This window comes from Methylopila sp. 73B (assembly GCF_000526315.1).
Classification (GTDB): domain Bacteria; phylum Pseudomonadota; class Alphaproteobacteria; order Rhizobiales; family Methylopilaceae; genus Methylopila.
Genome location: NZ_JAFV01000001.1, coordinates 1,631,228 through 2,076,662, shown reverse-complemented (window position 1 = coordinate 2,076,662; position 445,435 = coordinate 1,631,228). Strand labels below are relative to the sequence as shown.

General features: G+C 69.8%; 453 protein-coding genes, 6 tRNA genes, 1 pseudogene and 1 riboswitch (2 of these 461 cut by a window edge). Of the genes and pseudogenes, 250 read left to right on the top strand and 210 right to left on the bottom strand.

All coding sequences use genetic code 11. From position 1 onward, the window contains the following. Positions 1-182: the 3' portion of an Lrp/AsnC ligand binding domain-containing protein gene (locus tag K244_RS0110065; protein ID WP_020186136.1), read on the top strand. Its footprint begins 55 nt before the window's first position; the window shows 182 of its 237 coding nt (coding positions 56-237); the start codon falls outside the window, past its left edge; it ends in the stop codon at positions 180-182. 330 nt (positions 183-512) lie between these two features. On the opposite strand, the gene K244_RS0110060 is transcribed toward K244_RS0110065, so the two are convergent. The 4 genes from K244_RS0110060 to K244_RS0110045 form a co-directional block, all read right to left on the bottom strand. Next, positions 513-3,233 carry a bifunctional acetate--CoA ligase family protein/GNAT family N-acetyltransferase gene (locus tag K244_RS0110060; RefSeq protein WP_020186135.1) on the bottom strand — a complete coding sequence of 907 codons (2,721 nt, stop codon included), beginning with the start codon at positions 3,231-3,233 and terminating at the stop codon, positions 513-515. A gap of 254 nt (positions 3,234-3,487) precedes the next feature. Further along, entirely contained in the window at positions 3,488-4,447 is a 960-nt protein-coding gene (locus tag K244_RS0110055) for a lactate utilization protein (RefSeq protein ID WP_020186134.1), read from the bottom strand. Next, positions 4,444-5,874, bottom strand: a complete 1,431-nt coding sequence (locus K244_RS0110050; protein ID WP_020186133.1) for a LutB/LldF family L-lactate oxidation iron-sulfur protein — start codon at positions 5,872-5,874, stop codon at positions 4,444-4,446. The genes K244_RS0110055 and K244_RS0110050 overlap by 4 nt, the downstream gene beginning before the upstream one ends. 4 nt (positions 5,875-5,878) lie before the next feature. Beyond that, a complete protein-coding gene (locus K244_RS0110045) occupies positions 5,879-6,649 on the bottom strand; it encodes a (Fe-S)-binding protein (protein WP_036306580.1) in 771 nt (256 codons plus the stop codon). A 218-nt stretch (positions 6,650-6,867) separates the two neighbouring features. On the opposite strand from K244_RS0110045, the gene K244_RS0110040 reads away from it, so the two are divergent. The 7 genes from K244_RS0110040 to K244_RS0110010 all read left to right on the top strand — a co-directional run bounded on the left by K244_RS0110040 (position 6,868) and on the right by K244_RS0110010 (position 13,278). Further along, the gene (locus K244_RS0110040; RefSeq protein WP_020186131.1) at positions 6,868-8,313 is read left to right on the top strand and encodes an FAD-linked oxidase C-terminal domain-containing protein; all 1,446 of its coding nucleotides are present in this window, start codon (positions 6,868-6,870) and stop codon (positions 8,311-8,313) included. A gap of 175 nt (positions 8,314-8,488) precedes the next feature. Beyond that, positions 8,489-9,025, top strand: coding sequence for an endonuclease domain-containing protein (locus K244_RS21760; protein WP_020186130.1), 537 nt, complete (start codon positions 8,489-8,491; stop codon positions 9,023-9,025). After that, positions 9,022-10,218, top strand: a complete 1,197-nt coding sequence (locus tag K244_RS0110030; RefSeq protein ID WP_245259752.1) for an FAD-binding protein — start codon at positions 9,022-9,024, stop codon at positions 10,216-10,218. Before K244_RS21760 ends, K244_RS0110030 begins: the two co-directional genes overlap by 4 nt. Continuing rightward, positions 10,208-10,816 carry a DUF2585 family protein gene (locus K244_RS0110025; RefSeq protein ID WP_020186128.1) on the top strand — a complete coding sequence of 203 codons (609 nt, stop codon included), beginning with the start codon at positions 10,208-10,210 and terminating at the stop codon, positions 10,814-10,816. The genes K244_RS0110030 and K244_RS0110025 overlap by 11 nt, the downstream gene beginning before the upstream one ends. Before the next feature lie 11 nt (positions 10,817-10,827). Continuing rightward, entirely contained in the window at positions 10,828-12,165 is a 1,338-nt protein-coding gene (glcF, locus tag K244_RS0110020; protein WP_020186127.1) for a glycolate oxidase subunit GlcF, read from the top strand. A 130-nt stretch (positions 12,166-12,295) separates the two neighbouring features. Next, positions 12,296-13,018, top strand: a complete 723-nt coding sequence (locus K244_RS0110015) for a DUF2076 domain-containing protein (protein ID WP_020186126.1) — start codon at positions 12,296-12,298, stop codon at positions 13,016-13,018. A 71-nt stretch (positions 13,019-13,089) separates the two neighbouring features. Beyond that, a complete protein-coding gene (locus K244_RS0110010; protein ID WP_020186125.1) occupies positions 13,090-13,278 on the top strand; it encodes a hypothetical protein in 189 nt (62 codons plus the stop codon). Positions 13,279-13,373: 95 nt separating this feature from the next. Here K244_RS0110010 and K244_RS0110005 read toward each other — a convergent pair whose 3' ends face one another. Continuing rightward, positions 13,374-13,736 carry a response regulator gene (locus K244_RS0110005; RefSeq protein WP_020186124.1) on the bottom strand — a complete coding sequence of 121 codons (363 nt, stop codon included), beginning with the start codon at positions 13,734-13,736 and terminating at the stop codon, positions 13,374-13,376. Between the two features lie 143 nt (positions 13,737-13,879). Continuing rightward, entirely contained in the window at positions 13,880-14,830 is a 951-nt protein-coding gene (locus K244_RS23070; protein WP_020186123.1) for a L,D-transpeptidase, read from the bottom strand. A 283-nt stretch (positions 14,831-15,113) separates the two neighbouring features. Here K244_RS23070 and K244_RS0109995 point away from each other — a divergent pair, with 283 nt between their 5' ends. After that, complete coding sequence (locus K244_RS0109995; protein WP_020186122.1) at positions 15,114-15,602, top strand: GNAT family N-acetyltransferase; 489 nt, start codon at positions 15,114-15,116, stop codon at positions 15,600-15,602. A 14-nt stretch (positions 15,603-15,616) separates the two neighbouring features. Here K244_RS0109995 and K244_RS0109990 read toward each other — a convergent pair whose 3' ends face one another. Further along, positions 15,617-16,054 (bottom strand): MarR family winged helix-turn-helix transcriptional regulator, encoded by a 438-nt coding sequence (locus tag K244_RS0109990; RefSeq protein WP_020186121.1) that lies wholly within the window; start codon positions 16,052-16,054, stop codon positions 15,617-15,619. A gap of 321 nt (positions 16,055-16,375) precedes the next feature. Between K244_RS0109990 and groES the strand changes: the two genes are divergently transcribed. Both groES and groL read left to right on the top strand, forming a co-directional pair. Next, on the top strand, positions 16,376-16,663 hold the full coding sequence (gene groES / locus K244_RS0109985) for a co-chaperone GroES (RefSeq protein WP_020186120.1): 288 nt from the start codon (positions 16,376-16,378) through the stop codon (positions 16,661-16,663). Between the two features lie 97 nt (positions 16,664-16,760). Next, positions 16,761-18,410 carry a chaperonin GroEL gene (gene groL, locus K244_RS0109980; protein WP_024816418.1) on the top strand — a complete coding sequence of 550 codons (1,650 nt, stop codon included), beginning with the start codon at positions 16,761-16,763 and terminating at the stop codon, positions 18,408-18,410. A 183-nt stretch (positions 18,411-18,593) separates the two neighbouring features. Here groL and K244_RS0109975 read toward each other — a convergent pair whose 3' ends face one another. Both K244_RS0109975 and K244_RS21755 read right to left on the bottom strand, forming a co-directional pair. Beyond that, positions 18,594-19,952 carry a diguanylate cyclase gene (locus K244_RS0109975; RefSeq protein WP_020186118.1) on the bottom strand — a complete coding sequence of 453 codons (1,359 nt, stop codon included), beginning with the start codon at positions 19,950-19,952 and terminating at the stop codon, positions 18,594-18,596. Further along, positions 19,949-21,076, bottom strand: a complete 1,128-nt coding sequence (locus K244_RS21755; RefSeq protein ID WP_020186117.1) for a L,D-transpeptidase — start codon at positions 21,074-21,076, stop codon at positions 19,949-19,951. Before K244_RS21755 ends, K244_RS0109975 begins: the two co-directional genes overlap by 4 nt. Positions 21,077-21,234: 158 nt before the next feature. Between K244_RS21755 and K244_RS0109965 the strand changes: the two genes are divergently transcribed. Beyond that, positions 21,235-21,777 carry a hypothetical protein gene (locus K244_RS0109965; protein ID WP_020186116.1) on the top strand — a complete coding sequence of 181 codons (543 nt, stop codon included), beginning with the start codon at positions 21,235-21,237 and terminating at the stop codon, positions 21,775-21,777. Between the two features lie 94 nt (positions 21,778-21,871). Beyond that, positions 21,872-22,759 carry a dienelactone hydrolase family protein gene (locus K244_RS0109960; RefSeq protein ID WP_020186115.1) on the top strand — a complete coding sequence of 296 codons (888 nt, stop codon included), beginning with the start codon at positions 21,872-21,874 and terminating at the stop codon, positions 22,757-22,759. A 229-nt stretch (positions 22,760-22,988) separates the two neighbouring features. Here the strand turns inward: K244_RS0109960 and hisG are convergent, their stop codons facing one another. Both hisG and K244_RS0109950 read right to left on the bottom strand, forming a co-directional pair. Further along, positions 22,989-23,993, bottom strand: a complete 1,005-nt coding sequence (gene hisG, locus K244_RS0109955; protein WP_020186114.1) for an ATP phosphoribosyltransferase — start codon at positions 23,991-23,993, stop codon at positions 22,989-22,991. Positions 23,994-23,998: 5 nt separating this feature from the next. Beyond that, the gene (locus tag K244_RS0109950; RefSeq protein WP_020186113.1) at positions 23,999-25,090 is read right to left on the bottom strand and encodes an ATP phosphoribosyltransferase regulatory subunit; all 1,092 of its coding nucleotides are present in this window, start codon (positions 25,088-25,090) and stop codon (positions 23,999-24,001) included. A gap of 259 nt (positions 25,091-25,349) precedes the next feature. Here K244_RS0109950 and K244_RS0109945 point away from each other — a divergent pair, with 259 nt between their 5' ends. Beyond that, positions 25,350-26,714, top strand: coding sequence for an NAD(P)/FAD-dependent oxidoreductase (locus K244_RS0109945; RefSeq protein ID WP_024816417.1), 1,365 nt, complete (start codon positions 25,350-25,352; stop codon positions 26,712-26,714). Between the two features lie 226 nt (positions 26,715-26,940). Continuing rightward, positions 26,941-29,265 (top strand): aminomethyltransferase family protein, encoded by a 2,325-nt coding sequence (locus K244_RS0109940; RefSeq protein ID WP_020186111.1) that lies wholly within the window; start codon positions 26,941-26,943, stop codon positions 29,263-29,265. A gap of 75 nt (positions 29,266-29,340) precedes the next feature. On the opposite strand, the gene cutA is transcribed toward K244_RS0109940, so the two are convergent. After that, the gene (cutA, locus tag K244_RS0109935) at positions 29,341-29,661 is read right to left on the bottom strand and encodes a divalent-cation tolerance protein CutA (RefSeq protein WP_020186110.1); all 321 of its coding nucleotides are present in this window, start codon (positions 29,659-29,661) and stop codon (positions 29,341-29,343) included. A gap of 125 nt (positions 29,662-29,786) precedes the next feature. On the opposite strand from cutA, the gene K244_RS0109930 reads away from it, so the two are divergent. Continuing rightward, the gene (locus tag K244_RS0109930; RefSeq protein WP_020186109.1) at positions 29,787-30,740 is read left to right on the top strand and encodes a ring-cleaving dioxygenase; all 954 of its coding nucleotides are present in this window, start codon (positions 29,787-29,789) and stop codon (positions 30,738-30,740) included. 7 nt (positions 30,741-30,747) lie between these two features. Here the strand turns inward: K244_RS0109930 and K244_RS0109925 are convergent, their stop codons facing one another. The 5 genes from K244_RS0109925 to K244_RS0109905 form a co-directional block, all read right to left on the bottom strand. Continuing rightward, positions 30,748-31,452, bottom strand: coding sequence for a MarC family protein (locus K244_RS0109925; protein ID WP_020186108.1), 705 nt, complete (start codon positions 31,450-31,452; stop codon positions 30,748-30,750). A 38-nt stretch (positions 31,453-31,490) separates the two neighbouring features. Continuing rightward, the gene (locus tag K244_RS0109920) at positions 31,491-33,566 is read right to left on the bottom strand and encodes a hypothetical protein (RefSeq protein ID WP_020186107.1); all 2,076 of its coding nucleotides are present in this window, start codon (positions 33,564-33,566) and stop codon (positions 31,491-31,493) included. 175 nt (positions 33,567-33,741) lie between these two features. Further along, positions 33,742-36,588: a DUF4159 domain-containing protein gene (locus tag K244_RS0109915; RefSeq protein ID WP_020186106.1), complete on the bottom strand. Its 2,847-nt coding sequence runs from the start codon at positions 36,586-36,588 to the stop codon at positions 33,742-33,744. After that, positions 36,585-37,499, bottom strand: a complete 915-nt coding sequence (locus K244_RS0109910; RefSeq protein WP_020186105.1) for a DUF58 domain-containing protein — start codon at positions 37,497-37,499, stop codon at positions 36,585-36,587. Before K244_RS0109910 ends, K244_RS0109915 begins: the two co-directional genes overlap by 4 nt. A 5-nt stretch (positions 37,500-37,504) precedes the next feature. Continuing rightward, positions 37,505-38,515 carry a MoxR family ATPase gene (locus K244_RS0109905; protein WP_020186104.1) on the bottom strand — a complete coding sequence of 337 codons (1,011 nt, stop codon included), beginning with the start codon at positions 38,513-38,515 and terminating at the stop codon, positions 37,505-37,507. Positions 38,516-38,778: 263 nt separating this feature from the next. Between K244_RS0109905 and K244_RS0109900 the strand changes: the two genes are divergently transcribed. The 4 genes from K244_RS0109900 (at position 38,779) to K244_RS0109885 (ending at position 41,472) form a co-directional block, all read left to right on the top strand. Further along, positions 38,779-39,315, top strand: coding sequence for a DUF1285 domain-containing protein (locus K244_RS0109900; RefSeq protein WP_245259809.1), 537 nt, complete (start codon positions 38,779-38,781; stop codon positions 39,313-39,315). Positions 39,316-39,452: 137 nt separating this feature from the next. Further along, positions 39,453-39,983, top strand: a complete 531-nt coding sequence (locus K244_RS0109895; protein ID WP_245259751.1) for a CoA pyrophosphatase — start codon at positions 39,453-39,455, stop codon at positions 39,981-39,983. Further along, positions 39,980-40,255: a DUF6111 family protein gene (locus K244_RS0109890; protein WP_024816415.1), complete on the top strand. Its 276-nt coding sequence runs from the start codon at positions 39,980-39,982 to the stop codon at positions 40,253-40,255. Before K244_RS0109895 ends, K244_RS0109890 begins: the two co-directional genes overlap by 4 nt. Then, the gene (locus K244_RS0109885) at positions 40,252-41,472 is read left to right on the top strand and encodes a CCA tRNA nucleotidyltransferase (RefSeq protein ID WP_020186100.1); all 1,221 of its coding nucleotides are present in this window, start codon (positions 40,252-40,254) and stop codon (positions 41,470-41,472) included. Before K244_RS0109890 ends, K244_RS0109885 begins: the two co-directional genes overlap by 4 nt. A 257-nt stretch (positions 41,473-41,729) precedes the next feature. Here K244_RS0109885 and K244_RS0109880 read toward each other — a convergent pair whose 3' ends face one another. The 11 genes from K244_RS0109880 to K244_RS0109830 form a co-directional block, all read right to left on the bottom strand. Next, a complete protein-coding gene (locus K244_RS0109880) occupies positions 41,730-43,331 on the bottom strand; it encodes a peptide chain release factor 3 (RefSeq protein ID WP_020186099.1) in 1,602 nt (533 codons plus the stop codon). Between the two features lie 193 nt (positions 43,332-43,524). Continuing rightward, positions 43,525-44,400, bottom strand: coding sequence for a metallophosphoesterase (locus K244_RS0109875; RefSeq protein WP_020186098.1), 876 nt, complete (start codon positions 44,398-44,400; stop codon positions 43,525-43,527). Then, complete coding sequence (locus tag K244_RS0109870; protein WP_020186097.1) at positions 44,397-45,338, bottom strand: diacylglycerol kinase family protein; 942 nt, start codon at positions 45,336-45,338, stop codon at positions 44,397-44,399. The genes K244_RS0109875 and K244_RS0109870 overlap by 4 nt, the downstream gene beginning before the upstream one ends. Positions 45,339-45,363: 25 nt before the next feature. Next, positions 45,364-46,764 (bottom strand): amino acid permease, encoded by a 1,401-nt coding sequence (locus tag K244_RS0109865; RefSeq protein ID WP_020186096.1) that lies wholly within the window; start codon positions 46,762-46,764, stop codon positions 45,364-45,366. A gap of 169 nt (positions 46,765-46,933) precedes the next feature. Beyond that, a complete protein-coding gene (locus K244_RS23900) occupies positions 46,934-48,817 on the bottom strand; it encodes an OmpA family protein (RefSeq protein ID WP_024816414.1) in 1,884 nt (627 codons plus the stop codon). Between the two features lie 234 nt (positions 48,818-49,051). Continuing rightward, a complete protein-coding gene (locus K244_RS0109855; RefSeq protein WP_020186095.1) occupies positions 49,052-49,825 on the bottom strand; it encodes a fumarylacetoacetate hydrolase family protein in 774 nt (257 codons plus the stop codon). 82 nt (positions 49,826-49,907) lie between these two features. Then, complete coding sequence (locus K244_RS0109850; protein ID WP_020186094.1) at positions 49,908-50,789, bottom strand: LysR family transcriptional regulator; 882 nt, start codon at positions 50,787-50,789, stop codon at positions 49,908-49,910. Between the two features lie 103 nt (positions 50,790-50,892). Then, the gene (locus K244_RS0109845; RefSeq protein ID WP_020186093.1) at positions 50,893-52,323 is read right to left on the bottom strand and encodes a phospholipase D-like domain-containing protein; all 1,431 of its coding nucleotides are present in this window, start codon (positions 52,321-52,323) and stop codon (positions 50,893-50,895) included. Between the two features lie 72 nt (positions 52,324-52,395). Continuing rightward, complete coding sequence (locus K244_RS0109840; protein ID WP_020186092.1) at positions 52,396-53,370, bottom strand: hypothetical protein; 975 nt, start codon at positions 53,368-53,370, stop codon at positions 52,396-52,398. Beyond that, complete coding sequence (locus K244_RS0109835; protein ID WP_020186091.1) at positions 53,367-53,876, bottom strand: hypothetical protein; 510 nt, start codon at positions 53,874-53,876, stop codon at positions 53,367-53,369. The genes K244_RS0109840 and K244_RS0109835 overlap by 4 nt, the downstream gene beginning before the upstream one ends. A gap of 15 nt (positions 53,877-53,891) precedes the next feature. Next, the gene (locus K244_RS0109830) at positions 53,892-54,521 is read right to left on the bottom strand and encodes an HD family hydrolase (protein ID WP_036305651.1); all 630 of its coding nucleotides are present in this window, start codon (positions 54,519-54,521) and stop codon (positions 53,892-53,894) included. A gap of 167 nt (positions 54,522-54,688) precedes the next feature. Between K244_RS0109830 and K244_RS0109825 the strand changes: the two genes are divergently transcribed. Genes K244_RS0109825 through K244_RS0109815 form a run of 3 tightly spaced genes read left to right on the top strand, consistent with a single transcriptional unit; the run spans position 54,689 to position 56,597 of the window. Then, a complete protein-coding gene (locus K244_RS0109825; protein ID WP_020186089.1) occupies positions 54,689-56,017 on the top strand; it encodes a dicarboxylate/amino acid:cation symporter in 1,329 nt (442 codons plus the stop codon). A gap of 59 nt (positions 56,018-56,076) precedes the next feature. Continuing rightward, the gene (locus K244_RS0109820) at positions 56,077-56,334 is read left to right on the top strand and encodes a type II toxin-antitoxin system prevent-host-death family antitoxin (protein ID WP_020186088.1); all 258 of its coding nucleotides are present in this window, start codon (positions 56,077-56,079) and stop codon (positions 56,332-56,334) included. Further along, on the top strand, positions 56,331-56,597 hold the full coding sequence (locus K244_RS0109815) for a Txe/YoeB family addiction module toxin (RefSeq protein WP_020186087.1): 267 nt from the start codon (positions 56,331-56,333) through the stop codon (positions 56,595-56,597). The genes K244_RS0109820 and K244_RS0109815 overlap by 4 nt, the downstream gene beginning before the upstream one ends. A 43-nt stretch (positions 56,598-56,640) precedes the next feature. Here K244_RS0109815 and K244_RS0109810 read toward each other — a convergent pair whose 3' ends face one another. Both K244_RS0109810 and K244_RS0109805 read right to left on the bottom strand, forming a co-directional pair. Beyond that, a complete protein-coding gene (locus K244_RS0109810; protein ID WP_020186086.1) occupies positions 56,641-57,231 on the bottom strand; it encodes a DNA-3-methyladenine glycosylase I in 591 nt (196 codons plus the stop codon). Then, positions 57,228-58,091: a folate-binding protein YgfZ gene (locus tag K244_RS0109805; protein ID WP_020186085.1), complete on the bottom strand. Its 864-nt coding sequence runs from the start codon at positions 58,089-58,091 to the stop codon at positions 57,228-57,230. Before K244_RS0109805 ends, K244_RS0109810 begins: the two co-directional genes overlap by 4 nt. Before the next feature lie 90 nt (positions 58,092-58,181). Between K244_RS0109805 and K244_RS0109800 the strand changes: the two genes are divergently transcribed. Next, positions 58,182-59,513 (top strand): dihydroorotase, encoded by a 1,332-nt coding sequence (locus K244_RS0109800; protein WP_020186084.1) that lies wholly within the window; start codon positions 58,182-58,184, stop codon positions 59,511-59,513. Between the two features lie 135 nt (positions 59,514-59,648). Continuing rightward, a complete protein-coding gene (locus K244_RS0109795; protein WP_020186083.1) occupies positions 59,649-60,284 on the top strand; it encodes a LysE family transporter in 636 nt (211 codons plus the stop codon). 26 nt (positions 60,285-60,310) lie between these two features. On the opposite strand, the gene K244_RS0109790 is transcribed toward K244_RS0109795, so the two are convergent. The 4 genes from K244_RS0109790 to K244_RS0109775 all read right to left on the bottom strand — a co-directional run bounded on the left by K244_RS0109790 (position 60,311) and on the right by K244_RS0109775 (position 62,055). Continuing rightward, entirely contained in the window at positions 60,311-60,568 is a 258-nt protein-coding gene (locus tag K244_RS0109790) for a hypothetical protein (protein ID WP_020186082.1), read from the bottom strand. 112 nt (positions 60,569-60,680) lie between these two features. Next, positions 60,681-61,109 carry a TIGR02301 family protein gene (locus tag K244_RS0109785; RefSeq protein WP_020186081.1) on the bottom strand — a complete coding sequence of 143 codons (429 nt, stop codon included), beginning with the start codon at positions 61,107-61,109 and terminating at the stop codon, positions 60,681-60,683. A 41-nt stretch (positions 61,110-61,150) separates the two neighbouring features. After that, positions 61,151-61,591 carry an NUDIX hydrolase gene (locus K244_RS0109780; RefSeq protein ID WP_020186080.1) on the bottom strand — a complete coding sequence of 147 codons (441 nt, stop codon included), beginning with the start codon at positions 61,589-61,591 and terminating at the stop codon, positions 61,151-61,153. After that, a complete protein-coding gene (locus tag K244_RS0109775; protein ID WP_020186079.1) occupies positions 61,588-62,055 on the bottom strand; it encodes a hypothetical protein in 468 nt (155 codons plus the stop codon). Before K244_RS0109775 ends, K244_RS0109780 begins: the two co-directional genes overlap by 4 nt. 119 nt (positions 62,056-62,174) lie before the next feature. Here K244_RS0109775 and K244_RS0109770 point away from each other — a divergent pair, with 119 nt between their 5' ends. The 3 genes from K244_RS0109770 (at position 62,175) to K244_RS23555 (ending at position 65,119) form a co-directional block, all read left to right on the top strand. Next, positions 62,175-62,882, top strand: coding sequence for an SOS response-associated peptidase (locus K244_RS0109770; protein ID WP_020186078.1), 708 nt, complete (start codon positions 62,175-62,177; stop codon positions 62,880-62,882). A 321-nt stretch (positions 62,883-63,203) separates the two neighbouring features. Next, on the top strand, positions 63,204-64,916 hold the full coding sequence (gene mqo / locus K244_RS0109765; RefSeq protein ID WP_020186077.1) for a malate dehydrogenase (quinone): 1,713 nt from the start codon (positions 63,204-63,206) through the stop codon (positions 64,914-64,916). A 59-nt stretch (positions 64,917-64,975) separates the two neighbouring features. Next, positions 64,976-65,119: a hypothetical protein gene (locus K244_RS23555; RefSeq protein ID WP_020186076.1), complete on the top strand. Its 144-nt coding sequence runs from the start codon at positions 64,976-64,978 to the stop codon at positions 65,117-65,119. Between the two features lie 252 nt (positions 65,120-65,371). On the opposite strand, the gene K244_RS0109755 is transcribed toward K244_RS23555, so the two are convergent. The 3 genes from K244_RS0109755 to K244_RS0109745 all read right to left on the bottom strand — a co-directional run bounded on the left by K244_RS0109755 (position 65,372) and on the right by K244_RS0109745 (position 68,418). Next, positions 65,372-65,710, bottom strand: coding sequence for a hypothetical protein (locus tag K244_RS0109755; RefSeq protein WP_020186075.1), 339 nt, complete (start codon positions 65,708-65,710; stop codon positions 65,372-65,374). 50 nt (positions 65,711-65,760) lie between these two features. After that, complete coding sequence (locus tag K244_RS0109750; protein ID WP_020186074.1) at positions 65,761-67,179, bottom strand: FAD-binding oxidoreductase; 1,419 nt, start codon at positions 67,177-67,179, stop codon at positions 65,761-65,763. Positions 67,180-67,410: 231 nt separating this feature from the next. After that, entirely contained in the window at positions 67,411-68,418 is a 1,008-nt protein-coding gene (locus K244_RS0109745) for an L-threonylcarbamoyladenylate synthase (RefSeq protein ID WP_020186073.1), read from the bottom strand. Positions 68,419-68,529: 111 nt separating this feature from the next. On the opposite strand from K244_RS0109745, the gene K244_RS0109740 reads away from it, so the two are divergent. From K244_RS0109740 to K244_RS0109720, 5 genes are all read left to right on the top strand, one after another. Beyond that, entirely contained in the window at positions 68,530-70,272 is a 1,743-nt protein-coding gene (locus K244_RS0109740; RefSeq protein ID WP_020186072.1) for an acyl-CoA dehydrogenase, read from the top strand. A 92-nt stretch (positions 70,273-70,364) separates the two neighbouring features. Further along, on the top strand, positions 70,365-71,291 hold the full coding sequence (locus K244_RS0109735; protein ID WP_020186071.1) for a histone deacetylase family protein: 927 nt from the start codon (positions 70,365-70,367) through the stop codon (positions 71,289-71,291). Between the two features lie 50 nt (positions 71,292-71,341). Then, positions 71,342-71,611 carry an exodeoxyribonuclease VII small subunit gene (locus K244_RS0109730; protein ID WP_036306553.1) on the top strand — a complete coding sequence of 90 codons (270 nt, stop codon included), beginning with the start codon at positions 71,342-71,344 and terminating at the stop codon, positions 71,609-71,611. 296 nt (positions 71,612-71,907) lie between these two features. Then, positions 71,908-72,888, top strand: coding sequence for a magnesium transporter CorA family protein (locus K244_RS0109725; RefSeq protein ID WP_020186069.1), 981 nt, complete (start codon positions 71,908-71,910; stop codon positions 72,886-72,888). 202 nt (positions 72,889-73,090) lie between these two features. After that, complete coding sequence (locus tag K244_RS0109720) at positions 73,091-75,457, top strand: EAL domain-containing protein (RefSeq protein ID WP_020186068.1); 2,367 nt, start codon at positions 73,091-73,093, stop codon at positions 75,455-75,457. 27 nt (positions 75,458-75,484) lie between these two features. Here K244_RS0109720 and K244_RS21745 read toward each other — a convergent pair whose 3' ends face one another. After that, positions 75,485-76,378, bottom strand: a complete 894-nt coding sequence (locus K244_RS21745) for an SDR family oxidoreductase (RefSeq protein ID WP_020186067.1) — start codon at positions 76,376-76,378, stop codon at positions 75,485-75,487. Positions 76,379-76,397: 19 nt separating this feature from the next. Then, the gene (gene pdxH / locus K244_RS0109710; RefSeq protein WP_280949669.1) at positions 76,398-77,024 is read right to left on the bottom strand and encodes a pyridoxamine 5'-phosphate oxidase; all 627 of its coding nucleotides are present in this window, start codon (positions 77,022-77,024) and stop codon (positions 76,398-76,400) included. A gap of 26 nt (positions 77,025-77,050) precedes the next feature. On the opposite strand from pdxH, the gene K244_RS0109705 reads away from it, so the two are divergent. Both K244_RS0109705 and K244_RS0109700 read left to right on the top strand, forming a co-directional pair. Further along, positions 77,051-77,710 (top strand): RT0821/Lpp0805 family surface protein, encoded by a 660-nt coding sequence (locus tag K244_RS0109705; protein WP_036305642.1) that lies wholly within the window; start codon positions 77,051-77,053, stop codon positions 77,708-77,710. Between the two features lie 113 nt (positions 77,711-77,823). Further along, positions 77,824-78,777, top strand: a complete 954-nt coding sequence (locus K244_RS0109700; protein ID WP_020186064.1) for a DnaJ C-terminal domain-containing protein — start codon at positions 77,824-77,826, stop codon at positions 78,775-78,777. Between the two features lie 46 nt (positions 78,778-78,823). On the opposite strand, the gene K244_RS0109695 is transcribed toward K244_RS0109700, so the two are convergent. After that, positions 78,824-79,294, bottom strand: coding sequence for a nuclear transport factor 2 family protein (locus K244_RS0109695; protein ID WP_020186063.1), 471 nt, complete (start codon positions 79,292-79,294; stop codon positions 78,824-78,826). Between the two features lie 199 nt (positions 79,295-79,493). On the opposite strand from K244_RS0109695, the gene fabI reads away from it, so the two are divergent. Both fabI and K244_RS0109685 read left to right on the top strand, forming a co-directional pair. Then, on the top strand, positions 79,494-80,309 hold the full coding sequence (fabI, locus tag K244_RS0109690) for an enoyl-ACP reductase FabI (RefSeq protein ID WP_020186062.1): 816 nt from the start codon (positions 79,494-79,496) through the stop codon (positions 80,307-80,309). Beyond that, positions 80,306-80,890, top strand: a complete 585-nt coding sequence (locus K244_RS0109685; protein ID WP_020186061.1) for a histidine phosphatase family protein — start codon at positions 80,306-80,308, stop codon at positions 80,888-80,890. The genes fabI and K244_RS0109685 overlap by 4 nt, the downstream gene beginning before the upstream one ends. A 443-nt stretch (positions 80,891-81,333) precedes the next feature. Here K244_RS0109685 and K244_RS0109680 read toward each other — a convergent pair whose 3' ends face one another. After that, entirely contained in the window at positions 81,334-82,374 is a 1,041-nt protein-coding gene (locus K244_RS0109680) for a glutamine synthetase beta-grasp domain-containing protein (protein ID WP_020186060.1), read from the bottom strand. Positions 82,375-82,910: 536 nt separating this feature from the next. On the opposite strand from K244_RS0109680, the gene K244_RS0109675 reads away from it, so the two are divergent. After that, positions 82,911-83,108, top strand: a complete 198-nt coding sequence (locus K244_RS0109675; RefSeq protein WP_020186059.1) for a DUF2735 domain-containing protein — start codon at positions 82,911-82,913, stop codon at positions 83,106-83,108. Positions 83,109-83,208: 100 nt separating this feature from the next. Here K244_RS0109675 and K244_RS0109670 read toward each other — a convergent pair whose 3' ends face one another. Then, positions 83,209-84,462 (bottom strand): class I SAM-dependent RNA methyltransferase, encoded by a 1,254-nt coding sequence (locus K244_RS0109670; protein ID WP_020186058.1) that lies wholly within the window; start codon positions 84,460-84,462, stop codon positions 83,209-83,211. After that, positions 84,459-85,235 (bottom strand): TlyA family RNA methyltransferase, encoded by a 777-nt coding sequence (locus K244_RS0109665; protein ID WP_020186057.1) that lies wholly within the window; start codon positions 85,233-85,235, stop codon positions 84,459-84,461. Before K244_RS0109665 ends, K244_RS0109670 begins: the two co-directional genes overlap by 4 nt. A gap of 104 nt (positions 85,236-85,339) precedes the next feature. On the opposite strand from K244_RS0109665, the gene K244_RS0109660 reads away from it, so the two are divergent. Together K244_RS0109660 and K244_RS0109655 are read left to right on the top strand one after the other, a co-directional pair. After that, positions 85,340-86,713: a TIGR03808 family TAT-translocated repetitive protein gene (locus K244_RS0109660; protein WP_020186056.1), complete on the top strand. Its 1,374-nt coding sequence runs from the start codon at positions 85,340-85,342 to the stop codon at positions 86,711-86,713. A 417-nt stretch (positions 86,714-87,130) separates the two neighbouring features. Continuing rightward, the gene (locus K244_RS0109655; protein ID WP_155931668.1) at positions 87,131-88,018 is read left to right on the top strand and encodes a transporter; all 888 of its coding nucleotides are present in this window, start codon (positions 87,131-87,133) and stop codon (positions 88,016-88,018) included. 138 nt (positions 88,019-88,156) lie between these two features. On the opposite strand, the gene K244_RS0109650 is transcribed toward K244_RS0109655, so the two are convergent. Beyond that, complete coding sequence (locus K244_RS0109650; protein ID WP_020186054.1) at positions 88,157-89,170, bottom strand: asparaginase; 1,014 nt, start codon at positions 89,168-89,170, stop codon at positions 88,157-88,159. A gap of 128 nt (positions 89,171-89,298) precedes the next feature. Between K244_RS0109650 and K244_RS21740 the strand changes: the two genes are divergently transcribed. The 3 genes from K244_RS21740 to K244_RS0109635 all read left to right on the top strand — a co-directional run bounded on the left by K244_RS21740 (position 89,299) and on the right by K244_RS0109635 (position 91,970). Then, positions 89,299-89,622 carry a hypothetical protein gene (locus K244_RS21740; RefSeq protein WP_020186053.1) on the top strand — a complete coding sequence of 108 codons (324 nt, stop codon included), beginning with the start codon at positions 89,299-89,301 and terminating at the stop codon, positions 89,620-89,622. Next, positions 89,622-90,665, top strand: coding sequence for a DNA topoisomerase IB (locus K244_RS0109640; RefSeq protein ID WP_020186052.1), 1,044 nt, complete (start codon positions 89,622-89,624; stop codon positions 90,663-90,665). Before K244_RS21740 ends, K244_RS0109640 begins: the two co-directional genes overlap by 1 nt. Before the next feature lie 81 nt (positions 90,666-90,746). After that, positions 90,747-91,970, top strand: coding sequence for a lytic murein transglycosylase (locus K244_RS0109635; protein WP_024816413.1), 1,224 nt, complete (start codon positions 90,747-90,749; stop codon positions 91,968-91,970). A gap of 189 nt (positions 91,971-92,159) precedes the next feature. Here the strand turns inward: K244_RS0109635 and K244_RS0109630 are convergent, their stop codons facing one another. The 6 genes from K244_RS0109630 to K244_RS0109605 all read right to left on the bottom strand — a co-directional run bounded on the left by K244_RS0109630 (position 92,160) and on the right by K244_RS0109605 (position 97,868). Then, positions 92,160-92,753 carry a HupE/UreJ family protein gene (locus tag K244_RS0109630; protein ID WP_020186050.1) on the bottom strand — a complete coding sequence of 198 codons (594 nt, stop codon included), beginning with the start codon at positions 92,751-92,753 and terminating at the stop codon, positions 92,160-92,162. A gap of 20 nt (positions 92,754-92,773) precedes the next feature. Next, positions 92,774-93,304: a hypothetical protein gene (locus K244_RS0109625; RefSeq protein ID WP_020186049.1), complete on the bottom strand. Its 531-nt coding sequence runs from the start codon at positions 93,302-93,304 to the stop codon at positions 92,774-92,776. A gap of 217 nt (positions 93,305-93,521) precedes the next feature. Then, on the bottom strand, positions 93,522-94,727 hold the full coding sequence (locus K244_RS0109620; RefSeq protein ID WP_020186048.1) for an agmatinase family protein: 1,206 nt from the start codon (positions 94,725-94,727) through the stop codon (positions 93,522-93,524). 334 nt (positions 94,728-95,061) lie between these two features. Continuing rightward, complete coding sequence (locus K244_RS0109615; protein WP_020186047.1) at positions 95,062-95,826, bottom strand: ABC transporter ATP-binding protein; 765 nt, start codon at positions 95,824-95,826, stop codon at positions 95,062-95,064. Beyond that, positions 95,823-96,644, bottom strand: a complete 822-nt coding sequence (locus K244_RS0109610) for an ABC transporter permease (protein WP_020186046.1) — start codon at positions 96,642-96,644, stop codon at positions 95,823-95,825. The genes K244_RS0109615 and K244_RS0109610 overlap by 4 nt, the downstream gene beginning before the upstream one ends. Positions 96,645-96,809: 165 nt before the next feature. Next, positions 96,810-97,868, bottom strand: a complete 1,059-nt coding sequence (locus K244_RS0109605; RefSeq protein WP_020186045.1) for a putative urea ABC transporter substrate-binding protein — start codon at positions 97,866-97,868, stop codon at positions 96,810-96,812. A 101-nt stretch (positions 97,869-97,969) separates the two neighbouring features. Further along, positions 97,970-98,078, bottom strand: a riboswitch (guanidine-I (ykkC/yxkD leader). Positions 98,079-98,387: 309 nt separating this feature from the next. Here K244_RS0109605 and K244_RS0109600 point away from each other — a divergent pair. The 4 genes from K244_RS0109600 to K244_RS23550 all read left to right on the top strand — a co-directional run bounded on the left by K244_RS0109600 (position 98,388) and on the right by K244_RS23550 (position 101,863). Then, positions 98,388-98,834, top strand: coding sequence for an urease accessory protein UreE (locus K244_RS0109600; protein ID WP_020186044.1), 447 nt, complete (start codon positions 98,388-98,390; stop codon positions 98,832-98,834). Further along, positions 98,835-99,725 (top strand): urease accessory protein UreF, encoded by an 891-nt coding sequence (locus K244_RS21735; RefSeq protein ID WP_020186043.1) that lies wholly within the window; start codon positions 98,835-98,837, stop codon positions 99,723-99,725. It abuts the gene before it with no gap. Then, complete coding sequence (gene ureG, locus K244_RS0109590) at positions 99,722-100,351, top strand: urease accessory protein UreG (protein ID WP_020186042.1); 630 nt, start codon at positions 99,722-99,724, stop codon at positions 100,349-100,351. The genes K244_RS21735 and ureG overlap by 4 nt, the downstream gene beginning before the upstream one ends. 105 nt (positions 100,352-100,456) lie before the next feature. Continuing rightward, entirely contained in the window at positions 100,457-101,863 is a 1,407-nt protein-coding gene (locus tag K244_RS23550) for a hypothetical protein (RefSeq protein ID WP_155931666.1), read from the top strand. 58 nt (positions 101,864-101,921) lie between these two features. On the opposite strand, the pseudogene K244_RS0109585 reads toward K244_RS23550, so the two are convergent. Continuing rightward, positions 101,922-102,233, bottom strand: a pseudogene (locus K244_RS0109585) (GGDEF domain-containing protein); the annotation flags it as partial. Between the two features lie 325 nt (positions 102,234-102,558). Between K244_RS0109585 and K244_RS0109580 the strand changes: the two are divergent. After that, positions 102,559-103,905: a sorbosone dehydrogenase family protein gene (locus tag K244_RS0109580; RefSeq protein WP_020186040.1), complete on the top strand. Its 1,347-nt coding sequence runs from the start codon at positions 102,559-102,561 to the stop codon at positions 103,903-103,905. Between the two features lie 77 nt (positions 103,906-103,982). Here K244_RS0109580 and K244_RS0109575 read toward each other — a convergent pair whose 3' ends face one another. Then, positions 103,983-104,849, bottom strand: a complete 867-nt coding sequence (locus tag K244_RS0109575) for a DUF2189 domain-containing protein (protein ID WP_020186039.1) — start codon at positions 104,847-104,849, stop codon at positions 103,983-103,985. Positions 104,850-105,111: 262 nt separating this feature from the next. Between K244_RS0109575 and K244_RS0109570 the strand changes: the two genes are divergently transcribed. After that, positions 105,112-105,885, top strand: a complete 774-nt coding sequence (locus K244_RS0109570; protein WP_020186038.1) for an SDR family NAD(P)-dependent oxidoreductase — start codon at positions 105,112-105,114, stop codon at positions 105,883-105,885. 342 nt (positions 105,886-106,227) lie between these two features. Further along, positions 106,228-108,018 carry a diguanylate cyclase gene (locus tag K244_RS22650; protein ID WP_024816412.1) on the top strand — a complete coding sequence of 597 codons (1,791 nt, stop codon included), beginning with the start codon at positions 106,228-106,230 and terminating at the stop codon, positions 108,016-108,018. A gap of 7 nt (positions 108,019-108,025) precedes the next feature. Here the strand turns inward: K244_RS22650 and K244_RS0109560 are convergent, their stop codons facing one another. Continuing rightward, positions 108,026-109,096, bottom strand: coding sequence for an ATP-binding cassette domain-containing protein (locus tag K244_RS0109560; RefSeq protein WP_020186037.1), 1,071 nt, complete (start codon positions 109,094-109,096; stop codon positions 108,026-108,028). 483 nt (positions 109,097-109,579) lie between these two features. Here K244_RS0109560 and K244_RS0109555 point away from each other — a divergent pair, with 483 nt between their 5' ends. Further along, positions 109,580-110,737, top strand: coding sequence for an aminotransferase (locus K244_RS0109555; protein ID WP_024816411.1), 1,158 nt, complete (start codon positions 109,580-109,582; stop codon positions 110,735-110,737). 34 nt (positions 110,738-110,771) lie between these two features. Here K244_RS0109555 and K244_RS0109550 read toward each other — a convergent pair whose 3' ends face one another. From K244_RS0109550 to K244_RS0109520, 7 genes are all read right to left on the bottom strand, one after another. Beyond that, a complete protein-coding gene (locus K244_RS0109550) occupies positions 110,772-111,167 on the bottom strand; it encodes a hypothetical protein (RefSeq protein WP_020186035.1) in 396 nt (131 codons plus the stop codon). 75 nt (positions 111,168-111,242) lie between these two features. After that, positions 111,243-112,043, bottom strand: a complete 801-nt coding sequence (locus K244_RS0109545; protein ID WP_020186034.1) for a DeoR/GlpR family DNA-binding transcription regulator — start codon at positions 112,041-112,043, stop codon at positions 111,243-111,245. A gap of 119 nt (positions 112,044-112,162) precedes the next feature. Further along, a complete protein-coding gene (locus K244_RS0109540; RefSeq protein WP_020186033.1) occupies positions 112,163-113,041 on the bottom strand; it encodes a choline kinase family protein in 879 nt (292 codons plus the stop codon). Then, positions 113,038-115,059 (bottom strand): ABC transporter permease subunit, encoded by a 2,022-nt coding sequence (locus tag K244_RS0109535; RefSeq protein WP_020186032.1) that lies wholly within the window; start codon positions 115,057-115,059, stop codon positions 113,038-113,040. The genes K244_RS0109540 and K244_RS0109535 overlap by 4 nt, the downstream gene beginning before the upstream one ends. Further along, on the bottom strand, positions 115,056-116,090 hold the full coding sequence (locus K244_RS0109530; protein WP_020186031.1) for an ATP-binding cassette domain-containing protein: 1,035 nt from the start codon (positions 116,088-116,090) through the stop codon (positions 115,056-115,058). The genes K244_RS0109535 and K244_RS0109530 overlap by 4 nt, the downstream gene beginning before the upstream one ends. Before the next feature lie 319 nt (positions 116,091-116,409). After that, complete coding sequence (locus tag K244_RS0109525) at positions 116,410-117,354, bottom strand: ABC transporter substrate-binding protein (RefSeq protein WP_020186030.1); 945 nt, start codon at positions 117,352-117,354, stop codon at positions 116,410-116,412. 193 nt (positions 117,355-117,547) lie between these two features. After that, on the bottom strand, positions 117,548-119,992 hold the full coding sequence (locus K244_RS0109520; RefSeq protein WP_020186029.1) for an FAD-dependent oxidoreductase: 2,445 nt from the start codon (positions 119,990-119,992) through the stop codon (positions 117,548-117,550). A gap of 213 nt (positions 119,993-120,205) precedes the next feature. On the opposite strand from K244_RS0109520, the gene K244_RS0109515 reads away from it, so the two are divergent. Together K244_RS0109515 and K244_RS0109510 are read left to right on the top strand one after the other, a co-directional pair. Next, positions 120,206-120,282 (top strand) — tRNA-Ile (locus K244_RS0109515). A gap of 272 nt (positions 120,283-120,554) precedes the next feature. Next, a complete protein-coding gene (locus K244_RS0109510) occupies positions 120,555-120,794 on the top strand; it encodes a hypothetical protein (protein WP_020186028.1) in 240 nt (79 codons plus the stop codon). 97 nt (positions 120,795-120,891) lie between these two features. Here K244_RS0109510 and K244_RS21725 read toward each other — a convergent pair whose 3' ends face one another. Next, positions 120,892-122,061, bottom strand: a complete 1,170-nt coding sequence (locus tag K244_RS21725) for a calcium-binding protein (protein WP_024816410.1) — start codon at positions 122,059-122,061, stop codon at positions 120,892-120,894. A gap of 206 nt (positions 122,062-122,267) precedes the next feature. Between K244_RS21725 and K244_RS0109500 the strand changes: the two genes are divergently transcribed. From K244_RS0109500 to K244_RS0109475, 6 genes are all read left to right on the top strand, one after another. Next, positions 122,268-123,845, top strand: a complete 1,578-nt coding sequence (locus K244_RS0109500) for an ABC transporter substrate-binding protein (RefSeq protein WP_020186026.1) — start codon at positions 122,268-122,270, stop codon at positions 123,843-123,845. Next, positions 123,842-124,789, top strand: a complete 948-nt coding sequence (locus tag K244_RS0109495; RefSeq protein WP_020186025.1) for an ABC transporter permease — start codon at positions 123,842-123,844, stop codon at positions 124,787-124,789. Before K244_RS0109500 ends, K244_RS0109495 begins: the two co-directional genes overlap by 4 nt. Then, on the top strand, positions 124,786-126,846 hold the full coding sequence (locus K244_RS24130) for a dipeptide/oligopeptide/nickel ABC transporter permease/ATP-binding protein (RefSeq protein WP_020186024.1): 2,061 nt from the start codon (positions 124,786-124,788) through the stop codon (positions 126,844-126,846). The genes K244_RS0109495 and K244_RS24130 overlap by 4 nt, the downstream gene beginning before the upstream one ends. Positions 126,847-127,030: 184 nt before the next feature. Then, the gene (locus K244_RS0109485) at positions 127,031-127,810 is read left to right on the top strand and encodes an ATP-binding cassette domain-containing protein (protein WP_020186023.1); all 780 of its coding nucleotides are present in this window, start codon (positions 127,031-127,033) and stop codon (positions 127,808-127,810) included. Positions 127,811-127,880: 70 nt separating this feature from the next. Beyond that, positions 127,881-128,726: a TIGR02587 family membrane protein gene (locus K244_RS0109480; RefSeq protein WP_020186022.1), complete on the top strand. Its 846-nt coding sequence runs from the start codon at positions 127,881-127,883 to the stop codon at positions 128,724-128,726. Positions 128,727-128,735: 9 nt separating this feature from the next. Then, on the top strand, positions 128,736-129,128 hold the full coding sequence (locus tag K244_RS0109475; RefSeq protein ID WP_020186021.1) for a TIGR02588 family protein: 393 nt from the start codon (positions 128,736-128,738) through the stop codon (positions 129,126-129,128). A 226-nt stretch (positions 129,129-129,354) separates the two neighbouring features. Here K244_RS0109475 and K244_RS0109470 read toward each other — a convergent pair whose 3' ends face one another. The 7 genes from K244_RS0109470 to K244_RS0109440 all read right to left on the bottom strand — a co-directional run bounded on the left by K244_RS0109470 (position 129,355) and on the right by K244_RS0109440 (position 137,045). Further along, positions 129,355-130,512: a c-type cytochrome gene (locus tag K244_RS0109470; protein WP_020186020.1), complete on the bottom strand. Its 1,158-nt coding sequence runs from the start codon at positions 130,510-130,512 to the stop codon at positions 129,355-129,357. Continuing rightward, the gene (locus tag K244_RS0109465; RefSeq protein WP_020186019.1) at positions 130,509-131,168 is read right to left on the bottom strand and encodes a cytochrome c oxidase assembly protein; all 660 of its coding nucleotides are present in this window, start codon (positions 131,166-131,168) and stop codon (positions 130,509-130,511) included. Before K244_RS0109465 ends, K244_RS0109470 begins: the two co-directional genes overlap by 4 nt. Beyond that, positions 131,165-131,560 (bottom strand): hypothetical protein, encoded by a 396-nt coding sequence (locus K244_RS0109460; RefSeq protein WP_020186018.1) that lies wholly within the window; start codon positions 131,558-131,560, stop codon positions 131,165-131,167. Before K244_RS0109460 ends, K244_RS0109465 begins: the two co-directional genes overlap by 4 nt. Before the next feature lie 202 nt (positions 131,561-131,762). Further along, on the bottom strand, positions 131,763-134,300 hold the full coding sequence (ctaD, locus tag K244_RS0109455; protein ID WP_020186017.1) for a cytochrome c oxidase subunit I: 2,538 nt from the start codon (positions 134,298-134,300) through the stop codon (positions 131,763-131,765). A 241-nt stretch (positions 134,301-134,541) separates the two neighbouring features. Beyond that, positions 134,542-135,456, bottom strand: a complete 915-nt coding sequence (gene coxB / locus K244_RS0109450) for a cytochrome c oxidase subunit II (RefSeq protein WP_020186015.1) — start codon at positions 135,454-135,456, stop codon at positions 134,542-134,544. 194 nt (positions 135,457-135,650) lie between these two features. Beyond that, a complete protein-coding gene (gene hemF, locus K244_RS0109445) occupies positions 135,651-136,532 on the bottom strand; it encodes an oxygen-dependent coproporphyrinogen oxidase (protein ID WP_020186014.1) in 882 nt (293 codons plus the stop codon). A gap of 39 nt (positions 136,533-136,571) precedes the next feature. After that, positions 136,572-137,045, bottom strand: coding sequence for a tRNA (cytidine(34)-2'-O)-methyltransferase (locus K244_RS0109440; RefSeq protein ID WP_020186013.1), 474 nt, complete (start codon positions 137,043-137,045; stop codon positions 136,572-136,574). 217 nt (positions 137,046-137,262) lie between these two features. On the opposite strand from K244_RS0109440, the gene petA reads away from it, so the two are divergent. From petA to K244_RS0109420, 4 genes are all read left to right on the top strand, one after another. Continuing rightward, positions 137,263-137,826, top strand: coding sequence for a ubiquinol-cytochrome c reductase iron-sulfur subunit (gene petA, locus K244_RS0109435; protein WP_020186012.1), 564 nt, complete (start codon positions 137,263-137,265; stop codon positions 137,824-137,826). 48 nt (positions 137,827-137,874) lie between these two features. Next, a complete protein-coding gene (locus tag K244_RS0109430; RefSeq protein WP_020186011.1) occupies positions 137,875-139,152 on the top strand; it encodes a cytochrome b N-terminal domain-containing protein in 1,278 nt (425 codons plus the stop codon). An 8-nt stretch (positions 139,153-139,160) separates the two neighbouring features. Beyond that, positions 139,161-140,078 carry a cytochrome c1 gene (locus K244_RS0109425; protein WP_036306523.1) on the top strand — a complete coding sequence of 306 codons (918 nt, stop codon included), beginning with the start codon at positions 139,161-139,163 and terminating at the stop codon, positions 140,076-140,078. Positions 140,079-140,151: 73 nt separating this feature from the next. Continuing rightward, the gene (locus K244_RS0109420; protein ID WP_020186009.1) at positions 140,152-141,027 is read left to right on the top strand and encodes an S-methyl-5'-thioadenosine phosphorylase; all 876 of its coding nucleotides are present in this window, start codon (positions 140,152-140,154) and stop codon (positions 141,025-141,027) included. A gap of 8 nt (positions 141,028-141,035) precedes the next feature. Here the strand turns inward: K244_RS0109420 and K244_RS0109415 are convergent, their stop codons facing one another. From K244_RS0109415 to K244_RS0109385, 7 genes are all read right to left on the bottom strand, one after another. Further along, the gene (locus K244_RS0109415; protein ID WP_020186008.1) at positions 141,036-141,512 is read right to left on the bottom strand and encodes a MaoC family dehydratase; all 477 of its coding nucleotides are present in this window, start codon (positions 141,510-141,512) and stop codon (positions 141,036-141,038) included. Then, a complete protein-coding gene (locus tag K244_RS0109410) occupies positions 141,512-141,976 on the bottom strand; it encodes a MaoC family dehydratase (RefSeq protein WP_020186007.1) in 465 nt (154 codons plus the stop codon). The genes K244_RS0109415 and K244_RS0109410 overlap by 1 nt, the downstream gene beginning before the upstream one ends. Positions 141,977-142,164: 188 nt before the next feature. Further along, the gene (gene ychF, locus K244_RS0109405; RefSeq protein ID WP_020186006.1) at positions 142,165-143,262 is read right to left on the bottom strand and encodes a redox-regulated ATPase YchF; all 1,098 of its coding nucleotides are present in this window, start codon (positions 143,260-143,262) and stop codon (positions 142,165-142,167) included. A 15-nt stretch (positions 143,263-143,277) separates the two neighbouring features. Further along, entirely contained in the window at positions 143,278-143,652 is a 375-nt protein-coding gene (locus K244_RS0109400; RefSeq protein WP_020186005.1) for a PIN domain-containing protein, read from the bottom strand. Continuing rightward, positions 143,627-143,944, bottom strand: a complete 318-nt coding sequence (locus K244_RS23545) for a ribbon-helix-helix protein, CopG family (protein ID WP_020186004.1) — start codon at positions 143,942-143,944, stop codon at positions 143,627-143,629. The genes K244_RS0109400 and K244_RS23545 overlap by 26 nt, the downstream gene beginning before the upstream one ends. Positions 143,945-144,006: 62 nt before the next feature. Then, positions 144,007-144,615 carry an aminoacyl-tRNA hydrolase gene (gene pth, locus K244_RS0109390; RefSeq protein ID WP_020186003.1) on the bottom strand — a complete coding sequence of 203 codons (609 nt, stop codon included), beginning with the start codon at positions 144,613-144,615 and terminating at the stop codon, positions 144,007-144,009. 69 nt (positions 144,616-144,684) lie between these two features. Continuing rightward, positions 144,685-145,425, bottom strand: a complete 741-nt coding sequence (locus tag K244_RS0109385; RefSeq protein ID WP_020186002.1) for a 50S ribosomal protein L25/general stress protein Ctc — start codon at positions 145,423-145,425, stop codon at positions 144,685-144,687. Between the two features lie 179 nt (positions 145,426-145,604). Here K244_RS0109385 and K244_RS0109380 point away from each other — a divergent pair, with 179 nt between their 5' ends. Beyond that, entirely contained in the window at positions 145,605-145,985 is a 381-nt protein-coding gene (locus K244_RS0109380) for a hypothetical protein (protein WP_020186001.1), read from the top strand. A 5-nt stretch (positions 145,986-145,990) separates the two neighbouring features. Here the strand turns inward: K244_RS0109380 and K244_RS0109375 are convergent, their stop codons facing one another. From K244_RS0109375 to K244_RS0109355, 5 genes are all read right to left on the bottom strand, one after another. After that, the gene (locus K244_RS0109375; protein ID WP_020186000.1) at positions 145,991-146,923 is read right to left on the bottom strand and encodes a ribose-phosphate pyrophosphokinase; all 933 of its coding nucleotides are present in this window, start codon (positions 146,921-146,923) and stop codon (positions 145,991-145,993) included. Positions 146,924-147,078: 155 nt separating this feature from the next. After that, the gene (gene pgeF, locus K244_RS0109370; protein WP_020185999.1) at positions 147,079-147,864 is read right to left on the bottom strand and encodes a peptidoglycan editing factor PgeF; all 786 of its coding nucleotides are present in this window, start codon (positions 147,862-147,864) and stop codon (positions 147,079-147,081) included. Then, positions 147,861-149,117, bottom strand: a complete 1,257-nt coding sequence (locus K244_RS0109365) for an SAM-dependent methyltransferase (protein WP_020185998.1) — start codon at positions 149,115-149,117, stop codon at positions 147,861-147,863. The genes pgeF and K244_RS0109365 overlap by 4 nt, the downstream gene beginning before the upstream one ends. Then, positions 149,114-149,932 (bottom strand): prolipoprotein diacylglyceryl transferase, encoded by an 819-nt coding sequence (gene lgt, locus K244_RS0109360; RefSeq protein ID WP_020185997.1) that lies wholly within the window; start codon positions 149,930-149,932, stop codon positions 149,114-149,116. Before lgt ends, K244_RS0109365 begins: the two co-directional genes overlap by 4 nt. 230 nt (positions 149,933-150,162) lie before the next feature. Beyond that, a complete protein-coding gene (locus K244_RS0109355) occupies positions 150,163-151,095 on the bottom strand; it encodes a LysR family transcriptional regulator (protein WP_020185996.1) in 933 nt (310 codons plus the stop codon). Between the two features lie 110 nt (positions 151,096-151,205). Here K244_RS0109355 and K244_RS0109350 point away from each other — a divergent pair, with 110 nt between their 5' ends. The 7 genes from K244_RS0109350 to K244_RS0109320 all read left to right on the top strand — a co-directional run bounded on the left by K244_RS0109350 (position 151,206) and on the right by K244_RS0109320 (position 156,549). Next, positions 151,206-152,384, top strand: coding sequence for an MFS transporter (locus tag K244_RS0109350; RefSeq protein ID WP_020185995.1), 1,179 nt, complete (start codon positions 151,206-151,208; stop codon positions 152,382-152,384). Positions 152,385-152,489: 105 nt separating this feature from the next. Next, positions 152,490-153,452 carry a class I SAM-dependent methyltransferase gene (locus K244_RS0109345; protein WP_020185994.1) on the top strand — a complete coding sequence of 321 codons (963 nt, stop codon included), beginning with the start codon at positions 152,490-152,492 and terminating at the stop codon, positions 153,450-153,452. A gap of 73 nt (positions 153,453-153,525) precedes the next feature. After that, on the top strand, positions 153,526-153,828 hold the full coding sequence (locus K244_RS0109340) for an accessory factor UbiK family protein (protein WP_020185993.1): 303 nt from the start codon (positions 153,526-153,528) through the stop codon (positions 153,826-153,828). A 199-nt stretch (positions 153,829-154,027) separates the two neighbouring features. Then, the gene (locus tag K244_RS0109335) at positions 154,028-154,528 is read left to right on the top strand and encodes a YbjN domain-containing protein (RefSeq protein WP_020185992.1); all 501 of its coding nucleotides are present in this window, start codon (positions 154,028-154,030) and stop codon (positions 154,526-154,528) included. A 16-nt stretch (positions 154,529-154,544) separates the two neighbouring features. Next, the gene (gene proC, locus K244_RS0109330; protein WP_020185991.1) at positions 154,545-155,384 is read left to right on the top strand and encodes a pyrroline-5-carboxylate reductase; all 840 of its coding nucleotides are present in this window, start codon (positions 154,545-154,547) and stop codon (positions 155,382-155,384) included. An 86-nt stretch (positions 155,385-155,470) separates the two neighbouring features. Next, entirely contained in the window at positions 155,471-156,190 is a 720-nt protein-coding gene (locus tag K244_RS0109325; protein ID WP_020185990.1) for a hypothetical protein, read from the top strand. Continuing rightward, positions 156,187-156,549, top strand: a complete 363-nt coding sequence (locus K244_RS0109320) for a tRNA-binding protein (protein WP_020185989.1) — start codon at positions 156,187-156,189, stop codon at positions 156,547-156,549. The genes K244_RS0109325 and K244_RS0109320 overlap by 4 nt, the downstream gene beginning before the upstream one ends. 9 nt (positions 156,550-156,558) lie before the next feature. Here the strand turns inward: K244_RS0109320 and K244_RS21715 are convergent, their stop codons facing one another. Both K244_RS21715 and K244_RS22645 read right to left on the bottom strand, forming a co-directional pair. Then, entirely contained in the window at positions 156,559-156,867 is a 309-nt protein-coding gene (locus tag K244_RS21715; RefSeq protein ID WP_020185988.1) for a DUF3072 domain-containing protein, read from the bottom strand. 157 nt (positions 156,868-157,024) lie between these two features. Continuing rightward, positions 157,025-157,531: a BA14K family protein gene (locus K244_RS22645; protein ID WP_020185987.1), complete on the bottom strand. Its 507-nt coding sequence runs from the start codon at positions 157,529-157,531 to the stop codon at positions 157,025-157,027. A 225-nt stretch (positions 157,532-157,756) separates the two neighbouring features. Here K244_RS22645 and K244_RS0109305 point away from each other — a divergent pair, with 225 nt between their 5' ends. Continuing rightward, positions 157,757-158,815, top strand: a complete 1,059-nt coding sequence (locus K244_RS0109305; protein ID WP_020185986.1) for a DUF1176 domain-containing protein — start codon at positions 157,757-157,759, stop codon at positions 158,813-158,815. A gap of 11 nt (positions 158,816-158,826) precedes the next feature. On the opposite strand, the gene K244_RS0109300 is transcribed toward K244_RS0109305, so the two are convergent. Next, the gene (locus K244_RS0109300) at positions 158,827-160,056 is read right to left on the bottom strand and encodes a hypothetical protein (RefSeq protein ID WP_020185985.1); all 1,230 of its coding nucleotides are present in this window, start codon (positions 160,054-160,056) and stop codon (positions 158,827-158,829) included. A 188-nt stretch (positions 160,057-160,244) separates the two neighbouring features. Here K244_RS0109300 and K244_RS0109295 point away from each other — a divergent pair, with 188 nt between their 5' ends. The 11 genes from K244_RS0109295 (at position 160,245) to K244_RS0109245 (ending at position 168,844) form a co-directional block, all read left to right on the top strand. Beyond that, the gene (locus K244_RS0109295; RefSeq protein WP_155931664.1) at positions 160,245-160,715 is read left to right on the top strand and encodes a hypothetical protein; all 471 of its coding nucleotides are present in this window, start codon (positions 160,245-160,247) and stop codon (positions 160,713-160,715) included. Beyond that, a complete protein-coding gene (locus K244_RS0109290; RefSeq protein ID WP_020185983.1) occupies positions 160,712-161,362 on the top strand; it encodes a ribonuclease T2 in 651 nt (216 codons plus the stop codon). The genes K244_RS0109295 and K244_RS0109290 overlap by 4 nt, the downstream gene beginning before the upstream one ends. 2 nt (positions 161,363-161,364) lie before the next feature. After that, positions 161,365-161,754 carry a cupin domain-containing protein gene (locus K244_RS0109285; RefSeq protein ID WP_346430349.1) on the top strand — a complete coding sequence of 130 codons (390 nt, stop codon included), beginning with the start codon at positions 161,365-161,367 and terminating at the stop codon, positions 161,752-161,754. Between the two features lie 15 nt (positions 161,755-161,769). Beyond that, complete coding sequence (gene rlmJ / locus K244_RS0109280) at positions 161,770-162,618, top strand: 23S rRNA (adenine(2030)-N(6))-methyltransferase RlmJ (protein WP_020185981.1); 849 nt, start codon at positions 161,770-161,772, stop codon at positions 162,616-162,618. 243 nt (positions 162,619-162,861) lie between these two features. Further along, positions 162,862-163,074: a cold-shock protein gene (locus K244_RS0109275; RefSeq protein WP_020185980.1), complete on the top strand. Its 213-nt coding sequence runs from the start codon at positions 162,862-162,864 to the stop codon at positions 163,072-163,074. Positions 163,075-163,236: 162 nt separating this feature from the next. After that, complete coding sequence (locus K244_RS0109270) at positions 163,237-163,836, top strand: glutathione S-transferase family protein (protein ID WP_020185979.1); 600 nt, start codon at positions 163,237-163,239, stop codon at positions 163,834-163,836. A 124-nt stretch (positions 163,837-163,960) separates the two neighbouring features. Continuing rightward, a complete protein-coding gene (locus tag K244_RS0109265) occupies positions 163,961-164,371 on the top strand; it encodes a hypothetical protein (RefSeq protein WP_020185978.1) in 411 nt (136 codons plus the stop codon). 97 nt (positions 164,372-164,468) lie between these two features. After that, positions 164,469-165,416 (top strand): nucleoside-triphosphatase, encoded by a 948-nt coding sequence (locus K244_RS0109260; RefSeq protein ID WP_020185977.1) that lies wholly within the window; start codon positions 164,469-164,471, stop codon positions 165,414-165,416. A 110-nt stretch (positions 165,417-165,526) separates the two neighbouring features. Then, positions 165,527-166,969, top strand: a complete 1,443-nt coding sequence (locus K244_RS22640) for a cell wall hydrolase (RefSeq protein WP_020185976.1) — start codon at positions 165,527-165,529, stop codon at positions 166,967-166,969. Continuing rightward, positions 166,966-167,982: a P1 family peptidase gene (locus K244_RS0109250; protein WP_020185975.1), complete on the top strand. Its 1,017-nt coding sequence runs from the start codon at positions 166,966-166,968 to the stop codon at positions 167,980-167,982. The genes K244_RS22640 and K244_RS0109250 overlap by 4 nt, the downstream gene beginning before the upstream one ends. Positions 167,983-168,109: 127 nt before the next feature. After that, positions 168,110-168,844 carry a cytochrome c biogenesis CcdA family protein gene (locus K244_RS0109245; protein ID WP_020185974.1) on the top strand — a complete coding sequence of 245 codons (735 nt, stop codon included), beginning with the start codon at positions 168,110-168,112 and terminating at the stop codon, positions 168,842-168,844. 244 nt (positions 168,845-169,088) lie between these two features. Here the strand turns inward: K244_RS0109245 and minE are convergent, their stop codons facing one another. From minE to minC, 3 genes are read right to left on the bottom strand one after another with little or no spacing between them, the layout of a single operon-like run. Next, positions 169,089-169,358: a cell division topological specificity factor MinE gene (gene minE, locus K244_RS0109240; protein WP_020185973.1), complete on the bottom strand. Its 270-nt coding sequence runs from the start codon at positions 169,356-169,358 to the stop codon at positions 169,089-169,091. Next, the gene (gene minD / locus K244_RS0109235; protein ID WP_020185972.1) at positions 169,355-170,170 is read right to left on the bottom strand and encodes a septum site-determining protein MinD; all 816 of its coding nucleotides are present in this window, start codon (positions 170,168-170,170) and stop codon (positions 169,355-169,357) included. Before minD ends, minE begins: the two co-directional genes overlap by 4 nt. Before the next feature lie 45 nt (positions 170,171-170,215). Beyond that, entirely contained in the window at positions 170,216-170,944 is a 729-nt protein-coding gene (minC, locus tag K244_RS0109230) for a septum site-determining protein MinC (RefSeq protein ID WP_020185971.1), read from the bottom strand. A 232-nt stretch (positions 170,945-171,176) separates the two neighbouring features. Here minC and K244_RS22635 point away from each other — a divergent pair, with 232 nt between their 5' ends. The 3 genes from K244_RS22635 (at position 171,177) to K244_RS0109215 (ending at position 175,574) form a co-directional block, all read left to right on the top strand. Beyond that, a complete protein-coding gene (locus tag K244_RS22635; RefSeq protein WP_020185970.1) occupies positions 171,177-173,393 on the top strand; it encodes an EAL domain-containing protein in 2,217 nt (738 codons plus the stop codon). A gap of 98 nt (positions 173,394-173,491) precedes the next feature. Then, positions 173,492-174,388, top strand: coding sequence for a hypothetical protein (locus tag K244_RS0109220; RefSeq protein WP_155931663.1), 897 nt, complete (start codon positions 173,492-173,494; stop codon positions 174,386-174,388). Positions 174,389-174,392: 4 nt separating this feature from the next. Continuing rightward, positions 174,393-175,574 (top strand): hypothetical protein, encoded by a 1,182-nt coding sequence (locus K244_RS0109215; protein WP_020185968.1) that lies wholly within the window; start codon positions 174,393-174,395, stop codon positions 175,572-175,574. Between the two features lie 654 nt (positions 175,575-176,228). On the opposite strand, the gene K244_RS0109210 is transcribed toward K244_RS0109215, so the two are convergent. The 43 genes from K244_RS0109210 to K244_RS0108990 form a co-directional block, all read right to left on the bottom strand. Next, a complete protein-coding gene (locus K244_RS0109210) occupies positions 176,229-177,035 on the bottom strand; it encodes a DNA adenine methylase (protein ID WP_020185967.1) in 807 nt (268 codons plus the stop codon). A 168-nt stretch (positions 177,036-177,203) separates the two neighbouring features. Further along, positions 177,204-178,253, bottom strand: coding sequence for a hypothetical protein (locus K244_RS0109205; RefSeq protein WP_020185966.1), 1,050 nt, complete (start codon positions 178,251-178,253; stop codon positions 177,204-177,206). Further along, complete coding sequence (locus K244_RS0109200) at positions 178,250-178,468, bottom strand: tail protein X (protein WP_020185965.1); 219 nt, start codon at positions 178,466-178,468, stop codon at positions 178,250-178,252. Before K244_RS0109200 ends, K244_RS0109205 begins: the two co-directional genes overlap by 4 nt. Continuing rightward, complete coding sequence (locus K244_RS0109195; RefSeq protein ID WP_020185964.1) at positions 178,465-178,866, bottom strand: hypothetical protein; 402 nt, start codon at positions 178,864-178,866, stop codon at positions 178,465-178,467. Before K244_RS0109195 ends, K244_RS0109200 begins: the two co-directional genes overlap by 4 nt. Further along, on the bottom strand, positions 178,863-182,624 hold the full coding sequence (locus K244_RS0109190) for a phage tail tape measure protein (protein WP_020185963.1): 3,762 nt from the start codon (positions 182,622-182,624) through the stop codon (positions 178,863-178,865). The genes K244_RS0109195 and K244_RS0109190 overlap by 4 nt, the downstream gene beginning before the upstream one ends. 180 nt (positions 182,625-182,804) lie before the next feature. Continuing rightward, positions 182,805-183,251 (bottom strand): phage tail assembly protein, encoded by a 447-nt coding sequence (locus K244_RS0109180; protein WP_020185961.1) that lies wholly within the window; start codon positions 183,249-183,251, stop codon positions 182,805-182,807. A 90-nt stretch (positions 183,252-183,341) separates the two neighbouring features. Next, the gene (locus K244_RS0109175) at positions 183,342-183,848 is read right to left on the bottom strand and encodes a phage major tail tube protein (RefSeq protein WP_020185960.1); all 507 of its coding nucleotides are present in this window, start codon (positions 183,846-183,848) and stop codon (positions 183,342-183,344) included. A 39-nt stretch (positions 183,849-183,887) separates the two neighbouring features. Next, on the bottom strand, positions 183,888-185,135 hold the full coding sequence (locus K244_RS0109170; protein ID WP_020185959.1) for a phage tail sheath family protein: 1,248 nt from the start codon (positions 185,133-185,135) through the stop codon (positions 183,888-183,890). 101 nt (positions 185,136-185,236) lie between these two features. Further along, positions 185,237-185,740, bottom strand: coding sequence for a DUF4376 domain-containing protein (locus K244_RS21695; protein ID WP_020185958.1), 504 nt, complete (start codon positions 185,738-185,740; stop codon positions 185,237-185,239). A gap of 2 nt (positions 185,741-185,742) precedes the next feature. Beyond that, positions 185,743-187,833, bottom strand: coding sequence for a hypothetical protein (locus tag K244_RS23885; protein ID WP_020185957.1), 2,091 nt, complete (start codon positions 187,831-187,833; stop codon positions 185,743-185,745). Position 187,834: 1 nt separating this feature from the next. Continuing rightward, entirely contained in the window at positions 187,835-188,029 is a 195-nt protein-coding gene (locus tag K244_RS0109155) for a hypothetical protein (protein WP_020185956.1), read from the bottom strand. Positions 188,030-188,045: 16 nt separating this feature from the next. Beyond that, positions 188,046-190,313: a hypothetical protein gene (locus K244_RS0109150; RefSeq protein ID WP_020185955.1), complete on the bottom strand. Its 2,268-nt coding sequence runs from the start codon at positions 190,311-190,313 to the stop codon at positions 188,046-188,048. A 9-nt stretch (positions 190,314-190,322) separates the two neighbouring features. Beyond that, positions 190,323-191,567, bottom strand: coding sequence for a phage tail protein I (locus K244_RS22625; RefSeq protein ID WP_024816405.1), 1,245 nt, complete (start codon positions 191,565-191,567; stop codon positions 190,323-190,325). Further along, positions 191,564-192,478, bottom strand: a complete 915-nt coding sequence (locus tag K244_RS0109140) for a baseplate J/gp47 family protein (protein WP_020185954.1) — start codon at positions 192,476-192,478, stop codon at positions 191,564-191,566. Before K244_RS0109140 ends, K244_RS22625 begins: the two co-directional genes overlap by 4 nt. Continuing rightward, positions 192,475-192,888: a GPW/gp25 family protein gene (locus K244_RS0109135; RefSeq protein WP_020185953.1), complete on the bottom strand. Its 414-nt coding sequence runs from the start codon at positions 192,886-192,888 to the stop codon at positions 192,475-192,477. Before K244_RS0109135 ends, K244_RS0109140 begins: the two co-directional genes overlap by 4 nt. A gap of 25 nt (positions 192,889-192,913) precedes the next feature. Then, the gene (locus K244_RS0109130) at positions 192,914-193,249 is read right to left on the bottom strand and encodes a hypothetical protein (protein ID WP_020185952.1); all 336 of its coding nucleotides are present in this window, start codon (positions 193,247-193,249) and stop codon (positions 192,914-192,916) included. An 11-nt stretch (positions 193,250-193,260) separates the two neighbouring features. Further along, on the bottom strand, positions 193,261-193,533 hold the full coding sequence (locus K244_RS0109125) for a hypothetical protein (RefSeq protein ID WP_020185951.1): 273 nt from the start codon (positions 193,531-193,533) through the stop codon (positions 193,261-193,263). After that, on the bottom strand, positions 193,533-194,021 hold the full coding sequence (locus K244_RS0109120; protein ID WP_020185950.1) for a phage baseplate assembly protein V: 489 nt from the start codon (positions 194,019-194,021) through the stop codon (positions 193,533-193,535). The genes K244_RS0109125 and K244_RS0109120 overlap by 1 nt, the downstream gene beginning before the upstream one ends. Next, complete coding sequence (locus K244_RS0109115; protein WP_020185949.1) at positions 194,018-194,644, bottom strand: hypothetical protein; 627 nt, start codon at positions 194,642-194,644, stop codon at positions 194,018-194,020. The genes K244_RS0109120 and K244_RS0109115 overlap by 4 nt, the downstream gene beginning before the upstream one ends. Further along, positions 194,641-195,123 (bottom strand): phage virion morphogenesis protein, encoded by a 483-nt coding sequence (locus K244_RS0109110; protein ID WP_020185948.1) that lies wholly within the window; start codon positions 195,121-195,123, stop codon positions 194,641-194,643. Before K244_RS0109110 ends, K244_RS0109115 begins: the two co-directional genes overlap by 4 nt. Before the next feature lies 1 nt (position 195,124). Then, positions 195,125-195,592, bottom strand: a complete 468-nt coding sequence (locus tag K244_RS0109105; RefSeq protein ID WP_020185947.1) for a DUF1320 domain-containing protein — start codon at positions 195,590-195,592, stop codon at positions 195,125-195,127. Positions 195,593-195,800: 208 nt separating this feature from the next. After that, positions 195,801-196,382, bottom strand: a complete 582-nt coding sequence (locus K244_RS0109100; RefSeq protein WP_020185946.1) for a hypothetical protein — start codon at positions 196,380-196,382, stop codon at positions 195,801-195,803. Between the two features lie 47 nt (positions 196,383-196,429). Then, positions 196,430-197,395 (bottom strand): hypothetical protein, encoded by a 966-nt coding sequence (locus tag K244_RS0109095; RefSeq protein ID WP_020185945.1) that lies wholly within the window; start codon positions 197,393-197,395, stop codon positions 196,430-196,432. 38 nt (positions 197,396-197,433) lie between these two features. After that, the gene (locus K244_RS0109090; protein WP_020185944.1) at positions 197,434-197,820 is read right to left on the bottom strand and encodes a DUF2190 family protein; all 387 of its coding nucleotides are present in this window, start codon (positions 197,818-197,820) and stop codon (positions 197,434-197,436) included. Further along, the gene (locus K244_RS0109085) at positions 197,820-198,830 is read right to left on the bottom strand and encodes a phage protease (RefSeq protein WP_020185943.1); all 1,011 of its coding nucleotides are present in this window, start codon (positions 198,828-198,830) and stop codon (positions 197,820-197,822) included. The genes K244_RS0109090 and K244_RS0109085 overlap by 1 nt, the downstream gene beginning before the upstream one ends. A gap of 441 nt (positions 198,831-199,271) precedes the next feature. After that, entirely contained in the window at positions 199,272-200,486 is a 1,215-nt protein-coding gene (locus K244_RS0109075) for an ATP-binding protein (protein ID WP_020185941.1), read from the bottom strand. A gap of 114 nt (positions 200,487-200,600) precedes the next feature. After that, positions 200,601-201,809 (bottom strand): phage minor head protein, encoded by a 1,209-nt coding sequence (locus K244_RS0109070; RefSeq protein WP_020185940.1) that lies wholly within the window; start codon positions 201,807-201,809, stop codon positions 200,601-200,603. A gap of 4 nt (positions 201,810-201,813) precedes the next feature. After that, positions 201,814-202,038, bottom strand: coding sequence for a hypothetical protein (locus K244_RS0109065; RefSeq protein ID WP_155931661.1), 225 nt, complete (start codon positions 202,036-202,038; stop codon positions 201,814-201,816). Further along, positions 202,025-203,662, bottom strand: a complete 1,638-nt coding sequence (locus tag K244_RS0109060; RefSeq protein WP_036306503.1) for a DUF935 domain-containing protein — start codon at positions 203,660-203,662, stop codon at positions 202,025-202,027. Before K244_RS0109060 ends, K244_RS0109065 begins: the two co-directional genes overlap by 14 nt. Next, positions 203,659-205,311 carry a hypothetical protein gene (locus K244_RS0109055; RefSeq protein ID WP_020185937.1) on the bottom strand — a complete coding sequence of 551 codons (1,653 nt, stop codon included), beginning with the start codon at positions 205,309-205,311 and terminating at the stop codon, positions 203,659-203,661. The genes K244_RS0109060 and K244_RS0109055 overlap by 4 nt, the downstream gene beginning before the upstream one ends. After that, positions 205,301-205,927 (bottom strand): phage protein Gp27 family protein, encoded by a 627-nt coding sequence (locus tag K244_RS0109050; protein WP_020185936.1) that lies wholly within the window; start codon positions 205,925-205,927, stop codon positions 205,301-205,303. Before K244_RS0109050 ends, K244_RS0109055 begins: the two co-directional genes overlap by 11 nt. A 5-nt stretch (positions 205,928-205,932) precedes the next feature. Further along, positions 205,933-206,193, bottom strand: coding sequence for a DUF2312 domain-containing protein (locus K244_RS0109045; protein WP_020185935.1), 261 nt, complete (start codon positions 206,191-206,193; stop codon positions 205,933-205,935). 11 nt (positions 206,194-206,204) lie between these two features. Then, positions 206,205-206,522 carry a hypothetical protein gene (locus tag K244_RS0109040; protein WP_020185934.1) on the bottom strand — a complete coding sequence of 106 codons (318 nt, stop codon included), beginning with the start codon at positions 206,520-206,522 and terminating at the stop codon, positions 206,205-206,207. Further along, positions 206,522-206,881: a DUF2730 family protein gene (locus K244_RS0109035; RefSeq protein WP_020185933.1), complete on the bottom strand. Its 360-nt coding sequence runs from the start codon at positions 206,879-206,881 to the stop codon at positions 206,522-206,524. Before K244_RS0109035 ends, K244_RS0109040 begins: the two co-directional genes overlap by 1 nt. Beyond that, positions 206,878-207,288 (bottom strand): hypothetical protein, encoded by a 411-nt coding sequence (locus K244_RS0109030; protein ID WP_020185932.1) that lies wholly within the window; start codon positions 207,286-207,288, stop codon positions 206,878-206,880. The genes K244_RS0109035 and K244_RS0109030 overlap by 4 nt, the downstream gene beginning before the upstream one ends. Then, positions 207,288-207,752, bottom strand: a complete 465-nt coding sequence (locus tag K244_RS0109025) for a hypothetical protein (protein ID WP_020185931.1) — start codon at positions 207,750-207,752, stop codon at positions 207,288-207,290. Before K244_RS0109025 ends, K244_RS0109030 begins: the two co-directional genes overlap by 1 nt. 7 nt (positions 207,753-207,759) lie before the next feature. Next, entirely contained in the window at positions 207,760-208,287 is a 528-nt protein-coding gene (locus tag K244_RS0109020) for a hypothetical protein (RefSeq protein WP_020185930.1), read from the bottom strand. Between the two features lie 12 nt (positions 208,288-208,299). Next, a complete protein-coding gene (locus tag K244_RS0109015) occupies positions 208,300-208,995 on the bottom strand; it encodes a TIGR02594 family protein (protein WP_020185929.1) in 696 nt (231 codons plus the stop codon). 105 nt (positions 208,996-209,100) lie between these two features. After that, entirely contained in the window at positions 209,101-209,553 is a 453-nt protein-coding gene (locus tag K244_RS21680; protein WP_024816404.1) for a hypothetical protein, read from the bottom strand. After that, on the bottom strand, positions 209,550-210,254 hold the full coding sequence (locus K244_RS0109005; protein WP_020185927.1) for a hypothetical protein: 705 nt from the start codon (positions 210,252-210,254) through the stop codon (positions 209,550-209,552). Before K244_RS0109005 ends, K244_RS21680 begins: the two co-directional genes overlap by 4 nt. Then, complete coding sequence (locus tag K244_RS0109000; protein ID WP_020185926.1) at positions 210,251-210,523, bottom strand: hypothetical protein; 273 nt, start codon at positions 210,521-210,523, stop codon at positions 210,251-210,253. The genes K244_RS0109005 and K244_RS0109000 overlap by 4 nt, the downstream gene beginning before the upstream one ends. Next, positions 210,516-210,719 carry a hypothetical protein gene (locus K244_RS0108995; RefSeq protein WP_020185925.1) on the bottom strand — a complete coding sequence of 68 codons (204 nt, stop codon included), beginning with the start codon at positions 210,717-210,719 and terminating at the stop codon, positions 210,516-210,518. The genes K244_RS0109000 and K244_RS0108995 overlap by 8 nt, the downstream gene beginning before the upstream one ends. 3 nt (positions 210,720-210,722) lie before the next feature. Beyond that, positions 210,723-211,367, bottom strand: a complete 645-nt coding sequence (locus tag K244_RS0108990) for a regulatory protein GemA (RefSeq protein ID WP_020185924.1) — start codon at positions 211,365-211,367, stop codon at positions 210,723-210,725. Positions 211,368-211,432: 65 nt separating this feature from the next. On the opposite strand from K244_RS0108990, the gene K244_RS0108985 reads away from it, so the two are divergent. Next, a complete protein-coding gene (locus tag K244_RS0108985) occupies positions 211,433-211,666 on the top strand; it encodes a hypothetical protein (RefSeq protein WP_020185923.1) in 234 nt (77 codons plus the stop codon). Between the two features lies 1 nt (position 211,667). On the opposite strand, the gene K244_RS0108980 is transcribed toward K244_RS0108985, so the two are convergent. The 14 genes from K244_RS0108980 to K244_RS0108915 all read right to left on the bottom strand — a co-directional run bounded on the left by K244_RS0108980 (position 211,668) and on the right by K244_RS0108915 (position 219,541). Further along, a complete protein-coding gene (locus tag K244_RS0108980; RefSeq protein WP_020185922.1) occupies positions 211,668-212,120 on the bottom strand; it encodes a hypothetical protein in 453 nt (150 codons plus the stop codon). 2 nt (positions 212,121-212,122) lie between these two features. Beyond that, complete coding sequence (locus tag K244_RS0108975) at positions 212,123-212,353, bottom strand: hypothetical protein (RefSeq protein WP_020185921.1); 231 nt, start codon at positions 212,351-212,353, stop codon at positions 212,123-212,125. Further along, a complete protein-coding gene (locus tag K244_RS0108970) occupies positions 212,353-212,727 on the bottom strand; it encodes a hypothetical protein (RefSeq protein WP_020185920.1) in 375 nt (124 codons plus the stop codon). The genes K244_RS0108975 and K244_RS0108970 overlap by 1 nt, the downstream gene beginning before the upstream one ends. 11 nt (positions 212,728-212,738) lie before the next feature. Continuing rightward, complete coding sequence (locus K244_RS0108965) at positions 212,739-213,404, bottom strand: DUF3164 family protein (protein WP_020185919.1); 666 nt, start codon at positions 213,402-213,404, stop codon at positions 212,739-212,741. Beyond that, positions 213,401-213,694 carry a hypothetical protein gene (locus K244_RS0108960; protein WP_020185918.1) on the bottom strand — a complete coding sequence of 98 codons (294 nt, stop codon included), beginning with the start codon at positions 213,692-213,694 and terminating at the stop codon, positions 213,401-213,403. Before K244_RS0108960 ends, K244_RS0108965 begins: the two co-directional genes overlap by 4 nt. Next, on the bottom strand, positions 213,691-214,200 hold the full coding sequence (locus K244_RS0108955) for a helix-turn-helix domain-containing protein (RefSeq protein ID WP_020185917.1): 510 nt from the start codon (positions 214,198-214,200) through the stop codon (positions 213,691-213,693). Before K244_RS0108955 ends, K244_RS0108960 begins: the two co-directional genes overlap by 4 nt. Beyond that, on the bottom strand, positions 214,197-215,207 hold the full coding sequence (locus tag K244_RS0108950; protein ID WP_036305624.1) for an AAA family ATPase: 1,011 nt from the start codon (positions 215,205-215,207) through the stop codon (positions 214,197-214,199). The genes K244_RS0108955 and K244_RS0108950 overlap by 4 nt, the downstream gene beginning before the upstream one ends. A gap of 72 nt (positions 215,208-215,279) precedes the next feature. After that, the gene (locus K244_RS0108945; protein ID WP_020185915.1) at positions 215,280-217,226 is read right to left on the bottom strand and encodes a transposase domain-containing protein; all 1,947 of its coding nucleotides are present in this window, start codon (positions 217,224-217,226) and stop codon (positions 215,280-215,282) included. Next, a complete protein-coding gene (locus K244_RS0108940; protein ID WP_020185914.1) occupies positions 217,226-217,729 on the bottom strand; it encodes a hypothetical protein in 504 nt (167 codons plus the stop codon). Before K244_RS0108940 ends, K244_RS0108945 begins: the two co-directional genes overlap by 1 nt. A 1-nt stretch (position 217,730) precedes the next feature. Continuing rightward, the gene (locus K244_RS22620; RefSeq protein ID WP_020185913.1) at positions 217,731-218,585 is read right to left on the bottom strand and encodes a ParB/RepB/Spo0J family partition protein; all 855 of its coding nucleotides are present in this window, start codon (positions 218,583-218,585) and stop codon (positions 217,731-217,733) included. Continuing rightward, a complete protein-coding gene (locus K244_RS0108930; protein WP_020185912.1) occupies positions 218,582-218,779 on the bottom strand; it encodes a hypothetical protein in 198 nt (65 codons plus the stop codon). The genes K244_RS22620 and K244_RS0108930 overlap by 4 nt, the downstream gene beginning before the upstream one ends. Then, the gene (locus K244_RS0108925) at positions 218,776-219,018 is read right to left on the bottom strand and encodes a hypothetical protein (protein WP_020185911.1); all 243 of its coding nucleotides are present in this window, start codon (positions 219,016-219,018) and stop codon (positions 218,776-218,778) included. The genes K244_RS0108930 and K244_RS0108925 overlap by 4 nt, the downstream gene beginning before the upstream one ends. Further along, entirely contained in the window at positions 219,015-219,254 is a 240-nt protein-coding gene (locus tag K244_RS0108920) for a hypothetical protein (RefSeq protein WP_020185910.1), read from the bottom strand. The genes K244_RS0108925 and K244_RS0108920 overlap by 4 nt, the downstream gene beginning before the upstream one ends. Positions 219,255-219,256: 2 nt before the next feature. After that, complete coding sequence (locus K244_RS0108915) at positions 219,257-219,541, bottom strand: helix-turn-helix domain-containing protein (protein WP_020185909.1); 285 nt, start codon at positions 219,539-219,541, stop codon at positions 219,257-219,259. A gap of 121 nt (positions 219,542-219,662) precedes the next feature. Between K244_RS0108915 and K244_RS21670 the strand changes: the two genes are divergently transcribed. From K244_RS21670 to K244_RS0108895, 4 genes are all read left to right on the top strand, one after another. Further along, the gene (locus K244_RS21670) at positions 219,663-220,337 is read left to right on the top strand and encodes a helix-turn-helix transcriptional regulator (RefSeq protein ID WP_020185908.1); all 675 of its coding nucleotides are present in this window, start codon (positions 219,663-219,665) and stop codon (positions 220,335-220,337) included. After that, positions 220,334-220,756, top strand: coding sequence for a hypothetical protein (locus K244_RS0108905; protein ID WP_155931657.1), 423 nt, complete (start codon positions 220,334-220,336; stop codon positions 220,754-220,756). Before K244_RS21670 ends, K244_RS0108905 begins: the two co-directional genes overlap by 4 nt. Positions 220,757-221,191: 435 nt before the next feature. Further along, positions 221,192-221,686: a hypothetical protein gene (locus K244_RS0108900; protein WP_020185906.1), complete on the top strand. Its 495-nt coding sequence runs from the start codon at positions 221,192-221,194 to the stop codon at positions 221,684-221,686. Then, positions 221,580-222,932, top strand: coding sequence for a terminase family protein (locus K244_RS0108895; RefSeq protein WP_081761454.1), 1,353 nt, complete (start codon positions 221,580-221,582; stop codon positions 222,930-222,932). The genes K244_RS0108900 and K244_RS0108895 overlap by 107 nt, the downstream gene beginning before the upstream one ends. A gap of 15 nt (positions 222,933-222,947) precedes the next feature. On the opposite strand, the gene K244_RS22615 is transcribed toward K244_RS0108895, so the two are convergent. Further along, positions 222,948-223,364, bottom strand: a complete 417-nt coding sequence (locus tag K244_RS22615) for a hypothetical protein (RefSeq protein ID WP_024816403.1) — start codon at positions 223,362-223,364, stop codon at positions 222,948-222,950. A 107-nt stretch (positions 223,365-223,471) separates the two neighbouring features. Further along, a complete protein-coding gene (locus K244_RS23060; protein WP_081761453.1) occupies positions 223,472-224,326 on the bottom strand; it encodes a DUF1236 domain-containing protein in 855 nt (284 codons plus the stop codon). Between the two features lie 195 nt (positions 224,327-224,521). On the opposite strand from K244_RS23060, the gene K244_RS0108870 reads away from it, so the two are divergent. The 23 genes from K244_RS0108870 to K244_RS0108755 all read left to right on the top strand — a co-directional run bounded on the left by K244_RS0108870 (position 224,522) and on the right by K244_RS0108755 (position 244,288). Further along, positions 224,522-225,685, top strand: coding sequence for a phage portal protein (locus K244_RS0108870; protein ID WP_024816402.1), 1,164 nt, complete (start codon positions 224,522-224,524; stop codon positions 225,683-225,685). Positions 225,686-226,068: 383 nt separating this feature from the next. Next, entirely contained in the window at positions 226,069-226,635 is a 567-nt protein-coding gene (locus K244_RS0108865; protein ID WP_020185900.1) for a hypothetical protein, read from the top strand. A gap of 95 nt (positions 226,636-226,730) precedes the next feature. Next, positions 226,731-227,264 carry an HK97 family phage prohead protease gene (locus tag K244_RS0108860; RefSeq protein ID WP_155931655.1) on the top strand — a complete coding sequence of 178 codons (534 nt, stop codon included), beginning with the start codon at positions 226,731-226,733 and terminating at the stop codon, positions 227,262-227,264. Next, entirely contained in the window at positions 227,261-228,559 is a 1,299-nt protein-coding gene (locus tag K244_RS0108855; protein ID WP_020185898.1) for a phage major capsid protein, read from the top strand. Before K244_RS0108860 ends, K244_RS0108855 begins: the two co-directional genes overlap by 4 nt. 376 nt (positions 228,560-228,935) lie before the next feature. Further along, the gene (locus tag K244_RS0108845; RefSeq protein ID WP_020185897.1) at positions 228,936-229,466 is read left to right on the top strand and encodes a hypothetical protein; all 531 of its coding nucleotides are present in this window, start codon (positions 228,936-228,938) and stop codon (positions 229,464-229,466) included. Continuing rightward, entirely contained in the window at positions 229,463-229,801 is a 339-nt protein-coding gene (locus K244_RS0108840) for a phage head closure protein (RefSeq protein WP_020185896.1), read from the top strand. Before K244_RS0108845 ends, K244_RS0108840 begins: the two co-directional genes overlap by 4 nt. After that, positions 229,798-230,211 (top strand): DUF3168 domain-containing protein, encoded by a 414-nt coding sequence (locus K244_RS0108835; protein WP_020185895.1) that lies wholly within the window; start codon positions 229,798-229,800, stop codon positions 230,209-230,211. Before K244_RS0108840 ends, K244_RS0108835 begins: the two co-directional genes overlap by 4 nt. Positions 230,212-230,232: 21 nt before the next feature. Continuing rightward, positions 230,233-230,643, top strand: a complete 411-nt coding sequence (locus tag K244_RS0108830) for a phage major tail protein, TP901-1 family (protein WP_020185894.1) — start codon at positions 230,233-230,235, stop codon at positions 230,641-230,643. A gap of 4 nt (positions 230,644-230,647) precedes the next feature. Then, positions 230,648-231,010, top strand: a complete 363-nt coding sequence (locus tag K244_RS0108825) for a gene transfer agent family protein (RefSeq protein ID WP_020185893.1) — start codon at positions 230,648-230,650, stop codon at positions 231,008-231,010. Further along, positions 231,010-231,198 carry a phage tail assembly chaperone gene (locus K244_RS0108820; protein ID WP_020185892.1) on the top strand — a complete coding sequence of 63 codons (189 nt, stop codon included), beginning with the start codon at positions 231,010-231,012 and terminating at the stop codon, positions 231,196-231,198. The genes K244_RS0108825 and K244_RS0108820 overlap by 1 nt, the downstream gene beginning before the upstream one ends. Next, the gene (locus K244_RS0108815; RefSeq protein ID WP_020185891.1) at positions 231,185-231,736 is read left to right on the top strand and encodes a phage tail tape measure protein; all 552 of its coding nucleotides are present in this window, start codon (positions 231,185-231,187) and stop codon (positions 231,734-231,736) included. The genes K244_RS0108820 and K244_RS0108815 overlap by 14 nt, the downstream gene beginning before the upstream one ends. Next, positions 231,733-232,362 (top strand): DUF2460 domain-containing protein, encoded by a 630-nt coding sequence (locus K244_RS0108810; RefSeq protein WP_020185890.1) that lies wholly within the window; start codon positions 231,733-231,735, stop codon positions 232,360-232,362. The genes K244_RS0108815 and K244_RS0108810 overlap by 4 nt, the downstream gene beginning before the upstream one ends. A 162-nt stretch (positions 232,363-232,524) precedes the next feature. Continuing rightward, entirely contained in the window at positions 232,525-233,397 is an 873-nt protein-coding gene (locus tag K244_RS0108805; protein WP_020185889.1) for a DUF2163 domain-containing protein, read from the top strand. Continuing rightward, positions 233,390-233,854 carry an NlpC/P60 family protein gene (locus K244_RS0108800; protein WP_020185888.1) on the top strand — a complete coding sequence of 155 codons (465 nt, stop codon included), beginning with the start codon at positions 233,390-233,392 and terminating at the stop codon, positions 233,852-233,854. Before K244_RS0108805 ends, K244_RS0108800 begins: the two co-directional genes overlap by 8 nt. Before the next feature lie 181 nt (positions 233,855-234,035). Further along, on the top strand, positions 234,036-237,971 hold the full coding sequence (locus K244_RS0108795) for a glycoside hydrolase/phage tail family protein (protein WP_020185887.1): 3,936 nt from the start codon (positions 234,036-234,038) through the stop codon (positions 237,969-237,971). A gap of 230 nt (positions 237,972-238,201) precedes the next feature. Further along, positions 238,202-239,320, top strand: a complete 1,119-nt coding sequence (locus K244_RS24315; RefSeq protein ID WP_155931653.1) for a hypothetical protein — start codon at positions 238,202-238,204, stop codon at positions 239,318-239,320. A gap of 10 nt (positions 239,321-239,330) precedes the next feature. Next, on the top strand, positions 239,331-240,002 hold the full coding sequence (locus tag K244_RS0108785) for a TIGR02594 family protein (RefSeq protein WP_020185885.1): 672 nt from the start codon (positions 239,331-239,333) through the stop codon (positions 240,000-240,002). A gap of 13 nt (positions 240,003-240,015) precedes the next feature. Continuing rightward, positions 240,016-240,387 (top strand): hypothetical protein, encoded by a 372-nt coding sequence (locus K244_RS22610; protein ID WP_020185884.1) that lies wholly within the window; start codon positions 240,016-240,018, stop codon positions 240,385-240,387. A gap of 10 nt (positions 240,388-240,397) precedes the next feature. Continuing rightward, on the top strand, positions 240,398-240,874 hold the full coding sequence (locus K244_RS0108775; RefSeq protein WP_020185883.1) for a hypothetical protein: 477 nt from the start codon (positions 240,398-240,400) through the stop codon (positions 240,872-240,874). Between the two features lie 106 nt (positions 240,875-240,980). Continuing rightward, positions 240,981-241,562, top strand: a complete 582-nt coding sequence (locus K244_RS0108770) for a hypothetical protein (protein ID WP_020185882.1) — start codon at positions 240,981-240,983, stop codon at positions 241,560-241,562. A gap of 33 nt (positions 241,563-241,595) precedes the next feature. Beyond that, positions 241,596-242,264, top strand: a complete 669-nt coding sequence (locus K244_RS0108765) for a response regulator transcription factor (RefSeq protein ID WP_020185881.1) — start codon at positions 241,596-241,598, stop codon at positions 242,262-242,264. 146 nt (positions 242,265-242,410) lie between these two features. Continuing rightward, a complete protein-coding gene (locus K244_RS0108760) occupies positions 242,411-243,718 on the top strand; it encodes an ATP-binding protein (protein WP_245259808.1) in 1,308 nt (435 codons plus the stop codon). A 96-nt stretch (positions 243,719-243,814) separates the two neighbouring features. After that, a complete protein-coding gene (locus K244_RS0108755) occupies positions 243,815-244,288 on the top strand; it encodes a glycine zipper 2TM domain-containing protein (protein WP_020185879.1) in 474 nt (157 codons plus the stop codon). Between the two features lie 63 nt (positions 244,289-244,351). Here K244_RS0108755 and K244_RS0108750 read toward each other — a convergent pair whose 3' ends face one another. Both K244_RS0108750 and K244_RS0108745 read right to left on the bottom strand, forming a co-directional pair. Then, on the bottom strand, positions 244,352-246,052 hold the full coding sequence (locus K244_RS0108750) for a 2Fe-2S iron-sulfur cluster-binding protein (RefSeq protein WP_081761452.1): 1,701 nt from the start codon (positions 246,050-246,052) through the stop codon (positions 244,352-244,354). After that, positions 246,049-247,128, bottom strand: a complete 1,080-nt coding sequence (locus K244_RS0108745) for an FAD-dependent oxidoreductase (RefSeq protein WP_020185877.1) — start codon at positions 247,126-247,128, stop codon at positions 246,049-246,051. Before K244_RS0108745 ends, K244_RS0108750 begins: the two co-directional genes overlap by 4 nt. Positions 247,129-247,431: 303 nt before the next feature. Between K244_RS0108745 and ccmI the strand changes: the two genes are divergently transcribed. From ccmI to K244_RS0108705, 8 genes are all read left to right on the top strand, one after another. Continuing rightward, entirely contained in the window at positions 247,432-248,553 is a 1,122-nt protein-coding gene (gene ccmI / locus K244_RS0108740) for a c-type cytochrome biogenesis protein CcmI (protein WP_020185876.1), read from the top strand. An 11-nt stretch (positions 248,554-248,564) separates the two neighbouring features. Next, positions 248,565-249,092, top strand: coding sequence for a cytochrome c maturation protein CcmE (gene ccmE / locus K244_RS0108735; RefSeq protein WP_020185875.1), 528 nt, complete (start codon positions 248,565-248,567; stop codon positions 249,090-249,092). Then, positions 249,089-251,074 (top strand): heme lyase CcmF/NrfE family subunit, encoded by a 1,986-nt coding sequence (locus K244_RS0108730; protein ID WP_020185874.1) that lies wholly within the window; start codon positions 249,089-249,091, stop codon positions 251,072-251,074. Before ccmE ends, K244_RS0108730 begins: the two co-directional genes overlap by 4 nt. A gap of 167 nt (positions 251,075-251,241) precedes the next feature. Continuing rightward, the gene (locus tag K244_RS0108725; protein ID WP_020185873.1) at positions 251,242-251,688 is read left to right on the top strand and encodes a cytochrome c-type biogenesis protein; all 447 of its coding nucleotides are present in this window, start codon (positions 251,242-251,244) and stop codon (positions 251,686-251,688) included. A 130-nt stretch (positions 251,689-251,818) separates the two neighbouring features. Continuing rightward, a complete protein-coding gene (locus K244_RS0108720) occupies positions 251,819-253,414 on the top strand; it encodes a Do family serine endopeptidase (protein WP_155931651.1) in 1,596 nt (531 codons plus the stop codon). Positions 253,415-253,642: 228 nt separating this feature from the next. Next, the gene (locus K244_RS0108715) at positions 253,643-254,335 is read left to right on the top strand and encodes a response regulator transcription factor (RefSeq protein ID WP_020185871.1); all 693 of its coding nucleotides are present in this window, start codon (positions 253,643-253,645) and stop codon (positions 254,333-254,335) included. Then, entirely contained in the window at positions 254,319-255,764 is a 1,446-nt protein-coding gene (locus tag K244_RS0108710; protein ID WP_020185870.1) for a HAMP domain-containing sensor histidine kinase, read from the top strand. Before K244_RS0108715 ends, K244_RS0108710 begins: the two co-directional genes overlap by 17 nt. An 80-nt stretch (positions 255,765-255,844) precedes the next feature. After that, a complete protein-coding gene (locus K244_RS0108705; RefSeq protein ID WP_020185869.1) occupies positions 255,845-258,799 on the top strand; it encodes a bifunctional [glutamine synthetase] adenylyltransferase/[glutamine synthetase]-adenylyl-L-tyrosine phosphorylase in 2,955 nt (984 codons plus the stop codon). A gap of 6 nt (positions 258,800-258,805) precedes the next feature. On the opposite strand, the gene K244_RS0108700 is transcribed toward K244_RS0108705, so the two are convergent. The 11 genes from K244_RS0108700 to K244_RS0108645 all read right to left on the bottom strand — a co-directional run bounded on the left by K244_RS0108700 (position 258,806) and on the right by K244_RS0108645 (position 271,938). Next, a complete protein-coding gene (locus K244_RS0108700) occupies positions 258,806-261,115 on the bottom strand; it encodes an ATP-binding protein (protein WP_020185868.1) in 2,310 nt (769 codons plus the stop codon). Between the two features lie 187 nt (positions 261,116-261,302). Then, complete coding sequence (pepN, locus tag K244_RS0108695) at positions 261,303-263,939, bottom strand: aminopeptidase N (protein ID WP_020185867.1); 2,637 nt, start codon at positions 263,937-263,939, stop codon at positions 261,303-261,305. Positions 263,940-264,028: 89 nt separating this feature from the next. Further along, positions 264,029-264,832 (bottom strand): enoyl-CoA hydratase-related protein, encoded by an 804-nt coding sequence (locus tag K244_RS0108690; RefSeq protein ID WP_020185866.1) that lies wholly within the window; start codon positions 264,830-264,832, stop codon positions 264,029-264,031. A gap of 55 nt (positions 264,833-264,887) precedes the next feature. After that, positions 264,888-265,850, bottom strand: a complete 963-nt coding sequence (locus K244_RS0108685) for a ribokinase (protein ID WP_020185865.1) — start codon at positions 265,848-265,850, stop codon at positions 264,888-264,890. Then, the gene (locus K244_RS0108680) at positions 265,847-266,242 is read right to left on the bottom strand and encodes a DUF423 domain-containing protein (RefSeq protein ID WP_036306437.1); all 396 of its coding nucleotides are present in this window, start codon (positions 266,240-266,242) and stop codon (positions 265,847-265,849) included. Before K244_RS0108680 ends, K244_RS0108685 begins: the two co-directional genes overlap by 4 nt. A gap of 126 nt (positions 266,243-266,368) precedes the next feature. Next, positions 266,369-267,469: a branched-chain amino acid ABC transporter substrate-binding protein gene (locus K244_RS0108675; protein ID WP_020185863.1), complete on the bottom strand. Its 1,101-nt coding sequence runs from the start codon at positions 267,467-267,469 to the stop codon at positions 266,369-266,371. Positions 267,470-267,599: 130 nt separating this feature from the next. Next, positions 267,600-267,947, bottom strand: coding sequence for a DUF6867 family protein (locus K244_RS0108670; RefSeq protein ID WP_020185862.1), 348 nt, complete (start codon positions 267,945-267,947; stop codon positions 267,600-267,602). 181 nt (positions 267,948-268,128) lie between these two features. Continuing rightward, complete coding sequence (locus tag K244_RS0108660) at positions 268,129-268,851, bottom strand: ABC transporter ATP-binding protein (protein WP_020185861.1); 723 nt, start codon at positions 268,849-268,851, stop codon at positions 268,129-268,131. Next, positions 268,848-269,714: an ABC transporter ATP-binding protein gene (locus K244_RS0108655; RefSeq protein WP_020185860.1), complete on the bottom strand. Its 867-nt coding sequence runs from the start codon at positions 269,712-269,714 to the stop codon at positions 268,848-268,850. Before K244_RS0108655 ends, K244_RS0108660 begins: the two co-directional genes overlap by 4 nt. Then, positions 269,711-271,024 (bottom strand): high-affinity branched-chain amino acid ABC transporter permease LivM, encoded by a 1,314-nt coding sequence (gene livM, locus K244_RS0108650; protein WP_020185859.1) that lies wholly within the window; start codon positions 271,022-271,024, stop codon positions 269,711-269,713. The genes K244_RS0108655 and livM overlap by 4 nt, the downstream gene beginning before the upstream one ends. Then, the gene (locus K244_RS0108645) at positions 271,024-271,938 is read right to left on the bottom strand and encodes a branched-chain amino acid ABC transporter permease (protein WP_020185858.1); all 915 of its coding nucleotides are present in this window, start codon (positions 271,936-271,938) and stop codon (positions 271,024-271,026) included. The genes livM and K244_RS0108645 overlap by 1 nt, the downstream gene beginning before the upstream one ends. 374 nt (positions 271,939-272,312) lie before the next feature. On the opposite strand from K244_RS0108645, the gene K244_RS0108640 reads away from it, so the two are divergent. The 4 genes from K244_RS0108640 to K244_RS0108625 all read left to right on the top strand — a co-directional run bounded on the left by K244_RS0108640 (position 272,313) and on the right by K244_RS0108625 (position 275,828). Then, positions 272,313-273,131 (top strand): penicillin-binding transpeptidase domain-containing protein, encoded by an 819-nt coding sequence (locus K244_RS0108640; protein WP_020185857.1) that lies wholly within the window; start codon positions 272,313-272,315, stop codon positions 273,129-273,131. 69 nt (positions 273,132-273,200) lie between these two features. Then, the gene (locus tag K244_RS0108635) at positions 273,201-273,521 is read left to right on the top strand and encodes an XdhC family protein (RefSeq protein ID WP_020185856.1); all 321 of its coding nucleotides are present in this window, start codon (positions 273,201-273,203) and stop codon (positions 273,519-273,521) included. Positions 273,522-273,534: 13 nt separating this feature from the next. Then, positions 273,535-274,221 carry an XdhC family protein gene (locus tag K244_RS0108630; RefSeq protein WP_020185855.1) on the top strand — a complete coding sequence of 229 codons (687 nt, stop codon included), beginning with the start codon at positions 273,535-273,537 and terminating at the stop codon, positions 274,219-274,221. Then, entirely contained in the window at positions 274,218-275,828 is a 1,611-nt protein-coding gene (locus K244_RS0108625; RefSeq protein ID WP_020185854.1) for a molybdopterin-binding/glycosyltransferase family 2 protein, read from the top strand. The genes K244_RS0108630 and K244_RS0108625 overlap by 4 nt, the downstream gene beginning before the upstream one ends. A 209-nt stretch (positions 275,829-276,037) precedes the next feature. Here the strand turns inward: K244_RS0108625 and K244_RS0108620 are convergent, their stop codons facing one another. From K244_RS0108620 to K244_RS0108610, 3 genes are read right to left on the bottom strand one after another with little or no spacing between them, the layout of a single operon-like run. Further along, the gene (locus K244_RS0108620) at positions 276,038-277,543 is read right to left on the bottom strand and encodes a tripartite tricarboxylate transporter permease (RefSeq protein WP_020185853.1); all 1,506 of its coding nucleotides are present in this window, start codon (positions 277,541-277,543) and stop codon (positions 276,038-276,040) included. Positions 277,544-277,553: 10 nt separating this feature from the next. Next, complete coding sequence (locus tag K244_RS0108615; protein ID WP_020185852.1) at positions 277,554-278,033, bottom strand: tripartite tricarboxylate transporter TctB family protein; 480 nt, start codon at positions 278,031-278,033, stop codon at positions 277,554-277,556. Beyond that, positions 278,030-278,980 (bottom strand): tripartite tricarboxylate transporter substrate binding protein, encoded by a 951-nt coding sequence (locus K244_RS0108610; protein WP_020185851.1) that lies wholly within the window; start codon positions 278,978-278,980, stop codon positions 278,030-278,032. The genes K244_RS0108615 and K244_RS0108610 overlap by 4 nt, the downstream gene beginning before the upstream one ends. A 205-nt stretch (positions 278,981-279,185) precedes the next feature. Here K244_RS0108610 and gor point away from each other — a divergent pair, with 205 nt between their 5' ends. From gor to K244_RS0108585, 5 genes are all read left to right on the top strand, one after another. Continuing rightward, on the top strand, positions 279,186-280,547 hold the full coding sequence (gor, locus tag K244_RS0108605; RefSeq protein WP_020185850.1) for a glutathione-disulfide reductase: 1,362 nt from the start codon (positions 279,186-279,188) through the stop codon (positions 280,545-280,547). 37 nt (positions 280,548-280,584) lie between these two features. Beyond that, positions 280,585-282,045, top strand: coding sequence for an MFS transporter (locus tag K244_RS0108600; protein ID WP_020185849.1), 1,461 nt, complete (start codon positions 280,585-280,587; stop codon positions 282,043-282,045). Positions 282,046-282,182: 137 nt separating this feature from the next. After that, positions 282,183-283,568 (top strand): 3-deoxy-7-phosphoheptulonate synthase class II, encoded by a 1,386-nt coding sequence (locus K244_RS0108595; RefSeq protein WP_020185848.1) that lies wholly within the window; start codon positions 282,183-282,185, stop codon positions 283,566-283,568. Positions 283,569-283,747: 179 nt separating this feature from the next. Then, positions 283,748-283,824, top strand: a tRNA-Asp gene (locus tag K244_RS0108590). A gap of 330 nt (positions 283,825-284,154) precedes the next feature. Next, positions 284,155-284,373: a hypothetical protein gene (locus K244_RS0108585; protein ID WP_020185847.1), complete on the top strand. Its 219-nt coding sequence runs from the start codon at positions 284,155-284,157 to the stop codon at positions 284,371-284,373. A 133-nt stretch (positions 284,374-284,506) separates the two neighbouring features. On the opposite strand, the gene K244_RS0108580 is transcribed toward K244_RS0108585, so the two are convergent. Beyond that, entirely contained in the window at positions 284,507-285,418 is a 912-nt protein-coding gene (locus K244_RS0108580; protein ID WP_020185846.1) for a DNA-binding response regulator, read from the bottom strand. Beyond that, entirely contained in the window at positions 285,411-288,782 is a 3,372-nt protein-coding gene (locus tag K244_RS0108575) for an ATP-binding protein (RefSeq protein ID WP_024816398.1), read from the bottom strand. The genes K244_RS0108580 and K244_RS0108575 overlap by 8 nt, the downstream gene beginning before the upstream one ends. Positions 288,783-289,049: 267 nt before the next feature. Between K244_RS0108575 and urtA the strand changes: the two genes are divergently transcribed. The 7 genes from urtA to K244_RS0108540 all read left to right on the top strand — a co-directional run bounded on the left by urtA (position 289,050) and on the right by K244_RS0108540 (position 295,827). Continuing rightward, positions 289,050-290,312, top strand: a complete 1,263-nt coding sequence (urtA, locus tag K244_RS0108570) for an urea ABC transporter substrate-binding protein (protein WP_020185844.1) — start codon at positions 289,050-289,052, stop codon at positions 290,310-290,312. 173 nt (positions 290,313-290,485) lie between these two features. Continuing rightward, positions 290,486-291,412: an urea ABC transporter permease subunit UrtB gene (urtB, locus tag K244_RS0108565; protein ID WP_024816397.1), complete on the top strand. Its 927-nt coding sequence runs from the start codon at positions 290,486-290,488 to the stop codon at positions 291,410-291,412. Positions 291,413-291,426: 14 nt separating this feature from the next. After that, on the top strand, positions 291,427-292,572 hold the full coding sequence (urtC, locus tag K244_RS0108560) for an urea ABC transporter permease subunit UrtC (RefSeq protein WP_020185842.1): 1,146 nt from the start codon (positions 291,427-291,429) through the stop codon (positions 292,570-292,572). 19 nt (positions 292,573-292,591) lie between these two features. Beyond that, complete coding sequence (urtD, locus tag K244_RS0108555; protein WP_155931966.1) at positions 292,592-293,341, top strand: urea ABC transporter ATP-binding protein UrtD; 750 nt, start codon at positions 292,592-292,594, stop codon at positions 293,339-293,341. Between the two features lie 11 nt (positions 293,342-293,352). Then, positions 293,353-294,042, top strand: a complete 690-nt coding sequence (urtE, locus tag K244_RS0108550) for an urea ABC transporter ATP-binding subunit UrtE (RefSeq protein ID WP_020185840.1) — start codon at positions 293,353-293,355, stop codon at positions 294,040-294,042. 59 nt (positions 294,043-294,101) lie between these two features. After that, positions 294,102-295,331: a formamidase gene (fmdA, locus tag K244_RS0108545; protein ID WP_020185839.1), complete on the top strand. Its 1,230-nt coding sequence runs from the start codon at positions 294,102-294,104 to the stop codon at positions 295,329-295,331. 160 nt (positions 295,332-295,491) lie between these two features. Next, complete coding sequence (locus K244_RS0108540; protein WP_020185838.1) at positions 295,492-295,827, top strand: zinc ribbon domain-containing protein; 336 nt, start codon at positions 295,492-295,494, stop codon at positions 295,825-295,827. Between the two features lie 322 nt (positions 295,828-296,149). Here K244_RS0108540 and K244_RS0108535 read toward each other — a convergent pair whose 3' ends face one another. Next, positions 296,150-297,130: an aldo/keto reductase gene (locus tag K244_RS0108535; protein ID WP_020185837.1), complete on the bottom strand. Its 981-nt coding sequence runs from the start codon at positions 297,128-297,130 to the stop codon at positions 296,150-296,152. A gap of 272 nt (positions 297,131-297,402) precedes the next feature. Here K244_RS0108535 and K244_RS23050 point away from each other — a divergent pair, with 272 nt between their 5' ends. The 40 genes from K244_RS23050 to rpoC all read left to right on the top strand — a co-directional run bounded on the left by K244_RS23050 (position 297,403) and on the right by rpoC (position 340,866). Then, positions 297,403-298,365, top strand: a complete 963-nt coding sequence (locus K244_RS23050) for a cell wall hydrolase (RefSeq protein WP_020185836.1) — start codon at positions 297,403-297,405, stop codon at positions 298,363-298,365. 302 nt (positions 298,366-298,667) lie between these two features. Next, positions 298,668-299,033, top strand: coding sequence for an NADH-quinone oxidoreductase subunit A (locus K244_RS0108525; protein ID WP_024816396.1), 366 nt, complete (start codon positions 298,668-298,670; stop codon positions 299,031-299,033). Positions 299,034-299,037: 4 nt separating this feature from the next. After that, positions 299,038-299,607, top strand: coding sequence for an NADH-quinone oxidoreductase subunit B (locus K244_RS0108520; protein ID WP_020185834.1), 570 nt, complete (start codon positions 299,038-299,040; stop codon positions 299,605-299,607). A gap of 9 nt (positions 299,608-299,616) precedes the next feature. Beyond that, positions 299,617-299,868, top strand: coding sequence for a hypothetical protein (locus tag K244_RS0108515; RefSeq protein WP_020185833.1), 252 nt, complete (start codon positions 299,617-299,619; stop codon positions 299,866-299,868). Then, on the top strand, positions 299,865-300,479 hold the full coding sequence (locus tag K244_RS0108510; RefSeq protein ID WP_020185832.1) for an NADH-quinone oxidoreductase subunit C: 615 nt from the start codon (positions 299,865-299,867) through the stop codon (positions 300,477-300,479). Before K244_RS0108515 ends, K244_RS0108510 begins: the two co-directional genes overlap by 4 nt. A gap of 11 nt (positions 300,480-300,490) precedes the next feature. Next, positions 300,491-300,916 carry a GFA family protein gene (locus tag K244_RS0108505; protein ID WP_020185831.1) on the top strand — a complete coding sequence of 142 codons (426 nt, stop codon included), beginning with the start codon at positions 300,491-300,493 and terminating at the stop codon, positions 300,914-300,916. Positions 300,917-300,921: 5 nt separating this feature from the next. Continuing rightward, a complete protein-coding gene (locus tag K244_RS0108500) occupies positions 300,922-302,106 on the top strand; it encodes an NADH-quinone oxidoreductase subunit D (protein ID WP_020185830.1) in 1,185 nt (394 codons plus the stop codon). A 124-nt stretch (positions 302,107-302,230) separates the two neighbouring features. Then, entirely contained in the window at positions 302,231-303,109 is an 879-nt protein-coding gene (gene nuoE, locus K244_RS21650) for an NADH-quinone oxidoreductase subunit NuoE (protein ID WP_020185829.1), read from the top strand. A gap of 4 nt (positions 303,110-303,113) precedes the next feature. Further along, positions 303,114-304,415: an NADH-quinone oxidoreductase subunit NuoF gene (gene nuoF / locus K244_RS0108490; RefSeq protein ID WP_020185828.1), complete on the top strand. Its 1,302-nt coding sequence runs from the start codon at positions 303,114-303,116 to the stop codon at positions 304,413-304,415. Between the two features lie 6 nt (positions 304,416-304,421). Beyond that, positions 304,422-304,631 (top strand): hypothetical protein, encoded by a 210-nt coding sequence (locus K244_RS0108485; protein ID WP_020185827.1) that lies wholly within the window; start codon positions 304,422-304,424, stop codon positions 304,629-304,631. Positions 304,632-304,643: 12 nt separating this feature from the next. Then, positions 304,644-306,716, top strand: a complete 2,073-nt coding sequence (gene nuoG / locus K244_RS0108480) for an NADH-quinone oxidoreductase subunit NuoG (RefSeq protein ID WP_020185826.1) — start codon at positions 304,644-304,646, stop codon at positions 306,714-306,716. Positions 306,717-306,719: 3 nt separating this feature from the next. Further along, on the top strand, positions 306,720-307,727 hold the full coding sequence (nuoH, locus tag K244_RS0108475) for an NADH-quinone oxidoreductase subunit NuoH (protein WP_020185825.1): 1,008 nt from the start codon (positions 306,720-306,722) through the stop codon (positions 307,725-307,727). Further along, positions 307,724-307,957: a hypothetical protein gene (locus K244_RS0108470; RefSeq protein ID WP_155931649.1), complete on the top strand. Its 234-nt coding sequence runs from the start codon at positions 307,724-307,726 to the stop codon at positions 307,955-307,957. The genes nuoH and K244_RS0108470 overlap by 4 nt, the downstream gene beginning before the upstream one ends. Next, the gene (locus K244_RS0108465) at positions 307,954-308,190 is read left to right on the top strand and encodes a hypothetical protein (protein ID WP_020185823.1); all 237 of its coding nucleotides are present in this window, start codon (positions 307,954-307,956) and stop codon (positions 308,188-308,190) included. Before K244_RS0108470 ends, K244_RS0108465 begins: the two co-directional genes overlap by 4 nt. A 27-nt stretch (positions 308,191-308,217) precedes the next feature. Continuing rightward, a complete protein-coding gene (gene nuoI, locus K244_RS0108460) occupies positions 308,218-308,706 on the top strand; it encodes an NADH-quinone oxidoreductase subunit NuoI (protein ID WP_020185822.1) in 489 nt (162 codons plus the stop codon). Positions 308,707-308,932: 226 nt separating this feature from the next. Beyond that, positions 308,933-309,562, top strand: coding sequence for an NADH-quinone oxidoreductase subunit J (locus K244_RS0108455; RefSeq protein WP_020185821.1), 630 nt, complete (start codon positions 308,933-308,935; stop codon positions 309,560-309,562). A gap of 2 nt (positions 309,563-309,564) precedes the next feature. Further along, entirely contained in the window at positions 309,565-309,873 is a 309-nt protein-coding gene (nuoK, locus tag K244_RS0108450; RefSeq protein WP_020185820.1) for an NADH-quinone oxidoreductase subunit NuoK, read from the top strand. A gap of 28 nt (positions 309,874-309,901) precedes the next feature. After that, positions 309,902-311,989: an NADH-quinone oxidoreductase subunit L gene (gene nuoL, locus K244_RS0108445; protein WP_020185819.1), complete on the top strand. Its 2,088-nt coding sequence runs from the start codon at positions 309,902-309,904 to the stop codon at positions 311,987-311,989. Between the two features lie 4 nt (positions 311,990-311,993). Then, on the top strand, positions 311,994-313,508 hold the full coding sequence (locus K244_RS0108440; RefSeq protein ID WP_020185818.1) for an NADH-quinone oxidoreductase subunit M: 1,515 nt from the start codon (positions 311,994-311,996) through the stop codon (positions 313,506-313,508). A gap of 243 nt (positions 313,509-313,751) precedes the next feature. Next, positions 313,752-315,188: an NADH-quinone oxidoreductase subunit NuoN gene (nuoN, locus tag K244_RS0108435; RefSeq protein ID WP_020185817.1), complete on the top strand. Its 1,437-nt coding sequence runs from the start codon at positions 313,752-313,754 to the stop codon at positions 315,186-315,188. A gap of 244 nt (positions 315,189-315,432) precedes the next feature. Next, on the top strand, positions 315,433-316,224 hold the full coding sequence (locus K244_RS0108430) for a biotin--[acetyl-CoA-carboxylase] ligase (RefSeq protein WP_020185816.1): 792 nt from the start codon (positions 315,433-315,435) through the stop codon (positions 316,222-316,224). A gap of 8 nt (positions 316,225-316,232) precedes the next feature. Then, positions 316,233-317,897 carry a ribonuclease J gene (locus tag K244_RS0108425; RefSeq protein ID WP_020185815.1) on the top strand — a complete coding sequence of 555 codons (1,665 nt, stop codon included), beginning with the start codon at positions 316,233-316,235 and terminating at the stop codon, positions 317,895-317,897. Between the two features lie 153 nt (positions 317,898-318,050). Next, the gene (gene mce / locus K244_RS0108420; protein WP_020185814.1) at positions 318,051-318,455 is read left to right on the top strand and encodes a methylmalonyl-CoA epimerase; all 405 of its coding nucleotides are present in this window, start codon (positions 318,051-318,053) and stop codon (positions 318,453-318,455) included. Next, positions 318,452-318,730, top strand: coding sequence for a DUF1467 family protein (locus tag K244_RS0108415; RefSeq protein ID WP_020185813.1), 279 nt, complete (start codon positions 318,452-318,454; stop codon positions 318,728-318,730). Before mce ends, K244_RS0108415 begins: the two co-directional genes overlap by 4 nt. Before the next feature lie 634 nt (positions 318,731-319,364). Continuing rightward, complete coding sequence (gene proS, locus K244_RS0108410) at positions 319,365-320,690, top strand: proline--tRNA ligase (RefSeq protein ID WP_020185812.1); 1,326 nt, start codon at positions 319,365-319,367, stop codon at positions 320,688-320,690. Between the two features lie 8 nt (positions 320,691-320,698). Beyond that, the gene (locus K244_RS0108405) at positions 320,699-321,994 is read left to right on the top strand and encodes a lipoprotein-releasing ABC transporter permease subunit (RefSeq protein ID WP_020185811.1); all 1,296 of its coding nucleotides are present in this window, start codon (positions 320,699-320,701) and stop codon (positions 321,992-321,994) included. After that, positions 321,991-322,734, top strand: coding sequence for an ABC transporter ATP-binding protein (locus tag K244_RS0108400; protein WP_020185810.1), 744 nt, complete (start codon positions 321,991-321,993; stop codon positions 322,732-322,734). The genes K244_RS0108405 and K244_RS0108400 overlap by 4 nt, the downstream gene beginning before the upstream one ends. A gap of 515 nt (positions 322,735-323,249) precedes the next feature. Beyond that, the gene (gene dnaE, locus K244_RS0108390) at positions 323,250-326,690 is read left to right on the top strand and encodes a DNA polymerase III subunit alpha (RefSeq protein WP_020185808.1); all 3,441 of its coding nucleotides are present in this window, start codon (positions 323,250-323,252) and stop codon (positions 326,688-326,690) included. Between the two features lie 178 nt (positions 326,691-326,868). Beyond that, positions 326,869-326,953, top strand: a tRNA-Tyr gene (locus K244_RS0108385). 19 nt (positions 326,954-326,972) lie between these two features. Next, positions 326,973-327,046 (top strand) — tRNA-Gly (locus K244_RS0108380). A 246-nt stretch (positions 327,047-327,292) separates the two neighbouring features. Next, positions 327,293-328,483 (top strand): elongation factor Tu, encoded by a 1,191-nt coding sequence (gene tuf, locus K244_RS0108375; protein WP_020185794.1) that lies wholly within the window; start codon positions 327,293-327,295, stop codon positions 328,481-328,483. Between the two features lie 176 nt (positions 328,484-328,659). After that, positions 328,660-328,736 (top strand) — tRNA-Trp (locus K244_RS0108370). 134 nt (positions 328,737-328,870) lie between these two features. Then, positions 328,871-329,068 carry a preprotein translocase subunit SecE gene (gene secE, locus K244_RS0108365; RefSeq protein ID WP_020185807.1) on the top strand — a complete coding sequence of 66 codons (198 nt, stop codon included), beginning with the start codon at positions 328,871-328,873 and terminating at the stop codon, positions 329,066-329,068. Beyond that, complete coding sequence (nusG, locus tag K244_RS0108360) at positions 329,065-329,625, top strand: transcription termination/antitermination protein NusG (protein WP_020185806.1); 561 nt, start codon at positions 329,065-329,067, stop codon at positions 329,623-329,625. The genes secE and nusG overlap by 4 nt, the downstream gene beginning before the upstream one ends. A gap of 109 nt (positions 329,626-329,734) precedes the next feature. Then, positions 329,735-330,166, top strand: a complete 432-nt coding sequence (rplK, locus tag K244_RS0108355) for a 50S ribosomal protein L11 (protein ID WP_020185805.1) — start codon at positions 329,735-329,737, stop codon at positions 330,164-330,166. A 2-nt stretch (positions 330,167-330,168) separates the two neighbouring features. Then, a complete protein-coding gene (gene rplA / locus K244_RS0108350; RefSeq protein ID WP_020185804.1) occupies positions 330,169-330,870 on the top strand; it encodes a 50S ribosomal protein L1 in 702 nt (233 codons plus the stop codon). 332 nt (positions 330,871-331,202) lie between these two features. Continuing rightward, a complete protein-coding gene (gene rplJ / locus K244_RS0108345) occupies positions 331,203-331,721 on the top strand; it encodes a 50S ribosomal protein L10 (protein ID WP_024816395.1) in 519 nt (172 codons plus the stop codon). Positions 331,722-331,769: 48 nt separating this feature from the next. Continuing rightward, the gene (rplL, locus tag K244_RS0108340; protein WP_020185802.1) at positions 331,770-332,141 is read left to right on the top strand and encodes a 50S ribosomal protein L7/L12; all 372 of its coding nucleotides are present in this window, start codon (positions 331,770-331,772) and stop codon (positions 332,139-332,141) included. Positions 332,142-332,411: 270 nt separating this feature from the next. After that, complete coding sequence (rpoB, locus tag K244_RS0108335; protein WP_020185801.1) at positions 332,412-336,530, top strand: DNA-directed RNA polymerase subunit beta; 4,119 nt, start codon at positions 332,412-332,414, stop codon at positions 336,528-336,530. Positions 336,531-336,666: 136 nt separating this feature from the next. Further along, positions 336,667-340,866, top strand: a complete 4,200-nt coding sequence (gene rpoC / locus K244_RS0108330; RefSeq protein WP_020185800.1) for a DNA-directed RNA polymerase subunit beta' — start codon at positions 336,667-336,669, stop codon at positions 340,864-340,866. Positions 340,867-340,992: 126 nt separating this feature from the next. On the opposite strand, the gene K244_RS0108325 is transcribed toward rpoC, so the two are convergent. Both K244_RS0108325 and K244_RS0108320 read right to left on the bottom strand, forming a co-directional pair. Then, entirely contained in the window at positions 340,993-342,156 is a 1,164-nt protein-coding gene (locus K244_RS0108325; protein ID WP_020185799.1) for an MFS transporter, read from the bottom strand. Between the two features lie 84 nt (positions 342,157-342,240). Next, positions 342,241-342,594, bottom strand: a complete 354-nt coding sequence (locus tag K244_RS0108320) for a DUF1428 family protein (protein WP_020185798.1) — start codon at positions 342,592-342,594, stop codon at positions 342,241-342,243. A 448-nt stretch (positions 342,595-343,042) separates the two neighbouring features. Between K244_RS0108320 and rpsL the strand changes: the two genes are divergently transcribed. The 37 genes from rpsL to K244_RS21640 all read left to right on the top strand — a co-directional run bounded on the left by rpsL (position 343,043) and on the right by K244_RS21640 (position 366,858). After that, the gene (gene rpsL, locus K244_RS0108315) at positions 343,043-343,414 is read left to right on the top strand and encodes a 30S ribosomal protein S12 (RefSeq protein WP_020185797.1); all 372 of its coding nucleotides are present in this window, start codon (positions 343,043-343,045) and stop codon (positions 343,412-343,414) included. A gap of 11 nt (positions 343,415-343,425) precedes the next feature. Continuing rightward, on the top strand, positions 343,426-343,896 hold the full coding sequence (gene rpsG, locus K244_RS0108310) for a 30S ribosomal protein S7 (protein ID WP_020185796.1): 471 nt from the start codon (positions 343,426-343,428) through the stop codon (positions 343,894-343,896). Positions 343,897-343,923: 27 nt separating this feature from the next. Continuing rightward, a complete protein-coding gene (gene fusA, locus K244_RS0108305) occupies positions 343,924-345,999 on the top strand; it encodes an elongation factor G (protein ID WP_020185795.1) in 2,076 nt (691 codons plus the stop codon). A gap of 67 nt (positions 346,000-346,066) precedes the next feature. Further along, positions 346,067-347,257 carry an elongation factor Tu gene (tuf, locus tag K244_RS0108300; RefSeq protein ID WP_020185794.1) on the top strand — a complete coding sequence of 397 codons (1,191 nt, stop codon included), beginning with the start codon at positions 346,067-346,069 and terminating at the stop codon, positions 347,255-347,257. 82 nt (positions 347,258-347,339) lie between these two features. Further along, positions 347,340-347,648, top strand: a complete 309-nt coding sequence (rpsJ, locus tag K244_RS0108295; RefSeq protein WP_020185793.1) for a 30S ribosomal protein S10 — start codon at positions 347,340-347,342, stop codon at positions 347,646-347,648. A 25-nt stretch (positions 347,649-347,673) separates the two neighbouring features. After that, the gene (gene rplC / locus K244_RS0108290; RefSeq protein ID WP_020185792.1) at positions 347,674-348,408 is read left to right on the top strand and encodes a 50S ribosomal protein L3; all 735 of its coding nucleotides are present in this window, start codon (positions 347,674-347,676) and stop codon (positions 348,406-348,408) included. Next, complete coding sequence (gene rplD / locus K244_RS0108285; protein WP_020185791.1) at positions 348,408-349,031, top strand: 50S ribosomal protein L4; 624 nt, start codon at positions 348,408-348,410, stop codon at positions 349,029-349,031. The genes rplC and rplD overlap by 1 nt, the downstream gene beginning before the upstream one ends. Next, positions 349,028-349,321, top strand: coding sequence for a 50S ribosomal protein L23 (locus tag K244_RS0108280; RefSeq protein ID WP_020185790.1), 294 nt, complete (start codon positions 349,028-349,030; stop codon positions 349,319-349,321). The genes rplD and K244_RS0108280 overlap by 4 nt, the downstream gene beginning before the upstream one ends. A gap of 24 nt (positions 349,322-349,345) precedes the next feature. Next, positions 349,346-350,182 carry a 50S ribosomal protein L2 gene (gene rplB, locus K244_RS0108275; RefSeq protein ID WP_020185789.1) on the top strand — a complete coding sequence of 279 codons (837 nt, stop codon included), beginning with the start codon at positions 349,346-349,348 and terminating at the stop codon, positions 350,180-350,182. Between the two features lie 15 nt (positions 350,183-350,197). Beyond that, complete coding sequence (gene rpsS / locus K244_RS0108270; RefSeq protein ID WP_020185788.1) at positions 350,198-350,476, top strand: 30S ribosomal protein S19; 279 nt, start codon at positions 350,198-350,200, stop codon at positions 350,474-350,476. A 4-nt stretch (positions 350,477-350,480) separates the two neighbouring features. Next, positions 350,481-350,870, top strand: coding sequence for a 50S ribosomal protein L22 (rplV, locus tag K244_RS0108265; protein WP_020185787.1), 390 nt, complete (start codon positions 350,481-350,483; stop codon positions 350,868-350,870). Positions 350,871-350,880: 10 nt separating this feature from the next. Further along, positions 350,881-351,597, top strand: coding sequence for a 30S ribosomal protein S3 (gene rpsC / locus K244_RS0108260; RefSeq protein ID WP_020185786.1), 717 nt, complete (start codon positions 350,881-350,883; stop codon positions 351,595-351,597). Positions 351,598-351,620: 23 nt separating this feature from the next. Next, positions 351,621-352,034, top strand: coding sequence for a 50S ribosomal protein L16 (gene rplP / locus K244_RS0108255; protein WP_020185785.1), 414 nt, complete (start codon positions 351,621-351,623; stop codon positions 352,032-352,034). A gap of 11 nt (positions 352,035-352,045) precedes the next feature. Then, complete coding sequence (rpmC, locus tag K244_RS0108250) at positions 352,046-352,255, top strand: 50S ribosomal protein L29 (protein ID WP_020185784.1); 210 nt, start codon at positions 352,046-352,048, stop codon at positions 352,253-352,255. A gap of 10 nt (positions 352,256-352,265) precedes the next feature. Then, positions 352,266-352,538, top strand: a complete 273-nt coding sequence (gene rpsQ, locus K244_RS0108245; RefSeq protein ID WP_020185783.1) for a 30S ribosomal protein S17 — start codon at positions 352,266-352,268, stop codon at positions 352,536-352,538. 88 nt (positions 352,539-352,626) lie between these two features. Next, positions 352,627-352,995, top strand: coding sequence for a 50S ribosomal protein L14 (gene rplN / locus K244_RS0108240; protein ID WP_020185782.1), 369 nt, complete (start codon positions 352,627-352,629; stop codon positions 352,993-352,995). Continuing rightward, the gene (rplX, locus tag K244_RS0108235) at positions 352,995-353,312 is read left to right on the top strand and encodes a 50S ribosomal protein L24 (RefSeq protein WP_020185781.1); all 318 of its coding nucleotides are present in this window, start codon (positions 352,995-352,997) and stop codon (positions 353,310-353,312) included. Before rplN ends, rplX begins: the two co-directional genes overlap by 1 nt. Next, a complete protein-coding gene (gene rplE, locus K244_RS0108230) occupies positions 353,305-353,862 on the top strand; it encodes a 50S ribosomal protein L5 (RefSeq protein WP_020185780.1) in 558 nt (185 codons plus the stop codon). The genes rplX and rplE overlap by 8 nt, the downstream gene beginning before the upstream one ends. A gap of 12 nt (positions 353,863-353,874) precedes the next feature. Continuing rightward, positions 353,875-354,180, top strand: a complete 306-nt coding sequence (gene rpsN, locus K244_RS0108225) for a 30S ribosomal protein S14 (RefSeq protein ID WP_020185779.1) — start codon at positions 353,875-353,877, stop codon at positions 354,178-354,180. A 10-nt stretch (positions 354,181-354,190) separates the two neighbouring features. After that, complete coding sequence (gene rpsH, locus K244_RS0108220; RefSeq protein ID WP_024816392.1) at positions 354,191-354,589, top strand: 30S ribosomal protein S8; 399 nt, start codon at positions 354,191-354,193, stop codon at positions 354,587-354,589. Between the two features lie 38 nt (positions 354,590-354,627). Further along, positions 354,628-355,161: a 50S ribosomal protein L6 gene (rplF, locus tag K244_RS0108215; RefSeq protein WP_020185777.1), complete on the top strand. Its 534-nt coding sequence runs from the start codon at positions 354,628-354,630 to the stop codon at positions 355,159-355,161. Positions 355,162-355,173: 12 nt separating this feature from the next. Beyond that, positions 355,174-355,533 (top strand): 50S ribosomal protein L18, encoded by a 360-nt coding sequence (gene rplR, locus K244_RS0108210; protein WP_020185776.1) that lies wholly within the window; start codon positions 355,174-355,176, stop codon positions 355,531-355,533. Between the two features lie 27 nt (positions 355,534-355,560). After that, positions 355,561-356,130 (top strand): 30S ribosomal protein S5, encoded by a 570-nt coding sequence (gene rpsE / locus K244_RS0108205; protein ID WP_020185775.1) that lies wholly within the window; start codon positions 355,561-355,563, stop codon positions 356,128-356,130. A gap of 27 nt (positions 356,131-356,157) precedes the next feature. Next, positions 356,158-356,391 (top strand): 50S ribosomal protein L30, encoded by a 234-nt coding sequence (rpmD, locus tag K244_RS21645; RefSeq protein WP_020185774.1) that lies wholly within the window; start codon positions 356,158-356,160, stop codon positions 356,389-356,391. Between the two features lie 16 nt (positions 356,392-356,407). Further along, positions 356,408-356,890, top strand: coding sequence for a 50S ribosomal protein L15 (gene rplO / locus K244_RS0108195; protein WP_020185773.1), 483 nt, complete (start codon positions 356,408-356,410; stop codon positions 356,888-356,890). Between the two features lie 109 nt (positions 356,891-356,999). Further along, on the top strand, positions 357,000-358,337 hold the full coding sequence (gene secY / locus K244_RS0108190) for a preprotein translocase subunit SecY (protein ID WP_020185772.1): 1,338 nt from the start codon (positions 357,000-357,002) through the stop codon (positions 358,335-358,337). Beyond that, positions 358,334-358,933 carry an adenylate kinase gene (locus tag K244_RS0108185; RefSeq protein WP_020185771.1) on the top strand — a complete coding sequence of 200 codons (600 nt, stop codon included), beginning with the start codon at positions 358,334-358,336 and terminating at the stop codon, positions 358,931-358,933. The genes secY and K244_RS0108185 overlap by 4 nt, the downstream gene beginning before the upstream one ends. Positions 358,934-359,127: 194 nt before the next feature. After that, a complete protein-coding gene (gene rpsM / locus K244_RS0108180; protein ID WP_020185770.1) occupies positions 359,128-359,496 on the top strand; it encodes a 30S ribosomal protein S13 in 369 nt (122 codons plus the stop codon). Between the two features lie 160 nt (positions 359,497-359,656). Next, positions 359,657-360,046, top strand: coding sequence for a 30S ribosomal protein S11 (gene rpsK, locus K244_RS0108175; RefSeq protein WP_020185769.1), 390 nt, complete (start codon positions 359,657-359,659; stop codon positions 360,044-360,046). A 105-nt stretch (positions 360,047-360,151) separates the two neighbouring features. After that, on the top strand, positions 360,152-361,186 hold the full coding sequence (locus tag K244_RS0108170) for a DNA-directed RNA polymerase subunit alpha (RefSeq protein ID WP_197027211.1): 1,035 nt from the start codon (positions 360,152-360,154) through the stop codon (positions 361,184-361,186). A 57-nt stretch (positions 361,187-361,243) separates the two neighbouring features. After that, positions 361,244-361,657, top strand: a complete 414-nt coding sequence (gene rplQ, locus K244_RS0108165) for a 50S ribosomal protein L17 (protein WP_036306421.1) — start codon at positions 361,244-361,246, stop codon at positions 361,655-361,657. A gap of 162 nt (positions 361,658-361,819) precedes the next feature. After that, positions 361,820-363,220 carry a DegQ family serine endoprotease gene (locus K244_RS0108160; protein WP_020185766.1) on the top strand — a complete coding sequence of 467 codons (1,401 nt, stop codon included), beginning with the start codon at positions 361,820-361,822 and terminating at the stop codon, positions 363,218-363,220. Between the two features lie 5 nt (positions 363,221-363,225). Further along, on the top strand, positions 363,226-364,530 hold the full coding sequence (locus K244_RS0108155) for a replication-associated recombination protein A (protein WP_024816391.1): 1,305 nt from the start codon (positions 363,226-363,228) through the stop codon (positions 364,528-364,530). A 61-nt stretch (positions 364,531-364,591) separates the two neighbouring features. Further along, complete coding sequence (locus tag K244_RS0108150; protein ID WP_020185764.1) at positions 364,592-364,852, top strand: hypothetical protein; 261 nt, start codon at positions 364,592-364,594, stop codon at positions 364,850-364,852. Continuing rightward, positions 364,849-365,139: a type II toxin-antitoxin system RelE/ParE family toxin gene (locus K244_RS0108145; protein ID WP_081761449.1), complete on the top strand. Its 291-nt coding sequence runs from the start codon at positions 364,849-364,851 to the stop codon at positions 365,137-365,139. The genes K244_RS0108150 and K244_RS0108145 overlap by 4 nt, the downstream gene beginning before the upstream one ends. Beyond that, on the top strand, positions 365,136-365,510 hold the full coding sequence (crcB, locus tag K244_RS0108140; protein ID WP_020185762.1) for a fluoride efflux transporter CrcB: 375 nt from the start codon (positions 365,136-365,138) through the stop codon (positions 365,508-365,510). Before K244_RS0108145 ends, crcB begins: the two co-directional genes overlap by 4 nt. Positions 365,511-365,577: 67 nt before the next feature. Next, positions 365,578-366,858: an RluA family pseudouridine synthase gene (locus K244_RS21640; protein WP_020185761.1), complete on the top strand. Its 1,281-nt coding sequence runs from the start codon at positions 365,578-365,580 to the stop codon at positions 366,856-366,858. Positions 366,859-367,092: 234 nt separating this feature from the next. Here K244_RS21640 and K244_RS0108130 read toward each other — a convergent pair whose 3' ends face one another. Together K244_RS0108130 and K244_RS0108125 are read right to left on the bottom strand one after the other, a co-directional pair. Next, on the bottom strand, positions 367,093-367,473 hold the full coding sequence (locus tag K244_RS0108130) for a hypothetical protein (RefSeq protein ID WP_020185760.1): 381 nt from the start codon (positions 367,471-367,473) through the stop codon (positions 367,093-367,095). Positions 367,474-367,832: 359 nt separating this feature from the next. Next, positions 367,833-368,999, bottom strand: a complete 1,167-nt coding sequence (locus K244_RS0108125) for a DUF3616 domain-containing protein (RefSeq protein ID WP_020185759.1) — start codon at positions 368,997-368,999, stop codon at positions 367,833-367,835. A 114-nt stretch (positions 369,000-369,113) separates the two neighbouring features. On the opposite strand from K244_RS0108125, the gene K244_RS0108120 reads away from it, so the two are divergent. The 4 genes from K244_RS0108120 to K244_RS0108105 all read left to right on the top strand — a co-directional run bounded on the left by K244_RS0108120 (position 369,114) and on the right by K244_RS0108105 (position 372,562). Then, positions 369,114-369,800: an HAD-IA family hydrolase gene (locus K244_RS0108120; RefSeq protein ID WP_020185758.1), complete on the top strand. Its 687-nt coding sequence runs from the start codon at positions 369,114-369,116 to the stop codon at positions 369,798-369,800. Continuing rightward, positions 369,797-370,528, top strand: coding sequence for an ATP12 family protein (locus K244_RS0108115; RefSeq protein ID WP_020185757.1), 732 nt, complete (start codon positions 369,797-369,799; stop codon positions 370,526-370,528). Before K244_RS0108120 ends, K244_RS0108115 begins: the two co-directional genes overlap by 4 nt. Positions 370,529-370,732: 204 nt before the next feature. Further along, positions 370,733-371,467, top strand: a complete 735-nt coding sequence (locus tag K244_RS21635) for a phosphatase PAP2 family protein (RefSeq protein ID WP_245259750.1) — start codon at positions 370,733-370,735, stop codon at positions 371,465-371,467. A gap of 150 nt (positions 371,468-371,617) precedes the next feature. Further along, positions 371,618-372,562, top strand: coding sequence for a DMT family transporter (locus tag K244_RS0108105; RefSeq protein ID WP_020185755.1), 945 nt, complete (start codon positions 371,618-371,620; stop codon positions 372,560-372,562). 2 nt (positions 372,563-372,564) lie between these two features. Here K244_RS0108105 and gph read toward each other — a convergent pair whose 3' ends face one another. Next, entirely contained in the window at positions 372,565-373,242 is a 678-nt protein-coding gene (gph, locus tag K244_RS0108100; RefSeq protein WP_020185754.1) for a phosphoglycolate phosphatase, read from the bottom strand. Between the two features lie 133 nt (positions 373,243-373,375). Between gph and K244_RS0108095 the strand changes: the two genes are divergently transcribed. The 6 genes from K244_RS0108095 (at position 373,376) to K244_RS0108070 (ending at position 378,511) form a co-directional block, all read left to right on the top strand. Continuing rightward, positions 373,376-373,756: a hypothetical protein gene (locus K244_RS0108095; protein WP_020185753.1), complete on the top strand. Its 381-nt coding sequence runs from the start codon at positions 373,376-373,378 to the stop codon at positions 373,754-373,756. Between the two features lie 335 nt (positions 373,757-374,091). After that, on the top strand, positions 374,092-374,826 hold the full coding sequence (rpiA, locus tag K244_RS0108085) for a ribose-5-phosphate isomerase RpiA (protein ID WP_020185751.1): 735 nt from the start codon (positions 374,092-374,094) through the stop codon (positions 374,824-374,826). Next, positions 374,823-375,329 carry a DUF2059 domain-containing protein gene (locus K244_RS0108080; RefSeq protein ID WP_020185750.1) on the top strand — a complete coding sequence of 169 codons (507 nt, stop codon included), beginning with the start codon at positions 374,823-374,825 and terminating at the stop codon, positions 375,327-375,329. The genes rpiA and K244_RS0108080 overlap by 4 nt, the downstream gene beginning before the upstream one ends. A gap of 299 nt (positions 375,330-375,628) precedes the next feature. Further along, complete coding sequence (locus K244_RS0108075; protein ID WP_245259749.1) at positions 375,629-377,170, top strand: cryptochrome/photolyase family protein; 1,542 nt, start codon at positions 375,629-375,631, stop codon at positions 377,168-377,170. Positions 377,171-377,280: 110 nt separating this feature from the next. Then, the gene (locus K244_RS23535; RefSeq protein WP_155931647.1) at positions 377,281-378,111 is read left to right on the top strand and encodes a hypothetical protein; all 831 of its coding nucleotides are present in this window, start codon (positions 377,281-377,283) and stop codon (positions 378,109-378,111) included. A gap of 118 nt (positions 378,112-378,229) precedes the next feature. Further along, positions 378,230-378,511 (top strand): XRE family transcriptional regulator, encoded by a 282-nt coding sequence (locus K244_RS0108070; RefSeq protein WP_024816388.1) that lies wholly within the window; start codon positions 378,230-378,232, stop codon positions 378,509-378,511. A gap of 10 nt (positions 378,512-378,521) precedes the next feature. On the opposite strand, the gene K244_RS0108065 is transcribed toward K244_RS0108070, so the two are convergent. Both K244_RS0108065 and K244_RS0108060 read right to left on the bottom strand, forming a co-directional pair. After that, positions 378,522-378,992, bottom strand: a complete 471-nt coding sequence (locus K244_RS0108065) for a DUF488 domain-containing protein (protein ID WP_020185747.1) — start codon at positions 378,990-378,992, stop codon at positions 378,522-378,524. A gap of 34 nt (positions 378,993-379,026) precedes the next feature. Continuing rightward, the gene (locus tag K244_RS0108060; RefSeq protein WP_020185746.1) at positions 379,027-379,539 is read right to left on the bottom strand and encodes a hypothetical protein; all 513 of its coding nucleotides are present in this window, start codon (positions 379,537-379,539) and stop codon (positions 379,027-379,029) included. A 318-nt stretch (positions 379,540-379,857) separates the two neighbouring features. On the opposite strand from K244_RS0108060, the gene K244_RS0108055 reads away from it, so the two are divergent. Then, the gene (locus K244_RS0108055; protein ID WP_155931645.1) at positions 379,858-380,187 is read left to right on the top strand and encodes an usg protein; all 330 of its coding nucleotides are present in this window, start codon (positions 379,858-379,860) and stop codon (positions 380,185-380,187) included. Positions 380,188-380,344: 157 nt separating this feature from the next. Here K244_RS0108055 and K244_RS0108050 read toward each other — a convergent pair whose 3' ends face one another. Continuing rightward, complete coding sequence (locus K244_RS0108050; RefSeq protein ID WP_020185744.1) at positions 380,345-382,576, bottom strand: glycoside hydrolase family 3 N-terminal domain-containing protein; 2,232 nt, start codon at positions 382,574-382,576, stop codon at positions 380,345-380,347. A gap of 170 nt (positions 382,577-382,746) precedes the next feature. Here K244_RS0108050 and K244_RS0108045 point away from each other — a divergent pair, with 170 nt between their 5' ends. Beyond that, the gene (locus tag K244_RS0108045; RefSeq protein ID WP_020185743.1) at positions 382,747-383,664 is read left to right on the top strand and encodes an NAD(P)-dependent oxidoreductase; all 918 of its coding nucleotides are present in this window, start codon (positions 382,747-382,749) and stop codon (positions 383,662-383,664) included. 27 nt (positions 383,665-383,691) lie between these two features. On the opposite strand, the gene mdoH is transcribed toward K244_RS0108045, so the two are convergent. The 3 genes from mdoH to K244_RS0108030 form a co-directional block, all read right to left on the bottom strand. Then, complete coding sequence (gene mdoH / locus K244_RS0108040; protein ID WP_020185742.1) at positions 383,692-385,872, bottom strand: glucans biosynthesis glucosyltransferase MdoH; 2,181 nt, start codon at positions 385,870-385,872, stop codon at positions 383,692-383,694. Next, entirely contained in the window at positions 385,860-387,407 is a 1,548-nt protein-coding gene (locus K244_RS0108035) for a glucan biosynthesis protein (protein ID WP_020185741.1), read from the bottom strand. The genes mdoH and K244_RS0108035 overlap by 13 nt, the downstream gene beginning before the upstream one ends. Positions 387,408-387,548: 141 nt before the next feature. Further along, on the bottom strand, positions 387,549-388,157 hold the full coding sequence (locus tag K244_RS0108030; protein ID WP_020185740.1) for an SPOR domain-containing protein: 609 nt from the start codon (positions 388,155-388,157) through the stop codon (positions 387,549-387,551). 170 nt (positions 388,158-388,327) lie between these two features. Between K244_RS0108030 and K244_RS0108025 the strand changes: the two genes are divergently transcribed. Together K244_RS0108025 and K244_RS0108020 are read left to right on the top strand one after the other, a co-directional pair. Continuing rightward, positions 388,328-389,032 carry a phosphatidylserine decarboxylase gene (locus K244_RS0108025; protein WP_020185739.1) on the top strand — a complete coding sequence of 235 codons (705 nt, stop codon included), beginning with the start codon at positions 388,328-388,330 and terminating at the stop codon, positions 389,030-389,032. A 31-nt stretch (positions 389,033-389,063) separates the two neighbouring features. Beyond that, positions 389,064-389,891: a phosphatidylcholine/phosphatidylserine synthase gene (locus K244_RS0108020; RefSeq protein ID WP_020185738.1), complete on the top strand. Its 828-nt coding sequence runs from the start codon at positions 389,064-389,066 to the stop codon at positions 389,889-389,891. Positions 389,892-389,900: 9 nt separating this feature from the next. Here K244_RS0108020 and K244_RS23880 read toward each other — a convergent pair whose 3' ends face one another. After that, positions 389,901-390,092 carry a hypothetical protein gene (locus tag K244_RS23880; protein WP_020185737.1) on the bottom strand — a complete coding sequence of 64 codons (192 nt, stop codon included), beginning with the start codon at positions 390,090-390,092 and terminating at the stop codon, positions 389,901-389,903. A gap of 148 nt (positions 390,093-390,240) precedes the next feature. On the opposite strand from K244_RS23880, the gene K244_RS0108010 reads away from it, so the two are divergent. The 8 genes from K244_RS0108010 (at position 390,241) to K244_RS0107975 (ending at position 396,903) form a co-directional block, all read left to right on the top strand. Beyond that, entirely contained in the window at positions 390,241-391,074 is an 834-nt protein-coding gene (locus K244_RS0108010) for an urease accessory protein UreD (protein ID WP_245259748.1), read from the top strand. 10 nt (positions 391,075-391,084) lie between these two features. After that, on the top strand, positions 391,085-391,387 hold the full coding sequence (locus K244_RS0108005; protein ID WP_020185735.1) for an urease subunit gamma: 303 nt from the start codon (positions 391,085-391,087) through the stop codon (positions 391,385-391,387). Between the two features lie 10 nt (positions 391,388-391,397). Continuing rightward, positions 391,398-391,703: an urease subunit beta gene (locus K244_RS0108000; RefSeq protein WP_020185734.1), complete on the top strand. Its 306-nt coding sequence runs from the start codon at positions 391,398-391,400 to the stop codon at positions 391,701-391,703. A 100-nt stretch (positions 391,704-391,803) separates the two neighbouring features. Then, entirely contained in the window at positions 391,804-392,046 is a 243-nt protein-coding gene (locus K244_RS0107995) for a hypothetical protein (RefSeq protein ID WP_020185733.1), read from the top strand. Continuing rightward, complete coding sequence (locus tag K244_RS0107990) at positions 392,043-392,435, top strand: type II toxin-antitoxin system VapC family toxin (protein ID WP_020185732.1); 393 nt, start codon at positions 392,043-392,045, stop codon at positions 392,433-392,435. Before K244_RS0107995 ends, K244_RS0107990 begins: the two co-directional genes overlap by 4 nt. A gap of 11 nt (positions 392,436-392,446) precedes the next feature. After that, positions 392,447-394,159 carry an urease subunit alpha gene (gene ureC, locus K244_RS0107985; protein ID WP_020185731.1) on the top strand — a complete coding sequence of 571 codons (1,713 nt, stop codon included), beginning with the start codon at positions 392,447-392,449 and terminating at the stop codon, positions 394,157-394,159. A gap of 362 nt (positions 394,160-394,521) precedes the next feature. Beyond that, positions 394,522-395,733 carry a lytic murein transglycosylase gene (locus K244_RS0107980; RefSeq protein WP_020185730.1) on the top strand — a complete coding sequence of 404 codons (1,212 nt, stop codon included), beginning with the start codon at positions 394,522-394,524 and terminating at the stop codon, positions 395,731-395,733. A 165-nt stretch (positions 395,734-395,898) separates the two neighbouring features. Further along, positions 395,899-396,903, top strand: coding sequence for a tripartite tricarboxylate transporter substrate binding protein (locus K244_RS0107975; RefSeq protein ID WP_020185729.1), 1,005 nt, complete (start codon positions 395,899-395,901; stop codon positions 396,901-396,903). A gap of 98 nt (positions 396,904-397,001) precedes the next feature. Here the strand turns inward: K244_RS0107975 and K244_RS0107970 are convergent, their stop codons facing one another. The 3 genes from K244_RS0107970 to K244_RS23875 all read right to left on the bottom strand — a co-directional run bounded on the left by K244_RS0107970 (position 397,002) and on the right by K244_RS23875 (position 399,106). After that, entirely contained in the window at positions 397,002-397,391 is a 390-nt protein-coding gene (locus K244_RS0107970; RefSeq protein ID WP_020185728.1) for a hypothetical protein, read from the bottom strand. Between the two features lie 88 nt (positions 397,392-397,479). Beyond that, entirely contained in the window at positions 397,480-398,883 is a 1,404-nt protein-coding gene (locus tag K244_RS0107965; protein ID WP_020185727.1) for an amidase, read from the bottom strand. Beyond that, positions 398,876-399,106: a hypothetical protein gene (locus K244_RS23875; RefSeq protein ID WP_020185726.1), complete on the bottom strand. Its 231-nt coding sequence runs from the start codon at positions 399,104-399,106 to the stop codon at positions 398,876-398,878. Before K244_RS23875 ends, K244_RS0107965 begins: the two co-directional genes overlap by 8 nt. 90 nt (positions 399,107-399,196) lie before the next feature. Between K244_RS23875 and cobG the strand changes: the two genes are divergently transcribed. Beyond that, positions 399,197-400,456, top strand: coding sequence for a precorrin-3B synthase (gene cobG / locus K244_RS21630; RefSeq protein WP_020185725.1), 1,260 nt, complete (start codon positions 399,197-399,199; stop codon positions 400,454-400,456). A gap of 93 nt (positions 400,457-400,549) precedes the next feature. On the opposite strand, the gene K244_RS0107950 is transcribed toward cobG, so the two are convergent. Continuing rightward, positions 400,550-402,235, bottom strand: coding sequence for a methyl-accepting chemotaxis protein (locus tag K244_RS0107950; RefSeq protein ID WP_020185724.1), 1,686 nt, complete (start codon positions 402,233-402,235; stop codon positions 400,550-400,552). A 413-nt stretch (positions 402,236-402,648) separates the two neighbouring features. Here K244_RS0107950 and K244_RS0107945 point away from each other — a divergent pair, with 413 nt between their 5' ends. From K244_RS0107945 to cobJ, 3 genes are read left to right on the top strand one after another with little or no spacing between them, the layout of a single operon-like run. Further along, on the top strand, positions 402,649-403,272 hold the full coding sequence (locus K244_RS0107945) for a precorrin-8X methylmutase (RefSeq protein WP_020185723.1): 624 nt from the start codon (positions 402,649-402,651) through the stop codon (positions 403,270-403,272). Next, positions 403,269-403,997, top strand: coding sequence for a precorrin-2 C(20)-methyltransferase (locus tag K244_RS0107940; protein WP_020185722.1), 729 nt, complete (start codon positions 403,269-403,271; stop codon positions 403,995-403,997). The genes K244_RS0107945 and K244_RS0107940 overlap by 4 nt, the downstream gene beginning before the upstream one ends. Continuing rightward, positions 403,994-405,667: a precorrin-3B C(17)-methyltransferase gene (gene cobJ, locus K244_RS0107935; protein ID WP_020185721.1), complete on the top strand. Its 1,674-nt coding sequence runs from the start codon at positions 403,994-403,996 to the stop codon at positions 405,665-405,667. The genes K244_RS0107940 and cobJ overlap by 4 nt, the downstream gene beginning before the upstream one ends. Before the next feature lie 36 nt (positions 405,668-405,703). Here the strand turns inward: cobJ and cobM are convergent, their stop codons facing one another. From cobM to K244_RS0107915, 3 genes are all read right to left on the bottom strand, one after another. After that, the gene (gene cobM, locus K244_RS0107930; protein ID WP_020185720.1) at positions 405,704-406,465 is read right to left on the bottom strand and encodes a precorrin-4 C(11)-methyltransferase; all 762 of its coding nucleotides are present in this window, start codon (positions 406,463-406,465) and stop codon (positions 405,704-405,706) included. A gap of 10 nt (positions 406,466-406,475) precedes the next feature. Then, positions 406,476-407,714, bottom strand: coding sequence for a precorrin-6y C5,15-methyltransferase (decarboxylating) subunit CbiE (cbiE, locus tag K244_RS0107925; protein WP_020185719.1), 1,239 nt, complete (start codon positions 407,712-407,714; stop codon positions 406,476-406,478). 256 nt (positions 407,715-407,970) lie between these two features. Beyond that, a complete protein-coding gene (locus K244_RS0107915) occupies positions 407,971-408,732 on the bottom strand; it encodes a cobalt-precorrin-6A reductase (protein WP_020185718.1) in 762 nt (253 codons plus the stop codon). Positions 408,733-408,809: 77 nt separating this feature from the next. On the opposite strand from K244_RS0107915, the gene cobA reads away from it, so the two are divergent. Both cobA and K244_RS0107905 read left to right on the top strand, forming a co-directional pair. Then, a complete protein-coding gene (gene cobA, locus K244_RS0107910) occupies positions 408,810-409,667 on the top strand; it encodes a uroporphyrinogen-III C-methyltransferase (RefSeq protein WP_051460101.1) in 858 nt (285 codons plus the stop codon). After that, positions 409,664-410,959, top strand: coding sequence for a cobyrinate a,c-diamide synthase (locus K244_RS0107905; RefSeq protein ID WP_020185716.1), 1,296 nt, complete (start codon positions 409,664-409,666; stop codon positions 410,957-410,959). Before cobA ends, K244_RS0107905 begins: the two co-directional genes overlap by 4 nt. Here K244_RS0107905 and K244_RS0107900 read toward each other — a convergent pair. Then, positions 410,924-411,355 carry a DUF1636 domain-containing protein gene (locus K244_RS0107900; RefSeq protein WP_020185715.1) on the bottom strand — a complete coding sequence of 144 codons (432 nt, stop codon included), beginning with the start codon at positions 411,353-411,355 and terminating at the stop codon, positions 410,924-410,926. The genes K244_RS0107905 and K244_RS0107900 overlap by 36 nt on opposite strands. 104 nt (positions 411,356-411,459) lie before the next feature. Between K244_RS0107900 and cbiB the strand changes: the two genes are divergently transcribed. Continuing rightward, the gene (gene cbiB / locus K244_RS0107895) at positions 411,460-412,431 is read left to right on the top strand and encodes an adenosylcobinamide-phosphate synthase CbiB (protein WP_020185714.1); all 972 of its coding nucleotides are present in this window, start codon (positions 411,460-411,462) and stop codon (positions 412,429-412,431) included. Here cbiB and K244_RS0107890 read toward each other — a convergent pair. After that, complete coding sequence (locus K244_RS0107890) at positions 412,424-413,899, bottom strand: cobyric acid synthase (RefSeq protein WP_020185713.1); 1,476 nt, start codon at positions 413,897-413,899, stop codon at positions 412,424-412,426. The genes cbiB and K244_RS0107890 overlap by 8 nt on opposite strands. 327 nt (positions 413,900-414,226) lie before the next feature. On the opposite strand from K244_RS0107890, the gene K244_RS0107885 reads away from it, so the two are divergent. Next, a complete protein-coding gene (locus K244_RS0107885; RefSeq protein ID WP_020185712.1) occupies positions 414,227-415,714 on the top strand; it encodes a PAS domain-containing methyl-accepting chemotaxis protein in 1,488 nt (495 codons plus the stop codon). Between the two features lie 85 nt (positions 415,715-415,799). Here the strand turns inward: K244_RS0107885 and K244_RS0107880 are convergent, their stop codons facing one another. The 10 genes from K244_RS0107880 to K244_RS0107835 all read right to left on the bottom strand — a co-directional run bounded on the left by K244_RS0107880 (position 415,800) and on the right by K244_RS0107835 (position 424,850). Next, positions 415,800-416,573, bottom strand: a complete 774-nt coding sequence (locus tag K244_RS0107880; protein WP_020185711.1) for a ferredoxin--NADP reductase — start codon at positions 416,571-416,573, stop codon at positions 415,800-415,802. A 29-nt stretch (positions 416,574-416,602) separates the two neighbouring features. Further along, a complete protein-coding gene (fdxA, locus tag K244_RS0107875) occupies positions 416,603-416,941 on the bottom strand; it encodes a ferredoxin FdxA (RefSeq protein ID WP_024816382.1) in 339 nt (112 codons plus the stop codon). Positions 416,942-416,984: 43 nt separating this feature from the next. Then, positions 416,985-417,893, bottom strand: a complete 909-nt coding sequence (locus K244_RS0107870; RefSeq protein WP_024816381.1) for an ABC transporter ATP-binding protein — start codon at positions 417,891-417,893, stop codon at positions 416,985-416,987. Further along, the gene (locus K244_RS0107865; RefSeq protein WP_020185708.1) at positions 417,890-418,780 is read right to left on the bottom strand and encodes an ABC transporter permease; all 891 of its coding nucleotides are present in this window, start codon (positions 418,778-418,780) and stop codon (positions 417,890-417,892) included. Before K244_RS0107865 ends, K244_RS0107870 begins: the two co-directional genes overlap by 4 nt. 5 nt (positions 418,781-418,785) lie before the next feature. Next, the gene (locus tag K244_RS0107860; protein ID WP_020185707.1) at positions 418,786-420,210 is read right to left on the bottom strand and encodes an ABC transporter substrate-binding protein; all 1,425 of its coding nucleotides are present in this window, start codon (positions 420,208-420,210) and stop codon (positions 418,786-418,788) included. 326 nt (positions 420,211-420,536) lie between these two features. Next, positions 420,537-421,322 carry a Crp/Fnr family transcriptional regulator gene (locus tag K244_RS0107855; protein WP_020185706.1) on the bottom strand — a complete coding sequence of 262 codons (786 nt, stop codon included), beginning with the start codon at positions 421,320-421,322 and terminating at the stop codon, positions 420,537-420,539. A 165-nt stretch (positions 421,323-421,487) separates the two neighbouring features. Continuing rightward, complete coding sequence (locus K244_RS0107850) at positions 421,488-422,447, bottom strand: HEAT repeat domain-containing protein (RefSeq protein ID WP_020185705.1); 960 nt, start codon at positions 422,445-422,447, stop codon at positions 421,488-421,490. A 13-nt stretch (positions 422,448-422,460) separates the two neighbouring features. Further along, positions 422,461-422,694 carry a 4Fe-4S dicluster domain-containing protein gene (locus K244_RS0107845; RefSeq protein WP_020185704.1) on the bottom strand — a complete coding sequence of 78 codons (234 nt, stop codon included), beginning with the start codon at positions 422,692-422,694 and terminating at the stop codon, positions 422,461-422,463. 11 nt (positions 422,695-422,705) lie between these two features. Further along, the gene (locus tag K244_RS0107840) at positions 422,706-424,445 is read right to left on the bottom strand and encodes a fumarate reductase/succinate dehydrogenase flavoprotein subunit (RefSeq protein WP_020185703.1); all 1,740 of its coding nucleotides are present in this window, start codon (positions 424,443-424,445) and stop codon (positions 422,706-422,708) included. Between the two features lie 36 nt (positions 424,446-424,481). Further along, positions 424,482-424,850 carry a DUF971 domain-containing protein gene (locus K244_RS0107835; RefSeq protein ID WP_020185702.1) on the bottom strand — a complete coding sequence of 123 codons (369 nt, stop codon included), beginning with the start codon at positions 424,848-424,850 and terminating at the stop codon, positions 424,482-424,484. 241 nt (positions 424,851-425,091) lie between these two features. Between K244_RS0107835 and K244_RS0107830 the strand changes: the two genes are divergently transcribed. Next, complete coding sequence (locus K244_RS0107830) at positions 425,092-426,588, top strand: CoA-acylating methylmalonate-semialdehyde dehydrogenase (RefSeq protein ID WP_020185701.1); 1,497 nt, start codon at positions 425,092-425,094, stop codon at positions 426,586-426,588. A gap of 22 nt (positions 426,589-426,610) precedes the next feature. On the opposite strand, the gene K244_RS0107825 is transcribed toward K244_RS0107830, so the two are convergent. Both K244_RS0107825 and K244_RS0107820 read right to left on the bottom strand, forming a co-directional pair. Then, complete coding sequence (locus tag K244_RS0107825; RefSeq protein WP_020185700.1) at positions 426,611-427,123, bottom strand: DUF3280 domain-containing protein; 513 nt, start codon at positions 427,121-427,123, stop codon at positions 426,611-426,613. 84 nt (positions 427,124-427,207) lie between these two features. Beyond that, the gene (locus K244_RS0107820) at positions 427,208-428,359 is read right to left on the bottom strand and encodes a YihY/virulence factor BrkB family protein (protein ID WP_020185699.1); all 1,152 of its coding nucleotides are present in this window, start codon (positions 428,357-428,359) and stop codon (positions 427,208-427,210) included. A gap of 179 nt (positions 428,360-428,538) precedes the next feature. Between K244_RS0107820 and K244_RS0107815 the strand changes: the two genes are divergently transcribed. Next, positions 428,539-430,233 (top strand): hypothetical protein, encoded by a 1,695-nt coding sequence (locus K244_RS0107815; RefSeq protein ID WP_020185698.1) that lies wholly within the window; start codon positions 428,539-428,541, stop codon positions 430,231-430,233. A 7-nt stretch (positions 430,234-430,240) separates the two neighbouring features. On the opposite strand, the gene K244_RS22600 is transcribed toward K244_RS0107815, so the two are convergent. Next, positions 430,241-431,899 (bottom strand): diguanylate cyclase, encoded by a 1,659-nt coding sequence (locus K244_RS22600; protein ID WP_020185697.1) that lies wholly within the window; start codon positions 431,897-431,899, stop codon positions 430,241-430,243. Positions 431,900-432,152: 253 nt separating this feature from the next. On the opposite strand from K244_RS22600, the gene K244_RS21620 reads away from it, so the two are divergent. Continuing rightward, the gene (locus tag K244_RS21620; protein ID WP_020185696.1) at positions 432,153-432,986 is read left to right on the top strand and encodes a murein L,D-transpeptidase family protein; all 834 of its coding nucleotides are present in this window, start codon (positions 432,153-432,155) and stop codon (positions 432,984-432,986) included. A 4-nt stretch (positions 432,987-432,990) separates the two neighbouring features. Here K244_RS21620 and K244_RS0107800 read toward each other — a convergent pair whose 3' ends face one another. The 4 genes from K244_RS0107800 to K244_RS0107785 form a co-directional block, all read right to left on the bottom strand. Continuing rightward, a complete protein-coding gene (locus tag K244_RS0107800) occupies positions 432,991-435,600 on the bottom strand; it encodes an ATP-binding protein (protein ID WP_020185695.1) in 2,610 nt (869 codons plus the stop codon). 78 nt (positions 435,601-435,678) lie between these two features. Continuing rightward, on the bottom strand, positions 435,679-437,739 hold the full coding sequence (locus tag K244_RS0107795; protein ID WP_020185694.1) for an NAD(+) synthase: 2,061 nt from the start codon (positions 437,737-437,739) through the stop codon (positions 435,679-435,681). 31 nt (positions 437,740-437,770) lie between these two features. Then, positions 437,771-437,862 (bottom strand) — tRNA-Ser (locus K244_RS0107790). A gap of 100 nt (positions 437,863-437,962) precedes the next feature. After that, positions 437,963-438,229: a sel1 repeat family protein gene (locus K244_RS0107785; RefSeq protein WP_024816380.1), complete on the bottom strand. Its 267-nt coding sequence runs from the start codon at positions 438,227-438,229 to the stop codon at positions 437,963-437,965. Positions 438,230-438,653: 424 nt separating this feature from the next. Here K244_RS0107785 and K244_RS21615 point away from each other — a divergent pair, with 424 nt between their 5' ends. Continuing rightward, the gene (locus tag K244_RS21615) at positions 438,654-439,076 is read left to right on the top strand and encodes a DUF2147 domain-containing protein (protein ID WP_020185692.1); all 423 of its coding nucleotides are present in this window, start codon (positions 438,654-438,656) and stop codon (positions 439,074-439,076) included. Between the two features lie 3 nt (positions 439,077-439,079). Here K244_RS21615 and K244_RS0107775 read toward each other — a convergent pair whose 3' ends face one another. From K244_RS0107775 to K244_RS0107745, 7 genes are all read right to left on the bottom strand, one after another. Beyond that, the gene (locus K244_RS0107775; RefSeq protein WP_020185691.1) at positions 439,080-439,271 is read right to left on the bottom strand and encodes a hypothetical protein; all 192 of its coding nucleotides are present in this window, start codon (positions 439,269-439,271) and stop codon (positions 439,080-439,082) included. An 82-nt stretch (positions 439,272-439,353) separates the two neighbouring features. Continuing rightward, complete coding sequence (locus tag K244_RS0107770; protein ID WP_020185690.1) at positions 439,354-439,791, bottom strand: phage holin family protein; 438 nt, start codon at positions 439,789-439,791, stop codon at positions 439,354-439,356. Beyond that, entirely contained in the window at positions 439,791-440,075 is a 285-nt protein-coding gene (locus tag K244_RS0107765; RefSeq protein WP_020185689.1) for a hypothetical protein, read from the bottom strand. Before K244_RS0107765 ends, K244_RS0107770 begins: the two co-directional genes overlap by 1 nt. A gap of 138 nt (positions 440,076-440,213) precedes the next feature. Beyond that, entirely contained in the window at positions 440,214-440,927 is a 714-nt protein-coding gene (locus tag K244_RS0107760) for a glutathione S-transferase N-terminal domain-containing protein (RefSeq protein WP_020185688.1), read from the bottom strand. A gap of 133 nt (positions 440,928-441,060) precedes the next feature. After that, positions 441,061-441,900, bottom strand: a complete 840-nt coding sequence (locus K244_RS0107755; protein WP_020185687.1) for an aldo/keto reductase — start codon at positions 441,898-441,900, stop codon at positions 441,061-441,063. A 55-nt stretch (positions 441,901-441,955) separates the two neighbouring features. Further along, positions 441,956-442,699 carry an anti-sigma factor gene (locus K244_RS0107750; protein ID WP_020185686.1) on the bottom strand — a complete coding sequence of 248 codons (744 nt, stop codon included), beginning with the start codon at positions 442,697-442,699 and terminating at the stop codon, positions 441,956-441,958. Further along, positions 442,696-443,256 (bottom strand): sigma-70 family RNA polymerase sigma factor, encoded by a 561-nt coding sequence (locus tag K244_RS0107745; RefSeq protein ID WP_020185685.1) that lies wholly within the window; start codon positions 443,254-443,256, stop codon positions 442,696-442,698. The genes K244_RS0107750 and K244_RS0107745 overlap by 4 nt, the downstream gene beginning before the upstream one ends. A gap of 204 nt (positions 443,257-443,460) precedes the next feature. Here K244_RS0107745 and K244_RS0107740 point away from each other — a divergent pair, with 204 nt between their 5' ends. Beyond that, positions 443,461-444,264 (top strand): DUF4394 domain-containing protein, encoded by an 804-nt coding sequence (locus K244_RS0107740; protein WP_020185684.1) that lies wholly within the window; start codon positions 443,461-443,463, stop codon positions 444,262-444,264. Positions 444,265-444,502: 238 nt separating this feature from the next. On the opposite strand, the gene K244_RS0107735 is transcribed toward K244_RS0107740, so the two are convergent. Beyond that, positions 444,503-445,435 carry the 3' portion of a sigma 54-interacting transcriptional regulator gene (locus K244_RS0107735; RefSeq protein ID WP_020185683.1) on the bottom strand. 930 nt of this gene lie beyond the right edge of the window, so the window shows 933 of its 1,863 coding nt (coding positions 931-1,863); the start codon falls outside the window, past its right edge; it ends in the stop codon at positions 444,503-444,505.

The following is a 445,435-nucleotide window of genomic DNA, read 5'->3' as shown; positions in this document are numbered from 1 at the left end:
CGGAGCACTTGGCCGACCTCGAGCTGCACTCCGAGATCTATTCGACCGCGGGCGACTACGACCTGATCGTGAAGTACCACGTCGACGACGGCGTCGACGTCGGCCACTTCGTCGGCGCCCACGTGCAGACCGCGCCGGGCGTGCGCGACACCCACACGCTGATCACGTTCAAGGCGTTTTGAGCGCTGTTTTCCTTGGAGAGGGGGCGCTTCAACCGGGTGCGTGCTTCGAGACGCGCTTTTGGCGCTCCTCAGCATGAGGAGGTTGGTGGAGGCTCAAAGCCCCTCATGCTGAGGAGCCTCGCGCCAGCGAGGCGTCTCGAAGCACGCACTCGGGTTGGGCGCGGTGCGGTTAGAGCTTGACTGGGTTACGACCCACTGCGTCATGCCCGCGCTTTCGCGGGTATCCACGACTTCGGCGTAGAGCCCGACGCCCCAGTCGTGGATACCCGGCTTCGCCGGGCATGACGGCGAAGCGGTAGGAAACGTCCGCGCTCGATGCGCTCGCCCGCCTCACTCCGCCACCGCCCGCGCGCCCTCTCCGCGTTCCAGCTCCAGCGTCACCAGCCGCACGCCGACGTCGTCGGGGTCGACCTTCACCGCAAATCCGAGCGCGCGGCACATCGACAGCATGGTCGAATTCTCGGCGAGCACCTGCCCGGTGATCCGCCGCAGCCGCTCGGTCTCCGCAAGGCGGATCAGCGTGCGCATCAGCCGCCAGCCGAGGCCGCGGCCCTTGAGGTCGGAGCGCAGCAGGATCGCGTACTCGCCCTCGACGCCGTCGGCGTCCGCGTGGATCTGGGCGAGGCCGAGGATGCGCTGCCGCTGGTCGATCGCGAGCAGCACCATGGTCCGCGCGTAGTCGATCTGCGTCAGGCGGGCGATGAAGGGCCGCGGCACCTCCTTCACCGGCGTGAAGAAGCGCTGGCGGAGGTCGTCCGGCGCGACAGCTCGGAAGAAGGCCGCGACCTGGGGCTCGTCTTCCGGCCGCACCGGGCGCACCAGCACCTCCGAGCCGTCGGCGAGGGTGAGGCCGGTCTCGAACTCCTTCGGATAGGGCCGGATGGCGAGCCGGAGGTTGGCCGGCCCCGCGCGCCGGTTGCGCGGCGCGAGGCGGACGCGGATGCGGGCGTCGAGCGCGACCGCGCCCTGCGGCGTCACCATCAGCGGGTTGACGTCGAGCTCGGCGATCTCCGGCATGTCGGCGGCGAGCTGCGCGAGCTTCACCAGCGTCTGCGCCACGGCGTCGACGTTCGCGGCCGGGGCTCCGTCGTAGCCGGCGAGCACCGTCCCGACCCGGGTGCGGCCGATGAGTTCGCGGGCGAGCCCATGGTGCAGCGGGGGCAGGGCGAGAGCGACGTCACGCACGATCTCCACCGCCCCGCCGCCCGCGCCGAAAGCCACGACGGGGCCGAAGGTCGGGTCGTCGAACAGGCCGGCGAAGGTCTCGACGCCGTCGTCGGGCCGCACATGGGGCTGCACCAGTAGCCCCTCGATGCGCGCCTGCGGCGCCCGCGCGGCGACGCGGGCGAGCATGGCCCCCGCGGCCTTCTCGACCGCCTCCGCCGTGTCGAGCGCGAGCCTGACGCCGCCCACAGCCGATTTGTGCGAAAGGTCTGGCGAGACGATCTTGATCACCGCGGCGCTTCCCGAGCGGATGAAGCCGCGCGCCACCTCAGCCGCGGCCTCGGGCGTGTCCACCACCGCGTGCGGTAGCACGGGGATCTCGTAGGCCCGCAGCACCTCCGCGACGTCGGTCGGCGACAGCCACTCCCGCGCGTTGTTCAGCGCGTCGTCCATGGCGGCGCGGGCGCGGGCCGGGTCCGGCGTGAAGCTCTCGGGCGCGGAGGGCGGCGTCTCGACCAGCGCGGCCTGCGCCTCGACGTGGCGGACGAGGTGCATCAGCCCCGCCAGCGCGCTTTCCGGGGTGCGGAAAAACGGCACGTGCGCCGCTTCCAGGATCCGCCGCGGCGCGGTCTCCGAGCCCATGAAGGCGGCGAACACCGGCTTCGGCGGGTAGGTGCGCCCCCGCGCGCGGCCTGAGGCCGCGGCGATGGCGTGGGCGCAAGGAGCGGCCTCCGACAGCATCGTCGGCGCGTGGATGGCGACCACCGCGTCGACCTGGGCGTCGGCCAGCGCCGCCGCCACCGCGGCCTCGTAGCGCTCGGGCGTGGCGTCGCCCGCGATGTCGATCGGGTTCGCGCGCGACCAGTCGGGCGGCAGCGCCGCGTCGAGGGCGTCGATGGTCGCGTCGGACAGTTGCGCCGGGCGGCCGCCGAGATCGATCAGCCGGTCGACCGCGAGCACGCCGAGGCCGCCGCCGTTGGTGACGATCGCGATCCTCTTGCCTGAGGTCGGCGCGACATGCGCGAGGGTTTCGATCGCCGCGAACAGGTCCGCGAGGTCGGCGACGCGCAGCAGGCCGGCGCGGCGGAAGGCGGCGTCGTAGACCGCGTCGGAGGTCGCAAGCGCCCCGCTGTGGGTGGCCGCGGCGCGGGCGCCGGCCGCGTGCCGGCCGCCCTTGATGACGACGACTGGCTTGGCGCGGGCGGCGGCGCGGGCGGCCGAGAGGAAACGCGGCGCATCCGACACCGCGTTCAGGTACATCACGATCGCCCGCGTGCGGCGATCGATCGCGAAATGGTCGAGCAGGTCGTCGACGTCGACGTCCGCCATGTCGCCGAACGACACGATCCCCGAGAAGCCGATCTCGCGGGCGGTCGCCCACTCGATGGTGGAGGAGACGAAGCCCCCGGACTGGGAGAGCAGCGCGAGGTCGCCGGCGAGCGCCTGCGGCGCGAAGCTTGCGTTTAGCTTCACGTGTGGGCTGAGCACGCCGAGGCACCCCGGCCCGATCAGCCGCATGCCGTGCTTGCGCGCCGCCTGTTCGGCGTGGTCCCTGAGCGAGCCCGGTCCTCGGCCGAGGCCCTTGGTGATCACGGCCGCCGCCCGCGCCCCGGCGGCGCCCGCGGCGTCGATCACGCCCGCGATGGTGTGGGGCGGGGTGGTGACGACGATCAGGTCCGGCGGTTCGGGCAGGCTTGCGAAATCGGGAGAGGCGGGAACGCCGTCGAGGTCGGGGTAGTCCGGATTGACCAGCCGGAGCGGGCCCTTGAAGCCGCCGTTCCGCAGGTTCTGCAGCACCGCCCGCCCGACGCTGCCCGGCCGCGGGCTGCCGCCGACGAGGACGACGGAGCGGGGCGCGAACACGGCGTCGAGGTTGCGGGTCGACATGACGCTCCGGTTGAAGCCCGATCCGGCGCCGTCCGCAAGCGCGATAGGCTGCGCTCGTTAAAGAGCGCGATGCGGCTCAGGCGAAATGCGTGCTTCGAGACGCCTCGCGTTCGCGAGGCTCCTCAGCATGAGGAGGTCTCTTGGTCCGTCTCAAGGCCCTCACCCCCGTCTCCTCGTCGACCTCCCACCTCCTCATGCTGAGGAGCGCCAAAGGCGCGTCTCGAAGCACGCAGGTCAGCGGAGAGCGTCGACCCTCAAGGCTGCGTCTGCGAGGGCGGGTCGCTGGCCGGAAAACTCTCGTCCAGCGCTTCGTCGAGCTTGGCGTCCTCTTCCGCCGGCGTGTGCTTCGGCTCGTGCGCCCGCTTCAACGTCGCAGGCTCAGGCCCGTCCGCCGGCGGCGTCGGCGCGCCGCTCTCCGGAGCTTCGGGATCGAGCGCGAGCGTGTCGCCGACGCGGGGCTCGGCGGGGGTCGAGCCGGCCGGGACGGGCTCCCCGGCGAGCTTGGCGTCGTCGGCGGCATGGGCCGGGTCGATGAGCACGATGTGCAGCCGGCGCGGCCCATGTGCGCCCATGAGCAGAATCTGCTCGATGTCGGCCGAGCGGGACGGACCCGTGATCCAGTTCACGGTGCGGGGCATGACGCCCGCGCCGTAGCGCTGGCGCACCTGTCTCCAGACGTCCTCGTAGGTCGCGGCCACGTCGCTGGCGTCGAGCACCACGATGTGGTTGTCCGGCAGGAAGTTCAGCGTGGTCGGGTTGTCGGGACCGGACGCCATGATCAGCGTGCCGGTTTCCGCGACGCCGGCGAAGGCGGCGCTCACGCCGGCGGCGTCGTCGCCGAAGGAGCGGCCTTCCGTCACCGTCAGCGTGGTCTGGCCCCAAGGCAGGTCCGCGAGGCGGGGATCCGCGCCGCGCCGGACCTCCGGCGCGAGGTTGTGGGCGCGCAGGAAGGCCGCGATCGCGGCCGGCGCCTCGGCGGTCGAGGAGACTGTCGAAACCGTGGCGGCAGAGGCCTCCGCCATCTCCACGAACAGCCGGACGCGCTCGGCCGGCGACTTCGACGTCGCCCGCGCGGGCAGCACGCCGGAGGGATGGGCCTTCAACCGCTCGGCCACCGCGAAGCGCCGCGGCGCCTCCTGACCGGTGACGCCGAGCGAGCGGCGGATGGTGCCCAGCACTTGGTCGCGGGCGCTCAAGGTCGGGGTCTCGGTCATGCGCGCTTGTCCTGCTGCGCCTTCCAGCGGGCCTGGAAGGTCTTGCCCTCCGGCGCGGGGAAGTCGCGGTAGGCGGTCCAGCCTCCGGCCAGCGGCAGCTTGGCGAAGCGGCCCTTGTTGCGGCCGAGCAGCGACAGCGTCCCCATCGCCGCGCGGGTCGCGAGCCGGTAGAGCGCCGGCCGCCGCGCGAAGAAGCCCCAGGCCTTCAGGCCATAGCGCACCGGGGCGGGGGACAGGTTCCGCTCGAACTCGCGCTCCCGCCAGTGCCGCATCAGCTTCGGCAGCGGAATGCGGACCGGACACACGCTCTCGCAGCGGCCGCAGAAGGTGGAGGCGTTGGGGAGGTGGCCCGCCTTGTCCACGCCGATCAGCGAGGGCGACAGCACGGCCCCCATGGGGCCGGGATAGACCCAGCCATACGCGTGGCCGCCGACCGCATGGTAGACCGGGCAGTGGTTCATGCAGGCGCCGCAGCGGATGCAGCGGAGCATCTCCTGGAACTCGCCGCCGAGCATCGACGAGCGGCCGTTGTCCAGCAGCACCACGTGGTACTCCTCCGGTCCGTCGACGTCGCCCGGCCGGCGCGGGCCGGTGGAGAAGGTGGTGTAGACCGACATCTCCTGGCCCGTGGCGGAGCGCGCCAGCACCCGCAGCATCTGGCTGACGTCGTCGAGGGTCGGCACCAGCTTTTCGAGCGAGGCCAGCACGATGTGGACCTTCGGCAGGGTCTGCGTCAGGTCGCCGTTGCCTTCGTTGGTCACGATGATCGAGGTGCCGGTCTCCGCCACCAGGAAGTTCGCCCCGGTGATGCCGACGTCGGCCGCGAGGAAGCGCTTGCGCAGCACGCCGCGCGCCTCGGCCAGCAGCGACTCCGGCGCCTGGAGGTCGCGATCGTCCGGCAGGTCGGTGTGGACGCGGCGGAAGTCGGCCTCGACCTGGTCGCGGTTGAGATGGACGGCGGGCGCGATGATGTGGCTCGGCGTCTCGCCGCGGAGCTGGATGATGTACTCGCCGAGGTCGGTCTCGACCGCGGCCATCCCCGCCGCCTCGATGTGGGTGTTGAGGTCGATCTCCTCGGAGATCATCGACTTGCCCTTGGTGACGACCTTCGCGCCGACCCGGCGGCAGATGTCGAGCACGATCTTCGAGGCGTCCGCGGCGGTGGGCGCGAAGTGCACGTGGCCGCCGGCCGCGGCGACCTTCGCCTCGTAGGCCTCGAGGTAGAGATCGAGGTGGGCCAGCGTGTGGTTCTTGATGTCGCGCGCGGAATCCCGCAGCGCCTCGAACTCCGGCAGCTTGTCGGCGACCTTCTTGCGCTTGCCGATGAAGCCCTTCTCGACGTTGGTCAGCGCGCGCTGCAGCGCCTCGTCGGAGAGCGCCTCGTGGGCGTTGGCCTTGAAGGCGGGGGAGGTGACGTGGAGGGTCATCGGATCACACCTTCTCCGCCGGCTCGCCGATCGCGGGGTCGTCCGTCATCCCCGCCAGCACCTCGGCGACATGGCGGGCCTTCACGTCGCGGCCCTGGCGCTGGAGCTTGCCGGCCATGTTCATCAGGCAGCCGAGGTCGCCCGCGAGCAGGGTGCCGGCCTCGGAGGCCCAGACGTTCTCGGCCTTCTTGGCCACGATCGCGTCGGAGATCTCGCCGTACTTCACCGCGAAGGTGCCGCCGAAACCGCAACACACGTCGGGATCGCGCATCTCGGACATGGACAGGCCGTCGACGCTCTCCAGCAGCTTGCGCGGCTGGGTCTTCACCCCGAGCTCGCGCAGGCCGGAGCAGCTGTCGTGGTAGGTGACGGAGCCGTCGAACCGCGCCTCGACCGAGGTCACGCCGCGCACGTCCACCAGGAACGACACCAGCTCGTGGACCTTCGCGGAGAACGCCGCGGCGCGGCGGGCGAGGTCGGGTTCGCCCTCGAACAGCTCGGGCACATGCTTCTTCAGCATGCCCGCGCAGGAGCCGGAGGGCGCGACCACGTAGTCGACGCCCTGGAACGCGTCCATCACCTGAAGCGCGATCGCCCGCGAGGTCGCCCGGTCGCCGGAGTTGAAGGCCGGCTGGCCGCAGCAGGTCTGCGACGGCACGACCACCTCGCACCCGGCGTCCTCGATCAGCTTCGCCGCCGCGAAGCCCACAGAGGGGCGGATGAGATCCACCAGACAGGTCGCGAACAGGCCGACGCGGGGCTTCGTATCAATCATCGTCGCCACTTGAAACGACTCCAGGGACGCGAACAAATGTAAAGCAGACGAACCGGATGGCGACCATGGGCCATCGGCGGCGGCTGGCGCAAGGGCGTACGACACGCCTCCGAAAGTCGAACGACCCAATCCGCCTTCTGGGCGCATATGAAGACAGCGCGTTCCGCGGCCGCGGCCGGCGCGCACGACGGGAACAGCGGCGAGGGAGACGAACGTCCATGAGCGGCATCGCATTGCTCGCCCCCGATCCCGCGATCCTGGCCCGGCGCGACGCCATCGTCGCGGGGCTGCGGGCGATCGTGCCGGGCGAGGGCGTCATCGTCTCCGAGGACGAGCGTCGGGCCTTCGAAAGCGACGCGCTTACCGCCTACCGCCGCGTGCCCATGGTGGTCGTGCTGCCGTCGACCACGAAACAGGTGGCGGAGGTGCTGGCCTTCTGCAGCCGCGAGGGCGTGCCGGTGATCCCGCGCGGCGCCGGAACCTCGCTCGCCGGCGGCGCGCTGCCGCAGGAGGACGCCGTCGTGCTCGGCGTCGCCAAGATGTCGAAGGTGCTCGACGTCGATCTCGCCAACCGCACCGTGCGCGTGCAGACCGGCGTCACCAACCTCGGCGTCTCCGCCGCCATCGCGCATGAGGGCTTCTTCTACGCCCCGGACCCGTCCTCGCAGCTCGCCTGCACCATAGCCGGCAACGTCGCGATGAACTCCGGCGGCGCGCACTGCCTGAAGTACGGCGTGACCACCAACAACCTCCTCGGCGTCACCTTCGTCACGCTTCAAGGCGAGATCGTCGAGATCGGCGGCGACGCGCTCGACGCGCCCGGCCTCGACATGCTCGGCCTGATCTGCGGCTCCGAGGGCCAGTTCGGCGTCGTCACCGAGGCCACGCTCCGCATCCTGCCGCTGGCCGAGGGCGCGCGGCCCATCCTGTTCGGCTTTCCCTCGCCCGAAGCCGCCGGCGCCTGCGTCGCGGCGGTGCTGGGCGCCGGCATCGTGCCGGTCGCGATCGAGTACATGGACAAGCTCGCGATCGACATCTGCGAGGACTTCGCCAAGGCCGGCTACCCCCGCGACGTGGGCGCCATGCTGATCGTCGAGGTTGAGGGCTCCGCCGCCGAGATCGACGAGCAGCTCGCCCGCATCGGCGCGATCGCCGAGGCGCATGGCGCGACCTACGCGCGGCAGGCCAAGACGCCGGCCGAAGCCGCCGCGATCTGGAAGGGCCGGAAGTCCGCCTTCGGCGCCATGGGCCGCGTGTCGGACTACATCTGCATGGACGGCACCATTCCGACGGGGAAGCTGCCCGAGGTGCTCACCCGCATCGGCGAGATCTGCGAGGCCCAGGGGCTGAAGGTCGCCAATATCTTCCACGCCGGCGACGGCAACCTGCACCCGCTGGTGCTCTACGACATGAACGACCCCGTCTCGCTCGCGAAGGCTGAAAAAGCCGGGGAGGACATCCTCCTCGCCTGCGTGGAGGCCGGCGGCTGCCTCACCGGCGAGCATGGCGTCGGCATCGAGAAGCGCGACCTGATGACGGCCCAGTTCACCCGCATCGAACTCATGCAGCAGATGCGCGTGAAGTCGGTGTTCGATCCCGCCTGGCTGCTGAACCCCGCCAAGGTGTTCCCGCTGGAGAACCGCATCGCGAAGGCCGCGGCGTGAGGGAGATGGCGGTTCCGGCCTGCGGCGCCTTATCCGGCGCCACCCCCACCCCTAACCCCTCCCCGCAGGGGGGAGGGGGACCGATGGAGCTTGGCTCAGCGGATGAGAATTATCTGCAGCGTCAGGGTCCCACCTCCCCCTTGCGGGGAGGGATGCGGGGTGGGGGTGGTTTCGCATGACCCGCGACAGTAACGACAGCCGCCCCTGGGCCGCTACCGACCGCGCAGTGTCGGGTGCCCGCCTGGACGATTTCGCCCGCGCCAACCGGCCCAATCCTACCGACGCCGAGCGGAAGCTCTGGCGCCGTCTGAAACAGCTCGATTTGGGCGCCACGCATTTCCGACGACAGGTCCCGATCGGCCCCTACATCGCGGACTTCGCCTGCCGGCCCCTTCGCCTCGTGATCGAAGTTGATGGCGGCCAGCACGCCGAAAGCGCCCGCGACGACGCTCGCACGGCCACGATCGAGGGGGAGGGCTGGCGGGTGCTCAGATTTTGGAACAACGACGTGTTGCGGAACATCGAAGGCGTGATGGAGGCGATTGTCTCTGAGGTCGGCGCTCCATCCTGCGCCACCCCCACCCCTGGCCCCTCCCCGCAAGGGGGAGGGGGATCGGTCGCGCTTGGCTCGAACGATGAGATCCATCTGAAGCGTCAGTGTCCCCCTTCCCCCTTGCGGGGAGGGGTTCGGGGTGGGGGTGGTTCCGCATGACCCACGAGAACCCCATGGAGACCGTCTCTCCCTTCGACGAAGCCGGCATCGAGGCGACCATCCGCGAGGCCGCTGACGCAAAGACGCCCATTCTTGTCCGCGGCGCCGGCAGCCGTTCGGGGTTTGGGCGGCCCGTCCAGGCGGCGCTCACCTTGTCGACCGCGCGCCTGACCGGCGTCACGCTGCTGGAGCCGTCCGAGCTGGTGGTCTCGGCCAAGGCCGGCACGCCGGTGGCGGAGGTCGAGGCGGAGCTCGCCCGCGTCGGGCAGCGGCTGGCGTTCGAGCCTCTCGACCATCGCGCGCTCTATGGAACGACGGCGGACCCCACCATCGGCGGCCTGGTCGCGACCAACGCGTCCGGCCCGCGGCGCGTCATCGCCGGCGCGGCCCGCGACGCGCTGATCGGCGTCCGGCTGACGACGGGGCGCGCCGAGACCATCCGCTCCGGCGGCCGGGTGATGAAGAACGTCACGGGCTACGACCTCGTGAAGTTCGCCTGCGGCTCGCACGGCGTCCTGGGCGTCGTCACCGAGGCGACCTTCAAGACGCTGCCGATCGCCGAAACCGAGGCGACGCTGGTGCTCGAAGGGCTCGACGACGCCCATGGCGTCGCCGCGCTCTGCGCCGCCATGGGGACGCCGTTCGAGGTGTCCGGCGCGGCGCATCTGCCGGGGCGGAACGGCGCGCCGTCGCGCACCTGCCTCAGGCTCGAGAACTTCGAGAGCCAGGTCGCCTACCGCGCCGTCCAGCTCGCCGCCCGGCTCAAGGGTTTTGGAACCGCGTCGCGGCTGGACGCTGAGGCCTCCCGGACGCTCTGGCGCGAGATCGGCGCGGCGGCCTCGCTGCTGGGAGCGCCCGAGCGGGCGGTATGGCGCATCTCCGTCGCGCCGACGCGGGGGCCGGGTGTGGTCGCGCGGCTGGGGCCGCTCGCGGAGGCGCATCTCTACGACTGGAGCGGCGGGTTGATCTGGGTCGCGACCTCGGCCGAGGGCGACGCCGGCGCGTCGACGCTGCGTCCGATCGTGCGCGAGGCGCGCGGTCACGCGACGCTGATGCGGGCGCCGGACGCAGTGCGCGCCGCCGTCGACGTGTTCGAGCCGGAGGCGCCGGCGCTCGCGCGCCTCACCGCCGGCCTCCGGGCGAGCTTCGATCCCGCCGGCGTGCTGAACCCAGGGCGGATGCATGTCCGCTGAGGCCAGCCTGTCCTCGCGCCCGGTAGGCTTCAGCGCCGTGCGGGCCGGCGTCGCGCTCGCGCTTGTCGCGGGCTTCGCGGCGACGCTGCTCGCCATGGGCCGGCCCGCGATCTGTCCCTGCGGGACGGTCGAGCTCTGGCACGGCGCCGCGAACGACGCCGGCACCTCCCAGCACGTCGCGGACTGGTACTCGCTCAGCCACGTGATCCACGGCTTCCTGTTCTACGGACTGGCCGTTCTCGTCGGGCGTTTGCGGGGAAGACCTCTCGCGCTCGTGACGGCGCTGGTCGCGGCCGTCGCGATCGAAGGGTTTTGGGAGCTGCTGGAGAACTCGCCGATCATCATCGAGCGCTACCGCGAGGGCACCGTCTCCGACGCCTTCGCGGGCGACAGCGTGCTGAACTCGGTCGCCGACATCGGCTTCATGGCGCTCGGCTTCACCATCGCGCGGCTCGCGCCGACCTGGACGATCGTCGTCGCCGCCATCGCGATGGAGCTGATCGCGCTCTATGTGATCCGCGACAACCTCACTCTGAACGTCATCATGATCCTGCACCCGCTCGACGCGATCCGGGACTGGCAGGCGATGCGCGGTTAAGGCCCACACGCATGCAAACCTCCTTCGCTCCCGAGCGCCTGGCCGCGGACCCGCAGCTCGCCTCGTCCGAAAAGATCCTGCGCACCTGCGTGCATTGCGGGTTCTGCACCGCGACCTGCCCCACCTACGTGCTTTTGGGCGATGAGCTCGATTCCCCGCGCGGCCGGATCTACCTGATCAAGGAGATGCTAGAGGCGGACAAGCCGGCGACCGAGGAGGTCGTCCGCCACGTCGACCGCTGTCTTTCCTGCCTCTCCTGCATGACGACGTGCCCCTCCGGCGTGAACTACATGCACCTCGTCGACCACGCCCGTGCGCATATCGAGAAGACCTACCGGCGCCCCTTGCCCGACCGCGTCCTGCGCGCGGTGCTGGCGGCCGTGCTGCCTTATCCCGGCCGGTTCCGGCTGGCGCTTGCGGGCGCCGTCTTCGCCAAGCCCTTCGCGGCCCTGTTCGGGCGGGTCCCCGGCCTGAAAAGCGTCAGCGCGATGCTGGCGCTGGCGCCGGCGAAGTCCGAGCCGCGGTCGGCGCACGAGGGCCCCGGCGTTTTCCCGGCGAAGGGGGAGCGTACGGCGCGCGTGGCTCTGCTGCAGGGCTGCGCCCAGCAGGTGCTGGAGCCCTCGATCAACGACGCCACGATCCGCCTGCTCACCCGCTTCGGCGTCGAGGTGGTGCACGCCGAAGGCGAGGGGTGCTGCGGCTCGCTGGTGCATCACATGGGCCGGGAGGAGGAGAGCCTCGTGAGCGCCCGGCGCAACGTCGACGCCTGGACGAAGGCGATCGAGGCCGGCGGGCTCGATGCGATCGTGGTGACGACCTCGGGCTGCGGCACCACCATCAAGGACTACGGCTTCATGCTGCGCGAGGACCCGGCCTACGCCGAGAAGGCCGCGCGGGTGTCGGCGCTGGCCAAAGACATCTCGGAGGTCCTCGCCACGCTGCCGTTGCGGCCGACGCGGGAGACGGGCCAGACGGTCGCCTACCATGCGGCCTGCTCGATCCAGCACGGCCAGCAGATCAAAGAGGAGCCGAAGGACGTGCTCCGCGCTCTGGGCTTCACGGTGAAGGAGCCGGCCGAGGGGCACCTCTGCTGCGGCTCGGCCGGCACCTACAACATCCTCCAGCCCGAGATCGCGACGCGGCTCCGCGACCGGAAGGCCGCGAACCTCGCGAAGACCGGGGCGGATGTGGTCGCCGCCGGCAACATCGGCTGCCTCACCCAGATCCGCTCCGGCCTCCCGACGCCGTGCGTCCACACGGTGGAGCTGGCGGACTGGGCGACCGGCGGTCCGCTGCCGGCTCCCCTGCAGGGCAGGGGGTTTGAGCGGCGGCCGGAGGCGGCGGCGTAAGGGCCTGCGACAAGCCGCCGCCCAGTATCGACGCTTCGTCAAACAATCGACACGGCGAAAACTGGAACCCGCCACAACCAATCACCAGCTTCGGCGTTGTTGAGGTTTGGGATCTCGGGAGGGTTCCGCCATGAACGCCGAAGAACGCAAGCTGATCGCCGACCTGTTCGACCGGGTGCGCGGCGCCGAGACGGCCTATCGCGATCCGGAGGCCGAGGCCTTCATCGCCGAGCAGGTCGAGCGTCAGCCGCACGCGCCCTATGCGATGGCGCAGACCATCGTGATGCAGAACCAGGGGCTCGAAGCCGCCCAACGCAGGATCGAGGCGCTGGAGCGCGAGCTGGAGGCGGCGCGGCCGGCGCCCGAGCGCGCCCAGCCGTCGCCTTGGGGACCGCGCGCGGCGGCCGCCACCGGCGGCGGCTTTCTCGGCGGCCTGTTCGGCGGCGGGGAGCGCTCCCGCGAGCCGGAGCCGCTCGCCTATGGCCAGCGCCCGGCCTACGATCGCCAGCCCTACGCCCAGCCGGGCTATGGCCGCGACCCCTATGCGCAGCAGGTCCCCGGCCAGCAGCAGCCGCAGCCGTCGCGCGGCGGCGGGTTCCTGAGCGGCGCGCTGCAGACGGCGGCCGGCGTCGCGGGCGGCGCGCTGCTGTTCTCTGGCATCCAGTCGATGTTCGGCGGCCATGAGGCGCAGGCCTCCGCCGCCGAGCCCGCCAAGATCGCGGAGACGCCGGCCTCGGACGGCGCGGCCGACGACCACGCCTCGAACGCCGACGGCGGAGGCTGGTTCTCCGGCTTGACCGGCGCGGAGGACGCCGGCGGCGGCGACGATCTGTCCGACGACGACTGGGCCTGACAAGGACCGATTTTTTCTGAGGGGCATCACCCGCGACCGGCGCCGCCGGTCGCCGTTACAGGAGTTCAGCCATGGCCGCTGAACGTGATTTCGACACCTTGACCATCATCCGCCCGTCCCACCTCGACGCGGCCGACGAGGCCCGCGCCGTTTCGGCCTCGCCGGAGAGCGATCTCGACGACGGCGAAACCGAGGTGGAGGATTCCGGGACCGGCTCGTTCCTCGATCGGTTCGTGCCGCCGGCGCCGGGGCGCCGCTGACCGTCTCCGCCGCGCGGACGACGGCTGGAGACAATACAAAAACCCCGCACGGCGAACCGTGCGGGGTTTTTCAATGCGGCGGGCGAGCGCGCCCCTCAGGGGTGGCGGCGGGCGCCCGCGGCCGAGGCGACGACGCTTTCGATCGCGCGCTGGGTGTAAGGCTTGGGGATGAACGCCGCGTCGCGCAGCGTCTCCGGGCAGTCGTCCTGCATGGCGCCCGAGACGAAGGCGAACGGCAGCTTGCTGCTGCGGAGGCTCTCCGCGAACTCGTAGGACTTGCCGTCCACCACGTCGATGTCGAGCAGCGCGAGGTCGAAGCCGTCGGTCATCGCCTTGCGGGCCTGCGCGATCGAGCGGCAGGCCGTCACTTCGGCGTCGGTCCAGCAGCACACGATCGTCTCGAGATCGAGGGCCAGGATAGCGTCGTCTTCAAGGATGAGAACACGAAAGGGCGCCATGACAGGTACTCCGGCGGTACAAAACTCGAGCACCCAACGCGCGACGGGCCAATCGGTTTCATGGTCGACCGAACGTAAACGGCCGACGTCGCTTTTTTCGACGCCGGCCGCAACTTAATGTTTCTTAAAGGTTTTAAGCGCCGTCAGATCACCTTGACGGTGGTCCCGACACCCACCCGTTCATAGAGATCCGTCACGTCTTCGTTGGTCATCCGGATGCAGCCCGAGGAAACGGCGTGGCCGATCGTCCAGGGCTCGTTCGAGCCGTGGATCCGGTAGAGCGTCGAGCCGAGGTACAGCGCGCGGGCGCCCAGCGGGTTGTTCGGGCCGCCGGCCATGAACACCGGGAGCTCCGGCCGACGCTGGCGCATCTCCGCAGGCGGACGCCAGTCCGGCCATTCCTTCTTCTGCGAGATCGTCTCTGTGCCCTTCCAGCCGAAGCCTTCCTTGCCCACGCCGACGCCGTAGCGGATCGCGGTGCCGTCGGCCTGCACGAAGTAGAGGTAGCGGGTCTTGGTGTCGATCAGGATGGAGCCGGCCGGTTCGGGCCCGTTGAACGGCACCGTCGCGCGGGCGAACTTCGGGTCGACGCTGCGGCGAACCGAGCTTCCGGCGCCGGCGGCCGAGGGCGGCCCTGCGAGCCGCTGGCGCGGAGCCACGTAGCGCGGATTGTCCTGCGCGTAGGGGTCGTTGAAGTCGTCGTCGAGGTACTCGTAGCGCTGGTACGTCGGCGCGCGGACGGCCCGGCGTTCGCCGTAGCGGTCGTAGCCGCCGTCGAGCGCCATCCGGCCGCGGCGGGTTTCCGCCTGCCGCTCGCGCTGCGTCGGAACCCGGCGGACACGGTAGGACGGCGCGTCGTCGTCGCCGAAGATCTCCTCGATGAAGCCGCCGCCGAGGTTGCGGCGCGACTCCATCGGACGGACGTAGCGCGGGGCTTCCTCGTCGTAGTAGCGGCGCTCGACCACGCGGCGTTCGCTGCGGGGAACGTAGTCCGGGGCTTCGATCACGCGGGACTGCGCGAGGGCCGGGGCGGCGGGAGCCACGCCGAGCACCCCGAAAGCGACGGCGAGCGACGCTGCTGTGCGGGAGAACACGGGACTTCTACTCCTCGAAAGATGGCGGCGGCCTTCTGCCGGCCCGCCTTCGACGGTCATTACACGCACAAACCGCCTTACGCGACGTGAACGAGTCCGTGAGACTTCGGGCCGAACCAAGGCGAAACAGTCCATGGCGCCGCTCCTCGCAGGAATTTGCGCGGCCGAGACCGCCGCGCGCCAGAGGTTTTCGTTGGGCCGGCTCGCCTTGTGAGCGCCATCGCCCCATGACAGAACGGCCGCGGGCCGATCCGCGGCCGAACGCAGGGAACGACGAGGGCCTATGACGGACGTGCTGATCCGCGAGGCGACTGACGCCGACGGGCCGGCGCTCGGCGATTTGATCGCGAGCGTCTTCGCCGAACTCGAGGGCAAGGCCTTCGACGCCGAGGCGATACCCGGGCTCGACCGGCCGGCGAGCCACTACGCCGAGCGCGGCGGCCGGATGTGGGTCATGGCGTCGGGGGAGGTGATCCTCGGCGCTCTCGCGCTCGAGGCGCACCACCGCCCGAACGAGTTTGAGATCGACAAGCTGTATTTCGCACGAGAAACGCGCGGCCAGGGCTTCGCTGCCGCCCTGCTCGCTGGCGCGGAGGCCTTCGCCGCGGCGTCCGGCGGGGGACGGCTGTCGCTGTGGATGGACTCGCGCTTCGAGGAAGGCCGCGCGTTCTGCGAGCGCCACGGCTTCCTGCGGCTTCCGGGCGTGCGCGCGCTTCACGACGCGAACGGCACGCTTCAGCATCACTATGCGCGGGACGTGGCCGAGGTTTGAACGGGCGCCCGCGGTCAGCTCACCGCGCGGCGGAGTTCGCCAAGGCGTCTTCGCGTGACCTGCCAGGAGCCGAAGCCGAGGCGGGACTCCATCTGGTCCTGGGCGGCGCGCCAGAGCGGAAGCGCGGAGTCGAGCGCCGCGCGGCCCTGCGGCGTCAGCGTCGGCTTGCGACGGCCGTTCGCGCCCTTCAGGGGCGCGACGAAGCCGTCCTTGCGCAGCAGCTGCAGGTTCCGCACGAGCGTGGTGCGCTCGATTTCGAGGCGGTCGGCGAGATCGGTGATCGATCCGGCCTCGTCGGCCTCGATCGCGGCGAGCAGCACGAACTGGGTGCCCTTCAGGCCGGCGGGGCGCAGGGCGTCGTCGTAGAACCGCGTCACCGCCCGCGCGGCCATGCGCGTGTGCGAACAGGCGCAGAGATTGTGGATGTCCAGGATCTGTTCGCGTGTCGCCATGCCGCGAGGATCGTCCGAAAGCCCTTGGGAATCAAGCGTCCAGAGCGCTGACGGCGGGGATCTCCGGTCGCTCTCGCCACCCGTCGTCGGCCTCGCCTCAACGGCTTGAGCGTCGCGCGGCCCGGCGCTCAGGGAGGCGGGTCTGATTTTTTGCATGGCCGCCGTGCGTCGCGGCCTTGACACTCCGTGAGCTCGTTCGTATCTCGCCGTCGCGTTGGCACTCTCCGTTTAAGAGTGCTAACAACGGGGCCTCACGGTTTCCCGTGTCGTCTTTTATGGATCGCGAAGCGTCAACGCACGCGCTCGAGAGGATATTCACCCATGGCATTTCGTCCGCTGCACGACCGCGTGGTCGTCCGCCGCCTGACCGCCGAAGAGAAGAGCAAGGGCGGCATCATCATCCCGGATACCGCCAAGGAAAAGCCGCAGGAAGGCGAAGTCGTCGCCGTGGGCCCCGGCGCCCGTGACGAGGCCGGCAAGGTCGTTACGCTGGACGTGAAGTCCGGCGATAAGATCCTGTTCGGCAAGTGGTCGGGCACCGAAGTCAAGATCGACGGCGAAGACCTGCTCATCATGAAAGAGTCGGACATTCTCGGCGTGATCGCCTGAGACTGACCGGCTTTTCTATCCCCGGCGAGGCCTGACGCGCGTCCGCGCGTCGCGGCGAGCCGGGTTGTTCTGACACTCTGCTCAAAGGAGCAATCACATGGCTGCGAAAGACGTACGTTTTTCTGCTGACGCCCGCGAGAAGATGCTGCGCGGCGTCGACATTCTCGCCAATGCGGTGAAGGTCACGCTCGGCCCCAAGGGCCGCAACGTCGTGATCGAGAAGTCCTTCGGCGCGCCGCGCATCACCAAGGACGGCGTCACCGTCGCCAAGGAGATCGAGCTCGAGGACAAGTTCGAGAACATGGGCGCCCAGATGGTGCGCGAAGTGGCCTCGAAGACCAACGACCTCGCCGGCGACGGCACCACCACCGCGACCGTGCTCGCCCAGGCGATCGTCCGCGAGGGCGCAAAGTCCGTCGCCGCCGGCATGAACCCGATGGACCTGAAGCGCGGCGTCGATCTGGCCGTCGCCAAGGTCATCGAGCACCTCAAGGCCTCGTCCAAGAAGATCGCCACCTCCGCCGAAGTCGCGCAGGTCGGCACGATTTCCGCGAACGGCGACAAGGAAGTGGGCGACATGATCGCTCACGCCATGCAGAAGGTCGGCAACGAGGGCGTCATCACGGTCGAGGAGGCCAAGAGCCTCGAGACCGAGCTTGAAGTCGTCGAGGGCATGCAGTTCGACCGCGGCTACCTCAGCCCGTACTTCATCACCAACGCCGAGAAGATGATCGCGGACCTCGAGGACCCCTACATCCTCATCCACGAGAAGAAGCTCTCCGGCCTGCAGGCGATCCTGCCGGTGCTCGAGTCGGTCGTGCAGTCGGGCAAGCCGCTCGTCATCATCGCCGAGGACATCGAGGGCGAGGCTCTCGCGACGCTCGTCGTGAACAAGCTCCGCGGCGGCCTGAAGGTCGCGGCCGTGAAGGCTCCGGGCTTCGGCGATCGCCGCAAGGCGATGCTCGAGGACATCGCGATCCTGACCAACGGTCAGGTCATCTCCGAGGACCTCGGCATCAAGCTCGAGAACGTGACCCTCGACATGCTCGGCCGCGCCAAGAAGGTGACGCTCGAGAAGGAGAAGACCACGATCGTCGACGGCGCCGGCGACAAGGAAGCGATCGAAGGCCGCGTGGCCCAGATCAAGGCGCAGATCGAAGAGACCACTTCCGACTACGACCGTGAGAAGCTCCAGGAGCGTCTCGCCAAGCTCGCTGGCGGCGTCGCGGTCATCCGCGTCGGCGGCGCGACCGAGATCGAAGTCAAGGAGAAGAAGGACCGCATCGACGACGCGCTCAACGCGACGCGCGCCGCCGTCGAGGAAGGCATCGTGCCGGGCGGCGGCGTCGCTCTGCTCCGCGCCAAGGCTTCGATCCGCGACATCAAGAACGAGAACGCCGACATCCAGGCCGGCTTCAACATCGTCCTGAAGGCGCTCGAGGCTCCGATCCGTCAGATCGTCGCCAACGCCGGCGTCGAAGGCTCGATCGTCGTGGGCAAGCTGCTCGAGAACGACTCGGCCACCTCGGGCTTCAACGCCCAGACGGAAGAGTACGTCGACATGATCGAGGCCGGCATCGTCGACCCGACCAAGGTCGTGCGCACCGCTCTCCAGGACGCGGCGTCGGTCGCGGCTCTGCTCATCACCACCGAGGCGATGGTCGCCGAGCTTCCGAAGAAGGACAGCGCCGGCGGCGGCATGCCGGGCGGCATGGGCGGCGGCGGCATGGGCGGCATGGACTTCTGAGGACGTCCATAAAAGCCGCCCATCTCCCGGGGATGGCCAAGTCGGCAGGCCCGACTTGGCCCGGCATGGACTTCTGACCAGCCGACCCGCACTGCGAAATGACGAAGGCCCCGGAGCGATCCGGGGCCTTTTTCGTCGAGGTGGCTGTCCGAGGCGTTTGACGGGCTTACCGCCGGCTGTGCGTCACGCCGTCAGGCTGAACTGCACGGTGCCCTTGCGGCTGCGCTTGCCCCGGTAAAGCGCGGCGTCGGCGACCTTGATCAGTTCGAGCGTCTCCCGCCCGTCCGCGGGCGAGACCGCGACGCCGATCGTCGCCCCGACCCGCACCGTGACGCCGCCGGCGTCGATCGGTTCGCTGACGGTCGCGATCACGCGTTCGGCCAACTGCCGCAGCGTCGCGGCGTCGGACAGGCCGGGCAACAGGATGGCGAACTCGTCGCCGCCGAGCCGCACCAGGAGATCGATCTCGCGGACCGCGGAGGCTATGCGGCGCGCGGCCTGCCGCAGCACCTCGTCGCCGAGCTCGTGGCCGTGCTCGTCGTTGACCTGCTTGAAGCCGTCGAGATCGAGATAGGCGAGGGCGAAGCTCGCCGGCGGGGCCGCGCCGACGAGACCCTCCACCCGGGCGTACAGCGCCAGACGATTTGGCAGCCCGGTCAGTGGATCGAGCAGGGCGCGGCGCTCGCTCTCGCCGAGCCGGATCGTCGCCGCCTTGCCTTGGCGCAGCACATAGGCCGTCATCCCGGCGAACGCGAACAGCAGGACGATCATAAGCGGCAGGAGATCGCGGAGCAGCGCGCCGCCGGGATCCCCGCCACGCCAGGCGAGGACGAGGCGACGGCGGCCGTCGAGGGTGTTGAGCGGAAGCGTGGCGTCGTCCTCGGCGACAGGGACGACCCGCAGGTCCGGAAGCAGATAGGCCTTCGCCAGCGCATCCATCTGCGACGGGCCCACCTGGTCGGCCAGCACGAGGATCAGGGATCCCAGGTCCGCGCCGGCGGCGGCCGTGGCCGTGTAGGGCCGGATGCGGGAGACCGCGACCAGGGTTGGCTCGCCGTCCAGCAGCAACAGCCCCGACTCGGTGGCGTCGGCGCCGGTGGCCGCCATGCGGTCGATGAGGGCGCGGAAGCCGCCGACCAGGATCTGATCCAGAGGCCCGGAAAAACGCGCGCCGCCGCGCGTTCCGAACAGGGCGTTTCCGGTCGGGTCGGCGACAGCGACGAGCGCAAAATCGTACTCGTCGGCGGCGGGGCGCGCGATATTGGCTTCGAACCACCCCTCGTCCCTGCGGCGCACGACGCGCTCGAAGGTGTCGTCCCACAGGGCGTAGTCGTTGGTGGTCTTCTCGAGCGAGGCGGACCGCGCGGCGATCGCGCTGCCCACCAGGCTGCGCTCGCGCGCCCTCAGATCGGCGGTCTGGTGATGGGCGATCCAGATCGCGGCCGCGATGCTCGCGAGGATCATCGCGCCGACGAGGGCGCTCACCGGCGCGACGACGTTGCGCGCGAACGCGGCTCCGGTCTGGTCGGCGCTTCGTCTCACTCCGAAAACTCCACCTCCGTCACCTTGGGTTTGATCATCCGCGCGAGTTCCGCCGCGTCCCAGTTGGTTAGCCGGACGCAGCCATGGCTCGCGGTCTTGCTGATCTGCGACGGCTCGGGCGTGCCGTGGATGCCGTAGGTCGGCTTTGACAGGTCGATCCACATCGAGCCCACCGGGCCGTTGGGTCCGGGCGGCAGCGTCAGCTTGCTGCGGTTCTTGCCCTGCTGGAAGTTCTTCTTTGGGTCGTAGATGTAGTGCGGGTCCGGGAACGCGCCGTTGATCGTCATCTTGCCCTCCGGCGACGGCGTGTCGGGCGAGCCGATCGTCGCCGGCGCGATCATCACGATCTTGTCGGCGTCGTCGTAGGCGCGGAGTTCTCCCAGCTTCTTGTCGACGGTGACGCGGCGCACCGTCCCCTCGGCGAAGCCGCCGACGTCCGCCACCTGGATCGCGACGCCGGCGGTCTTGAAGTCGACGCCGGGATTGAGGGCGCGGAGCAGCGGCGGATCCATGTGGAAGCGTTCCGACAGCATTTCGACCGCATCGCGATATCCCAGCCATTTGAGCTTCGCGAGCTTGGCGTAGTCGGCAGGCAGCTTGTCCTCGTAGCGGCCGTTCACGTCCTCGGAATAGATGACGTAGGGCTTCAGCGCCGGGGCCTTGTCGGCGGCCAGGGCGGTCCAGACCTCCGGGTCGAGCCCGCCTTCGATCGGCATCCCGCGCATCTCGCGGAACGCCCGCACCGCCTTCTTGAAGTTGTCGCCGTCGCGCCCGTCGATGACGCCGGGGGAGGCATGAACGCGGTCCAGCAGCACCTGGGCGCGGACGAGGAACGGATCTGCGCCGTCGTCCGGCTTCGGCAGCTTGGCGAGGCGATCGCGCGCGGCCGCCTTGTCCTTCTTCTTGCGCGCCTTGGCGACGGCCTCCACCGCGGTCTTGCGTTCGGCGTCCGCCTTGGCGCGCGCGTCCGAGCGCGCCCGCCAGCCGTCGAAATCGGCGGAGTCGACCGCCTGGCTCGTCAACTCCGTGGGGGGAGGCGGCGCGGGCCGCGGCTCCGCCGCCGCGGCGCTCCACGACACGAGAAGACCGAGCGCGACGGCCGCGCATTTTGAAACCACGCTCATGGAACCGACTTTCGCTGACGACGCGAAGCGACAACGCGCGAGCCGTCGCATCGCTCCATCGCGTCAAAAAGCGTGTTTCCTCGCGTTCAAACGAACGTTTCCTCCTCACCCGTCGCCGCGCGCGCTATGTGCAGGGGATGCGTCTGAGGAAGCCTGTCATGAAGCTCGGAACGGCCATCGCGATCTCGGGCCTGCTCATGGCGACCGCGGCTGCGGCGGATCCCGTGCGCGACGAGGCCACGGGCCTCGCGATCGACGCGCCGGCGGGCTATGTCGCGGAAAAGATCGACGGCGGCGCGCGCTACGCCGCCTCGTTCGCGATCCGGAAGGGCGACGGCGCCGAGCCCGGCTGCCGTGTCGGCTTCCAGGCCGCTCCGCAGAACGCCGGCCTGTCGCAGGCGGAGATCAACGCCTTCACCGCGAAGTCGGAGTGGAGCGCTCTGATCAAGGCGACGCTCGCGCTGTATTACGACGTCGTCAGCGTGGCGCCTTTCGAACACGCGGGGCTCGCCGGCTCGGCGGTCGTCGGCGACGTCAAGGCGGCGGACGGGCAGCCTGCGCCGGACGCGCGCTCCTATTTCGTGCTGGTCGACACGCCGAAAGGCCGCACCACGGTGGTCTGCGTCGCCGAAAAGGCGGCGTTCGACGCGCGCCGCGCCGAGTTCGAGGCGGTCGCGCGCTCGGTCCAGCCGCCGCGGTGACGGCGACGTGAGACGCGAACCGCGCCGGTTCTCGTCTAAAGTCCTGCAGGATTCGTCCGCCGCGCCCTTCGCGGCCCAAGCCGAGAGCGACGCCATGCCCCCGCGCCCCGATCAGAAGGCCATCGCCCTCTACGACCGCTACACCCATGGCGACCTCGACCGCCGCGGCTTCATGGAGAGGCTGGCGCTGCTCGCGGGCTCGACCGCGGCGGCCCAGGCGCTCCTCGGCGCCTTGTCGAACGACTACGCCCAGGCCCAGATCGTCGCGCCGGACGACAAGCGGATCGTGACGGAGACCCTGTCCTTTCCCGGCCCGGACGGCCCGGTCACCGGCCTCCTCGCCAAGGGACGGCGCGAGGCCAAGCGTCCGACGGTGATTGTCATCCATGAGAACCGCGGCCTCAACCCGCACATCCAGGACGTCACGCGACGGCTCGCGGTGTCGGGTTTCCTGGTCTACGGCGTCGACCTCCTGTCGCCGCTGGGCGGCACGCCCGCGGACGAGGACGCGGCGCGCGAGATGATCGGCAAGCTCGACCTCGACGCGACGGCCTCGACCCTGGCCGCGGCTATCCCGGTCCTTGCGGCGCGGCCGGACTCGAACGGCGCGGTGGGCGCGCTCGGCTTCTGCTGGGGCGGGGGCATGGCGAACCGCCTCGCCGCCGCGGCGCCCGACCTCAAGGCCGCCGTCGCCTACTACGGGCAGCCGCTGGCCGACGACCGGGTGCCACAGATCAAAGCCGCGTTGCAGCTGCACTACGCCGGGCTCGACGAGCGCATCAACGCCGGCGTGCCGGCGTTCCAGAAGGCGCTGCAGGCGAACGAAAAGGAATTCGAACTCTACATGTACGAGGGCGCGAACCACGCGTTCAACAACGACGCCAACCCCGCGCGTTACGAGCGGAAGGCCGCCAACCTCGCGTGGGACCGTACGATCGCTTTTCTCGAAAGCCACCTCGGCGCGGCCGTTCCGCCGACCTGAAGACACGGCGCATTTGGGCGCATCTCGGCGGACGAACGCGATATGATGTTTTGAGGGCCGGCGATCCAACAAATCAAAAAATTCGCGGAAACGTGGAACCAGCCGTGGGGCTCCACGTTATGTCCCCGAAAGCTCCCCCGAGCTTTTCGACTGGCCGCTGGCTCCCCCGACCGGCAGGCCGTTAAAGGGCGGAACCGCTACCCCCGAAGCGGTTCCGCCCTTCCTATTTTCAGCCCAATGCGCCGAACAGATCCGCGACCAGTCGCGGGTTGGGTTCGAACACGTCTTCAAGCGTCGCGACGGTGATCGTGCCGGCGCCGGCGGTCGCGAGCGCCTCGACGAGCGAGAACACCGCCTTCTTCGGGGCATGCAGCACCAATGGCGTTCCCGGCGGCGGCGGGCCGAACGGCGCGCGGGCGTCGTAGCGGGCGGCGAGATCGACCAGCGTCCGGCCCACGCCCTCGTCGAAGCGGCACCGGATTTCGCGGACCTCGCGGGCGCGCACCTCCGCCGCGATCCGCGTAAGGATGGTGCGCACCGCGGCGCGCGCGCCGTCGTGCCAATCCGCGCCGAGGCTCGCGACCAGCTGCGCCTGGCTCCGAAGCATGACGCCGTCCTCCAGCACCTTGAGCGCGTTGGCCTCCAACGTGGCGCCGGTGGTGGTGATGTCGACCACGATGTCGGCGACGCCGGCCGCCGGCGCGCCCTCGGTCGCGCCGAGGCTTTCCACGATCCGGTAGTTCGAGACGCTGGTGCGCGCGCCCCGCCGGTCGCCGGGCTCTGTCCAGGCGAAGAAGTTGCGCACCAGGTTCACGTACTTGGTCGCGACCCGCAGCCGCCGGCCGTGGCGGCGCTGCATGTCCGCCGCGACGTCGTCGAGGTCGGCCATGGTGGCGACGTCGATCCAGGCCTTCGGCACGGCCACCACCACGTTGGCGTAGCCGAAGCCGAGCGGCTGCAGCAGCTTCACGCGCGTCGCGGCGTCCGGGATCTCCTCGCGGACGAGGTCCTCGCCGGTGACGCCGAGATGGACGGCGCCGCTCGCGAGCTGGCCGGCGATGTCGGAGGCGGAGAGATAGGCGATCTCGACGTTCGGCACGTCCGCGATCGCGCCGCGGTAGTCGCGCGCCCCGCCGGGCTGCACGAAGTTGAGGCCGGCGCGTGCGAAGAAGGCGTGCGCGTTCTCCTGCAGGCGGCCCTTGGAGGGAACGGCGAGGATCAGCGGTCCGGACATGGGCGTCAGGCTCCGGGGAAGCGGTCGAGCCACAGGGCGAAGCCGACGCCGGGGGCAGGGCGCGTGGCGCCGAGCGCCGTCAGGAGGCCGTCGTAGCGACCGCCGCCCGCGAGCGGGCCGGGCGCGCCGGGGCGGCCGAGCTCGAACACGAGACCGGTGTAGTAGTCCAGCCTGCGGCCGAAGCGGGTCGAGAACCGCATGCGGTCGACGGGCAGCCCCGCGCCGGCGAAGGCGTCGAGCCGCCGGCCCAGCGTTTCGAGGGCGGGCCCGATGGCGAGACCCTCGCGGGCGAGGGCGCCGAGGCGCGTTTCGGCCGCGCGGGCGAGGTCGTCCACCGCGAGGAAGTCCTGCAGCGCCTTGCGCTGGGCGGCCGGAAGGCGCGCGGCGGAGCGGGCGGCGTTCTGCTCGATGAAGCGCTCGGCGATCTCGCCCGGCGTGCGTCCGCCGACGGTCGCGATGCCGGCGAGCGAGAGCAGATCCTCCACCACCGTGCGGGCGGCGTCGGGGCCGGCGGCGTCGAGCGCGCCGAAGAGGCCCGCGTGCGCGGCGCGGGCCGGCGGCGGCGCGTTGAGGGCGTCCAGCGTCTCGCCATAGGCGATCTCGCGCTTCAGGCGGCGGCGCAGCGCGGACGGCGCCTCAAGCGCCTCGACCGCGGCGTCGAGCAGGGCGAGGTCGCCGAGCTGGATAGACGGCTCGGGCACGCCAAGCGCCGCGGCGGCCTCGAGCGCCAGCGCGAGGATCTCGGTCTCGGCCACGAGCCCATCCGGGCGGCCGAAGCTTTCGACGCCGGCCTGGGCGATCTCGCTCGGCCCCGAGCGCGTCTGGCGGAAGATCGGGCCGGCGTAGAAATAGGACTGCGCGCGGCCGGCGTCGCCGCCGGCGATGTGCTGAAGCGCGACGGGAATGGTAAAGTCAGGCCGAAGGCAGAGATCGCGGCCGTCCGCGTCGGCGGTGAGGAACATGCGGGTGCGCAACTCCTCGCCCATGACGTGGAGGAACGGCTCCGCCGGCTGTAGAATCTGGGGCTCGGCGCGCGCGAAGCCGGCGGCTTCGAAGCGGCGGAGCAGGGTCGGCGGAAGGGGCGCGAGCGGGGACATCGGGTCTGGCGTCGCCGGGCATGTTGCGGGGTCGCCCGCGCCTCTAGCAGGGGCGAGACCCGAAGGCGACTTTTTTCGACGTCGACAGGCTCTCGCAGGTTTGTGGCTTTGGCTGACGCTAATTCCTCAAAAGCAAAAACGTTGACACTCACGAAAACATGAAGGATCGTTTCGGCCGTCGAATTGCAGGGGAACAAGCCGGCGCGCACGACGTGACCGGCCGCGAACGACGCTCATGAACGAGTTCGAGGAGGGGTCATTGCCCAAGCGTGTCGCCGTTATCGGAGCCGGGCCCAGCGGGCTTGCCGTGCTCCGCGCCTTCGAGTCCGCGAAGGCCGCGGGCGTCGAGGTCCCGGAAATGGTCTGCTACGAGAAGCAGTCCAACTGGGGCGGGCTCTGGAACTACACGTGGCGCACCGGGCTCGACGAGTTCGGCGAACCGGTTCATGGCTCCATGTACCGCTACCTGTGGTCGAACGGCCCGAAGGAGTGTCTAGAGTTCGCGGACTACTCCTTCGAAGAGCACTTCGGCCGGCCCATCCCGTCCTACCCACCGCGCGCGGTGCTTCACGACTACATCGCCGGCCGCGTCGAGCGCAGCGGCGTCCGCAAATACTGCAAGTTCAACCACGCCGTGCGCGACGTTGAGTGGGACGAGGCGACCCAGAAGTTCACCGTCACGGTCTCCGATCTCGTCGCCAAGAAGCGGGTGTCGGAGGAGTTCGACTACGTCTTCGTCTGCAACGGCCACTTCTCCACGCCGAACGTGCCGAGCTTCGAGGGCGTCGAGAAGTTCCTCGGCCGCGTGCTGCACGCGCATGACTTCCGCTGCGCTGACGAATTCGCCGGCAAGCACGTGCTGCTGATCGGCTCGAGCTACTCCGCCGAAGACATCGCGACCCAGTGCCACAAGTACGGCGCGAAGCAGATCACCTTCAGCTACCGCACCCGCCCGATGGGCTTCGATTGGCCCGCGAGCTTCTCGGAGAAGCCGCTGCTGACCAAGGTCGTCGGCAAGACCTGCCACTTCAAGGACGGCTCGACCGCGGAAGACGTCGACGCGATCATCTTCTGCACGGGCTATCTCAACCACTACCCGTTCCTGCCGGACGATCTCCGGCTCGAGACCCGCACCAGCCTGTACCCGGCGAACCTCTACAAGGGCATCTTCTGGGAGCAGAACCCGAAGCTGATGCACATCGGCGCGCAGGACCAGTTCTACACCTTCAACATGTTCGACGCGCAGGCGTGGTACGCCCGCGACGTGGTGCTCGACCGCATCGCGCTGCCGGATTACGCGACGATGCACGCAGACAGCGAAGCCTGGGTGGCGCGGCTCGGGACGCTCGAAACCGCCGAGCAGATGATCGACTTCCAGACCGACTACGTGCGCGAGCTGCTGGAGCCGACCGACTACCCGCATCTCGACGTCGACACCGTGGCGAAGCTGTTCAAGGAGTGGGAGCACCACAAGGTCGAGGGCATCCTCACCTACCGCGACCGCGCCTACCCCTCGGTCATCACCGGCAACGTCGCGCCGGTGCACCACACCACCTGGATGAAGGCGATGGACGACTCGCTCGAGGCGTTCCTGAACCAGCCGGCGAGCCAGGCGGCGGAGTAACGGGGACCGTCGCACAGCTGCGCGCGCTGCTTCCCTTCTCCCTTGCGGGAGAAGGTGGCGCGCAGCGCCGGATGAGGGGTCGTTCGGGACATCTTCAACGCCGCCGGAGGGCGTCCCGGACGACCCCTCACCCTTACCCTTTCCCGCAAGGGGAGAGGGAGGCTGCGACGTCGCGGCAGCGCGGCGTGCGCCGGCTTGAGTCCCGCTCTTTTGAAAGACCACGTCCATGGACGCCATGACCGACTCCGCTCCGCTCCGCCTCACCACTCTCGTCGCCCGTGGGGGAGAGGCGCTGGTGTTCGACCTCGCGGCCGGCGACCGCTGCCGCGTCGTGGACCCAGAGGGGCGTCAGCCCGGCCTGCTGTTCGCGACCGAGGGCGCTCTCTCTGGCGATTTCGTCGAAGTTTCGGACGAAGACGCGGAGGCCGCCGCCGCCGCCAAGGCCGCGCTCGCTGCGCGCGGGGTCGACGTGTCGCGCTTCGCCGGCTTCCGCCTGCTCTCGACCGACACGGCGCCCGGCGCGGTCGCGGCCTTCCAGGCCTCGGCGGATGCGATCGTGGCATTGGCGCCGATCGGTCGCGCCATGGCGCCGGACGAGCAGACGCCGCCCACCGACCTCAAGCTCGAGATCGCGAGCAACGCCCCGAACCGCGGCGTCGCGCCGCCGCCGCTGGCCGAGCCCAAGCTCGACCTGCGCGTGAGGGCGGCCACCGCCGAGGCCTACCGCGTCAAGGCCGGCGACTACATCCAGATCATCGACGTCGACGGCAAGCAGTGCTCTGACTTTCTGGCCTTCGACGCCGCGGCGCTTGAGCGCGGGAAAGAGTTCGGCCTCGACCCGACCGTCACCCGCACCCTCATGGGCACAGCCAATCCCGGCCCCGGCCTACACTCGAAGTACTTCGACGCGCGCATGACGCCGCTGGTCGAGATCGTGCGCGACACGGTCGGCCGGCACGACGCCTTCCTGCTCGCGTGCTCATCGAAGTACTACGAGGACATGGGCTATCCCGGCCACGACAACTGCACCGACAATTTCAACCGCGCGCTGCGGCCCTACGGGATCGAGCCGCGGGCGGGGTGGCCGGCGATCAACTTCTTCTTCAACACGGTCGTCGGCGCCGACGACGGCATCACCATGGACGAGCCGTGGTCCCGGCCCGGCGACTACGTGCTGCTGCGGGCGCTGACGGACCTCGTCTGCTCCTCCTCCTCCTGCGCGGACGACATCGATGTCGCGAACGCCTGGGAGCCCACCGACATCCATGTGCGCGTCTACGACGCCGCCGAAAACTTCTCCAAAGGCATCGCCCACCGCATGACGCCCGACGCCGAGCCGCGCCTGACGCGCGAAAGCGGGTTCCACCCGCGCACCGCAGCGCTCACCCGCAAGTTCGTAGAGTACCGCGGCTTCTGGCTGGCGGACTGCTACTCCGACGAGGGCCCGATCGCCGAATACTGGGCCTGCCGGGAACGCGCCGCGATCATGGACCTCTCGCCGCTGCGGAAGTTCGAGGTGCTGGGGCCTGACGCCGAGGCGCTGATGCAGCTCGCCGTCACCCGCAACATGAAGAAGCTGGCGGTGGGCCAGGTCGTCTACACCGCCATGTGCTACGACCACGGCGGCATGATCGACGACGGCACGGTGTTCCGGCTCGGCCAGGACAACTTCCGCTGGATCTGCGGCGAGGACTACTGCGGCGTCCACCTGCGGGAGCTTGCGGCGAAGCACGGCCTCAAGGCCTGGGTGAAGACCTCCACCGACCAGCTCCACAACGTCGGCGTCCAGGGCCCGCTGTCGCGCGAGATCCTCGAGACCCTCGTCGTCACGCCGGCGCATCAGCCGACGGTGACCGAGCTGAAGTGGTTCCGCTTCACCGTCGGCAAGATCGCCGGGATTCCGGTCGTGGTCTCGCGCACCGGCTACACCGGCGAGCTTGGCTACGAGGTGTTCTGCCACCCGGACAAGGCCCCGGAGGTGTGGGACGCGATCATGGCGGCCGGCGAGCCGCGCGGGATGAAGCCGCTCGGCCTCAAGGCGCTCGACATGCTGCGCATCGAGGCGGGGCTCGCCTTCGCCGGCTATGAGTTCTGCGACCAGACCGACCCGTTCGAGGCCGGCATCGGCTTCGCTGTGCCGAAGGAGAAGACCGACCCTTACGTCGGCGCGGAGGCGCTCAAGCGCCGCCGCGAGACGCCGTCGAAGAAGCTGGTCGGCCTGGACGTCACCGGCGCCGAGCACATCGGCCACGGCGACTGCGTGCATGTGGGCCGCGCGCAGATCGGCGTCGTCACCAGCGCGACCCGCTCGCCGATCCTCGGCAAGACCATCGCGCTCGCGAGGCTTGACGTGACCTACGCCGAGCTCGGCACGGCGGTGGAGATCGGCAAGCTCGACGGCCAGCAGAAGCGCATCCCGGCGACGGTGGTCGCCTTCCCGCACTACGACCCGACGAAGTCGCGGGTGCGCGCCGAGGCCGAGCCCAAGACGGCGCCCGCGATCGATCCGACGCTGTCGCTCGATCCCCGTGGGGCGGCCGAGCGGGCGTGAGAGCTTACGGCGCCTAACCAACCAGCCCGTCACGCCCCGCATGCACGCGTGCGGATGACGGGCTGGTAGAGGTCGTCACCCCACGTCTACGCCCTCTCGCACCCACCCTAGATAGGCCGCCGAGCCTCCGACGATCGGCGTGACTACGATCTCGGGCAGCTCGTAAGGATGCCATTCGAGGATCGCCGCCTGCAGCGCGGGAACCAAAGAGGCAAGCGTCTTGAGCTCCACCGCGAGTTCCTCCGCCGTCTCCACCGCGCCCTTCCACCGGTAGACGCTCCGCCGCGCCACGATCCCGGCGCAGGCCGCAAGCCGACGCTCCACAGCCGCCCGAGCGATGGCCTCGGCTGCGTCGGCGTCGTCCACCGTGGTCGTCACGATCACGAACTCGGTCATCGCCCGCTCCTGGTTGCGTCGGCGGCATAAGCGGCGGGCGCCTACGCATACAGCCTGCTCTTAACGTTGCGGGCGCGCACGCCGATATGGAAAGCCAAGCCCCGTCAGCCAGGAGGTCGTTCCCCATGTCGCTCGCGCTCACCGGCGTCCACCACCTCACCGCGATCACGGCCGACGCCGCCGCGAACCGTCGCTTCTACGTCGAGACTATGGGCCTACGTCTGGTGAAGAAGACCGTGAACCAGGACGACGTCAGCGCCTACCATCTGTTTTACGCCGACGGGCAGGCCTCGCCGGGCACGGACCTGACCTTCTTCGACTGGCCCGCGCCGCGCGAGCGCCGGGGCTCGAACAGCATCGTGCGCACCGGCCTGCGCGTCGCCGACGAGGCGGCGCTGGCGTGGTGGCGCGAGCGGCTCACGGCGCAGGGCGTCACGGTCTCGGACATCGCCGAACGCGCCGGCCGACCGTCGCTGGATCTCGAGGACGGGGAAGGCCAACGGCTCCGGCTCGTGGCCGACGGCGGCGCCGGCGAGGCGCACTCGTGGGAGGCGAGTTCGGTGCCGGCCGAGCGCCAGATCCGCGGGCTCGGGCCGATCACCATCAGCGCGCCGAAGCTCGAGCGCACCGCGCGGGTGCTGACCGAGGTGATGAACATGCGTCATGTGGCCGAGCAGGCCGATCCTGACGGCGTCGGGCGTGTCCATGTCTTCGCCATGGGCGAGGGCGGCGGCCCGGAAACGGAGCTGCATGTCGCGGTGCAGCCGGGCCTCGGCTTCGCGGGGCAAGGCGCCGGCGGCGCGCACCACGTCGCCTTCCGCACGCCGGACCGCGCGGGCCTCACCGCCTGGACCGAGCGGGTGACGGAGGCGGGCCTGCGCTCCAGCGGGGAGGTCGAGCGCTACTACTTCCGCTCGCTCTACTTCCGCGAGCCCGGCGGCGTGCTGTTCGAGATCGCGACGGACGGTCCAGGCTTCGCAGTCGACGAGCCGGGGGAGACGCTCGGCGAACGTCTCGCGCTGCCGCCGTTCCTGGAGCCCCAGCGGGCCGAGATCGAAGCCGGCCTCAAGCCGCTGTGAGGCGTCCTCATCGCCGCGTCGGCGCAACGACCGCCGCAGCCTCCTCCGCCCGCACCTGCTTCAGCGCCTCCATCGCGCCGTTGAGCGTGATCTGGACGCCGACGCAGAGCAGGAGGAACGCGGCGAGCCGCGCCACGATCTGCACGCGCCCGGGCCCGAGCAGGCTCACGATTCCGTCCGCCCAGCGGTAGGCGAGCCAGACGGAGCCCGCCACCGCGAGCGCGCCCGCGGAGGCGCCGACCGCGAAGGTGACGAAGGCCGCGCCTTCCGCCGGGCGGTTGGCGCCCAGCGCGATCGCGACCGAGATGGTGCCGGGGCCGGTTGTCAGCGGCATGGTGAGAGGGAAGAAGGCGGTGTCGGCGGGGGCGCCCTCCATCGCCTCATCGGCTTGGCTCTGCTTGCGCGCCTCGCGGTGCTCCGGCGCGTTCAGCATCTGCCAGGCGGCGGCGGCCACCACCAGCCCGCCGGCGATCCGAAGCGCCTCGATCGTCACGCCGAAGAAGTTCAGCACGTAGACGCCGATCCACAGCGCGCCGAACATGATCATGGCGGCGTAGACGCCGATGCGGCCGGCGAGCGCGACCCGCTCCAGATGCGTGCGGTTCGACGTGACCTGGCTGAAGATCAGCGCCCCGCCCATCGGGTTCACGATCGAGAACAGCGCGGAGAAGGCGAGCAGGAAGTGCTGGACGAGATCGAGCCCCCACGACATCGCCGCGGCTCAGGTCGGGCGGGGGTGGCGCGGGCGGCTCACCGGCCCTCGCGCGCCCAGGTCGCCGCGAAGGCGCCGATCAGCAGCATCAGCCCGAGAATCCCCGCGAACACCGGCAGGATGCCGATGCCGCGCACCACCGAGACGTCGGCTTGGCGGACGCCGATCCAGTCGGAGCCAGAGGCTCGCGCCCCGGCGGCCACCGGCACGACGCGCGGGACCTCGATGTCGGCGCCCGGCTCCGCCACCACCCGGCGGACGGAACCGCCGGTCGCGCCGGCGACGCCTTCGAGGCGCTTCGGGCTGCTCGCGACCTCCGTGAACTCGCGCGGGTTCGGCGGGCCGACGTTGACCAGGGTGGTGAACGTCCCGTCCGTCGCCCGGTGCAGGCCGAGCTCCGGCGTCTCCATCACGCCGCGCCACAGGCCGGGCTCCGCCTCGGTCAGCGTGACCTCGCGCGTCGCGCCGCCGGGCAGCGTGACGGTCACCGGCTGGACCTCGTCCTTCAGCGTCTGCCGCTCAAAGGTGACGGTCTTGCCGGTCGCGCGCGAGCGCAGCGCCTCCTCGTCGAGGTCCGGCTCCTTCATCAGCCAGTGCGACAGCCGCCGCAGCAGGTCCACATGGGGGCCGCCGCCATCGAAGCCCCGCGCCCAGAGCCAGGCGTGGTCGGAGAGCAGCAGCGCAACGCGGCCCTGGTTCTCGCGGGCGAGGACCAGCAGCGGCCGGTCGTCAGGGCCGGTCAGCACGGCTTCGCCCTCGCGCAACCGGCTGTCGACCATCCGGAACCACGGCGCCCAGGTCGGCGGGTTGGTTTCGGACCCCGGCAGCCCGCGGGTGACCGGATGCTTGCGGCCGACGTCGGAGAGCTGCGCGCGGAAGGCGCGCTCCACCACGCCGCCCATCGGCTCGGCCGGAAGCACCTGGGCGAGGGGCGTTTCGAACAGCGAGCCGGGCTCGGCGTAGTCCGGGCCGGAGGCGACCAGCACCGCGCCGCCGTCCCGCACATAGCGGGCGATGTTGTCGAAGTAGATGATCGGCAGGATGCCCTGGCGCGCGTAGCGGTCGAAGATGATGAGGTCGAACTCGTCGATCTTCTGGGCGAACAGCTCGCGCGTGGGGAAGGCGATCAGCGACAGCTCGTTGATCGGGGTGCCGTCCTGCTTGTCCGGCGGGCGCAGGATGGTGAAGTGCACGAGATCGACGCTGGCGTCCGCCTTCAGGAGGTTGCGCCAGGTCCGCTCGCCGGCGTGCGGCTCGCCGGAGACCAGCAGCACCCGGAGCTTCTCGCGCACGCCGTCGATCGGCAGCACCACCCGGTTGTTGACCCTGGTGATCTCCTGCGGGACCTGCTCGGCCTCGATCTCGATGAAGTTCACGCCCGCATGCGCGATCGGGGCGTCGAAGGTCGTGACCTGCCCGGGGAGCGCGTCGAGTCTCGCGATCTCCTCGCCGTCGCGGCGCACCACCACCGGCACGGGCCGGCCCAGCCCCTGACCGACCTCGTCGATCCGGAAGCCCACCTTCTGCGTCTGGCCGACGATGCCGAAGCGGGGCGACAGCGTCAGCGCCACCCGGCGGTCGCGCTCGTCCGGCCGTCCCGTGATCAGCGCGTGCAGGGGCGCCGTGAAGCCGAGGTCGCGAGCGTCCGCCGGCACGTCGTGGACGACTCCGTCGGTGACGAACAGCGCGCCGGCCACGCGTTCCGGCGGCACGTCGGCCAGCGCGTTGCGCAGCGCCGAGAACAGCTCGGTGCCGTCCGAGGCCGTGCCGTCCTGCCCGGCCTCGATCCAGCGGACCTCGGTGTTCGGCAGGCCGCGCAGCCGCTCCTCAACCGCCTGCCGCACGGCGTCGGTCTGTTCCTTCCGGCCGTCGAGCGTCTGGCTGCCCGAGCGGTCGACGACCACAGGCAGGATGTTGGTCAGGGTCTCGCGGTCCTCGCGCGTGAAGGAGGGGTTCGCGAGCGCGAGCAGCAGGCAGGCGATGGCGCCCGCGCGCAGCCAGGCGCCGCGGGTGCGCCCGAGCACGCAGAGCGCCGCCACGACCGCGCCCGCGATCGCCAAAGCGATCAGCGCGGGGAGGGGCAGCAGCGGCGCGAAGGCGACGTCGAGGTTCATGCGTCTTCCTTTTCCCTCCTCGCGCCGTCAGGCGTGGGGAGGGTGGCCTCGGCCGGTAGGTCGAGGTCGGGTGGGGGCTCGGGCGTGGAGCGCAGGTGGTCGACGCACCCCACCCGGCCGGCCTGCGGCCGTCCACCCTCCCCTGTCCCAGGGGAGGGATGACCGCGGAGCCGCCTCACTGCCCCAGCCTTTCGAGCAGCGCCGGCACATGGACCTGGTCCGCCTTGTAGTTTCCGGTCAGCGTGTACATCACGATGTTGATGCCGACGCGGGTCGACATCTCGCGCTGGCGTTCGTCGCTGGAGGTTGGGAACAGCGGCAGGCCATCGGAGCCCACCGCCCAGGCGCCCGCGAGATCCGCGCCGGTGATCAGGATCGGCGAGACGCCGTCGCCCGCGCGGGCCGGGCGCTCCTCGCCGTCGTCGGCGGCGGGGATGGTCTCGACCCAGAGCGGGCTTCCGGCGTAGCGCCCGGGAAACTCATCGAGCAGGTAGAACGCCTTGGTCAGAACGTGGTCGCGTGGCACGGGCTCCAGCGATGGCACGTCGAGACCGGCCAGGATGCGCTTCAGGCTGTCGCCCTCCGGGCCGCGGCCGCCGGTCAGGGCGTCGCGGGTGTCGAACAGGATGGTGCCGCCCTGCTTCATGTAGGCGTCGATGCGGGCGAGCGCGTCCTGTGAGGGCGTCGGCGCGCCTTCCACCACGGGCCAATACAGCAGCGGAAAGAACGCGAGCTCGTCCTTGGCGGGATCCACCGCCATGGGCGCCCCGGGCTCGAGCGCGGTGCGGAGCGCGATCTGCTGCGTCAGGCCCTCGAGCCCGGCCTTCGCGATGCGGTCGGCTTCAAAATCGCCGGTCGAGACATAGGCGAGACGGGTGGCGAGCGTCGCTTCGAGCGCAAAGCGTTCGTCGTAAGCGGCCTTCGGCGGCGCAGCCTGGGCGATCCCGGGGGTGGATTGCGCGACGAGCGCGAGACCCGCAACGGCCAGCGCCAACGCCGCCGCCCTTGGACCGCGGCGCGCAAGCAGCGCCAGACCGCCGCCGAGCAGGAACACCACCAGGCTGTCGAGGATGGCGAACAGCGCGGCCAGCGTGAACAGCCACGGCGCGATCGGCGTCGGCTCCACCGCCACAACGTCCGAAACCGTCGCGTCGAGGCCGGCCAGATCGATGCGCGCAAGGCTCGTGTCGGCGCCGAGCGCATTGATCGCGATCCCGGCCTCGACGGGGCCGTAGAAGCCGGGAGGGTTGTCCGGGGTCGCCGCGGGGCGGCCTTCGGTAGGGGCGGGCTTGGCCGTCGCCGGCGGGCTGCGGAACGCGCCGAAGCCGTCGAGGGTGCGGGTCGGCGGCAGCGTCGCGCGCGCAGACGCGGCCTGCGCCGGTTCGGCAGACGCCGAGGCCGCGGCGGCGCCCTGCGCAGCGTCTTTCGGCGCGGGACCAGACCCCGACAGATCGACGATCCGCCGCAGCATGTCGACGAAGGCGCCCGACAGCGGCAGGTTCGACCAGCGGGTGTCGGCGGTGACATGGAACAAGACGCTCAGTCCTTTGGTGTCGCGCGCGCCGGTCACGAGCGGGGTGCCGTCCGCGAGCGTCGCCCACACCCGGTCGGGCAGGTCCGCGTCGGGCTCCGCCAGAACCTGGCGCGTCACGGTCACGTCGCCCGGAACGGCGAGCGGAGCGAAGGGGCCGGAGCCTGCGAAGCTCGCAAGCGCCTGCGGCGTCTCCCAGGCGAGCGCGCCGCCAAGCGTGCGCCCACCCTGCCGCAGCCGCACCGGGCTCAGGCCGTCGTCGGCGGCGCCTGCGAGGCGGGGGCCGGCGAAGCGCACGAGCACGCCTCCGTCCCGCACCCAGCCGCTCAGGCGCGCCCGGGCGGCTTCGGTCAACGCGCCGACATCGGCGAGCATGATCACGGGCAGCTTCTGCTCCACGAAGCTTTCCACGGCGGCGCTTGCGCCCTGGCCGCGGGCCTCGCGCACGTCCGCGAAGGGCTTGAGCGCCTGGGTGACGTAATAGGTCGGCGACAGCAGCGGCTGCGCGGTGTCGGCGGTCGCGCCGGTGACGACGCCGACGGTGCGGCGGCGGGAGCGCTGGTCGAGCAGGTGCACGGCGCCGGCCGTCTTGGCGCCCACGATCTCCAGCCGGGCGATGTCGTTGCGGAGTTCGACCGGCATCTCGAAGGTCGCCGTCGCCTCGCGGGCGCCGACGCCGAACGCCGCGTCGGTCTCGCCGAGCGCGCGGCCGCGCAGGTCGCTGGCGCGCACCCGCACGGTCTCCGGACCCGCGGCCTCGGCGCGGAGCGCCTTCACGGTCAGGCCGCCCGGCGCATTGTCGGCGGCCGCGAGGCCGCGGGCGGAGCGGGCGGGATCAATGCGGATCGCAAGCCCGCGGGAGCCGAGCGCGGCTTTGAGCCCGTCGGCGAAGGCGCGGGCGTTTCCGCCGGCCAGCCCGTCGGAAATCCAAAGCGCGTCGGCGGAAGGGTTCGCCTTGAGCCACTCGCTGAGCGCGGGCAGCAGCAGCGCGCGGTCCGGCGAGAACGGCTCCGGCGCAAGCACTCTGAGGCGTTTCGCGGCCTCGTCGGCGGTCTCGAGACCGATCTCGCGGCGGGCGGCGTCGGCGGTCGCCACCAGCGCCACGGCGCGGCCGTCGTCGCCGGCCGCCGCGATCGCCGCGCTTGCGGCGTCGACTCGCGCGTCCCATTCGGGCGCGGCCGCCCAGCCGTTGTCGACCACGACGAGCAGCGGACCGGACCCCGCGGTCGCGGCCGCCTGCGGGTTCCAGATCGGCCGCGCGAGCGCGAAGATGATCAGCGCGGCGAGCCCGAGCCGCAGCAGCAGCAGCCACCACGGCGTGCGCGACGGCGTCTCGCGCTTGGCCACAACGTCCAGCAGGAGGCGCATCGGCGGGAAGGCGACCGTCTGCGGACGCGGCGGGGTCAGGCGCAGCAGCAGCCACAACGCCGGCAGGGCGATGAGGCCGACGAGCAGCCAGGGGCTGAGAAAGGCGAGGGGGAGCGCGCTCATGCGGCCGGCTCCGCGAGCCGCGCGTGCAGCGCGAGCAGCGGCTCGGTCGCGGGACGGTCGGTGCGGTGGATGTGCAGCGTCCAGCCGTGGCGGCGGACGATCTCGGCCAGCGCCGCGCGGTGGCGGGCGAGCCGCTCGGCGTAGCCCTGCCGCCACTCCTCGGCGCGGCCGGCGACCAGCTTGAGGCCTGCGACGTCCGGGTCGAGAAACTCGGTGCGGCCGGTGAAGGGGAAGGTTTCCTCGACAGGATCGACGATCGCCACCAGATGCCCGCGTCCGCCGCGCGCCGCGAGGCTCGCGACGGTCGCCGCGATCTCCTCCTCCGGCGCCAGCAGGTCGCCGATCACGATCGCCTCCGACAGCCGCGCGATCGGGGCGGCCGCGGGCGGCAGATGCGCGTCGTCGTCGCCGGCGGCGATCAAGGCTTGCGCGAGGTTCTCGATGGCGTTGCGGCTCGCGGTCGGGCGTGTCAACCCGAGCAGGCCGACGCGCTCCCCGCCGCGCACCAGCACGTCCGCGAGCGCGAGCCCAATAACGACGGCGCGCTCGACCTTGGAGGTCTCGGACAGGCTGGAGCGGAAGGCCATGCTGCGGGAGCGGTCGATCCAGATCCAGACGGTGTGCGCCGCCTCCCACTCCTGCTCGCGGATGTAGACGTTGTCGTCGCGGGCGGAGCGGCGCCAGTCGATGCGGCCGGCGGGCTCGCCTGTGGTGAAGCGACGAAACTGCCAGAAGTTCTCGCCCGTGCCCGCACGCCTGCGGCCGTGCAGGCCGTGGACGACGGTCGCCGAGGCTCGGCGCGCCGCGACGACCAGCCGGGGCAGGCTGCCGGCGAGGCCGAGCGCCGCCTCCTCGTGCCGCTGGGCGACGCGCGTCTCGGAGGGATCGAGCAGCCCGGCCCGCACCGCCATCCGCGTCAGCCGAGCCGCTCGACGAGCTTCGCGATCACGCCCTGAAGCGTGTCGCCGTCGGCGCGGGCGGAGAAGGTCAGCGCCATGCGGTGCTTCAGGATCGGGCCGGCCAGCGCCGCCACGTCGTCGATCGAGGGCGCGAAGCGGCCGTCGAGCAAGGCGCGGGCGCGCACGCCCAGCATCAGCGACTGGCTGGCGCGGGGGCCGGGGCCCCAGGCGATCTTGTCGGCGACGGCCTTCTCCGCCGTCTCCGGACGGGCGGAGCGCACGAGGTCGAGGATGGCTTCGACGACGGATTCGCCCACCGGCAGGCGGCGGACGAGGCGCTGCGCCTGAAGCAGGTCGTCGGTGGTCATCGCCGCCTTCGGCTTCGCCTCCTCCGAGCCCGTGGTGGCGAGCAGGATGCGACGCTCGGCGTCCCGGTCGGGATAGTCGACGTCGATCTGCATCAGGAATCGGTCGAGCTGCGCCTCGGGCAGCGGATAGGTGCCTTCCTGCTCCAGCGGGTTCTGGGTGGCGAGCACGTGGAAGGGGCGCGGCAGGTCGTAGCGCTGGCCGGCGACGGTGACGTGGTACTCCTGCATCGCCTGGAGTAGCGCGGACTGCGTGCGCGGGCTCGCGCGGTTGATCTCGTCGGCCATCAGCAGCTGCGCGAAGATCGGCCCGGAGACGAAGCGGAACGAACGACGCCCGTGGGCGTCCTCCTCCAGCACCTCTGAGCCGAGGATGTCGGAGGGCATCAGGTCCGGCGTGAACTGCACCCGTCGCGCGTCGAGGCCGAGCACCGTGCCGAGCGTCTCGACCAGCTTCGTCTTGGCGAGGCCGGGAACGCCGACCAGCAGGGCGTGGCCGCCGCAGAGGACCGTCAGCAGCGCCTGGTCGACCACCTTGTCCTGGCCGAAGATAACCTGGCCGATCGCGGCGCGGGCGCTGGCCACATGGCCGCCGATCGCTTCCGCGCCGCGGACGATGGCCGCGTCGAGGTCGGTCGCGCCGTCGGTCGCCGCTTGCGTCATGGAGCGCTCCTCGCATGCTGTGTCGTCGGACTGTTACGCATCGGACGACCGTATGGCCCACAATGCAAGCCTCGCGCCGTGGGCTTAAGGTCGGGAGCGCGGGCGTGGGGCGGGTTACCCTCGTAGGTCCGCCGCCTTACATTTAGGCAGAGGGCAGGAAAGGGGCGACACCAAGGCCCCGCCCGGAGATGCAGGAGCGTCAACTGAACGTGATGTCCGACCAGACGCCGAGCGCGGCTCCCGGTGAGCCCGCTCCGGACCGGATGACCGCGCTCGCGGAGGCTGCGCGCGAGGCCTGCGCCCGCGGCGTCGCGCCTGTGCACAAATGGAATCCGGAACGCTGCGGCAGGCTAGACCTGGTCATTCGGGCGGACGGCTCCTGGATCTACGAGGGGTCGGCGATCCGCCGTCCGGCGCTCGTCAAGCTGTTCTCCACCGTGCTGCGGCGCGATCCCGAGGGCTACGTCCTCGTGACGCCGGCCGAGAAGCTCGACATCACCGTCGAGGACGCGCCCTTCCTTGCGGTGGAGTTGGCGAGCGACGGCGAGGGACCGGAGCGCCGCATTCGCTTCCGCACCAATGTGGACGACGTGGTGGACGTTGGGCCCGAGCACGCCCTGCGCTTCGAGGAGGCGACCGATGGCGGCTTCAAGCCTTACGTCCACGTGCGTTCCGACCTCTGGGCGCTGGTCGCCCGCTCCGCGGTCTACGATCTCGTCGACCTCGCCGAAGAGCAGAACGGGCGGCTCGGCGTCTGGGCCGGCGGCGTTTTCTTCTCCATGGCGGAGGCCGCCGCGTGAGGGGCGACGGCGTCGTTTCCGCCGCCGCGGCGAGAGATTTGGCTCCCGACGCGGCTTTCTCCCTCGATGACTTTCGCGCCCGCGCGGCGCGGCGCCTGCACGCGACGGCGCCCGACCCCGACGATCCAGAGACCGTCGTGGTTGGCGAACGGGACCTGCTGCCGCCGGACCGGATCCCGCGCGCCGCCGCGGTGCTGGTGGGCGTCGTGGCGCGGGAGGAGCCGCAACTGCTGTTCACCCAGCGCGCTGCGGGCCTTCCCGTCCACGCGGGCCAGATCTCGTTCCCCGGCGGCAAGCGCGATCCGGAGGACGCGTCCCCGCTCGCCACCGCCCTGCGGGAGGCGCAGGAGGAGGTCGGCCTCGACGCCGCGCTGGTGCGGCCGCTCGGCTACCTCGATCTCTACATCACGAACTCCGGCTTCGCGATCGTCGGCGTGGTGGCCGAGATCGCGCCGTCCTACGCGCTCACGCTGTCGCCCGGCGAGGTCGCGGACGCCTTCGAGGTTCCGCTCGGTTTCCTCATGCAGGAGGAGAATCACAGCGTCGAAATGCGCGAGTGGGCGGGCGGCCTTCGAAAAGTTCATCACATGCCGTGGCGGGAACGCCATATCTGGGGGGTCACCGCAGGCGTCCTGCGGAACCTCTACGATCGGCTTTACGCGGAATGACTCGCATTCTTTTCCAAATAGCCCTGTTTCTCTTGCCCTTCGTGGCCTACGCGGTCTGGCTGCACTTCGCCGGCCACGGCTGGCGCGCGCCCGAACGCTGGCGAGGCATTCCCCTGGTGTGGCTCGTCGGGATCGCGCTGGCGCTCACGCTCGGCAGCCTCGCAACCCTCGCGCTGACCACCGGCGGCTCGACCAAGGCGCTTTACATGCCCGCGCGCATGGAGAACGGCGTGTTCGTGCCCGGCCGCATGATCGAGCCCGACACGAAATGACCGTCTCGGCGCGGCTCGACGACGCCGCTTGGCTGACGGCGTCGCCGCTGCGCGAGGTTCTGGCCGCATTCGACAGCGACGGCGAAGAGGCCCGGATCGCCGGCGGCGCGGTGCGCGACGCCTGGCTCGGCCTGCCCCGCGGCGACATCGACATCGCGACGACGGCGCTGCCCGACGAAACCATGCGCCGCGCCCGCGCCGCGGGCTGGAAAGCGGTCCCCACGGGTCTCGATCACGGCACTGTAACGGTCGTCGCGGAGGGCCAGCCCTTCGAGGTGACGACGCTGCGGCGGGACGTGGCGACCGACGGCCGCCGCGCGGTGGTCGCCTTCACCCGCGACTGGGCGGAGGACGTGCGGCGTCGCGACCTCACCATGAACGGGCTCACCCTCGACCGCGACGGCTGCATCCATGACCTCGTCGGAGGCCTGGACGACCTGAAGGCCGGACGGGCGCGGTTCATCGGCGATCCGCACGAGCGCATCCGCGAGGACTATCTCCGCATCCTGCGCTTCTTCCGCTTTCACGCGCGGTTTGGACGGGGAGAGCTCGACCGCGAGGGCCTCGCCGCCGCCACCGCCGAGCGGGCGGGGCTCGCCACGCTGTCGCGCGAGCGCGTCCGGGCCGAACTGCTCAAGCTGCTCGTCGCGCCGCGGGCGGCGGAAACGCTGCGGACGATGGCCGAAGCGGGGCTGCTCGGCCTGTTGCTCGGCGGCGCGCCGCGCGTCCGCCGTTTCGAACGCATGGTCGAACTCGACGGCGCGGGCGACGCCGTTCTTCGTCTTGCGGCGCTGGCGCAGGTCGTGACGGAGGATGGCGAGCGGCTCCAGCGACGCCTTCGCCTGACCAACGCCGAGGCGCGGCGGCTCGCCGCCATCGGAGACACGCGACCGCCGTTGACGCCCGGCGTCGGCGAGGCTGCAGCCAAGGTCGCGCTCTACCGGCTGGGGCGGCAGGCGTTCGAGGATCGTGCGCGGCTCGGGTGGGCGGACGCCGGAGCGACGCCGCGCGACGCTGCGTGGGCGGACCTCGTCGCGCTCCCGGAAAGGTGGCCTGTGCCGAAGCCGCCGTTCGCGGCGGGCGACTTCATCGCGCGCGGCGTCGCGCCGGGACCAGCCCTTGGTCGCGCGCTGCGCGCGGCGGAAGAGGCATGGATTGAAGCGGGGTTTCCCGCCGGAGAGGAAGCCAAGGCGTTGATCGACGCCGCCGTCCGATAGGGCGCGGGCGTCCCTCCCCCGAAAGGGAGGGTGGACGGCCGAAGGCCGGCCGGGTGGGGTGGATTAAGGACCGCGCTCGACGCCCGAGACCCCACCCGACCCTTGGCTCCGCCAAGGGCCACCCTCCCAACGCCTGCGGCGCGAGGAGGGATCGCCTGCGGTAGATCTGATAGCGGCGAGATATCGAGGTTGATAAGGTCCTCCGGTCAGGCCAGAGGACGACGGTGGAGGCTGGGCGTCCGGTCCGCCGCCGACCCTTACGCCGCCACCTTCCGCACGTCCTTGACGTCCGTGAACTTGACCTTGCTCCACCGCTCCTGCGCGCGGTTCATCTGGAAGGCGGAGCCGGTGAGGAGCACCGGGTCGCCGTCGAGATCCTCCGCCGTGCTGGCGCGGTTGGCGTTCAGGAACTCGGCGAGGTCGAGCTTGTTCTCGGCCGACACCCAGCGGGCGAGCGAATACTGGCTCTGCTCGAACCCGACCTCGAGCCCATACTCGGCCTTGAGCCGACCCTCCATCACGTCGAGCTGCAGCGGGCCGACGACGCCGACGAGCGCGGGGGACCCGTCGACAGGGCGGAACACCTGCACCACGCCTTCCTCCGCCATCTCCTGCAGCGCCTGCTTCAGCTTCTTCGCCTTCATCGCGTCCTCAAGCCGGACGCGGCGCAGGATTTCCGGCGCGAAGCTCGGCACGCCGAGGAAGGACAGATTCTCGCCGTCCGTCAGTGTGTCGCCGATGCGCAGCAGGCCGTGGTTCGGGATGCCGACGACGTCGCCGGCGAAGGCTTCCTCCGCGAGTTGCCGGTCCTGCGCGAAGAAGAACTGCGGCGCGTGCAGGCCGATGGTCTTGGAGGTCCGGGTCTGCAGCGCCTTCATCCCGCGCGTCAGCTTGCCGGAGCAGAGCCGCACGAAGGCGATGCGGTCGCGGTGGTTCGGGTCCATGTTGGCCTGGACCTTGAACACGAAGGCCGTCATGCGCGCTTCCTCGGCCGCGACCGGGCGCTTGTCGCTGTCGAGCCCCTGCGGCGAGGGCGCGAGGTCGGCGAGGGCGTCCAGCAGGTCGCGGACGCCGAAGTTCCGGAGCGCCGAGCCGAACAGCACCGGCGTCAGGTGGCCCTCGCGGAACGAGGCGAGTTCGAAGGGCTTCAGCGCGCCCTGCGCCAGCTCCAGCTCCTCGGTCACCTCGGCCAGCCGATGCTCGGAGACGAGACCGCCCAGCGCCTCCAGCCCCGTTCCCGCCGGCTCGTCGCCGCCGTCGACCAGGCGGATGCGGCCGGAGCCGAGCTCGAAGGTGCCGGCGAAGTCGCGTCCGCGGCCGATCGGCCAGGTCAGGGGCGTTGCGTCGAGCGCGAGCGTGGTCTCGATCTCGTCGAGGATCTCGAACGGGTCGCGGCTCTCGCGGTCCATCTTGTTGATGAAGGTGACGATCGGGATGTCCCTGAGCCGGCAAACTTCGAACAGCTTGCGGGTGCGCGCCTCGATGCCCTTGGCGGCGTCGATCACCATGACCGCGCTATCGACGGCGGTGAGCGTGCGGTAGGTGTCCTCCGAGAAGTCCTCATGGCCCGGCGTGTCGAGCAGGTTGAAGACGCAGTCGCGGTACTCGAAGGTCATCACGGACGTCACGACCGAGATGCCGCGGTCGCGCTCGATCGCCATCCAGTCCGAACGCGTGCGGCGGCGTTCGCCCTTGGCCTTCACCTGCCCCGCGAGCTGGATCGCCCCGCCGAACATCAGCAGCTTCTCGGTCAGCGTGGTCTTGCCGGCGTCGGGATGCGAGATGATCGCGAAGGTGCGGCGACGCTTCACCTCGCGGGCGAGGGGCGTCTCAGGCGTGGCGAGGGCGGCGTCGGTCATGGCGTCGGGCGGATCTTTGGTCAGGCTCTGGAAACGCGCCGCTCGTGTCCCGGCTGCGCGCCGGGGCCCAAAACCGCCAATCGGCCCGAGCCTCAGCAGCGGCGTCGGAGCTCATGCGGCGAGGCCGCGCGTCCGTAGGGATCGTGAGGCGGTTGCGTGACACGGCGCGCCGCCCGGCGCAAGTTCCGAGCGGCTACCCCAGGCCCGCGGGCGCGTTTTCACGCCCCGCGATCTCCTCCACCACGGGCGCGTGAAACGGCAGCTCGCCCATGGTGAGCTTGGCTCCCTGGTCGCGCGCCGCGACGGCGACCCAACGCGCTCCGTCCCAGGCGCGCACTTCGAGATGCACCCGACCGCCGGGGCGCACGGTGATGCGGTGGTAGGCGTTGGGCTCGCCGCGCAGCCGCGTCGAGGTGGCCGTGGAGGCCTGCACCACGAGCAGCCGTGGCGCATCGCCCTGGTCGATCTCGTCGACATGGACGTAGCCGCGGTGCAGATGGCCGGCCAGCACCAGCCCGACGCGGTTGCGGCGGAAACAGGCGAGCGCGTCGTCGGCGCGCCCCACCACGTCGAGATCGGGCGCGTGCGCGGGCGGGTGGAGCGGGTGGTGCGCGACGATGATCCGGAACAGGTGCTCGGGCAGCGCCTCCAGGCGCTTGTTCAGCCGATGAAGCTGGCGGAGCCCGAAACGGCCCTTCGACCAGTCGAACCCCCAGGCCATGCGCCGCGCGGTGTTGAGGCCGATCACGGCCACCTGGTCGTTGGTCCAGGTCGGTTCGATCTCGCGCGCGATGAAGCGGCGCCAGCGCGCGTAGGGGTCGAGGAAGCGCTGGGCGAGATGGATGTAGGTGATGTCGTGATTGCCCGGCACCGCAAGCACGGGCGACTCCAGGCTGCGCAGGAAGGCGCCGGCGGAGCGGTACTCTTCGCGATAGGCGCGCTGCGTCAGGTCCCCGCTGACGATCACGAGGTCGGGTCGATCGTGGTTCAGTTCGTCCCTGAGGCCTTTGACGATTGCGGGATCGACGCGGTCGAAGTGCAGGTCCGAGATGTGGGCGAGGCGAGTCATGTCGCGCCCTCCAGCGCCGGGGCGTCCAGCGTCGCGGCGGTTTCCGGCGGACGCGGCGCGAGCACCTTCAGCGCCTTGTGGCGGGAGCGGTAGCGCAGGGGCGGCGTCAGCAGCATCGTCTCACCATCGTTCATGACGCGGAGCTTGCGGCGGCGGCTGGTCACCGCCAGCCGCGTCACCGGATAGGTTTCGAGATCCGCGTCCTTGCGCCAGGTGCCGAGCGCCATGCGCACCGAGAGCCGCACCAGCGGCCAGACGCTCAGGCGGCGGGTCGCGTAGACCACAAGCTGGCCCCGATCGAGTCGCGAGCGGGTCAGGACCTGCCCGAAGCCCTCGTCGTAGCCGTTGTTGGCGATCACGATCGCCTTGGCGCGGAACGCCGCGGGGCCGCGGCCGAGATCGAGCCCGATCCGCATCGGCGGGTAGCGGTAAAGGCCCTTGAGCCCGGCGGCGAAAAGCCGCCACCAGCCGAGCGCGCCCATGTGCTCGCGGTTCTTCTCCCGCCGTTCGGCGAGCCGGGCCGGCAGGCCGAGCATGGAGTTGCACAGAAACACCCGGCCGTTGACCTCGCCGACGTCGATCTCGCGGATTTCGCCGGCCGCCATCTGCTGGATCGCCGCGTCGACGTCGAGCGGCAGTCCGAGATCCTTGGCCAGCAGGTTCATCGTTCCGAAGGGCAACGGCGCGAGCGCCTTGTCCGTTCCCGTCAGAAGCTGGGCGGCGGTCGCGATCGTCCCGTCGCCGCCGGCGGTGACGATGGCGTCGACCGGCAGGGCCGCGGCCCGCGTCAGCCGGTCGGCGACGTCGCTGGCGTCTCCGTCGAGGACCGAGGCGACCTCTAGGCCGGCCGCGGTGAGCTTCGCCGCGAGTTCCTCGGCCATGCCGGTGCGCCCGAGCAGCGAACCGGACGAGCCGTTGACGACGAGAGCGACCCTCACGCTGTCCTACCCCTCGCCAAGGCGGTCACGCCTCGGCGGCCGCCTCGTCCTGCTCGATGAAGCGCTGCAGGCGCTCCTGATCCTGGCCCGCGCCGGTGACGAAGTAGAGCACGGCGATCAGCGCGATCAGGCCGAAGGCGATCGCGGGCGCCGCCAGCCCGCCTTCCTGGAACATCCGCACGACGATCAGCGTGGCGCAGATGATCGCGCCAAGGATCGGCACGATGATCGGCACCTCGAACTGCCCCGGCTTCTCCTCCGGACGCCGCTTCAGGATCACGAGCGCGATGTTCACGGCCGTGAACACGGTCAGCAGAAGAAGCACGGTCGCCTGGGCGAGAGCCTTGATGTCGCCGAGCAGCGACAGCACGGCGACGATCGCGAGCAGCGTCAGGATCGCCACATGCGGCGTGCGGCGGGTGGGATGGACCTTCCCGAGAGCCTGGGGCATCAGGCCCTGCTTCGACATGCCGTAGAGCAGACGGGAGCCCATGATCCAGTTCACCAGCGCCGTGTTCGACACCGCGAAGATCGTGACGACGGAGAGGATCACCGGCGGGAACCACGGCGCGGCCCGCTTCACCACCTCGACGAGCGCGAGCTCCTTCGGCAGTTCGCTGTAGTGCATCACCGAGACCGCGGAGATCGCCACCGCCATGTAGATGACGGTCGCGCCGATCATCGCGAGCACGATCGCAAGCGGCACGTTGCGGCTCGCGTCCTTGCACTCCTCGGACACGTTCAGCATGTCCTCGAAGCCGATGAACGAGAAGAAGGTCAGCACCGCGCCCTGCATGACGAGCACCGCGATGGTCCCGACTTCGCCGTTGTGGCTGGCCTCCGGCGGAAACTCCATCAGCGGGTTGGAGCCCCAGTAGCTCACGCTCACCGCGATCACCAGCAGAAGGCCCGAGGCCTCGATGATCGTGCACATGACGTTGAACCACATGCTCTCCTTGATGCCGCGCAGCAGGATGCCGGCGATGATCAGCAGGAAGCCGAAGGCCAGCACCCAGATCGGAACGGCGGTGAGGCCCAGCAGCTTCTGGAGGCTCGCGGCGACCACGTTGGACTGGGTCGCGATCGAGGTCAGGCCCGAGCATACGACCGCGAGGCCCACCACGTAAGACAGGAGCGGAATTCCGTAGGCGCGCTGGGTGACGTAGGCGGCGCCGCCGGCCTTGGGATGGCGCGAGACGACGTTGGCGTAGGACAGGCCGGTCAGCATCGCGGCGATCATGGACACCACGAAGGCCATCCATACGGCGCTTCCGAGCTGGCCGGCGGCCTGGCCGATCAGCCCGTAGATGCCGGCGCCGAGCATCGAGCCGAGGCCGTAGAGCGTGATCTGGAAGAGCGTTACGGAGCGATCGAGCGTAGGCTCGCCGTCCTTGGTCCGGGCGTCGGCTGCGTCTGTGGCGCTCATCGTCGGCAGGTCCCCTCGTGCTCGCGGCCGTTCGGCCATCCGTCCATCATTGGGCACCTAGAGCGTTACGCCGCCGCCGCCACCTCTTCGCCGCAATTCCCCGCGGCGCAAAAAGAAACGCGCGGGCCAAAAGGGCCCGCGCGTTCATCGTCGCCGCGCGAATTGCGCGTCAGTTCGCCTGGCTGGTCTGCAGCAGCGGCGTGATGTTGCGGACGGTCACGCGCCGGTTGCGCTCCTCGGGGCCGTCCGTCTTCACCTTCAGATACTGCTCGCCGTAGCCCTGGGTCGTCAGGTTCTCGGCCGGGACGTCGAAGTACTTCGTGAGCACCTCGGCGACCGCCTCGGCGCGACGGTCCGACAGCGAGAGGTTGTCGTCGTCGGAGCCGACCGCGTCGGTGTGGCCTTCGATCAGGAAGATCGTCTTCGGATCCTTCTTGACCGCGTCCTCCATCGCGAGGCCGACGTTCTCGAGCTTCGTGATCTGGTCGTCCCGAACCTCCCACGAGCCCGTGTCGAAGGTCACCGAATCGAGATCGACCGAACGCACCCGATCGCGCAGCGGCGGATTGGTGCGGATCTCGTCCAGCGTGTAGCGACGCTCGACGCGCTCCACCGGCGGCGCCGCGAAGGCCGTCTCGATGTCGTCGTACGAGGCGGTGTCGGCGTCGACGACGTACTCCTCGCGCGGGATCGAGATCCGGGGCGGCGGCAAGCCAAGGTCGATGAACGCGCCGATCGCGCCGCCGCCGCGCGGGCGATTGTCGATCAGGACGTACTCTTCGCCGCGGTAGCGACGGGTGCGGCGGAGCAGGCGGCCGTCGTCGTCCACATAGGTGTAGACCTCGGATCCGTCCGGACGCACGGAGATGCGCACGCGTTCGTCGCCCCGACGCTCCTCGCGCCAATCACGGGCGCCGATGCGGAAGCGCGCACCTTCGTCACGACGAATGATCGTTCGGCCGCCCTCGCGGATGATGGTGCGGTCGCCTTCGGTGATCACCACCCGATCGCCGTCGCGCCGCTCCTTACGCTGATCGCGCAGGCGGTCGATGCGGTCGTTCTGCCGATCCCTGTCGCGGCTCGCGTCGCGACGCTCGTCGCGGATGCGCTCCTGGAGACGCTCGATGCGCTGCTTCTGATCCGAGGTGCGGCCCTCTTCGCGGCGATCGTCGCGCCGATCACGGGCGGCGTCCCTGCGATCGTCCCGGCGGTCCTCGGCGGCGTCCTTGCGGTCGTCCTGGCGCTTCTCGCGAAGCTCCTTCAGACGATCCTCACGCCGATCGTCGGCGGTGTCCTTCTTGTCCTTGGCGGCGTCCTTGCGATCGTCGCGCCGATCCTCGACAGCGTCCTTGCGGTCTTCCTGACGCTTTTCGCGAAGCTCCTTCAGGCGCTCGTCGCGGCTGTCCTGAGCGGTGTCGCTCTTGTCCTTGACGGCGTCCTTGCGATCCTGCTCGCGCTTGTCCTGAACGGTTTCGCGCTTCTCCTGCGCGTCCTTCCGCTTGTCGTCCTGCTGAGCGTCCTGGCGCTGCTCGCGGATAGCCTTCTGGCGATCCTCGCGGGCGTCGTCGCGCTTCTCAGGGGCGGCCTCGCGGCGCTCAGGGGCGGCCTCGCGCTTCTCCTGCACGCGCTGCTCGCGCCGTTCCTGCTGCTCCTGCGCGCGCTGCTGGCGGCGCTCGTCGGCTGCGTCGTTGCGGTCCGGCTTCTCGGCGCGCTCGGGCTTTTCCGCCCGCTCCGCCCGCTCCGCCCGCTCCGCCCGGTCGGCGCGTTCAGGCTTTTCAGCGCGCTCCGGACGCTCGGCTCGCTCAGGCCGTTCCGCGCGCTCAGGCCTTTCGGCGCGTTCGGGCCGCTCGGCCCGCTCAGGCTTTTCGGCGCGCTCGGGGCGCTGGGCGCGTTCGGGGCGGTCTCCGCCGCGACCACGGTCCTCGTCGCTCTGCGCGAGGACGATCGGTCGGTCGTCGGAGAGGGCCGGACCGGACGCGGCGATGCTCGGCGCAGAGGCCGCAAGCAACGGCAGCGCGACGCCGGCGAGAAGAAGATATCGTGTCGTCTTCATAACCAACCTTGTTTCGTTTCCGGCGCCCGCCTCTTTCGTGCGGCGATCGCCAATAAGCCCCAAGCGTCACTTGGAGCAATGACGTCCGATTACGACCACTGCGTGACGTATTCGGATGCGAAAATAGCCGTAGGGCGAGCCTTCAGCCCAGCTGGTGCTTCTGGGTAGGCCTTTCGACATGAACGGCGCGTGAATAGGCTCGTTTCAACGCAGCGATCGGGCAAACGTTCCCGGTCAGTCGGCGCTGATTGTCAGCGTCGCGGAGCCCAGGCCCTCGAACGAAACGGTGACCGTTTCCCCAGCCCCCGCCTGGTGGAACGGCGTCGCCGAGCCGGTCGTCACGACGTCCGTCGCCTTCAGGTGGTGTGGGCCCTCCCGCAGACGGTTGGCCAGCGCGACCAGCAATCGCGTCGGATCGCCCCCGGTGTTGCCGCCCTCATGCTCAAAAATCGTCTCGCCGTTGATTTCCAGCCGCACCGGGGCGCGGTCGAGCGGACCGGCGGGCGGCTCCGACGAGGCGGCCCCGAGGATCAGCAGCCCGTGGCTCTGGCGATCGGCCATGCGCCACAGCGCCGGCTGCTCGCTCCAGCGCTCGAAGGCGGTGTCGAGCACCTCGATCGCCGGATGCCAGGTCGCGACGGCGGCGAGGACCTCCTCGCGCGAATACGGCGTCTCGCGCGCCGGAAGGTCTCGGCCCAGCCGCACGGCGATTTCCGCTTCGACGGCCCAGAGCTTGAGAGCCGAGGCCGGAAGCGCAGCGGGGCTGTCATGGATGGTCGACGCCGTGAGCGCGCCCTGGCCGGGCTCGGCCTCCGGGGTCGGCGCGCCGACCTTCCAGCCGACGATCGGGCCGATCGCGGCGACGCCGGCATAGTGCATGGCCATCGCTTCCGCCTCGTCCGCCGGGGCGAGGTCGGCGGGGAGGCCCGCAAGCTGGACGCCGCTGCGGCGCGCTTCTTCCAAAAGGCGGGCGGCGGCGGCGATCTTCGCGGGCGCGGCGTCGGGCATGTGGCGATCCTTGAGCTGAGAACGAGCGAGCATTGGGTCCGATTTGCGCCAGCCCGTCGAGGTTTCGGGACGTCGTCGCGCCTCAGGCCGTGCGGCCCTCGAACGCCGGCCTGAGGCGCGTCAGTTCATGGCCGACATGGTCCATGAAGGCGCGCACGCGGGCGCTCGATCGCAGATCGGGATGCGTCAGAAGCCAGAGCTCGGCGGGCGCCTTGCGTGGCGGATCGAACACGCGGGCGAGGCCCGGCCTCATATCGCCGATGAAGCAGGGCAGGGGACCGACGCCGAGACCGGCTTCGATCGCCTCCGCCATGCCGAGCACCGTCGAGATGCGGTAGACCGTGCGATGCTCGCCGACGGTCTCGCGCAGCCAGCGCTGCAGCAGGGAGAGCATGTCGCCCGGGCCGATCCAGTCGTCGTCCTGCAACTCCGCGACCTCCCCCACCGGGGCGCGCGGGGCCTTGGCGTAGATCGCCCAGCCGAGCTCGGCGATCCGGCGGCCGACAAGCGTCTCGGGCGGGCTGGCCGTGGCGCGGATCGCGACGTCGGCGTCGCGCTTGGACAGATTGAGCGCATCGTTGCCGATGACGACGTCGAGGATGATGTCGGGATAAGCTTTCCGGAATCCGGCGAAGATCGCCGTCAGCGGGTGGATCAACAGGCTGTCGTTGGTGGTGACGCGCAGTTCGCCCGCCGGCGCGAGGTCCTGTCCGGAGATGCGCCGCTCGAAGGCGACGATGTCGTCCGCCATACGGTCTGCGACGCTCAGCATCTCCTCGCCGGCGGCCGTGAGGCCATAGCCCGCGCGTCCGCGCTCGAACAGGCGCGCGCCCAACTGCTCCTCAAGCGCGCCGAGCCGCCGAAACACAGTCGAGGCGTTGACGTTGAGGAGCGTCGCGGCGCCAGCGAGCGAGCGCCGTTCGGCCACGGCCTTCACAAGCCGAAAGTCGTCCCAGGCGAGCATGGATGGCCTCCGTCGGCGACAGGCGGCGAAGAAAGACGTCGCCGGACTAGACTATTCGGGCCGCCCTGTCATGGGCGGCCTCGGATTCTGGGCGGCCTCAGATTCAGCGCAAGCGGAGCTTCCGGCGCGCCCGCCGCCAGAAGCTGGGCGGTCGCTCGGGATCGACCAGGTCGTTCTCCGACAGCGCGTCTTCGATCTCCCCCACCTCCCGCGCCTCCAGCGGCGCGAGGCGGCGCCCCGCGGCGGCGAACGCCTCGATCGCGGCGATCAGCGAGCCGGCCTCATCGATCTTGCGGGCGACGTCCTCGGCGGCGACGCCGAGATGCTCCGCCAGCAGATCGTCGCGCACCCAGCGGATGCGCGCCCTGAGCGCTTTGTCGTCGGATCGCGCCTCGACGGCGAGGTCGCTCTCGGTGTCGAAGCCCATGGAGCGGTTGTTGAGGTTGGACGACCCGACCTTCAGCAGCCGGTCGTCCACGATCATCACCTTGGCGTGGACGTAGATCGGGGCGCCGGCTGCGGTTTGCGGGAAATAGATGCGGAACCGCCCATGACGGTCCGCGCGGCGGACGAACCGTATCAGCTTGGAGCGCGCCGACCCCATGGTCGTCTCCTCCAGCCAGCCGTCCTGCGCGGCCGGATTGACGATGACGATCTCCGGTCCCTCCGGCTCCTGCAGCCGCGCGGCGATCGCCTCCGCGATCTTGCGCGAGGCGAAGTACTGGCTCTCGATGTAGAGCGTGTTCCGGGCGCTCGCGATGGCGGCGAGGTAGAGGCGCTCGATCTCGCAGACCTGTTCGATCGCGTCGTAGGCGCCGACGGTGCGCGCGATCCCGACGTCGACGTCGGTCATCGTCGGCTCGAGGAAGTTCGGCCACAGATCCTCCGCCACCGATGGGGGAGGAAGGTCTTCGTCCGTCGCGCGCCGCCAGCGTTCGCGGGCGAGCTCGCCGAGCGCCGCGGCGAGCGAGCCGTCGACGCAGATGGTCGCGTCGTGCCAGGGCTGCAGCGGTTTGCCCCGCGGCGAGCGGCGCGCCGGGTCGTCGTCCTTGTGCGCGCGGGTGTCCCAGCGTCCGAGCGTCATGTCGATGCCGCCGCAGAAGGCCAAGGCGTCGTCGACCACCACGATCTTTTGGTGATGCGCCGCGAGCGGGGGATGAGCGGCGTCGAGCTTCATCCGGATGTTCGTCTTCCACATCCACTGCAGCATGTAGAACGGCGTCTCGCCGCGCCCGAGCGTCTCGATCATGCCGAGGTTCCATTTCAGCAGATGGATGCTCACCTCCGGGCGCCGGTCGGCGATCCAGCTGAGGAACGGCCCCAGCGCGTTCGGGCCCTCGAGGGTTTCGCCTTCGGGCTCAAGCTCGATCCGGCTGTCGAAGTCCCAGCCGATCAGCAGCACGGAACGCTGCGCCTTCAGAATGGCGGAGCGGGCGGCGCGGTAGTAGTCGGCGGCGTCGACGATGACCGACAGGCGGTTCGCATGCGCGATCCGCCAGCAGGTGTCGCCAGGGATGAGGATGTCGGAAGCCATCGATGTCCGGGAGGGAAGGCGGGCAGGGGGTTATAGGGCGGGGTCGCCCCGCGTCTCGCCCTCTCGTTCGGCTCAGCCCCGCCCCAAGCGCAGCCCCGGCGCCGGACGCTCCTCCAGCGCTTCGCGCCGGAAGCGGTAGAGCTGCGCGGGGCGTCCGCCGGTCGCGGTCTCGGCGGCGCCGGTCGGCTCGACGAGGGCCGCGGCCTCCACCAGCCGACGGAAGTTCTGCTTGTGGAGATGGCGCCCGGCCACCGCCTCGACGGTGCGCTGGAGCGCGGTCAGCGTGAACTGCCGCGGCATCAGCTCGAACACCAGCGGCCGGTACTTCAGCTTGGCCCGGATGCGCCCCATGGCGGTGGCGAGGATGCGGCGGTGGTCGTCGCGCATGGCCGCGCCGAGCTGCGGCAGGGCCGCGCGGCCGAGCGCCGCCGGCCGGCCGTCGCGGGCCGCCTCCTCGACGAGGCCCGCCTCGTAAAGCAGCTCGTAGCGGTCGAGCACCTTCTCCTCGTCCCAGGGGGCGCCGTCGAAGCCGAAGCATTGCCGGGCGCGGACGAGGCGGGGCAGCGCCCGGCCGGTCTCCGCCTCCGGCGCTTCCGCCGTCCATTGCGCGAGGGCCGGCAGGATCTGCGCGTCGAGGACGTCGGGACGGCGCTCCCGCCAGTCCTCCCAGGGAAAGAAGCCGTACCACGGCCGGAACGCGGCGCCGGCGGCCGCCAGAGCCGCGCCGTCGCGCGGTCGGCGGGTGAGCGCGAGATAACCGATCGACACCATGTGCGGCGCGAGGTCTCCCGGCTCCGCCGCCCGGCCGCGGTCGCCGAAGGTGTAGAGCTGCTCGACGTAGCCGACGTCGAGCGCGGTCTGCTCGGCGATCGAGCTGCGGAGCGCGATCTCGAGCGTGCGGTCGCGCAAGGGGTCGAACGAGCCCGACGGCAGGCCGAGCGCCTTGCCGCCGCCGGGGGGCTGCGCCACCAGGATCAGCGGCCTGTCGCCTTCGACCGCGACCACCGCCGCCGACAGGCCGACGCCGACGGTCGCAGCCGGCGTCACCGTACGGGCCCCGTCGGCAGCGCGAAGACCTCGCCCTCGAAGGCGTCCACGCCCCGGCCGATGGCGGCGATCGCCGCGCGCATCCGCCCGCCGCGGCCGAGGGCGTCGTCCGCGAGCGCCACGACCAGAGCGTTCGGCGTGGCGCTCGGGCTCAGGCGCCGGAGCTCCTGCGCGATCTCCGCCTCGTCGCGGTCCGGCGTCCGCGCGCAGGCGATGGCGTAGGCCATGGCGGGCGAGCGGCTGACGCCGGCGTAGCAGTGCACGAGCAGCGGGAGGTCGTCTCGGCTCGCGAAGGCCAGCGCCTCGGCGACATGGGCCGCGTCGGGCGCGACGTGGCCGTCCCGCGCGCCAAGCAGGTCGTGAAAGGTCACCGTCAGATGGTCTTCGGCCGCGACGCCCGGGGGGCGTGGCGTCGGCAGGCCGCCGCTGGTCAGCGTGAGCACGCGCCGGACGCCATAGCGCGCGACGCTGTCTTCGAGCTGCGAGGCGGGGCAGACGACGATCATCCGTTTATCTCCCCATCAGCCGTGGAGCGTTTCGAACCGCGCGAGAAAGCGTCGCGCCGCAAGCTCCGCCGGCCAAGGCGTCAAATCGACCTCCGCCGGAGCGCCTTCCGGACGGCCGAAAATGCGGCGCGCATCGGCTAGCGAAAAGCCGGCGAGCCGGGTCGCCTCCAGGAAGGCCGCCGAGCGATCCGCGCGCTTCAGCAGTTTCGTCGCGCTCTCGCCGCGCTCCGGCGGCAGCCCGAAGCGGACGTGGATCGCGCGCATCAAGCGGTCCTCCACCGCCTTGTACTCGCCGCCGAGCACGGCCTTGAAGGGGCTGATCATGTCGCCGATGACGTATTCCGGCGCGTCGTGCAGCAGCACCGTCAGGCGCAGCCGCGCGTCGCAGCCTGGCGAGAGGCGCGCCGCGATGTCCTCCACCAGCACCGAATGCTGCGCCACCGAGAAGATGTGCTCGCCGCTCGTCTGCCCGTTCCAGCGCGCGACCCGCGCGAGCCCGTGGGCGATGTCCGCGATCTCGACATCCAGCGGCGACGGGTCGAGCAGGTCCAGCCGACGGCCGGACAGCATGCGCTGCCATGCGCGGGGGGCGGCGTCGCGGGCGGCGGGGCGAGGGGGGACGGGCGTCGTAGGGCGAGGCGTCATGGGGCGGGCGAATCTCGAACGTGCGGCGTGACCCCATCGTTGAAGTCGCCCGCACGCCCGGACGCAAGCGAGACAAGCGGGGCTATAGCGCCGCGCGGCGCTCGCCCTCGCGGCTTCGTGATCTAGCTCTCACCCCAAGCAGAGGGCGCGCCGGGAGGAGAGCGATCATGGTTACGACCCACGCAGCGGAGCCCGTCGCTCCTAGGGCGTCCCGTCCCTGGTACCGGATCCTCTACCTCCAGGTTCTGATCGCCATCGCGATCGGCATCCTGCTGGGCTATCTCGCGCCCGATCTCGCGAAGCAGATGAAGCCGCTCGGGGACGCCTTCATCAAGCTGATCAAGATGCTGATCGCGCCGATCATCTTCCTCACCGTGGTGCACGGCATCGCCGGCATGGAGGACATGCGCAAGGTCGGGCGCGTGGGCCTCAAGGCGTTGATTTACTTCGAGGCTTTGACGACTGTGGCGCTCATCATCGGCCTCGTCATCGTCAACCTGCTGAAGCCGGGCGCCGGCATGAACGTCGACCCTTCGACGCTCGACGCCGGGTCGATCGCGAAATACCAGAAGGCGGCCGAAGGCCAGTCGGTTTCGGACTTCTTCCTTCACATCATACCGGACGCGGTGGTCGGGGCCTTCGCGCAGGGCGAGATCATCCAGGTGCTGTTCTTCGCGGTGCTGTTCGCCGTCGCGCTGCACATGGTGGGCGAGAAGGGCAAGCCCGTGATGGCGTTGATCGACTCGTCAATGGACGTGTTCTTCAAGATCATCGGCATCGTGATGAAGGTCGCGCCCATCGGCGCCTTCGGCGCCATGGCCTACACCATCGGCTCCCAGGGCCTCGGAGCGCTCGCCTCGCTGCTCTACCTGATGCTCGGCTTCTACGTCACCTGCCTGATCTTCATCTTCGGCGTGCTGGGGATCGTGGCCTACGTCGCCGGCTTTTCGATCTTCAAGTTCGTCCGCTACATCCGCGAGGAGCTGCTGATCGTCCTCGGCACCTCCTCGTCCGAGTCCGTGCTGCCGCGGATGCTGGACAAGATGAAGCGCGCCGGCGCGGACGAATCGGTCGTCGGTCTCGTCATTCCTGCGGGCTACTCCTTCAACCTCGACGGCACCTGCATCTATCTGACGATGGCCGCGATCTTCCTGGCCCAGGCCACCAACACCGAGCAGACGCTCTGGGAGCAGATCGGCATCCTCGCCATCCTGCTGCTGACGTCGAAGGGCGCCGCCGGCGTCACGGGCTCGGGCTTCATCGTGCTCGCCGCGACCCTTCAGTCCGTCGAGCACATTCCCATCGCCGCCATCGCGCTGATCCTCGGCGTCGATCGCTTCATGTCCGAGGCCCGCGCGCTGACCAATCTCGTCGGCAATGGCGTCGCCACCATCGTCGTCGCGAAGTGGGAGGGCGCGCTGGACGAACGACGGCTGCACGCCCAGCTCGACAGCGGAGGGACGGACGAGGAGCTTGCGGCGCCCGCGCGGGCGTAAGCTTGCGCCCACGCTGCTAAGTGTACATATTTCGGTACAGTCCTGAAGCGGAGGGCGCGATGCCGTCTCATGTCGGTTTCACCGAGTTTCGACAGAACCTTGCGACCCATCTCGACGAGGTCGTGGACAGCCGCGCGCCGCTTCTGGTGACGCGGAAGGGGGGCCGTTCGGTCGTCGTGATCTCCGAAGAGGAGTGGCGCGGGATGGAGGAGACGCTTTACCTTATGAGCAACCCGCGCAACGCCCAGCACCTGCTGGACTCGATCGCCGAACTAAATGCCGGGAAGGGCGTCGAACGTGACCTGATCGAGAAATGAAGCTCACGTTCTCGGAAAGGTCTTGGGCGGCGTATCTGTACTGGCAGGAGCACGACGCCGAGATACTTGAAAAGATAAACGTCCTGATCCGGGACGCGAAGCGATCGCCCTTCTCGGGCCTAGGAAAGCCGGAGCCTCTTAAAAATGAACTTAAGGGCTGGTGGTCCCGCCGCATCAACCGTGAGCACCGCCTCATCTATCGGGTGGTGGGCGCCGGCGATGAACAGACGCTCGAAATCGCCACGTGCCGCTTCCACTACTGACGGGCTTGATTCTCGTCGGTGACAGCGGGTCCCGATTGCTCGCTCACGCCTCGCCTTTCCGCCAGCAGTCCGCGAAGTGGTCGTCGATCATGCCGACCGCCTGCATGAAGGCGTAGACGATCACCGGGCCGCAGAAGGTGAAGCGGCGGCGCTTCAGGTCCTTCGAAAGCGCCTCGGACAGCGGGGTGGAGACCGGGACCTCGCCCCGCTCGCGCCACGGGTTGACGATCGGCGCGCCGCCGACGAAGCCCCAGAGGTACTCCGAAAAGTCCTCGCCGCGCTCGCGCATGGCGAGCACCGCACGTGCGGACTTCACCGCCCCTTCGATCTTGGCGCGGGAGCGCACGATGCCGGCGTCGCCCAGCAGCCGCGCGACGTCGGCTTCGCCAAAGCGCGCCACGACCTCCGGCTCGAAGCCCTGGAAGGCCGTGCGGAAGCCCTCCCGCTTGCGCAGGATCGTGATCCACGCGAGCCCGGCCTGAAAGCCGTCCAGCACCAGCTTCTCGTAGAGCGCGCGGGAGTCCCGTTCGGGGCGCCCCCAGTCGGTGTCGTGGTAGGCGACGTAGAGCGGGTCGGTCCCGCACCAGGCGCAGCGGCGTTTTCCGTCGGCGTGACGGGGCGCGGCTTCGCTCACGCGGCCGTCTCGCCGGGGAAGGCGAACCGGGCCCAGGCGGGCTTCTCGACCGTCAGCATGGCGGCGCCCGCCATCAGCGGCACGCCTGCGGCGCGGGCCTCCTCCGCGCGGTCGAGCCGCAGCAGCGCGAGACCGCGGCCTTCGATCGCCGAGCCCATGCGCCCGACGACGCGTTCGCCAGCCGTCACCGCCGCGCCGATCTCCGGCGGAAGGCCGTCGATCCGAACGGGCGCGACGCGGGTGCGGGCGGTGCCCCGGTGCTCCATGCGGCTCACGATCTCCTGGCCGACATAACAGCCCTTCTTGAAGTCGATGCCGTTGAGCTGCTCCATGCAGGCCTCGTGCGGAAAGGCGTCGCCGTAGACGAAGTCGAGCCCCCCCTGCGGCACCCCGAGCGTGACGCGGTGCGCGCGCCAGCCCTCCGGGCCGACGTCGATCACGCCCTCGGGAAGCGTCCCATCGGCCGGCAGGTAGGCGCGGGCGCCGAGGGCCGCGAGCCGCGGATCGAAGACGAGCGAGGGCAGGCCGGTCGGCAAAAGCCCGTCGCCCCACAGCGCCGCGACGCGGGTTTCCGCGCTGGTGTCGCGCACCTCGACCTTCGAGCGCAGCTTGTAGAGGCCGAGCTTGCGCACGAGATCGGGCACGAGAAACGTCGGCGCGTCGAGGCGGACGCCCCCCGGGATCGCCGAGGCGAGCAGGTCGACGGCGATCTTGCCCTGAGGCGTCAGGAGCGCGGCATAGGCGGCGCGGCCGGGAGCCAGCCCTCCGACGTCGTTCGAGAGCAGATTGTCGAGGAAGCGGCCGGCGTCGGCGCCGGTCACCTCGATCGTTCCACGCATGTCCAGGATCGCGCCGCGCATTGGTCTCGGTTCCTGTTGCCTTCGATGCCGCGCGAAGGTAGGCCCCCGGGAGCCCCGCCTTCAAGCCGAACCTTTTTCGGAGGACGCCCAATGTCCGAGACCTTCGACCTCCTGCTCAAAGGCGGAACCGTGGTCAACCAGGACGGCGAGCGCCGCGCCGATTTGGGCGTCCGCGCCGGCCGCGTGGCCGCCATCGGCGATCTCGCGGCTGCGTCCGGCGGCGAGATCGTGGACTGCGCAGGGCTTCACCTGTTGCCGGGCGTGATCGACACGCAGGTGCATTTCCGCGAGCCGGGCGCGATCCACAAGGAAGACCTGGAGACGGGCTCGCGCGCGGCCGTGCTCGGCGGCGTGACGGCGGTGTTCGAAATGCCGAACACCAACCCGCTGACAGTCACGCCCGAGGCGCTGGCCGACAAGCTCGCCCGCGCCAAGGGCCGCATGCACTGCGACCACGCCTTCTTCGTCGGCGGCACCCACGACAACGCGAGGGACGTGGCCGAGTTGGAGCGCCTGCCCGGCGCTGCAGGCATCAAGATCTTCATGGGTTCGTCCACCGGCTCGCTGTTGGTGCAGGACGACGACGGCGTCTCGGAGATCCTGAAGCGCACCCGCCGCCGCGTGTCGTTCCACTCCGAGGACGAGCCCCGGCTGACCGAGCGCAAGGGCGAGCGCATCCCCGGCGACCCGTCCAGCCACCCGGTCTGGCGCGACGCGGAGGCGGCGCTGAAATGCACCCGCCGCCTCACCGCGATCGCGCGGCGACACGGCGCCAAGATCCACGTGCTGCACATCTCCACGGCCGAGGAGATGCGTTATCTCGCCGACTACAAGGACGTGGCGACGGTCGAGACCACCCCGCACCATCTCACCATGGGCTCGGACGCCTACGCCCGGCTCGGCACGCGCGCGCAGATGAACCCGCCGGTGCGCGACGACGCCCACCGCGCCGGCATCTGGTGGGGCCTGCACCAGGGGATCGTCGACGTGTTGGGCTCCGACCATGCGCCCCACACGCTGGAGGAGAAGGCCAAGACCTATCCCGACAGCCCCTCGGGCATGACCGGCGTGCAGACGCTGGTGCCGATCATGCTCGACCATGTCGCCGCGGGCCGCCTCAGCCTGGCGCGGTTCGTGGACCTGACGAGCGCCGGGCCGGCGCGCATCTTCGGCATCGCGACGAAGGGCCGGCTCGCGGTCGGCTACGACGCCGACGTGACCGTGGTCGACCTCAAGCGCCGGGAGACGATCACGAACGGCTGGATCGGCTCGCGGAGCCAGTGGACCCCCTACGACGGCGTGTCGGTGCAGGGCTGGCCGGTCGGAACCATCCTTCGCGGCCGCCGCGTGATGTGGGAGAGCGAGATCCTCGCGCCGGGAACCGGCGAGCCGGTGCGCTTCATCGACACGCTCCGGAGTTGATCGGCTAGGCGATCACGCGCGCTTGCGGGAGACGGCCCGAGCCCCATGTTGCCCTGCGAAGCGACCGCGGGCTAAGACCGCAGTCGTCCGTGCACAACCCGCGCTTCGGCGCGAGTCTCCGGGGAGACGCTTCGCGTGATCGACGACGTTTCGCTGATCGCGACGGGCGTGGCCATCGGCGTCGGCGTCAATGCGCCGGTCGGGCCGGTGAACGTGATGTGCATCCACCGCGCGATCCGCAACGGCCCGGCCTCGGCCATGGCGGCGGGGGCCGGGGCGTTCACGGCGGACGTGCTGTTCGCGGGGCTCGCGGCCTTCGGCGTGACGGCGATCTCGAGCTTCATCGAAGGCCATCTCAGCGTCATCAAGGTGGTGGGCGGCGCCATCCTGATCGCCTTCGGCGTCAAGCTGCTCTATGCGCCCTCGAAGGGCGCGGCGCCCGCCAACGACACGCGCATGTCGCTGTTCCGCGCGGCGCTCGCGTCCTTCGCCCTCACGGTGACGAACCCGGCCGTGCTCTTGGGTTTTTTCGCGATCTTCGGCGGCCTCGCCGGGATCGGCGAGGAGGTCGGCGACTTCGGCGCCGCGGCGCTGCTGACGATCGGCGTGGCGATCGGCAGCGCCGCGTGGTGGCTGATGCTCTCGATGGGAGCGAGCCGACTGCGGGAGCGGATCGCCGAGAAGTGGCTCGGCCGCCTCAACACGGTGTCGGGCGGCGGGCTCGCGCTGTTCGGTTTCGCGGTGCTGATCAGCGTCGCGCTGGGGTACTGAAGGGTAACGCCGGGTTAACCCGCGGGTTAATGCGCGAGGCTCGGGAGCGTGTAGTCGCCTTTCCGCAGCCGGTCGGGCAGCCGCTCGACGAAACGGGCGGTCGCTTCCTCGCCGAAGGACAGCACCAGCTCCTTCAGCGCGGCGAACAGCGCGGCGTGCGCGACGCAGTCCGGCGCGATGCCGTCCAGCAGCGCCTCCTCCCACGCCTCGTCGAGATACGCGAGCGCGGCGCGGCGGTCGTCGACGGCGCCTTCGTCCGTCGCGGCCGAATCGTCATGAGCCATGGCGTCCCTTCCCTGTCCGCCTGAGACTCTAATGGAAGGGCGGCGGGGGCGCAGCGATTCTCGAAAAAAGGGTTAACGCCGGAGGGAAAAGTTAAACGACTTCTCCGCCGCGTCAGGGCCCGTAGCGGGCGTTGACCTCGGTCGCGATCGCCGAGACCTCCTGCAGGAAGCGCGCGGTCGCGACCTCGGCCGCGGGGGTGCAGGCGTGGTAGCTCCGCGCCCAGGCCCGGTAGCTGGCGTTGAAGGCGCCGGCGAGCGCGTCGCGCCGCTCGGGCGCGGGAGCCTCCGCCGCGATCAGCGCCGACATGCGGTCGCGCCAGACGTCGGCGTCCTTCGCCTTGCAGACGGCGCGCAGGTGATGGAGCGCGCCGAGCGTCTCGGCCAGGCGGATCAGCTTGGGCTCGTAGGGCGCCGCGGCGGCCGGGAGCTGGGGGGCGGGCGGCGGCGGGGCGGGCGCCGCCTTGGGCTCGCGCGGCTGGGCGGCCGCGGGCGCCGTCGCGAGCAGCAGGCCGGCGAGCGCGGCGCGAAGAACGGTCGACATGCCGCGCACCCTCGCGCGCGGACACAGGCTTCGCAAGCGCGTCATCGAAGCCGCGCCGCCGCGCGGGCGACGACGGCGCTGAGCCCGGGCGTCGTCTCGAGGGCGTCCAACTGGTCGGGGCGGACCCAGGCGATCTCGATCGCCTCCGGACCCGTGGCGCCGTCGCCGGCGACCCAGCTGCCGGCGTAGGCGAGGATCGTCACGTGCCGTTCAACCACGCCCTCGGGCGAGCGCAGGATCACCTCGACCACGTCCGCGAGCGCGACCGCCGTCGCCCGCACGCCGGTCTCCTCGTGGAGCTCCCGCACCGCCGCCTCCGCCGCGGTTTCGCCGAGCTCCACCATGCCGCCGGGAAGCGACCACAGCCCGACCGCGGGCGGCTTGCCGCGCCGGGCGATCAGGACCTCCCCGTCGCGGAAGCAGGCGAGGCTCGCCGCGAGCAGAGGGCGCGCGGGCCGCAGCCGTCCCTCGTCGTCGCTCACGCCGAGGGGGCGCCGTGGATCAGCGCGTCGGCGCGGGCGAGCATCGGGCGCAACTCCAGCGCGGCCGTCGGCCCGAGCGTCATGACGGCGTCGTCGTCGGCCGAGTCGAGCGCTTGCTGCACCTCGGTCAGCTTGGCGTCGATCGCCGCCACCGTGGCGTCGAAGGGCGCCCGGATGTGGGCGGGCGCGGCCTCGTAGGCGGCGACGGCGACCGCCCGGCCGCGGAAGCCGGAACGCTCGAAATGCTCGCGGTAGCTCGCCGGCCGCCACGCAAGCACGTCCTCGCGCATCTCCGGCATGTCGGCCAGCAGATCGAGCAGCATGGCGACTTCGTTGAAGTGGTTGAGGTAATCGGTGGCGAGCCCGGTCAGGGGGTGCACGTTCGCGGCCTTCAACGCCTCCGGCGTCAGCGCGACGTCGGCGTCGGCCTCGGGGGCGTTCTGGAGAAGCTCGGCGGCGATCATGGAGACTGCGGTTCCGGGGCGCGCGACGTCCTTCGCGCGCGTTTCACGCCAGATGATCGTGGCGTTTCGGTTTCCTGCAAGTTAAGCCTCGGCCTGCAAGGGCCTCAGGGGTTTTACGCATGTGTGGTCGCTACGCCCAAACCACGAGCCGCAGATCGCTCGAAGCGCTGCTGCGCGCCGCCGCCGACGCGGACTTTCCCGCGCGGTACAACATCGCCCCGACGCAGATGATCCCGGTCGCGCTTGTCGAGGACGGCGCGCGGCGCATCGCGCTCCACCGCTGGGGCCTCGTGCCGGAGTTCGCGCCCGACGTCGCCTCGGGTCCGCTGATGTTCAACGCCCGGGCCGAGACGCTGGCCCAGAAGCCGGCCTTCCGCTCCGCGCTGCAGCGCCGCCGCTGCCTGGTGCCGGCGGACGGCTGGTACGAGTGGCGCGCGGTGGGGCGCTTCAAGCAGCCCTATCTCATTCGGCGGCCGGACCGCGCGCCCGTCATGTTCGCCGGGATCTGGGAAAGCTGGAAGCGGCCGGACGGCGAGGCCCTGCGGTCGGTCGCGATCGTGACGGTGACCGCCAGTCCCGATCTCGCCGTGGTGCATGACCGGATGCCGGCGGTGCTGCCGCCGGAGACCTGGGAGGCCTGGCTCGACATCCGCGTCGACGGCCGCAGCCTCGCTTTGCGCGGCCTGCACCCCGCGCCGGTCGGAACCTTCGAAACGGTGACGGTGGGCGCGCGCGTCAACCAGGCGACGAACGACGGCCCCGAGGTGCAGGAGCCCGCGCCGGCGATCGCCGAACCTGTCGCCGACGCGCAGCCGCGGCTGATCTGAAAGTCGTTTGGGCCTGACGGAGCGGTCCGAGCGATCTTCGTCCTCCCATGGCTTGAACCAGAGCCTTACGCCGTCGAACGCTCGGTTCGGCGGGGAAGCGCGGTCGTCCGCCGGCGAAGGACCAGCGCCCATCCCGATCGAGCACTGACCCCAGGTCGGCCGCAACCCTGGCGCCCTCTGGGGACAGTGGACACCCCGCGCGCCTCAGTATACGTACTTTAGTATATGCCTCCTAGTAGGTATTTGTAATAATTAAAGAAATCAGATCGGCGACGTCGCGCGAGAGCATCCGTCGGCCGTCGGAAGCCCCGGAGCACCGCCATGACCGAGAATGGAAACACGCGTTCCGCCGCCGCCTCCAAGCCGCTTGGCTTGACGCGCCGCCGTCTTCTGGGGACCGCTCTCGGCGCCGGCGCCGCGTTCGTCGCGTACAAGTGGGCCACGGGCGGCCAGTACCGCGCCGAGACGGCCGACCGCAGCGTGGACGTCCTGCTCATCGGCGGCGGCGTCATGAGCGCGACGCTCGGCGTGATGCTCGCGGAGCTTGAGCCGGAGTGGCGGATCGAGACCTTCGAGCGGCTGGACGCCGTCGCCGAGGAGAGCTCGAACGGCTGGAACAACGCCGGCACCGGCCATTCGGCGCTTTGCGAGCTGAACTACACGCCCGAAGACGACAAGGGGAACGTCCAGATCGCCCGCGCGATCGACATCAACGAGCAGTTCCAGATCTCGCGCCAGTTCTGGGCGCATCAGGTCCGGACCGGCATCCTCGAGAATCCCCGCGCCTTCATCAACTCGACGCCGCACATGAACCTGTGCTGGGGCGCGGAGAACGTGGCCTTCATCACCAAGCGCGTCGAGGCGCTGAAGGCGAGCCCGCTGTTCGCCGGCATGGAGATCACCACCGACCCCGCGAAGATCGCCGAATGGATTCCGCTGTCGATGGCCGGCCGCAAGGACACGGCGAACCTTGTGGCGACGCGGTCGCCGCTCGGCACGGACGTCAACCTCGGCGAGATCACGCGGCAGTTCTTCGGGCATCTGACCGCGAAGCCGACCTTCACGCTGACCAGCGGGGTCGAGGTGCGCTCGATCACCCGCAACCCGAGCGGGACGTGGCGCGTCTCGGCGTTCGATCTGAGCGACGACAGCAAGATCCAGACGGTCGACGCGCGCTTCGTCTTCATCGGCGCCGGCGGCGCCGCGCTGCCGTTGCTGCAGCTTTCCGGCATCGACGAGGCCAAGGCCTATGCGGGCTTCCCCGTTGGCGGCTCGTTCCTCGTGACCGAGAACGAGCAGGTCGCGGCGCAGCATCTCGCCAAGGTCTACGGCAAGGCCGACGTCGGCTCGCCGCCCATGTCGGTGCCGCATCTCGACACCCGCGTCCTCGACGGCAAGCGCGTGCTGCTGTTCGGGCCGTTCGCGACCTGGTCGAGCAAGTTCCTCAAGCACGGCTCCTACTTCGACCTGCCGGACTCAGTGACGCTCAGCAACGTCGCGCCGATGCTGCAGGTGAGCTGGAACGAGATCGCTCTCGTCAACTATCTCGCCGGGCAGCTGGTGCAGTCCCACGAGGCCCAGCTCGCCGAGCTCCGCCGGTACTATCCAGAGGCGAAGGACGAGGACTGGCGTCTGTGGCAGGCCGGCCAGCGCGTGCAGATCATCTACAACGACCCCAAGAAGGGCGGGGTGCTGAAGCTCGGCACCGAGGTGGTGATGGCCAAGGACCGCTCGATCGCGGCGCTGCTCGGCGCCTCGCCCGGCGGCTCCACCTCGCCGGCGGTGATCCTCGGGCTGCTGGAGCGCGCCTTCCCCGATCGGGTCAAGGGCGCGTGGGGCGACAAGCTGCGCGCGATCATCCCGAGCTATGGGCGGAAGCTGAATGGCGATCCGGCCCTGCTCGCGTCGGTCTGGAAGGAGACCGCGGACGCGCTGCAGCTCGCGATTCCGTCCCCGGACATCACCGGGGCGGTCGCCGGCGCCGCGGCGTCGCCCGGAGCGACGATGCCTGCCGACAACGAGGTGAAGCTCTAGCCACGGCTGCGCCGCGATCGTCGGCCTCGACGACGGGCGCCTGCGCGCTCGGCGCGGCCGTGCGCCCGGCGCCGGTCGGCACGTTCGAGACGGTCGCGGTCGGGGCCCGCGTCAACCAGGCGACCAGCGACGGCCCCGAGGTGCAGGAGCCCGCGCCCGAGACGACGGAGCGCCTGGCCGACGCCCAGCCGCGGCTGATCTGAGGCGGACAGGGTCCGGGCTCTCCCCCCTCCCCCCTGCGGGGAGGGGTTGGGGGTGGGGGTGGTTTCGGATGAGCCTCCCGAGGCGAGCCGCGTTCGGGAGATTCTTGGGCTTGGCGGTTGCGCTCCGTTCTGCGCCACTCCCACCCCTTACCCCTCCCCGCAAGGGGGAGGGGCGACGAGCGTCGCGCCTTCGTCTGACGGAGCAGCGGTTCTGGGTCCCGGCTCAAGGCCGGGACAAGCGTGCGCCGCGGGTCAGCCCTTGGTCGAGAGCGCGCGTTCGTGGCGGGGGCGCTCGATGCGGTAGGCGTCTTCGAGCATCGGAGGCCGCGCGCATTCCGCGGGGATGCGCACGGCGTAGGTGCGCTTGACCCAGCGGCAGGCGGCGTAGCCGTAGCCGCTCTCGCCCGCGTAGCAGATCTGCTCCTTGTACTTGGTCTTTACGATCTCGGGCGGCCCGCAGCGGTCGTCGACGCCGCCATGGGCGTAGAATCCGGAGGACAGGGGGGCGTCGGCCGCGCGCACGCCGTTGGTCGCGATGATCTGAAGCACGATCGCGAACATCAGGCGGCCGGCCAGGCGGGTCATCGGCATCGGGCGGCTCCGGTCGGAGAAAATGTCGCCCTGTCGTGACTCAGTCGGCGTTAAGACCGCGTTTCTTCAAGTATTACCCCAGGGTTAAACAGTCCCCTCGGATCGAGCGTTTTCTTAACCATACGCATCAGATCGAGTTCGACGTCGGTTTTTACTTGGGCGAGCAGCCCTCGCTTGAGACGGCCGACGCCGTGCTCGGCGGCGACCGAGCCGTGATGCGCGTGGACGACCGCGTGGACCACCTGGTTCATCGCGTCCCAGCCGGCGAGGAACGTCGCCTTGTCGGCGCCCACGGGCTGGCTGACGTTGAAGTGGATGTTGCCGTCGCCGAGATGGCCGAAGGCCACCACGCGGGCGCCCGGCGCATGGGCCTCGACCGCCGCCGTCGCCTCCTCGATGAAGACGGCGACCGAGCCGAGCGGCGCCGACACGTCGTGCTTGATCGAGCCGCCCTCGTGGCCCTGCACCTCGGACAGCCCCATGCGGATGCGCCAGAAGGCGGCCGCCTGGTGGCCGGAGGCGGCGATGGTCGCGTCCTGCAGGAGATCCTTCGAGAAGCCCTCCTCGAGGATCGCCTCCATGGTCGCGGCGAGGCCGACCGACAGGGGCGACGACAGCTCCAGCAGCAGGTTCCAGGGGTGCGGCTCCGCGAGCGGGTCGCGCGCGCCGTCGAGGTGCTTCAGCGCGAACGCGATCCCGATCCGCGGGATGATCTCGCAGCCGGTGAGCGCGGGGCCGGCGTGGGCGCGGGCGATGCGGAACAGCTCCAGCGCGGCGTGGGGGGAGGCGAGGCCCACGAAGGCGGTCGCGGTCTCGCGCGGCGCCGGGAACAGCTTCAGCACCACGGCCGTCACCACGCCGAGCGAGCCCTCCGAGCCGATGAACAGGTGCTTGAGGTCGTAGCCGGTGTTGTCCTTGCGCAGGCGACGCAGGCCGTTCCAGATCCGCCCGTCCGGCAGCACCGCCTCGACGCCGAGCACGAGGTCGCGGGTGTTGCCGTAGGCGAGCACGGCCGTGCCGCCGGCGTTGGTGGCGACGTTGCCGCCGACCGTGCAGGTTCCCTCCGACCCCAGGCTGAGCGGAAACAGCCGCCCGACCTCGGCCGCGGCGTCCTGGGCGCGGGCGAGCGTGACGCCGGCCTCCACCACCATCAGGTCGCCGTCGGCGTCGACCTCGCGGATGCGGTCGAGCTTGGCGGTGGAGAGCAGGATCGCCTCGCCGCTCCCGTCCGGCGTCTGGCCGCCGACGAGGCCGGTGTTGCCGCCCTGGGGCACGACCGCCGTGCCCGTCTCATGCGCCAGCCGCACGATGGCCGCGACCTCTTCGGTGGAGCGAGGCGTGAGCACGAGCGCGGCCTTGCCGCGGTAGAGCCCGCGCGGCTCCGAGAGCTTCGGTTTCGCGGCGTCGGCGTCCAGCACGTCGCGGGCCGAGACCAGGGCAGCGAAGCGGGCGGCGAGCTCGGGCGACATGGGAAGCCTCCGTGGATCGAGCGTCATGTCGCACGGATCGGGGGAGGGTTGAAGGCGCCGGGGAGGAAAGCCCCCTCACCCGGCCCTGCGGGCCGACCTCTCCCCGCCGGGGAGAGGTGAAGACCCCGCGCTTCGCGGCGTCCGTCGAGCGCGACGGCGCCGCTTGCTTCACCTCTCCCCGGTGGGGAGAGGTCGGAGGGCGAAAGCCTTCCGGGTGAGGGGGCTTTGCGTTCAGCGCGGAGCCGCGGCGCGCTCCAGGCGGTCGCGGATGGCCTCGCCAAGACCCTCGGCCGGGATCGGCGCGACGGCGATCGCCGCGGGGGCGGCGGCGTCGAGGCGGCGCAGCGCGGCGAACAGGTTGGCGGCGGCCTCCCGCAGGTCGCCCGACGGGCTGAGGTTTTCGACCGCGCCGGCGCTCTCCGCGCCAGGGATGACCGGGCCGAAGGCGAGCAGCGCCTCGCCGGGGCGGACCTCCGTCGCGTCCAGACGGACGGGCGCGTCGGGCGCGTAGTGCGACAGCAGGCGGCCGGGGGCGAGCGGCCGCGCGGCGTCGTCGGCGACGTCGCCGTCGAGCGGGCGGCCGAGGACGTACTCGAGCTCGGCGCGGGAGACCCCGCCGGGGCGGAGCAGGCGCACCTCGGCGCCGAAGCAGGCGACGATGGTGGATTCCACGCCGACCTCGGTCGCGCCGCCGTCGAGCACGGCGTCGATGCGGCCGGCGAGATCCTCGAGCACATGGGCCGCTGTCGTCGGGCTGACGCGTCCCGACCGGTTGGCGGAGGGCGCCGCGATCGGCCGGCCGGCGGCGGAGAGCACCGCGCGCGCCAGCGGATGCGCGGGCACGCGGAGCGCGAGCGTGGCCAGACCGGCGCGGGCGAGGTCGGAGACGGGGCAATCCTCGGCGACGGGCACCACCAGCGTCAGCGGCCCCGGCCAGAACGCCTCGGCCAGCACGCGGGCGTGGGCGTCGAAGCGGCCGAGCCGCATCGCGTCCGGCGCGCTCGGGACGTGCGAGATCAGCGGATTGAACGCGGGGCGGCCCTTGGCGGCGTAGAGGTCGGCGACCGCGCCGGCGTCGGTCGCGTCGGCGCCGAGGCCGTAGACCGTCTCGGTCGGGAAGGCCACGAGGCGGCCCGCGGCGAGCAGCGCGCCGGCGGTCGCGGCGTCGGCCGGCGTCAGCCGCGCCGTGCGACGAAAGCCTGCCCTCGCGCCCGCGCTTGCCTCTTTATCCGCCGTCATCACGCCCTAAGCTCGCCCGCGCGGCGTGAGGCCGCCGCCCGGCATTGCCCCAAGGCCCTCGGCGCCGTCAAGAGCGCCCCGGCTTTCAAGCCTTCAGGAGGAGTTCAGCCCATGGCCTACCGCGCCCCCGTCGCCGACATCCTGTTCGCGCTCGACGCCGCAGGCTTCGCCGCGGCGCGGGAGGAGGGGGTGTACGGCGACCTCGACGCGGAGACGGTCGCCGCCGTCATCGGCCAGGCCGGCGCCTTCGTGGCCGACGTGCTCGAGCCGCTGGCGAAGGCCGGCGACCGCCACGGCGCGCGCTTCGCGGACGGCAAGGTGACGACGCCGCCGGGCTGGGCCGAGGCCTACCGCCGCTGGCGCGACGCCGGCTGGAACGGGACGCTCGCCTCCGAGGACCACGGCGGGCAGGACCTGCCGCTCTCGGTCTGGGCGGCGCTGACCGAGCTCTGGCACGAGGGCTCGATCGCCTTCGGCCTCGGCCCGATGCTGACGCAGGGCGCGCTGGAGGCGCTGGAGGCCCACGCCTCGGAGGAGCTGAAGGCGACCTATCTGCCCAAGCTCGTCTCCGGCGAGTGGATGGCCACCATGAACCTGACCGAGCCGCAGGCGGGCTCCGACCTCGCGCTGCTGCGCTCTCGGGCCGAGCGCGCGGGCGACGGGACCTACCGGGTCTTCGGCCAGAAGATCTACATCACCTACGGCGAGCACGACTGGGCGGAGAACATCGTCCACCTCGTGCTGGCGCGCCTGCCCGACGCGCCGGCCGGCACCCGCGGCATCTCGCTGTTCCTGGTCCCGAAGATCCTGCCGTCCGGCGAGCGCAACGACGTCGCCTGCGTCGGGATCGAGGAGAAGCTCGGCATCCATGCGAGTCCCACCTGCACCATGGCCTATGGCGACGCCGGCGGCGCGGTGGGCTGGCTCGTGGGGGAGGAGCACCGCGGCCTCGCCTGCATGTTCACGATGATGAACAACGCCCGGCTCGGCGTCGGGCTGCAGGGCGTGGCGGCGGCGGAGGGCGCCACCCAGGCCGCGCTCGCCTTCGCGCAGGAGCGCCGGCAGGGGAAGGCGGAAGGCCATGACGGCGCCGCGCCGATCGCGGCCCATCCCGACGTTCGCCGCATGCTGCTCACCATGCGGGCGCTCACCGCCGCGGCGCGCGCGATCTGCTTCCGCGCGGCGGTCGATCTCGACCGGGGGCGGATCGCGGGCGACGAGGCGGCGGAACGCCGAGGCAGCCTGCTGATCCCGATCGCCAAGGCCTTCGGCACCGACGTCGGCTGCGAGGTCGCCTCGCTTGGGATCCAGGTCTACGGCGGCATGGGCTACGTCGAGGAGACCGGCGCTGCGCGCTACCTGCGCGACGCGCGCATCACCCCGATCTACGAGGGCACCAACGGCATCCAGGCGATCGACCTCGTCGCCCGCAAGCTGCCGCTCGGCGGCGGCGAGACCGTGCGCAGCGTCATTCTCTCCCTGCGCGAGACCGTGCGGCGCGTGGCGGAGGCCAACGACCCGGGCTTCGGCGCGACCGCCCCCCGGCTCGCGGAGGCGGTCGACGCGCTGGAACACGCGACGCTGTGGCTTACCGGCGCGGCCCGCACGCCGGGAGAGACGTTCGCCGGCGCGACGCCCTATCTCCGCCTGTTCGCGCTCGCGGCCGGCGGCGCGGGCCTCGCGGAGGAGGCGCTGGCCGGCCTTCGTGCGGACGACCGCGCCTCGGGCCGGGTCGCGCTCGCCCGCTTCTTCGCCGAGAACCTCGCCGTTGCGGCTTCCGGGCTGGCGCGCACCGTGACCGAGGGCGCCGGAGCTCTCGAGGGCGAAGCTGTGGACGCCGCGCTCGGCGCCTGACGCCGGGTTGGCGTCTGGCGTGCCAGCGCCATATCGTCCCGAAGCCTGCGGCTGTGCGCCGCGGGCGGGCCTCATTCAACGCCGGAGCCGCGATGTCCACGCTCTATGTTTCGCACCCGGCCTTCGCCGACCACCTGACGCCGCCCGGCCATCCCGAGCGGCCGGAGCGCATGCGCGCGGTTGAGCAGGCGCTGGAGGCCGAGACCTTCCAGGCGCTCGCCCGCATCGAGGCGCCGCTCGCCGAGGCCGCGGTCGCGACGCTCGCCCACCCCGAGGCCTTCGTCGAAGCGCTCGACCGCATCCGCCCGCGCGAGGGCTCGGTGCGGATCGACGGCGACACCGTGATGAGCGTCGGCACCTGGGAGGCGCTGCTGCGCGGGCTCGGCGCCGTCACCCATGCGGTCGACGAGGTGATGGGGGGCCGCGCCCAGAACGCGTTCTGCGGCATCCGCCCGCCCGGCCACCACGCCGAGCAAACCACCGCCATGGGCTTTTGCTTTTTCAACTTCGTCGTCTGCGCCGCGCGCCACGCCCAGAAAAAGTTCGGCGCCCAGAAGGTCGCGATCGTCGACTTCGACGTCCACCACGGCAACGGCACCCAGGCGATCGTCTGGGACGACCCGAGCATCATGTACGCCTCGACCCACCAGATGCCGCTGTTTCCGGGCACCGGCGCCCGGTCGGAGACCGGCGTCGGCAACATCGTCAACTGCCCGATGCGCGCCGGCGACGGCGGCGACAAATTCCGGGAAGCCTTTGACGACGCCATCATCCCCTCGCTGAAAACCTTCTCGCCGGACCTGATCGTGATCTCGGCCGGCTTCGACGCCCACAAGCGCGACCCGCTCGGCGGGCTCTGGCTGGTGGAGGAGGACTACAGCTGGATGACTAAGCGCCTGATGGAGGTCGCCGACAGCCACGCCGGCGGCCGCGTGGTCTCGGTGCTGGAGGGCGGCTACGACCTGCAGGGGCTCGGCCAGTCCACGGCGGCGCATGTCCGCGCCTTGATGCGCGGCTGATCCGCGCCTAAACCACCCCTCTCGACGAGAGGAGCCGCGCCGTGCCCGACATCGCCCCCCAAGCGTCCGACGCGCAAGCGTCCGACCCTGACGTCGCCGGACTGACCTTTGAAGCCGCGCTCGGCGAACTCGAAGGCATCGTCTCGAGGCTCGAACAGGGGCGCGCCTCGCTCGAGGAATCGATCGAGATCTACCGCCGCGGCGAGGCCCTGAAGAAGCGCTGCGACGAGCTGCTGGCCAAGGCCGAAGCGCGGGTCGAGATCATCTCGGTGGGCGCCGATGGCGCCGCGAAGGGCCTCTCGCCGCTCGATCCGGGGTAGAGGAGCGCGGGAAGCGCGCGGTTTTTCGACGGGGATTGAGACCGCTCGCGTTGAGATGAAGCGCCACGTCGTCGTCCCCCTCTCCCCTTGCGGGAGAGGGTAGGGGTGAGGGGTCGCCTGGGCCGCCCTCCGTCCGCCTCGATGATGTCCAGACGACCCCTCATCTGGCGTTTCGCGCCACCTTCTTCCGCAAGCGGAGAAAGGGAACCGGCGCGACGCTGGCGAAGGCTTGCGGAGCATGCTACCGCGGCTTGGCCGCTGATCGTCCAGTCCCTCCCTCCGGCGGAGCGCTCGCCATGCTCATCGTCTACGTCGCCCGCGACGGCGCGTTGCAGCGCGTCGATCCTTCGCCCGGCGAGCCGCTGCCCGGTGATCTGGTGTGGATCGATCTGATCTCGCCCACCCCCGACGAGGACAAGCTGGTCGAGGCCACGATCGGGGTCGGCGTGCCGACCCGCGAAGAAATGGTGGAGATCGAGCCCTCCAGCCGGCTCTACGTGGAGAACGGCGCGCGCTACATGACGGCGTCCGTGCTCTGCCATGTCGACACGCGGATGCCGTTGCTGTCCGCCGTCAGCTTCATCCTGACGCCGAAGGCGCTCGTGACGGTGCGCTACGAGGACCCCAAACCGTTCTCGTTGTTCGCCGCCCGCGCCTGCAAGGCGAACGGCGTGCAGCCGATCCGTTCGCCGGAGGGCGTCCTGCTCGGCCTCTTCGACGCGGTCATCGACCGCATCGCGGACATCCTCGAGCGGGTCGGGGCCGACGTCGACGAACTCTCGCACCTGATCTTCGAGCGCGCCGGCGCCCAGGCCTACCGCAAGCCGTACCAGGAGCTGCTGAAGCTGATCGGCCGCAAGGGCGACCTGCTGTCGAAGTCGCGCGAGAGCCTCGTCACGCTCCAGCGCGTGGTGCTCTACCTCTCGGCCGAGATCGAGGGCGTGAAGCCCTCGAAGGAGACCAAGGCCCAGCTCCGCCCCATGCAGCGCGACGTCGCCTCGCTGATCGAGCACGCCGGCTTCCTCGCCAACAAGGTCACCTTCCTGCTCGACGCCATGCTCGGCATGGTCAGCCTCGCCCAGAACGACATCGTGAAGCTGTTCTCGGTGATGGCGGTGGTGTTCCTGCCGCCGACGCTGGTGGCGTCGATCTACGGCATGAACTTCGAGGCGATGCCGGAGCTGCAGTGGCGCTTCGGCTATCCGATGGCGCTCGGCCTGATGCTGATCAGCGCGATCGTCCCCTACATTGTCTTCAAATGGCGGCGCTGGCTTTAGGCCTCGCCCGACAGGCGCGGGGCGGTCCGTCGACGCCCTCGACCGGGAGCGGCCAGAGCGTCGTTTGCCGTGTGCAGAGGCCACCGACGCGCTTGAAGCGAACGTCCGTTTCCGGTCCGCGGTGGTTGAAATTTCATCACTTATTATCCTGATGCGTGTTTAGTCGTCGCCTCACGACCGACCCCGCACCGGCTCCCGCAGAATGCCCTGGTTCTCCGCAGCTTCGATCGATCTGCCGCTCCCCGGACTGGCCACGCTGCTGCTTGCGTGCTGCCTGACCGGCGCGCTCGCGATCGTGCTGCTGGCGCGCATGGACGAGGCCTCCGACGAGGGGCGGATCTGGCGCGCCGGGCTCGCCGGCGCGGCGCTCGGACTGTCCGCGTGGGTCGGGCATGCGCTGGCTCTGCTCGCGCTCGGCGGCGTCGAGGGCGCGGCCTACGATCTGCGTATCGTCGGCGCGTCGCTGGTGATCGCGCTGGTCGTCGCCGTGACCGCCGTCTACGTCACGGGCGCCGCCTTCAAGCGCGGCGCCGTCGCCAAGGCGGCGATCGGCGGCGCGCTCTTTGGATCGGCCGCGGCGCTGGCTGGCTTCGTCGGGGTCAGCGCGCTGCGCGCGCCGGGACGCGCGTCGCTCGACATGACCATGTTCTCCCTGGCGACGGTCGTCGTGGCCGTCGGCGCCGCCGGCGCCTTCGCGCTCGCGTCGAAGCTCAGGACGATCGCCGGGTACGCGCTCGCGGCCGCGTTGCTTGGGATTGCGCTGTTCGCCTTTCACGCCCTCTCGACCGTCGGCGCCCTGGTCCGGCCGAACGCCGGGCTCCTGACCTTTGCCAACGCCATCGACGGCATGCAGCTGGCCTTCGTCGCCGCCGCCGTCAGCGTGACCTCGCTCGTCGCCGCCTTCGTCGGCGCCATGGCGGATGGGCGCTTCGGCGCCGGCGGCAGCCAGCAGAACGCCCGTGACCGCGCCTTCGCCGACCTGACCAACGAAGGCCTGGTGATCTGCGAGGACCAGCGCATCGTCGACGTCAACCTCGCGGCCGCCCGTCTGATCGGGCTCGACCCCGCGGTGCTGCGGGGCCGCGCGCTGCGGGACTTCCTCGCGGCGCCGGACCCGGATCGGCTGCTGTCCGCGAGCTTCGCCAAGCCGCAGGAGGCCCTGCTGAAGGCCACGGGCCGCGAGACCGTCCCGGTCGAGATCGCAAGCCGCGACATGACGCTCGAGGGCAGGCTCCGCCGCGTCTACACCTTGCGCGACCTCTCCGAGCAGCGCCGCAACGAGCACCGCATCCGCCACCTCGCCTACCACGACCCGCTGACCGGCCTCGCCAACCGCGCCGCCTTCAACGAAGCGCTCGCCGCCGCCTTGAAGCGGGGAGGGGAGGTCGCGCTGTTCTGCGTCGACCTCGACAAGTTCAAGGAGGTCAACGACGTCTTCGGCCATGCGGCGGGCGACGACCTGCTGCGCACGGCGTCGCGCAGGATCGTCTCGGCCGCGCCGGACGCGATGACCTTCCGTCTCGGCGGCGACGAGTTCGTGCTGATCGGGACCGGCCCGGACGCCGGCGACGCCGACAAGCTCGCGGCGCGGCTGACGGAGCGGCTCAACACCGAAACCGTGATCGCCGGCAAGACCATCCGCTGCGGCGCGAGCGTCGGCTACGCCGTCTATCCCCACCACGGCTCCACCACGGACACCCTGTTCGCCAACGCCGACAGCGCGCTCTACCGGGCCAAGGCCGAGGGACGGGGTCTGGCGCGCGGCTTCGAGCCCGAGATGGACCTCGCGCTGCGCGAGCGCCGGGCCCTGCAGCAGGACCTCGCGACCGCGATCTCCCGCAACGAGATGTTCCTGCACTGGATGCCGCAGGCGAACACGCAGACGGGCGAGATCGTCGGCTTCGAGGCGCTGCTGCGCTGGAAGCACCCCACCCGCGGCGTGGTGTCGCCCGCCGTGTTCATTCCCGTGGCCGAGGAGACCGCCGCGATCGTGCCGATCGGCGAGTGGGTGTTGCGCCGCGCCTGCCAGGACGCGGCCGGCTGGATCAAGCCCGGCAAGGTCGCGGTGAACCTCTCGCCGGTGCAGTTCCAGCACGGCGACATCGTCGAGCTGGTGCACGGCATCCTGGTCGAGACCGGGCTGCCGGCGAAACGCCTCGAACTCGAGATCACCGAAGGGGTGCTGCTCGACAACCTCTCGAGCGCGCTCCACACGCTGCGGCGGCTGAAGGCGCTCGGCGTCCAGATCGCCATGGACGACTTCGGCACCGGCTACTCGTCGCTGTCCTATCTGCAGTCGTTCCCGTTCGACCGCATCAAGATCGACGCCTCGTTCATCCGGCAGATCTCGACCAGCCCGCAGGCGAAGGCCATCGTGCGGGCGGTCGTGGCCCTCGGCGAGAGCCTCGGCATGCCGATCACCGCCGAGGGCGTGGAGACCGTTGAGCAGCGCGCGTTCCTGGCGGAGCTCAACTGCGAGGAGATCCAGGGCTACCTGATCGGCCGCCCGAGCCCCGTGGTGTCGTTCGACGGCTCCATGACGCGGGCGCGGGCCTTCGCGACCCGGTGAGCGCGAGCGGCGCCGCCCACCACGTCGTCAGACGTGCTGGCCGCCGTTGATGTGGATCTCGGCGCCCGTCACGTAGGACGAGTTCTCGGTGCACAGGAAGTAGATCGTCTTCGCGACCTCGTCCGGCGTGCCGAGCCGGCGGAGCGGAATTTGCGCCACGATCCTGTCGGTGCCGGGAGAAAGGATCGCCGTGTCAATCTCGCCCGGCGCGATGGCGTTGACGCGCACGCCGAGCGGCCCGAAGTCCGCGGCCATCTCGCGGGTGAGCGAGGCGAGCGCCGCCTTCGAGGTGGCGTAGGCCGCGCCCGCGAAGGGGTGCACCCGGCCGCCGGCGATCGAGGTGACGTTCACGATCGAGCCCTTGGCCGCCGTAAGCTCCGCGGAGAGCCCGCGCGCCAGCATGATCGGCGCGAAGAAATTGACCTGGAACACGGTCTTCCAGTCGTCGAGCGCGGTCTCGAGCCCGTTCAGGCGGCCGCCGCCGGGGGCCTTGGGCGAGATGCCGGCGTTGTTCACCAGCGCATGGATCAATCCGCCGTCCAGCCGGCTCTTGATCTCGTCGATCGCGCGCACGGTGTCGTCCACGTCGGACAGGTCGACCTGGACATGGTCCTCGGGGCCCGCGCCCCAGGGGCACTCTTCGGGAAAATGATGCCGCGAGCAGGTGATGACGCGCCAGCCGACGGCGGAGAACCGCTTGACCGTGGCGTGGCCGATGCCGCGGCTTGCGCCGGTCAGCAGCAGCGTCTTGCGCGGCTCGTTGGAGCCCGAGGACCGCGGTCGCGACGCGGGGGAAACCGTCGGCGTCGCGGCGTGCGTCGCCGTCGGCGCGGCGGCGATCGGGGAGGGGTCGCCGGGGCGCGCGCCGGTCATCGGGCAGACGCCGGGCGCCGCTTGCGGCTTCGGATCGGTCGGGCTCATCGCTGATCCTGCGCGGGGGTCACGGGTAGAGGCGGGTGCGGGTCCAGGAGCCGTCCGGCTGCGCCGCGAAGGTTGCGCGGTCGTGCAGGCGGAACGGCATATCCTGCCAGAACTCGATCGACATGGGGACGATGCGGAAGCCCGTCCAGTGCGGCGGGCGCGGCGGCTCCTCGCCCTCGAACCGCGTCTCGAAGGCGGCGACGGCGTCCTCAAGCTCCTGGCGGGAGGCCAACGGCGCCGACTGGCGGGACGCCCAGGCGCCGATCCGGCTCAGCCGCGGCCTTGTGGCGAAGTAGGCGTCGGCCTCGGCCTCGGTCACGCGCTCGACCGGGCCGCGGATGCGAATCTGCCGCCGCAGCGACTTCCAGTGAAACACCGCCGCCGCCTTCGGCTGGGCCGTCAACTCGCGGCCCTTGGCGCTGCCGAGGTTGGTGTAGAACACGAAGCCGCGCCGATCGAGGCCGTTCAGCAACACCACCCGCACGTCCGGCAGGCCGTCCGCGTCCACGGTCGCGAGCGCCATGGCGTTGGGATCGTTGATCTCCGCGGCGACGGCCTCCGCCATCCAGGCGTCGAACGCCTGGAAAGGATCGTCTGTGGCGTGGAAGTCACTCGACATTAACCGCTCCTGCCGTTCAGTTCGTATCGTGATCACGGAGTTTACGAGTGCGGATGCGTAGCCTGTATCAGCGTTTGTCCGACAGCGAACGGTCTACACGAGCCGCCGGCCCGTCGCGAGCGGCGCTCCGCCGCGGGGGCGGCGTCGTCGCGGCGTTCGGCCTCGCCCTGCTCGTGGGCGGCTGCAGCGTGTCCTATCCGCTGTTCGGCTCCGACGCGGACGAATTGAAGACCGGCAGCATCCGCCGCCCCGCCGCCGAGCGGCAGTCCGACGACTTCAAATACGAAGGCGAGGCGAAGAGCGCCGTCACCTCGGCCCCGCTCGCGCCGCCGCCGGGCGTCGCCTCGGCCGCGCCGTCGGAGGCGCCGAAGCCTGCGGCCTATGCGCCCGCCGCCTCCGCCGTCGAGCCCTCTGCGACCCCGCCCGGGCTGACCGCCTCGGACTGGGGCTACGCCCGCGGCGCGCTTGGCCTCGCCATGACGGCCGACGCCGTCAACGCCTCCGTTCCCTGGGCGAACCCCGACAGCGGCTCCTACGGCTCCTTCGTCGCCGCGGCCGCCGTCAGCAACGCCAACGGCGCGACCTGCCGGCCCTTCGTCGCGAGCCACAGCGCGAGCGGCCACGAGCAGCGTCTCGAGGGCACGGCCTGCCGCACGGCGGCGGGCTACTGGGAAGCGGTGGCGATCCGCACCACCGCGAGCCGCTCGCTCTGATCGCACGCACTCACTGTTGCATTCCAGTCACAGCCGATCCACATTGAGGGCGACACGCGCCGCGTCTCTCAACGGCGGCGCGCCCAACATCAACGACGGTGACGAACGACCCGATGCGCGATCCCTATGACGTGCTCGGCGTGACGCGCTCGGCGACGTCCGCCGACATCAAGAAGGCCTTCCGCAAGCTCGCGAAGACCTGGCATCCGGACCAGCGGCCCGACGATCCCAAAGCGAAGGAACGCTTCGCCGAGATCAGCTCGGCCTACGAGCTGCTGTCCGACGAGAACAAGCGCGGCCAGTTCGACCGCGGCGAGATCGACGCCGAGGGCAAGCCGCGGTTCCGCGGGTTCGAGGGCGCCTCCGCGCGCCCGGGCGCCGGCCCCCGCGGCGCGCATTTCGAGTTCGACCTGGGCGGCTCGCCGTTCGGCGGCGCGCGCCGAGGCTTCGGCGGCGGGGCGGGGAACGAGGACATCTTCGAGGACATACTTGGCGCCTTCGGCGGCCGGCGACCGCGTGGGGGCGCCGGCTTCGGCGGCGAGCCGCCGCGCGGCGAGGACGTGACGGCGGAGATCGTCGTGCCCTTCCGCGAGTGGGCCCGGGGCGCCAAGCGCCGCGTCAGGCTCCCCACCGGCAAGGAGCTCGAGGTCTCGGTGCCGGCCGGCATCGAGGACGGCAAATCGATCCGCCTCAAGGGCCAGGGCCAGGCGAGCGGGCTCGGCGGCGCGCCGGGCGACGCGCTGGTGCGGGTGCGCATCGCGCCCGACCCGCAGTTCCGCGCCGAGGGCCGCGACGTGCGCGTCGAGGTTCCGGTCGCGCTCTACGAGGCGGTGCTGGGCGCCAAGGTGCGGGTGCCGACGCTCGACGGCGCGGTGGAGCTCAAGGTCCCGGCCGGCTCCGACGGCGGCCGCACGCTGCGGCTGCGCGGCAAGGGCATCGGCGCCGACGGGTCCGCGGGCGACCTGCTGGTGGAGCTCCGCATCGCCCTGCCGCCGGGCGGCGACCCGAAGCTCGACGAGCTTGCCAGGCGCCTGCGCGACGAGGCGCCCTACGATCCGCGCGGCTGAGGCGCGCCGAAGGCGAGCGGCGGCTCTAAGCCCGCCGCTCGCCTTCTTACAGCCCAAGCTCCGTCAGCCCGGGAAAGTCCTCCGGGCGCGGGCCCTTGGGCCACAGGAACTTGCGCTGGCTTTCCCTGATCACGACGTCGTTGATGCTCGCCTCGCGGCGGCGCATCAGGCCGCGCTCGTCGAACTCCCACTGCTCGTTGCCGTAGGAGCGGAACCAGTCGCCGGCGGCGTCATGCCATTCGTATTGGAAGCGGACCGCGATACGGTTGTCGTGGAAGGCCCACAGCTCCTTGATCAGGCGGTAGTCCAGCTCCTTCGCCCACTTGCGCGTCAGGAACGCGACGATCGCGGGGCGACCAGTGAAGAAGTCCGAGCGGTTCCGCCAAGTGCTGTCCTCGGTGTAGGCGAGCGACACCTTTTCGGGATCGTGGGTGTTCCAGGCGTCTTCCGCCTTGCGGGCCTTCAGGGTTGCGGTTTCGAAGGTGAACGGCGGCAACGGCGGACGCGTGTCGCTCATCGGATCTCCCCGGCGTTTGCGTGTGTGTAGGGTGCAGCGCACCATGCGGCCGGACGTCCGTCAACGCGCCTGGGCCGGTGCGAGCGGGGCGGAATGAAACGCGCTGTGATGAACGGGCGGCCTCGGCGGCTTGAAGGCCTTGAGGCCCTATGCCATAGCGGGCCAATTCCGCGATAACGCGCGCTGTGAGGGTGTTTTCATGACCGATGTCCAAGGCTTGATGGCCGGCAAGCGAGGCCTCGTGATGGGCGTCGCGAACAACCGCTCCATCGCCTGGGGGATCGCCAAGGCCGCGGCCAAGGCCGGCGCCAAGCTCGCCTTTACCTACCAGGGCGACGCGCTGAAGAAGCGCGTGGAGCCGCTTGCGGCGGAGCTGGACGCCCATGTCGTCGGCCACTGCGACGTGACCGACCCTGCAAGCATCGACGCGGTGTTCGAGAAGACCGGCGAGCTGATGGGCGGGCTCGACTTCGTGGTCCACGCCATCGCCTTCTCGGACAAGGACCAACTCGACGGCCGCTACGTCGAGACCACCGCCGAGAACTTCCACAAGACCATGTTCATCTCCTGCTACTCGCTCACCGCCGTCGCGCAGCGGGCGGAGAAGCTGATGGGGAACGGCGGCTCGATCCTGACGCTGACCTACTACGGCGCCGAGAAGTGGATGCCGCACTACAACGTCATGGGCGTCGCGAAGGCCGCGCTCGAGGCCTCCGTGCGCTACCTCGCGGCCGACCTCGGCCCGGGCGGCATCCGCGTCAACGCGATCTCGGCCGGCCCGATCAAGACGCTGGCGGCCTCCGGCATCGGCGACTTCCGCTACATCCTGAAGTGGAACGAGTACAACGCCCCGCTGCGCCGCACGGTCTCGATCGAAGAGGTGGGCGACTCCGCGCTTTACCTGTTGTCCGACATGGGCCGCGGCGTCACCGGCGAGGTGCATCATGTGGATGCGGGCTACCACATCGTCGGCATGAAGAACCCCGACGCCCCGGACATGTCGGTCGCGGGGTGAGGGCGCCGCTCGTCGTCGTTCGCCACGGCGAGACCGACTGGAACGCCGAGGGGCGGCTGCAGGGCCAGACCGACATTCCGCTGAACGGCCGCGGCCGCGACCAGGCGGACGCCGTCGGGCGCACGCTGAAGGCGGCGCTCGGCGACGCCGCCGGCTACCGTTTCGTCGCGAGCCCGCTGTCGCGCGCCTCCGAGACCATGCAGCGCCTGCGCGCCGTTCTCGGGCTCGACCCCGACGCCTTCGACCGCGATGGCCGCCTGAAGGAGCTGTCGTTCGGGGCCTGGGAGGGCGCGACGTTTCGAGAGCTCAAGCGCCGCGATCCGGCGAGCGTCGCCCGCCGCGCCAAGACCATCTGGGATTTCCGCCCGCCCGAGGGCGAGAGCTACGCCGACCTTTCGCTGCGGGTCGCCGAAGCCGTCGACGGCCTTGACGCGCCGACCGTGCTCGTCGCCCACGGCGGCGTCTCGCGCGTGCTGCTGGCGCTGCGGGGCGGCGTCGACCGCGCGGCCGTGCCCGACATGGCGATCGTGCAGGGCCGTGCGATCGTGTTCGACGACGCCGGCTGGCGCTGGACGTCTTAAGCGGCGACGAGCCCCAGCGTCATTCCGGGCTGGTCCCGGAATCCATCACTCCGACGGCGCAGAACGATCTCGAACGGCGGGGCTATGGGCCCCGGGACAAGCCCGGGCCGACGGCGGAGCCGCTTTGGCGCCACGGGAACGATCTCCGCGGGATTGCGTGCCTCGAGACGCCGACCGTCGGTCGGCTCCTCGAGCCATGAGGCGGCTTTGCGTCTCGGAGCTCGAACCTCCTCATGCTGAGGAGCCCGCCCTGGCGGGCGTCTCGAAGCACGCACCTGCGCTAAGTGCGTATCCAGACCTCGATGTCCTTGCTGGTCGGGTCGCGACGGCCCGGCCGCGGCTCTCCATTCACCCCAGAACGACGAACGCCGACGGGACGGGCCCGTCGGCGTTCTGAAGAGCGGAGGGTCAGGCCGGGACGCTGACGCCCCGGCCGGAGCCGATCAGGCCGCGGCGGCGGCCGACTTGGCGGTCGGGACTTCCGAGATCGTCTTCAGCACCTGCGAAGCGATCTGGTAGGGGTCGCCCTGCGAGTTCGGGCGGCGGTCCTCAAGATAGCCCTTGTAGTCGTTCTTGACGAAGGAGTGCGGCACGCGGATCGACGCGCCGCGGTCGGCGACGCCGTAGGAGAACTTGTTCCACGGCGCGGTCTCGTGCTTGCCGGTCAGACGCTTGTCGTTGTCCGGGCCGTAGACGGCGATGTGGTCCATCAGGTTCTTGTCGAAGGCCGCCATCAGCGCCTCGAAGTAGTCCTTGCCGCCGACCGTGCGCAGGTGCTCGGTCGAGAAGTTGCAGTGCATGCCCGAGCCGTTCCAGTCGGTGTCGCCCAGCGGCTTGCAGTGATACTCGATGTCGATCTCGTACTTCTCGGTCAGGCGCTGCAGCAGGTAGCGCGCCATCCACATCTCGTCGGCGGCCTTCTTGGAGCCCTTGCCGAAGATCTGGAACTCCCACTGGCCCTTCGCGACTTCCGCGTTGATGCCTTCGTGGTTGATGCCGGCCGCGAGGCACTGGTCGAGATGCTCCTCGACGATCTCGCGCGCGATGCCGCCCGCGGCCGCGTAGCCGACGCCGCAGTAGTAAGGACCCTGCGGGGCCGGGTAGCCCTGCTCCGGGAAGCCGAGCGGACGGCCGTTCTGGTAGAAGAAGTATTCCTGCTCGAAGCCGAACCAGGCGCCTTCGTCGTCAAGGATGGTGGCGCGCTTGTTGGTGGAGTGCGGCGTGACGCCGTCGGGCATCATGACTTCGCACAGCACGAGCGCGCCGTTGGTGCGGGCCGGATCCGGGTAGACCGCGACGGGCTTCAGCACGCAGTCGGAGCTGTGGCCCTCGGCCTGCAGCGTGGACGAGCCGTCGAAGCCCCAAAGCGGCAGCTGCTCGAGAGTCGGGAAGGAGTCGAACTCCTTGATCTGGGTCTTGCCGCGGAGGTTCGGCACCGGGGTGTAGCCGTCGAGCCAGATGTACTCGAGCTTAAACTTCGTCATTTCGAGCCTCTCAGAAAGCGTATGACGCGAGGGGTTCAGAATCTCGGCGCGGCCGGTCGCCCGCCGACGCGAGCGTCGACGACCGCACCCTTCCAAAGCAGTAAACATGCCAGTTGCCGAGGCGCCCGCGGGCGCGCCGCTGGTTCGATCGCGCCCACGCCCTATGTCTCCGGAGCGTGAGGACAGCCTTCGGCGTCGTCGAGGGTTGGTCGGCCGCGTCGAACCCGACTTGAAATCAGTCTCTTAAAGAGCGGATCGGCGCGCCGCCGGACCGCTGGCAAGGCTGAGCGTCCGGGCGCCGGAACGACTCGGGCGGCGCGCTGTCAACCCTCGGCGTCGCATGACGAGCGCCTGCCTAATGTGCATGCGCGCTGGGCGTGCGCAGCGTCGCGAAAGGCGCGGTCGAACCGGGCATGCTGATAGTTTAGCCAACTTCTGCTTTTTTACTAGGCAAACAGATCAAAAACTACGCACACTTCCCATATCAAGACGACCTGAGCCTGAGGGCTCCTGACGCTAGAGGAAAGGTTGATGCGATGACCCCGGCTCACAGCCCGCAGCCCACGGCCAAGATCTATTCGTTCCCCCAGAACCGCATGGCGTCCGCGGACGCGCGCCGCAAGGCCCAGTTCGCCGCCGAGATCCGCGCCGCCGTCCAGGCGCCCGTGGTGCAGACCGGCGCCTGGTATCACGATGAAGCGATCCTGGAGTCAAAAGGGGTGAGGCCGAATTAGGCCGCGACGGATCCGATGCCGAAGCGCCGGGATCCGCACCACCGACGACGCGATTGAAGAGGGCCGGCGCTGACGCGTTTCGGCCCTTTTTCGTGGCGCCTCAGCGGCGCACGAAGACCGCCACCGCCTCGACGTGGGCGGAATGCCTGAACTGGTCGACCGGCGTGACGCGTTCCAGCGCGTAGCCGCCGCGGACCAGGATCGCCGCGTCGCGGGCGAGCGTCGCCACGCTGCAGGATACCGCGATCACCTTTGGCGCCTTCGACTCCGCCAGCATGCGCGCCTGCGCCTCGGCGCCCGCCCGCGGCGGATCGAACGCGACGGCGTCGAAGCGGGCGAGCTCCGCCGCCAGCAGGGGCCGCCGGAACAGGTCGCGCGCCTCGGTCGTCACCCGCTTCAGCCCGGAGGCGCGGCGGGCCGCAGCCTCCAGCGCGGCGATCGCCTCGCGCCCGCTTTCGACGGCGTGAACCTCGGCCGCCTCGGCGAGCCTGAACGCGAAGGTGCCGACGCCCGAGAACAGGTCCGCCACACGCTTCGCCTTGCCGACCGCCTCCGTCACGAGCGCCGCGAGGACGTTCTCCCCCTCCGCGGTCGCCTGCAGGAAGGCGCCCGGCGGCGGCGCCACCAGCGCGCGGCCCATCGCGATCTCCGGCCGCCGGCGCTCGACCACCACGTCGCCATGGATCGCCAGCCGCGCGAGGTCCAGGCTTTCGGCCAGCGCGACGAGCCTGAGACGCAGCGCCTCAGGCGGCGGGCCGGAGCCGCGGACGTCGATGTCGAGCCCGCCGCTCGTGCCCGTGGTCACGATGTCGAGCGGCTTCTTGCGGGAGGACAGCGCGGCCGCGACCGCGCGGGCGACGGGAAGCGCGCGGGCGAGCGAGGGCGCGAGCAGCGGGCAGGCCGCGATCGGCGTGATCGCGTGGCTGCGCGCCTCCGCGAACCCGACATGGATTCGGCCCGTGGCGTCGGCGCGGGCGTGGAAGGTGGCGCGGCGGCGCCCGGCGCCGTGGGCGTCCAGCGTCGGCCCCACGCGGTCCGCCACGTCGAGGCCTTCGCGCAGGAACGCGTCGATCAGCAGCCCGCGCTTCCAGGCGAGCGCCGCGGGCTGGGCGAGCTCCTGGATCGCGCAGCCGCCGCAGCGGGGAACCTCGGGGCAGTACGCGGCGACGCGGTCGGGGGAGGCCTCGATCACGCGCAGCAGCCGGCCCCGCTCGCCGCGGCGCTCGACCTCGACGGTTTCGCCGCCGAGCGCGCGGCCGACGAACACCGCGCCCTCGGGCGTCTCCGCCACGCCGTCGCCGCGGTGGCCGAGGCGGGCGACGGCGAGGGTCTGCACCAGGGCCGGCTCGCTCATGGTCGGCTCGCCCTTACGCCAGGGTCGCGGTCCGCCGCCAGCAGATACTCCACATTGCCGTCCCCGCCGGCGATCGGGGAGGGGACGACGCCGCGCACGTTGAGCCCGGCCGCGCGAACGAGGTCCTCGGCGGCCTCGACCACGCGGCGCCGCGCGGCTTCGTCCTTCACGACGCCGCCCTTGCCGATGTCCTTCTTGCCCGCCTCGAACTGCGGCTTCACCAGCGCCACCAGCGTCATGGCGGGGGCTGCGAGCATCAGCGCCGCCGGCAGGACGACAGCGAGCGGGGCGAAGCTCACGTCCATGACGACGATCTGCGGCGGCTGCGGCAGGGCGCTTGCGTCGAGCGCGCGGATGTCGAGGCTCTCGAAGCTCGTCAGCCGCGGATGGCCCTGCAGCCGGGGGTGCAACTGGTCGCGGCCGACGTCGACGGCGGTGACGTGCGCCGCGCCGCGGGCGAGCAGCACCTCGGAGAACCCGCCGGTGGAGGCGCCGACGTCCAGCGCGTGCAGGCCGTCCACGTCGACCGCGAAGACGTCGAGCGCATGGGCGAGCTTCACGCCGCCGCGCGAGACGTAGGGGTGCGCGGGCTCCGCTGCGATCGTCGCGTCAGGGGGCAGCATGTCCGAAGCCCGAGCGACGGCGGCGCCATCCGCCGTGACGCCGCCGGCGGCGATCGCGGCCTGCGCCTTCGCGCGGCTTTCGAACAGGCCGCGTTCGACCAGAAGCAGGTCGGCGCGGCGGCGGGGAGAGGCGGAGGGCGAAGGGGGCATCGGCGCAGTCTTTAGCAAAGCCTGCGCCCGCACGACACGCGAGTTTAACGCCGCCTCCGGCATCAAGGGGCGGATCGTATGCTCGACGCCCATGGAGACGCCGCATGCCGACAGGAGGATCCGCTCCCGACGACCGCCGCCTCGATCGACGCCAGGTCCTCGGCGCGATCGCCGGCGCAGCCGCCGCCGGCCTCGCGCCGAGCTTCGCCGAAGCCCTGCCGGGCGCGCTCGACGCGGCGACGATGGGCGTGAAGCCTGGCGACGCCGACCAGACGCGCGCGCTGACCCGGGCGCTGGAGCGCGCGGCCCGGGAGGGGCGGCCGCTCGCCCTGGGTCCCGGCGTCTACCGCGCCGCCCGGGTCAGCCTATCCGACGGCGTGACTGTGTTCGGCGCGCCCGAGGCCACCCGGCTCGAGCTGAGCGAGCCCGGGCCGCTGCTGGTCGCGCGCGGCGCCGCGCGGGTCGCGCTGCGCGGGCTGGCGCTCGACGGCGCGAACATTCCCGGAGGGTCCCAGCTTGGCGTCGTCCAGTTCGAGGACGTCGCCGCCGCGCTTCTGGACGAGGTCGCGGTGGTCGGCGCCGGCGGCTCCGGGATCGTCATGCTGCGCTCAGGCGGCGTCGTGCGGGCGAGCCGCGTCGAGAACGCCCGGCACGCGGCGCTGTTCGCCCTGGACGGGCGCGGGCTCACCGTGACCGACAACCTGATCCGGGGCTGCCGCAACAACGGGGTGGTGATCCGCCGCTCCGCCAAGGGCGAGGACGGCTCGATCGTGTCGCGAAACCGAATCGAGGGCACCGGCGCGCTTGACGGCGGTCTCGGCTGGAACGGAAACGCCGTGAACCTTTCCAAGGCGAGCGGCGTGATCGTGTCGGGGAACGCCATCCGGCGGTCCGCCTTCACCGCCGTTCGGGCGCACGAGTCCGACGACGTGCAGATCGCCGACAACATGTGCCTCGATTGCGGAGAGACCGCGCTCTACGCCGAGTTCGGCTTCGCGGGCGCGGTGATCTCCGGCAACCTGGTGGATGGGGCGGCGAACGGGATCTCGGTCGCGAACTTCAACGAGGGCGGCCGGCTCGGCGCGATCGTCGGCAACGTCGTGCGCAACCTGTTTCGTCGCAAGAAGCTCGACGGTCCCGGCGACAGCTACGGCCAGGGCATCGGCGTGGAGGCCGACGTCGCCGTCACGGGCAACGTGATCGAAGGGGCTCCGAGCTTCGGCGTCCACGCGGGGTGGGGCCCCTACCTTCGCGACGTCAGCATCACCGGCAATGTGGTGCGCGGCTGTGAGGTCGGAATCGGCGTTTCGGTCGTCGACGGCGTCGGCGCGGCGACCATCGTCGGCAACACAATCACCGGCTCGCGGCGCGGCGCGGTCTTGGGTTACCGCTGGACCGAGATCGCCACGCCCGAGCTTGGCGTCGCCGGATCCGGCGGCCTGCCTGCGCTGACGGTGGCGCAGAACACCGTCCGTTAATCTTTCGTTTACCTTCGAACGCCCGCTCGACGCTCAGCGGCGCCCGAAATCCGGGCGCCCGATCACGTAACCGTTTGAAGTTTTTAGAATTTGCACAAAAACCGCGTTGTTCGCCGCAATGCGGCATAGCCCAAGGTGAATCGTGGCGGCCGGTGGCGAGGTTGCGACATTTCGGAGACACCGCCTGCAGATCGGCGTCGAGAGCTGCTGTTCCTCTAGCATTCGTCGAGGAAAAACTGTCCTCTGCTGGTGACAGCGTCGACTCACCGACGCTGTTCCGCTTTAAGTATAGACTTTCGGCGGGTTTCGATTTCGGGGCGTTTAGAAACCCAGTCGAAAGCGCAAACGAAAGAGCTCGGGTAGGGCGACGCGTCAGCAACGCGTCGATCGGAGGAAAAGATCGAAATGAACAAATTTATGACTCTCGCTGCGGTGGCGGCCGCTGCGTTCACCAGCATGACCTTCGACGCAAACGCTGCGAAGCCGTTCCCGGGCACCCTGCAGACCGGCGAGACCGCCGGCCTCGCGACCGGCGCCCCGCTTCCGGAAGGCGTGTACTTCGTCAACACCCTCAGCTTCGGCGTTCGCGACACGAACCCGGACGCGCGCTTCCTGGTCGACGTTCCGGCCCTGGTGTGGGCCTCGCCCTACTCGATCGGCGGCGGCCAGATCCAGATCATCGGCGCGCTTCCGATGGCGCACCTTTCGGCGCGCGGCACGGGCTTCGACGAGTACGGCCTCTACAACCCGTTCCTGGCCGGCGCGATCGCATGGGACCTCGGCAACGGCTTCGGCTTCCGCTGGCTCTCGGGCTTCTACTTCAACGCTGGCGACCGCGACCTTCGCGTCCCGGCGACGACCTGGCGTAACGACGCGGCTCTGAGCTACACGGCCGACGGCTGGAACCTCACCGCGAACCTGACCTACGCCTGGACCTTCGGGACCTCGAACTACTCGGCGTTCGACTCGACCTCGAACGGCTTCAACCTCGACCTGACCGCGACGAAGACCTTCGGCAAGTGGGAGCTCGGCGTCGTCGGCTTCGGCTCGTATGAGACTGGCCTGCCGAACGGCTACAACGCCGCCGGCATCGGCCGCAGCAAGCAGTTCGCCCTCGGCCCGCTCGTCGGCTACAACTTCGGCCCGGTCATCCTGCAGTCCTACCTGACGCGCGACATCTACGCGAAGAACCAGAACCTGCTCGGCACGAAGGCTGACGGCAAGGAGACTCGCTTCTGGACGCGCGTGATCATTCCGCTGTGGTCGCCTGAGAAGCCGATGGCTCCGCTCGTCACCAAGTACTGAGCGACGTCTTCGGTCCTTTCGGACTGTTCGGAACGGGGAGCGCTTCGGCGCTCCCCGTTTTCGTTTGCCCGGCCGCGACGTTCGTCTGCAGGCCGCTCGGACTGCGCTTTCCGAGCGTGGGCGTTGAAAAGCGTTCCGTTAGCCGCTCGCCAGCTCGCCGGCCGCGCGGACCTCGCCGACCTCGATGCCGGCCCAGTTCCTGAGCGGACGGCGCACGCGCGTCGCCAGCCAAGCTGCGGCGTCGCCCTCCGGCCTGAGAAAGCGCGCGAGCACCGCCGCCATCGCGGCTTCGGCCCCACGGGCGGCGCCGTCGTCGATCTTGATCGCGACCCCCAGCCCGAGTTCGGGCAGCGCTCCGGTGTGCACGCCCTCGGCGCCCATCTTCACGAAGGCGCGTCCGTTCAGCACCTGCATCGCCTCGGTGTCGAAGCGACCCGTGCCCGCGATCTCGAACGGCGCGGACCAGCCCGCCTGCTGCAGCCGCTTCGCCGCACGGGCGCGCTCGGGTCCGAACCCCTCGCCCGAGCCGAAGCGGGCGAAGGCGCGCGCGATCGACGCCAGCGGCGCGGCGTAGGTGGGAATGCCGCAGCCGTCGATTCCGACCGCGGCGTCCGTCAGCGACAGCCCGAGCGCTCCCTCCAGCGCCGCGGTCACCTCCCGCTGCACCGGATGCTCCGCGCCGATGTAGCCCGTGGGGTCCGTCTCCATCGCGCAGGCGAGGCAAAGGAATCCCGCGTGCTTGCCGGAGCAGTTGTTGTGGAGCGCGCTCGGGCCCGCGCCGCTCGCGGCCAGCGCCCGCGCCGCGGCGTCGTTCGTCGGCCAGTGCGCGCCGCACTCCAGCGCCTCCGCGCCAAGACCAAGACGGGCGAGGGCGCCCGCCGCCGTCTCGACATGCTCGGGCTCGCCGCCATGGGAGGCGCAGGCCAGCGCCAGCTCGCGGTCACTGAAGCCGAACCGCTCCGCTCCGCCGCTCTCCACTAAGGGCAACGCCTGCAGCGCCTTCACCGCCGACCGCCCGAAGATCGGCCGCTCGACGTCGCCAAGCGCCAGCATTAGCCGGCCGGAGGAGTCGGACACGGCGAGCGCGCCGAAATGGCGGCTCTCCACAGCGACGCCGCGCGTCACCTCGGCGAGCAGAGCGGAAGCGGTCATGCGGGGCCTTTGGTTGAAAGATGAATCGTGGGGCAGGAACCGGGCCCGAGGGTGACGTGTTCACAGAGCACGTTCGGCGCCGGACGGCGAGAGACCGCCGAAAGAGGCGCATCCACGAGGAGCCGATCATGGCTGCGAAGCAGACAAAGGCCAAGGCGGAGAGCAAGGCGTCCCGCCCGCCAGCCGACAAGAACCCCTCCATCAAGAACGCCGAGGTCTACGAGGCGCTGCGGGAGCAGGGGGCCAGCAAGGAGAAGGCGGCGCGCATCGCCAACGCCAAGGCGAAGTACGGCGACAGGGGGCCGAAGTCGCCGTCGCACAAGGGCGGCAAGGCGCCGGACTACGAAGAGTGGAGCCGCGACGAGCTCTACGGCAAGGTCAAGGAGATCGGGCTCTCCGGCCTGTCGAAGGCGTCCAAAGGCGATCTCATCCACGCGCTGCGGTCGCACTGATGGCCGACGACGGGGTCGCGCTCGAAACGCTCGCCAAGGAAGCCGGCCTCAAGCTGACGGCGTCGCGCGATCTCTCGATCGTCCGCCGCCGCGCGGGGACGGGGTTCACCTATCTCGACGGCCGGGGCAAGCGCGTGGCGGACGAGGCGACGCTCGCCCGCATCCGTTCGCTCGCGATCCCGCCGGCCTATGAGGAGGTCCGCATCGCGGCGCAGGCGAACCGCCACCTCCAGGCCGTCGGCCGCGACGAGGCCGGCCGGACGCAGTACCGCTACCATCCCGACTGGGACGTGGTGCGCGAGACGCGCAAGGTGGAGCGGCTCGACAAGGTGATCGAATCGCTGCCGAAGCTGCGCCGCGCGGTGGCCCGCGACATGGCGAGCCCGAAGCTGAGCAAGACCAAGGCGCTCGCGAGCGCGGTGGCGCTGATCGACGAGACCCACATCCGCGTCGGCTCCGAGTCCTACGTCCGCTCCAACAAGGCGCACGGCGCCTCCACGCTGCTGAAGCGGCACGTGACGGTGACGGGTGAGACCGTGGAGCTCGCCTTCCGCGGCAAGGGCGGCAAGGACGTCGCGGCCCGCATCCGTTCCGGACGGCTCGCGCGAGCGCTCGGCCGCGTCGGCTCGTTGCCCGGCCGGCGGCTGTTCCAGTACCGCGGCGAGGACGGCAAGGTCCGGCGGATCACATCGGTCGACGTCAACGCCTACCTGCGTGAGGTGACCGGCCTGCCGGTGACGGCGAAGGACCTGCGCATGCTGGGCGCCAGCGCCGCCGCGGCCGAGCAGCTGTTCGAGGTCGCTCCCGCGCAGAGCGAGACCGGCCGAAGGCGCCAGCTCGCGGCCGTCATGCGCGCCGTGTCCGACCGGCTCGCCAACACGCCGGCGGTGGTGCGCAAGTCCTACGTCCACGCGGTGGTGGTCGAGGCCTTCGCCTCCGGCGCGCTGAAGAAGGCCTATGAGGGCGCGCGGGCGAAGCCCGGCCTCCGGAAGGCGGAGACGGCGCTCGCGCGGCTGGTGCGGCGGATGAAGGAAGGCGGCTGAGGCGCTGCCCACCACTTCGGCTTGACCCGCGCCCGGCTTCCGGTCGATGTGTGGCCCATCAAAGCCGAAGCCGACGAGCCTATGACGCACCTTCTTCGCAGCGCCTGCGCTTTCGCCATGATCCTCGCCTGCGGCGGCGCGGCCTTTGCCCAGACCGCGCCGGCCCAGACGGCCCCTTGCGGAGGCGACTTCGCCGCCTGGCTCGACGGCGTCCGCGCCGAGGCTCGCGCCCAAGGGGTTTCGGAGCGCGCCATCGCGGACGGCCTCGCGGGCGTCGTAATCGACCCCAAGGTGCTGGCGCTCGACCGCGGCCAGGCCGTGTTCCAGCAGACCTTCCTGCAGTTCGCGAACCGCATGGTCGCCGGGCAGCGGCTGACGAAGGGGCCGCAGGTCATCAAGCAGAACGCGGCGCTGTTCGACCGGGTGAAGGCCGACTACGGCGTCCCGGCCTCGGTCATCGCCGCCTTCTGGGGGCTGGAGACCGACTACGGCGCAAATCTCGGCAAGTTCGACACCCGCAACGCTCTGGCGACGCTCTCTCACGACTGCCGTCGGCCGGATTTCTTCCGCCCGCAGCTGATCGCGGCGCTCAAGATTATCGACCGCGGCGATCTCGCGCCCGCCGACATGCGCGGCGCCTGGGCGGGCGAGCTTGGCCACACCCAGATGATGCCCGTCGACTACCTCCGCGACGCGGTCGACGGCGACGGCGACGGCAGGCGCGACCTCATGCGCAGCGTGCCCGACGCCATCATGTCGGCGGGCAAGTACCTCTCCGACATGGGCTGGAAGCGTGACGAGCCCTGGCTGCAGGAGGTCGTCGTGCCGGCGGAGATGCCGTGGGTCGAGGCCGACATCGACGTGAAGCACCCCGTGGGCCAGTGGGCGGGCTGGGGCGTGAAGCCGCGCAACGGAACGCTGCCGCCGGACGAGGCCAAGGCCGCGCTGCTGCTTCCCATGGGCCGCAACGGGCCGGCGTTCCTCGCCTACGACAACTTCGACGTCTACCGGAAGTGGAACCAGTCGTTCATCTACGCGACGACCGCGGCCTATCTCGCCACCCGTTTCGACGGCGCGCCGGAGGTTTCGGTCGGCGCCGCGCCGGTGCGGCCGTTGACCACGGACGAGCTGCATGAACTGCAGCGCCTGCTGGCGAAGGACGGTTTTCTCGCGGGCGCGCCCGACGGCAAGCTCGGCGGCGACACGCGCAAGGCGACGCGGAAGGCGCAGGCCAAGCTCGGCCTCGCCGCCGACGGCTACCCCACGCTTGAGGTGCTGCAGGCGTTGGCGGCCCAGGGAGGCTGATCCGCCGGCGTCTCAGCGCTCGGGCCTCCTGCGTGCTTCGAGACGGCGCTGCGCGCTTCCTCAGCATGAGGAGGTGGAGGGCTCCTGGAGGGAAGACCTCCTCATGGTGGAAGAGCCTCGCGTTAGCGAGGCGTCTCGAAGCACGCAGCGCCGGCTGAACTGCCGGCGCTGTCGGTTGATCGGCGTTCCTCAGCCCAGCAGGATCACGACGCCCGCGAGCGCGGCGATGCCGCCGGCCGCGCGGGCGACGAGGCCGCCGTTCGCGGCCGAGAGCTTCGCCGTGAGCAGGCCGAAGCCGACGCCGGCCGCATGGAGCGCCGCGGTCGCGAGCAGGAAGCCCGCGGCGTAGGCCGCGCCGCTCGCGGTCTCCGGCGCTTCGGCGCCGTGGGCGTAGCCGTGGAAGGTGGCGAACACGCCGACGAGCGCCATGGCGGCGGCGACGGGCGCCTTGACGCCGAGAGCGACCGCCGCGCCGAGCACCACGATCGAGAGCGCGATGCCGGTCTCGACGAAGGGCAGCGCGACGCCCGCCATGCCGAGCCCGCCGCCGAGCGCCATCACCGCGACGAAGGTCGCCGGCACGGCCCACAGAGCGCGGCCGCCGAGCTGGGCGGCGAACACGCCCACCATCACCATGGCGAGCACGTGGTCGAGGCCGCCGACGGGGTGGCCGACGCCGGCGGCGAAGCCGAAGGCCTCGCCATGGCCGGGATGGGCCAGCGCGAGGGTGGGGGCGAGGACGGATGCGCCGGCGAGCGCGGCGCGGAGGAGGGAACGGCGCATGGATCTGTCTCCGGAGGGAATCATGCCGAGGGCGTGTCGAAGCGGGAGGCTGCCGAACGGTCGCTGAGCGCGCGCGCGGCGGCGAAGTCGAGGCGGACGACGGCGCGGCCGTCGTGGAATAGGAAGGCAAGCGCCCGGCGGCGCGAAGTCATCTTAGCCGGCAGCGGATCGTAGCGCACGCCCGCGCCGCCCAGAAGCGGAGCGACGGCGCCGACGTCGACGCGGTCCTTCACTTCGACGCGCAGCAGGTGGAAGCGGCGGCCCGCCGCGTCCTCGCCCACGAAGGGGATGCCCGCAACGCGGAGGAGGCTCGTCGGGTCGGAGGCCGCCGAGAAGGCCTCCACGAAGGCCGCCTCGACGAGGTCGAGGTCGGTCGTGCGCGGGTTCTCCGGCTGTGGCGCATGGCCGTGCGGCAGGTGCGGCGTCTGCCACTGCACGTTCCGCCCGGGCCCGGCGTTGTGGCCGGGGCCGGCGTGCGCGTGGCCGGGATGGGCGTGGCCGTGGGAATGGCCTCCCATGTGCTCGTGGGGGTGGTCGTGTCCGTCGTGCATGGAGATCTCCTTCAGCAGCGCTCGATGAGGCTGTGGCCTTCACCTCTCCCCAGCGGGGAGAGGTCGCGAGGCGAAGCCGAGCGGGTGAGGGGGCTTGCAGGCTTTCCGGATGACGCGCGCCCCCTCATCCGGCCCTGCGGGCCGACCTCTCCCCACAGGGGAGAGGTGAGAAGCGCGCGTGTCTCGAAGCACGCACTCGATACCCGTGGCGCGCCCATCAGAAGCTGACCGGCTTGTCGATGATCGACTTGTGCTTGCCGAGCGTGCCGTGGGCCACCATTGAGCCCAGCGCCTCCACGATCACGCGGGTGCCGAACAGGGCCGTGATGTCGGAGGTGTCGTAGGGCGGGGAGACCTCGACGACCTCCAGCCCGCAGATGCCCGGCGCGCAGACGAGGCCGAGGATCTTCAGCGCCTCGCGGGGCAGGAACCCGCCCGGCTCCGGCCAGCCGGTGCCCGGCACGAAGCCGCAGTCGATGCAGTCCACGTCGAAGGAGATGTAAACCGCGTCGGCGTCCTTCCAGGCGAGCTCGAGCGCGATCTCCGCGGTCTTCTCCAGGCCGAACTTCTCGACGTCGTCGATGGTCAGCACGTTGGTGTCGCGCTTGCGCGCCTCGCTCACGCCGTAGCGCGGCACCTGCCAGCCGCCGATGCCAAGCTGCACCAGGTTGGTGGGCTTCACGTTCGGCAGGTTGGTCGCCCAGAACCAGGGCGTGGTGTGCATGCGTTCGTCGAGATCCTTCTCCTGGCAGTCGATGTGCCGGTCGAAGTGGATGATGCCGATGCGCTTGGAGGTGACGTCCGCGATGCCGCGCACGCAGGGGAAGCCGATCGAATGGTCGCCGCCGATCATGATCGGCAGCGCGCCGGACGAGGCGATGTGGCTGACGCCACGGGTGATCTGGTCGAAGCTCTTCTCGAGGTTCGCGGGGATCGTGAACACGTCGCCGGCGTCGCACAGCGTCATCTGCTCGCGCAGGTCGATGCCCATCTCGTAGTTGTAGGGCGTGTAGAGCGCCGAGATGCGGCGCACGCCCTGCGGCCCGAAGCGGGTGCCCGGGCGGTAGGTGGTGCCGCTGTCGAACGGGATGCCGATCACCGCGGCGTCGTAGTTGCCGACGTCGCGCACGTTCTCGACGTAGGGCGCCTTCATGAAGGTGTTGATGCCGGCGAAGTGCGGAAGCTCGCCGCGGGCGAAGGTCGGGATCGACTTGTCGGTGATGCTGTCCGCGCCGGGCAGGCCCATGTCGAGCGCCCACTGCTGCTCCTTGCGCCACATGGTCTCCGGCAGCCGGCTTTCGGCGTCGAGCGCCTTCCAGCCCTGCGTGTCCATCTTGGTGAAGTCAGGATGGTGGCGGCGCAGGCGTTCGCGCGAGGCGCTCAGCCCGGCGAGGCGGCGGCGGCGGGTGGGTGACGAGGTCATTCGGCTTCTCCTTGGGTAAGGCTGGCCGTCTTCCCGGGCGCCTGAGCGCGCGGGAACGTCATCAGCGGGCAGAACTCAGGCGTCATCCCGGCCGCAGCGAAGCGGAGAGCCGGGACCGTGTTCATTATGAAGCGCGGGGATCCCTCCCCGGGGACAGGGGAGGGTGGCCCCGCGACAGCGGGGTCGGGTGGGGTGCGCCCGGCGTCGCGCTCGGCGCCGAAGGCCCCACCCGACCCTTGGCTTCGCCAAGGGCCACCCTCCCCACGCTTCGCGCGAGGAGGGATTCGTGCGCCTGCTGCGGCGAAGTCATCGGAGAACGACCTGTCGCCCCGCATCACTCCGCAGCCCTCTTCTCGAACCCCAGCACCGGCACTGCGACGTCGCGGGTCAGATCGAGGTCGTAGGTGATCCGGGCGCCGAAGCGGCCCGGGGCCTGCGGATCATGGCGGGTCTTGTCGAAGGCGATCACCCGCGTGCCGAGGGTGAAGGCCTCCTTGAGGTCGTGGGTGACCATGATCACGGTCATGCCGAGCCGCGACCACAGCGGCTTGAGCAGCGCGTGCATCTGAACGCGGGTGCCGGGGTCGAGCGCGCCGAAGGGCTCGTCGAGCAGCAGCACCTTCGGGTCTTTCGCGAGCGCCTGGGCGATGGCGAGGCGCTGCTGCATGCCGCCGGACAGCGCGCTCGGGTACTTGTCGCGGTGCGCTCCGAGGCCGACCGCAACGATCAGCTCCTCGGCCTTCGCGATCGCGGCCCGGCGCTCGGCGCCGAACAGCTTTCCGAGCAGCGGCGCCTGCGCGAACTCGTAGCCCGACAGCACGTTGCCGAGCACCGTGAGGTGCGGGAACACCGAGTAGCGCTGAAACACCACGCCGCGGTCGGCGCCTGGCTCGTCCGGCAGCGGCCTGCCGTCGAGCGTCAGGTTCCCGCGCGTCGGGCGGTCCTGGCCGAGCACCATGCGCAGGAAGGTGCTCTTGCCGCAGCCGGAGGGGCCGACCACGGAGACGAAGGAGCCCGAGGCGATGTCGAGGTTGAGGTTCTCGATGACGATCTGGTCGCCGAACTCGACCCAGACGTCGCGGACCGAGATCGCGCTCATCGGCGCTCTCCCGCGTAGGCCCAGGGGAAGGCGGAGCGCGACAGCTTGGCGAGCGCCCAGTCCATGATGAAGGCGAGCAGCGTGATCCAGGCGACGTAGGGCAGGATCACGTCCATCGCGAGGTAGCGGCGGACGAGGAAGATGCGGTAGCCGAGGCCGCTGTCGGCCGCGATCGCCTCCGCCGCGATCAGGAACAGGAACGCGGGCCCGATCTGCAGCCGCACCACTTCGATCAGGCGCGGCAGCGCCTGCGGCAGGACGACCCGCAGCACGGTCTGCCAGGTGGAGGCGCCGAGCGTCTGGGCCTTCACCAGCTGCTCGACGGGGATCGCCTGCACCGTCATCGCGATGTCGCGCACGATCTGCGGCGTGATGCCGATCACGATCAACACCACCTTCGACACCTCGCCCAGCCCGAACACGATGAACAGAATGGGCAGGATCGCCATCGGCGGGATCATCGACAGCACCCCGACCAAAGGCCCGCCGCCGGCGTTCGCCACCGGCAGGATGCCGATCGCGACGCCGAGCGAAAGCCCGATCAGCGTGGCGAGGCCCAGCCCCAGCGCGAGCCGCTGGAGGCTGGCGGCGGTGTCGGCGACCATCGTGATTTCGCCCGTGCGCCTGTCCGGCTCGGTCGCCATGCGCGTCGCCGTGGTCGCCATCTCGGAGAACGGCGGCAGCAGCTTGTCGTTGGGGTTGACCGCCCGACGCTCCGCCGAGCCCAGCACGTAGACGAGCGCCAGCAGCACGAAGGGGATGATCGCGAGCAGCAGGCGGCCGCCCGGGCTCGGACGGATGTTCATGGCGCGACGCATGGAGACTCCGTGGAGATCAGGCCGTCATCCCGGACGGCCGACGGCCGATCCGGGATCGTTCGACGCATAAGGAGCGGAGACGCGGAGTCCCGCGCGAACGACGATCCCGGCTCTCGCTACGCTTGGCCGGGATGACGCGCGCGGAGCGCATCGCCGCGGCGCCCGTCACAGCTTCCCGTCGGCGGCCATCTTCATGAAGGTCGGATCGAAGCGCAGCTTCACGTTGCCCGCGTCGCCCAGCGTCTTGCCGCCGGCGAAGCCGATGCCGACCGCGTCCTTCGACTTCGCGCCCTCGCCGAGAAGGCCGTGGTCGAAGGAGAAGGTGCGCACGAGGTCCATGGTCTTGACGATGTCGGCGCTCTCGACGAAGGCCACCGCCTCGGCCGGCTTGGCGAAGAGCTTGGTGGCCTCAAGCTGCGAGTCGAAGCCCGCGAGGTCGGTGCCGGACTGCTTGCCCATGGCGGCGCGGGCTTCCTTGCCCTTCTCGCCGGGGTCCGTGACCAGCGCCAGCGTCTCGTACCAGATGCCGGCCAGCGCCTTGCCGAAGTCCGGGTTGTCCTTGAGCGTCTCGGTGTTGACGGCGAGCACGTCGATGATCTCGCCGGGGATCTTCGCGCTGTCGAACAGCGGGGTCACGTTCGGCTCGGCCTTCACTTCGGCCAGCAGCGGATTCCAGGTAACGACCGTCTTCACGTCCGGCGCCTTAAAGGCTGCCACCATGTCGGCGTCGGAGGTGTTGACGACCTTGACGTCCTTTTCCGACAGACCCGCGCCCTCGAGCGCCCGGGCGAGCAGGTAGTGCGAGACCGAAAGCTCGACGAGATTGATGCTCTCGCCCTTCAGGTCCGCGACCGACTTCGCCGATTTCGAAACGATGCCGTCATTGCCGTTGGAGAAGTCGCCGACGATCACCGCGGTGGTGTCGACGCCGCCGGCGGCCGGGATCGTCAGCGCGTCCATGTTGGTCAGCGTGACGCCGTCGAACTTGCCGGCGGTGTACTGGTTGATCGACTCCACGTAGTCGTTGATCTGCGTGACCTTGATGTCGAGGCCGTACTTGTCCGCCCACTTCTTCACGATGCCGCTGTCGGCCGCGTAGGGCCACGGCATCCAGCCGACATAGATGGTCCAGGCGATCTCGAAGGATTTCTTCGGCGCCGCTTCGGCGGAAGGCGCGAAGACGGTCGCGGAGAGGGCGAGAGCGGCGATGAGCCTGCGTAGCATGCGGAACGCTCCTCGGTCGGCCGTGTGGGCCGTGGTGTCCTCGGAGTCCGCCGCGCACGAAAGCAATGGAGGTCGGTTCGCGGCGACGAACCCGTGCAGTGACCTCCCGGGATTTTGCCCCGCCGTGTCTCCCCGCATGCTCAGCGGAGAGTGCGTCTCTCGGACCAGCGCCGCCCTGATCGGACGGCCGGAACCCTAGACGCACTGCACGGGCAACCTGCAGCAAGGCGCGTGCCATGGGCAAGCGCAAACGCGTTCCCCCGTCTCCGCGCCGTCGGTCGGGCCCGGAAACGCAACGACTTCGACGGCGCGAAAAGCTTCGGCCCCGGCTCCGGGGCGACCGAGGTTCTGTGTCCCGGGTCAGGGCCGGGACGGGGGCGGACAGCCCGACCCACAGCAGACGCCTAAATTGTAGGCGGCGTTCGCCTCCCATCCGCGCGCTCTGCGCCGTGGACAGGCCGGCTCCCGCTCCGCCATAGTCGCGCCCTCCCGCATCCCGCTTTCTGGTCGAGACTCCCCATGATCCGCGCCGTCTCCGTTCTCCGCCGCGCCGCCGTGCGCCCCGAGCGGACCGTGGACGTCGTGACGCTCGATCATGAGGGTCGCCAGCGCCGCCGCATCGCGCTCGCCTGCGAGGGCGGGCTCGACGTGCTGCTCGACCTCGAAAAACCCGCCGCCCTGGAAGACGGCGACGCGCTCACGCTGGAGGACGGACGGCTCGTGCTGGTGAGGGCCGCGGCCCAGCCGCTGCTCGCGATCACCGCCGCGTCGCCGCTCCGCCTTGCGCGGCTCGCCTGGCACGTCGGCAACCGCCACACGCCGGCGGAGATCCGCGAGGACGCGATCTACATCGAGCCGGACCACGTGCTGGCCGACATGGCGCGCGGGCTCGGCGCCACGGTGACGGAGGTCACGCGTCCCTTCACCCCGGAACGCGGCGCCTACCACGCCCACGGCCACGGTTAGATGCCGAGGTCGGAACACGCCGCGCGGCTCGACGACCCCGCAGAGGGCTCCGCTTCACCTCTCCCCGGCGGGGAGAGGTCGCAAGGCGCAGGCCTTGCGGGTGAGGGGGCTTCAAGCCCACGGACGGACGAGGCTCCCCCTCACCCGGCCCTGCGGGCCGACCTCTCCCCGCCGGGGAGAGGTGACGGCGCGCACGCCGACATCCGCCTTCCTGGGGCCGACGCCGGCCTCCTGAAGCTGCTCACCTGGCTGTCGCCGGCCTTCCCGATCGGCGCCTTCTCCTACAGCCACGGGCTGGAGTGGGCGGTCGAGATCGGCGACGTCACGACGCGCGCGGCGCTTGTCGACTGGCTCGACGCGCTGCTCGCGCACGGCGGGCTCGGGTCCGACGCCGTGTTCTTCGCCCGCGCCCATGACGCGGTCGCCGAAGGCGACGCCGCGGGGCTCGCCGCCGTGGCCGAGCTTGCGGCGGCGTTCCAGCCGTCGCGCGAACGGCGGCTCGAGAGCTTCGCGCAAGGGACCGCGTTCCTCACCGCGATCCGCGCCTCGGCGCCGACCTCAGCGCTCGATCTCGCCCAGGGCTGGGACGGTCCGGTCGCCTATTCCGTCGCGGTGGCGCTTGCGAGCGCCGGTCACGGCCTGCCGCGCGATCCCGCGCTTGCGGCCTTCCTGCACGCGGGCGTCGCGAACCTGATCTCCGCCGCGGTGCGGCTGGTGCCGCTCGGCCAGACCGACGGACTCCGGGCGCTCGCGGCGCTGGAGCCGGCGGTGCTTGCCGCCGCCGGCCGTGCGGCGCGCACCCCGCTCGACGATGTCTCGGGCGCGGCGTTCCGCTCCGACATCGCGTCCATGCGCCACGAAACCCAACGCACGAGGCTGTTCCGCACATGACCGCATCCCCCCACGGCCCGCTGCGCGTCGGCGTCGGCGGCCCGGTCGGCTCCGGCAAGACCGCGCTGATGGACGCGCTCTGCAAGAGCTTGCGCGACCGGGTGAACCTCGCGGCGATCACCAACGACATCTACACCAAGGAGGACGCCGAGTTCCTCACCCGCTCGGGCGCGCTCGCGCCCGAGCGCATCCTCGGCGTCGAGACCGGCGGCTGCCCGCACACCGCGATCCGGGAGGACGCCTCGATCAACCTCGCCGCCGTCGACGACCTCGTGGCGCGGTTTCCGGGGCTGGAGCTGATTCTGATCGAAAGCGGCGGCGACAACCTCGCGGCGACGTTCTCGCCGGAGCTCGCCGACCTGACGATCTACGTCATCGACGTCTCGGCCGGCGACAAGATCCCGCGCAAGGGCGGCCCGGGCGTGACGCGCTCCGACCTGCTGGTGATCAACAAGATCGACCTCGCGCCCATGGTCGGCGCCAGCCTCGAGGTGATGGACCGCGACGCGACCGCCCAGCGGCGGGGCAAGCCCTTCGTGTTCGCCAACATGAAGACGGGGCAGGGGCTCGACCGCGTGCTGCGCTTCATCGCGGAAGCCGGCGGGCTCTCCCGCGCCGCGGCGTAGCCGAAAGCGACGATCAGCCGAGGCCGCAAGAAAATTATAACGACAACCTCTTCTTGAGGATGCTACGCTTGCGGTTGATATATTATCAATCTCACAAGGTAGCCCATGTTTGTTCGTTTTGAAAAGAAAGATGGCAAAATATCTGGTCACATGATGGCCCTAGAGCGAGATCAACTGTCAGAGACACGTGCCGAAAAGAGTTTGGCGGCGTCCTTGCCCGATAAAATTTCAGACGAAGTAAATATTGAATCCATATTAAGAAATTTTGACACCGATATGGAGGTTTATCAGGGCCCACTTGAATTATTATTCTACTTCAACGCAAAAATAGGACGAGAGATAGTTACGGAGAAGCTCGTTAAATTTGTAACAGAGAAATCACATTCGCGAGAGCTTGGCGGTGATTTCGAAATTTTTGAAATTGATGATGTTCATATAGTCGAACTTATTAAGCGTAGTGAAGAAATAGTCGCGTGGGGAAGGTCTCGTAGAGAACTCCCAAAAATAGCGATCATCGGAATGATTGCTACACTTGACGATTATATTGCTCGACTGGCAAAAGTTGTTTGTATAAACAAATCGTCATACATTTTCGGCAAGGAAAAAACGGTAGCGCTTTCTGATATCCTTACTCACTCTAATCTTGACGAACTTAAAGAAAAAATCCTAAGCGAAGAAGTAGAAAGATTAATGCGGGATGGCCACGATTCTCAGGTACAATGGTTTGAGAAAGCTCTTAATGCTGAAATTATTAAGAATTATCCTCTTTGGCCGGAATTTATGGAGATATGCGCCCGCCGTAACCTTTTTACACATACGTCAGGTGTGGTGTCTGGCTCGTATGTAGCTCTTGGAAAGAAATTCGGTTTCGCTGCGGGGGTAACTGCAGGAACGAAGTTGAGTGTGGATTCGGGATACTACCGAAGATCCGTTCATGTATTGTACGATTTTTATTTCAAACTGGCTCATTTGGTATGGAGAAAGCTAGATTTAGATTGTGGTGTATGTCCAAATGAATCATTAAATATTCATTCCTATAAATTGGTGGTCGATAAAAAATATAATCAAGCAATAGATATACTTGAATACGGGTTAAATATACGCGGAGTTATTTCTGAGAGAACAAAGCGAATGATGGCGATAAATCTTGCGAATTCATATAAAATGATAAAAGAATTCGACAAATCAAAGGAAGTGTTGAGTCGGTTTGATTGGACGGCCGTAAGTACAGATTTCAAGATATGCGTTTGTGCAATTGAAGGTAGGATACCCGACTTGATCTCTTTGATGGAGACGCATGGTCGTGGATCTGAGGATGCGCCCGTTGACTACGAAAATTGGCCTGTATTCCGCGAAGCTCGGAGGGATGCAAAATTTCGTGAGGCGTTTAAAGCAAAATTTGGAATTCCCATCAAAATAAAATCGCCCCGAGTTGGTGTAGATGACGAGGCGTTAGAGGGGAATATTGAAGCTCAGTCGGCAATAGGACAGTCAGAAACGGCCAGCATCTAACGAATGGCTATCGCGGAGGCTGGCGGGCTCTCCCGCGCCGCGGCGTGAGGCTTGGGCGTCAGGCCGCCATGCAGTTGCGGCCGCGAGCTTTCGCCCGGTAGAGCGCGAGGTCGGCGCGGGCCATCGCCGGCGCGAGATCGGTTTCGTGGATTTCGACCGCGCTGACGCCGACGCTCACCGTCCAGGCCGGCAGGCCGGGCGCGCCGGCCGTCGCCGCGGCCAGCACCTGCTCAGCGAACCGCTGAGCGCGCAGTTGGGTCGCCCGCGGCAGCACCGCCATGAACTCGTCGCCGCCGAGCCGGACCAGCGTCGCGCCCCGGCCGGCGACGCACAGCGCCATCACCGCCGCGGCGAAGGTCGCCAGCACCGCGTCGCCGGCGGAGCAGGTGGCTTTCGCTGGAGCGGCCCCGCCAGAGCGAGAGAAACACGCCGGCGTAGGCGATGCTCGCGACCAGACTGCAAAGGCGGAGCGTGTTGAAGTCGGGCGTCGGAAACATAGGGTCGAAAGAGGTGCTGGCGTGAGATCGGCCGCATATTAGAGGCCTTGCATTAACGAAGCGCGCGCGTGCGGCGACGGGCGATCATCACGGCGTCGTGCGTGCGCGGAACCTCAGCCGACTGCCCACGTTCTCGCCTTGAGTTTCCCTTGCGTCGCGTCGGGGATACGCCGTCGCGCGCCGTGAAAGGCCCCTGTCATGCTTCCCCATTCCAAAGCCCTTCTGCTGTCCGCCGCGTGCCTGTCGCTTGCGGCCTGCGGGGAGGAGGCGTCGGTTCCACTGGAGAAGACCTACGGGCCCAATCCGGTGCTCTCCCAGCCGAAGCAGAGCTGGATTCCGACCGTGAAGGTGGCGGACGCCAAGGGGTGGCCCGAGGGCAAGACGCCGAAGGCCGCGCCGGGCTTCACCGTGACCGCCTTCGCCGACGGGCTCGATCACCCGCGCTGGCTCTACAAGCTGCCGAACGGCGACATTCTCGTCGCGGAGTCGAACGCGCCGCCCAAGGACGAGAGCGCTGGACAGAAGAGCCTGTTCGCGCGGGCGAAGGACGCGGTCGCCGGCCTCGTCAAGAACCAGGCCGGCGCAGGCGTCGAGAGCCCCAACAAGATCATGCTGCTGCGCGACGCGGACGGCGACGGCAAGGCCGAGGTGAAGACGGTCTTCATGAAGGACCTGATGTCGCCCTTCGGCATGGCGCTGATCGGCGACCGGCTCTACGTGGCGAACGCCGACGCGCTGGTGGCGGTGCAGTACGCCAACGGCGCGACCGAGATCACGGCCAAGCCGGAGAAGGTCGTGGACCTGCCGGGCGGCCCAATCAACCATCATTGGACCAAGAACGTCATCGCCTCCAAGGACGGCGCGAAGCTTTATGTGACGGTCGGCTCCAACTCCAACGTCGCCGAAAACGGCATGGAGCACGAAACCAACCGCGCGGCGATCCTCGAGGTCGATCCCGCGGCCAAAACCTCGCGTCTGTTCGCCTCCGGCCTGCGCAACCCCAACGGGCTCGCCTGGAACCCGGAGGACGGACGTCTCTGGACCGCCGTCAACGAGCGCGACGAGATCGGCTCCGATCTCGTGCCGGACTACATGACCTCAGTGCAGGACGGCGGCTTCTACGGCTGGCCCTACAGCTGGTACGGCCAGCACGTGGACGAGCGGGTGCAGCCGCAGCAGCCGGCGCTGGTCGCCAAGGCGATCAAGCCGGACTACGCGCTCGGGCCGCACACCGCCTCGCTCGGCCTGACCTTCGCCGAAGGAACCGCGTTGCCGGAGGCCTTCCGCAACGGCGCCTTCGTCGGCCAGCACGGGTCGTGGAACCGGAACCCGCCGTCCGGGTACAAGGTGATCTTCGTGCCGTTCTCGGGCGGCAACCCGGCCGGCGAACCCAAAGACGTGCTGACCGAGTTCATGACGGACGGCACCGCCTGGGGCCGGCCGGTCGGCGTCGCCTTCGACAAGACGGGCGCTCTTCTCGTGTCCGACGATGTCGGAAACAAGGTCTGGCGCGTGACGGCTGGCGCCGCGACAGCCTCCCGCTAAACGCTGAGCTTCTGGAGCTTTCTCTTTGAAGGCCGCGCGTCCCGCTGGACGCGCGGCCTTCGTCCGTTCAGGCCCCATCAGACGATGACCCGGCGGTAGAGGTGCCAGGTCGAGTGTCCGAGGATCGGGAGCACCAGGATCAGCCCCATCAGCAGCGGCAACGACCCGAGCACGAGCAGAGCCGCCACCAGCGCGCCCCAGGCGAGCATGGGAACCGGGTTCTTCGCCACCGCGCGCACCGAGGCGGCGACCGCGGTGCGGACGCGGAGCTTGCGATCGAGCAGCAGCGGGAACGAGATCACGCTGATGGACAGCGCCGCGAGCGCGAACAGGAAGCCGGCGCCGCAGCCGTAGAGGATGAGCTCCCCGCCGCGGCGGGTGCCGAGCACGTCTTCCGCGAAGGCGCGGAGCGAGGTCGGCGTCTCCCACCCGTAGACGCTGGCGTAGATCGCCATCGCCGTCAGCAGCCAGGCCGCGAACAGCGCGGTGAGGATCAGCCCGAGCCTGAGGATCGCGCCGCCCGAGGGCGTCGCGAAGGCGCCCATCGCCGCTTCCCATGTGGCGATCTCGCCCGCCTCGCGGCGCCGGCTGAGCTCGTAGAGCCCGAGCGCGAGGAACGGCCCCATCAGCGCGAAGCCCGCGGTCAGCGGGAACAGCAGCGGGATCATGTTCTCGTGCAGCGTCATCGCCCAGAGCATCAGGCCCGCGAGCGGGTAGATCAGCCCGATGAAAAGCACGTCGGTGCGCGCCGCGAGGAAGTCGTCGAGCCCAAGGCGGAGCGCGATCCCGAGATCGCCGAGGCCGATCCGGCGCACGCGCGGCCGCGTGGTCTCGTACTCCGTCGCGGGTCGTCGCAGGCTGTGGTTGGCGGCCCCGAAGGCCTCGACGCTTTCGCCCAGTCCGTCGACGCCCCATTGCAGGGGATTCCGGATGGCTCCGGTCATGTTCGTAACCTCCCTGACGTTGTGTCGGGAGCCGCTGCGTCAGAGCAAGACGAACGTGACAGTAATCAGAAGTCACGAACGCGCCGCGAACTCCCTTTGGATCGAAGGCTACGCCCGATGACCTCAGGCGTCAGCAGAAATCGCGCGGGCGCGCCTCGCGCGCCGCGACGTTGGCGCTGGGCGTCCGTTGCGCTATCTCGGCGATCGGTTCCGAACCGGCGGCGCAGGCGCGCGGCCGGCCGCTGTCTGGAGACGCCCGCCGATGTCCTACGCCATGATCGACCCCAAGACCCTCGTCGTGCTCGTCACCGGGGCGACCTCCGGCTTCGGCGAGGCGCTGGCGCGCCGTTACGTGGCGGAGGGCGCCAAGGTGGTGGCCACGGGGCGGCGCGTCGAGCGGCTCGACGCGCTCAAGGCGGAGCTCGGCGACGCGCTGCACGTCGCGGCCCTCGACGTCCGCGATCTGCCGGCGACCGAAGCATTGCTCGAAGGCCTTCCGGACGCGTTCAAGAACGTCAACGTGGTGATCGCCAACGCCGGCCTCGCGCTTGGCCTCGGCCCGGCGCAGACCGCGGACATCGCGGACTGGCACACGATGATCGACACCAACGTCACCGGCTTCGTGAACACCGTGCGGGCCGCGTTGCCGGGCTTGATCGCGCGCGGCGGCGGCCACATCGTCACCATCGGCTCGGTCGCGGGCGACTACCCCTATCCGGGCGGCAACGTCTACGCCGGCACCAAGGCCTTCGTGAAGCAGTTCGCGCTCGCGCTGCGCTCCGACGTGCAGGGCAAGAAGGTGCGCGTCACCAACATCGAGCCCGGCATGGTGGAGACCGAGTTCTCGCTCACCCGGTTCAAGGGCGACGCCGACAAGGCGTCGAACGTCTACGCCGGGATGGAGGGCATGACCGCGGACGACGTCGCCGAGACGATCTTCTGGACGACGACGCTGCCGCGCCACGTCAACATCAACCGGCTGCAGGTCATGCCGACGCAGCAGGCCTTCTCCGCCTTCGACGTCAATCGGGGGTGACCCGGGGCGAGACGGGCGTGCTGCGGCGGCTCGCCCGTCTCGTGACGCCGGCGACGCTGCTCGCCGCGCCGCCGCTCGCGCGGGCGATGATCGCCGCGGCGGGCCTTTGCTTGCGGCAAACCAGGATGCGACGCGAACCGGAGGGGAGCGCAGCGCTCGGTGGACGCGTCGGTCGCAAGACCGCTGTTCCACACTCTATGAACGAGGCATGTTCGGTTCGTTCGCTGTTTGAAGTGATCGATCAACCAATCCTAAGCGCGTTCAGGCTATCCTGCCGCAGGTTTGTCGCAGAAGGTCGCTTGGCCCATGAGGGGATCCGGGGCTAAACGCGGGATCGATATCGTGGCGCTGATATGCGTCTACGGCGGTCTCGCCTACGCCACGTTGGTGTTCGGACGCCAGATGGGCGTCGTCGTGGTGTGGCCCGCGACGGCGATCGCCATCGGCATGCTCATCGTCTGGGGCCGCCCCCGCCCGTGGCCGGAGATCGCCGCGATCGGTCTCGCCAACGCGGCGGCCCATTACGCGCTCGACGGCGAGCTGATCCTCTCCGCCGTCCTCGGCGTCGCGAACGCGTCGACCGTGCTGGCGACATGCCTCGGCCTGTCTTGGACGAAGGTCGGGACAGGGGCGCCCTCGACGGTGCGCAAGGTGGTGCGCCTGTTCTTCGTCGCCGCCGCGGCGCCGATTCCCGGCGCGTTGATCGGCGGCGTCGCGACGGCCTCGGTCCAGACGGTCGCGGATCCCTTCCACGCCACAATAGCCTGGTGGCTGGTGGAGGCGGTGAACTTCATCCTGCTTGTGCCGCCTTTCCTGTTCTGGCGCATCCGGCGCGAGCGGCTCGCCGCCCGGCTCGGGGGGTGGGATACCCGGCGAACGGATGCGCGACGTCGGCGGCTGCGCAGGCTGGAGCTCGGCGCGGCGTGTCTCGCGCTCGCCGTCGCCGGCGTGCTCGTGCCGATTACGGGCACCCTGGCGCTGATCGAACTCAGCGCGACCGTGCTGCTGTGGTTCGCGCTGCGCTTCGGCGTGTTCGCCACCGCGCTCACCGCGTCCGTTTTCGCGATCTGCGTCACTGGCGCGGCGTTCTTCGACTTCTGGCCCGACGTCACGGACCTGAACCGCTCCTCCGTCCTTCTACCGCTTCAGGCCATGCTGGCGCTCACCACCGTCCCCGCCCTGCTGGTCGCCGTCATCATGTCGGAGCGCCGGCGCGAGCTCGCGGCGCTGGATCGGGACGCGCAGCGCCTGTCCTTCGCGCTCGAAGGCGCGAACGACGGTCTGTGGGATTGGCACGTGCCGACCGCCGAGGGGTTTTTCAGCCCCAGGGCGTGCCGGATGTTCGGCTATGAGCCGGAGGAGTTCAACGGCTCGAGCGCCTGGGACGCGCTGGTCCACCCCGACGATCTGGCGAAGGCGCGGGCCGCGTTCGACGCCCATGCGGAGGGCGAGACCGCGTTCTACGAGGCTGAGATGCGGTGCCGCCACAAGAACGGCGACTGGGTCTGGGTGCTCGATCGCGGCAAGATCGTCGAGCGCGACGCTGAGGGACATGCGGTGCGCGCGGTCGGCACCCTCACGGACATTTCGGAGCGCAAGAACCTCGAGCAGGCGCTCGAGCATCTCGCGACCCACGACCCTCTCACCGGCCTCGCGAACCGCGGCGTGTTCGAACGCGGCCTCCTGCGCGCCGCCGCGCGGCTTGACCGCATGGGCGGCCGCATCGCAGTGGTGCTGATCGACCTCGATCACTTCAAGCAGGTGAACGACACCTTCGGCCACGCCGCCGGCGACGCGCTGCTGCAGGAGACGGCGATCCGCCTGCGCACCGCCGCCCGCGCGGACGACCTCGTCGCGCGCCTTGGCGGCGACGAGTTCGCGGTCATCGCGTCCGGCCAGACGGCGGCGGAGTTCGACTCGCTGGCGGAGCGCCTCTGCGCCGTGCTCGCGGAGACCGTCTTCGGCGGCGGCTTCGAGGTGACGCCGAGCGTCTCGATCGGCGTGGCGGTCGCGGGCGTCGGGGCGCAGGTGGACGACGACCTCGTGGTCCGCGCCGACCGCGCGCTCTACGCGGCGAAGAAGGCGGGCCGCGGCACCTGGCGGTTCTTCGGCGGGGCGGGACGGGTCGCTTGAAGCGGCGTCAGTTGACGAAGCCGAGCGTCTCGACCGCCAGCCCGTTGTCCTCGAGCCGCTCCACGGCCGCCGTGAAGTAAGGCTCGTCGGACGGAGCCGCCACGATCAGCACGCCGAAGGGATCCCCGCTCAGCGCCCCCATCGAGCCCGCGACGATGCCGAGGTCGAAGCCGAGCTCGCGCGCGACGTGGGTAAGGACGGGGCGCGTCGCGGCGGGGCCTTCGAAGCCGAGGCGGAGCAGGGCCTTGCCCTGCGGCGAGGGAGAGGTCTTGAGCTTGCCGCGCAGGAACGGCGGGAGAGCGGCGCCGGGCGCGGCGGCGGCGAACCGGCGCGTCACCCTGTGCTCGGGCCGCGAGAAGATGCGCGAGGTGCGCCCGGTTTCCACCACCCGGCCTTGGTCGATGACGACCACGGCGCCGGCGAGCGTCGTCACGGCCGCCATGTCGTGGGTCGCGAGCAGTACGGTCGCGCCGCGCTCCTCGCTCGCGCGCGTCACCGCGGCGAGCAGCTCCTGCGCGCTGTCGGGATCGAGCGCGGAGGTCGGCTCGTCGAGCAGGAGCACGTCGCGTCCGCCGGACAGGGCGCGCGCGAGCGCCGCGCGCCGGCGTTCGCCGGTGGCGAGTTCGCCCGGCCGCCGGTTTCGCTCGGCGTCGAGGCCGGCGTAGTGCAGCGCCTGTTCGATCTCGCGCGCGATTTCCGGCTCCGGCCGGCCAGCGCGGCGGAGCGGGGCGGCCAGATTTTCGGCGAGAGTCAGAGCGGGATCCAGAGCGGCGTGCGGCGCGAGCACCCCGACGGACGGCGCGGCCCCCCCGGACGCTGCGATCTCCACGCGGCCGGCGGTCGGGCGCTCGCGGCCTTCGGCCAGCCGCAGCAGCGACGACTTGCCGGCGCCCGACGGGCCGATGACCGCGACCACGCCGCCACGCGGCACCGAGAAGCTGACGCCGTCGAGCGCGACGATCTCCACGCCGTCGCTGGCGCGGTAGGTCAGGCGCACGTCCTCGAAGAGGATGTGGTCCGAAGGGACCGATGGGCTGGGCGCCGCGGCCAACGGCGCAGCGCGGAGAGGAACGTTCATGGCGGGCCTCGAGGCCGACGTTCGCGCCGGCGACATCATCTTAGAGGAGACGCGGCGCGCGGCGAGCGCGCCTTACGACGTAATCGTCAACAGCGTCCGCGTTTCGACGGCGTCGTCATTCGGCGTGTCCTCGGTCGCCGTCCGCCAGAGGGCGTCTGGCGCGGCGTGTTGGCGAAGCGGCGGCGCTTCGCCTGTTGCTGGCGGTCGGCGGCCTGCCTCAGGCGATCGTGGGATCGTCCGCGCGTCGAGCCGCGGCTCGACCCGATGGCCGTAACGTCGGCACCATGCCCGCCGCATCGATGAAGGTCAATTGAAAAGCATATAGATTTTGTAGATTGTAATTATGATCATTTGGATTTCGGCGATAGACGCGTGCTCGTCCTGTCGAGGGACGCGCCGACGTTGACGCGGGCCTGAAGCCGCGTAAGCCAAGCGTCCTCCGCCCGCCTTCTCGTCTCTCCCGTCCGCGTGTCGCTCCCCAGCATGTCGCTTCGCTTCAACCCCGTCTTCGCCGACCTGCCCGTCACCGTGTTCGAGACCATGTCCCGGCTCGCGCGGGAGACCGGCGCGATCAACCTCGGCCAGGGCTTTCCCGACGCCCCCGGTCCCGCCGACGTGCGGGCCAAGGCGGCGGAGGCCGTGGTCGACGGCTGGAACCAGTACCCGCCGATGATGGGCCTGGCCGAGCTGCGCGCCGCGGCGGCGGCGCACTACGCCCGTTGGCAGGGGCTCGATCTCGATCCCGATGCGGAGGTGATGGTGACCTCGGGCGCGACCGAAGCGCTCGCCGGCGCGCTGTTCGCGCTGGTCGAGCCCGGCGACGAGGTCGTGCTGCTGCAGCCGATGTACGACGCCTATCTGCCGCTCGCGCTGCGGGCCGGCGCGACGCCCCGCTTCGTGAAGCTTTCGCCGCCGGACTGGCGGCTGGACGAGGCCGCGTTGAAAGCCGCCATCGGCCCGCGCACCAAGGCCGTGCTGCTGAATAATCCGCTCAACCCCGCGGGCGCCGTCTATGGCCGCGAGACGCTGGAGGCGGTGGCCCGCGCTGTGGAGGGCACGGACGTGGTGGTGATCTCGGACGAGGTCTGGGAGCACGTCACCTTCGACGGCGCGGCCCACGTCTCCGCGCTCGCCGTCGAAGGGCTCAAGGACCGCACGGTGAAGATCGGCTCGGCGGGCAAGATCTTCGCAATGACAGGCTGGAAGGTCGGCCTCGTCTGCGCGCCCCGGCTCCTGATGGGCGCGCTGTCGAAGGCGCACCAGTATCTCACCTTCACCACCCCGCCCAACCTGCAGGCGGCGGTCGCCTATGGGCTGGCCAAGGAGGACGCGTGGTTCCACGCCATGCGGGCGGGGCTGCAGGCCAAACGCGACCGGTTCGCCGAGGGCCTCGCGAGCGCCGGCTTCACGGTTCTTCCGACGCAGGGAACCTACTTCCTCAACATCGACCTCGCGCCGCTCGGCGTGGCCGACGACGTCGCCTTCTGCACGCGGCTGGCGCGCGAGGGCGAGGTCGTCGCGATCCCCGTTTCGGCGTTCTACGCCGAGGACAAGGTGACGACCGTCGCCCGTTTCTGCTTCGCCAAGGACGACGCGGTGCTCGACGCCGCGCTGGAGCGTCTTGGCCGTTTTTTGCGGTGACGGGTCGCGCCGCGCAGGGCGGCGGCCCTGCGCGTTAGTCGCGGTCGTCGAGAGCGCGGGCGCAGAGCACGTCCACGAGGGTGACGCCGACCACGACCGCGAAAGCCGCGATCGCCGCCTTCCGCTTCGGGTTGTCGCGGCTGAGCGCCGGGGCGATCGTCGCGATGTCCATCGCGTCGCCGGCGACGCGCGCCCAGATCCACAACGAGCGTCCGCGGCCCCTTCGCCAGCCGAACAGGCCCGCGCCGGTCGCCATCTCGCGCGCGCCGAAGCCCTTCAGGAACTGGTGGTTCGCCGACAGGCCGAGCGAGCGCGACAGCCGCCCTGGCGCGGCCAACTCCACCGCCGCGAGGGCGAGCGTCAGCCAGCCGAGCGCCGTGGAGGCGATTTCCGCGTCGCGGCGCGACGGTGTGGGGATGAGTGCGGCCATCGTCGGGTCCTCGAACAAGATTCGGCGTCGCCGACCGAAGTGGGGCGGACCGCCGGCGGGACCAGAGGGCGGGGATCAGCCCTGCGGACGCTCGGCCGCGGCGCGGTCCAGCCTCGACATCTGGGGCGTCAGCACACGGACGCCGCCGGCCCGGCACTTCGCCGCGAACTCCGCCGGCGGCGCGCCGTCGGACACGATCGCGTCGACCGCCGAGAGCTGGCACACCTTCACCGGAGCCTCGCGGCCGAACTTGGTCGCGTCCGCGATGATCCAGGTCTCCTGCGCCTGCTGCAGGGCCGCGCGGGCGAATTCGGCCTCGAACAGATGGAAATCGCCGAGTTCGCCGCCGAGCGTGATGCCGCCGACCGAGATGAAGGCGTAGCGCACCTGAAATTGCCGCACGAACTCGATCGCGGAGGGGCCGATCCCCGAGCCGTCCTCGCCGGAGAGTTCGCCGCCCGCGAAGAACACGCGGTTGCCGTTCCGCGAGGCGAGGCGATAGGCGATCTGGACGGAGTGGGTGACGACCGTCAGGCGCGAGTGCGACGCGAGCGCGTCGGCGACGTAGGCGGAGGTCGTGCCGTTGTCGAGGATCAGGCTGTCGCCGTCGCGGACCTGATCCCGCACGATGCCGGCCAGCGCCCACTTGGCCTCGTGGTTCACCTGCATGCGCCGCTGGAACGGCGGCTCGTCGACCGCCTCCGGCAGCATCACGCCGCCGTGGAAGCGCAGCAGCGCGCCGTCGTCGATCAGCGGCTGGACGTTGCGCCGGATCGTCTCGGTCGAGACCGCGAGCCGCGTGGCGAGCTCGGCGATGCTGAAGCTGCCGTTCGCCCGGACGGCCTGCAGGATGTCGTTCTGGCGCTTCAGCGACATTGCGGGGTCTCGCGGGGCTCTGAGCGGGGCGACGCTGTTCCCAGAACCTAGGCGCAAAGCCTCGTCGCCGACAGTCAAAACGTCATACTGGGCGCCGGATTGCGTGGCGATGCGCCGGTTCAGCCGGCCATGGCCGCGAACTCGGCGAGCGCCCGCTCGAACCGCGCCAGGTTTTCGGCGGTGTAGGCCTGGTAGTCGAAGTCGATCGTCGACTCGCTCTCCGACACCATGCTCCACAGCGCCTCGCGCAGCAGCGAGGCGACGAGCATCGCCTGCAGCCGCAGCCGCAGGCGGTCGTCGGGCGCGCGCCCGTAGTAGATCGCGAGCAGTTCGTCGCGCTGCGCCGGGCTGAAGCCGTTGTTGGAGGCGAGGCCGCCGAGGTCGAACAGCGGCGTGTTGAAGCCGCCGTAGTCCCAGTCGATCAGCCAGAGCCGATCGCCGTCGTCGAGGAAGTTGCCGGGCAACAGGTCGTTGTGGCCGAAGACGATCTCGGTCGGCCCGAGCGTCGCCTCCAGCCGCTCGGCGACGCGCGCGTAGCGGGGGAGGTCGCCGGCCAGCCGATGGCCGCGCTCGCGCAGGGCGTGGACGTAGGAGCGCAGGATGTGGAAGGTCCAGAAGGCAAGCGCCGGCCCGCGGATTTCGCGGGTCACCTCCCGGTGGGCGCGGCGGATCAGCTCGGCGACCCGCGGCAGGTGGTCCCGCACGTCCTGTTCGGTGAAGGTGCGGGCCTCGATGTAGTCGATGACGATCAGGCCGGGCTCGAAATGGCGCAGCGCGGGCGAGACGCCGGCGCGCTCAGCCGCCAATGACGCCGCCCGTTCGTTGAAGCGCATGACGTTGTGCGCGGGGATGTCTTCGCCGAGCCGCACCACGAAGCGCGCCCCGCCGTCCTCCACCAGGAAGTTGCTGTTGGTGATTCCGCCCGCGAGCGGCCGCGGCTCGACCTTGCCCGTCCAGAGCGGCAGCGCGCGGATGCGGTCGAGCGCGTTCGTCGTCACGCGGCGAGCCCGGTGCGCCTGCGCAGGCGTTCGGCGGCCGCCGAGATCAGCCGGTCGGCCACCATGCCGATGAAGGCGACGCAGACGCCCGCGACCAGCCCGCGGCCGACGTCGGCCTTCGATAGCGCCATGTAGGTCTCCTGGCCCAGATCGCGCGTGCCGACGAGCGCGGTGATCACGAGCATGGACAAGGCCAGCATGATCGTCTGGTTGAGGCCGAGCAGAATGTCGGGCGCCGCCAGCGGCAGGCGAATGCGGGTGAGCAGCTGCCGGCGGCTGCAGCCGGTCATCTGGCCCGCCTCGATCAGCGTGGCGGGGACGCGGCGCACGCCGTGGGCGGTGTAGCGGATGGCGGGCGCGACGGCGTAGAGCACGATCGCGATCAGCGCGGTGAAGTCGCCGACCCGGAACAGCATCACGATCGGGATGAGGTAGATGAAGGCCGGCAGCGTCTGCAACGTGTCGATGACGGCCTCGACCACCCGCCACAGCCGCGGACGGTTGGCGGCGGCGACACCGATCGGCACGCCGATCGCGACCGAGATGACCACCGCGACGCCGCAGAGATAGACGGTCAGCATCGAGGTCTGCCACAGGCCGACCACCGCCAGGAACAGCGTCATCGCGCCCGTGGTCAGCGCCAGCCGCAGGCCTCCGAGCCGCCAGCCGGCCAGCATGACCAGCGCCACGACCCACGGCCATGGCAGGGCGAGCATGAAGCGCTTCACGGGCGTCAGCACGTTGAGCAGCGCCGCGGTGCGGATCGCGTCCAGCGCGCTGAAGAAGTTGACGTTGATCCAGCTGACGAGCTGGCTCCAGTACGGTGCAGTCGAGAGTCTCCAGCCGTCGGGGTAGAGCGCGATCTGCGGCCAGACCGCCGCGGCGATCCAGAGCAGCAGGGCCGCGACGAGCGCGGCGCGCACCGCCAGACGCCGGCCGGCCGCCCCCGCGCCGTCCTCCTTCGCCACGCGCTCGGCGCGCTGCGCCATCGCTTGCGCGAAGCGGTCGAGCAGCACCGCGAGCACCGTGATGGCGAGGCCCGCCTCCAGCCCGCCGCCGATGTCGAGCCGCCGCAGCGCCGCCAGCACGTCCCAGCCGAGACCGCCGGCGCCGATCATCGAGGCGATGATGACGACGTTGAGCGAGAGCATGATCACCTGATTCACGCCCACCATCAGCGCGGGCAGCGCGCTTGGGACGAGCATCTTCCAGGTGATCTGGCGCCGAGTGCAGCCGGACATGACGCCGAGCTCGCGGATCTCCTCCGGCACGGCGCGGATCGCGACGATCGTCACCCGCACCATCGGGGGCAGGGCGTAGATCACCGTCGCAACCATCGCGGAGGCGGGGCCGAAGCCGAACAGGATCAGCATCGGCAGCAGGTAGGCGAAGACCGGCATGGTCTGCGCCATGTCGAGCAGCGGCGACATGAGGCGCTCGAGCGTTCGCCAGCGGACGCAGGCGAGGCCGATCAGCAGGCCGCCGGCCGCCCCGATCACGCTCGCGACCAAGACCGAGGCCAGCGTGATCATGGCGCTCGCCCATTGGCCGAAGACGGCGAGATACAGCAGTCCCGCCGCCATGCCGAAGGCGAGCCTGCGCCCGCCCACGGCGTAGGCCGCGGCGGAGCTCGCCAGGATCATCGCGAACCATGGGATCGGCGGCACGAGGGTCGTGGCGCTTGCGCCCGCGCCCTGCACGACGCCGGTCGCGAGCACCGCCTTCGCCGCGAACAGCACCGCGTCGAGCGCGCTCGCGACGCCGCGGGTGAGGTCGCGCACCGTGAACAGGCCGAGCGACGCGGTCTCCATCAGCCACTTCATGAAGGCCGAGATCCACGCCGGCAGCGGCGCCTGCCACGCGAGCGGGTATTTCCACGCCCAGGCCGGCAGCGCGCTCGTCGGCAGCGACACGAAGACCGCGGTGACGAGGACGAGCGCCAGGGGGACGGCGAAGCGCAGCAGGGGGACGCCCGCGCGCGGCGTCGCCGGCGGATGCGTCGCGGCGGCGACGCTCACGCCGCGACGGCCTTCCGCTCGCGGCCGACCAGAACGTCGATCATCGCGAGCCGGTCGACCACGCCGATCACAGCGCCGCCGTCGACCACCGCGAAGGGCCGGTCGGCCGCCTCGACCTCGTGGGCGAAGGAGGCGATGCGCGCGCGGGCGTCGACGCGGCCGGCGAACTCGGCGCCCGACGGCGCGGGCGCCATCACGGAGCGTGCGGTCAGGATCTTGGCCCGCGGCGCCTCCTGCGTGAAGGCGCGGACGTAGTCGGTCGCAGGGCGCAGCACGAGCTCCTCCGCCGTGCCGATCTGTTCGATGCGGCCATCCTTCATGATGGCGATGCGATCCGCGATCCGCACCGCCTCGTCGAAGTCGTGGGTGATGAAGACGATGGTCTTCTTCAGCAGGCCTTGCAGCCGCAGCACCTCGTCCTGCATCTCGCGGCGGATCAGTGGGTCGAGCGCCGAGAACGGCTCGTCGAGGAACCAGAGGTCGGGCTTCACCGCGAGCGAGCGGGCGATGCCGACGCGCTGCTGCTGGCCGCCGGAGAGTTCGCGCGGGAAGCGGCCCTCGCGGCCCGACAGGCCGACGAGCCGGATCATCTCCAGCGCCTTGGCCTCGCGTTCCGCCTTCCTCACGCCCTGCACGTCGAGCGGGAAGGCCACGTTGCCCAGCACTGTGAGATGCGGCAGCAGGGCGAAGTTCTGGAACACCATGCCCATCTGGTGCCGGCGGATCTGCAGGAGGTCGCCCTCGGCCATGGTGCTGAGGTTCTTGCCCTCGAACAGGACCTCGCCGGCGCTGGGCGGCGTGAGGGCGGAGAGGCAGCGGACGAGCGTGGACTTGCCCGAGCCCGACAGCCCCATGATCACGAAGGTTTCGCCGCGGGCGATCTCAAGGTCGACGTCGCGGACGGCCGAGACGACGCCTGCGGCCGCGAGCTCCTCCGGCGCGCCTCCAAAACGCCCGTCGCGGACGAAGCGCGAGGCCTTGGCTCCGTAGAGCTTGGCGACGCCTTTGCAGGCGAGGATGGGGTGGCTCATCGACAGCTCCGCGCGACGGTTGCTGACACGTCCCGCCTAAGCGCCGATGGGACGCAGGGCGAGGAAACGAAGCGTAAAGAGGCCCCTGCGGGCCGTTCGGCGAGGCCGATTGGCTCGGAGGTGGTGCGTGCTTCGAGACGCCCGCCGAAAGGCGGGCTCCTCAGCATGAGGACGTCCGGGAGCATGACACTGTCTGGAGCTCGCGAACGTCCTGGCCTCAAAATCAAACACCTCCTCATGCTGAGGAGCGGCCCGGAGGGGCGCGTCTCGAAGCACGCACCCCAAGGTTCGGTCGCCGACCGGGCCGCGACGCCTCAGCCTACTTCAGCCACGCGCTCCAGACGGCCTCGTTCTTGGCCACCCAGTCGGCCGCGACCGCCTCGACCTTCTCGCCGTCGATGTCGACGCGGGCCGCGAGCTCGCCGATGCCCTTGTTGTCGAAGGCGTAGGCCTTCACCGCCTTGTAGGCCGTCGGCCACTTGTCCTTCATGCCGGTCCAGACCGCCTTGTAGATCGGGCCGACCGGCTTGGCGCAATCGTACTTGGCGTCCTTGTTGGAGCCCCAGGCCGGATCCTCGTAGCAAGCCTTCTCGTACTTCGGGAACTCGACCCACTCGCCCTCGTACTTGATGGGGGCCCAGTGCGGCGCGTAGATCCACAGCAGCACCGGGGCCTTGCGCTCGTAGGCGCTCTTCAGCTCGGCGAAGAGGGCCGCGTCGGTGCCGGCGTGCACCACCTCGAACGGCAGGTCGAGCGCCTGGATGCGCTCCTCGTCGTAGCCGCCCCAAGTCACGGGGCCGCCGAGGTAGCGGCCCTTCGGCGCGGTCTCCGGCGTCGAGAAGGCCTCGGCGCAGTCCTTCAGCGCCTTCCAGTCCGGCAGGCCGGGGCACTTCTCCTTCATGTAGGACGGGTACCACCAGTCCTCGCGCGCCTGCATGCCGGTTTCGCCGACGTTCTCCACGCCGCCGGCGTCGATCGCGGCGTCCATCGCCTCCTTGGCGGTGGTCGCCCACACCTCCATCGCCACGGTGAGATCGCCGGTGCGCATCCCCGCGAACTGCGCGAGATAGTCCGCCGGCACGTACTGCACGGTGTAGCCGGCCTTCTCGAGCACGCCGCCCATGATGTGCGCGGTGAGGAGCTGGCCGGTCCAGTCGTTCAGGGTGATCTTGATCGGGTCCTTGGACTCGGGCGCGGCGGCGGCCGCGGCGGAGGCGAGCGCCACCGTGCTGGCTACGATCAGGCTCGTCAGAATGCGTCGCATGTCGGTCCTCCTCGGGACGTCCGGACTTGGCCAGCAGCGTAATGCAGGTTCGATGCCAGAGGGAAGGAAACTCCACACCGGGCGAGGGTTTCTGTTGACGTCCGAGGCTTTCTTCCGAAGAAAAAAGTTCGCGCGCAGGGCAATTCAGCTCGGGGCGCCTCGTCCTGCGGCGCCCTGGCCGATCACGCGCCTGTTACGCGAGCACGCGCCGCATCTCGGGATCGTACAGCGGCGCGAGATGGACCCTCGCCGGCACGCGCACGGTCGCGACGTCGAGCTCGTAGGCGCCTGCCAGCACGAAGGCGTCGTCGAGGCCCTCCGGGCGGCGCACGTAGCCGTAGCCGATCGGCCGGCCGAGCGTGTGCCCGAACCCTCCGCTCGAGAGCCAGCCGACGCGCTCGCCGTTCCGGTAGATCGTCTCCCGGCCGAGCAGCACGACGTCCGGGTCTTCCACGGTAAAGCCTGCAAGCCGCTTCTTCAGCGGCTCGCCCCGGCGCGCGCGCAGCGCCTCGCGGCCGATGAAGTCCGCGCCCTTATCGAGCGCGACGGCCCACCCGAAGCCGGCCTCGAACGGGGTGTGGTCCGGCCCGACGTCCGCGCCGGAGGCCCAGTAGCCCTTCTCCAGCCGCAGCGTCTCGATCGCCCGGTAGCCGGCGTCGACCAGCCCGAAGGCTGCTCCTTCGGCCGCAAGCGCGTCGTAGACGGTCGCGGCGAACTCCACGGGCAGGTGCAGCTCGAAGCCGAGCTCGCCCACATAGGTGATGCGCAGCGCGAGCGTCGGCGCGCCGGCGACGCTGATGCGCTTCGCCCGCCCGAACGGCAGCCCCGCGTTCGAGACGTCGTCGCCGGTGAGCCGCTCCAGCAGGGCCCGGGCGTTGGGGCCCATCAGGCTGAGCACGGCGTAGGCGGAGGACACGTCGATCAGGTGCGCGTCCAGGCCGGCGGGGATGTTGCGGCGGAGCCAGTCGAAGTCCTTGGTGGCCGCGCCCGTGCCGGCGATGAGGTAGAAGTCGTCGGCCGCGACCCGGCAGACGGTCAGGTCGCAGGCGAGCCCGCCCTTCGGGGTCAGCATCGGCGCGACGAAGACCGAGCCCGCGGGCCGCGCCACCTCTGCCGCGCTCAGCCACGACAGCGCGGCCTCGGCGTCGCGGCCGATCAGGCGGAACTTGGCGAAGGAGGTCTGGTCGAACAGGCCGACCGCCTCGCGCACCGCCCGGTGCTCGCGCGCGACCGCGTCGGTCCAGTTCGGGCGGCCGAAGGTGTAGCGGTCCGCGGCCTCTTCGCCCGCTCGTGCGAACCAGTTCGGGCGCTCCCAGCCGAGCTTCTCGCCGAACACGGCGCCCTTGGCCTTCAGGCGGTCGTAGAGCGGCGAGCGCCGCAGCGGGCGGCCGCTCGCGTGCTCCTCGTGCGGCCAGGCGATGGTGTAGTGCTTGCCGTAGGCCTCCAGCGTGCGCGCGCGCACCCAGGCCACGTCGTGGTGGTTGCGGCCGAAGCGCAGGATGTCGACGGCCGCGAGATCATAGGGCGCGGCGCCGCCGGCGATCCATTCCGCCAGCGCCTTGCCCGCGCCGCCGCCCGACGCGATGCCGAAGGCGTTGAAGCCGGCGCCGACGAAGAAGCCGGTCAGCTCCGGCGCCTGGCCGAGGATGAAGGCGCCGTCCGGCGTGAAGCTCTCCGGCCCGTTGATCAGCTCCTTGACGCCCGCCGTCTCCAGCGCCGGCACGCGGCCGAGCGCGAGCTCCATCAACGGCTCGAAATGGTCGAAATTCGACGGCAACAGCTGGAAATTGAACCCCTTCGGGAAGCCGTCGACGCCCCAGGGGATCGGGTTCGACTCGTAGCCGCCCATCACCAGCCCGCCGACCTCCTCCTTGTAGTAGGTCAGCCGGTCCGGATCGCGCAGCGTCGGCAGCGAGGAGGTCACGCCGGGGATCGGCTCGGTGATCATGTACTGGTGCTCGACCGAGACCAGCGGCACGTTCACCCCCGCCATGCGCCCGATCTCGCGCGCCCACTGGCCCGCGCAGTTCACCACGATCTCGCAGGCGATCGCTCCCCGGTCGGTCTCGACCGCGGTGACGCGGCCGTTCTCGATCCGGAAGCCCGTCACCTCCGTGTCCTCGATGATCCGCGCGCCGTGCATGCGCGCGCCCTTGGCGAGCGAGCCGGTGATGTCGGAGGGGTTGGCCTGGCCGTCGGTCGGCAGGAAGGCGGCGCCGATCACGTCTGAGACGTCCATCAGCGGCCAGAGGTCCAGCGCCTCCTTCGGGGTCAGCAGGTGCATCTCGAGGCCGAACGAGCGCGCGGTGGTCGCCTGCCGCTTCACCTCGGTCCAGCGCTCCTGCGTGCACGCGAGGCGCAGGCCGCCGTTCATCTTCCAGCCGGTGGCGAGCCCGGTCTCCTGCTCCAGCGTCTGGTAGAGCTTTACGCTCTCGCCGAGCAGCTGGGTGATGTTCGCGTTCGAGCGCAGCTGGCCGACGAGGCCGGCGGCGTGGAAGGTCGAGCCGGAGGTCAGCTTGTGCCGCTCCAGCAGCACGACGTCCTTCAGGCCGAGCTTCGCCAGATGGTAGGCCGTCGAGACGCCGATGATGCCGCCGCCGACGATGACGATCTGAGCCTGAGTCGGGAAATCCGCCATGCGCGCGCCCTGCCGTGGAGAGGTCTCGCGCGCCGCCCGCCGCGGCGCACGTCGACGTTCCTCACGTGACGCGGCGGTGAAGTCAACGCAAATCCACATCAAACAACAAATCGATGTGGCGACGCGTGGCGCGGCGGCGTTGTCGGAGGGCGAGCCGGGCTCCCGCATGGGCCGATGACAAAACGCCCCGCTCTGGCGTATGTCTGCGCCCGGGGGCCCGTAGCTCAATTGGTTAGAGCCGTCCGCTCATAACGGACTGGTTGTCGGTTCAAGTCCGGCCGGGCCTACCACCGCCGCTGCGATAGCCGGCTGTCGGCCTGCGATCGTCCGCCGAGGGCGCGGAGGCGGCCCTGAAGGTCCCAGACCGCAGCCGCATGCCGGGCCGACGTCGGTCCCGAGATCGATTGAGCGTGGGGCCTCGTTAGGGAGGCTCACGCGGACCAGCGTGACAAGCTCGCGACCACGCCTGTTCTCCCCTGCCAAAATGGCATGTTCTTATTTTGTTCTTGCCTCGCCGCCGGCCTTCTGGAATCTCTTCCTCAGATCGACACGGAGCAAAAACATGGCGCGACACGCGGAAGCCTCGTCGACGGCGGAGCTGTTTCAGGACGAGATTCTCGCAGGCCAGGCGGCGGAGATAGAGGCGGTAATCGCCCAGGCGCACGGCGATCCGCGCGCCGCGGTGGGGGCGCTGCTCGTGCAGCTCGCGGAGGTCGAGCGCGCGCGGCGTGAGGCGGAGAGGTCCGGGTCGCTCGGCTACCGGCGCGGAACGCAGCCGCCGACGCCGGTGCGGGAGGACTGAACGTTCCAGGACTATGAAGGATCAGGCTGGCCCATGCGGCGTCCGAGCGCCGGCCGCCAAGTGACGGCGGCGGCGCTCGGACGCGTCGTCGTCGCCGCTAGACGAAGACGAAATCGTTGGCGTTCAGGTCCGCGACGCTGACGTGGGCCAGCAGGATGCTGCCGTTGTCGTAAGCGATCAGCGCGCCCGACGCGGTGTCCCGGGCGTGGTCGATCACCTCGGCGAAGGACGCGTAGACGCTCGAGCTCATCTGGATGACGTCGACCGACGACGATCCGGCGGCGAAGTCGGTGATCACGTCGCGCTCGGCGAGCCCTGCGAAAATGAAGGTGTCGCTTCCGGCGCCGCCCGAGAGCCGGTCGGCGCCCGCGCCGCCGCTCAGCGTGTCGTCGCCGCCCCCGCCGACCAGCGTGTCAGCGCCCGCGTCGCCGCGAAGACCGTCGTTCCCGTCCTGGCCGTAGAGCGTGTCGTTCCCGTCGCCGCCGTAGAGCTTGTCTTGACCGAGACCGCCGAGCAGCTTGTCGGCGCCGTCTCCGCCGTAGACGAGGTCGTCGCCGTCGTCCCCCGAGACCACGTCGTCGCCGGCGTCGCCGTAGAGCCGGTCGGCGAAGGTCCCGCCGTAGAGCCGGTCATTTCCTGCGCCGCCGAACAACTGGTCGCTGTCGCTGCCGCCATAGAGCCGGTCGGCGCCGTCCCGTCCGATCAGCCGGTCCGCGCCGTAGCCGCCCTCCAGGTAGTCGTCGCCGGCGCCGCCGTCGAGCGTGTCGTCTCCGAGGTCGCCCTCCAGGCGATTGTTGCGCGTGTCGCCCACGATGACGTCGTCGCCGCCGTCGCCCAGGACGTTTTCGACGCCGGACACGACATGCGCGCCCTCCGCGGCGCCTTCGACGGAGTAGGATTTCTTGGCGAGATTGACGTTGATTGCGCGGTCGAACCCGAAGAACGACAGGGTGTCGACGCCGCTCTCGCCATAGACGTCGTCGATCTCGGTCTCGTAGCGCATCGCGAAGGTGTCGGCGCCGGCGCCGCCGTAGAGCGTGTCGACGCCCTTGTCGCCGACCAGCAGATCGTCGCCGTCGCCGCCGTACAGGACGTCGGCGCCGAGGTAGTTCGTCGAGACGTCGTTGCCGCCGTAGATGGTGTCGGCGCCCCCGCGGCCGTAGATCACGTCGTCGCCGCTGCCACCTAGGATAGTATCTCCATCATCGGTGACGCCTGAGCTGTAGTCGAGGACGTCGTTCTGGCCCGTGCCCAACACATACGCCATGGATTGCACCTCAGATTATTGCGGGGGGTGGAGCGTATGAGCATCGCGTTGCGTTTCAAGCGAAACTCGATGACTGCGGTCGAGTGGCGCAGGACGGATCTTTGGCTGTCTATGCCGGGAAGATTGGTCCTGACCTCTCGACGGCCCTGACGGACGCGCGACACGGCCTATAACGGAGGAGGCCTGCAGCCGAACCGGGAGGGGACATGGGCCGCGCCGCGACCGGCTTCACGATCTGCGTCCTCAGCCTCGCGCTCGGGATCGCCGCGCTCGTCGCCACCGGGCCGGGGCGCACGGCGACGCCGAAGGACACGCTGGTGGTGGGGCAGATGGCGGAGCCCAAGTCGCTCGATCCGGCGACGGTGACCGCCGCCAACGACTTCCGCATCCTCGCCAACCTGTTCGAGGGATTGGCGCGTTTCCGCCCCGGGTCGCTGGAGCCCGCCCCGGCGCTGGCCGAGCGCTGGGAGATGTCGGACGACGGGAGGGCCTACACCTTCCATCTCCGCCCGGGCGTGCGTTTCCACGACGGGACAGCGTTCGACGCGGAAGCCGTCCGGTTCAACTTCGCGCGCCTGCTCGACCCGAAACATCCGAACGCGGACGCCGGCCCGTTCCCGCTCGCCTTCTTCCTTGCGCCGGTGACGGCGGTGGAGGTCGTCGGTCCGCTCACCGTCCGGCTGAAGCTGGACCAGCCCTACGCGCCGCTGCTCGCGCATCTCGCCTATCCCATCGGCTACATGGTCTCGCCGGCGGCGGTTAAGGCCGAGGGCAAGGGCTTCGGCCGCGCGCCGGTCGGCACGGGGCCGTTCCGGTTCGAGCGCTGGGAGAGCGGCCGGCAGGTGGCGCTCCTGCGCAACGAGGCCTACTGGGGCGATCAGCCCCCGCTCGCGCGCGTCGCCTTCCGCCCGATCCCGGACGCCAACGCCCGGACGAGCGAGATGCTGGCGGGCGGGATCGACCTGATGGTGGAGGTCCCGCCGGACCAACTCTCGAGCTTCCGTGACCCCGCCCGCTTCGCCCTGCACGAGGCGCCGGCGCCGCACCTCTGGTTTCTCATCCTGAACGCGGCCGAGGGACCGCTTAAGGACGTGCGGGTGCGCCGGGCGGTGAACCTCGCGATCGACAAGCGGACGATCGTCGAGAACGTGCTGTCGAACGCCGCGACCGTGCCGGCTGGCCCGATCTCGCCCGCCTTCGGCGCTGCGCACGATCCCACGCTCGAACCCTATCCGCATGACCCGGAGCGCGCCCGCGCGCTGATCCGCGAGGCAAGCGCGGAGGGCGCGACGCTTACCCTGCTCGCGGCGGAGGGCGGCTCCGGCATGCTGGAGCCGCTCGCCATGGCGACCGCGATCCAGGCGGACCTCGCCCGCGTCGGGCTGAAGGCCGTGATCGAGACCTTCGAGTGGAACGCCTATCTCGCCCGCGTCAACGGCGGCCTGAAAGGCGCCGCCATGGCCGAGATGGCCTGGGCCACCAACGACCCCGACACGCTGCCCTATCTCGCGCTGCGCTCGGAGGCGGCCGCCGACAAAGGCGGCTTCAACGCCGGCGGCTTCTCCGACCCGGAGCTCGACCGGCTGATCGACGCCGCGCGCAAGGAGACGGACGCGGAGGCCCGCGCCGGGCTCTACCGGCGGATCGACCGGCTCGTGCACGACGCCGCGCCCTGGGCCTTCGTCGCCTCCGCCAAGCAGACGGCGGTGACGGCCGCGAGCGTCGAGGGACTGACGCTGGAGCCGTCGTCGCTGCTGGAGCTGAAGGGCGTGTCGAAGCGATGAGGTCCTATGCGCTCCGCCGCCTCGCGCTCGCGGTCCCCGTGCTGTTCGGCGTCACGGTGGTGGTGTTCCTTGTGATCGCGCTGGTGCCCGGCGATCCGGCGCTGGCCATCCTCGGCTCCTACGCGACGCCCGAAAGCGTCGCCCGGCTGAACGCCGAGCTCGGCCTCGACCGTCCGCTGCCCGTCCGCTACCTCGCCTGGGTGGGGAACGCGCTGACCGGCGACCTCGGCCGCTCCTACGCGCTCGACCGGCCGGTGCTCGACGAGGTGCTCGAGCGGCTCGGGCCGACGCTGATCCTCGCCGCCGCGGCGCTGGCCTTGAGCGTCCTGTTCGGCCTCGCCGCGGGCGTCGCCTCCGCTGTGCGGCAGAACGGCTGGGTCGACCGCACGATCGGCCTGGCCTTGCTGCTCGGAGTCTCCACGCCCTCGTTCTTCCTGGGGCTCCTGCTCATCCTCTGGCTTTCGGTCGGGCTCGGCTGGTTTCCGACCGGCGGCATGAGCGCGCTGTTCGGGGGCGGCGGGATCGCCGACCTGCTGAGGCACCTCGTGCTGCCGGCCGTGACGCTCGCGGTGGTCGCGACCGCGATCCTCGGCCGGCTCACCCGCGCCGCCATGCTCGACGTGCTGCGGCAGGATTTCGTGCGCACCGCCCGCGCCAAGGGCGTTGACGAGGACCGGGTGATCTCGGTCCATGCGCTGAAGAGCGCGCTGGTCGCGGTGGTCCCCGTCATCGGGCTGCAGGCGGGCTACGTGCTGGGCGGCGCGGTCTATGTGGAGACCGTGTTCCAGTGGCCGGGCGTCGGCCGCATGCTGGTGGAGGCGGTCGGCCGGCGCGACATCCTGCTTGTGCAGGGCGGGGTGCTGGCGGTGGCCGCGCTCTATGTGGCGATCAACGTCGTCACTGATCTCGCGCAGGCCGTCCTCGACCCGAGGATCGAGGCGTGAGCGTCCTCGCGCGGCTCGCGCGCCAGCCCTTCGCGCTCGCGGGCCTCGCCCTGGTGGCGGTCTTCGCCGCGCTCGCGCTGGCGGCCCCCTTTCTTCCGCTTCCCGACCCCGACGCCACCGAACCCGCGAACCGGCTGGCGGGCCTTGGCTCGGCGGGGCATCTGCTGGGCACGGACCAGCTCGGCCGGGACGTCCTCTCGCGGCTGATCTTCGGGCTCCGCGTCAGCCTCGCGGTCGGCGTCGCTGCGACGCTCGCGGCGGCGCTGGTCGGCGGGACCATCGGCCTCGTCGCCGCCTTCTACGGCCGCTGGGTCGACGGCCTCCTCATGCGGCTCGTCGACGTGCTGATGGCCTTTCCCTACCTGCTCCTGGCGCTCGCCGTGGTCGCGGCGCTGGGGCCGGGCCTGACCAACGCCGCGCTCGCCATCGCCATCGTCAACGTGCCGTTCTTCGCCCGCGCAGTGCGTGGGCAGGCGCTTGGGATCGTGCGGCGGGACTATGTGGCCGCCGCCCGTCTCGCCGGGTTTTCGGACCTGCGGATCCTGCTGAGCGAGGTTCTCCCCAACGTCGCGCCGCTGCTCATCGTCACCGCGGCCACGACGATCGGCTGGATGATCCTCGAGACCGCGGGCCTCTCCTTTCTCGGACTCGGGGCGCAGCCGCCGCAGGCCGACCTCGGCTCCATGCTGGGCGACGGCCGCAAGGTGGTGGTCGCCGCGCCCCACGTGGCGGCTGCGCCGGGCGTCGTGGTGTTCGTGCTGGTGGTCGGCCTCAACCTGCTGGGCGACGGCCTGCGCGACGCGTTGGACCCGCGCATGAAAGGCGCCGAGACCGGCGCGCCGCAGCCGGCGACGCGGGTGGCGCGGGGGAGGGTTGCACTGGGAACGCCGGGGCATGAAGCGAGCGGCGCCTTCACCTCTCCCCGGCGGGGAGAGGTCGGCCAGGAGGGCCGGGTGAGGGGGCCGAGCGCTGACCGGAGAGGTCAATTCCCTCTCACCCGCGAGGCTGACGCCTCGCGACCTCTCCCCGCCGGGGAGAGGTGGGCGCCCGACGTCGACGGTAGCGCTCCCGCTCCCCCCGTCCTCGACGTCCGCGCGCTCACCACCGCCTTCGCCACCTCCCGCGGGAGCTTCCCGGCGATCCGGGACGTCTCCTTTGCGCTTCAGGCCGGCGAGGCGCTGGGGATCGTGGGCGAAAGCGGCTCGGGCAAGTCGGTGACGGCGCTCTCGCTCGCGCGGCTCGCGCCGACGCCGCCGGGGACGATCATCGCCGGCGCGGTGCGGATCGCCGGCGCGGACGTGCTGGGTCTCGGCCTCGACGCCCTGCGGCGGCTCAGGGGCGAGCGCATCGCCTATGTGTTCCAAGACCCGCTGACGACGCTGAACCCGCTGATGCGGATCGAGGCGCAGATCGTGGAGGCGATCCGCCCGGCGCCGGGCGAGGGCGCGAAGGCCTTGCGCGCGCGGGCGAGGGCGCTGATGGCGGACGTGGGCCTGCCGGACCCCGAGCGCATCGCGCGGGCCTATCCGCACGAGCTCTCCGGCGGCCAGCGCCAGCGGGTCGGCGTCGCCATGGCGCTCGCGAACGCGCCGGACGTATTGATCGCGGACGAGCCGACGACCGCGCTCGACGCCGCCACGCAAGCGCGCATTCTGGAGCTGTTCGCCCGCATCCGGCGCGAGCGCGGCGCGGCGCTGATCTTCGTCAGCCACGACGTCGGCGTGGTCGCCCGCCTCTGCGACCGGATCGCGGTGATGTACGCCGGCGAAATCGTGGAGGAGGGTCCCTCGCGCGCCGTCGCCGAACGGCCGTTGCACCCCTACGCCGCCCGCCTGATCGCCTGCGCGCCCGAGCTGGGGCGGCCGGACAAGCCGCTCGCGCCCATCCCCGGCGCTCCGCCTGCGATCGACGCCCGCCCAGAGGGCTGCGCCTTCTCACCCCGCTGCGACCACGCCGTCGACGCCTGCCGGGCGGGGCCGATCGCGCTGGACGACGTGGGCGAAGGTCGTCGCGTGCGCTGCATCCGCTGGCGCGAGCTTTTGGGAGAGGCGGCGTGAGGGGCGGCCTCGGTGATGGGGTGCGTGCTTCGAGACGGCCCTTAGGGCCTCCTCAGCATGAGGAGGTTTTGGATTGAGGCTCCCCGGCGACTCCCCACCTCCTCATGCTGAGGAGGCTGCCGCAGGCAGGCGTCTCGAAGCACGCACGTCGGCTGACGCACGCACAGCCCCGCCAGCGCCCCTGTTGGAGGCCCGCGCCGTCACCCGCAGCTTCGGCGGAGGCGGCGGGTGGCTGGGCAAGAAACGTCCGGCGCTGGTGGCGGTCGACCGCGTCAGCCTTGCGCTCGGGCCGGGCGAGACGCTCGGGATCGTCGGCGAAAGCGGCTCCGGCAAGTCCACGCTGGCGCGCATGCTGGTCGGGCTGCTGCAGCCGAGCGACGGCGTGATCGCGCTTGACGGCGAGGCGCTCGATCTTGCCCGCGCCGGCGATCGCCGCCGGCTGCAGCGGCGCGTGCAGATGGTGTTTCAGGATCCGGCGAGCGCCATGAACCCGCGCAAGACGGTGGGCGCCAGCGTCGAGGCGCCGATGATCGGGCTGAAGGGCTGGGACGCGGCGCGCCGGACGGCCCGCGTGGCGGAGCTGTTCGAACGGGTCGGCCTCGCGCCGGAGCACGCCGGCCGTCACCCCCACGAGTTCTCCGGCGGCCAGTTGCAGCGCATCGGGATCGCCCGCGCGCTCTCGGCGGAGCCGGCCATCGTCGTGCTCGACGAGCCCGTCTCGGCGCTCGACGTCTCCGTGCAGGCGCAGGTGCTGGCGCTGCTGCGGGAGCTACGGGACGGGAGCGGGCTGAGCCTCGTCTTCGTCAGCCACGACCTCGCGGTGGTCGAGGCGCTCTGCGACCGGGTCATGGTGATGCGTCGAGGCCAGGTCGTGGAGGAGGGCGCCTGCCGCGCGGTGCTCGCCGAGCCGCGCGAGGATTACACCCGCGAACTCATCGACGCAGCGCGCCGCTTCGCCGCTTGACGCAGCCCGCGCCGGCGCGATCTAGCGCCGACGCCCGCGTCCGCAGGCGCCCCTCCGGAACCCGCACCCCATGGCGTCTGCGCAAACCCTGTCCCGCCGCGAGATCGAACTCGGTTTTCTCGCGGGCGTTGGCCGGGCGGTCGGCGGCGCGGTGGTGTTTTCGCTGCCCGTGCTGATGACCATGGAGATGTGGTCGCTGGGCGCCAGCCTCGACCGCTGGCGGCTGCTGGCGCTGGTCGCGGGGCTGATCCCGCTGCTCGTCGGCCTGTCGCGCTTCATCGGCTTCGAGGAGACGACCTGCTGGCGCGACGACATCCGCGACGCGCTGGTCGCCTTCGCGGTCGGCGTCGTGACCTCCGCGGTGATCCTGAGCCTGTTCGGCCTGATCGAGCCGCGGATGTCGTTCGACGAGATCATGGGCGCGATCGTGATCGAGAGCGTGCCCGCGAGCCTCGGCGCGGTGGTGGCGCAGGGCCAGTTCGGCAAGCCGGACGAAAGCGACGAACGGCACGCCCGCGAGGCGGGGTACTGGGCCGAGCTGCTCTTCATGGCGGCCGGCGCCATCTACCTCTGCTTCAGCGTCGCGCCGACCGAGGAGGTCGACCTGATCTCCGCCGAGATGACGCCGTTCCACGCCATCGTGCTGGTTCTCGTCTCGCTCGCCGCCATGCACTCCGTGGTCTATGTGCTGCAGTACGCCGGCCAGGAGCCGGTGGAGCCCGAGGGCGCCGGCTTCTGGAGCCTGTTCGCGCGCTACACCGTCGTCGGCTACGCGTTGTCGTTGCTCGTGTGCTTCGCGCTGATGTGGACCTTCGGCCGCTTCGACGATCTCGGGCTCGAGGCCGCGCTGCGGCTGTGCGTGACGCTGGGCTTCCCCGCAGCCGTCGGCGCCGCCTTCGCGCGGCTCATCGTTTAGGGAACGGACATGGCCGAAGAAGGCGCGCGCGAGATCGGATGGCTGGAGTGGGGCGTCGCGGGGCTGGGCGCGGCCCTCGTCGTCGGCGTCCTGGGCGTCCTCACGCACGAGGCGCTGACCTACGAGGACGGCCCGCCCGCGATCATAGCCACCGTCGACGACGTCAGCCGGGGCCCCGGCGGCTACGTCGTCCGCTTCACCGCGAAGAACGAGGGCGCCTCCACCGCGGCCGAAATCCTGATGCTCGCCGAGCTGAAGCAGGGCGACGACGTGCTCGAGAGCGCCGAGGTCACGCTGGACTACGTCGCGCGCAAGTCGTCGAAGCAGGCCGGCGTGGTGTTCGCGCGCGATCCGGCGGGGGCGGAGCTTACGATCCGGGCGACGTCGTACCGGAAGCCGTAGCATCCCGTTCGAGACTTTGAGGGCGACTGCGACGCCACTTTCTCCCCTCCCCCTTGCGGGGAGGGGCCGGGGGTGGGGGTGGTTCAGAATGAAGCGCAGAGATCGCCGCCGCTCTGCGCGGGCCGTTCCGCTCCATCCTGCGCCACCCCCACCCTTACCCTCCCCGCAAGGGGGAGGGGGCGGAGACGTTGCGTCACCTGGACAGGAGCTTGGCCGACGCCTGCGCTCACGTCCCCGGCGGCAGCGAAGCGTAGTAGGCGGCGACGGCGCGGATCTCCTCCGGCGTCATGCGGAAGGCGATCTTGCGCATGATCTCGCGGAACGGGCCGCCGCCGCGCGAGTCGTGCTCCTTCTCCCAGAGGTGAAGCTGGGTCTCCAGATAGGACGCGTGCTGCCCGGCGAGCGAGGGGTAGGCGGGGTTGCGCGCCGAGGCGGAGGGGCCGTGGCAGGACTGGCAGGCGGGCGTGCCGGTGGCGCGCACGCCCTCGCGGGCGATCTTTTCGCCCGCGGCCACGAGCGCGGGATCGGGCGTCGGCGCGTCCTTCGGGCGTCCGGCCGGCTGGTTCGCGTAATGCTCGGCCAGCGCCGCCAACTCCGAGTAGGGCAACCGGGAGGCGGCGGGCTGCATGATCCCGCTGTGGCGCTTGCCGACGGCGTAGGCCGACAGCGCGTCGAATAGATAGTCCTCCGACTGGCCGGCGATCACCGGGAAGGCGTCGCCGTCCCGGCCCAGGCCGTCGCGGCCGTGGCAACGGGCGCAGTCGGCGAGCGTGTCCTCGCGTGGGCCGCGGCCCTGCGGGCCGTGCGCGATCGCGACCAGCCCGCCCACGGCGCCGTCGCTCTCCGCGCCTATGGCGAGCGCCTTGTACTCGTCCGGCGTCATGCCTGGGAGCTTCTTCAGGAAGGCGACGACCGCCCAGACCTCGTCCTCGCGCTCGTCGAACGAGACCCAGGCCGGCATGCCGGAGAACTTCACGCCGTGCTTCACAATGGTGAAGAGGTGCGCGGTCTCCCAGGTCGGAACCTTGGCGTCGAGGTCCGGCGGCGGCGGGCTCATGACGTCGGTCAGCGGCGACCGCGGCCGGCCCGGCGCCCCGTGGCAGGAGGCGCAGCCGGTGGCGTAATGCCCGGCGCCGCGGGCGATCAGCGCCCGGTCGTCGAGGTTGTCCGGGACCTCGACGCCGATCGACCAGGTCTCCACGGAGTTGATCATCACCCAGTGCAGGAACCAATCGGTGACGCCCCAGTGCTTCGTGCTGGCAGAGATGTTGAACAGGCCGGACCAGCCAAAGGCGAGGCCGGCGGCCACCGCGAGCACCGCCGCGACGCCCGCGCGCTTCGGCGTCACGCGGACGTTCACGCTGCGGTTGAGGAACCCGCTCATGGCCGGCCTCCGCGGGTGAGCGCGGATGGCGCGCGGTCGTCGGAGAGCAGGCGGCCGACGAGCGCGACGCCGCCGGCGAGGTAGGCCGCGCCGCCGATCAGCAGCATCATCACGCCGCCGAGCTGCTGGTCGTCGAGCGGGCTGAGCAGCGTCAGCGTTTCGCTCGCCTGGTGGTGCGCGGCGAAGAGCGGCCGCACGCTCATGGCGAGCAGCGCGCCGAGCAGCGTCATGTGGATCGAGGTGAGCAGCATCGCCACGACCCCCGCGGCGGTGCGGCCGGCCTTGGTCGTGGCGCCGTAGCCAAAGCAGGCGAGCCAGACCCAGAGGCCGGAGAGCAGGAACGAGGCCTGCTCGCCGAGGTAGGCGAGGGCGCTTTCGCGGGCGAGATCGTGGGCGGCAGGCGTGTGCCAGCCCCACACCACGATGAGCTCGACCAGCGAGGCGGGGACGGCTGCGAACAGCAGAGGATGACTGGCCGACAGATCGTAGCGGGAGCCCGCCACGCTGAGCGCGATCAGGGGCGCCGCGATCGCCACGACGCCCATATGCCGGATCATGTGGCCGGTGAAGCCGTGGCCGATCAGGGCGCTGGTCTGCGGCGCCCAGGCGAGCGCGAGCACGGCGAGACCCGCCCCGAGGAGAAGCTTGCGCTTCATCGGCAGTCTCCGATGAACACGGCCGGCAGCGCGACGAAGATAACGCCGACGAACGAGAGCCCGCACAGCAGCAGCGTGGCGAAGCCGAGGAAGCCCTGCCTACCCTCGAAGCTCGGCTCGTCGAACGGCGGGTCCACGTCGCCGCTCCGCCAGTGGCCCCACGCCTGCCGCGTGCAGAGCGCGATGATCGCGACGGCGACCACGGTCGCGACGAGGATGACGAGGCGGGCGACGGTGATGTCCGGCCACGCCGCGCCGGTCATCACCCGCGCGTCCGCCATGGTCTTGGCGCAATAGCCGGCGGCGGCGGTGTAGGAGACGAGGAAGTGCAGAGCCCAGACCGTGGGGGCGGTGACGAGGGTGATCAGGTTCGCGCGGGTGGAGGCGATCATTGAGGCCTCCGGAGAGCGGGCAAAGCGAGGGAGGCGCAGCGCGGCTCTTTACCTCTCCCCTGTGGGGAGAGGTCGATCGGCGAAGCCGAGCGGGTGAGGGGGCTCCGGGTTCTCCGGCGAGCGCGGGCCCCCCTCACCCGGCGCTGCGCGCCGACCTCTCCCCACAGGGGAGAGGTGAAGGAAGGCGGGGCGCAGCGCCTCCTCATCGCGCCACCAGCGGGAACAGGGCGATGGTCGCGACGCTGACCGCCATGGTGATCAGGGCGAAGTGCCAGAACAGCACGACGTTGTGGATGTCGATGTCGTGCTCCTTCGTCAGCTTGGAGCCGACCGAGCGCGCCAGGCAGTAGAGCGTCATGATCACGCCGACGCCGATGTGGACCGCGGTCCAGATCGCGATGACCCACACGGTCGCGGGGTACACGTGGGCGGTGGGGTCGAGGCCGGTGGTGTGCGGCCCCCACAGCAACGCCGCGCCGCCGCCGACCGCGAGCACGAGGGAGACGCCGAGCCACAGCCGCAGCGACAGCGGCCGGTCGGCGGCGTTCGCCCGGCGGGCGAGCAGCATCGCGCCCCAGGACGCCACGGTGAGCCCGAGCGCAACCGACGGCCACAGCAGGCCGGGGCCTGCGGCGTCGACCGGTGGGAATGCGGTGGCGTGGATCGTCCAGTAGAAGAAGTAGCCGAAAATCAGGCTCGCGAAGGCCGACATGTCGCCGATCATCGTGATGAACATCGCCCACCAGCCGACCGAGTCCGGGCCGGAGACGTAGAGCGGCAGCCGCAGCCCGAGGCCGACGTCCTTCTCCTTCTTCTCCGGGATGATCGCGGTGCCGGTCCAGAGCCAGATCAGGATCGCGATCAGCGCCGCGATCGAGAAGCCGATCGTCAGCGTCCAGGCGTAGAAGGTCGCCGCGATGAAGGCGCCGCCGGTGAGGAAGGCCGCCCCCATGGTGATGAAGGTGTTGCCCGGCACGCGCAGGCACTGGATCGGCCGCGCGTCGAGCACCGAGGTGATCAGCGTCTCGCGCTTTCCCTCCTCGGCGTCGGGCAGGTAGAACCGGCCCTCGTCGTAATCGCGCACGAAGTTCGGCTGGTCCCAGAGCGGGTAGCGCGTGGTGACGACCGGCACCGTGCGTACGCCCCAGTCGCGGCCCGGGTTCTCCGACAGCCACTCCAGCGTGCCGGCGTTCCAGACGTTGCGGGGCGCGTAGGGCTCCTTCGACTTCGGTCGCAGGATGTCCCAGGTCACCACCAGCACGCCGGCCGCGAACACGAAGGCGCCGACCGTCGAGACCATGTTGAGCGTGTCGAAGCCAAGCCCTTCCGCGTAGGTGAACACCCGGCGCGGCATGCCGCGCAGGCCCGTGATGTGCATCGGCAGGAAGGTGACGTTGAAGCCGACGAACATCAGCCAGAAGCCGATCTTGCCGAGCCGGTCCGACAGCCTGCGGTCCATCACGAAGGGGTAGTAGTAATAGACGCCCGCGATCAGCGGGAAGAACATGCCGCCGATCAGCGTGTAATGCAGATGCGCCACCACGAAGTGGCTGTCATGCGCCTGCCAGTCGAACGGCGCGAGCGCCACCATGACGCCAGTCAGCCCGCCGAACACGAAGATCGCGAGCGCCCCGACCGCGTAGAGCATCGGCACGGAATAGATCACCCGGCCCGCGAGCAGCGTCGCCAGGAACACGAAGATCTGCACGCCGGTCGGGATCGCGACCGCCTCCGACGCCGCCGAGAAGAAGGCGAGCGAGATCGCGGGCAACCCGGTCGTGAACATGTGGTGGACCCACAGGCCGAACGACAGGAAGCCGGTGCCGACGGCGGCGAGCACGATCCACGAGTAGCCGAGGATCGGCCGCTGGGCGAAGGTCGGCACGATCATCGCGAGCAGCGCGATCGCGGGGAGGAAGATGATGTAGACCTCGGGGTGGCCGAAGATCCAGAACAGGTGCTGCCACAGCAGCGGGTCGCCGCCCTTGGCGGGATCGAAGAACGGCCAGCCGAACATCCGCTCGAGCTCGAACAGGATGTCGCCCGCGATCAGCGGCGGGAAGGCGAACAGGATCATGCCGGCGACCACCAGCACGTACCAGGCGTAAAGCGGCATCAGGTTGATGCGCATGCCCGGCGGCCGGCACTTTAGCGTGCCGACGATCAACTCGACGGCGGCTGCGATCGACGCGACCTCGATGAACGACAGCCCCAGCAGCCAGACGTCGGCGCCGATGCCGGTCTGCTTCTCGTCGGTGGTCAGCGGCGGGTACATGAACCAGCCGCCGTCGGGCGCGGCGTTGAAGAAGATCGAGCCGCAGACGAACACGCCGCCGAGCAGGAAGCTCCAGTAGCCGAACGCGGATAGCCTGGGGAACGGCAGGTCGCGGGCGCCCAGCATCTCCGGCAGGATCAGGATCGCGACCGCCTCGAAGATCGGGATCGCGAACAGGAACATCATCGCCGTGCCGTGCAGCGTGAAGACCTGGTTGTAGAAGGTGGCGGACAGGAAATCGTTGTCCGGGACGGCGAGCTGGGCGCGGATCAGCAGCCCGAGCACGCCCGCGAACAGGAAGAAGAACAGGGCGGTCGCCGTGTACCAGATCCCGACCTCGGAATTGTTCACAGCCGACCAGTAGCGGACGCCCTTCGGCGTCTCCCAGACCTTTTCGAGGCGGTCCTCCTGGCCCTTGCGGACCTCCGGATCGTCCTGGGGGGAGGCGAGCGCGGCGTCGGTCATCGATCAAGCTCCGACGACCATGAAAGCAGGGCTCGACGGCGCACGGCGACGCGCGCCGTAGCCGTCCCCCTCTCCCCTTGCGGGAGAGGGTAAGGGTGAGGGGTCCGTATCAGGATGAGGCTGTCGCCGACGTGAAGTGCTTTATCCTGAAACGGACCCCTCATCCGACCGACGCCTGCGTCGTCGGCCACCTTCTCCTGCAAGGGGAGAAGGGAAAAGGCGTCGAGTTTTGCGGCGCCCATCACTTCAGGCTCCCCAGATAGGCCGCGATCGCCATAAGGTCGTCGCGCGGCAGGGCGGGGTAGGCGGGCATCGTCACGCGCGGCTTGACGGTGTCGGTCTCGGCGATGAAGCGGACGACATTGTCGGCGGTGTTTGGCAGCGTGCCGGCGCCAAGCGTCTTGCGGGCACCGAAGCGGGTGAGGTCGGGGCCGACCTCGCCCCTGGCCTCGGTTCCGGCCACCGCATGGCAGGCGCCGCAGCCGTTCTGCAGGAACAGGTCGCGGCCGCGCGCGAGATCGCCGGTCGCAGTGGGAAGCGGCGCGGCCTGGGCCGCGAGCCAGGCGTCGAACGCGGGCTTCTCCATCACGACGATGTCGAAGGCCATCAGCGCGTGGCTCGCGCCGCAGAACTCGGCGCAGACGCCGCGGTAGGTCCCGGGCTTCTCCGCCTCCAGCACCAGCCGGTTCTCGCGGCCGGGGATCATGTCCACCTTGCCGCCGAGCGTTGGGATCCAGAACGCGTGGATCACATGCGGGCTCGTCAGCGCGAACTCCACGCGCTCGCCCACTGGCATGCGGATCTCGTTGGCGGTGACGACCTCCGGGCCGTTCAGCGGCCTGTAGCGCACGCGCCACCAGAACTGCTCGCCGGCGACGTCGACCCGCAGGCCTTCGCCCGGCTGGCGCAGCTCCGGCATCAGCCGCAGCCCATAGACCAGCAGCGCGGCCAGCACGACGACGGGAAACACCACGCCGCCCCAGAGAATCAGCCGCTTGCCCACCGCCTCGTCATGGGCCTCGGTCTTCACGCGCGTTGCGTAGACCGCGACGCCCAGAACGATCGTCCACACGACGCCGGCGCCGATCAGCATGACCCAGAACAGGTCCGCGACGTCGCGCGCCTCGCGGCCAGCGGGGTCGAGCGCGGACTGCACGCCAGAGCATGCGCCAAGCCCCAGGGCGATGAGCCCGAGCGCCGCGAGGCGCTTCAGTTGGCGTGCGGCGATGATGGCGGCCCCCGGGGTATGCGTTACCCGAGCGAACTAAGCGATGACGCTAACCGCGCCAGTGCAACCGCGCCACGACCTGTCACTTTTCCAGCCTGATAACGGGGCTGTGAAGTGTGCGCCTATGGCCAGGCGGCGAGCGGAGGAAGCGACGACAGGATGGAGGCGACGTTGCCGCCGGTCTTCAGGCCGAAGATCGTGCCGCGGTCCTGCAGCAGGTTGAACTCGACGTAGCGGCCGCGGCGCACCAGTTGCTCCGCGCGGTCGGCCTCGGTCCAGTCCTTCGCGAAGTTCGCCCGCACGATGTCCGGATAGACCTCGGCGAAACGTTCGCCGATCGAGCGGGTGAAGGCGAAGTCAGCCTCGAAGTCGCCGCTGTCCAGCCAGTCGTAGAACACGCCGCCGATCCCGCGCGGCTCGTTGCGGTGCTTCAGGAAGAAGTACTCGTCGCACCACGCCTTGTATCTTGCGTAATCGGCCACCGCATGGCCGTCGCAGGCGTGTTGGAACGCCGCATGGAAGGCGACCGTGTCCGGATCCTCCTGCGTCCGCCGGCGGTCGAGCACGGGCGTGAGGTCGGCGCCGCCGCCGAACCAGGCGCGGCTCGTCACCACGAAGCGGGTGTTCATGTGCACGGTGGGCACGTTCGGGTTCACGGGGTGCGCGATCAGGGAGATGCCCGAGGCCCAGAAGCCGGGCGCCTCCATCGCGCCGGGGATGTCCTTGCGGAACTCGGGCGCGAACTCCCCGAACACGGTGGAGCAGTGCACGCCAACCTTCTCGAACAGCCGGCCTTTCATCATGCCCATGACGCCGCCGCCGCCGTCGGCGCCGGTGTGGTCCTTGCGCGACCAGGCCGTGCGCTCGAACCGGCCGGCGGGCGCGTCGCCCGGCGCTTCGTCCTCCAAGGCCTCGAACAAGGCGTGGATCTGGTCGCGGAGTTCCTCGAACCAGGCGCGGACGCGGGTCTTGCGGGCGTCGACGTCGACGAGGGGCGAGGGCATGGCGACCGATCCGCGAATGCGAGGGCGGGAGGCCGGCATTTAGGGTGGCGAGGAGCGGGATGGAAACCCCGCGGTTTGGCGCAGCGCCTCGCCGAGGGCGATCGCGCCGGCGACCGCGACGTTGAGCGAGCGGAGTTCGGCGCGGATCGGCACCACCACGCGCAGATCCGCCGCGGCGTGGACGGCGTCCGGGACGCCGGCCGATTCGCGGCCGAGCATCAGCACGTCGTCAGGCCGGAAGGCGGCGTCCACATGGGCGACCGCGCCTCGGGTCGTCAGCAGCACGAGCCGCGCGCCGGCCGCCTGGCGAGCCTGCTCGAACGCCTCGAACGAGACGTGGCGGACGACCTCCACATGGTCGAGGTAGTCGAGGCCGGCGCGACGAAACGCCCGATCGGACACGAGGAATCCCGCGGGCTCGATGATGTCGACGGCGACGCCGAGGCAGGCCGCGAGCCGCAGCAGCCTGCCGGCGTTCTGCGGGATGTCGGGTTGGTAAAGCGCGAGACGCACAGGGAAATTAGCCTCCGATAACGGAATCGTGGCGGAATCCAGGTGGTGAAGATGCGACACTGTGTCCTAAAGTCTTAGGCGGGCTGGACAGGCCTCGACATCGGGTGCGACAAAGCGCGCAAGAGATAAGAGCCGTTCCAAAGGACGGCCCGCGTCGGACCGACGAGCCAAGCCCGCCGTTACGCCGCACTGAGGAAGCTTTTGGGAGAGACTGATCGTGGCAGCCACGCACGACGCCGCCGAGCCGACCCGTCGCGACTTTCTGTATCTGGCGACAGGGGCCGCGGCCGCCGTCGGGGCCGGGTTCACCGTATGGCCGTTCGTGGCTCAGATGAATCCCGACGCGTCGGCGCTCGCGTTGGCCACCAGCGAAGTCGACATCAGCCAGATCGCCGAAGGCCAGATCATCACCGTCAAATGGCGCGGCAAGCCGGTGTTCGTCTGGAACCGCACGGCGAAGGACATCGAAGAGGCGAAGGCCGTCGAGATCGGCCAGCTGCCCGACCGCAACGCGCGCAACGAGAACCTCGCCCCGGACGCTGAAGCGACGGACGAGAACCGCGCGGCGAAGGGCAAGGAGAACTGGCTGATCGTCACCGGCATCTGCACCCATCTCGGCTGCGTTCCGACCTCGAAGTCCGGCGAGTTCGACGGCTGGCTCTGCCCCTGCCACGGCTCGCACTACGACAGTGCGGGACGCATCCGCAAAGGACCGGCGCCGGAAAACCTCCACATCCCGCCCTACGCCTTCGACAGCGACACCAAGATCACCATCGGCTGAGGCCGCCCCCGCAGGTTCACGCCCGCGCGGCGCGACGAGGTGAATTCGATGCAAGGACATTCGACCTACCAGCCGAAAAGCGGCCTCGCCAAATGGTTCGAGAGCCGCCTGCCGATCGTCGGCCTGGTGCACTCCAGCGCGGTGGCCTACCCGGTGCCGCGCAACCTGAACTACTTCTGGACCTTCGGCGGCATCCTGATGTTCATGCTGGTCGCCCAGATCCTGACCGGCGTGGTGCTCGCGATGCACTACACCCCCGAAGCGACCAAGGCCTTCGCCTCGGTCGAGAAGATCATGCGCGACGTTAACTACGGCTGGCTGCTGCGCTACCTGCACGCCAACGGCGCGTCGATGTTCTTCATCGCCGTGTACATCCACATGTTCCGCGGCATGTACTACGGCTCCTACAAGGCGCCCCGCGAGATCCTGTGGATCCTCGGCGTGCTGATCTTCCTGCTGATGATGGCGACCGCCTTCATGGGCTACGTGCTGCCCTGGGGCCAGATGTCGTTCTGGGGCGCGACCGTGATCACCAACCTGTTCTCGGCGATCCCGGGCGTGGGCCAGGCGGTGGTGACGTGGCTCTGGGGCGGCTTCTCCGTCGACAACCCGACGCTGAACCGCTTCTTCGCGCTGCATTACCTGCTGCCCTTCATGATCGCGGGCGTGGTCGTGCTTCACATCTGGGCGCTCCACCACGTCGGGCAGAACAACCCGACCGGCGTCGAGGTGAAGGACTTCCGCAAGGACACGCTGCCGTTCACGCCCTACGCGACCATCAAGGACGGCTTTGCGATGGTCTGCTTCATCGCGTTCTTCGCCTGGTTCGTGTTCTACATCCCGAACTACCTGGGCCACGCCGACAACTACATCGAGGCGAACCCCCTGGTGACGCCGTCGCACATCGTGCCGGAATGGTACTTCCTGCCGTTCTACGCGATCCTGCGCGCGATTCCGTCGAAGCTCGGCGGCGTGCTGATGATGTTCGGAGCCATCGCGGTGCTCTTCATCCTGCCGTGGCTCGACACGTCGAAGGTGCGCTCGGCGAAATACCGGCCGATGTTCAAGATCTTCTTCTGGATCTTCGTCGCGGACGCCGTGATCCTGGGCTGGCTCGGCTCGAAGCCGGCCGAGGAGCCCTACATCACCTATGCCCGCATCGCGACGGCCTGGTACTTCATTCACTTCCTGATCGTCATTCCTCTCCTGGGCAGGATCGAGAAGACCAAGCCGCTGCCGGCCTCGATCGCGGAATCGGTCCTGGGCCCCTCCGGCGGCCATGGCTTCCCGGCCGGCGCCGCGGCGTCGCCCGAGACGAAGGGATGATCGGGCCCATGACCCTGCGTTTCGAAAGCAAGACCATGAGCCTGCGTTCTCTTCGCGCCGTCGCCGCGGCGGCCGTCATCGGCCTCGGCGCGCTGGCCGGCGCCGGCGGGGCGCTCGCGGCCGGCGGGGAGGGCGCGCAGGAAGGCGGCGCCCACCACACGCCGCAGCCGCCGATGCAGAAGTGGACCTTCTGGGGCCCGTTCGGGAAGTTCGACCCGGCGCAGCTGCAGCGCGGCTTCAAGATCTACAAGGAGGTCTGCTCGAGCTGTCACTCGCTCTCGCTGGTTTCCTTTCGCAACCTGATGGAGCCGGGCGGGCTCGGCTTCAACGAGGGCCAGGCGCGCGCGATCGCCAACGAGTACGAGGTCCAGGACGGCCCGAACGACCAGGGCGAGATGTTCACCCGCAAAGCCCGGCTGTCGGACCAGTTCCCGAAGGCGTTCCCCCACGAGCAGGCGGCTCGCGCCGCGAACGGCGGCGCCTATCCGCCGGACTTCTCCCTGCTCGCCAAGGCCCGCACCTACGAGCGCGGCTTCCCGTGGTTCCTGTGGGACATCGTCGCCCAGTACCAGGAGCAGGGGCCGGACTACATCCACGCGCTGCTGGTGGGCTACGAAGAGCCGCCGGCGGGCGCGACGCCGGCCGCCGCGAACCTGCACTACAACAAGTACTTCCCCAACCACTGGATTGCGATGGCGAAGCCGATCCAGGACGGGCAGGTGGAGTACACCGACGGCACGCCGACCACCGTCGACCAGTACGGCAAGGACGTCGCGGCGTTCATGATGTGGGCGGCCGAGCCGCACCTCGCGGCCCGCAAGGCGACCGGCTTCGTGGTGATGATCTGGCTGCTGGTGTTCGGCTCGCTCGTCTATCTCGTCAAGAAGCGCGTCTGGGCCGGCGCCAAGCCGAAGGCGATCGCCTGATCCCGGCGCACGACCCTGTGCTATAGAGCGGCGGGCCTTCGGGTCCGCCGTTTTTCATTGTCAGGAGCGAACGATGGCGAAGGCCGTTCTGGGCGTGGTCGGCGGGTCCGGGATCTACGATCTGCCTGGCCTCGAAGGCGTCGAGGAGCTTGATCTCGCAAGTCCCTGGGGGCTGCCGTCCGCCAAGCCGAAGCGCGGCCGGATCGGCGCGACCACGATCGTCTTCCTGCCCCGCCATGGCGCCGGCCATCGGCTGTCGCCCTCCGACATCGACTACCGCGCGAACATCGACGTCCTGAAGCGGGCGGGCGTCACGGATCTTGTTTCGCTGTCGGCGTGCGGCTCCTATCGCGAGGAGCTTCCGCCCGGGACCTTCGTGCTGGCGGACCAGTTCATCGACCGCACCTTCCGCCGCCAGCCCACCTTTTTCGGCCCCGGCTGCGTGGCCCACGTCGCCTTCTCGGACCCCGTCGCGCCGAACCTCGTGGCGCGGATCGCCCGGGCGGCGGCGGCCGAGGGCGTGCCGCATGTGGTCGGCGGCGCCTACGTCTGCATGGAAGGCCCGCAGTTCTCCACCCGGGCGGAATCCGTCGCCTACAAGGCCATGGGCGCGTCGATCGTGGGCATGACCAACATGCCCGAGGCGAAGCTCGCCCGCGAGGCGGAGCTGTCCTACGCGACCGTCGGCATGGTGACGGACTACGACGCCTGGCGTCCGCATGAGGCCGGCGTCGACGTCGCCGACATCCTCGCCGTGATGCACGCCAACGGCGACAAGGCGCGCCGCCTGGTGGCGCGGCTCGCCGCCGACTTCCCCGAGGAGCACGAGCCGTGCCCGCTCGGATCGGACCGGGCGCTCGACTACGCCATCGTCACCGCGCCGGAGCATCGCGACCCGCAGCTGCTGGCGAAGCTCGACGCGGTCGCCGGGCGGGTGCTCCGCGGCTGAGCCGCGATTCAATCCGCCGGCCGCATGCCGACGAACACCGCGCTGGTGAACGCGAAAACCTCCACGCCGTGCTGGTTCGTCGCCGTGTTGCGGGCGGTGAGCAGGCCCCAGCCGGGGCGAGACGCGCTCGGCCGCGTCCCCAGCACTTCCGAAAAGTAGGTCAGCGTGTCGCCCGCCATGACGGGCGCCGTCCAGCGCAGGTCGCGAAAGCCGGGGGAGGGGCCGACGCGGCCGACCGGCAGGCCCGCCGCCATGCGCTCCTTCGCCATCCTGGTCTGGAAGGCGATCATCAGCTTCATCCACACCGCTGAGGTGTGCCAGCCGGACGCGGCGAGGCCCTTGAAGGGACCTGCGAGCCCAGCCTCCTCGGACAGATGAAAGGCCTGGGTGTCGTACTTGCGCGCGAAGCGCAGAATTTCGTCCGCCGTGAAGAGGTGCGAGCCGATCTCGGCGCGGTCGCCCGGCGCGTAGTCCTCGAGATGCATCAGACCGCTCCCGCGTCGCGACGGCCGAACATCACGGCGTTGACCTGCCGCATCACGACCACGCTGTCCTGGTTCACGACGTCGAAGGCGAAGGAGACCACGCCCATGTCCGGCCGGCTGCGGGAGGCGCGGGCGGCGACGACCGTGCTCCGCACCGTCAGTCGGTCGCCCGCGCGCACCGGCGCGCGCCATTCCACGCTGTCGACGCCCAGCGAGCCCAGCGAGGTGCTGTCGACGAGCCAGCGGTCGCAGTTCATCCGCATCAGCAGCGCCGCCGTGTACCAGCCGGACGCGATCAGCTCGCCCAGCATGCTTGAGCGCGCGGCGCGCTCTGACAGGTGCATCGGCTGCGGGTCGTACTCCTCGGCGAAGGCCACCATGTCGTCGCGGTCGACGACGAGGCCGCCGTACTCCGACGTGTCGCGGGGGGCGAAGTCCTCGAAGGCGTAGCGGGGGTCCGGCATCAGGCGCTCCTCTTCGCTATCGTGGCGCGGGCAGGCAGTGCGTGCTTCGAGACGGCGGCTGACGCCGCCTCCTCCAGCATGATGAGGACTGAGAGCGCAGGAGGGCCAAAACCTCCTCGTGCTGAGGAGCCCGCGGGACGCGGGCGTCTCGAAGCGCCCACTCCGGTCCTGTCCGCTCCTTCGCCCGCTCAGTTCGCGAAGCGGAAGTGCAGCACGTCGCCGTCGGCGACGACGTATTCCTTGCCTTCGAGCCGCATCTTGCCCGCGTCCTTGGCGCCCGTCTCGCCCTTCAGCGTGACGTAGTCGTCGTAGGCGATGGTTTCGGAGCGGATGAAGCCCTTCTCGAAGTCGGAATGGATCACGCCCGCCGCCGCCGGCGCCTTGGTGCCGCGCTCGATCGTCCAGGCGCGGGTCTCCTTGGGGCCAACCGTGAAGTAGGTCACGAGCCCGAGCAGCTGGTAGCCGGCGTTGATGAGACGGTCGAGGCCGGGCTCATGCAGGCCGAGCGCTTCGAGATACTCCGTCCGCTCGTCCTCCGGCAGCACCGCGATCTCGCTCTCGATCCGGGCGGAGATGGCGACGGCGACGGCGCCCTCGGCCTTCGCCCGCTCCTCGACTCGCGCGGAGTAGGCGTTGCCGCCAACTGCCGAGGCCTCATCCACGTTGGCGACGTAAAGCACCGGCTTCGAGGTCAGCAGGTTCAACGCGTCGAAGGCGGGCCGCTCGTCGTCCGAGATCTTGGCGAGCCGGGCGGGCTTGCCGTCGCGCAGCAGCGGGAGCACGCGGCCGACGAGCTCGAGCTGCTCTTTCGCTTCCTTGTCGTTCGACCGCGCGCGCTTCTCGAGCGCGACCACCCGCTTCTCGAGGCTCTCGAGGTCGGCGATCATCAGCTCGGTCTCGACCGTGTCGGCGTCCGACAGCGGGTCGATCTTGCCTTCGACATGGGTGATGTCGTCGTCCTCGAAGCAGCGCAGGACATAGGCGATCGCGTCGACCTCGCGGATGTGGGCGAGGAACTGGTTGCCGAGGCCTTCGCCCTTCGAGGCGCCGCGCACGAGGCCGGCGATGTCCACGAAGGTCAGCCGCGTCGGGATGATCTCCTTGGAGCCGGCGATCGCCGCGAGCTTGCCAAGCCGCGGATCGGGCACCGCGACCTCGCCGACGTTCGGCTCGATGGTGCAGAACGGATAGTTCGCGGCCTGGGCGGCGGCGGTCTGCGTCAGCGCGTTGAAGAGGGTCGACTTGCCGACGTTCGGCAGGCCGACGATGCCGCATTTGAAGCCCATGGGATTGGTCGCTCGTCAGTTCGGGAGAGGGAGGTCGAAAGGCGACGTCACGAACGGATTGACGATGGTGACGTCGAAAATGGCGCGCTCGTGCTGCATGTCTTCCGACAGGAAATAGCGGCATTTTTCCAGATGCGCGGTCGCGACGAGAAGGCTGTCCCACCAGCCATAGCCAGTCAGCTCGCGGACGCGCCAAGCGACGTCGATGATCTCCCAAGAGAGCGGAGCGTCTCCGAAAACGGCGAGCGGCTCGACGATCTCCCGAACCGCGTCGAGAGAAAGATCCCTGCGCTTGTTGAGCAGGATGTTGGTCATCTCGTTCAAGACCTGAAGCGAAACGACAAGGCTGCGGCGCTTTGCAAGCTCATGAACGACCGCGGTCGCGGCCATCGCCTTCGTCCGGTCGTTCAGGTCCAGCGTGTACAGCAGAATGTTCGTGTCCACGAAACACCTCACGCCGGTAGTTCTCCTCGCGGCCGGGAAGCATGCCGTTTTCGTCGCTCATGGGAGCCTTCGGCAGAGCGAGGAACGATTCGATCGCCGCCATCTGCCGCGCATGGAGGTCGCCACGCTGGTCCAGAAGATCGGCGATGTAGCGCGACATGCTCTTGCCGGCCTTCGCGGCGTCGACGCGAACAGTGGCGGCGAGCTCGTCGGGAAGGGTGATCGTCACGTTCTTCATCGGTCCGGCGCTCCTCGACACGAACTTCGTGTTTCCGTGTCCGTGGGTCAAGACGCGGCTCGTCAGGTCCTGGCCGCGCCGAGCTTCTCCACCTCGCCGAAGCCTGCGGCCTCCATCCTGAGGTGCACCTTGTTCTGGAAGCTGGCGTCCTGCGCCCCGGCCAGAAGATCGGCCGCGTCAGCGATCGCCTCGGTCAGCACGTCGACCCAGCCCATTTCGGACTTGCCGAAGTCGTTGAGCACGTAGGACAGCACCGCGTCTTTGCCGGGGTGGCCGATCCCGAGACGCACGCGCTTGTAGTCGTTGCCCATGTGGGCGGTGATCGAGCGCAGGCCGTTGTGGCCGGCGTTGCCGCCGCCGATCTTCACGCGCAGCTTGCCCGGCGCGAGGTCGAGCTCGTCATGCAGCGCTACGATGTCGGGCAGAGCGATCTTGAAGAAGCGGGCGGCTTCGGCGACGGCGCGGCCGCTCTCGTTCATGTAGGTGCGCGGCTTCAGCAGCAGCGTCTTCAGGCCGCCGATCGCGCCCTCCGCGGTCTCACCCTGGAAGCGCGCCCGCCAGGGCCCGAAGCCGTGGCGGGACGCGATCCGGTCGACGGCCATAAAGCCGATGTTGTGCCGGTTCTTCTCGTACTTCGGCCCCGGATTGCCAAGGCCGACCAGGAGCAGCATGTCGGTCGCTCCCAACAGGGACGGCCCGTCGCGTCATGCCCGCGGTTGCGGGCATGACGCGCGGATCGATCAGTCGTCCTGCGACTTGCGGCTCTCGGACTTCTTGTCCTCGTCCTGCTTGGCGTCGGCCTCGTCGGCCGCCGTCTCGCCTTCGGTCTCAGCGCCTTCTTCCGGCTCGATGGTCTCGCCGCGGTTCTCGGCGGCGGCCTCGGCCTGCTCCTCGGCCACCTCTTCCGCGACCACGGTCGGCGCGGCGATGGTGGCGATGGTCAGCTCTTCGAGGTTCTCGGCCGAGAACTCGACGCCCTTCGGCAGCTTCACAGAATTGGCGTGGACTATGTCGCCGATCTCGAGGCCCTTGAGGTCGACCTCGATCGCCGTCGGAATGTCGTCGACGCCCGCCTTCACGTGAACTGTGTGCAGCACGACGTTGAGAACGCCGCCGCGCTTGAGGCCGGGGGAGGCCTCGTCGTTGAGGAAGTGCACGGGCACCTCGACGTCCACGACCGACGACGCGGTCACGCGGAAGAAGTCGACGTGCAGCAGGGTGTCGGTCACGACGTCGCGCTGGTAGTCGCGCGGGATGACCCGCTCCTTGCCGGCGCCGGTGTCGATCTCGAAAATCGTGGTCTTGAAGCCGCCGGCGTGCAGCAGCTTGAACGCCTCGTGGCCGTCGAGCGCGATGCTGACGGGGGGCTTCTTGCCGCCGTAGATGACGGCGGGAATCTTGCCTTGACGGCGAAGTGCGCGGGCGGCCCCCTTACCGGCCTTCTCGCGCGCTTCGGCCTTGAGCGGCTTGGTCGCGGACATATCAGTTCTCCGAAATGAAATGGCCGCCCGATGCGGACGGCCTCAGGCGGCGAACCCCTCCAGGGGTGTGGGACGCCGCGCGCGTGAGCTAGCAGAAACGCCGTTCCGGCGCAACGTGTCCGGTCTCGACGGCCGATCTCCGCGCCCCATCTCCATGCTGCGGTTCCCGGGAGGTCGGCATGATGCGCGTCAGAGGCTTGGTCCTCGTTCTTCTCGCCCTCGGTTCAGGGTCCGCCACGGCGGCCGACCCCGCGGAGCGCGTCGTCGTCACGCGGTCCGTGGAGCGCTCCTACCGGCCGAGCGCCGCCGAGCGCTATTACGGCCCGCAACTGCCGCTGCGGGACGCCGCACGGCAGGTCGTCGTGGAGCGAGGTCCGCGCATGCTGCTGGAGGACGACTTTTACGGGCTGTTCGAGCCGGTGTTCACGTCCCGGCTCTTGCCCCAGCAGGTGCGCGGCATGTGGGTCGAGGCGGACGTCCCGGGCTACGAGCCGGCGGTCGTCGAGACGCGCCGGACGACGACCATCCAGCGGTACGAGCGCGGGACGGCGCGCCGCTGATCGGATCAGTCGAACAGGCTCGACACCGATTCTTCGCTGGACGTGCGCGCGATGGCCTCACCGATCAGGGTCGCGATCGAGATCACGCGGATGTTCTTGGCGACGCGCACCGCCTCGGTCGGCTGGATCGAGTCGGTGATCACCATCTCCTTGATCTTGGAGGCGGTGACGCGGGCGACCGCGCCGCCCGACAGCACGCCGTGGGTCAGGTAGGCGTAGACATCCTTCGCGCCCTTCGCCAGCAGCGCGTCGGCGGCGTTCACAAGGGTGCCGCCGGAATCGACGATGTCGTCGACCAGGATGCAGGAGCGGCCTTCGACGTCGCCGATGACGTTCATCACCTCGGACTCGCCGGGGCGCTCGCGGCGCTTGTCGACGATGGCGAGCTGGGCGTCGATGCGCTTGGCGATGGCGCGGGCGCGCACTACGCCGCCCACGTCCGGCGAGACGACCATGACGTTCTCGGTCGGCAGCCGGTCCTTGATGTCGCGCACCATCACGGGCGCCGCGAACAGGTTGTCTGTCGGGATGTCGAAGAAGCCCTGTATCTGGCCGGCGTGCAGGTCGAGCGTCATGACGCGGTCGGCGCCGGCCTGGGTGATCATGTTGGCGACCAGCTTCGCCGAGATCGGCGTCCGGCCCGAGGCGCGGCGATCCTGCCGGGCGTAGCCGAAGTAGGGCATGACGGCCGTGATGCGGCGCGCCGAGGAGCGGCGCAGCGCGTCGATGATGATCAGCAGCTCCATCAGGTGGTCGTTCGCGGGGAACGAGGTCGACTGGACGACGAACACGTCCTCGCCGCGCACGTTCTCGAGGATCTCGACGAACACCTCCATGTCCGCGAAACGGCGCACGTTGCAGCGGGTGAGCGGCGTGGCGAGATAGGCCGCGATGGCTTCGGCGAGCCCGCGGTTGGAGTTGCCGGCGACGACCTTCATGCTGAACGACCTTCGTGCGCGCCCCGCGGCGCCGTTGTGCTGTCCACGACCGTGGCGCCGAGGAAAGGCGTGCGGCTCTTAACAACTATTCCAACCGCCCTCAACCGACCGCGAGGCGGTTGCGCACCTTCGTCGCAGAAGGGTCACAGAAGCCTTTACGGATCGAGCGCGATCGCGGCCACCAGCCGGCCGTAGTCGTCCTCGCCGCGGTGGGTCATGCGGCGGTAGCTGAAGAAACGCTCCTCGTCGGCGTAGGTGTCGAGGCCCAGGTCCTCGACCGTGCCGACGCCAGCGGCCTTCAGGCGCGCGACGACATATCCGCCGAGGTCGAACAGCGCATGGCCCGGCTTGCCCGAGGGTGCGAAGAAGCGGGCGTTCTCGGCGTCGACCGCGGCGAAGCGGGCGGCGAACTCAGGGCCGACCTCGTAGCTCGCCTGTCGGATGCAGGGGCCGAGCGCGGCGACGACGCGCTCGCGGCGGGCGCCCAGCTTCTCCATCCTGGCGAGCGTCGCCTCGGCCACGCCCTTGAACGCGCCCTGCCAGCCGGCGTGGGCGGCGGCGACCACGCGCGCCTCTGCGTCCGCGAACAGGATCGGCCCGCAGTCGGCGATGGTGACGCCGGCGGCGAGGCCTGGAATCGTCACCACAACGGCGTCCACATGCGGCGCCGTCTCGCGCGTCCAGGGGGCGGTCGCGACCGCGACGTCAGCCGAATGCACCTGCCAGGGCAGGGCGATCCGCCCGGCGTCGAGGCCCAGCGTCGCCGCCATGCGGCGGCGGTTCTCGTGCACGTTCGCCGGATCGTCCTTGGCGCCGAGGCCGCCGTTCAGGCTCGACAGCACGCCCGTCGAGACGCCGCCCTGGCGGGTGAAGAAGGCGTGGCGCACGCCCGGAAGCGCAACCAAAGCCTCGGACTGGACGGTGGGGACGGGGAGGGTCATCGGAAATCTCCGTCGGGTTCGAAGCCGGGCAGGGGCCCCAGGGCTGGATGGCCGAGGGCTAGCGCCTTGAACAGCGCGCCCATGCCGGAAGGGGAGCGGTCGGTCAACCGCCGCACGGCGACCTCGACGGTTTTGGCCTGAGCGGGCGTCGCGGTTCGCGTGAGCTGCGCCGCGCGGGCGTGGAGGCCGAGCCGTTCGAGCAGATCCGCCTGGTGCGACAGCGCCATGGGGACCGCGCCGGCCGCCCGGCTTGCGCGGGCGAGCGCGCCGAAATCGACCTGCGCCGTCAGGTCGGCTTCGCCCGGCTCCGCCAGCGGATCGACGAAGCCGTGGCGGCGCATGGCCTGCAGCGTGTCGCCGGCGCTGTAGGCCTCGCCATAATCGATCGCCAGAGCCGCGCCGCCGTGGGCCGCGAGATGGGCGCCAATCCGGGCCGCGATCGCCACGCCCTGCGGGTTGAGCTCCAGCACGAAGCCGGTGGGGCGGGAAGGGAGGCGGAGGTCCGTGGGCGGCTCGGCTGACAGGCCGAAGGCGAGCGCGCCGTCGACGAGCCCCACCATCCGCTCGCGCCAGCCGGCCTCGGTGCGCACGAACTGGCGGATGGGAAGGGCGTCGAAGAACTCGTTGGCGAGGACGAGGGTGGGGAGGGGAGAGGCGTCGCTCCCGTCCCCCTTGCGGGGAGGGGTTGGGGGTGGGGGGGGCGCAGGATCGAGCGCGGAGCCCGGAACGCCGTCGATCGCGGTTTCGCTCGAAGCGTCTTCTTCTGCGCCACCCCCACCCCCACCCCCTCCCCGCAAGGGGGAGGGGGGAAGGGCGTCGAGCGCCTCCTCGACCGTCAAAGCCCAGCGCAACGGAACGCCTGCGCCGTCAAGTGTCCGCTTCTGCGCGTCCCGAAGCGTCGGGCTGGTCTCGACCAGCGTCACCTCAACCGCGTCGAAAAACCCCGGCAGTGTCCTAGCCGCTCGCAGCGCGTCGGCCATCAGCGTGCCGCGTCCGGGGCCGAGCTCGATCAACGCCACGCGCGAGGGCTCGCCCATGCGCCGCCAGACCTCGGCGCACCACAGGCCGATGAGTTCGCCGAACATCTGGCTGATCTCGGGCGCAGTGACGAAGTCGCCGCCGGCGCCGAACGGGTCGCGGGTGGCGTAGTAGCCGTGAGAGGGGTGCCCGAGGCAGAGCGCCATGTAGCGCTCCACGGTGATCGGCCCGTCCTGCGCGATCGTCTCGGCGATCTCGCGGCCGAGCGGGGTCATGCCTGCCGGGCGCGCTTCAGCGCGAGGACGACGACGACAAGGCCGAGCGCCAGCATCGGCAGCGACAGCGCCATCCCCATCGTCAGGCCGCCCGGCAGGAAGCCGATCTGCGCGTCCGGCTCGCGAAACTCCTCGCCGACAATGCGGCAGACCGCGTAGCCCGCAAGGAAGGCGCCCCCGACGAGGCCGGGACGCTTCAGCGCGCCGGTGCGGACGAGGACCTGCACCAGCACGAACAGCGCCAGGCCTTCGAGCGCGGCCTGATAGAGCTGGCTCGGGTGCCGCGGCTGGGCGTCGGCTGTGGGGAAGACCATTGCCCAGGGGACATCGGTCACGCGGCCGAACAGCTCGCCGTTGATGAAGTTCGCGAGCCGGCCGAAGAACAGACCGATGGGCGCGACCGCCGAGCACAGGTCGAAGATCGGCAGCGCCGGCAGGGTGCGGGACCGGGCGAACAGGATGATCCCGAGCGCCGCGCCGGCGAGCCCGCCGTGGAAGCTCATGCCGCCGTGCCAGACCTGCAGCGCCTCGAGCGGATTATCAAGATAGTACAGCGGGTTGTAGAACAGCACATAGCCGATGCGGCCGCCGAGGATCACGCCGAAGGCGACCCACAGAATGAGATCGTCGACCTCGAGCGGCGTCGGGCGTCGCGTCGCGCCCCAAAGGGCGTCATTGGCGGCGATGCGCTTGGCGAGCCACCAGCCGATCAGCAGCCCGGCGACATAGGCGAGCGCGTACCAGCGGATCGCGAGCGGGCCCACGGACACCGCAATCGGATCGATCATCGGAAACGGAATTGCGAACAGCGGCATGCGCGCTCCAGGGTCGGCGCGGTGATGGACGCGGCGACGCGCAGCGTCAAGGCGAGGGCGCGCTTCCCCGACCTCTCCCCGTCGGGGAGAGGTCGGCCCGCAGGGGCCGGGTGAGGGGGCTTGAGCCCTCTCTGAAGACCGCCACCCCCTCACCCCTTACCCGCTCGGCTTCGCCTCGCGACCTCTCCCCAGCCGGGGAGAGGTGAAGACCTGCGCCTGCGCGCGCAGCGTCAAGGCGGCGTGGTCCAGCCGCTCCGGTTCATGTCTACCGCCGCTTCGGCGACAAAATCGAGGAAAGCCCGGGTGCGGGCGGGGAGGCGTCCCGGGCGGCCCACGAACACGGCGTGGATCTCCTCGATGTCGCCGGGGTTCAGGTCCTCCAGCACGGGAACCAGCGTCCCCGCCGCGATGTCCGGTCCGATGTGGAACAGCGCGTGCCGGGCGAGGCCGACGCCCGCGAGCGCCAGCAGCCGCGAGGTTTCGCCGTCGCCGACCCGGACCGGGCCGATGGGGGGAACGGTCACCGTCCGTCCATCGACGAGGAACGGCCAGCCGCGCACGGTTCGAGTGAAGTTGAAGCCGATGCGGGGGTGGCGCTCGAGGTCCTCGACCGTCTGCGGGATCCCATGGCGCGCGAGATACTCCGGCGAGGCGACGACCGCCATGCGGCTCTGGCCGAGCTTGCGGGCGACAAGCCGGGAGGAGGCGAGCGGACCGATGCGGATCGCGACGTCGGCGCGCTGCTCCACCAGATCGACGACCTGGTCGGTCAGCACAATGTCGAGCGTCACCTCGGGGAAGCGCGCGAGGAACGCCGCCGTCAGCGGCAGCACGTACATCTGCCCGAACGACACGCTGCAGTTCACCCGCACGCGGCCCCGCGGCGCGGCGCCGCCGGCCGCCTCCCGCTCGGCCTCGTCGAGGTCGGCGAGGATGCGCGTCGCCCGCTCGTAGAAGGCCTCGCCTTCGGCCGTGAGCTGCAGCCTGCGCGTGGTGCGCGTCATGAGCTGCGCGCCGAGCCGCGCCTCGAGCCGGGTGACCAGCTTGCTGACCGCGGAAGGAGAGTGCCCGAGCGCGCGGGCGGCGGCCGAGAAGTCGCCCCGCTCCACCACGCGGACAAAGGTCTCCATCTCGGCGGCGCGGTTGGCGTCGGACCGGCTCATTCGTGCCTTCGGATCACAGGTGGTTAGCTCTGGTGAAGGGTAATCCAAAGGCGCCGCGGCCGCTACCTTGACGCCAATCCTTCCAACCCACGCGTGCAGGAGCGGCTCCCATGCCCCTCGCGGTCTATGCGCTCGCCGCCGGCGCCTTCGGCATCGGCACCACCGAATTCGTCATCATGGGCCTGCTGATGCAGGTCTCCGGCGACCTCGGCGTCTCCATCCCCGCCGCCGGGCTGCTGATCTCGGGCTACGCGCTCGGGGTGTTCGTCGGGGCGCCCGTCCTCACCATCGCGAGCCGCCAGCTGCCGCGGAAGACCGTGCTGCTCGCGCTGATGGGCGTGTTCGTGGTGGGCAACCTCGCCTGCGCGCTGGCGCCCGACTACGGCTGGCTCATGGCGGCGCGGGTGATCACCTCGCTCGCCCACGGCACCTTCTTCGGCGTCGGCTCGGTGGTCGCCACCGGCCTCGTGCCGCAGGAGCGCAAGGCCTCCGCGATCGCGGTGATGTTCACCGGCCTCACCGCGGCGACCCTGCTCGGCGTGCCCGCCGGCGCCTGGCTCGGCCTCGCCTTTGGCTGGCGCTCGACCTTCTGGGCGGTCGTCGTGATCGGCCTAGTCGCGTTCGCGATCATCGCGCTTGCGGTGCCCCGCGACGTCGCTTCCGAGCCCGCTCCGCCGCTGAAGCGCGAGCTCGCAAGCCTGAAGAACCCGCAGCTGCAGCTCGGTTTCCTCATGACCGTGCTGGGCTTCGCCGGCGTGTTCGCAGCCTTCACCTATGTCCAGCCGTTGCTGACCGAGCTGACCGGCTTTTCGGAGGCCGCGGTCTCGCCGATCCTGCTGGTGTTCGGCGCGGGCCTTGCGGTCGGCAATCTCGCCGGAGGCCGCTTCGCGGACCGTAATGTCGGGCTGGCGCTGATCGGCACGCTGGCGGCGCTGAGCCTTACGCTCGCGCTGACGACGGTCGCCGCCTACGACAAGATCGCGATGGTCGCGGTCCTTGGCGCGCTCGGCGCGGCGAGCTTCGCCACCGTCGCTCCGCTGCAGATGCGGGTGATGGAGAAGGCCGGCGCGGACGGCCGCAACCTCGCCTCCAGCCTCAACATCGCGGCCTTCAACCTTGGCAACGCCATCGGCGCCTGGGCCGGCGGCGCGACCATCGACTACGGCCCCGGCCTCTGGGCCGTGCCGCTGGTCGCGGCTGCGATCACGCTCGCGGGGCTCGCCGTCGCAGCCTTCAGCCTGCGGCTCGATCGTCTTCGCCCGGCGGCTGCGGCGGCGTGCCGGACCTGAACACGCGCGCTCGACTCGCCCACGCTTTCCATGGACGCCGCCGGCCGCGCGGGCGATACAGGGCGTCTCGCAGTTGCGTAAAGGCGCCGTCCGGCGGCGAACATCATGATGACATCCGCCGAGACGAGAGCCGACGGGCCGACCTGCCCGATCACCGGCGAGCCGGCCCGCGCCGTGCACAGCGTGTCGACCAAGTTCGTGCGGCACCTCTGGCGGTTCGGGCAGGGTGTGGACGTCGCGCGCCTGTTCGAGGGCGTGAAGCGGCTGACGCTGTACGAAAGCCCGTCGGGCCTTATGTTCTTCGATCCGCCGATCGTGGGCGACGCGGCCTTCTACGCCCGGTTCTACGCCAAGTGGGACATCCACAAGGGGCTGACGGAGGAGGTCGATCGCCGCGTCGATTTCCGCCGCGCCGCCCGCTCCGTGCCAGACGGCGCCACGGTCATCGACATCGGCTGCGGCCCAGGCCTGTTTCGTCGCCACTTGCCGCACGCCCGGTTCGTCGGGCTCGATCCCTACGCCGGCCAGGACGTCGATGACGCGGTGATCCGCGAGACGCTCGAGCATCATGCGGAGGCGAACACCGCCGCCTATGACGTGGCGACGGCGTTCCACGTCATCGAGCACGTGCCCGATCCGCTCGGCCACGCCAGGCTTATGGCGAAGCTGCTGAAGCCCGGCGGTCTGCTGATCCTCGCGGCGCCGCTGCACCCCTCGCCGCTGACGGACATCCCGAACTTCCCGCTCAACTTGCCCCCGCATCACGTGACATGGTGGAACGCGGGCGCGTTCCGCGCGCTGGCGGCGGAGCTCGGCCTCGAGGTCGTCGCTTTGGAGACGCTGCCGGTCTCGCCCCATCAGGGCGTCATCCTCTGGCTGTGGCGTCTGCTCGCCCGCCGGACGGATCCGCCGCCCAAGGCCCGCTATGTCGGCCACCGGTGGTCCTGGCACGTCAGCCTCGTCCTCGCCTACGCGCTGGCGCGTCTGGCCGTGCGCTTCAGGCCGGTTCCCGGCGACGCCCCGGACGTGGACGCCTTCCTCGTGGCGCGGAAGCCGGACGCCGCATGAGCCGCCGATCTTGCGGGAAGGGCGGCGGCGGGCCATGTGTGACGAGCGTTTTCCCTGCGAAAGGCCTGACCCCATGACCGAGACCCGCGGCCGCGTGTTCGACGAGATCGGACGCCTGATGACCGACGCCGCCGGCGCCGCCTCCGGGGTGAAGCGCGAGGTCGAGACGATCGTGCGGGCTCAGGCCAGCAAGATCCTCGCGGACCTGGACCTCGTCCGCCGCGACGAGTTCGAGGCCGTGCGCGCGATGGCGGTGAAGGCGCGCGAGGAGAACGAGACCCTCTCCGCCCGGCTCGACGCGCTGGAAGCGAAGCTCGCTGACTCAACCTCGACGCCGCAAGGCGGCAGCGGTCCCGAAGACACAGTCGCGATTTGACGCGCCGATCCGTTCATACAAGCACGACAGCATGTGTGCAGCGCGGAAACGGGCGCCATATACTGTTTGAGGGGGCTCGAATCGCTGGCTTTACGCCACGCGATCCGGAGCCTCGGTCGGCGGGCCGCCCTTGGTCCGCAGGTCACGCGCGACGTCGTTCCCACGCCCTCGAGCAGGGCCTTCACCTGGGGAGGAGCTCATGGCTCTCATCGACGTGGACGCCGAGCGTCACGGCCACCCTGTCGACATGATCGAACGCATCGCGACGTTGAACGACTGGTCTTTCGACCGGTCCGACGACGACGAGATCACGATTTCCGTCGACGGATCCTGGTCCGACTACCACGTATCTCTCACGTGGATGGACGATCTGGAGTCCCTTCACCTCGCCTGCGCCTTCGACCTCAAGGTTCCCGACCGCCGCAAGGTGGAAATTCTCCAGCTCCTGACGCTCGTCAATGAGCAGATGTGGCTGGGCCACTTCGATCTGTGGAGCAAGGAGGGCGTGGTGGTCTACCGGCACTCGCTCCTGCTCACCGGCGGGGCGGAGGCGAGCGCCCCCCAATGCGAAGCCCTGCTGCAAGGGGCCCTCGAAGCCTGCGAACGTCACTACCAGGCGTTCCAGTTCGTGGTCTGGGCGGGCAAGAGCGCCGAGGAGGCCATGCAGGTGGTGGCCTTCGAGACGGCGGGGGAGGCGTGACGGCGTTGAGCCTTTCATGACCGATCATTCCATCGGGCCGCTCTCTTCGGGCGGCCCGATCCTTCTCGTGGGCGCGGGCAAGATGGGCGGCGCCCTTCTGGACGGGTGGCTGGCGGGCGGGCTCGATCCGGCGCTGGTCGCCGTCGTCGATCCTGGACTGCCGACGGCCGCCGCGGAGCGCCTCGCCGCGCAGGGCGTCGTCCTTGCTCCCGAGCCCGGCAGCCTGCCGCCGCCGGCCGCGATCCTCTTCGCGGTCAAGCCGCAGATGGCGACCGCCGCGCTTCCGAGCGTCGCGGGCTTTATTGGCCCCGATACCGTCGTCGTGTCCATTCTCGCCGGAACGACGCTCAGGACGCTGCGCAGCGGGCTTCCCGATGGCGCCGCCGTGGTGCGGACCATGCCGAACACGCCGGCCTCCGTTGGCCGCGGGATCACGGCCTGCGTCGCAGGCGAAGGCGTCAACGCGAGGCAGCGGGCTCTGGCGGACCGCCTGCTGCAGACCTGCGGCGAGGTTGTGTGGGTCGACGACGAGGCGTTGATCGACGCCGTCACCGGCGTGTCCGGTTCGGGCCCCGCCTATGTGTTTCTGATGGCGGAATCGCTCGCGCGCGCAGGCGTCGCGGCCGGGCTGTCGCCTGAACTCGCCGGCAAGCTCGCGCGGGCCACCATCGAGGGGGCGGGCGAATTGCTGCATCGTTCCCCCGAGACGCCGGAAACGTTGCGGAAGAACGTAACCTCTCCAAACGGCACGACGGCCGCGGCGCTCGGCGTCCTGATGGCGGCCGACGGCCTCGATCCTTTGCTCGAGCGCGCCGTGGCGGCGGCGACGGCGCGCTCCCGGGAACTTGCGGGCTAAGCCGCACGGGCCGCCTTGGAACAAACGCGCGCCGTGCCCATAATCGCGTGACGAGCGAGCACCACAAACCCGCGAGGAGACGCGCCATGGCACGCAATCCATCGTCTAGCGACGCTTCGTCGGCGAAGCCGTCGAAGGCCGAGCCCGGACCCGATCCGCGCGACAAAGCGATCGACGCGCTGTTCTCGCTGCTCGCCGAGAGGCCGTGGGGCGAGATCGGCCTGCATGATCTGGCCGAACGGGCCGGTATCGGCTTGGCGGACCTTCGCGGCCTGTTCCCTTCGAAGGGCGCGGTGCTGGCTGGCTTCGTCCGCAAGATCGATCTCGACGTCCTCAATCACGACGTCAAGGATATGGCCGACGAGCCGGCGCGCGAGCGTCTCTTCGACGTGCTGATGCGGCGTTTCGAGGCACTGGCCCCCTACCGCGAGGGCTTGCGCGCCGCCCGCCGCGGCGTGATGCGCGATCCGCTCGGCGCAGCCGAGATGAACAAGGTCGCGGTCTCGTCGATGCAGTGGATGCTGGCGGCGGCCGGCGTGCAGGAATCCGGCCCGTTGGGGGCCGCTCGCGCTCAGGCGCTTGTGCTCGTTAACGCGCGCGTCTTCGAGACCTTCCTGAACGATTCTGATCAGGGCCTCGCCCGCACCATGAAGGCGCTCGACGAGGAGCTCCGCAAGGCCGAACGCTGGGCCCGCCGCGCCGACGACGCGCTCCGCTTGACGGCTCCGTTTCGCGACGTGTGCGACCGCGCCTTCGCTCGCCGGCCCCGTAAGGACGACGCCGACGACCTGGCGAGCGCCGCGTGAGCTGGACTGCTGAAGCCGCGTCGCCCGTCATAGGCTTCGACGATTTCCTGAAGGTCGATGTCCGTGTGGGCGTCGTCGTCGAAGCCGAGCCCTATCCCGAGGCGCGAAAGCCCGCGATCAAGCTCAGGATCGACTTCGGCCCGGACATTGGCGTGAAGCGATCGTCGGCGCAGATTACCAAGCACTACGCGCCAGAGGCGTTGATCGGTCGTCAAGTGGTGGCGGTGGTGAACTTTCCGCCGCGTCAGATCGGCAAGTTCATCTCCGAGGTCTTGACCCTCGGAGTGCCCGACGCCGACGGGGAGGTCGTGCTGCTGTCGCCGACGACCGCCGTGCCGAACGGCGGCCGCCTGTTTTGAACACGCGCGTCAGCGCTTCTGGTTGCGGGCGTCCTTGAGTTCGTCGATCGCCATCGAGGCCTCGGCCTTTGTCAGGTCCGGCTTGTAAGCCTCGGCGCCGGTCTCCTCGGAGAGCGTCTTCAGGTAGGAGGCCTGAGCGCCGGTCATCGGCTCGTCGCCGGACACCCAGTCACTCGGATCCTTCTCCGCGTTGCTCTCGGGATCGGGCGCGGTCTTCGGATTGGGGTGAACCTCGTGAGCCGGAGCGCCGGGCGTCGGCGCATCGGGGTCCGCCGCACGGCGGGCGTCGACATGGGCTTGCGGGCGGCTTTCAGCCATGGGGCGTTTCCTCGTTCTGTCTTCGTTCACAGAGGGAAACGCTCGAAGGGAATGACGGTTCCTCTACGGCGGACACGAAAAAGCCCCGGCGCGGGGCGCGCGCCGGGGCTTTCGGAGGAACGGGCGGCGCTGGTCCAACGCCGCCGTTCGGAGCGGCTTACGGGCAGGCGCGCTGGCGCCCGTCGTAGCCCGTATAGGTGCCGGTCCGCGGATTGTACGAGCGGAACCGCTGTGCGCAGTAGCTGTCGCCGCGCGAATAGCTGCGGCCGTTCGCCGCTCCCGCGATCAGAGCGCCGGCCGCCAGGCCCGCGATGCCTGCCGCCGCATAGCCGCCGTAGTCCCGATCACGATAGTACCGCCGCCCATAATAGCGCCGTCCGTAGTACCTGCGCCCGCCATAGTGCCGGCGTCCGCCGTAATACCGCCGGCTGGAGAAATGCCGACGGCCCCCGTAGTGGCGACCTCCGCCCCAGCCGCGTCCGCCGCGCCAGCGGCGCCGATCCACGGTCTGGATGTCTCCGGTCTGCATGTCGGTCAGCGCTTGGGCGCGCACCTGCTCCAGCGTCGCCCGCGGCTTCGGCGCGCGGGGCGGAGCCGCTTCGGCGCTGACGACTCCCGTCAGGCCGATCGTTGCGGCGATCGCTATGGCGAGCGTCTTTCGCATCTTTTGAAGCTCCTGATTTTTAAGGGCGCGCGTTGCGCGCCAGATTCTGCGCCTCTCCCACCGGAGATAACTCGACCGTCCGGCGGAAGGTTTCGCGGCAGCCGGCCGGGCGCCTCACGTCTGCGTGACGACCTCGCGAGGCCTTGGCTGTCGGTCTGATTTGTCTCGGCGCGATTCCGGATTAGGGTCGCGCGCCGTCCGCTGCGTCCGAGGTCGCGACCCGCCATGCGCCGTTTGCTCGCAAGCCTCATCCTGATGATCGCCGGCGGCGCGGCCGACGCCGCCCAGTTCGAGGGCTGGAACGTCGCGTGCGGAACGGGCAAGCCGGCAGGAGACTGTCGGGTCGAGATCGCCGCGTCCCGCACCACCGCGACGTCCGCCACGCTCGCGGCGCAACGCGCCGGCCCCAAGGACGCCCAGCCGAAGCTCACTTTGTCGATCGACGTCGACGGCGCCCTGAACCGGCCGCGCGTGGCGCTCGCGGTCGACGGAGGTCCGCCGATCCGCTTCGCCTCGGGCGCGGATCTCGCGAGCGCCCCGGGGCCGGGCGGGGGCGTCGAGATCCGCTTTTCCGACGCGGCCACCCGGAAGCTCCTGCCCTTTCTCCGGCGCGGCAAGATGCTGACCGTGGCGATCGTCGCGGAGGATCGCCGCGACCTGTCGGCGGATTTCGCTTTGCCGGGGTTCGCCTCCGCGCTCGCCGAGGTCGATCGCGCGCAAGGACGCGTCGACCGTCCGGACGCGCTGATCGCTCTTGTCGGCGGCGACACGCCGGCGGTGCGTTCGGGACAGGTGCGCGACGTGAGCCGGGAGAACGCGCCGCCGGCTCTGCGCCAGATCATGGTCGATCGCGACTGCCCCGTCTGGGACCGCAACGAGACCGACGCCTCGTTCCTGGCCGAGGAATCCTTCGCGGCCGATCTCGGCGGCGGGCTGACGCTCTGGGCGATGGTCTGCGCCTCGGGCGCGACCAACGTCGATTTCACGCTTTTCCTCGAGGATCCGTCGCGAGCGGCGGGGCGGTTCGAGCCGCTGTTGTTCGCGGCCTTCCTGGAATCGGTCGGCTGGACCGGCGTCGACGTGCTCTCGAACGTCGCCTACGACCCCTCGAAGAAGCAGCTCACCGCCTTCGACCGCGGCCGCGCGCAGGGCGATTGCGGGCAGGTCGGGACTTGGGAGTGGGGCGGCGCCGCCTTCCGCATGGTCGAATACCGCGCCAAGGAGGAGTGCGATGGGGTCGGGGAGCCCGGCAAGTTCCCGATCGTGTTCCGCGGCGAGCGCTGACGCTTAGCGGCTCAGCGCACCGCGCCCCGGCTTTCCACCGTCGCGACGCCTTCGAGGCCCTCCTCGTCCTCATAGGGCGTCGCCACCTCCACGAAGGTGTCGGGATAGAAGCCGTTGAAACGGGTGCGCAGCGCGAGGCTGTAGGCGCCGATGTGGCCGATCTCGATCCAGTCGCCGGTGTCCACCGTGTCGGGCAGCCAAAACGGCCTGGAGAGGATGTCGACGGAGTCGCAGGTCGCGCCCATCACCCGGTAAGGCGCGAGCTTCGGCGCGGAGGACCGAGGAGCGCGGCGGCGCGCCGGATCCGGGATCAGCCGGGCGGGCAGGGTGATCTTGCCGGTCCAGCTGTCGGAGAGCGAGCTCCAGACGCCGTCGTTGATGTAGAGCCGCTGGCCCTTTTTCAGCAGCACGCGCACCAGCACCGAGAGCGAGCGCGCCACGACGACCCGGCCGGGCTCCGCGATCAGGGGCAGGTCGCCAAGGCCCCAGGCGTCGATCTCCTGCTCGATCTTGGCGACGAGGCTGCCGATCTCGGGCGTCGGCCGCGCGTCCTTCTTCAGGTCGCGGCCGTAAGGCGCGGGAAAGCCGCCGCCGATGTCGAGCGCCGTGATGTCGACGCCGGCGCGCCCCTTCACCCAGGCGGCGGTGCCGATCGCCCGCTCGTAGGTGTCGAGATCCTCGACCTGGCTGCCGACGTGGAACGTCAGGCCCGCGCGAAAGCCAACCCGATCGAGCCGCTGCAGCAGTTCGACGGCGTGCGCTGCGGTCGCGCCGAACTTCTTCGAGAGCTCGTAAGCGGCGTGCCCCTTGGTCGCGAGCCTGACGAACAGCGTGATGTCGCTCGGCGAGATGTCCTGCGCGCGGACGATCCTGAGGATCTTCGCGATCTCGTCCTCATGGTCGAGGGCGACATGGCGGACGCCGTAGGTCTCGAGCGCGAGCCGGATGTCCGACTGCGCCTTCACCGGGTGCATGTAGAACATCCCGGCCTCGGCTGAGGCGGCGCGCGCGGCGGCGAACTCGGCGGGGCTTGCGACGTCGAAGGCCGTCACGCCCGCCTTCACCAGCTCGTCGAGGACGAACGGCTCGCCGTTGGTCTTCACGGCGTAGGCCGTCTGTCCGCGGAAGGCGTCGAGAAACGCTTTCGCGTCGGTCGCCAGGACGCTCGGCCGGAACGCGTAGACGGGCTGGTCGGGCCGGAGGGCGAGGGCGGCGTCCTGGGCGGTCTCGAACCTCTGCATCGGGGGCGGCGTATCCTTTCGCGGGGGCGCAGTCGGGCGGCCGGACGTTAGCATCCGCTCCGCGACGGTCCAAAGACCGGCCGGCCGACGTAACCATGTCGGGCGCGAACGCTTGATTTTAACCAGTGAGGCGCTTGATGTCGCTTTCGGGCGCGCATGCGCTCCAAGACGATGCGGCGGAGGGTCGGATGAAGAGCTTAGCAGGCGCCTGCGCGATCCTCGCGACGGTCATGACCGCGCCCGCGGCAGTGGCCGCGGATTATGCGACGACGAAGACATACGCGGCGACCGTCGTCGAACCGGCGCCGTTCTTCCGTGGGTTCTCCGGTCGCCTGCCGGCCTGCGGCGACAGCGGCGTGCTCGGCCGCGTCACCTCGGCTTTCGCCGCCCGCGAGCGCGGCTACTGGGGCTCGGACCTCGCCCTCGAGGCCGTCGGCCACCCCCGCGAGATCGGCTACCGCAGTTGGGGACCGAGCTTCGTGCCTCGCCGGTTCTGCGCCGCCGAGACCCTCACGACGGATCGGCGTCCGCGCCGGGTGTTCTACGAGATCATCGAGGGCGACGGCTTCGCCGGGATCGGTTGGGGCGTGAACTGGTGCGTCACCGGCCTCGACCGTCACCGCGCCTTCGCTCCGGGCTGCAAGATGGTTCGTCCGTGATCCGACGCCTTCTCGCCGCCGCGCTCTTATTCCTTGCCGTCGCTCCGGCCTCGGCCCAGGAGCGCGGGCAGGCTGGGGACTTCGACTTCTACGTGCTCTCGCTGTCGTGGTCGCCGACCTATTGCGCCGACCGCGGCGAACGGGCCGACCGCATGCAATGCGGGGGTCCGAGGCCCTTCGCCTTCGTGCTGCATGGGCTTTGGCCGCAGTACGAGCGCGGCTTCCCGTCATCCTGCGGCGGCGACACTCGCGGCCCCTCGCGCCGCACGGTCGATGGGATGCTCGACGTCATGCCGAGCCCGGGCCTCGTGCGCTATCAGTGGCGCAAACATGGGACGTGTTCGGGGCTCGATCCGGCCGGCTATTTCGCGAAAGCCCGCGCGGCGTATGACAAGGTGACGATCCCTTCGGCCTACCGGGCGCTCGACCGCTGGCTCACGACCTCGCCGGACGACGTCGAGCGCGCCTTCATCGCGGCCAACCCGGGCTTGAACGCGGACATGATCGCGGTCGACTGTGCGCGGCGAAACCTGCGCGAGGTGAGACTCTGCATGACCAAGGACCTGGAGTTCCGCGCCTGCGGCGAGGTCGACCGCCGCGCCTGCCGCGCGGACCGCGTGGCGTTTCCGCCGATGCGGGGAGAGTGACCGTGGTTGACGACGTCGAAGCCGCCATGCGCCTGCACCTCCTGGGAGGACCAGGCCCAGCGTTCGAGGACGGCGCGCCCGCGCCCGAGCTCGTCGTCGAGGGCGCGCCGACCTTCCGGACGTCGGTGCATTACGAGTCGCCGGACGGACGGTTGATCGCCGGCGTGTGGTCCGCGACCCCGGGCGCGTGGCGTGTCGCCTACGACGAGTGGGAGTGGTGCCGTCTGCGGTCCGGTCGCTGCGTGCTGACGCCGGAGGGCGGCGAGCCGGTCGACTACGAGGCCGGCGACGCGATCGTGATCGAGCCCGGCTTCGTCGGCGTCTGGACGGTGGTGGAGGCCTGCGAGAAGGACTTCGTGGTCATGCTCCCGCCGCCGTCCGACGACGCCTGACGCAGGCCGCCGCGAGTGAACTACCGCCACGCCTTTCATGCCGGCAATTTCGCGGATGTGCTCAAGCACGTCCTGCTCGCCCGCGTCATCGAACACCTGAACCTGAAGAGCGCGCCCTGGGGGTATCTCGACACCCATGCGGGCGTCGGCGTCTACGATCTCGAAGGCGAGGAGGCGAGTCGGACCGCGGAATGGCGGAACGGGGTCGGCCGCCTCGCCGGGCGGCGCCTGGGCGAGGCCGCGGAGCGGCTGCTCGCGCCATGGCGCCGGGTGCTGACCGAATTCGACGACGGCGCGGGGCGGCCGGGGCGCTATCCCGGCTCGCCCGAGATCGTCCGGCGGCTCGCGCGCGACGACGACCGCCTCCGCCTGTGCGAGCTGCACCCCAAGGACGCCGTCGCCCTCGGGCAGGCGATGGGCCGGGACAAGCGCGTGAAGGTCGTCGAGATCGATGGGTGGACCGCGCTCAACGCCTGGCTGCCGCCGCGGGAGCGCCGCGGCCTCGTGCTCGTCGATCCGCCTTACGAGCAAACGGGCGAACTGGCGCGGATGGCGGAGCGCTTCCTCGCGGCGCACGCCGTTTGGCCGACCGGCGTCTTCGCGCTCTGGTATCCGGTGAAGGACCTTCGCGACCTGCAAGCGCTTATCGAGCCGTTGAAGGCGTCGGGCCGGCCTAAGCTGCTGCGCGTCGAGGTTCATGTTCGCGGGTGCGAAGACGCCCGGCTGCTGAACGGGTCCGGGCTGATCCTCGCCAACCCGCCTTGGACGCTCGCCGACGACTGCCGTTCCGGACTGCCGGACATCGCCCAAGCTCTTCAACAGGACGCAGGCGGGCGAGCCATCGTCGAAGAACTGAGCGCCTGACCATCGCGTCCGGCCGGTATCGTCGCCTTTCTGCACCGTCCTGAGGCGCCTACCCCTTGGAACGCGCCATCTTTTCGCCTTGCCTTTCGCAGGTGCGAAACGTTACCAAAATGGGGAGGCCGAGCGGGATGGGCGAGGCGGCGCAGGTGTGACCTTCGTCTTTGCAGCCCTGGCGGGCGGCCGGCGTTCGATACGCGCCGGAGGGGGCGCGGGTGGTTCACTTGCGAGCGAAGGGGGCGCCACATGGCGCAAAGCGGGACGGTCAAGTTCTTCAACGCCGAGAAGGGGTATGGCTTCATCAAGCCGGACGGCGGCGGCGCCGACATCTTCGTGCATGTTTCTGCCGTAACGCGCTCGGGCCTGACGGGTCTGGAGGAAGGCCAACTGGTGACGTTCGAGGTCGAGCCGGACCGCAAGGGGAAGGGTCCCAAGGCGGTCAACCTCACCGTCGGCTGAGGCGGCTGCGCGCAGAGCGGCGGGATCGCGGGCGGACGTAGGGGCGGCGGGGGCTTCGCGCGTTTCCGCCGCGTCTCCCCGTGCTACAGGGGGACGGCGATCCTGACGGACGCCCCCGGCGGCCGCCGGGGGGCCTGACGGTCCTCATGCTCTGGAGACGCCATGCTCATCCTGCGTTCCGCCGCCCCTTCGCCATTCGGGCGCAAGGTCAAGATCGCGGCCGCGGTCCTCGGCCTGTCCGACCGCCTCACCGTGGTGGCCACCAACACCGCCGACCCCGCCGACCCGATCAGCACGGTCAATCCGCTCGGGAAGATCCCGACGCTCGAGTTCGACAACGGCGCGACGCTGTTCGACAGCCGCGTGATCCTCGAATATCTCGACCACCTCGCCGGCGGCGGGAAGATCATCCCCGCCGACCCCTCCGCCCGTTTCGCCGCGCTGCGGACGCAGGCGCTCGCGGACGGGCTGATGGACGCCGCCCTGCTGCAGATCTACGAGCGGCGCTTCCGCGACGAGGCCAAGGTCGAACCGAAGTGGCTCGAGATGCAGGCCGGGAAAGTCGCGCGGGCGCTCAGCGCGCTCGATGCCTCGCCGCCGGTCGAGCATGGCGACGTGGGCGCCATCGCGGTCGCCTGCGCGCTCGGCTATCTGGACTTCCGCTTCGAGGGACGATGGCGCGCTGAGCATCCGAAGCTTGTCGAATGGCTCGACGCCTTCCGCGCCACCACACCCGCCTACGACGCCACCGCGGCGCACTGACGCTTCGCCCATCGTCGCCCCCCGCGGGGGTGGCTGATCCGGGCGAGGCGTGCCAAACGTAAGCGCGCCATAAGAAGGCGAGCGCCGCGACAGACGGCGCCGCCCGCGTCGGAGGACATCACCTATGCGTCACGCCCGCTTCGGCCTCGCGGCCGCCCTTCTCCTCGCCGCCGGCGGCGCGGCCTTTGCGCAGGGCGCGCCGTCCGCGGGCCAGCAACAGACCGCCGATCCGGCCGAATCCGCGAAGGTCGACGGCGCCTACACCGCCGCCTGCACGGCGAAGGTGTCGAAAGAGCTGTGCGGCTGCGTGGTTCAGGTCGCGAACCTGCACATCAACGACGTCGCCGAGCGGCAGGTGTTCTACGACTACATGATGGGCGACGTGGACAAGGCGAAGGCGCAGCGCGCCATGTTCCCGCCGGAGAAGTCGCGCGTGTTCAACGTGGCGCTGCAGAAGGCCGACAGCATGCTCAAGGACGCGTGCGACCGCTACAAGACCGCGCCCGCGCAGCCGAACGCCGCGCCGAAGCCCTGACGCGGGCGCGCCTCGCCGACGAAGGCGCCGTCGCGGGCGCCGCGGAATCGTGCGAGAGGAGGCTGACGCTTCTCTCGCCTCCGGTGCGCCAGGTTCCGTGACAGCCCAGCCGTTTCCCGATCTTCAGACCCTCCGAGGCGCCGGCAAGGTCGGCCTGGCGCGCGCGCTCGCCCGGCTCGAGCGCGGCGCCGGCGGCCCTGAGGTCGCGGCCCTGCTCGACGCCGCGGAGGCCGAGCCGAAAGGCGACGTGATCGGCCTCACCGGCCCGCCGGGCGTCGGCAAGTCCACCCTCACCGGGGCGCTGGTGCAGCGGCTGCGCAACCGCGGCCTGTCGGTCGGCGTGGTGGCGGTCGATCCCTCGTCCATGCGCTCCGGCGGAGCCCTGCTCGGCGACCGCGCCCGCATCCTGACCGACCCCGACGACCAGGACGTCTTCGTCCGCTCGCTCGCCGCGCGCGATCGGCTGGGCGGCCTGTCCGACCTCGCCTTCGGCGTCGTCATCCTGATGCGTGCGCTGTTCGACCGGGTGATCGTGGAGACGGTCGGCGTCGGCCAGTCGGAGGCGGACGTGGCGCTGGTCGCCGACACCATCCTGCTCGCCGTGCAGCCCGCCTCGGGCGACGCTCTGCAGTTCATCAAGGCGGGCGTGATGGAGCTGCCGGACGTCGTGGCGGTCACGAAGGCGGACCTCGGCGCCCCGGCCACGCGCGCGCGCGACGACCTCGAAAGCGCGCTGACGCTCGCGAGCGGCGGCGCGAACGGCTGGCGTCCCCCGGTGACGCTGGTGTCCTCGGAGACCGGCGACGGCGTCGAAAGCCTCGCCGCGCTGGTCGACGAGCACCTCGCGCACCTGAAGGCGACCGGCCAGCTTGGGTCCCAACGCAGACGGCAGTCCGAAGCCCGGCTGAACGCGGCCCTCAAGGCTCGCTTCGGCACGGCCGGCGTCGCCGCCGCGGTCCCGCTTCTCCGTGAGCTCTCCGGCGGCGCCTTCGCCCGCGAACGCGAAGTCACCACGCGCCTCGCCGCGCGGCTGACCGGCCCCTGACGCGCCCTCGTTAACCGCTCCTCAAGGTTAAAACGCGAAAACCATACCCGTGTGTGGTTTCGGCTGAGGCGGACGTGGTTCGCCCCGGCGTCGCGTGGAGTGCGCGTTTCATGGCGTCACGGGAGACGAAGCGGCGCGTCGGCGGACGGCGGGAGCGGCGGCTCGGGCCGTTCGTGCTGCGCCTTGCGCTCGCGGCCGCGACGCTGCCCTTCGCCACGACCTCCATCGCGCGGCAGGACGCCTTCGGCCTCTCATCGGGTCGCGCGCGGGCGGAGGAGGGCGATCGCGCGCTCTATCTTGCAGCCGGCCATCGGCGCGCGGCGGATCTCGTCTCGCTCGAAGCGGCGGACCTGTTCGCATCGGGCCGGGGGCCCGAGCTGTCCGTGGATCCTCTCGGCGCCGGCGAATATCTCGTGCTGCAGGAGGCCGAGGAGCCGAAGGCGGAGGTCGTCGTCGCCGCCGCTGCGGCCAAGGGTCAGGGTCCGGAGGCGTTCCTCGACCGCACCGTGAAGGGCGACCGGAGCGCCATCCTCCCGCCCCCCGAGCCGACGACGCCGACCGTCGCGGCGATCGTCGACTCCGGCGAGGCGTTCATGACCCTGCCCCCGATCGGCGCGCTGCTTCATCCCGACCGCCGCGGCGTGCTGAGCGTCCTGCCGCTCGTCGGCGACGGCCGCCGCGCGGCGCCGACCATCGTCCTGCCGCCGACGCCGAACCATGCGGAGCTGTCCGAGAAGGTCGCGGACGCCGCGCCCAAGGACGACGGCCTCGACGAAGAGGGCGCCTATTCGGCGGTTCAGGACCTCGGCTCGGTGACGCGCGTGCCGATGACGCGCCGCGAGGCCGGCGCCAACCATGACGGCTCGACGCCGTCCGTCGCGTTCCTGTCCGGCGGCCACATCCCGCGCACCACCACGCCCGAGACCGAGCCGCCGATGGCGGTGGCGGCGATGCCGGTTGCGCCGACGAAGGGCGACGCCGGTCATCTCGCGAAGGTCGACGCCCGCGCCGACGACGCGCCGCTGGGCAAGGGCGCGCCCTCCGAAGCCGAAACCGCGGCTCTCCGCGGCGGCCTCGACGGCGTTATCCAGACCCGGATGTCTCGCCGGCTGTTCATTCCCGAGGCCCAGCTCGCCTCGTCGGAAAAGTGCCTCGCCGAAGCGATCTACTTCGAGGCGCGCGGCGAGCCGGTCGAAGGCCAGTACGCGGTGGCGCAGGTCGTCATGAACCGCGCACGCTCCGGCTACTACCCGAACACGGTGTGCGGCGTCGTCTACCAGAACAAGACCTGGCGCAACGCCTGCCAATTCTCCTTCGCCTGCGACCGGATCCCGGACCGGGTGAACAACGTCTACGCGTGGCGGCTGGCGACCCGCATCGCCCGCGACGTCACCGAGGGCGGCGCGTGGCTTCCCGAGGTCGGCTCCTCGACGCATTATCACGCGACCTACGTCCGCCCGCGCTGGATCCGCGACATGGTCAAGCTCGACAAGATCGGCCGCCACATCTTCTACCGGGTGCGCTGGCACGCGCCCCAGCCGGGCGACGCGTGAGGCTCCGCGGAGGGGCCCGAAACCTGCTGACGGACGTCGCGGGAGTCCGCGTCGGGCACGCGGACGACGCCGGGCTCGCCTCGGGCGTCACCGCGATCGTGTTCGATGCCCCGGCCGCCGCCTCGGTCGACGTGCGCGGCGGGGGGCCTGGCGTCCGGGAGACCGAGCTGCTCTCCCCTGAGCGCACGGTGCAGGCGATCGACGCTCTGGTCTTCTCCGGCGGCTCCGCCTTCGGCCTCGACGCCGCCGCGGGCGTCATGGCTGCGCTGGCGGAGGCCGGCCGCGGCTTCGCCGTGGGACCCGTGCGGGTCCCGATCGTGCCCGGCGCAATCCTGTTCGACCTGACCAATGGCGGCGACAAGGACTGGGGCCGGTATCCGCCCTACAGGGACCTCGGCTATTGTGCGACGGTCTCCGCAGGGAGCGACTTCGCGCTCGGCTCGGTCGGCGCCGGGCTCGGCGCGCGCACCGCGACGCTGAAGGGCGGACTGGGCTCGGCCTCGACGATCCTCGACGACCTAGGCGTCACGGTGGGCGCGCTGGCCGCCGTCAACGCGCTGGGCTCCGCGACGGTCGGGGAGGGCGCGCATTTCTGGGCCGCGCCGTTCGAAATCGGCGACGAGTTCGGCGGGCGGGGGCCGGCGCCCGTGGTTCCGCCCGAGGCGTTGTTCCCGCCGGCGAAACCTCAGGCCGGCGCGCACACCACGCTGGCGGTCGTCGTGACCGACGCGCGCCTGACAAAGGCTGAGGCGAAGGCGCTCGCCGTCATGGCGCAGGACGGGCTGGCGCGCGCCCTCGTGCCCTGCCACTCGCCGCTCGACGGGGACGTCGTGTTTTCGGCCGCGACCGGCCTGCGCGAACTCGAGGGGGATCGTTTGGCGGCCTTGACGGCGCTCGGCCATGTCGCGGCGCTGACGCTGGCGCGCGCCGTGGCCCGTGGGGTGTACGAGGCGACGGCTCTGCCGTCGCCGGGCGCGCAAGCCGCGTGGCGGGATCGGTTTGGGGCGCCGTAGCGTCGGTGACCTGTGAAAGGCGCCGTCCTTCACGTTCCCGCGCCGCGCCGAACGGGCGCCTTTCGTTCGGCCCGAAGCCGGGCTAGGGCAGGGAGGCGCGAAAGGCCTCGCGCGACCGGAGCGTGAGATGATCGGCGCCGTCACCATTCCCGCCGCCTTCGCGGCCGGGGCGATCAGCTTTCTGAGCCCCTGCGTGCTGCCGCTGGTGCCGCCCTACCTGTGCTTCCTCGCCGGCACAACGCTCGACAAGCTCACCGCCGACGACGCGCCCAAGGCCGCGACCGGCCGGGCGCTGGCGGCCGCGGTGCTGTTCGTCGCGGGGTTCTCCACCGTGTTCGTGGCCTTCGGCGCGACCGCGTCGCTGCTCGGCCGGGTGCTGCTTCAGAACGCGCCGCTGCTCGCCACCATCGCGGGCGTCGCCATCATCGTGATGGGGCTGCACTTTCTGGGGCTGTTCCGCATTCCGCTTTTGATGCGCGACACGCGCATGGAGGTGCAGAAGCCCGTCGGGCTCTGGGGCGCCTACGTCATGGGCCTCGCCTTCGCCTTCGGCTGGACGCCCTGCATCGGGCCTGTGCTGGCGGCGATCCTCTCGGTCGCGGCGTCCGAGACGACGGTGGCCGCGGGCGCCGGGCTGCTCGGCGTCTACGCGCTGGGCCTCGGCGTGCCGTTCCTGATCGCGGCCCTCGCGATGAAACCCTTCGTCGGCTTTCTCCGCCGCTTCCGCTCCCACCTCGGCACGGTCGAGAAGGTGATGGGGGGGCTGCTGGTGCTGACGGGGATCGCCTTCCTCACCGGCTTCACCACGACGGCGTCGTTCTGGCTGCTGGAGACGTTTCCGGGACTCGCGACGCTGGGCTGAGTGGAGCGCGTGCTTCGTCGGCTGGCGGGACTGACGTCCCACACGCTCAACCGTCGCCCCGGGCTTGTCCCGGGGCCCATAAGCCCGCCGGTTGAGATGCTCTTCAAACGGCGGGCTGATGGGTTCCGGGACTTCGTCCGGAACGACGGCGTGGTTCCTCGTGAAGCTGCCAAGGGAACGGCTGTGAATGAAAAACGGCGCGCCCCGAGGAGCGCGCCGTTTTGTTTCAAAGCCTAAAACCGCGTCAGCCTGCGAGCTTCAGACCGCCGTTCGGCGTGCGGATCTCGATGTCCACCTCGAGCGTCGCCAGCGTGTCGCGGGTGTCGGTCTTGATGCGGACCTTGTCCGGGTCGATCGCGATATGCTTCGCGATGACGGCCAGGATCTCGTCCTTGAGCTGGGCGACGAGATCGGTGCGGCCGAACACGGCGCGCTCGTGGGCGAGCAGGAGCTGCAGGCGCTCGCGAGCGGCGGGCGCCGAGGTGCGGCGCGTGAAGAACTTGAGAACGCTCATGCCGCCCTCCGACCGAACAGGTTGCCGAACAGCCGCTTCTTCTCGCTCGGCACCGTCATCTCGATGGTCTCGCCGCGCAGGCGCCGCGCGGCGTCGAGGTAGGCGCGCGCCGGCGCCGACAGCGGGTTGGCGAGCGTCACGGGCGAGCCGAGGTTGGAGGCCTTCAGGACCTCCGGGCTCTCGGGGATGATCCCGAGCAGCGGGATCGACAGGATCTCGAGGATGTCGTCGACCTTCAGCATGTCGCCGCGCTCGGCCCGGACCGGGTCGTAGCGGGTGAGGAGAAGCAGCTTCTCCATGGTCTCGCCGCGCTCGGCCTTCTCGGTCTTGCTGTCCAGCAGGCCGATGATGCGGTCCGAGTCACGGACCGAGGAGACTTCCGGGTTGGTCACGATGACCGCGAGATCGGCGTGGCGCATCGCGAAATAGGCGCCGCGCTCGATGCCGGCCGGGCTGTCGCAGATGATCCAGTCGAAGCGGCCCTTGAGCTCGTTGATGACGCGCTCCACGCCCTCGGCCGTCAGCGCGTCTTTGTCGCGCGTCTGGGAGGCGGGCAGCAGCGACAGGCTCTCCACCCGCTTGTCCTTGATCAGCGCCTGGTTGAGGTTGGCGTCGCCCTGGACCACGTTGATGAGGTCGTAGACGACCCGGCGCTCGGCCCCCATGACGAGGTCGAGGTTGCGCAGCCCGACGTCGAAATCGATGACGACGACGCTCTGCCCGGTCTGGGCGAGAGCCGCGCCGAGGGCTGCGGTCGACGTCGTCTTGCCGACGCCTCCCTTGCCCGACGTGACGACCAGAACCTCAGCCATGTGATGTCTCTCCAAAATCGTTGTGTCGTGTCGTTCGTCGAAAGATCAGTCGAGCGCGTGGACGCGCAGGATCTCGCCGTCGAGCTGGGCGCGGACGGGCTTGCCGCGGAGCGTCTTGTCGAGCTCGTCGGTGGTCATGTAGACGCCGTCGATCGCCAGCAGTTCGGCGTCGAGCTTGCGGCAGAAGATGCGCGCCTTGCCGTCGCCGGCCGAGCCCGCGATCGCCCGGCCGCGGAGCGCGCCGTAGACGTGGATGGAGCCGCCCGCGACGATCTCGGCGCCCGAGGCGACCGACCCGCAGATCGTGACGTCGCCCTGGAACGAGACGCTCTGCCCCGAGCGCACGGGGTGGTCGATCACCAGCGAGGTGGTCGAGGCGGCGGCCGCTTCCTTGGCGGAAATCTCGCCGGCCGCCCGCCCGCCGACCGGCATGGCGAGCCGGGCGTTGGGGCCGTCGAGGAATTTCGGGTCGCAGCCTTCGACGCCGATGATCCGCACCTTGCGGATGTCGAGCTCGCCCAGGAGGGCCGCGAGCAGGCGGGGGGACAGCTTGATGGCGGAAACGTCGAGCACCACCGGGCGCTCGCCGAAGAAGCCGGGCGAGCCTGCGGTCAGGGCGTCGAGCTCGGCGTACCACTCCTCGAGCGGCTGCTCGGGGGCGAGCACCAGCGCCATGAAGGAGCGGCCGCGGAAGCGGATGGGACGCCGCTTGGCGGCGGTCTCGGAGGCGGCGTCGGCCGGCTTCGGCACAATCTGGAGAGCGGCTTGCGACACGAGCGGTCCCGGAATCAGGAGGGTTAACGAAGCGTTGCCACCTGAGTTGACGCGTCCGTGGTTAACGACGGGTTAACCGGCCCGGCACTTTCTGCCGGGCGCCCGCGCAATCTGCGACGCCGAGGGGGCGACGCCCCGCGAGCCCCGCAAAACTGGCCGGGGACCGGGGCGGCGGCGCCGAAATGTTTAGCCTTTGGCGCCAGGATGGCGCCCGCATCGGGGGCGAGCGTAGATGTCGGATGATCAGGACGCCGCGACGGCGGCCGCGCTGGGGCGCCGCGCCATGACGGCGCTCGTCGGGGCGATCGTGTTCGCCTTCGTGGTCGCGTTCGCGCTGCTGACCTGGATCGCCGACGACCAGGACGTCATCGCCGAGCGGCGCTCGGTCGCGCTCGAGAGCCACGCCTGGCAAGGGCGGCGGGACCTGCTCGCGACGACGCTCGAGGACTACGCCGCCTGGGGCGCGGCCTACTCCAATCTGCATGTCCGGGTGGACATGGACTGGGCCTACAATCAGGCCAACCTCGGCGACACCGTGTTCAAGCGGCTGGGGGTCACGCATGTCTTCGTGGTGGGGCCGTCGGGAGACACGCGCTACGCGCTCGTCGACGGCGCGCTGAGCTCCTCCACTGTCGAGGGCACGTTCGGCCCCTCGGTCGGCGACCTGATCGCGCGCGCGCGCCGGGCCGCCGGGACCAACACGACGGTCACGACGCCTGGGCTGCTGACGATCGGGGGCGATCCGGCGATCGTCTCGGCCGCGGCGATCTCCACCGGCGCCGACTGGACGGTGACGCCGGTTCCGGGGCCGGCCTCCGTGATGCTGTTCGCGGAGCGCATGGCGCCGGCCCGGCTGAAGGCGCTGGGGTCGCGCTACTTCGTCGACAACCTCCGCGTCGCGCGGGACGCGACGGACGCCGCCGCCGCCCCGGCCGTCCATCTCGCCCTCGAGAACGGCTCTCCCGTAACGCTGCGCTGGGACCCGGAGCGTCCCGGCCGGCGGCTGGTCGGCATGGTGCTGCCGCTGGTGCTCTGCGCGGGCGCGGCCATGGCCCTCCTGCTCGCGCTGTTCGCGCACGACTCCCGCCGCGCGACGGGGCTGATCCGCGCGAGCGAACGCCGGCTCCAGGCCGCCTACCGCGACGTCGAGCGCAAGGCGATGCACGACGCCACCACCGGCCTGCCGAACCGGCTGATGCTCGACCGGCACATGGGCGAGCGCCTCCAGGACCCGACGTCGCGCCTCGCGTTGCTGTTCCTCGACCTCGACCGCTTCAAGCCGGTCAACGACGCCCATGGCCACGCCGCCGGCGACGAGGTGCTGCAGCAGGTGGCGGAGCGCCTGCGCCGCAGCCTGCCGGAGGGCGACCTCGTCGCGCGGGTCGGCGGCGACGAGTTCGTGGTGGTCGCCGGGGGGCTCGACCAGGAGGGCGTCGAGCGGCTCTGCCGGCGGCTGATCGCGACCGTCGCGGCGCCGATCCGGCACGCCTTCGGCGAGGTCCGGCTCGGCCTCTCGATCGGCGTGGCGATGCCGCAGCCGGACTGCGACGCGGGCGAGCTGATGCGGCACGCCGACCTTGCGCTCTACCGCGCCAAGGAGGCCGGCCGGGGCACCTACCGGTTCTTCGCGAGCGAGATGAACGAAAAGATCCTTGCGCGCCGAAAGCTCGAGGCCGAACTCTGGCGCGGGCTCGAGCGGCACGAGTTCACCCTGGCTTTCCAGCCGCGCTACGACACGCGTTCGATGCGGGTCCGCCGGGCCGAGGCGCTGCTGCGGTGGCGCCATCCGACCCGCGGCCTGGTCAGCCCGTCGGAGTTCATTCCGCTCGCCGAGGAGACCGGGCTGATCGTCCCGATCGGTGAGTGGGTGATGCGCGCCGCCTGCGCCGCCGCCGTGCGCTGGCCGGACATCGGCGTCTCCGTGAACGTGTCCGCGGTCCAGATGCGCGACGAGGGGCTCTCGGCCGTGGTGGCGGACGCCCTTCTGCGCTCCGGCCTGGAGCCGAGCCGGCTCGAGATCGAGATTACCGAAAGCGTGCTGATCGAGGACGCCGACCGCGCCCGCGCGGTGATGCTGGAGCTGAGGGCGCTCGGCGTCCGTCTGGCGATGGACGATTTCGGAACCGGCTACTCCTCGCTCGGCTATCTCCGCAGCTTCCCGTTCGACGCCATCAAGATCGACCGCCGCTTCGTAGCGGACCTCGCCCCCCGCGGCGAGGCGCGCGCCATCGTGCAGGCGATCCTCGGCCTTGGCCGCGCTTTGGGCCTCACCGTCACCGCCGAGGGCGTCGAAACCCCCGAGCAGCTGATGCTGCTCCGCGTCGATTCCTGCGACGAGGTCCAGGGGTTTTATCTCGCGCGCCCGCTCGCCGAGCCCGACCTCCTGACCCTCCTGGCCGCCGCTCCAGCCCCCGAAGCGCGCAGCGCCAGCGGCCGTGCGGCGGGCTGACGAACGAGCGCAGGATGACTCGATCGAAGGCTGGTCAGAGCGCGAGGAGTGTGGTCTCTTTTTGGCTCTGACGAGTCGCCCGGGGGGAGCGAGATCACATGCACATGAGATTGAAGACGGCGCTCCTGTCGGGCGCCGCGATTGGGCTTGCGTTCGGCGCGGGGGCGCCGGTTCGGGCCGCGGACATGTTTTCGGAGAGCGCCGGGCTCGCGCCCGCGGTCGACGTGCTGAACGGCAAGGTCGAGGGCTTCGGCGGCTGGGCGGACGGCCGCTTCGGCCGCAGCGGCGACTTCGTCGGCGGCGGGCTGGCCTCCGTCACGCTGCCGCTCGGCGAGCGCTTCGGAGCCCAGATCGACGGGATCGCGGCGGCGAAGCGCGGCGACTTCGTCGGCGGCGGCGCCGGCCATCTCTTCACCCGCGACCCGTCGAGCTACCTCTTCGGCGTCTATGGCTCCGGGGTCGGTTTCGACGACCGGCTGAACTCCTGGAACGCCAAGGTCGGCGCCGAGGGCGAGGCCTATTTCGGCCGCCTCACCCTGTCCGGCGTGCTGGGCTACGAGCGCATCGGCGGCGGTTCGAGCGCGACCGAGCGGACCCGCAAGGGCGGCTCGTTCTTCGACTATGTCGACGTGAGCTACTACGTCACCGACGACTGGAAGGTTTCCGCCGGCCACCGCTACACCGGCCGCAAGCACGCCGCGGCCCTCGGCACGGAGATCGCGCTGCCGGTCGCCGGCGTCGACTCCTCGGCCTTCGTCGAGGGGCGGATCGGCGAGAAGGACTACAAGGCGGTGTGGGGCGGCCTGAAGGTCTACTTCGGCGGCGGGGACAAGACGCTGATCCAGCGCCACCGCGAGAGCGACCCGCCGAACTGGCTCAAGGACGACCTGTTCTCGACCTCGTCCAAGCGCCGCTCGCGGGGCGTCACGCCGCCGCCTCCGCCGCCGCCGACCTGCGGCGGCGAAACCTCCTGCGGTCCCTGCTACCCCACCTGAGCCGGTGCGGCGCGCTCTGCTCGCCTGGGAAGGCGGGGCCGGGCGCGGTCACGTCGTCACCCTGAAAACGGTCGCCGAGGCGCTCGGCGACCGTTTCGTCTTCGACGCCGCGCTCTGCCGCATGGAGCACGCCGCCGAGCTCGAGCCGGTCTGCGAGCTGGTGTTCCCGGGCGGCGCGCTTCGCCCGCGCGACGCCCACCGGCGCGGCCCCGGCGCGGTCCACACCGCAACGTGGGGCGAGTTTCTCGGCGACCTCGGCTTTCGCGACGAGGCCTTCCTGACGCGCCAGATCGCGTGGTGGCAGGAGGTGATCCGCTGTCGGCGGATCGCGCTGGTGGTCGGCGACTTCGCGCCCTGCGCGCTGATGGCCGCGCGCAGCCTCGGCGTGCCCGCCGTCGCAATTGGCGTCGGCTACTCCTGCCCGCCCCCGGACATGCCTGCGTTTCCGATCTTCATGCCCGAGCACGCCGAGCGGCTCTACGACGAGCGCGACATCGTCGCGGCCGTCAACCGCGCGGCCACGCCGCTTGGCGTTCCCGAGATCGACCGGCTGCCGGCGGTCTACGCCTCCGACGACCAGCTCGCGCGCACGCTGCCGATGCTCGACCCCTACGACGGGCTGCGGACGCGGCCGTTGCTGCCGCCGGTGGCTGATCTGCCGACCGCCCCGTCCGACGGCTCCGGCGAGGAGATCTTCGTCTACTTCTCCACCACCGAGCGCGACGATCCGGCGTTGATGGAGGCGCTGGAAGACCTCGGCGCGCCGACCCGCGCCTTCATCCCCGGCCTCGACGCCGCAGTCGCCGGGCGGCTGGCGGCCCGCGGCGTGACGGTCGAGGCCGCCCCCGTCCCGGTCGACGCCATCGCCCGCCGCACCCGCTTGCTGCTGAGCGCGGGGCAGCACGGCATCCTGTGCCTCGGCCTCGGCGCCGGCCTGCCGCAGGTGGCGGCGCCCCAGCATCTGGAGCAGGGCTATCACGCCCGGCGGGCCGCGGAAGCGGGCGTGATGAAGGTCGTCTCACGGGACGAGCGCAGCGCGGAGGCCTTCCGCGCCGCCGTCCGCAGCGCCTACGCCCAGCCAGTCGCCGCCGCCCGCGCCCGGGCGCTGGCCGCCGACCTTCGCCCGCGGCTCGCGTGCGACCCGCGCGTCGACATCCGCGCGCGGGTGCTCGCCGTGACAGGATAGACCCGAACGCCCAACGCTCGCCGGGTAGGCTTCCGCAAGGCTCGAGAACCGCTCGCCGCGACGATCCGGACAGGGTGAACCCAAACGCAGGGAGCGGAAAAGGCGCTCAACCGCTCCCCAACGGTTGAGCATCGTCTAAGGGGCCTGAACCGGAGAGGGGCGGAATTCCGGCGCAGCGTCTTTCGGACGGGGGACACCCTGGACGCGGCGCGACGTTAGCTCAGCCAATCTGAATTTATTCTAATAATAAGGTTCATCTCCGGTTCAGACGGTTCACGAGCGGTTAACGGGCGAGACCGCGCACCGCCTACCAGTCCGGCGCGGAGTGCGTGCCGTAGCGCGCGTCGCAGCGGACTCCCGATTGGCCTAAGCCGGCCCCGCCGGGTCATCGGAGCCAGACCCAGCGCGCCGCCGGCCGTCCCACACGCTCCGCTCGTGACCAGCTAAAAATCCTAACTAGGAAAATATGCATTGACAGCGTGACGCTCGTCGGGTAGGTTTCTCCCATGCTCCAGAACTGCGGGCGAGGAACGGCGGCGACGCCTTCCACGCCCCGAGAGGGAGACCTTCCATGACGGAGTTCGACGCTGCTCCCTGTAGCCGGACACATGAATCTGCAATTCCGGACACTTGAATCTGCAGCAAACGGGGCGGCTATGGAGCAACGGCCGAGCCTCCCCCGGTGATGATGATCTCCGTCGCTCGCGTCCCGTTGGACAGGCCGGCCGTATAGGTCACGGGCACCGTCTCGATCGAGAACCCGGCGAACGTCTCACGGGTCTCCGGAAGGTCGTTCAAAGACATCACGAAGCGCCCTCGAAGCCCCTTCAAGCGGGTCGCGAGCGCGGCGAAATCCGCCGGCGCGAACATGCCGGGGCCGTAGTAGCTCTCCGTGCCCCAATAGGGCGGGTCGAGATAGAACAGGGCGCCCGGCCGGTCCCAGCGGTCGAGGAAGGCCGCCCAGGTCAGGCACTCGATCCACACGCCGGCGAGGCGCTCGTGAGCCTCGGCGATCAGCGGCGCGAGCTTGTGGACGTCGAACGGCGCGGCGCGCTCCCGCGAGACCCCAAACGTCCGGCCGACCACCTTCCCGCCGAAGCCGAGGCGCTGGACGTAGAGGAAGCGCGCGGCCCGCTGAAGGTCGGTCAGGCGCTCCGGGTCCTGCCCGAGCAAGCGCCCGAACTCCTCCCGGCTCGCCAGCTGCCAGCGCAGCATGTCGAGGAAGGCCTGATGATGGTTCTGGAGCACGCGGAAGAACGTCGCCACGTCCCGGCTCAGGTCGTTCATCACCTCGACCTTCGGCGCGAGCCGGCGCTTGAAGAACACGCCGCCCATGCCGGCGAACACCTCGCCGTAGAGGTCGTGCGGCGTCTGGTCGATGATTTCGGCGAGCCGCCTCGCCAGCATCTTCTTTCCGCCGACGTAGCCCGCCAACGGCCGGGCGCGCGGCGCCTCGGTCATCCCCAAGTTCGTGAACGCGTCCACTATCCCGTCATCCCGGAATCAGCCGACCGTCCGTGCGCTCCTGAGCGAGCACGGGGCGGGGCGGCGGTCATTCATGTGCATCGTCGGACGGGTCTCGGCGCCAACTGATCCCCGTCGCCGGCGCAAGCCGGCCCTCGCCACCCGTCAGGTCGCGGCCTTCTTCTTCTCCTCCTTCTTCTTCGGCTTGGTCTCGACCTCGACGGTCGTGACCCAGCCCACGTCGGGCGTGATGTCGTGGGTGACGGTCCCGATGCGCCAGTCGACGTCGTCGACGCCGGCGCCGAAGCCCGAGGCGATCAGCGGCGCGCCGGCGACGGCCGCCGCATTGCCGGCCATCTCGAACGATCCGGTGAGCCCTCCGCGCGCCTGGGCGTCGCCGGCGGCCGAGGCGCGGCTCTTGGCCTCTTCCTTCGAGGGCGCCGGGTGGATGTCGCCGCTGGCCGAGGTCGCGCTCGCGCTGTCGAACTCCTCGACGTCGTCGCGTCCCGCCTCGCCGTCGAACCACGGCGAGGACGTCTTGGCGTAGGAGCCGCGCGGCTCGCCGTTGACGTCGAAGGCGTAGCTCTCGTCGTAGACGACATGGACCGGAGGCAGAGCCTTGCCGCTGGCGGACGAGCCGCCGCCGCGCTTCGTCACGACGAGCTTGCCGGCCTGGGGCTTGGCGACCGCGCCGACGTCGTCGGCCAGCTCGCTCGCGAAGTCGATCGCGCTCTGCCGCCAGCGCAGCCGATAGGGGACCGCGACAGCGGCGATCTCAGCATCGACGACGGCCTCGACGCCCATGCGGGCGGCCAGCGTCTCGAAGATCTTGCCGGCCGTGCCGTGGCCGTTCTCCTCGTCGAAGTGCTCGCTGTCGACGGCCTTGCCCTTGTCGAGGAAGTCGGCCGCCCGGCACACCACCTCGATCTCCTCGCCCTCCTCGGGCGAGCCGGAGATGCGATGGCGCTGGGTCGTGTAGACGCCTGTCATCGCGAGGCCTGCGCCCGCCCAGCCGACCTCGACGGTGTAGCGAGCGCCGGTCGGCGGCGGCGCGTCCCATGGCGGCGCCCGCCGCAGCCGGATCACGCACTCGTCGCTCTCGTGCCCGGCGTGATCCGTGATCGTGACGCCGAGCAGCGCCTGTCCCCAGCGGCCGACGAGGTCGACGCCGGTCGGACCCGTGACGCGGATGACCGGCTTGCGGAGGATCTTCACTCCCAGGGCCTCGTGAGCGCGGTCGCGACGTCGCGCGTGGGCGTGGCGTCACCGGCGACCACCTTCGTCTGGAAGGGGGCGAATGGGCCGTTTGACGCTAGCGCCGGATTCGCCGCGAGCAGCGCCTCAATCCCGCCGCCGGTCTCCGCACCCATCACGGCCTTCGCGATCCGGTCGAGCCGCTCGCGTTCGCTGGTGACCTCGTAGACCGTCACAGAAGGCTCCCGACGTGCAGCAGCTCGATCGTCGCCGTCACCTGCCGGCCGACGCCGGTGAAGGGATGGAAGCGGCCCTCCTCGACGTCGAGCGAGCGGATGATGACATTGCCCGCGACGACGCCGAGGAAGTTGGCCTGCAGGCGGATGTACGGCACGGCGTCCTGGCGCTGGTGATGAAGCTCGAGCCAGCCGAGAGCGTCGAGGCCGCCGACGATGAACGGCATCGTCTCGGCCTCGATCGAGGTGGCGCGCTCGTCGAGGCCGGTCAGCTGATAGTCCATGCCGCCGAAGGTCGGCCGGCCCGGCACGCGTCCCTCGCTCGAGGTCGCGACGCGTTGCGGATTGAGGCCGATGGTGCGCAGGACCGCGCCGCCGATGGACAGGAGGGCGGTCATGCGGTCGCCGATCCGAGATCATGCAGGGCGCCGGCCTGCGCCTGCCGGATGGCGCGATCCGCGCGGCGCTCGGCGACGCGCGCCGTCGCCTTGGGGTCGCTCTGCCCGTAGATGTGCTGGGTGAGGTGCAGCGACGGCGCGCCGGCGACCTGGGTGCGCGTGGCCGCCGGAGCGGCGGATTGCTTGCCGGGCGCGGCGGCCGGAGCCGCCGGGGCGGTGCCAGCCGCCGGCGGTCCCGGATTGACGTAGCGCGGGCTGATCGTCGGCTCGACTGTGAAGCCGAACGCGGCCTTGATCTGCGCGGCGTATCCCTGCGCGACCGAGACGGCCTGAGAGCCGCCCACGTTGATCGCCGCAACGTAATCCGCCATCGCCTTCTCGCCGACGCGGCCGAGATCGAGCCCGTACGCCGCCTCGATCTCCGCTTTCACCCCGCGATCGGGCTGAGGCTTGGGAAGCACGATCGGGTCGGGCTTCGCCGGCGACGACGCCGTCGTGGGCGCCGGACGCGGGGCTGCGCGCTCGGCCGCAGCGGGGGCCACAGCCGCCGGCGGCGTGATCGGCGTCTTCGGCGTGATGGTCGGCGAGAACGTCTCCTGAAGGCGGCGGAGGTCGATCGGCGGCGCGTCCGGCGGCGGCGGGACCACGCGCTTGGGGGTGGCCGGCGACTGGCTGGGCGCACTGTCACCGGACGTCGCCGGCGTCGGCGCGGGACGCGCGCTTGCGCGGTCGGCCCGCGGCGGCAGAACGATCGGCGTCTTCGGCGTGATCGTCGGCGAGAACGTCTCCTGCAGGCGGCGGAGGTCGATCGTCGGCGCGACCGGCGGCAGCGGGATCACGCGCTTGGGGGTGACCGGCTTCGGGCTGGGCGCGCTGTCAGCCGGCGTCGCCGGCGGAGGCGCAGGCGCCGTCTCGCCGGGCTGGCGACGAAGGCGCAGCGCGTCCCGAAGATCCTTCAGATCGGTGGTGAGCGGGAGGGGCGCGAAGGCGTCCTCGAGGCGCTCGCGCGCCGTCTTGCCTTCGGGCGGTCGGGGCGTCTCGGCCGAGGGGCGATCGCGGATGATCCGCTGCAGGTCCTCGGACCGTTCCGCCTGATCGGGGCCGGCGACGTCAGCCGGCCGCTCGCCGGCCTTCCGGGTCGCCGCCTCGCGGTCGGCGCGGCGCTTGCGGGCGGCGGCCTTGTGCTCCTCGGGCACGACGAGACCCATCGCCAGCGCGTCGAGCGTGCCGGTTTTGGGGTCGGTCACAAGGTCCGCAAACCAGTTGTTCAGCCGTTCGGTCGCGGCCTTTTTCGCGTCGCCCTCGCCGAAGAGCGACGTCCAGCTGTCGCCGGCGATCCGGAGCGCTTGCGCGATGTCGTCGATCATCTGGCGAAGCGCGACGCCTGTCTGTCGCGCGGCCTCAAAGCCCTGCGCCAGCTTGTCGCCCGGCTCCCGCGCGCTCTGGGAGATGACGCCGAGCCGCCGGCCGATGTCGTCGAGCATGGCGCCCGGGCCGTCGTAGCCCATGCCCTGCGCGAACCCCATGGCGTTCGTCCGGATCTCGTCCAGAACCGTACCGGACTCGCGCAGCTCCCTCATCAGCGTGTTGAAGCGCTCGAGCGCGCCGTTGACGGCCGGTAGCCAGTCGCTGGCGAGCGCGTCGCCCGTCACCTGCAGATTCGCCTTGAAGCCGGCGATGTTGGCGGCCGTCGTGCCCGAAAAGATGTCGAACGTTTTCTTCAACGAGGCGACGTTGGCGCTGTCGTCTTCGACCAGCTTTAGAGCTTTGCGGACCTGATCGAGCGCCCCTAGGAGGTTCTGAAACTCGTCGACGTTCTCCAGACCGAACAGCTCGAAGCCGATCTTATTGGCATGCGGTGAGGCCTTGATCCGATCGAGCAGTTTGAGGAACCCGTCGATCCCCCCAGCTTTGATGTCCTTCTCGAGCTTTTTCGGCGTGGTCCCGAGCAGGCGGATCGCCGCCTGAGCGTCCTTCGGGAGAGAGCTTGCGTTCTCAAGCTTGGAGATGATCGCGTTGACGGCCGAACCGGCTACTTCGATCGGCCGGCCGATCGAAGCGAAGGCGCCGCCGATCGCGGCGATCTCCTTCGCAGACATCCCTAGACGGCGGCCCGCGTTGCCTGTCCGATTGAGGAAGTCGAGAAGTCCCGTCTCGCTAACAGGCCCTTCGAGCCCGTCCGCGATCGCGTTGATCGCGCCGGCGGTTTTCATGATGCCGGCTTGGTCGAGATCGAACGTAGTCTTCAGCGTGCCGATCGCGTTCGCCGTCTCCTCCTCGGCGGTGTCCCAGGCGGTCGCGATCGCGATCACCTCGCGGGCGTAGTTCCGCACCTGATCGAGGGGGATGCCCTGTTGCCCTGCTCGGGCGTAGACGCTGCCGATCGCCTCCGGGCTGCGCTTGAGGTCATCAACGAGCCCAAGGATCTCGGCCTTGACCTGACCGAGGCGGAACGGATCGTCGAGGTCGTAGAACTTGCGCACCTCGGCGAGCGACTTCTCGATCGCGATCGACGCGCCGAACATGTCCTTGCCGGTCTGGTAGGCGAGCGCGCCGGCGGCGATCGGCGGCACCATGCCGAGCGGCAGCGCGAAGCCTGAACCTCCGCCGCCACCTTCCATGCGCCCGGCCGGCGAAGCGTTGCGGACGGCGGAGGCGTGCTCCTGCCTCACCTTCGCGACCGCGCCGGCGGCCTCGCGGGCTTGGCGGGTGATCCCTTCGAGCCCACGCCGCAGAACGCCCGCGCCGTCACCTCGGCCGAGCTGGGCCGCCTCGCGAGCGACGCCGGCAAGATCGCGGGACACGCGGTCGGCCGAGCGGTCGATCGACTGAAGGTCGCGGGCGAGCTCACGGGCGCCGTCCGACTGCGCGATGCGCTCGACCGCCCGCGCCATGCGGGCGAGGCTCTTCAACGCCGCGTCCGCCGCCTTGTCCGCGTCCCGGATGTCACGGGCGAGCGTCTCGGCGCCGTCGCCCTCGCCGAGCTTCGAGAACGCCCGCACCACCTTCGAGAGCTTCGCGGCGGCGTTGTCGACCGCCTTGTCGAGCGTCTTCAGATCGCGCGTGACCTCGCTCGCGCCGTCCGCGGCGCCGAGGCCGGCGACGGCGCGCTTCGTCTTCGCGAGGCCTTCGACGACCGCGTCGGCCGCACGATCGACCGCCTTCAGGTCCCGCGCGAGGTTGTCCGGCCCGGCGCTGGCCCCGAGGCTGGCCGCTGCCTTGTGCGCCTTCAGAATGTCCGTCGTCGCTGCGTCGGCCGCCTGCTCGGCGCGGCCGAGATCGCGGGCGAGAGCGACCGCCCCGTCTGCCTGTCCGATCGCGGCGGCGGCCTTAGCGGCGCCCTGCAGCTCGGCCCCGGCTTGGCCCGCGGCGCTGTCGACAGCCTTCAGATCCTGGGCGAGATTTTCAGGGCCAGCGGCGGCCCCGAGGCTCGCCGCCGCCTTGTGGGCCTGCAGGATCTCCGCCGTCGCAGTGTCGGCGGCTTGCCCGGCGCGGCCGAGATCGCGGGCGAGATCGACCGCCCCATCGGCCTGTCCGATCGCGGCAGCGGCCTTGGCGGCGTCCCGCAGCTCGGCCCCGGCCTGATCGGCGGCGCGATCGACGAGGCCGAGATCCTTGGCGAGCTTCGCGCCGGCGTTGACGCCGTCGAGGGAGGAGACGGTGGCCTTCAGCGTGGCCATGTCGCCGGCCGCGACCTTCGCCGGGCCGGACAGTTCGTTCAGCAGCTTAAGGCGAAGGGCGACGTCGAAATCGGACATGTCAGACGATCTTTGCGAAAGCGGCCGGCAACAGCCCCCAGGTCTCGGCGTGGATCTCGGCGCCCTCGCTCCACCACGCGACGATCTCGTCCCAGTCCATCGCGAGGACCGCCGGGAGCGGCGTCGCGTAAAGCGCCGCTACCCGGCCGACGATGCGGCGCCAGTCCGCGAGGTCGAGATTCAGCCGCGCGCCGCGAACCCGCGGGGCAAAAAATCCGAGGCCACGTCGGTCAGAGCCATCAGATCGTCCTGATCGAGGCCGCGGAGCACCGGCGCCGGGACGCCGGTCATCGTGGCGTACAGCTCGAAGCGGTCGAACCCCTTGTCGACGCCGAGAGACGTGCGGACGAACTCGCCCACCTCGAACCCGGTCAGGCGGCGGACGACGATCTGCTCGACGAGCGCGCCGTCGCGCCGGAAAGGATGCTCGAGCGGGATCGCCTTCTCCCGAACGTCGCGCTTCACGAAGTCGAGGGTTTCGACCTGCGGCGCCGCGGCGGGCGCGGCCGGCTGCGGCGTCGGCGCGGAGGGCTGCTCGTCGGCGAGCATGTCCTTGATCACGTCCTCGGGCGGCAGCGGGATCTGATCGAGATCGACCTTCAGCGGATTGGCGGCGGCGTCAGTCATAGGACCCTCGGGCGGCTTGGGCTGGATGTGGAAAGGGCGAGGGCTTCAGCGCTCCTCGCCCTTGCGTCGTCGGCGCTGAACGCGCCGTCGTCAGGCGGCGATCAGACGGTTGTGCTCGGCCGTGTAGTCCACGCCGTTGATCACGAGCTGGTTGTTGAAGAAGTCGAACTTGTGGATCGTCTGGCCGTCCACGATGTCGTGGTAGAGCACGATCGTGCCGACCTTGTAGTTCGTCTCCTCGGCCTTCTTGCCGGCGACCTCGGCCTGCTCGACCTCGGTCAGCAGCCCCTTCAGGCGAACGACGCGACCGACGTTGGACCCCGCCTGAATGTCCCGCAGGCGCTCGTAGTAGAAGAAGTTGGTCCAATCGCCGGCCTCGCGGCCGAACAGCGAGCGCACGTCGCCGTGGGAGCCGTTGAGCGAGAACGGCGACTCCAGCGCCTTCACCTCGTCGGGCACGTCGAGCTGGTAGAAGCCGCCGCCGGGCTTCAGCGTCGTCATCTCCTTCGACAGGGTCGGGAGCTGGAGCTTCGCGATGCGCAGGCGCTGGTTCAGCGTGTCCACAAACCAGTTGGCGCCCTGAATCAGGCTGTCCATGTGGGGTCTCCGAGAGGACGAAAGGGCGGGGTCCGGCGCTTACGCCGCGACGCGGATGCTGGGATTGCCGAGAGACGAGATCGCCTGCTCGATCGAGCTCCACAGCGTGTCGTAGGCCTCGGGCATCGCCTCCGCGAAGATCTGCAGGTCGACGAGATCCGGCGTCTCTTCCTGACGGAAGGTCAGCTTGAGGACGCCGTCGCGCAGGGACGTGTTCTGGTTCAGCCCGCGCTTCCAGACGATCTCGCCGTCGATCAGCGCGCCGAGGGCCTTGCGCTCCTCGATCGCCTCGGCGAGCGCGGTCGAGATCAGCGTGACGAGATGCGGCCCGAGATCCTGGCCGCTGTACTGGCGCAGCGCCCGGGGGATCGCCTTCTCGATCGACCGCCGGGTGCGGATGCGCTTGATCGACCGGTAGCCCCTCACGGTCGGGTCGGTCGCGGTCGAGAACGGCCCCCAGAGGAGCTTGTTCTCGATGACGGTCATGACGCCGGCGAGGTTGAGGAAGTTGGCGTCGCTGTCGGTGCGGCCGTCGAAGTAGGTGACCTTGCGCGCCGGCCCGAGGATGCCCTTCAGGGGCTTGTTCCAGAACGCCTTGAAGGGGGTGCCGTTGGCGCGATCGGAGCGCACAATGGCGGCCGCCACGTGCGGGCTCATCGGCCGCGTCACGACCGAGCCGTTCAGCATGACGCGAACGGCCGGGTAGCAGTCGATGATGTTGAGCGACGTCGCGAAGTCGGAGGCGTGGAGGACCGCGGCCTCACGGCTGGCCGGGCTTGCATCGACGACGCCCATGCAGTCGATCAGGCGCTCGCAGACGGCGTCGATCGCGACCACGACGGGGTTCGCAGCGTTGCCGACACGGCGATCGGTGAAGCCGGGGGAGATGATCAGCCCGGGCTCGAGGCCGATCTGAGACTTGGCGTCGAGCAGCGCCCAGATGCCGGTCTTGAGGGCGGCCGAGCCGACGACCAGGCCGTGCTGCGCGGTATCGTCGGCGTCGGACCCCACCCGAACGAAGATGAGGTCGGTGGTGACCCCCTCGGAGGCGATCTGGGCCACAGCGTCCTGCGCAAGGCCGGCGCCAAGGGCCGCGACCATCTCCGGATCGTCCGTCGACAGCCGGACCGGCTCGTTCAGCGGGAACTTGGAGGCGTCGCCCGAGGCGATGTTCGGGCACGGCATGACCATGCCGATGACGGTCGAGTCGCGGGTGTCGATCGAGGCGACGGTGCTCGAAAGGTCAGAAAAGACCCGGACGCCGACATGCGGGGTAGTGGCTGCCACGTTCGTCTTGCTCCTCGGTTGACCGTAAGGTCTGAGAAGCCGCATGCTCGCAGAACGACGTGGGAAACGAGGGGCTGACAGTTGTCAGCCCCGGCCGGGCGTCAGGCGGCGGCGAGCGCCGCGTCGATCTCCGCCTCAGTCGTGACCGTGCCGCCGGCGATCGCCTCGTGCAAGTCCAGCTCGGCGTTGAACAGCCGGTCGACGAAGGCGAGGACCGCGTCCGAAATGGCGACGATCTCGGCGGCGGTCAGCTCGACCCAGCCGCCGGCGACCTTCCAGCGCGTGACATAGGCCGGATTGGCCTCGGCATTGATCCGGGCGCCGGCCAGCAGAAGCTTCGCGCGATCGTCGGTCTCGACCCGCATGCCGGCGACGTCGAGGCCGCCAGTCTCGATCTCCCAGCGCCGCTGAGCGGCGTAGGCCGTGAGGTCGACCTCGGGCTCGGCCGGCGCGGCGATCACGCCGCCGGCCGTGATCCACGCCTCGATCGGCTCGCGGTGCCACGTGGCGCAGGGCCACGGCGCGGTGAAGGCGCCGCCGCCGGCGGTCTCGACCAAAACGGCGGACTGGAGGTCATCGGCGAAGGTGACGCTCTGGATGTCCATGGTCAAAGCTCCGCGTCGGCGGTTGCGTGGTAGCTGTAGATCTGGCCCGAGGCGACGGTCCCTGTCGGCCGCAGCAGGATGCGTTTGTCAGAGGTGACGGCCTCGGCGATGGCGTCGGCCACGCCGTCGTGGCCCCGGGTCGTAGCTCCCGAAACGGGGCTGTAGGGCGTGACCGCCGGCGTAGCCCGCATGGCCACCGGCAGCTCCCACGTCACGCTCGCCTGCGCGCGAGCGAAGGCGGTCGAGCCGGACGTCTGAGGCGACGCGGTGAGCGCACCCGCAGCGTTCGCCGCTGCAAGCGGCGTCGTCACCGGGTAGGTCTTCGCGAAGTAGCGCTGGCACAGCGCCAGTTCGAGCGCCTCCGGCCGACGCTCGAACGGCGTCGCGGCCCCGCCTTCCTCGAACTGCGCGCGCCGGATCTCGATCGTGCATGGGTTCGTCACGGTGATGCGCGCGGCGAGATGGTGCCCGACGCCGTAGGTCTTACCGGCGGCTGAGGTGAGGTCGACGGTATAGGAGAATTTGACCCAACCGGTGGAGTCCGCAGGACCCGCGACGGCCGCTGGGCCGTAGGCCACCGAGGCGCTGTCGTTGAAGCGCTGGATGATCGTCGGACGGATCGTGTGGCCGGACCCTGAGATCGTCCGCACCTCGAACGAGAAGGTGACCTTCCGGCCGGCGAGCGTGGCGGCGTGCTCGATCCGTTGCTCGAAAGTGTAGTTGCCGGCGACGGTAAGAGCCAAGCGCGCGCAAAAGCCGCCTTCGCCAGTGTCCGCCTGGGATACCGTCATCCCCGAGCCGCTCCAGACGAGATACCAGCGATCGAGCGAACCGTAGCCGCCGGCCGTCTGCGACAGGCCTCGCTGCGCGAACCGGAAATCCCCATTGATGAGCCGGTTCCGGACGCCGAAGCCGCCGGCGTTGCCCCCGTCGAGGCGGGGATAGACCGCGTCGAGGCCGACGTTCGCGACCACCTGCGCCTTCTGAGCGTCGGTGAGCGCCTGGGCGGCGTCGTAGCGCAGGCGGGCCGCAAGCGCGGCGTTCATCGTGGTCGCGAAGTTGGCGTCGTTGCCGAGCGCCGTCGCCAGCTCCACCAGCGTGTCGAGCGCCGCCGGCGACGAGTTGACCAGCGCCGCGATCGCCGCCTGGACGAACGCCGTCGTGGCGACCCTTGTGCTGTTGTTGCCGACGCCGACCGTCGGCGCTGAGACGGCGCCGGTGAAGGTCGGTGCGTTGAGCGGCGCCGCTCCGAGGATCGCCAGACCGCCGGACGAGTCCGCGGCGGCGAGCAGCGCCTTGCCGATCGCGCCGGCGGGAAGAAGCGTCGCGCCGTTGGCGGACGAGAACGAAACGACGCGGTCGGCGGCCGGGACAAGGGCGGCCAGCGCCGTCAGCGCAGTCGTCTTGGTGGCCTTGGCGCCGAGCAGATCGTCGGTCTGGGTCTTGGTGTAGATCTCGGCGAGCGCCGCAACGACATGCTCGGCGAAGGCAGGGTCGTTGCCGACCGCTTCCGCCAGGGCGGCGATCGACGCCTGCACCGTCTGGGCGACGAAGCCTTCGACGGGCGTCAGCGCCGACTGCGAGGCGTTGGCGACGCGCGAGCCGGCGGTGACGGTCCAACCGGCGTAGGCGCCCGCGCCCTCGGCCGACAGCACCTCGATCTCGAGCACGCCGGCGTCGCGTTCGTAGGCCACCTTGCGGCCGAACATCGCGACCGCCGGCGTGTCCGTCGCCGTCACGGTGAGCATCGCGGCCGGCGCGAAGGCCGCGCGGTCGGCCTCGACGACGACGAAGGTGCGGACGCCGAGCCCGACCGTGGCTTCCGAGACCGAGCCCGCGGTGAAGATCACCCCGATGTCGGCCGCCGAGCGGATGCGGTCGGTCAGCGGCCCGACCACCTCGTCGATGATGTCCTGACCGTCCTGCAGAAGCTTGCCCTGCAGCTCGGCGACGCTCGTCGCCGCCGCCTCGACGCCGCGGAGCCTGGCGTCCACGTCGCCGAACAGGCGGTCGAACAGGTCGACGAGCCGCTCGTCGCCGTTTTCGGCCTTCAGCAGCTCCTGCGTGTAATCGAGCGGCTCCCGACCGGCCATGTCAGACCGGCTCGACGTGCGGCGTCTTGGTCAGGACCGCGTCGCCGAGCGCCTCGAGCACGGCGTCGTTGACGGTGTGGACCGGACCCGGGTGGAAGTTCGCGCCGAACACGTCGGAGACCTTCCGGCTGACGGTGACGTCCCAATAGCCCGAGGGCGAGACCTCGGCCTCGGGGGCGGTTTTCTTGGCGGCCATGTTCAGAGATCCTTTTTCAGGTGTAGCCGGTGTGGTCTCGGCTCACGACCGAGAACAGCTTGGCGGGGTTCGACGAGCCCATCGTGAACTTCAGCTTGAAGGACGTGATGTTCGGCAGGCCGCCGATGGTGAAGACGCGGCGCGTCTTGCCCGGCCCGATGGTCTCGGTCCGGAACGAGGTCGCGGCGACCTCGGTGGCGTAGCCGGCGCCGTGCAGCACGGCGGCGGTCAGGGTGTGGATCGCGGCGTCGAAGCCGATCATCTCCAGCACGAGCTTGACGCTCGAGGCGGTGACGCCGCCGGCCGGCATCGACTGCACGGTCGAGATGTGGGTGGTCGGCGTCCGGGGCCGCGAGGCGATCATCCGGCTCGCCGTCAGGTCGACGCCCGGCATCAGATCCTTCGTGCCCACGAACACGAGGCGCAGCTTCACCTGCGTCGGCGCGGTCGAGAGGATCGTCGCGTCCTTCTCGCCGATCGTCCGCCATGCGCCGGCGATCTGCGCCTGCATGATCAGATCCGTGCCGGCCGGCTGGAAGCCGGTGAAGATCGCCTGCAGCTGGCGGATGCCGCCCGGCAGCGCGATGTCGCCGATCTCGACGGTGACGTTGTTCGACGCGAACTTGCAGCCCCAGAGCCGGAACACGAGGTCCTGCTCGATCGAGCCGGACCAGTAGTCGCCGTCGGTCGAGATGAAGAGGGTGCCGTTCGTCAGGTCGTTGGACTTCGAGATGCCCACCCGGTGATTGCCGGTCGAGATCAGCACCACGGCGTAGCGGACGCCACGCTCGAGCCAGAACGGATCGAACAAGACCGACGACCAGGCCGGCCATTTTTTCAGGGCGGACGCCGCGACGGTCGCGGTGGCGACGGTGTTGTTGAGATCGGGAGTGCCGGCCTCGTTGCACTTCGTGATCGCGACGAAGACGTTGCCGACCGCCGCGATGTCGGTGAAGCCGACGTCGAGGCGCTTGTGCCAGCCCGCCTGCGCGCAGAGGAAAGTCTGCGCGATCTTCGCGCCGGAGACGTTCACGGTGGTGGCCCCGATCGACCACGTGTCGGTCGTCACGTCGATCCGCCAGAAGGGCGAGTCGCCCGGCAGGCCGTCGTTGCCGCGCGAGACCAGCCGCCAGTTCGCCCCGGCAAGCTCCAGCACCTCGAAAGCGTCGGTTTTCGGGTTCCGAACCCGCACGACGTACTGTTGCTTGAGCTTGGTCTCCAGCTCTTCGTAGGGCTGTTTCTCGGCGTAGTAGTAGTAGCTCCGCGTCAGCGTCTGCTTTTTGAGGACGTTGGCGGCGATGCCATAGGACGCGATCGCGATCTCGGCGTCCTTGTCGTCGACCTCGATCCGCAACGCGTCGGTCGACTTCGGCATGATCAGGCCGATCTCGGAGATGTCGACGCGGCTGTCGGACGGGTTGAGCAGCGCGACCAGCTGGGACGCGCGCTCGATCTCACCGAACTTGACGTAGCCGCCCTCGACGATCGCCGTGCTGGCGCCATCGGTCTCGCTGTCGGTCACGAAGTAGTCGATGCCGCGCGGCGACTGGTTGTCGGGGATGTCGAGCCGCTCCTTCATCTGGATGATGTCGCGGATCATCCAACCCAGCTCCGCCCGGGTGGCCGTCGCCTTGATCTGGCTCGCCATCGCGGCGTTGTCGGATCGCAGCGTGTTGATCAGCGCGGCCGTCTTCTTGTCCTGCGCTTGCAGCAAGGCGATCGCCGTCATCGCCTTCTCGAGCGAGATCGCGCTGTTCGCCGTCTCCATGTCCGGGCCATCGACGACGCCGGACGGCGCGAGGCGCAGCGACGACACCACGATCGAGCCGGCGGGGAGCGCAGGCCGCGACGGCGAGGCGCTGGCGGCGCCAGCGACGAGCTCGATGCTCGCCTGTCGGGCGACGCGGCGGGCGACGGGGCGGGGCTGGACGGCCCGGGTGACGGCGTCGACCAGGAACTTCACCGACTGTTCGTCCGTGTTCACCGTGTCGCCGGAGACCACCACCAGCACGATGCGGCTTCCGCTCGACGGCAGGAGCGAGGTCAGCGAGAGGCTCTGGACGTCGGTCGAGGGATAGACCTGACCGGCGCGATAGAACGCGCCCCTTGCGACGGACAGCTGCAGCGCCGAGGGCGCCGTGACCGTAAAGCCGGAATAGCGCGGCTCGTCGAACAGCAACTCGCGGACGATCCGGTCCATCGACGCCTGGGCGTAGCCCTGCAGCGCGTTCAGTTCGCCGGCCGGGATGACCTGATAGGGATAGAGGTTGACGCGGGTTTCCATTGTGCGGGCCTAGAGCTGGAGATCGGCGAAGGTTCGAGCGCTCGAGAGCGACCGGCGGGTGACGACGTTGAGGTCGAGCAGGATGTCGTCGCGCAGCGATTTGGCGGCGACGACCGCGTCGCAGACGAAGTTGAGCGTGGTCGGATCGAAGGGGCGGTCGGCGAAACACGCCTCCGCGAAACAGGCGTCCGCGTAAGCGTCTTCCCGGGCGGCGGTGGACGGGATCTCGACGACAAGCTCGGCCGTGTAGGCGGGCATGCCGAGCCGGTCGAAGTCGGCGAAAGACGCGGCCGGGCTCCAGTCCGCGGCGCGCTCGAGGATGCGGATCGAGCGATAGATGTGCCGTTGCGGATCTTCGGCGTCCGCGAACCCGACGTTCGCGTAACCATCGTCGAGATAGAGCGCGACGAGGTCCTCGGCGGGCAGCATGCCCAGCTCAGGCCGGATGTCCTGCACTCGGTCCATCGGCGCGACGAGGTGCCAGTTCTCGCCGCCGGCGAAGCCGTAGCCGAGCGCGACGCTGACGTGCGTCTGGATCTTCGGCAGGCCGTCGAGGAACCCGTCCGCGCTGGAGGGATCGTCGAACAGGGCGCAGGCTTCGGCCTGCTGACGCCAATGCAGGTCGTAGACCTCGCCCCGCTTGCCGACACGGGGATCGGCGCGCTTGCGGATCGTCACCGGCTCCTCATGGCCGTTTCGGATCATCACCGCGCGCTCGAAATCCGCAGGCGGACCGTCCGCGAAGAACGTCTCGTCGCCGTTCTCCGCCCCGAGGAAGGCGCCCGGCGTCAGCGCGTCGTCCTCGCCGTCGAACGGCGCGTAGCCGTTTTCGATGTCGGCCGAGGTGTTCTGGAAGATCCGGATCTCGGGCAGGCTCTTCAGGAAGGCCGCCCAGCGCTCGTCGTCGTCCTGCTCGTCGCCGCCGGCGAAGAACTCGGCCGGCGGCGTCACGGCGCTGAGCACGCGGCCGTCCGCGAAATCGACGAGATCCCGGATGCCGCTCAGCGTGCCGGCGCGGGCCTGCAGGTCGATCGCGCGATCGGCGAGCTTGCGCTTTCGCTCGTCGCTCCACTCCGGGTTCCAGAGGTCGACGCCGCGCCCGAAGGCGAGGAACGGCACGAAAGCCGAAGGGGCGTCGAGCGGCCGGGAGGATTCCGCGATCGGCATCGGCGTCGCGCCAATCCGCGAGCCGAGCGTCTCGTCGAGCGCGACCTCGAGCGGCGAGGCGTTTGACGGGACGAGGCGCTCGCTCATTCGTCGCGCGCTCCCACGACGACGTTCACGGCCGTCACCACGACGAGGTCGGCCGGGCCGGTGTCCACGTCGGCGGACGGCCGCGTCAGCGCGATCGACTGGACGCCCTCGACGTGCAGCTTCGCCGTGATCGCCGAGCGCGTCAGATCGCGGCCGAGCTTACGGTTCTCGACGAGGAAGGCGGCGAGCTTGGCCTTCGCCTCGGCCAGCACCGGGCCTGCGGCCGGGCCGGGGTAAAGCGTCAGCGTCGCCTCGATCTCGGCCGGCTTTAGCGTCGGCGCGCGCACGGTGACGACGTCGGTCAGGGGGCGCACGCGGTCGGACGACAGCGCCGCCCGCACCCGGGAGAGCGTCGCCGCAGAGGGCGTGGCGGCGGCGGCGTCGAGCACGGTGACGGTGACGGCGCCCGGGCCGCCCTGAATGGCCGTGACGTCAGAGAGGCCGGGCTCGGCGGTCAACGTGTGGAAGACGTAGGCGCCCTCTGAGCCGGCCGCGCCGTACGCCTCGGGCGCGAGCTGGATGCGCCGGCGCAGACGCGTGTCGCTTTCCATGACGGCGGCGGCGTCCGCGGTCGCCGGCGTCACGATGAGGCGCGTGACGCCGAAGCCGGCGCCGAGATGGTCGAGGTCGGCGCCGGTCGCGAAGGCGACCATCACGGACTGAGCGGCGAAGTTCACCCGCGCACGCACCACCAGCACTTGGAAAGCTGCGGCCTGGAAGATGGCCGCCAGCAAGTCGGTCTCGAGGTCGAGGGCGTCGATCACGGGAAGCGTCGGGTCCGCCGCGCGGAGGATCGCCCAGCGCGCGAGGAAGTCGGCCTTCAGCTCGGCGTAAATCGCCTCATAGGAAAGCGTCTCCACCACCTGGGGGGCTGCGAGCTGCGACAGGTCGACGGCGGAGGGACGCGTCATGCCGCGCTCCTCGCGGCCTGCTCGCGCCGCACGATGCCGGTCGTCGCGCCGGCTTCGGTCGCGATCGCGTAATTCCCGAACCGCCCCTCGGGGTAGTAGATCCCGCGATGGCGAAGGCCGAGGCCGCCGGCCTGCGTCAGCGAGACCAGCTGCATGTCGCGGATGCGATACTCCGGCTCCCATCGATGGGCCGCCGCGACGAGGTCGTTGTAGATCGCGAGCGCGGTCGCGGGTGTCAGATCCTCGGCGAGGTGCGAGTGCAGGTTCGATCCGAAGGCGAGCCGCATCACCCGCTGCTCGAGGCGCGTCAGCCAGATCACGCCGAGCGACTGCTCGACATGCGCCCAACCGGAGAGCGGCTTGCCGGTCTCACGGTTGGTTCCTGTCCGGTAGCGCACCGCGCCGATCATCGTTCGCGACCCCTTCGAAGCGGCTTCAGGACGGCTTCGAGGCCGGGCTCGAAGTCTTCGCGGCGCCGTCGCCGGCGGCAGGGGCCGGCGTCGGCGTCGGGGCGCTCGGCGCCGGCGTCGGCTCGGACGCGGCCGGCTCGGCTGGCGTCACGGTCTCGCCACGGGCGTTCGCCTGGATCTGCTCAAGCTCCGGCGTCGGCTTGTCGGACGGCAGCTTCTCGCCCTTGCGGACGATCGCCTGCGTCTGCAGCTCGTAGCGCGCCTCGTTCTCGGTCAGCTCGAGCGTGTCGCCGACAGAGACCCGATGTCCGGCGACGTAAGGCCCGGCGAGCTTCGTGACGGTGTAGGTTTCCTTGGTCATGCGCGCCCTCCTCAGGCGATGGAAAACCAGCCGCGCCCGGTCGAGGCGTGGCCGCAGTCAGCCTCGTCGCCGGCGCGGCACACGGCCTTGCCGTCGAGGCTCATCCAGCCCGAAGCGCCGACCATCTCGGGCGATCCGGAATGCTTGGTCTTCTGCGGGCTGTGGGGCGTCACGGGATCGCCGATCACCACGACGAGCTGCCCTTCGACCCGAAACCAGTCCTGGCCGCCGGCGAGCTGCGCGCCGCCGGCGGCGTCGAGCGATTTGACCGCGACGCCGGGCATCAGCCCTTCACCCCTGCGAAGGCCGGCGTCGTCAGCGTCGTCTTGCCCGGCGTCAGCTCGAGCACGGTCGCGCCGCAGGCGAACCGCAGCGACCCGTTCTTCATCGTGATCGAGGCGTTCCCGAACTGGACGACGGCCGCGTCGGTCGCCTTGGACGGCGGCGCGGTGTCCTTGTCGTAGGTTCCCCACACCGCGAGCGAGGCGCCGCCGATCGTGCCGGAGGGTGACTGCAGCACCATCTGCTCGCCGTCCTTCGGCGTGGCGTGGATCTGCAGCGTGCCGGCGCCCTGTTGCTGCCAGCGCACCGGCGGCGAGAGCACGGGCTTGCCGTCCGCGGTCTTGCCCAGCTCGAGGCGGACCGTCCGCTTCTCGGCGTCCTGACTGCCGGGATGCACCTTGCCGGTCAGCACGGCGCATGCGATGCGCCGGTCGGCCTGGGCGACCTTGCGGTGCAGCCGGCGGATCTCGGTGGCGGCGAGACGGCTCACGATCCAAGCTCCCCGCGTGCAAGGGCGAGGATCTCGGGCGGAATGCCGTCGTCGCCGAACTTCGCCTCGAGGGTGGCCTCGTCGAACGCCGGCGTCGCGGCCGACATGAACGGCGCGCCCTCGTCGATCAGCGTCTGCGTCCACGTCACGGCGTAATAGGCGGCGCCGCCTTCGAAGCTCTTCGTGGTGAAGACGGGCCGCAGCTCCGGCGCGGGATCGCGCGACGGCATCGTGATGTTGCGAAGGCCCCAGCTCGGCGTGTCAGCGTCGGCGAGGACGGCGAGCAGAAACGAGCCGATCGCATGCGCGATGTCCTCGCGCTCCATCCTGCGCCGCGTGGCGAGGTCGGCGGTGTCTTCCACCACGATGTAGGCGGCCCACTCGACAACGGAGCCGAACGTGCCCCCGACGTCGCGCGGCGTGCGGATGCGCGTCCAGCCGACCGCGACGCCCGGCGCTTTGACGACCGCCTTCGCGACGACGTCGGCGATGTCGAGCTTGCCGGGATGCGATTCCACGGTGACGTCGGGCATCAGGGTGTCGAGCGTCGCGACGATCGCCGTCTTGGCGGCCTCGAGCCGGGACGCCGCGATCATGGCGGAGAGGCGGGCGGGCGTGATCACCGGAACAGCCCTCCGAGGAAGTCCGTCACCAGCTCCTCGATCTCGGCGCGGTTGTCGTCGGAAATGCCGACAAACGGCCGGGCCGGGATCGTGACCTTCTTCGCGAAGAACGTGGACCCGTCGCTCTCGAACACGAGCACCTCGGCGTTCCTCGGGATGATGGTCGCTCCCTCCTGATGCACGTGGGCGTGCTCCCAGGACGCGCCCCACACCGCCTCGTCCGACGAGGCGGTCCATGCGACGGACTGAAGGAGGTGCTGCCCGGTATCGACGAGGATCGAGCCGCCGCGACGGTTCGGCGCCCAGGGCGTGCCGTCCGGCGACGTCTTCTCGTCGGAGATCCGCCGGCGCGTCTGGCTCTCGCCGACCGCGCCGATCGCCGACATCAGCGGCTCGCCGTCGAAGCCCGCAAGCGCAGCGACGATCTGCTCGGCGCGGCCGAGGCCGGTCAGGTCGACGGAGATCGAGACGCCGGCCATCTCACGAGAACCGCATGCGACGAGGCGAGAAGATGCGCACCGGCGCGTCGATCAGCACCTCGTTCGGCGAGGCCGCGCCGGCGGGAGCGGACGGCCCGTCGTCACCACCGCCGCCCGGGGTGAACGACAGGCCGCCTTTCCCCGAGGCGATCGCCTCGAGCCGCTTGATCGCCGCGTCGTACCGCTCCTTGATCCGCTCGTTCGAGCGCGAGAAGGAAATGGCGATCCGGTAGAGCGCGAGATCGATGCAGTAGATCTTCAGGGTTTCGAGGCTGTCCTCGTCGAGGCGCGCCAGCTCGGCCGGCGCATAGCGCGCCTTCAGGATGCCGCGGATCTCGGACGACGCGTCCTCGAGCGCGCGCTCGACGCGGCCATCGTCGCGCAGGCCGGTGGTCTCGTCGCCGGCGAGCACGATCAGCTCGGCCGGATAGCGCGCTTCGATGTCAGCGAGAAGAGCGTAGGAGGGCACGGGCGGCGGGCCTTCTATGGAAAGGGTGAGGGGCTTCCACCCCTCTCGGCCGATATTCGCCCTCTGTGACGGCGCGCCTCGGCTGGCATCCAAAACGGGGCGGCGGGCTGAACCCCTACGACTGGTCCCGGTGAGCAACGTGGGACCGCGTCCGCCTAGCGTGCCGGGGGCCTCGCGAGCCGTACCGGACCGCCCCTCTCGGGGTATCTCAGTCGCCGGGCCAGTAGCCTTCGGTGGCGCCGGCGTCGCGCAGGGCGATGAACTGCGCGCGAGTGACCTCGGCCGGGGCGCCGGCCTCATAGAGCACCTCGTCGTGCAGCACCCGGCTGGTGATCAGCACACTGCGCCGCTCGCCGTCGATCGCCTCGGCCGGGACGGCCTGCTGGACTGCGCCGCCGGCCATGACGCGCGCCTTCGCCGGAAACAGCGGCGCGTTGGGATCGACCGCCGGGGGCACCGCGTAGCCCGAAGCCCGGGCGACCGGACGCTCGACCACGACTGTGTCCGCAAGGCGCTGGCGGGGCTCGGTGGACGGCTCGAGCTGGACGCTCGAGGGCGACACGCCCGATGCCGCGGACAGCCGCCGGCCGGTCGCGCGGCGCAGTTCGTCCGCGGCGGCGCTGCGATCAGCGGCGGCTTCCGCCGCCAGTTTCTCGGCTGCTCGCAGCTCTTCGTCGGTCTGGGCCGTGGTCAGATCGACCTGCGCCTGACGCTCGGCCTCGGCGAGCGCCAGGCGCTCGTCAGCCGCCGCCTTCGCCGCGTCGGCCGAGGTGCTCTCGGAAGTGTCCATGCCGGATGTCCTTTTCGTAGGGCGGCGGGTGCGGGGCTTCACGGAGGTCAGCCGTTCGGAACCGCGTTCTGGATGAAGAAGCCGACGTCGGGCGCGACGATCAGCTGACGCTCGCGCGTGCCGGCGCGTACGGCGACGCCGCCCTGCAGGCCGATCTTGGGGTCCTGCAGCCGGCCGGCGATCGCCGAGCCATAGGTCGCCGTGTAGCCGAAGGTGACGCCGCTGGTGGTCGAGGCCTGCGGGTTCACGTGGATCGCGGCGATGTGGTTGCCCCACACCCGCTGCAGATCGACGGCCTGACCCCACTTCGCGGCGTCGAGGTAGGCCTCGCCGACGAGGATTTCGGTAATGCCCTCGAACAGCGCCGCGAACTGTTCCTTGGTCACGATGCCGGAGGTCGTGAGCCCGCCCTTCACCGCGTTGATCACCTTCGGGTGCGACGCGAGGTAGAACCAGACGCGGCTGCCCATCACCAGCTTGTTCGGCCGGAAGATCAGCGTTCCCTCGAGCGCCGCGCGGATGACGCCGATCGGGTCGGAGTTGACGTAGTCGCTGAACTGCGAGGTGCCCGAGAGCACGATCCGGCGCGACGCGGCGTAGCTCAGCGGATTGTGGACGAGGGACGAGACGCGGCGTTCGCGGGCAAGCAGATTGTAGTTCGCGATGCCTTCCACCGCCTGCTGCTCAGGATCAACGGTCGACTGCCCCAGCTCGCGCATGCGCCGAGCCTCTTCGATGTCCGAGATCGGGATCGGGGCCTCGAGACCGTAGTCGACGACGGAGCTATCCTTCTCGTTGGCCGAGAAGTCGACGCGGTTGACCTCGCCGGTGCGGCCGACCCGGTTGTCCGGCAGGCGGAAGCCTTCCTTGATCGGGTACTCGATCCACTTGAACCGCTCGGAGAACACGGCCACGGGCGGCAGCACGCGGTCCGCGATCAGCATGTTCGCGGTGTTGCGGTAGCCGATCGCGATGGCGGTCAGCGACGCAGAGACGGGGAACGGACGGCTCATTACGGGTCAGTCCTTCAGGTCGGGCGCGGCGACGAACGTCAGGCCGGCGTGTTGATGATGCTCGGGGCGACGTTCACCTGGACGATGTCGCCGGCGACCGCGTCGGCGAGCGCGTAGCCGCCGACCCGCACGACTTGGCCGGCGACCGGGACCGCCCTGATCGCCCGGCCCGTCGCGTCGGACGTCAGCGGGTCGAAGGCGGCGAAGGTCCCGCCGGCGAGCACCTCGGTCGGACCGGCGAGCACGACGTCGAGCATGTCGCCGGCGGCGCCTGCGCCCATGCGCTCGGTCACGCCGGCGATCCGGTCGGTGGCGGACGCTGCACGGCGGACCTTGGCGCCGTCGTTTGCGCCGGCGGCGAAGCGGTAGCCCTCGACGGCGGCCGAGGCCTCGAAGGAGCGGATGAGAGGGCCGAGGACCGACATCAGCGCGCGCCCTCCGCGGACACGGCATTGACGGCGTCGGAGATCGAGACCTCGACGCCCTTCGCGCGCATGTCCGACTGGTACATCTGCGCCTTGGCGGCGAGCGTGACCGGGTTGACGTCGGGGGCTGCAAGGCCGCCGGCGGGCGCCGGCCGGCTGTCCAGTCCGGACGCGCCGAGCTGGGCCGGCTTCACCTTCAGCAGCTCACGGACGCTGGCGAGGCCGGCGTCGGTGGCGCAGAGGTTGGCGTAGGCGTCGCGCTCGGCCGGCACGATGGTCTTCGCCTTCAGCGCGCCCTCGAGGAGATCGTCGACCTCCTTCTTCCGGGCGGCGGCCTTGATGCCGTCCAGCTCGGTCTTGGCGGCGGAGAGCGAGGCGAGCGCCTCGTCGTGCACGGCCTTGTCGACCGTCTTCGACCGGATCTCGGTCAAGGCGGAGAGGCAGGCGGCCTCGTTGGCGTCGGCGTTGAGGCCGAGCGCCGCAGCGATTCCCTTCATGGAAGTCTCCGGGTGGGTTTGAGCATGGCCGGCCGAGGCGACGGCGGCTCCGGGAAGCGCCGGCGCGGGCACCAGCGAGATCGAGTGAATCCACGTCGCGACGCCCGCGGCGTCGTGGTGGAAGGAGGGCGAGACGTAGCGGTGGGTGCGGGCTGCGAGCGCGGCCTTGCCGCCAGCGAGCCATTCCACCTTGCCGTAGAGCCCATCGGCGCGGGCCTCGAGCTGTTTGACCCAGCCCTGCGCCGCTGCGCCCGCGGCCTTCTCGACGATCGCGTGGTCGAGATCGACGGGGATGTCGACGCCGTCCGCGGAGAACCGCGCGACGAGCGTGTCCGGGTCGAAGGCGTAGGCGCGGCCGTCGCGGGTCGTGAACGATCCGCGCGGGCCGATCTTGATCCAGTCTGGCGCCGTGCCGGCGGCTGCGCCGGCTGCGGCGATCGCGACGTCGGTGACGACGACGCCGGCGGCGACGTTGGGAAGGGAAAGATCGGGGCTTGCGGCGGGGCGGCTCATGAGGCGAAGCTACGGCCATGGTGCCGTGCTTCGGGGGCTGACAGCTGTCAGCCCCGCCGACCTCCGCCCCATCGTGCAGGCGGACCCGCACCCGGCCCTTCAACGCCTCACCAGAAGCCGATTAAAAGCCGCAAGAAGGCCCTTCAGGGATTGCCCGGTCCCTTCGGGCCTCCACCTGTGCGCAGGCCGCTGTGGCGGCCCTGTGAAAGGACCGAGATGACAGCGACGTGGAAGCCAATTGGCTGGACCGAGGCTCGGGTGCAGCTGGCCGAGCCTGGGCTCTACGTGTTTGACGGCCCCAAGCTGTTGATGCGTTGCTTCTCGATCGAGCAGTGCCAGCAGATTGTGGAGGCCCTCAATGCCGGGAAAGCTAGGGTCTCGCAGGACAATGGCCTAGCCGCAAAGCAGGGAGCGCCGAGGGCGCTCCCTGCGTCTATTCGGTTAGCCGATTAGCTCGATGCGATACGGATCGAAAGAGGAGACCTGACCCAGGAGGGAATACAGGTCGAACCACATCTGTCGGAGAATTTCGCTCTCGCTCGTGTCCGAGTCGTTCCGAAGCGTGGGGCTTTGGAATAGTCCCGGCGACAATCTCCCGATCACTCGGTCGCCACTTAAGAGCCTCACAGAACTTCCGGTTGCGATCGTGTAGACGAAAGCGGAGGGAAGGTTCGGCGATTTGGCCAGCTCACGCACATGCCGATGCCAGCTCAAAGCGGCCGCAACGCCTCCCACGGCGTCCCCGTCGTTAATATAATTGCTGGATGAATCATCTCCGACTTTGAAGACCTCCAGGCTGTAGGTGACGCTTCCGTCGTCTGTAATCGTGCCGCTCACGTTGAAATGCTCAGACGTGAACTCGGCTCGCCGCCCACGGAACGTCGACTTCCACGACCCCATCTCAAACTCAGATCGACGACCAGATGCGGCTTGGCTGCGTTCGTCCTGGATAGAGAAAAGCGGTAGGGCCGGGTGAAGCTGTTCCGCCGCGAGTGATGGGATGGCGATCGGTGTCATAGGCACGCTGCAGGCGTGGACGCCGTAAAGGAGGGGAAACTTCGTTTGGGTCGGATACCGGTCATGCTTAGCGATGGCTTGCAGAAATGGCCGGCGAAGCTGCTCCAAGCGCTTTTCAATCTGCTCGGATTCAGAGTAGGCGCGAATGGTTAGGTCCTGAATTTCGCGCATATCCATGTCCAGCGTTTGGGTCCCGCGACGGATGAAGGCGCGGATGGAGCCCTCTTTCATCACGCCATGCGGACGACGTTCGGATCTCAGGACCCTGAAGACGATGACGCCTGCAGTCCCCTCAATCGGGATTGCACGGACAAAGACGTTTGGGGCGGGAGGAGACATCACCGCGCGCATACCTCGCTCTAGTGCGTCGGCAATTTGCGCGCAATCTGGGATCGGTTTCACTTCATCCGCGACCCCGTCGACTTCGCTGACCCCCAAGACGAACGTGCCGCCGTAGGCATTAAGGAAGCTGCACACCGCGCGGTGAAGCTTCGCCCGGCCGCTGTCGGACTTTTCCCCCTTTTCGCTCAGCGACTGCTTAAATTCCAGTTCGTCAGTTTCCGGTTCACCGATCAGCGCTGTTATGTCGTCGGGCGTTAGTTCCGCGAGCGGCTTTTGTTCGACGGCAGTGAGGGGCATATGATTCTCGCCTAGGTGACGCCGAAGGTTGCCTCGCTTATATTGTTGCGGGCGGCCGCTGCAAAATCGGGGTGCCGGAGCCAACCGCGGAGGGGTCACGTCCTCCCGGCCGCCTCATTCTCCATCCTCACGCTTCAGACGCTCGACCCGGCTTGGGCTCGTCGGATGCAGCGTGCGGACGTAGAGAAAGCCGTCCTTCGACACGCCCAGCGCCAGCCGCCACAGCCGATCGCCGATCCGGCCGACCAACGACCGCGCCGACTTTTTCGAGGCGTCGCGCACCGGCTCGCCCTCGTCGATCAGCTTCTGCACGTGCGCAGCCGCCTCAAGCCCGAAGCCGTGCTTTTCCATCTTCGTCGCCAGCGTGTCGTTCGACAGCGAGACGACGCCCGACTTCGCGCCGGTCGCCTTCGCGATGTCGCTGGCGACCGCGACCGGCAGGCGCGCGCGGTCCGGCAGCTTTGCGAGGATGGGCAGATCCTTCGACCCCAGCACGTCGGCGATCTGCTTCCGGGCGGTCGGCTCGTCGGTCGCGCTCAGCGTGTCGGCGAGCTTGTCGGTCAGCGTCTCCGAGCGCGCGAGGCCCGGGTTCGTGTGCCAGCCCGGATCGATCCCGGCCGGGATCTCCGTCACGACGCCGGTGCGACGATTCCGGTGCAGCACCGGCGGCCCGTCGTCGGGCGCGAGGTCGACGTAGAACACGCCGTCCGGACCTTCCTTGGCCTCGAGCAGACGGTCCCGCTCGCGGCGGGTGATCTGGCGCACGGTGCATTTGCAGCGCCAGCCGTTCGGCGGGAAGTGCGTCCGCCAGAACGGATCGTCGGCGGGCAGGATGACGCCGACCCACGCGAGATGCTGCTGCCGGGGCTCGTTGGCGGTCGTGCGGACATAGAGGATGAACGGCAGCGCCGCCTTCGTGCGCTGGATGCGGTCCCACTGGCCGGCCGCGCGCGCCGCGTTCATGTTCGACCAGAAGATCGTCTGCAGCCGCCGCGGCTGCGAGAAGTCGACCATCTTTGAGCGATCGCGCAGCTCGGGGTCCGCGACGGTCCGCGCGCCCCACCAGCCGATCCGGCGGAGATCCTGCTCGACGAGCGCCTTCCACGTCTCGAAGCCCTGTCCCTCGGCGAGCGCCTTGTCGATCGACGTGCGGAAGACGTCGAGCAGCTCGGTCTCAACCGCCTTCGCCACGGTAAAAGCGCGGGCGTGCTCCTGGCCGTAGACGTCGAGCCATGAAAACCGTGGGGCGTTCCGCTTCTCGCGGAAGTAGTTGAGGACTTCCGGCGGGGTCTGAAAGCCCTTCGTGGGCGCAGGCTCGGCCATCCCGTCAGCTCCGGAACGAGACGCAGTCGGGCGTCTCGCAGGCTCCGCTGACCGTCACGGCGCGCCGGCGTCGGCCGACCCGCCAGCGGATGACGCCGGCGCAGTGCGGACCGGCGCGTTGGCCCGAGGCGCCGGCCTGCAGCTGCTCGCGCGCGACCTCGGCGATGATCTGCAGCGCCACGCCCCGGCTCAGCGCCATGCTGCGCGCTTCCGCGTCAGTCACGGACATCGCCGATCCCGCGCGCGATCGCCGTGGCGCGGGCGAGCGATTCCGTCAGCCGGCGGGCGTCCGGCCCCTTCGCCTCGAGCATGGCCTTCGCCTCCTCGAGCGAGGCGGCGCTGTCCATGATCGTGCGGAGCCGGCCGATCAGATCGTCCTCGATCGGCTCCCAATCGCGCTCGAGCACGCGATCCATCAACGCCTCGACCTCGGCCGGGCCATCGTCGGCCGCCGCGGGCCGGGCGGCGAGCTGCGCCGGCGCGAGACAGCCGTCGCACCGACAGCCGCTCACATGGGCGGCGAGGCGGGCGCCCAAGGTCTCGGGCTTGGCGGCGGGCGGGACCGCCGGCGGCGTAACCGCGGGCTGACCGTCACCACCAGGTGGGACCGCCGGCTTCGCCGCCGGCGGCGTCAGAAGCTCCTCCTCGGCCTGCGGCTCGGAGAGACCGAGCTTCTCGCGCATCTCGCGCTGACTGACCTTGAAGCCGAGCGGCACCAGCCGTGAGACGCTGTCGGTCAGCGCCTTCACGTCCTCGGGCTCGGCGACGTGCAGCGCGACCTGCGGATAGGCGACCTGCGGCCCGAAGTTCATCGCGACGGCGACCTCGATCACGTCGCGGTTCAGCGTCTGGGCGAGCTGCTTGCAGTCGGCCCGCAGGATGTCGATGCGGACCTCGTTGTGGACCTTCGCCTGCGCCATCGACGCGCCGTCGTCGGCCGTCATCGTCTGGCCGACGACGAGCTTCGAGATGTTCTTGTCGATGTAGTCGATCAGTCCGCCAAACACCTGAGAGCCGTGCTGGCCCTCGACCTTGTGGAACTCGATTTCCATCCCGGCCGGGCAGATCGCGGCGGCGTCCTGGGCGATCATGCGGACGGCCTGCAGCAGCATCCGCTTGTCACCGTCCGACGCCGAGCTGTGATATTTGCCGAGCCGGAACGGCACGCCGTAGATCTCGGCGAAGGCCGCCCACGACTGGATGCCGAACTGCTGGACGAGGAAGCCGAAGCCGGCGGGACGCGCGAGGCCGCGACGCAGCGGGATGCCCATCTTCGAGCGCGGCATGTGGCGGATGAACTTCGCGGGCGGCAGCTCTACGCCGTCAAGGTTCGTGTCGGTCGCGAGCCGCAGTTCGGCGAGCGACAGCCGGTCGAACTGGAAGAAGCGCTGGTCGCGGTACTTGTACTCGACCGGGCGCAGGGCGCGGTGCTCGTACTCCCACATCATCTCGACGGCGCAGAAGCCTTTGGCGATGCCGTCCGTCAGGGCCGCGGTCGCCTCCTCGAAGCGCGGCGTCTCGACCAGCTCCGTGACGAAGTCGACGATCTTCGCCGGCACGCCCTTCGGCGCGTCGATCGAGACGGAAATGCCCTCGATCGCGAGCCGGCGCGTCTGGAGCTGCGAGGCGTAGTGCTGGTAGCGCTCCTCCATCTCCTCGGCGAGCGTCAGGTAAGACCGCGCGTGGCCGTTCGCCGCCTCGACCAAGATCTGCGACAGCCGCTCGGGCGTGAGGCCGGCCGCGACCGAATCCTCGATCGTCCGCCGGACGCCGGCGAGCGTCGGTGTGGCGATCTCTTCCGAGAGCTGTTGCGAGGCGATCGGATTGCCGCGCGCGTCGACGAGCCCGCTCACCACAGGACCTTCCCTCCGTAGTTCGTGAAGCTCTGGCCGGTGGAGCCGCCCAGCAGCGGGCTCGACGTCGGGCCGAGGCTCGAGGCCGGCGTGTAGCCGTATTCCGGCAGGTCCTGCGTCGAGACCCAGAACGACAGCGCGCCGGCGATCGCCGTGTCGCCGTGCCGCCAGTAGCCGTCCACACCCAAAAGACGGAAGTCTTCCGGAACCTTGATGACGCGACCGACATACTGCAGGGATTGATGATCCCTCAGGACGTCCTCGTCCGGTTCCAGCTCGATCGACTGGTCGGCGAAGGCTTCGACGTAGCCCGGCATGTTGTCGCGGTACCAGAGGCCGCCTGAGAAGTTCACCTCCACAATCGACCCGCCAAACTTTTGGGCCGCCACCTCGGCGAGGTAGGCGCCGTTGCCGGTCGCGTCGAGCGCTCCGCCGGCCATGCGCGGAAGCCGCTCGACGATCCAGAACAGCACGTCGCGCTGCGTCTCGTAGGGCACGTTGCGCAGCTCGAGCGTCAGCCGCCGGCGACGGATCAGGTCCGCGCCGATCTCGTCGAACACATAGGCCGAGCCATCGCCCTTGCGCGCGAAGTCGCAGCCGAACACATGCGCCCGCCGCGGGTTCATCGCCTCGAGCACAGGCTTCAGCTGCGCCTCGCAGAAGGCCAGCGTGATCGCCTGCCGGACGTGCGGCGGCTCGTTCTTGAAGGCGTCGTCGCGCGCCCAGCGCACGATCTTGCCCGTGCCGCGCCTCATCACCGCTTCGATCTGCACGCGCGTCAGCGCGGCGCCTTCGGCCTCTGCCGGGATCGCGTCCAGCTCTTGGCGCATCGCTGCGGTGCGCGACCCGTAGGCACCGCGGATCTCGGCCTCCCACGCGTCCTGTTTTTCCTGCGTCCAGTCCTCGCCCTTGTTGGCGCAGACGCGGCGGAACAGGCCGTTTTCGACCGCGGCCGAGAACGGGATGTTGTGGACGACGTAGCGGTTCTTGCCGGCGTGGGCTTCGCGGATCAGCTCGTTGAAGGGGTTCAGAACGCCGTTGTGGGTCGAGATGATGCGGATCTTGCCGCCCCAGATTAGCAGCGCGTTGACCGCGTCCAGCACCGCCCGGACGTCCTTGTGGTAGGCCGCCTCGTCAATGACAACGGTGCCCTGCAGGCCGCGGATGTTCTCCGGCCGGGACGACAGCGCCTCCACGCGGAAGCCCGAGGCGAAGCGCACGCGGAACGCGGCGATGCTCTTGGAAGAGCCATCGTCGCGCTGATCCTCGAACAGGAACTCCTCGATCGTCGCCAGCTCTTTCGCGACGATCTTCGCAAAGTGCGCGACGTACTGGATGAACTCGCGGCCCTTATCCTTCGTGTCGCCGATGTAGAACACGTTGGAACCGCCGGCCGAGCGGGAGGCCGCGGCCAGCAGCGTGTCCGCCAGGGCCTCGACGAAGGTGATGCCGGTGCGCCGCCCCTTCTCAGCGATCTTCAGCGTGGACGTGTCCGCGAGCCAATCGACCTGATGGCGCATCAGGACGCCGGCGCTGCGAGGGTCGAGATCGTCCGGGATCTCCGCGCCGGTCGGGAGCGCCTCGGGAAGGTCCGCGGGGTCGCGGGAGAGCACAGGCTCCTCGGCGAACCGGTCCTGATCAAGCTCCATGAGACGCCTCGGCGGGCTTCGGCTTCGGCCGAGGGTCGCCGCCGAACACGTTGAAGAAGCCCTCGTGCAGGTTGCGGATGGTCTCTTTCGAAAGCCCGGCGTCGCGCGCGACCTTATCGACGGTCGCGAGCGTCTTCGCGGCGGCCTTCTTCTCGGCCTTGGCGTCGGCTTCGGCCTCCACCTTCTGGCGGCGGTCCGCGGAGATCTTCTGCCCGGTGATGATCGCCTTGAACGCGTCGGCGATCGCCTTCAGATCCTTGGGCGCGCGATCGACGCCGTCCGCCATGAGCTCGGCGATCAGCATCATGATGACGTGCCCGACCTTCACGGCTTGCTCGTCGAGGTCGCCGGCGGTCAGATCCTGCACGCCGGCCAACACCTCGCGCGCGGTCTCCATGCGCTGACGAAGGGCTTTAAGCCGGACGGCCTTCCGGCCGAACGCCGACGAGGAGATCGGCGGCACGCCTTTCACCGCGAGCTTGTCGTTCAGCTCGAACAGGATGTCGGCGTTCGTGCGGGTGCGCTTGTTCATCTCGCGCACCGCCCAGACGATGTCGTCCTGGGCGTGCTCGGGCACGAGGTCGAGCGAGCTGAGGCGGTCGCGACGGCCGTCCATCGGCGTCAGCTCGCGGTCGGCATGCCGAGGGCTTGCAGATAGAGGTCGAGGATCGTCTCCATCTCCACGCGCTCGTCGGAGTCCTGCTTACGCAGCGAGATCACCTTCCGCAGCACCTTGACGTCGAAGCCGTTGCCCTTGGCCTCGGCGTAGACCTCTTTGATGTCCTCGGTGATGCCGGCCTTCTCGTCCTCGAGCCGCTCGATGCGCTCCACGAAGGCAGTCAGCTGCTCTTTCGCGATGTCGTCGGGATTGACGGTGGACATGGGCGCGCTCCTCAGATTTCGACGTCGAAGTCGGGACGCTTGATGCCGGCGATCTCCACGCGACGCTTGAGGAAGCGTTCGCCGAGATCCGTCAGCTGGGCGATCGTCGCCGTCTCGCTCTCGCCCACCTTGATCCGGCGGACGACCCCGATCTGCTCGAGGAACGCGAGCTGGGTCATGATCCATTCGGGCGAGTGCTCGGTATGGCCCTCGACCTCGAGCACCGCCTCGAACGCCCGCACCGGCAGGCGACCGCTCGTCTGGCGGCCCAGCTCGCGCACCATCACGAGGCGCGCCTCCTGAAGCATCCGTTCCTTGAAACTCAGCATCAGCTCGTCCCGTCTGAGGGCGATGGCGCGCGCGCGCTCATCATGTGGTCGTACATCCGGTCGATTTGTTTGGCGGTCGTCTGCACGACCGTCTTCACGCCTTCGAGCTGGACGTCGATGCGGTGGACATGTTCGGCGGTCGGGAGGTGTGAGACCTGCGTCTCCAGCGCGCCCAGCCGGTTGGAGACGTCGACCGAGGACGTCTCCATGGTCGTCAGCCGCGCCTTGACCTCGGTCATGTCGCGTAGGGAGGCGGAGTTGCGGGCGACGCCCCACACCGCCATGAAGACGAAGAACGCGATCGTGATCATCACGAAGAACATCACCGCGGCGTCGATCTCGATTGGGGCTTCCGTCATGTCTTGGCCTCCGGCGCCGAGATCTCGGGAAGCGGCGCGTCGAGGCCGATAACGCCGGCCTTCAACTGCTTGATCCACTCGAGCAGCAGCCTGACCTGCTGGCGAAGCATGTGGATCTCGAAGCGCGCGTCCTGCACATCGCCCCGCAGTTCGTCGTTCTGGCCCGCCATCTCGGTGAGCTTCCGCGCCATCGCGTCCTCGCGCTGATGGCTCGCCTCGAGCGCGTCCAGCAGCTTCTGCTGGAAGTCGGTCGCCTGGACTGCGGTGCGCCCGCCGCTCAGGAAGGCGAACAAGCCGAAGCGGTTCGCAACGAGCACCGCGAGGATGACGAGGGCGAGGCCCGTCACCCACACCGAGTCCGAACCTTCGGCCGCCTTCACGAGCGCTTTGACGGCCTCGGCGTCCATCAGCGGTGCGACCGCTCGACGTAGATGGCGCCGATGAACGCGACGAACCCCACGACGAGGTAGGTGACGCCGCCGGTCGTGACCGCCCAGGCCATGAACGAGCCGATCACCGCCCAGACCCAGGACGAAACGCCGAGCCAAAACACGCGCCAGAACCGCGCGTGAGGATTGAGGTAGCTGATGAGATGGACCACCGCGAGGAGGGCGAACACGCCGACCGACGCTTGCCGGGTCATGAACGACAGCCCGGCATAGGTCAGCCGCTCCATCGTCACCGGGTTATGCGCGATCGACCAGACCCAGCCGCCGGCGATCAGCGACAGGCCGAGGTCGACGCCACGGATGCCCGGAGCGGCGAAGAAGCTATCGATAAAGCGGAGCGCCCAGGTCAGCGCGCTGTCGAGGAAGCGCGCGACCGTGCTCCGGCCGTAGTTCAGCGTATGGATGATCACGAAGTCGGACACGGGAAGCTCACTGCTGCGAAACGAGAAGATGACCGCCGCGGGCCTCGACGATCTTCTTCAGATCGTCGGCGTCCTTCGGCGCTTTGAGGTCTTTCAGCGTGTCGGCGCCGTGACGCTTCACGTAGGCGGTCGCCTCTTCGAGGATCGCTTCGCGCTCGCCCAGCGCGATGCCGACCTGCGTCCGCGTGAGGCTGCGGCGGGCCACGGCGCCCATGATGCCGGCCTCGACGATCGCCTGCAGGCGGTTGCGCCGGCGCTCGTCGAGATCAAAGCCGAAGCGCTTGAACAGGCGCGCCAGCACGCCGACGGCGAGAAAGGCGGCCGGCGCCGCGAGGGTCAGGACGACGCCGGCCGCAAGTTCCGTCAGCAGCGAGATCCACCACGGCGGCGCACCGGTCAGCGTGGAGCCGACCTCCTGCGCCGCGACCAGGCCGGACAGCGCAACGCCCAGCACGACCGCGAAGAACACGATCGCGCAGGCGACGAGCACCACCTCGACGGTCTCGAGGAAGAAGGCGAAGACGGTTCTGAGCATCGCCGCCTCCGGTCAGCCGAGACGCTCGAGCGCGGTCGCGGCGGCGTTCCATTCGCCGTCCTCGACCACGCCGTCGTCCGACAGCTGTTGTGACTTTTGGAAGGCGGCCGTCGCCGTCCGGGTGAGCGGTCCGAATTTGCCGTCCGCCTTGAGCTGCGGCGATGCGCCGAGCGCGTTGAGCTGCTCCTGCCAGACGCGGACGTCGTTGCTGTTCGAGCCGATCTGCAGCCGTGGGAGCCCGGCCTTCAGCGGCTTAGCGGGACCGCCCACGGGCAGCGCGACGCCGTTGGCCCAGCGGTAGCCGAGCAGGCTCGCCTTGGCGTAGCGCGCCTCGGAGACCGAGTTGGCCTGATTGCCGCCGAGAACGACGATCTTGTCGCCGGTGTCGCCGAGGTAGAACGCGACGTGGCCCTGCCACGCGGAATTGCCGCGCTTGAAGACGACGATCGCGCCGGGCGCCGGCGTCTTGAGCGGCTGGCCCCAGGCGAGGAAGGAGCGCGCGTTGAGCTTGCCGGTGCCGGCGATTCCGGCCTCCTTCAGCTTGGCGTTGACGAAGGCCGCGCACCACGCGGTCTCGTCGTCCTTCACGTAGGGGTGGCCGGCCTCGGCGAAGAAGTTGACAATGCGGGGCTCGTCGCGGGACCCGACGATCTCGCGCAGACCAAGGTCCCGCCGGGCGGCGGCGAGCCAGAGAGGTTCGAGGGACAAGGGATGCTCCGGGGCTTGACGAGAGCCGCGCGACGCGGCGTTCTTGTCGTCACCATCCCCTTCGGAGCCGGGATTTCGGGGGCTGACAGCTGTCAGCCCTAAGCGTCAGCGACGGGCCTTCGAAGACGGCTCGAAGAGGTCCAGAAGCGACGTCTGGTTCGGATCGACGGCGTCGCGGCCGTCCAGCCGCCGCTTCACCCGGAAGCCCGTCCGCTCGTGCATTCCGGCGGCCTGCGCCGCCTTCCGGACCGTCATGCCGGCCTCGATGTTGCGGGCGAGCTGGCGCTTCGCGGCCTTGACCACCGAGCCCGGTCCCATCGGGATCACGATCTGCCGGGCGCCGGTCTCGCGGCCGTCCGCGTTGATCGTCCGGAAGTGCGCGCAGATCTTGTCGGCCGCCTCACGACCGACCGCCTCGACGAGCCAGTGTCCGTTCTTCGCGCGCGCCGGGATCGTCACACGCCGTCCGCCGGCCGCCGTCGCGAGCGCGAGCGCCGCGTCGAGGCCCGCGGCCTCGGCGACGTCTGCGAGCATTGGGGGCAGCCACGAATACTTCACGCGACCGCTCCATCGAACAGCGGGGCGTCTGCCGGCGGGCACCAGCGCAGGATGTCACGCGACAGCTCGAGGCGCTTCCGGCAGGGCGGAATGAACGTCACCGGATCGCTTAGGCGGCCTCTGCTCTTCGTCCAGCCAAGCCAGCAATAATCGGTCGCGGTCGACTTCTTGGGGTTGTACCGACCCGCCACCATGGGCACGCGCTCGACGTACGGCGCATGGATCGTCGGCGGGAACCGACTGAACAGTTTCCGGAACCGCGTGCCCCCGCCGAACCACTGGCTTCTGACCAGCACGAAGACGCCGAAACGTTGCGGTGCGAACGACGATGTCAGGGCCGCGAGCACAATGCCGGCGGCGATGTTGAACGGTGGATTCGTGACGATCAGGTCGGACGGCCGATCGAACGCGCCGGGCTCCAGCGCGTCGGCGACCTCGTAGCCGGTGCCGTAATCGAAGACGTCGCTGCCGCGGCACGAACCGAGCGTTTCCTTCAGCGTCTCGACCATATGGCCTTCGCCGCAGCACGGGTCCCAGCCGCACAGGTCGCGAGGCTCCCAGCCAGTGAACTCAAGCGAGGGGGCGAGCACGAACTCGACGAAGGCGCGCGTCGCCCAGGGCGGCGTCGGGAAGAAGTCGAGCGCCTTCGGCGGCGAGCGCCGTCCGGCCATGACAGCGAGGAAGCCGGCCGGGCGGGTCATCGGGTGAGGTGCCCGTTCCGCCGGCGATAACCCCGGGGACAGAAGCTCCAGTCGCGGGCAAGCGCCGTGACGATCGCGCCGCGTGAGACGACGAACCGAACGCGGGCGATCACGATGGCGAACTGCGGCGGCGAACCGACAAGCGCTCCTGCCTCGCGGCCTGCTGCCGTCGCATCCGCAATTTGGGCGCGGCAGGCCTCGACGTCGACCTGATAGACGCGCTCGAGGAACCTTAAGACCGCATGGTCGGAGACGATCTGGTCAGTCATCGAGCTCGAGCTCCGGTTGGTACCCGTCCTGCGCCCGCCGCCGGCGGCCTGCCGCGCGCTGGGCCTGATCCACTTCCACCTCGAGCTGCGCGTGGCGCAGATCTCGAAGCCGGGCGAGATCGCCCTCGATCGACCGATGCGCCCGCCGCTTCCGTTCGATCCGCGCTGTCAGCTGCTCGATCGAGGCGGGGCGCATCTGTCATGCCTCCCGGCGCGCCTGGGCGAGGCGCTCGCCGCCGTCGCGGATCAGCGCGTCAAGCCGCGCCTCGTCGAGCGAGCGCACGCCGATGCGGCCGGGAAAGTCGATGAACTGCGGGTCGACGCCGGCGGCCGTCAGCAGCCGGCGGAGGGCGAGATAAACGGCGAGCTTGCGGCCGTGGCCGGTCTCGTCCTCGCGGCGCCACACGACGCCGCCGGCGCGCGCGAGCCACGCCTTCATGCCCTCAATCGCCTTGCGGCCGTCGCGGGGATCGCGGACCCACGCCATGTTCTGGATGCCCGTCTGGCGCTCGACGAAGGCGACCATCGCCGTGTCGGACGGGTTCTCGATCACGCCGAGGGCGTGGCCCGAGATCCAGAGCGCCCGGATCACGGCGACGAAGGGCCCTTCAAGGGCGAGCGCGCCCTTGCCCGAAGCGGCGGGTTTCCGGGTGGCCGGCTTCGCGCGATCGCCCGCGATCACTTTCAGCCGGTCGATCACGCGGATCGCCTGCGCGGCCGTCATGTCCTTCGTGGAGCGGACGCCGACCTCCCGCTCCATCAGGTCGCGGCGGGTGTCCTCGTCCAGCCCGGCGTTGCGGGAAAGGGCGTGGATCTTCTTGATCTGGGTAACTGTCGGGCTCACTGATGACCCCGACCAAGACAGCTTTGCTCGAAAGGACCTGAAGTATGTGGCGACGGCGCCCTTTGATGACCGCGGATGATATCATTCGCTCGCAGGCTCGGCTGATCGTCCTTGAGCTTTTGCTCGTTCAAATTTTGAAAGACAGCGCGCAGAGCGCAGAAACGTTGAAAGTAGTTCGCGAGAGGCTCGACAGTTTGGAGGACGGGTTGCTGACGCGACCTATCCCAGACGTTGAGCCGTTGACTTTTAGCCGTTATGCCAAGGAACACTTGGCTTATCTGCGCGGCTTGATCGCGTAGGCTAAGCATCGACCGCTCCACCGATTTGCTCCGGCCGCCACCGGATTGCGACGCCGTCAAACACGACGACGCCGTGATGCAGCATCCACCAGCGCGTCATCCGGACGATCGGGCGCGCTGTCTTCCCGATGGGGCCGAACCCGTCCGAGGTCGCGTAGGCGTCGGCCTCGGCGTCCGGCACGGGAATGCCGTTCACGACGACGAAGCCGCTGAAGTCGGGGACAGCGTACGGCGCGCGGCCGTCGAGCAGACGCAGATCGATGCGGACCTCGTCGACCCCGACGCAGACGGGGTCGGTGATGATCTTTTCGCAATGGCGGGTCCGCATGCCCTGATAGAGCTGGACAGGCTCGCCGGGTCGCGCGTGCCGCTTGCGGGGCAGGCGGATCGTCTGCAGCTTCTCGAACGTCTGAATCTTCGGGACGAAGCCCGCCTTGAAGCTGTAGGCGACCATGGTCAGGCCTCCACAGCGTCGGCTTCAGGCGGCGCGGCCGAGGCTTCCGCCTCGGCCGCGCCCGCCCGGTAGCTGATCAGCTCGCGCCGGTTCGTCGCGTGGACGAACTGCCAGCTGCCGAGACGGAGCTTGTCGAGCAGCGCGATCGTCAGCCGCGCCGAAGCTCTGGGCGGCAAGCCCTCCGCCTGCAAAGCCCCGCACACGATCTCCGCAGGGTCCACGACGTCGGCCATCACGCGCTCCTCGGCTTGAGGTCGCGGATGTGGAGCACCGTGACGATGCCCTTCAGCGTCCGGATGCGGCGGCGAGTGTCGTCTTCGATCCCGAGCACTTCGGCCGGGATCTCGACCTCGCCAACCTCCGGGTCGTGCCACGCCGCAAAGACCTTCGAACCGCGTTCGAACGCCGGCGCCGGTTCGACGGACCGCAGGGCGCTGAAGTCGAGATCGCCGAGGGCGAGCTTGCTCGCCATGGCGTCGTGCATGCTTCTCGCGACGTCCTTCCGGCAGACGAGGGAGAGCACCACCACGCCGTCGCGGTCGGACGGCGGGCAGATGATGTTGAGGCTGGCGGCGAACACGCCGTCGATCGGGGATGCGAACTGCATGGTCGCCTCCCTCACGCCGAAGCCATGTCGATCGACACGGGCTCCCAGCGCGCCTTCGGGTCGGGCCGCTCGTAGAAGCGCATGTACGTCTGCGAACCGATCACGCGGATGGAGTCGCTCAGCGCCTCCATGGCGCGCGCCCAGGTCTCGTCCTCGATCTTGATCCGCCGGAGCTGGAACAGAGCGCTGCGGTTGATCTGGCCCTCGCGGTCGACTTGGAAGGCGTGATCCACGAGCGCGCGGATCTCGGCGCGGGAGCCCTCCGACCAGTTGGTGATGCACTCGTCGACGAGCGTCTTCGCCGCCTGCAGCTCCGGCCCGAACGAGATCTGGTCCTGGACCTGGACGACGACCTTTCCGCAGCCGTCGACGGTGGTGAGCGTGACGTTGCCCTTCTGGCCGCCGAGCTTCGCTTGGTACAGTTCGGCGACGAGGTCCTGCAGCGTCGCGACGTCGGTGAAGGAATGGCCCTTGAACCGGGCGATCTGCGCCGAGAGGTCGTGGGCGTAGCCGAGGATTTTGCGCACGGCCTGATCGGTCAGCTTGTCGATCGGCTTCACGAGCTCGAGCGGCACGAGGTGGCCCGAGCTGTTCCGCATGAACTCTTCCGTCCCGACGACGACGACGCCGGGAGCAGGGGCGGCCTCGGCCGCAATGGTCGTGGTTTCGGGGGTCATGCCCGATCTCCTGTGTGGCTGTTGGAAGGGCGCGCCGGGCGACGCCGCCGGGCGAGCACGTTGTAGACGTCGGCTTCCTGGAAGCCGGTGAGGCGGGCGACGGCGAACGTGTCGTGCCGCTCGCCAAGGAGGCGCTTGATCTCGGCGACGTCGGCGCGGCTCAGTTTGCTGAGCGACGGCCGCCGCCGGGGGCGCGGCGCCTCGACGGCGTCGGAACCAAGGTAGCCGCGACGCACGCGCAGCGGCTCTTCCTCCGGATCGAAACCGACGTAGGCGGCCTGGGCGATCACCGGGCGTCTCCGCGGGCGGTCGCCTCGTACGTGAAGCGCAGCTCGTGGAGCGCTTCGTCCCTGCGGCGGCGCGCCTCTGCTCCGCCGCGGTTGTTGATGTCGTCCATCGCCGCCAGGACGTCCGCCACGGCGCGCCGAAGCGTCATGGCGGGGCTTTGCTGCTCGAAGGGCTCGATCGGAGGCCCGTCGTATGCGACGGCCTCCGCCGGCGGCTTCATCATGAGCGCCTCGACGGCTTCGAGGCGCGCTCGGAAGTCGTCGTCGTCGTGCAGGCGGTTCTTGACGCGGTCGATCGCGACGAGCGCAGAGGTGTGGCCGCAGCGGCCGAAACGCCGGCCGATCGTCTCGAGCGCGTGCGGCGTGTGCTCGCGAGCGAGATAGATCCCGACGCTGCGGGCCTCCATCGTCTCCCGGCGCCGGCTCGGCGACAGGATCTCGTTCACGCTCACCCTGTAGAAGGTCGAGACGGTCTGGCGGACCTTCGCCAACGTGAGATCCCCGCTCATGGCCGGGCCTCCTCGCCGCCGCGGTTCTCCCACGCCTTCTCGACGTGCGCCTTCGTCAGCTCGGCGCCGTCGCCGGCGGCGAGCACCGTCGCCAGCTTGATTGTCTGGCTCATCTGCCCAAGCGTTCCGGCCTTACGGCCGACCGCGCGTAGCAGTTTGCGCGCGCCGTCGTCCTTCACGCCCCAGGCGTCGATGATGGCCTCGACGTCGCCCGCGAGCGGCGTCAGGCGACGCAGGCGCTTGCCGATCCGGCGGTGGATCTGGCCGTAACCGTCCCGCAGGTCGGTCTTGCCGAACCGCGAGTAGATCTCCTCGTTGCCGAGCAGAACGATCCCGCACTTGTAGACGTCGAGGAAGAACCGGAGCTGGTCGACCGCGATGTCTTGCAGGTTCTGGGCCTCATCGACGATGAGGAGCGTCTGTCGGCCGTTGCGCTTCAGCTTGCCGCCGATCGCGCGGTCGAGTTTCGCGCCGTTTCGCTCGTTGATGTCGAGCGAGAGCGCTATCTCCTGCAGCATGCGATGCACGCCCGCCGTCTGCGGACGCATGGTCACGAGGTAGGATGACGGCCGGGTCGCGACGTAGTGCTCGGCCGTCTTCGTCTTGCCCATGCCCGAGCCCAACGTGACGACCGCCATAAGCGGCATCGTCTGGGCGTAGAGCAGCGTGTCGACGACTTCGCGCGAGGTCGGCGTCTCGACGTAGACCGGGTCGTCTGGGAACGGCGTAACCCGGCTGCGGACCTCTTCCACGCTGTCGAGCCAGCGCGTGATCTTCGCGACTTGGTTCGCATAGTTGCCGGTGTAGGTGCCGTCGATAACGGGCGTGAAGGTGCCGAGGGGCACGTCTGCGCGGCGTGCGACCTCGGACCGGTTGAGACCGTCACGCGCCGCGAGCGCGCGAATCCGCGTGCTCATCGAGCGCCATGCCGTCAGGGTTTCTTCGACGAGGTGAGTGGGCTCCGCCTTTGGCGGCCCCCAAGCATCTTGCGGCTGTGCGTCGGCCATGCGACCACTCCTTTTGCAAACTCGACTTCGCGGCGGCTTCGGCCGCCGTCTCTTTTTCGAGGGCTCGCGCCCTCAGTCCTTCCGGCCGAACGGCAGGACGTCGGCGCTATCGCCGAGCATCCGCATCGCGCGGCTGAAGCTCTCGGAACCCGACCAGCTCTCCTGATCGCCGATCGGCTCGACCGGCCGCGCCTCGCCGTTCGCGACAAGGCGCACGACGGACGGCGTCGGGAGGGGCTCGGGGGTCGGGGTCGGGATGAGCGCGGCGACGTCGCTGATCGACAGCCGGCGCTCGGCGCTCAACATCTCGCGCTGGGCGCGCAGCCACGCCCGCTTCAGGCGGGCGTGGTCTTGCGCCGCCGCCATGTCGTTGAAGCCTTCGGCCTCGAAGCAGGACGCCTCGCAGATGAACCGGCCGTCCGTCGCGTAGACCGCGATCGGCAGGAGCAGGTCTTCCGGGTCGAAGCGCGCGATGACCTTGCGGCCGGCGAACTCCGACATCGGGTCGGCCCAGTACCGATTGCCCGCGAGCTGGATCTCGCCGTTGTTCTTCCGCGCGGTGACGCCCTCGGCCGCCATAAGGAACAGGCGGCGTTGCGCGGCGGTCGCCTTTCGGACGAGCGCGCCGTTCTCAAGGCTCGCCTTGAAGGCGTCGAAGAAGCTGCGGCCGGCGGCGACCTTCGTGCGGCGGCCCTGCCGCTCGTTGTGGCGTCGGATCTCCGTCGCGACGAGCGCCCGGAAGGCCTCCTCCGGCACGGCCTTCGAGCCGTAATTGTCCGGCTTCGCCATGGGCGAGTTGCCGGTGTAGGCGCCGGCGCAGGTCGGATGCTTGGCGATCTCCTCGCAAAGGTCGCGGAAAGCGCGTTCGATCGGCTTGGCCTGCCCGTGATAGGGCGTCGCGAAATGCACCTTCACGCCAAGCGACGTCAGGATGCCGGCGGGCTCGTCGTCGCGGATCTTGAACCGGAAGCGGGTCTTTGAACCGCCGGTCAGCCACTTCGAAGCAAAGGCCCGGCCGTTATCGAGCCAGCACTGTTCCGGAACGCCAAAGCTCTCTATCGCGTCGGCGAAGGCGTGCCGGACCGCGGTCCAGTTTTCCGACCGGGCGAGCCGGTGGCCGACGATCACGCCGGAGTAGAGATCCTGCACCGCGACCATCGTTGGCCGGGCGATCGTGCCGTCCGCCCATTTGACGAACACGTCGAACATGTGACCGTCCGCGTTGACCGCCTCCATGGCGTGGAAGACGGTCCGGTCGCGGGTCTGATGCGGATAGAGCGCCTTGGCGGCGTCAGCGCCCTTGCGCGCCAGCACCTGAACCGCGCGGGGGATGTCGCGGTCCAGCCGACGCTTCAGCGTCTTGGATGACGGGATCGGGGACCAGCCGTGCTCGACGGCGGCCTCGCGCATGCGCCGGTCGCAGCTGTCGAAGACACGCTGTTCGGGCTGCAGCCAGAGCGCGACGAGGAAGTCCCAGGCGCGCGGGTCGCAGTCCGCCGTGGCCGTCCGCCCGGCATGTTTAGGGGCCAAGGCGGCGAGGCGATCGCCGCGATGGACGTCGTCAGCAACCTTCAGCCAGTCGTACAGCGTCCGGATGGAGACGCCGACCTCGGCCGCGACGGTCGCGACTGCGACTTGCCGCGTTGCGTCCCGCGAAAGGACTTCCACGCGATCCACCGCGGCGAGCCGTCGCCGGGCCTCATCCTTCTGCGCCTGCGGCAGGCGCTCGAAGCGGTCCCAAAGGGCCTTCGAAGGGCTTTCGGGAGCGGCCTGAGGGGCGGCGCCCGCCACCTCGGCCATGCCAGCAGCGAGAAGCGCCGAGCGCACCTCAAGGGGGAGGAGGGAGACGTGATAGCGCCACTCGCCGCCCTCGCGACCGCGGCCGGGCACGAGCTGGGCGCGCTGCGCGTCGGCGCGCCAGCCGCGCTCGAGCGCCATCCGGTCGACGCCGCGACGATCCTCCGGCAGGGCCGGGTGACGAAGCGCAATGATCTCGGCGACAGAGACCCACTCGCGCATCAACGCCTCCCCCGACGCGCGCGCACGGCGACGGACACGGGTTCTTTCTGAAGGGTTTTCCGGATCTCTCGGGAGAGCGCCTGCAGGCGCTGCTGCTCCTGCTCGACGTAGCCGAGCTGGGCGAGCTTCGCCTCGCGGCCCTCGAGCACGACGAGGCCGTCGTCCTCGACCAGCAGATCCCAAAGCCACGTGGCCCCGGTGGCGCGCACGAAGGCGACGAAGCGCACGATGCCCATGTCGTGCTCCTTCGAGGGCGCCGTGTAGGTGTAGAGCGCGTCGGCCGTGATCTCGCGGCCGGAAATCTCGGTCATGCGCGCCGCGACGACGGTGGCGCTGTCAGGGCACTCCTTGAGCGCCTGTCCCATGGCCGTCTTCACGCGGACCGAGAGGTCGACGGCGCGCGGCCCGGTCTCCGGGCGGCGAACGGGGAACAGGTCGGCGGCCTGAACGAACAGGTCTCCCTGTCCCTCGGTCGCGCGCTTGGAGGCGGGCCGCTTGGTCACGTCAGCCGACCTCGTCCAGATCGGCGGCGTCGTTGGCGACGGAGAGCGCCGGCTTCTTCGGCGTTTCGACGCCGATGTGCGCGAGGAAGCGTCGGCGAACCTTCGTGCCCGTGCGGCTCCAGAGGTCCACCATCTTCTCGAAGTGCACCTCGTCGGCCGGGCGCTTCGGCGCCGGCCGGTAGCTCGAAAGCGTCTTGATCTCGCCGGATGCGATCTTGGAGGCGGCGGCGACCTGCTCGGCGGGGTCCATCGCCGCGAGCGCCGCAAGGTCGCCGCCATGGCGCGCGAGATAGGTCTGACGAGCGAGACGAAGGGCGTCAGGCGTCAGGGACGCGACGAGGCTAGTCGCGCGCCGGATCGAGCGCTCCGATAAGCCAGTCTTCTCGCTTGCGTCCTTCGAGAACCGGATGGCCAAATTGGCCATCTGGCTATCCCGCAGAGTTTTCTTGGTTTTTGGGTCGCCGCCGTTCTTCGTGGCCGGATAGAGCGCCTCCCAGACAACCTTGCGCTTGGCGAGGAAGATCGCCCGGTCGAGCGGTCCCAGCTCGCGCCGCATCAGGTTCTCGTCGATCTCGACGAGCTGGGCCTCGGCGTCTTCCAGCTCGCGGACGATCGCAGGGATCTCGGTCCATTCGTTGAGCCGGCCGCCGGCGAGGCGGTGCGCGCCAGCGACGAGCTTGAACCGGCCCTCCGCGGTCGGATGCGGGCGCACGATGATGGGCTCGGACAGGCCGGTCGCGGCCATGGAGGCGGCGATCATCGCCACATAGGCCTCGTCGACTGGACGAAGGCGGTCGTCGTCGTCGATGCGCGCGATCTCGATCGCGCGGAAGTCCGCGGCGGCTGTCATGCTCATGCTGTCTCGTTGGAAGAAGAGGGCCGGCAGGCGAGGGAACCCGCTGGCAGTTGCTCGATCGACTGATCCACGCGGATCGGCCGGCCCATGCGGTGAAGAAGGTCGAGCACGTGCTCGGTCGGCCACCTGTCGGCCTCTGCGAGGTCGATCATGGTCCGAAGCGCTTCGAAGAGCTGGACGGGGGCGGCGCTCATTGGGCGCGCGCCTTCGAAAGGGCGTCGCCGTTGGTCGGGGCGCATGCCGCGCGGATCTTCGTCTCGTTCTGCTGGAGCCACTTCAGCGTCTCGACGACCGCCTCGAGCGACTCGATGGCGTATGCCGCCTGGGCTTCCTTCGCTCGGCCGCGCCGCACCTCCTCGAGCAGCTCGCGCCGCCGGATTGTGATCTCGCCGTGCATGGCGGTGATCTGCCGGGTGAGAGACACGCCGCTCACAGCGCGCCGCCCAGAACGATCTTCGACAGGAAGGCGACCCAGCCGGCCACGGCGCCGAGCGAGAACGCGATCAACAGCAGCGCGGCGTGAACGATGCGGCGGTCGGCGTCGGTCTCGACCATGGGTTCGCCGGGGCTGAACGGCCCAAAAGGCGGCGCGTAGGTGGTGGGAGCAAAGCGCGAGACGCTGTCTGCGATCTCGGGCGGCGAGCGACGGGGCGGCGTCACATGCGTCATGTCTAGACGTGCTCGACGATTGGACTCGCCGGCGCCTGCGCTTCAGCGCTAGAACGGTTTTGCGAGTCTTGGGTGGAGGGATACCGCGTAGGCCACAGCTCGGAGGGAGCGACGCCGAGAAAGCGCGAGATCGCCATCTCGCCCGCCCGGTTCCGGCGGTGCAGAGCGACTTTGCAGCTCGAAGGCTCGAGCCCGTCCTTCTCGCTGAGGGACTTCAGCGTCTCGCCGCGGCGGTGAACCGCGGCTTTGATCGCGTGCTTGTCCCAACGCTTGCGCTTCCGCGTCACTCGTCTCGTCTCCGGGGAGCCGGCCTGCCAGGGCCGGCTTTTTCGGTGCTGCAAATCACCTAGGTGACGATCGCAGAAGTCTGCGGCTTAGGCAACAGATTTGTGCGGATATGGAGCGGCCGTGCCCTTCGCAGAGCGTCTAAACGAGCTGATCGACCAGCTCTCCGAGGGCAATAAGGCTGCCTTCGCACGACTGTGCGGCGTTCAAGAATCATCAATCCGGCAGTACGCGGCGGGTACAAAGCCCTCGCTGGACAACCTAATTGCCATCAGCGCTGCGACGGCTAAAAGCATCGACTGGCTCGTGAGAGACGACGGAGCGCAGATTTCTGCGGAACCGGAGGAGGGCAAGGGTCTGCTGGACACATTTGCCCTTGTCCCGCGCTACGATGTGCGGGCCAGCGCAGGCTTGGGCGCAGTGGTCCCGAGCGAGGAGATCCTCGAGTATCTGGCGTTCCGTCGTGAGTGGCTGACGCGCCTGGGCGTCTCGCCTTCGAACGCCATCCTTTCCGAGATCACCGGCGACAGCATGGAGCCGACCATCCCGGACGGCGCGCTGATCCTCATCAACACCGCGGTCGACAAGGTGATGAACGGTTTTATCTATGCGATCCGCCGGGACGACGAATTGCTAGTCAAACGCGTTCAAATCAGAGTGGACGGAACCGTGGTTCTGATCTCCGATAATCCGCGCTATGAGCGCGAAGAGTTTCCGGCGGATAAAGCCGTGTCTTTGCATGTTGTTGGGCAGGTCGTATGGAACGCCTTCGCACTCGTTGGAAAGGGGCGGCTATGAAACGCGCCGCTTGGTGCGCTGTTCTGCTCGTCTCCGTTGCGTCGCCCGCACGAGCCGACGATCGCGTCGAAGCTCGGGCGCTGCTCGATCATGTGCATGAGGCAGAGCCCATGATCCGGGCGGCGATTCAGACGCGTGATCTATCGGAACTTCAACGGCAGGCCGCAGCTGCAACCCGTGCTCTGTTCGCGTCGCGCGATCGAATGTCGGGTGATGAGAAGTACCATTCTTGCATCCGGTCGATCCTCGAGACGGCTGGGTTGGCCCGATATCTCGAACTCGTCGCCAAGAACGGCTTGGACGCGCCAAGTCTGGTCGGGCTGCAAGCCGTTTATGGGCGCTGGCGTACTGAGACAGGCGACTGCGAGGCGAAGCTTGACCAGAAGCGACCGCGCCAGCTGGTTCTGGATCTCGGCTGAGGCTCTCACGGTTTTGGCGGCTGGGGCGTTTCAGTTTCGCCCTTATTCGCGATGGCCCGCACCGGGCCGGGCGCTTGAGAGTTGAACGTTTCAGCGCCATTTCGCACCGAAACAGGGTCGCCCTTATTGCACCCGAAGGATCTTGCGCCTTAGCCGCGGGTTCACCGCCGCGCCCGCTCGATCGTTGACGACTGAAACTCCCATTAATCAATGACTTGAAGGCCGCTCGAAGGCTGCACCGCCACAACGTGCGACGACGCGCGTCCCGGGGCCGTTTGCAGTTTCAAGTGTCCGCGACCGCCCGCCGTGCAGAACCAAGTGTCTAAGCACCATCGGCCGCCAGACATCGGTTTCGGCCGTATGGCCCCTCAGGACTGAGGCGATTGCCGCCTTTGCCCGCCTAATCCCGGATAATCCCGCCCACTGCAGAACCATGTGTCCGACAACACTCCCAAAGCCGGGCCGAAGCCGCGCGCGTCCGCCGAGACCATCGCGGAGGCGCGGCGGCTGATCGAGACCACGAGCCTGACCCAGGCGGAGATCGCTCAGCGGATCGGCGTGTCCCGGCCGGCGCTGTGCCGCATGGCGGCGCGCGAGGGGTGGACCCGGCCGGCGGTCGATCGGCTGGAGACCGTGCGCCGTCTGCGGCTGCGGGTCGACGAACGGCTCGCCGCCATCGAACCGCTGCTCGCCGGGTCCGGCGGGAGCGGGCTCGACGAGGCGGAACGGGCGGCCAAGACGCTCGGCGCGCTGGTGCGCACGCTGAAGGATCTGGCCGCGCTCGATCGCGACGAGACGCGCGCCGGCGGACGGGGGGACGAGAATGAAGCGCCCGTCGATCTCGACGCCCTCCGCGACGAGCTTGCGCGCCGACTGGCTCGCCTGCGGGCCGAAGACGAAGGACCGCTTTCTGGCGGCGTTGACGGCTGACGAGACGCGGGCGCTGACGGCCTTCTGGGGCCTGTGGGCGCGGCGCGATCAGTTGCCGCCGCCGGGCGGGTGGACGACCTGGCTGATGCTGGGCGGCCGGGGCGCGGGCAAGACCCGCGCCGGCGCCGAATGGGTCTGCGGGCTGGCGCTCGGCCGTCGCGGCTTCGCGGAGGCGCCGGTCGGCCGCATCGCGCTTGTCGGCGAGACCTACGCCGACCTGCGCGAGGTGATGATCGACGGCGTGTCGGGCATCCTCGCCGTCAGCCCCGGCGCCGAGCGGCCAGTCTATGAGCCGACGCGGCGCCGGCTGCTCTGGCCGAACGGCGCGATCGCGCAAGGGTTTTCCGCCGAGGATCCGGAGGCGCTGCGCGGGCCGCAGTTCGAGGCCGCGTGGTGCGACGAGGTCGCCAAATGGCGCCATCCGCAGGAGACATGGGACATGCTGCAGTTCGGACTTCGCCTCGGCGAGCGGCCGCGCCAGCTCGCGACCACGACGCCGCGCGCCGTGCCGCTGATCAAGCGGCTGCTCGCCGACCCCGCCACCGCGGTCTCGCGGGCGACCACGCGGATGAACGCCGCCAATCTCGCCCCGCGCTTTCTCGAGGCCGTGGTCGGCACCTACGCCGGCACAAGGCTCGGCCGGCAGGAGCTCGACGGCGAGCTGCTCGAGGACGACGAGGACGCGCTCTGGAGCCGCGAGGCGATCGAGCGCTCCCGGGTGCGGGAGGCGCCGGAGCTGAAGCGGATCGTCGTCGCCGTCGATCCGCCCGCGGGCGGCGGAAAACGCTCCGACGCCTGCGGGCTGGTGGCCGTGGGGCTGGGCGCTGACGACCGGGCCTATGTGCTGGCGGACGAGACCGCCCACGCCGCCCGGCCGGAGCTTTGGGCCGCCCGCGCCGTCGCCCTGCACCGCCGGCTCGAGGCGGACGCGCTGGTGGCGGAGGTCAACCAGGGCGGCGAGATGGTGCGTTCGGTGATTGCGCAGGTCGACCCCGGCGTCCCCGTCGTCGCCGTCCGGGCCACCCGCGGAAAGTGGCTGAGGGCGGAGCCGGTCGCCGCGCTCTACGCGCAAGGAAGAGTGGCCCATGTCGGCGCCCATCCCGCGCTGGAGGACGAGATGGCCGCCTTCGGCCTCGACGGTCTCGCCAACGGCCGCTCGCCCGACCGCGTTGACGCCCTGGTCTGGGCGGTGACGCATCTGATGCTCGGCGCGAAGGGGCGGGGCCCGCGCGTGCTGCGGCTCTAGCGCGCCGTCAGTTCCTCAACGCTCGCCGCGGGTCGCCTTGCTCGGGTCGCGGTAGATGCCCTGGTTCAGCGAGGGATCATCGGCCTTGTTCTCGCTCGACCCCACGGTCGAGCCGCCGCCCTGGCCGCTGCGCCCCGCGACGCCGCCCGAGCCGCGTTCGAGGCCGCCCTGCTTCGCCGTGGCCGCGTCATTTCCGGTCCCCACCGTGCCGCCGGTTCGCGGGGCCGTTACGCCGGGCGCCGCCGTTCCCGCAGCGCCCGAGCCGCTCATTGACGAGCCGCCGCCGGCCGACGATCGGCCGCCTGCGGACCCGCCGGACGAGGACCCGCCCGACGACCCGCCGGCCGACGATCCGCCGCTTTGCGCGACGGCCTCGAATGAAAAGGTCAAGAGCGCCGCTGTGGCGAGCGCCAGCGCGATGCGCCGTTTCATGGAACCTGCTCCTTCCGTCGCAGCCGACCTGGCCGCGAGCGGACCGGCCGGCGTTGGGGCGAAACGCCCCGCCGGGAGCGATCGTTCCCGGCGGGGCGCCTGCGAGGTCAGGACTCGATGACGTAGACCACGTCGTAGGTGGAGGGATCGACGATCACGATCGTGCCGTCGTCGAGCACGAAGTAGCTGTAGTCGGCGTACTCCGGCACGATCTCCACGATCCGCGGCGGCAACCTTTCGATCGTCACGGTGCGGGGCACCGACACGCCGACCCGCAGGTCGACGCCGACCGTCGAGCGCGAGACCTTCCGCACGCTCGGCGAGGACACGATCGTCTCGCGGATCGTGCTGCGCTTCTCGGTGGAGATGTTCACCGAGGTCCGGCTGGAGCTTCGGTCGGAGCCGCGCTCGTTCGAGCGTTCGGTCGTCGTGGACCGCTCCGAGCTTGGACGGTCGCGCGAGCTGTCGCCGCCCATCCTCTCCTTGTCGGGGCGGTCCGCCGCATCGCGCGCGCCGCCGGATCGCTCGGACCGCTCGCGGAGCTTCTCGTCGCGTTCCATGGATCTGGTGTCGGAGGACGGTTTCGTATCGGACGACGCGGCTCCGCCGGAGCGCTCGGTCTTGTCGCGGGACGAGGGCGCGTCGCTCGCGGACGGACGCCCGGACGGCGTGTCCCTGGACGGGTCGGCCGCCGACGGCTTGTCGCCCATGCGCTCGCTGGACGGTCGGTCGCCGCGCATCTCCGCGCCGGACGACGAGCCCCGTTCGCGACTGCCGTCCGACCCGCCGCCGCTCTCCATGCGGCCGCCGCCTGAACCGGACTCCGCACGGCCGGAACCGCCGGACTCCATGGATCGCGGGCTTTCGGATTGGGCGCCGCGGTCGTTCGACTGAGCGACAGCGGACACGGGCGAAGCGACGATCGCAAGTGCAGCGACGCCGCCGAGAAGCAGGTTTTTCATGATTTTGCCTTCTTCGACCGTCCGATCCGGATGGTCGATTGGGCCCCTCGGCACAAAAACGCCGGCTTCGAGACTTCGTTCCACTTAAACGTTCTGACGCACATGCTGCAACGCGTGCGTTTCGACTTCGCAATGCAGCGCTGAGCGCGGCGTCGCGCCGTCGTTGCTGACGTCCAAAACCAGATGGAGAGCGCCATGGCGTTTCCCTTCGCGCGCCTTCTCGGCCGCGCGCCCGAGGCGAAGGCCTCGCGCGCCGGCGGCTTGCTCGCGCTGCACGGCGGCGGCCGGGCGATGTGGAGCCCGCGCGATCAGACGAGCCTCGCCCGCGAGGGCTACCAGCGGAACCCGATCGTCCACCGCGCGGTGCGCCTCGTGGCGGAAGCGGCCGGCGGCACGCCGCTCACGCTGATGGAGGCCGGGCGCGAGCTCGAGGGCCATCCGCTCGCGGCGCTGCTGGAGCGCCCGAACCCGCGGCAGGGCAGGGCGGGCCTCGTCGAGACGCTGGTGTCGCAGCTGCTGATCGCCGGAAACGCCTATGTCGAGGCGGTGACACTCGGCGACGAGGTCCGCGAGCTTCATGCGCTGCGGCCGGACCGCATGCGCGTGGTCCCCGGCGCCGAGGGCTGGCCCGAGGCCTACGAGTACCGCGTCGGCGCCGAGGTCGTCCGCTTCGACCAGCGCGCCGAGCCGGTCCCGCCGATCCTGCACCTGACGCTGTTCCATCCGCTCGACGACCACTACGGCCTGAGCCCGCTGGAGCCGGCGGCGACCGCCCTCGACCTGCACAACGCCGCCTCCGCCTGGAACAAGGCCTTGCTCGACAACGCCGCCCGGCCCTCCGGCGCGCTGGTCTACAGGGGCGCCGAGGGGGCGAGCCTCTCCGACGATCAGGTCGAGCGGCTGAAGGAGGATCTGGAGGCGCAGTTCTCCGGCGCCGCCAACGCCGGACGGCCGCTGCTGCTCGACGGCGGGCTGGACTGGAAGCCGTTGTCGCTCTCCCCGCAGGAGATGGACTTCCTCGCCGCCAAGAACGGCGCGGCGCGCGAGATTGCGCTCGCCTTCGGCGTGCCGCCGATGCTGCTCGGCATCCCGGGCGACGCGACCTACGCCAACTACCGCGAGGCCAACCGCGCGCTGTGGCGCCAGACGGTGCTGCCGCTGCTCGGCCGCGTGGCCGAAAGCCTCGCAGGCTGGCTGTCCCCGGCCTACAGCGCGGCGCTGACGCTGACCCCGGACCTCGACGCGATCGAGGCGCTGGCCGAGGAGCGCGAGTCGCTCTGGCGACGCGTCGGCGCGGCGGACTTCCTCAGCCCCGACGAAAAGCGCGCGGCGGTGGGGTACGGGGCGGAGGAGGGGTGAGGGGGGCGGACATTTTCGCGCTTCCGCGCGTCTGTCCGTCTTGCAACTCTTGCGCGTTCCGGCTCTCGTTAACCCGTTCGTTACGACTTGGCCTAATAGGATGTGCGAGTGTTGACATTTGTTAGCGAGGCGATAGGTTTCGGATCCGTTGGCTGTGAGTAGGTCTCGCCATCCTGACAAGCACGTCGAGGATGCGGTCGCCTACGCGGAGTTGAAGGGCTGGCGATTGCGGAGCATGGGGCACTGGGGGCGTCTGTTTTGCGCTCATGCGGCTCAGGACGGTTGTCAGGTAGGCGTTTTCAGCACTCCGCGCTCGGCGGAGAACCACGCCAAGCAGATCAAGCGCGCCGTGGACCGCTGTCCTCACGGCAGGGACGACATCGATGACCACTCATGAATTCGTTATCGTTGCGACAGGGGTCGATCCCACGTCTGACGATTTCGAAACGCGTTTCTTCGAGGCGGGTTGCGACGACGCAACCGTCTCATTCCAGCGCGGCCTCATCCTCCTGGATTTCGCCCGCGACGCAGACCGGTTCGACGAGGCTCTGGCCTCGGCGATCGAAGCCGTTCGTGCGGCGGGCGCGGAGGTCGTTCGGATCGAGCCCGATCCGCTCGTCAGCCTGGCCGACATCGCCGCGCGCACCGGCATGAGCCGAGCTGCGATGACGCAGTACGCCAAGGGCCAGCGGGGACGAAACTTTCCGCCGCCAGCCGCCAAGGTCGCTTCGGAGAGCCCTCTCTGGCAGTGGGCCAGCGTGAGCGAGTGGCTGTTCGAGAACCACAAGCTGCCCGCGGACGCGGTCGTCGAGGCCGTCGTGCTCAAACGGGCCAACGAGCTTCTGGACGCAAGCGCAGGCGCGCTCCGCGCAGACCTGAAGGCGAGCGCGGCGTCCCATGCGGCGACTTTGGAGCCGCCCGCGCCTGCGCCCCGCCGCGCCGCTGGATGACGCCGCGCCTCCAGCGCGCCTGAGATCGTTCGAAGCCCCGCTCTGGCGGGGCTTTTTTTATGGCCGAGCGCCGTCCTCCAGACATGGCGAAGCAAATGCCTGAAACGCCACTCCGGCGGGTCGCCGACCCGTCCCGCCAAGCGCCCGAACTGAAGCGCCTGCCCGTCGCGCCGGCGGTGTCGGCGGACGGGACGATCGAGGGCTACGCCAGCCTGTTCGACGTGGTCGATCTGGGCCGCGACCGCGTGGCGCGCGGGGCCTTCGCGGCAAGCCTCGCCCGGCGGGGCGCGCGCGGGGTGCGCTTCCTGTTCCAGCACGACCCGGCCGAGCCGATCGGCGCCTGGGAGAGCCTCGCCGAGGACCGGCGCGGCCTGCGCGTCCGCGGCCGGCTCAACATGGGCGTGGCCCGCGCCCGCGAGGTGCACGCCCTGCTGCGCCAGGGCGGGCTCGACGGCCTGTCCATCGGGTTTCGCCCCGTCCGCCACGCCCGCGAGCCGGGCGGCGTGCGCCGTCTCGTCGAGGTCGACCTCTGGGAGATCTCGGTCGTCACCTTCCCGATGCTGCCCGACGCCCGCGTCGGCGCGGTGAAGGGCTCCGCTCCACCCGTCCAGAACGAGGTTCGTCCATGACCTTCGCAGACAAGGCCTTCGCAGACATGACCTTCGCCGATCCCCGCTCGCCCGAAACCAAGGCGGCGGGCGCTGCGCCCTCCAGCCTCGAGGTGGTCCACGCCTTCGACGACTTCATGCGCGCCTTCGAGAGCTTCAAGGAGGTCAACGACGAGCGCCTGGCCGAGATCGAGCAGCGGCTGTCGCCGGACCCGGTGACGAACGAGAAGCTCGCCCGGCTGGACGACGCGCTGGACCGGCAGCAGAAGCTGCTGGACGATCTGGCGCTCAAAGGCCGCCGGCCGGCGCTGGAGCCGGCGGGTTCGTCCGCGAGGCTTGTGATCCGCGAGCACAAGGCGGCGTTCGACGCCTATGTCCGCCGCGGCGAGGTCTCCTCGCTGAAGGGGCTGGAGTCCAAGGCGCTGGTCGCCGGGACCGACGCCCAGGGCGGCTATCTCGTGCCGGAGGAAACCGAGCGCGAGATCGGCCGCAAGCTCGCCGAGGTCTCGCCGATCCGCGCCATCGCCAGCGTGCAGCAGGTGACGTCCTCGGTGTTCCGCAAGCCCTTCGCGACCGAAGGCTTCGCCTCCGGCTGGGCGGCGGAGACCGCGGCCCGCGCCCAGTCCGCGACGCCGGCGCTGGACGAGCTGGCGTTTCCCGCCATGGAGCTGTTCGCCATGCCGGCTGCGACGCAGACGCTGCTGGACGACGCCGCGGTCGATCTCGACCAGTGGATCGCGCAGGAGGTGGAGACCGCATTCGCGGAGCAGGAAAGCGTGGCCTTCGTCACCGGCGACGGCGTGACCCGGCCGCAGGGTTTTCTCACGCCGACCAAGGTGGCGAACGCCAGCTGGAGCTGGGGCTCGATCGGCTATGTCGCGAGCGGCGCCGCCGGCGCCTTCGCAGCCTCGAACCCCTCCGACAGGCTGCTGGACCTCGTCTACGCGCTCCGCTCCGGCTATCGGCGCAACGCCCATTTCGTGATGAACCGGCGCACGCAGGCGACCGTCCGGAAGCTCAAGGACGCCGACGGGCGCTACCTGTGGGAGCCGCCGGCCGCCCCCGGCGCCGAGGCCACGCTGATGGGCTTCCCGCTCGTCGAGGCCGAGGCCATGCCGGACATCGCGGCCGACGCCCACGCCATCGCCTTCGGCGACTTCCGCCGCGGCTACCTGGTGGTCGACCGGATCGGCGTGCGCACCCTGCGCGACCCCTTCACCTCCAAGCCCTACGTGCTGTTCTACACCACCAAGCGCGTGGGCGGCGGCGTGCAGGACTTCGACGCCATCAAGACGCTGCGGTTCAGCGCGAGCTGAGGCTGGCCGCTCTCTCGTCCGACGCCTCCGAGAGACGCGCGGAACCACGACGCGTCATTCCGGGCGAAGTCCCGGAATCCATCAGCCTGCCGGCTCAGGCCGATCTCGAACGGCGGGATGATGGGCCCCGGCACTTCGGCCGGGGCGATGGCGAGCGGGCGGCCCGATCGCCTTCATCCTCCTCACGCGGAGCGTGGGGAGGGTGGCCCTCGGCGGAGCCGAGGGTCGGGTGGGGTCTTCGGCGTAGCACGCGACGTTCGCGTGGCCGCCTCGTTCCGCCGCCGACCCCACCCGGCCGGGCTTCGCCCGTCCACCCTCCCCTGTCCCAGGGGAGGGACGCCCGCGCCTTCCTTTCACGCTGTTCCGCGAGGCCCCCATGCCCGCCGTTCTTCTCACCGCGCCCGCGGCCGAGCCTCTCGGTCTGGCGGACGCGAAGGCCTACCTGCGTCTGGAGCACGACGCCGAGGACGACCTCGTGCTTGCGCTCGCAGCCTCCGCCCGCGACGCGGTCGAGCGCCTCACGCGCCGGGTGCTGGTCGCTCAGCGCTGGCGGCTCGACGCAGCCGCGCCCGCGGACGGCGTCATCGCGCTCAAACCCCGGCCGGTGCGCGACGTCGAGGAGGTGCGCGTGCGCCGCCCCGACGGCGGGCTCGACGCGCTCGACCCCGCCGACTGGCGCTTCGACTGGGGGGCGGAGCGCCTGACGCTGCTAAAGCGCCCGCCGGTCGGCCGGATCGTCGAGATCGACATGGCCTGCGGCTACGGCGAACCGGACGAGGTGCCGGAGTCGCTCCGGCTTGCGCTGCGCCGGTTGGTGGCGGACGGCTTCGAGCGCCGGAGCGCCGCGGACGGGCCGCCGGCCGACGTCGCCAACCTGCTCGCGCCCTACCGGGAGCTCCGGCTGTGAGCGGCGTGGTCGCGCTTCCGCTCGGCGCGCTCCGGCGGCGGGTCGAGATCCTCGCCCCGGTGGAGACGCCGGACGGCGCCGGCGGCGTCGCGCGCAGTTTCGCCAGCGCCGGCGAGGCCTTCGCGAGCGTCGAGCCGTTGAACGCCGCGGAGACGCAACGCGGCTTCGCGCTCGGTCTCGCCCGTCTCTACCGCGTGACGCTGCGCGCCCGCGGCGACGTCACCGGCGGTCATCGCGTGCTCTGGCGCGAGCGGACGTTCGAGGTGCTCTCGGTGCGGCTCGCCGACGCCGACGGCCGGTTCGAGGAGCTGCTCTGCGAGGAGACGACGCCGTGAGCGAGGTCTCCGCAACCCTGTCGCTTCGGGCAGCCGTGTATCAGCACCTCATCCTTGACACGGCGCTCGCCGCGCTGCTGGGCGGCGCCCACGTCTACGACGAGCCGCCCCGCGCGGCCGCCGCGCCCTACGTCGCGCTCGGCGGCGTCGAGACCCGCGACCTCTCGGGAGACGCCGCGCCGGTCGAGGAGCACCTGTTCGCGCTGGAGGTGGTCTCGCGCGAGGGCGGGCTGGCGGAGGCGCTCAAGATCGCCGACCGGCTGGTGCGCCGGCTCGACGGCGCCGCGCTCTCGCCCGAAGGCCACAGCCTCGCGAGCCTCGCCTGGCGCTTCACCGACTCCGGCCGCGCCGCCGACAACGGCCGTCGCCGCGCGACCGTCTCGTTCCGCGCGGTCACCGAACCGCTCTGACGTCATTCCTCGAGGGACATCATGGCCATCCAGAAGGGCAAGGACCTGCTGCTCAAGATCGCCGACGGCGCGGGCGGCTTCACGACGGTGGCGGGCTTGCGCGCGCGCTCGCTGTCGTTCAACGCGGAGCCGGTCGACGTCACCCATTCCGAAAGCGCCGGCCGGTGGCGCGAGCTGCTGGCCGGCGCCGGCGTGAAGAGGGCCAGCGTCGCCGGCGCCGGCGTTTTCCGCGACGACGCCTCCGACGCGCTGGTGCGCGGGCTCGTCTTCGACGGCGCGGCGGCCGTGTTCCAGATCGTCATCCCCGACTTCGGCCGGGTGGAGGGACCCTTCCAGGTGACGGGCCTCGACTACCGGGGCGACCACGCCGGGGAGGTCGTCTACGACCTCGCGCTCGAGAGCGCCGGCGCGCTCGCCTTCACGGCGGTCTGAGGCCATGCCCGCAAACCGCCGCCGCGGCGAGACGGAGGCCGTGTTCGACGGCCGGCCGCGCCGCCTGGTCCTCACCCTCGGCGCGCTGGCCGAGCTCGAGGCGGCCTTCGGCGTCGCCGACCTCACGGCGCTGGCCGAGCGCTTCGAGAGCGGACGGCTCTCCGCCCGCGACGCCACCCTCATCCTAGGAGCGGGCCTCCGCGGCGCGGGCGAGGAGATCGCCGACGTTGAGGTCGCGCGGCTCGCCCATGCGGAGGGCGCCGCCGGATACGTCCGCGCGGTGGCGGATCTGTTGCAGGCGACCTTCGGCGGCGCGGGGGAGGGCGCGCCGGGCGAGGCGAACGGCCCTTTCCCTGGGACGAGCTGATGGGCTTCGGCCTCGGCGTGCTGCGGCTCAGCCCCGACGCCTTCTGGCGCGCGACCCCGCGGGAGATCGCCGCCGCCGCCGACGGCGTGACGCGCCGTCATGCCGGCCCGAAGCCGCTCGCCAAGGCCGAACTCGCCGCCCTGATCGCCCGCTTTCCCGACGAGGAGATCTCCCATGGCCGGATCTGAACCCGTGTCCCTCGACGTCCGGGTCGACCTGACCGGCTTTCGCCGCGAGATGACCGACGCCCAGCGCCTCGCGCGCGGCTTCGGCTCCGCGATCGGCGACGCGCTGGAGGGCGGCGTCGTCAAGGGGCGCTCGCTCTCCGACGTGCTGAAGGGGCTCGGCTCACGCCTCTCGGAGCTCGCGCTCTCGGCCGCGCTCCGGCCGGCCGAGAAGGCGGTCGGCGGCATGTTCTCGAACCTCATGTCGAGCCTCCTCGGCGGCGTCACGCCCATGGCGAAGGGCGGCGTGCTCTCGGCGCCGACCGTGCTTTCCGCTGGCGGCGCGGCGCTGGCGCTCGCCGGCGAGGCGGGGCCGGAAGCCGTGCTCCCGCTGACGCGCGGCGCGGACGGACGTCTCGGCGTCGCCTCGGGCGGCGGCGGGGGCGGCGGGTCCGTCACCGTCAACATCACGACGCCCGACGTCGAAGGCTTCCGCCGCTCCGAAGGCCAGGTCGCGGCCGCGCTCGCGCGGGCCGTAGCGCGCGGGAGGCGGGGGCTGTGACCGCGTTCCACGACGTGCGCTTCCCCACCGACATCGCCCGCGGCGCGCGCGGCGGGCCGGAGCGAAAGACTGAGATCGCGACGCTGGGTTCCGGCTTCGAGGAGCGCAACGCCGTCTGGGCGCACTCGCGGCGGCGGTGGGACGCGGGGCTCGGCGTGCGCACGCTCGTCCAGCTCGCGGCCGTCGTCGCCTTCTTCGAGGAGCGGCGCGGCAGGCTGCACGGCTTCCGCTTCAGGGACCCGCTGGACCATTGCTCCTCCGCGCCGGGCGCTGCGGTCTCGGCGACCGACCAGCGGATCGGGACCGGCGACGGGAGCACCCGCCGGTTCCCCCTCACCAAGACCTACGGCGGCGCCTTCGACCCCTATGTCAGGCCGATCGCGAAGCCCGTGGCGGACTCGGTCGTGGTCGCCGTCGGGGGCGTCGCGACGACCGCCTTCGCGCTCGACATGACCAACGGCGCGGTCGTGCTCGATGTGCCGCCCTCGGCCGGCGCCGCCGTCTCCGCCGGCTTCCGGTTCGACGTGCCCGTGCGGTTCGACATGGACCGGCTGGAGATCGACCTCGCGGCCTTCGAGGCGGGGGCGATCCCGTCGATCCCGGTGGTGGAGATCCGGCTGCGATAGCCGCCTGGTCGCCGAATGAAACGCCGTCATGCCCGCCCTTCGGCGGGCATCCACGACTTCGCACGACGTCGCTCTTTCCGCGCCCAAGTCGTGGATGCCCGGCTGCGCCGGGCATGACGGCTCGGGTGGAGAGGCGACGCGGTCCCGCTTCGAGGCGTCCCCATGCGCGACATTCCCGAACCCATGGCGGCGGCGCTCGCCTCCGGGGCCACCACCTTCGCCCGGCTGTGGCGGCTCGCGCGGCGGGACGGCGTGGTGCTGGGCTTCACCGACCACGACCGCGACCTGGTCGTCGCGGGCGAGACCTACCGCGCGGAAAGCGGCATGACGGCGTCCGCCGCCGAAGCCGCGCTCGGCCTCGCCGCGGGCGGGCTCGACGTGGTGGGCGCGCTGGACGACGCTGGCTTGAGCGAGATCGACCTCGCGCGCGGGCTCTACGACGGCGCCTCCGTCACGCTCTCGCTGGTCGACTGGCGGGCGGCGGGCGCGCCGCTGCTGCTGTTCGCGGGCGTCCTCGGCGAGGTGGCGCGCGAGCGCAGCCTGTTCACGGCGGAGCTGCGCGGCCTCGCCTCCGCGCTGCAGCAGCCGCAGGGGCGGCTCTACCAGCGCGCCTGCGACGCGGAGCTCGGCGACGCCCGCTGCGGTGTGGACCTGACCGCGCCCGCCCACCGCGCGGAAGGCGTGGTCACCGAGATCCGCAGCGCCCGCGCCTTCCGCGCCGAGGCGTTGTCCGGCCGCGGAACGGTCTTCACGCGCGGGCGGCTCCTCTGGGTCGAAGGCGCGAACGTGGGCTCCATTTCGGAACTCCGGCGCCACGACGGGGCCGAGGCGGACTGCGCCGAGACGCCCCCCATGGCGCTCGCCGTGGGCGACGCGTTCACGGTCACCGCCGGTTGCGACAAGAGCTTCACAACCTGCCGTAAACGCTTCATTAACCATAAAAATTTCCGCGGCTTCCCGCACATGCCGGGCAACGACTGGCTCACCGGCTCCGCCCGCTCCGACGGCGACAACGACGGAGGCCGGCTTGTCTGAGATTTGGCATGAGGAACGGCCGGTAACGCTCGACGCTGAAAAGGTCGTGGCGGCGGCGCGAGGATGGATCGGCACGCCCTACCGCCACCAGGCGAGCCTCGTCGGCGCGGGCGCCGATTGCCTCGGCGTCGTCCGCGGCGTCTGGCGGGAGCTGATCGGCCCGGAGCCCGAGCCGCTCGCGCCCTACGCCCGCAGCTGGGCGGAGGACGGCGGCGCCGAGATGCTGCTCGCCGCCGCCCGCCGCCGCCTCGTCGAGCTGCCGCCGGACGAGGTCACGCCCGGCGACGTGCTGCTGTTCCGCGTCCGCCGCGACGGCCCGGCGCGCCACGCCGGCGTCGCGACGGGACCCGCGGCCATGGTCCACGCCTACGACGGCCACGCGGTGGCGGAGACCGCGATCCCGGACGTCTGGCGGCGGCGGCTGGTCGCGCGGTTTCGGTTTCCGGCGGGGCTCTGAGCCGGGACGTGCGTGCTTCGAGACGCCGACCTCTGGTCGGCTCCTCAGCATGAGGGGACCTGAGGCTCGAAACTCCCGAACCTCCTCATGCTGAGGAGCCTCGCGTTTGCGAGGCGTCTCAAAGCACGCACGCGGCCTGAGCGAATTCGTCGACTCCCAACTCACCTTCAGGACACCCCCCATGGCCGTGCTTGCGCTCACCGCGATCGGGGCCGCGATCGGCGGCTCGCTGCTGCCGACCGGGATCACGCTGCTCGGCGCCACGCTGTCGGGGGCCGCCATCGGCTCGGCGATCGGCGGGCTGGCGGGCTCCGCGCTCGACCAGGCGCTGTTCGGGACGACGCAGCGGAGCAAGGGCCCGCGGCTCGATGATCTGCGCGTCACCGCCTCCACCGAGGGCGCGGCCGTGACGCGGCTCTACGGGCGCATGCGGCTCGGCGGGCAGATCATCTGGGCCGCGCGCTTCCGGGAGGACGCGAACACCGAAAGCTCCGGCGGCAAGGGCGGCGGCCCGAAGGCCGAGGTCACGACCTACGCCTATTACGCCAGCTTCGCGCTCGGCCTCTGCGAAGGGCCGATCGACGGGATCGGCCGCATCTGGGCGGACGGGCGGGAGATCGCGAAGGACGATGTGGAGATCCGGCTCTACCGGGGCACGGAGGATCAGGAGCCCGACCCCAAGATCGTCGCGGTCGAGGGCGCGGACTTCGCGCCGGCCTACCGCGGGCTCGCCTATCTCGTGTTCGAGGAGCTGCCGCTCGAGGACTTCGGCAACCGCGTGCCGCAGATCACGGTGGAGGTGCTCCGCCGCCCGCCGTCCGGGGAGCCGGCGCTGGAGGACCTCGTCACCGGCGTGACGCTGATCCCCGGCGCGGCCGAGTTCGCCTACGCGACCGAGCCGGTTGAGCGCCGCGTCGCCTTCGGCGCCTGGGCCTCGGAGAACGTCCACACGGGCGCCGAAAAGGCCGACCTGCTGGTCGCGCTCGACGATCTCGAGACCGCGGCGCCGGGGGCGTCCTGCGTCTCGCTGATCGTGGCCTGGCATGGGGCGGACCTGCGGGTCGGCCACTGTGAGATCTGCCCCAAGGTCGAGACCGGGACCAAGCCCACGCGGCCGTGGAGCTGGCGCGTCTCGGGCCGCACGCGGGACGAGGTCGAGGTCGTGTCGCAGTTCGACGGCGCCCCGGCGCTCGGCGGCGCGCCGGCGGACCGGGCGATCCGGCAGGCGATCCGCGAGATGAACGACCGCGGCCTCAAGGTGATGCTCACCCCCTTCGTGCTGATGGACGTTCCCGCCGGCAACGGACTGCCGGACCCCTACGGGGCCGGCGAACAGCCGGCCTATCCCTGGCGCGGGCGCGTCACCTGCCATCCGGCGCCGGGCCGGCCGGGGTCCCCGGACGGGACCGCCGCGGTCGCCGCCGACGTGGCGGCGTTCTTCGGCGCGGCCGAGGCCGGCGACTTCCACTGGGACGACGACGACCGCACCGTCGACTACGACGGGCCGGACGAGTGGTCCTACCGCCGCTTCGTGCTGCACATGGCGCGGATCGCGAAGGCGGCCGGCGGCGTCGACGCCTTCCTGATCGGCTCCGAGATGGTGGGGCTGACCACGCTGCGCGACGGGCCGTCGAGCTACCCCGCTGTCGCCGCGCTGCGGGCGCTCGCCGCCGAGGTCCGCACGCTGCTGCCCGACGCCCGCATCGGCTACGGCGCGGACTGGACGGAATATTCAAACCACCGGCCGGACGACGGCTCGGGCGACGTGCACTTTCACCTCGACCCCCTGTGGGCGGACCCGAACATCGACTTCGTCGGCGTCGACAACTACGTGCCGCTGGCCGACTGGCGCGAGGGCGCGGGCCACCTCGACGCGATCGGCGGAGCCAAAAGCCCCTACGACCTCGCCTACCTCGACGGAAACGTGGAAGGCGGCGAGGGCTACGACTGGTTCTACGCAAGCTCCGCCGACTGCGCGGCGCAGGTCCGCACGCCGATCGTCGACACGGCCCACGGCGAGCACTGGGTGTTCCGGGTCAAGGACTTCCGCAACTGGTGGGAGAACCCGCACCACGACCGCCCGGGCGGCGTCCGGCAGGCGACGCCGACGGCCTGGGTTCCGCAGTCGAAGCCGATCGTGTTTTGCGAGATCGGCTGCGCGGGCGTGGACAAGGGCGCCAACCAGCCGAACGTGTTCGTGGACGGCAAGTCCTCGGAGAGCGCGACGCCGTGGTTCTCCAACGGCCGCCGCGACGACCTCGCCCAGCGCGCCTACCTCACCGCGCAGCTCACGCACTGGGGTCGCTGGAGCGGAAACAACCCGCTGTCGGAGGTCACCGGCGAACGGATGATCGACCCGGTCCGGCTGTTCGTCTGGACCTGGGACGCCCGGCCGTTTCCAGCGTTTCCCGTGCGCAGCGACGTCTGGGCGGACGCCGACAACTGGCGGCGCGGGCATTGGCTGTCGGGGCGGCTGGGGCAGATCCCCTTGCGCGACGTCGTCGCCGATCTCGGGCGGCCGGTGGAGGCGCCGCTCGCGCTCGACAGCCTCGACGGGCTCGTGCGCGGCTACGCGCTCGACCAGGTGATGAGCGCCCGCGACGCGATCGAGCCGCTGCTCGAGGCCTATGGCGCCCGGGCGCGGGCCAGGGGGGCCGCGATCGAGATCGCCAACCGCGCCGACGCGCCTCTGGCCGCGTTGACGCCGGACGACCTGGTCGATCCGGGCGACCAAAAGGCGGCGTTCCGGCTCACTCGCGCGCAGGCCTCCGAGGTGCCGGCGGTGCTGAAGCTGCGCTACGTCGAGCCCGCGCTCGACTACCGCTCCAGCGCGGTCGAGGCCCGGCGGCTCGGCGGCGAGGGGCGCGCGGTGGCGGAGCGCTCGCTGCCGATCGCCTTCTCGCCCGTCGAGGCGCAGGCGATCGCGGACGGCATGCTGATCGAGGCCTCCGTGCAGCGCGAGCGGGCGGAGTGGACCCTGCCGCCGGGCCGTCTGGCGCTGGAGCCGGGCGACCTCGTCACCTTCACGGCGCATGGCCGCACGACGCTGATGCGGCTCGACGAGGTGGGCGACGAGTATGTGCGGCCGGCGAAAGCCACCCGCGCCGACCCCGACGCCCGCAACGTGGAGCCGGTCGCGGGCGAAACCCGGCCGCCGCCGTCGGGCGCGCTGCCCGTGGCCCCGGTGTTCGAGGCGCTGGACCTCCCGCTGATCGCGGGCGACGAGGCGCCCCACGCGCCACGGCTCGCAGCCTACGCGAGGCCCTGGACGCCGGTCGCGGTCTACCGCTCGCGCGACGGCGCGGGCTTTGCGCTGGATCAGGTGCTGAGGATTCCGTCGACCATCGGCCGGCTCGACGAGCCGCTCGGGTTCCACGCCTCCGGCCGGTTCGACCGGACCAACGCGCTGGTGGTGGAGCTCGGGCCGGACCGGGCGCTGGAGAGCGTGACGGAGGCGGCGCTGTTCGCGGGCGCCAATGTGGCCGCGGTGAAGGGGCCGTCCGGCGCCTGGGAGGTGCTGCAGTTCCGCGCGGCGGAGCTTGCGGGGCCGAACCTCTGGCGGCTGACGGAGCTTCTGCGCGGCCAGTGCGGCACGGAGGACGCCATCGGCGCGCCGACGCCCGAAAACGCCGCCTTCGTGCTCGTCACGGCCGCGACCCCGGTCTCGAACCTGCCGGAGGGCGACCGCGGACTCGACGTGACTTGGCGGGTCGGGCCTTCCACCAAGCCGCGGGACGACGCGACCTACGCGACCTACGTCGTCGGCGCCGGCGCGCGGGGCCTGACCCCGCTTGCCCCGGTGGGGCTGGCCGCGCGCCGCTCGACCGGCGGCGACGTGGCGCTCCGCTGGATCCGCCGCACCCGCATCGGCGGCGACGACTTCGACGCCCGCGAGGTGCGGCTGGCCGAAGAGACCGAGGCCTACGAGGTCGCGATCCTCGACGGCCCTGGCGCCGTGCTCCGCACGCTGGCGGCCACGACGCCGTCCGCGACCTACGCCGCGAGCGACCAGATCGCGGACTTCGGGGCCTTGCCCGCGGCCTTCGACTTCGAGGTCCGCCAGCTTTCCGCCGTCGTCGGCCTCGGGCTTCCGGCCACGGGCCGCTTCGAAGCCTGACGTCAGGAGGGCGATCACTTTCCTCCGACCGAGCGCAGGCCTTCACCTCTCCCCAGCGGGGAGAGGTCGGCCCGCAGGGCCGGGTGAGGGGGCTTGAGCTCTTTCCGAAGACCGCCCGCCCCCTCACCCGCTCGGCTTCGCCTCGCGACCTCTCCCCGCTGGCGAGAGCTGAAGGCCTGCGCCTCTCTCCACGTTTTTCACGGTTGGGGATTTCCGCGACCGCGGACGACGTGAATCGCCTCGTGGTCGCCTCCGCCGCGGCGCTGTTCACCCACGCCGGCGCAGGCGTGCAGCTCAAGCTCAACAAGGCGACCGCCGCCGACACCGCCAGCCTGCTGCTGCAGACGGCCTACGGCGGGCGGGCGGAGTTCGGCCTGATCGGCTCGGACGCGCTGGCGCTCAAGGTCTCGGCGAACGGGAGCGCCTGGACGACGGCGCTGGAGATCGCCAGCGCCACCGGCGTCGCGAGCTTCGCCCGGTCGCCCCAACGTGCGCAGGTCGAGGTGCTGACGGCGAACGCCAACTGGGCGAAGCCCGCCTGGGCCGGCCGCGTCCTTGTGCTGCTCACCGGGGGAGGCGGAGGCGGCGGCGGCGGGGCCTGCGGGGACACGGCGGCCGCGCGCGGGGGCGGAGGCGGCGGCGGCGCGGGCGCCTTCGGGGCCATGGAATTTTTCGGCGACGAGATCACCGCCGACTGCGGCGTCGTGGTCGGCGCGGGCGGGACCGCCGGCGCGGGCGTCGCGGCCGGCGGGTCGGGGGCGGGCGCGGCCGGCGGCGACGGCGGCGTCAGCGCCTTCCGGCTGAACGGCTCGTCCGCGTCGTTTCAGGTCCTGCGCGTGTCGGGCGGCTCCGGCGGCGTCGGGGGCTCGTCCAGCGCGGCGGCCGGCGGCGCGGGCGGGTCCGGCGCGGGGGGCGCCTCCAACGCGGGCGGCGCCGGCTCGATCTCGGGCGCCGGCGCGGGCGCGTCCAACGCCGTCGCGCCCTCGGGGCCGGGCGGCGGCGGCGGGGGCGGCGGCCTGCCGACGAGCGCGACGGCCTCCGGCTTCGCCGGCGGCGCGGGCGCCGCGGGCTTTGTCGTCGGCTCGACGCTTCGCCAGTCCACGGGCGGGACGTCCGGCGCCGCAGGCCTCTCAGGCGGCCCCGGAACGGGCCGGAGCTGGGCGCGCGGCGCGGGCGGCGGCGGAGGCGGCGGCGGGTCGCATCCGACCGCAGCGGCGGGCATGGGTGGTGAAGGCGGCGCGACTGGCGGCGGCGGAGGCGGGGGCGGCGCGGGCCGCCCGGCGGCGGGCTCCGGCGCGGGCGGCGCCGGCGCGGCGGGCGCCTGCGTGATCATCTCCTACGCGATGTGAGGGAACGCCGATGACGGTTCTCGACCTCCAGAGCGCGCTGAAGCAGCGCGGCTTCGCGCCCGGCCCGCTCGACGGGATTTTCGGACGGCTCACGCGGGCGGCCGTGCTCGCCTTCCAGACCAGGGAGGGCCTCGCCGCCACCGGCCTCGCCGACGCCGCGACCCTGGCGCGCCTGTCCGCGACGCCTGCCACTGCCGCCGAGCCGGTCTGGCTCGCCGAAGCGCGGCGGTGGATGGGGCTCTCGGAGATCGCCGGCGGGCGGTCGAACGCGACGATCCTGCGTTGGGGCCAGGCGATCGCCGAGTGGTACCGCGACGACGACACGCCGTGGTGCGGCGCCTTCGTCCACGCGCAGATCGCCGCGACGCTCCCCGACGAGCCGCTGCCGGCGAACGCGCTCTGGGCCCGCGGCTGGACACAGTTCGGCGTCGGCCTCGTCACGCCTGCGCCGGGCGCGATCCTCGTGTTTTCTCGCGGAACCGGCGGCCATGTTGGCTTCTACGTCGGCGAGGACGCGACGCGGCTGCGGGTGCTCGGGGGCAACCAGTCCAACGCCGTCACCGAGGCCTGGATCGCGAAGGGCCGCCTGCTCGCCGTGCGCTGGCCGAAGACCGCGCCGGTGCCCACGCGCGGCCGCGTCGCCTCGGCGGCGGCGGGCGGCCTGTCCCTCAACGAAGCTTGACGGAGAAGCTCAGATGACGCGGAAAACCAGGACGGCCATCACCAGAAGCAAGCTTGCGGACGTCGTCGCGGAGGCCGCCGCTTCGGCGCTCGCGAAGGGCGCGGAGCCAGGCCAAGCGCAGGCGCAGGCCCGGCGCGTCGCCGAGGACGTCGTCGGCGATCCGCGGCTCGCGCCCGCGCTGACGCCGGTTCCGCGGCTCGAGAGCCAGACGCTTCGCGGCATCGTGATCGCGGCCGGGGCGCCGCTGCTGATCGCGCTCGGGCGGCTGTCCGGCGTCGAGATCGCGGAAGGCGACGCCGCGACGGTCGTCGCGACCCTGCTCTCGCTCGCCGGTGCGGCCTACGCTTGGTTCGGCCGCGAGACGACCACCCGCCCGCTGGCGTGAGGAGCGCGCCATGACCGCCCCGCAGCAGGCGCGCCGGGCGCTTCCCGACGACGCGAGCTTCGCCGCGCTCGAGCAGCGGGTCTACGGGCTCGAGCGCGTGGTGCAGGACCTCAACCAGCTGTTCAGCGGCCGGATCGGCGAGGTCTCCGCTCAGCTCTCAGGGCTCGGCGCCAAGCTCGACGAACGGTCGCGCACGCCCTGGGCCACGATCGTCTCGGCGATGGGCGTGGTGCTGGCGCTCGCCGTCGCGGGCGGGCAGCTCGCGAAAAGCCCGATCGACGACGCGCTCGCGCGGCTGGAGCGGGACGTGCTGCGGCTCGATCTCGCGACGACGCCGCTGTCGACCTTCGCCGAGTTCAAGGCGGCCTACGCCGACGACCGGCGGGCGGCGCGGGACGACCTCATCGCCCGCCGCGAGGCGGAGGGGCGGGCGCTCGACCGGCTTAACGACCGGATCGACCGCCTGGAGCGCGGCGGCGAGCGCTGAGCGGGCGCTTGCCGGGCCCGAAGCCCCGCCCAGTTTACGCGGGAGGGAGACGTCGAAGGCCTCGCATTCATCGCGGGTTCAGGGCGTCCGGGGCATATAAGCGGTCATGACGTCGTTTCGCGTAGCCCAAGCCGTGCTTCTGGCGCTGGCGGTCTGCCTCGGCGCGGCTCCGGCCGCGGCCGACGACCAGCCGCGCGCGGGCTCCGTGCCGGGCGCCATTCTTGTTCCAGCGCCGCAGGCCGAGGAACAGCTCAAAGTCGTGCCGCCCCGGCCGCCCGGCCAGGAGAACGACGGTCCGCCGCCTGGGCTCTACAAGCGTGTCACGCCCCTGCGCGAGGGCGAAACCCCTCCCCAGACCGAATATCTGCAGATCGCACCCGCCCGCCGTCCCGCTCCCCCGCCGGATGACCGCCCGCGCCGCGAGCGCGACGACGACGCCCGCAAGACCGCGCGCGGCGAATGCCTCTCGGCCCGCGAGGCCCGCGGCGCCATCGGCTCGAAGCGCGCGGTGACGCTCGCCCAGGCGGCGCGCGCCGCGCGCGAGGCCTGGGACGGAGAGGTGATCGACTACAAGCTCTGCGACGTCGGCGGGCTGTTGACCTATGATCTCACCCTGCTCAACGCCGACGGCAAGGTCGCCCGCGCCCGCGTCGACGCCGGCACGGGCAAACTCGTGAACGTGCGCTAGAACGCGTCGGGTGAAGGCTTTCGAGGAAACGTCATGCGCCTGCTCGTCGTCGAAGACGATCCCGACCTGAACCGCCAGATCGTCGCCGCGCTCGAAGAGGCGGGCTACGCCGTCGACCGCGCCTTCGACGGCGAGGAAGGCCACTTCCTCGGCGACACCGAGCCCTACGACGCCATCGTGCTCGACATCGGCCTTCCGAAGATGGACGGCATCAGCGTGCTGGAGCAGTGGCGCCGCGACGGCCGCACGACGCCGGTGCTGATCCTCACCGCGCGCGACCGCTGGTCGGACAAGGTGCAGGGCTTCGACGCCGGCGCCGACGACTACGTGGCGAAGCCGTTCCACATGGAGGAGGTGCTGGCGCGCCTGCGCGCGCTGCTGCGCCGCGCGACGGGCCACGCCTCGAGCGAGCTGCTGTGCGGGCCGATCCGGCTCGACACCCGCGCCGGCCGGGTCACCATCGACGGCCACGCCATCAAGCTGACGAGCCATGAGTACCGGCTGCTCGCCTATCTCATGCACCACCAGGGTCGGGTGGTGTCGCGGACGGAACTGGTCGAGCACCTCTACGATCAGGACTTCGATCGCGACTCCAACACCATCGAGGTGTTCGTCGGCCGGCTGCGCAAGAAGCTCGGCTCCGACGCGATCCAGACGGTGCGCGGGCTCGGCTACCTGCTGCTCGCGCCCGAAAACGCATGATCGCGCGCGCCGAGGACGGCGCGACGTCCGACGCCGCGGGCGGCGCCTCGGCGCCTGCGAGCGGAGCGGCTCCAGAGCGACGGCCGCGCAAGACCGCTTCGATCGCGGCCCGCCTGTTCGGCTCCGCGGCGCTGTGGACGCTGGCGATGCTGCTGATCGGCGGCGTGACGCTGTCGTCCTACTACACCCGCTCGGTCGAGCGCGGCTTCGACCAGCGCCTCCACGTCTACCTCAAGACGCTCGTCGGCGCGGTGGCCGCCGGCGCCTTCGACCGCGAGGACCCCGGCTCCTTCGGCGAGCCGCGGTTCGAGCTGCCGCTGTCCGGCTGGTACTGGCAGATCACACGCATCGACCGCGATCCGCCCGAGGCGACGACGTCGAAGTCGCTGTTCGAGGAGCAACTCCCTCGTCTGGCGGATCTCGGGATCGAGGAGACGCTGGTCGGCACCCGCGAGGGCTATGCGCAGGGCCCGGAGCGGCAGCGGCTCCGCGTGGTCGAGCGGACGATCGACCTCGGGCAGGACGGGCGTTACCTCATCGCGATCGCCGGCGACGCCACCGAGATCGACGACGACATCGCCGACTTCAACGTCGCTCTGCTGGTGAGCTTCCTGCTGCTGGGTCTCGGCCTCGTGGTGACGACCGGCTTCCAGGTCCGCTTCGGCCTGCGCCCGCTCGCCCGCATCCGCCAGCAGCTCGCGGAGATCCGCGGCGGCGAGCGGTCCCGGCTCGACGGCGCCTTTCCCGAGGAGATCGCGCCGCTCGCGGTCGAGCTCAACGGTCTGCTGGAGTCGAACCGCGAGATCGTCGAGCGGGCGCGCACGCATGTGGGCAATCTCGCGCACGGCCTGAAGACCCCGCTGTCGGTCATCAAGAACGAGGCCGCCGTCGGCGACGGTCCGTTCGCCGACAAGGTGGGCGAGCAGGCGGCGATCATGCAGCGCCAGATCGACCACCATCTGGAACGGGCGCGGCTCGCCGCCGGCGTCGCCTTCGCGGGCGAGACGACGCCCGTGAAGCCGGTGGTGGAGGCGCTCGCCCGGACCATGGCGAAGGTGCACCGCGAGCGCGACCTCGCGATCGCCGTCGAGGTCGCCGAGGGGCTGCGCTTCCGCGGCGAGAAGCAGGATCTCGAGGAAATGGTCGGCAACCTCGTCGACAACGCCTGCAAATGGGCCGGCTCGCGGGTCGCGATCACCGTCGCGGAAGGCGAGCGGCCGCCCGGCGGCCGCGCCACGCTCCGCGTCGTCGTGGACGACGACGGGGCGGGCCTCGCCGACGAGCAGAGCGCCGCGGTGCTGGAGCGCGGCCGGCGGCTGGACGAGACCAAGCCGGGCTCGGGACTTGGGCTCGCCATCGTCGTCGATCTCGCCCGGCTTTACGGCGGCCGCTTCACGCTCGGCCGCGCGCCGCTGGGCGGCCTGCGCTGCGACCTCCTGCTGCCGGGCGTCTGAGCGCGCCGTCCCCGGTTTCGCCCAAATCCACCGTTTCACTGTTGGTCCCGCCGGACCGCTCGAGGGGGCTGATTCGGCGGCGAACGGGGAGGTTTCATGTTGTTTTCGAAGGCGGCGGCCCTTGCGGCCGCAGGCGTTCTCGCGCTCTCGCTGGCGGCCTGCGGCCCCGGCCGCGAGGGCGAGGGGTTCGGCACGGTGGCGGGCGCGGTCGGCGGCGGGCTCATCGGCTCCACCATCGGCAGCGGCGGCGGCCGCGTGGCGGCGACCGTGATCGGGGCGGGCCTCGGCGGCCTGCTCGGCAACCGCATCGGGGCTGCGATCGACGACGACGCCCGGGCGCGCGCCGAAGAGGCCGAATACGACGCGCTGGAGCGCGGCGACGAGGGGCGGCCCTACGAGTGGCGCTCCCAGAGCTACAGCGGCACGGTGGTGGTCGGCCCGACCTACGCCCGCGCCCGCTACGATCGCTGCCGCACCTACGAGCGCCGGATCTATCTCCGCAACCGGACGGTGGTCGAGCGCGGCGAGTCCTGCCGCGGCCCCGGCGGCCGCTGGGTCCCGCTGGACTGACGAGCGCCGATGGGCGGCTGATGTGAAAGCGCCTGCGGGGACCTCCCCGCAGGCGCTTTTTGTTCAGTAGGGGTCGACGCTCGCGGCGGCGGCCAGCGCCGCCAGCGTCCAGCGCGGCCCCTGGACTTCGCCGGCGGGCGAGGGCGCCTCGCCGTGAATCCGGCCGAAGGCGGCCTGCGGGAGGCCGGCCGCGGCGGCGCCGCCGTCGGGCCCGCGGCCGAGTCCGAGCCAGCGCGCCATGACCTGCGGCCCGTCGACGCCCATCGCCGCGGCCTCCGCCACGTCGGCCACGGTGACGTCGGCGCCAAAATCGACGAAGGCCGTCCGGGCCGCCTGCGCGTCGAGCCCCGCCATGTAGAGATCGAGCCCGCCGTCGGGCTCGTCGGCGGGGATCTCGGCGACGGGCGGGGCCGCGGCCAGCCCGACTTCGAGCCGTTGCGCGGCTTCGGCGCCCGCCGCGGCGCCGCCGGCCAGCGCGTCGCGCGCGTTGAAGCCCGAGCCGACCACGATCACGCGATCGCCGGCCTCGCCGAGCTCCGATCGGGCCGCGAGCCCCCCCGACACGACGAGCGCGTCCGCAAACAGCGTCCGCGCCCCCAAGCCGCCGTCCAAGCCGGCGCCCTCGCGGTTCGCCGCGCGCACCGCCTTCAGCCGCTCGCCGCTCTTGTCGGTCTCGACCCCGGTCACGACGCTCGCGAAGCTCATGGACACCCCGGCCGCCTTGGCGACGTCGACCGCCGGCCCCTGCGGGTCGTCGCGGGCGTCCAGGATCATCTCGACCTCGACGCCCGCGTCCTTCAGGTCGACGGCGGTCCGGTAGCCCTCGTCGCCTGTGGTCGCGACCACCACCCGGACGCCCGGCGCGACCGCATGGCGGCGCAGGAGGGCGCGCGCAGTCGTGGCCAGCATGACGCCGGGGCGGTCGTTGTCCGCGAACGGCAGCGGCCGCTCGCGCCAGCCGCTCGCGACCACCACGAGCTGGGCCGCGACGCGCAGCAGCCCGAGCTGGCCGCGCACGCGCTCCAGCAGATGGACCGAGCCGGAGCGATCGACCTGTACGGCGCGCGTTCCCAGCCAGAGAGCGCCCCCGTCCACCAGGTCGCCGGCCGTTTGCGCGACCCAGGCGGCGGGGGGCAGGCCGTCGATCGTTCCGTCGTAAAGGTCGGCGAGTCCGCCCGCCCGGAGGCTCGCCTCGGCGACGCGCACATGGAGCCCCGCGGATCTTGCGGCTTTCGCCGCGGCGAGGCCCGCGAGACCAGCGCCGATCACAAGCACGTCGCAGCTCTCGAACCGGGCGGCCATCCGGGGAGGAAGCTCCCGCGTCGCCGCGATCGGCAGCGCCGCCTGCCGGCTCACGCGCTCGAACAGCCGTCGCCCGAGGCTCGGCAGCCGGCTTTCGGGGCCGAGCGCCGCGCGGGCGCCGAGCCCCAGCGGCGATCCGGCGCTCAGCCCCGCAGACGTCCGGAACGTCGCTCCCTCGCTGAGAAGCAGTTCGTCTGCGGGCCGCAGGTCGCGTTCTCCCTCCGCCGCGGCCCAGGCGACGGCGTCGTCGAAGCCGAGCGCCGTCAGGCCGCGCGGGCGGCCGAGCAGGGCGCTGCGGCCGAAGACCGTCCGCCCGCTCGCAAGCAGCGCGCTCGCGAGCGTGTCGCCGTAGAGGCCGGCGCGCGGCCGCCCGTCCAGCCGGAAGCCGATCGGTTCGGTGCGGTCGACCGCGGCGCCGAAGCGGGCCGACGCCATCTCGGGAAGGCGGTGAGGGCCGCTCATCGGACGAACTCCAGATTGCGCGCGGAGGCGCGACGGGTCGGCGCGAAGGCGTCGAACGCCGCGTCGCGCGCTCGGCCTGCGAGCTCGGCCGCGAGATGGTCGGCGACCGCCAGCGCCGGCGACAGCGCGTCGCGGCCGAAGCCGAGCGCCAGCCACAGGCCGTCGATCTCCGCCGGCCCCACCTGAGCGCGTCCGTCGACCCCGCGCCACACCGTGACGGGTTCGGCGCTCGCGATCTCGAGGCGGCCGAGCGACGGGGCGAGCCGCATCGCCTGCTCGGCGAGCGTTTCGGCGCCGAGCGGGCCGGACAGCGTGATCGCGCCGGTGAGATCGCGCGTGATCGCGAGATCGTCGGCGACCAGCGCGGCGCCGATCGGCGCCGCGCCCGGCTGCGTCACCAAGGTCGTCCGTTCGTCCCGCGTCAGCGACAGCCGTCCGCGCCCCTCGCGCACGAGGCGGATCGCCGAGGCGTCGTCGGCCAGCACGACCGCGCCGGCGCGGATGAAGCGGCCGTCGATCTCGACCCCGACCGCGGCCGCGCCGTCGCGCGCCAGCGCCATGGCGGGCGCGTTCGCGCGCAGCGTCGCTCCTGCGGCGCGGGCGTCCCGGCCGAGCGCGGCGGCGAGGGCGTCGGGCCACAGCACCGTCGCGCCGGGCTCGAACAGCGCGGGCGCGGCGTTGTCGTGGAGCATGGGCGACAAGGCCTGCGCCTCCTGGGCCGGCACCATCCACGACCGGGCGCCCAGCGGCTTGGCGGCGGCGGAGGCGCGCCGCAGCGCCTCGAGCGTGAGGCCGTCGGGCGCAAGAGTGAGGCAGCCGACGACGTCGGGCCAGGGCGACGGCGACAACCGCCGCGCCAGCTTGGCGAGATGCGCCGGGGCGTCGGCCTGGATCTCGGCGCGCGCGCGATCGTGATGGACGCCCCTCACCAGCGGAAACGCCCGTTCGGCGGCGGAGGCGGCGATCTCGCCGGGGGCCAGCAGAGCGACGCCGGCGCCCTGGCGCGCGCAGGCGCGGGCGATGGCGAGCGCCAGCACGCCGCCGCCGATGACGACGACGTCGTAGCCGTCGGCCAAGGCCGGAGCGGGCTCTAGCGCAAGAGACGGTGGAGGAGGGCGAAACCGGGCGATCAGCGAGTGAAGGGTCAATGCTCTGTCGTCAACGGCGTGGGGCCACGGAACCATGCGGCGCGGGGAGAGCCGGGCCGGCATCCTAACCTGAGCTTTCGTCGCCTTCAGCCCCGTTCGGAGTCATTTTAAAAGGGAGCGGAAAACCTCGGCGGCTCCGCGGCCGGGAGGCCCGTGGCGCGACCCCATGTCGCTTCTCGCGGCGGGCTTGCGTCGTTATGTCGTGGCCCATAGGGAGAAACGGACCCGAAGATGGCCCTCTGGATCGTACTGGCGCTCATGACGGGCGCCGCCGCGCTCGTGGCGATCGCGCCGCTCGCGCGCCGCCGCGCCGCCGTGGACGCCGGCGCGGGCGACGTGGCGGTCTACCGCGACCAGCTCGACGAGCTCGTGCGCGACCACGCCCGTGGACTGATCGGGGACCGGGAATCGGAGGCCGCACGGGCCGAGGTCGCCCGGCGACTGCTCGCGGCTTCGGCCGCGCAAGAATCGAACGCCGCCCAGGATTCCGCCGCCGCCGTGCGTCGCCGCCGGATCGCCGCGGCGGCTGCGCTCGTGGTGCTGCCGGCCGTGTCGCTGGGCGTCTATGGCGCGCTCGGCCGGCCCGATGTGCCGGACCGGCCGCTTGCGGCGCGGCTGCAGGCGCCGGTCGACAGGAACAACGTCGCCGAGATGGTCGCGCGCGTCGAAGCGGCGCTGGAGAAGGACCCGAACGACGGCCGCGGCTGGTCGGTCGTCGGCCCGATCTACATGAGGCTCGGGCGCTATGACGACGCGGCGGAGGCCTTCGCGCAGGCGATCCGCCTGCTCGGCTCCTCCGGCGACCGCGAGGCCAATCTCGGCGAGGCGCTGGTCGCCAAGGCCGATGGGGTCGTGACCGACGACGCCCGCGCCGCGCTCGAGCGCGCGGCCGCGAGCGCGCCGCCCTCGATCAAGGCGGCGGTCTACCTCGCCCGCGCCGCGGCGCAGGACGGGGACCGCGCCGGGGCGCTGAACCGGCTGAAGCCGCTCTACGTGCAGGCGCCGGCGGACTCGCCCTACCTCGAGGGTCTCAGGGACGAGTTCCAGCGGCTCGCCGCGCCGCCGGCCCTGCCGATGCCGTCGCAGGAAGAGGCGCAGGTCGCCCGCACCGCCGAAGAGCGCATGGCGCTGGTGCGCGGCATGGTGGATCGTCTGGGCGAACGGCTCGCGGCCGACGGCGGCGACGTCGGCGAATGGCTCAAACTGGTGCGGTCGCGCACGGCGCTGGGCGACGAGGCCAAGGCGCGCGAGGCGCTGGCGTCGGCGCGGGCGAAGTTCGCCGCCGATCCGCAGGCCCAGACCCGGCTGGAGGCGCTGGCCCTTGGGCTTGGTCTCGAAGGCCGAGGCGCGTAAAGGGTACCGAGATGACGATCGACGCCGCGCCCTCCGCTTTTCCTTCGCCCCGCCGCCGCGGCTCGTCCCGCAAGCGCCGCCGCATGGCGCTGTTCGCGCTGGTCGGCCTCGTGCTGTCGGCGGCGACAGCGCTCGTGCTCTATGCGCTCGACGACACCATCGTGTTCTTCCGCACCCCGAGCGAGATCGCCAAGATGGACGTGGCGCCCGGCCAGCGCTTCCGGCTCGGCGGCCTCGTGAAGCACGGTTCGATCGTCCACGAGGGCTCCACGGTCCGCTTCGTCGTGACCGACAACGCCAGCGACATGACCGTGACCTACTCAGGCCTGCTGCCGGACCTCTTCCGCGAGGGGCAGGGCGTGGTGACCGAGGGCTTCGTGCAGCCCGAAGGCGGCTTCAAGGCCGACAACGTGCTCGCCAAGCACGACGAGAACTACATGCCGAAGGACGTCGCCGACCGGCTGAAGGCGCAGGGCCTCTGGAACGAGGGCCAGGCGCCGGGCCCGACGCCTGCGGCCGCGCAGGGAGCCTCGAAGTGATCGCGGAGATCGGCCATTACGCGCTGGTGCTGGCGCTCGCGCTCGCCCTGCTGCAGTCGGTGCTGCCGGTGTGGGGGGCCCGCGCCCGCGACGCCGCGCTTATGGGGCTCGCGAGCCCCCTCGCGCTCGGCCAGTTCGCGCTCGTCGCCGTCTCCTTCGCGGCGCTGACCCACGCCTATGTGACCTCGGACTTCTCGCTCCTGAACGTGATCGAGAACTCCCATTCGGCGAAGCCGCTGATCTACAAGATCTCCGGCGTGTGGGGGAACCACGAGGGCTCGCTGCTGCTCTGGGTGCTGATCCTCACGCTGTTCGGCGCGCTGGTGGCCGCCTTCGGACGCAACCTGCCGGACCGCCTCAAGGCCGACGTGCTCGGCGTGCAGGGCATGATCGGCGTAGCCTTCCTGCTGTTCGTGCTGCTGACGTCGAACCCGTTCACGCGGATTGATCCGTCGCCGCTCGAGGGCCAGGACCTCAACCCGCTGCTGCAGGATCCCGGCCTCGCGATCCATCCTCCGCTGCTCTACATCGGCTATGTCGGCTTCTCGATGGCGTTCTCCTTCGCCGTCGCCGCGCTGATCGAAGGCAAGGTCGACGCCGCCTGGGCGCGCTGGGTGCGGCCGTGGACGCTGATGGCCTGGCTGTTCCTGACGCTCGGCATCGCGATGGGCTCCTACTGGGCCTATTACGAGCTCGGCTGGGGCGGCTTCTGGTTCTGGGACCCGGTCGAGAACGCCTCGCTGATGCCCTGGCTCTCCGGCACCGCGCTGCTGCATTCAGCCGTCGTGATGGAGAAACGCGACGCGCTGAAGGTCTGGACGATCCTGCTCGCGCTGCTGACCTTCGCGCTGTCGCTGCTCGGCACCTTCCTCGTCCGCTCGGGCGTGCTGACCTCGGTCCACGCCTTCGCGGTCGATCCCGCACGCGGCGTCGCGATCCTGATCATCCTGGCGGTCTTCGTCGGCGGCAGCCTGGCGCTCTACGCCATCCGGGCGCCGGCGCTGAAGCAGGGCGGGATCTTCGCGCCGGTGTCGCGCGAGGGCGCGCTGGTTCTTAATAACCTGTTCCTGACCGCCGCCACCGCCGCCGTCTTCGTGGGCACGCTCTACCCGCTCGCGCTCGAGGCGGTGACCGGCGAGAAGATCTCGGTCGGCCCGCCGTTCTTCAACAACACCTTCGGGCCGCTGATGCTGCCGATCATGCTGGTGATGCCGTTCGCGCCGTTGCTCGCCTGGAAGCGCGGCGACGCGACGCGGGCGGCGCGCGGCATGGTCGGCGCCGTCGGCGTCGCGGTGCTCGCCACCGTACTGGTCGCGGGCTTCGTGCAGGGCGGTCCGACGCTCGCGGCGCTCGGCGTCGGCCTCGCGCTGTTCGCGATCGTGGGCGGCTTCTCCGAGGTCATGGAGCGGACCAAGCTGTTCCGCGCGCCGGCGGCGGAAAGCGTCCGTCGCGCCAAGGGCCTGCCGTCGTCCAGTTGGGGCGGGGCCTTCGCCCACGCCGGCATGGGCGTCACGCTGCTCGGCGTCGTGGCCGCCACCGCATGGTCGAGCGAGGTCGTGCTGGCGATGCGGCCGGGCGAGCAGATCGACTTCGCGGGCCGGCAGATCGCGTTCCAAGGCGTCGAGCAGCGGCCGGGACCGAACTACCGCACGACCGCGGCCGAACTCGTGGTCCGCGAGGGCGGAGTCGAGGTCGCCCGGCTGGAGCCGGCGCGCCGGCTCTACACCGCGCGCAAGATGGACCTGACGGAATCGAGCATCGCCACCTTCGGCGTTTCGCAGCTCTACGCGGCGATGGGCGAGGAGCGCGGCGACGGCAAGACGGCGCTGCGCATCACCTACAAGCCGCTCGTGACGTTGATTTGGCTCGGTTCGATCGTGATGGCCTTCGGCGGCCTTCTGTCCCTGGCTGACCGCCGCCTCAGGGTCGGCGCGCCGCGCAAGGCAGCACGGCCTTCGCCCGCGCTGCAGCCGGCGGAATGACGCGGTCCCGGCCGAGCGCGCGCTCCGAGACGCCCGCTCCGCGGGCTCCTCAGCATGAGAAGGGCGGGGCCAGGATCGACCAGCGCAGGTCTCCTCATGCTGAGGAGCGCCGCAGGCGCGTCTCGAAGCATGCACGCGGGATAACGCTCGCGGTCGTCCTCACGGCGGTGACGACGCTTCCCGCCTTTGCAGTCCAGCCCGGCGAGGAGCTCCCCGACCCGGCGCTCGAGTCCCGCGCGCGCGCGCTGAGCTACGAACTGCGCTGCATGGTCTGCCAGAACCAGTCGATCGACGACAGCGACGCGCTCCTCGCCAAGGACCTGCGGCTCCTGGTGCGGGAGCGGATCAAGGCCGGCGACAGCGACGCCCAAGTCCTCGATTTCCTCGTGGATCGTTACGGCGAGTTCGTGTTGCTGAAGCCGCGCTTCCGCACGGACACCGCGCTGCTCTGGCTGTTCGCGCCGGGCGTGCTGGTCGTTGGGCTCGCGGGCTATCTCGTCTGGGCTCTCCGCTCGCGCCGGCGCGACGGGACCGCCGGCGCCCTGACCGCGGAGGAGCGCGCGCGGCTCGAGGCGTTGCTCGCCGAAGACCGCGACGCCTCCCGGACCGTCTGAATCAAGGCGATTTCGCGGCTTACGCACAATTCATCCGCCCGACAGGCTCGCGTAAGGCGCACGGGCTGAATGTCTCGCTCCGAAGGCCCATATGGCCCTGCAGGATCACCTCTGCGGAGAGACGCTCACGATGTCGACTGAACCGGACTTCAACTTCAAAACGCCGCGTAGCGCCCTGTTGCGCGGACGCAAGACCCTTCTCGTCTCCGCGCTGGCGTTGGGCGTCGCCGGCGCGCTGGGCGGCCAGGCGCTGACGACCGCCGTCGCGCCGGCCTTCGCGCAATCGACCGAGATCAACCCGGCTCCCGCGCCGGCGCTTCCGAGCTTCTCGGGCATCATCGAGCGGGTGAAGCCCGCGGTGGTGAGCGTGCGGGTGAAGGGCGTCGACCCGACCAAGGTCGCCGGCGGCGACGACAGCGGCCCGCAGCAGGGCCCGCAGTCCGGTCCCGGTTCGATCCCCGGCCTCGACCAGCTTCCCGACGACCACCCGCTGAAGCGCTTCTTCAAGCAGTTTGGCCAGCAGGGCGAAGGCCAGGGCGGTCCGAAGCGGTCGCCGCGCAAATTCGGCATGTCGCAGGGCTCGGGCTTCTTCATCTCGGCCGACGGCTATGTCGTGACGAACAACCACGTCGTGCAGGGCGGTCAGGACGTCGAAGTGCTGACCGACGGCGGCGACACGCTGAAGGCCAAGGTGGTCGGCACCGACAGCCGCACCGATCTCGCGCTGCTCAAGATCGACGGCGCGAAGAAGGACTTCCCCTTCGTGAAGTTCGACAGCGCCAAGGACACCAAGGTCGGCGACTGGGTGCTCGCGGTCGGCAACCCGTTCGGCCTCGGCGGAACCGTGACGGCCGGCATCGTCTCGGCCCGCGGCCGCGACATCGGCGCCGGACCCTATGACGACTTCCTGCAGATCGACGCCGCCGTGAACCACGGCAACTCCGGCGGCCCGACCTTCAACCTGAAGGGCGAAGTCGTCGGCGTGAACACCGCGATCTACTCGCCGTCCGGCGGCAACGTCGGTATCGCCTTCTCGATCCCGTCCGAGGTGGCCTCCGACATCGTCCAGAAGCTGAAGTCCGAGGGCAAGGTCGCACGCGGCTACATCGGCGTGCAGATCCAGCCGGTCACCGAGGACATCGCCGACAGCCTCGGCCTCAAGAAGGCGGAAGGCGCGCTGGTCGCGGAGGCTCAGAAAGGCACCCCGGGCGAGCAGGCCGGCCTGAAGTCCGGCGACACGATCCTCAAGGTCAACGGCGAGACCGTCGAGGCCGCGCGCGACCTGTCGCGCAAGATCGGCGGCATGGCGCCGGGCACTAAGGTGCAACTCACCTACTGGCGCGACGGCCGCGAGCAGACCACCGAGCTTACGCTCGGCAAGCTGCCCGAGACCCAGGAGGCTTCGCTCAAGACCCCGGACGACGAGGACAGCGGCGAGCCGTCCGCCAACGTCAAGCTCGGCATCCAGGTGACGCCGGCGTCGAAGGTCGCGGGTTCGGGCGACAAGGGCCTTGTGGTCACCGGCGTCGACGACGACGGCTCGGCCGCCGGCAAGCTCGAGTCCGGCGACCTCATCCTGCAGGTCGGCGACCGCGAGGTGTCCAGCGCCCGTGACGTGACCGCTTCGCTCGACGCCGCCCAGAAGGGCGGCAAGAAGTCGGTCCTGCTCCGCGTCAAGCGCGGCGACGCCACGCGCTTCGTCGCCATCGAGATCGGCCGCGGATAAGTCCCGCGTCTGACGCGGGGACCTGAGGCGTCATCCCCCCGTCGACGACGCCCGGTCTTCCGCAGGCGACCGGCGGACGGTTGTGTCCCGTGACCGTCCGCTCTTCGTCGCCCGATAGGCCCTCCGGAGGTTCGACCCCTCTTCCTCCGGAGGGTCCTTTTTCCACCCTCGTTCAAGCTTCTGGGCCAGCGCTCGCGAACGCGCTTGCGGCGGCCTGAAAGGCGCGCCATGACCACGGCCATGAAGCTCCTGATCGTCGAAGACGACCGCGAAGCCGCGGCCTATGTCGTCAAGGCCCTGACCGAGGCCGGTCATGTCGCCGACCACGCGGCCGACGGCCTCGACGGCTACGCCCTCGCGTCCGCGTCGAACTACGACGTGCTCGTCGTCGACCGCATGCTGCCGAAGCTCGACGGCCTGTCGCTGATCGGGCGGTTGCGCGCCGAGGGCGCGACGACGCCGGTCCTGATCCTCTCCGCGCTCGGCCAGGTCGACGATCGCGTCGACGGGCTGCGCGCCGGCGGCGACGATTACCTCACCAAGCCCTACGCCTTCGCCGAACTGCTGGCCCGAGTCGAGGCGCTCGCGCGGCGCGGCGCGGCGGGCGCCGGCGACACGGTCTACAGGGTCGGCGATCTCGAGATCGACCGGCTGTCCCACACCGTCGCGCGCGCCGGCCAGGAGATCGTGCTCCAGCCCCGCGAGTTCCGGCTGCTGGAGTACCTCATGCGCAACGCCGGGCAGGTCGTAACGCGCACCATGTTGCTCGAGAACGTCTGGGACTATCATTTCGACCCGCAGACCAACGTCATCGACGTGCACGTCTCGCGGCTGCGCTCGAAGATCGACAAGGGCTTCGACAAGCCGCTGCTGCACACCGTGCGCGGAGCGGGGTACGTGATACGTGACGGCGCTCGGTAAGCTTCTCCGCACCACGGCCTTCCGGCTGGCGCTCGCCTATCTCGTCGTGTTCGCGACGCTCTCCGTCGTGGTTCTGGCCTATGTGTCGTGGCACGCGAACGCGCTGATCGCCGCCCAGCTCAACGCCACCGTCAACGCCGAGATCACCGGCCTCGCCGAGCAGTATCGCCAGGGCGGCATCCGCAAGTTGGTGGCGACGGTGGAGGAGCGCTCCAACCGCGGCGCCGGCACGCTCTACCTGCTCACCACCTTCGCCGGCGACGTGCTGGCCGGCAACGTCGTGGGCCTGCCGGACGCGGCGCTGGCGGAGCAGGGCGAGCGGGAGCTGCCCTACCAGCGCGCGGGCGAGAGCGCGGTCGCGCCCTATCCCGCGGTCGTGCGCGTGTTCGTCCTGCCCGGCGGCTACCGCCTGCTCGTCGGCCGCGACACCGAGGAGCGCGAGCGTCTCTCCGGCGTCATCGCCAACGCGGTGCAGTGGTCGCTGGCGCTCGTCATCGTGCTCGGCCTCGCCGGCGGCGTCTTCGTCGCGCGGCGGGTGCTGAACCGCATTGACGCCATGACCGACACGGTGCGCGGCATCATGGCCGGCGACCTCTCCGGCCGGCTCGCCGTCACCGGCTCCGACGACGAGTTCGACCGCCTCGCCCAGGCCACCAACGCCATGCTCGACCGCATCAACGAGCTGATGGCGGGGCTGAAGGAGGTCTCCGACAACATCGCCCACGACCTCAAGACGCCTCTGAACCGGCTCCGCAACCGCGCGGAATCCGCGCTGCGCGACGCCCGGAGCGAGGACGACTGGGCCGGCGCGATGGAGCGCGTGATCGCCGACACCGACGCGATGCTCGGCATCTTCAACGCGCTGCTGCTGATCGCCCGCGCCGAATCCGGCGGCGCCCGCGACCAGCTCGCGACCGTCGATCTGGCCGACATCGCGGGCAGCGTCGCGGAGCTTTACGAGCCCTCCGCCGAGGAGCGCGGCGTCCGGCTCGAGGTCGCGACGCCCCAGCCGATCTGGGCGCTCGGCAACCGCGAGCTGATCGGCCAGGCCGTCGCGAACCTGATCGAGAACGCGCTCAACTACGGCGGCGCGAACGGCGAAGTGCGGGTGACCGCGAGCGTCGAGGGCGACCGCGCGGTCATCGTCGTGGCGGACCGGGGTCCGGGCATCGCCGACGCCGACAAGGCCCGCGCGGTCGAGCGCTTCGTGCGGCTGGACACCTCGCGCTCGAAGCCCGGGTCCGGACTGGGGCTCGCTCTGGTCTCTGCGGTCGCCCGGCTTCACGGCGGCGCGTTCACGCTGGCCGACAACGAACCGGGTCTGCGCGCGGTCTTGACCCTGCCGATCCAGTCCCAGGCGCTGCCGCCGCCGGCGGCTGCGGTCTTGCCCGCGCCCGCGGCGAGCGCCGGCGCACAGGCGGCGGAGTAGCGGGCGCCCGCGATCACGCCTTTGGCTATGTCTCCCTTGGACGCCCTGCTGCTAAGGTCGCGCAAAAGGGAGGACAGGCGATGACCGCACGCAAGACGGCCGCGCCCGCCACGTCGCATGACGACCGCGCGTTGATGGCGAGGCTGGCGCCCGCGACGGGGCCGGCGGATCGGAAGGCCGCCCGCGCCGCCGTGGCCGCGATCCTCCGCGAGGCGCCCGAGCTGGAGGACGCCGCCGCCACGCCGGAGGCCCGAGCACTGCTCGAGGCAGTGGCCGACGGCTCGCCGTTCCTCTGGGGGTTGATCCAGCGCGACCCCGCGCAGGCTGCCGCGCTGTTCACGGCGGAGCCCGAGGCGCGCGTCGCCGCCATCGTCGACGACCTGGGCCAGGCCTCGGCGGGCGACGACCGCGTCGCGCTCGCGCGTGCGCTCCGCCGTGGCCGCGCGGAGGCCGCGCTGCTCATCGCGCTGGCCGACCTTGGCGGCGTATGGGGGGCCGACGCGGTCACGCGCGCCCTGTCCGATGTCGCGGACGCGGCGATCCGGGCGGCGCTGCGTTTCGCGCTGCGGGAGGCGGCGGCCTCGGGCAAGCTGAGCCTTCCGGACATCGCGAACCCTGAGACCGGCTCCGGGCTGTTCGTGCTCGGGATGGGCAAGCTCGGCGCCCGCGAGCTGAACTACTCCTCCGACGTCGACCTCGTCGTGTTCTTCGACCCGCTGGTCGCGCCGGTCGCCGAGGGCGAGGAAGCCGTCACGCTGTTCGTGCGGGTCATCCAGAGCATGGCCAAGCTGCTGCAGGAGCGCACGGCGGACGGCTACGTCGCGCGCGTCGACCTGCGCCTACGGCCGGACCCCGGCGCGACGCCGGTCGCGCTCTCCCGCGACGCGGCCATGTCCTACTACGAGACGGTCGGCCAGAATTGGGAGCGGGCCGCCATGATCAAGGCGCGCGTGGTCGCGGGCGACCACGTGGCCGGCGAGTCGTTCCTGAAGGAGCTGCGGCCCTTCATCTGGCGCCGCTCGCTCGATCACGCCGCGATCTCCGACATCCACGCCATGAAGCGCCAGATCCACGCCCACAAGGGCCACGGCGCGATCGCGGTGGAGGGGCACAACCTCAAGCTCGGCCGCGGCGGAATCCGGGAGATCGAGTTCTTCGTGCAGACCCAGCAGCTCGTCGCGGGCGGACGCGACCCCGAGCTGCAAACGCGCGGGACGATCGAGGGCCTCGCGAAGCTTAACGACGCCGGGTGGATCACCGATGCGGCGCGGGACGAGATGGGCGAGGCCTACGGCTTCCTGCGGACGATCGAGCACCGGCTGCAGATGGTCGACGACGCGCAGACCCACTCCCTGCCGGAGGACCCGGAGCTGCTTGCGGCCTTCGCCCGCTTCGCGGGCTTCGCTTCCCGCGACGCCTTCGCGAAGGCGCTGACGAAGCGGCTTAAGACGGTTCAGAAGCACTACGCCAAGCTGTTCGAGGACGCCCCGCCGCTAGCCGCCGACGTCGGCAACCTGGTGTTCACCGGCGAGGCGGATGACCCCGGTACGCTCGCGACGCTGAAAGGTCTGGGCTATGCGGAGCCGTCGTCGGTCTCCGCGATCGTGCGGGGCTGGCACCACGGCCGCTACGAGGCCATGCGCTCCGCCCGCGCCCGGGAGCTCCTGACCGAGCTCGTGCCCGCCATGCTGGTCGCCTTTTCGCGGTCCGGCCGCCCCGACGCCGCGCTGTTCGCCTTCGACAAGGCGCTGGAGCGCACGCGCTCGGGCGTCGCGCTGCTCGCGCTCATCCGCGCCAATCCGAACATCCTCGAGCTGCTCGCCGATGTGCTCGGCGCCGCGCCGAAGCTCGGCGAGACGCTCGCGCGCCGGCCGCGGGTGCTCGACGCGCTGACCGATCCGGCGTTTTTCGGCCATCTGCCGGACCGGGCGGAGCTCGACGCCCGGATCGCGGACGCGCTGTCCGAGGCGCGCTCCTACGAGGACCTGCTCGACCGCGCGCGGATCGCGGGGCAGGAGCTCAAGACGCTGGTGGCCCTGCGGCTGGCGGCGGGCGTCGTGCCGGTGGAGCAGGCCCCGGCCGCCTTCTCGCGCATCGCGGACGCGCTGACGACGGCGCTGTTCGCGGCGGTGGAGACGGAGCTTCGGAAGGCGCACGGCCGCGTCCCCGGCGGCGCGGCCGCGGTGGTCGCGCTCGGCAAGCTCGGCGGCGAGGAGATGACGGCGGCCTCCGATCTCGACCTGATCCTGCTCTACGACCACCCCGACGAGGCGACGGAGAGCGACGGGCCGCGGCCGCTCGCCGCGAGCCAGTACTTCGCGCGGCTGACCCAGCGGCTCGTCTCGGCGCTGTCGGCGCCCACGAGCGAGGGCGTGCTCTACGAGGTCGACGTGCGGCTGCGCCCTTCCGGCCGCGCCGGGCCGTTGGCGACGCGGCTGAAGGCGTTCGAGACCTATCAGGCCGAAGACGCCGAGACCTGGGAGCACATGGCTCTGTCGCGGGCGCGCGTGGTCGCGGGGCCCAAGGCGTTCCGCCGCAAGGTGGAGGCCGCAATCGCGGCGGCGCTCTGCGCGCCCCATGACCGGACGAAGGCGCTCGCGGACGTCCGCGAGATGCGATCGCTTCTCGACAAGGAGAAGGGCGGCGGCGGCCCCTGGAACCTGAAGCACGCGCCGGGCGGGCTCGTCGACGTCGAGTTCGCGGCGCAGGCGCTGCAACTCGTTCACGCGCAGGAGCGCCCCGAGATCCTGCGGGCCTCGACCTTGGGGGCGCTTGCGGAGGCGCGTCGGCTCGGCGTTCTCGACGACGAGGACTACGAGGCGCTGGCCGCGGGCGGCCGCCTGCAGCAGGACCTGACGCAGATCGTCAAGCTCGCGATCGACGGCGCCTTCGACCCCGCGAACGCCCCGGCCGGCCTCAAGCTGCGGCTCGCCCGCGCGGCCAACGCGCCGGACTTCCGGACCTTGCAGGCGACGTTGAAGGAGGCGCAGGCGGCGGTGCGGGCCGCGACGAAACGGGTTCTAGCGGGGAGCTGAACGCCCTCAGGCGATCTTCTCTTCGGGCTCGATCGCCCGGTCGGCGCGGACCGGCAGTCGGACGAGGACGACGGTGCCGACCTGAAGGGTCGAGCGGATGCGCATGGTGCCGCCGTGGAGTTCGGTGAGCGAGCGGGAGATGGCGAGGCCGAGGCCGGAGCCCTTGTGGCTCTTGGAGAACTGGCTCTCGACCTGCTCGAACGGCCGCCCGAGCTTCGGCAGCGCGTCCTTCGGGATGCCGATGCCGGTGTCTTCGATGTAGAGGTTGAGCGCGCCGCCCACCGCGCGGGTGCGCACCGTCACCCGGCCGCCGGCGGGCGTGAACTTCACCGCGTTCGACAGCAGGTTCAGCAGGATCTGCTTCAGCGCCCGGCGGTCGACCTCGACCGTCACGCCGGTCGCGGCCTCGGCCCGGAGCGCGATCGACTTCTCCTCGGCGCGGGGCGTGATGACGCGCATGGCCTCCAGCACGACCTTGTCGATGTCGATGGTCTCGTGCGTCAGGCGGAAACGGCCGGCCTCGATCTTCGACATGTCGAGCACGTCGTTGATGACGTCCAGCAGGTGCTGGCCGCTCTCGCGGATGTCGCGGCAGTACTCATGGTACTTGTCGGAGCCCAGCGGCCCGAACATGCCGCTCTCCATGATCTCGGAGAAGCCGATGATGGCGTTCAGCGGCGTCCGGAGCTCGTGCGAGATGTTGGCCAGGAAGTCGGATTTGGCTTTCGAGGCGCTTTCGGCCTGGCTCTTCTGCTCGGCGTATTTCTCGGCGAGGTCGGCGAGCTGCTGGGCCTGGACCTCAAGCGTCTGGCGCGACTTGCGCATGTCGGCGACGTTCGCCATCAGCGCCCGCTCGCTCTCCATCAGCCGCTCTTCCTGGCGCTTCAGCGAGGTGATGTCGGTGCCGACCGAGACGAAGCCGCCGTCCTTGGTGCGACGCTCGTTGATGTGCAGCCAGCGGCCGTCCTCGATCTGCGCGTCGTAGGTGCGCGCGCCTTCCTCGATGCGGCCGTCCGGCTTCACGTGGTTGAGGATCACCGGCTGCCGTCCCGCGGCGATGATCGCCTCGCGGTGGGCGCCCGGCAGGATGGCCTCCTCGCGCAGCTCATAGAGCTGCTGGAACTTCGAGTTGCACATCACGAGGCGGTTTTCGCTGTCCCACAGCACGAAGGCTTCGGAGATTGTCTCGATTGCGTCGCGCAGGCGCATGTCGGCGGTGGCCGTGCGCTCCTGCAGCGCGCGCTGTTCGGTGACGTCGACGCAGATGCCGATCAGCCGCGGGCCGTCGTCGCCGCGGTTGCGCACCAGCTCGGCGCGGGCGCGGAGCCAGATCCACTGGCCGCGGGCGTCGCGCACCCGGAACATGCGGTCGATGTTGGTCGTGACGCCGCGGGCGACCTCGTCGGCGAGGGCGTAGAAGTCGCCGTCGTCGGGATGGATCAGGGCGTTGAACTCGCCGAACGACACCAGCTCGTCGCGGGGGGGATAACCAAGCAGCTCGAACAGCGAGCGCGACCAGAAGATGCGGCCGCGGGCGATGTCCCAGTCGAACAGGCCGCAGCGGCCGCGCGACAGCGCCGTGTCGATCCGCTGGCGGACGTGATCGTAGATCTGGTCGGCTTGCCGAGCGCGGGCGGACTGCCAGTGGAAGGCGACGCCGAGCAGCGCCAGCACGAAGCTGGTGGAGGCGTAGAGGGTGACCGAGCTCGCGGTCGCGGAGCGCCAGGGCTCCAGCGCCGCCTCGACGTTCTGGACCATGGCGACCTGGCCGAGCCGTCCCTGGCCGAGATTGCGCACCGTCGCGAGGGCCGGCGCGCCATCGGGCAGCGTCAGCGTCATCACGCCGGCGCGCTCGCCGAAGGTGGTCAGCGGTTGCGCCGCGCCGAGCAGGGTGACGAGGTCGGCCGGCAGCGATCCCTCGGGCGCGCCATAGGCGGCGACGATGCGGCCGCTTTCATCGGAGATGTAGTAGCGCCGACCCCGCTCGCCGGCGTTGCCGGGAAGCACGGCGCCGAGACGTCGCCCGACGTCGCCGCCGCGCTCCATGACCGGCGGCGCCTCATAGGCCGCGACGGCCGCCAGCATCGACATCTCGTCCGCCGCGGCGCGCAGGGCGCGGGCGCGGGCGTCGATGGTCTGCATCACCGCGCCCACGCCGACGATCAGCAGGAAGGCGATGATCAGCCCAGGAACGAGCTTGCGAAGGAGGGGTTCGGCGGAGAGCAGGCGACGGTAGGCGGGGCGACCAAGAGACCGCGCCACGCCTTTTACGCTGAAGCTGCGCGCAGGCATGCCTGCCACGTTGGCGCGCGCCATCGCGTGTGTCCTTCCGATCGACGAGTGATGACGTCGACCGGAGATAATCCCGACAGCCCGATTCGACTTGGCTATTAGAATCAATACCTGCCGGGGCTGTCTAGTGCGAATTAACCCACGGTTAATTACTTTTGAGAGGGCAGACGAAAAATGTGAGTCGGATGAATCACTTGACCGAATGGGCGATTCATCCGAGCGCGCGGCGGACGATGTCGCCGACGTCCGGCGACAGGTCGGGCGCGGCGGCGACGTCGCGAAGCGCGGCCTCGGCCTTGCCGCGCCGGACCGGCTCCAGCGCCCGCCAGGTCTTGAACGCGCCGAGGAGGCGCGCCGCGACCTGCGGCTTCGTCCCGTTCAGCTCCCGCGCCACCTCCGCCACGAAGGCGTATCCCAGCCCGTCCACGCGGTTGAACTGCGTCGGGTTGCCGGAGCCGAAGGCTCCGACGAGCGAGCGCACGCGGTTGGGGTTCCGGATGTCGAAGGCGGGCGTCGTCATCAGCGCGCGCACCCGGTCCAGCGTGTCCGGCAGCGGCGCTGAGGCCTGGATCAGGAACCATTTGTCGATCAGCAGGGGATCGCTCTTGTAGCGGTCGTGGAAGTCGGCGAGCGCGGCGTCGCGCGCGTCCGAGGCCGAGAGCGACAGCACCTGCAGCGCCATGATGCGATCGGTCATGTTGGTCGCGCCGTCGTAGAGCGCCTTGGCGCGGGCGACGCCCTCGGGCGCGCCGCCGGCGGCGAGATAGTCGAGCGCCGAGATCTTCAGCGCGCGTCGGCTGGCGGAGGCCGCGTCCGGCGAATAGGGGCCTTCGTCGACCAGCCGCTCGAAGGCGGCCGCGAGCGGGCCCGCGAGCCGGCGGGCGAGGTCGAGCTTCAGCGCCGCGCGGGCGGCGTGGATCGCATCGGGGTCGACGTCCTCGCCGATCTCGCGGGCGACGTCGCCCTCGCTCGGGAGCGCCGCCACCTGAGCCGCGAAGGCGTGGTCGGTCTCGGCCGGATCAAAGGCGCGGGCGACCGCTTCCGCCAGCCGCGGCTCCTCCGGCGCGGGCGCGCCGGCGCGCAGCGCGCCGACACGGGCGACGAGGTTGCGCAGCGCGACCGTCTGGCCGGACTGCCACCGATTGAAGGGGTCGGAATCGGCCTTCGCGAGGAACAGCAGCTCGTCGTCCGAGAGATCGGTCGAGAGCTTCACCGGCGCCGAGAAGTTGCGGAACAGCGAAGCCGCGGGGCGCGCGGGAACCTGCTCGAACACGAGCGTCGTTTCGGCCTCGGTGAGAGCGAACACAGGGCCAGCGGGGGCCCCGCCGATCACCAGCGGCAGGTCGGCGCCGTCCGGAGCCACGAGGCCCGTGACCATCGGAATGACGGCGGGCTGCTTGTTCGGCTGACCCGGGGTGGCCGGTACGCGCTGCGCGGCCGTCACCGTGAAGGTCTTGGCCTCCGCGTCGTAGGCCGTGCGGACCGTCACCTCGGGCGTTCCGGCCTGATGGTACCAGAGCATGAACTGGCCGAGGTCGCGCCCGAAGACCTCCGCGAAGCAGGCGATGAACTGCTCGATGGTGCAGGCCTGGCCGTCGTGGCGGTCGAAGTAGAGGTTCATGCCGGCCTTGAACGCTTCCGGCCCGATCAGGACCTTCAGCATGCGGATGACCTCGGCGCCCTTCTCGTAGACCGTCGGCGTGTAGAAGTTGTTGATCTCGGCGTAGGCCTGGGGCCGCACGGGGTGGGCGAGGGGGCCGGAGTCCTCGGCGAACTGCGCCGCGCGCAGGTTGCGGACGTCCTGGATGCGCTTCACCGGCCGCGACCGCGTGTCGGAGGTGAACTCCTGGTCGCGGAACACGGTGAGGCCTTCCTTCAGGCACAGCTGGAACCAGTCGCGGCAGGTGATGCGGTTGCCCGTCCAGTTGTGGAAGTATTCGTGGGCGATGATCGCTTCGATGTTGGCGTAGTCGCCGTCGGTCGCGGTCTCCGGACTCGCCAGCACGTACTTGTCATTGAAGACGTTGAGGCCCTTGTTCTCCATCGCGCCCATGTTGAAGTGCGAGACGGCGACGACCATGAAGACGTCGAGATCGTACTCCCGGCCGAATACCTCCTCGTCCCAGCGCATGGAGCGCCTGATGGCGTCGAGGGCGTAGGGCGCGCGATCCTCCTTGCCGTGCTCGACGAACACCTCCACCGCGACCGTGCGGCCGGACTGGGTGACGAAGGTGTCGGAGACCTTGGCGAGGTCGCCCGCAACCAGCGCGAACAGGTAGGACGGCTTCGGATGCGGATCATGCCAGACCGCGAACCGGCGGCCGGCGGGCGCGTCGCCGGTTTCGACCAAATTGCCGTTCGACAGCAGCAGCGGCGTCTCGTCGGCGGGCCCCTCGATGCGGGTGGTGTAGACCGCGAGCACGTCCGGCCGGTCGAGGAAGTAGGTGATGCGGCGGAAGCCCTCGGCCTCGCACTGCGTCGTGTAGGAGGCATTGGAGCGGTAGAGGCCCATCAGGCGCGTGTTCGCCGTGGGGTCGATCTCGGTGACGATCGTGAGCTCGAACGGTCCGCGCGGCGGGTTGGCGATGCTGAGCCGCTCCGGCGAAACGTCGATCGCGTCGGCCTCGAGTTCGGCGCCGTCGATCGCGACCGAGACCAGCTTGAGCTCGTCGCCGTCGAGCGAGAGCGTCGCGTTTTCGCGCCCCTCGGGGTTCGGCCGAACCCTGAGCCGCGCCGTCACCCGCGTCGCGTGCGGGTCGAGGTTCACGTCGAGATCGACCGTATCGATCAGGAAGTCCGACGGGCGATAGTCGGCGAGACGTACGAGTTGAGGATCCTCGGCGCGCATGGAAGCTCCGTCGGACAAGAGGGAATCAGGGCGTTCGGTTTAGGCCTGCGGCGCGGGCGGGCGCAAGGCGGACGCCGCCGCGCCGACGCTCAACTCCTCTCGGACCAGCGCGGCGGGCGCTTCTCCATGAAGGCGCGGACGCCTTCGGCGTGGTCGGCGGAGGCCGCGGCCTCCGTCTGCAACTCCCGCTCCAGCGCGAGCTGGGCGTCGAGGTCGTTGCCGGCGGACGCGTTCAGCAAGCGCTTGGTCAAAGCGGTCGCGCTCGCCGATTGGCCGGCCAGCCGTTCGGCGATGGCCACGGCTTCGTCCAGCAGCCGGTCGTCGTCGACCGCCTTCCAGATCAGCCCCCAGGCCTCCGCCGTCTCCGCCTTGATCGGCTCGGCGAGCAACGCGAGCGCCTTGGCGCGGGCCGCGCCCACCAGCCGCGGCAGCGTCCAGGAGCCGGCGACGTCCGGCACCAGGCCGATCTTCACGAAGGCCTCGACGAACTCGGCCGAGCGGCCCGCGACGACGATGTCCGCCAGCAGCGCGAAGTTCGCGCCCGCGCCGGCCGCGACGCCGTTCACAGCGGCCACCACGGGCAACGGCGAGGCGCGCATCTTGGCGACCACCGGCTCGTAGAAGTCGCGGAGGATGCGGCCGACGTCGCGCTCTTCCGGCGGCAGCGTCGCGATCAGCCCGATGTCCTGGCCTGAGCAGAAGCCCCTGCCGGCGCCGGTGATCACGATGGCGCGCACCCCGGCGTCGGTCTCCGCCGCGTCGAAGGCGGAGGCGAGCGCGGCTAGCAGCTCCGGCGTGAAGGCGTTGATGCGCGACGGCCGGTTGAGCGTGAACAGCGCGACGGCGCCGCGGCGCTCGACGAAGAGGCTCGGCTCGGAAGAGGTTTCGCCCATGGTCGCGCGGTCCTGCTGTGTCGATCGACGTCACGCTACGAGACGGCGTTCCGTCTCAGGGCGCAAGCCGAGGCTGGGGCGCAAGCCGGGGCTGGCGATCGAGCAGCGCGTCGATCTCCGCGCGCGTCGGCATCGAGCGCCCGGCGCCCGGTCGCGTGACCGAGAGGCCCGCGGCGGCGCAGCCGAAGTGTGCGGCGTCGAGCGGCGGGCGGCCCTCGGCGAGCGCTGCGGCGAACGCTCCGGCGAAGCAGTCTCCCGCGCCGGTGGTGTCGACGACAGGGCCGGCGTCGAGCGCCGGCGCGATCTCGGAGACGCCCGGCCCATGGACGAGCGCGCCGCGCGCCCCGAGCGTCACCACGGCGCAGCCCACGCCGCGGGCGATCAAGGCTTCGCCGGCCCGCCGCGCGTCGTCGAGGGTGGCGACGGCGACGCCGGTCAGCGCCTGCGCCTCGCTCTCGTTGGGCGTGAGGTAGTCGCAGAGCCCCAGCAGGGCGTCGTCGAGGGGCGCTGCGGGCGCGGGATTGAGCAGGGTCGCGACGCCGGCGCTGCGGGCGATCCGGAGGCCCGCGCGCGCGGCCCCGATTGGCTGTTCCAGCTGGGTCATGAACACGCGCGCGCCGGCGATGACGTCGCGCGCGGTTTCCGCGTCCTCCGCCGAAAGCGCCCCCGCGGCGCCGGGCTCGACGATGATGGCGTTCTCACCCCCCTGCGACTGAACGAAAATAAAGGCCGCGCCGGTCGGGCGGCCGCGGTCCGTGACGACCGAGCCGGCGTCGACCCCGGCCGCTGCCCATTCCGATCGGGCGACCGCAGCGAAGGGGTCGGCGCCGATGCGCGTGATCAGCGCCGCATCCGCGCCGGCCCTGGCCGCTGCGATCGCCTGGTTCGAGCCCTTGCCGCCGGCGCCGAGCGAGAAGCCGTCCGCGAGTAGCGTCTCGCCGAGTTTCGGAAGCCTGTCCGCGCGGAACACCAGATCCGCCGCGAAGATGCCGAGGACGGCGACGCGCGCTCGGCTCACGGGGCCGCGGGCCGTCGAAGGGCGGCGAGGACCGCGCCGATCGCGACGCCGAGCCAGCCGAGGATTATCAGCGTTCCGCCGGTCGGCGCGGCCATGGGCGAAGGGCTGGCGCCGTTCAGCGCGCGCAGCGTGAGGTCGCCGCAGAACAGCAGCGTGCCGAGCGCGATCGCCCAGGCGGGAACGGTGAGCCGGGCGCCGGCCGCGAAGACCTGGGCCGCCGCCGCCAGCGCGACGAGCGCGGCGGCGTTCAGCATCAGGAAGTTCGACGCGGTCCCGAGCAGGGGACTGTCGACGCGGTGCGCCGCGACCGCCGCGAGCGCGACGCCTGCGGCGCCGTAGAGCCCGGCGAAGATGACGAGGAGGAGCGCGGAACGGGAGGGGGCAAGCGACATGGCGCGCATTGTCCCCGCTTCGCCGCGCTTGGCAATGGCGGTTGCGCGCCCAGGCGGTCGACGCTTCCTCCAAACGAAAAAGGCCCGCCTCGGAAGGCGGGCCTCGGCAGGGTCAGCCGGCCGACGTCACTTCTCGACGTAGGAGCCGTCCTTGAACTCGTAGAACACGTAGCCCGCGACCGTCGGATCGCCCTTTTCGTCGAACTTCACGTCGCCGACGATGGTCTTGAAGTCGGCCTTGTTCATCTCCGCCAGCACCTTCTCGGTCTCGGAGGACTTCGCGGCCTTCAGCGCGTCCGCGTAGATCTGCACGGCGGCGTAGCTGTAGAGCGTGTAGCCCTGCGGGTCGAAGTTCTTGGCCTTGAACTTGGCGACGACTTCCGCCGCGGAGGGCAGCTTGCGCTGGTCCGGCGGGAAGGTGAACAGGGTGCCTTCGCCGGCCTTGCCGGTGATGGCCCAGAAGTCGCTGGTGGCGAGCGCGTCGCCGCCGATCAGCGGCGCGTTCACGCCCTGCTCGCGCAGCTGACGGACGAGGAGGCCGCCTTCGGTGTGGTAGCCGCCGAGATAGATGACCTCGACGCCGGCCTGCTTCAGCTTGGAGACCAGCGCGGAGTAGTCCTTTTCGCCCGCGGTGATCGCCTCGTAGAGGGTCTCCTTGCCGCCGGCCGCCTGCAGCGCCTTCAGCGTCTCGTCGGCGATGCCCTTGCCGTAGGCCGACTTGTCGTGAAGAATCGCGACCTTCTTGCCCTTGAAGTTCTCGGCGATGTACTTGCCGGCGACGGCGCCCTGCTGGTCATCGCGGCCGCAGATGCGGTAGATTGACGGTCCCGCGCGCTTGTCGGTGAACACCGGGTTGGTCGAAGCCGGCGAAATCTCGATGATGTCTTCCTCGGCGTAGACCGCGGAGGCCGGGATCGACGAGCCCGAGCAGTAGTGCCCGACCACGAACTTGACCTTCTCGCCGGCCATCTGGTTGGCGACGTTGACCGCCTGCTTCGGGTCGCAGGCGTCGTCGCCCACCTTCAGCACCAGCTTCTCGCCGTTGACGCCGCCCGCGGCGTTGATGTCCGCCACGGCCTGCTCGACGCCGTTGCGCATCTGGCCGCCGTAGACGGCGTTGGAGCCCGTCATCGGACCCACCACCGCGATCGTGACGTCCGCGTAGGCCGGCGTCGCGAGCGCCAGCGCAAGACCGGTCATCAGACCGGCTGTAAGACGCGTCTTCATGAGAATTCTCCCCTGATGCGAAAGGCTGTTCCGGACGTCCGCGGATCTCGCCGCCCGCGCGCCGTCCATTGATTGCGCGTCGCCGGCGGCCTGTCACGCGACGATCGCGCGAGGGCTGGCCGGAACCTCGTCATCGGCCGGCCTTGGCGCGCCAGGCGAAGGGGCCGGCGCTCTCGTAGAGCCAGTCGTACTGCCGCGTCATCTGCCTCACGAGCCGGACGCGATGCCCGGCGAGCGCCAGCACCACCAGCACCACAAGGTCGACGGCGTAATAGTGAAGCGTCAGCAAGCTGCCGCTGAACAGCGCGTAGTGGATGAAGCGCACCGCCGCCGCGAGCGGGATCATCCAGGCCGCCGCCTTCCAGGCCGGCTCCCACGAGCCGGCGACGGCGCGGCCCGCGAGCCACGCCGCGCCGCCGCCGAGAAACACGGTCACGAACAGGAACTCGGCGAGCGAGATCTCCCAGATCAGCCCCATGGCGAGCGCCCTTCCTTCTCCCTCCCCCTTGCGGGGAGGGTCGGGGTGGGGGTGGAGCCGGAGAAGGCGGCGAGGTCGGGCGTCGAGATGCGGCGCAGTCCGCGGCTCATCCTGAACGACCCCCACCCCCGGCCCCTCCCCGCAGGGGGGAGGGGGGCCTGCGCCATGTCCGTCGAAGCCATCAGCGCCCGCCCTCCAGATAGGCCGCGCGGACCTCTTCGCGCTCCAGAAGCTCGCGGCCGGCGCCCGACAGGGTGATGCGTCCGTTGACCATCACGTAGCCGCGGTGGGCGAGCTTGAGCGCGTGGTAGGCGTTCTGCTCCACGAGGAAGACCGTCAGCCCCTCGGTGCGGTTGAGCTCGGCGATCACCGCGAAGATCTGCTTCGCGATCAACGGGGCGAGGCCGAGCGAGGGTTCGTCCAGCATCAGCAGCCGCGGCCGGCTCATCAGCGCGCGGGCGATGGCGAGCATCTGCTGCTCGCCGCCCGAGAGCGTGCCGCCGCGCTGGTTCGCGCGCTCCTTCAGCCGCGGGAAGATGTCGAACATGCGCTGCAGGTCGGCCTCGTAATGGGCGTAGCCGGTGACGGCGGCGCCCATCTTGAGGTTCTCGACCACGCTCATGCGGGGGAAGATGCGCCGGCCCTCGGGCGACTGGGCGATCTTGAGCTGCGCGATCTTATGCGTCGGGGTCCGGGTGATGTCCTGCCCGTCGTAGACGATCGATCCGTCGCGGGCCTGCGGAGCGCCGAAGATCGTCATCATCAGCGTCGACTTGCCGGCGCCGTTCGCGCCGATCAGCGTGACGATCTCGCCTTCGCCGACGTCGACATCGACGCCCTTCAGGGCGGCGATCGCGCCGTAGTAGGCGGTCACGCCGCGGATCGAGAGCAGGGGCTCCGTCACGACGTGGCCTCCACCGCGATCTCGCTCTCCACCTTTTCGACCTCCTCGTCCTCGACGCCGAGATAGGCGGCGATGACCTTCGGGTCGTTGCGGACGTGGAGCGGCGCGCCGTCGGAGATCTTCTTGCCGTAGTCGAGCACGACCACGTGGTCGGAGATCTCCATCACCACGCTCATGTCGTGCTCGATCAGCAGCACGGCGGTGTCGTCCTGATCGCGGATCGAGCGCAGCAGGGCGTTGAGCTCGAGCGACTCCCGCGGGTTGAGGCCGGCGGCGGGTTCGTCCAGGCAGAGCAGCACCGGCTCGGTGCACATCGCGCGCGCGATCTCCAGCCGGCGCTGGTCGCCGTAGGGCAGGTCGGCGGCCGGATCGTCGGCGCGGTCGATCAGGCCGATGCGCTCGAGCCAGACCTTGGCCTTCTCGATCGCGGCGCGCTCCGCCTTGTTGAAGCCGCCGATCCCGAGCACGCCGAGCACGGTGAGGCCAGAGGCCTTCATCAGCGGCGCGTGCTGGGCGACCAGCAGGTTTTCGAGCGCGGTCATGCCGCCGAACAGGCGGATGTTCTGGAAGGTGCGCGCGACGTTGGCCTTGCGCGAGATCTGGTGGTCGCGCAGCCGCTCCAGCAGCAGCGGGCCCTCCTTGGACGCGAGCGTCAGGCGGCCGACGGTCGGCTTGTAGAAGCCGGTGATGCAGTTGAAGACCGTGGTCTTGCCCGCCCCGTTTGGGCCGATGAGCGCGGTGATCTCGCCGCGGCGCACGTCGAACGAGACGTCGTTGACGGCGATCAGGCCGCCGAAGCGCATGGTCAGTCGCTCGACCCGCAGCAGCAGCTCCGGCGGCAGGGCGGGCGTGTCGTCGATCATCCATGGCCCTCCTGCACGAGGGAGCCGGAGATCGCCTTCTTTTCCTTCAGGAACACCGAGGGCGAGCGCGTCGAGACGAGGCCGCGCGGGCGCCAAATCATGATGAGCACCATGACCAGCCCGAAGGTGATCATGCGGTAGTCGCTGAACTCGCGGAACAGCTCAAAGCCGCCGATCATCACCACCGCCGCCACCGCCACGCCGAACTGCGAGCCCATGCCGCCGAGCACGACGATCGCGAGGATCAACGCGCTCTCCATGAACACGAAGCTCTCCGGGCTGATGAAGCCCTGGCGGGTCGCGAAGAACGAGCCGGCGAAGCCCGCGAACATGGCGCCCAGCGCGAAGGCCGTGAGCTTGGTGTTGACGGTGTTGATGCCGAGCGAGCGGCAGGCGATCTCGTCCTCCCGCAGCGCCTCCCAGGCGCGGCCGATGGGAAGGCGGCGGAGGCGGATCGTCACGAAGTTCGTGAGCAGCGCGAGCGCCAGGATCAGATAGTACAGGAACACGATCCGGTGCAGCGGCGAGTAGTCGAGCCCGAAGGTCGCCGCGAAGCCGTCGTCGCCGCGATCGAAATCGAGCCCGAAGAAGCTCGGCCGCGGGATGCCGGAGATGCCGTTGGGGCCGCCCGTGAACCAGTACCAGTTCAGCAGCACGATGCGGATGATCTCGCCGAAGGCGAGCGTCACGATCGCGAGGTAGTCGCCGCGCAGCCGCAGCACGGGGAAGCCCAGGATTACGCCCCAGAACGCGGCGAGAATGCCGGCGAGCGGCAGGCAGACCCAGAACGACAGCCCGAAGTACTGCGCCAGCAGGGCGTAGGAGTAGGCTCCGACGGCGTAGAACGCGACGTAGCCGAGGTCGAGGAGGCCCGCGAGGCCCACCACGATGTTCAGGCCCCAGCCCAGCATCACGTAGGTCAGCACGAGGATGCCGAGGTCGATCGCGTAGCGCTCGGTGAAGGGCAGCATCGGCATCACCACCGCGCCGAGGATGGCGAGCGGCGCGAGGTACTTGGCGAATCGCGCGAGCCGGGCCTCCACCTTCGGCGGCACGTAGCCCAGAGACTTCTTCCGGCCGGGCCGCCACAGCGTGAGGTTCAGCAGCAGGCGTCCGGCGAAGACGATCGCGACCGCGATCGCGACCTTGCCCCAGTGCTGCTCGAGCTCGATGCCGCTCTGGGTCTGCACGGTGACGAGGCCCAGCATGGGCGCTGCGAGGCCGAGCGCGACCAGCGCCGCGAAGGCTGCGTCCTTGAACGCGACGGCGAAGACGGAGGGCGCGGCGGCGCCGGCGGGGGCGTCCGCCATCAGACCTTCTCGACCTCGGGCCGTCCGAGCAGACCGGAGGGCAGGAAGATCAGCACGATCGCCAGGATCGAGAACGCCGCGACGTCCTTGTACTCGACGGTGAAGTAGGCCGACCAGAAGGTCTCGATCAGCCCGATCAGCAGGCCGCCGAGCATCGCGCCGGGCAGCGAGCCGATGCCCCCGAGCACGGCAGCCGTGAAGGCTTTCACGCCCGCCACGAAGCCGATGTAGAAGTCGATGACGCCGTAATAGAGCAGGTACATCAGCCCTGCGACCGAGGCGAGCGCCGCGCCCATGACGAAGGTCAGCGAGATTGTGCGGTCCACGTCGACGCCGAGCAGCGCGGCCATCTTGCGGTCCTGCTCGCAGGCGCGCTGGGCGCGGCCGAGCGGCGTCTTGGAGACGATCAGCGAGAAGGCCACCATCAGCGCGATGGTCGTGACGACGATGATGATCTGCACGTTCGACACGTTGACGACGAAGCCTTCCACCGCGCCGAACTGGTAGCCGCCGGTGATCACGGGCGGCAGCGGCTTCACCCGCGCGCCCTGCGCCACCTGCACCATGTTCTGCAGGAAGATCGACATGCCGATGGCCGAGATCAGCGGCGCGAGGCGGAACGAGCCGCGCAGCGGCCGGTAGGCGATGCGCTCCACCGTCCAGCCGTAGAGCGAGGTGAGCGCCATGGCGAGGATCAGCACGATCAGCAGCGCGAGCGGCATGAAGGTGACGCCGAGCGCGAGCAGCGCCAGGAACACGATCAGCGCCATGAACGAGCCGACCATGAACACGTCGCCATGGGCGAAGTTGATCATGCCGATGATGCCGTAGACCATCGTGTAGCCGATGGCGATGAGCCCGTAGATCGAGCCGAGCGTGACGCCGTTGATGAGCTGCTGGAGGAAATATTCCATGCGCTTCGCGTCGTTCCCTTGTGGTCACGGACGGCCGGCGCCCTTCGGATAGGCGAGCGCGCGTCTTAGGCAGTTCTAGCGCGGGTCGTTCGCGCCGACAACGCGTGCGGCGCGTCATGGCCGTCGAAATGTCGGAATGCACGTGGACAACCTTCGGGCCGTTAAGCCGATTCCCCAAGGCGTCGTATGCAGGCGTGGGTCGATCGCGCCCCGTCTTGCGCCGAAACGCTCTGGGCGGGGCCGAAACGGAGCGTTATCGTCGCCGCTCGATCACGTGGGGCGCGTGACCGTGCGATGGGGGTGGCGCGTTGGGCGCCACGACACGATGACGGGCGCCGGGCTGCGCTCGTTCGGCAGGGGGCGACTTACTGAGCATGGCGTATCGCTCGACGTTGATCATCGCCTTCGCCCTCGCGAGCGCCCCGCTCGCGGGGCGGGCGCAGGAGGCGCCGCAGGGGCCTGCGTCCGATTTCGCCGCCGCCTACGCGCGGGCCTTCGCCGGCGTCGACGCCTGCGTCACGCTGCGCGACGTGGCTCCCGGGGCCGAGCCTCGCACCTCCGACGCAAAGGCCTGCGCCGATCGGCTTCCGCCCTGCGCGACCTTCGACGTGCCCGTCACGGTGATCGCGCTCGACCGCGGCCTCGCGCCGGACGCCAACACGCCGATCCGGCGCGAGGACATGCCGCCCGAGCAGGGCGTGACGCTGAAAGATGCGTTCCGGACGCCGACGCCCTGGGTCTACGAGGAGATCGCGCGGCGGATCGGCCCGGACGCCTTCGGCAAGTCGCTTTCCGCTCTGCGTTACGGCGCGCCGGACGTCGCGGCCCCGGTCGAACGGATGGCGCTGGGGGAAAGTCCCGGCGGGCCGCGCATCAGCGCCGTCGAGCAGGTGGACTTCCTCGCCCGCCTCAAGCGGGGCGAACTGCCGACCTCCGCGGAGTCCCAGGCGCGGACGGTCGAGGTGATCCCTTTCGATTCGATCCCGGACGGCCTGGTCGCCTGGAAAACGGGCGCGTGCGGGCCGGCGGACGGCGCGAAGACGGCCTGGGCGGTGGGCTGGGTCGACCGCGGCCGCCGCACGACTGTCTTTGCCGCCGTCGAGCGGGGCGGGGACGACGCCACGGGCGCCGACGCCAAACGCCGGATGCGGGCCTTGCTCGAGGATCTCGCTTTGACGCCTCGGACCCAGTGACGCCGGAGCCTCGCAAGCCGGCGCGGATCGCGCTATCTGAGTGGCTCTGACGCACTGAAAGGCTTCCCCATGACCCCTGGCCCCGATCTGCTGTCGACCGCGGAGGAGTGGGCGCGCGCAGGCCGCGGCGTCGCCCTCGCGACCGTCGTCGAAACCTGGGGCTCCGCGCCGCGCCCCGTCGGGAGCCATCTCGTCATCGACGGCGACGGCCGCTTCGAGGGCTCCGTCTCCGGCGGCTGCGTGGAAGGGGCCGTGGTCGCGGAGGCGGCCGAGGTCATCGCCGACGGCGCTCCGCGGGTGCTGGAGTTCGGGGTCGCGGACGAGACCGCGTGGCGAGTCGGCCTATCCTGCGGCGGCCGCATCCGGGTCTTCGTGGAGCGCGTGGCGTGAGGCGGCGTCGCGGATGAAACTCGACCTTCTCGCCGAGCTCAACGCGGCGCGCGCCTCCCGCCGCGCGGCCGTGGTCGTCACCGAGCTTCCCGGCGGCGCCCAGCGGCTGGTGCGGGACCCCGCGGGCGATCCTCTCGAGGCGGGGATCCGCGCGGCGCTCCGCTCCGGCCGGAGCGGCGTCGTCGAAGCGAACGGCGCGCGCTGGTTTCTCACCGCCCATGTTCCCGCCCCGCGCATGGTCGTCACCGGCGCAGTCCACATCTCGCAGGCGCTGGCGCCGATGGCGGCCGCCATCGGCTTCGCGGTGACGATCGTCGATCCGCGCACCGCCTTCGCGACCCCCGAGCGCTTTCCCGGCGTGGACCTGCGGGCGGAGTGGCCGGACGTCGTGCTGCCCGACCTGGCCCTCGACCCGTTCACCGCCTTCGCCGCGCTCACCCACGATCCCAAGATCGACGATCCGGCGTTGAAAGCCGCGCTCGACGCCGGCTGCTTCTACGTGGGCGCGCTGGGCTCCCGGAAGACCCACGCGGCGCGGCGCGAACGGCTCGCCGCAGCGGGAGCATCCGAGGAAGCGCTGGACCGGGTGCGGGCGCCGATCGGCCTGCCCATCGGCGCGGCCAGCCCTGCGGAGATCGCGGTGTCGATCCTGGCCGAAGTGCTCGCGGCCTTGCGCCGCCCCGGGGAGCGCTTGGCGTGAAGTTCGGCTCCGTCGCCATCGAACAGGCCGTGGGCTCGGTCGCCGCGCACGCCATCCGCACCGACGGCTTCGTGCTGAAGAAGGGCGCCGTGGTGACCCTCGCCGATGTGGCGGAGCTCAGCCGCGCGGGCGTCCGCGAGATCGTGGTGGCGGCGCTCGGGGCCGACGACGTCCCCGAGAACGAGGCGGCCCATCGGATCGCGCGGGCGCTGGTGGGCGAGGGGGTGCGCGTCGACGCGCCGTTCACGGGCCGCGCCAACCTGTTCGCCGAGCGGGCGGGCGTGCTTGTGGTGGACCGCGCCGGCGTCGACGCGCTCAACCGGATCGACGAGGACGTCACCTTCGCGACGCTGGCCGAGCACGCCGCGGTCGCGGCCGAAGCGATGGTCGCGACCGTCAAGATCATCCCGTTCGCGCTCGACGAGGCGGTGGTCGCCCGTGCGGAGGCGGCCGCCCGGGCGCAGGGTCCGCTCGTCCGGCTGGCGCCCTTCGCAATCACCCGCGTGGGCGTGGTCTCCACGCTGCTCCCCGGCCTCGCGCCCAAGGTCGTCGACAAGACGATCGCTACGCTGGAGCGCCGGCTTGCGCCTGCGGGCGCGCGGGTCGTCGCCGAACTTCGCGCGCCCCACGACGAAGCGAGCCTCGCCCGCGCGCTGGTGGAGCTGTCGCGCTTTCAGCCCGAGCTCGTCATCGTGTTCGGAGCCTCCGCCATCACCGACCGCCGCGACGTGGTGCCGGTGGCGATCGAGATGATCGGCGGGTCGGTCGACCGGCTCGGCATGCCGGTCGATCCCGGCAACCTGCTGCTGCTCGGCCGGATCGGCGAGGCGCGGGTGATCGGCGCGCCGGGCTGCGCGCGTTCGCCCAAGGAGAACGGCTTCGACTGGGTGCTGAACCGCCTGCTCGCGGGCCTCGCCGTCAGTGGCGACGACCTGACGGGGATGGGGGTCGGCGGCCTGCTGATGGAGATCGTCTCCCGCCCGCAACCCCGCGCCATCCGCGAGGAGGGCCGGGCGAAGATCGCAGGCCTCGTGCTGGCGGCGGGGCGCTCCAGCCGCATGGGCGGCCCGAACAAGCTGCTCGAGGTGGTCGAAGGCCGGGCGCTCGTGCGCCACGCGGTCGAGGCGGCGGTGGGCGCGCAGCTGTCGGAGGTGGTCGTGGTGGTCGGCCACCAGCGCGCCGAGGTCGAGAGCGCGCTGTCGGGCCTTCCCGTGCGCTTCGTCGAAAACCCGGCCTACGCCGACGGCCTCTCGACGTCGCTGAAGGCCGGACTGAGGGCGCTGGCGCCGGGCGTCGACGGCGCGCTCGTCATGCTGGGCGACATGCCGCGGGTGTCGTCGCCGCTCGTCGCGCAGCTCGCCAAGGCGTTCGATCCCGCAACGGGCGCCCACATCGTGCTGCCCGTTCGCGCGGGCAAGCGCGGCAACCCGGTGCTGTGGGGCCGGCGCTTCTTCGGCGAGCTTCAGGGGGTCGAAGGCGACGTCGGCGGTCGGCATCTGCTCGGAACGAACGTCGAGGCGGTGCGCGAGGTCGAGGTGGCGGACGCCGGCGTTCTGCTCGACGTCGACACGCCCGAGGCGCTGAGCGCGCTGCGGGCGGGCGGCTGACGACGTGCGCGCTTCGAGACGCCGTCCGATGGACGGCTCCTCAGCATGAGGAGGTTTATGGAGCTCCAACCGTCGTCATGCTGAGGAGCCTCGGCGCAGGCCGAGGCGTCTTGAAGCACGCAGATCAGCCGGGCGCCTTCACTTCGTCCGGCTGACGGTGTTCGGCGTCGACGGCGGCCGCTCGACGCTTCGCACAAAGGGCTGAGGCGTCAGTCGTCCTCGCCGAAGACGATGCCCTTTTCGCGGGTCTTCAGCGCGATCGGCAGGATCACGGCGAGCGCCGCGATCGTCAGCAGCATCGCGGAGATCGGCGAGGTGATCAGTACGCTCCAGTCGTTCTGGCTGATGGCGAGCGCGCGGCGGAGCTGCACCTCGGCCATCGGCCCGAGGATGAGGCCGATCACCACCGGCGCGATGGGATAGCCGAACACGCGAAGGCCGAAGCCGAGCAGGCCGAGCGCCAGCAGCGAGCCGAGCTCGAACAGCGAGGGGTTCGCCCCCAGCGTGCCGAGCGTCGCGAACACCAGAATGCCGCCATAGAGCCACGGCCGCGGGATCGAGAGCAGCCGCACCCACAGCCCGATCAGCGGCAGGTTGAGGACGAGAAGCAGCGCGTTCGCCACGAACAGGCTGGCGATCAGGCCCCAGACGAGGTCGGGCTTTGCCGCGAACAGCAGCGGGCCGGGGTTCAGGCCGTACTGCTGGAAGCCCGCGAGCATGATGGCGGCGGTGGCGGAGGTTGGGAGACCGAGCGTCAGCAGCGGCACCAGCGTGCCGGCGGCGGAGGCGTTGTTCGCGGCCTCCGGCCCGGCGACGCCCTCGATCGCGCCCTTGCCGAACTCTTCCGGATGCTTGGTCAGCCGCCGCTCGGTGGCGTAGCTGAGGAAGGTCGGGATCTCCGCGCCCCCGGCCGGCATGGCGCCGATGGGGAAGCCGAAGGCGGTGCCGCGCAGCCACGGCTTCCACGAGCGCTTCCAGTCCTCCTTCGTCATCCAGAGCGAGCCCTTGATTGGCTCGATGGTCTCGTCGGCCGCGCCTTTGCGGGAGACCACGAACAGCGTCTCGCCGATGGCGAACAGCGCGACGGCGGCGGTCGTCACCTCGACGCCGTCGAGCAGGTCTGGCACGCCGAAGTCGAGCCGCGCTTGGCCGGACATCAGGTCGATGCCGACGAGGCCGAGCGCGAGGCCCAGGAACAGGCTGGTGAGGCCGCGCAGCGCCGAGTCGCCGAAGGCGGCGGACACCGTCGCGAAGGCGAGGATCATCAGCGAGAAATAGTCCGCCGGCCAGAACGCCAGCGCCACGCTGACGACGTAAGGCGCGAGCAGCGCGAGGCCGAGCGTCGCGATCGCCCCCGCGACGAAGGAGCCGATGGCGGCGGTCGCGAGCGCAGGTCCCCCGCGGCCCGAGCGGGCCATCAGGTTGCCCTCGAGCGCGGTGACGATCGACGAACTTTCCCCCGGCGTGTTGAGCAGGATCGACGAGGTCGAGCCGCCGTACATGCCGCCGTAGTAGATGCCGGCGAACATGATGAGCGAGCCCGCCGGGTCGAGCTTGAAGGTGACCGGCAGGAGCAGCGCGACGGTGAGCGCCGGCCCGATGCCCGGCAGCACGCCGACGGCGGTGCCGAGCGTCACGCCGATCAGGCAGAACAACAGGTTCGAGGGCTGCAGCGCGACCGCGAGGCCGCCGGCGAGCGAGACGAAGGCGTCCATCGGTCGCTCCTCAGACCAGCTTTTCGAGCGGGCCCGCCGGCAACGTCAGCGCCAGGGCCTTGGTGAAGATGATGTAGAGCACGAAGGACAAAGCGGCGCCGATCGGGATCGTCAGCCAAAGCGGGCCGCGCCCGAAGCCGCGGGCCGTCATGCCGAACAGCACGCCGGTGGCGATGGAGAAGCCCGCGAACGAGAGCAGCACGATCTGCCCCACGAGCCCGCCGATCACCCAGAGCGCCGGCCCCATCTCCACCGGCGCCGCCTCGACGGCCTTGCCCCTGAGCGCGACCACGAGGTTCGCGAGCCCAAGCAGCGCGAGGCCGATGGCGATCGCCCACGGAAACGCCCGCGGGCCGATGCCGGGGCCGAAGGTGCGCACCGAGCCCAGACGGATCGCGTCCGCGGCCACGATCCCCGCCACCGCGATCAGCGCGACCGCGACGACGATCGCCCCGAGCCTGCGCCCGGAGCCCTCCTGCGGGGCGCTCACTCCGCCAGCCCGATGTCGCGCAGCACGATGCGCGCCTTGGCGATGTCCTCCTTGAGCTCGGCCGTGAAGGCGTCGCCCGCGAGATAGGTGTCGGTCCAGCCCTTGGTCTTCAACGTGTCCCGCCAGGTCTTGGTCTTCGCCATGTCGTCGATGGTCTTGAGGATCTCGGCCTTGCCTTCAGGCGTCAGTCCCGGTGGGCCGGCGACCATGCGCCAGTTCTGCACCTCCACGTCGACGCCGCTCTCCTTCATGGTCGGCGCGTCAATGCCCGGGACCCGTTCGGGCGCGGTGATGGCGAGCACGCGGAGCTTGCCGGACTTCACCTGCGCGTCGAACTCGCCGTAGCTTGAGACGCCGACCGTGGTCTGGCCGCCGAGCACGGCCGCGAGCGACTCGCCGCCGCCGGAAAACGGGATGTAGTTGACCTTGGTGGGATCGACCCCGACGGCCTTGGCGATGAGCCCGGCCGCGATGTGGTCGGTGCCGCCGGCCGAGCCGCCGCCCCACGACACCGATCCCGGATCGGCCTTCAGCTTCGCGATCACCTCGTTGATCGTCTTGATGGGCGAGTTGGTCGCCACCACGATCGCCTCGTACTCGCCGGTGAGACGGGCGAGCGGGGTGACCGCGTCGAGCGTCACCGGCGCGTCGTTCATGATGATCGCGCCCACCATCACGTAGCCGCCGACGATGAGCTGGTGCGGATCGCCCTTGGCGCGGTTCGCGAACTGCGCGAGGCCGATGGTGCCGCCGGCGCCCGGCACGTTCTCCACCTGCACGGAGCCCGCGATCTTCTCGCCCTGCATCGCCTGCTGCATGGCGCGGGCGGTCTGGTCCCATCCGCCGCCGGGCGATGCGGGGGCGATGATCTTGAGGTTCGCGGCGAGGGCGGGTCCGCCGGTCGCGGCCACGGCGAGGACCGCGGCGGCGGCGAGCAGGCGGCGCATGAGGGGTGGCATCTGCGTCTCCGGGCGAGGCGTCTTGGTTCGGCCGGGGGTGCGTTGTCCGCGACCGTTCGTCGCGAAGGTTGCAATCGCGGAGCTGTGATGTCGAGCCCGAAGTTGTCGCCCGTCCGCCCGCTTCCCATCTTGCCCGGTCCCGAGCATCCGCCTATTGCGGCGGGGCGGCGACGCGCGGGCAGGGAGCACTCCGATGGCGGACTATGACGTCGATCTCTTCGTGATCGGAGCCGGCTCGGGCGGCGTCCGGGCCGCGCGGATCGCGGCCGGCTACGGCGCGAGGGTCGCGATCGCCGAGGAGTACCGCATCGGCGGCACCTGCGTGGTCCGCGGCTGCGTGCCGAAGAAGCTCTATGTCTACGCCAGCCGCTTCGCCGACGAGTTCGAGGACGCCGCAGGCTTCGGCTGGACCGTGCCCGAGGCGAGCTTCTCCTGGGAACGGCTCGTCGCGGCAAAGGAGGCGGAGGTCACCCGGCTGTCGGAAATCTATGAGACGAATCTCCGCAAGGCGGGCGTCGCGATCCACAGGCAGCGCGCCGTGATCACGGGCGACAATGCGGTCCGGCTCGCGGATGGAACCGAGGTGACGGCGGGCGTCATCCTGATCGCCGCCGGCGGCGGGGCGACCCGCGGCGATTTCCCCGGCGCGGAATTAACAATTTCATCCAGCGAAGCCTTCGATCTTCCTGAGTTCCCTACGAGAATCGTGGTTAACGGCGGCGGCTACATCGCGATCGAGTTCGCTGGGATCTTCGCGGGTCTCGGCGCGGACGTGACGCTTATTCACCGCGGCGACAAGCTGTTGCGCGGGTTTGATGAGGATGTGCGTGACGAAGTCGCCGAGGGCCTGAAGAAGCGCGGCGTGACGCTGCTGCTCGGGGACGAGATCGTCGAGGTCGCCGCCTTCGAGGGCGCGCGGCGCGTCACCACAAAGGCCGGCGTGACGCTCGACGTCGACCAGGTCATGCTCGCGATCGGCCGCGCGCCGTTGACCGCGGACCTCGGCCTCGACGCCCCCAGCGTGATGCGCGACCACCGCGGCGCGATCATGGTCGACGCGGCGTCCCGCACCAACGTGCCGTCGATCTACGCCGTGGGCGACGTCACCGATCGTCTCAACCTGACCCCCGTCGCGATCCGGGAGGGCCACGCCTTCGCGGACACGGTGTTTGGGAACAAGCCGACGGCGGTCGACTATACGAACGTGGCGACTGCGGTGTTCGCGACGCCGGAGGTCGGGGTGGTGGGCCTGACCGAAGCGCAGGCGCGTGAGAAGGGCGCTGAGATCGATATCTATAAGACGCGCTTCCGCGCCATGAAGGCGACGCTCTCGGGCCGCGACGAGAAGGTGCTGATGAAGATCGTCGTGGACGCGGCCACCGACCGCGTGCTCGGCGTCCATGTCGTGGGCGAGGCGGCGGCTGAGATGATCCAGCTTGCGGCGGTCGCCGTGAAGATGGGCGCGACAAAGGCCGACTTCGACGACACCGTCGCGCTGCATCCGAGCGCCGCCGAGGAGCTCGTCACGCTCCGCACCAAGTGGACGCCGTCGTGAGCGGTTCGGCCTCTCGGTCGGTATCCGGCTGCGCCTGATGGACGGCCCGCACGCCGCCGCCGAAGCCCCCATCGACGACCGTCGCCGCCGCCAGATCATCGTCGGCGTGCTGACGGCGATGCTGCTCGCAGCCCTCGACCAGACCATCGTCGCGCCGGCCATGACGACCATTGGCGAGACGCTCGGCCACGCCGAGTACCTGCCCTGGATCGTGTCGGCCTATCTGGTCACGGCGACCGCCGTCACCCCGCTCTACGGCAAGCTCGCCGACGTCTACGGCCGCCACCCCGTCATCATCGCCGCCGTCTCCATCTTCATGGCGGCGTCCGTCGTCTGCGCGCTGGCGCCCAATCTCCCCGTCTTGATCGTCGGCCGCGCCCTGCAGGGCCTGGGCGGCGGCGGGCTGATGGCGCTCGCGCAGACGGTGATCGGCGACATCGTGCCGCCGAAGCAGCGCGGCAATTACGCGGCCTACATCTCCGGCATGTGGGCGGTGTCCGGCGTCGCGGGGCCGATCGTCGGCGGGGCGTTCGCCGAGCATCTGCACTGGTCGCTGATCTTCTGGGTCAACATCCCGCTCGGCCTCGCGGCGCTGTTCGTCATGAACGCGCCGCTGCGCGACCTGCCGTTCCGGCCGAAGTCGCACCGGCTCGACGTGGCGGGCGCCGGTCTTGTGGTGGCCGCCACCTCGCTCGCCATGCTCGCGCTCTCGATCGGGCGCACCGGCGGCGACTGGACCTCGCCCGCCGTGCTCGGCCTCGCCGCAGCCGCCGCCGTCGGCGCCGTGCTGTTCGCGATCCGGCTCTGGACCTTCGCCGAGCCGCTGATCCCCCTCGGGGTGCTGAAGGACCCAGTGGTCGCCTTCGGCGTGGCGACTGTGTTCTTCGGCGTCCTCGGCCATCTCGGCCTGTCTACGCTGGTCCCGATCTATTTCGAGACGATCGCCGGCTTCCGCCCGGACGTGGCCGCGCTGGGCCTCGTGGGGCTCGCGATCGGCACCGTGCTCGGCGCCATGACGGCGGCGCGCTTTCTCGTGAAGGCGCGGCGCTACAAGGCCCCGGCGCTGGCCGGCCTGTCGCTCGCGATCGTCATGCTGGCCGCGCTCGCCGCCACCCTCGACCTGCGCTCGTTCTGGCTGGCGGAGGCGCTGCTCTGCGTCTACGGCTTCGGAATCGGCACCATGTTCCCGACCACGACCGTCAGCGTCCAGAACGCGGTCGGCCGCCACGACTTGGGCGCCGCGACGGCGCTGCTCGCCTTCATGCGGTCGCTGGGCTCGGCGGCGGGCGTCGCGATCCTCGGCGCCGCGGTGCTGGGTGCGGGGCTCGGGCCGGAAGAGGGTGGGGCCGCCGCGCGCGGCGTCGCGATCGACCCAACGAACTTCCGCGTCGCCTTCCTGATCGCGATCGGCACCACCGCGGTGGCGCTGGCCTGCCTCGTCGCCATGCCCCGGCGGCCGCTGCGCGACACGTTGGACCCGGTCTCCGTCGAAAGCTGAAGGCCGACCTGCGCGTCCCGCAGGTGGTCTAAACGCCGGGGGGGTGCTAGAAGCCCGCCGCACGAGCGGCCATATGACGCGCGGACGACCGAAGGCGGTCGCCGGCCGGGCCGTTTCCGGCACCTGGAGTGAAGACAATGTCCGAGCGTTGGACCCCCTCGACCTGGCGCGACATGCCCATCGTCCAGGCCCCGACCTATCCCGACGCCGCCGCTCTGACGGCGGTGGAGAGCCAGCTCGCGACCTTTCCTCCGCTCGTGTTCGCCGGTGAGGCGCGCAAGCTGAAGCGGCAGCTCGCCAAGGTGGCGAAAGGCGAAGCCTTCCTGCTGCAGGGCGGCGACTGCGCCGAGAGCTTCGCCGAGCATTCGGCTGACAACATCCGCGACTTCTTCCGCGTGCTCCTGCAGATGGCGGTGGTGCTGACCTACGCCGCGGCCTCGCCGGTGGTGAAGGTGGGCCGCATCGCGGGCCAGTTCGCGAAGCCCCGCTCGTCGCCGACCGAGGTCGTCGACGGCGTCGAGCTGCCGATCTACCGCGGCGACATCATCAACGGCACCGACGCGACGCCGGAGTCTCGTATTCCGGACCCGCGCCGTCAGCTCGAGGCCTACCGCCAGTCGGCGGCGACGCTGAACCTGCTGCGGGCGTTCGCGAACGGCGGCTACGCCAATCTCGACTTCGTGCACCAGTGGATGCTGGGCTTCGTGAAGGAGAGCCCGCAGTCCAGCCGTTACCGTGAGGTGGCGGACCGGATCGCGGAGTCGCTCGACTTCATGCGCGCCTGCGGCATCGACCCGGAGTCGCATCCGGAGCTGCGCACCACCGACTTCTTCACGAGCCACGAGGCGCTGCTGCTCGGCTACGAGCAGGCGCTGACCCGCGTCGATTCGACGACCGGCGACTGGTACGCGACCTCCGGCCACATGATCTGGATCGGCGACCGCACCCGCCAGCTCGACCACGCGCATGTCGAGTACTTCCGCGGCATCAAGAACCCGATCGGCCTGAAGTGCGGCCCTTCGCTGAAGCCGGACGAGCTGATGCGGCTGATCGAGGCGCTGGACCCGGACAACGAGCCCGGCCGCCTGACGCTGATCGCGCGCTTCGGCCACGACAAGGTCTTCGACCACCTGCCGGGCTTGGTGCGCGCCACCAAGACGGAAGGCCGCAACGTCGTGTGGTCGTGCGATCCCATGCACGGCAACACCATCAAGGCGGCGTCCGGCTACAAGACCCGGCCGTTCGACCGCATCCTGGCGGAGGTCAAGGCGTTCTTCGACGTGCACCGCGCCGAGGGCTCCTACGCGGGCGGCATCCACATCGAGATGACGGGCAAGAACGTGACGGAGTGCACGGGCGGCGCCCGCGCGATCTCCGACGCGGACCTGCACTCGCGCTACCACACCCACTGCGACCCGCGGCTCAACGCCGAGCAGGCGATCGAGCTGGCCTTCCTGGTGGCGGAGCAGCTCAAGACCGAGCGCATCGCCCGCGGGCCACGGCAGGTCGTCGCGGCGGAATGAGACCAAAGGGCCCGGCCGACGCCGGGCCCTTTTTCGTTCGGCTCAGCCCGAGCGCGAAGGCTTCGAAAACCGCGCCGACCTTTTCCCCAGCCCCGACGCAAAACCGTTCCGGGGCTGCTTGACAGCCTCGGCGGGGTCCCGTACCAACCGCCTCACTTGATCGGGGCGCGCCCCGATTTGGGGGTGTAGCTCAGTCGGTTAGAGCGCCGGCCTGTCACGCCGGAGGCCGCGGGTTCGAGTCCCGTCACTCCCGCCAAGTATCTCTCGACACACCGCGTGACAGGCGGCCGAGAGTTTCAACGTCCCACATCCCCGAGTTTTATCTCTCCCGGTTTGGTGTTCCGATGGAAGGCGCTCACGGCCAAGACCGCGGGCGGCGTCGACTGTCTCCGGTCGCGGGTCGACGGCAGGATGGACCGCTCGCAGGTCGGGCGCGAGGCCCTTTCAGGGCCTCGGCCGATGCGGGTTTACCGAAGGGCGAGGCTGCGCGAAGGCCGACGAGCAGGTCCGAGAGATCTGACGGGACTTGCCCCGCGTCGCCGGAACATAGCGCCGCAGGAGCCGTTCTCCTTCAAAGGAGAGCGCCATGTCAGATCCAAACTACGAACTTTTCGAGGTCGAGGGAGGCCGTTGGTCCTACCGGTTCGGCGACGTGCCGTCCGGCGAAGTCTACGCGTCGCGGGAGGCGGCGGGGATCGCGGCCGAGCAGACCGGGCACAAGATCGCCGCGGGGCCGACGCCGAACGATGACGGCGTCGCGTCCCCGGACATCGAGACGCTGGACCGTGAACGCTCGGAGGGGTGAGGCCGGGGGCCCGGGCCCAGTCCGACGTCTGCGAGCGCAATCAGGCCGTTGATGCGGATCGCCAGCGCGGTCCTCGCAAATCGGCGGAGCACGGCTTCGAGCTCGTCGAAGGCCGGGTCCTTTCCGCCACGTGTCAGCCCAGCGTGCGGACGGCGATCGCAGCGGCGCCGGCGCGGTTCTCCACTCCGAGCTTCACGTAGATCTGCTCGAGGTGCTTGTTCACCGTGCGCGGGCTCATGCCGAGAATCTCGGCGATATCGCGGTTGGCCTTTCCGCGCGCGATCCAGAGCAGCACCTCGGCCTCGCGGGCGGTGAGGCCGAGCTTTTCGCGCAGCGTCGGCCACTCCCCCGACGGCGCCTCCTCGGTCACCCGCAGCAGCGTCTCGCCGCGTTCGGTGCGCCCAACGAAAGCGAGCGTAAGCTGAGCCGGGCCGTCCCCGGACAGCGGCGTCGAGGGCTGCTCTGTCCGACCCGTGACGCGCGCCGCCAGCCAGGCTCGCACCGGCTCCGGTAGATCGAACGAATCCTGGTCGAACCCCGAGAAGGCGCGGGCCAGCAGCCGCCCCGCCTGAGGCGTAGCCCAGCGCAGCCGGCCGTCTTCCCCTGCCGCCAGCAGATAGCGTCCCGTAGTGTCGAGCGCCGCCCGGGCGCTGCTGGAGAGCCGCGCGTTGCCGATGTGGACGCGGATGCGCGCCATCATCTCGTCCAGCGCCACGGGCTTGGCGACATAGTCGACTCCGCCCGCCTCTAGCCCCTGGACGATGTGGCCGGTCTCGCGCAGGCCGGTCATGAAGATCACCGGGACATGCGCCATGTCTGGCCGCCGCTTCAGGCGCCGGCAGGCCTCGAAGCCGTCCATCTCCGGCATCACCGCGTCCATCAACACCACGTCGGGGGTCACGCGGTCGACCACGCGCAGGGCCTCCGCGCCGCCGGGCGCGACCAGCACCGTCCACGAGGCGCGCTCGAGCGCCTCGGTGAGCATCCCGAGCGTCTCCGGACTGTCGTCGACGACCAGCACGACGACGGGCGCGCCCTCAGCCATCGGCGGTCTCCTCCGGCGCGCGGGTCCCGAGCAGGGCCATGTAGCCGTTCATGTCGAACGCCCGGAGCCGCTCCCGCGCCTCGGCGACGAAGGGCGCCGCCTCGGGTTCGGTCTGCTCGAGCTCCGTGAGCTTGGCCTCGATCCCGCGGACGTAGCCCATCTCGCCGAGCCTCCGCAGGTCGCCCACATGCCGGGAGCCGGGCAACTCGGGCTTCGCCCGGACCGGGGGCGCGGCCGGAAGCGGCGCGTCGTAGACGAAGACGAGGCCAAGCAGCGTCTCGATCTGGCGAAGCAGGGCGCCGAGGTCGCAAGGCTTCGGCAGGGCGCCGTCATGGTCCGGCGTTTCGACGGCCTTCGACGCGAAGTCCCCGATGTTCGCCGACATCATGAGGATCGGCGCCGCATGCCCGGTTTCCCGCAGCCTGCGGGCGACGTCCCAGCCCGACATGCCGGGCATCGAGACGTCGAGCAGGAACAGGTCCGGCCGGCATTCGTCGACCAACGTCAGGGCGGCCACGCCGTCCGGCGCCGCGATCACGTTGAAGCCGATCGGCTCCAGGGCCTCGCGCATCAGCTCGCGGTGGTCGGCGTCGTCGTCGATCACAAGCACCAGCTTGCGCGGCCCTTCGTAGCCGACCACGCGCGCCTGCGGGGCGGGGGAGGGGCGCGGCGCGGCGACCTGGGAGAGCATCAGCTTCACCCGGAAGGTGCTGCCCGCGCCCTCGACGCTTTCCAGCACGAGGTCGCCGCCCATGATCTCGACCAGCAGCTTCGTGATCGTGAGCCCTAGCCCCATCCCCGGCTGGAGCTTGGCGCGCGTCGCCTCGCCCCGCTCGAACGGCTCGAAGATCCGCTGGCGATCCGAGTCGCGGATGCCTGCGCCCGTGTCGGTGACGGCGAATTCCGCGATCTGGCTGCGGTAGGAGACGCGCAGCGCCACATGGCCCGCGTCGGTGAACTTCACGGCGTTCGACAGCAGGTTGATCAGGATCTGCCGGACGCGCTTCTCGTCGCAGCGCACCACCGCGGGCAGGCGCTCGGCGCCGTCGAACCGGAACTCGAGGCCCTTGGCGTTGGCTTGGAGGCGGAACATGTCGGCGAGCTGGTCGAGGAAGTCGCGGGTTCGCACCTCGTTGCGGGCGAGCTCCAGCCGGCCGGCTTCGACCTTCGAGATGTCAAGCAGGCCGTCGATCAGGCCGGACAGGTGCTCGGCTGAGCGCCGGATGACCCGCACCCCCTTCTGGCCGCGGGGGGGCAGCGTCTCGTCGTTGTCGAGCAGCTGGGCGTAGCCCATGACGGCGTTGAGCGGCGTCCGCAGTTCGTGGCTGATGCCCACCACATAGCGGCTCTTGGCGACGTTTGCGGCCTCCGCCACCTCCTTCGCCCGCTGGAGCGCGGCGTCGGTGCGCTTGTGGGCCTCGATCTCCTTCATCAGGAGCGCCGTCTGGCGGCCCGACTCGTCCTGCGCGATCTCCCGGCTTTCATGCGCCAGCACGAACAGCCAGGCGGCGATGCCGGCGATCATCATGAGGATCAGGAAGACGGCGGAGAGCGCGCCGGCGATCACGGTGGTCTGCTCGGGCGCCTCGGCCGCCGCTTGGACGTAGACGATGAGCAGCACCAGCGTGAGCGCGCCGCCCAGCAGCGTCATCACGCCGACGTAGTGCCCGGCGCGCGAGTTCAGGCCCCCGACCGCCCAGGCGGGGAGCACCGCGGTCAAGGCGCCCACCACCTGGCTGGAGAGGCGGGCGTGCGGCTTGCAGCCGTCGCGGCAGCGCGCGTCCAGCGAGCAGCAAAGCGAGCAGATCGGGCCGGAATAGACCGGGCAATGCGCCATGTCCTCGGACTCGAAGCCGTGCTCGCAGATCGAGCAGCGCAGCGTCGGCTGGAGGCGCCAGTGCGCCCGCGGCTTGCGGGCGAGATAGAACTTGCCGCGGGTCGCGATCGCGATCGCGGGCGCCGTCACGAAGGCGACGCCGAGGGCGACAAAGGGCGCGAGCGCCTTTGCGGTAGGACCGCAGGCGCCGGAATAGGCCAGGAAGGCGGCGAGGGTCGCGAGCGCCATGGCGCCGACGCCGACCGGGTTGACGTCGTAGAGGTGCGCGCGCTTGAACTCGATTCGCGGCGGCGAGAGGCCAAGCGGCTTGTTCACGGCGAGATCGGCCACCAGCGCGCCGACCCAGGCGACGGCGACGATCGAGTAGAGCCCGAGCGTGTGCTCGAGCGTCTTGTAGATGCCCGCCTCCATCAGGATGAGGGCGATGGCGACGTTGAACACCAGCCAGACGATTCGTCCGGGATGGGCGTGCGTCAGCCGCGAGAAGAAGTTCGACCAGGCGATCGAGCCGGCGTAGGCGTTGGTCACGTTGATCTTGAGCTGAGACAGCACGACGAAGACGCCGGTGAGCGCCAGCGCGAATTGCGGCGACGAGGTCACGTAGCCGAAGGCGACGTCGTACATCTGCGTCGGTTCGCTCGCGCGCTCGGCCGGCACGCCGTGGTTGAGCGCGAGCACGGCGAGGAACGAGCCCAGCAGCAGCTTGAGCGCGCCGGGCACGATCCAGCCGGCGCCGGAGGCGAGCAGGGACGACCACCACGCCAGCCGGTTCTCGCGCGTCTTCGCAGGCATGAACCGCAGGATGTCGACCTGCTCGCCGATCTGCGCGATTAGCGCGAACACCACGGAGCTCGCCGCGCCGAAGGCGATGAGGTTCAGCGTCCCGCCGTTCGGGCTTGTCCCCTGGAACGCGGTCCAGTCGGCGAAGGCCGAGGTGTCCTGAAAGGCGATGAACACGATCGGCGTCAGGTGCAGCACGAGCCAGATCGGCTGGGTCCAGAGCTGGAAGCGGCTGATCCAGTTGATGCCGTGCGTGACGATCGGCAGCACCACGAGGGCGCTGATGACGTAGCCCAGCGCGAGCGGCACCCCGAGGCAGAGCTCGAGCGCGAGAGCCATGATCACGGCTTCGATCGCGAACAGCAGGAAGGTGAAGGAGGCGTAGATCAGCGACGTCACGGTCGAGCCGACGTAGCCGAAGCCGGCGCCGCGGGTGAGCAGGTCGATGTCGACTCCGTCGCGGGCGGCGTAATAGGCGATGGGAAGGCCGGTCAGCAGCAGCAGCGCGCTGACGACCAGCGTCGCGACGACCGCGTTGTCGAAGCCGTAGCTTAGCGTGATGGCGCCGCCGATCGCCTCGAGCGCGAGGAACGACACGGCGCCGAGCGCGGTGTTGCCGACGCGAACGGCGGACCAACGGCGCGCGCTCTTCGCGGTGAAGCGGAGCGCGTAATCCTCGAGCGTCTCGTCGGCGACCCACTGGTTGTATTGGCGCCGCGCAGGCACGATGCGCTGCCGCCCGGTCATGCCGTCCGCCTGGGGCCGATGGCCATGTCGCTTGTGCATCCCTTCGTCGCCGGGCCCAGGCCGACGTCCGAACGTGGCATGCAAGAAATTGGCCGTCCTGATCAAGTCCCAATGATGGGAGCGGCGGACAAGCGTCGGGCAGCCTAGGGCCGGCCGCGGCGCGACCGACATACGTCAACCGACGTATATGCTGCGCTGCGAAACAAACCGCAGTCTCTCCGGCATTCGGGGGCTCGCCGACGAGCCGGGTGACTGACGGAGACGCTGATGTCGCGCGACGACAAGACGGGATTTCATTCGCCGCTCCGCCGCAAGCTCTTGATGGGCATGGCGGCGGCGCCTTTCGCCGGGATGATGCCGAAGACGGCGTTCGCGCAGACGCCGGCGACGGCGGCGGTCAACACCACCGGCCTCGCGGTGACGGACACCGAGGTGACGGTCGGCATCCTGCATTCCGCCACCGGCACGATGGCGATCTCGGAGACCGGCTCGATCCAGGCTGAGAAGCTCGCGATCGCGCAGATCAACGAGATGGGCGGCGTGCTCGGCCGCAAGATCAAGTTCATCCAGGAAGACGGCGCGTCCGACTGGCCGACCTTCGCCGAGAAGGCCAAGAAGCTGCTCGTGCAGGACAAGGTCGCGGCCATCATGGGCTGCTGGACCTCGGCCTCGCGCAAGGCCGTGCTGCCGGTGATCGAGCAGTACAACGGCATGCTGTACTATCCGACCTTCTACGAGGGCCTCGAGCAGTCGAAGAACGTCATCTACACCGGCCAGGAAGCCACCCAGCAGATCCTCGAGTCGCTGAACTGGGTCGTCAAGGAGAAGGGCGCCAAGACCTTCTACTTCATCGGCTCGGACTACATCTGGCCGCGCACGTCGAACAAGATCGCGCGCAAGCACATCGAAAACTTCCTGAAGGGCACCAAGGTCGTCGGCGAAGAGTACTTCCCGCTCGGCCACACCCAGTTCAACTCCGTCATCAACAAGCTGAAGCTGACCAAGCCGGACGTGATCTTCACCGACGTGGTCGGCGGGTCGAACGTGGCGTTCTACAAGCAGCTGAAGGCCGCCGGCATCAACCTCGAGAAGCAGACCCTGATCACGATCTCGGTCACCGAGGACGAGATCGACGGCATCGGCGGCGACAACATCGCCGGCGCCTACTCCTGCATGAAGTACTTCCAGTCGCTCGACAACCCGAACAACAAGGAGTTCGTCGCGGCGTTCAAGAAGATGTGGGGCGAGAAGACCGTCATCGGCGACGTGACGCAGGCCGCCTATCTCGGCCCGTGGATCTGGAAGATGACCGTCGAGAAGGCGGGCTCCTTCGACGTCGACAAGATCGCCGTGGCCTCGGAGGGCATCGAGTTCACCAAGGCGCCGGAAGGCTACGTCAAGGTCCACGCGAACCACCACCTCTGGTCCAAGACCCGCGTCGGCCTCGCCCAGAAGGATGGCCAGTTCAAGGTGGTCTACGAGAGCCCCGAGCTCATCGAGCCGAACCCCTTCCCGAAGGGCTACCAGTGATCGGCTGAGGCCGATCGACGACACGCGTCATCCCGGCCGAAGCGCAGCGCAGAGCCGGGATCGTTCTCCGAACATGGCGCCCTTCGATGAAGGGCTTTCCGGACGACGATCCCGGCTCGGCCTCGGCCGTCCGGGATGACGCCTTTCTTCCCATCGGGACTGGAGACCATGGCATGTTCGGCGACTACTCTCTTGGCGATCTCGGCTCGATCTTCGCGATGCAGGGCTTCGCCGGCCTGATCCTGTTCTCCGTCTACGTCCTGATGGCGCTGGGTCTCGCGATCATCTTCGGGCAGATGGGCGTGATCAACATGGCTCACGGCGAGTTCATGATCCTCGGGGCCTACGTCACCTACTTCTGCTCGGAATTCTTCCAGGCTCAGCTGCCCTCGCTGTTCCCCGCCTACTTCTTTGTCGCCATGGCGCTCGCCTTCGTCGCGTCCGGGTCGCTCGGGATGCTGGTGGAGTGGACCCTGATCAAGCGGCTCTACAAGCGGCCGCTCGACACGCTGCTGGCGACGTGGGGCCTCAGCCTTATTCTTCAGCAGACCTACCGTTCCGTGTTCGGCCCGCGCGAGGTCGGCGTGGTGCTGCCGGACTGGCTGCTGGGCTCGCTGCCGCTCACCGACACCATCGAAGTGCCGATCAACGGCGTCTTCGTCATGTGCCTGACGACGCTGATCACCGTCACGGTCGCGCTGCTCATGTACAAGTCGCGCTGGGGCCAGCAGGTCCGCGCCGTGGTGCAGAACCGGGTTATGGCCGGCGCCGTCGGCATCGACACCGAGAAGGTCGACCGCCTGACCTTCGGGCTCGGCTGCGGCATCGCGGGCGTCGCCGGCTCCGCCTTCACGATGATCGGCTCGACCGGCCCGACCTCCGGCCAGCTCTACATCGTCGACACCTTCCTGATCGTGGTCTTCGGCGGCGCGACCAGCCTGCTCGGCACCATCGCCTCGGCCTTCTCGATCTCGCAGACGCAGTCGACGCTCGAATTCTTCCTGTCCGGCTCGATGGCCAAGGTCATCACGCTGCTGACCGTCGTCGCCATCCTGATGCTGCGGCCGCAGGGCCTCTTCACCCTCAAAGTTCGGCGCTGAGGAGCGACACCCAGATGAAGACCGCGCCCTCCTTCCTCAACCGCCGGGACATGCTCGCCCTGGCGGTCGTCGCAGCCCTCCTGCTCATCGTGTTCCCCGTCCTGCTCGACGGGTTCCGGCTGAACCTCGTCGGCAAGTACCTCACCTACGCCTTCGTGGCGGTCGGCCTGGTGCTGTGCTGGGGCTACGGCGGCATCCTGTCGCTCGGCCAGGGCGTGTTCTTCGCGCTCGGCGGCTACGGCATGGCGATGTACCTCAAGCTCGAGGCCTCGTCGGTCGAGAACACCAAGATCCAGTCCACGCCCGGCATCCCGGACTTCATGGATTGGAACCAGCTCACCGAGCTTCCGTACTTCTGGCAGCCGTTCCACTCGCTGCCGCTGACGATCCTGCTGATCATCCTGGCGCCGGCGTTCTTCGCCTTCGTGATCGGCTCGGCGATGTTCAAGCGTCGCGTGTCGGGCGTGTACTTCGCGATCATCACCCAGGCGATTGCGGCGATCGCGACCATCCTCATCATCGGCCAGCAGGGCTACACCGGCGGCGTCAACGGCATCACCGACCTGCGCACGCTGCACGGGTGGGACATCCGCACCGACAGCGCGAAGTTCATTCTCTACTTCGTGAACGTCGCTTTGCTGCTGAGCGTGGTCGGCCTCGCCCTGTTCGTCCGCGCCTCGAAGCTCGGCCGCATCCTGGTGGCGATGCGCGAGAAGGAGGACCGCGTGCGGTTCTCCGGCTACTCGGTCGCGAACTTCCAGATCTTCGTGTTCTGCCTCGCCGGCGTGTTCGCGGCGCTCGGCGGCGCGATGTTCACCCTGCAGGTCGGGTTCATGTCGCCCTCGCTGGTCGGCATCGTGCCCTCGATCGAGATGGTGATCTTCACCGCCGTCGGCGGGCGGATGTCGCTGTTCGGGGCGATCTACGGGACCCTCGCGGTCAACTTCGCCAAGACCAGCCTGTCCGAGAGCTTCCCGGAGCTCTGGCTGCTCGGCCTCGGCGGCCTGTTCATCGCGGTGGTGCTCGCCTTCCCGAACGGCCTCGCCGGCATCTGGAACGACTACGTCCAGCCCCACGTCGACCGCGCGCTTAAGCTTCGCCCCAGGCGCCCGGGCGACGACGTCGCCAAGCAGGCGGCCTCCACCGCCCCCGCCGAGTGAGGATGGCCCCGTGACCACCATCGGAACCCCCGCCAAGGACTACCTGCTTGCGGTCGAGGCTCTCACCGTCTCCTTCGACGGCTTCAAGGCGGTGAACGACCTGTCGTTCTACGTCGACGAGAACGAGATCCGCGTGATCATCGGCCCGAACGGGGCCGGCAAGACCACAGTGCTCGACCTCATCTGCGGGAAGACCAAGGCCACCACCGGCTCCATCCGCTTCCGCGGGGCGGAGCTCACCAAGATGAGCGAGAGCCAGATCGTGCTCTCGGGCGTCGGCCGGAAGTTCCAGACGCCGTCGATCTACGACGACCTGACGATCTTTGAGAATCTCGAGATCTCCTACCCGAAGGGCCGGTCAGTCTGGGGGGCGCTGACCTTCAAGCGCGACCAGGCGGTGAAGGACCGGGTGGAGGAGGTCTCCGAGATCATCTTCCTCAAGGACAAGCTGCACGAGCGCGCCGCGTTCCTGAGCCACGGCCAGAAGCAGTGGCTCGAGATCGGCATGCTGCTGATCCAGGACCCGGAGCTGCTGATGCTGGACGAGCCGGTCGCGGGCATGAGCGTGAGCGAGCGCATCAAGACCGCCGAGCTGCTCAACACCATCATCAAGAACCGCTCGGTGCTCGTCATCGAGCACGACATGAAGTTCGTCGAAGACATCGCGCACAAGGTGACGGTGCTCCACCAGGGCAAGATCCTCTCGGAAGGGTCCATGCAGAAGGTGAAGACCGACCCGAAGGTCGTCGAAGTCTATCTCGGCCATTGAGGAGCGAAGCGATGCTGGACGTCGATTCCCTGCGCGTCGCCTACGGCCAGAGCGAAGTGCTGCATGGCATGAACTTCTCCGTCGCGCCGAACGAGATCGTCGCGATCATGGGCCGCAACGGCATGGGCAAGACCACGCTGATGAAGGCCATGATGGGGATCCTGCCGACCACGGCGGGCTCGATCAGGCTCGGCGGCGAGGACATCAACGGCCTCAAGAGCCACCAGCGGGTGAAGAAGGGCGTCGCCTACGTGCCGCAGGGCCGCATGGTGTTCTCCACCATGACGGTGAAGGAGAACATCGAGACCGGGCTGGTGGCCTCCGGCGACCGCAAGGTGCCCGACGACATCTACGAGCTGTTCCCCGTGCTGCTGGAGATGAAGGGGCGCCGCGCCGGCAACCTCTCCGGCGGCCAGCAGCAGCAGCTCGCCATCGCCCGCGCGCTCGCCACCAAGCCGAAGGTGCTGCTGCTGGACGAGCCGACCGAGGGCATCCAGCCGTCGATTATCCGCGAGATGGCCCGCACGCTCCGCCGCATCCGCGACGACCGCGGCCTGTCGATCGTGGTCTCCGAGCAGGTGCTGAGCTTCGCCCTCGACGTCGCCGATCGGGTGCTGGTCGTCGAGAACGGCGAGATCGTCCACGACGCCCAGCGCGCCGACGTCGATGAGGCTCAGGTGTCCAAATACCTGTCGGTGTAAGCCGCGCCAGACCGCGTCTTACGCACGTCACGCACAAACTGAAAAAGGGGAGCTGCCAGATGACCGAAACGCTGATCAAGGTCGACCTGACCCAGTCGGCCTACGACAACGACATGGTGCACAACCGCTGGCACCCGGACATCCCGATCGTAGCCTGGGTGAAGCCCGGCGACGACTTCATCATCGAGACCTACGACTGGACCGGCGGCTTCGTCAAAAACAACGACGACGCCTCGGACGTCCGCGACATCGACCTCTCGATCGTCCACTTCCTGTCGGGCCCGATCGGCGTCGAGGGCGCGGAGCCGGGCGACCTGCTGGTGGTCGACCTGCTCGACATCGGCGCCAAGGCCGAGAGCCAGTGGGGCTTCAACGGCTTCTTCTCGAAGAACAACGGCGGCGGCTTCCTGACCGACCACTACCCCTCGGCGCAGAAGTCGATCTGGGACTTCGAGGGCATGTTCACCAAGTCGCGCCACATCCCCGGCGTGCGCTTCCCCGGACTGATCCATCCCGGCCTGATCGGCTGCCTGCCGGACCCGAAGCTGCTCAAGACCTGGAACGACCGCGAGATCCCGTTCGTCGAGAAGCACAAGGACCGCGTGCCGGCCGTCGGAACCGTGCCGTTCGCCCCGACCGCGCACATGGGACGGCTGACCGGCGACGCGAAGGCCGCAGCCGCGGCCGAAGCCGTGCGCACCGTTCCGCCGCGCGAGCACGGCGGCAACTGCGACATCAAGGATCTGTCGCGCGGCTCCAAGATCTACTTCCCCGTCTACGTGCCGGGCGGCGGCCTCTCGATGGGCGACCTGCACTTCAGCCAGGGCGACGGCGAGATCACCTTCTGCGGCGCGATCGAGATGGCCGGCTGGCTGCATCTCAAGGTCGACGTCATCAAGGACGGCATGTCGAAGTACGGGATCAAGAACCCGATCTTCAAGCCGTCGGTGATCACCCCGAAGTACGACGACTACCTGATCTTCGAGGGCATCTCGGTCGACGAGTACGGCGAGCAGCACTACCTCGACGTCGGCGTCGCCTACCGGCAGGCCTGCCTCAACGCCATCGAGTACCTGAAGAAGTTCGGCTACTCCGGCGCCCAGGCCTACTCGATCCTCGGCACCGCCCCGGTGCAGGGCCATATCTCGGGCGTCGTCGACATCCCGAACGCCTGCGCCACGCTGTGGCTGCCGACGAAGATCTTCGAGTTCGACATCAACCCGACCGCGGCCGGCCCGGTGAAGTTCATCGACGGCTCGATCCAGATGCCGATCGCGCCGGATCTCTGAACGGCGGTTTCAGCGCTGCGGCCTAGGAGACAGCCGTCATCCCGGCCGCAGCGCAAGCTGCGAGCCGGGATCGTTTCCCGGAAAGGCGCTCTCTCGAAAAACGATCCCGGATCAGCGCGGCTCCGCCGCCTGTCCGGGATGACGCCCTGGGAGATTTCAAATGCCCGTCTACGAATACGCCTGCGACGACTGCGGACCTTTCACGGCGCTGCGCCCGATGGCGGCGTTCCAGGACCCGCACGCCTGCCCGCTCTGCGGCGACGAGGCCCCGCGGGTCATGCTGACCGCGCCGGCGCTCGCCGGCATGGACCCTTCCCGCCGCATCGCCATGGCCACCAACGAACGCTCGTCGCATGCGCCGAAGAGCTCGAAAAGCCACGCGCCCGGTTGCGGCTGCTGCTCCGGCCGCGGCCTGAAGACGCCGGCGAGCGCCGCCGCCCAGCCGCCCGCCGCCAAAAGCTTCCCGAACGCGCGGCCCTGGATGATTAGCCACTGAAAGCCGCGCGGGGTCTCGCCCGGCAGGGCGGTATCCCTGACTTTCTGGGCTTGCCGAGTTCTCGCGCCTGAGCTGACTCCCGCGCGGCCTTTGTCTCCCGCCCCCTTGCGGGGAGGAATTAGGGGTGGGGCGCGCAAACTAGAGCTGTCGGCCATGATGTGTCTCGGGCGGCGCGAGCGGCGTCGGCCTGAGAGGCTCATCCGGAACCCCCCCCACCCCTACCCCCTCCCCGCAAGGGGGAGGGGAAGAGGGCCCGTTCCTCGACAAGCTAACCGCGACCAAGGAGGCTGGGGCGAGAGGCTTCACGTCTCGACGATCAGACTTACGAAAACCCCGCCACCGCGTGCGGCGCGTAGGGCGCCTCCAACGCCTCGATCTCCTCGGAGGTGAGGTCGAGCGACAGCGCGGCCACGGCGTCCTCGAGATGGTGCGGCTTCGAGGCGCCGACGATCGGCGCGGTGACCTCCTCCTTGTCGAGCACCCAGGCCAGCGCGATCTGCGCCCGCGGCGCGCCGCGCGCCTTTGCGATCTCTCCCACGGCGTCGATCACCTTCGCGTCCGCCGCCTCCGTGGCTTCGAACAGCGACTTGCCCACGACGTCGGTGTCCTGCCGGCCGCTCGACGCGCCGGCCTCGCGGGTCAGCCGGCCGCGGGCGAGGGGGCTCCACGGCAGCACGCCGATCCCTTCGTCCGCGCAGAGCGGCAGCATCTCGCGCTCCTCCTCGCGGTAGAGCAGGTTCAGCTGGTTCTGCATGGACACGAACTCGGTCCAGCCGTTGAGGCGCGAGGTCGACAGCGCCTTGGCGAACTGCCACGCGTACATCGACGAGGCGCCGAGGTAGCGGACCTTGCCGGCCTTCACCACGTCGTGCAGCGCCTCCATCGTCTCTTCGATCGGCGTGCCGTAGTCCCAGCGGTGGATCTGGTAGAGGTCGACGAAATCGGTCCCGAGCCGCTTCAGGCTCGCGTCGATCGAGGCGAAGATCGCCTTGCGCGACAGCCCGCCGCCGTTCGGGCCCTTGCTCATGGGGAAGTAGACCTTGGTGGCGATCACAACCTCGTCGCGGGCGACGTAGTCCTTCAGGGCGCGGCCGAGGATCTCCTCGGAGGTGCCGTCGGAGTAGCTGTTCGCGGTGTCGAAGGTGGTGATCCCGAGATCGAGCGCCTTGGCGAGGAAGGGGCGGCTTTCGTCCTCGGGCAGGGTCCAGGCGTGGTTGCCGCGGTCCGGAACGCCGTAGGTCATGCAGCCGAGCACGATGCGCGAGACCTCAAGGCCGGTGCGGCCGAGCTTCACATAGTCCATGGCGGGTCTCCCGATCCTGCGCCCCGCCAAGTCGGCGCGGGCGGCGGCACGATAGGGCGTGGCCTACGCCGGGGAAACCGCCGCCGGCGCGGTCCAGCCATCCCGTTCGGAGGCGCGGTGGGCGCGCCTCGCGCAGTTATCGGTGGAAGGCCGCAGATTCCGGCGAGTCGTTAAGCCTTTGATGACTCCCCGCAGGCCTTTTAGAGACAGTCGAGGAGCGTTGCCGAGCGGTCACGGGGGCCCGAACGGCTTCGAAGCGTGTGAGTAAACGTATGCGTAGCGTTTTCGAACGACGGGCGAAGGTTTTCGCGCTCGTCCTGCTTCCCCTGTTTCTCGCGGGCTGCGGCTCCACGTCGAAGGTGCGACGCGTGAGCCTGAGCGACCGCGAGTGCATGGCCCGCGTCATGTACTTCGAGTCGAACCGGTCGAGCGACGACGGCATGCTCGCCGTCGGCACCGTGGTCATGAACCGCAAGGAGTCGGGGCGCTATCCCCGCACCGTCTGCGGCGTCGTCGGCCAGCCCAACCAGTTCGCTCCCGGCGTGCTCACCAAACCGATGACCGACAGCGGCCGCCCGCGCGCGTTCCGCATGGCGGAGGCGGTGCTGTCCGGCGCCCGGCACCCGCGCGTCGGTCGCAAGTCCATGTTCTTCCACACCGCAGGCTACCGGTTCCCCTACCGGAACATGCACTACGTGGCCGTGGCCGGCGGCAACTCGTTCTACGAGAAGCGCAAGCCCGAACTGGTCATGGCCTCTCAGGACGACGTGATGCGCCAGCAGATGGCGGCCGCCGGCAGCCTGACCGCGTCGACCGTCTGGTCGTCGTCCAACGCCGTGCGCGAACGGCCGATCGTGGTGGCCGACGCCCGTCCCAGCCGCGCCCCGGCCCGCGACGTCGAGGCCTTCGGCTATCAGCCGCCGGCGGCCCGCCGCGCCGCGCCGGAGCCGACCTGGCGCGAAGCCCGGCTGGAGCCGCGCCGCGAACCGGCGGTGCGCCCGCAGGCGATCTACGATCCGCGTGACGAGCCCGTCGTCGAGGCCCGCCGCGAGCCGGTCTACGAGGCGCGTCCAGAGCCGACCTACGAGGCGCCCCGCCGGACGGTGAGGCTCGACGAGGCGCCCGTCATGGCGTCGGTCGGCCCCGTCTCGATCGCTCCGGAGACGCGGCCCGCGCCCCGGCAGAAGGCCCGCTCGATCGAGGATCTGATCGCGGCTTCGGAAGGCGTACGCTGATCAATCGATAGAAAATATCTATCGCTGGGATGTTGAAAAGGCGCGCCGATCCGGCGCGTCTTTTTTTACGTAAGACCTACATCTAGCAGGAGGTTTTCCCCTGCGTGGAAGCCTCGCGCCGCTGCAAGTTTGGAATTGTTACGTTTCGGACCCGTGGACGTCTTGCGCCTAAAGTGGCACGGGTCTAAGGCTCCCGATGTGCGGAGCGACGCGCGCCGATTTGGCGCATGTTCGAGCTTGGATCGTGGGCCGCGGCGCTGTCTCGTCCGGTCTTCGACACAGATGGAAGGTTCAGGCGCGCGATGACGAACCTGCTGGCCGACTACCTGCCTCTCGTCATTTTTCTCGCTGTGGCGCTCGTCGTGGGCGTCGCGCTTCTGGCCTCGCCGTTCCTGATCGCCTACCAGAATCCGGATCCCGAGAAGCTCTCGGCCTACGAGTGCGGCTTCAACGCCTTCGACGACGCCCGCATGAAGTTCGACGTGCGGTTCTATCTCGTGGCGATCCTCTTCATCATCTTCGACCTCGAGGTCGCGTTCCTGTTCCCCTGGGCGGTCGCGTTCAAGGAGGTGGGCCTGTTCGGCTTCTGGTCGATGATGGCCTTCCTCGGCGTTCTGACGATCGGCTTCGTCTACGAGTGGCGCAAGGGCGCCCTCGAGTGGGATTGACCCGATGACCGCGAACCAGACCCTGGTCGCCGACGCCCCCAAGGGCCTCGTCGACGCCTCCGGCCGGCCGATCGGCCGCGACGACCGTTTCTTCCGCGAGGTGAACGCCGAGCTCTCCGACAAGGGCTTCCTCGTCACCTCGGCCGAGGACCTCATCACCTGGGCCCGCACAGGCTCGCTGATGTGGATGACCTTCGGCCTGGCGTGCTGCGCTGTGGAAATGATGCAGGTCTCGATGCCGCGCTACGACGTGGAGCGCTTCGGGTTTGCTCCCCGAGCCAGTCCGCGGCAGTCGGACGTGATGATCGTCGCCGGCACGCTGACCAACAAGATGGCTCCCGCGCTCCGCAAGGTCTACGACCAGATGCCGGAGCCGCGCTACGTGATCTCCATGGGCTCCTGCGCCAACGGCGGCGGCTACTACCACTACTCCTACGCCGTGGTGCGCGGCTGCGACCGCGTGGTGCCGGTGGACATCTATGTCCCTGGCTGCCCGCCGACCGCGGAGGCGCTGCTCTACGGCGTGCTGCTTCTGCAGAAGAAGATCCGCCGCATCGGCACGATCGAGCGGTGAGGGAAGGCGATGGCTGAGCCAAGCGATCTCATCATTCCGATGCTTCAGCAGATCCGAACCTCGATCGAGGCGCTCGACGGGAAAATCGATCATCGTTTCGACCGAGCCGAAGAGCGCTTGAAGGCGCTTGAGGCGCAGCACAGGTCGTCCGAGCACGCTCAGACTGCCGAAACGCTGTTCGGCAAACTTGTGACGGGTGATTTCGAGGAGCAGATCGAAGCGCTCGAGCGGAAGGTCCGCGAATTGGAAAGCTCGAAATGACCGAGCCCCATCACCTCCACGACCTCGGGGCGACGATCGCCCAGGGGCTCGGCTCCGCGATCGTCTCGACCTCGGTCGCCTTCGGCGAGCTGACGCTGAAAACGGATGGCGCGCGCATCGTCGAGGTCATGACCTTCCTGCGCGACGACCCGGCGTGCCGCTTCATCTGCTTCATCGACGTCTGCGGCGCGGACTACCCTTCGCGCGAGAAGCGCTTCGACGTGGTCTACCATCTGCTGTCGCCGGCGAAGAACCTGCGCGTACGCGTGAAGCTCGAAGCGGACGACGAGACGCCGGTGCCGTCCATCACGGGCGTCTTCCCCGGCGCGCTGTGGTTCGAGCGCGAGGCCTATGACCTCTACGGCGTGCTGTTTTCCGGACACCCGGATCTGCGCCGCCTGCTGACGGACTACGGTTTCGACGGCTATCCCCTGCGCAAGGACTTCCCGCTCACCGGTTTCGTCGAAGTCCGCTACGACGACGAGGCGAAGCGCGTGGTCTACGAGCCGGTGCGGCTGAACCAGGAGTTCCGCAACTTCGACTTCCTCTCGCCCTGGGAGGGCACGGACTACGTGCTGCCCGGGGACGAGAAGGCGAAGCAGCCGAACTGAGGGGCGGGGCGATGGCGGCGGGCGAACGCATCTCCGGCAAGTGCCTGTGCGAGGCCGTGACCTTCGAGGCCACGCTGACCGACGGCGCGATGCACGTTTGTCATTGCTCCATGTGCCGCCGGTGGACGGGCGGCATGCTGACCTATCTGGCCGTCGACGCGGGCTCGCTCGACGTTCGCGGCGGCGACGCGCTCTCGGTCTACCGCTCGTCGGAGTGGGGCGAGCGGGGCTTTTGCGCACGCTGCGGCTCGTCGCTGTTCTGGCGCACGGCCGACGGCTCGACCGCCGACGTCTCGGCCCAGGCGGTCGACGACTCGGGGCGGTTCCCGTTCGCGAGCGAGATCTTCGTCGACGAGAAGCCCGGCAACTACGCCTTCGCCAACGCGACCCGCAAGGTCACCGGCGAAGAGTTCATGGCCAAGGCCCAGGAGTCTTAACGCCGGTGGCTGAGCAGGACATCCGCAACTTCACGATCAACTTCGGCCCGCAGCATCCCGCGGCGCACGGCGTGCTGCGCCTGGTGCTGGAGCTCGACGGCGAGGTGGTCGAGCGCGTCGATCCGCACATCGGCCTGCTGCACCGCGGCACCGAGAAGCTGATCGAGGCCAAGACCTACCTGCAGGCGATGCCCTATTTCGACCGGCTCGACTACGTCGCCCCGATGAACCAGGAGCACGCGTTCTGCCTCGCGACCGAGCGCCTGCTCGGCGTCGAGATCCCGATGCGCGCGCAGCTCATCCGCGTGCTCTACAGCGAGATCGGCCGGATCCTTTCCCACCTCCTCAACGTCACCACGCAGGCGATGGACGTCGGCGCGCTGACGCCCCCGCTGTGGGGCTTCGAGGAGCGCGAGAAGCTGATGGTGTTCTACGAGCGGGCGTCGGGCTCGCGCATGCACGCGGCCTATTTCCGGCCGGGCGGCGTGCACCAGGACCTGCCTGACCAGCTCGTCGAGGACATCGACCGCTGGTGCGTCGGCTTCTACAAGGCGCTGGACGACATCGACCAGCTCCTCACCGAGAACCGCATCTTCAAGCAGCGCAACGTCGACATCGGCGTGGTGCCGCTGAGCGAGGCCTGGGAGTGGGGCTTCTCCGGCGTGATGGTGCGCGGCTCCGGCGCGGCGTGGGACCTGCGCAAGTCGCAGCCTTACGAGTGCTACGCCGACCTCGACTTCGACATTCCGATCGGCAAGAACGGCGACTGCTACGACCGCTATCTCATCCGCATGGAGGAGATGCGGCAGTCCGCTCACATCATGCAGCAGTGCTGCGCGCGCCTGAAGACCGAGCGCGGGCCGATCGCGACGCTCGACGGCAAGGTTGCGCCGCCGAAGCGGGCCGAGATGAAGCGCTCGATGGAGGCGCTCATCCACCACTTCAAGCTCTACACCGAGGGCTACCGCGTGCCCGAGGGGGAGGTTTACGCCGCGGTCGAGGCGCCCAAGGGCGAGTTCGGCGTCTACCTGGTCTCCGACGGCACGAACAAGCCGTACCGCTGCAAGATCCGGGCGCCCGGCTTCGCGCATCTCTCCGCCATGGACCACCTGTGCCGCGGCAACATGCTGGCCGACGTCTCCGCGATCCTCGGCTCGCTCGACATCGTGTTCGGCGAGGTGGACCGGTGAGGCTCCGTCACGCACGCGCCGTCATGCCCGCCCTTGCGGGCATCCACGACTTGGACACGCCGCGGCTTCGGGAAGTCGTGGATACCCGGACTGCGTCCGGGCATGACGTTGAGGGAATGGCCTGATGTCCGTCCGCCGTCTCGCCGAGGTCCAGCCCGCCGACTTCGCCTTCACGCAGGACAACCTGCAGTGGGCGGAAGGGCAGATCGCCAAATATCCGGAAGGCCGGCAGGCCTCGGCCGTGATCCCGCTGCTGTGGCGCGCGCAGGAGCAGCACGGCGGGTGGCTGCCCGAGCCCGCGATCCGGCGCATCGCCGAGATGCTCGGCATGCCGACGATCCGCGTGATGGAGGTCGCGACCTTCTACACGATGTTCAATCTGCGCCCGGTCGGCGAGCACTTCGTCCAGCTCTGCGGCACGACCCCGTGCGCGCTGCGCGGCGCGAACGCGCTCAAGGACGTCTGCAGGACGCACATCGGCGAGCAGAACCACGTCACGGCGGACGGCAAGCTGAGCTGGCTCGAGGTCGAGTGCCTCGGCGCCTGCTCCAACGCCCCGATGGTGCAGATCAATTTCGACTACTACGAGGACCTCACGCCGGAGAGCTTCGAGGCCCTGCTTGAGGACCTGCGCGCGGGCCGGCCGGTGAAGACCGGCTCGCAGACCGGCCGCTCCTGCTCCGCGCCGCTTGGAGGCGACACTTCGCTGACCGACGAGACCCTCTACGACGGTTCGGTGGTCGGCTCGTGGAAGAGCCGCTTCAGCGAGGAGCACGGCAAGGGCGACGCGACCGTGACGGAGACGGCCGGCCGTCCGGAGCAGAACAGCCGTCCCGAAGCGACGGTCGCGAAAAGCGGCAAGGACGCCGAGGGCCAGACCAGCGACAAGGCCAAGACGGCGCCCGCCGTGACCGAGGACACCTCGTCCGGCTCGACCACGGTCGGAACCTCGCCGAAGACGCCGGCGTCGCCTGGCGTCGCCCCGTCCGAGAAGGGAGCGTGACGCCATGCTGACGGATCGCGACCGCATCTTCACGAACCTCAACGGCCGCCGCGGCGCCGACCTCGAGAACGCGCTTAAGCGCGGCGCCTGGGACGAGACCAAGTTCCTGCTGGAAAAGGGCCGGGACTGGATCGTCGCCGAGATGAAGGCGTCGGGCCTCCGCGGCCGCGGCGGCGCGGGCTTCCCGACAGGCCTGAAGTGGTCCTTCATGCCGAAGCCGCAGGAGGGCCGCCCGCACTACCTCGTTGTCAACGCCGACGAGTCCGAGCCGGGCACCTGCAAGGACCGGGAGATCATGCGGAACGACCCGCATCTCCTGATCGAAGGCTGCCTGATCGCGTCCTTCGCGATGCACGCCAACGCCTGCTACATCTACATCCGCGGCGAGTACGTCCGCGAGAAAGAAGCGCTGCAGCGCGCGGTCGACGAGGCCTATGCGGCCAATCTCGTCGGACCGAACAACAAGCACGGCTACCCCTTCGACATCTACGTCCACCACGGCGCCGGCGCCTACATCTGCGGCGAGGAGACGGCCCTTCTGGAGAGCCTCGAGGGCAAGAAGGGCATGCCGCGGCTGAAGCCCCCGTTCCCGGCGAACATGGGCCTCTACGGCTGCCCGACGACGGTGAACAACGTCGAGTCGATCGCGGTGGCGGGCACCATCCTGCGGCGCGGCGGCGCCTGGTTCGCCGGCATGGGCAAGCCCAACAACACCGGCACCAAGCTGTTCTCGATCTCGGGCCACGTCGAGCGGCCGTGCAACGTTGAGGAGGAGATGGGAATCTCCTTCCGCGAACTGGTCGAGAAGCACTGCGGCGGGATCCGCGGCGGCTGGGACAACCTCTACGCGGTCATCCCCGGCGGCTCCTCCGTGCCGGTGCTCCCGGAGCACCAGTGCCAGGACCTGTCGATGGACTTCGACACCCTGCGCAACCTGCGCTCGGGCCTCGGCACCGCGGCGGTGATCGTCATGGACAAGTCCACCGACATTGTCCGCGCCATCGCCCGCATTTCGCACTTCTACAAGCACGAGAGCTGCGGCCAGTGCACGCCGTGCCGCGAGGGCACGGGCTGGATGTGGCGCGTGCTGGAGCGCATGGCGGTCGGCCGCGCGGAGAAGCGTGAGATCGACATGCTGCTGGAAGTCTCGACTCAGGTCGAAGGCCACACGATCTGCGCCCTCGGCGACGCCGCGGCCTGGCCGGTGCAGGGCCTGATCCGGCACTACCGCCACGAAATCGAAAAGCGCATCGACGACTACGCCGCGAACCCCGCCCCGCGGGACTTCGCCGTGGCGGCGGAGTGAGGGGCGATGGCTGACGAACCCGACAATCTGGTGCTCGCCATGCTTCGGCGCATTGACGAGACCACGCAGCGCACCCGCGACGACATCGTGGATTTGAAAGTTCGGATGACCGCCGTTGAGGAAGGTCTCGCGGGGGTGAATCGCAGGCTCGATCGCCTGGAAATTCGAGTCGATCGTATCGAACGACGGCTCGAGCTATCTGATGTTGCGCACTGAGGCTCTGAGACCATGACCAAGATCATCGTCGACGGCGCCGAAGTCGACGTCCCGGCCGAATACACGATCCTGCAGGCCTGTGAGGCGGCTGGAGCAGAGATTCCGCGCTTCTGCTTCCACGAGCGGCTGTCGATCGCCGGCAACTGCCGCATGTGCCTCGTCGAGGTGAAGGGCGGGCCGCCGAAGCCGGTGGCCTCCTGCGCCATGGGCGTGCGCGATCTGCGCCCCGGCCCGAACGGCGAGCCGCCGGTCGTCTCCACCCGCTCGCCGATGGTGAAGAAGGCGCGCGAGGGGGTGATGGAGTTCCTGCTCATCAACCACCCGCTGGATTGCCCGATCTGCGACCAGGGCGGCGAGTGCGACCTGCAGGACCAGGCCATGGCCTACGGCGTCTCGGGCTCGCGCTTCCACGAAAACAAACGCGCGGTCGAAGACAAGTACATCGGCCCGCTCGTGAAGACGACGATGACGCGCTGCATCCATTGCACCCGCTGCGTGCGCTTCGTGGCGGAGGTCGCCGGCTGCGCCGAGATCGGCGCCATCGGCCGCGGCGAGGACATGGAAATCACGACCTATCTTGAGTCCGCCATGTCGTCGGAGCTCCAGGGCAACGTCATCGATCTCTGCCCGGTCGGCGCGCTGACCTCGCGCCCTTACGCCTTCCAGGCGCGTCCGTGGGAGCTCTCGAAGACCGAGTCGATCGACGTGATGGACGCGCTCGGCAGCGCAATCCGCGTCGACGCCCGCGGACGCGAGGTCATGCGCATCCTGCCGCGCACGAACGAGGACGTGAACGAGGAGTGGATCTCCGACAAGACCCGTTTCATCTGGGACGGCCTGCGCACCCAGCGGCTCGACCGCCCCTACGTGCGTGAGAACGGCCGGCTGCGGCCGGCCTCCTGGCCCGAGGCGCTCGGCCATGTCGCGGCGAAGATCAAGGGCGCCGACAAGGAGCGCGTGGGCGCGATCGTCGGCGACCTCGCCGCGGTTGAGGAAATCTTCGCGCTCAAGGATCTGTTCGGACGGCTTGGCGTGACGAACCTCGACTGCCGCCAGGACGGCTCGGCGCTCGATCCTTCGCTCGGCCGCGCGAGCTACCTCTTCAACGCGACCATCGCCGGCGTCGAGCAGGCCGACGCGATCCTGCTCATCGGGACGAACCCGCGCCTGGAGGCGCCGGTTCTGAACGCCCGCATCCGCAAGCGCTGGCGCCTCGGCGAGGTCCGCGTGGGCTTGGTGGGCGAGCGCGCGGACCTGACCTACGGCGCCGAGCACCTCGGCGCCGGCACGGGCTCGCTGACCGAGATCGTCGAGGGCAAGAGCGGCTTCGCCGAGGTCCTCGCCAAGGCCGCGCGGCCGCTCGTCATCGTCGGCGCGGGCGCGCTGGCGCGGGCCGACGGCCTCGCCGTGCTCGCTGCGGCCTCCAAGCTCGCGTCCGGCGCGAACGTCGCCGCGGGCTGGAACGGCCTGTCGGTGCTGCACGCCGCGGCGTCGCGCGTGGGCGCGCTCGACCTCGGCTTCACGCCGGGGCAGGGAGGCAAAACCGCCGCCGAGATGGCGGCGCCCGGCGCGCTCGACGTGGCCTTCCTGCTGGGCGCGGACGAGATCGAGATCGCCCCCGGCGCCTTTGTCGTCTACCTCGGCACCCATGGCGACCGGGGCGCGCACCGCGCCGACGTCATCCTGCCGGGCGCGGCCTATGTCGAGAAGTCCGGCACCTATGTGAACACCGAGGGCCGCGTGCAGGTCGCGAACCGGGCGACCTTCCCGCCCGGCGAAGGCCGCGAGGACTGGGCGATCCTGCGGGCGCTGTCGGACGCCGTCGGCGCGCGGCTGCCCTACGACTCGCTGCCGCAGCTGCGGGCTGCGCTTTACGCGGCTCATGCGCATTTCGCGGCCGTGGACGAGATCGCGGCCGGCGAGCCGGCGGATCTATCGGGCTACGCGGTCGGATCGCTGTCCGGCGACGCCTTCGTCAACGCCGTCGCCGATTTCCACCTGACGAACCCGATCGCGCGCGCCTCGGCCATCATGGCCGAGATGAGCGCGCTCAAGCGCGGGTCGCTCGCGCAGGCGGCGGAGTAAGTCGTGGACACCGTTCTCCAGATCCTGCTGATCCTGCTCCAGAGCGTCGCGCTGCTCGTCGCGCTCCTGGTGTTCATCGCCTACATCCTGCTGGCGGACCGCAAGGTCTGGGCTGCGGTGCAGCTTCGCCGCGGCCCCAACGTGGTCGGGCCGTTCGGCCTGTTCCAGTCCTTCGCCGACCTTTTGAAGTTCGTGCTGAAGGAGCCGGTGATCCCGTCCAGCGCGAACAAGGGCGTGTTCCTGCTCGCGCCGCTGGTGACCTGCTTCCTCGCGCTCGGCGCCTGGGCGGTCATCCCGCTCGCGGAGGGCTGGGCGATCGCCGACCTCAACGTCGGCATCCTCTACGTGTTCGCGATCTCGTCGCTCGGCGTCTACGGCGTCATCATGGGCGGCTGGGCGTCGAACTCGAAGTACCCGTTCCTCGGCGCGCTGCGTTCGGCCGCGCAGATGGTGTCCTACGAGGTCTCGATCGGCTTCGTGATCATCTGCGTGCTGCTCTGCGTCGGGTCGCTGAACCTCTCCGACATCGTGCGCGCCCAGGACACCGCCGCCGGCGTGTTCGGCTGGTACTGGCTGCCGCTGTTCCCGATGTTCGTGGTGTTCTTCATCTCGGCGCTCGCCGAGACGAACCGCCCGCCGTTCGACCTCCCGGAGGCGGAGTCGGAGCTCGTCGCGGGCTTCATGACCGAGTACGCCTCGACGCCGTACCTGCTGTTCATGCTCGGCGAGTACGTGGCCATCATGACCATGTGCGCGCTGACGACGATCCTGTTCCTCGGCGGCTGGCTGTCGCCGATCCCCTTCGCGCCCTTCACCTGGATCCCCGGCGTGTTCTGGTTCGTCGGGAAGATGTGCCTGGTGTTCTTCATGTTCGCCATGGTGAAGGCCTTCGTGCCGCGCTACCGCTACGACCAGCTGATGCGGCTCGGCTGGAAGGTGTTCCTGCCGATCTCGCTCGCGATGGTCGTGATCGTGGCGGCGGTGCTGCAGTTCACGGGGTGGGCGCCGTGACCTTCGTCGGGGGCCTCGTCGGCCTCATGCTGGGGCTGGCGCTCGGCATGCTGTTCGGGCGCGTGGCGCTGCCGCGCGTGCTGGAGCAGCAGCGCCGCCGCGGCGGCATCCGGCGGCCGGACCTGCTCGAGGGTCCGACCCGGCGGGTCTACGGCATCGTGTTTCCGGGCCTGTTCGCGGTCGGGGGCGCCGTCGGCGGCGCAGCGCTCGGCGGGTATCTCGGCGGATGACGCCGGGACTGGCCGGGGCCGTTCTGGGCGCGGCCGTCGGCGCGTTGCTGGGTTGGCTCGGCGCGAAGGCGATCAACGCCGGCGTCGACCGGCAGATCGAGAAGGCGTCCCCCGAGGACGCCAGGAAGTTCACGACGGTCCGCCGGCTCGCCGGTCCGATCGTCATCGTCACGACGATCGTGGAGATCGCGGTCGTGGGCTATGTGGCGGCGGAATTGCTGGCGGGCCGATGACGGCTCGCAAACGAAACGAGGGTTGAGATGCGGCTCGATCAAGCGGCCCGCTCGCTGTTCCTGAAGGAGTTCGTGTCGGCGTTCTTTCTGTCGATGCGCTACTTCTTCCGGCCGAAGGCGACCATCAACTACCCCTTCGAGAAGGGCGCGATCTCGCCGCGCTTCCGGGGCGAGCACGTCCTGCGCCGCTATCCCAACGGCGAGGAGCGCTGCATCGCATGCAAGCTGTGCGAGGCGATCTGCCCGGCGCAGGCCATCACCATCGAGGCCGGCCCGCGCCGCAACGACGGCACGCGGCGCACGACCCGCTACGACATCGACATGGTGAAGTGCATCTATTGCGGCTTCTGCCAGGAGGCCTGCCCGGTGGACGCGATCGTCGAGGGCCCGAACTTCGAGTTCGCGACCGAGACCCGCGAGGAGCTCTACTACGACAAGGAGCGCCTGCTCGCGAACGGCGACCGCTGGGAGCGCGAGATCGCGCGCCGCATCGCCCTCGACGCGCCGTACCGGTGAGGGGCGCAATGACGAGTGTTCAATTAGCCGGGCGTCAGGCGCAGCCTTCACCTCTCCCCGGCGGGGAGAGGTCGCGAGGCGTCAGCCTCGCGGGTGAGGGGGCTTTGCCCGCCTGGCGTGTGGGGCTCCCCCTCACCCGGCGCTGCGCGCCGACCTCTCCCCCCCGGGGAGAGGTGAAGGCCGCCCGCCGCGCCCGCCCTGACCTGCCGCGCAAGGACGTTCGCGCATGACCCTGCCAGCGCTGTTCTTTTACCTGTTCGCGGGCGTCACCGTCGCGTCGGCGTTCATGGTGATTTCGTCAAAGAATCCCGTGCATTCGGTGCTGTTCCTCATCCTCGCCTTCGTGAACGCCGCGGGCCTGTTCGTGCTGATGGGCGCCGAGTTCCTGGCGATGATCTTGGTCGTGGTCTACGTCGGCGCCGTCGCGGTGCTGTTCATGTTCGTGACCATGATGCTGGACGTGGACTTCGCCGAGCTGCGCGACGGGTTCCTGCAGTACCTGCCGATCGGCGCGCTGGTGGGGCTGATCGTGCTGGTCGAGCTGGTGCTGGTGGTCGGGACCTGGGGCGTCGGCGGCGCGCCGCACACGGTGGTCGCGAAGGCGCCGATCCCGACCGACGTCACCAACGCCGAGGCGCTCGGCCGCGTGCTCTACACCGACCACCTGCTGCTGTTTCAGGCCGCCGGCCTCGTGCTGCTGACCGCCATGATCGGCGCGATCGTGCTGACGCTGCGCGAGCGCCGGGTCGGCGTGAAGCGGCAGGACATCGCGGCCCAGGTCGCGCGCGGCCCCGCGACCGCGATCGAGGTGGTCAAGGTGCGCCCGGGCCAGGGCCTTTCGGAGACGGGGGTCTGACCATGGCGATCGCGCTCGGACATTACCTCACGGTGGCGGCGATCCTGTTCACGCTCGGCGTGCTCGGGATCTTCCTCAACCGCAAGAACGTCATCGTCATCCTGATGTCGATCGAGCTCATCCTGCTCGCCGTCAACATCAACCTGGTGGCGTTCTCCACGCACATCGGCGACCTCAAGGGCCAGGTGTTCGCGCTGTTCGTGCTGACGGTCGCGGCCGCCGAGGCCGCCATCGGCCTCGCGATCCTCGTCGTCTACTTCCGCAACCGCGGCACCATCGCGGTCGAAGACATCAACCGGATGAAGGGGTGAGGGGCGTCTCAGCCCCGACGGACCGCTGATGTACCATCTGATCGTCTTTCTCCCCCTTCTTGGCGCGATCCTCGCAGGGGTCATCGCGCTCGCGGGCGCGCGCCGGCGCAACCCCGGCGCGGTCGGCCCGCTTGATGCGTTCCACCACGCGCACGACCATGGCCACGCCGGGCGTCACGCCGCGCATGGCCATGACGCGCATGGCCATGACGACCATGGGCACGACGACCACGGCCCGGTCGAGCCGGCGGCGCAGGGCTCGCGGCTCGCGGAGCTGATCACCACCGGCCTGCTGATGGTGTCGGCGGCGCTGTCGTGGATCGCCTTCATCGACGTCGGCCTGTCGGGCAACGACGCGCACGTCACGGTGCTGCGCTGGATCACTTCTGGCAGCCTCGTGATCGACTGGGCGTTCCGGATCGACACCCTGACGGCGGTGATGCTCGTCGTCGTCACCTCGGTGTCGGCGCTCGTTCACCTCTATTCGATCGGCTACATGCACGAGGATCCGCACCGTCCGCGATTCTTCGGCTACCTCTCGCTCTTCACCTTCATGATGCTCATGCTGGTGACGGCGGACAATCTCGTGCAGCTGTTCTTCGGCTGGGAGGGCGTCGGCCTCGCGAGCTACCTGCTGATCGGCTTCTGGTACCAGAAGCCCTCCGCCAACGCCGCCGCCATCAAGGCCTTCGTCGTCAACCGCGTCGGCGACTTCGGCTTCCTGCTCGGCATCTTCGCGACCTACGTCATCTTCGACAGCGTGCAGTTCGCGACCATCTTCGCCGACGCGCCGGGCGCCGCCGAGAAGACGATCCACTTCCTCGGCCACGACTGGCACGCGCTCACCGTCATCTGCCTGCTGCTGTTCATGGGCGCGATGGGCAAGTCGGCGCAGCTCGGCCTGCACACCTGGCTGCCGGACGCGATGGAGGGCCCGACGCCGGTCTCCGCGCTGATCCACGCCGCCACCATGGTGACGGCGGGCATCGTGCTCGTTGCGCGCATGTCCCCGCTGTTCGAGCACGCGCCGGACGCGCTGACCGTGGTGACGATCGTCGGCGCGACGACCGCGATCTTCGCGGCGACGGTCGGTCTGGTCCAGAACGACATCAAGCGCGTCATCGCCTATTCGACCTGCTCGCAGCTCGGCTACATGTTCGTGGCGCTCGGGGTCGGGGCCTACAGCGTCGCGGTGTTCCACCTCTTCACCCACGCTTTCTTCAAGGCGCTGCTGTTCCTCGGCTCGGGCTCGGTCATCCACGCGATGCACCACGAGCAGGACATGCGGAAGATGGGCGGCCTGCGCCGGCTGATCCCGCTGACCTACTGGATGATGGTGATCGGCACCTTGGCGCTGACCGGCTTCCCGCTGACCGCCGGCTATTTCTCGAAGGACGCGGTGATCGAGGCGGCCTACGCCGCGCACACCAGCGCCGGCATGTACGCCTTCGCGCTCACCGTGCTCGCGGCCTTGCTGACCTCGTTCTACTCCTGGCGCCTGATCTTCCTGACCTTCCACGGCGAGCCGCGGGCGTCGCTCGAGACCATGAGCCACGTGCACGAGAGCCCGCGCGTCATGACGGTGCCGCTGCTGGTGCTCGCCATCGGAGCGCTGTTCGCCGGTCTCGTGTTCAAGTCGCGCTTCATCGGCGAGAAGTACGACGACTTCTGGAACGGCGCGCTGTTCACCGGCGAGCACAACGAGATCCTGCACCACATGCACGAGGTCCCGGCCTGGGTGGTGTACGCGCCCTTCGTGATGATGGTGGTCGGCTTCGCCGTGGCCTGGCTGTTCTATGTGAAGAGCCCCGGCATTCCGGCGGCGCTCGCGCGCCGGCACGAGCTGATCTACCAGTTCCTGCTCAACAAGTGGTACTTCGACGAGCTCTACGACCTGATCTTCGTGCGCCCGGCGAAGTGGATCGGCCGCTTCCTCTGGAAGACCGGCGACGGGCGGATCATCGACGGGCTCGGCCCGGACGGGATCTCGGCCCGCGTGATCGACGTCACCAACCGCGTCGTCCGCCTGCAGACCGGCTACGTCTACCACTACGCCTTCGCGATGCTCATCGGCGTCGCGGCCCTCTTCACCTGGTTCCTGATGCGGGGGCTGTGAGGCTATGACCGGCTGGCCCATCCTTTCGCTGCTGACGTTCCTGCCGCTGGTCGGCGTCTTCTTCCTGCTGATGATCCGCGGGACGGACGAGGCGAGCCTGCGCAACGTCAAGCACGTCGCGCTGTGGACGACGGTGGTGAACTTCGTCGTCTCGCTCGTGCTGTGGGCGAAGTTCGATCTCGCCGAGCCCGGCTTCCAGTTCGTCGAGCAGGCCGAATGGCTCGGCTCCTCGATCAACTACAAGCTCGGCGTGGACGGCATCTCGGCGCCCTTCGTGGTGCTGACGGCCTTCCTCATGCCGTTCTGCATCCTGGCGTCCTGGACCTCCATCACCCACCGGGTGAAGGAGTACATGATCGCGTTCCTGGTGCTCGAAACGCTGATGATCGGCGTGTTCTCCGCGCTCGACCTCGTGCTGTTCTACCTGTTCTTCGAGGCCGGCCTGATCCCGATGTTCCTCATCATCGGCATCTGGGGCGGCAAGCGCCGGGTCTACGCCAGCTTCAAGTTCTTCCTCTACACGCTGCTCGGCTCGCTGCTGATGCTCGTCGGCATCCTCGCGATGTACGGGACCGCCGGCACCACCGACATCGTGGCGCTGCTCGCCTACAAGTTCTCGCCCGAGATGCAGACCTGGCTGTGGCTCGGCTTCTTCGCCTCCTTCGCGGTGAAGATGCCGATGTGGCCGGTCCACACCTGGCTGCCGGACGCGCACGTGGAGGCGCCGACCGCGGGCTCGGTCATCCTGGCCGGCATCCTGCTGAAGATGGGCGGCTACGGCTTCCTGCGGTTCTCGCTGCCGATGTTCCCGCTCGCGAGCGAGTACTTCGCGCCCTTCGTGTTCACGCTGTCCGTCGTCGCGATCGTCTACACCTCGCTGGTCGCGCTGATGCAGGAGGACGTGAAAAAGCTGATCGCCTACTCCTCGGTCGCGCACATGGGCTTCGTCACCATGGGCATCTTCGCGCTGAACGAGCAGGGGGTGCAGGGCGCGGTGTTCCAGATGATCAGCCACGGCGTGGTGTCCGGCGCGCTGTTCCTTTGCGTCGGCGTGGTCTACGACCGGCTGCACACCCGCGAGATCAAGGCCTTCGGCGGCCTCGTGAACCGCATGCCGTGGTACGCGGCGGCCTTCCTCGTCTTCACCATGGCGAATGTCGGCCTGCCCGGCACCTCCGGCTTCGTCGGCGAGTTCCTGACGCTGATGGGCTCGTTCCGGGCCAACACCTGGGTCGCGCTGGTCGCCACCACGGGCGTGATCCTCTCGGCGGGCTACGCGCTCTGGCTCTACCGCCGCGTGGTGCTGGGCGCGCTCGACAAGCCCGAGCTCGCCGGGATCCCTGACCTCTCGCGCCGGGAGATCGCGTTGCTCGCGCCGCTGGCGGTCCTGACCATCCTGTTCGGCGTGTGGCCGGCGCCGGTGATCGACTTCTCCGCCGCCTCCATCGGCGGCCTGCTCCAGCAGACCACCGCCGCCATCGAGAGCGCCGGCAAGGCCGCTGCGCTGGTGGGGCAGTGATGACCATGACCCGCGTCCAGCCCCCTCACCCGGAGGGCTTCGCCCTCCGACCTCTCCCCGCCGGGGAGAGGTGCGCGGCGACGGCGTGGCGCGATCCGTATGCGGAAATTGCGCGGAAGCCCGCGCTTCACCTCTCCCCGGCGGGGAGAGGTCGGCCCGAAGGGCCGGGTGAGGGGGCTTGCGGGCCGGTGGCTTGTGCTGCGCGCCCGGTTGGGATCGCCGAACTGACGAAGGCCCTTTGAAATGGACGCCACAGCTTTCCCCACCCTTGCGCCTGCGCTGCCGGAGATCATCCTCGCGGTCGGGTCGCTCGCGCTCGTGCTCATCGGCGCCGTCATGGGCGAGCGCTCGACGCAGCTGATCAACGGCCTGGCGCTGGCGCTGCTGGCCGCGGCCGGCGTCGCGGTGGTCGTCGCGCCGGACGCCGTGACCTTCGGCGGCAGCTTCGTGCTGGACGGCTTCGCGCGGTTCATGAAGATCGTCGCCTTCATCGGCGCCTACGCGGCCCTGCTGCTCTCGTTCGACTACATGGAGCGGCTGAAGTTCGCCCGCTTCGAATACGCCATCCTGGTGGTGCTCTCGACGCTCGGCATGTCGCTGATGATCTCGGCGCACGACCTGATCGCGCTCTACCTCGGCCTCGAGCTTCAGAGCCTCGCGCTCTACGTCATCGCCGCCATCAACCGCGACGACGAGCGCTCGACCGAAGCCGGCCTCAAGTACTTCGTGCTCGGCGCGCTGTCGTCCGGCATGCTGCTCTACGGCGCGTCGCTGGTCTACGGCTACACTGGCGCGGTCGGCTTCGCCGACATCGCGGAGGCGCTGAAGTCCGGCGAGGCCTCGCTCGGGCTCATCTTCGGCGTGGTGTTCCTGATCTCGGGCTTCGCGTTCAAGGTCTCGGCGGTGCCGTTCCACATGTGGACGCCGGACGTCTACGAGGGCGCGCCGACGCCGATCACCGCCTTCTTCGCCTCCGCCACCAAGGTCGCCGGCATGGCGATGTTCGTGCGCGTGATCATGGAGGCCTTCCCCTCGGTCACGACCGAGTGGCGCCAGGTGGTGGTGTTCGTGGCGCTCGCCTCGATGGCGCTCGGCTCCTTCGCGGCGATCGGCCAGAAGAACCTCAAGCGCCTGATGGCCTACTCCTCGATCGGCCACATGGGCTACGCGCTGGTGGGCCTCGCCGCCGGCACGCCAGAGGGCGTCCGCGGCGTCATGATCTATCTCGCGATCTACGTCGCCATGACGCTCGGCGCCTTCGCCTGCATCCTCTCCATGCGGGTCAAGGACGGATCCTACGTCGAGAGCATCTCCGACCTCGCGGGGCTCTCGCGCACCAAGCCGGCCATGGCTTTCGTGCTGGCGATGATCCTGTTCTCGCTCGCCGGCATCCCGCCGCTCGCCGGCTTCTTCGCGAAGTTCTACGTGTTCTACGCCGCGGTGAACGCCGGGCTCTACCTGCTCGCGGTCGCCGGCTTCGTGCTGTCGGTGGTGGGCGCGTTCTACTACCTGCGCATCGTCAAGATCATCTACTTCGACGAGCCGACGGTGGCCTTCGAGCCCATGAGCTTCGGCGCAAAGGCCGTGCTGACGCTCGCGGGCGGCTTCACGCTGCTGTACTTCGTCTACCCCGGCCCGCTCACCGCCGCCGCCGGCGCCGCCGCGCAGTCGCTGTTCTGAGGGTGAGGGCGGCTTTCGGGGCCTGCGGAGCTTCATTTTCCGCCACCCCCACCCCTTACCCCTCCCCGCAGGGGGGAGGGGGGATGCCAGCATTGCGACGATCAGCCGACCTCCGAGCCAAGCTCCACGCGCTCCCCTCCCCCTTGCGGGGAGGGGCTGGGGGTGGGGGTGGCGCCGAAGAGAGCGGAACGGTTCCGATCGTCGCAGGGCTTGATGGCGACCAGAAGCTGCAAGCTCCTCGCGCATGACCTTCGCCCTCGGCCCCACGGCGGTCGCCGCCGGCCACGCGCTGCACGCCTATGACACGGTCGGCTCCACCAACGCCGAGGCGCTGGCGCTCGCCCGCGAAGGCCGCGGGCCGGCCTGGGTCGTCGCGCGGGCGCAGACGGCGGGGCGCGGACGGCGGGGGAGGGCGTGGTCCACGGGGCGTGGGAACTTGGCGGCGAGCTTCGGCGCGACGCTGGCGATTCCCCCCCAGACGGCCGCCACGCTCGGATTCGTGGCGGGGCTCGCGCTGGAGCAGGCGCTGCGCGCCGTCGCGCCGTCGCTCGGCCAGCCCACCACCCGGCCCGAGCTCAAGTGGCCGAACGACGTGATCGTCGACGGCGCGAAGCTCGCCGGCATCCTGCTGGAGGCCGACACGTCGGCGCCGGGGCGGGTCGCGATCGCGGTCGGGATCGGCGTCAACGTGGCCTCCGCGCCCGAAGGACTACCCTATCCGGGGGTCTCGCTGGCCTCCCGCGGCGACGACACGACGGCGGAACAGCTCTTCGTCGCGTTGACGGACGCCTTCGCGGCGTGGTTCGACACATGGGACGACGGGCGCGGCTTCGCGCAGGTGCGCAAAGGCTGGATGGCGCGCGCGGCGGGCCTGGGATCGACGGTCACGGTCGATCTGGGCGCCCGCATTGCGCGCGGCGTGTTCGAAAAGATCGATGACGACGGCCGCCTCGTGCTACGAGGCGCAGATGGAACGCTTGTCACGGTAAGTGCTGGCGAGGTTTGCTTCGGAACCGCAGCGACGGTCCGGGAATAAGGGCGGGAATGGCGCAGGATCTGGTTTTCGTTCCCCTCGGCGGCGTCGGGGAGATCGGCATGAACGCCGGCCTCTACGGCTTCGGCGAGGGTCGCAAGCGGCGTTGGCTGATGGTCGACTGCGGCGTCACCTTCGGCGATCAGGTTACGACGCCCGGCGTCGACCTGATCATGCCGGACATCCGCTTCGCCAAGGCGCAGGGCGGGGCGCTCGAGGCGATCATCCTCACCCACGCCCATGAGGACCACTACGGCGCGCTGCTCGACCTCTGGCCGCAGCTGAAGTGCCCGGTCTACGCCACGCCCTTCGCGGCCGGCCTCCTGGCCGCCAAGCGCTCGGCCGAGCGCGACGCCCCGAAGATCGACGTGCGCGTGGTGGCCGAAGGCTCGCGCTTCCCCGTCGGGCCGTTCGACGTCGAGCTGATCTCCGTCGCGCATTCGATCCCGGAATCGACCGCGCTCGCGATCCGCACCCCGGCCGGCACGGTGATCCACACCGGCGACTGGAAGATCGACCGCACGCCGGTGCTCGGCCGTCCCACCGACGAGGAGCGCTTCCGCGCGATCGGCGAGGAGGGCGTCGCCGCGATCGTCGGCGATTCGACCAACGCGCTGCGCGAAGGCATCTCGCGGTCCGAGTCCGAGGTCGCGGAGAGTCTTGCGGGCCTCATCAAGTCCGCCCCGGGGCGCGTCGCCGTCACCACCTTCGCCTCCAACGTCGGCCGCCTGCGCGCGGTCGCCGACGCGGCGCTCGCCGCCGACCGCCAGGTGGTGCTGGTCGGCCGCGCCATGGCGCGCGCCACCGACGTCGCCCGCGAGCTCGGCTATCTCGAGGGCGTTCCGGACTTCCTCAGCCCCGACGCCTTCGGCTACCTGCCGCGCAACAAGGTCGTCGCGCTCATGACCGGCAGCCAGGGCGAGCCGCGCGCCGCGCTCGCCCGCGTCGCCGAGGGCGACCATCCGGAAGTCACCCTCGCCAAGGGCGACCGGGTGATCTTCTCCTCGCGCGCCATCCCCGGCAACGAGAAGGCGGTCGGCCGTATCATCAACAAGCTCGTCGAGGGCGGCGCGGACGTCATCACCGACCGCACCCACTTCGTCCACGTCTCCGGCCATCCCCGGCAGGAGGAGCTCGCCATGCTCTACGGCTGGATCAAGCCGCAGGCGCTGGTTCCGGTCCACGGCGAAGAGGTCCACCTCGACGGCCACGCGGAGTTCGCGAAGGCGGTCGGCGTGCCCAAGGTCGTGCGGGTCCGCAACGGCGACATCGTGCGCCTCGCGGGCGGGCCGGTCGAGATCGTGGACAACGTCCCCACCGGGCGGATGCTCAAGGACGGCCGCGTGATGATCTACGCGACCGAGCAGACCATCCCCGAGCGCCGCAAGCTCGCCTTCGCCGGCGTCGTGTCGATCGCGGTCGGCTTCAACGAGCGCGGCGAAGTGGCGGGCGAGGTCTCGATCCGCTTCACCGGCCTGCCGCCGCGCGACGACGAGGGCACCCTGATGCCCGAGGTGCTGCGCGACACGGTGCTGGACTGCCTCGACGGCCTGTCGCGCCAGAAGCGACGCGACGCCGGCCTGGTCGAGAAGGCGATCGAGCGCGCCGTCCGCGGCGAGCTGCAGACGGTATGGGGCAAAAAGCCAATATGCCACGTCAGCGTGGTGGGGGTATGAGCGAGCGCTAGGAGCGCCCGCCGGCACAGCGCATCATCCCGGCCGAAGCGATGAGCGGAGAGCCGGGACCGACCGTCGGTAGGCGCCTGATCCTGATCACGATCCCGGCTGTTCGCGGCTTCGCCGCTCCGCCGGGATGACGGAGCGAAGCAGATGATCGGCCGCCTGAACCACGTCGCCATCGCCGTGCCGGACCTCGAGGCCGCGACCGCGGTCTATCGCGACACGCTGGGCGCGAAGGTGACGCCCGCCGCCGACGAGCCGGACCACGGCGTGACGGTGGTCTTCATCGAACTGCCGAACACCAAGATCGAGCTGCTCGCGCCGCTCGGCGCGAACTCGCCGATCCAGGCCTTCCTCGACCGCGCGCCGGCCGGCGGTATCCACCATGTCTGCTACGAGGTGGACGACATCCTGGTCGCCCGCGACCAGCTGAAGGCCAAGGGCGCGCGCGTGCTGGGCTCCGGCGAGCCGAAGATCGGCGCCCACGGTAAGCCGGTGCTGTTCCTTCATCCGAAGGACATGCTGGGCACACTGGTGGAGCTCGAGCAGGCGTGATTTTCCCGCTGGTCAGCTGGGCGGCGATCTATTTCGTGATCTGGTGGATCACGCTGTTCGCGATTCTGCCCTTCGGCATGCGCACCCAGTTCGACGCCGGCGAAGTGATCCCCGGCACCGAGCCCAGCGCCCCGGTCCGCCTGCGCGGCTGGCGCATCGTGGGCTTAACCACGCTCGCCGCGACGGGGGTGTTCCTGTTCGTGGTCTGGCTGCTGACCCAAAGCCACTTCACGCTCGACGACGTGCCGTTCTTTCCCAAGTTCGAGCAGGTTTAGGACACGGTTTTCGCGCCCGGCGCCTCAGCCGCCACATCCAGTCGTTTACGCGCGGGGATACCTCCTCGCGCCGAAGGCGTGGGGAGGGTGGCCCTCGGCGGAGCCGAGGTCGGGAGGGGTCTTGGGCGTAGGGCGGGGACGTCGGCGTCGAGCGCCGTCCTGGGGGGAGCCGTCGCTCGCGCAAATAAAAAAAGCAGAGCCTGCGCCCTGCTTTTTTGGAGTTTCTTTTTCCGAGCCCGTTCTAGGTCGACGCGCCGCGAGCGGTGCGGGACTTCGGCGCTTTTCGACCGTCTAACGCATCGAAGACGCGATGAACGGACATCCTCCCAAGACTTGGACCGCTGTTTGGCCCGGCGTGGCAACGTCGCCGGGCGGCCCTTTGTTATGTCGAGACCGTAGCGCGCCTGCGACGGGTTGTCACCTATTTGTGCATCTGGCGCCAAAAAAAAGAGCCCAAAGTTCGCGGCCTGAAATCCTGTGCGCGCGCGCTCGGAAATCAACGAAATCGGCGGGAAGGGCGACGCGGCGACGTCGCGGCTTGTGTTTTGCGGGGGCATCGGGTTTCGTTCCGGCCGTCGCGCGGGCGCGCGATTTGCCGCTTCGCCCGCGCCCTCTCCCGGAGCCGTCGGACGTCATGCGCCTCAGCCGTTACTTCATGCCCATCCTGCGCGACGCGCCCAAGGAGGCGGAGATCGTCTCCCACCGCCTGATGCTGCGAGCGGGAATGATCCGGCAGGAGGCCGCCGGCATTTACGCCTGGCTGCCGCTCGGGCTGAAGGTGCTGAACAACATCTGCCGCGTGATCCGGGAGGAGCAGGACCGGGCCGGCGCGATCGAACTGATGATGCCGACCATCCAGCTGGCCGACCTGTGGCGCGAAAGCGGGCGGTACGACGCCTACGGCAAGGAGATGCTGCGCATCAAGGACCGGCACGATCGGGAGATGCTCTACGGGCCGACCAACGAGGAGATGATCACCGAGATCTTCCGCTCGAGCGTCCGCTCCTACAAGGACCTGCCGAAGAACCTCTACCATATCCAGTGGAAGTTCCGGGACGAGGTGCGGCCCCGCTTCGGCGTGATGCGCTCGCGCGAGTTCCTGATGAAGGACGCCTACTCCTTCGATCTCGACAAGGAGGCCGCCCGCACCTCCTACAACCGCATGTTCACGGCCTACCTCCGCACCTTCGCGCGGCTCGGGCTGAAGGCGATTCCGATGGCGGCCGACACCGGCCCGATCGGCGGCGACCTCTCCCACGAGTTCATCATCCTGGCGAAGACCGGCGAGAGCGCCGTGTTCTGCCACGAGGACTACCTGAGCTTCGACACGCCGGGGCTCGACGTCGACTTCGACGACGCGGCGGGCCTGCAGGCGATCGTGGACAAGTGGACCAGCCTCTACGCCGCGACCGAGGAGATGCACGACGAGGCGAAGTTCGCCGAGACGCCGGAGGCGAGCCGGCTTTCGGCCCGCGGCATCGAGGTCGGCCACATCTTCTACTTCGGGACGAAGTACTCCGAGGCCATGGGCGCCAAGGTGACCGGCCCCGACGGCAAGGAGGTCCATGTTCACATGGGCTCCTACGGCATCGGCCCATCGCGGCTCGCCGCCGCGATCATCGAGGCCGGCCATGACGACGCCGGAATCATCTGGCCGGATGCGGTCGCGCCGTTCAAGGTCGGGCTCGTGAACTTGAAGCCTGGGGATTCGGCCTGCGACGCGGCCTGCGAAGACCTCTACGCCAAGCTCAAAGGGCAGGGCATCGACGTGCTCTACGACGACACCGACGACCGGGCGGGCGCGAAGTTCGCGACCATGGACCTCATCGGCCTGCCCTGGCGCCTCGTCGTCGGGCCGAAGGGCCTTGCGAACGGCGTGGTGGAGCTGAAACGCCGCGGCCCGGGCGCGCCCGAGCAGCTGAGCGTCGACGCCGCCCTCAACGCGCTGACCGCGAGCTGACGCCCCTCATGACCGACGCCCGCGACGCCGCCGACGGAGCCGCGCCCGGCGCGACGCGGCCCTTCGCCCGTTTCGAGTGGCTGATCGCGGGCCGCTACCTTCGCGCCCGTCGGCGCGAGGGCTTCATCTCGGTCATCGCCGGCTTCTCGTTCCTTGGCATCACGCTCGGCGTCGCCACGCTCATCATCGTGATGGCGGTGATGAACGGCTTCCGCACCGAGCTGCTCTCCAAGATCCTCGGCATCAACGGCCACGCCGTGGTGCAGCCCATCGACGGGCCGCTGACGGACTACCTCGCGCTGGCCGACCGGCTGGGGAAGGTCGACGGCGTGAAGTACGTCATTCCCCAGGTGGAGGGGCAGGCGCTGGTGTCCTCGCCCTCCGCCTCGGGCGGCGTGCTGGTGCGGGGCGTGCGCGCGCAGGAGCTCGGCAAGCTGCCGTTGGTCTCGCGGACCATCCGCGAGGGCACGCTGGAAGGCTTCGACGACGGGGAAGGGCTGCTGATCGGCCGCCGCCTCGCCGACCAGCTCGGCGTGCGCGCCGGCGACACCATCTCGCTCGTCACCCCGCGCGGCGCGGTGACGCCCATGGGCGTGACGCCGCGCATCAAGGGCTACCGCGTGGCGGCGATCTTCGAGATCGGCATGTCGGAGTACGACGCCGCGATCGTCTTCATGCCGCTTGGCGAGGCCCAGGCCTACTTCAACCGCGAGGACGACGTCTCCTCGATGGAGATCTACCTCGACGACCCCGACGCCATCGACAGGGTCAAGCCCGAGCTGCAGGCCGCCGCCGGCCGCGCCGTCTACCTGCTGGACTGGCGCGACCGCAACAAGACCTTCTTCTCGGCGCTGGAGGTGGAGCGGAACGTGATGTTTCTGATCCTCACGCTGATCGTGCTTGTGGCCGCGCTCAACATCATCTCCGGCTTGATCATGCTGGTGAAGGACAAGGGGCGCGACATCGCGATCCTTCGCACGATGGGCGCGACCAGCGGGGCGGTGATGCGGATCTTCCTCATCACCGGGGCCAGCATCGGCGTGGTCGGCACGCTGGCGGGCTTCGCCCTCGGCATGATCGTGTGCGTGAACATCGAGGCCATCCGCGCCTTCATGGCCTACCTCACCGGGACCGAACTGTTCTCGCCCGAGGTCTATTTCCTCAGCCAGCTGCCGGCGGACCCCAACCTGCGCGAGACCGCGACCGTGGTGCTGATGGCGCTGGCGCTCTCCGTGCTCGCCACGCTGTACCCTTCATGGCGCGCTGCCAAGCTCGATCCCGTGGAGGCGCTGCGCTACGAATGAGCGACGTCGACACCCACACCGATCCGCAGGACGACGGCGGCCCCGGGGCGCCCTACGAGGAGCGCCCGCCGCTGCTGGTGCTCGACGGCGTCGTGCGGCGCTACCGCCAGGGCGAGGCGACCCTCGAGGTGCTGGCCGGCGCCTCGATGGTGATGAACGCGGGCGAATCGATCGCGCTGATCGCGCCTTCGGGCACGGGCAAGTCGACGCTGCTGCACGTCGCCGGACTGCTGGAGCGGCCGGACAGCGGCGAGGTCTTTCTCGACGGCGAGCCGACCTCGGGCCTCTCCGACGACGCCCGCACCGCGATCCGCCGCAACCAGATCGGGTTCGTCTACCAGTTCCACCACCTGCTGCCGGAGTTCTCCGCGCTCGAAAACGTGGTGATGCCGCAGCTCATCCGCGGCCTCGCCCCCGCCGAGGCGGAGAGCCGCGCGAGGGACCTGCTCGGCTACCTCGGGCTTGGCAAGCGCCTGACCCACCGGCCGGCGGAGCTCTCCGGCGGCGAGCAGCAGCGCGTCGCCATCGCCCGCGCCGTCGCCAACGCGCCGCGTCTGCTGTTTGCGGACGAACCGACCGGCAACCTCGACCCGACCACCTCGGCGCATGTGTTCCAGACGCTGACCGCGCTCGCCCGCGCTTCGGGCCTCTCCGCCATGGTCGCGACCCACAACCTCGACCTCGCCGCGACGCTTGACCGCCGCGTGACCCTGCGCGACGGGGTGCTGGTGGAGGTGTGAGCGCAAGCTAGCGGCTTCGGCGGAGCGTGAGAGGCTCAGATCGCCACGCCGTCATGCCCCCGCCTTCGCGCGGGTCTGCGCGACTTTGGGCAGAGCTCGACGCCTTGGTCGTAGACACCCGGCTTCGCGGTCCGTCCAGCACACCCTGCCGGTTAACCCGCGCCAGGCCGTTTCGACCTTTTCCTTAACCACCCCCAACCCTCCGGCTCCCGCCCCTGTGCGAAAGCGCTTGACCGGCTGTGGAGAAGAAACAAAATAGGAACATAACAAGTCCAGAACGGGAGTGCGTCATGGACCGGACCGACGGTTGGAACTTGGTGCTAGGGGTAGTAGGGGGCGCGATCGAGCTCGGCTCCGTCATGGTTTTTTTTGGCGCGCTGGTGCTTTGGGCGGACGCCTTAGGGTCGGTCTGACGGGAGCATCTCCGCCCGCGCCTGTGGAGACCCGCGTCTCCCGGGGCGCGCCTGGGTTCGCGGCGGAGTAGGGTGGGCGCGACGACACGAGGGAGGCGCGCGATGGCCGACGGCGGACTGAAGGGCGATCTCGGCTTCGTCCATCTCCACGTGCGCTCGTCCTTCTCGCTGCTCGAAGGCGCGCTGACGGTCGCGAAGATCGCCGCAGCGGCGAAGGCCGACCACATGCCGGCGATCGCGCTCACCGACGACAACCTGTTCGGCGCGCTCGAGTTTTCTGAGAAGATGGCCTCGGCTGGCGTGCAGCCGATCATCGGCATGGCGCTTGACGTCGAGTTCGCCGACCGCGAGGAACGCTCCGGTCGCCCGATGAAGGACGCGGGCCGCCCTCTCATCGTGCTGCTTGCGCGCTCCGAGGCCGGCTACCGCAACCTGATGGCGCTCGGCAGCCGCGCCTTCCTCGAAAGCGACGTCAACGAAGGCCCGCACGCGACCCTCGCGATGCTTGAGGCGCACCGCGACGGGCTGATCGCGCTGAGCGGCGGCCCCGAGGGCCCTGTGGACCGCATGCTGCTGGAAGGCGCCGACGACGTCGCGGCCGCGCGCCTGCAGACGCTGGCGGCGCTCTATGGCGACGGCCTCTACGTGGAGCTCCAGCGCCACGGCACGGCGAACGAGCGTTCGGTGGAGGGGGCGCTGGTCGACCTCGCCTACGCCCAAGGGATTCCGCTGGTCGCGACCAACGGCGCGCGCTTCGCGGAACGAAGCGATCACGAGGCGCATGACGCGCTGATCTGCCTCGCCGAAGGCCGCGTGCTGGCGGAAAGCGAGCGTCGCCAGTTCACGGCCGACCACAATCTGAAGTCCCGCGCGGAGATGGTGCGGCTGTTCGCCGATCTGCCCGAGGCGACCGCCAACACCGTCGAGATCGCGCGCCGCTGCGCCTACCGGCCGCGCACCATGAAGCCGATCCTGCCGCGCTTCACGGTCGGCGACGGCGTCGTGGACGAGGCGGCCGAACTGCGCCGCCAGGCGGTCGAGGGCCTCGCCTCGCGCCTTGCGGCGCATGGGCCCGCCCCGGAGCTCGACGTCGAAACCTACGAGCGCCGCCTCGACTTCGAGCTCGGCGTCATCGAGCGGATGAAGTTCCCAGGCTACTTCCTGATCGTCGCCGACTTCATCAAATGGGCCAAGGACCAGGGCATCCCGGTCGGCCCCGGCCGCGGGTCGGGCGCGGGCTCGCTCGTCGCCTATTCGCTCACCATCACAGACCTCGATCCGCTGAGGTTCGGCCTGCTGTTCGAGCGCTTCCTAAATCCCGAGCGCGTGTCGATGCCGGACTTCGACATCGACTTCTGCCAGGACCGGCGCGAGGAGGTGATCCGCTACGTCCAGGCGCGCTACGGCCTCGACCGCGTCGCGCAGATCATCACCTTCGGCACGCTGCAGGCCCGCGGCGTGATGCGCGACGTGGGCCGCGTGCTCGAGATGCCCTACGGCCAGGTCGACAAGCTCTGCAAGCTCGTGCCGCAGAACCCCGCCAATCCCGTCACCTTGAAGCAGGCGGTCGCCGACGAGCCCAAGCTGTCGGAGGCGCGCGAGGAGGATGAGAAGGTCGGGCGCATGCTCGACATCGCGCTCAAGCTCGAGGGGCTTTACCGCCACGCCTCGACCCACGCCGCCGGCATCGTGATCGGCGACCGACCGCTGTCGGAGTTGGTGCCGCTCTACCGCGATCCGCGCTCCGACATGCCGGTCACCCAGTTCAACATGAAGTGGGTGGAGCCGGCGGGCCTCGTGAAGTTCGACTTCCTCGGCCTCAAGACGCTGACGACGCTGACGACCGCCGTGAACCTGCTGAAGCGGCGCGGGGTGACCGTGGAGCTCGACAAGATCCCGCTCGACGACGCCGACACCTACGCCATGCTGTCGCGCGGGGAGACGGTCGGCGTGTTCCAGCTGGAAAGCGCGGGGATGCGGCGCGCGCTGGCCGACATGAAGCCGGACCGGTTCGAGGACATCATCGCGCTCGTCGCGCTGTACCGGCCGGGCCCGATGGCCAACATCCCGGTGTACTGCGCTCGGAAGCACGGCCAGGAAAGGCCGGAGTATCCGCATCCCAAGCTCGAGCCGATCCTGGGAGAGACCTTTGGCGTCATCATCTACCAGGAGCAGGTGATGCAGACGGCGCAGTCGCTCGCCGGCTACTCGCTGGGCGAGGCCGACCTGCTGCGCCGGGCGATGGGCAAGAAGATTCGCGCAGAGATGGACGCCCAGCGCGAGCGCTTCGTCACGGGCTGCGTCGACAATGGCATCGGCAAGGCGGACTCCTCGACGATCTTCGACCTGCTCGCGAAGTTCGCGGACTACGGCTTCAACAAAAGCCACGCGGCGGCCTATGCGCTCGTCGCTTACCAGACCGCCTATCTCAAGGCGAACCACCCCGTGGAGTTCCTCGCGGCCTCGATGACCCTCGACATGGGCTCGACCGACAAGCTGGCGGAGTTCCGCCAGGAGGCGATCCGCCTCGGCATCCCGGTGAAGCCGCCGTGCGTCAACCGCTCCGCGGTCGCCTTCGACGTCGACGACGGCGCGATCCTCTATGCGCTGGCGGCGCTGAAGGGCGTCGGCGGCCAGGCCGTGGAAGGGTTGGTCGCCGCGAGCCGCGCCAAGCGCTTCGCGGACCTGCCGGACTTCGCCCGGCGGCTCGACGCCAAGGCGCTGCCCAAACGCGCGCTGGAGAGCCTGATCCAGGCCGGGGCGCTCGACGCGCTGGAGCCGGACCGGGCGCGGGCGCTCGCCTGCGTCGAAGGCATCATGGGCGTCGCCTCGCGCACCCGCGATTCGGCGGCGGTCGGCCAGCACGACATGTTCGGCGGTTCGGCGGACCCGATCCGCCCGTCGCCGCATGAGAGTTGGTCGACCGGCGAGCGCCTGAAACGCGAATACGACTCGGTCGGCTTCTTCCTCTCCGGCCATCCGCTCGACGACTACAAGCCGCTGCTCGCGAAGCTGCGGGTGCGCAGCTATGTCGACTTCGTCGCGGCTGCGAAACAGGGCGCGACGGCGGGGAGGCTCGCCGCCACCGTGCTCGCCCGTCAGGAGCGCAAGACCAAGTCCGGCAATCGCATGGGCGTGATCATGCTGTCCGATCCGACGGGCCACTACGAGGCCGTGATCTTTTCGGAAGGGCTCGCCAAGCATCGGGACCTGCTGGAGCCCAACACGCCGGTGATCGTCTCGGTCAGCGCCGCGGTGGAGGGCGACGAGGTCCGGCTGCGCTTGGAAAGCGTCGAGCCCTTGGACCGCGCGGCCGAGAAGCTGCAGCGGTCGGTGCGGGTCTTCATGCGGGCGCCGGAGCCGATCGACGCGCTGGCCAAGCGGCTCGAGCCCGGCGGCGACGGGGAGGTCGCGGTGGTGTTGATGCTCGAGGAGGGCGAGACCGAAGTCGAGATCCGCCTGCCGGGCCGTTACCGCGTGTCGCCCCAGATCGCCGGCGCGTTGCGAACGGTGCCCGGGGTCGTGGCGGTCGAGGCGGCCTGACGCCGGCGGCGGCCGGCATGCCGGGCGCGCTTCGGCCGGCGGTTGGGGACGGAGACATGTTTTCCGGTTGACACCGCGGCCTCCGCCCCGCAAAAGCAGCGCCGCGAAACGCGCTGCGTCCTGGGACGCGCCGCGGCTCGCATCGTCCCGCAGGCGGCAAGCCTACGGGCCGGACTGTGGAGGGGTGCCCGAGTGGTTAAAGGGGACGGACTGTAAATCCGTTGGCTCAGCCTACGTTGGTTCAAATCCAACCCCCTCCACCATCCACCGGCCCTCTCGCGCGCGGGTGTAGCTCAATGGTAGAGCAGCAGCCTTCCAAGCTGAATACGAGGGTTCGATTCCCTTCACCCGCTCCAAGTCTTCCAGCCTGAGCCGTTCGGCCCGAGGGTAGGTAAGGCCAATCTCAGGTCTTGCTGGGAAAGCCGGCGCCGTCTGATATCCAAGGCTTAGCGGGGAGGCTTTCGCTGTTTAGCGGCGCGCGGCGCAGGAGCTTGCGGCCGTCGTTGAAACGGCCGCGTTTTTCCCGCTTGTGAAACGAGCGAAACCCGCCTAGAGGAGCGTCGCTTCTCGCCAAACACGAGACTTCACGCAGGATACCGCTGATGGCCAAGGAAAAGTTCGCGCGGACGAAGCCGCATTGCAACATTGGGACGATTGGTCATGTTGACCATGGCAAGACGTCTCTGACGGCGGCGATCACGAAGGTTCTTGCTGAGACGGGCGGCGCGACGTTTACGGCGTACGACCAGATCGACAAGGCGCCGGAAGAGAAGGCGCGCGGCATCACGATCTCGACGGCGCACGTGGAGTACGAGACGGCGAACCGGCATTACGCGCACGTCGACTGCCCCGGCCACGCCGACTACGTGAAGAACATGATCACGGGCGCGGCGCAGATGGACGGCGCGATCCTGGTGGTTTCAGCGGCGGACGGCCCGATGCCGCAGACCCGCGAGCACATCCTGCTGGCGCGCCAGGTCGGCGTTCCGGCGCTGGTGGTGTTCCTGAACAAGTGCGACCTGGTGGACGACGAGGAGCTTCTGGAGCTGGTCGAGCTCGAGGTGCGCGAGCTTCTGTCGAAGTACGACTTCCCGGGCGACGACATTCCGATCATCAAGGGCTCGGCGGTCGTTGCGCTGCAGGGCGGCGACCCGAAGCTCGGCCATGACGCTGTGCTCGAGCTGATGAAGGCGGTGGACGCCTACATCCCGCAGCCGGAGCGGCCGATCGACCAGCCGTTCCTGATGCCGGTCGAGGACGTGTTCTCGATCTCGGGGCGCGGCACGGTTGTGACCGGCCGCGTTGAGCGCGGGATCGTGAAGGTCGGCGAGGAAGTCGAGATCGTCGGCATCAAGGCGACGGTGAAGACGACGGTGACGGGCGTCGAGATGTTCCGCAAGCTTCTGGACCAGGGCCAGGCGGGCGACAACATCGGGGCGCTGCTGCGCGGCACGAAGCGCGAGGACGTGGAGCGCGGGCAGGTCCTGTGCAAGCCGGGCTCTGTGAAGCCGCACACGAAGTTCAAGGCTGAGGCTTACATCCTCACCAAGGAGGAGGGCGGTCGTCACACGCCGTTCTTCACGAACTACCGTCCGCAGTTCTACTTCCGGACGACGGACGTGACAGGCGTGGTGCACCTCCCCGAGGGCACCGAGATGGTGATGCCGGGCGACAACATCGCGATGGAGGTGCACCTGATCGTGCCGATCGCGATGGAGGAGAAGCTGCGCTTCGCCATCCGCGAAGGCGGACGCACCGTCGGCGCAGGCGTCGTCGCTTCCATCATCGAGTGATTCTCCGCCTTCGGGCGGGACGAACGAAGTTACCGCCGGCCGTTCGACCAGACGGCCGGCGCCAAAGCTCTCGAAAGCGTTGACGTCGGCGCTTTTCGTGATCCGTCCGCGCCCAGGTGGTTGCGAACGGCCCTTGGGCGTGGCATATGAAGCCCCCGCCCAAGACCCCTGCGCTTAGGAGTGTAGCTCAACTGGTCAGAGCGCCGGTCTCCAAAACCGGAGGTTGCGGGTTCGAGTCCCTCCACTCCTGCCAGCGTGGGATCAAGGTTTTAGGTTCGCCAATGCGCGGACCAATTGGGGAGCCCCGCTTGCGGGCGATGCGACCTGAAGCGACATACTGGGGTGCGGACCTGTCGGCTGCGCCCCTTTTCGACGTGAATTGAGGCTATGGCGAAAACCAGTCCTGTCGAGTTCATTCAAGAGGTGGGCGCCGAGACCTCGAAAGTGGTGTGGCCGACTCGTCGCGAGACGACGATCACCACCGTCATGGTGTTCGTGTTCGTGTTCGTGGCGAGCGTGTTTTTCTTTTTCGCCGACATGATCCTCCGCACCGTCGTCACGCTGATTCTGGGAATCGGACAATGAGCGCGACCGACACGGCCGTGGGCGGCCGGCGCAAGCGCTGGTACATCGTCCACGCCTACTCGAATTTCGAGAAGAAGGTGGCCGAGTCGATCCGCGAGAAGGCGGAGCAGACCGGGCTTTCGGATCTCTTCGAGGAAATTCTCGTCCCGACCGAAAAGGTCGTCGAGGTGCGTCGCGGCCGCAAGGTCGACGCCGAGCGCAAGTTTTTTCCCGGCTACGTGCTGGTGAAGATGGACTTGACGGACCAGGCCTACCACCTGATCCGCAACACCCCGAAGGTGACCGGCTTCCTTGGCGCGGACAACAAGCCGTCGCCGATTTCGGACGCCGAGGCCGGCCGGATCATCCAGCAGGTCCAGGAAGGCATCGAGCGGCCCAAGCCGTCGGTGTCGTTCGAGGTCGGCGAGAACGTCCGGGTTTCGGACGGTCCGTTCGCCTCGTTCTCGGGCGTGGTGCAGGACGTCGACGAGGCGCGAGCGCGCCTCAAGATCGACGTGTCGATCTTCGGTCGCGCGACGACCGTCGATCTCGAGTACGGGCAGGTCGAAAAGGTCTGATCCGTTTCCCGCCGTGGGAGACAGGCGCCGGGCTCTTCGCTCGCCTGGGCCGCCGTTCGCACCACGGACAACGACGGCGGAATGCGAGCGCCGTCCAAGGAGCATCTAAATGGCGAAGAAGATCACAGGCTACATCAAGCTGCAGGTGCCGGCCGGCTCCGCAAACCCGTCGCCGCCGATTGGCCCGGCACTCGGTCAGCGCGGCCTGAACATCATGGAGTTCTGCAAGGCGTTCAACGCCCAGACCGGCCAGCTCGAGAAGGGCATGCCGATCCCGGTCGTGATCACGGCCTATGCGGACCGTTCGTTCACCTTCCAGCTCAAGACGCCCCCGGTCAGCTACTTCCTGAAGCAGGCCGCCGGCATCAAGTCTGGTTCCAAGACCACCGGCAAGGCGGCTCCCGTCGGCAAGGTGACCCAGGCCCAGCTGCGCGAGATCGCTGAGAAGAAGATGGCCGACCTGAACTGCGCCACCGTCGATTCGGCGGTCGCGATGATCGCGGGCTCCGCCCGCTCCATGGGTCTGACGGTGGAGGCCTGATCATGGCGAAGCTTGCAAAGCGCGTCGCGAAATCCCGCGAGGGCGTTGATCGCCTGAAGCTGTATGCGCTCGACGAGGCCATCGGCCTGGTCAAGGAGCGCGCGACGGCGAAGTTCGACGAGACCATCGAGGTCTCGATCAACCTCGGCGTCGACCCGCGCCATGCGGACCAGATGGTTCGCGGCGTGTGTCAGCTGCCGAACGGCTCCGGCCGGACCGTGCGCGTGGGCGTGTTCGCCCGCGGCCCTAAGGCTGACGAGGCCAGGGCGGCCGGCGCGGACATCGTCGGCGCCGAAGACCTGCTCGAGATCGTTCAGGGCGGCACGATCGACTTCGATCGCTGCATCGCGACCCCGGACATGATGCCGCTCGTCGGCCGCCTCGGTAAAGTGCTGGGTCCGCGCGGCCTGATGCCGAACCCGAAGGTCGGCACGGTGACCATGGACGTCGCTGGCGCGGTCAAGGCCGCCAAGGGCGGCGCGGTGGAGTTCCGCGTCGAGAAGGCGGGCATCATCCACGGCGGCGTGGGCAAGGCCTCGTTCGACGCCGAGAAGCTGGTCCAGAACATCAAGGCGTTCGCGGACGCCGTGGTGAAGGCCAAGCCGACCGGCGCCAAGGGCCAGTACGTGCAGAAGATCTCGGTGTCCTCGACGATGGGCCCGGGCGTGCACGTCGAGCCGTCGTCCGTCGTCGGCGGCGCCTGAACAACCCGATTTCGCCCGGAGTTCGCTCCGGGAGAAAAGGAGGGTCGGATCCGTCCGCCCCTCCGAACCTGTCCGAGAAAGCAGGCGCACCTCCACGGGGAGGCCGCTTAAGCCCGGAGCACCGGGACCTGCTGAGACGGGGACGACCGGATTTCGGCCCGCGCGAGCGGCCCGTCCTGCCGGTTCGAACCATCGCCGCGGCGTTCACGCGTCGCGCGCGGACAGGCTTGAAGCCGCCGTTCGCCAGCGGGTCTTCCAGGCCCGCATGACGAACGGTCGTCGCAACCCGGCGGTTCGGCCCACAAGGTCGGATCGTCAACCGGAGAGAGCACGTGGACCGCGCGGAAAAGCGTGAAATGGTCACGACGCTGAACTCGGTGTTTTCGAACTCCGGGGCCATCGTCGTCGCTCATTACTCGGGTCTGACCGTCGCCCAGATGCAGACGCTTCGTCGGCAGATGCGCGCCGCAGGCGCGAGCGTGAAGGTCGCGAAGAACCGGCTCGCCAAGATCGCTCTCGATGGCACGGACGTCGCCCACATCGGATCCCTTCTCACGGGTCCGACCATCCTCGCCTACAGCGAGGACCCGGTGGCGGCGCCCAAGGTCGCGGTGGAGTTCGCCAAGGGGCACGACAAGTTCGTGATCCTGGGCGGCGCCATGGGCGCGACCTCCCTGAACCCCGACGGCGTGAAGGCTCTGGCCACGCTGCCGTCGCTGGACGAACTGCGCGCGAAGCTCGTGGGCCTCATTCAGGCGCCCGCGACCAAGCTCGCGCAGCTCTCCACCGCGCCTGCCGCAAAGCTTGCGCGCGTGTTCGGGGCTTACGCCAAGCGAGACGAGGCGGCGTGACGCCGTTTTTCATTTCAAAAACTGGTTCGAACTCAAGGACGTAGAACAATGGCTGATCTGACGAAGATCGTCGACGAACTGTCCAACCTGACGGTTCTCGAAGCTGCGGAGCTCGCGAAGCTCCTGGAAGAGAAGTGGGGCGTCTCGGCCGCTGCGGCGGTCGCGGTCGCTGGCCCGGCGGCCGCCGCTGCTGCGCCGGTCGAAGAGCAGACCGAGTTCACGGTCATGCTTGCCGCCGTCGGCGACAAGAAGATCGAGGTCATCAAGGAGGTCCGCGCGATCACCGGCCTCGGCCTCAAGGAAGCCAAGGACCTCGTCGAGGCGGCCCCGAAGGCCGTCAAGGAAGCCGTTTCCAAGGACGAGGGCGAGAAGCTCAAGGCCCAGCTCGAGAAGGCCGGCGCCAAGGTCGAGCTCAAGTGATCCGTCGCAGGCTTTTGGCCTGCGTCTGATCTGCCGTCGCGGGAGCGCCCCTCGGGCGCTTCCGCGGCACGCGAAAGCCGCGGGGAAGGGGCGCTCGTCGAGCGTCTCGTCCCACGCGGCTTAAGCGCCTTCCGGGCACTGTCCCGGCGGCGTGACGTACAAGCGGAGACCCGGGACCGTCCGGCTCCGCCACGCCTGACCCAAGGACCGTCCGGCGGGTCCGACGGTCTTTGGATCAGGCGTGCCCCTCCGGCATGGATGAGGAAGACGATGGCTCATACGATCACCGGCCGCAAGCGTGTCCGCAAGTTCTTCGGCAAGATCCGCGAAGTCGCGGCGATGCCGAACCTGATCGAAATCCAGAAGGCGTCTTACGACCAGTTCCTTCTGTTCGGTCAGAGCGGCTCACGGCCGGATGAAGGCCTCCAGACCGTGTTCAAGTCGGTGTTCCCGATCTCGGACTTTTCGAACAGCTCGATGCTGGAGTTCGTGAAGTACGAGTTCGAGCAGCCGAAGTACGACGTCGACGAGTGCCGTCAGCGCGGCATGACCTTCGCGGCCCCGCTGAAGGTCACGCTGCGCCTCATCGTATTCGACGTCGACGAGGAGACCGGCGCCAAGTCCGTCAAGGACATCAAGGAGCAGGACGTCTACATGGGCGACATGCCGCTCATGACGGACAACGGCACCTTCATCGTCAACGGCACCGAGCGCGTCATCGTCTCCCAGATGCACCGCTCGCCGGGCGTGTTCTTCGACCACGACAAGGGCAAGACCCACTCCTCGGGCAAGCTGCTGTTCGCGGCCCGCATCATTCCGTACCGCGGCTCCTGGCTCGACATCGAGTTCGACGCCAAGGACATCGTGCACGCCCGCATCGACCGTCGCCGGAAGATTCCGGTGACGTCGCTGATGTTCGCGCTCGGCATGGACGGCGAGGAAATCCTCGACACCTTCTACAACAAGGTTCGCTACGTCCGTGACGGCGAGGCCTGGCGCACGCCGTTCGACGGCGCGCGCATGAAGGGCATGAACGTCACGGTCGACCTGATCGACGCCGACACCGGCGAGGTCGCGCTTGAGGCCGGGAAGAAGCTCACCGTCCGTCAGGCGCGCCTGATCGTCGAGAAGGGGGTCAAGGATCTCCGGATCGCGAACGAGGAGCTCGTCGGGCAGTACATCGCCGAGGACATCGTCAACGCCGAGACCGGCGAGATCTGGGCGGAAGCGGGCGAGGAAATCACCGCCAAGCTGCTCGAGACGCTGCAGGACGCCGGGATCGACGAGCTCGACCTGCTCGACATCGACCACGTCAACACCGGCGGCTACATCCGCAACACGCTGATGGTGGACAAGAACAACTCCCGCGAGGAGGCCCTGTTCGACATCTACCGTGTCATGCGTCCGGGCGAGCCGCCCACGCTCGACACCGCCGAGAACATGTTCCAGTCGCTGTTCTTCGACAGCGAGCGCTACGACCTCTCGGCCGTCGGCCGCGTGAAGATGAACATGCGTCTCGATCTCGACGCCGAGGACACGGTGCGGACGCTCCGCAAGGCGGACATCCTCGCGGTCATCAAGACGCTGGTCGACCTGCGTGACGGCAAGGGCGAGATCGACGACATCGATCACCTCGGCAACCGCCGGGTGCGGTCGGTCGGCGAGCTGATGGAGAACCAGTACCGCGTCGGCCTGCTCCGCATGGAGCGCGCCATCAAGGAGCGCATGTCGTCGGTCGAGATCGACACCGTAATGCCGCAGGACCTGATCAACGCGAAGCCTGCGGCCGCAGCCGTGCGCGAGTTCTTCGGCTCGTCGCAGCTGTCGCAGTTCATGGACCAGACCAACCCGCTCTCCGAGATCACGCACAAGCGTCGTCTCTCGGCGCTCGGGCCCGGCGGTCTGACGCGTGAGCGCGCGGGCTTCGAAGTCCGCGACGTGCATCCGACCCATTACGGCCGCATCTGCCCGATCGAGACGCCGGAAGGCCCGAACATCGGCCTGATCAACTCGCTCGCCACCTTCGCCCGCGTGAACAAGTACGGCTTCATCGAGGCGCCCTATCGCAAGGTGCGCGACGGCGCCGTGACCGACGAGGTGCACTACCTCTCGGCCGTCGAGGAGTCCAAGCACCACGTCGCGCAGGCGAACGCCGTGCTCGACGCTTCGGGCAAGTTCACGGACGATCTGATCGTCTGCCGGCACATGGGCGAGGTGGTGTTCGTTTCGATCGACCGCGTCGACTACATGGACGTGTCGCCGAAGCAGCTCGTCTCGGTCGCGGCTGCGCTCATCCCGTTCCTTGAGAACGACGACGCGAACCGCGCTCTCATGGGCTCGAACATGCAGCGGCAGGCCGTGCCGCTGGTGAAGGCGGACGCTCCGTTCGTCGGCACCGGCATGGAGGCCGTGGTCGCCCGCGACTCCGGCGCCGCGATCGCCGCGCGCCGCTCGGGCATCATCGACCAGGTCGACGCGACCCGTATCGTCATCCGCGCGAACGAGGAGAGCGACGCCTCGAAGCCGGGCGTCGACATCTACCGCCTGATGAAGTTCCAGCGCTCCAACCAGTCGACCTGCATCACGCAGAAGCCGCTGGTGCGCGTCGGCGACATCGTCAAGAAGGGCGAGATCATCGCCGACGGCCCGTCGACGGAGCTCGGCGAGCTGGCTCTCGGCCGGAACGTGCTCGTCGCGTTCATGCCGTGGAACGGTTACAACTTCGAGGACTCCATCCTCCTCAGCGAGAAGATCGTCTCGGACGACGTCTTCACCTCGATCCACATCGAGGAGTTCGAGGTGATGGCCCGCGACACCAAGCTCGGGCCTGAGGAGATCACGCGCGACATTCCGAACGTGTCGGAAGAGGCGCTGAAGAACCTCGACGAAGCCGGCATTACCTACATCGGCGCGGAAGTGCAGGCGGGCGACATCCTCGTCGGCAAGATCACGCCGAAGGGCGAGAGCCCAATGACGCCGGAGGAGAAGCTGCTCCGCGCCATCTTCGGCGAGAAGGCCTCCGACGTGCGCGACACCTCGCTCCGGGTTCCGCCGGGCGTGACGGGCACGATCGTCGAAGTGCGCGTGTTCAACCGGCACGGCGTCGACAAGGACGAGCGCGCCCAGGCGATCGAACGCGAGGAGATCGAGCGGCTCGCCAAGGACCGCGACGACGAGCTCGCGATCCTGGACCGCAACACCTACGCGCGCCTCGGCGAGATGCTGGTCGGCAAGACCGTCATCTCGGGTCCGAAGACGATCAGGAAGGACGCGGAGCTCACCCGCGAGAGCCTGACCGAGGCCCCGCGTTCCCAGTGGTGGCAGATCGCCGTCTCGGACGACAAGATGATGTCCGAGCTGGAGGCCATGCGCGCCCAGTACGACGAGCAGAAGAAGCGGCTTGAGCAGCGGTTCCTCGACAAGGTCGAGAAGCTGCAGCGCGGCGACGAGATGCCCCCCGGCGTGATGAAGATGGTCAAGGTCTTCATCGCGGTGAAGCGCAAGATCCAGCCGGGCGACAAGATGGCCGGCCGGCACGGCAACAAGGGCGTCGTGTCGCGGATCGTGCCGGTGGAGGACATGCCGTTCCTCGCGGACGGCACCCACGCCGACATCGTGCTGAACCCGCTCGGCGTGCCGAGCCGGATGAACGTTGGGCAGATCCTCGAGACCCATCTCGGCTGGGCCTGCGCGGGTCTTGGTCGCAAGATCGGCGAGGCGATCGACGCCTATCGCGCCGGCGCCGACATCGGCGGGCTCAAATCGACGCTCGACAGCGTCTACGGTGACGACCCGAAGGTGAAAGAGCTCGACGACAAGGAGCTCGTCGAGATGTCGGAGAACCTCCGTCGCGGCGTTCCGATCGCCACGCCGGTGTTCGACGGCGCCAAGGAAGCGGACATCGAGCGCATGCTCGAGCTCGCGGGCGTGGCGACGTCGGGGCAGGTCACGCTCTTCGACGGGCGGACGGGCGAGACGTTCGATCGACAGGTGACGGTGGGCTACATATATATGCTCAAGCTTCACCATCTCGTGGACGACAAGATCCACGCGCGTTCGATCGGACCGTACTCGCTCGTCACCCAGCAGCCGCTGGGCGGCAAGGCGCAGTTCGGCGGACAGCGCTTCGGCGAGATGGAGGTCTGGGCGCTTGAGGCTTACGGCGCCGCCTACACGCTGCAGGAGATGCTGACGGTGAAGTCGGACGACGTCGCGGGCCGCACCAAGGTCTACGAGTCGATCGTCCGTGGCGACGACGCCTTCGAGGCCGGCATTCCGGAGAGCTTCAACGTGCTCGTGAAGGAAATGCGGTCGCTTGGCCTGAACGTCGATCTGCACACGTCGAAGCGCGTCGCAGGCGAGCTTCCTCCCGCCGACGCGGCGGAGTGACGGTCGCTCCTTCCGGGGGAGCGATCGTGCGGCGGACGGACCTCAGGGTCCGCCCGCTGGGCTGCATTGGGATTTTTAAGCGGACCTTGCCGGCGTTGAGCGGCGGCGCCTCAGGGTCACGCGGAAGGAGACGGCGATGAACCAAGAAGTGATGAATCTCTTCAACACGCAGGTTCCGGCCCAGACGTTCGACCAGATCCGGATCTCGATCGCGAGCCCCGAGAAGATTCTCTCGTGGTCGTTCGGCGAGATCAAGAAGCCCGAAACGATCAACTACCGGACCTTCAAGCCGGAGCGCGACGGCCTGTTCTGCGCCCGGATCTTCGGTCCGATCAAGGACTACGAGTGCTTGTGCGGCAAGTACAAGCGCATGAAGTACAAGGGCGTCATCTGCGAGAAGTGCGGCGTCGAGGTCACCCTCTCGCGCGTGCGCCGCGAGCGCATGGGCCACATCGAGCTGGCCGCGCCCGTCGCCCACATCTGGTTCCTGAAGTCGCTGCCGTCGCGCATCGGCCTGCTGATGGACATGACCCTCAAGGATCTCGAGGCGATCCTGTACTTCGAGAAGTACGTGGTGCTCGAGACGGGCCTGACGCCGCTCAAGGACCGCCAGCTCCTCACCGAAGACGAGTACATCCGCGCCCAGGACGAGTACGGCGAGGACGCCTTCACCGCGCAGATCGGCGCGGAGGCGATTCAGTCGATGCTGCGCACGCTCGACCTCGAGAAGATGGCGGCCGACATCCGCGTCGAGATCTCGGAGGCCACCACCGAGCTCAAGCCGAAGAAGCTCGCCAAGCGCCTGAAGATCGTCGAGGCCTTCATCGAGTCCGGCAACAAGCCGGACTGGATGATCATGACCATCGTGCCGGTCATCCCGCCGGACCTGCGTCCGCTCGTGCCGCTCGACGGCGGCCGTTTCGCGACGTCCGACCTCAACGACCTCTACCGCCGCGTCATCAACCGCAACAACCGCCTCAAGCGGCTGATCGAGCTGCGCGCGCCGGACATCATCATCCGCAACGAGAAGCGGATGCTGCAGGAGGCCGTCGACGCGCTGTTCGACAACGGCCGCCGCGGCCGCGTCATCACGGGCGTCAACAAGCGTCCGTTGAAGTCGCTGTCCGACATGCTGAAGGGCAAGCAGGGCCGTTTCCGCCAGAACCTGCTCGGCAAGCGCGTCGACTACTCCGGCCGGTCCGTCATCGTGGTCGGCCCGGAGCTCAAGCTGCACCAGTGCGGCCTGCCGAAGAAGATGGCGCTCGAGCTGTTCAAGCCGTTCATCTATTCGCGGCTTGACGCCAAGGGTCTGTCAGCGACCGTGAAGCAGGCGAAGAAGCTCGTCGAGAAGGAGAAGCCCGAAGTTTGGGACATCCTCGACGAGGTGATCCGCGAGCATCCCGTGATGCTGAACCGCGCCCCGACGCTCCACCGCCTCGGCATCCAGGCGTTTGAGCCGGTGCTGATCGAGGGCAAGGCGATCCAGCTTCACCCGCTGGTCTGCGCCGCGTTCAACGCCGACTTCGACGGCGACCAGATGGCCGTGCACGTTCCGCTGAGCCTCGAGGCCCAGCTGGAGGCGCGCGTCCTCATGATGTCGACGAACAACATCCTGCATCCCGCGAACGGCCAGCCGATCATCGTGCCGTCGCAGGACATCGTGCTGGGCCTCTATTACCTGACGCTGATGCGCGACAACGAGCCGGGCGAGGGCATGGCCTTCGCCAACATGGGCGAGCTTGAGCAGGCCCTGTTCACCAAGGCGGTGACGCTGCACACCAAGATCAAGGGTCGTCACATCGGCGTCGACGCCGACGGCAACAAGACCTCCAAGATCTACGAGACCACGCCTGGCCGCATGATGCTCGGCCAGCTGCTGCCGAAGACCCCGAAGCTGACCTTCGACGTCGTCAACAAGCTGATGACGAAGAAGGAAATCTCGAACATGATCGACACCGTCTACCGAAACTGCGGTCAGAAGGACACGGTCATCTTCTGCGACCGGATCATGACGCTCGGCTTCACCAACGCGTTCAAGGCGGGCATCTCGTTCGGCAAGGACGACATGGTCGTGCCGGAGACGAAGACGAAGATCGTCGACGACACCCGGACGCTCGCGAAGGAATACGAGCAGCAGTACCAGGACGGCCTGATCACCCAGGGCGAGAAGTACAACAAGGTCGTCGACGCCTGGGCGAAGTGCACGGACAAGATCGCCGACGAGATGATGGCGCGGATCTCCGCGGTCCAGATCGACAAGGAGACCGGGCGCACCAAGCAGATCAACTCGATCTACATGATGAGCCACTCGGGCGCCCGCGGCTCGCCGGCGCAGATGAAGCAGCTCGCCGGCATGCGCGGCCTGATGGCCAAGCCGTCGGGCGAGATCATCGAGAGCCCGATCATTTCGAACTTCAAGGAAGGCCTCTCGGTTCTCGAGTACTTCAACTCCACCCACGGCGCTCGTAAGGGCCTCGCGGACACGGCGCTGAAGACCGCGAACTCGGGCTATCTGACCCGCCGTCTCGTGGACGTCGCGCAGGACTGCATCATCACCGAGGACGATTGCGGCACCGAGGCGGGCATCCGCGTTCGCGCCGTCATCGACGCGGGCCAGATCGTGGCCACGCTCGGCATGCGCATTCTCGGCCGCACCGTCGCGGAGGACGTCTACCACCCGGCGACGGGCGAAGTGGTCGTCCCGAAGAACACGCTGGTGACCGAGAAGGACGTGGACCTCGTGCACGCGGCCGGCGTGCAGGAAGTCCGTATCCGGTCGGTGCTGACCTGCGAGACCAAGATCGGCGTTTGCGTGGCCTGCTACGGCCGCGATCTAGCGCGCGGCACCCCGGTCAACCACGGCGAGGCCGTCGGCGTCATCGCGGCGCAGTCGATCGGCGAGCCGGGCACGCAGCTCACGATGCGCACGTTCCACATCGGCGGCACGGCGCAGCTGGCGGACTCGTCCTTCCTCGAAAGCACGTTCGAGGGCACGATCAAGCTTCGCAACCGCAACGTCGCCCGGAACTCGGACGGCGACCTGATCGTCATGGGCCGCAACGTGGCCGTCATCATCCTCGACGCCGACGGCGTGACGGAGCGGTCGACGCACCGCCTCCTTTACGGTTCGAAGCTTCGGGTCGACGACGGCGACAAGATCAAGCGCGGCCAGCGCATCGCGGAGTGGGATCCGTACACCCGCCCGATCCTCACCGAGGTGGACGGCAAGGCCGGGTTCGAGGACCTGGTCGAGGGCGCTTCGCTCAAGGAGAGCTCGGACGAAGCGACGGGCATCACCAAGCGCGTCGTCACCGACTGGCGGACGTCCACGCGCAACGCGGACTTGAAGCCGGCGATCGTGATCAACGGTCCCGACGGCAAGATCGCGAAGCCCGCGAAGGGCGGCGAGGCGCGTTACCTGCTCGCGGCCGACGCAATCCTCTCGGTGTCGCCCGGCTCCGAGGTCCAAGCGGGCGACGTGCTGGCGCGTATCCCGTTGGAGAGCGCCAAGACGCGCGACATCACCGGCGGTCTGCCGCGGGTGGCGGAGCTGTTCGAGGCGCGTCGGCCGAAGGATGCGGCGGTCATCGCCGAGATCTCCGGCACGGTGCAGTTCGGCAAGGACTACAAGAACAAGCGTCGCCTGACGCTGGTGCCGAGCGACGGCGACGAGCCGGTCGAGTACCTCATCCCGAAGGGCAAGCACGTCCATCTGCAGGACGGCGACGTCGTGGAGAAGGGCGACTACATCGTCGACGGCAACCCTGCGCCGCACGACATCCTGGCGATCAAGGGCGTGGAGGAGCTTGCGGCTTACCTCGTCAACGAGATCCAGGAGGTCTACCGGCTCCAGGGCGTGCAGATCAACGACAAGCACATCGAGGTGATCGTTCGCCAGATGCTGCAGAAGGTCGAGATCTCCGACGCCGGCGAGACCGAGCTGCTCACCAACGAGCAGGTCGATCGGATGGAGTTCGACGAGATCAACGCCAAGATGATCGCCGAGGGCAAGAAGCCTGCGGTCGGCCATCCGGTGCTGCTCGGCATCACCAAGGCCAGCCTGCAGACGCGCTCGTTCATCTCGGCCGCGTCGTTCCAGGAGACGACCCGCGTCCTCACAGAGGCCGCGGTCAACGGCAAGGTGGACGACCTCGAGGGGCTGAAGGAGAACGTGATCGTCGGCCGCCTCATCCCCGCGGGCACCGGCTCGGTCATGAGCAAGGTCCGCGAGATCGCGACCCACCGCGACGAACTCATCCTCGCCCAGAAGGCGCAGGAGTCGGGCGTCACTCCGGCGAACGCCGGCCTGCTTCCGGCCTCCGACGCCGCAGAGTGAGGGGAGGGGCCTAGCGCCCCTTCCGGAAAGATGGAAAGGGCCGCCGGGATAACCGGCGGCCCTTTTTCGTTGCGCAAGGCTGCAGGAGTGGGGCCGAGGCGCACTTCGATCCGGAGGCTCGGACGGTCAGCTCGAGGAGGCCTGGACGGCCGCTGGCTTCGACGCGACGAAGAAGCAGATGGCGGCCCCGAAGATGACGGCCCCGAACGCGGCGGCCAGCGTGAACACCAGGCCGAACCCGCCGCTGGCGTGAGCCACGGCGATCAGGGGGGCCGCGAAGCCGCTCGCGGTGAAGCCCAGAAAGTAGCGAACGCTGTAGGCCTTGGTTCGGAGGTGCGGCGGCGTGTAGCGCGCGACCATCGCGTCGTTCACCACGACCTGCCCGTAGATCGCGGCGATCGCCAGCGCGAGGCCGGCCAGCATCGGCGCGCCGTCCGTCGTCGCCGCGAGCCCGAGGCCGAGAGGCTGCAGCGCCGCAAGCCCGACGAAGATCGTCGGCAGCGGAACCCTGTCGACGAGCCTGCCGACGATCAGCTGCGTCATTGCGCCGAAGAGAAAGACGCCTGTCACCAGCGCGCCGGTGACGGCCAGCGGCACGTCGAGGCCCAGCCGCTCGTCGATCGCTTTCGGCAGCGAGATGCTGGTGATGTTGAACGTCATGCCGCCGGCGATCAGTGCGGCGGCGAAGAGCGCGAGCAGCACGGGAACTCTCATTCCAACGCCCGACGGCGGAGCCGTTTTTGGCCCCGCCACGCGGGACTCCGCCTCCGCCGGTGCGAACACGAGATAGGCCAGTCCGACCGCCAGGCAGACCGCCGCCGGCGCGAGAAACGCCGCGCGCCAGCCCAGCGTGCTTGCGAGCAGCGCCGTGCCGCCCGAGGCGAAGGCGGATCCCAGATTTCCGAACACCCCGTTCCAGCCCAGCGACCGCCCGAGCGACGACGCGTGGCTGACCAGGAGCGAGGCGCCGATTGGGTGGTAGATCGCCGTAAAGACGCCGAGGACGAACAGCCACAGGGCGATCGCGGTCGGCGTCGAGCTAGCGGTGAGCCCGGCGAGGGACGTCGCGCAGCCGAAAAAGAACGTCGCGAGCAAGTTCCGGCGTCCTACCCTTTCGGCGAGCCAGCCCATCGGGAGCGCAAACAAGCCGAACGCGACGAAAGCTCCCGTGGAGAGTGCGATCATCGGCCCATAGTCACGGCCGAGATCGGCCGCCATGGCGATCACGGCGGTCGGATAGATCAGCAGGACATAATGGTCGAGCGCATGGGCGACGTTGACGAAAGCCACGGCGCGTCGGGAGGAACTGAGAGGCGTCAAGACAGGGTCCTCGGCGAGGGGCGGACGATCGGCCGCCCCTCTTTCCTTATAGCCTCAACGCCTGACGAAGACCTTGAACCCGCCGAAGATCATGCGCTTGCCGTCGAACGGCGCGTCCTTCATCGACGCCTCGAGCCGCGGATCCGCCATGACCTTCGCCACCGTCGCGTCGCGCGCCTCGCGCGACGGATATTCGATCCAGGAGAAGAACACCGTCTCGTCGTCCTTCTGCTGGACGGCGCGCGGGAAGGAGGTCAACTCGCCGTAAGGCGCGTCGTCGGCGACGCACTCCACAAAGGACAGGGCCCCGTGCTCCATCCAGACGGCCGCCGCCGTTTCGGCGAGCTCCCTGTACGCGTCGAGCTTGTCCAGGGGAACGGCGACGACGAATCCATCGACATAGCTCACGGGCGATTCTCCTCTTGCGGTTCTGAAGCGTTCCGTTCAAAGGACGGGCGAGCGGCCCCGGATCCGACATTCGCGGCGAAATACGTCTCGCCGGGCCGGCGTTTGCCCGCCGTTAAGGTCTGGGCCGGCGGTTTTCGCCTCGAGCGACCGAAAGTCCGGTGGCGCTGTTGACTATGTCCGAGTCGCGCGGTAGAAGCCGCTCACTCTTCGGCAGGCGGTAATTCCACGCTGTCGCATGCGGCCTACGCAGCGACCCTTCGGAATTAGACGCTGTCGCGACCACACGGTCAGTTGCGGTTCATGACCCCGGCGCTTCGTCGTCGTTGGTCCTCTGCAGGGAGCGACGCTCCCCTTCGGTTTTCCGAAGGGAGGCGTCATTTCGTTCTGTTCGGTCCTCATCCTGGGCCGTCCGGAACGCCGGTTTATAAGGGAAGCGGTTAGGCCAACGATGCCCACCATCAGCCAGTTGATCCGCAAGCCGCGGCAGGCGCCGACGGCGCGCAACAAGGTTCCGGCGCTTCAGGCGTGCCCGCAGAAGCGCGGCGTCTGCACGCGCGTCTACACCACCACGCCGAAGAAGCCGAACTCGGCGCTTCGTAAGGTCGCCAAGGTTCGTCTCACCAATGGCTTCGAGGTCATCGGCTACATTCCTGGCGAGGGGCACAACCTCCAGGAACACTCGGTCGTCATGATCCGCGGCGGCCGCGTGAAGGACCTTCCGGGCGTGCGTTACCACATTCTTCGCGGCGTGCTCGACACGCAGGGCGTCAAGAACCGCAAGCAGCGCCGGTCCAAGTACGGCGCCAAGCGGCCGAAGTGAGGTTCTGAGATATGTCCCGTCGTCACTCCGCCGAACGCCGCGAAGTCCATCCCGATCCGAAGTTCGGGGACATCGTGGTCACGAAGTTCATGAACACGGTCATGAAGCACGGCAAGAAGTCCGCCGCTGAAACGATCGTCTATGGCGCCTTCGACACCGTGGAGACCAAGCTCAAGCAGAGCCCGGTCGCCGTGTTCCACCAGGCGCTCGACAACATCGCGCCGGCCCTCGAGGTTCGCTCCCGCCGGGTCGGCGGCGCGACCTACCAGGTCCCGGTCGAGGTTCGCCCGGAGCGCCGCCAGGCGCTTGCGCTTCGTTGGCTGCTGGCTTCGGCCCGCGCCCGCAACGAGAAGACCATGGTCGACCGTCTGTCGGCCGAACTGATCGACGCTTCGAACAACCGCGGCTCCGCCGTGAAGAAGCGCGAGGACACGCACCGCATGGCGGAAGCGAACCGCGCCTTCTCGCACTACCGCTGGTAATCGAGCAGAGATTGAAGGACTGAGATCATGGCCCGTTCCCACGCGATCGAAGACTATCGTAACTTCGGCATCATGGCCCACATTGATGCCGGCAAGACGACGACGACCGAGCGCGTCCTGTTCTATTCCGGCAAGTCCCATAAGATCGGCGAAGTCCACGACGGCGCCGCGACCATGGACTGGATGGAGCAGGAGCAGGAGCGCGGCATCACGATCACGTCCGCTGCGACGACGACTTTCTGGAACGACCACCGCCTGAACATCATCGACACGCCGGGCCACGTCGACTTCACGATCGAAGTCGAGCGTTCGCTCCGCGTGCTCGACGGCGCCGTGTGCGTGCTCGACGGCAACCAGGGCGTCGAGCCGCAGACCGAGACCGTGTGGCGTCAGGCCGACAAGTACGAAGTGCCGCGCATCGTGTTCGTCAACAAGATGGACAAGATCGGCGCGGACTTCTTCCGCTGCGTCAGCGAGATCGACAGCCGCGTCGCCGGTAAGCCGGTCTGCATTCAGCTTCCGATCGGTTCGGAGTCGAACTTCCTCGGCATCATCGACCTCGTCCGCATGAAGGCGGTGGTGTGGGAGAACGAGAACCTCGGCGCGAACTACCACGACGAAGAGATTCCGGCTGATCTCGCCGATCAGGCTCTCGAATACCGCAACATGATGATCGAGCGGGCCGTCGAGCTCGACGACGCGGCGCTCGAGAAGTTCCTCGAAGGCGAAGAGCCCGACGAGGCGACGCTGAAGGGCCTGCTCCGCAAGGCCGTGATCACGCGCGCCTTCACGCCTGTGCTCTGCGGCTCGGCCTTCAAGAACAAGGGCGTTCAGCCCTTGCTCGACGCGGTGGTCGACTATCTTCCGAGCCCGCTCGATCGCGGCGCGGTCGACGGCGTCGACTTCAAGACCGAAGAGCCGGTCGTTCGCCGTCCGTCCGACGACGAAGGTCTCTCGGTCCTCGCGTTCAAGATCATGGACGACCCGTTCGTCGGCACCATCACCTTCTGCCGCGTCTACTCGGGCAAGCTGGAGTCGGGTTCGACCCTGCTGAACTCGACCCGCGACAAGAAGGAGCGCGTCGGCCGCATGCTCCTGATGCATGCGAACAACCGCGAAGACATCAAGGAAGCCTACGCCGGCGACATCGTCGCCCTGGCCGGCCTCAAGGACGTCCGCACCGGCGACACGCTGTGCGATCCGCTGAAGGCCGTGATCCTGGAGCAAATGGTGTTCCCGGAGCCGGTCATCGAGATCGCGATCGAGCCGAAGACCAAGGCCGACCAGGAGAAGCTGGGCATTGCCCTGTCGAAGCTCGCGGCCGAGGACCCGTCCTTCCGCGTGTCGACCGATCAGGAGTCGGGCCAGACCATCCTCAAGGGGATGGGCGAGCTCCACCTCGACATCAAGGTCGACATCCTGCGCCGCACCTACAAGGTCGACGCGAACATCGGCGCTCCGCAGGTCGCGTACCGCGAGACTCTGACGAAGCCGGTCGACATCGACTACACGCACAAGAAGCAGACCGGCGGCACCGGCCAGTTCGCCCGCGTGAAGTTCCACATCTCGCCGAACGAAGTCGGCGCCGGGTTCGCCTTCGAGTCGAAGGTGGTCGGCGGTTCTGTGCCGAAGGAGTACATCCCGGGCGTGCAGAAGGGCCTCGAGTCCGTTCTTGGTTCGGGCGTGGTTGCGGGCTTCCCCGTGGTCGACGTCAAGGTCGAGCTGGTCGACGGCGCGTACCACGAGGTCGACTCCTCGGCGCTCGCCTTCGAAATCGCGTCCCGTGCGGCGTTCCGCGAGGCCCTGCAGAAGGGCGGCGCGGTGCTGCTCGAGCCGATCATGAAGGTCGAGGTCGTCACGCCTGAAGACTACACCGGCTCGGTCATCGGCGACCTCAACTCCCGCCGCGGCCAGATCCAGGGCCAGGACATGCGCGGCAACGCGAACGTGGTGAACGCCATGGTCCCGCTCGCCAACATGTTCGGCTACATCAACACGCTGCGTTCGTTCAGCCAGGGCCGGGCGAACTACAGCATGGAATTCGACCACTACGAGCAGGTTCCGTCGAACGTCGCGCAGGAGGTTCAGGCGAAGTACGCCTGATCTTCCCGCAGCGAGTTCAAGACGTAACCCCTAGAGACGATTTAGAGAAAAGAACGGAGCCTTCGCCATGGCCAAGGAAAAGTTCGCGCGGACGAAGCCGCATTGCAACATTGGGACGATTGGTCATGTTGACCATGGCAAGACGTCTCTGACGGCGGCGATCACGAAGGTTCTTGCTGAGACGGGCGGCGCGACGTTTACGGCGTACGACCAGATCGACAAGGCGCCGGAAGAGAAGGCGCGCGGCATCACGATCTCGACGGCGCACGTGGAGTACGAGACGGCGAACCGGCATTACGCGCACGTCGACTGCCCCGGCCACGCCGACTACGTGAAGAACATGATCACGGGCGCGGCGCAGATGGACGGCGCGATCCTGGTGGTTTCAGCGGCGGACGGCCCGATGCCGCAGACCCGCGAGCACATCCTGCTGGCGCGCCAGGTCGGCGTTCCGGCGCTGGTGGTGTTCCTGAACAAGTGCGACCTGGTGGACGACGAGGAGCTTCTGGAGCTGGTCGAGCTCGAGGTGCGCGAGCTTCTGTCGAAGTACGACTTCCCGGGCGACGACATTCCGATCATCAAGGGCTCGGCGGTCGTTGCGCTGCAGGGCGGCGACCCGAAGCTCGGCCATGACGCTGTGCTCGAGCTGATGAAGGCGGTGGACGCCTACATCCCGCAGCCGGAGCGGCCGATCGACCAGCCGTTCCTGATGCCGGTCGAGGACGTGTTCTCGATCTCGGGGCGCGGCACGGTTGTGACCGGCCGCGTTGAGCGCGGGATCGTGAAGGTCGGCGAGGAAGTCGAGATCGTCGGCATCAAGGCGACGGTGAAGACGACGGTGACGGGCGTCGAGATGTTCCGCAAGCTTCTGGACCAGGGCCAGGCGGGCGACAACATCGGGGCGCTGCTGCGCGGCACGAAGCGCGAGGACGTGGAGCGCGGGCAGGTCCTGTGCAAGCCGGGCTCTGTGAAGCCGCACACGAAGTTCAAGGCTGAGGCTTACATCCTCACCAAGGAGGAGGGCGGTCGTCACACGCCGTTCTTCACGAACTACCGTCCGCAGTTCTACTTCCGGACGACGGACGTGACAGGCGTGGTGCACCTCCCCGAGGGCACCGAGATGGTGATGCCGGGCGACAACATCGCGATGGAGGTGCACCTGATCGTGCCGATCGCGATGGAGGAGAAGCTGCGCTTCGCCATCCGCGAAGGCGGACGCACCGTCGGCGCAGGCGTCGTCGCTTCCATCATCGAGTGATCTGAACTCTTTCAGAGAAACTGCCGGGGCGGGCGCGCCCTGATTTCAAGGGCGCCGCCCTACCTCGTGGAGACCGAGTAAAATGAACGGTCAGAACATCCGGATCCGCCTCAAGGCGTTCGACCACCGCATCCTGGACTCGTCGACTCGAGAAATCGTGTCGACGGCCAAGCGGACGGGCGCGCAGGTTCGCGGTCCGATCCCCCTGCCGACCCGCATCGAGAAGTTCACCGTGAACCGCTCGCCGCACGTCGACAAGAAGAGCCGCGAGCAGTTCGAGATCCGGACGCACAAGCGTCTCCTCGACATCGTCGACCCGACGCCGCAGACCGTGGACGCGCTGATGAAGCTCGACCTGGCCGCCGGCGTCGACGTCGAGATCAAGCTCTGATCGGCGCAAGGGAAGGACGACTCTCATGCGGTCCGGAGTAATCGCACAGAAACTGGGCATGACCCGCATCTTCACGGATGCCGGCGAGCATGTTCCGGTCACGGTCCTCAAGGTCGAGCAGTGCCAGGTCGTGGCGCATCGCACCCTCGAGGGCAACGGCTACGTCGCCATGCAGCTTGGCGCTGGCGCTCGTAAGCCCAAGAACGTGACGCGCGCCGAGCGCGGCCACTTCGCGAAGGCCGAAGTCGAGCCGAAGCGGAAGATCGTCGAGTTCCGGGTGACCCCGGACGCGGTGATCCCCGTCGGGGCCGAGATCACGGTCGACCACTTCCTGGTCGGGCAGCGGGTCGACGTGACCGGCACCTCGATCGGCAAGGGTTTCGCCGGCGCCATGAAGCGCCACAACTTCGGCGGTCTTCGCGCCACCCACGGCGTGTCCGTGTCGCACCGTTCGCACGGTTCGACCGGCGGCCGTCAGGATCCCGGCAAGGTCTTCAAGAACAAGAAGATGGCCGGTCACATGGGCGACGAGCGGGTGACCACTCAGAACCTCAAGATCGTGTCGACGGACGTCGAGCGCGGTCTGATCCTGGTCGAGGGAGCGGTTCCGGGCGCCAAGGGCGGCTGGATCCTGGTCCGCGACGCGGTGAAGACGAAGCTGCCTGACGGGCTTCCGCTGCCTGGCGCGTTCCGCGAACGCGGCGCGGCGAAGGCCGAGGCCCCGGTCGAGACCGCTTCGGCCGAGACGGAGAACGCGTGATGGTCGATATCGCAATCACCACCGCCGACGGCGCCGCGGGCGAGAAGATCACGCTCTCGGACGAGATCTTCGGTCTCGAGCCGCGCGCGGACATCCTGCACCGCGTCGTGCGCTGGCAGCTCGCCAAGCGCCAGGCCGGCACCCACCAGACGCTCGGTCGGTCCGAAATCGCCCGGACCGGCAAGAAGATGTACAAGCAGAAGGGCACGGGTCGCGCCCGTCACGCTGCGGCGTCCGCGCCGCAGTTTCGTGGCGGCGGCCGCGCCTTCGGTCCGGTGGTGCGCTCCCATGCGCATGACCTGCCGAAGAAGGTGCGCGCCCTCGGTCTGAAGCTCGCGCTCTCGGCCAAGGCCAAGGATCAGCAGATCGTCGTCGTCGACGCGTTCTCGCTGGGCGAAGCCAAGACCAAGGCGTTCAAGGAGCAGATGGAGAAGCTCGGCTTCGCCAACGCTCTGATCGTCGACGGCGCCGAGGTGGAGGCCAACGTCAAGCTCGCCGCCCGCAGCGTGCCGTACGTGGACGTGCTGCCGGTCCAGGGCATCAACGTCTACGACATCCTTCGCCGCGAGACGCTCGTGCTGACGAAGGCTGCGATCGATGCGCTGGAGGCGCGCTTCAAATGACCGATGTGCGCCATTACGACGTCATCCGGTCGCCGATCATCACCGAAAAGGCGACGATCGCGTCCGAGCTGAACAAGGTGGTCTTCCGCGTCGCGGACACCGCCACCAAGCCGCAGATCAAGGCCGCCGTCGAGAAGCTGTTCGACGTGAAGGTCCTGAGCGTCAACACGCTTGTCCGCAAGGGCAAGGAAAAGCGTTTCCGCGGCCGTCTCGGCCGTCAGGGCGACGTCAAGCGCGCGATCGTGACCCTCGCCGAGGGCCACTCGATCGACGTCACGACCGGCCTCTGAGGCGCGGGATAGGGAGCCGAACAGATGGCGCTCAAGCATTACAATCCGATCACGCCGAGCCTTCGCCAGCTCGTGATCGTGGACCGGTCCGCCCTGTACAAGGGCAAGCCGGTGAAGCAGCTGACCGAGGGCCTTTCGTCCTCCGGCGGCCGCAACAATTACGGCCGCATCACCGTCCGCTTCCGCGGCGGCGGCCACAAGCGCACCTACCGGCTGATCGACTTCAAGCGTCGCAAGCTGGACGTGCCGGCGACGGTGGAGCGGATCGAGTACGATCCGAACCGCTCGGCGTTCATCGCGCTGATCCGCTACCAGGACGGCGAGCTGAGCTACATCCTCGCGCCCCAGCGTCTCGCTGTCGGCGACCAGGTGGTGGCCGGCGCGCAAGTCGACGTGAAGCCCGGCAACGCGATGCCGCTCGGCGTCGCGCCGGTCGGGACGATCGTCCACAACGTCGAGATCAAGATCGGCCGCGGGGGCCAGATCGCGCGCTCGGCGGGCACCTACGCCCAGATCGTGGGCCGCGACCAGGGCTACGTGACGCTGCGCCTGAACTCGGGCGAGCAGCGCCTCGTTCACGGTCACTGCTTTGCGACCGTCGGCGCGGTGTCGAACCCGGATCATTCGAACATCAGCCTGGGCAAGGCCGGTCGTTCGCGGTGGCTCGGTCGCAAGCCGCACAACCGCGGCGTGACCATGAACCCGGTCGACCATCCGCACGGCGGCGGCGAAGGCCGCACCTCGGGCGGCCGTCACCCGGTTACCCCGTGGGGCAAGCCGACCAAGGGCAAGCGGACCCGTTCGAACAAGGCGACCGACAAGTTCATCGTGTCGAGCCGCCACGCCCGTAAGAAGAAGTAAGCGGAGAGCGGACAAATGGCGCGTTCAGTTTGGAAGGGCCCGTTCGTCGACGGCTATCTGCTGCGCAAGGCGGAAAACGCCCGGTCGTCGACCCGTAACGAGGTCATCAAGATCTGGAGCCGTCGCTCCACGATCCTGCCGCAGTTCGTGGGCCTCACCTTTGGGGTCTACAACGGCCAGAAGCACATCCCGGTCGCGATCTCGGAAGAGATGATCGGCCACAAGTTCGGCGAGTTCGCCCCGACCCGTACCTTCTACGGTCACGCGGCGGACAAGAAGTCGAAGAGGAAGTAAGGTCATGGGCAAGCAGGCACGCGAGCGCGCGCTTCCCGAGAACGAGGCGAAAGCTGTGCTGCGGATGGTTCGCATCTCGCCGCAGAAGCTGAACCTCGTCGCGCAGCTGATCCGCGGCAAGAAGGTCGAGACGGCTCTGGCCGACCTGACCTTTTCCCGCAAGCGGATCGCGGGACAGGTGAAGAAGACGCTCGAGAGCGCGATCGCCAACGCCGAGAACAACCACGACCTCGACGTGGACGATCTCGTCGTCTCCCAGGCGTTCGTCGGCAAGTCGATCGTCATGAAGCGCTTCAGCCCCCGCGCCCGTGGCCGCGTCGGCACCATCCAGAAGCCGTTCTCGCACCTGACGATCGTCGTTCGTCAGGTCGAGCGCGACGCGGCGAAGGCCTGAGGAGAAGACGATGGGTCATAAGGTCAACCCGATCGGGCTTCGGCTCGGCATCAACCGTACGTGGGACTCGCGCTGGTTCGCCAGCAAGGGCGAGTACGGCAAGCTGCTGCACGAGGACATCAAGATCCGCGACGCCCTGCTGAAGGATCTGAAGCAGGCGGCCGTTTCGAAGATCGTCATCGAGCGCCCCCACAAGAAGTGCCGCGTGTCGATCTATTCCGCCCGCCCGGGCATCGTGATCGGCAAGAAGGGCGCGGACATCGAGAAGCTTCGCAAGAAGGTCGGCTCGATGACCTCGTCCGAGGTGCACATCAACATCGTCGAAGTGCGGAAGCCCGAAGTCGACGCGACGCTGGTCGCCGAGTCGATCTCGCAGCAGCTCGAGCGCCGCGTCGCGTTCCGTCGCGCCATGAAGCGCGCGGTTCAGTCCGCGATGCGCCTCGGCGCGGAAGGCATCCGCATCAACTGCGCCGGCCGTCTCGGCGGCGCTGAGATCGCCCGCACCGAGTGGTACCGCGAAGGTCGCGTGCCGCTTCACACGCTGCGCGCCGACGTCGACTACGGCGTCGCCACCGCGAAGACCGCGATGGGCACCTGCGGCGTGAAGGTGTGGATCTTCAAGGGCGAGGTCATGGAGCACGATCCCATGGCCCAGGATCGTCGTCTGTCCGAAGAGTCGGCTGGCGGCGGCGGCGGTGGCCGTCCGAACCGCCGCGACGCGGCGTGATCGGGAGCCTCGGAGTCTAAGTCATGCTGCAACCGAAGAAGACCAAGTTCCGCAAGCAGTTCAAGGGTCGCATCAGCGGCGCTGCGAAGGGCGGATTCAACCTCGACTTCGGCGCGTTTGGTCTGAAGGCGCTCGAGCCGGAGCGCATCACCGCGCGCCAGATCGAAGCCGCCCGTCGCGCGCTGACCCGTCACATGAAGCGCGCCGGCCGCGTCTGGATCCGCGTGTATCCCGACGTTCCGGTCACGTCGAAGCCGACCGAAGTCCGCATGGGCAAGGGCAAGGGCGCGACGGACTACTGGGCGGCCAAGGTCAAGCCCGGCCGCATCATGTTCGAGATCGACGGCGTGTCCGTCGAGATCGCCAAGGAAGCGCTTGCTCTGGCGGCTGCGAAGCTGCCGATTCGCACGCGCTTCGTTCAACGCATCGCCGAGTGAGGGAGGACGTCATGGCGAAGGCTCAAGACCTTAAGACCCTGTCGGTCGACCAGCTCGACGACGAGCTCGTGAAGCTGAAAAAGGAGCAATTCAACCTCCGTTTCCAGCGCGCCACGGGCCAGCTCGAGAATACCGCTCGCGTGCGCCAGGTGCGCCGTGATATCGCCCGCATCCGCACTGTCGCTTCGGCGAAGCGTGCGGAGGCGGAAACAAAGGCCTGAGGAGGACATCATGCCGAAGAGAGTCCTTCTCGGGACGGTCATTTCCGACAAGAACGCCAAGACCGTCGTGGTCAAGGTGGAGCGTCGGTTCACGCACCCGCTTCTGAAGAAGACGGTGCGGCGGTCGAAGCACTACCACGCCCACGACGAGCAGGGCCTGTTCAAGGTCGGCGACCTCGTGTGGATCGAGGAGAGCCGGCCGATTTCGAAGCTGAAGCGCTGGGTCGTCCGACCGGACGCGTCGGTCGATGCGGACGCTTCGGCGCCGGCCCCGACCGAGTGACGATCATCTGAAATCCAAGGCCCGCCGGGCGAGGTCCCCACCGAACTTCGGGGATACCGGTCCGGGCGAATGAGAAAGGCTTAAGGCCATGATTCAGATGCAGAGCAACCTCGACGTCGCCGACAATTCCGGCGCCAAGCGAGTGATGTGCATCAAGGTTCTCGGCGGCGCAGGCCGTCGGTACGCCGGCGTGGGCGACATCATCGTGGTGTCGGTCAAGGAGGCGATTCCGCGGGGCCGCGTGAAGAAGGGCGACGTCATGAAGGCGGTCGTCGTTCGGACCGCCAAGGCCGTGCGTCGCATCGACGGTTCCGTGATCCGCTTCGACCGCAATGCGGCCGTTCTGATCAACAACCAGAAAGAGCCCGTCGGCACCCGCATCTTCGGACCGGTTCCGCGCGAGCTCCGCGCCAAGAACCACATGAAGATCATTTCGCTCGCGCCGGAGGTGCTGTGATGGCCGCGAAGATCAAGAAGGGCGACAAGGTCGTCGTTCTCGCAGGCCGGGACAAGGGCAAGACCGGCGAAGTGCTGCAGGTGCTCCCCAAGGACGAGCGCGCCCTGGTGCGCGGCGTCAACGTAGTGAAGCGCCATACGCGCCAGACCCAGACGACGGAAGGCGGGATCATCTCCAAGGAGGCCGCCATCCACCTGTCCAACATCGCGCTCGCCGACCCGAAGGACGGCAAGGCGACGCGCGTCAGCTTCAAGGTCCTGGACGACGGCCGCAAGGTTCGCGTCGCGACGCGTTCGGGAGATCAGATCGATGGCTGAGACCGCTTACGAACCGCGCCTCAAGACGCTTTACGCCGACGTCGTTCGGCCGAAGCTGATCGAGGAGTTCGGGTACAAGAACCCGTTCGAGGTTCCGTCGATCGACAAGATCGTCATCAACATGGGCATCGGCGAAGGCGTCGCCGACTCCAAGAAGGTGACGAACGCGGTCGGCGAGCTGACCAAGATCGCCGGCCAGAAGCCGGTCGTGACGAAGGCCCGCACCTCGATCGCGACCTTCAAGCTGCGCGAAGGCCAGTCGGTCGGCGCGAAGGTCACGCTGCGCCGGGCCCGCATGTACGAGTTCATGGATCGCCTGGTCACGATCGCGCTTCCGCGCGTTCGCGACTTCCGCGGCCTGAACCCGAAGAGCTTCGACGGCCGTGGCAACTTCGCCATGGGCATCAAGGAGCACATCGTGTTCCCCGAGATCGAGTACGACAAGATCGATCAGGTGTGGGGCATGGACGTCATCGTCTGCACGACGGCGAAGTCTGACGACGAGGCGCGCGCCCTGCTGCGCGCCTTCAACTTCCCCTTCAGGCAGTGACGGGAGGATCGCATGGCTAAGAAAAGCGCGATCGAGAAGAACAACCGGCGTCGTCAGCTCGTCGACCGTTTCGCTGCGAAGCGAGCGGAGCTGAAGGCGATCGCCAAGGATGAGAGCCTGGACCTCGAGGAGCGCTTCGCCGCGCGCCTCAAGCTCGCCGAGCTTCCGCGGAACGGGTCCAAGACCCGCGTCCGGAACCGCTGCGAAGTGACGGGTCGTCCGCGTGCGTACTACCGCAAGCTGGGCATCTCGCGCATCGCGATCCGCGATCTGGGCTCGAAGGGCCTGGTTCCGGGTCTCCTGAAGTCGAGCTGGTGAGGAGGGATCCATGTCAATGATTGATCCCCTCGGCGATATGCTGACGCGAATCCGCAACGCGCACATGCGGAACAAGACCTCGTGCTCGACGCCCGGCTCGCGCCTGCGCCAGCATGTGCTGGACGTGCTGCAGGCGGAAGGCTACATCCGCGGCTACACCCAGACCGAGATGGCCAACGGCCGTACGGAATTCGAGATCGAGCTGAAGTACTACGACGGCGCGCCGGTCATCCGCGAAATCCAGCGGGTGTCGAAGCCGGGCCGCCGGGTGTACGCCTCGGTCAAGAATCTTCCGCGCGTGGCCAATGGCCTCGGCATCTCGATCCTCTCCACGCCGAAGGGCGTGATGGCGGATCACGACGCCCGCGACAACAACGTGGGCGGGGAGATCCTTTGCCGCGTCTTCTGACGCTGGCGAAGGGTTTCCCGCAGGATTAGGAGAGCGTTATGTCGCGCATCGGCAAGAAGCCGGTCGACGTGCCGTCGGGCGTGACCGCGGCCGTGGACGGGCAGGATGTCAAAGTAAAGGGTCCGAAGGGCGAGCTCGCCTTCCGGGTCCATGACGAGGTCGTGGTGGAGTTCAAGGACGGTAAGGTCACCGTCCAGCCACGCGATGAGACCAAGGGCGCGCGCTCCAAGTGGGGCATGTCGCGCACCATGGTGTCGAACCTCGTCGAGGGCGTCACCAAGGGCTTCGAGAAGAAGCTCGAGATCAGCGGCGTCGGCTATCGCGCCGCCGTTCAGGGCAAGGACCTGGTCCTCGCTCTCGGCTACAGCCACGACATCAAGTACCCGATCCCCGCGGGGATCGACATCAAGTGCGCGAAGCCGACGGAGATCCTGATCTCCGGCATCGACAAGCAGCGCGTCGGCCAGGTGGCGGCCGAGATCCGCGAGTTCCGCGGTCCTGAGCCCTACAAGGGCAAGGGCGTCAAGTACGCGGGCGAATTCATCTTCCGCAAGGAAGGCAAGAAGAAGTAAGGGCCCGGAACCATGGCGAAAAATCTCGCGACTGAAGCGCGCCGGAAGGCGCGCGTGCGCCGGAGCCTTCTTACGGCCGCCAACGGGCGTCCCCGTCTGTCGGTGTTCCGCTCCTCGAAGCACATCTATGCTCAGGTCATCGACGACGCGAAGGGCGTGACCCTCGCGGCCGCGTCGACCCTGGACAAGACGCTGCGCGGCGACAAGACCGGCGCCGACACCGCGGCCGCGACTGCGGTCGGGAAGCTGGTGGCGGAGCGCGCCGCCGCCGTCGGCGTGAAGGACGTGGTGTTCGACCGCGGCTCCTACATCTATCACGGCCGGGTCAAGGCCCTGGCCGAGGCCGCCCGTGAGGGCGGGCTCAACTTCTGAAGCCCGCTCGAGGCGAGAGGATAAGACATGGCTCGTGAGCCCAGAGACAACCGCCGGAACGACCGCGAAGAGCGCGACAGCGAGTTCGTCGACAAGCTGGTCCACATCAACCGCGTCGCGAAGGTCGTGAAGGGCGGACGCCGGTTCGGCTTCGCCGCGCTCGTCGTCGTCGGCGACCAGAAGGGCCGCGTCGGCTTCGGTCACGGTAAGGCCCGCGAGGTGCCTGAGGCGATCCGCAAGGCCACCGAGAGCGCCAAACGCGGCCTCATCCGTGTGCCGCTGCGCGAAGGCCGTACGCTGCATCACGACGTCGACGGTCGCCACGGCGCCGGCCGCGTGGTCCTGCGCGCCGCTCCGGCGGGCACGGGCATCATCGCCGGCGGTCCGATGCGCGCTGTCTTCGAGACGCTCGGCGTCCACGACGTCGTCGCCAAGTCGCTCGGCTCGTCGAACCCGTACAACATGGTGCGGGCTACGTTCGACGCGCTGAAGAACGAGGACAGCCCGCGCTCCGTCGCCGCCCGTCGCGGCCTGAAGGTCTCGACGCTGCAGTCTCGTCGTCGCGACGTCGACGCCGACGCCGTGGCCGAAGGCTGATCACCCGTTCGTTGAAGGAGGCTGATCATGGCCGTCACTGAAAACAAGAAGGGCCGCGCGGCGAAAGCCGCGAAGGGCGGTCAGGTCGTGGTCGTCCAGACCGGTTCCTCGACCCGCCGTCCCGCGGACCAGCATGCGACCCTCGTCGGCCTCGGCCTCGGCCGCATCGGCAAGCGCCGCGAACTCGCCGACACCCCGGCCGTGCGCGGAATGATCGCGAAGGTCGCTCACCTCGTGCGCGTCGAAGACGACGCCCGCTGAGCGCTGGAGAGACGTGATGAAACTGACTGATCTCCGGGACAACCCGGGCGCCACCAAGGACCGTATGCGCGTTGGTCGCGGCATCGGCTCCGGCAAGGGCAAGACCGGCGGCCGCGGCGTGAAGGGACAGAAGTCCCGCACCGGCGTTCGCATCAAGGCGTTCGAGGGCGGTCAGATGCCGCTCTACCGGCGTCTGCCCAAGCGCGGCTTCACCAATCTGTTCGCGACCGACCTCAACGAGGTCAACCTCGCGCGCCTTCAGCAGGCGCTCGACGCGGGCAAGCTCGACGCGGGCAAGCCCGTGACCGAGGTGGCCCTGATCGAGGCCGGCGTGCTGTCCAAGAAGAAGGACGGCGTGAAGGTGCTCGGCCGCGGCGAACTGAAGACGAAGCTCGACCTCGAGGTCTACGCCGTGTCCAAGTCGGTCGCGGACGTGATCGAGAAGCTCGGCGGCAAGGTGACGCTGCTTGCGCCCGCGAAGGATGCGGACGCCGCCTGACGTCCCCATCTGACGGCGGACCGACCTTTCGAACGCCTCCCGGTCTCCGGGGGGCGTCGTCGTCGAGGGGCCCGGTCCCGCGAAGCGTATCGGAAAGACGAGGCGATCGATGGCGTCGGCGGCAGAGCAGCTTGCTGCGAACCTGAACTTCTCCGCTTTCTCGAAGGCGGGCGAGCTTAAAAAGCGCATCTGGTTCACGCTTGGCGCGCTTTTGATCTATCGCCTCGGCACCTACATCCCGCTGCCGGGCATCAACCCCGCGGCGCTCGCCGAAGTGTTCCGTCAGCAGTCGACGGGCATCATCGGCCTGTTCAACATGTTCTCGGGCGGCGCCGTCGGGCGCATGGCGATCTTCGCGCTCGCCATCATGCCCTACATCTCGGCCTCCATCATCGTGCAGCTGATGACTTCGGTCTCGCCGCACCTCGAAGCCCTCAAGAAGGAGGGCGAGGCGGGCCGCAAGATCATCAACCAGTACACGCGCTACGGCACCGTGCTGCTTGCGACCGTCCAGGCCTACGGCATCTCCGTCGGGCTCGAGGGCCAGGCGAACGTCGTCGTGGACCCCGGCCTGTTCTTCCGCATCTCCACTGTCATCACCCTGACCGGCGGCACGATGTTCCTGATGTGGCTGGGCGAACAGATTACCGCCCGCGGCATCGGCAACGGCATCTCGCTGATCATCTTCGCCGGCATCGTGGCGGAGCTCCCGGCGGCGATCGCGGGCACGCTCGAGCTCAGCCGCCAGGGCGCGATCTCGACCGCGCTGATCCTCGGCGTCGTGGTCATGGCGATCGCCGTCATCGCGCTGATCGTCTACATGGAGCGCGCCCAGCGGCGGCTGCTGATCCAGTATCCGAAGCGGCAGGTGTCGCAGAACCGGATGACCGGCGGCGAAAGCTCGCATCTCCCGCTGAAGCTCAACACCGCCGGCGTAATCCCGCCGATCTTCGCCTCGTCGCTGCTGCTGCTGCCGACGACGATCGCGAACTTCGCGGCCGCCAGCGGCGGGTCGGGCTGGCTCACGACCATGACGACTTATCTGGCCCATGGCCGGCCGCTCTACATGGTCATGTACGTCGGGCTGATCGTCTTCTTCTGCTTTTTCTACACCGCGATCGTGTTCAATCCGAACGAGACCGCCGACAATCTCAAGAAGTACGGCGGTTTCATTCCCGGCATCCGTCCGGGCGAGCGTACGGCTGAGTACATCGACTATGTGCTGACGCGCATCACCGTCGTCGGCGCAGCCTACATCGCCGCGGTTTGCCTGATCCCGGAGATCCTGATCTCATACGCGGCAGTGCCGTTCTACTTCGGCGGCACCTCGCTCTTGATCGTGGTTTCGGTCACCATGGACACGGTGGCGCAGGTGCAGGGTCACCTGTACGCTGCGCAATACGAGGGCCTCATCAAGAAGGCCAGGCTCAAAGGAAAGCGTCGATGAGACTGATTCTGCTCGGCCCCCCCGGCGCCGGCAAAGGTACGCAGTCCGAGCGTCTGGTCGAAGCGCACAGCATCGTGCAGCTTTCCACGGGCGACATGCTGCGCGCGGCCGTCGCCGCCGGCACGCCGGTCGGACTCAAGGCCAAGGACCTGATGGCCCGCGGCGAGCTGGTGCCGGACGAGGTCGTGGTGCAGATCGTGGCGGACCGCATCGACGAGCCGGACGCGCGGAACGGTTTCATCCTGGATGGCTTTCCCCGCACGCTGAAGCAGGCCGAAGCGCTCGAGGCCATGCTCGAGGCCAAGGGCCTGAAGCTGAACCAGGTCATCGAGCTGTCGGTCGACGAGGAAGCGCTTCTGGAGCGCGTCGAGCGCCGCGCCCGCGAGGCCGCGGCCGCCGGCAAGCCGACCCGCAGCGACGACGCGCCCGACGTCGTGCGGAAGCGCATCGCGGACTATCGGAACGTGACCGCGCAGCTGAAGCCTTTCTACAAGCAGCGTGGCGTTTACGCGTCCGTGGACGGCATGGCGCCGATCGGGACCGTAACGCGAGAGATCGACGGTCTGCTCGCCGACGCGCGGGCCACGGCGTCGTAAGGCCGGTTATCTTTTGGAAAGAACTTGACGCGAGCGCCGCAAGGCGCTACGCGCAACCCCTCACCGATAGCAGGAGAGGGCGCGAGGCTTTCAGGCCTCGTCGTTTCGTCCTGCGGTCGTTCGCGCGCATGGGCCGGCCTCCACCGGACGCGCGCTCATCACTGGCGTCATCGCCGGACACATGGAGAGTACACGTGGCACGTATTGCCGGCGTCAACATCCCGACGAACAAGCGCGTGATCATCGCGCTTCAGTACATTCACGGAATCGGCTCCCAGAAGGCGACCGAGATCTGCGAGAAGGTCGCCATTCCGGCCGAGCGTCGCGTCAATCAGCTGACCGACGCCGAAGTCATCCAGATTCGCGAGACCATCGACCGCGACTACATCGTGGAAGGCGACCTGCGCCGCGAAGTCGCGATGAACATCAAGCGTCTGATGGATCTCGGCTGCTACCGCGGCCTGCGGCATCGTCGCGGCCTGCCGGTTCACGGCCAGCGCACGCACACCAACGCCCGCACCCGCAAGGGCAAGGCGAAGCCGATCGCCGGCAAGAAGAAGTAATTTTCGCGCGGCGGTTTCGCCGCGTGGATCCCGGGCGCGCAGCGTCCGGGATCGTTCTCGCGAGAGGACGTTTGACGCACGATCCCGGGTCTCGTTCCGGGATGATGAATATCTCCCGAGCGCCTGGAACGACGGGCGCGCTTGAAGGACAGAGAGCCACATGGCCAAGGAAGCCCAGCGCATTCGCCGCCGCGAGCGCAAGAACATCGCGTCGGGCGTCGCCCACGTGAACGCGACGTTCAACAACACGATGATCACGATCACCGACGCGCAGGGCAACACTGTGTCCTGGTCGTCCGCCGGCGCGCAGGGCTTCAAGGGCTCGCGCAAGTCGACCCCCTACGCCGCGCAGGTCGCGGCCGAGGACGCGGCGAAGAAGGCCGCCGAGCACGGCATGCGCACGCTCGAAGTCGAAGTGTCGGGTCCGGGTTCCGGGCGCGAGTCGGCTCTCCGCGCGCTCCAGGCCGCCGGCTTCATGGTGACGTCGATCCGCGACGTGACGCCGATCCCGCACAACGGTTGCCGGCCGCGGAAGCGTCGTCGCGTCTGACGCGCTTGTCGTCGCCTGCGCCCCGTTCCGCGGGGCGCATGTTCGTTTCGAGGCGTGGCCCATCGGGGCCGGCCGACGCGGAGAGTAGCGGATCTCCGCGTTTGACTGACGAAGGGTGCAGTCGTGATCCAGAAGAATTGGCAAGACCTGATCAAGCCGAACAAGCTTGAGGTCGCCCCCGGGGGCGACGGCAAGCGCTCTGCGACGATGGTCGCGGAGCCGCTCGAGCGTGGGTTCGGCCTCACGCTCGGCAACGCGCTGCGCCGCATCCTGCTGTCGTCGCTCCAGGGCGCGGCGGTGACCTCGGTGCACATCGACGGCGTTCTCCACGAGTTCTCGTCGATCCCGGGCGTCCGTGAGGACGTGACGGACATCGTCCTGAACATCAAGGACATCGCTATCAAGATGCAGGGCGAGGGTCCGAAGCGCATGGTCCTGCGCAAGCAGGGCCCCGGTCAGGTCGTGGCGGGCGACATCCAGGTCGTCGGCGACGTCCAGATCCTGAACCCGGAGCTGGCGCTCTGCACCCTCGACGAGGGCGCCGAGATCCGCATGGAGTTCACCGTCGACACCGGCAAGGGCTACGTCCCCGCGGACCGCAACCGCCCTGAGGATGCGCCGATCGGCCTGATCCCGGTCGACAGCCTGTACTCGCCCGTGAAGAAGGTCTCCTACCGCGTCGAGAATACGCGCGAAGGCCAGATCCTCGACTACGACAAGCTGACGCTGACCGTCGAGACCAACGGCTCGATCTCGCCGGACGACGCGGTGGCCTACGCCGCCCGCATCCTCCAGGACCAGCTCGAGGTGTTCGTCAACTTCGAGGAGCCGAAGAAGGAAAGCGTCCAGTCCGCGATCCCGGAGCTCGCCTTCAACCCGGCGCTGCTCAAGAAGGTCGACGAGCTGGAGCTGTCGGTCCGTTCGGCGAACTGCCTGAAGAACGACAACATCGTCTACATCGGCGACCTGATCCAGAAGACCGAGGCCGAGATGCTCCGGACCCCGAACTTCGGCCGCAAGTCGTTGAACGAGATCAAGGAAGTGCTGGCGCAGATGGGTCTCCATCTCGGCATGGAAGTCGGCGGCTGGCCGCCGGACAACATCGACGAGCTCGCCAAGCGTTTCGAAGAACACTACTGAGGGTTCGGCCTCGTCAGCCTCTAGAGGCGCGGGCCTGAAGGAGAAGAAGTCATGTCCATGCACGGCAAGCGGGGTCGCCGCTTCAACCGGCTGCAGAGCCACCGCAAGGCGATGTTCGCCAACCTTGCGCTGTCGCTGATCGAGCACGAGCAGATCGTCACCACCCTGCCCAAGGCGAAGGACCTGCGTCCGGTCGTCGAGAAGCTGGTGACGCTCGCCAAGCGGGGCGACCTGCACGCCCGTCGCCAGGCGATCGCCGAGCTCCGTCACATCCCGACGGTGCGCAAGCTGTTCGAGACGATCGGCCCGCGCTACAGCGCGCGCAACGGCGGCTACCTGCGCATCCTGAAGGCCGGCTTCCGGCACGGCGACAATGCGCCGGTCGCCGTGATCGAGTTCGTCGACCGCGACGTGGACGCCAAGGGCAAGTCCGACCGGGCCCGCGCCGAGGCGGAGAGCGCCGCGGCCTGATCGGCCGAGCGCGATTGAGAGACCTGAAGAGGGCGGCCGGCGACGGTCGCCCTCTTTGCGTTCGCGGTTTCAGCAATCGGGTTGAAGCCGCAGCCGAACTTCCGCCTTCGGGCGAAGAGCACTATGTCAGGCTCCGTCCCGCAACGACCGCTCGAGCCCCCCATGCCGCTGACGCGCCTGCTCCTCGTTCCCGCCCTGCTCGCCGCCTGCCTTGCGCCTGCGGAGGCGCAGGACAGGCGCGCGCCGGAGAACCGTGCGGAGATCAAGCTCTCCTACGCGCCGGTGGTCGGGCATGTGACGCCGGCGGTGGTGAACATCTACGCCTCGCGCACCGAGCAGCGGCGCAGCGCGCTGTCGGACGATCCGTTCTTCCGCCAGTTCTTCGGCGGCGGCCGCGGGGTGCCGCGGGAGCGGGTGGCCCGGTCGCTGGGCTCCGGCGTCATCGTCGGCGCGGACGGTCTCGTGGTCACCAACAACCATGTGGTCGAAGGCATGACGGAGGTGCGGGTCGCGCTGTCCGACAAGCGCGAGTTCGAAGCCAAGATCCTGTTGAAGGATCAGCGGACTGACCTGGTCGTGCTGAAGATCGGCGACGGCTCCGAAACCTTCCCGACGCTCACCCTCGCCGACTCCGACGCGCTGCAGGTGGGCGACCTGACGCTTGCGGTCGGCAACCCCTTCGGCGTCGGCCAGACGGTCACCTCGGGCATCGTCTCGGCGCTGGCGCGCAGCCAGGTGGGCGACGGCGCCTATCAGTCCTTCATCCAGACCGACGCCGCCATCAACCCCGGCAACTCCGGCGGCGCGCTGGTCGACATGGACGGCGCGCTGATCGGCATCAACACGGCGATCTTCTCCCAGTCGGGCGGCTCGGTCGGCATCGGCTTCGCCATTCCGTCCAACATGGTGCGCGTCGTTCTCTCTTCGGCGCGCTCGGGCGCAAAGGCGGTGGCGCGGCCCTGGTTCGGCGCGTCGTTGCAGGCGATCACCCCGGAGATCGCCGACAGCCTCGGTTTCAAGCGACCTGTCGGCGCGCTCGTAGCTAACGTGTCCGGTGGCTCGCCGGCGGCGAACGCGGGCGTCCAGAGCGGCGACGTGATCACCGCGCTCGACGGTCGTCCGATCGACGACGTCGAGGCCTTCTCCTACCGCTTCGCGACCCGGCCTCTCGGCGGGGAGGCGGAGGTCACGCTCTCGCGCGGTTCGAAGGAGCGCAAGGTGAAGATCGCGCTCGCGGCGGCGCCCGAGACGCCGGCGCGCGACCCGAGGCTGATCCGGGGCTATTCGCCCTTCGCGGGCGCGACGGTGGCGAACCTGTCGCCGGCGCTCACCGAGGAGATGTCGCTCGATGACGGCATGCGCGGCGTCGTGGTGACGGATGCAGCCGACGGCTCGGCGGCGCAGCAGCTCGGCTTCCAGAAAGGCGATCTTGTGCGCGAGGTGAACGACCAGAAGATCGCGTCCTCGGCGGAGCTCGCGCGGATCGCCGTCACCAACCCAAGATACTGGAAGGTGACGATCGAGCGCGGCGGACGCACCTTCACGAGCGTTTTCGGAGGCTGATGGGCGTGGCGAACCTGTTCGAGGCGGCGGGTCTCGAGCGCGAGGCTCCGCGGCCGCTGGCGGACCGTCTGCGGCCGCAGGCGCTTGAGGAGGTCATCGGGCAGGATCATCTCCTCGGCCCCGACGGCGCGCTCGGCCGTCTGGTGGCTGCGGGGTCGCTCGGCAGCCTGATCTTCTGGGGGCCCCCGGGCACGGGCAAGACCACCGTCGGCCGGCTGCTCGCCAACGCCACCAACCTCGCCTTCGAGCCGATCTCGGCGATCTTCACCGGCGTCGCGGACCTCAAGAAGGTGTTCGACGCCGCGCGCGGGCGGCGCGCGATGGGGCAGGGCACGCTGCTCTTCGTCGACGAGATCCACCGCTTCAACAAGGCGCAGCAGGACAGCTTCCTTCCCGTGATGGAGGACGGGACGGTCACGCTCGTCGGAGCGACCACCGAGAATCCCTCCTTCGCGCTCAACGCCGCGCTGCTGTCGCGGGCGCGGGTGCTGGTGTTCAAGTCGCTCGATTCAGTTGCGATCGAGGGGTTGCTCGCGCGGGCGGAGGCGATCGAGGAACGCCCGCTGCCGCTCGACGACGAGGCCCGCGCGGCGCTGATCCGGATGGCGGACGGCGACGGCCGCGCCTCGCTGACGCTGGCGGAGGAGATCTGGCGCGCGGCCCGTCCGGGCGAGATCTTCGACGCGATGCGCGTGCAGGACGTCGTCCAGCGCCGGGCGCCGATCTACGACAAGTCCTCTGACGGCCATTACAACCTCATCTCCGCGCTGCACAAATCGGTTCGCGGGTCGGATGCGGACGCGGCGCTTTACTGGCTTGCACGCATGCTCGACGCCGGCGAAGACCCGCTCTACCTCGCCCGCCGGCTGATCCGCATGGCCTCCGAGGACATCGGCCTCGCCGACCCCCAGGCGCTCGTCATCGCGATCGCAGCCCGCGACGCCTACGAGCAGCTCGGCACGCCGGAGGGGGAGCTGGCGCTGGCTGAATGCGTGGTGCATCTCGCGACCGCGCCAAAGTCGAACGCAGTCTATGTCGCCTACAAGCGGGCGCGGGCGGCGGCGAAGGAGCACGGGTCGCTGGTTCCGCCGAAGCACATCCTGAACGCGCCGACGAAGCTGATGAAATCCGAGGGCTACGGCTCCGGCTACGCCTACGACCACGACGCGCCAGACGCCTTCTCGGGGCAGGACTACTTCCCCGAGGCCATGGGCCGCCGCGCCTTCTACGACCCGCCGGACCGCGGCTTCGAGCGCGAGCTCAGGAAGCGGCTGGACTACTGGGCGAAGCTGAGGGCGGAGCGGGGGTGAGGCGCCGAGAACGGCCGATGTGCTAGGATCATCGGGTTCCCATGCCAGCAGGATCAGGAAAATGGGCGTCGAACCGGGAAAGATCGCCGAAAAGCCCCTGACCAGATTGATGGCCGATGCCGTTAGGCGCCTCGCCGATCTGCCCGAGGATCGGCAGAACGAGATCGCGCGCATGCTGATCGACGCGGCAGACGCCGAGCTTTCCGGCGATCTTCAGTTGACCGAACAGCAACTTGCGGAGGTGGATCAGGCGCTCGCCGAAGATGGGCCCTATGTCTCCCGAGAAGAGATGGAGACGTTCTTCGCGCGCTACCGGCGGTGATTGTCCGCTACACTGAGCGCGCTCGCGATCATCTTCGGGCGATCGGCGACCACATCGCTCAAGATGATCCAATCGCGGCCGGCCTTGTCCTCGGCCGTATTGGGCAGGTCGTCTCAAGGCTTGAGGCGTTCCCAAGAAGCGCGCGGCGCGGCCGTCGGCGAGGCTCTTACGAGCTCGTGGTTCCTCGTCTGCCTTATATCGTCGTCTATCGCGTGAGACAGGACTACGTCGATATCCTCGGCGTCTTCCACGCCGCTCGCCATCCGTTAACCCGGACCAAACCATGATCCCGGCCCTCCTCGTCGCCCTCGGCGGCGCCCTCGGCTCCCTTGCGCGCTACGGCGTAAATCTCTGGTCTGTCAAGGCTTTCGGTCCCGGCTTTCCCTGGGGGACGCTGACGGTCAACGTCGTCGGCGGGTTCGTGATGGGGCTGCTCGCGGCGCTGCTGACGCTGCGCGGCGGGTCAAGCGAGGCGAGGTTGTTTCTGATGACCGGCGTGCTCGGCGGGTTCACCACCTTCTCGGCCTTTTCGCTCGACGCGGTGTCGCTCTGGGAGCGCGGCGAGGGGACGGCGGCGGCGGTCTACGTCGTCGTGTCGGTCGTCGTTTCGATCGCCGCCCTCGTCGGGGGCCTCGCGCTCGGGCGCGCGCTGGGTTAATCCAAGCGCAACGCTGGGTTAACCCGGGGTTTCCATTCCGGTTAATCCGACACTGAAAGCTGATCCCATGGCGCAACGCACCCCCCGGGGGCCGAAATCCACCTCAGGCTCCCGCCGACCCGCGGCGCCGGGAAAGCGGCCCGACGGCAAGCCGACCCGCGCGGCCCAGCGCAGCGCCGCGAGCGCGGCCTTCCGCAAGCCGGGATCCGCGTCCGCGGGCAAGCCGGCGCCCAAGGCCGCGGCGAAGCCCGCCGCGCATAGGACGTTGGTCGAGAAGAGCGTCGAGCTCGCCTCCCGGGTCCTGCCGGCGCTGCCGGGCAAGGCCGCGGGCGTGCAGGCGATCCCGGTGCGCGACGCGGAGGAGGGCCTGAGGCTCGACCGCTGGTTCAAGGAGCGCTTTCCGGCGCTCGCCTTCGGCCATCTGCAGAAGCTCTGCCGGACCGGCCAGATCCGGGTCGACGGCGCCCGCGCCAAGACGGCGACGCGGCTCTCCGCCGGCATGGTAGTACGGGTGCCGCCGCTGAAGGACGAGAGCGAAGGCGCCGAGGACGAGGAGGGCGTGGCCGCGCCCGCCGTCCGCAAGCCGAGCGCAAGCGACAAGGACGCCGAGTTCCTGCGGTCGATCACGCTCTACGAGGACCGGGAGGTGCTGGTGTTGAACAAGCCGTTCGGCCTCGCCGTCCAGGGCGGCTCCGGCACCGTGCGGCATGTCGACGGCATGCTGGCGGCGCTCACCGACCGCTCCGGCCAGAAGCCGCGCCTCGTCCACCGTATCGACAAGGACACGGCCGGCGTGCTGGTGACGGCGAAGACCCGGCTTGCCGCCTCCGAGCTCGCGCGCACCTTCCGCTCCCGCGCCGCCCGCAAGGTCTACTGGGCGCTCGCGCCCGGCGTGCCGCGGGTGAAGCAGGGCCGCATCTCGACCTACCTCGCCAAGGGCGAGGGCGACGGCCCCGAGGGCGAGCGCATGCAGGTCGCCTCGCACGGCGACGCGGGCGCGAGCCACGCGCTGACCTACTACGCCGTCGTCGACCAGGTCGGGCAGAAGATGGCCTGGCTGTCGCTGAAGCCGGTCACCGGCCGCACGCACCAGCTCCGCGCGCACTGCGCCCACATCGGGCACCCGATCGTCGGCGACCCGAAGTACTTCAACATCGAGAACTGGGAGCTGCCGGGCGGCATCCAGAACCGGCTGCACCTGCTCGCCCGCCGGCTGGTGATCCCGCTGCCGAGCGGCGACATGCTGGACGTCTCGGCCCCGCTGCCCCCGCACATGCAGCAGTCCTGGAACCTGCTCGGCTTCGACGCCAGCGAGTACGACCCGATCATCGACGCGCCGGAAGACTGAGCTCGTCACGAAAACGGCCGCCCGAAGGCGGCCGTTCGCAAAAGGCTGGAGCCGTTTCGGGTCAGATGAACGCGGACGGCGTTTCACGCTCCGCCGTCGCCCCGCGCTTGTCCCGGGGCCCTTAAGCCCGCGAGAGTGGTCTCCGCCTGCGGGCTTATGGGTTTCGGGACTTCGCCCGGAATGACGGCGGGGTTCACTGCGTCAACGAGGCCCGAAACCGCTCGAGCGATGCGTTCACTCGGCTTCCGTCTCGACGGACACCGTCTCGATCGGGCCGACCGTCACGATGCCGACTGAGCCGCCGCCGCCCATTGAACCGGCCGCTCCGCCGCCCCCGCCGCCGCCGAAATCGAAGGAGCCGGTCGGCGCCTCATAGGACGCGCCCGGCAGATCGATCGCGAAGATCACCGACGAAACCATCCCGGGGATCATGTCCTCGGCGTGCAGCGGATCGAAGGCCTGTTGCCGTCCGGTCGCGTCGATCCCCTCGACCAGGACTTGCCAGTCGAACCCGCCGGAGTCGGTCGCGACCGGATACCCGGCGTCGGGACCCATGAAGCCGTAATATCCCTCCGCGCCATAGGACGTGAGCGGCAACCCATCGTCTTGCAGCATCGATCGTCTCCTTATGAAAAACTCATATGTTGTCGATAGACAATGTGTGAAATGACGCAGTCGACGGTGGATTTCAAGACGTACGGGAGGCTTGAAACTGCGATCCGTTGGTCGCTTGTCTCATCAGCGACCGAACAACGACACAAGGCGGATTATTTTCATCTCAGAAGGGTGTGGTTTAGTCGATCGCGACGTCCCGCATCCATGGGTTGCGCGCTGTTATTATCCGCGGCCGCTCTCTTGGTTCTTGTGACTTGGCGCGCCACACCGTCGCGTCGCCCCCGACCGCCTTCGGCTCTGCGGGCGCATACGCTGGCGCTTCGGCGCGTCTGCGCCGCTTCGCGTAGGTTCGCTTCGGCTCAGGCCATGTCCGGCAGCTCGAACACGTCCGCCAGCGCGCCCTGGCCGCTCGGCAGCACGCGGGCGGGGGAGGGGCTGTCGTAGGCGACGACCAGCGTCGGCTTCGCGCCCGGCCTGAGGGCGAAGATCGTCGCGCCCTCGGCGTGGTCCACGCCCTCGCCGAACGGCAGGTCGAGGATCGGCGCGACCTCCTCCCGCGGGATGACCGAGCTGTCGTGGGCGAGCAGCGCGTTCCGCCAGCGGTGCAGCCGCACCGGGCCGTCGAGGTCCATCGTCGGCCCCGTCAGCAGCAGCATGTCGTTCCCCTGCACCAGCAGCGACCGCACGCCGAGGCCGTCAAGGTCGAGGAAGTGCTTGCGGTAGAGCGCGGCGTCGTCGTCGACGGGCTTCAGCTTCAGCCGTCCCTTGCGGGTCGCGACGATCCGCAGCTCGAGCACGATCGCCCAGCCCCGCAGCACGGGGCCGCGGAGGCCCAGGAACACCCGCTCGCCCAGCACCGCGAGGCCCTCGACGTCGAAACCGTTGTCCTTCGACGGGATCGAGAGGAAGGGTCCGAGGTGCACGTCCTTCGCGAGCAGCTTCGAGAGCGGGCTGTGCGTGCGCCCCATCGGCAGCGCGCCCGAGCGGCGCTTGCGCTTGCCGCCGTCGAGCGCAGCCGCCTTGGCCGTCAGCGTTGGCGCGCCCGGCCGGTCGCCCGCGGCGATCGGAATGCGCCCGATCAGGAAGCGGTTCGCCTCGCGCTGGACCTTCGTCAGCTGCTCCAGCGCCTCGTTGGGATGATCGCCGTGCTTCGGCTTCTTGCGCTTGAGGCTGTGGGACCCGACGACCCAGAGATAGCCGTCCGCGATCGACAGGCCCTCGACGTCCGCCTCCTCGCTTTCGCCGGAGGGGAAGTCGAAGAAATCGTGAAGGTCGAAGCGCACGTGCCCGCCGTAGCCGATGACCACGCCGTCGGGATCGCGCCGGGCGACCAGCCGCTCGAGCGACGCGCCCTCGTCAACGCCGACCCACAGGCTTTCGCCGTCGCCCATGGCGACGATCGCCGAAATGTCCTCGTGCAGCGCCTTCTCGGCGTTCGGGTCGTCGTCGTGGAACGCCAGCGGCAGCCGCCCGACAAGCTTGGCGTCGCGCTCCTGCGCAGGGTCGGTCGGCTGAGTTTCGGTCATTCGGATCCCCTGAAATCGTGGACGCGAGATAGCGCGCAGGGTCGCGGCAGGGAGGGGCGCTCTTGCGCGGCCCGCGCGCGCGTCTTAGTCCACGTCGATCACGGGAGTTCGCTCATGCTCGTCGTATTCGACGTGGACGGCACGCTGCTCGACAGCCAGCACGCCATCGTCGCGTCCATGGCCGAGGCCTACCAGCTCAACGGTCTCGAGCCGCCGTCGCGCGAGCGGGTGCTGGCGGTCGTCGGGCTCTCGGTGCGCGAGGCGGTGGAGGCGATCAGCCTCGAACGGCCGGACCATCCCATCGACGCCATCGGCCTCGCCTTCAAGCAGAGCTTCAACGCCCGGCGGAAGGCCGCTCCGGAGGCCGACCCGCTCTACGACGGCGCGCTCGACATCCTGAAGGCCCTGGCCGCGCGCGAAGGCGTGCTGCTTGGGATCGCCACGGGCAATTCCCGCCGCGGGGTCAACCGCTTCCTCGACACCTTCGGGGTGCGCGACCTGTTCTCGGCGACCCAGTGCGCGGACGACGCGCCGTCGAAGCCGCACCCGGCCATGCTCCTGCAGGCCGCGGCCGAGGCCGGCGTGCCGGCCGAGGACATGGTCATGATCGGCGACACCACCTTCGACATGATGATGGCGCGCTCGGCGGGCGCGCGGGCGATCGGCGTGGCCTGGGGCTACCACCCCGCGGATCGGCTGCTCGCCTCGGGCGCCGAGCGGGTGATCTCGAGCTTCGACGAACTGGACGCCGCGCTGGGTTTCGGCCCGCCGGAGGTTCGTGCGCCGGAGGCCGCGGAATGAGCGCCGGCGCCGACGCCTTCGGCCGCCCGGCTCTGCCGAAGCGGTTCTACAAGACGGCGGAAGCAGTCGAGCGCGAAGGGCTCTGGGCGATCGCGCTCGACGGCAAGACCACGCGCACGCCCGGCCGCTCGCCGCTCGCCTTCGCGGATCGCGCGCTCGCCGAAGAGGTCGCCGCCGAATGGGCGGCGCAGGGCGAGACGATCGACCCCGCCACCATGCCGCTCACCCGGCTCGCCAACGCCGCCATCGACGGCGTCGCCGGCGAACGCGAGGCCGTCGCCGCGGAGATCGTCAAATACGCCGGAAGCGACCTCGTGTGCTACCGCGCGGACGCGCCCGATCGGCTCGTGGCCAAGCAGAGCGCGCATTGGGACCCGGTGCTGGCCTTCGCCCGCGATGAGCTTGGCGCCCGCTTCGTGCTGGCGGAGGGCGTGATGTACGTGGAGCAGAGCGACGAGGCGCTCGAAGCCGTGGACCGCGCCGTGCCGCGCGAGGACGTCTTCGTGCTGGCGGGGCTCAGCGTGGTCACCACGCTCACGGGCTCCGCCCTGATCGCCCTCGCCGTTCACCGCGGGCGGCTGTCGGTCGACGACGCCTGGGCGGCGGCGCATGTGGACGAGGACTGGAACGTCGAGCTCTGGGGCTCCGACGCCGAAGCTCTCGCCCGCCGCGCCGCCCGCCGCCGCGACATGGACGCGGCCGTCCGCATGGCGCGGGGCGGGCGTTAGGGTCGTCGCGGAAGGCATGAGCTGATCCCGTTGGTGCCCCTCCCCGCAAGGGGGAGGGGAAGGAGGAGCCCGTTCGGCGACGACCCGGTCTCGCTCTTGCGCGAAGCCTTCGCGGGAAGCCTTCCGGCGACCGAACCTCCGTTCGAAATCCGAAGCTCCCGCTCTATCTCGCACGACGTCCGCATCCAGCCGCCGGGATCTCCCTTGGACCTCAAGTCGCTCTCCACGCTTCGCCGCTACACGCCCGCCTGGCGCATGCCGGAGTTCAACACGCTCATCGCCTTCCTGGTGGCGTCGGGCATGGCCTTCGCGTTCACCCAGATCGCGGACGAGATGGCGGAGGGCCAGACCCGCGCCTTCGACGAGTCGATCCTGCTCGCCCTGCGGCAGGCGGACGACCCGGCGCGGCCGATCGGGCCGTGGTGGCTCGAGGCGGCGATGATCGACGTCACCAGCTTGGGCGGCTGGACGGTGCTGGCGCTGCTGACCACTCTTGTCGTGGTTTATCTCTTCATCACCGCGCGGACGGGCGCGGCGTGGCTGGTGCTGGCCTCGGTCGCCGGCGGCTCCGTGCTCAGCTCCGTGCTCAAGATGGGCTTCGCCCGCCCGCGGCCCGAGCTCGTCGACCATCTGGTGAACGTCTCCTCCGCGAGCTTCCCCAGCGGCCACGCCATGCTCTCGGCCGCGACCTACCTCACGCTCGGCGTGCTGCTCGCCCGCACCGAGAAGCGCCGGAGCGTGCGCGGTTTCATCTTCGGCGTGGCGGTCGCACTGACGCTCGTGATCGGCGTAAGCCGCGTCTATCTCGGCGTGCATTATCCGACCGACGTGCTCGCGGGCTGGTGCATGGGCGCGTCCTGGGCGCTGGTCTGCTGGCTGGTCGCCCGCTGGCTGCGGCCGAAAGGAGCCGAGCGCGACGAGGACGTGACGTCGGGCTAGACGCGCTCCCGAGCGGCCAGCTCGCCGATCGTCGCAATGCTGCCCTGCGCAAAAGTCATCGCTTGACCGCCGGGGGAGGGGACGCGCCGTGGTATGCCCGCCCGCGGCGACGCGCCACACCAGGCGCGTCGCGCAAGGCCCCGCGGTTCCATGCTCCTTGGCGTCAGCTTCAAGCTTCTCTCCGCCTTCCTGTTCACGGTGATGGCGTCGATGGTCCGCGCCATCGGCACGGACGTGCCGACAGGGCAGGTGGTGTTCGCGCGCTCGCTGTTCGCGCTGGCGCCGCTGATGGCCTGGCTGATGTGGCGCGGGGACGTGGTCAGGACGCTGAAGACCAAGCGGCCGTTCGGGCACATGCTGCGCAGCGCGATCGGCGTCGGCTCGATGTTCTGCATGTTCGCGGGCCTCGCCCGCCTGCCGCTGCCGGACGCGACCGTGCTCGGCTACGCTTCGCCGCTGATGACGATCATCTTCGCGGCGGTGCTGCTTCGCGAGCGCGTGATGGCGCACCGCTGGACCGCCGTCGCGATCGGGCTCGCGGGCGTCGTGATTATGCTCTGGCCGCAGCTGGAATCCGGGGCGCTGGCCTCGGTGGTGACGGGCGGCGCGCAGGCGAGCGAGACCGCGGTGGGGGCCGCCTTCGCGATCTGCGCCACGGTGCTGACCGCGGCGGCGATGATCCAGATCCGCCGTCTGACCCAGAGCGAGGGCACCGGCGCGATCGTGTTCTATTTCACCGTCTGGTCGACAGTGATCGGCCTCACGGTCTCGCTGACCTTCGGCTGGGTCTGGCCCGACGCGCGGACGGCGCTGCTACTGGTTGGCACCGGCCTCGTCGGCGGCGTCGCGCAGATCCTGCTCACCGAAGGCTACCGGCACGCGGACGCGTCGCTGATCGCGCCGTTCGAGTACACGACCATCCTCTGGGCGCTCGCGATCGGCTTTCTGGCGTTTGGCGACCTGCCGTCCATGCCGATGGTGATCGGCGGGGCGATCGTGGTCGGCTCCGGCGTCGCGGTGGTGCTGCGCGAGCGCAAGCTCGGCATCAAGCGGGCGCGGGTCCGCAAGGCGAGCCCGCCCTCGCCGGGCGCCTGACCTCAGGCGAGGCCGAGCCGCGCCAGCGCGCCGTCGAGCTCGTCGAAATGGTCGATCACCACGTCGCCGCCGAGCTCGCGCGGGGGGACGGAGGTGTAGCCGAAGCTCAGCACCACGCAGGGCACGCCCGCGGCCTTCGCGGCGGCGACGTCTGTCCCGCTGTCGCCGATCATGACGGCGCGCGCCGGGTCGCCGCCGACCTGCGCGATCGCGCCGAGCAGCGGGGCGGCGTCGGGCTTGGCGACGCCGTAGGTGTCGCCGCCGACGATCGCGCCGAAGCGGTTCGCGATCCCGAGCTCGCCCATCAGCTTCACGGCGAAGCGCTCGAGCTTGTTGGTGCAGACGGCGAGCTTCGCGCCCGAGGCGTCGAGCCGGTCGAGCGCGGCGTCGACGCCGGGAAAGACGTGGCTTCTGTCGGCGATGTGCGCCTCGTAGTGCTCGAGGAACAGCGCGTAGAGCTCGCCGACGCGCTCCTTCGCAGGCGTGCGCTCGGCGGCGGCCAGGCCGCGCTCGACGAGCGCGCGGGCGCCGGCGCCCATCATGCCGCGCACCTCCGCGATCGGGATCGGCGGGCAGCCCTCCGCGGCCATCACCACGTTCAGCGCCTCGACGAGGTCGGGCGCGGACTCGACGAGGGTGCCGTCGAGGTCGAAGACGACGGTGAGCGGCGCTGCGGACATGAGCGGATCCCGATGCGGGGGGAGGACGCGTCAGCCTCTACAGGGCGCGCGCCCCACGGCGCAAGCCGGCGCGCGCGGGCGCCTGTCCTGCTACCCTCGGCCGGGTCGAATCGCTGACCCCGAGGTGGCCCCCATGCCGATCGCCCGTCTGAGCGCCGCGCTGGCCGCGACCGTCCTGTTCGGAGGCGCGGCGCTGGCCCAGACGCCCGACCCTCAGCCCGACCACGCCTTCCTCGCCGCCCCGCAGGTCGATCTCAACCGCATGTACCGGGTCGACCGGGCGACCGGCGAGATGGGCTCCTGCCAGTATGCGGTGAAGGACGGCACCGTTGGCGTGACGCTCTGCTTCCCCGCCGGCGAGGGGGCGGGGCCGCAGCAGCCGGGCGTCTATGATCTGGTCGCCTCCAACCACAGCCGCGAGGGCGGCGTGTTCCGGGTGGACCGCCGCTCCGGCCGCATGAGCTCGTGTTACGTGCTCGGCGAACAGGTGGTCTGCACGCCGCTTGCGCGTTGAGGGCCGCGACAGGTCTGGCCGGTCCGCGTCCGGGTGTGGTATGCCGCCGTCGTTCCGGGGACGAAGACGTCATTCCGGGCGGACGAATACGCCGACGCGGCCAGTCGAACGGCCGGCGTCTGCTTTTTATGCGCGGGACGATGAGCGGCTATACGGCATGCGCGACGTCATTGAATCCGCCGCAGGCGGCATCACCTCTAAGGTAATCTTGGCCACGCGGCCGCGCCTCGGCGCAGCGCACGCAGGCCGGCGCCGCGGCGGTCCGCGGCGCGGCGTCCGCGCAGACGCCATTTCGCTCGTCGCCGGCTTCGCCGGCTGAAAAGGACAGGGACCCCTTGAGCATCGACGACTTCAAACGCGCCGCGGCGGAGGCCGCGCTGGCGCACGTGCGGCCAGGCATGAAGCTCGGCCTCGGCACCGGCTCCACGGCCGCGCTGTTCGTGGAGCTGCTGGGCGAGAAGGTGAGCCAGGGCCTCGACGTGGTCGGCGTGCCGACCTCCGAGTCGACCCGGGAGCTCGCCGAGCGCTACGGCGTGCCGCTGACGACGCTGAAGGAGGAGCCCGAGCTCGACCTGACGGTGGACGGCGCGGACGAGATCGACCCGCAGCTGCGCCTGATCAAGGGCGGCGGCGCGGCGCTGCTGCGCGAGAAAATCGTCGCCTTCGCCTCCAAGCGGATGATCGTGATCGCTGACGACTCCAAGCTCGTCGAGACGCTGGGCCGCTTCCCGCTTCCGATCGAGGTCGTGCCGTTCGGCAAGGAGACCACCCGCCGCGCCGTCGAGCGCGTCGCGCGCGATCTCGGCCTCTCCGGCGAGATCGACATGCGCCGGGCGGAAGACGCCTGCCCGATCGTGACGGACGGCGGCCATTACATCGTCGACGGCAAGTTCGGCCGCATCGACCGACCCGAAGAGCTCGCCGCGGCGCTCGCCGCGATCCCGGGCGTGGTCGAGCACGGACTGTTCATCGGCCTCGCCGACCTCGCGCTCGTCGCGAGCGCGAACGGCGTCGTCACGATCGAGCCGCAAGGCCGCTCGATCCCGGAAGCCTCAAGGAGATTCGCATGACGTTTCGCATCGCCCTGCGCCGGATCGGCGCCGCGGCCGGGCTCGCCCTCGCCGTCTCCGCCGCGCCGGCCTGGGCCGACGAAACGCAGGAGGCGAAACTCAAGACGGCGCGGGAGGTGATCGACGTCTCCGGCGCCGCTGAGACCTTTGACGGCATCATTCCGATTTTCCTGGACGAGGCGAAGCGCACCTTCGTGCGCACCCGGCCCGAGCTGTCCAAGGATTTCGACGAGGTCATCAAGACGCTGCAGCCCGAGTTCGAGGCGCGCCGCGAGCAGCTGCTCAACGACGTCGCGACGGTCTACGCCGAGCGCTTCTCCGACCAGGAGCTGACCGACATCAAGACCTTCTACACCACGCCCTCGGGCAAGAAGCTGGTGCAGATCCTGCCGGCCGTGCTGCAGGCGAGCTACGAGAAGACCAACGCCTGGAGCCGGCAGATGAGCCAGGACGTGGTGAGCCGCATGCGGCAGGAAATGAAGAAGCGCGGCCACGACATCTGATCGGGGCGCGGCGCGGGTGACATCTGAAAGCGGCGGTTTCGCGGAGACGCGAGGCCGCCGCTTTCCGTTTGGGAGTTGGTTCGCCGACGCATTGAACCACGCCGTCATTCCGGGCGAAGTCCCGGAATCCATAAGCCTGCCTGGTTCAGCACCATCTCCACCGGCGGGCTTATGAGACTTGAGACGAGCCCGGGGCGACGGCGGAGCGTGGAACGCATGTCGCGTTCACTTAAGGGAGCCGCGGCGGACGCCGAGCGCGCCGGAGCGAACCACGGCCGCGATTGGCGCGTATGTCGCCCGTGGCCAAAACCCTCCGCCTGCTTCTCGCCGACCAGCTCACCCGCGGCATCGCCTCGCTGAAAGACCTCGACGTCGCCGTCGACGTCGTGCTCCTGGCCGAAGTGATGGAGGAGGCGAGCTACGTCGGCCATCACAAGCAGAAGCTCGTCTTCCTGTTCGCCGCGATGCGCGCTTTCGCGGAGGAACTGCGCGGCGAAGGCGTGACCGTGGACTACGTCGCGCTCGACGACGCCAGCAACGCCGGCTCGCTTGGCGGCGAGGTCAAGCGCGCGCTCGAGCGCCATGGCTGCGACCGCCTCACGCTGACCGAGCCCGGCGAATGGCGCGTGCTCGAGATGATGCAGGACTGGCGCGAGGAGCTCGACGCCGACGTCGTCATCCGCGAAGACGACCGCTTCCTGTGCTCGCGCGCACGCTTCGAGGCCTGGGCGCACGGCCGCAAGGGGCTGCGGATGGAGTTCTTCTACCGCGAGATGCGGAAGGAGAGCGGCCTGCTGATGGACGGCGAGGCGCCGGAAGGCGGCCAGTGGAACTACGACCCCGACAACCGCAAGAGCCTGCCGAAGGGCGTGGAGCCGCCCGCCCGCGTCCGCTTCGAGCCCGACGCCGCGGTCCGGGAGGTGATGGCGCTGGTCGAGGCGCGCTTTTCCGGCAATTTCGGGACGCTCGACCACTACGGCTGGGGCTGGACGCGCGCGCAGGCGCTGGAGGCGCTCGACGCCTTCGTGGGCGAGGCGCTGCCCCGCTTCGGCGACTATCAGGACGCGATGAAGGCCGGCGAGCCCTTCCTGTTTCACGGCGTCGTCTCGCCTTACCTCAACGCCGGGCTGCTGACGGCGCGCGAGGTCTGCGACGCGGCGGTGGCGGCCTATGATGCGCGCGCGGCGCCGCTGAACGCGGTCGAGGGCTTCGTCCGCCAGATCCTCGGCTGGCGGGAGTATGTCCGCGGCGTCTACTGGCTGAAGATGCCGGAGTACCGCGAGACCAACGCGCTCGGCGCTGATCGAAAACTCCCCGACCTCTACTGGACCGCCGAGACCGACCTGAACTGCCTCGCGCACTGCGTCGGCGACACCCGCGACCACGCCTACGCCCACCACATCCAGCGCCTGATGGTGCTCGGCAACTTCGCGCTGCTCGCCGGCGTCCGCCCGCGCGAGGTGCAGGACTGGTTCCTGCTGGTCTACGCCGACGCCTACGAGTGGGTGGAGCTGCCGAACGTGCAGGGTATGGCGCTGTTCGCCGACGGCGGCATGCTGGCGTCAAAACCCTATGCGGCGTCCGGCGCCTACATCGACCGGATGTCGGACTACTGCAAGACGTGCCGCTATGACGTGAAGGCTAAGGCCGGAGAAAATGCCTGTCCGTTCAACTATTTGTACTGGGATTTTCTTATCCGGAACGAAGAGGCGCTCGGGCGCAACCATCGGCTGGCCATGCCCTACCGCAACCTCGCGCGGATGACCCCGGAGCGCGTCGCCGAAATCCGCGCTGACGCCGCGCGGTTCCTCGACGGGCTGCCGGCGACATACGAGGGGTGAGGGGCGCTACGTTGCGGATTATACAAGCTTTTGTATAATCCGCAAATAGGACGCGTGCGAAAGCCGATTGGATTCCGTGGGCTTTCGCTCGACCGGCAATAAGGGACGCAATGAGCTTTAGGGCTTCCCAAGTTAAGCTTGCGGATTTACAGAGCCGTATCGGCAAGCTGGAAAGACGAATTCGTGAATTTGCCCATTCCAACACATCTCCCTTTAGGTTGAATTGCGAATACAATGATTATTACGACATAGAAATAAAATTCGATCAGATACCCGACGATATATTTATCGAAGTCGAAATCGTCCTAAATCAACTAAAATCGACCCTCGATGCTGCTGTATTTTCTGCGTCTAAAACGCATCCTGATTTTGTGAAAAAAGACCCTGCATTTCCTTTTGCACGATCGCACAAAGACTGGAGCTCTCAGTCGAAGGATTTGCGCTATGTATCTCAAGATGTAAAAACTTACATTCAAACCTTAAAGCCTTATGGAGACGGAGATACTCTACTATTTGCAATTAGTGATTTGTCCAAATCCGGGCGTCATTGGGCGCTGGCGCCCCTATCTCGGCAGAACGCTCTGCCAAATGGCATTGGCGGAAATCCGTATGGCGACCTAAATGAACAGATAAATCTCGGTGAATTGACTGGACTGATGATGATCCGGGCCATCGAGACTGATAGTTATTATGATGATGGTTTTATTTTTTCGGTTCCAAAAAGTAAATTCCCAAGTGCGGAACATATCATTAAGATACTGAATTCTGGGGTCATTTTATTTCCTACAATATATTTTGAACAGGAGTTTCTAAAACGTGATGAGGTGGAGCGTAAAATGAATGTAATTCTATCTACACCGGTCCTCGAGCTCTTAATTGATATGTATAAATGTGTATCTGATATAGTAATTGAATTTAATCGGCTGGTCGATTGCTCATAAATGCACGCCGTTCCACAAAACCTTGGCGGATCTCAGTCAATTCGGCCAAATCCTGTGTGATGTTATTTGTAGAGGCACAGCGGTCAAAGGGATCGCGAGCTGACGCAGGAGCTTGAGAATGAGCGGTTATCGGTTTTCCAGCGTGTGGGACGCGATCGAGAGCGACCCCGCCGAGGCCGCGACCCTGAAGGTGCGGGCCGAACTGATGGGGGCGATCGAGGCGCACATCCGGCGCAAGCGTTGGACGCAGACCGAAGCGGCCAAGAGGCTTGGCGTCGCGCAGCCGCGCGTCTCGGATCTGATGCGTGGAAAGATCGATCTGTTCAGTCTCGACACGCTCTACACGATGGCGAACGTGATCGGTCTCCGGACGGAGCTGCGCATCGGCGAGGCGGCCTGACCCCTCCGCCTCACCTGCCCAGAAACGCCGCGGTTAGCGGGTGGATGTGGGAAATCTCGACGTCGGGCAGGCGCTGCTCCACGCGCTCGGCGATCATCAGGCGGTGGCAATGCTCGGGCTCGCGTTCGAAGCAGAGCAGGCAGAGCTTTCGCCCGGTCGCCGCGAGCGCCGTGAGGGCGGCGAGCTCCTCCTGGGCGGGCTCGGTGACGAGATGGGCTTCGAAGATGCGGCGCATCTCGGCGTGGCGGCCGGAGCGGGCGGCCGCGCGGCCGTCCGCCGGCGTGCCGAGCGCGCGGAGGTGCAGATAGCTCAGGCCGCGCTCCTCGACCTCGGCCGCGAGCGCGCGCTTCGAAAACCCCGGCCGGCGGGAGTTCGCGACCGCGCGGACGTCGACCAGCGTCTGCACGCCCGCTTCGACCAGGGCGTCCGCGAGCGACGAGGGCGTCGCGCTTTCGTATCCGATGGTGAAAAGCTCGGTCATTACAACGTCCGTCGCCCGGTCGTTCGGGGCCAAATCACTTCAGGTCGCAGGCCCAGATGGCGCTGACCTTCGCCGAAAACCGAACGGCGGGGTAGCCCTCGTAGAAGGCGGGGATCACGAAGGTGGCGGTGGAGGAGGGCGGCACGAGGCCTGTGCCGACGAAGGCGAGGTCGTTCAGCTCCATGGTCTGGGTCGAGACCTCGATCTTGGTCAGCACCTTGTCCGGGAACGGGTTCGTCACGTCCCACAGGAACACGTTGGACTGAACCCGATAGGAGGGGCTCGCGCCGCGCACCTTGCGGAACTCCTCGAGGCTGATCGGATGAGCGCGGCAGGACTTCACCTGCGCGCTGAAGCCCTGCCGGTCCAGGGCCGTCTGGGACTCCGCGTCGCAGCTCTGACGGCAGGCGGTCGCAGCGTCCTTGACGGCGATGTCGTCGGACTCGGCGGCGACCTTCGATCCGAAACAGGCGTCGAAACAGGCGCTGCGGGCGGGAGCGGCGGCGAGGCACAGCAGCGCTGCGACGGCGAGATAGGCGGTGCGCATGGGGGCGACGTCTCCCTTCGAGAGCCCTCCTCGGCGCGAGCGCTTCGGGGCTGGGGGCGGATGCTGGCGCGCTTCCTGTCGGCGCTCCGGCGCGGCTCCGCGTGATACGAGCCGCCCCTTCCACCGGATCTCGCGCATGTCCTCTTGTCCCATGCTTAAGCATTCGCGCTTAGCACTCACCGCCACTTGCTGCTAGTATTTGCGTTTTAGCAGATTGTTAACCTTTGGATATTGTCATGGGGATGTAACGTCTTGCAAAATCTCTTCCGTGGGAGACGGCGCGTCGGCAAACCGCGCCGTTCGGCGATGGAGTTCGACATGAGCGGATACGACGACAGAGCGGGCGGGATTGCGCCGGCCGCGCCAGCCTCACCCCTGACCACCAAGAGCGATTTCGCGCGCCAGCTCGAAGGCTACGGCCTGACGACGGCCGAAATCCTCTACCGGCTGCCGGATCACCCCGGGCTGCTCCAGTCCTACGTCTGGCAGGAGTACGACCACGCGCCGAACTACCCCGTGCTGCGCGGCTTCCTGGAGTGGTGGCGGAAGGAGCTGGAAGGCATGCTCCACTCCGTCCGCGTCGGCCACAAGGCGCTGATCGGCCCGGCGGAGCTCAAGCCGGTGCGGGCCGAGTTCCGCCTGCACTGAGGAGCGGCCGGGTAGAGCTCAGGTCACGCTAACACCCTCCGCGTCATGCCCCGGCTCGTCCGGGGCGTCCAGCCGTTCGATAAGCACGCGGGCAAGTGGATCCCCCGGACGAGCCGGGGGGATGACGGCGGGCGCTGACCGGCGGTCGCGGCCGCCATTATGGCTTGTAGGCGAGCGTCGCGTCCTGGGTGTCGCCGGCGTTCGGGCCGGTCATGATCCTGATCGGGCCGGGCGTCGCGACGACGTCCGAGGCCGTGCGCCAGTAGGAAAAGTCGGCGACCGAGACCGGCAGCGTCACGGTCTTGGTCTCGCCCGGAGCGAGCTCCACCCGGCCGAAGCCGCGCAGGACCTTCGCGGGCTGCGAGACGGCGGCGACCTCCGGCCGGAGGTAGAGCTGCGCCATGGCGACGCCCGGCCGCTCGCCGACGTTGCGGATCGACACTGAGACCGTCGCGGTCTCGCCGTCCTTGATCGCGTCGCGGTCGAGCTTCGGCGGGCCGTAGTGGAACGAGGTGTAGGTCAGACCGTAGCCGAAGGCGTAGAGCGGGGCGTGGCCCTCGTCGGAGTAGCTCGAGGTGTAGGGTTTCTCCGGCGTCTCGGGCGGACGGCCGCCCGGGCGCTGGTCGTGGGTGGTGGGGATCTGGCCGACGGCGCGGGGGAAGGTCATCGGCAGCCGGCCGACGGGCGCGACGTCGCCCATCAGCGTGCGGGCGATGGCGAGGCCGCCCATGGTGCCCGGCTGCCAGGCGTAGAGCAGCGCCTTCGCCCGCACGGCGATGTCCGTCAGCACGAGCGGACGGCCGGCGAACACCACGACGGCGGTGGGCTTTCCGACGGCGAGCACGGCCCGGACCAAGCGCTCCTGATCGCCGGGCAGGCCGAGCTCCGCGCGGCTCGCGGCCTCGCCGGACTGGTTGAAGCGCTCGCCGACGGCGAGCACCACGACGTCGGAGCGCCGGGCGGTCTCGACCGCTGCGGCGACCTCGTCGTCGCTGGAGCCGAAGGTCGAGCCGCCGGCCGTCACGGTCAGCTCGGCGGACGAGCCGAGGCGCTCGGCGAGGCCCTTGGCGAGCGTCGAGGTCTCGGTCGGCACGCCCCGGGCGGCCCAGGGGCCGAGCGTGTCGGCCTGGCCCTCGGCCAGCGGGCCGACCAGCCCGACGCGCTTCACATCCCGAGCGAAGGGCAGCACCTCGCCCTCGTTCTTGAGCAGCACCAGCGACTTCTCGGCGATGTCCTGCGCGGCGTCGCGGTTGGCCTTGGTCAGCAGCGCGGCCTTCTCGCCCTCGGGCGTCGCGCCCCGGTAGGGGTCGTCGAACAGGCCGAGGTCGTCCTTCAGCTTCAGCACCCGGCGCACCGCCTCGTCGAGCCGCGCGGGCGGGACCGCGCTGGAGCGCACGAGGTCCGGCAGGCGCTTCACATAGGCCTGGCTCTCCATGTCGACGTCGGTGCCGGCGTTGATCGCGATCCGCGACGCGTCCGCCTGGTCCGCGGCGACGCCGTGGTTGACGATCTCGTTCACGGCGAGGAAATCGCTGGTGACGATCCCGTCGAAGCCCCAGTCGTGGCGCAGCACCTCCTCGATCAGGTGGCTGTTCGCGGCGCTCGGCACGCCGTCGTTGGCGTTCAGCGCCGCCATGAAGCAGCGCGCGCCGGCCTTCGCGGCGGCCTCGAACGGCGGCATGTAGATCTCGCGCACCGCGCGGTCGGAGAGGTCGGAGGCGGTGTAGTCGCGCCCGCCGGCGGCCGCCCCGTTGGCGCCGAAATGCTTCGCGCAGGAGACGACGCTGTCGCGGTCCTTCAGGTCCGAGCCCTGCAGGCCGCGCACCCGCGCCTCGGCGATGCGCGCGCCGAGCCAGGCGCTCTCGCCGATCCCCTCCACGCCGCGGCCCCAGCGCGGATCGCGGCTGACGTCGAGCATGGGGGCGAAGATCATGTTGATGCCCGAGGCCGCGGCCTCGCGCGCGGCGACGCGCTCGGCCTTCTCCATGGCGGCGAGGTCCCAGCTCGCGGCCTGCGCCAAGGGCGTCGGGAAGATCGTGCGGTAGCCGTGGATGACGTCGAGCGCGAGGAACAGCGGGATCTTGAGGCGGGAGTTCTCCACCGCCTCCTTCTGGAACGCGCGCGTGTCGTCCGCGCCGTGCACGTTGTAGACGCTGCCGACCGATCCGGCGGCGATGCCCTTCACGATCCGGTCGTAGCCCGGCTCCACGTTGGGCACGATCGAAACCATGTTCAGCTGCCCGATCTTCTCCTCGAGCGTCATCTTCGAGAGCAGTTCCTCGACGCGCCCGCTGGGCTCGGCGGGTCTGGTCTGGGCGGAGGCCGCCAGAGGCGCGACGGCGACGAGGGCTGCAGCGCCGAGGGGGCGGAGCAGGGCAAGGGCGTCCATGGTTCCGTTCCGTGGTGGGGAAAGGGAAGGGTGGGCGGCCGGCACTATCGCCGATCCGGCCGCGATGGCGAACCGGGGGGCGGCGACGGGCCGCAGGTCGCTCTTGCGCGCCGGCCGGCCGCGAGGCGATAACCGCGCGGCCCGCATCCTCGCGACGAAAGATCGACGCCATGACAACTGTTCCGACGATCGCCTTTCTCGGGACCGGGCTCATGGGGGCGCCGATGGCGCGCCGCCTGCTGGGGACGGGCTTCGCGGTGACCGCCTGGAACCGCACGCTCGCCAAGGCCGAAGCTCTGGCGGCCGACGGCGCGACGGTGGCGGCGACCGCCGCCGACGCCGCGGCGAAGGCGGACGTCGTCGTCACCATGCTGGAGAACGGCGCGATCGTCGGCGAGGTGCTGTTCGGGCCGGACGGCGCGGCCGCGGCGCTGAAACCGGGCGGCGTCGTGATCGACATGAGCTCGATCCCGCCGGCGGTCGCCCGCGAGCACGCGCTGAAGCTCGCCGAGATGGGCCTTCGGCATATCGACGCGCCGGTCTCCGGCGGCACGCGCGGCGCGGCGGAGGGAACGCTCGCCATCATGGCCGGCGGCGCGGCGGAGACCTTCGACGTGGTCAAGCCGGTGTTCGCGCCTATGGGTCGCGCCATCCGCGTCGGGCCGTCCGGCGCCGGCCAGCTGTCGAAGCTCGCGAACCAGGTGATCGTGGCGGTGACGATCGGCGCGGTGTCGGAGGCGCTGCTGCTGGCCTCCGCGGGCGGAGCCGACGCCGGCGCCGTGCGCGAGGCGATCCGCGGCGGCTTCGCCGAAAGCCGCATCCTGCAGGAGCATGGCCTCAGGATGGTCGAGCGCAACTTCGTGCCCGGCGGTCCGGTGCGGCTGCAGGTGAAGGACCTCGAGACCGCGCTCGACGCCGCGGCGGAAGCGGGCGTGACGCTGCCGCTGCTGCAGGACGTGCGCGACCGCTTCGTCGAGCTGCGCGACGGGCTCGGCGGCTCGAACTACGACCACTCGGCGCTGTTGCTGCAGCTCGAGGCCTTGAGCGGCAAGCGCGTCGGGACCGGTCCGGACAAGCTTCCGGGATAAGGCGCCGCGCCGACGTCGCGCGACGGCTCAGGCGTTGGCGGGCGCCTCGACGGGAAGGCGCACGAGCAGGTCGAGCAGGGCGCGGTCCTGCATCACCACGCTGCGCTCCTTGGGCGACAGCCAGCCGATCGCCTCGGAAAGGTGGTCAGCCTCGGAGAGCTTCGCGGCCGCCATCACCCGGTCCGGCTCGATCACGCCGCGGGCGCGGCGGGGCGCGGGCGGCAGCATGCGCTCGTGCGCGCGGAAGAAGTCGGGATCGTCGTGGAGCGCGACGAGGCCGTCGCCTTCGTCGGCGCCGGCCTCGGCGAGGCGCTTGGCGCTCGCCTTCGCAGCCGTCGCGATCGGCGGCACGTTGGTCTCCTCCGGGATCAGCATCAGCCCGAGCCGCTTGAGCGCGAGGCCGGCGCCGAGGTGGCCGGAGGCCCAGGACAGCGGGATCGCGAGCAGCAGGCCGGCGATCGTCGGCGACATCCAGGCGACCAGCGAGGGCGCGATCGCGGCGCCTGTCACCAGGGTCACGACACCGAGCGCCGTGTGCCAGCGATGACGGCGGACGATGTCGATGAAGGGGATCGAGCCGTCGTCGCGGCGCTGCGGGTTCCAGCCCGTGGCGCGGCCGAGCAGGATCTGGAACACCGAGCCGGATTGCACCAGCATCATGATCGGCGCGAACAGCGACGACATCACGATCTCGATCAGCGACGAGACGACGATGCGGAAGAAGCCGCCGCCGGCGCGCCGGGCGGGTTCGTCCATCAGGTGGATGACGAGGCCGAAGAGCTTCGGAGCGATCAGGATCGCCATCGTCGCGCCGAACAGCTGGAGGGCGCGTTCGGCGTCGAACCGCGGCCAGGCCGGGAACAGCGAGAACTCGTCGGTGAAGTACTCCGGCCGGATGAAGTTGGCTTGCAGGGCGAGCGCGATGCCGCAGAGCAGCATGAACATCCAGAACGGCGAGGCGAGGTAGGAGAAGATGCCGTTAAGGAAGTGATGGCGCGACAGCGGGTGCAGGCCGCGGGTTCCGAGCAGGGCCGAGTGCTGCAGGTTGCCCTGGCACCAGCGCCGGTCGCGCTGGCCGACGTCGATCAGCGACGGCGGGCTTTCCTCGTAGGAGCCCTCGAGCTGCGGCAGCATGTAGACCGCCCAGCCTTTCCGCCGGATCAGCGCCGCCTCGACGAAGTCGTGGGACATGATCAGCCCGCCGAAGGGCGGCTTGCCCGGCAGGTCGGGGAGCCCGGCGCCGCCGGCGAAGGCCTCCATGCGGATGATCGCGTTGTGGCCCCAGTAGTTGCCGTCGCGGCCGTACCAGACCGCGATGCCGGAGGCGATGATCGGGCCGTAGACCCGGCTCGCGAACTGCTGGAGGCGCGCGAACAGCGTGTTGCGGTTGATGACCAGCGGCAGCGTCTGGATGATGCCGGCGTCGGGATCGGCCTCCATCGCGGCGGCGAGCGCGATCACCGCGTGGCCGGTCATCAGGCTGTCCGCGTCGAAGATCAGCATGTGCTCGTACCCGCCGCCCCAGCGGGTCACGAAGTCCTCGATGTTGCCGGCCTTGCGGCGGTGGTTCTTGGCGCGGTGGCGGTAGTAGACCCGTGCGTCCGGCCCCAGCGCCTCGCGCAGCAGCAGGAAGGCGCGCTCCTCCGCGATCCAGACGTCGGGATCGGTGGTGTCGGACAGCAGGAAGTAGTCGAAGTGGTCGGCGAAGCCGAGGCGCTTCACGTCCTCGAACACCGCCTCCACGGCGCCGAACACGCGGCTCGGCTGTTCGTTGTAGATCGGCATCAGCACGGCCGTGCGCGCGGTCAGGCGCTCGGGCAGGCCCGGCTGCTTAAGCGCGGGGCGGCCGAACAGGGCGACCAGGCCGACGACCGAGCTCGCGAAGGCGAGTGCGATCCAGGCGAAGTTCACCACGAACAGAATCAGCAGCGCCCACTCGAGCAGCGTAACGCCGCCGACCTCGACCACCTTGTACATCTGGTAGACGCCGAGGCCGGTGACGGCGATCGCGGCGGTCGCGACGAACAGGCGGCTGACGACCGGCGTGCGCCAACCGGCGGAGTTCGCCAGCGGCCGCACGTCGGCCTTCGACCAGGACTTCAGCGGCTGGGTCGGCATGTCGATCGGGCGCTCGGGCGGCAGGGCCGGCGGCTCGTTCACGGCCGCGTCGGGCGCGCCGCGTTCGTCGTCGGAACTCATGCTGTCCATCGGTAGAGCCAGGTCTCGCTGATCGGCTTGCCGTCGGTCTCCAGCACCATCCGGAGCTCACAGAGCTCCTCGTTGCCGGGATCGAGGTCGAAGGTGACGCGGTAGCCTTTGATCTCGGGATTGGGGCGGCCGACGACGTCGCGGATGGCGCCGACGGAGGTCGAGACCATAGGCCGGATGGCGCCGGCGCGGTTGGGATCGGCGACGGATTCGCCGGCGAAGTCGACGACGAAGCGGCGCCGCCGGCCGCCGGCCGCGCCGACGACGGTCGCGACCGTCGTGGCCCCGCCCGGCCGGTCCGGCGGGGTCCAGCACCAGTGCAGACGGTAGGCCATGGAGACGCGCGAGCCGGGCTTCAGCGCCTCCTTCGGCCGCCAGTAGACGACGATGTTCTCGTTGACGTCGGCGTCGGACGGGATCTCGGTGAGCTGGAACTGGCCGTCGTTCCAGTCGCCGATCGGCTCCACCCAGACGCTCGGCATGCGGTCGTAGCGGCGGCCGAGGTCGTTGTAGGCCGCGAAGGCGCGCTGGCGCTGCAGCAGGCCGAAGCCGCGCGGGTTTTTGTCGGCGAACACGCTGATCTGCAGGTCCGCCGGGTTCGACAGCGGGCGCCACACCCACTCGCCGGCGCCGTTCCAGATCTGCAGGCCGTCCGCCCGGTGCACCTGGCCGCGGATGTCGTCGACGCCGACGCGGTCGTTCGGGCCGAAGAAGAACATCGACGTCATCGGCGCGACGCCGATGTGCCGCAGCTCCTCGCGGGGGAACAGCGTGAACTCGACGTCGATCACGGTGATCTCGCCCGGGCGCAGCGTAAAGCGGTAGGAGCCCGTCACGCGGCGGCTGTCGAGCAGCGCGTAGACCACCAGGCTGTTCGAAGCCGGGCCCGGCCGCTCGATCCAGAACGTGCGGAACAGCGGGAACTCCTCGCCGTCCGGTTCGCCGGTGTCGATGGCGAGGCCGCGGGCGGAGGTGCCAAAAATCTGGCCGCGGGCGAGCGCCCGGAACAGCGTCGCGCCCTGGAACAGCGCGAACTCGCGAAGCTCCTCGGGCCGGTCGATCGGCGCGCGGGCGCTGACGCCGGAGAACGGAAACGGTCTGTCGCCCGGCGGCGGAGTCGCGCGGCCGAAGTCGAACCAGCTCGGCTCGTTCGGCAGCATGCGGACCTTGCCGTCCTCGACGAGGCCGACCCCGACCGGCGAGCGGTAGATAAACCCGCCCGGCAGCAAGTCGATGCCGAAGCCGCGGTTCTCGCCCTGCCAGAGCGACCGGTCCGGCCGCATCCGGATCGACCGGAACACGTCCTGCGGCAGGTCGGCGAAGCCGTCCGGCAACAGATTGCGCGGCGCTTCGAACGCCTTGGTCGCGAGCAGGCGGGCCTGTTCGTCGAGCGCGTCCCGGCTGAACGGGGCGCCGTCGACGTCGAGATTCGGCGGCGGGGGCGGAGGGGGAGTCTGCCCCGGCTGCTGCGCAAGCGCAGTCGTGGCGAGGAGATGGGCGGCGAGGGCGCCGATGACGAAACTACGTCGGTTCATGGACGATGCGTTTGACGAGCCTGATCGGCCGCCGAGAAGCCGACGAACCCGAGATCAAGGGCTAAAGAATGCTGCACTTTGGAACAATGTCCAATGTGGCGGCGATGGAATTTTGCGGCGCCGCCACATTGGCGGCGGTCGTCAGGAGCGATCGAGTGGTTCGCCGTCATAGGGCGTCGTATCGCAAGGCACGCCCTCCGCCGCAAGGTCGCCGCAGGCGCGGACGGCCTCCGCCGCCGTGGGAAAGGGGCCGGCGACGAGGTCCACCACGTTGCGGCCGGGACCGCTGCGCACCGCCCGCGGCGTGAGACGCGCGAGTTCCGGGTAGCGGCCGGACAGCGCGGTCCAGCGGCGGCGCACGGCCTCCACCGAGGTCTCGGGCCCGAGGCCGATGGCGAACGCCGGGGGATGGCCAGCGACAGGCGCGGGGCGGGCCACGGAGCCCGTGGTCTCCGGCATGAGAGCGGCCCGCGCCGCGGCGAGCTTCATTTCGCCGACGCCGCGCTCGAGCCGCGCCAGCCGCTCGGCGAGCGCGGCCCGCTCGTCGGTCAGGCGCTTCACCTCGCGGTCGAGCCGGCCGACTGACTCCGAATTGCCCGCGGCGATGAGGCGCGTCGGGCTCGATCCCGACGGGGCGACGATCATCACCGCGCCGGCTCCGCCAAGCGCTGCGATCATCAGCAGGCCCCAGACGATCGCGGGCGTCGGCGTATCCAGTCGTCGAGCGTCGTAGTCCTGATCGTAATGCAACGAAGCGGCTCCCGCGGGCGGCGGGCGAAGGATAGCTGAGTCGCCCGGCGCCTCGGCCGCTTTCGCGGCGCCGCGGCGATCGCGCGCCGCAGGTGTGGCCGCCGCGCCGCGCGCGATGACGCCTGCGTCACTTGGTTCGGCCGGCGGGATGGCTTAAAGACCTCGCGACCATGATCGACGACATCTCAGCATCCATCCGCAAGGCCGTGCCCCCGATCCATCGGGAAGGCCGGCCGTTCATCGCGATCTTCGCGGCCATCGCCCTTGTGCTGTTCTTCATCTGGCAGCCGCTGGGATGGATCGGCGTCGGCGCGACTATCTGGTGCGCGCTGTTCTTCCGCGACCCCAACCGCGTGACGCCGATGCGCGACGGGCTCGTGGTGAGCGGCGCGGACGGCGTCGTCTGCGACGTCAAGCGCGCGGTGCCGCCGCCGGAGCTCGGCCTCGGCGCCTCGCCGCTGCCGCGGGTCGCCGTCTTCATGAACGTCTTCGACGTGCACGTGAACCGCGCGCCCGTCGCTGGGACCGTGACGCGCGTCGCCTACACCGCTGGCAAGTTCTTCAACGCCGACCTCGACAAGGCGAGCGAGGACAACGAGCGCAACGGGCTCGTCATCCAGAGCGCGCACGGGCCCCTGGGCGTGGTGCAGATCGCGGGCCTCGTGGCGCGCCGCATCGTGTGCTTCGTGCGCGAAGGCGAGACCATCGGCGCCGGCGAGCGCTTCGGCCTCATCCGTTTCGGCAGCCGGGTGGACCACTACCTGCCGGAGGGCGTCGAGCCGCTGGTCGGGGTCGGTCAGCGCACGGTGGCCGGCGAGACCGTGATCGCCGACCTGACGGGCGCCGCGCCCGCGCGGACCTTCCACAAGAGTTGAGCCGCACGCCCGCCAACCCGAGAGACGCGCGATGATCGATCCGGACGCTCCCAACCCCGTCCGCCGTTCGCCCTTCACGCGGCTCCGGCGCGTGCCGATCCGCTTGCTGATCCCCAATCTCGTGACGCTGCTCGCGCTCTGCGCCGGCCTGACCGGCGTGCGCATGGCGATCGAGGGACGGCTGGAGCTCGCGGTCTACCTCGTCGTTCTGGCCGCGGCGCTCGACGGCGTCGACGGGCGGCTCGCGCGGCTGCTGAAGGGCGCGTCGCGTTTCGGCGCCGAGCTCGACAGCCTGATCGACTTCGTCAACTTCGGGGTGGCGCCTGCGCTCATTCTCTATGTCTGGGGTCTGAACGGGCTTGGCCATGTCGGCTGGATCGCCTGCCTGATCCTCGCCATCGCCTGCGCGCTGCGGCTCGCGCGCTTCAACGTGGCGCTGGACGACCCGAACAAGCCGGCCTGGGCGGGGCAGTTCTTCGTGGGCGTGCCGGCGCCGGCCGGCGCGATCGCCGCGCTGCTGCCGATCTATCTGGAGTTCCTGGGGTTCCCCCGCGTGCCCGTCGCGCTGCCGGCGGTCGAGGTCTATATCCTCGCGGTGGCGTTCCTGATGGTGAGCCCGCTGCCCACCTGGTCGGGCAAGCAGCTCGGCTCCCGGATCGACCGCACCTGGGTCGCGCCCGTGCTGATCGCGGCGGCGCTCGCGGTGACGCTGCTGGTGAGCTATCCTTGGTTCGTGCTCGCCGGGATCACGCTCGCCTATCTCGCGACGCTGCCCTTCGCCTTCCTGCACCAGCAGCGGCTGATACGGGCGGACCGGGGCGCTGTGGCGGCCGAGACGTCCGACGCCGATCCCAGCTGAAGCCGGCTCTCAGCCCTCGCAGGCGGCGACGCGCAGGCGAAGCGGGGCGGCGGGGAAAGCGCCGCGCAGCAGCCGGAGCGCCTCGGCGGTGGTCGCCGGTCGGCTTCGCTGCAGGAAGGCGCGCATGTCGTCGAGGTTCAGCGCCGAGACGACGGCGGGGGCGGCTCCGGAGACGGAGCCGGACGCATAAGCGGACGGCATGGTCGAATCCTCATCGGCACGCGATGGTACGACGATACGTCTTGAACGGTTAACGGCCCGTTAACCGCGGTTAACGCCCGGTCGACGCTTGGCAAACCGCTTCGCCGCAACGCATCATCCCGACGAACGGCACGCGGACGGACGAGACGTGACCACAGCGCTTCAGCGGCGGGACGGGATGCGGCAGCGCGCCAAGGGCGCGGCGACGGTCGCCTTCGCGCGCCGGTTCGACGCGACGCGCCTCGCCGACCTTGCGCAGTCCGGGGCGCTGCGGGTGCTGTTCCCGCGTCCGGAGCCGGGAGCGCCGCCGACGGCCGTGCTCGCGAACATCGGCGGCGGGATCGCCGGCGGCGACAGGCTGGCGGTCGAGGTCCGGTGGGGCGCGGACTGTGAGGCGATCGCGACCACCCAGGCGGCCGAAAAGGTCTATCGCGCCCTCGACATGGCGGCCGAGGTCGAGACGCGGCTTCAGGTGGAGCGGGGCGCGCGCGCCTGCTGGCTGCCGCAGGAGACCATCCTGTTCGACGGCGTGTCGCTGGAGCGCCGGCTGGAAGCCGACGTCGACCCCGACGCCACGCTGATCGCCTGCGAGAGCGTCGTCTTCGGCCGCACCGCCCGGAACGAGACGGTCGCCCGCGGCCGGCTCGTTGACCGCTGGCGGCTTCGCCGCGGCGGAAAGCTCGTCTTCGCCGACACGCTGGCCCTCGACGGCGCGGTGGCCGACACGCTGGCGCGACCCGCGATCGGCGGCGGCGCCACGGCGGCCGCGACCCTCGTGATGATCGCGCCCGACGCCGAAGCCCGGCTCGACGGCGTCCGTGCGTTGCTGGAGACGGCGCGGTCGGAAGCGGGCGTCAGCGCCTTCGACGGCTGTCTCGTCGCCCGCTTCGTCGCGCGCGAGGCGCCGGCGCTCCGGCGCGACCTCGCTTTGTGCCTCGAACATCTGACGGGGCGCCCGTTGCCCCGCGTCTTCGCGTTCTGAAGGAGCCCCAATGAACCTCACCCCCCGCGAAAAGGACAAGCTCCTCATCAGCATGGCAGCGGTGGTCGCCCGCCGTCGCCTGGAGCGTGGCGTCAAGCTGAACCACCCCGAGGCGATCGCGCTGATCGCGGACTTCGTGGTGGAAGGCGCCCGCGACGGTCGCACCGTCGCCGAGCTGATGGCCGCCGGCGCCAAGGTGCTGACGCGCGAGCAGGTGATGGAGGGCGTGCCCGAGATGATCCACGACGTGCAGGTGGAGGCGACGTTCCCGGACGGGACCAAACTCGTCACCGTCCACGAACCGATCCGGTGAGGAGAACGTCATGATCCCCGGTGAAGTTTTTCCCGCCTCCGGCGACATCGAGCTGAACGCCGGCGCGCCGACGGTGACGCTCGACGTCGCGAACACGGGCGACCGGCCGATCCAGGTCGGCAGCCACTACCACTTCGCGGAGACCAACGCGGGGCTCGCCTTCGACCGCGCCAAGGCCCACGGCATGCGCCTCGACATCGCCGCCGGCACCGCCGTGCGTTTCGAGCCCGGGCAGACCCGCACGGTGACGCTCGTGCCCTATGGCGGCGACCGGAAGGTGTTCGGCTTCCGGGCGGACGTCATGGGGCCGTTGTGATAGTGTTGAAGCTCTAGGCGTAATGGAACAGCGAGCGCCGCAGATGCCCACATACAGAGCTGAGGTTCGGTCCGACGGGTCCGTCGTTCTTCCGGAGGACTTGAGGGAGCGGCTGGAGATCAAGCCGGGCGTTCCGGTCGAGTTCTTTCTTGCCTATGACGGTCAGGTGCATTTTCACGCCATCACCGAGACCGCTTGGGGTTGGAACAAGCTCTTCGAGAAGCGTGTTCCGCCGCTTTCGATCCGGGAGATGGACGACGCGATCGTCGAAACGGTCACCGAAGACGACGATCGCATCAGGTCTTACGGTGTGGCGAAGACGCACGGTCGCGCCGCTGAATGATCAGCGTCGACACGAACATTCTCGTCCGCCTTTTCACCGGCGACGATGAGGCGCAGACCGCCCGAGCCGCGCGCTTGGTGGATGAGGCGGACGAGCCCGTCTTCGTGAATCTCATCGTCGTTCTTGAAACGCTCTGGACGCTCAAACGGGCCTATCGGTTCGATGAGGATCGGCTCGTGATCGTTCTACGGAAGCTGACCGAACATCCCGCGATCATATGCAGCCACAAGGACCTCATGCGCGACGCGGCTCATCGCACCAAGGAGGAGGGCGGCGACCTCCCTGACAACCTCATCGCCTTGATGAACCAGTCCGCGGGCTGCTCCACCACGTTCACTTTCGACCGCGACGCCGCCCAAAGCGACGGCTTCACCCTCCTCACCGACTGAGATCCCATCCCATGCCCGCAAAGATCTCCCGCTCGGCCTATGCCGATATGTTCGGCCCGACTGTCGGCGATCGCCTGCGGCTGGCGGACACGGACCTCATCATCGAGGTGGAGAAGGACTTCACTACCTATGGCGAGGAGGTGAAGTTCGGCGGCGGCAAGGTCATCCGCGACGGCATGGGGCAGTCGCAGGCGAGCCGGGCGCAAGGGGCGGTCGACACCGTGATCACCAACGCGCTGATCGTCGACCATGGCGGGATCATCAAGGCGGACGTCGGCCTGAGGGACGGCCGCATCGCCGCCATCGGCAAGGCCGGCAACCCGGACGTGCAGCCGGGCGTGACGATCGTCGTCGGACCCGGCACCGAGGTGATCGCGGGCGAGGGCAAAATCCTGACCGCAGGGCTGATCGACGCACACATTCACTTCATCTGCCCGCAGCAGGTGGACGACGCGATCGCCTCCGGCGTCACCACCATGATCGGCGGAGGCACGGGTCCCGCGACCGGCACCACCGCAACCACCTGCACGCCCGGTCCCTGGCATCTGGCGCGGATGATCGAGTCCGCCGAGGCCTTCCCCGTCAACCTGCTGTTCTCCGGCAAGGGCAACGCGTCGCTGCCGTCTGCGCTTGAGGAGCAGATCCGCGGCGGGGCGGCGGCGCTGAAGCTGCACGAGGACTGGGGCACCACGCCCGCCGCGATCGACTGCTGCCTCACCGTCTGCGACGCCTTCGACGTCCAGGCCATGCTGCACTCCGACACGCTGAACGAGAGCGGCTTCGTGGAGGACACGATCGCCGCCTTCAAGGGCCGCACGATCCACGCCTTCCACACCGAAGGCGCCGGCGGCGGCCATGCGCCCGACATCATCAAGGTCGCGGGCCTTCCGAACGTCATCCCGTCGTCGACCAACCCGACGCGGCCCTACACGGTGAACACGCTCGACGAGCATCTCGACATGCTCATGGTGTGCCACCACCTCGATCCCTCGATCTCCGAGGACGTCGCCTTCGCCGAGAGCCGCATCCGCAAGGAGACGATCGCGGCCGAAGACATCCTCCACGACATGGGCGCGCTCTCCATCATCTCGTCCGACAGCCAGGCCATGGGCCGGGTGGGCGAGGTCGGCATCCGCACCTTCCAGACCGCCCACAAGATGAAGGTCCAGCGGGGGCGGTTGAAGGGCGAGGCCGGCGACAACGACAACCTGCGGGTCCGTCGCTACATCGCCAAGATCACGATCAACCCAGCAATCGCGCACGGGATCTCGTCGCATGTCGGCTCGGTCGAGGTCGGCAAGCTCGCGGATCTCGTGCTGTGGTCGCCGGCGTTCTTCGGCGTGAAGCCGGACCTCGTGCTCAAGATGGGCATGATCGCCGCCGCCCCGATGGGCGACCCCAACGCCTCGATCCCGACGCCGCAGCCGATGCACTACCGCCCGATGTTCGGCTCGTTCGGACGCGCGCTGCAGAAGTCGTCGGTGATCTTCACCTCGAAGGCGGCGATCGAGGACGGCCTCGGCCAGCGCCTCGGCCTCACGCGCGAACTCGTGGCTGTGACGAACGTGCGCGGCGGGATATCCAAGGCCAGCATGATTCTGAACGACGCCACGCCGGTCATCGAGGTCGACCCCGAGACCTACGACGTGCGCGCCGACGGGGAGCTTCTCACGTGCGAACCGGCCGACGTCCTGCCCATGGCGCAGCGGTATTTTCTGTTCTGAGCCGTTTTCGGGCGATTCCCGTGGCCGTCTTATCCGCGGCGTCGTTCCGGCTGAAGCGTCAGCGGAATGCCGGAACCCATCACCCCAACGGGTCCAAGCGAACCTTGCAATTGTCGCGGTTCTGCCGAGACCGGCGGGTTGATGGGCTCCGGGACAAGCCCGGAGCGACGTGGGCTTGGGGCGGCGGCAGCGCGAGGCTCGCGGGAGTGCGTGCTTCGAGACGGCCCTTCGGGCCTCCTCAGCATGAGGAGCTCTTTGGTTCCAGAAGACAAAACTTCCTCATGCTAAGGAGCGCGTCAGCGAGGCGTCTCGAAGCCCGCAGCTGTGTCGGGCGCGCGGCGGCGGCATGGGCGCTCGCTCTGGTGCTGGGCCTCGCGCTTCCCGCGCATGCGGAAACCCTGCCTGAAGCCCAGCGGCCACCCGTCGAGGCGGCGTTCAGGGCCTGGCTCGGCTCCGCCGTTCGTCCGGCGGCGCTGAAGGCGGGCGTTTCCGCGCAGACCTTCGATACCGCGACGCGGGACATCGCGCTGGATTGGAGCCTGCCGGACCTGGCGCCGCCCGGCGCGCCGCCGGCGCGCGCGCAGCGTCAGCCGGAATTCTCCGATCCCGCCCGCTATGTCGCCGAGGGCAACTTCGCGGCGCTCGTGAAGGAGGGCCGCGTCGAGCTCGCAAAATGGAAGGCCGCGTTCGACCAGGTTGAAAAGCGCTTTGGCGTGCCGCGCGAGATCGTGGCGGCGATCTGGGCGCGCGAATCGCGCTTCGGGCGGGCTTCGATCCCCTATTCCGCGGTGCGGGCGCTCGCGACCGAGGCCTTCATGGGCGCGCGCAAGGAGCAGTTCTTCCCAGAATTCGTCGCGGCGCTGAAGATCCTGGAAGGCGACCACGTCAGCCTCGCCGCCATGAAGAGCTCCTGGGCCGGCGCCATGGGCCAGCCGCAGTTCCTGCCGTCGAAGTATCTCGAGAACGCCGTCGACATGGACGACGACGGCCGCCGCGACATCTGGGCCTCCGTGCCCGACAGCCTCGGATCAATCGCGAATTATCTGCGCAAGCACGGCTGGGTCGCAAGCCGGTCGTGGGGCGTCGAGGTCGAGCTTCCAGCCGAGGTCGCCTGCACGCTGGAGGGGCCGGACCAGGGCCTCACCGTCGCGCAATGGACTGCGGCGGGCGTCGCGCCGAAGCCGGGCGGAGCCCTTCCTAGGGAGACGGGGCGAAAACTGTTCCTGCTGAACCCCGCCGGGCGTTCGGGGCCGGCGTTCCTCGTCTCCGAGAACTTCTATGTGCTGAAGGAATACAACGAGAGCGACCTCTACGCGCTGTTCGTGGGCCATCTTGCGGACCGGTTCGGCGCCGGTCGGCCGATCGCCGGCTCCTGGACCGCGCCGAAGGGCTTCGACCGCACCGACGTCGCGGCCATGCAGCGGCGGCTGGAGGCTCAAGGGCACGACGTCGGCACGGCGGACGGCCTCGTCGGGTTCCGCACCCGCGTCGCCATCGGACGCTGGCAGGCGGGCAAGGGGCAGGCGCCGACCTGCTATCCCGACGCGGGGCTGGTGAAGACCGTCGGCAGGTGAGCCGGTCGCTCCGAGCCCCGACGCGCTTGTGATCGCGAGCGCATCGTCCGGCCTGAACGGCGCCCGGGACCCCGTCGACCAAGCCGCGGCGGCATGCCACAGTCACGCGCCTTAGGCGCGCTCAGGTCTTCGTCAGGCCCGCAAGAAACGAAAAAGGGAACGTCGATGTCGAACGAGAATCTCATCCTCACGCGCCGGCGCTTTGGCGGCCTGATCGGGGCCGCGGCGGGCTCCGCGGCGCTTGGCCCTCTCGCGGCGCCCGCGCTGGCGCAGGGGTTCCCGGGCCGGCCCGTCACGCTGATCGTGCCGTTCGCGCCGGGCGGCTCGACCGATCTCGTCGCGCGGCTGGTGGCGGCCAAGATGAGCGAGACGCTTGGCCAGCAGGTGATCGTGGACAACCGCGGCGGCGCCGGCGGCAACCTCGGCGCGGGCACGGTCGCGAAGGCGGAGCCGGACGGCTACACCATCCTGATGGGCACGGTCGCGACCCATGCCCTGAACCCCGCGCTCTACAAGAAGATCTCCTACAACGCCGAGACGGACTTCGCGCCGATCTCGCTGCTCGTGAACGTGCCGAACGTGCTCACCGTCAATCCGAACTTCGGCGCGAAGACCGTGCAGGAGCTGATCGACATGGCGAAGAAGGAGCCCGGCAAATACTCCTACGCCTCGTCCGGCAACGGCTCGCCGCTGCATCTCTCGGGCGAGCTGTTCAAGAAGCTCGCGGGCATCGACCTGATCCACATCCCCTACAAGGGCTCGGGCCCGGCGCTGGTGGACGTGATCGCGGGGCAGGTGCCGATCCAGTTCGACAACATGCCGTCCTCGACCGAGCACATCAAAGCCGGCCGCCTGCGCGCGCTCGGCGTGACGACGGCGAAGCGGGTGCCGACGTTCCCGGACCTGCCGGCGATCGCCGAGACGCTGCCGGGCTACGACACCTACTCGTGGAACGCTTTGTTCGCCCCGAAGGGAACGCCGCCGGAGGCGATCGCCAAGCTGAACGAGGTCGCGGTCAAGGCCGTGAACGATCCGACCGTGAAGGCGAAGCTCTCCGACTTCAGCGCGGTGATCGTGGGCTCGACCCCGGAAGAGCTCGCGACGCTGGTGAAGACCGAGCTCGCCAAGTGGGCGCCGATCGTGAAGGACTCCGGCGCGCAGATCGACTGATGCGAGGGGCGGGAGCGCGCCGCGTTCCATGCGCCCAAACACAAAAAAGCGGCGTCACGAGACGCCGCTTTTTCATTTCATAGCCTTGAAGCCGAAGCTCAGAACCAGCCGCCGCGGCGGCCGCCGCGCTCGTACCAGCGGCGGTCTTCTTCCTGGCTGGCGTAGACGATCGCCGCGACGACGCCGACGCCGATCGCGAGCCCAAGCAGCGAAAGGCCAGGGTTGCGCTGCACGACATGGCTGGCGCGACGGCCGTAATACACGGCGTTGTCGGCGGCCGACTGCAGCGCGTCGACGCCGTCGTCGTAGAGCGTGCTCGCGCCGGGGCCGAACGACTTCGCCGCCGAGCGGGCGCGCTTGCGGGCGTCGCGGGCGCGCTCGCCGGCGAGGGTCGACACACGGTCGCCCAGCTCCGCGATGGTGTCGCGAAGGTGCGCCAGCTGATCGCCGGCGTCGCCTGCAAGGCCGCTTACTTTACGATCCACCATGGTCAAACCCCTTCAGTTTCCGGAAATTATAGACGGCAAAACCCGTCTTCGTTCCGTACAACGCACGAGAGCCCGAGAGGTTCCGGGGTCAGGCGCGGTCCTGCGGCCGCTTGCGGTGGTGGTCCGTGGCGCTCTGGAACGCTTCGCCTAGGGTGAGCAGCGCGGAATCGTTGAACGGCTGCCCCATCACCTGGACGCCGATTGGAAGCCCGTCGCGCGAGAACCCCGCCGGCAGCGCGATCGCGGGAAGCCCAAGATAGTTCACCGGCCGCATCAAGGCGGAGACCGCAGCGACCACGCCGTCGAACCGCGCGCCGACGTCGGTGTCGGCGATCGGCGGGGCGGGGAAGCGCGCGACAGGGGCGATCACCGCATCGCAGGCGCCCATGTGCTCGATCCGCCGCGCGAGCGCCGGCCCACGTCCGCGCAGCGCGTCGACGTACTGCACGCCGGAGTAGCCGAAGCCGTTGATGAGCCGGGCGCGCGTCTGCTCGCCGTAAAGCTCCGGACGCTCCGCAAGGTTGCGTCGGTGCAGGGCCGCGGCCTCGGCGCCGAGCGCGATCAGCGCCGCGCTGCTGAGGAGCGCCTCGTCCGGCAGGTCGACCGAGACGATGCGGCAGCCAAGCGAGCGGAAGGTCTCGATTCCTTGCTGGAAGGCGCTGGCGACGTCGGCGTCGAGGTCCTCCACATAGAAGCTCGTCGGCACGCCGATGGTCATGGCGGCGGCCGGTCGGTCGTCCTCCAGCCAGAGCTCGCCGGTCTCGCCGTCCAGCGGATCGGGTCCCGCGATCAGCCGCATGATCAGCCGCAGGTCGCGGGCGGACCGGGCGAGCGGGCCGACGGTGTCGAGGGTGGACGACAGCGGCATGGCGTTCGCGCGGCTGACGAGGCCAAGCGTGGTCTTCAGTCCCGTCACGCCGCAGAAGTGCGCGGGCAGCCGCACCGAGCCGCCGGTGTCGGAGCCGAGCGCCGCGTAGGTCAGGCCCGCCGCCACCGCGACGCCGGAGCCGGACGAGGAGCCGCCGGTGATGCGCGCGGGATTCCAGGGGTTTCGGGCGTGGCCGAAATGGCTGTTGTGGCCGGTTACGCCATAGGCGAACTCCGCCATGCCGAGCGCGCCGAGCCGGATCTGGCCGGCCGACTCCAGCCGCTCCAGAACGGTCGCGGTTTCTGTCGCGACCCAGTCGGCCCGGAGCGCCGAGCCGCAGCTCACGACCTTGCCGGCGGCGTAGAACATGTCCTTGTGAGCGAGCGGCACGCCGTGCAGCGGGCCGGTCGGTTCCGACGCGTCGGCCCTGTCGGCGGCGAGCAACGCGGCCTCGGGCTCGAACGACACGAAGGCGTTGACGTGGGGCTGCCAGCGCTCGATGCGGGCGATCAGCGCCTCGGTCAGTTCGCGAGCGGACACGCGTTTCGCCGCCACTGCGGCCGCGGCGTCCACAAGGTCGAGATAGGCGAGGTCGGTCGCGTCCGTGATGGCGGTCTCAGTCATGGAAACCGCCGGCGCTGCGGGCCGCTGCGGCGATCGTCCGGCGCAGACGCACAAAGTCGGCGGGCTGGTCCTCGAAGCCGAGCGCATCCTGAAAACCCGCCGCCGCAGCGGTCACGGCGCTCACCGATCGGGCGACGCGGTCGCCGCTCTCCGCGTCGATGGCGAGGCCTCCGAGCGCGGCGATGGCGCGGGCGGTCTCCGGCGTCAGCGGTTCGTGCGGCATGCGGCCTCGTGTCCCTGTGTTCGGCGCGCGGACGATCCGCGCGATCCCGCCGCCCTTGCGTTTTCCGTGCCAGAGGGCGACGACAACGCCATGGCCGACTGTCCTGGCATAGCGCATCTCGCTGAGATGGCCGATGGCGGCCTCGCGCGTGTCCGCACGCCCGGCGGTCGCCTGAGCGCGGACCAGGCGCGCGCGGTGGCGGACGCCGCCGAGACGCTCGGCTCCGGCGTTATCGATCTCACCAACCGCGCCAATCTCCAGATTCGCGGGCTGCCGCTCGACGCCGGCCCCAGGCTCGGCGAGCGGCTCGCCGCCGCCGGTCTCTACGTGGGCGGGGAGGCCGACCGGCGGCGCAACGTGCTGCTCGATCCGCTCGCCGGGCTCGACCCGACCGAGATCGTCGATCTCAGGCCACTGGCCGCCGCGGTGGCGGATGCGCTGGGCTCCGCGGATGTCGCCGCCGATCTCTCGCCGAAATTCTCGGTCGCGCTCGACGGAGGAGGCCGCGCCGGGCTCGCCGCCACGGCCTCCGATCTGACGCTGTTGGTCCTGCGCGGCGCGGAGGGGCGGGTCGCTCTGGCGCTCGCGCTCGCCGGCCGGCCGCTGGGCGTCGCGACGGGGCAGGAGACCGCGGTCGCCGCGATCCTCGCGGTCGCCCACGCCGCCGCGGCGCTCGGCCCCGACACCCGCGCGCGCGATCTCGCGCCGCATGTCGTCGCCGCCGATCTCGTCGCGTCCGGCCTCGCCGCGCCCGGCGCCGACGTCGTCTGGCCGTCCGAGGTCCGTCCGATCTTCGGCGCGCTGCCGGGGTCGCGCTCCGGGAGCCGCGCGGCGGTGGTCGTTCCCGTGGCCGTGGGGCGGCTTGACGTCGGCCAGCTGCGCTGGCTGGCCGCCCGCGCAGACGAGGACGGGGAGGGCGCGCTGGTGCTGGCGCCCTGGTCCGCGGTGGTGCTGCCGGGCGTCGCGCCGGCGAGGGCCGCCGACCTGCTGAGACGGTCGGAAGCGGCGGGGTTCCCGCCCGTCGCCGTCGTGGAGCGCCTGACCGTCGTCGCCTGCGCGGGCGCGCCCTCCTGCGTCCGCGCCCGCGAGCCCGCGAAAGCCGCCGGCCTCGCTCTGCTCGCCCGCGCCGCGGCCAGCGGCGCGGCGCCGCTCGCGCGCGTGCACCTCTCCGCCTGCGGCAAGGGCTGCGCAGGCCCCGCGGACGCCGACCTGCTGCTGCTCGGCGCGAGCGACGCTCCCGGCTGGACCCTCCACGGCGACGCCGCGCCCCGCCGGCCGGGACCCGTCTTGGGCCGGCTTCCCAACGCCGACGCCGACGCGATCCTGGGCTGGCTGCAGCGGCGGGGGTGATCGGCCGGCATGATTTCCCGCGTCGAAAGCGCCTGAACGCGAACGCCGCCCGGAGGGACGGCGTCGCAGGCTCGCAGCGTGGAGGGAGCGACGTCAGGCGGCGCGGATGGTTGCGAGGAACTTGTTGACTTCGGTACTGAGGCTCGTCGACTGACGGGACAGTTCGGAGGCCGCGCCCAGCACCTGGGCCGCGGCGGCGCCCGTCTCGTCCGCCGCCTGGGAGACGCCCGCGATGTTGCTCGTCACTTCGTTCGCGCCGCTTGCAGCCTGAGAGACGCTGCGGGCGATCTCCTGGGTCGCCGCGCCCTGCTGCTCGACCGCGGTCGAGATCTGCGACGCGCCATGGCTGATTTCCTTGATGCGGCTGGCGATGCCGCCGATGGCGCCGACCGCTTGTCCGGTCGAGGACTGGATGCGGGCGATCTGGCTGGAGATCTGCTCCGTCGCCTTGGCGGTCTGGCTGGCGAGATCCTTCACCTCCGCGGCGACGACCGCGAAGCCCTTGCCGGCCTCGCCGGCGCGGGCCGCCTCGATGGTCGCGTTGAGCGCGAGCAGGTTGGTCTGGCCCGCGATCGTCGAAATCATCGCGACGACGTCGCCGATCTTGGTGGCGGCGTCAGCGAGGTTCTCGACCACCAGCCCGGTTTCATCGGCCTCGGCGACGGCGGTGTGGGCGAGGCTGGCCGACCCCGCGACCTGACGGCGGATCTCGCCGACGGAGACGCCGAGCTCCTCGGCCGCGGCCGCCACCGTGCGGACGCTGACGGCGGCTTCTTCGGCGGCCGCTGCGACCGTGTTCGACTGGGCGGCGGTCTCGGTCGCCGTCGACGACATCGAGCGGGCGGTGGCTTCGAGCTCGGTGGAGGCTGACGTCACGATCGAGATGATGCCGGACACGGCCATCTCGAATCCGTCGGCCATGTCGCGCATGGTCTTCTTGCGCTGCTCTTCGGCCGAGGCGCGGGCGAGCACGGATTCTTCCTCGAGCTGCCTGATGCGGATCAGGCCGCCCTTGAAGATCTGCACGTTGTCGGCGATCAGGCCGATCTCGGTGTTTGCGCCCTGATGCGGCACCTCCGCGGTCAGGTCGCCGGCGGCCAGCCGCTTCATCGGGTCGACGATCGAGGCGATGCCCTTGTTGACGCCGCGGATGATGAAGAACGCGAGGGCGAAAGCCGAGAGCGCCGCGACGATCGCGATGGTCAGGATCATCGTCCTGACCGAGTCCGAACTTTCCGCGCTCTCCTTGACGACGGCGTCGGCGGCCACGTCGTTCAGCGTCACCATCTTGTCCAGAGCGTCCATGGCTTCGCGCGCGCTGACCCGGTTCACGAGGTTCTCCGCGACCGCGTCGCCCTTCCGGCCGGCGACGGCGGCGGCCACGACATCGGGAAGCTTGGCGGCGTAGCTCTTCCACTGGGTCTTGAAGGTGTCGAACAGCTCACGTTCGCCCGGAAGCGAGACCAGCGACTCGTGATCCTTGGCGCGTTTTTCGATGGCTGCGATCTTGTCCTTCAGGCGAGCGCTCTCGCTGGCAAGATCGGCCTTGTCGTCGAAGCTGATGATGTTGGCCACGCTCAGGCGGACGTCGATGACCGAGGCGCGCAGCGTCGCGGCGGAGCGGACGCTCGGCAGCATGTGCGCGCCGAGCAGGTCGTTCGCGCTGGAGAGCGTCTGCGCGCCCATGATCGCGGCGACGCCGAGCGCGGCCAGGGAGGCGATGAGAAGGCCGAAGCCGCCGATGAGCTTCTTGCTTATCGAAAGATCAAATTTGTGCATTCCACCAGTCCCCGAAACAGCCCGTGTCCTACCGCGCTGGCGTGAACGTGTCATGATGTGGCTAATGAGAGATTAAAATGAAGTAATCAATCGATAATCGTATGAGGATTGCATCGATCGATGTGAAGGTTAGCTGCGCTGTTGTCGCCAGAAAATAGTTTTGCGTCATTTCCGCACAGCATTCGGCCGCGTCGTTCTGGAACGGAAGGTCTCAGGGCGGTCGGTCACGATGCGTTATCGCCACAAGCATCGTCCGTCGGCGGATCGACGTCGCGCCTTCGGCCATCTCCTATCGGCCCATTCCGTCAATGGCGCGCGCCGACGTCGGAGCTCGGGACGCCCGTCGGATTGCCCCCTTGCCAGCCGGCGCCGCCCCCGTCACAAGGCTGTCGCGAGGCTTCAGGGCGGGCGTGATGGACTATGTGAAGGACGGGGCGGAGATTTATCGCCGCTCGTTCGCGACGATCAGGGCGGAGGCCGATCTTGGGGGACTGCCCGACGACGTCGCCGGAGCCGTGGTGCGGATGATCCACGCCTGCGGCATGACCGATCTGCCCGCCGACGTCCGGTTCGACCCCGCCGTGGTCGCGGCCGGCCGCGCCGCGCTGCGCAACGGCGCGCCCATCATCACCGACGCCAAGATGGTCGCCTCCGGCGTCACGCGATCCCGCCTGCCGGCCGACAACGAGGTGCTGTGCTTCCTCGACGACCCGCGCACGCCGGGGCTCGCGGCCGACCTCGGAACCACGCGCTCCGCCGCCGCCGTCGAGCTGTGGCGCGATCGGCTGGACGGGGCGGTGGTCGCGATCGGCAACGCGCCGACGACGCTGTTTCACCTGCTTGAGCGGCTCGACGCCGGCTGGCCGAAGCCCGCGGCGATCCTCGGCCTGCCCGTCGGCTTCATTGGGGCGGCCGAATCGAAGGACGAACTGGCGTCGAACCCCCGCGGCGTCCCGTTCCTCACGCTGCTCGGACGGCGCGGCGGCAGCGCGATGACGGTGGCCGCAATCAACGCCGTCGCGGACCCGAAGGAATGACCGCCCCCGGACGACTTTCCGGCGTCGGCGTCGGGCCCGGCGATCCGGAGCTCCTGACGCTGAAGGCGCTGCGCCTGATCCAGCAGGCGCAGGTCATCGCCTATCCCGCCGCCAAGGCCGGCAACGGCGTGGCGCTCGCCGCCGCCCGCCCGCATCTCCGCCCCGACCAGGAGCTGCTGCCGCTGGTCTATCCGGTGACGGCGAGCCCGGAGGCGGATCTGCCGTCCTACCCGCAGGTGATGCGCGACTTCTACAACGCGAGCGCCGAGGACATCGCCTCCCGCCTGGACCGTGGCCTCGACGTCTGCGTGCTGTGCGAGGGCGACCCGTTCTTCTACGGCTCCTTCATCTATTGGCACCACCGCCTGAAGGACCGCTACGAGACCACGGTGACGCCGGGCGTCTCCTCGGTGATGGCGGCCCCGGTCGCGCTCGGCCGTCCGCTGGTGCTCCGCCGCGACACCGTCACCGTCATCCCCGGCACGCTGCCGGCGGAGGAGCTGACGCGACGGCTCGCCGCCGCCGACGCCGCCGTCGTCATGAAGCTCGGCCGCACCTTCGCAAAGGTCCGCGCGTCGCTGGACGCCGCCGGCGTGCTGGAGCGGGCGTTCTACGTCGAGCGCGCCAGCCAGGAGCGCGAGCGCGTGCTGCCGGCCGCCGAGGTTGACCCGGCCTCCGTGCCCTACTTCTCCATCATCGTCTTGCCCGGTCTCGAGACGCCGTGACGCGCGACGCCGCGCCTCGGCCGATCGTCTTCGCCTTCAACGCCTCCGGCGCCGAGACCGCGCGGCGGACGGCTTCGGCCGTGGGCGGGGAGACGGCGGGCCTCGCAGGCCGCGTCACGGGTCTCGACGGCGTCTTCGAGGACGCCGCCAGCGCGGTGGCGGAGGCGTTTCGCGCGGGCCGGCCGATCTTCGGCGTCTGCGCCGCGGGCATCCTGATCCGCCTGATCGCGCCTCTTCTCCGGGACAAGCATGTGGAGCCGCCGGTGCTGGCGGTGTCCGACGACGGCGCGGCGGTGGTCCCGCTGCTCGGCGGCCTCGCCGGCGCGGATGCTCTGGCGCGGACGGTCGCCGCGGCGCTGGGCGGCGCGGCGGCCATCACCGGCGCGGGCGCCCGCCGCTTCGGTCTCGTGCTGGAAAGCCCGCCGCACGGCTACGTGCTGGCGAACCCGCAGGACGCCAAGCGCGCCACCTCCGACCTGCTGGCCGGCGCCCGCGCCCGGATCGAGGGCGAGGCGCCCTGGCTCCGCGCGTCCGACCTGCCGCAGGGCGACGACGGCGCGGTGCTGCTGCGGGTGACCGCGGAGGACGTTCCCGCGCCGGCCGACGGCCTGCTGTTCCACCCGCAGGTGCTGGTCGCGGCCTTCGACCGGCCCGACATGGCGACGCTCGAGGCCTTCGACGCCGCGGTGGCGCGGCTCGCCCTGGCGCCGGCCGCGTTGGGGGCGGCGCTGGCGCCGGAAGGCGCGCCGCTGCACCACCTCTTCGTCGAGGCGCTCGCCGCGCGCGGCGTTCCGCTCAGGATCGTCGAGCAGCGGCTGGAGGACGGCGAGACGATCCACGCCGAGCCCGGCCTGCGCATCCATCGCTTTCCGGCGCCCGTCGCGCCCGAGGATTTTGGGCGCGCGCCCGGCCGCGTGACGGTGGTCGGCCTCGGCCCCGGCCCGCGCGGCTGGCTGACCCCGGAGGCGGCGGCGGCGCTCGACCGCGCCTCCGATCTCGTGGGCTACGAGCCCTATCTCGCCATGGCGCCGGAGCGCGCCGGCCAGCGCCGCCACGGCTCCGACAACCGCGTCGAAGTCGAGCGCGCGCAGGCGGCGCTGACGCTCGCGGCTCAAGGGCGCGAGGTGGCGGTGGTCTCCTCCGGCGACGCCGGCGTGTTCGGCATGGCGGCGGCCGTGATGGAGGCGCTGGAGGCGGCGCCCGCGGGCTGGCCCTCGGTCGCGGTCGAGGTCACGCCCGGCGTCTCCGCCATGCAGGCCGCCGCCGCCCGCCTCGGCGCGCCTCTCGGCCACGATTTTGCGACCATCTCGCTGTCGGACTACCTGAAGCCCTGGGAGATCATCGCCCAGCGGCTCTCCGCCGCGGCCGAGGGCGACTTCGTCATCGCGCTCTACAACCCGGCCTCCAAGACCCGCCGCGAGCAGCTCTTCCGTGCGCTGGACATCCTCCGCGCCCGGCGCGCGCCGGAGACGCTGGTGGCGTTGGCGCGCAGCGTCGGTCGGACAGGCGAAGGCTTCACCCTGACGACGCTGGGCGACCTCGACCCCGACCTTGTCGACATGCGCACGCTGGTGCTGATCGGATCGTCCAAAACCCGCGCCTTCGCCCGCGCCGACGGCAAGACGTGGGTCTACACGCCCCGCAGTTATTTCGCTGACGAGGCGGGCTGACGTGGTTCTTGGCCGATGCGGCGGGCTGAGTACGCCTCACTCCGTCGCCGGTTTCAGATGCCGGTCGTGGGCGGCGTCGTAGAGCGCGCTTGTCGCGTCGCCTGCGCCCCGGAGCGCCCAGCCCACCAGCACCAGCGCCGTGCGCTCCACGCCATAAGGCGCGACCTTCTCGACGATGTCGGCGAGCGTCCCCCGCACGATGACCTCGTCGGGCCAGGTCGCGCGGGCGACCAGCGCGACGGGGCAGTCCGCCCCGTAGAGCGGGGTCAACTCGGCTGCGATGCGGGGAAGCTGCTTCGCGGCGAGGTGCAGGGCGAGCGTGCCGCGGGACGCCGCCACGTTCGCAAGCGTCTCGGCCGGGGGCATCGGCGAGGCGCGGCCGGAGAGCCGGGACAGGACGACCGTTTGCACGACTTCGGGCACCGTCAGCTCGACCCCGAGCCGCGCGGCGGCGGCGGCGAAGGCCGGCACGCCGGGGGTGATCTCGTACGGGATGCCGCGGGCGGCGAGCGCCGAGAACTGCTCGGCCGTCGCGCCGTAGAGCGAGGGGTCGCCCGAGTGCACGCGCGCGACGTCCAGCCCCGCCGCGTGCGCCGCCTCGAATTCGGCGACGATCTCCTCCAGCGCCATGCCGGCGGTGTCCCGCACGCGCGCGCCCTGCGGCGCGTAGGCCACCACCGCCTTCGGCACCAGCGAGCCGGCGTAGAGGCAGACGGGGCAGCGGGCGATCAGGTCGCGGCCGCGCACGGTGATGAGGTCCGGGTCGCCAGGGCCTGCGCCGATGAAATGGACGGTCATGCCCGTCTCCTTAGCCACGCGGCTTGGTGGCGACGAACTGGGTGACCGGCATCGCTGGCCGCCAGCCGGTCATGCGGCCCACCGGTTCGGCGTTCGCGATCTGGAGGCGGACGAGGTCGCCCTCCAGCGTCCCGCGCGCTGCGAGCAGCTTCGTCTCAGTCTCCAGCGTCACGGCGTTGGCGACGAGCCGCCCGCCGGGCTTCAGCGCGGCCCAGCAGATCTCCAACGCGCCGGGCGCCGTCGCGCCGCCGCCGAGGAACACCGCGTCGGGCCGGGGCAAGCCGGCGAGGCCTTCCGGCGCGGCGGCCTCGCGCACGTCGAGCGTGGGGACGCCGAGTCGGGCGGCGTTGGCGCGGGCGCGGGCGGCGCGGTCTGCGCGCGGCTCCAGCGCGATGGCGCGCGCCCCGCGGGCGGCGCGCATCCATTCGATTCCGATCGAGCCCGAGCCTGCGCCGACGTCCCAGAGCAAAGCGCCGGGGAGGGGAGCGAGCCGCGCCAGCGTCAGCGCCCGCACCTCGCGGCGCGTGATCTGGCCGTCGTTGGCGAAGGCGTCGTCGGGCAGGCCCGGCACGCGCGGCAGCAGGCGCGCGTCCGGCCCCGCCACGCAGGCGATCGCGATCGTGGTGAGCGCGTCGAAGCTGCGGTCGCCGACCGCATGGGCGGGCAGCGACGTCGCCGCGGCGTGAGGCCCGCCGAGCCGCTCGAGCACTGTGACCGCGCTGTCGCCGTAGCCATGGGCGACCAGCAGCGCGGCGGCCGCGGCGGGTGTCGCGCCGTCGGCGGAGAACAGCACGATGCGGGCGCCGTCGTGAAGCTCGGCCGCGAGCGTCTCCACCGGCCGGCCGCAGGCGGTGACGAGGGCGGTGGAGGCGACCGGCCACAGCATCGCCGCGCAGGCGAGCTGGAAGGCGGAGGGCGCCGGCAGCACGGTCATCTCCTCAGGCCCCACCCGCCCGAGCAGCGTGGCGGCGACGCCGTGGAGCAGCGGATCGCCGCTCGCCAGCACGACGGCCGGCCGGCCGCGCCAGGAGACGAGCACGTCGAGGAACGGCAGCATGGGCGAGGGCCAGGCGTGGCGCTCGGCCTTCGGAGACGCCTCGGCCGGGATCAGCGCGAGGTGGCGCGCGCCGCCAACGACCTTCTCCGCGGTCGCGAGCGCCGCGCGGGCCGCGAGGCCGAGACCGTCGAGGCCGTCCTCATTGACGCCGACCACGGTGAGCCAGCGGGGGTGATCAGGGGAGCGGGTCATGGGATCCGGGCGCCGGCTCTGGGGGGAGTGCGTGCTTCGAGACGCATGCCTTACGGCATGCTCCTCAGCATGAGGAGGTGAGAGATAGGTTTAGGGCGCGCGCGGACCGTCGTCGCCGCTCGCAACCGTCATGTCACCCTCGCCGTCATGGTCCGGCTTGACCGGACCATCCATGTCCGACGTCGATCTCTACGCCGCAGATGGGTCCTCCGGTCGAGCCGGAGGACGACGGGTGAGGGTGGCCCAGGAGGTTGCGTCAGTCGGATCTCAACCCGAGCATCTCCCTCGCAAGCCGCGCGGCCTCCTCGACGCTCTCCGCCGTCACACCTTCGGGGCGGGGCGGTCGCTCCACCATGACGACCGGCAGCCCCAGTTCCCGCGCGACCACCAGTTTCGCCTCCGCCGCCGGGCCGCCGCTGTTTTTCGAGACGACGGACCCGATCCCCCGTGTCGCGAACAGCTGGCGCTCCGCCTCCAGCGCGAAGGGGCCGCGGTCGCAGAGGAAGGTCGCCGCCGGATGGTCGAAGGGCGCGTCGGGCGGGTCGATCACGCGGAGCAGAAGCGTCAGGTCGCGGCGGGCGGCGAAGGGCGCGATCTCCTGGCGGCCGACGGTGACGAAGCAGGGGCCGTCCGTCGCCGGCGCCAGCGCGGCGGCGGCCGTCACGTCGGGCGCCGTCCGCCAGTCGTCGCCGGGTTGAGGCCGCCACGCCGGCCGCTCCACATGAATCAGCGGAGTCCCGGTCGTCCCGCAGGCCGCGGCGGCGTTGGCCTTCATGCGGGCGGCGAAAGGGTGCGTGGCGTCAATCACCAGCGCCACGCGTTCGGCCTTGAGATAGGCCGCGAGCCCCTCCGCGCCGCCGAATCCGCCGACGCGCGCGTGTCCCACGGGCTGGCGCCGCGCGCCGGTGCGGCCGGCGAAGGAGGTGGTGACGTCATAGCCGAGCTTCGAAAAGCGCTCAGCCGCGGCGAAGCCCTCGGACGAGCCGCCAAGCACCAGAACGCGCGGACAGGCCGCCATCACAGCGCCGCCTTTATCCGAAACGACGTGGCGGCGCGGGATTGTGCGGCGCCGTCCGAACCGCCATGGTCCCGCGCATGTCGACTGCCTCTGATCCCGCGCGCGTTCATTCCGCCCCCGTCGCCTTCGATCCCGCTTTCGCGCGCGCGCTGCCCGTGTTCGCCCCAGGCGCCGTCTGGCTGGTCGGCGCAGGCCCGGGCGATCCCGGCCTGCTGACGCTTCAGGCCGCCTGGGGACTGTCACAGGCCGATGTCGTCTTCTTCGACGCGCTCGTCAACGACGCCGTGCTGAACTTCGCCGCGCCCGCCGCCGAGCTCGCCTTCGTCGGCAAGCGCGCCGGGTGTCCCTCGCCGAAGCAGTCCGAGATCAACGCCCGGCTGATCGACGCCGCCCGCGCGGGCAAGCGCGTGCTGCGACTGAAGGGCGGCGACCCCTACGTCTTCGGGCGCGGGGCCGAAGAGGCTCAGGGGCTCGTCGCGGCCGGCGTGCCGTTCCGGGTCGCGCCGGGGGTGACCGCCGGCGTCGGCGGGCTGGCCGCAGCCGGCATCCCGGTGACGCACCGCGACGTCAACCAGTCCGTCACCTTCCTCACCGCCCACGACGCCTCGGGCGGCCTGTCCGCAAGGCTCGACTGGGCCGCGCTGTCCGCGGGCTCGCCCGTGCTGGTGGTCTACATGGGGTTCCGCCTCATGCGGGTGATCGCCGAGAAGCTGATGGAGGCCGGGCGTCCGGCCTCCGAGCCCGCGGCCATCGTGGCGCAGGCCACCACCCCGCGCCAGAAGGTGGTGCGCACCACGCTGGGCCGGCTCGCCGCAGGCGAGGACGCGGGCGGCCTCGAGCCGCCGGTGCTGGTGGTGGTCGGCGGGGTCGTGGCGCTGGCGCCCGTGCTCGGCGTCGGCGGCTACGCCGCGCCTTCGGATGAGGCTGGCGGATGACGCCCGCGCTGGTCGTCGCCGCGCCGGCCAGCGGTTCGGGCAAGACCACGCTGACGCTCGGCCTCTTGCGGGCGTTCCGCTCGGCGGGCGTCGCGGTGGGCTCCGCGAAGATCGGGCCGGACTACATCGATCCGCGTTTCCACGCGGCCGCGACCGGACGGCCCTGCCTCAACCTCGACGGCTGGGCGATGCGCCGCGACCGGGTGCTGACGTTGGCGACGGAGGCGGGCGAGGGGGCCGAGCTGCTGGTCGTCGAGGGCGTCATGGGCCTGTTCGACCGCGCGGCCGAGACCGGCGTGGAGGGGCGGGGCGGCACTGCGGAGGTCGCCGGCATGCTGGACGCGCCGGTCGTGATGGTCGTCGACACGGGCGGCATGGCGCAATCGGTCGGCGCGCTGGTCGACGGGTTTCGCCGACGCTACCCCGAGGTCGCGGGCGTGGTGCTGAACCGGGTCGCGAGCCCCCGCCACGAGGCGCTGCTGCGCGAGGGCTGCGCGGAGGCGGGGGTCGCGGTGTTCGGCGCGCTGCCGCGCCGTGTGGAGCTCAAGACGCCGTCGCGGCATCTCGGCCTCGTCCAGGCTGAGGAGATGTCGGACCTCGAGGGCTTCCTCGACCGCGCCGCGGCGCTGGTCTCAGCCCATGTGGACCTCGACGGGATCCGGGCGCTGGCGCGGCCCCTGCCGCGCGCCGTCTCTCACGTCGGCCGCCCGGCGGTTCCGCCGCTGGGCTCCCGCATCGCCGTCGCTTCCGACGTCGCGTTCCGCTTCGCCTATCCCCACCTGCTGGAAACCTGGCGGGAGAGCGGCGCCGAGCTCATGCCGTTCTCGCCGCTGGCCGACGAAGCGCCGGCCGCGGACGCCGACGCGGTCTACCTGCCCGGCGGCTACCCCGAACTCCACGCCGGCCGGCTGGCGGCGGCCGGGCGTTTCCGGATCGGCATGGCCGACGCGGTCGATCGCGGGGCGGCCGTGTTCGGCGAGTGCGGGGGCTACATGGCGCTCGGCGACGGCCTCGTGGACGCGGACGGCGTCCGCCACGCCATGCTCGGCCTGCTCCGGCTCGAGACCTCGTTCGCGATGCGAAGGCTGCATCTGGGCTACCGGCACGCGACGCTCGTCGCGGACAGCGCGCTCGGCGCTCACGGCGCGGCCTACCGGGCGCACGAGTTCCACTACGCCTCGGTGCTCGCCGAGACGGGCGACCCGCTGTTCCAGCTTCCCGACGGAACCCGCTGCGGCCTGGCCGCAGGACCGGTGTCAGGCTCCTTCCTGCACCTCATCGACGGCGGCTGACGCCGGTTCCTCCACCAAGGGGTGGGATACGCCATGCGGCGGCAGGCGGGCGATGGTGTTCTTGCGCACCACCTGCGGGCGCGCGCGCCACGACGGGACTCCGTCCGCGCTCTCGGCGTGGGCGAGCGCGAAGCCGACGAGGTCGGCGGCGTCGAGCGGCGACAGGTTGCCGACCACATAGCCGAACTTGGCCTCGCCCGAGACCGTGGCCGAACAGGCGCGCGAGCAGGCGGAGAGGCAGGCGATGGCCTTCACCTCCACCGTCGCTGCCGCCTCGCGCAGGGCGACCGCGGCGACGACCTCGCGCAGCAGAACGGCGCCGGGACGTTCGACGTCTTCGGGCGCGCCTTCGGGACGGCAGGTGCGGCAGATCGTGAGGGTGACCGGCATGCTCATGGCCCGCTCCTAGCATCAAACCTAGCCGTCCGACCACTTGACCAAGCGGCGCGCCCTGTGCGGTTTGCGGCCATCGTCTGCGGGGACGGGGAGACGGCAAGCGAATGGATCTCGCGCACAATGCGCTGGTGGTGTTGATCGCGCTCGCGATTGACGCGCTGGTCGGCGACCCCGACACGGTGTGGCGCCGGATCGCCCATCCCGTCGTGCTGATCGGACGCGGCGTCGCGGCGCTCGATCGCAGGCTCAACCGGCTGGACCTCGACGAGAGCGAGCGTCGCAGGCGGGGCGTGGTCGCGATCACGATCGTGGCGCTCGCGGCCCTGGCGACGGGCGCGCTCATCGCCTGGACCCTCACGGACATTCCCTTCGGCGTCTTCGCGGAAGGCGCCGTGGCGAGTGTGTTCCTGGCGCAGAAGAGCCTCTACCTCCACGTCGCCGCGGTGCGCCGCGCCTTCGCCGCCGGCGGGCTCGAGGCCGCCCGCAAGGCGGTCTCGATGATTGTCGGGCGCGATCCGAAGCGCCTCGACGAGGCCGGCGTGTCGCGCGCCGCGATCGAATCGCTCGCCGAGAACTTCGCGGACGGCGTGGTGGCGCCGGCGCTCTGGGGCGTGGCGCTCGGGCTGCCGGGGATCATCGCCTACAAGGCCATCAACACCGCGGACAGCATGATCGGCCACAAGACCGAGCGGCATCTCGCCTTCGGCCGCGCGGCGGCGCGGCTCGACGACTACGTCAACCTCGCGCCGGCGCGGCTGTCTGGCGCGATCGTGGTCGTGGCGGCGCTGCTGACGCGCCGGCCCTGGCGGCACGCCTGGACGGCGATGCGCCGGGACGCGCCGCTGCACGCCTCGCCGAACGCCGGCTGGCCGGAAGCTGCTGCCGGCGGGGCGCTGGGCCTCGCGCTCGGGGGCCCACGCAGCTACGGCGGACGTCTGGTCGACGACCCCTACATGAACCGCGACGGCGATCCGCAGGCGACGCCGCAGGACATCGGCCGCGCGCTGCGGCTCTACCTGACAGCCTGCGCGGTCCACGCCGCGCTCTGGGCGGTCGCGCTCGCGGTGTTCATCTGAAGCTCTCGCGCCGGGCGATTGCGAGCAGCGCGTCGACGTCGAGGTGCGCCTCCAGGTGGTCGGCGAGCGCGTCGAGCGTCGTGTCCACCGTCGCGTCGTAGCCGTAGACCTCGCCGGTCCCCCCGAGCGCTTGGAGATAGGCGCGGCGGAAACCGTCGCGGGCGAAGACGCCGTGGAGGTAGGCGCCCGCAACCCGGCCGTCGGCCGAGACCGCGCCCTCGGGGCGACCCGCCACCTCGAACGGGGCGCGGGCCGTGTCCGGCCCGTCGGTGCGGCCCATGTGAATCTCGTAGGCCTCGACCTCCTCGCCGCTCGCGACGTGCCGGCCCGTGACGAGCGCGAGCCGCTTCTCGGCCCCCAGCACGGTGTCGACCGCCAGCAGGCCGAGCCCCGCGACGATTCCGGGCGCGCCCTCGACGCCGTCGGGATCGGCGATGGTGCGCCCCAGCATTTGGTAGCCGCCGCAGAGGCCGAGCACGCGTCCGCCGCGGCGCACATGGGCGCGAATGTCCGCGTCCCAACCCCAGGCCCGAAGAGCCGCAAGGTCGGCGATGGTCGCCTTCGAGCCGGGGAGCAGCACGAGGTCGGTTTCGGGCGGCAGCGGGGCGCCGTCGGCGATCAGGGTGAGGGAGACGGACGGGTCGAGCCGGAGCGGGTCGAGGTCGTCGAAGTTCGCGATCCGCGGCAGCGCGAGGGCGGCGATGCGCACCGCGCCCTCACGCCGGCCCGTGCGGGAGGCGAGGTCGACGGAGTCCTCGGCCGGCAGCTTCAAGGCGTCCGCGAACCAGGGCGCGATCCCGAGCGACGCCCAGCCCGTGCGGTCCGCGATCGCCCGCAAGCCTTCGTCGAACATGGTGACGTCGCCGCGGAACCGATTGATGAGGAAGCCTTTTACGCGGGCGAGATCGGCCGGCGGCAACAGCGCGTGCGTGCCCACCAGCGTCGCGATCACCCCGCCGCGATCGATGTCGCCGACGAGGACGACCGGCACGTCGGCGGCTTCGGCGAAGCCCATGTTGGCGATGTCCCCGGCGCGGAGGTTCACTTCCGCGGCGCTGCCGGCGCCTTCGACCACCATGAGATCCACGCGGGCCGCGAGCCGGTGGTAGCTCTCCAGCACGGCGGGCATCAGGCTCGGCTTCAGCGCGCCATAGGCCTTGCCGCGGTAGCTTCCAAGCCGCCGGCCCTGCACCACCACCTGGCTGCCGGTCTCGCTCTCGGGCTTCAGCAGGACGGGGTTCATGTCGATCAGGGGCCGCAGCCCCGCGGCGCGCGCCTGCAGCGCCTGGGCGCGGCCGATCTCGCCGCCGTCGACGGTTACGGCGGCGTTGTTCGACATGTTCTGCGGCTTGAACGGCGCGACCCTAACGCCTCGCCGGGCGAACAGGCGGCAGAGCCCAGCCACGATCAGCGACTTGCCGACGTTGGAGCCGGTGCCCTGCAGCATCACGGCGGGGGTGCGGCGCATAGGGGGCGTATCCGGGAACGACGCTCGAGGCGGGGGAGCGCACACCTCGCGTCAACCGCCTGCGCGGTCAAGCCCGCGTGGAACTACGTACCCAGCCGAAATCAACCCACGGTTAATCATCGCCAAGCATTCTACCGGCGAGCGCCGAGGTGGGGTGAGAGGCTGGTGGACGGCCCGTCGCCACGTGACGGCGACGTTAAACGACGTCTCATTTTCGTCTCGCATTTCCAATCCGTGGTCGTGCGCCTTGAACGACGCGACGCGGCGCATCTTACCCCCATAGATCAACCGCGCCGGGACGCGCTGTCGCCGGCCGAGGGCAGATTAATGTCGCTCTTTTCGTTTTCATCCGATTCAGCAGCCTCCGCGAAGCTCGCGGCGCTCGATCGGTCTCAGGCCACGATCGAGTTCGGGCTGGATGGGATCATTAAGACCGCGAACGCCAACTTCCTGGCGGTGGTCGGCTACGGACTCGATGAAGTCCGCGGCAAGCACCACAGCATGTTCGTCGACCCGGTCGAGGCCTCCAAGCCGGAATACAGGGCCTTCTGGGAAGCGCTCGGCAAAGGCGACTTTCGCGCCGGCGAGTTCCGGCGCATCGCCAAGGGCGGCCGCGAGGTCTGGATCAACGGCTCCTACAACCCGCTGATCGGCCGCGACGGCAAGCCGTTCGGCGTGGTGAAGTACGCCTCCGACATCACGGCAGCGAAGATCAAGGCGGCCGAGGACGCCGGCCAGATCGCGGCGATCCGGCGGTCCCAGGCGGTCATCCGCTTCAACCTCGACGGCACGATCATCGAGGCGAACGAGAATTTCCTCGCCGCCACCGGCTACCGCCTGGAGGAAGTTGTCGGGCGTCACCACAGCCTGTTCATGAGCGCGGAAGCCAAGTCCAGCCACAGCTACAAGCTGTTCTGGGAGGCGCTGGCGCGGGGCGAATACCAGGCGGGCGAGTTCCTCCGTCTCGCCAAGGGTGGCCGCGAGGTTTGGCTGCAGGCGACCTACAACCCGGTGATGGACTCTGACGGTCGGCCGCTGAGCGTGGTGAAGTTCGCCATGGACATCACCAAGGACGTCGCCGAGCGGGCGCGTCGTGCGGCCGTTCAGGTCGCGATCGACGGCGACCTCAACGAGATCGGCGACCGCATTACGGCGACGAACGGCGAAGCGTCGAGCGCGGCCGCCGCGGCGACGCAGTCGACCGCCAATGTGCAGAACGTCGCAGCCGGCGCCGAGGAGCTTGCGGCCTCCGTGTCAGAGATCAGCCGGCAGCTCGACTACGCGCTGAAGACCACCGTCGAGGCCGTGGATGCGGCGAACCGCGCGTCCGACACCGCGGGCGGGCTCGCGAGCTCCGCGACCGAGATCGGCTCCGTGACCGAGTTGATCCGCGACATCGCGGCCCAGACCAACCTTCTCGCGCTCAACGCGACGATCGAGGCGGCCCGCGCCGGCGAGGCCGGACGCGGCTTCGCGGTCGTCGCGGCGGAGGTGAAGAACCTGGCCGCCCAGACCTCCCAGGCCACCGACGAGATCTCCCGGAACGTCGCGACCGTCCAAAGCTCCACCTCCGGCGTCGTCGAGGCGATCCGGCTCGTGGTGGCGACGATCCAGCAGATCCACAACGCGTCCACCAACATCGCCTCGGCGGTGGAGGAGCAGTCCGCGGTGACGCAGGACATGTCGGCGAACATGCACGAGGCGGCGCGGGCGGTGGAGACCGTGACGGAAAGCCTCAACTCGATCGCGCGCTCGGCCGCCGACATCGACGCCGCGACGCAGCAGGTGCGGGCGGCGTCGCGCTCGATCGCCTGATCGCCTGATCGCCTGATCGCAGGCGTCAACGAAAAGGGGCCGCGCGAACGATCACGCGGCCCCTTTTTCGTTCAAAGATCAAGGCTCACTTCTCGACGAAGGCCTTCTCGATCACGAAGTGTCCGGCCTCGCCGTGGTTGCCCTCTTCATAGCCGCCGTCGACGAGCAACTGACGGGTGTCGCGGATCATGTCCGGGCTGCCGCACAGCATGAAGCGGTCGTTTTCCTTGGACATCATCGGCAGTCCGATGTCCTCGAAGAGCTTGCCGGAGGCCATCAGGTCGGTGATGCGGCCGCGGTTGCGGAAGGGCTCGCGGGTGACGGTCGGATAGTAGATCAGACCCTCGCTCACGAGCTCTCCGATCAGCTCGTCCTTTGGCAGGCCTTCGGTGATCAGCTCGCCATAGGCGAGCTCGCTCACCTGGCGGCAGCCGTGGACCAGCACCACCTTCTCGAAGCGCTCGTAGGTCTCGGGGTCCTTGATGATCGACAGGAACGGCGCGAGGCCGGTGCCGGTGCCAAGCAGATAGAGATTCTTGCCCGGCAGCAGGTTGTCGAGCACCAGCGTGCCGGTCGGCTTCTTGCCGACGAGGATCGGATCGCCGACCTTGAGGTGCTGCAGCCGCGACGTGAGCGGGCCGTTCTGAACCTTGATCGAGAAGAACTCGAGCTCCTCGTCGTAGTTCGCCGAGACCACCGAATAGGCGCGCACCAGCGGCCGGCCCTCGACCTCGATGCCGATCATCGTGAACTCGCCGTTGCGGAAGCGGAACGAGGGATCGCGCGTGGTGCGGAAGCTGAACAGGGTGTCCGTCCAGTGCTTCACGTGGGTCACGCGCTCTTCAAGATACTTGCTCATCGGTCTCTCGGTCTCTCAAGCTCGCGTCGTCACGCCGCCGCCGGATCGGACGCTCCGAACACGGCTTCGAGCTTGCCCGACGCGCCGTCCCAGACGGCGGCGTCCGCGGGCGGCTCGCCTTTCTCGGTCACGTTCGGCCAGACGGCCGCGTATTTCGCGTTGAGCGCGATCCAGCCCTGCAGGTTCGGTTCGGTGTCGGCCTTGATGGCCTCCGCCGGGCACTCGGGTTCGCACACGCCGCAGTCGATGCATTCGTCGGGCGCGATCACCAGCATGGTCTCGCCCATGTAGAAGCAGTCCACCGGACAGACCTCCACACAATCCATATACTTACACCGAATGCAATTTTCGGTGACGACATACGTCATCGCGCATCGCTTTCCAATGGCGAAGAATGCAGATCGGTTCCGCTCACAGCGCGCGGAACACGTCCTGGCCCTCGAGGTTGATCGCGAGGCCCTGCAGGCCGTCGGCCGTAAGTTCGCCGCCCATGGCCTTCAGGCTCTCCTCGCGGATGAGCGACATCAGGCCGCGGCGGAGCGCCAGAAATTCGGAGGACATGGTCATCGCCGGCAGGCGCGGTCGGGGCAGCGGAACCGCGATCTCGGCTTTGATCTCGCCCGGCCGCGCGGTCATCACATAGATGCGGTCCGACAGGAAAATCGCCTCGTCGAGGTCGTGGGTCACGAACAGCACCGAGATCTTCAGCCGCTGCCACATGTTGGTGAGGATCTGCTGCATGATCAGCCGCGTCTGGGCGTCGAGCGCGCCGAAGGGTTCGTCGAGCAGCAGGATGCGTGGGCCGGTGGCGAGCGCGCGGACGATGCCGACGCGCTGTTTCATGCCGCCGGACAGGCGGTCGGGGTAGTGGTTCTCGAACGGGGTGAGCCCTGCGAGCCCCAGCAGCGTGCGCGCCGCACGGGCCCGCTCGGACCGGCCCATGCCCTTCATCTTCAGCCCGAACTCGACGTTCTCCCGCACGGTCTTCCAGGGGAACAGCGAGTACTGCTGGAAGATCATGCCGCGGTCGGCGCTGGGGCCGGTGATCGGCTCGCCGTCGACCGTGACGATCCCGCGCGTGGGCTTCAGGAACCCGGCGAGCGCGTTCAGCAGCGTGGACTTGCCGCAGCCGGAAGGGCCGATGATCGAGACGAACTCGCCGGGCTCCACCGTCAGATCGACGCTGGAGACGGCGTCGGTCGCGCCGTCGGCGGTGTCGTAGGTCAGGCCGAAGCCGCGGACCTCCACGCGTCCCTTGGTGGTCTTGGGCGGCGCGTAGGGCGTCGGACCCGAGTCGAGCAGTTGAGCCGCGGCGGTCATCGTGCGCTCCATGGCATCAGGAGCCGGCCGACCAGCCGGATCGCCCAGCTCGAGGCGAGGCCGAGCACGCCGATCGCCAGCATGCCGAGCGCGATGTCGGAGTATTGGACCAGACTGTAGGCCTCCCACGTGAAATAGCCGATGCCGAACTGGCCGGAGATCATCTCCGCCGCGATCAGCGACACCCAGGCGACGCCCATGCCGACGGTGAGCCCGGTGAAGATCTGCGGCAGGGTCGCCGGCAGGTAGACCTCACGGAAGGTCGCGGCCTCGGTCGCGCCGAGGCAGCGGGCGGCGCGCACCAGCACGGGATCGACGGTCGCCATGCCGTGCAGGGTGTTGAGCAGGATGGGGAAGAACGAGCCCAGGAAGGTGATGAACACGATCGACTGCTCGTTGGTCGGCCACAGCATGATCGCCATCGGCACCCAGGCGATGGCGGGGATCGGCCGCAGCACCTCGGTGACCGGGAACACGATCTCGCTGAGCAGCTTGAAGCGCCCCATCAGCAGGCCGAGCGGCACGGCGACGGCCGCTGCGAGCAGGAAGCCATAGAGGATGCGCCGGCAGCTGATGGCGACGTGCTGGAAGAAGGTCGACGTCGCGAAGGCGGTCCGCGCGCTCTCCAGCACGTCGGCGGGGGACGGCACGTTCATGAAGCGGACGTAGAGGTTCACCCGGTAGGTGGTGAGCAGGTGCCAGGCCAGCACGAAGGCCGCGACCGAGAGCGCGCCGACCAGGACGGCGCGGATTTCGCCGCGGTGCCGGCGGACCATGCGCAGAAGGGGGGCCGGCCGTGGCGCCGTGGGGGCCGCGGCCGGACGGGCCGTCTCGCGCGCCGCCGGGGGAGGCGTCTCGCGGGACGATGAGAGGGCGGCGGTCTGCATGCGCCTCAACCCGCGGTCGCGGCGGTCAGCGCGTCTTCGAACGGCGCGACCTTGCCGCCGGACGTCGTCGCGAAGGCCTCGGCGTCCTGCTTCAGCATGAAGGGGGTGACGCCCGCCTTCGGATCGATCACGTAGAACGCCTTGTCGGCGAACAGCTTGATGCCGCGGGCGGCGTCGAACACGTAGGCGACGTTCATCGCCGTGCCCTTGGTCTGCATGTCGCGGTAGGCCGCGAGCGTGCAGGAGGCGCTGGAGAACGCCAGGATGTCGCCGTCCTTCACCCAGATCTCTCCGGCCTTCCGCGGCTCGGAGATCGGCTTCTTGCAGAAGGCGTCTTCGCCGGTCACCTCGTAGTTCGCGGTGCTCGCCACGGCGGCGTTGTAGTCGAGGCCGCGGGCCTTGAAGGCGGCGCGGAGATAGCCGTCGTTGACCCAGGGGTCGACGTCGAACGGCGTCTTGATGCGGTCGAGGCTCTGCAGGACCTTCACGTCCTCCTTGGCGGCCGCGATCAGCGGCGCCTTGAGCGTGGGGTCGAGCGTCATGATGCCGCCGGGGCCGAGGAAGATGTAGACGACCTCCTTGTCGGTCCCGGTCCACTCCGAGATCTTTTCGGCGGCGCGCTTCGGGTCGCTCTTCACCCACTCGTTGGCGTCGAGCACCGCCTGCAGATAGGCGTCGACGATCTCCGGGTATTTTTCGGCGAAGTCGGTGCGCGCGACCACGCCGTGCCAGGTCGGCAGGTTGGTCTGCACGCCGTCGAACACCTTGCGGGCGAAGCCGCGGAACGGCAGCAGCTCGGCGAAGGGCACGAAGTCGGCGTGGGCGTCGATCTTCTGCTCCTTCAGGTTGGTGGAGCCGACCTCGGGGCTTTGGCTCACCAGCGTGAAGAAGTCCTTCGGCATCTTGGCGTCCTGCATCGCCTTCAGCAGCATGCCGTGGGCGGCGGAGCCGAAGGGGACGCTGACGACCTTCCCCTTGAGGTCCGCGAGCGCGAAGTAGGGCGAGTCCTCGTGCACCACGACGCCGTTGCCGGAGCCGTCGAGGTTGTAGGCCGCGACCGAGATGAGCTGGGTCTTGCTCTCGGGATTGGACTGGAAGGTGTAGCCGTTCACGACGAGCGGATAGTCGCCCATGGCGCCGAACTGCAGCTTCCCGGCCATCATGCCGTTGGTCACCGGCGGTCCGGAGGTGAAGTTCTGCCAGTCGAGCTTGATGTCGAGGCCGGCGTACTTGCCGTCCTTCGGCAGGTGCTTCTCGATCAGCTTGAGCTCGCGGAGCACCACGCCGGTGGTGACGGTGTTGGTCGTGGTGTCCTGCGTGCCGATGCCGACGATCAGCGTTTCGGCGGAGGCGGGCGCGGCGAGGCTGGCGCCCGCCGCGATCAGCGCGGCGAGCGAGGCCGCCGTGCGGGAGAAGGTCGGGAAGGCCATGGCTCACCTCGTTGGAAGCTGGGGTCATCCGCCGGGGCGTCCCGACACAGGGATGATCCGGTCCGAACCCGCCGAGGATCAAACGGAGATGGCCGATCGTGGTTGATTAGTTGCCAAGAAAGCGGGCCCGCCTAAAAACGCGCCGTCCTGCTGGATGGACGTGCGTGGTTGGGGCAAGGCTTGGGGCGCGCCGCACGCGACCCGAACGACCGCCGCGGCCGTCGAACCCGTTGTCCGAAAGCAGCTGTGGCGTTTGTCGCTTCGGTCAAAACCGAAAACGGCGGCCCGGCGTCGTCAGCGCTCCGTCGCCGCCGTCTTCAAAGAGGTCAGGCGTCGCCGCCGCTCTTCATCTGCGCCAGCACGTCGGGTTTGCGCAGCACGATCTGCGAGCGGCGGACCTCCAGCACGCCTTGAGCGCTCATGCGCTTCAGGCTGATCGTGATCCACTGCCGCGTCGCGCCCACCATGTGGGCGAGGTCGGCATGGGTGAAGGCGGCCGCGATCGCGACCCCGCCGTCCTCCTCCTCGACGCCGTAGAGGTCGGCGAGGTGGAGCAGGAGGTGCGACAGCCGCTCGGTGATCGAGCGGGTGCCGAGCATCTGCGCCAGCGCCGAGTAGCACTTGCCCTTGAACGCGACGCCCTCGATCACGTTGACGGCGAGCGTCGGGATCTGGGTGACAAGCTCCTTCAGCGTGCGGCCGGGCAGGTGCAGCACCGAACTGTTGCTGGCGGCCATGCCGGACCAGCAGTGCTGGCCGGCGCCGAACACCTCGGGGCCGCCGACGAAATTGCCGGGGTACCAGTACGCGAGGGTGATCTCGCGACCCGTGGGGGCGGCGTAGAACACGCGGATGCGGCCGGTCTCGATCAACCAGATGCCGTCGTGCGGGGTCTCCTGGGTGAACAGCGTAGCGCCGCGGTAGAGCACCCGGCGACGGGCGCGCTCCATCACCAGCGCGGTCTCGCGGTCCGTCAGCCCATTGAGCATCGGCTTGGGGCCGCGCTCGGGAGCCTCGCTGTCGGCGAGCAGAAGCGCGGAGGCGCGCGCGGGCTCCGCGGCGGCCTGCGGGCGGAGCTGGGGAGGCCAGGCCAGAGGGACGGTCTGCTGCATCGCGGATCTCCCGACGTCGCACGTGGTGCGACGCAGCAGAGCATAGGATTGTTTTGATTCCAATGAGCCGCAGCGCGCGGCGCGGCTTCGTGACCGCGCCGATGCGAAGAAGCCGCCGGAGGGGCGCTCCGACGGCTTTTTCATTTCAAGCGTCGCTTAGCGGGATCAGGCGCCCTGGCAGCGGCCGATCGCCCAGCGGATGAGCTTGCGGACGTCGGGGTCGGGATCGTCCATCGCGCGCTCCAGCCAGGGTAGCGCGGCGGGAGCGGCGATCTCGCCCAAGGCCGCGGCGGATTCCTTGCGCAGGTTCGGGATCTCGCTGTCGAGGCCCTTGGCCAGCGGCTCGACCGCGCTCTCCGCGCGCAGCCGGCCGAGGGCGTTCGCGGCCTTCACGCGGACCTGCCAGGCGTCGTCGGACAGGGCGCCGATGAGCGCCGTCGTCGCTTCCGGCAGCCGGATCTTCGCGGAGACGATCGCCGCCTCCTCGCGCACCTGCCAGTGTGGATCGGCGAGCCCCGCCACGAGCGTCGTCGCGCCGGGGCCGCCCGGCCGCACGAACACCAGCGCGGACATGGTGGCGCGGCGGACCGACGGGTCCGAGTCGGAGGCGGTCGCGATCAGAGCCGGCATTGCCTCCTCGGCCTTCAGCCAGCCGATGACGCCAAGACCCTCTCGGCGGACGTCGGGGGAGGGGTTGCGGAGCGCCTTCAGCGCCGCGGCCAGCGCGTCTGGAAGCGTCAGTTCACGGAGCGCCCGCAACGCCGCCGCCTGCACGAAGGGATCGGAGTGCTCCGCCCGCTCGATCAGCAGCGGGCCGCAGGCGGGCTCCTTCTTGTCGGCGAGCGTCTCGGCCGCCGCATGGCGCACCGCGTCGTCCGGGTCCTCCAGCGAGCCGACGAGGCCTTCGACGACCTCGGGGCCGTCGTGCTCGTCGAGCGCCTTGGCGGCGGCGGCGCGCACCTGCGCGTCGGGGTCGCCAAGGCCCTTCAGCAGCAGCACGGTCGCCTCCGGGCCCACCTGCTCGGCGAGCTCCATCATGGCGACCCGCCGCACGCCGGCGTCGGGGTCGGAGCAGCGCTCCCGGAGGTCGTCGAGATCGTCGTCGAAGGCGTCGAACGCGGGCATGGGTTCTGGTCCCTCAGCGCAGCAGGTAGGGGATGTTGACCTTGACCGCGCCGGTGGGGCAGTCGGCCTCGCAGGGCATGCAGTACCAGCACTCGTCGTACTTCATGAACGCCTTTTTCCGCCCCTCGTCGATCGCGAGGATGTCGAGCGGGCACACGTCCACGCAGACGGTGCAGCCTTTTTCCGCGATGCACTTCGCGTCGTCGATGACGACCGCCGCGCTCTTGGCCTGGGTGATGATCGGCATGGGTCTCGTCCTTACTCGGCCGCGGCCGGCGTCTTGACGCGGAGCTGGTGGTAGGCGGCCATCTCGTCGGCCTCGACGGCGACGACGTAGGGGTCGACCTCGCGCTTGGCGTGGGCCACCCGGCCCTCATCGTCCTTGTAAAGAACGGTGTGGCAGAACCACTCGTCGTCGTTGGTCTCGGGATGGTCGACGCGGAGGTGGTAGAAGCCCCAGCGGCTCTCTGTGCGGTAGAGCGAGGCGGCGGCGGCCATGTCGGCGCAGTCGAGGATGGTCTGCATCTCGAGCGCGCGCAGCAGCTCGTGCGGATCGCGGGCGCAGAGCTCCGACAGGTCGTCGCGGATCTCCGCGAAGCGGCGCTGCGCGATTTCCATCTTCGCCGTGACCTTCGGCGGCTCGAGGTAGTCGTTCACGAGACGGCGGGTCTTGAACTCCATTTCGTTCGGCGTGAGCCCGTCCGAGCGGCGGGTCGGCGCCATCACGCGCTCCTGCTCGGCGGCGAGATAGCCCTCGTCGAAATCGGCCATGGCGACGTTCGCGCAGTACTCGGCGGCGTCACGGCCGGCGATGCCGCCGTTCACGAAGGCGCCCAGCATGTAGTTGTGCGGCACGCTCGCCATGTCGCCGACCGCGTAGAGGCCGGGGATCGTGGTGCGGGCGTTCTCGTCGACCCACACGCCCGAGGCCGAGTGGCCCGAACAGAACCCGATCTCCGAGATGTGCATCTCGACCGGCCGCTTGCGGTAGTCGTTGCCGCGCTTCTCGTGGAAGCGGCCGCGGGAGGGGCGCTCGTTGGTGTGCAGGATGGTCTCGATCTCGGAGATGGTCTCCTCGGCGAGGTGGTCCATCTTGAGGTAGACGGGGCCGTTTCCGCTCTGCAGCTCGCGCCAGAACTCCAGCATCATCTGGCCTGACCAGTAGTCGCACTCGATGAAGCGGTCGCCCTTGTTGTTGGCGGTGTAACCGCCGAACGGGCCGGTGACGTAAGCGCAGGACGGGCCGTTGTAGTCCTTGATCAGCGGGTTGATCTGGTAGCACTCGAGGTTCGCGAGCTGGGCGCCGGCATGATAGGCCATGGCGTAGCCGTCGCCGCAGTTCGCCGCGTTCTCGTAGGTGCCGAACATGTAGCCGGAGGCCGGCAGGCCGAGCCGGCCGGCGGCGCCGCAGGCGAGCACCACGGCCTTGGCCTTCACCACCAGGAACTCGGAGGTGCGGGTGTTGACGCCGACCGCGCCGGCGATGCGGCCGTCCGGGCTCTTGAGCAGGCGTGTGGCCATGTAGCGGTTGGTCACCGCCACCTGCAGGCGGCGAAGCTGCCGGTACAGCACCTTCTTGACGTTGTGACCTTCCGGCATGGGCAGAACGTAGGTCCCCATGTGGTGGACCTTGCGCATGTTGTATTCGCCGGAGCCGTCCTTCTCGAACTTGACGCCCAGCTTGTCGAGATACTGGATCATCGGGAAGGAGCCGGTGGCGTAGGCCATCACCGCCTTCTGATTGACGATGCCGTCGTTGGCGACGGTGATCTCCTTCACGTATTGCTCGGGCGTGGCGTAGCCCGGCACGACGGCGTTGTTCAGCCCGTCCATGCCCATGGAGATCGCGCCGGAGCGCTTCACGTTGGCCTTCTCCATCAGCACGACCTTGAGGCCGGGATTCGCCTCCTTGGCCTTGATGGCCGCCATCGGGCCGCCGGTGCCGCCGCCAATGACCAGGATGTCGGCCTCGATGATCTCGGTCTTGATGTCGGTCATGGGGCGTCTCGTCTGTCTGGTGAGGGCGTGGCGGTCTCAGGCGGCGCGGGCGGGCGCAGGCGCCGCGGCGTCGCCTTCGGCCAGCCGACGGATGTAGGTCCAGGGGTAGATCCCCCGGTCGTGGCCGTCGGAGAAGCTGAGGTGCGCGGCGTAGCCGCCGATCAGCTTCACGTCGGTCACGGCGACCGCCTCGAAGCGCGCGGGGAAGCGATCCTCGATCCGGGCGCGGGTGCACCAGGCGCAGCGGCAGTTCAGGCGCAGCGCCTCGGCGGCGACCGTGGCCTCCGCGCCGTCGCGGAACGTCAGCCGGAGGTCGAGCCCGCCGCGCGCGACGGTCACGGCCTCCGGCGCGTCGGCCGGGTCGAAGGGCGGCGGCGCGACCAGCGCGGCGAGGCCGTGATCCATGGGGGTTCGCTCCTGAACGCGATGTCCTTGAGGTGAGGAGACAGGAGGGGGTTATCGCGCGACAGCAATTAGTTGCCGCATCGGCCCGTTTGGCGGAGGCGCGCCTTCGGCGGAGAGGGCGCTAAAAGCATCCACGTGGTGTGATCGGTCATGGCCGATCGTCGAGAACCGCTGTTCAGCCGCCGCACAGGCCGGGCTAAGGTCCGTCCCAACGCGTCAAGAACCGCCAAGGGAGAACGGCATGCGTCAGATCGGTCATTTCATCGGGGGCCGTCGCGTCGAGGGGACCAGCGGGCGCTTCGCCGACGTCTTTCATCCGAGCACCGGCGACGTGCAGGCCCAGGTGGCGCTGGCGAGCGCCGCCGAGATGCGCGCCGCGGTCGAGAACGCCAAGGAGGCCCAGCGCGGCTGGGCGGCCCAGAACCCGCAGAAGCGCGCGCGGGTCATGATGCGGTTCCTGGAGCTCGTGCGCGACGAGTACGACGCTCTGGCCGAGCTGCTCGCGAGCGAGCATGGCAAGACGGTGCCGGACGCCAAGGGCGACATCCAGCGCGGCCTCGAGGTGGTGGAGTTCGCGATCGGCGCGCCGCACCTGCTCAAGGGCGAGTACACCGACAGCGCCGGTACGGGCATCGACGTCTACTCCATGCGGCAGCCCCTGGGCGTGGTCGCCGGCATCACGCCGTTCAACTTCCCGGCGATGATCCCACTGTGGAAGGCGGCCCCGGCCCTCGCCTGCGGCAACGCCTTCATCCTGAAGCCCTCCGAGCGCGACCCCTCCGTGCCCATGCGGATCGCGGAGCTGTTCCTCGAGGCCGGGTTGCCGGCCGGCGTGCTGAACGTCGTCAACGGCGACAAGACGGCGGTCGACGCCATCCTGGAGGACCAGGACATCAAGGCGGTCGGCTTCGTCGGCTCCTCGGCGATCGCGGAGTACATCTACGTCCGCGCGGCGCAGACGGGGAAGCGCGCCCAGTGCTTCGGCGGCGCCAAGAACCACATGATCGTCATGCCGGACGCCGACCTCGACCAGGCGGTCGACGCGCTGATCGGCGCCGGCTACGGCTCGGCCGGCGAGCGCTGCATGGCGATCTCGGTCGCGGTGCCGGTGGGCGAGAAGACCGCCGACGCGCTGATGGAGCGGCTGGTTCCGCGGGTGGAGTCGCTGAAAATCGGGCCCTCGACGGACGGCTCGGCCGATTACGGCCCGCTCGTCACCCGCGAGGCGGTGGAGCGCGTGACGCGTTACGTCGAGACCGGCGTTTCGGAAGGCGCAGAGCTCGCCGTCGACGGCCGCGGCTTCAAGCTGCAGGGCTACGAGAACGGGTTTTATCTCGGCGGCTGCCTGTTCGACCGCGTGACGCCCGAGATGACGATCTACAAGGAGGAGATCTTCGGCCCGGTGCTCTCGGTGGTCCGCGCCAAGGACTACGAACAGGCGCTGGCGCTACCGACGACGCATTCCTACGGCAACGGCGTCGCGATCTTCACCCGTGACGGCGACGCCGCGCGGGACTTCGCAGCGCGGGTCGAAGTCGGCATGGTCGGCGTCAACGTGCCGATCCCGGTGCCGATCGCCTACCACACCTTCGGCGGCTGGAAGCGCTCGGGAATGGGCGACCTGAACCAGCATGGCCCGGACGCGTTCCGGTTCTACACCAAGACCAAGACCGTCACCTCGCGCTGGCCGAGCGGCGTCAAGGCGGGCGCGGAATTCTCGATCCCGACCATGAAGTGAGGGCCGACGGAGCGGCCGGCGGCTAACCCGCCGCGGGCGCCAGCGGCGTCTTGAAGATCTGGTTGCGCATGAGGTAGCTGGCGCCGTGACGCCACGACTCGTGGTTGTTGCCACGGATGTCGACACTGCCCTTGCGCACGACCTCGCCGGTCTTCGCGTCGCGGATCTCGACGTTGATGTTCAGGATGAGGTTCGAGACCTTCTGGACGTAGCCCATCAGCGCGTAGTCGGCGCCGAGCGACTTGGCGATCTCCGCCGGGCAGTCGCCGCAGGTGCGCAACACCTGCGCGTCGACCTGGGCCTTGGCGGGCGCGGTGTCCACCAGATCGAGCTTCTGGGACTTCAGGAAGTCGCGAATCTGCTCGGTCACCTCGGCGATGCGCTGGGCCTCGTCGGCGCGTGGGCCGTTGAGATCGCCCTCGGTGCTGGTGTCGTAGAGTTCAAAGTCGAAGGCCGCCACCTTCGGCGGGGCGGCGTTTCCGGCCGCGGTCGAGCTTGCAAGCAAGGCCGCGGCGAGAAGGGCGCTGGTGCGCATGAGGGTCTCCCGGGTTCTAAAGGGGGCGTCTTTCGCGCCCTACCTTGAAGAACCCGCGCCTTCGGCGTTCCGTTCCGTCTTCGCTCAGGGGGCGACGGTGTCCGCCATCTGCGCGCCGCGCGCGCCGAGGGGGCGCGGCCGGCCCGTCGTGCTGTCCACCTCGGTCTGGTGCTCGATCTCGGCGTTGAGTTCCCCGCCGAGCAGTACCACGATCCCCGACATCCAGATCCAGGTCATGAAGCCGATCGCCGCGCCGAGCGAGCCGTAGGTCTCGTTGTAGGTCGCGATGTTCTCCGCGTACCAGGAGAAGGCGAGCGAACCGGCGATCCAGAGCCCCGACGCGAGCAAAGACCCCGGCGTGATCCAGCGCCACCGCGCCGGGCTACGGCTTGGTCCGAAGCGGTAGAGCACCGACAGCCCGAGGATCACCACCAGCAGGAGAGCCGGCCAACGGCCGAGCGAGAGCAGCGGCTCCGCGCCGCCGAGGCCGACGTAGGACAGCACGATCGGCAGGACCACGACGGCGTTGAAGGCCAGCAGGACGAACACCAGCGCGCCGGCGGTGAACAGCAGCGACAGCAGGTTGAGCATGACGAAGGAGCGCTTCTCGCGCTCGCCGTAGACCACGTTCAACGCGTCGAACATGGCTTTCATGCCGGCGTTCGCGCTCCAGAGCGCTACGCCGAGACCGAAGGCGAAGGCGAAGCCCAGCGCGCCGTCGCTCTTCGTCACGATCCGCGCCACCTGTTCGCGCACGAAGCCGAGCGAAGACGCCGGCACCACGCCGGCGAAGGCGTCGAGATGGCCGTCCAGGGTCGTAAGATCCGCGGTCAGGCCGTAGAGCGACACCAGTGCGACGATCGCCGGGAACAGGGCGAGCAGCGCGTAGAACGTCACGCCCGCGGCGACCGCGAGCAGGCGATCCTCGGTCATCTGCTGGAACACCCGGAAACCGATCTCCTTCCAGCCCCGCGGCGGGATGCGGATCGGGGCGTCCGCGGTCTTGCCGCGCGGATCGACCGGGCCGCGCGTTTCAGTCCGGGCGGCTGGGGCGTCCGTAGGCTCCGCCGGCAGACGCCGATCGGAGGCGGCCGCAGCCCGTCCACGGCGCGCGAACGGCGGCGCGAGGTGCGGCCATTGCGCCATGGCCGCGCGCGCGACGGTCCCGATCGCCACCAGCGCCGCTCCCGCCGCCACCATGTCGGCGCTTGCGCCGCGTCCGCCGGTCTTCGCCATATCGCCCTCTTTTTGTCACGATTGCTGAACGCGCGCCGACGCGTTCGGTTTCGCGACGCTGCGTCGCAGCAAAAGCCCTTCGCAATGCCGTGAGAGCGGCCGCCCGAGGGTTTCGCGGCCGGGACCGGGATGACAGGTTTGTCGCCCGATCATGATTGACGTGTTGTGGAAGCCCCTTTTTGACGTCTGGATATTCGACCTTCCCGGCGGTCGTGCTGGCGTGCGCCGTCGCCGCAAGCTCTCCCGCCGCGGCTCAGCACGCCTGGCTCGCCGACTGGGCCTCACAAAAACAGGACGCCCTCGCCGCGCCGGCCGAGACGAACCCGTTCGTGGATCCGACCCCGCTGTCTTTTCCGAAGATCGAGCTCCAGCGCTCGTCCCGGTGGGAGCGCGCGCTCCAGGACGCGACGATCAAGGCCTATGAGCGTCTGATCGGCGAGAACACGTCGCGCAGCCTGCTCTGGACCGGCGTCGAGACGGCGAACCCGCTGACCCGGTCCGAGGACTACCGCTGGAACGCCTTGCGGGATCAGGACCTGTTCGACGCGTCGGTCCGCCGCGCGGTGACGGACGAACTGCAGACGCTCGGGCTGACGAACGTGCGCCTCGGCCTCGCGAACCACGACATCGACCTCGACCATCCCGAGAGCTGGGCGGAGCACGACGCGCTGATCGGCGACTTCGTGGGCGCCGGGATCAACGTCAGCCTGGACATGCATCACTTCGGGGTCGAAGACCGCTTCCGGATGATCGGCCCGGACGGCCGAACCGACCCGCGTGCGAGCTACTACCTGCATCCCGAATGGCCGGATTACTTCGCGCGGTTCGCAGGCGCGGCCTTCGCGCGCTATGGCGGCGCGATCAAGGCGGTGACGCTTGTGAACGAGCCCGAGACCACCATCGGCTTCAACAGCGAGATGTGGCACGGCGGCTTTCCCGGCTGGGGATCGGCCGAACATGACGTGATCTATGTCGAGCGCGCGTTCCAGGTGGCCATCGGCGCGCTGAAGGCGCGGATCGCCATCGAGGCTGAACGCCGCCGCCGGCCGCAGGACGTGGTGTTCATGCACACCGAGGCGGTGGTGACGAAGCCCGCCCGGGTGGCGTTCGACCGCGTCGTCCGTTTCTTCCCGAGCGACCTCATTCTCGGTCACCCCTGGCTGATGGACGCCGACCTCGACCGCTTCGCCGCGGCGGCGCCGTCACGGCTCGTCGCGGTCGCCCGGCTGAAGCCCGAGACGGCGCACACCCCGCTGGATTGGCTCGCGCTTCACTACGTCGGAGCGGAGGAGGACCCGGCCGCGCAGTCCCGTGCTCGGGACCGTCTCGTCGAGCGGCTGCGCGATCTCCGCGCCCTTCACAATGATTTGCGGCGCGCGTTCGGCAAGACGATGACGTCGGAGACGGTGTTCGCAGCGGATTACTACGCGCACAACGAGGCCGCCGGCGCGGCGAGCGGCGCCTGGCTGTCGCCCGAGCCGCAGCTCTACGCCGCGCAGGTGCAGTCCGGCGAACGGGTCGGGCTCTATCCCCTGCTGATGGCTTACTACGACCGCTATCGGCTGCCGATGATGATCGGCGAGACGGGCACGCCCTACTACAGCTACGGCGCGCGCTGGCATCAGCAGATGCTGCTCGAGTGCGCGGCCGCGATGGAGCAGGGTGTGCCACTGCTCGGCTATACGCTCTATCCCCTGCTGGACACCTGGGGCTGGGAGATGGGGCTGTCGCAGCCCAAGGCCGCCGCTTTGCACAATCCGTCCGGCGTGCTCGATCTCGACAGGAAGCCGAGGCCGTTCATGGAGGCGCTGATCGCGGCGCTCAGCACCCAGACCGCAGCCGCCCGGACCGAAGAAACGCCCGACGTGCAGTAGCGCGGTCTCAGGCGCCCTCGGCGCGGGGAACCAAGGCCAGTCCCGGGCCCTGGCCGAAGGCGTGCTGGTTCCGGCCGCCGGCCTTGGCCGCGTAGAGCGCCTCGTCGGCGGTCCGCACGAACATCTCCGGGGTGAGCGCGCCGCGGCGCGTCGGCGACGACGACGCGCTGCCGATGCTGACCGTCGCGACGCCGCCCGGCGCCCCGCCATGCGCGATCCTGAGGTCCCGCACGCTCGACAGGATGCGGGCGGCGACCGACGCCGCGCCGTCCGCGCCGGTGTTCGGCAGGATCACGGCGAACTCCTCGCCGCCGTAGCGCGCGGCGACGTCGCCAGGGCGATTGGCGCAGGCCCGGATCGCGGCGCCGATCCGGCGCAGAGCGTCGTCTCCCGCCAGATGGCCGAAGTTGTCGTTGAACGATTTGAAATGGTCGACGTCGATGAGCAGCGTGGAGAGCGAGCCGCCGTCCCGCTCCGCCTGGGCGCAGGCGGCCTTCATTTCAGCGTCGAAGCGGCGGCGGTTCGCCAGTCCGGTGAGCCCGTCCTCGTCCGCGAGCGACTGGAGCCGATGCTTGGCGGCCAACAGCCGTTCGGCGGTCTCGTTGAGCGTTGCGCCGAGCACGCGGATCTCTGCGGGCTGGAAGGCTCCGATGCGCGTCCGGGCCGTGAGATCGCCGGCGCCGATCTGTTCGGCGACGCCGGTCAACAGCCGGATCGGACGAGCCAGCGTCCAGTATCCGAGAAACCAAGCGGCGAGCAGCGCGACGAGCGCGACGAAGAGCGCGATCGCAAGACGCTTCGCCGCAATCGCCGCGGCGTCCCTCAGGACCGCGTCCAGGGGCGCCCCGACGACGATCACAGGGCGGGACAATCCCTGGATCCGGACGGGAGCAAAGCCGACGATCTCGTCGACGCCGTCGAGCCCCCGCACCTCCGCCGTGCCTTCGTAGCGCGCCGCGACGAGGGCGGTGAGCAAAGGATGACCTTCGATCGACGTGTTGATGAGCCGACGAAGCGCGCCGGATCCGGCGACGACCTTCCCGTCCCGCGCGTCGATGACGGACACGCTGAGGGCTCCGCCCTGGTCGGATTTGTCCGCGAGATCGCTCAACGCGCTCAGATCGATCGAGGCGAACAGCATGCCGTCCACGGTCGCGCCGTCCCTGCTCGTCGGCGTGGCGACGGCGATCGTCGGGCGTCCGCTCACCCTGCCGATCACCAGTCGTCCGATCATCGTGTCGCCGGGGCGCGCGCCCAGCGCCTGAGCGAGCAGTTCCACATCCGTAAAGCGGACGCGCTTGTCCAGCCGGCTGTGGCAAACGATGTCGCCGCTGCGGTCGACCACGCCGATGGTCATGAATTGCTTGTTGCGGTCCGCGGCTCTCGCGACCAGCCCGCCGCACTCCGCCGAACCGGCGGCGTCGAGTTCAGCGAGCGCCGACAACGTCGAGAGCAGCACGACGGCGTCGTCGAAAACCTGCGACTGCCGTTCGGCGACGAGACGCGCGGTGGCGCGCACGTCGTCCGTGGCGCGCTCGATGGCCAGCCGGCGATCGTCGATCGCCCCGACGATGAGCAACGCCAGCAGCGGCAGCACGACGCCGGTGACCAGAATGATCAGCCTGGAGCGAATGCCAAAAACGGACAAGACCTGCTGCAGGCGCACCGGCGACCTCTCGTAACGTCTTGATATAGGCCCCGAGCGCTCGCTGCTTTCTTAACAGCGTGAGGCGCCAGCGGACAGCGGCGCGCCGTGGCGGCGCAACACGAAAGTTTCATCGTTCGTTAAAGATTCTAGGAAAGCTTCGGACTTGGTTTTCGGTCTCGGTAAAGGCCGGAAAAGGGGCCGTGGGCGTGTTGTGTCCGCGGCGCGTCTCTCCGTTGGCCGCACTGTGCGGCCGCGTAGCACGGAGCTTGTCATGGCCGCCTCGTCGCGCCGCAATCCGCTCGTCCTCCTGATGCTCGCGGGGCTCGCCCTCGCGATCGCCGGCTGCTCCTCCGATCGCGCGCGCCGCGTGAAGACCGGGTCGGTCTCCTACGCCACGGTCAGCCTGATGAAGGACCGCGACATGCCGCGGCAGGCGCCGATCCTGATCCGCGTGTTCAAGGAGGAGGGCGTCCTCGAGGTCTGGAAGCAGGAGAGGGCGGGCCACTACGGCCTCCTGCGGTCGTACGAGATCTGCAAGTTCTCCGGAGCCCTCGGGCCGAAGATCCGCGAAGGCGACCGCCAGGCGCCCGAGGGCTTCTACGAGATCTCGGCGAAGAGCCTGAATCCGTTCTCGCGCAACCATCTCGCCTTCGACGTCGGCTTTCCCAACGCCTTCGATCGCTCCCTCGGCCGCACCGGCAGCCATCTGATGGTGCACGGCGGCTGCAAGTCGGTCGGCTGCTACGCCATGACCCATAAGAACATGGAAGAGATCTACGGGCTCGTGCGCGAGGCGCTGCTGAACGGCCAGACCAGCGTGCCGATCCAGGCGTTTCCGTTCCGCATGACCGAGAGCAACATGATCCGGCACGCGGACAACCCGAACATGCCGTTCTGGGTCATGCTGAAGCAGGGCCACGACATGTTCGCGGCGACCGGCCGCCCGCCGCGCGTCGGCGCCTGTCCCGGCCGCTACGTGTTCGCCCCCGCCGGCCGCGCCCTCGACCCCTACGCCTGCGAGGCCCAGGCGAGCCTCGGCCCGGATCGGTCCACCGTTGCGGACCGGTCCTATGCGGCGGAGCCGAACTACTACGAGCCGCGTTGAGGTCTCAGCCGCGCGGCGGCTTCCGTGGCGCGTCCAGCACGTCGCGGATCCGGGCGGCCAGATCGGCGTAAGTGAACGGCTTGGTGATGAGCTCAACGCCGACGTCCAGCCGCCCGTGGTGCACGATCGCGTTGCGGGCGTAACCGGTGGTGAACAGCACCTTCAAATCCGGCCTGAGCTCGCGCGCTTGCTTCGCGATCTGCTCGCCGTTCATGCCGCCCGGCAGCACGACGTCCGTGAACAGCAGGTCCACGCGGCTCTCCGGGCGCTCGAGCAACCGGAGAGCCGAGGCGCCGTCGTAGGCCTCGAGCACGCGGTAGCCGAGCTCTCGGAGCACCTCGACCGAGTACATGCGAACGTCGTCGTCGTCCTCGACCACGAGGACCGTCTCCGAGCGCGAGCCCTCCGGCACAATGGCCTCGGCGGCCGCCGCCTCCTCCGGCGTCTCGCCCATCAGGCGCGGGAGATAGATCTTCACGGTCGTGCCTTCGCCGATCTCCGAATAGATCTTCACGTGCCCGCCGGACTGCTTCACGAAGCCGTAGACCATTGACAGGCCGAGGCCGGTGCCCTTGCCCACCTCCTTGGTGGTGAAGAACGGCTCGAAGGCCTTGGCGAGGGTCTCCTTCGTCATGCCCGACCCGTTGTCGGACACGCTCACGACGACGTACTGGCCCACCGGCACTTCGACATGTTCGGCGGCGTAGGCCTTGTCGAGGTGGGTGTTCGAGGTCTCGATGGTGAGCTTTCCGCCGTTCGGCATGGCGTCGCGGGCGTTGACCGCGAGGTTGAGGATCGCCGCTTCGAGCTGGTTGGGATCGGCCTCGACGCGCCACACGCCGGCGCCCTGAACGGTCTCGAGGTGGATGGTCTCGCCGAGCGTTCGGGCCAGCAGCTCGGCCATGCCGGTGACCAGCCGGTTGGCGTCGATGGGCTGGGGCGCAAGCGGCTGCCGTCGTGAGAAGGCGAGGAGCCGCTGCGTCAGCGTCGCCGCGCGGTTTGCGCCGGTGGTGGCGTTCTCCGCGGCGCGGCGCAACCGCCCGGACTCCTCCGGCAGATTGCGCCGCAGGATCTCGAGATTGCCCACGACGACCTGCAGCAGGTTGTTGAAGTCGTGGGCGACGCCGCCCGTGAGCTGGCCGAGCGACTCCATCTTCTGCGCCTGGCGCAGCGCGTCCTCCGCCGTCCGGCGTTCGGCGATCGCGGAGGCGACGCGCGCCTCGAGCGTCTCGTTCAGCTCGCGCAGAGCCGCCTCGGCGGTCTTGAGATCGTGGATGTCGGTGCAGGTGCCGTACCAGCGGACGATCGCGCCGGCCGCGTCCCGAACGCACTGCGCGCGGCCGATGACCCAGCGGTATTGGCCGGACCGATGCCGCAGCCGATACTCGATGTGGTAGGGCGCGCCCGTTTCGAGCGAGCGTCGCCATGTGGACCAGGCGCGCTCCTGGTCCTCGGGATGGAACATGCCGTTCCAGGCCGCGCCGTCGGTGGAGCCGTAGGGCACGCCGGTGAACTCGTACCAGCGGTCGTTGTAATAGTCGTGATAGCCGTCGGCTTGGGTCGACCAGATCATCTGGTCGATCGAGTTGGCGATCGCCTGGAAGCGCGCCTCGCTCGCGACGACGAGCTGTTCCGCGCGCGCCTGCTCGACCGCCGCCCAGGTGCGCTCCGCCGCGCCCGCGACGATCTCGACTTCGTCGTCGGTCCAGAGCCGCGGCGCCGCGGCGTGGAGATAGAACACGGCGCGGGGCGCGCCGTCCTTGACCAGCGGCACGGCGACCATCCCCGGAGCGCCCAGGCGGGCGAAGGCTTCCTGGCCGCCCTGCGCGACCGCGTCCGCGGCGACGTCGTCGATGCGGATGACGGCGCCCGACCGCAGCCGGTCGAGCAGCGGCTCGCCGAAGGCCGACAGGTCGTGGCGGCCCGCGAGACTCGCCATGACGCCGTCCGTCCAGTCTTCGTCGATGACGAAGGCCCGCGCCTCGTCGACGATCTCGGCGTAGCCCGCGCGGCCGCCGCCCAGCTTCCGGCCCACCAGCTCCGCCGCGGACCGCTTGACGCTGACTGGATCGGAGTGGGCGCGCAGGCGATCCGACAGCTCGACCATGAAGTTGAGGCGCATCTCCGTGAGCACGCGCTTGGTCTGCTCGCTGACGATGCAGAGGATGCCCGCGACGGCGGCGGCTTCGTCCCGCACCGCCTGGTAGGAGATGTCGAACCAGACGGTCTCGGGGCGCTCGCCGCGCTCGATGTAGAACGGGCGATCCTCGGCATGGTAGGTCTCGCCGGTCTCCCGCACGCTGCGCAGCAGGGGCTCCAGATCGTCCCAGAGCTCGCTCCAGTTCTCGCGCGCCGGCCGGCCGAGGGCGCGCGGGTGCTTGTCGCCGATCGTCGGGGCGTAGGCGTCGTTGTACAGCGCCAGATAGTCGGGGCCCCAGAACAGCACGATCTGCGCCCGGGCCGAAAGCATGAGCCCTACGGTCGTCCGAAGGCTCTGCGGCCATCCCTCCCGATCGCCGAGCGGCGTCGCCGCGAGATCCATGCCTCTGAGCAGGGTCGCGACCTCGCCGGAGAAGCCGCGGAGAGGATCGGTAGCGAGGGAGCCATCAGTCATCGGCAAACGCGGTCTTCAACGCGGAGGTGGCGGCGATCGCAAACTAGGGGGACACGCCCGAAAGTCACGGGCTGCGCCTCACCGCGGGGGCAAAGCGTCGCGCAGCTCCTTCAGCCAGGCGTCCGGCAGCCCGTCGGAGGGCGCGCGCCAGTCGCCGCGCGGCGAGAGCGCCCCGCCGGGCGAGATCTTGGGGCCGTTCGGAATCGCGCTGCGCTTGAACTGGCTGGTGGCGAAGAACCGCATGATAAAGGCCTCCAGCCACCGAACGATCGTCGGCAGGTCGTAGGCGCGGCGCTCCTCCTCCGGAAAGCCCGCCGGCCACTCGCCGGCCTCGAGCTCAACCCAGGCGCGCCAGGCGAGGAACGCCACCTTCGACGGCGGCAGCCCGTAGCGCAGGATGTGGAACAGGAAGAAGTCGTGCAGCTCGTAGGGGCCGATCTTGGACTGGGTGCTCTGGATCGCGCCCGAGGCATCCGCCGGCACCAGCTCCGGCGAAATCTCGGTGCCGAGGATCGCTTCGAGCACCTCGGCCACAGCGTCGCGGAACTCGCCGGTCCGCACCGTCCACCGGATCAGGTGCTGGATCAGCGTCTTCGGCAGTCCTGCGTTGACCGCGTAGTGGCTCATGTGATCGCCGACGCCGTAGGTGCACCACCCCAGCGCGAGCTCCGACAGGTCGCCGGTGCCCACCACGAAGCCGTTCCGCTGGTTCGCGAGGCGAAACAGATAGTCGGTGCGCAGGCCCGCCTGCACGTTCTCGAACGTGATGTCGTAGACCGCCTCGCCGCGGGCGAAGGGATGGTCCATATCCGTCAGCATCTGCTTCGCGGCCGGGCGGATGTCGATCTCCTCCGCGGCGACGCCGAGCGCCCGCATCAGGCTCCAAGCGTTGGCGCGGGTGTCCTCGCCTGTGGCGAAGCCCGGCATGGTGAAGCCCAGGATCGCCGTTCGCGGCAGGCCCATCAGGTCGCAGGCCTTGGCCGCCACGATCAGCGCCTGGGTGGAGTCGAGCCCGCCGGAGACGCCGATCACCATCGTCCGCGCGCGCGTCGCCTCGAACCGGCGCACGAGCCCGTGGACCTGGATGTTGAAGGCCTCGTAGCAGTCCTGGTCGAGTCGGGCGGGCGCGTCCGGCACGTAGGGAAAGCGGCGGAGCGCGCGCTTCAGTCCCAGGTCCGCGAAGCTCGGCTGGTGGCGAAACCCCACGGTGCGAAAACTCTGCTCCGGATGGCCGGCGAGCGCGGCGGCGTCGTTGAAGGTGCCGAACCGCGCCCGCTCGAGCCGCAGCCGCTGCACGTCCACGTCGGCCACGATCAACTGCGGCTCACGCGCGAAGCGCTCGGACTGGGCGAGAAGCTCGCCGAGTTCGTGGATCGAGCCCTGTCCGTCCCAGGCGAGATCGGTCGTGCTCTCGCCGGCGCCCGCCGCCGAATAGGCGTAGGCCGCCACGCAGCGCATGGATTGTGAGGCGGACAGCAGCGACCGATCTTCGGCCTTGCCGATCACGATGTTGGAGGCCGAGAGGTTGCACAGGATCAGCGCCCCGGCGAGCGCGCCTTGCGTCGAGGGCGGCGTCGGCGCCCAGTAGTCCTCGCAGATCTCGACGTGGAACGTGAAGTCAGCGAGGTCCTCCGCCGCGAAGATCAGGTCCGTCCCGAACGGCGCTGTCTGCCCGGCGACCTCGACCGCGAGCCCCGTGAGCCCCGCCCCGGAGGCGAACCAGCGCTTCTCGTAATACTCGCGGTAGTTCGGCAGGAAGGTCTTCGGCACGACGCCGAGGATCGTGCCGCGCGCGAGCGCCACCGCGCAGTTGTAGACGCGCCCGTTGCGCCGGATCGGCGCGCCGATCAAGGCCGTCGTGGCGAGCGCCTGCGTCCGCGCCGCGAGATCCTCCAGCGCCCGCTCCACGCCTTCGAGCAGCGCGTCCTGCAACAGCAGGTCGTCGATGGCGTAGCCCGACAGCGCGAGTTCCGGGAAGATCAGCAGGTCGACCCCGTCGTCCGCCGCCCGCGTCATCGCCTGCAGGATCGCGGCGGCGTTGCGCTCGGGGTCCGCCACCGCCACCGCGGGCGTCGCTACGCCGACCCTGACGAAGCCGTGCCCGTGAAGCGCGGAAAAGTCCGGACGATGGGACGGCATAAGGAGACCTTCAGCCGAAGCGGGAGGCAGGTGGCGGAGACGGAGGGATTCGAACCCTCGAGACCCGTTTCCAGGTCTGCTCATTTAGCAAACGAGTGCCTTCAGCCTCTCGGCCACGTCTCCGGCGCAGGGAGGGGTACACGCGTCGGATGGGCGGGTCAACGGGCCTGCGGCGCCGAAGGGGGCGCGGGCCTGGCGCCGGCGGGGCGGGCGGCGGTCCGGCTCAGCCCTGCGCGAGCCAGGCGCGGGCGGCGCGCTGGGCTTCGGCGACCTCGTCCGAGGTCATCTCGAGCGCCAGCTCCTTGCGGAGACGGGCGGCTTCGGCCACGCCCTCGCGGGCCGCGAGGTTGAACCACTTGTGCGCGGCGACCCGGTCGGTCGGCACCGAACGGCCCACCGCGTACATCAGGCCGAGCTGGAAGAGCACCGTGCCGGTCGCGACGGCGCCGAGCGCGCCGCAGTCCACCGAGGACATGTCATAACGAGCCATCTCTGCGAACCTTCGTCCTGTGGTCGGGCGCCAAGCTTTAAGCCGTCGCCTCGGGCGTTGATCTCCGGTTTGCTTTGCAGCGTCCGGCTTGATCGAAGGATCGCAGCAGATTTCTACAATGCCATTAAAAGTCGACGTAAATGAGAGATCAATGAAATGAAAACCGGACGTTAAATTAGAGCGCCGTTTACCGAGTGAGCCGTTCAGAACCGAGCAAATCCAGGTAGCTGAACGCGAAGACGTGCGGCGACGTCTTCAGGGATCGTGAACCACGACGGACGAAGACGCGACGAGACCGCTCGCAGCAAAAGGCGGGGTTGGCGCGGCGTGCGATTGGGGATTGGGTGGAGGCGCGATCGTCCGGCGTCGCGGCGACCGCGACGTCCGACGCAACTGGCTTTCAGGAGATCCACATGTCCGCCCTGTGCCGCCGCATCGCGACAGCCGCCGCCATCCTCGGAGCGTTCGGGGCGCGCCGGCGCTTTCGGATCCGCTCGGTCTCTGGAGCACGCCGGGAGGGAAGGCGAGGGTCAAAATCAGCGCGTGCGGAACCGCGCTCTGCGGCGCGATCGTGTCGCTACGCGAGCCGACGGACGAGACCGGCAGAACCAAACTGGACGTCAACAACGTCGACAAGACGAAGCAGGGGCGCCCGATCGTAGGGCTCTCGCTCCTCAGCGGCATGAAGCCGGAGGGCGAGCGTTGGACGGGCCAGATCTACAACCCCGAGGACGGCAAGACGTATAAGGCCTACATGACGCCGCAGGGCGACGGCGCACTCAAGATCGAGGGGTGCGCGCTGGCCGGTCTGGTCTGCAAGACGCAGGTTTGGACGCCCGCAGACTGAACGTCAGGCGCAAGCGCGCCGGCGCTTCTTCGGCGCGCTCTTCGCCGCTGCGGGCGCAGCGCCCGTCGTCCAGAACGCCAGCGTCTGGCGCGTCATGTCCTCGATCGCCGTCTTCTGGGCGCGCGCGAGATTTGCGACGAACAGTCCGCGTGCGGAGGAGGCCTGCGCGTTCGCCGCGCTCAGCCAGAGACTCATCCAGGGGTTTTTCATAGCGACGGAACGGTCGGGTGACCGGAAGGTTCCGTCCGCGCCCGGCAGGCCGCGGACGGAAGCTCGGTCACAACCGGCGGCCGAGCACGATTCCGGCGAGCGCCGCGATCAGGATCATGTTGACCCCGCGGGCGCGCCGTTCGCCTGGCAGGCGCGGGCGGTCCGGACCGGAGAACGCCGATCCGACCGCGCTGAGCTCCGACCGCACGCGGTCGGCGATCGGCGCCGCGGTCGGTCGCGCCGTCCGCTTCGGAGTCCAGGTCGCGGCCCAGCCGACGAACGCCGCGACGACGAGCGTGACGCCGCCGACGATCCCAGCGGCGCCGGCGGCGCCGAAGCGGGGCTCAAGCAGGGCGCCCAGCGCGAACAGCAGAGCGCCGAGGGCGAGGAGCCCCAGCACCCCGGCGATCGCGAAGTAGATCGCCATGCGCTTCAGCCGCGCGATGCGGCCGGCGACGTTCAACGTCGCAGCCCCCATGCCGGCCTGAAGCAGGAAACGCCACATCAGCGGCGACGCCCGAGCGCGCCGACCACGTAGCCCACGCCAAGGGCGATCAGCACGGCGGTCAGCGGGTTCTGCTCGATCGAGGCGCTGACGTCGTCGACGGCGGAGACCGCCTTGTCGCGCGCGGTGTTGGCGGCGTCGGCGGCGGCCCCCTTGGCGGTCGCGGCGCCGTCGGCGACGAGGGTCGAGATGGTGTCGGCGAGCCGGGAGACGTCTTCGCGAAGGGTCGCCAGATCGTTCTCGATGGCGGCGGCGCCGGTTCCGGTTCCGGTGGTTTCGGACATGAGGTCTACTCCTGGAGAGTGTGAAGCGGTTCGCGCCTGAGCGCATAACTGGATCGCGCGGTCTCCCCGTCGAGCGGGGGGCGGCCGGAAAAACGCCATGGGGGCCCGGAACGCGCCGAAACGGCGCCGCGGCGGACGTCAGCCCGCGCGGGCGCGCTGGCCGAACAGCATCTTCTGCGCGTCCTTGTCCGTCGCGAGGTCCATCGGCGGCTGGTCGACCTTGACTTCCAAGCCGCGCGCGACCGCGGGTCGGGCGAGCATGACGTCGAGCCAGCGCTTCACGTGCGGGAACTCGGCGATGTCCTGGCCCTGACGCTCCCAGAGCTTCGCCCATCCGACGACCGCCATGTCGGCGATCGAATAGTCGCTGCAGATGAACTCGCGGTCCTTCAGGCGCTCGTTCAGCACGCCGTAGAGCCGGTGGGTCTCATTGGTGTAGCGCTCGATCGCGTAGGGCACCTTCTCCGGCGCGTACTGGCGGAAGTGATGCGTCTGGCCGAGCATCGGGCCGAAACCGCCCATCTGCCAGAACAGCCACTCGTCGACCTCGACGCGGCGACGCTCGTCGGACGGATAGAACTTGCCGGTCTTGCGGCCGAGATACTGCAGGATGGCGCCCGATTCGAAGACCGAGATCGGCTGCCCGCCGGGCCCGTCGGGGTCGACGATCGTCGGCATCTTGTTGTTCGGCGAGATCTGCAGGAACTCGGGCTTGAACTGGTCGCCCTTGCCGATGTTCACGGGGTGAAGCGCGTAGGGCAGGCCGCACTCCTCCAGCATGATGGTGATCTTCCAGCCGTTCGGCGTCGGCCAGTAGAACAGGTCGATCGGCGGCGTCGTCACTTCGGCCATTGCGGCCTCCTTGGATGAGAGCTGCCCGCGGGCGGCGCGGGCCTGATCGCGAGCTCAAAGCTAGCTGGCGCGACGGCCGCGGCAAGCGCGCGCGCCGCGGGCGCGTCCTTGCGGCCGCGCATGGCTGCCAATGTCAGATCATCGGCAGGCGCCGCGGCTCCCGGCCGCGCGGAAACACCGCGTCGATCCGGGTGAGCTGGGCGGGGGTCAGTTCGAGGTCGGAGGCGGCCGCGTTGTCGCGGGCGTGGGCGACGCTGGACGCCTTCGGGATGACAAACACCGACGGTCGCCGGGAGAGAGCGGCGAGCGCCACCTGCCGGGCCGTCGCGCCATGCGCCGCGCCGATTTCCGCCAGCGCGCGCCCGCCGGGCGAGTTCGGGGGCGGGAAATCGTCGTGGCCGAACGGGCTGTAGGCGACGAGCGCGACGCCGTTCGCCTCGCACCACGGGAGGACGCGGTGCTCGATGGCGCGTTCGCCGAGATGGTAGAGCACTTGGTTGCAGGCGATGCGGCCGGGCCCCGTGACGGCGAGGAGCTCGTCGAGGTCCTTGGCGTCGAAGTTGCTGACGCCCCATGAGGCTATCTTGCCGGCCTCGACCAGACGCTCGAAGGCCGCGACGGTCTCGGCGAGCGGATAGGAGCCGCGCCAATGCAGCAGGTAGCAGTCGAGCCGATCGGTCTTCAGCCGCTTCAGCGAGCGCTCGCAGGCGGCGATGGTCCCGCGCGCGGAGGCGTTTTCCGGAAGGACCTTCGAGACCAGGAAGATTTCGTCGCGGCGGTCGGCGAGGGCCTCCGCCACCATCACCTCGGCGTCGCCGTACATTTCGGCGGTGTCGACATGCGTCATGCCGGCGTCGAGGCCGGCGCGAAGCGCCTCCACGGGGCCGGCGCGGTCCTCCTCGTCGATCAGCCAGGTGCCCTGGCCGATGGCGGAGACCTCGCGGCCGGTGGGGCCGAACGGCGCTGCGCGCATGGCGTGTCTCCTTCAACAGTCGGGGCGCGGAACCTCCGACACCCGGAAGGGCGCGTCAACGCGGGGGTTCGGCGTAGCCCTTGTAAAGGATCGGGCCGGTCGGCCGGGCGGTCGGCGATCCGCCGGCGGGCTCGAGGGTGATCTCGTAAAGCTGGCGCGGCTTCGGGGCCGGGAGCTCCATGGACGCGAGCCGCGTCCGAGCCGCCCGCGGCATCAGGCCGAGGGAGACCGGGCCGCGCTGGACGTCCGGCAGCGTCCACACCTGCAGCGTCCGCCCGTCCGGCACGGAGACGTCCTGCAGCGGCGCGACCAGCGACTCTCCGTCGGCGTAGATGTCGACGACCGCGCCGGGGACGCCGTCTGATGTCAGCAGGACGGCGATCGCGATCGGCGCGCGCGGCTTCGGCGCCGCGACCAGCACGAGGCCGAGCGCCACGCTTGCCGCAGCGCCGGCAAGACCCACGCCGCGCCAGAGCGTCAGGCTCTCCCAGAGACCGGCAAAGAGCGACGGGCGGGCTTTGGCGCGCTCCGGCGTCCGGACGGAGGGGGCAGGGGAGGCCGCGGCGACGCCGGGCGGGGCTTCGACCGCGCCTTCGATCTTCGCCCAGAGATCGGGCGACGGCGGGATCGGCGGCGCCGCCGCGTCAAGCTCGTGGAGACGGTCGCGCCACGCGGCGACGGCGAGCGCCAGGGTCCGGTCGGTCGCGAGCCGGAGCTCGAACGCCTCCTGCTCGGCGGGGGGCAGCAATCCGAGGACGTATTCGCCGGCAAGGGCGAGATCGCTCTCCCGTGGGCTCACGCCATGCACTCCTTCAGCGCGAGCAGCGAGCGGCGCACCCAGGCTTTGGCGGTGCCGAGCGGCACGTTGAGGCGCTCGGCGATCTCGCCATGGCTGAGGCCCGCCACATAAGCGAGCAGCAGGCTCGCGCGCCGCCGGGGCTCCAGCCCGCCGAGACAGCGGCGAAGCGCGCTCGAGGCGGCGAGCCGGCCGAAGGCGTCGTCCACGTCGGTCGCGGCCTCCGCATAGGCCGCCAGCGCCTCGTCCTCCACCGGCACGTGCCGCTCGTCGCGCACGGCGTTGAGCGCGCGGTTGCGGACGATGGCGAAGACCCAGCCGCGGCCGGAGCCGAGGGCGGGATCGAAGCTTCCCGCGCGCCGCCAGATCTGGACGAAGGCCTCCTGCACCACCTCCTCGGCGACCTCGCGCCGGCGCACGATGCGCGCCGCGACCGCGATCAGCGTCGCGGCCTCGCGCTCGTAGATCGCTCGCAGCGCCGCGCGGTCCCCGCGCGCGCAGGCGGCGAGGTCGGCGGCGCAGGGGTCGGTCCGGTCGGTGGCGAAAGCGTCGGCCGTCATGCTCGTTCGATCTCCGGAGCCGCGGTCCGCGGGCGGGTCCCAAGTCATACCCGAGCGACCGCGTCGGGGATGCAGGGACGGCCAAAAATCTCCGCTCACGCAAAAGACATCGCATCCGCTGCATCCGCCGCGGGCGTCCCGCGGGTAGGGCCAGTGCGGGTCGCGTTCGGCGGCGCGCCACGACACGACAGGAGACGCAACCCGATGTCCTTCGCCCTTTCGTCCAAGCTCCGCCTCGCCGCCGCCGTCGGCGCCCTCAGCCTCGCCGCCGCGGCGCCCGCGTCCGCCGACACCGTGATCGCGCTGGTCGGCGGCAAAGCGCTGGCGCTGGTCGACGCCTCGACGCTCAAGGTCTCCGGCACGGTCGAGCTGACCGGCGCGAGCGACCTCGTCGGCATCGACGTCCGCCCGGCCGACGGCATGCTCTACGGCGTCACCGCCGCCGGCGACATCGTCACGATCGATCCGAAGTCCGGCGCGGCGACGAAGAAGAGCGCGCTGAGCGAGAAAATCCCCGCGGGCGCCAAGGTGACGGTGGACTTCAACCCGATGGCGGATCGCCTGCGCATCCTGACCGACGGCGGCATGAGCCTCCGCGCCAACGTCGACGACGGCAAGGCGACGGTCGATGGGTCGCTGAAGTACGCCGAGACCGACATGCACAAGGGCGAGAAGCCCAACATCGTGGCCGGCGCCTACACCAACTCGGTGAACGGCAAGAAGGCCGAGAAGACCGAACTCTACGACATCGACGCCACCATCCCGGCGCTCGTGAAGCAGGCCCCGCCGAACGACGGCATCCTCTCCGCCATCGGCAAGATCGACGTGAAGCTCTCCGGCCCGGTGGGCTTCGAGATCGCCGCCTCGGCGGACGGCAAGAACACGGGCTGGTTGATGACGGGCGGCGCGCTCTACTCGATCGACCTCGCCTCGGGCAAGACCACCAAGGCCGGCGACGTCGCGGGCGGCAAGGACGTCACCGACATCGCCTGGTGGCCGAAGAGCTGAGCTTGAAGCGTAACTGTCTCTGAAAGACTGATCGTCATGCCCGACGAACGAGCGGGCATGACGCCGCCCCCGCCGACTGCGTGCTTCGAGACGCAGCCTGGCGGCTGCTCCTCAGCATAAGGACGTTCTGAGCTATTCGACAGGATGACCTCCTCATGCTGAGGAGCCTCGCGTCAGCGAGGCGTCTCGAAGCACGCACGGCGTCAACGCGCGCAAGTCTCAACCTCCGGCTGAACTCCTAGCCCCGTTCCACCCCCAGCGCTTTCATGCGGGAGGCGAGGGTGGTGGGTTTCAGGCCGAGCCGTTCCGCCGCTCCGCCAGGACCCGAGACCTTGCCGCCCGCAGCCAAAAGCGCCGCGCGGATGTTGGCGGCGTCGCGGGCGCGGAGGTCCTGCGCGGTGAGGATCTCGTGGCCCGCCTCCTTCGACGGCGCCGGAGCCGCCGCCCGAGAGCCGGATGCGGCGGGAAGGTCGATCCTGAGCTTGCCGTCGCGCGCCAGGATGATCGCGCGCTCCATGACGTTCTCGAGCTCGCGCACGTTGCCCGGCCAGTCGTAGGCGGTGAGCCGGCGGACGTCGCCTTCGGTCAGCGCCAGCGGTTTGCCCGGGGCCGCGCGCCCCGGCCGCCGCAGGATGTTGAGCGCTAGCGGCGGAATGTCCTCGGGCCGTTCGCGCAACGGGGCAGAGTGCAATGGAAACACGTTCAGCCGGAAATAGAGGTCGCGGCGGAACGTTCCCTTCCGCACCTCGGCGTCGAGGTCGCGGTTTGTGGCGGCGATGACCCGGACGTCGACCTTGCGCGTCCGCTCCTCGCCCACGCGTTCGATCTGGCCCTCCTGAAGCACGCGCAGCAGCTTGCTCTGGAGCTCGAGCGGAATCTCGCCCACCTCGTCGAGAAACAGCGTCCCGCCGTTCGCGAGTTCGAAGCGGCCCACGCGGTCGCGGAAGGCGCCGGTGAAGGCGCCCTTCACATGGCCGAAGAACTCGCTCTCGAACAGCTCGCGCGGGATCGCCGCGCAATTCACGCGGATCAGCGGTCGCTCCCGGCGCCCGCTGGCTTCGTGGATCGCGCGCGCGATCAGCTCCTTGCCGGTGCCGCTCTCGCCGGTGACGAGCACCGAGGCGTCGGTGGGCGCCACGAGCTCCACCTGCCGCAGCACGGTCTCGATCGC

Coding starts and splice junctions, on each gene's coding strand:
- rpsG (WP_020185796.1), top strand. CDS start 343,426: ATGTCCCGTCGTCACTCCGCCGAACGCCGCGAAGTCCATCCCGATCCG.
- K244_RS0107915 (WP_020185718.1), bottom strand. CDS start 408,732: ATGGCGGCCTGTCCGCGCGTTCTGGTGCTTGGCGGCTCGTCCGAGGGC.
- K244_RS0109300 (WP_020185985.1), bottom strand. CDS start 160,056: ATGCAGAGGTTCGAGACCGCCCAGGACGCCGCCCTCGCCCTCCGGCCC.
- K244_RS0108465 (WP_020185823.1), top strand. CDS start 307,954: ATGACGCCGGGACTGGCCGGGGCCGTTCTGGGCGCGGCCGTCGGCGCG.
- K244_RS21715 (WP_020185988.1), bottom strand. CDS start 156,867: ATGGCTGAAAGCCGCCCGCAAGCCCATGTCGACGCCCGCCGTGCGGCG.
- K244_RS0109460 (WP_020186018.1), bottom strand. CDS start 131,560: ATGATCGCCTCCACCCGCGCGAACCTGATCACCCTCGTCACCGCCCCC.
- K244_RS0108720 (WP_155931651.1), top strand. CDS start 251,819: ATGTCGACTGAACCGGACTTCAACTTCAAAACGCCGCGTAGCGCCCTG.
- rplP (WP_020185785.1), top strand. CDS start 351,621: ATGCTGCAACCGAAGAAGACCAAGTTCCGCAAGCAGTTCAAGGGTCGC.
- K244_RS0109270 (WP_020185979.1), top strand. CDS start 163,237: ATGCTCATCCTGCGTTCCGCCGCCCCTTCGCCATTCGGGCGCAAGGTC.
- K244_RS22615 (WP_024816403.1), bottom strand. CDS start 223,364: ATGAAACGGCGCATCGCGCTGGCGCTCGCCACAGCGGCGCTCTTGACC.
- mdoH (WP_020185742.1), bottom strand. CDS start 385,872: ATGGACAGCATGAGTTCCGACGACGAACGCGGCGCGCCCGACGCGGCC.
- K244_RS0109090 (WP_020185944.1), bottom strand. CDS start 197,820: ATGTCGGTCCTCGGCCCTCTCATCCGCTCCTTCGAGGCCTCGGCCGCC.
- K244_RS0108525 (WP_024816396.1), top strand. CDS start 298,668: ATGACGAACCTGCTGGCCGACTACCTGCCTCTCGTCATTTTTCTCGCT.
- rplO (WP_020185773.1), top strand. CDS start 356,408: ATGAAACTGACTGATCTCCGGGACAACCCGGGCGCCACCAAGGACCGT.
- K244_RS0109520 (WP_020186029.1), bottom strand. CDS start 119,992: ATGGCGGATTTCCCGACTCAGGCTCAGATCGTCATCGTCGGCGGCGGC.
- K244_RS23885 (WP_020185957.1), bottom strand. CDS start 187,833: ATGGCCGGTCGGGAGCCGCTCGATTACACGCAGGAGCTGCTGAAGGCC.
- K244_RS0108455 (WP_020185821.1), top strand. CDS start 308,933: ATGACCCTGCCAGCGCTGTTCTTTTACCTGTTCGCGGGCGTCACCGTC.
- K244_RS0109210 (WP_020185967.1), bottom strand. CDS start 177,035: ATGACCGAGGCGCCGCGCGCCCGGCCGTTGGCGGGCTACGTCGGCGGA.
- K244_RS0109885 (WP_020186100.1), top strand. CDS start 40,252: ATGACCGTCTCGGCGCGGCTCGACGACGCCGCTTGGCTGACGGCGTCG.
- K244_RS0109725 (WP_020186069.1), top strand. CDS start 71,908: ATGCTCATCGTCTACGTCGCCCGCGACGGCGCGTTGCAGCGCGTCGAT.
- K244_RS0108080 (WP_020185750.1), top strand. CDS start 374,823: ATGACGTTTCGCATCGCCCTGCGCCGGATCGGCGCCGCGGCCGGGCTC.
- tuf (WP_020185794.1), top strand. CDS start 346,067: ATGGCCAAGGAAAAGTTCGCGCGGACGAAGCCGCATTGCAACATTGGG.
- K244_RS0109580 (WP_020186040.1), top strand. CDS start 102,559: ATGCTTCCCCATTCCAAAGCCCTTCTGCTGTCCGCCGCGTGCCTGTCG.
- K244_RS0109545 (WP_020186034.1), bottom strand. CDS start 112,043: ATGTCGCTGAAGCGCCAGAACGACATCCTGCAGGCCGTCCGGGCGAAC.
- K244_RS0110015 (WP_020186126.1), top strand. CDS start 12,296: ATGAACGCCGAAGAACGCAAGCTGATCGCCGACCTGTTCGACCGGGTG.
- K244_RS0108105 (WP_020185755.1), top strand. CDS start 371,618: ATGCTCCTTGGCGTCAGCTTCAAGCTTCTCTCCGCCTTCCTGTTCACG.
- K244_RS0109430 (WP_020186011.1), top strand. CDS start 137,875: ATGCAAGGACATTCGACCTACCAGCCGAAAAGCGGCCTCGCCAAATGG.
- K244_RS23900 (WP_024816414.1), bottom strand. CDS start 48,817: ATGAAGACGACACGATATCTTCTTCTCGCCGGCGTCGCGCTGCCGTTG.
- K244_RS0109295 (WP_155931664.1), top strand. CDS start 160,245: ATGAAGAGCTTAGCAGGCGCCTGCGCGATCCTCGCGACGGTCATGACC.
- K244_RS0107900 (WP_020185715.1), bottom strand. CDS start 411,355: ATGAGCATGCCGGTCACCCTCACGATCTGCCGCACCTGCCGTCCCGAA.
- nuoF (WP_020185828.1), top strand. CDS start 303,114: ATGCTGACGGATCGCGACCGCATCTTCACGAACCTCAACGGCCGCCGC.
- K244_RS0109365 (WP_020185998.1), bottom strand. CDS start 149,117: ATGACCCCGCTCGGCCGCGAGATCGCCGAGACGATCGCGCAGGACGGG.
- K244_RS0108020 (WP_020185738.1), top strand. CDS start 389,064: ATGATCGATCCGGACGCTCCCAACCCCGTCCGCCGTTCGCCCTTCACG.
- rplL (WP_020185802.1), top strand. CDS start 331,770: ATGGCTGATCTGACGAAGATCGTCGACGAACTGTCCAACCTGACGGTT.
- K244_RS0108070 (WP_024816388.1), top strand. CDS start 378,230: ATGAGCGGTTATCGGTTTTCCAGCGTGTGGGACGCGATCGAGAGCGAC.
- gph (WP_020185754.1), bottom strand. CDS start 373,242: ATGTCCGCAGCGCCGCTCACCGTCGTCTTCGACCTCGACGGCACCCTC.
- K244_RS0110050 (WP_020186133.1), bottom strand. CDS start 5,874: ATGACCCTCCACGTCACCTCCCCCGCCTTCAAGGCCAACGCCCACGAG.
- K244_RS0108600 (WP_020185849.1), top strand. CDS start 280,585: ATGGACGGCCCGCACGCCGCCGCCGAAGCCCCCATCGACGACCGTCGC.
- K244_RS23875 (WP_020185726.1), bottom strand. CDS start 399,106: ATGCCGCACGAACCGCTGACGCCGGAGACCGCCCGCGCCATCGCCGCG.
- K244_RS0109020 (WP_020185930.1), bottom strand. CDS start 208,287: ATGCTCAGAACCGTCTTCGCCTTCTTCCTCGAGACCGTCGAGGTGGTG.
- K244_RS21620 (WP_020185696.1), top strand. CDS start 432,153: ATGGCCGCCTCGTCGCGCCGCAATCCGCTCGTCCTCCTGATGCTCGCG.
- K244_RS22645 (WP_020185987.1), bottom strand. CDS start 157,531: ATGCGAAAGACGCTCGCCATAGCGATCGCCGCAACGATCGGCCTGACG.
- K244_RS0109500 (WP_020186026.1), top strand. CDS start 122,268: ATGGGCCGCGCCGCGACCGGCTTCACGATCTGCGTCCTCAGCCTCGCG.
- livM (WP_020185859.1), bottom strand. CDS start 271,024: ATGGCGGACGCCCCCGCCGGCGCCGCCGCGCCCTCCGTCTTCGCCGTC.
- K244_RS0109150 (WP_020185955.1), bottom strand. CDS start 190,313: ATGGAAACCCGCGTCAACCTCTATCCCTATCAGGTCATCCCGGCCGGC.
- rpmD (WP_020185774.1), top strand. CDS start 356,158: ATGGCCGTCACTGAAAACAAGAAGGGCCGCGCGGCGAAAGCCGCGAAG.
- rplQ (WP_036306421.1), top strand. CDS start 361,244: ATGCACGGCAAGCGGGGTCGCCGCTTCAACCGGCTGCAGAGCCACCGC.
- mce (WP_020185814.1), top strand. CDS start 318,051: ATGATCGGCCGCCTGAACCACGTCGCCATCGCCGTGCCGGACCTCGAG.
- K244_RS0109835 (WP_020186091.1), bottom strand. CDS start 53,876: ATGATCGTCGTCTGCCCCGCCTCGCAGCTCGAAGACAGCGTCGCGCGC.
- nuoK (WP_020185820.1), top strand. CDS start 309,565: ATGGCGATCGCGCTCGGACATTACCTCACGGTGGCGGCGATCCTGTTC.
- K244_RS0109480 (WP_020186022.1), top strand. CDS start 127,881: ATGGCGTCTGCGCAAACCCTGTCCCGCCGCGAGATCGAACTCGGTTTT.
- K244_RS0108160 (WP_020185766.1), top strand. CDS start 361,820: ATGCCGCTGACGCGCCTGCTCCTCGTTCCCGCCCTGCTCGCCGCCTGC.
- K244_RS0109875 (WP_020186098.1), bottom strand. CDS start 44,400: ATGACTCGCCTCGCCCACATCTCGGACCTGCACTTCGACCGCGTCGAT.
- K244_RS0109530 (WP_020186031.1), bottom strand. CDS start 116,090: ATGAGCCACCCCATCCTCGCCTGCAAAGGCGTCGCCAAGCTCTACGGA.
- K244_RS0109155 (WP_020185956.1), bottom strand. CDS start 188,029: ATGGCCGCCAAGAAAACCGCCCCCGAGGCCGAGGTCTCGCCCTCGGGC.
- K244_RS0109305 (WP_020185986.1), top strand. CDS start 157,757: ATGCGCCGTTTGCTCGCAAGCCTCATCCTGATGATCGCCGGCGGCGCG.
- K244_RS0109930 (WP_020186109.1), top strand. CDS start 29,787: ATGTCGCTCGCGCTCACCGGCGTCCACCACCTCACCGCGATCACGGCC.
- K244_RS0109375 (WP_020186000.1), bottom strand. CDS start 146,923: ATGAAGGTCGTCGCCGGCAACTCCAACCGCGGGCTCGCCGAAGCCATC.
- K244_RS0109675 (WP_020186059.1), top strand. CDS start 82,911: ATGACCCCGGCTCACAGCCCGCAGCCCACGGCCAAGATCTATTCGTTC.
- K244_RS0109770 (WP_020186078.1), top strand. CDS start 62,175: ATGTGTGGTCGCTACGCCCAAACCACGAGCCGCAGATCGCTCGAAGCG.
- K244_RS0109850 (WP_020186094.1), bottom strand. CDS start 50,789: ATGCTCGCCTGGGACGACTTTCGGCTTGTGAAGGCCGTGGCCGAACGG.
- K244_RS0107860 (WP_020185707.1), bottom strand. CDS start 420,210: ATGGCCTTCCCGACCTTCTCCCGCACGGCGGCCTCGCTCGCCGCGCTG.
- K244_RS0109995 (WP_020186122.1), top strand. CDS start 15,114: ATGACGGACGTGCTGATCCGCGAGGCGACTGACGCCGACGGGCCGGCG.
- K244_RS0107965 (WP_020185727.1), bottom strand. CDS start 398,883: ATGACTGAGACCGCCATCACGGACGCGACCGACCTCGCCTATCTCGAC.
- K244_RS0108035 (WP_020185741.1), bottom strand. CDS start 387,407: ATGAACCGACGTAGTTTCGTCATCGGCGCCCTCGCCGCCCATCTCCTC.
- K244_RS0109925 (WP_020186108.1), bottom strand. CDS start 31,452: ATGTCGTGGGGGCTCGATCTCGTCCAGCACTTCCTGCTCGCCTTCTCC.
- K244_RS0109665 (WP_020186057.1), bottom strand. CDS start 85,235: ATGCCCCCTTCGCCCTCCGCCTCTCCCCGCCGCCGCGCCGACCTGCTT.
- K244_RS0109805 (WP_020186085.1), bottom strand. CDS start 58,091: ATGCGCGGCGCGATCCTGGACATGCGTGGAACGATCGAGGTGACCGGC.
- K244_RS23060 (WP_081761453.1), bottom strand. CDS start 224,326: ATGAAAAACCTGCTTCTCGGCGGCGTCGCTGCACTTGCGATCGTCGCT.
- K244_RS23545 (WP_020186004.1), bottom strand. CDS start 143,944: ATGAAGAACGTGACGATCACCCTTCCCGACGAGCTCGCCGCCACTGTT.
- nuoN (WP_020185817.1), top strand. CDS start 313,752: ATGGACGCCACAGCTTTCCCCACCCTTGCGCCTGCGCTGCCGGAGATC.
- K244_RS0108640 (WP_020185857.1), top strand. CDS start 272,313: ATGGCGTATCGCTCGACGTTGATCATCGCCTTCGCCCTCGCGAGCGCC.
- K244_RS22610 (WP_020185884.1), top strand. CDS start 240,016: ATGACGCGGAAAACCAGGACGGCCATCACCAGAAGCAAGCTTGCGGAC.
- pth (WP_020186003.1), bottom strand. CDS start 144,615: ATGCTGCTCCTGGTCGGCCTTGGCAATCCGGGGCCGAAGTACGAGAAG.
- K244_RS0109800 (WP_020186084.1), top strand. CDS start 58,182: ATGTCCGAGACCTTCGACCTCCTGCTCAAAGGCGGAACCGTGGTCAAC.
- K244_RS0109110 (WP_020185948.1), bottom strand. CDS start 195,123: ATGGCCGGCGTCTCGATCTCCGTCGACCTGACCGGCCTCGGCCGCGCC.
- K244_RS0109415 (WP_020186008.1), bottom strand. CDS start 141,512: ATGCATCTCGAGGACTACGCGCCGGGCGACCGCGCCGAGATCGGCTCG.
- K244_RS0108485 (WP_020185827.1), top strand. CDS start 304,422: ATGGCTGACGAACCCGACAATCTGGTGCTCGCCATGCTTCGGCGCATT.
- K244_RS0107800 (WP_020185695.1), bottom strand. CDS start 435,600: ATGACTGATGGCTCCCTCGCTACCGATCCTCTCCGCGGCTTCTCCGGC.
- K244_RS0108860 (WP_155931655.1), top strand. CDS start 226,731: ATGCCTGAAACGCCACTCCGGCGGGTCGCCGACCCGTCCCGCCAAGCG.
- K244_RS0108805 (WP_020185889.1), top strand. CDS start 232,525: ATGCGCGACATTCCCGAACCCATGGCGGCGGCGCTCGCCTCCGGGGCC.
- K244_RS0109630 (WP_020186050.1), bottom strand. CDS start 92,753: ATGCGCCGTTCCCTCCTCCGCGCCGCGCTCGCCGGCGCATCCGTCCTC.
- lgt (WP_020185997.1), bottom strand. CDS start 149,932: ATGCCGCTGTTCGCAATTCCGTTTCCGATGATCGATCCGATTGCGGTG.
- K244_RS0110025 (WP_020186128.1), top strand. CDS start 10,208: ATGTCCGCTGAGGCCAGCCTGTCCTCGCGCCCGGTAGGCTTCAGCGCC.
- K244_RS0109755 (WP_020186075.1), bottom strand. CDS start 65,710: ATGCCGATGACCCGCCTGGCCGGCCGCCTGATGTTCGCGATCGTGCTT.
- K244_RS0108750 (WP_081761452.1), bottom strand. CDS start 246,052: ATGAGCGGCCCTCACCGCCTTCCCGAGATGGCGTCGGCCCGCTTCGGC.
- K244_RS0107855 (WP_020185706.1), bottom strand. CDS start 421,322: ATGCAGCAGACCGTCCCTCTGGCCTGGCCTCCCCAGCTCCGCCCGCAG.
- urtE (WP_020185840.1), top strand. CDS start 293,353: ATGCTGGACGTCGATTCCCTGCGCGTCGCCTACGGCCAGAGCGAAGTG.
- K244_RS0109140 (WP_020185954.1), bottom strand. CDS start 192,478: ATGACGCGTCCCTCCGCCGTCGACCTGTCGCAGCTCGCAGCCCCCCAG.
- K244_RS0107745 (WP_020185685.1), bottom strand. CDS start 443,256: ATGACGGCCGACGCTTTCGCCACCGACCGGACCGACCCCTGCGCCGCC.
- rplR (WP_020185776.1), top strand. CDS start 355,174: ATGGCGAAAAATCTCGCGACTGAAGCGCGCCGGAAGGCGCGCGTGCGC.
- K244_RS0108675 (WP_020185863.1), bottom strand. CDS start 267,469: ATGAAGACGCGTCTTACAGCCGGTCTGATGACCGGTCTTGCGCTGGCG.
- K244_RS0109325 (WP_020185990.1), top strand. CDS start 155,471: ATGGCACGCAATCCATCGTCTAGCGACGCTTCGTCGGCGAAGCCGTCG.
- K244_RS23880 (WP_020185737.1), bottom strand. CDS start 390,092: ATGCCGTCCGCTTATGCGTCCGGCTCCGTCTCCGGAGCCGCCCCCGCC.
- K244_RS0108595 (WP_020185848.1), top strand. CDS start 282,183: ATGTCCGAGCGTTGGACCCCCTCGACCTGGCGCGACATGCCCATCGTC.
- K244_RS0108125 (WP_020185759.1), bottom strand. CDS start 368,999: ATGACCGAAACTCAGCCGACCGACCCTGCGCAGGAGCGCGACGCCAAG.
- K244_RS0108185 (WP_020185771.1), top strand. CDS start 358,334: ATGAGACTGATTCTGCTCGGCCCCCCCGGCGCCGGCAAAGGTACGCAG.
- K244_RS0108575 (WP_024816398.1), bottom strand. CDS start 288,782: ATGACCGGGCGGCAGCGCATCGTGCCTGCGCGGCGCCAATACAACCAG.
- rplN (WP_020185782.1), top strand. CDS start 352,627: ATGATTCAGATGCAGAGCAACCTCGACGTCGCCGACAATTCCGGCGCC.
- rplK (WP_020185805.1), top strand. CDS start 329,735: ATGGCGAAGAAGATCACAGGCTACATCAAGCTGCAGGTGCCGGCCGGC.
- K244_RS0108815 (WP_020185891.1), top strand. CDS start 231,185: ATGGCCGGATCTGAACCCGTGTCCCTCGACGTCCGGGTCGACCTGACC.
- K244_RS0107785 (WP_024816380.1), bottom strand. CDS start 438,229: ATGGCTCGTTATGACATGTCCTCGGTGGACTGCGGCGCGCTCGGCGCC.
- rplF (WP_020185777.1), top strand. CDS start 354,628: ATGTCGCGCATCGGCAAGAAGCCGGTCGACGTGCCGTCGGGCGTGACC.
- K244_RS22640 (WP_020185976.1), top strand. CDS start 165,527: ATGGCGTCACGGGAGACGAAGCGGCGCGTCGGCGGACGGCGGGAGCGG.
- K244_RS0107760 (WP_020185688.1), bottom strand. CDS start 440,927: ATGGCCGAAGTGACGACGCCGCCGATCGACCTGTTCTACTGGCCGACG.
- K244_RS0109075 (WP_020185941.1), bottom strand. CDS start 200,486: ATGCCCCTCACTGCCGTCGAACAAAAGCCGCTCGCGGAACTAACGCCC.
- rplD (WP_020185791.1), top strand. CDS start 348,408: ATGGTCGATATCGCAATCACCACCGCCGACGGCGCCGCGGGCGAGAAG.
- K244_RS0108955 (WP_020185917.1), bottom strand. CDS start 214,200: ATGAGCGGGGATCTCACGTTGGCGAAGGTCCGCCAGACCGTCTCGACC.
- K244_RS0108505 (WP_020185831.1), top strand. CDS start 300,491: ATGGCGGCGGGCGAACGCATCTCCGGCAAGTGCCTGTGCGAGGCCGTG.
- K244_RS0107830 (WP_020185701.1), top strand. CDS start 425,092: ATGCGTCAGATCGGTCATTTCATCGGGGGCCGTCGCGTCGAGGGGACC.
- K244_RS0109130 (WP_020185952.1), bottom strand. CDS start 193,249: ATGACCAAGGAAACCTACACCGTCACGAAGCTCGCCGGGCCTTACGTC.
- rpmC (WP_020185784.1), top strand. CDS start 352,046: ATGGCGAAGGCTCAAGACCTTAAGACCCTGTCGGTCGACCAGCTCGAC.
- ccmI (WP_020185876.1), top strand. CDS start 247,432: ATGGCCCTCTGGATCGTACTGGCGCTCATGACGGGCGCCGCCGCGCTC.
- K244_RS0107905 (WP_020185716.1), top strand. CDS start 409,664: ATGACGCCCGCGCTGGTCGTCGCCGCGCCGGCCAGCGGTTCGGGCAAG.
- K244_RS0109345 (WP_020185994.1), top strand. CDS start 152,490: ATGATGACATCCGCCGAGACGAGAGCCGACGGGCCGACCTGCCCGATC.
- K244_RS0109825 (WP_020186089.1), top strand. CDS start 54,689: ATGGTTACGACCCACGCAGCGGAGCCCGTCGCTCCTAGGGCGTCCCGT.
- K244_RS0108975 (WP_020185921.1), bottom strand. CDS start 212,353: ATGGCCGACGTCGTGGACCCTGCGGAGATCGTGTGCGGGGCTTTGCAG.
- K244_RS0108065 (WP_020185747.1), bottom strand. CDS start 378,992: ATGACCGAGCTTTTCACCATCGGATACGAAAGCGCGACGCCCTCGTCG.
- rpsQ (WP_020185783.1), top strand. CDS start 352,266: ATGCCGAAGAGAGTCCTTCTCGGGACGGTCATTTCCGACAAGAACGCC.
- K244_RS22625 (WP_024816405.1), bottom strand. CDS start 191,567: ATGAGCGAGCGCCTCGTCCCGTCAAACGCCTCGCCGCTCGAGGTCGCG.
- nusG (WP_020185806.1), top strand. CDS start 329,065: ATGAGCGCGACCGACACGGCCGTGGGCGGCCGGCGCAAGCGCTGGTAC.
- K244_RS0109720 (WP_020186068.1), top strand. CDS start 73,091: ATGCCCTGGTTCTCCGCAGCTTCGATCGATCTGCCGCTCCCCGGACTG.
- K244_RS0108845 (WP_020185897.1), top strand. CDS start 228,936: ATGCCCGCCGTTCTTCTCACCGCGCCCGCGGCCGAGCCTCTCGGTCTG.
- K244_RS0109355 (WP_020185996.1), bottom strand. CDS start 151,095: ATGAGCCGGTCCGACGCCAACCGCGCCGCCGAGATGGAGACCTTTGTC.
- minE (WP_020185973.1), bottom strand. CDS start 169,358: ATGAGCGTTCTCAAGTTCTTCACGCGCCGCACCTCGGCGCCCGCCGCT.
- K244_RS0110045 (WP_036306580.1), bottom strand. CDS start 6,649: ATGATTGATACGAAGCCCCGCGTCGGCCTGTTCGCGACCTGTCTGGTG.
- K244_RS21725 (WP_024816410.1), bottom strand. CDS start 122,061: ATGGCGTATGTGTTGGGCACGGGCCAGAACGACGTCCTCGACTACAGC.
- urtC (WP_020185842.1), top strand. CDS start 291,427: ATGAAGACCGCGCCCTCCTTCCTCAACCGCCGGGACATGCTCGCCCTG.
- K244_RS0109380 (WP_020186001.1), top strand. CDS start 145,605: ATGATGCGCGTCAGAGGCTTGGTCCTCGTTCTTCTCGCCCTCGGTTCA.
- K244_RS0108440 (WP_020185818.1), top strand. CDS start 311,994: ATGACCGGCTGGCCCATCCTTTCGCTGCTGACGTTCCTGCCGCTGGTC.
- K244_RS21735 (WP_020186043.1), top strand. CDS start 98,835: ATGCCGAGGTCGGAACACGCCGCGCGGCTCGACGACCCCGCAGAGGGC.
- K244_RS0109905 (WP_020186104.1), bottom strand. CDS start 38,515: ATGACGCAAGCGGCGACCGACGGCGCGACCGACCTCGACGCGGCCATC.
- K244_RS0108095 (WP_020185753.1), top strand. CDS start 373,376: ATGCCGATCGCCCGTCTGAGCGCCGCGCTGGCCGCGACCGTCCTGTTC.
- K244_RS0109100 (WP_020185946.1), bottom strand. CDS start 196,382: ATGGACACTTCCGAGAGCACCTCGGCCGACGCGGCGAAGGCGGCGGCT.
- K244_RS0107945 (WP_020185723.1), top strand. CDS start 402,649: ATGGACTATGTGAAGGACGGGGCGGAGATTTATCGCCGCTCGTTCGCG.
- K244_RS0107880 (WP_020185711.1), bottom strand. CDS start 416,573: ATGAGCAAGTATCTTGAAGAGCGCGTGACCCACGTGAAGCACTGGACG.
- K244_RS0108755 (WP_020185879.1), top strand. CDS start 243,815: ATGTTGTTTTCGAAGGCGGCGGCCCTTGCGGCCGCAGGCGTTCTCGCG.
- K244_RS0108655 (WP_020185860.1), bottom strand. CDS start 269,714: ATGATCGACGACACGCCCGCCCTGCCGCCGGAGCTGCTGCTGCGGGTC.
- K244_RS0108985 (WP_020185923.1), top strand. CDS start 211,433: ATGACCGCGGATGATATCATTCGCTCGCAGGCTCGGCTGATCGTCCTT.
- rplA (WP_020185804.1), top strand. CDS start 330,169: ATGGCGAAGCTTGCAAAGCGCGTCGCGAAATCCCGCGAGGGCGTTGAT.
- K244_RS0107835 (WP_020185702.1), bottom strand. CDS start 424,850: ATGGATCACGGCCTCGCCGCGCTGGTCGCGCCGCCGCCCTTCGACCCG.
- K244_RS0108770 (WP_020185882.1), top strand. CDS start 240,981: ATGACGTCGTTTCGCGTAGCCCAAGCCGTGCTTCTGGCGCTGGCGGTC.
- fmdA (WP_020185839.1), top strand. CDS start 294,102: ATGACCGAAACGCTGATCAAGGTCGACCTGACCCAGTCGGCCTACGAC.
- rpsC (WP_020185786.1), top strand. CDS start 350,881: ATGGGTCATAAGGTCAACCCGATCGGGCTTCGGCTCGGCATCAACCGT.
- K244_RS0108855 (WP_020185898.1), top strand. CDS start 227,261: ATGACCTTCGCAGACAAGGCCTTCGCAGACATGACCTTCGCCGATCCC.
- K244_RS0109790 (WP_020186082.1), bottom strand. CDS start 60,568: ATGGCTCATGACGATTCGGCCGCGACGGACGAAGGCGCCGTCGACGAC.
- rpsN (WP_020185779.1), top strand. CDS start 353,875: ATGGCTAAGAAAAGCGCGATCGAGAAGAACAACCGGCGTCGTCAGCTC.
- K244_RS0107940 (WP_020185722.1), top strand. CDS start 403,269: ATGACCGCCCCCGGACGACTTTCCGGCGTCGGCGTCGGGCCCGGCGAT.
- K244_RS21640 (WP_020185761.1), top strand. CDS start 365,578: ATGGCGCAACGCACCCCCCGGGGGCCGAAATCCACCTCAGGCTCCCGC.
- K244_RS0108430 (WP_020185816.1), top strand. CDS start 315,433: ATGACCTTCGCCCTCGGCCCCACGGCGGTCGCCGCCGGCCACGCGCTG.
- K244_RS0107885 (WP_020185712.1), top strand. CDS start 414,227: ATGTCGCTCTTTTCGTTTTCATCCGATTCAGCAGCCTCCGCGAAGCTC.
- K244_RS0108630 (WP_020185855.1), top strand. CDS start 273,535: ATGAAACTCGACCTTCTCGCCGAGCTCAACGCGGCGCGCGCCTCCCGC.
- K244_RS0108950 (WP_036305624.1), bottom strand. CDS start 215,207: ATGGCCGACGCACAGCCGCAAGATGCTTGGGGGCCGCCAAAGGCGGAG.
- rpsS (WP_020185788.1), top strand. CDS start 350,198: ATGGCGCGTTCAGTTTGGAAGGGCCCGTTCGTCGACGGCTATCTGCTG.
- K244_RS0109740 (WP_020186072.1), top strand. CDS start 68,530: ATGGCCTACCGCGCCCCCGTCGCCGACATCCTGTTCGCGCTCGACGCC.
- K244_RS0109915 (WP_020186106.1), bottom strand. CDS start 36,588: ATGAGCGCGCTCCCCCTCGCCTTTCTCAGCCCCTGGCTGCTCGTCGGC.
- K244_RS0109045 (WP_020185935.1), bottom strand. CDS start 206,193: ATGTCCACCGTCAATCCCGACGACATCGCGAAAGAGCAGCTGACTGCC.
- urtA (WP_020185844.1), top strand. CDS start 289,050: ATGTCGCGCGACGACAAGACGGGATTTCATTCGCCGCTCCGCCGCAAG.
- K244_RS0108895 (WP_081761454.1), top strand. CDS start 221,580: ATGAAGCGCCCGTCGATCTCGACGCCCTCCGCGACGAGCTTGCGCGCC.
- K244_RS0107820 (WP_020185699.1), bottom strand. CDS start 428,359: ATGGCGAAGACCGGCGGACGCGGCGCAAGCGCCGACATGGTGGCGGCG.
- rpoB (WP_020185801.1), top strand. CDS start 332,412: ATGGCTCATACGATCACCGGCCGCAAGCGTGTCCGCAAGTTCTTCGGC.
- K244_RS0109670 (WP_020186058.1), bottom strand. CDS start 84,462: ATGAGCGAGCCGGCCCTGGTGCAGACCCTCGCCGTCGCCCGCCTCGGC.
- dnaE (WP_020185808.1), top strand. CDS start 323,250: ATGGCCGACGGCGGACTGAAGGGCGATCTCGGCTTCGTCCATCTCCAC.
- ureC (WP_020185731.1), top strand. CDS start 392,447: ATGCCCGCAAAGATCTCCCGCTCGGCCTATGCCGATATGTTCGGCCCG.
- pgeF (WP_020185999.1), bottom strand. CDS start 147,864: ATGACCCTCCCCGTCCCCACCGTCCAGTCCGAGGCTTTGGTTGCGCTT.
- K244_RS0107755 (WP_020185687.1), bottom strand. CDS start 441,900: ATGCGCGCAGCGCCGTTCGGCCCCACCGGCCGCGAGGTCTCCGCCATC.
- cobA (WP_051460101.1), top strand. CDS start 408,810: ATGTCGACTGCCTCTGATCCCGCGCGCGTTCATTCCGCCCCCGTCGCC.
- K244_RS21760 (WP_020186130.1), top strand. CDS start 8,489: ATGACCCGCGACAGTAACGACAGCCGCCCCTGGGCCGCTACCGACCGC.
- K244_RS0109180 (WP_020185961.1), bottom strand. CDS start 183,251: ATGACTGACGCCGCCGCCAATCCGCTGAAGGTCGATCTCGATCAGATC.
- K244_RS0109750 (WP_020186074.1), bottom strand. CDS start 67,179: ATGTCGCCCGAGCTCGCCGCCCGCTTCGCTGCCCTGGTCTCGGCCCGC.
- K244_RS0108580 (WP_020185846.1), bottom strand. CDS start 285,418: ATGGCTGAGGGCGCGCCCGTCGTCGTGCTGGTCGTCGACGACAGTCCG.
- K244_RS0109910 (WP_020186105.1), bottom strand. CDS start 37,499: ATGGCGGTGCGGGCCGGGCTGCTCGATCCCTCCGAGACGCGCGTCGCC.
- K244_RS0108715 (WP_020185871.1), top strand. CDS start 253,643: ATGACCACGGCCATGAAGCTCCTGATCGTCGAAGACGACCGCGAAGCC.
- K244_RS0109950 (WP_020186113.1), bottom strand. CDS start 25,090: ATGTCCCCGCTCGCGCCCCTTCCGCCGACCCTGCTCCGCCGCTTCGAA.
- K244_RS23535 (WP_155931647.1), top strand. CDS start 377,281: ATGAGCTTTAGGGCTTCCCAAGTTAAGCTTGCGGATTTACAGAGCCGT.
- ccmE (WP_020185875.1), top strand. CDS start 248,565: ATGACGATCGACGCCGCGCCCTCCGCTTTTCCTTCGCCCCGCCGCCGC.
- K244_RS0109655 (WP_155931668.1), top strand. CDS start 87,131: ATGACTCTCGCTGCGGTGGCGGCCGCTGCGTTCACCAGCATGACCTTC.
- fabI (WP_020186062.1), top strand. CDS start 79,494: ATGACCGATGTCCAAGGCTTGATGGCCGGCAAGCGAGGCCTCGTGATG.
- K244_RS0109920 (WP_020186107.1), bottom strand. CDS start 33,566: ATGAACCTCGACGTCGCCTTCGCGCCGCTGCTGCCCCTCCCCGCGCTG.
- K244_RS0108585 (WP_020185847.1), top strand. CDS start 284,155: ATGTCAGATCCAAACTACGAACTTTTCGAGGTCGAGGGAGGCCGTTGG.
- K244_RS0109605 (WP_020186045.1), bottom strand. CDS start 97,868: ATGCTACGCAGGCTCATCGCCGCTCTCGCCCTCTCCGCGACCGTCTTC.
- K244_RS0108905 (WP_155931657.1), top strand. CDS start 220,334: ATGAAACGCGCCGCTTGGTGCGCTGTTCTGCTCGTCTCCGTTGCGTCG.
- K244_RS23050 (WP_020185836.1), top strand. CDS start 297,403: ATGCGTAGCGTTTTCGAACGACGGGCGAAGGTTTTCGCGCTCGTCCTG.
- K244_RS23550 (WP_155931666.1), top strand. CDS start 100,457: ATGTTTGTTCGTTTTGAAAAGAAAGATGGCAAAATATCTGGTCACATG.
- K244_RS0109550 (WP_020186035.1), bottom strand. CDS start 111,167: ATGGCCGCACTCATCCCCACACCGTCGCGCCGCGACGCGGAAATCGCC.
- K244_RS0108870 (WP_024816402.1), top strand. CDS start 224,522: ATGGCGTTTCCCTTCGCGCGCCTTCTCGGCCGCGCGCCCGAGGCGAAG.
- K244_RS0110030 (WP_245259752.1), top strand. CDS start 9,022: ATGACCCACGAGAACCCCATGGAGACCGTCTCTCCCTTCGACGAAGCC.
- K244_RS21755 (WP_020186117.1), bottom strand. CDS start 21,076: ATGAGCGTGGTTTCAAAATGCGCGGCCGTCGCGCTCGGTCTTCTCGTG.
- K244_RS0109475 (WP_020186021.1), top strand. CDS start 128,736: ATGGCCGAAGAAGGCGCGCGCGAGATCGGATGGCTGGAGTGGGGCGTC.
- K244_RS0109735 (WP_020186071.1), top strand. CDS start 70,365: ATGTCCACGCTCTATGTTTCGCACCCGGCCTTCGCCGACCACCTGACG.
- K244_RS0107865 (WP_020185708.1), bottom strand. CDS start 418,780: ATGCAGACCGCCGCCCTCTCATCGTCCCGCGAGACGCCTCCCCCGGCG.
- K244_RS0110055 (WP_020186134.1), bottom strand. CDS start 4,447: ATGACCGAGACCCCGACCTTGAGCGCCCGCGACCAAGTGCTGGGCACC.
- K244_RS0108060 (WP_020185746.1), bottom strand. CDS start 379,539: ATGCGCACCGCCTATCTCGCCGTCGCAGCGCTGCTGTGCCTCGCCGCC.
- fusA (WP_020185795.1), top strand. CDS start 343,924: ATGGCCCGTTCCCACGCGATCGAAGACTATCGTAACTTCGGCATCATG.
- K244_RS0108520 (WP_020185834.1), top strand. CDS start 299,038: ATGACCGCGAACCAGACCCTGGTCGCCGACGCCCCCAAGGGCCTCGTC.
- K244_RS0109855 (WP_020186095.1), bottom strand. CDS start 49,825: ATGCCCGACGCCGCGCCCGCGAAGATCGCCGCCGCCGCCCGCCTTTTG.
- K244_RS0109880 (WP_020186099.1), bottom strand. CDS start 43,331: ATGACCGACGCCGCCCTCGCCACGCCTGAGACGCCCCTCGCCCGCGAG.
- K244_RS0107770 (WP_020185690.1), bottom strand. CDS start 439,791: ATGTGGCGTTTCCTGCTTCAGGCCGGCATGGGGGCTGCGACGTTGAAC.
- K244_RS0108795 (WP_020185887.1), top strand. CDS start 234,036: ATGGCCGTGCTTGCGCTCACCGCGATCGGGGCCGCGATCGGCGGCTCG.
- ctaD (WP_020186017.1), bottom strand. CDS start 134,300: ATGACCGACGCCGCGCTCGCCTCCCCCCAGGACGATCCGGAGGTCCGC.
- K244_RS0108690 (WP_020185866.1), bottom strand. CDS start 264,832: ATGGGCGAAACCTCTTCCGAGCCGAGCCTCTTCGTCGAGCGCCGCGGC.
- K244_RS0108540 (WP_020185838.1), top strand. CDS start 295,492: ATGCCCGTCTACGAATACGCCTGCGACGACTGCGGACCTTTCACGGCG.
- K244_RS0107890 (WP_020185713.1), bottom strand. CDS start 413,899: ATGCGCCGCACCCCCGCCGTGATGCTGCAGGGCACCGGCTCCAACGTC.
- K244_RS0108405 (WP_020185811.1), top strand. CDS start 320,699: ATGACCGACGCCCGCGACGCCGCCGACGGAGCCGCGCCCGGCGCGACG.
- K244_RS0108645 (WP_020185858.1), bottom strand. CDS start 271,938: ATGGAATATTTCCTCCAGCAGCTCATCAACGGCGTCACGCTCGGCTCG.
- K244_RS0109400 (WP_020186005.1), bottom strand. CDS start 143,652: ATGGCCGCGACCGCGGTCGTTCATGAGCTTGCAAAGCGCCGCAGCCTT.
- rpsJ (WP_020185793.1), top strand. CDS start 347,340: ATGAACGGTCAGAACATCCGGATCCGCCTCAAGGCGTTCGACCACCGC.
- K244_RS0109815 (WP_020186087.1), top strand. CDS start 56,331: ATGAAGCTCACGTTCTCGGAAAGGTCTTGGGCGGCGTATCTGTACTGG.
- K244_RS0109610 (WP_020186046.1), bottom strand. CDS start 96,644: ATGCGTCGCGCCATGAACATCCGTCCGAGCCCGGGCGGCCGCCTGCTG.
- K244_RS0107950 (WP_020185724.1), bottom strand. CDS start 402,235: ATGCACAAATTTGATCTTTCGATAAGCAAGAAGCTCATCGGCGGCTTC.
- groL (WP_024816418.1), top strand. CDS start 16,761: ATGGCTGCGAAAGACGTACGTTTTTCTGCTGACGCCCGCGAGAAGATG.
- groES (WP_020186120.1), top strand. CDS start 16,376: ATGGCATTTCGTCCGCTGCACGACCGCGTGGTCGTCCGCCGCCTGACC.
- K244_RS0108705 (WP_020185869.1), top strand. CDS start 255,845: ATGACCGCACGCAAGACGGCCGCGCCCGCCACGTCGCATGACGACCGC.
- K244_RS0108700 (WP_020185868.1), bottom strand. CDS start 261,115: ATGGCGCGCGCCAACGTGGCAGGCATGCCTGCGCGCAGCTTCAGCGTA.
- K244_RS0109340 (WP_020185993.1), top strand. CDS start 153,526: ATGACCGAGACCCGCGGCCGCGTGTTCGACGAGATCGGACGCCTGATG.
- K244_RS0109125 (WP_020185951.1), bottom strand. CDS start 193,533: ATGCCCGGCGTCGCGGTCAAATCGCTCGACGCCGCCGGCGGCGCGCAG.
- mqo (WP_020186077.1), top strand. CDS start 63,204: ATGACCGAGAATGGAAACACGCGTTCCGCCGCCGCCTCCAAGCCGCTT.
- proS (WP_020185812.1), top strand. CDS start 319,365: ATGCGCCTCAGCCGTTACTTCATGCCCATCCTGCGCGACGCGCCCAAG.
- hemF (WP_020186014.1), bottom strand. CDS start 136,532: ATGCCCTCGCCCCTCGTCGACGTCGACGCCCGCAAGACCCGCGTCCGC.
- K244_RS0109680 (WP_020186060.1), bottom strand. CDS start 82,374: ATGACGAAGTTTAAGCTCGAGTACATCTGGCTCGACGGCTACACCCCG.
- K244_RS0108510 (WP_020185832.1), top strand. CDS start 299,865: ATGACCGAGCCCCATCACCTCCACGACCTCGGGGCGACGATCGCCCAG.
- rpsH (WP_024816392.1), top strand. CDS start 354,191: ATGTCAATGATTGATCCCCTCGGCGATATGCTGACGCGAATCCGCAAC.
- rplV (WP_020185787.1), top strand. CDS start 350,481: ATGGGCAAGCAGGCACGCGAGCGCGCGCTTCCCGAGAACGAGGCGAAA.
- rplC (WP_020185792.1), top strand. CDS start 347,674: ATGCGGTCCGGAGTAATCGCACAGAAACTGGGCATGACCCGCATCTTC.
- K244_RS0108620 (WP_020185853.1), bottom strand. CDS start 277,543: ATGGACGCCTTCGTCTCGCTCGCCGGCGGCCTCGCGGTCGCGCTGCAG.
- K244_RS0109575 (WP_020186039.1), bottom strand. CDS start 104,849: ATGACCGGAGCCATCCGGAATCCCCTGCAATGGGGCGTCGACGGACTG.
- K244_RS21695 (WP_020185958.1), bottom strand. CDS start 185,740: ATGGACATCCAGAGCGTCACCTTCGCCGATGACCTCCAGTCCGCCGTT.
- K244_RS0109420 (WP_020186009.1), top strand. CDS start 140,152: ATGGCGAAGGCCGTTCTGGGCGTGGTCGGCGGGTCCGGGATCTACGAT.
- K244_RS0109470 (WP_020186020.1), bottom strand. CDS start 130,512: ATGAGCGGGTTCCTCAACCGCAGCGTGAACGTCCGCGTGACGCCGAAG.
- K244_RS0108005 (WP_020185735.1), top strand. CDS start 391,085: ATGAACCTCACCCCCCGCGAAAAGGACAAGCTCCTCATCAGCATGGCA.
- K244_RS0109865 (WP_020186096.1), bottom strand. CDS start 46,764: ATGAGCGCCACAGACGCAGCCGACGCCCGGACCAAGGACGGCGAGCCT.
- secE (WP_020185807.1), top strand. CDS start 328,871: ATGGCGAAAACCAGTCCTGTCGAGTTCATTCAAGAGGTGGGCGCCGAG.
- secY (WP_020185772.1), top strand. CDS start 357,000: ATGGCGTCGGCGGCAGAGCAGCTTGCTGCGAACCTGAACTTCTCCGCT.
- K244_RS0109085 (WP_020185943.1), bottom strand. CDS start 198,830: ATGAGCCGCCCCGCCGCAAGCCCCGATCTTTCCCTTCCCAACGTCGCC.
- K244_RS0109410 (WP_020186007.1), bottom strand. CDS start 141,976: ATGCCGGACCCCCGCTACGCCTTCGAGGACTTCGCCCCCCGCGACACG.
- K244_RS22620 (WP_020185913.1), bottom strand. CDS start 218,585: ATGAGCATGACAGCCGCCGCGGACTTCCGCGCGATCGAGATCGCGCGC.
- K244_RS0108055 (WP_155931645.1), top strand. CDS start 379,858: ATGAGCGGATACGACGACAGAGCGGGCGGGATTGCGCCGGCCGCGCCA.
- K244_RS0108680 (WP_036306437.1), bottom strand. CDS start 266,242: ATGTCGCTTGCCCCCTCCCGTTCCGCGCTCCTCCTCGTCATCTTCGCC.
- K244_RS0108130 (WP_020185760.1), bottom strand. CDS start 367,473: ATGCTGCAAGACGATGGGTTGCCGCTCACGTCCTATGGCGCGGAGGGA.
- K244_RS0108865 (WP_020185900.1), top strand. CDS start 226,069: ATGACCACTCATGAATTCGTTATCGTTGCGACAGGGGTCGATCCCACG.
- K244_RS0109005 (WP_020185927.1), bottom strand. CDS start 210,254: ATGACCCGCCCGGCCGGCTTCCTCGCTGTCATGGCCGGACGGCGCTCG.
- K244_RS0108765 (WP_020185881.1), top strand. CDS start 241,596: ATGCGCCTGCTCGTCGTCGAAGACGATCCCGACCTGAACCGCCAGATC.
- K244_RS0109195 (WP_020185964.1), bottom strand. CDS start 178,866: ATGACCGCCCTCCTGTCCATCGGCGGCGCGGTCCTGCGCACCATCGGC.
- K244_RS0109385 (WP_020186002.1), bottom strand. CDS start 145,425: ATGTCCGCGACCAAGCCGCTCAAGGCCGAAGCGCGCGAGAAGGCCGGT.
- K244_RS0109635 (WP_024816413.1), top strand. CDS start 90,747: ATGACGCACCTTCTTCGCAGCGCCTGCGCTTTCGCCATGATCCTCGCC.
- K244_RS0108150 (WP_020185764.1), top strand. CDS start 364,592: ATGGGCGTCGAACCGGGAAAGATCGCCGAAAAGCCCCTGACCAGATTG.
- K244_RS0109640 (WP_020186052.1), top strand. CDS start 89,622: ATGGCCGACGACGGGGTCGCGCTCGAAACGCTCGCCAAGGAAGCCGGC.
- K244_RS0110040 (WP_020186131.1), top strand. CDS start 6,868: ATGAGCGGCATCGCATTGCTCGCCCCCGATCCCGCGATCCTGGCCCGG.
- K244_RS0109625 (WP_020186049.1), bottom strand. CDS start 93,304: ATGCACGACGGACACGACCACCCCCACGAGCACATGGGAGGCCATTCC.
- rplB (WP_020185789.1), top strand. CDS start 349,346: ATGGCGCTCAAGCATTACAATCCGATCACGCCGAGCCTTCGCCAGCTC.
- K244_RS0109705 (WP_036305642.1), top strand. CDS start 77,051: ATGCGTAGCCTGTATCAGCGTTTGTCCGACAGCGAACGGTCTACACGA.
- K244_RS0108000 (WP_020185734.1), top strand. CDS start 391,398: ATGATCCCCGGTGAAGTTTTTCCCGCCTCCGGCGACATCGAGCTGAAC.
- K244_RS0110010 (WP_020186125.1), top strand. CDS start 13,090: ATGGCCGCTGAACGTGATTTCGACACCTTGACCATCATCCGCCCGTCC.
- K244_RS0109900 (WP_245259809.1), top strand. CDS start 38,779: ATGACCGCGCTCGCGGAGGCTGCGCGCGAGGCCTGCGCCCGCGGCGTC.
- K244_RS0109495 (WP_020186025.1), top strand. CDS start 123,842: ATGAGGTCCTATGCGCTCCGCCGCCTCGCGCTCGCGGTCCCCGTGCTG.
- K244_RS0108945 (WP_020185915.1), bottom strand. CDS start 217,226: ATGCGCGAGTGGGTCTCTGTCGCCGAGATCATTGCGCTTCGTCACCCG.
- K244_RS0109335 (WP_020185992.1), top strand. CDS start 154,028: ATGGCTCTCATCGACGTGGACGCCGAGCGTCACGGCCACCCTGTCGAC.
- K244_RS0108400 (WP_020185810.1), top strand. CDS start 321,991: ATGAGCGACGTCGACACCCACACCGATCCGCAGGACGACGGCGGCCCC.
- K244_RS0107850 (WP_020185705.1), bottom strand. CDS start 422,447: ATGCCCGCGTTCGACGCCTTCGACGACGATCTCGACGACCTCCGGGAG.
- K244_RS0108980 (WP_020185922.1), bottom strand. CDS start 212,120: ATGGTCGCCTACAGCTTCAAGGCGGGCTTCGTCCCGAAGATTCAGACG.
- K244_RS0109700 (WP_020186064.1), top strand. CDS start 77,824: ATGCGCGATCCCTATGACGTGCTCGGCGTGACGCGCTCGGCGACGTCC.
- K244_RS22635 (WP_020185970.1), top strand. CDS start 171,177: ATGTCGGATGATCAGGACGCCGCGACGGCGGCCGCGCTGGGGCGCCGC.
- K244_RS0108820 (WP_020185892.1), top strand. CDS start 231,010: ATGGGCTTCGGCCTCGGCGTGCTGCGGCTCAGCCCCGACGCCTTCTGG.
- rplE (WP_020185780.1), top strand. CDS start 353,305: ATGGCTGAGACCGCTTACGAACCGCGCCTCAAGACGCTTTACGCCGAC.
- K244_RS0108280 (WP_020185790.1), top strand. CDS start 349,028: ATGACCGATGTGCGCCATTACGACGTCATCCGGTCGCCGATCATCACC.
- K244_RS0108045 (WP_020185743.1), top strand. CDS start 382,747: ATGACAACTGTTCCGACGATCGCCTTTCTCGGGACCGGGCTCATGGGG.
- K244_RS0109245 (WP_020185974.1), top strand. CDS start 168,110: ATGATCGGCGCCGTCACCATTCCCGCCGCCTTCGCGGCCGGGGCGATC.
- K244_RS0108825 (WP_020185893.1), top strand. CDS start 230,648: ATGCCCGCAAACCGCCGCCGCGGCGAGACGGAGGCCGTGTTCGACGGC.
- K244_RS0109890 (WP_024816415.1), top strand. CDS start 39,980: ATGACTCGCATTCTTTTCCAAATAGCCCTGTTTCTCTTGCCCTTCGTG.
- K244_RS0108115 (WP_020185757.1), top strand. CDS start 369,797: ATGAGCGCCGGCGCCGACGCCTTCGGCCGCCCGGCTCTGCCGAAGCGG.
- rpoC (WP_020185800.1), top strand. CDS start 336,667: ATGAACCAAGAAGTGATGAATCTCTTCAACACGCAGGTTCCGGCCCAG.
- K244_RS0108995 (WP_020185925.1), bottom strand. CDS start 210,719: ATGCGCCCCGCCTCGATCGAGCAGCTGACAGCGCGGATCGAACGGAAG.
- K244_RS0109055 (WP_020185937.1), bottom strand. CDS start 205,311: ATGGAGCTTGATCAGGACCGGTTCGCCGAGGAGCCTGTGCTCTCCCGC.
- ureG (WP_020186042.1), top strand. CDS start 99,722: ATGACCGCATCCCCCCACGGCCCGCTGCGCGTCGGCGTCGGCGGCCCG.
- K244_RS0110005 (WP_020186124.1), bottom strand. CDS start 13,736: ATGGCGCCCTTTCGTGTTCTCATCCTTGAAGACGACGCTATCCTGGCC.
- K244_RS0109275 (WP_020185980.1), top strand. CDS start 162,862: ATGGCGCAAAGCGGGACGGTCAAGTTCTTCAACGCCGAGAAGGGGTAT.
- K244_RS0109660 (WP_020186056.1), top strand. CDS start 85,340: ATGCCGACAGGAGGATCCGCTCCCGACGACCGCCGCCTCGATCGACGC.
- K244_RS0109175 (WP_020185960.1), bottom strand. CDS start 183,848: ATGGACAGCCTGATTCAGGGCGCCAACTGGTTTGTGGACACGCTGAAC.
- cutA (WP_020186110.1), bottom strand. CDS start 29,661: ATGACCGAGTTCGTGATCGTGACGACCACGGTGGACGACGCCGACGCA.
- K244_RS0109465 (WP_020186019.1), bottom strand. CDS start 131,168: ATGAAGCGCAAGCTTCTCCTCGGGGCGGGTCTCGCCGTGCTCGCGCTC.
- cobG (WP_020185725.1), top strand. CDS start 399,197: ATGGCCGACTGTCCTGGCATAGCGCATCTCGCTGAGATGGCCGATGGC.
- K244_RS0109510 (WP_020186028.1), top strand. CDS start 120,555: ATGGCGCGACACGCGGAAGCCTCGTCGACGGCGGAGCTGTTTCAGGAC.
- proC (WP_020185991.1), top strand. CDS start 154,545: ATGACCGATCATTCCATCGGGCCGCTCTCTTCGGGCGGCCCGATCCTT.
- K244_RS0109960 (WP_020186115.1), top strand. CDS start 21,872: ATGCCCCCGCGCCCCGATCAGAAGGCCATCGCCCTCTACGACCGCTAC.
- K244_RS0109190 (WP_020185963.1), bottom strand. CDS start 182,624: ATGTCCGATTTCGACGTCGCCCTTCGCCTTAAGCTGCTGAACGAACTG.
- cbiE (WP_020185719.1), bottom strand. CDS start 407,714: ATGACCCGCTCCCCTGATCACCCCCGCTGGCTCACCGTGGTCGGCGTC.
- rpsK (WP_020185769.1), top strand. CDS start 359,657: ATGGCCAAGGAAGCCCAGCGCATTCGCCGCCGCGAGCGCAAGAACATC.
- K244_RS0109030 (WP_020185932.1), bottom strand. CDS start 207,288: ATGGACGCCGAGGCCGTCAAAGCGCTCGTGAAGGCGGCCGAAGGTTCG.
- glcF (WP_020186127.1), top strand. CDS start 10,828: ATGCAAACCTCCTTCGCTCCCGAGCGCCTGGCCGCGGACCCGCAGCTC.
- K244_RS0109070 (WP_020185940.1), bottom strand. CDS start 201,809: ATGGCCGAGCCTGCGCCCACGAAGGGCTTTCAGACCCCGCCGGAAGTC.
- K244_RS0108920 (WP_020185910.1), bottom strand. CDS start 219,254: ATGACGCATGTGACGCCGCCCCGTCGCTCGCCGCCCGAGATCGCAGAC.
- K244_RS0107740 (WP_020185684.1), top strand. CDS start 443,461: ATGTCCTTCGCCCTTTCGTCCAAGCTCCGCCTCGCCGCCGCCGTCGGC.
- cbiB (WP_020185714.1), top strand. CDS start 411,460: ATGGATCTCGCGCACAATGCGCTGGTGGTGTTGATCGCGCTCGCGATT.
- minD (WP_020185972.1), bottom strand. CDS start 170,170: ATGGCTGAGGTTCTGGTCGTCACGTCGGGCAAGGGAGGCGTCGGCAAG.
- K244_RS0107825 (WP_020185700.1), bottom strand. CDS start 427,123: ATGCGCACCAGCGCCCTTCTCGCCGCGGCCTTGCTTGCAAGCTCGACC.
- hisG (WP_020186114.1), bottom strand. CDS start 23,993: ATGTCCGGACCGCTGATCCTCGCCGTTCCCTCCAAGGGCCGCCTGCAG.
- K244_RS0109775 (WP_020186079.1), bottom strand. CDS start 62,055: ATGATCGCCGCCGAGCTTCTCCAGAACGCCCCCGAGGCCGACGCCGAC.
- K244_RS0109745 (WP_020186073.1), bottom strand. CDS start 68,418: ATGACGGCGGATAAAGAGGCAAGCGCGGGCGCGAGGGCAGGCTTTCGT.
- K244_RS0107870 (WP_024816381.1), bottom strand. CDS start 417,893: ATGACCGCCGCGGCTCAACTGCTCGACTCGGGTCCGACGCCCTACGCG.
- K244_RS0109035 (WP_020185933.1), bottom strand. CDS start 206,881: ATGACGGAAGCCCCAATCGAGATCGACGCCGCGGTGATGTTCTTCGTG.
- K244_RS0109695 (WP_020186063.1), bottom strand. CDS start 79,294: ATGAGCGACACGCGTCCGCCGTTGCCGCCGTTCACCTTCGAAACCGCA.
- K244_RS0109990 (WP_020186121.1), bottom strand. CDS start 16,054: ATGGCGACACGCGAACAGATCCTGGACATCCACAATCTCTGCGCCTGT.
- K244_RS0109600 (WP_020186044.1), top strand. CDS start 98,388: ATGATCCGCGCCGTCTCCGTTCTCCGCCGCGCCGCCGTGCGCCCCGAG.
- K244_RS0109000 (WP_020185926.1), bottom strand. CDS start 210,523: ATGACTGACCAGATCGTCTCCGACCATGCGGTCTTAAGGTTCCTCGAG.
- gor (WP_020185850.1), top strand. CDS start 279,186: ATGGCGGACTATGACGTCGATCTCTTCGTGATCGGAGCCGGCTCGGGC.
- K244_RS0107975 (WP_020185729.1), top strand. CDS start 395,899: ATGTCGAACGAGAATCTCATCCTCACGCGCCGGCGCTTTGGCGGCCTG.
- K244_RS0109845 (WP_020186093.1), bottom strand. CDS start 52,323: ATGGCTTCCGACATCCTCATCCCTGGCGACACCTGCTGGCGGATCGCG.
- K244_RS0109555 (WP_024816411.1), top strand. CDS start 109,580: ATGTCGCTTCGCTTCAACCCCGTCTTCGCCGACCTGCCCGTCACCGTG.
- K244_RS0109830 (WP_036305651.1), bottom strand. CDS start 54,521: ATGACGCCTCGCCCTACGACGCCCGTCCCCCCTCGCCCCGCCGCCCGC.
- K244_RS0109965 (WP_020186116.1), top strand. CDS start 21,235: ATGAAGCTCGGAACGGCCATCGCGATCTCGGGCCTGCTCATGGCGACC.
- K244_RS0109095 (WP_020185945.1), bottom strand. CDS start 197,395: ATGAGCCGTCCGTTCCCCGTCTCTGCGTCGCTGACCGCCATCGCGATC.
- K244_RS21745 (WP_020186067.1), bottom strand. CDS start 76,378: ATGAGCCCGACCGATCCGAAGCCGCAAGCGGCGCCCGGCGTCTGCCCG.
- K244_RS0108635 (WP_020185856.1), top strand. CDS start 273,201: ATGACCCCTGGCCCCGATCTGCTGTCGACCGCGGAGGAGTGGGCGCGC.
- K244_RS0108965 (WP_020185919.1), bottom strand. CDS start 213,404: ATGACCCCCGAAACCACGACCATTGCGGCCGAGGCCGCCCCTGCTCCC.
- K244_RS0109350 (WP_020185995.1), top strand. CDS start 151,206: ATGCCCCTCGCGGTCTATGCGCTCGCCGCCGGCGCCTTCGGCATCGGC.
- K244_RS0109135 (WP_020185953.1), bottom strand. CDS start 192,888: ATGATCGGCGCGGTGCGCTACCGGACAGGAACCAACCGTGAGACCGGC.
- K244_RS0108970 (WP_020185920.1), bottom strand. CDS start 212,727: ATGCAGTTCGCATCCCCGATCGACGGCGTGTTCGCCGCCAGCCTCAAC.
- K244_RS0109650 (WP_020186054.1), bottom strand. CDS start 89,170: ATGACCGCTTCCGCTCTGCTCGCCGAGGTGACGCGCGGCGTCGCTGTG.
- nuoG (WP_020185826.1), top strand. CDS start 304,644: ATGACCAAGATCATCGTCGACGGCGCCGAAGTCGACGTCCCGGCCGAA.
- K244_RS0107990 (WP_020185732.1), top strand. CDS start 392,043: ATGATCAGCGTCGACACGAACATTCTCGTCCGCCTTTTCACCGGCGAC.
- K244_RS0107840 (WP_020185703.1), bottom strand. CDS start 424,445: ATGACCGACATCAAGACCGAGATCATCGAGGCCGACATCCTGGTCATT.
- K244_RS0108830 (WP_020185894.1), top strand. CDS start 230,233: ATGGCCATCCAGAAGGGCAAGGACCTGCTGCTCAAGATCGCCGACGGC.
- nuoE (WP_020185829.1), top strand. CDS start 302,231: ATGTCCGTCCGCCGTCTCGCCGAGGTCCAGCCCGCCGACTTCGCCTTC.
- K244_RS0109265 (WP_020185978.1), top strand. CDS start 163,961: ATGCGTCACGCCCGCTTCGGCCTCGCGGCCGCCCTTCTCCTCGCCGCC.
- K244_RS0109615 (WP_020186047.1), bottom strand. CDS start 95,826: ATGAGCGCGATCTCGGTCCGCGACGTCTGGGTCGAGTTCGGCGACCAG.
- K244_RS0108610 (WP_020185851.1), bottom strand. CDS start 278,980: ATGCGCCGCCTGCTCGCCGCCGCCGCGGTCCTCGCCGTGGCCGCGACC.
- K244_RS0108535 (WP_020185837.1), bottom strand. CDS start 297,130: ATGGACTATGTGAAGCTCGGCCGCACCGGCCTTGAGGTCTCGCGCATC.
- K244_RS0109065 (WP_155931661.1), bottom strand. CDS start 202,038: ATGTCCGTGACTGACGCGGAAGCGCGCAGCATGGCGCTGAGCCGGGGC.
- ychF (WP_020186006.1), bottom strand. CDS start 143,262: ATGGGCTTCAAATGCGGCATCGTCGGCCTGCCGAACGTCGGCAAGTCG.
- K244_RS0108775 (WP_020185883.1), top strand. CDS start 240,398: ATGACCGCCCCGCAGCAGGCGCGCCGGGCGCTTCCCGACGACGCGAGC.
- rpsL (WP_020185797.1), top strand. CDS start 343,043: ATGCCCACCATCAGCCAGTTGATCCGCAAGCCGCGGCAGGCGCCGACG.
- K244_RS0107845 (WP_020185704.1), bottom strand. CDS start 422,694: ATGCCGATCATCACCCAGGCCAAGAGCGCGGCGGTCGTCATCGACGAC.
- fdxA (WP_024816382.1), bottom strand. CDS start 416,941: ATGACGTATGTCGTCACCGAAAATTGCATTCGGTGTAAGTATATGGAT.
- K244_RS0108670 (WP_020185862.1), bottom strand. CDS start 267,947: ATGGGGCTGATCTGGGAGATCTCGCTCGCCGAGTTCCTGTTCGTGACC.
- pepN (WP_020185867.1), bottom strand. CDS start 263,939: ATGCGCGCCGAGGATCCTCAACTCGTACGTCTCGCCGACTATCGCCCG.
- K244_RS0109425 (WP_036306523.1), top strand. CDS start 139,161: ATGACCCTGCGTTTCGAAAGCAAGACCATGAGCCTGCGTTCTCTTCGC.
- K244_RS0109220 (WP_155931663.1), top strand. CDS start 173,492: ATGCACATGAGATTGAAGACGGCGCTCCTGTCGGGCGCCGCGATTGGG.
- K244_RS0109940 (WP_020186111.1), top strand. CDS start 26,941: ATGGACGCCATGACCGACTCCGCTCCGCTCCGCCTCACCACTCTCGTC.
- K244_RS0108760 (WP_245259808.1), top strand. CDS start 242,411: ATGCTGCTGATCGGCGGCGTGACGCTGTCGTCCTACTACACCCGCTCG.
- K244_RS0108025 (WP_020185739.1), top strand. CDS start 388,328: ATGATCGACGACATCTCAGCATCCATCCGCAAGGCCGTGCCCCCGATC.
- K244_RS0109820 (WP_020186088.1), top strand. CDS start 56,077: ATGCCGTCTCATGTCGGTTTCACCGAGTTTCGACAGAACCTTGCGACC.
- nuoL (WP_020185819.1), top strand. CDS start 309,902: ATGTACCATCTGATCGTCTTTCTCCCCCTTCTTGGCGCGATCCTCGCA.
- K244_RS0108425 (WP_020185815.1), top strand. CDS start 316,233: ATGGCGCAGGATCTGGTTTTCGTTCCCCTCGGCGGCGTCGGGGAGATC.
- K244_RS21740 (WP_020186053.1), top strand. CDS start 89,299: ATGGCTGCGAAGCAGACAAAGGCCAAGGCGGAGAGCAAGGCGTCCCGC.
- K244_RS0108120 (WP_020185758.1), top strand. CDS start 369,114: ATGCTCGTCGTATTCGACGTGGACGGCACGCTGCTCGACAGCCAGCAC.
- K244_RS0110060 (WP_020186135.1), bottom strand. CDS start 3,233: ATGTCGACCCGCAACCTCGACGCCGTGTTCGCGCCCCGCTCCGTCGTC.
- rpsE (WP_020185775.1), top strand. CDS start 355,561: ATGGCTCGTGAGCCCAGAGACAACCGCCGGAACGACCGCGAAGAGCGC.
- rplX (WP_020185781.1), top strand. CDS start 352,995: ATGGCCGCGAAGATCAAGAAGGGCGACAAGGTCGTCGTTCTCGCAGGC.
- K244_RS0109785 (WP_020186081.1), bottom strand. CDS start 61,109: ATGTCGACCGTTCTTCGCGCCGCGCTCGCCGGCCTGCTGCTCGCGACG.
- urtB (WP_024816397.1), top strand. CDS start 290,486: ATGTTCGGCGACTACTCTCTTGGCGATCTCGGCTCGATCTTCGCGATG.
- K244_RS0108515 (WP_020185833.1), top strand. CDS start 299,617: ATGGCTGAGCCAAGCGATCTCATCATTCCGATGCTTCAGCAGATCCGA.
- K244_RS0107775 (WP_020185691.1), bottom strand. CDS start 439,271: ATGAGTCTCTGGCTGAGCGCGGCGAACGCGCAGGCCTCCTCCGCACGC.
- K244_RS0108050 (WP_020185744.1), bottom strand. CDS start 382,576: ATGGACGCCCTTGCCCTGCTCCGCCCCCTCGGCGCTGCAGCCCTCGTC.
- cobM (WP_020185720.1), bottom strand. CDS start 406,465: ATGACCGTCCATTTCATCGGCGCAGGCCCTGGCGACCCGGACCTCATC.
- K244_RS0109560 (WP_020186037.1), bottom strand. CDS start 109,096: ATGAACGTTCCTCTCCGCGCTGCGCCGTTGGCCGCGGCGCCCAGCCCA.
- K244_RS0109620 (WP_020186048.1), bottom strand. CDS start 94,727: ATGACCTCGTCACCCACCCGCCGCCGCCGCCTCGCCGGGCTGAGCGCC.
- crcB (WP_020185762.1), top strand. CDS start 365,136: ATGATCCCGGCCCTCCTCGTCGCCCTCGGCGGCGCCCTCGGCTCCCTT.
- K244_RS0107795 (WP_020185694.1), bottom strand. CDS start 437,739: ATGCCGTCCCATCGTCCGGACTTTTCCGCGCTTCACGGGCACGGCTTC.
- K244_RS0107970 (WP_020185728.1), bottom strand. CDS start 397,391: ATGGTGGATCGTAAAGTAAGCGGCCTTGCAGGCGACGCCGGCGATCAG.
- K244_RS0107765 (WP_020185689.1), bottom strand. CDS start 440,075: ATGTCCGAAACCACCGGAACCGGAACCGGCGCCGCCGCCATCGAGAAC.
- tuf (WP_020185794.1), top strand. CDS start 327,293: ATGGCCAAGGAAAAGTTCGCGCGGACGAAGCCGCATTGCAACATTGGG.
- K244_RS0109525 (WP_020186030.1), bottom strand. CDS start 117,354: ATGCGACGCATTCTGACGAGCCTGATCGTAGCCAGCACGGTGGCGCTC.
- K244_RS0109040 (WP_020185934.1), bottom strand. CDS start 206,522: ATGCTGAGTTTCAAGGAACGGATGCTTCAGGAGGCGCGCCTCGTGATG.
- K244_RS0109570 (WP_020186038.1), top strand. CDS start 105,112: ATGTCCTACGCCATGATCGACCCCAAGACCCTCGTCGTGCTCGTCACC.
- K244_RS0109050 (WP_020185936.1), bottom strand. CDS start 205,927: ATGGACGGCCGTCGCGACCGCCTCAGCTCGCTCGACCTCGTGCCCGAG.
- K244_RS0108785 (WP_020185885.1), top strand. CDS start 239,331: ATGACGGTTCTCGACCTCCAGAGCGCGCTGAAGCAGCGCGGCTTCGCG.
- nuoI (WP_020185822.1), top strand. CDS start 308,218: ATGCGGCTCGATCAAGCGGCCCGCTCGCTGTTCCTGAAGGAGTTCGTG.
- K244_RS0108930 (WP_020185912.1), bottom strand. CDS start 218,779: ATGAGCGCCGCCCCCGTCCAGCTCTTCGAAGCGCTTCGGACCATGATC.